Source organism: Kitasatospora cystarginea (assembly GCF_039533515.1).
Taxonomy (GTDB): Bacteria; Actinomycetota; Actinomycetes; order Streptomycetales; family Streptomycetaceae; genus Kitasatospora; species Kitasatospora cystarginea.
Genome location: NZ_BAAATR010000004.1, coordinates 1 through 366,400 on the forward strand (window position 1 = coordinate 1; position 366,400 = coordinate 366,400).

316 protein-coding genes, 1 tRNA gene, 1 rRNA gene, 4 pseudogenes and 1 riboswitch are annotated in these 366,400 nt (G+C 72.0%); of the genes and pseudogenes, 156 read left to right on the forward strand and 166 right to left on the reverse strand.

The features are described 5' to 3' along the window. Positions 1–87 (forward strand): 5S ribosomal RNA (gene rrf / locus ABD369_RS05740); the annotation flags it as partial. A gap of 95 nt (positions 88–182) precedes the next feature. Here the strand turns inward: rrf and ABD369_RS05745 are convergent. Beyond that, positions 183–638: a GNAT family N-acetyltransferase gene (locus ABD369_RS05745; protein ID WP_344635113.1), complete on the reverse strand. Its 456-nt coding sequence runs from the start codon at positions 636–638 to the stop codon at positions 183–185. Between the two features lie 75 nt (positions 639–713). Next, on the reverse strand, positions 714–1,505 hold the full coding sequence (locus tag ABD369_RS05750; RefSeq protein ID WP_344635114.1) for a VOC family protein: 792 nt from the start codon (positions 1,503–1,505) through the stop codon (positions 714–716). A 239-nt stretch (positions 1,506–1,744) separates the two neighbouring features. On the opposite strand from ABD369_RS05750, the gene recD2 reads away from it, so the two are divergent. The 3 genes from recD2 (at position 1,745) to ABD369_RS05765 (ending at position 6,699) form a co-directional block, all read left to right on the forward strand. Further along, positions 1,745–3,976, forward strand: a complete 2,232-nt coding sequence (recD2, locus tag ABD369_RS05755; protein ID WP_344635412.1) for an SF1B family DNA helicase RecD2 — start codon at positions 1,745–1,747, stop codon at positions 3,974–3,976. Between the two features lie 223 nt (positions 3,977–4,199). Next, positions 4,200–5,489: a citrate synthase gene (locus ABD369_RS05760; RefSeq protein ID WP_344635115.1), complete on the forward strand. Its 1,290-nt coding sequence runs from the start codon at positions 4,200–4,202 to the stop codon at positions 5,487–5,489. A 490-nt stretch (positions 5,490–5,979) separates the two neighbouring features. After that, the gene (locus ABD369_RS05765) at positions 5,980–6,699 is read left to right on the forward strand and encodes an SDR family NAD(P)-dependent oxidoreductase (RefSeq protein WP_344635116.1); all 720 of its coding nucleotides are present in this window, start codon (positions 5,980–5,982) and stop codon (positions 6,697–6,699) included. A 126-nt stretch (positions 6,700–6,825) separates the two neighbouring features. On the opposite strand, the gene ABD369_RS05770 is transcribed toward ABD369_RS05765, so the two are convergent. From ABD369_RS05770 to ABD369_RS05780, 3 genes are all read right to left on the reverse strand, one after another. Further along, a complete protein-coding gene (locus ABD369_RS05770; protein WP_344635117.1) occupies positions 6,826–9,096 on the reverse strand; it encodes a heavy metal translocating P-type ATPase in 2,271 nt (756 codons plus the stop codon). Between the two features lie 69 nt (positions 9,097–9,165). Continuing rightward, a complete protein-coding gene (locus tag ABD369_RS05775; RefSeq protein WP_344635118.1) occupies positions 9,166–9,384 on the reverse strand; it encodes a heavy-metal-associated domain-containing protein in 219 nt (72 codons plus the stop codon). Positions 9,385–9,608: 224 nt separating this feature from the next. Then, on the reverse strand, positions 9,609–10,616 hold the full coding sequence (locus ABD369_RS05780; RefSeq protein WP_344635119.1) for a PrsW family glutamic-type intramembrane protease: 1,008 nt from the start codon (positions 10,614–10,616) through the stop codon (positions 9,609–9,611). 135 nt (positions 10,617–10,751) lie between these two features. On the opposite strand from ABD369_RS05780, the gene ABD369_RS05785 reads away from it, so the two are divergent. Further along, positions 10,752–11,942, forward strand: coding sequence for a PP2C family protein-serine/threonine phosphatase (locus tag ABD369_RS05785; protein ID WP_344635120.1), 1,191 nt, complete (start codon positions 10,752–10,754; stop codon positions 11,940–11,942). A gap of 195 nt (positions 11,943–12,137) precedes the next feature. On the opposite strand, the gene dhaL is transcribed toward ABD369_RS05785, so the two are convergent. Then, positions 12,138–12,758, reverse strand: a complete 621-nt coding sequence (gene dhaL, locus ABD369_RS05790) for a dihydroxyacetone kinase subunit DhaL (protein WP_344635121.1) — start codon at positions 12,756–12,758, stop codon at positions 12,138–12,140. Between the two features lie 27 nt (positions 12,759–12,785). Then, complete coding sequence (gene dhaK / locus ABD369_RS05795; protein ID WP_344635122.1) at positions 12,786–13,781, reverse strand: dihydroxyacetone kinase subunit DhaK; 996 nt, start codon at positions 13,779–13,781, stop codon at positions 12,786–12,788. A 128-nt stretch (positions 13,782–13,909) separates the two neighbouring features. On the opposite strand from dhaK, the gene dhaM reads away from it, so the two are divergent. Next, a complete protein-coding gene (dhaM, locus tag ABD369_RS05800) occupies positions 13,910–14,302 on the forward strand; it encodes a dihydroxyacetone kinase phosphoryl donor subunit DhaM (RefSeq protein ID WP_344635123.1) in 393 nt (130 codons plus the stop codon). 174 nt (positions 14,303–14,476) lie between these two features. On the opposite strand, the gene ABD369_RS05805 is transcribed toward dhaM, so the two are convergent. Further along, complete coding sequence (locus ABD369_RS05805) at positions 14,477–16,174, reverse strand: bifunctional 3'-5' exonuclease/DNA polymerase (RefSeq protein ID WP_344635124.1); 1,698 nt, start codon at positions 16,172–16,174, stop codon at positions 14,477–14,479. A gap of 64 nt (positions 16,175–16,238) precedes the next feature. Then, on the reverse strand, positions 16,239–16,886 hold the full coding sequence (locus tag ABD369_RS05810) for a TetR/AcrR family transcriptional regulator C-terminal domain-containing protein (protein ID WP_344635125.1): 648 nt from the start codon (positions 16,884–16,886) through the stop codon (positions 16,239–16,241). A gap of 94 nt (positions 16,887–16,980) precedes the next feature. Between ABD369_RS05810 and ABD369_RS05815 the strand changes: the two genes are divergently transcribed. Both ABD369_RS05815 and ABD369_RS05820 read left to right on the forward strand, forming a co-directional pair. Then, positions 16,981–17,415: an ester cyclase gene (locus tag ABD369_RS05815; RefSeq protein WP_344635126.1), complete on the forward strand. Its 435-nt coding sequence runs from the start codon at positions 16,981–16,983 to the stop codon at positions 17,413–17,415. Between the two features lie 72 nt (positions 17,416–17,487). Then, positions 17,488–19,521 carry a M3 family metallopeptidase gene (locus tag ABD369_RS05820; protein ID WP_344635127.1) on the forward strand — a complete coding sequence of 678 codons (2,034 nt, stop codon included), beginning with the start codon at positions 17,488–17,490 and terminating at the stop codon, positions 19,519–19,521. 64 nt (positions 19,522–19,585) lie between these two features. On the opposite strand, the gene ABD369_RS05825 is transcribed toward ABD369_RS05820, so the two are convergent. Next, positions 19,586–20,299 (reverse strand): G1 family glutamic endopeptidase, encoded by a 714-nt coding sequence (locus tag ABD369_RS05825; protein ID WP_344635128.1) that lies wholly within the window; start codon positions 20,297–20,299, stop codon positions 19,586–19,588. Positions 20,300–20,548: 249 nt separating this feature from the next. Here ABD369_RS05825 and ABD369_RS05830 point away from each other — a divergent pair, with 249 nt between their 5' ends. Further along, positions 20,549–21,511, forward strand: coding sequence for a helix-turn-helix domain-containing protein (locus tag ABD369_RS05830; RefSeq protein ID WP_344635129.1), 963 nt, complete (start codon positions 20,549–20,551; stop codon positions 21,509–21,511). A 13-nt stretch (positions 21,512–21,524) separates the two neighbouring features. On the opposite strand, the gene ABD369_RS05835 is transcribed toward ABD369_RS05830, so the two are convergent. Then, on the reverse strand, positions 21,525–22,973 hold the full coding sequence (locus ABD369_RS05835) for a glycoside hydrolase family 5 protein (protein WP_344635130.1): 1,449 nt from the start codon (positions 22,971–22,973) through the stop codon (positions 21,525–21,527). Positions 22,974–23,051: 78 nt separating this feature from the next. Next, the gene (locus ABD369_RS05840; protein ID WP_344635131.1) at positions 23,052–23,729 is read right to left on the reverse strand and encodes a TetR/AcrR family transcriptional regulator; all 678 of its coding nucleotides are present in this window, start codon (positions 23,727–23,729) and stop codon (positions 23,052–23,054) included. A gap of 183 nt (positions 23,730–23,912) precedes the next feature. Between ABD369_RS05840 and ABD369_RS05845 the strand changes: the two genes are divergently transcribed. Beyond that, positions 23,913–25,160, forward strand: coding sequence for an acyl-CoA dehydrogenase family protein (locus ABD369_RS05845; protein WP_344635132.1), 1,248 nt, complete (start codon positions 23,913–23,915; stop codon positions 25,158–25,160). A 171-nt stretch (positions 25,161–25,331) separates the two neighbouring features. Here ABD369_RS05845 and ABD369_RS05850 read toward each other — a convergent pair whose 3' ends face one another. The 3 genes from ABD369_RS05850 to ABD369_RS05860 form a co-directional block, all read right to left on the reverse strand. After that, a complete protein-coding gene (locus ABD369_RS05850; RefSeq protein ID WP_344635133.1) occupies positions 25,332–26,120 on the reverse strand; it encodes an enoyl-CoA hydratase/isomerase family protein in 789 nt (262 codons plus the stop codon). A gap of 116 nt (positions 26,121–26,236) precedes the next feature. After that, complete coding sequence (locus ABD369_RS05855) at positions 26,237–26,656, reverse strand: RidA family protein (protein WP_344635134.1); 420 nt, start codon at positions 26,654–26,656, stop codon at positions 26,237–26,239. Positions 26,657–26,767: 111 nt separating this feature from the next. Then, positions 26,768–27,337, reverse strand: a complete 570-nt coding sequence (locus ABD369_RS05860) for a GNAT family N-acetyltransferase (RefSeq protein ID WP_344635135.1) — start codon at positions 27,335–27,337, stop codon at positions 26,768–26,770. 151 nt (positions 27,338–27,488) lie between these two features. On the opposite strand from ABD369_RS05860, the gene ABD369_RS05865 reads away from it, so the two are divergent. After that, positions 27,489–28,109, forward strand: a complete 621-nt coding sequence (locus ABD369_RS05865) for a TetR/AcrR family transcriptional regulator (RefSeq protein ID WP_344635136.1) — start codon at positions 27,489–27,491, stop codon at positions 28,107–28,109. Between the two features lie 211 nt (positions 28,110–28,320). Here the strand turns inward: ABD369_RS05865 and ABD369_RS05870 are convergent. Next, positions 28,321–28,396 (reverse strand) — tRNA-Arg (locus ABD369_RS05870). A 597-nt stretch (positions 28,397–28,993) separates the two neighbouring features. On the opposite strand from ABD369_RS05870, the gene ABD369_RS05875 reads away from it, so the two are divergent. From ABD369_RS05875 to ABD369_RS05895, 5 genes are all read left to right on the forward strand, one after another. Then, positions 28,994–29,572: a single-stranded DNA-binding protein gene (locus tag ABD369_RS05875; protein WP_344635137.1), complete on the forward strand. Its 579-nt coding sequence runs from the start codon at positions 28,994–28,996 to the stop codon at positions 29,570–29,572. A 342-nt stretch (positions 29,573–29,914) separates the two neighbouring features. Then, positions 29,915–31,303 carry a Cys-Gln thioester bond-forming surface protein gene (locus tag ABD369_RS05880; RefSeq protein WP_344635138.1) on the forward strand — a complete coding sequence of 463 codons (1,389 nt, stop codon included), beginning with the start codon at positions 29,915–29,917 and terminating at the stop codon, positions 31,301–31,303. Positions 31,304–31,611: 308 nt separating this feature from the next. Continuing rightward, a complete protein-coding gene (ettA, locus tag ABD369_RS05885) occupies positions 31,612–33,276 on the forward strand; it encodes an energy-dependent translational throttle protein EttA (RefSeq protein ID WP_344635139.1) in 1,665 nt (554 codons plus the stop codon). Between the two features lie 145 nt (positions 33,277–33,421). Then, complete coding sequence (locus ABD369_RS05890; RefSeq protein ID WP_344635140.1) at positions 33,422–33,895, forward strand: acyl-CoA thioesterase; 474 nt, start codon at positions 33,422–33,424, stop codon at positions 33,893–33,895. Between the two features lie 139 nt (positions 33,896–34,034). Continuing rightward, positions 34,035–34,751, forward strand: coding sequence for a DUF8010 domain-containing protein (locus ABD369_RS05895; RefSeq protein ID WP_344635141.1), 717 nt, complete (start codon positions 34,035–34,037; stop codon positions 34,749–34,751). A 113-nt stretch (positions 34,752–34,864) separates the two neighbouring features. Here ABD369_RS05895 and ABD369_RS05900 read toward each other — a convergent pair whose 3' ends face one another. From ABD369_RS05900 to ABD369_RS05945, 10 genes are all read right to left on the reverse strand, one after another. Then, positions 34,865–35,269 carry a globin gene (locus ABD369_RS05900; protein ID WP_344635142.1) on the reverse strand — a complete coding sequence of 135 codons (405 nt, stop codon included), beginning with the start codon at positions 35,267–35,269 and terminating at the stop codon, positions 34,865–34,867. A gap of 168 nt (positions 35,270–35,437) precedes the next feature. Next, the gene (locus tag ABD369_RS05905; RefSeq protein WP_344635143.1) at positions 35,438–36,571 is read right to left on the reverse strand and encodes an ABC transporter permease; all 1,134 of its coding nucleotides are present in this window, start codon (positions 36,569–36,571) and stop codon (positions 35,438–35,440) included. Then, positions 36,568–37,485: an ABC transporter ATP-binding protein gene (locus tag ABD369_RS05910; protein ID WP_344635144.1), complete on the reverse strand. Its 918-nt coding sequence runs from the start codon at positions 37,483–37,485 to the stop codon at positions 36,568–36,570. Before ABD369_RS05910 ends, ABD369_RS05905 begins: the two co-directional genes overlap by 4 nt. Positions 37,486–37,626: 141 nt before the next feature. Then, positions 37,627–38,913 carry an FHA domain-containing protein gene (locus ABD369_RS05915; RefSeq protein WP_344635145.1) on the reverse strand — a complete coding sequence of 429 codons (1,287 nt, stop codon included), beginning with the start codon at positions 38,911–38,913 and terminating at the stop codon, positions 37,627–37,629. 46 nt (positions 38,914–38,959) lie between these two features. Next, positions 38,960–40,285, reverse strand: a complete 1,326-nt coding sequence (locus ABD369_RS05920; RefSeq protein ID WP_344635146.1) for a vWA domain-containing protein — start codon at positions 40,283–40,285, stop codon at positions 38,960–38,962. A gap of 88 nt (positions 40,286–40,373) precedes the next feature. Further along, on the reverse strand, positions 40,374–41,510 hold the full coding sequence (locus ABD369_RS05925; RefSeq protein ID WP_344635147.1) for a PP2C family protein-serine/threonine phosphatase: 1,137 nt from the start codon (positions 41,508–41,510) through the stop codon (positions 40,374–40,376). Positions 41,511–41,515: 5 nt separating this feature from the next. Then, the gene (locus tag ABD369_RS05930) at positions 41,516–43,987 is read right to left on the reverse strand and encodes a serine/threonine-protein kinase (RefSeq protein WP_425557543.1); all 2,472 of its coding nucleotides are present in this window, start codon (positions 43,985–43,987) and stop codon (positions 41,516–41,518) included. Then, complete coding sequence (locus tag ABD369_RS05935; protein ID WP_344635413.1) at positions 43,984–45,330, reverse strand: hypothetical protein; 1,347 nt, start codon at positions 45,328–45,330, stop codon at positions 43,984–43,986. The genes ABD369_RS05930 and ABD369_RS05935 overlap by 4 nt, the downstream gene beginning before the upstream one ends. Positions 45,331–45,414: 84 nt before the next feature. Further along, a complete protein-coding gene (locus ABD369_RS05940; RefSeq protein WP_344635149.1) occupies positions 45,415–46,371 on the reverse strand; it encodes a glutamate ABC transporter substrate-binding protein in 957 nt (318 codons plus the stop codon). Between the two features lie 11 nt (positions 46,372–46,382). Next, complete coding sequence (locus tag ABD369_RS05945) at positions 46,383–47,792, reverse strand: hypothetical protein (protein ID WP_344635150.1); 1,410 nt, start codon at positions 47,790–47,792, stop codon at positions 46,383–46,385. Positions 47,793–48,096: 304 nt separating this feature from the next. Here ABD369_RS05945 and ABD369_RS05950 point away from each other — a divergent pair, with 304 nt between their 5' ends. From ABD369_RS05950 to ABD369_RS05965, 4 genes are all read left to right on the forward strand, one after another. After that, positions 48,097–48,672 carry a nucleosidase gene (locus ABD369_RS05950; protein ID WP_344635151.1) on the forward strand — a complete coding sequence of 192 codons (576 nt, stop codon included), beginning with the start codon at positions 48,097–48,099 and terminating at the stop codon, positions 48,670–48,672. A 117-nt stretch (positions 48,673–48,789) separates the two neighbouring features. Next, on the forward strand, positions 48,790–49,917 hold the full coding sequence (locus ABD369_RS05955) for a PP2C family protein-serine/threonine phosphatase (protein ID WP_344635152.1): 1,128 nt from the start codon (positions 48,790–48,792) through the stop codon (positions 49,915–49,917). A 10-nt stretch (positions 49,918–49,927) separates the two neighbouring features. Continuing rightward, positions 49,928–50,479, forward strand: coding sequence for a hypothetical protein (locus tag ABD369_RS05960; RefSeq protein WP_344635153.1), 552 nt, complete (start codon positions 49,928–49,930; stop codon positions 50,477–50,479). A gap of 28 nt (positions 50,480–50,507) precedes the next feature. Further along, on the forward strand, positions 50,508–51,287 hold the full coding sequence (locus tag ABD369_RS05965) for a GNAT family N-acetyltransferase (protein WP_344635154.1): 780 nt from the start codon (positions 50,508–50,510) through the stop codon (positions 51,285–51,287). A gap of 55 nt (positions 51,288–51,342) precedes the next feature. Here ABD369_RS05965 and ABD369_RS05970 read toward each other — a convergent pair whose 3' ends face one another. Next, on the reverse strand, positions 51,343–51,939 hold the full coding sequence (locus ABD369_RS05970; protein ID WP_344635155.1) for a cysteine hydrolase family protein: 597 nt from the start codon (positions 51,937–51,939) through the stop codon (positions 51,343–51,345). A 71-nt stretch (positions 51,940–52,010) separates the two neighbouring features. On the opposite strand from ABD369_RS05970, the gene ABD369_RS05975 reads away from it, so the two are divergent. Further along, positions 52,011–53,000: a GlxA family transcriptional regulator gene (locus tag ABD369_RS05975; protein ID WP_344635156.1), complete on the forward strand. Its 990-nt coding sequence runs from the start codon at positions 52,011–52,013 to the stop codon at positions 52,998–53,000. Here the strand turns inward: ABD369_RS05975 and ABD369_RS05980 are convergent. The 8 genes from ABD369_RS05980 to ABD369_RS06015 all read right to left on the reverse strand — a co-directional run bounded on the left by ABD369_RS05980 (position 52,964) and on the right by ABD369_RS06015 (position 61,617). Then, on the reverse strand, positions 52,964–53,251 hold the full coding sequence (locus ABD369_RS05980; RefSeq protein WP_344635157.1) for a hypothetical protein: 288 nt from the start codon (positions 53,249–53,251) through the stop codon (positions 52,964–52,966). The two genes, ABD369_RS05975 and ABD369_RS05980, sit on opposite strands and share 37 nt — an antisense overlap. Positions 53,252–53,335: 84 nt before the next feature. After that, positions 53,336–54,382 (reverse strand): N-acetylglucosamine kinase, encoded by a 1,047-nt coding sequence (locus ABD369_RS05985; RefSeq protein ID WP_344635158.1) that lies wholly within the window; start codon positions 54,380–54,382, stop codon positions 53,336–53,338. A gap of 93 nt (positions 54,383–54,475) precedes the next feature. Next, positions 54,476–55,762 carry a 6-phospho-beta-glucosidase gene (locus ABD369_RS05990; RefSeq protein WP_344635159.1) on the reverse strand — a complete coding sequence of 429 codons (1,287 nt, stop codon included), beginning with the start codon at positions 55,760–55,762 and terminating at the stop codon, positions 54,476–54,478. Then, complete coding sequence (locus ABD369_RS05995; RefSeq protein ID WP_344635160.1) at positions 55,762–56,652, reverse strand: carbohydrate ABC transporter permease; 891 nt, start codon at positions 56,650–56,652, stop codon at positions 55,762–55,764. Before ABD369_RS05995 ends, ABD369_RS05990 begins: the two co-directional genes overlap by 1 nt. 1 nt (position 56,653) lies before the next feature. Continuing rightward, positions 56,654–57,631 (reverse strand): carbohydrate ABC transporter permease, encoded by a 978-nt coding sequence (locus ABD369_RS06000; protein WP_344635161.1) that lies wholly within the window; start codon positions 57,629–57,631, stop codon positions 56,654–56,656. A gap of 1 nt (position 57,632) precedes the next feature. After that, positions 57,633–58,979, reverse strand: a complete 1,347-nt coding sequence (locus tag ABD369_RS06005) for an extracellular solute-binding protein (protein ID WP_344635162.1) — start codon at positions 58,977–58,979, stop codon at positions 57,633–57,635. A gap of 91 nt (positions 58,980–59,070) precedes the next feature. Then, entirely contained in the window at positions 59,071–60,276 is a 1,206-nt protein-coding gene (locus ABD369_RS06010; protein ID WP_344635163.1) for an ROK family transcriptional regulator, read from the reverse strand. A 219-nt stretch (positions 60,277–60,495) separates the two neighbouring features. Continuing rightward, entirely contained in the window at positions 60,496–61,617 is a 1,122-nt protein-coding gene (locus ABD369_RS06015; protein ID WP_425557544.1) for a mechanosensitive ion channel family protein, read from the reverse strand. Positions 61,618–61,940: 323 nt separating this feature from the next. On the opposite strand from ABD369_RS06015, the pseudogene ABD369_RS06020 reads away from it, so the two are divergent. Continuing rightward, positions 61,941–62,435: pseudogene (locus tag ABD369_RS06020) on the forward strand (HNH endonuclease); the annotation flags it as partial. Between the two features lie 326 nt (positions 62,436–62,761). Here ABD369_RS06020 and ABD369_RS06025 read toward each other — a convergent pair. After that, complete coding sequence (locus ABD369_RS06025) at positions 62,762–66,598, reverse strand: beta-N-acetylglucosaminidase domain-containing protein (RefSeq protein WP_344635164.1); 3,837 nt, start codon at positions 66,596–66,598, stop codon at positions 62,762–62,764. Positions 66,599–66,944: 346 nt separating this feature from the next. On the opposite strand from ABD369_RS06025, the gene malQ reads away from it, so the two are divergent. Then, positions 66,945–69,086, forward strand: coding sequence for a 4-alpha-glucanotransferase (gene malQ / locus ABD369_RS06030; RefSeq protein WP_425557545.1), 2,142 nt, complete (start codon positions 66,945–66,947; stop codon positions 69,084–69,086). A gap of 20 nt (positions 69,087–69,106) precedes the next feature. Continuing rightward, entirely contained in the window at positions 69,107–69,334 is a 228-nt protein-coding gene (locus tag ABD369_RS06035; RefSeq protein WP_344635165.1) for a hypothetical protein, read from the forward strand. A 114-nt stretch (positions 69,335–69,448) separates the two neighbouring features. On the opposite strand, the gene ABD369_RS06040 is transcribed toward ABD369_RS06035, so the two are convergent. From ABD369_RS06040 to ABD369_RS06050, 3 genes are read right to left on the reverse strand one after another with little or no spacing between them, the layout of a single operon-like run. Continuing rightward, positions 69,449–70,159 carry an FAD:protein FMN transferase gene (locus tag ABD369_RS06040; protein WP_344635416.1) on the reverse strand — a complete coding sequence of 237 codons (711 nt, stop codon included), beginning with the start codon at positions 70,157–70,159 and terminating at the stop codon, positions 69,449–69,451. A 20-nt stretch (positions 70,160–70,179) separates the two neighbouring features. Then, a complete protein-coding gene (locus tag ABD369_RS06045; RefSeq protein ID WP_344635166.1) occupies positions 70,180–70,656 on the reverse strand; it encodes an FMN-binding protein in 477 nt (158 codons plus the stop codon). An 18-nt stretch (positions 70,657–70,674) separates the two neighbouring features. Then, positions 70,675–72,051 (reverse strand): ferredoxin reductase family protein, encoded by a 1,377-nt coding sequence (locus ABD369_RS06050; protein ID WP_344635167.1) that lies wholly within the window; start codon positions 72,049–72,051, stop codon positions 70,675–70,677. A 222-nt stretch (positions 72,052–72,273) separates the two neighbouring features. Here ABD369_RS06050 and ABD369_RS06055 point away from each other — a divergent pair, with 222 nt between their 5' ends. Together ABD369_RS06055 and ABD369_RS06060 are read left to right on the forward strand one after the other, a co-directional pair. Further along, the gene (locus tag ABD369_RS06055; protein ID WP_344635168.1) at positions 72,274–72,999 is read left to right on the forward strand and encodes a response regulator transcription factor; all 726 of its coding nucleotides are present in this window, start codon (positions 72,274–72,276) and stop codon (positions 72,997–72,999) included. Then, positions 72,996–74,528, forward strand: a complete 1,533-nt coding sequence (locus ABD369_RS06060; protein ID WP_344635169.1) for a sensor histidine kinase — start codon at positions 72,996–72,998, stop codon at positions 74,526–74,528. The genes ABD369_RS06055 and ABD369_RS06060 overlap by 4 nt, the downstream gene beginning before the upstream one ends. Positions 74,529–74,651: 123 nt before the next feature. On the opposite strand, the gene pepN (ABD369_RS06065) is transcribed toward ABD369_RS06060, so the two are convergent. Further along, positions 74,652–77,243: an aminopeptidase N gene (gene pepN, locus ABD369_RS06065; RefSeq protein WP_344635170.1), complete on the reverse strand. Its 2,592-nt coding sequence runs from the start codon at positions 77,241–77,243 to the stop codon at positions 74,652–74,654. 307 nt (positions 77,244–77,550) lie between these two features. On the opposite strand from pepN (ABD369_RS06065), the gene ABD369_RS06070 reads away from it, so the two are divergent. The 9 genes from ABD369_RS06070 (at position 77,551) to ABD369_RS06110 (ending at position 93,228) form a co-directional block, all read left to right on the forward strand. Beyond that, positions 77,551–78,747 carry an ROK family transcriptional regulator gene (locus ABD369_RS06070; protein ID WP_344635171.1) on the forward strand — a complete coding sequence of 399 codons (1,197 nt, stop codon included), beginning with the start codon at positions 77,551–77,553 and terminating at the stop codon, positions 78,745–78,747. 184 nt (positions 78,748–78,931) lie between these two features. Beyond that, entirely contained in the window at positions 78,932–80,026 is a 1,095-nt protein-coding gene (locus ABD369_RS06075; RefSeq protein ID WP_344635172.1) for a sugar ABC transporter substrate-binding protein, read from the forward strand. A 197-nt stretch (positions 80,027–80,223) separates the two neighbouring features. Then, complete coding sequence (locus ABD369_RS06080) at positions 80,224–81,012, forward strand: ATP-binding cassette domain-containing protein (RefSeq protein WP_344635173.1); 789 nt, start codon at positions 80,224–80,226, stop codon at positions 81,010–81,012. Then, positions 81,009–82,298: a sugar ABC transporter permease gene (locus tag ABD369_RS06085; protein WP_344635174.1), complete on the forward strand. Its 1,290-nt coding sequence runs from the start codon at positions 81,009–81,011 to the stop codon at positions 82,296–82,298. Before ABD369_RS06080 ends, ABD369_RS06085 begins: the two co-directional genes overlap by 4 nt. A gap of 329 nt (positions 82,299–82,627) precedes the next feature. Further along, positions 82,628–83,545, forward strand: a complete 918-nt coding sequence (locus tag ABD369_RS06090; protein WP_344635175.1) for a DUF4231 domain-containing protein — start codon at positions 82,628–82,630, stop codon at positions 83,543–83,545. A 302-nt stretch (positions 83,546–83,847) separates the two neighbouring features. Beyond that, positions 83,848–85,773 (forward strand): 1-deoxy-D-xylulose-5-phosphate synthase, encoded by a 1,926-nt coding sequence (gene dxs / locus ABD369_RS06095; protein WP_344635176.1) that lies wholly within the window; start codon positions 83,848–83,850, stop codon positions 85,771–85,773. 187 nt (positions 85,774–85,960) lie between these two features. Next, complete coding sequence (locus ABD369_RS06100) at positions 85,961–87,496, forward strand: ArnT family glycosyltransferase (protein ID WP_344635177.1); 1,536 nt, start codon at positions 85,961–85,963, stop codon at positions 87,494–87,496. A 185-nt stretch (positions 87,497–87,681) separates the two neighbouring features. Beyond that, positions 87,682–88,800, forward strand: a complete 1,119-nt coding sequence (locus tag ABD369_RS06105; RefSeq protein ID WP_344635178.1) for a CDP-alcohol phosphatidyltransferase family protein — start codon at positions 87,682–87,684, stop codon at positions 88,798–88,800. A 6-nt stretch (positions 88,801–88,806) separates the two neighbouring features. Next, positions 88,807–93,228, forward strand: a complete 4,422-nt coding sequence (locus ABD369_RS06110) for a bifunctional glycosyltransferase/CDP-glycerol:glycerophosphate glycerophosphotransferase (RefSeq protein ID WP_344635179.1) — start codon at positions 88,807–88,809, stop codon at positions 93,226–93,228. On the opposite strand, the gene ABD369_RS06115 is transcribed toward ABD369_RS06110, so the two are convergent. From ABD369_RS06115 to ABD369_RS06130, 4 genes are read right to left on the reverse strand one after another with little or no spacing between them, the layout of a single operon-like run. Then, the gene (locus ABD369_RS06115; RefSeq protein ID WP_344635180.1) at positions 93,219–94,550 is read right to left on the reverse strand and encodes a phosphodiester glycosidase family protein; all 1,332 of its coding nucleotides are present in this window, start codon (positions 94,548–94,550) and stop codon (positions 93,219–93,221) included. The genes ABD369_RS06110 and ABD369_RS06115 overlap by 10 nt on opposite strands. 11 nt (positions 94,551–94,561) lie before the next feature. Next, positions 94,562–95,260 (reverse strand): peptidase inhibitor family I36 protein, encoded by a 699-nt coding sequence (locus ABD369_RS06120; RefSeq protein ID WP_344635181.1) that lies wholly within the window; start codon positions 95,258–95,260, stop codon positions 94,562–94,564. A 14-nt stretch (positions 95,261–95,274) separates the two neighbouring features. Further along, positions 95,275–96,033, reverse strand: coding sequence for an Ig-like domain-containing protein (locus ABD369_RS06125; RefSeq protein WP_344635182.1), 759 nt, complete (start codon positions 96,031–96,033; stop codon positions 95,275–95,277). 43 nt (positions 96,034–96,076) lie between these two features. Then, entirely contained in the window at positions 96,077–96,820 is a 744-nt protein-coding gene (locus ABD369_RS06130; RefSeq protein WP_344635183.1) for a rhamnogalacturonan acetylesterase, read from the reverse strand. Between the two features lie 270 nt (positions 96,821–97,090). On the opposite strand from ABD369_RS06130, the gene ABD369_RS06135 reads away from it, so the two are divergent. Beyond that, on the forward strand, positions 97,091–98,017 hold the full coding sequence (locus ABD369_RS06135; RefSeq protein ID WP_344635184.1) for a rhamnogalacturonan acetylesterase: 927 nt from the start codon (positions 97,091–97,093) through the stop codon (positions 98,015–98,017). A gap of 76 nt (positions 98,018–98,093) precedes the next feature. Here ABD369_RS06135 and ABD369_RS06140 read toward each other — a convergent pair whose 3' ends face one another. From ABD369_RS06140 to ABD369_RS06160, 5 genes are all read right to left on the reverse strand, one after another. Further along, positions 98,094–100,226, reverse strand: coding sequence for a 3-hydroxyacyl-CoA dehydrogenase NAD-binding domain-containing protein (locus ABD369_RS06140; protein ID WP_344635185.1), 2,133 nt, complete (start codon positions 100,224–100,226; stop codon positions 98,094–98,096). A 2-nt stretch (positions 100,227–100,228) separates the two neighbouring features. Then, on the reverse strand, positions 100,229–101,446 hold the full coding sequence (locus ABD369_RS06145) for a thiolase family protein (protein WP_344635186.1): 1,218 nt from the start codon (positions 101,444–101,446) through the stop codon (positions 100,229–100,231). Between the two features lie 354 nt (positions 101,447–101,800). After that, positions 101,801–103,051, reverse strand: a complete 1,251-nt coding sequence (locus ABD369_RS06150; RefSeq protein WP_344635187.1) for a ribonuclease D — start codon at positions 103,049–103,051, stop codon at positions 101,801–101,803. 250 nt (positions 103,052–103,301) lie between these two features. After that, on the reverse strand, positions 103,302–104,018 hold the full coding sequence (locus tag ABD369_RS06155; protein ID WP_344635188.1) for a helix-turn-helix transcriptional regulator: 717 nt from the start codon (positions 104,016–104,018) through the stop codon (positions 103,302–103,304). A 322-nt stretch (positions 104,019–104,340) separates the two neighbouring features. Next, the gene (locus tag ABD369_RS06160; protein ID WP_344635189.1) at positions 104,341–104,985 is read right to left on the reverse strand and encodes a DUF3000 domain-containing protein; all 645 of its coding nucleotides are present in this window, start codon (positions 104,983–104,985) and stop codon (positions 104,341–104,343) included. Between the two features lie 145 nt (positions 104,986–105,130). Here ABD369_RS06160 and hemE point away from each other — a divergent pair, with 145 nt between their 5' ends. Then, positions 105,131–106,231 (forward strand): uroporphyrinogen decarboxylase, encoded by a 1,101-nt coding sequence (hemE, locus tag ABD369_RS06165; protein ID WP_425557546.1) that lies wholly within the window; start codon positions 105,131–105,133, stop codon positions 106,229–106,231. A gap of 58 nt (positions 106,232–106,289) precedes the next feature. On the opposite strand, the gene ABD369_RS06170 is transcribed toward hemE, so the two are convergent. Continuing rightward, the gene (locus ABD369_RS06170; protein ID WP_344635190.1) at positions 106,290–107,063 is read right to left on the reverse strand and encodes an SDR family oxidoreductase; all 774 of its coding nucleotides are present in this window, start codon (positions 107,061–107,063) and stop codon (positions 106,290–106,292) included. Between the two features lie 150 nt (positions 107,064–107,213). Here ABD369_RS06170 and ABD369_RS06175 point away from each other — a divergent pair, with 150 nt between their 5' ends. From ABD369_RS06175 to hemQ, 3 genes are read left to right on the forward strand one after another with little or no spacing between them, the layout of a single operon-like run. Further along, positions 107,214–107,801 (forward strand): Uma2 family endonuclease, encoded by a 588-nt coding sequence (locus ABD369_RS06175; protein WP_344635191.1) that lies wholly within the window; start codon positions 107,214–107,216, stop codon positions 107,799–107,801. 33 nt (positions 107,802–107,834) lie between these two features. Next, positions 107,835–109,235, forward strand: a complete 1,401-nt coding sequence (gene hemG / locus ABD369_RS06180; protein ID WP_344635192.1) for a protoporphyrinogen oxidase — start codon at positions 107,835–107,837, stop codon at positions 109,233–109,235. Continuing rightward, entirely contained in the window at positions 109,232–109,945 is a 714-nt protein-coding gene (gene hemQ, locus ABD369_RS06185) for a hydrogen peroxide-dependent heme synthase (protein WP_344635193.1), read from the forward strand. The genes hemG and hemQ overlap by 4 nt, the downstream gene beginning before the upstream one ends. Positions 109,946–110,050: 105 nt before the next feature. On the opposite strand, the gene ABD369_RS06190 is transcribed toward hemQ, so the two are convergent. The 4 genes from ABD369_RS06190 to ABD369_RS06205 form a co-directional block, all read right to left on the reverse strand. After that, positions 110,051–110,806, reverse strand: coding sequence for a TIGR04222 domain-containing membrane protein (locus ABD369_RS06190; protein ID WP_344635194.1), 756 nt, complete (start codon positions 110,804–110,806; stop codon positions 110,051–110,053). 80 nt (positions 110,807–110,886) lie between these two features. Then, positions 110,887–111,984 carry a TIGR04222 domain-containing membrane protein gene (locus ABD369_RS06195; RefSeq protein ID WP_344635195.1) on the reverse strand — a complete coding sequence of 366 codons (1,098 nt, stop codon included), beginning with the start codon at positions 111,982–111,984 and terminating at the stop codon, positions 110,887–110,889. Positions 111,985–112,044: 60 nt separating this feature from the next. Further along, a complete protein-coding gene (locus ABD369_RS41525; RefSeq protein ID WP_344635196.1) occupies positions 112,045–112,476 on the reverse strand; it encodes an SCO6045 C-terminal-like domain-containing protein in 432 nt (143 codons plus the stop codon). Next, complete coding sequence (locus ABD369_RS06205; protein WP_344635197.1) at positions 112,469–113,320, reverse strand: MbnB/TglH/ChrH family RiPP precursor modification enzyme; 852 nt, start codon at positions 113,318–113,320, stop codon at positions 112,469–112,471. The genes ABD369_RS41525 and ABD369_RS06205 overlap by 8 nt, the downstream gene beginning before the upstream one ends. 258 nt (positions 113,321–113,578) lie before the next feature. On the opposite strand from ABD369_RS06205, the gene ABD369_RS06210 reads away from it, so the two are divergent. Beyond that, the gene (locus ABD369_RS06210; RefSeq protein WP_344635198.1) at positions 113,579–114,493 is read left to right on the forward strand and encodes a GNAT family N-acetyltransferase; all 915 of its coding nucleotides are present in this window, start codon (positions 113,579–113,581) and stop codon (positions 114,491–114,493) included. Positions 114,494–114,541: 48 nt separating this feature from the next. Here ABD369_RS06210 and ABD369_RS06215 read toward each other — a convergent pair whose 3' ends face one another. The 5 genes from ABD369_RS06215 to ABD369_RS06235 all read right to left on the reverse strand — a co-directional run bounded on the left by ABD369_RS06215 (position 114,542) and on the right by ABD369_RS06235 (position 120,219). Continuing rightward, positions 114,542–116,686 carry a restriction endonuclease gene (locus ABD369_RS06215; protein WP_344635199.1) on the reverse strand — a complete coding sequence of 715 codons (2,145 nt, stop codon included), beginning with the start codon at positions 116,684–116,686 and terminating at the stop codon, positions 114,542–114,544. A gap of 178 nt (positions 116,687–116,864) precedes the next feature. After that, a complete protein-coding gene (gene msrB / locus ABD369_RS06220; protein ID WP_344635200.1) occupies positions 116,865–117,269 on the reverse strand; it encodes a peptide-methionine (R)-S-oxide reductase MsrB in 405 nt (134 codons plus the stop codon). A 21-nt stretch (positions 117,270–117,290) separates the two neighbouring features. Beyond that, positions 117,291–118,715: a UDP-N-acetylmuramate--L-alanine ligase gene (murC, locus tag ABD369_RS06225; protein WP_425557547.1), complete on the reverse strand. Its 1,425-nt coding sequence runs from the start codon at positions 118,713–118,715 to the stop codon at positions 117,291–117,293. 123 nt (positions 118,716–118,838) lie between these two features. Then, positions 118,839–119,297, reverse strand: coding sequence for an indole-3-glycerol phosphate synthase (locus ABD369_RS06230; protein ID WP_344635201.1), 459 nt, complete (start codon positions 119,295–119,297; stop codon positions 118,839–118,841). 112 nt (positions 119,298–119,409) lie between these two features. Beyond that, entirely contained in the window at positions 119,410–120,219 is an 810-nt protein-coding gene (locus tag ABD369_RS06235; protein WP_344635202.1) for a pyrimidine reductase family protein, read from the reverse strand. Between ABD369_RS06235 and zapE the strand changes: the two genes are divergently transcribed. The 4 genes from zapE (at position 120,218) to ABD369_RS06255 (ending at position 125,699) form a co-directional block, all read left to right on the forward strand. Further along, complete coding sequence (gene zapE, locus ABD369_RS06240) at positions 120,218–121,348, forward strand: cell division protein ZapE (protein ID WP_425557548.1); 1,131 nt, start codon at positions 120,218–120,220, stop codon at positions 121,346–121,348. The genes ABD369_RS06235 and zapE overlap by 2 nt on opposite strands. A gap of 159 nt (positions 121,349–121,507) precedes the next feature. Further along, positions 121,508–123,601, forward strand: coding sequence for an excinuclease ABC subunit UvrB (gene uvrB, locus ABD369_RS06245; RefSeq protein ID WP_344635203.1), 2,094 nt, complete (start codon positions 121,508–121,510; stop codon positions 123,599–123,601). 243 nt (positions 123,602–123,844) lie between these two features. After that, positions 123,845–124,423, forward strand: coding sequence for a TerD family protein (locus ABD369_RS06250; protein ID WP_344635204.1), 579 nt, complete (start codon positions 123,845–123,847; stop codon positions 124,421–124,423). Between the two features lie 280 nt (positions 124,424–124,703). Continuing rightward, positions 124,704–125,699: a TerC family protein gene (locus ABD369_RS06255; RefSeq protein ID WP_344635205.1), complete on the forward strand. Its 996-nt coding sequence runs from the start codon at positions 124,704–124,706 to the stop codon at positions 125,697–125,699. 91 nt (positions 125,700–125,790) lie between these two features. Here ABD369_RS06255 and ABD369_RS06260 read toward each other — a convergent pair whose 3' ends face one another. Next, the gene (locus ABD369_RS06260) at positions 125,791–126,444 is read right to left on the reverse strand and encodes an MBL fold metallo-hydrolase (RefSeq protein WP_344635206.1); all 654 of its coding nucleotides are present in this window, start codon (positions 126,442–126,444) and stop codon (positions 125,791–125,793) included. Positions 126,445–126,525: 81 nt separating this feature from the next. Continuing rightward, positions 126,526–127,278, reverse strand: coding sequence for a maleylpyruvate isomerase family mycothiol-dependent enzyme (locus tag ABD369_RS06265; RefSeq protein WP_344635207.1), 753 nt, complete (start codon positions 127,276–127,278; stop codon positions 126,526–126,528). A gap of 316 nt (positions 127,279–127,594) precedes the next feature. On the opposite strand from ABD369_RS06265, the gene uvrA reads away from it, so the two are divergent. The 11 genes from uvrA to ABD369_RS06320 all read left to right on the forward strand — a co-directional run bounded on the left by uvrA (position 127,595) and on the right by ABD369_RS06320 (position 140,768). After that, positions 127,595–130,498 carry an excinuclease ABC subunit UvrA gene (gene uvrA, locus ABD369_RS06270; RefSeq protein ID WP_344635208.1) on the forward strand — a complete coding sequence of 968 codons (2,904 nt, stop codon included), beginning with the start codon at positions 127,595–127,597 and terminating at the stop codon, positions 130,496–130,498. Between the two features lie 238 nt (positions 130,499–130,736). After that, the gene (locus ABD369_RS06275; RefSeq protein WP_344635209.1) at positions 130,737–131,231 is read left to right on the forward strand and encodes a Rieske (2Fe-2S) protein; all 495 of its coding nucleotides are present in this window, start codon (positions 130,737–130,739) and stop codon (positions 131,229–131,231) included. 85 nt (positions 131,232–131,316) lie between these two features. Further along, positions 131,317–133,332, forward strand: a complete 2,016-nt coding sequence (gene uvrC / locus ABD369_RS06280; protein ID WP_344635210.1) for an excinuclease ABC subunit UvrC — start codon at positions 131,317–131,319, stop codon at positions 133,330–133,332. A 124-nt stretch (positions 133,333–133,456) separates the two neighbouring features. Next, on the forward strand, positions 133,457–134,362 hold the full coding sequence (gene rapZ / locus ABD369_RS06285; protein ID WP_344635211.1) for an RNase adapter RapZ: 906 nt from the start codon (positions 133,457–133,459) through the stop codon (positions 134,360–134,362). 46 nt (positions 134,363–134,408) lie between these two features. Continuing rightward, on the forward strand, positions 134,409–135,497 hold the full coding sequence (locus ABD369_RS06290) for a gluconeogenesis factor YvcK family protein (RefSeq protein ID WP_344635212.1): 1,089 nt from the start codon (positions 134,409–134,411) through the stop codon (positions 135,495–135,497). Beyond that, complete coding sequence (whiA, locus tag ABD369_RS06295) at positions 135,488–136,468, forward strand: DNA-binding protein WhiA (protein WP_344635213.1); 981 nt, start codon at positions 135,488–135,490, stop codon at positions 136,466–136,468. The genes ABD369_RS06290 and whiA overlap by 10 nt, the downstream gene beginning before the upstream one ends. 282 nt (positions 136,469–136,750) lie before the next feature. Then, a complete protein-coding gene (gene gap, locus ABD369_RS06300) occupies positions 136,751–137,755 on the forward strand; it encodes a type I glyceraldehyde-3-phosphate dehydrogenase (protein ID WP_344635214.1) in 1,005 nt (334 codons plus the stop codon). Positions 137,756–137,942: 187 nt separating this feature from the next. Further along, complete coding sequence (locus ABD369_RS06305) at positions 137,943–139,145, forward strand: phosphoglycerate kinase (RefSeq protein WP_344635215.1); 1,203 nt, start codon at positions 137,943–137,945, stop codon at positions 139,143–139,145. A gap of 4 nt (positions 139,146–139,149) precedes the next feature. Continuing rightward, positions 139,150–139,935, forward strand: coding sequence for a triose-phosphate isomerase (tpiA, locus tag ABD369_RS06310; RefSeq protein WP_344635216.1), 786 nt, complete (start codon positions 139,150–139,152; stop codon positions 139,933–139,935). 89 nt (positions 139,936–140,024) lie between these two features. Then, positions 140,025–140,261, forward strand: a complete 237-nt coding sequence (gene secG / locus ABD369_RS06315; RefSeq protein WP_344635420.1) for a preprotein translocase subunit SecG — start codon at positions 140,025–140,027, stop codon at positions 140,259–140,261. A 171-nt stretch (positions 140,262–140,432) separates the two neighbouring features. Continuing rightward, on the forward strand, positions 140,433–140,768 hold the full coding sequence (locus ABD369_RS06320; protein ID WP_344635217.1) for an RNA polymerase-binding protein RbpA: 336 nt from the start codon (positions 140,433–140,435) through the stop codon (positions 140,766–140,768). 232 nt (positions 140,769–141,000) lie between these two features. Here the strand turns inward: ABD369_RS06320 and pgl are convergent, their stop codons facing one another. The 5 genes from pgl to tkt form a co-directional block, all read right to left on the reverse strand. Further along, a complete protein-coding gene (pgl, locus tag ABD369_RS06325; protein ID WP_344635218.1) occupies positions 141,001–141,786 on the reverse strand; it encodes a 6-phosphogluconolactonase in 786 nt (261 codons plus the stop codon). Beyond that, positions 141,783–142,880, reverse strand: coding sequence for a glucose-6-phosphate dehydrogenase assembly protein OpcA (opcA, locus tag ABD369_RS06330; protein ID WP_344635219.1), 1,098 nt, complete (start codon positions 142,878–142,880; stop codon positions 141,783–141,785). The genes pgl and opcA overlap by 4 nt, the downstream gene beginning before the upstream one ends. Next, positions 142,877–144,442 (reverse strand): glucose-6-phosphate dehydrogenase, encoded by a 1,566-nt coding sequence (zwf, locus tag ABD369_RS06335; RefSeq protein ID WP_344635220.1) that lies wholly within the window; start codon positions 144,440–144,442, stop codon positions 142,877–142,879. The genes opcA and zwf overlap by 4 nt, the downstream gene beginning before the upstream one ends. 39 nt (positions 144,443–144,481) lie before the next feature. Then, a complete protein-coding gene (tal, locus tag ABD369_RS06340) occupies positions 144,482–145,597 on the reverse strand; it encodes a transaldolase (protein ID WP_344635221.1) in 1,116 nt (371 codons plus the stop codon). A gap of 200 nt (positions 145,598–145,797) precedes the next feature. Further along, positions 145,798–147,897 carry a transketolase gene (gene tkt, locus ABD369_RS06345; protein WP_344635222.1) on the reverse strand — a complete coding sequence of 700 codons (2,100 nt, stop codon included), beginning with the start codon at positions 147,895–147,897 and terminating at the stop codon, positions 145,798–145,800. 457 nt (positions 147,898–148,354) lie between these two features. On the opposite strand from tkt, the gene ABD369_RS06350 reads away from it, so the two are divergent. After that, on the forward strand, positions 148,355–149,299 hold the full coding sequence (locus tag ABD369_RS06350) for a heme o synthase (RefSeq protein ID WP_344635223.1): 945 nt from the start codon (positions 148,355–148,357) through the stop codon (positions 149,297–149,299). A gap of 125 nt (positions 149,300–149,424) precedes the next feature. Then, positions 149,425–149,763: a hypothetical protein gene (locus tag ABD369_RS06355; protein ID WP_344635224.1), complete on the forward strand. Its 339-nt coding sequence runs from the start codon at positions 149,425–149,427 to the stop codon at positions 149,761–149,763. A 63-nt stretch (positions 149,764–149,826) separates the two neighbouring features. On the opposite strand, the gene ABD369_RS06360 is transcribed toward ABD369_RS06355, so the two are convergent. The 4 genes from ABD369_RS06360 to ABD369_RS06375 form a co-directional block, all read right to left on the reverse strand. Then, entirely contained in the window at positions 149,827–150,801 is a 975-nt protein-coding gene (locus tag ABD369_RS06360; RefSeq protein WP_344635225.1) for a COX15/CtaA family protein, read from the reverse strand. Between the two features lie 832 nt (positions 150,802–151,633). Next, entirely contained in the window at positions 151,634–152,275 is a 642-nt protein-coding gene (locus ABD369_RS06365; RefSeq protein ID WP_344635226.1) for a DUF2461 domain-containing protein, read from the reverse strand. Between the two features lie 61 nt (positions 152,276–152,336). Continuing rightward, positions 152,337–153,071: an ABC transporter permease gene (locus ABD369_RS06370; protein WP_344635421.1), complete on the reverse strand. Its 735-nt coding sequence runs from the start codon at positions 153,069–153,071 to the stop codon at positions 152,337–152,339. A 44-nt stretch (positions 153,072–153,115) separates the two neighbouring features. Further along, entirely contained in the window at positions 153,116–154,042 is a 927-nt protein-coding gene (locus ABD369_RS06375; protein WP_344635227.1) for an ABC transporter ATP-binding protein, read from the reverse strand. Between the two features lie 164 nt (positions 154,043–154,206). On the opposite strand from ABD369_RS06375, the gene ABD369_RS06380 reads away from it, so the two are divergent. The 9 genes from ABD369_RS06380 (at position 154,207) to ABD369_RS06420 (ending at position 161,747) form a co-directional block, all read left to right on the forward strand. Then, positions 154,207–155,055: a helix-turn-helix transcriptional regulator gene (locus ABD369_RS06380; RefSeq protein WP_344635228.1), complete on the forward strand. Its 849-nt coding sequence runs from the start codon at positions 154,207–154,209 to the stop codon at positions 155,053–155,055. Then, positions 155,052–156,467, forward strand: a complete 1,416-nt coding sequence (sufB, locus tag ABD369_RS06385; protein WP_344635229.1) for a Fe-S cluster assembly protein SufB — start codon at positions 155,052–155,054, stop codon at positions 156,465–156,467. Before ABD369_RS06380 ends, sufB begins: the two co-directional genes overlap by 4 nt. Positions 156,468–156,525: 58 nt before the next feature. Then, a complete protein-coding gene (gene sufD, locus ABD369_RS06390) occupies positions 156,526–157,761 on the forward strand; it encodes a Fe-S cluster assembly protein SufD (RefSeq protein WP_344635230.1) in 1,236 nt (411 codons plus the stop codon). Further along, positions 157,758–158,075, forward strand: coding sequence for a non-heme iron oxygenase ferredoxin subunit (locus tag ABD369_RS06395; protein WP_344635231.1), 318 nt, complete (start codon positions 157,758–157,760; stop codon positions 158,073–158,075). Before sufD ends, ABD369_RS06395 begins: the two co-directional genes overlap by 4 nt. 6 nt (positions 158,076–158,081) lie before the next feature. Further along, positions 158,082–158,846, forward strand: coding sequence for a Fe-S cluster assembly ATPase SufC (gene sufC / locus ABD369_RS06400; RefSeq protein WP_344635232.1), 765 nt, complete (start codon positions 158,082–158,084; stop codon positions 158,844–158,846). 20 nt (positions 158,847–158,866) lie between these two features. Beyond that, positions 158,867–160,114: a cysteine desulfurase gene (locus tag ABD369_RS06405; RefSeq protein ID WP_344635422.1), complete on the forward strand. Its 1,248-nt coding sequence runs from the start codon at positions 158,867–158,869 to the stop codon at positions 160,112–160,114. Between the two features lie 17 nt (positions 160,115–160,131). Next, positions 160,132–160,584, forward strand: a complete 453-nt coding sequence (sufU, locus tag ABD369_RS06410) for a Fe-S cluster assembly sulfur transfer protein SufU (protein ID WP_344635233.1) — start codon at positions 160,132–160,134, stop codon at positions 160,582–160,584. Between the two features lie 11 nt (positions 160,585–160,595). Continuing rightward, the gene (locus ABD369_RS06415; protein WP_344635234.1) at positions 160,596–160,970 is read left to right on the forward strand and encodes a metal-sulfur cluster assembly factor; all 375 of its coding nucleotides are present in this window, start codon (positions 160,596–160,598) and stop codon (positions 160,968–160,970) included. A gap of 120 nt (positions 160,971–161,090) precedes the next feature. Then, positions 161,091–161,747: a Uma2 family endonuclease gene (locus ABD369_RS06420; RefSeq protein ID WP_344635235.1), complete on the forward strand. Its 657-nt coding sequence runs from the start codon at positions 161,091–161,093 to the stop codon at positions 161,745–161,747. Here ABD369_RS06420 and ABD369_RS06425 read toward each other — a convergent pair. Continuing rightward, a complete protein-coding gene (locus ABD369_RS06425; RefSeq protein ID WP_344635236.1) occupies positions 161,744–163,081 on the reverse strand; it encodes an MFS transporter in 1,338 nt (445 codons plus the stop codon). The genes ABD369_RS06420 and ABD369_RS06425 overlap by 4 nt on opposite strands. Positions 163,082–163,501: 420 nt before the next feature. On the opposite strand from ABD369_RS06425, the gene ABD369_RS06430 reads away from it, so the two are divergent. After that, positions 163,502–165,163 carry a hypothetical protein gene (locus ABD369_RS06430; protein WP_344635237.1) on the forward strand — a complete coding sequence of 554 codons (1,662 nt, stop codon included), beginning with the start codon at positions 163,502–163,504 and terminating at the stop codon, positions 165,161–165,163. Positions 165,164–165,321: 158 nt separating this feature from the next. On the opposite strand, the gene ABD369_RS06435 is transcribed toward ABD369_RS06430, so the two are convergent. Together ABD369_RS06435 and ABD369_RS06440 are read right to left on the reverse strand one after the other, a co-directional pair. Continuing rightward, positions 165,322–165,768: an SRPBCC family protein gene (locus tag ABD369_RS06435; protein ID WP_344635238.1), complete on the reverse strand. Its 447-nt coding sequence runs from the start codon at positions 165,766–165,768 to the stop codon at positions 165,322–165,324. 24 nt (positions 165,769–165,792) lie between these two features. Then, entirely contained in the window at positions 165,793–166,236 is a 444-nt protein-coding gene (locus ABD369_RS06440) for a VOC family protein (protein ID WP_344635239.1), read from the reverse strand. Positions 166,237–166,439: 203 nt separating this feature from the next. Between ABD369_RS06440 and ABD369_RS06445 the strand changes: the two genes are divergently transcribed. Then, positions 166,440–167,717 carry a hypothetical protein gene (locus ABD369_RS06445; protein WP_344635240.1) on the forward strand — a complete coding sequence of 426 codons (1,278 nt, stop codon included), beginning with the start codon at positions 166,440–166,442 and terminating at the stop codon, positions 167,715–167,717. A 49-nt stretch (positions 167,718–167,766) separates the two neighbouring features. Here the strand turns inward: ABD369_RS06445 and ABD369_RS06450 are convergent, their stop codons facing one another. Next, positions 167,767–169,419, reverse strand: a complete 1,653-nt coding sequence (locus ABD369_RS06450) for a PucR family transcriptional regulator (RefSeq protein ID WP_344635241.1) — start codon at positions 169,417–169,419, stop codon at positions 167,767–167,769. A gap of 152 nt (positions 169,420–169,571) precedes the next feature. Between ABD369_RS06450 and pruA the strand changes: the two genes are divergently transcribed. From pruA to ABD369_RS06465, 3 genes are all read left to right on the forward strand, one after another. Further along, positions 169,572–171,200 carry an L-glutamate gamma-semialdehyde dehydrogenase gene (gene pruA / locus ABD369_RS06455; protein ID WP_344635242.1) on the forward strand — a complete coding sequence of 543 codons (1,629 nt, stop codon included), beginning with the start codon at positions 169,572–169,574 and terminating at the stop codon, positions 171,198–171,200. A gap of 178 nt (positions 171,201–171,378) precedes the next feature. After that, positions 171,379–172,308, forward strand: a complete 930-nt coding sequence (locus ABD369_RS06460) for a proline dehydrogenase family protein (RefSeq protein ID WP_344635243.1) — start codon at positions 171,379–171,381, stop codon at positions 172,306–172,308. Between the two features lie 666 nt (positions 172,309–172,974). After that, complete coding sequence (locus ABD369_RS06465) at positions 172,975–174,321, forward strand: cytochrome P450 (protein ID WP_344635244.1); 1,347 nt, start codon at positions 172,975–172,977, stop codon at positions 174,319–174,321. 168 nt (positions 174,322–174,489) lie between these two features. On the opposite strand, the gene ABD369_RS06470 is transcribed toward ABD369_RS06465, so the two are convergent. Then, complete coding sequence (locus ABD369_RS06470; protein ID WP_344635245.1) at positions 174,490–174,975, reverse strand: carboxymuconolactone decarboxylase family protein; 486 nt, start codon at positions 174,973–174,975, stop codon at positions 174,490–174,492. Positions 174,976–175,167: 192 nt separating this feature from the next. Between ABD369_RS06470 and ABD369_RS06475 the strand changes: the two genes are divergently transcribed. The 3 genes from ABD369_RS06475 (at position 175,168) to ABD369_RS06485 (ending at position 179,712) form a co-directional block, all read left to right on the forward strand. Beyond that, complete coding sequence (locus ABD369_RS06475) at positions 175,168–176,109, forward strand: RNA polymerase sigma-70 factor (RefSeq protein WP_344635246.1); 942 nt, start codon at positions 175,168–175,170, stop codon at positions 176,107–176,109. A gap of 187 nt (positions 176,110–176,296) precedes the next feature. Beyond that, the gene (locus ABD369_RS06480) at positions 176,297–179,125 is read left to right on the forward strand and encodes a GH92 family glycosyl hydrolase (RefSeq protein ID WP_344635247.1); all 2,829 of its coding nucleotides are present in this window, start codon (positions 176,297–176,299) and stop codon (positions 179,123–179,125) included. Positions 179,126–179,280: 155 nt separating this feature from the next. Further along, positions 179,281–179,712 (forward strand): VOC family protein, encoded by a 432-nt coding sequence (locus tag ABD369_RS06485; protein WP_344635248.1) that lies wholly within the window; start codon positions 179,281–179,283, stop codon positions 179,710–179,712. 193 nt (positions 179,713–179,905) lie between these two features. Here ABD369_RS06485 and ABD369_RS06490 read toward each other — a convergent pair whose 3' ends face one another. Together ABD369_RS06490 and ABD369_RS06495 are read right to left on the reverse strand one after the other, a co-directional pair. Beyond that, on the reverse strand, positions 179,906–180,097 hold the full coding sequence (locus ABD369_RS06490; protein ID WP_344635249.1) for a DUF397 domain-containing protein: 192 nt from the start codon (positions 180,095–180,097) through the stop codon (positions 179,906–179,908). Beyond that, on the reverse strand, positions 180,094–180,903 hold the full coding sequence (locus tag ABD369_RS06495) for a helix-turn-helix domain-containing protein (RefSeq protein WP_344635250.1): 810 nt from the start codon (positions 180,901–180,903) through the stop codon (positions 180,094–180,096). Before ABD369_RS06495 ends, ABD369_RS06490 begins: the two co-directional genes overlap by 4 nt. Before the next feature lie 323 nt (positions 180,904–181,226). Here ABD369_RS06495 and ABD369_RS06500 point away from each other — a divergent pair, with 323 nt between their 5' ends. Continuing rightward, the gene (locus ABD369_RS06500; RefSeq protein WP_344635251.1) at positions 181,227–182,147 is read left to right on the forward strand and encodes a hypothetical protein; all 921 of its coding nucleotides are present in this window, start codon (positions 181,227–181,229) and stop codon (positions 182,145–182,147) included. A 236-nt stretch (positions 182,148–182,383) separates the two neighbouring features. Here ABD369_RS06500 and ABD369_RS06505 read toward each other — a convergent pair whose 3' ends face one another. Then, positions 182,384–182,818, reverse strand: coding sequence for an NUDIX hydrolase (locus tag ABD369_RS06505; RefSeq protein WP_344635252.1), 435 nt, complete (start codon positions 182,816–182,818; stop codon positions 182,384–182,386). After that, on the reverse strand, positions 182,815–183,579 hold the full coding sequence (locus tag ABD369_RS06510) for a DegT/DnrJ/EryC1/StrS family aminotransferase (RefSeq protein ID WP_344635423.1): 765 nt from the start codon (positions 183,577–183,579) through the stop codon (positions 182,815–182,817). Before ABD369_RS06510 ends, ABD369_RS06505 begins: the two co-directional genes overlap by 4 nt. A 550-nt stretch (positions 183,580–184,129) precedes the next feature. Between ABD369_RS06510 and ABD369_RS06515 the strand changes: the two genes are divergently transcribed. Both ABD369_RS06515 and ABD369_RS06520 read left to right on the forward strand, forming a co-directional pair. Further along, a complete protein-coding gene (locus tag ABD369_RS06515; RefSeq protein ID WP_344635253.1) occupies positions 184,130–184,438 on the forward strand; it encodes a hypothetical protein in 309 nt (102 codons plus the stop codon). 520 nt (positions 184,439–184,958) lie between these two features. Beyond that, positions 184,959–185,552, forward strand: coding sequence for a TlpA family protein disulfide reductase (locus tag ABD369_RS06520; RefSeq protein WP_344635254.1), 594 nt, complete (start codon positions 184,959–184,961; stop codon positions 185,550–185,552). A 349-nt stretch (positions 185,553–185,901) separates the two neighbouring features. On the opposite strand, the gene ABD369_RS06525 is transcribed toward ABD369_RS06520, so the two are convergent. Next, the gene (locus tag ABD369_RS06525; RefSeq protein WP_344635424.1) at positions 185,902–187,011 is read right to left on the reverse strand and encodes a TerD family protein; all 1,110 of its coding nucleotides are present in this window, start codon (positions 187,009–187,011) and stop codon (positions 185,902–185,904) included. 220 nt (positions 187,012–187,231) lie between these two features. On the opposite strand from ABD369_RS06525, the gene pepN (ABD369_RS06530) reads away from it, so the two are divergent. Further along, the gene (pepN, locus tag ABD369_RS06530) at positions 187,232–189,781 is read left to right on the forward strand and encodes an aminopeptidase N (RefSeq protein ID WP_344635255.1); all 2,550 of its coding nucleotides are present in this window, start codon (positions 187,232–187,234) and stop codon (positions 189,779–189,781) included. A 13-nt stretch (positions 189,782–189,794) separates the two neighbouring features. Here the strand turns inward: pepN (ABD369_RS06530) and ABD369_RS06535 are convergent, their stop codons facing one another. After that, positions 189,795–190,787, reverse strand: coding sequence for a hypothetical protein (locus tag ABD369_RS06535; protein ID WP_344635256.1), 993 nt, complete (start codon positions 190,785–190,787; stop codon positions 189,795–189,797). A gap of 252 nt (positions 190,788–191,039) precedes the next feature. Here ABD369_RS06535 and ABD369_RS06540 point away from each other — a divergent pair, with 252 nt between their 5' ends. Continuing rightward, entirely contained in the window at positions 191,040–191,582 is a 543-nt protein-coding gene (locus ABD369_RS06540) for an SsgA family sporulation/cell division regulator (protein ID WP_344635257.1), read from the forward strand. 141 nt (positions 191,583–191,723) lie between these two features. Here the strand turns inward: ABD369_RS06540 and ABD369_RS06545 are convergent, their stop codons facing one another. From ABD369_RS06545 to ABD369_RS06560, 4 genes are all read right to left on the reverse strand, one after another. After that, on the reverse strand, positions 191,724–193,031 hold the full coding sequence (locus ABD369_RS06545; protein ID WP_344635258.1) for a helix-turn-helix domain-containing protein: 1,308 nt from the start codon (positions 193,029–193,031) through the stop codon (positions 191,724–191,726). A 329-nt stretch (positions 193,032–193,360) separates the two neighbouring features. Further along, a complete protein-coding gene (locus tag ABD369_RS06550; RefSeq protein WP_344635259.1) occupies positions 193,361–194,362 on the reverse strand; it encodes a carbohydrate kinase family protein in 1,002 nt (333 codons plus the stop codon). Between the two features lie 117 nt (positions 194,363–194,479). Further along, the gene (locus tag ABD369_RS06555) at positions 194,480–195,460 is read right to left on the reverse strand and encodes a M48 family metalloprotease (RefSeq protein ID WP_344635260.1); all 981 of its coding nucleotides are present in this window, start codon (positions 195,458–195,460) and stop codon (positions 194,480–194,482) included. Beyond that, positions 195,457–195,825 (reverse strand): BlaI/MecI/CopY family transcriptional regulator, encoded by a 369-nt coding sequence (locus ABD369_RS06560; protein ID WP_344635261.1) that lies wholly within the window; start codon positions 195,823–195,825, stop codon positions 195,457–195,459. Before ABD369_RS06560 ends, ABD369_RS06555 begins: the two co-directional genes overlap by 4 nt. Positions 195,826–195,937: 112 nt before the next feature. Between ABD369_RS06560 and ABD369_RS06565 the strand changes: the two genes are divergently transcribed. The 5 genes from ABD369_RS06565 (at position 195,938) to ABD369_RS06585 (ending at position 200,029) form a co-directional block, all read left to right on the forward strand. Further along, positions 195,938–196,588 carry a DedA family protein gene (locus ABD369_RS06565; RefSeq protein ID WP_344635262.1) on the forward strand — a complete coding sequence of 217 codons (651 nt, stop codon included), beginning with the start codon at positions 195,938–195,940 and terminating at the stop codon, positions 196,586–196,588. Next, positions 196,585–197,235 (forward strand): phosphatase PAP2 family protein, encoded by a 651-nt coding sequence (locus ABD369_RS06570; RefSeq protein WP_344635263.1) that lies wholly within the window; start codon positions 196,585–196,587, stop codon positions 197,233–197,235. Before ABD369_RS06565 ends, ABD369_RS06570 begins: the two co-directional genes overlap by 4 nt. A gap of 307 nt (positions 197,236–197,542) precedes the next feature. Then, positions 197,543–198,058 (forward strand): pyridoxamine 5'-phosphate oxidase family protein, encoded by a 516-nt coding sequence (locus tag ABD369_RS06575; RefSeq protein WP_344635264.1) that lies wholly within the window; start codon positions 197,543–197,545, stop codon positions 198,056–198,058. A 154-nt stretch (positions 198,059–198,212) separates the two neighbouring features. Beyond that, positions 198,213–199,334 (forward strand): TIGR03364 family FAD-dependent oxidoreductase, encoded by a 1,122-nt coding sequence (locus ABD369_RS06580; protein WP_344635265.1) that lies wholly within the window; start codon positions 198,213–198,215, stop codon positions 199,332–199,334. 14 nt (positions 199,335–199,348) lie between these two features. Further along, positions 199,349–200,029 carry a phosphonatase-like hydrolase gene (locus tag ABD369_RS06585; RefSeq protein WP_344635266.1) on the forward strand — a complete coding sequence of 227 codons (681 nt, stop codon included), beginning with the start codon at positions 199,349–199,351 and terminating at the stop codon, positions 200,027–200,029. 84 nt (positions 200,030–200,113) lie between these two features. Here ABD369_RS06585 and ABD369_RS06590 read toward each other — a convergent pair whose 3' ends face one another. Further along, positions 200,114–200,323: a hypothetical protein gene (locus ABD369_RS06590; protein ID WP_344635267.1), complete on the reverse strand. Its 210-nt coding sequence runs from the start codon at positions 200,321–200,323 to the stop codon at positions 200,114–200,116. A gap of 273 nt (positions 200,324–200,596) precedes the next feature. Here ABD369_RS06590 and ABD369_RS06595 point away from each other — a divergent pair, with 273 nt between their 5' ends. Then, positions 200,597–201,511, forward strand: a complete 915-nt coding sequence (locus tag ABD369_RS06595) for an MBL fold metallo-hydrolase (RefSeq protein WP_344635268.1) — start codon at positions 200,597–200,599, stop codon at positions 201,509–201,511. Positions 201,512–201,564: 53 nt separating this feature from the next. On the opposite strand, the gene ABD369_RS06600 is transcribed toward ABD369_RS06595, so the two are convergent. Next, on the reverse strand, positions 201,565–202,344 hold the full coding sequence (locus tag ABD369_RS06600; protein ID WP_344635269.1) for a class I SAM-dependent methyltransferase: 780 nt from the start codon (positions 202,342–202,344) through the stop codon (positions 201,565–201,567). A 123-nt stretch (positions 202,345–202,467) separates the two neighbouring features. Then, positions 202,468–203,541: a nitroreductase family protein gene (locus tag ABD369_RS06605; protein ID WP_344635270.1), complete on the reverse strand. Its 1,074-nt coding sequence runs from the start codon at positions 203,539–203,541 to the stop codon at positions 202,468–202,470. 446 nt (positions 203,542–203,987) lie between these two features. Here ABD369_RS06605 and ABD369_RS41075 point away from each other — a divergent pair, with 446 nt between their 5' ends. Continuing rightward, a complete protein-coding gene (locus ABD369_RS41075; RefSeq protein ID WP_425557549.1) occupies positions 203,988–204,566 on the forward strand; it encodes a Scr1 family TA system antitoxin-like transcriptional regulator in 579 nt (192 codons plus the stop codon). Here ABD369_RS41075 and ABD369_RS06615 read toward each other — a convergent pair. Together ABD369_RS06615 and ABD369_RS06620 are read right to left on the reverse strand one after the other, a co-directional pair. Next, positions 204,545–206,509, reverse strand: a complete 1,965-nt coding sequence (locus ABD369_RS06615; protein WP_344635271.1) for a phosphocholine-specific phospholipase C — start codon at positions 206,507–206,509, stop codon at positions 204,545–204,547. The two genes, ABD369_RS41075 and ABD369_RS06615, sit on opposite strands and share 22 nt — an antisense overlap. 11 nt (positions 206,510–206,520) lie before the next feature. Continuing rightward, positions 206,521–207,945 (reverse strand): endonuclease/exonuclease/phosphatase family protein, encoded by a 1,425-nt coding sequence (locus ABD369_RS06620; RefSeq protein WP_344635272.1) that lies wholly within the window; start codon positions 207,943–207,945, stop codon positions 206,521–206,523. Between the two features lie 240 nt (positions 207,946–208,185). Between ABD369_RS06620 and ABD369_RS06625 the strand changes: the two genes are divergently transcribed. The 3 genes from ABD369_RS06625 (at position 208,186) to ABD369_RS06635 (ending at position 210,535) form a co-directional block, all read left to right on the forward strand. Further along, a complete protein-coding gene (locus tag ABD369_RS06625; protein ID WP_344635273.1) occupies positions 208,186–208,542 on the forward strand; it encodes a WXG100 family type VII secretion target in 357 nt (118 codons plus the stop codon). A gap of 54 nt (positions 208,543–208,596) precedes the next feature. After that, complete coding sequence (locus ABD369_RS06630; protein WP_344635274.1) at positions 208,597–209,637, forward strand: hypothetical protein; 1,041 nt, start codon at positions 208,597–208,599, stop codon at positions 209,635–209,637. A gap of 103 nt (positions 209,638–209,740) precedes the next feature. After that, a complete protein-coding gene (locus ABD369_RS06635; RefSeq protein ID WP_344635275.1) occupies positions 209,741–210,535 on the forward strand; it encodes a hypothetical protein in 795 nt (264 codons plus the stop codon). A 36-nt stretch (positions 210,536–210,571) separates the two neighbouring features. Here ABD369_RS06635 and ABD369_RS06640 read toward each other — a convergent pair whose 3' ends face one another. The 7 genes from ABD369_RS06640 to ABD369_RS06670 form a co-directional block, all read right to left on the reverse strand. Next, entirely contained in the window at positions 210,572–210,934 is a 363-nt protein-coding gene (locus ABD369_RS06640; protein WP_344635276.1) for a peptidase inhibitor family I36 protein, read from the reverse strand. Between the two features lie 221 nt (positions 210,935–211,155). Then, a complete protein-coding gene (locus ABD369_RS06645) occupies positions 211,156–211,479 on the reverse strand; it encodes a DMT family transporter (RefSeq protein WP_344635277.1) in 324 nt (107 codons plus the stop codon). After that, entirely contained in the window at positions 211,479–212,156 is a 678-nt protein-coding gene (locus ABD369_RS06650; RefSeq protein WP_344635278.1) for an HAD family hydrolase, read from the reverse strand. Before ABD369_RS06650 ends, ABD369_RS06645 begins: the two co-directional genes overlap by 1 nt. Positions 212,157–212,200: 44 nt before the next feature. Then, positions 212,201–213,310, reverse strand: coding sequence for an ABC transporter ATP-binding protein (locus tag ABD369_RS06655; protein WP_344635279.1), 1,110 nt, complete (start codon positions 213,308–213,310; stop codon positions 212,201–212,203). A gap of 31 nt (positions 213,311–213,341) precedes the next feature. Next, positions 213,342–214,151, reverse strand: coding sequence for an ABC transporter permease (locus ABD369_RS06660; RefSeq protein WP_344635425.1), 810 nt, complete (start codon positions 214,149–214,151; stop codon positions 213,342–213,344). After that, complete coding sequence (locus tag ABD369_RS06665; RefSeq protein WP_344635280.1) at positions 214,151–215,116, reverse strand: ABC transporter permease; 966 nt, start codon at positions 215,114–215,116, stop codon at positions 214,151–214,153. The genes ABD369_RS06660 and ABD369_RS06665 overlap by 1 nt, the downstream gene beginning before the upstream one ends. A 9-nt stretch (positions 215,117–215,125) precedes the next feature. Beyond that, positions 215,126–216,295, reverse strand: coding sequence for an ABC transporter substrate-binding protein (locus ABD369_RS06670; RefSeq protein ID WP_344635281.1), 1,170 nt, complete (start codon positions 216,293–216,295; stop codon positions 215,126–215,128). Between the two features lie 333 nt (positions 216,296–216,628). Between ABD369_RS06670 and ABD369_RS06675 the strand changes: the two genes are divergently transcribed. Beyond that, positions 216,629–217,414, forward strand: coding sequence for a GntR family transcriptional regulator (locus ABD369_RS06675; protein ID WP_344635282.1), 786 nt, complete (start codon positions 216,629–216,631; stop codon positions 217,412–217,414). 35 nt (positions 217,415–217,449) lie between these two features. Here the strand turns inward: ABD369_RS06675 and tmpA are convergent, their stop codons facing one another. From tmpA to ABD369_RS06690, 3 genes are all read right to left on the reverse strand, one after another. Continuing rightward, the gene (tmpA, locus tag ABD369_RS06680) at positions 217,450–219,021 is read right to left on the reverse strand and encodes a 2-trimethylaminoethylphosphonate dioxygenase (protein WP_344635283.1); all 1,572 of its coding nucleotides are present in this window, start codon (positions 219,019–219,021) and stop codon (positions 217,450–217,452) included. Between the two features lie 129 nt (positions 219,022–219,150). Further along, positions 219,151–220,083: a zinc-binding dehydrogenase gene (locus tag ABD369_RS06685; RefSeq protein WP_344635284.1), complete on the reverse strand. Its 933-nt coding sequence runs from the start codon at positions 220,081–220,083 to the stop codon at positions 219,151–219,153. 5 nt (positions 220,084–220,088) lie between these two features. After that, complete coding sequence (locus tag ABD369_RS06690; RefSeq protein WP_344635285.1) at positions 220,089–220,511, reverse strand: nuclear transport factor 2 family protein; 423 nt, start codon at positions 220,509–220,511, stop codon at positions 220,089–220,091. Positions 220,512–220,653: 142 nt separating this feature from the next. On the opposite strand from ABD369_RS06690, the gene ABD369_RS06695 reads away from it, so the two are divergent. Beyond that, positions 220,654–221,574, forward strand: a complete 921-nt coding sequence (locus tag ABD369_RS06695; RefSeq protein ID WP_344635286.1) for a LysR family transcriptional regulator — start codon at positions 220,654–220,656, stop codon at positions 221,572–221,574. Positions 221,575–221,622: 48 nt separating this feature from the next. Here ABD369_RS06695 and ABD369_RS06700 read toward each other — a convergent pair whose 3' ends face one another. The 3 genes from ABD369_RS06700 to ABD369_RS06710 all read right to left on the reverse strand — a co-directional run bounded on the left by ABD369_RS06700 (position 221,623) and on the right by ABD369_RS06710 (position 225,772). Continuing rightward, on the reverse strand, positions 221,623–223,008 hold the full coding sequence (locus tag ABD369_RS06700; protein ID WP_344635287.1) for a DHA2 family efflux MFS transporter permease subunit: 1,386 nt from the start codon (positions 223,006–223,008) through the stop codon (positions 221,623–221,625). A gap of 424 nt (positions 223,009–223,432) precedes the next feature. Then, complete coding sequence (locus ABD369_RS06705; RefSeq protein WP_344635288.1) at positions 223,433–224,524, reverse strand: pyridoxal-phosphate-dependent aminotransferase family protein; 1,092 nt, start codon at positions 224,522–224,524, stop codon at positions 223,433–223,435. 288 nt (positions 224,525–224,812) lie between these two features. Beyond that, on the reverse strand, positions 224,813–225,772 hold the full coding sequence (locus ABD369_RS06710) for an FG-GAP repeat domain-containing protein (protein ID WP_344635289.1): 960 nt from the start codon (positions 225,770–225,772) through the stop codon (positions 224,813–224,815). Positions 225,773–226,316: 544 nt separating this feature from the next. Between ABD369_RS06710 and ABD369_RS06715 the strand changes: the two genes are divergently transcribed. The 3 genes from ABD369_RS06715 to ABD369_RS06725 all read left to right on the forward strand — a co-directional run bounded on the left by ABD369_RS06715 (position 226,317) and on the right by ABD369_RS06725 (position 229,153). Continuing rightward, complete coding sequence (locus tag ABD369_RS06715; protein WP_344635290.1) at positions 226,317–227,264, forward strand: esterase/lipase family protein; 948 nt, start codon at positions 226,317–226,319, stop codon at positions 227,262–227,264. Positions 227,265–227,341: 77 nt separating this feature from the next. Further along, positions 227,342–228,433 carry an amidohydrolase family protein gene (locus tag ABD369_RS06720; protein WP_344635291.1) on the forward strand — a complete coding sequence of 364 codons (1,092 nt, stop codon included), beginning with the start codon at positions 227,342–227,344 and terminating at the stop codon, positions 228,431–228,433. Positions 228,434–228,475: 42 nt separating this feature from the next. After that, entirely contained in the window at positions 228,476–229,153 is a 678-nt protein-coding gene (locus ABD369_RS06725; RefSeq protein ID WP_344635292.1) for a uracil-DNA glycosylase, read from the forward strand. 183 nt (positions 229,154–229,336) lie between these two features. Here the strand turns inward: ABD369_RS06725 and ABD369_RS06730 are convergent, their stop codons facing one another. The 14 genes from ABD369_RS06730 to ABD369_RS06795 all read right to left on the reverse strand — a co-directional run bounded on the left by ABD369_RS06730 (position 229,337) and on the right by ABD369_RS06795 (position 241,051). After that, on the reverse strand, positions 229,337–230,296 hold the full coding sequence (locus ABD369_RS06730; protein WP_344635293.1) for a DMT family transporter: 960 nt from the start codon (positions 230,294–230,296) through the stop codon (positions 229,337–229,339). Positions 230,297–230,324: 28 nt separating this feature from the next. Further along, positions 230,325–231,515 (reverse strand): argininosuccinate synthase-related protein, encoded by a 1,191-nt coding sequence (locus tag ABD369_RS06735; protein WP_344635294.1) that lies wholly within the window; start codon positions 231,513–231,515, stop codon positions 230,325–230,327. After that, the gene (locus ABD369_RS06740) at positions 231,512–232,255 is read right to left on the reverse strand and encodes a 2OG-Fe dioxygenase family protein (RefSeq protein WP_344635295.1); all 744 of its coding nucleotides are present in this window, start codon (positions 232,253–232,255) and stop codon (positions 231,512–231,514) included. Before ABD369_RS06740 ends, ABD369_RS06735 begins: the two co-directional genes overlap by 4 nt. A 2-nt stretch (positions 232,256–232,257) precedes the next feature. Next, positions 232,258–233,439 (reverse strand): HAD-IA family hydrolase, encoded by a 1,182-nt coding sequence (locus tag ABD369_RS06745; RefSeq protein WP_344635296.1) that lies wholly within the window; start codon positions 233,437–233,439, stop codon positions 232,258–232,260. Next, positions 233,439–233,618 carry a (2Fe-2S)-binding protein gene (locus tag ABD369_RS06750; RefSeq protein WP_344635297.1) on the reverse strand — a complete coding sequence of 60 codons (180 nt, stop codon included), beginning with the start codon at positions 233,616–233,618 and terminating at the stop codon, positions 233,439–233,441. Before ABD369_RS06750 ends, ABD369_RS06745 begins: the two co-directional genes overlap by 1 nt. Beyond that, the gene (locus ABD369_RS06755) at positions 233,605–234,318 is read right to left on the reverse strand and encodes an HAD family hydrolase (RefSeq protein WP_344635298.1); all 714 of its coding nucleotides are present in this window, start codon (positions 234,316–234,318) and stop codon (positions 233,605–233,607) included. The genes ABD369_RS06750 and ABD369_RS06755 overlap by 14 nt, the downstream gene beginning before the upstream one ends. Then, a complete protein-coding gene (locus tag ABD369_RS06760) occupies positions 234,315–235,661 on the reverse strand; it encodes an aminotransferase class III-fold pyridoxal phosphate-dependent enzyme (RefSeq protein WP_344635299.1) in 1,347 nt (448 codons plus the stop codon). The genes ABD369_RS06755 and ABD369_RS06760 overlap by 4 nt, the downstream gene beginning before the upstream one ends. Beyond that, positions 235,658–236,653, reverse strand: coding sequence for a nucleoside-diphosphate kinase (locus tag ABD369_RS06765; RefSeq protein ID WP_344635300.1), 996 nt, complete (start codon positions 236,651–236,653; stop codon positions 235,658–235,660). The genes ABD369_RS06760 and ABD369_RS06765 overlap by 4 nt, the downstream gene beginning before the upstream one ends. Then, positions 236,646–237,482, reverse strand: a complete 837-nt coding sequence (locus tag ABD369_RS06770; RefSeq protein ID WP_344635301.1) for a formyltransferase family protein — start codon at positions 237,480–237,482, stop codon at positions 236,646–236,648. Before ABD369_RS06770 ends, ABD369_RS06765 begins: the two co-directional genes overlap by 8 nt. After that, a complete protein-coding gene (locus tag ABD369_RS06775) occupies positions 237,482–238,267 on the reverse strand; it encodes an alpha/beta hydrolase (protein ID WP_344635302.1) in 786 nt (261 codons plus the stop codon). The genes ABD369_RS06770 and ABD369_RS06775 overlap by 1 nt, the downstream gene beginning before the upstream one ends. Next, positions 238,264–238,968 carry a hypothetical protein gene (locus ABD369_RS06780; RefSeq protein WP_344635303.1) on the reverse strand — a complete coding sequence of 235 codons (705 nt, stop codon included), beginning with the start codon at positions 238,966–238,968 and terminating at the stop codon, positions 238,264–238,266. Before ABD369_RS06780 ends, ABD369_RS06775 begins: the two co-directional genes overlap by 4 nt. Beyond that, positions 238,968–239,645, reverse strand: a complete 678-nt coding sequence (locus tag ABD369_RS06785; protein ID WP_344635304.1) for a hypothetical protein — start codon at positions 239,643–239,645, stop codon at positions 238,968–238,970. The genes ABD369_RS06780 and ABD369_RS06785 overlap by 1 nt, the downstream gene beginning before the upstream one ends. A gap of 66 nt (positions 239,646–239,711) precedes the next feature. Further along, on the reverse strand, positions 239,712–240,878 hold the full coding sequence (locus ABD369_RS06790) for a hypothetical protein (protein WP_344635305.1): 1,167 nt from the start codon (positions 240,876–240,878) through the stop codon (positions 239,712–239,714). Beyond that, positions 240,875–241,051: a hypothetical protein gene (locus tag ABD369_RS06795; RefSeq protein ID WP_344635306.1), complete on the reverse strand. Its 177-nt coding sequence runs from the start codon at positions 241,049–241,051 to the stop codon at positions 240,875–240,877. Before ABD369_RS06795 ends, ABD369_RS06790 begins: the two co-directional genes overlap by 4 nt. Before the next feature lie 274 nt (positions 241,052–241,325). Between ABD369_RS06795 and ABD369_RS06800 the strand changes: the two genes are divergently transcribed. From ABD369_RS06800 to ABD369_RS06840, 9 genes and pseudogenes are all read left to right on the forward strand, one after another. Next, positions 241,326–242,327, forward strand: coding sequence for a helix-turn-helix transcriptional regulator (locus tag ABD369_RS06800; protein WP_344635307.1), 1,002 nt, complete (start codon positions 241,326–241,328; stop codon positions 242,325–242,327). 613 nt (positions 242,328–242,940) lie between these two features. Further along, on the forward strand, positions 242,941–244,302 hold the full coding sequence (locus ABD369_RS06805; RefSeq protein WP_344635308.1) for a TldD/PmbA family protein: 1,362 nt from the start codon (positions 242,941–242,943) through the stop codon (positions 244,300–244,302). After that, positions 244,299–245,603 (forward strand): metallopeptidase TldD-related protein, encoded by a 1,305-nt coding sequence (locus ABD369_RS06810; protein ID WP_344635309.1) that lies wholly within the window; start codon positions 244,299–244,301, stop codon positions 245,601–245,603. Before ABD369_RS06805 ends, ABD369_RS06810 begins: the two co-directional genes overlap by 4 nt. After that, a complete protein-coding gene (locus tag ABD369_RS06815) occupies positions 245,593–246,714 on the forward strand; it encodes a hypothetical protein (RefSeq protein ID WP_344635310.1) in 1,122 nt (373 codons plus the stop codon). Before ABD369_RS06810 ends, ABD369_RS06815 begins: the two co-directional genes overlap by 11 nt. 163 nt (positions 246,715–246,877) lie before the next feature. Then, complete coding sequence (locus ABD369_RS06820; RefSeq protein WP_344635311.1) at positions 246,878–247,828, forward strand: ABC transporter ATP-binding protein; 951 nt, start codon at positions 246,878–246,880, stop codon at positions 247,826–247,828. After that, entirely contained in the window at positions 247,825–248,664 is an 840-nt protein-coding gene (locus ABD369_RS06825; RefSeq protein ID WP_344635312.1) for an ABC transporter permease, read from the forward strand. Before ABD369_RS06820 ends, ABD369_RS06825 begins: the two co-directional genes overlap by 4 nt. Next, the gene (locus ABD369_RS06830; RefSeq protein ID WP_344635313.1) at positions 248,657–249,448 is read left to right on the forward strand and encodes an ABC transporter permease; all 792 of its coding nucleotides are present in this window, start codon (positions 248,657–248,659) and stop codon (positions 249,446–249,448) included. Before ABD369_RS06825 ends, ABD369_RS06830 begins: the two co-directional genes overlap by 8 nt. 81 nt (positions 249,449–249,529) lie before the next feature. Continuing rightward, positions 249,530–249,985: pseudogene (locus ABD369_RS06835) on the forward strand (uracil-DNA glycosylase); the annotation flags it as partial. A gap of 43 nt (positions 249,986–250,028) precedes the next feature. Continuing rightward, positions 250,029–250,547: a hypothetical protein gene (locus ABD369_RS06840; RefSeq protein ID WP_344635314.1), complete on the forward strand. Its 519-nt coding sequence runs from the start codon at positions 250,029–250,031 to the stop codon at positions 250,545–250,547. A 45-nt stretch (positions 250,548–250,592) separates the two neighbouring features. On the opposite strand, the gene ABD369_RS06845 is transcribed toward ABD369_RS06840, so the two are convergent. From ABD369_RS06845 to ABD369_RS06855, 3 genes are all read right to left on the reverse strand, one after another. Continuing rightward, complete coding sequence (locus ABD369_RS06845; RefSeq protein WP_344635315.1) at positions 250,593–251,420, reverse strand: CHAP domain-containing protein; 828 nt, start codon at positions 251,418–251,420, stop codon at positions 250,593–250,595. 67 nt (positions 251,421–251,487) lie between these two features. Beyond that, positions 251,488–252,378, reverse strand: coding sequence for a peptidoglycan-binding domain-containing protein (locus ABD369_RS06850; RefSeq protein ID WP_344635316.1), 891 nt, complete (start codon positions 252,376–252,378; stop codon positions 251,488–251,490). A 345-nt stretch (positions 252,379–252,723) separates the two neighbouring features. Continuing rightward, positions 252,724–253,158 carry a hypothetical protein gene (locus tag ABD369_RS06855; RefSeq protein ID WP_344635317.1) on the reverse strand — a complete coding sequence of 145 codons (435 nt, stop codon included), beginning with the start codon at positions 253,156–253,158 and terminating at the stop codon, positions 252,724–252,726. Between the two features lie 293 nt (positions 253,159–253,451). On the opposite strand from ABD369_RS06855, the gene ABD369_RS06860 reads away from it, so the two are divergent. Continuing rightward, positions 253,452–253,601, forward strand: a complete 150-nt coding sequence (locus ABD369_RS06860) for a hypothetical protein (protein ID WP_344635318.1) — start codon at positions 253,452–253,454, stop codon at positions 253,599–253,601. A 37-nt stretch (positions 253,602–253,638) separates the two neighbouring features. Here the strand turns inward: ABD369_RS06860 and ABD369_RS06865 are convergent, their stop codons facing one another. From ABD369_RS06865 to ABD369_RS06875, 3 genes are all read right to left on the reverse strand, one after another. Beyond that, entirely contained in the window at positions 253,639–255,576 is a 1,938-nt protein-coding gene (locus ABD369_RS06865; protein ID WP_344635319.1) for an AfsR/SARP family transcriptional regulator, read from the reverse strand. Between the two features lie 321 nt (positions 255,577–255,897). Beyond that, entirely contained in the window at positions 255,898–256,344 is a 447-nt protein-coding gene (locus ABD369_RS06870) for a hypothetical protein (protein ID WP_344635320.1), read from the reverse strand. 71 nt (positions 256,345–256,415) lie between these two features. Next, positions 256,416–257,714, reverse strand: a complete 1,299-nt coding sequence (locus ABD369_RS06875) for a hypothetical protein (protein ID WP_344635321.1) — start codon at positions 257,712–257,714, stop codon at positions 256,416–256,418. 495 nt (positions 257,715–258,209) lie between these two features. On the opposite strand from ABD369_RS06875, the gene ABD369_RS06880 reads away from it, so the two are divergent. Further along, positions 258,210–258,716 carry a hypothetical protein gene (locus ABD369_RS06880; RefSeq protein ID WP_344635322.1) on the forward strand — a complete coding sequence of 169 codons (507 nt, stop codon included), beginning with the start codon at positions 258,210–258,212 and terminating at the stop codon, positions 258,714–258,716. Between the two features lie 224 nt (positions 258,717–258,940). Further along, positions 258,941–259,363 carry a hypothetical protein gene (locus ABD369_RS06885; protein ID WP_344635323.1) on the forward strand — a complete coding sequence of 141 codons (423 nt, stop codon included), beginning with the start codon at positions 258,941–258,943 and terminating at the stop codon, positions 259,361–259,363. A 105-nt stretch (positions 259,364–259,468) separates the two neighbouring features. Here the strand turns inward: ABD369_RS06885 and ABD369_RS06890 are convergent, their stop codons facing one another. Further along, positions 259,469–262,315 (reverse strand): AfsR/SARP family transcriptional regulator, encoded by a 2,847-nt coding sequence (locus tag ABD369_RS06890; protein ID WP_344635324.1) that lies wholly within the window; start codon positions 262,313–262,315, stop codon positions 259,469–259,471. 525 nt (positions 262,316–262,840) lie between these two features. Between ABD369_RS06890 and ABD369_RS06895 the strand changes: the two genes are divergently transcribed. The 5 genes from ABD369_RS06895 (at position 262,841) to ABD369_RS06915 (ending at position 267,414) form a co-directional block, all read left to right on the forward strand. Beyond that, positions 262,841–263,353 carry a hypothetical protein gene (locus tag ABD369_RS06895; protein WP_344635325.1) on the forward strand — a complete coding sequence of 171 codons (513 nt, stop codon included), beginning with the start codon at positions 262,841–262,843 and terminating at the stop codon, positions 263,351–263,353. Positions 263,354–263,630: 277 nt separating this feature from the next. After that, positions 263,631–264,143, forward strand: coding sequence for a hypothetical protein (locus tag ABD369_RS06900; RefSeq protein ID WP_344635326.1), 513 nt, complete (start codon positions 263,631–263,633; stop codon positions 264,141–264,143). A 250-nt stretch (positions 264,144–264,393) separates the two neighbouring features. Next, complete coding sequence (gene glnII / locus ABD369_RS06905) at positions 264,394–265,416, forward strand: glutamine synthetase (RefSeq protein WP_344635327.1); 1,023 nt, start codon at positions 264,394–264,396, stop codon at positions 265,414–265,416. 137 nt (positions 265,417–265,553) lie between these two features. Next, a complete protein-coding gene (locus tag ABD369_RS06910) occupies positions 265,554–266,204 on the forward strand; it encodes an HAD family hydrolase (RefSeq protein ID WP_344635328.1) in 651 nt (216 codons plus the stop codon). Between the two features lie 76 nt (positions 266,205–266,280). Beyond that, complete coding sequence (locus ABD369_RS06915) at positions 266,281–267,414, forward strand: M48 family metallopeptidase (protein WP_344635329.1); 1,134 nt, start codon at positions 266,281–266,283, stop codon at positions 267,412–267,414. An 87-nt stretch (positions 267,415–267,501) separates the two neighbouring features. Here the strand turns inward: ABD369_RS06915 and cobC are convergent, their stop codons facing one another. Beyond that, on the reverse strand, positions 267,502–268,968 hold the full coding sequence (gene cobC, locus ABD369_RS06920; RefSeq protein ID WP_344635330.1) for an Rv2231c family histidinol phosphate aminotransferase CobC: 1,467 nt from the start codon (positions 268,966–268,968) through the stop codon (positions 267,502–267,504). 321 nt (positions 268,969–269,289) lie between these two features. On the opposite strand from cobC, the pseudogene ABD369_RS06925 reads away from it, so the two are divergent. Both ABD369_RS06925 and ABD369_RS06930 read left to right on the forward strand, forming a co-directional pair. Then, a pseudogene (locus ABD369_RS06925) lies at positions 269,290–269,442 on the forward strand (cupin); the annotation flags it as partial. A gap of 234 nt (positions 269,443–269,676) precedes the next feature. Beyond that, on the forward strand, positions 269,677–270,798 hold the full coding sequence (locus ABD369_RS06930; protein ID WP_344635331.1) for a threonine aldolase family protein: 1,122 nt from the start codon (positions 269,677–269,679) through the stop codon (positions 270,796–270,798). A 58-nt stretch (positions 270,799–270,856) separates the two neighbouring features. Here the strand turns inward: ABD369_RS06930 and ABD369_RS06935 are convergent, their stop codons facing one another. Next, positions 270,857–271,576 carry a GbsR/MarR family transcriptional regulator gene (locus ABD369_RS06935; RefSeq protein ID WP_344635332.1) on the reverse strand — a complete coding sequence of 240 codons (720 nt, stop codon included), beginning with the start codon at positions 271,574–271,576 and terminating at the stop codon, positions 270,857–270,859. Between the two features lie 223 nt (positions 271,577–271,799). Here ABD369_RS06935 and ABD369_RS06940 point away from each other — a divergent pair, with 223 nt between their 5' ends. Beyond that, a complete protein-coding gene (locus tag ABD369_RS06940; protein WP_344635333.1) occupies positions 271,800–272,984 on the forward strand; it encodes a serine hydrolase domain-containing protein in 1,185 nt (394 codons plus the stop codon). 85 nt (positions 272,985–273,069) lie between these two features. Here ABD369_RS06940 and ABD369_RS06945 read toward each other — a convergent pair whose 3' ends face one another. From ABD369_RS06945 to cynR, 4 genes are all read right to left on the reverse strand, one after another. Continuing rightward, on the reverse strand, positions 273,070–274,326 hold the full coding sequence (locus ABD369_RS06945; protein WP_344635334.1) for a hypothetical protein: 1,257 nt from the start codon (positions 274,324–274,326) through the stop codon (positions 273,070–273,072). Positions 274,327–274,370: 44 nt separating this feature from the next. Beyond that, entirely contained in the window at positions 274,371–274,877 is a 507-nt protein-coding gene (locus tag ABD369_RS06950) for a hypothetical protein (protein WP_344635335.1), read from the reverse strand. Continuing rightward, entirely contained in the window at positions 274,864–275,370 is a 507-nt protein-coding gene (locus ABD369_RS06955) for a SigE family RNA polymerase sigma factor (protein WP_344635336.1), read from the reverse strand. The genes ABD369_RS06950 and ABD369_RS06955 overlap by 14 nt, the downstream gene beginning before the upstream one ends. A gap of 227 nt (positions 275,371–275,597) precedes the next feature. Further along, positions 275,598–276,500, reverse strand: a complete 903-nt coding sequence (cynR, locus tag ABD369_RS06960) for a transcriptional regulator CynR (RefSeq protein ID WP_344635337.1) — start codon at positions 276,498–276,500, stop codon at positions 275,598–275,600. Between the two features lie 122 nt (positions 276,501–276,622). Between cynR and ABD369_RS06965 the strand changes: the two genes are divergently transcribed. Continuing rightward, positions 276,623–277,210 (forward strand): carbonic anhydrase, encoded by a 588-nt coding sequence (locus ABD369_RS06965; RefSeq protein ID WP_344635338.1) that lies wholly within the window; start codon positions 276,623–276,625, stop codon positions 277,208–277,210. Between the two features lie 100 nt (positions 277,211–277,310). After that, the gene (cynS, locus tag ABD369_RS06970) at positions 277,311–277,781 is read left to right on the forward strand and encodes a cyanase (RefSeq protein ID WP_344635339.1); all 471 of its coding nucleotides are present in this window, start codon (positions 277,311–277,313) and stop codon (positions 277,779–277,781) included. A gap of 86 nt (positions 277,782–277,867) precedes the next feature. Here cynS and ABD369_RS06975 read toward each other — a convergent pair whose 3' ends face one another. From ABD369_RS06975 to ABD369_RS06990, 4 genes are all read right to left on the reverse strand, one after another. After that, positions 277,868–279,010: a serine hydrolase domain-containing protein gene (locus ABD369_RS06975; RefSeq protein ID WP_344635340.1), complete on the reverse strand. Its 1,143-nt coding sequence runs from the start codon at positions 279,008–279,010 to the stop codon at positions 277,868–277,870. 187 nt (positions 279,011–279,197) lie between these two features. Next, positions 279,198–280,325 (reverse strand): hypothetical protein, encoded by a 1,128-nt coding sequence (locus ABD369_RS06980; protein WP_344635341.1) that lies wholly within the window; start codon positions 280,323–280,325, stop codon positions 279,198–279,200. A 44-nt stretch (positions 280,326–280,369) separates the two neighbouring features. Then, positions 280,370–280,714 (reverse strand): hypothetical protein, encoded by a 345-nt coding sequence (locus tag ABD369_RS06985; protein WP_344635342.1) that lies wholly within the window; start codon positions 280,712–280,714, stop codon positions 280,370–280,372. Positions 280,715–280,801: 87 nt separating this feature from the next. Further along, a complete protein-coding gene (locus ABD369_RS06990; protein ID WP_344635343.1) occupies positions 280,802–281,563 on the reverse strand; it encodes an MBL fold metallo-hydrolase in 762 nt (253 codons plus the stop codon). A 103-nt stretch (positions 281,564–281,666) separates the two neighbouring features. On the opposite strand from ABD369_RS06990, the gene ABD369_RS06995 reads away from it, so the two are divergent. Both ABD369_RS06995 and ABD369_RS07000 read left to right on the forward strand, forming a co-directional pair. Beyond that, positions 281,667–282,116, forward strand: a complete 450-nt coding sequence (locus tag ABD369_RS06995) for a GNAT family N-acetyltransferase (RefSeq protein WP_344635344.1) — start codon at positions 281,667–281,669, stop codon at positions 282,114–282,116. A gap of 305 nt (positions 282,117–282,421) precedes the next feature. Continuing rightward, positions 282,422–284,065, forward strand: a complete 1,644-nt coding sequence (locus ABD369_RS07000; RefSeq protein WP_344635345.1) for an APC family permease — start codon at positions 282,422–282,424, stop codon at positions 284,063–284,065. A 123-nt stretch (positions 284,066–284,188) separates the two neighbouring features. Here the strand turns inward: ABD369_RS07000 and ABD369_RS07005 are convergent, their stop codons facing one another. From ABD369_RS07005 to ABD369_RS07025, 5 genes are read right to left on the reverse strand one after another with little or no spacing between them, the layout of a single operon-like run. Continuing rightward, a complete protein-coding gene (locus ABD369_RS07005; protein ID WP_344635346.1) occupies positions 284,189–285,553 on the reverse strand; it encodes a cobyrinic acid a,c-diamide synthase CobB in 1,365 nt (454 codons plus the stop codon). A gap of 10 nt (positions 285,554–285,563) precedes the next feature. Further along, a complete protein-coding gene (gene cobO / locus ABD369_RS07010) occupies positions 285,564–286,169 on the reverse strand; it encodes a cob(I)yrinic acid a,c-diamide adenosyltransferase (RefSeq protein ID WP_344635347.1) in 606 nt (201 codons plus the stop codon). Between the two features lie 3 nt (positions 286,170–286,172). After that, positions 286,173–288,236 (reverse strand): putative cobaltochelatase, encoded by a 2,064-nt coding sequence (locus ABD369_RS07015; protein ID WP_344635348.1) that lies wholly within the window; start codon positions 288,234–288,236, stop codon positions 286,173–286,175. Positions 288,237–288,242: 6 nt separating this feature from the next. Beyond that, entirely contained in the window at positions 288,243–289,778 is a 1,536-nt protein-coding gene (locus ABD369_RS07020) for a cobyric acid synthase (protein WP_344635349.1), read from the reverse strand. Between the two features lie 55 nt (positions 289,779–289,833). After that, complete coding sequence (locus ABD369_RS07025) at positions 289,834–290,790, reverse strand: cobalamin biosynthesis protein (RefSeq protein ID WP_344635350.1); 957 nt, start codon at positions 290,788–290,790, stop codon at positions 289,834–289,836. A 118-nt stretch (positions 290,791–290,908) separates the two neighbouring features. Then, positions 290,909–291,090, reverse strand: a riboswitch (cobalamin riboswitch). 251 nt (positions 291,091–291,341) lie between these two features. Between ABD369_RS07025 and ABD369_RS07030 the strand changes: the two genes are divergently transcribed. Together ABD369_RS07030 and ABD369_RS07035 are read left to right on the forward strand one after the other, a co-directional pair. Continuing rightward, positions 291,342–292,457, forward strand: coding sequence for an alpha/beta hydrolase family protein (locus ABD369_RS07030; protein ID WP_344635351.1), 1,116 nt, complete (start codon positions 291,342–291,344; stop codon positions 292,455–292,457). Positions 292,458–292,707: 250 nt separating this feature from the next. Then, positions 292,708–294,213: a hypothetical protein gene (locus tag ABD369_RS07035; protein WP_344635352.1), complete on the forward strand. Its 1,506-nt coding sequence runs from the start codon at positions 292,708–292,710 to the stop codon at positions 294,211–294,213. Positions 294,214–294,387: 174 nt separating this feature from the next. On the opposite strand, the gene ABD369_RS07040 is transcribed toward ABD369_RS07035, so the two are convergent. From ABD369_RS07040 to ABD369_RS07090, 11 genes are all read right to left on the reverse strand, one after another. After that, the gene (locus ABD369_RS07040; protein ID WP_425557550.1) at positions 294,388–295,266 is read right to left on the reverse strand and encodes a CDP-alcohol phosphatidyltransferase family protein; all 879 of its coding nucleotides are present in this window, start codon (positions 295,264–295,266) and stop codon (positions 294,388–294,390) included. Then, positions 295,253–295,942, reverse strand: coding sequence for a phosphatidylserine decarboxylase (locus tag ABD369_RS07045; protein WP_344635353.1), 690 nt, complete (start codon positions 295,940–295,942; stop codon positions 295,253–295,255). Before ABD369_RS07045 ends, ABD369_RS07040 begins: the two co-directional genes overlap by 14 nt. A 614-nt stretch (positions 295,943–296,556) precedes the next feature. Then, complete coding sequence (locus ABD369_RS07050; RefSeq protein ID WP_344635354.1) at positions 296,557–297,759, reverse strand: acyl-CoA dehydrogenase family protein; 1,203 nt, start codon at positions 297,757–297,759, stop codon at positions 296,557–296,559. 198 nt (positions 297,760–297,957) lie between these two features. After that, a complete protein-coding gene (locus ABD369_RS07055) occupies positions 297,958–298,491 on the reverse strand; it encodes a MaoC family dehydratase (protein ID WP_344635355.1) in 534 nt (177 codons plus the stop codon). 21 nt (positions 298,492–298,512) lie between these two features. Then, a complete protein-coding gene (locus tag ABD369_RS07060) occupies positions 298,513–299,493 on the reverse strand; it encodes an HpcH/HpaI aldolase/citrate lyase family protein (protein WP_344635356.1) in 981 nt (326 codons plus the stop codon). 22 nt (positions 299,494–299,515) lie between these two features. Continuing rightward, a complete protein-coding gene (locus tag ABD369_RS07065) occupies positions 299,516–301,555 on the reverse strand; it encodes a protein meaA (protein ID WP_344635357.1) in 2,040 nt (679 codons plus the stop codon). Beyond that, a complete protein-coding gene (ccrA, locus tag ABD369_RS07070; RefSeq protein ID WP_344635358.1) occupies positions 301,555–302,892 on the reverse strand; it encodes a crotonyl-CoA carboxylase/reductase in 1,338 nt (445 codons plus the stop codon). The genes ABD369_RS07065 and ccrA overlap by 1 nt, the downstream gene beginning before the upstream one ends. A gap of 328 nt (positions 302,893–303,220) precedes the next feature. Next, positions 303,221–304,147 carry a TetR family transcriptional regulator gene (locus ABD369_RS07075; protein ID WP_344635359.1) on the reverse strand — a complete coding sequence of 309 codons (927 nt, stop codon included), beginning with the start codon at positions 304,145–304,147 and terminating at the stop codon, positions 303,221–303,223. Positions 304,148–304,332: 185 nt separating this feature from the next. Beyond that, complete coding sequence (locus ABD369_RS07080; RefSeq protein ID WP_344635360.1) at positions 304,333–306,111, reverse strand: 3-hydroxyacyl-CoA dehydrogenase family protein; 1,779 nt, start codon at positions 306,109–306,111, stop codon at positions 304,333–304,335. 476 nt (positions 306,112–306,587) lie between these two features. After that, positions 306,588–308,078: an MFS transporter gene (locus tag ABD369_RS07085; protein ID WP_344635361.1), complete on the reverse strand. Its 1,491-nt coding sequence runs from the start codon at positions 308,076–308,078 to the stop codon at positions 306,588–306,590. Positions 308,079–308,145: 67 nt separating this feature from the next. After that, positions 308,146–308,790 carry a TetR/AcrR family transcriptional regulator gene (locus ABD369_RS07090; protein WP_344635362.1) on the reverse strand — a complete coding sequence of 215 codons (645 nt, stop codon included), beginning with the start codon at positions 308,788–308,790 and terminating at the stop codon, positions 308,146–308,148. A 373-nt stretch (positions 308,791–309,163) separates the two neighbouring features. On the opposite strand from ABD369_RS07090, the gene ABD369_RS07095 reads away from it, so the two are divergent. After that, positions 309,164–310,504 carry a type I glutamate--ammonia ligase gene (locus tag ABD369_RS07095; protein WP_344635363.1) on the forward strand — a complete coding sequence of 447 codons (1,341 nt, stop codon included), beginning with the start codon at positions 309,164–309,166 and terminating at the stop codon, positions 310,502–310,504. A gap of 32 nt (positions 310,505–310,536) precedes the next feature. Further along, positions 310,537–311,607, forward strand: a complete 1,071-nt coding sequence (locus ABD369_RS07100; RefSeq protein ID WP_344635364.1) for an amidohydrolase family protein — start codon at positions 310,537–310,539, stop codon at positions 311,605–311,607. Between the two features lie 426 nt (positions 311,608–312,033). Here the strand turns inward: ABD369_RS07100 and ABD369_RS07105 are convergent, their stop codons facing one another. After that, entirely contained in the window at positions 312,034–312,951 is a 918-nt protein-coding gene (locus ABD369_RS07105; RefSeq protein ID WP_344635365.1) for a HipA family kinase, read from the reverse strand. 140 nt (positions 312,952–313,091) lie between these two features. Between ABD369_RS07105 and ABD369_RS07110 the strand changes: the two genes are divergently transcribed. The 9 genes from ABD369_RS07110 (at position 313,092) to ABD369_RS07150 (ending at position 324,105) form a co-directional block, all read left to right on the forward strand. Further along, a complete protein-coding gene (locus tag ABD369_RS07110; protein ID WP_344635366.1) occupies positions 313,092–313,532 on the forward strand; it encodes an SRPBCC family protein in 441 nt (146 codons plus the stop codon). A gap of 209 nt (positions 313,533–313,741) precedes the next feature. Beyond that, on the forward strand, positions 313,742–314,926 hold the full coding sequence (locus ABD369_RS07115; protein WP_344635367.1) for a glycosyltransferase: 1,185 nt from the start codon (positions 313,742–313,744) through the stop codon (positions 314,924–314,926). Between the two features lie 369 nt (positions 314,927–315,295). Next, a complete protein-coding gene (locus ABD369_RS07120; RefSeq protein WP_344635368.1) occupies positions 315,296–316,792 on the forward strand; it encodes a sugar transferase in 1,497 nt (498 codons plus the stop codon). 2 nt (positions 316,793–316,794) lie between these two features. Beyond that, positions 316,795–318,231: an O-antigen ligase family protein gene (locus tag ABD369_RS07125; RefSeq protein WP_344635369.1), complete on the forward strand. Its 1,437-nt coding sequence runs from the start codon at positions 316,795–316,797 to the stop codon at positions 318,229–318,231. Further along, positions 318,228–320,132: a lipid II flippase MurJ gene (locus ABD369_RS07130; protein ID WP_344635370.1), complete on the forward strand. Its 1,905-nt coding sequence runs from the start codon at positions 318,228–318,230 to the stop codon at positions 320,130–320,132. Before ABD369_RS07125 ends, ABD369_RS07130 begins: the two co-directional genes overlap by 4 nt. Next, positions 320,122–320,919, forward strand: coding sequence for a polysaccharide deacetylase family protein (locus ABD369_RS07135; protein ID WP_344635371.1), 798 nt, complete (start codon positions 320,122–320,124; stop codon positions 320,917–320,919). Before ABD369_RS07130 ends, ABD369_RS07135 begins: the two co-directional genes overlap by 11 nt. Beyond that, complete coding sequence (locus tag ABD369_RS07140; protein ID WP_344635372.1) at positions 320,916–322,106, forward strand: glycosyltransferase; 1,191 nt, start codon at positions 320,916–320,918, stop codon at positions 322,104–322,106. Before ABD369_RS07135 ends, ABD369_RS07140 begins: the two co-directional genes overlap by 4 nt. A gap of 129 nt (positions 322,107–322,235) precedes the next feature. Continuing rightward, positions 322,236–322,901, forward strand: coding sequence for a YveK family protein (locus tag ABD369_RS07145; protein ID WP_344635373.1), 666 nt, complete (start codon positions 322,236–322,238; stop codon positions 322,899–322,901). 43 nt (positions 322,902–322,944) lie between these two features. After that, complete coding sequence (locus ABD369_RS07150; protein WP_344635374.1) at positions 322,945–324,105, forward strand: GNAT family N-acetyltransferase; 1,161 nt, start codon at positions 322,945–322,947, stop codon at positions 324,103–324,105. Here ABD369_RS07150 and ABD369_RS07155 read toward each other — a convergent pair. Together ABD369_RS07155 and ABD369_RS07160 are read right to left on the reverse strand one after the other, a co-directional pair. Next, the gene (locus ABD369_RS07155; protein ID WP_344635375.1) at positions 324,082–325,335 is read right to left on the reverse strand and encodes a glycoside hydrolase family 26 protein; all 1,254 of its coding nucleotides are present in this window, start codon (positions 325,333–325,335) and stop codon (positions 324,082–324,084) included. The genes ABD369_RS07150 and ABD369_RS07155 overlap by 24 nt on opposite strands. Before the next feature lie 182 nt (positions 325,336–325,517). Beyond that, positions 325,518–325,655: pseudogene (locus tag ABD369_RS07160) on the reverse strand (neutral zinc metallopeptidase); the annotation flags it as partial. Positions 325,656–326,008: 353 nt separating this feature from the next. Between ABD369_RS07160 and ABD369_RS07165 the strand changes: the two are divergent. From ABD369_RS07165 to ABD369_RS07180, 4 genes are all read left to right on the forward strand, one after another. Beyond that, the gene (locus tag ABD369_RS07165; RefSeq protein WP_344635376.1) at positions 326,009–326,944 is read left to right on the forward strand and encodes a PQQ-binding-like beta-propeller repeat protein; all 936 of its coding nucleotides are present in this window, start codon (positions 326,009–326,011) and stop codon (positions 326,942–326,944) included. A gap of 323 nt (positions 326,945–327,267) precedes the next feature. Continuing rightward, on the forward strand, positions 327,268–328,866 hold the full coding sequence (locus ABD369_RS07170; protein WP_344635377.1) for an ABC-F family ATP-binding cassette domain-containing protein: 1,599 nt from the start codon (positions 327,268–327,270) through the stop codon (positions 328,864–328,866). Positions 328,867–329,195: 329 nt separating this feature from the next. Next, positions 329,196–329,429 carry a helix-turn-helix domain-containing protein gene (locus tag ABD369_RS07175; RefSeq protein ID WP_030285640.1) on the forward strand — a complete coding sequence of 78 codons (234 nt, stop codon included), beginning with the start codon at positions 329,196–329,198 and terminating at the stop codon, positions 329,427–329,429. A gap of 268 nt (positions 329,430–329,697) precedes the next feature. Next, positions 329,698–330,501: an enoyl-CoA hydratase/isomerase family protein gene (locus ABD369_RS07180; RefSeq protein WP_344635378.1), complete on the forward strand. Its 804-nt coding sequence runs from the start codon at positions 329,698–329,700 to the stop codon at positions 330,499–330,501. 241 nt (positions 330,502–330,742) lie between these two features. Here ABD369_RS07180 and ABD369_RS07185 read toward each other — a convergent pair whose 3' ends face one another. Next, complete coding sequence (locus tag ABD369_RS07185; RefSeq protein ID WP_344635379.1) at positions 330,743–331,504, reverse strand: SDR family oxidoreductase; 762 nt, start codon at positions 331,502–331,504, stop codon at positions 330,743–330,745. A 102-nt stretch (positions 331,505–331,606) separates the two neighbouring features. On the opposite strand from ABD369_RS07185, the gene ABD369_RS07190 reads away from it, so the two are divergent. Then, a complete protein-coding gene (locus ABD369_RS07190) occupies positions 331,607–332,563 on the forward strand; it encodes an alpha/beta fold hydrolase (protein WP_344635380.1) in 957 nt (318 codons plus the stop codon). A gap of 41 nt (positions 332,564–332,604) precedes the next feature. On the opposite strand, the gene ABD369_RS07195 is transcribed toward ABD369_RS07190, so the two are convergent. Both ABD369_RS07195 and ABD369_RS07200 read right to left on the reverse strand, forming a co-directional pair. Then, the gene (locus ABD369_RS07195) at positions 332,605–333,429 is read right to left on the reverse strand and encodes an SURF1 family cytochrome oxidase biogenesis protein (protein WP_344635381.1); all 825 of its coding nucleotides are present in this window, start codon (positions 333,427–333,429) and stop codon (positions 332,605–332,607) included. Between the two features lie 31 nt (positions 333,430–333,460). After that, complete coding sequence (locus ABD369_RS07200; protein WP_344635382.1) at positions 333,461–334,465, reverse strand: DEDDh family exonuclease; 1,005 nt, start codon at positions 334,463–334,465, stop codon at positions 333,461–333,463. A gap of 185 nt (positions 334,466–334,650) precedes the next feature. Between ABD369_RS07200 and ABD369_RS07205 the strand changes: the two genes are divergently transcribed. The 4 genes from ABD369_RS07205 to moaA all read left to right on the forward strand — a co-directional run bounded on the left by ABD369_RS07205 (position 334,651) and on the right by moaA (position 339,025). Beyond that, positions 334,651–335,694 carry a zinc-dependent alcohol dehydrogenase family protein gene (locus ABD369_RS07205; RefSeq protein WP_344635383.1) on the forward strand — a complete coding sequence of 348 codons (1,044 nt, stop codon included), beginning with the start codon at positions 334,651–334,653 and terminating at the stop codon, positions 335,692–335,694. 215 nt (positions 335,695–335,909) lie between these two features. Continuing rightward, a complete protein-coding gene (locus ABD369_RS07210; RefSeq protein ID WP_344635384.1) occupies positions 335,910–336,290 on the forward strand; it encodes a DUF485 domain-containing protein in 381 nt (126 codons plus the stop codon). Next, positions 336,287–337,915, forward strand: coding sequence for a solute symporter family protein (locus ABD369_RS07215; RefSeq protein WP_344635385.1), 1,629 nt, complete (start codon positions 336,287–336,289; stop codon positions 337,913–337,915). The genes ABD369_RS07210 and ABD369_RS07215 overlap by 4 nt, the downstream gene beginning before the upstream one ends. Before the next feature lie 120 nt (positions 337,916–338,035). Further along, positions 338,036–339,025: a GTP 3',8-cyclase MoaA gene (moaA, locus tag ABD369_RS07220; protein WP_344635386.1), complete on the forward strand. Its 990-nt coding sequence runs from the start codon at positions 338,036–338,038 to the stop codon at positions 339,023–339,025. A 32-nt stretch (positions 339,026–339,057) separates the two neighbouring features. On the opposite strand, the gene ABD369_RS07225 is transcribed toward moaA, so the two are convergent. From ABD369_RS07225 to ABD369_RS07250, 6 genes are all read right to left on the reverse strand, one after another. After that, entirely contained in the window at positions 339,058–339,303 is a 246-nt protein-coding gene (locus tag ABD369_RS07225; protein ID WP_344635387.1) for a hypothetical protein, read from the reverse strand. Between the two features lie 282 nt (positions 339,304–339,585). Continuing rightward, positions 339,586–339,915, reverse strand: a complete 330-nt coding sequence (locus ABD369_RS07230) for a DUF3099 domain-containing protein (protein ID WP_344635388.1) — start codon at positions 339,913–339,915, stop codon at positions 339,586–339,588. Positions 339,916–340,033: 118 nt separating this feature from the next. Then, positions 340,034–340,582, reverse strand: coding sequence for an RNA 2'-phosphotransferase (locus tag ABD369_RS07235; protein ID WP_344635389.1), 549 nt, complete (start codon positions 340,580–340,582; stop codon positions 340,034–340,036). A gap of 26 nt (positions 340,583–340,608) precedes the next feature. Continuing rightward, positions 340,609–342,009, reverse strand: coding sequence for a metallopeptidase TldD-related protein (locus ABD369_RS07240; protein ID WP_344635390.1), 1,401 nt, complete (start codon positions 342,007–342,009; stop codon positions 340,609–340,611). Beyond that, positions 342,009–343,601 (reverse strand): TldD/PmbA family protein, encoded by a 1,593-nt coding sequence (locus ABD369_RS07245; RefSeq protein ID WP_344635391.1) that lies wholly within the window; start codon positions 343,599–343,601, stop codon positions 342,009–342,011. The genes ABD369_RS07240 and ABD369_RS07245 overlap by 1 nt, the downstream gene beginning before the upstream one ends. A gap of 261 nt (positions 343,602–343,862) precedes the next feature. Then, positions 343,863–345,008, reverse strand: coding sequence for an MBL fold metallo-hydrolase (locus ABD369_RS07250; protein WP_344635392.1), 1,146 nt, complete (start codon positions 345,006–345,008; stop codon positions 343,863–343,865). A 494-nt stretch (positions 345,009–345,502) separates the two neighbouring features. Here ABD369_RS07250 and fabG point away from each other — a divergent pair, with 494 nt between their 5' ends. Together fabG and fabI are read left to right on the forward strand one after the other, a co-directional pair. Then, on the forward strand, positions 345,503–346,222 hold the full coding sequence (gene fabG / locus ABD369_RS07255; protein WP_344635393.1) for a 3-oxoacyl-[acyl-carrier-protein] reductase: 720 nt from the start codon (positions 345,503–345,505) through the stop codon (positions 346,220–346,222). Between the two features lie 3 nt (positions 346,223–346,225). After that, a complete protein-coding gene (gene fabI / locus ABD369_RS07260) occupies positions 346,226–346,993 on the forward strand; it encodes an enoyl-ACP reductase FabI (protein ID WP_344635394.1) in 768 nt (255 codons plus the stop codon). 152 nt (positions 346,994–347,145) lie between these two features. On the opposite strand, the gene ABD369_RS07265 is transcribed toward fabI, so the two are convergent. Further along, the gene (locus ABD369_RS07265; protein ID WP_344635395.1) at positions 347,146–347,820 is read right to left on the reverse strand and encodes a FadR/GntR family transcriptional regulator; all 675 of its coding nucleotides are present in this window, start codon (positions 347,818–347,820) and stop codon (positions 347,146–347,148) included. 148 nt (positions 347,821–347,968) lie between these two features. On the opposite strand from ABD369_RS07265, the gene ABD369_RS07270 reads away from it, so the two are divergent. The 3 genes from ABD369_RS07270 (at position 347,969) to ABD369_RS07280 (ending at position 350,133) form a co-directional block, all read left to right on the forward strand. Next, positions 347,969–349,276, forward strand: a complete 1,308-nt coding sequence (locus tag ABD369_RS07270) for a CynX/NimT family MFS transporter (protein ID WP_344635396.1) — start codon at positions 347,969–347,971, stop codon at positions 349,274–349,276. Between the two features lie 114 nt (positions 349,277–349,390). Then, a complete protein-coding gene (locus ABD369_RS07275) occupies positions 349,391–349,513 on the forward strand; it encodes an SGM_5486 family transporter-associated protein (protein WP_344635397.1) in 123 nt (40 codons plus the stop codon). A gap of 92 nt (positions 349,514–349,605) precedes the next feature. Then, complete coding sequence (locus ABD369_RS07280) at positions 349,606–350,133, forward strand: SixA phosphatase family protein (RefSeq protein ID WP_344635398.1); 528 nt, start codon at positions 349,606–349,608, stop codon at positions 350,131–350,133. Positions 350,134–350,261: 128 nt separating this feature from the next. On the opposite strand, the gene serB is transcribed toward ABD369_RS07280, so the two are convergent. After that, positions 350,262–351,524: a phosphoserine phosphatase SerB gene (serB, locus tag ABD369_RS07285; RefSeq protein WP_344635399.1), complete on the reverse strand. Its 1,263-nt coding sequence runs from the start codon at positions 351,522–351,524 to the stop codon at positions 350,262–350,264. 384 nt (positions 351,525–351,908) lie between these two features. On the opposite strand from serB, the gene ABD369_RS07290 reads away from it, so the two are divergent. From ABD369_RS07290 to ABD369_RS07300, 3 genes are all read left to right on the forward strand, one after another. Further along, a complete protein-coding gene (locus ABD369_RS07290) occupies positions 351,909–354,518 on the forward strand; it encodes an ABC transporter ATP-binding protein/permease (protein ID WP_344635400.1) in 2,610 nt (869 codons plus the stop codon). Positions 354,519–354,674: 156 nt separating this feature from the next. Continuing rightward, on the forward strand, positions 354,675–355,844 hold the full coding sequence (locus tag ABD369_RS07295) for a GAF domain-containing sensor histidine kinase (RefSeq protein WP_344635401.1): 1,170 nt from the start codon (positions 354,675–354,677) through the stop codon (positions 355,842–355,844). After that, a complete protein-coding gene (locus ABD369_RS07300; RefSeq protein WP_344635402.1) occupies positions 355,837–356,484 on the forward strand; it encodes a response regulator in 648 nt (215 codons plus the stop codon). Before ABD369_RS07295 ends, ABD369_RS07300 begins: the two co-directional genes overlap by 8 nt. Before the next feature lie 54 nt (positions 356,485–356,538). On the opposite strand, the gene ABD369_RS07305 is transcribed toward ABD369_RS07300, so the two are convergent. After that, positions 356,539–357,339: a hypothetical protein gene (locus tag ABD369_RS07305; protein ID WP_344635403.1), complete on the reverse strand. Its 801-nt coding sequence runs from the start codon at positions 357,337–357,339 to the stop codon at positions 356,539–356,541. Between the two features lie 202 nt (positions 357,340–357,541). Between ABD369_RS07305 and ABD369_RS07310 the strand changes: the two genes are divergently transcribed. The 6 genes from ABD369_RS07310 (at position 357,542) to ABD369_RS07335 (ending at position 363,703) form a co-directional block, all read left to right on the forward strand. Next, the gene (locus tag ABD369_RS07310; protein WP_344635404.1) at positions 357,542–358,333 is read left to right on the forward strand and encodes an ABC transporter ATP-binding protein; all 792 of its coding nucleotides are present in this window, start codon (positions 357,542–357,544) and stop codon (positions 358,331–358,333) included. A gap of 117 nt (positions 358,334–358,450) precedes the next feature. After that, positions 358,451–358,873 carry an NfeD family protein gene (locus tag ABD369_RS07315; protein WP_344635405.1) on the forward strand — a complete coding sequence of 141 codons (423 nt, stop codon included), beginning with the start codon at positions 358,451–358,453 and terminating at the stop codon, positions 358,871–358,873. Between the two features lie 10 nt (positions 358,874–358,883). Next, positions 358,884–359,939 (forward strand): SPFH domain-containing protein, encoded by a 1,056-nt coding sequence (locus ABD369_RS07320; RefSeq protein WP_344635406.1) that lies wholly within the window; start codon positions 358,884–358,886, stop codon positions 359,937–359,939. Positions 359,940–360,115: 176 nt separating this feature from the next. Continuing rightward, positions 360,116–360,874: a sulfite exporter TauE/SafE family protein gene (locus tag ABD369_RS07325; protein WP_344635407.1), complete on the forward strand. Its 759-nt coding sequence runs from the start codon at positions 360,116–360,118 to the stop codon at positions 360,872–360,874. Between the two features lie 241 nt (positions 360,875–361,115). Further along, positions 361,116–361,418: a 4a-hydroxytetrahydrobiopterin dehydratase gene (locus ABD369_RS07330; RefSeq protein WP_344635408.1), complete on the forward strand. Its 303-nt coding sequence runs from the start codon at positions 361,116–361,118 to the stop codon at positions 361,416–361,418. A gap of 98 nt (positions 361,419–361,516) precedes the next feature. Continuing rightward, entirely contained in the window at positions 361,517–363,703 is a 2,187-nt protein-coding gene (locus tag ABD369_RS07335; RefSeq protein ID WP_344635409.1) for an outer membrane protein assembly factor BamB family protein, read from the forward strand. A 115-nt stretch (positions 363,704–363,818) separates the two neighbouring features. Here ABD369_RS07335 and ABD369_RS07340 read toward each other — a convergent pair whose 3' ends face one another. Then, on the reverse strand, positions 363,819–364,328 hold the full coding sequence (locus ABD369_RS07340) for an HNH endonuclease (protein ID WP_344635410.1): 510 nt from the start codon (positions 364,326–364,328) through the stop codon (positions 363,819–363,821). Between the two features lie 292 nt (positions 364,329–364,620). Between ABD369_RS07340 and tyrS the strand changes: the two genes are divergently transcribed. Beyond that, positions 364,621–365,886 carry a tyrosine--tRNA ligase gene (gene tyrS / locus ABD369_RS07345; RefSeq protein WP_344635411.1) on the forward strand — a complete coding sequence of 422 codons (1,266 nt, stop codon included), beginning with the start codon at positions 364,621–364,623 and terminating at the stop codon, positions 365,884–365,886. Positions 365,887–366,400: the final 514 nt, after the last annotated feature.

Here is a 366,400-nt window from a genome sequence, read left to right on the forward strand (position 1 = left end):
GGTTACATTCCGAACCCGGAAGCTAAGCCTCACAGCGCCGATGGTACTGCAGGGGGGACCCTGTGGGAGAGTAGGACGCCGCCGAACAATTATTCAGGGCTGTGGCCCCAGCAATTCGCTGGGGCCACAGCCTTTTTTGTTTTCCCGGCGCCAGCCGGTTTCTCCGGACGGTCAGTGCCGAGTCAGAGGGTGAGCTTGAACCCGATGTGAGAGGGCACGAAGCCGAGGCGCTCGTAGAAGCGGTGGGCGTCGGTGCGGGTCGCGTCGGAAGTGAGCTGGACCAGGCCGGCGCCGAGTTCGCGGGAGCGGTCGACGGCCCACCGGATCAGCTCGGTGCCGAGGCCGTTACCGCGTTCGGTGTCGTGGACCCGCACGGCTTCGATGATGGTGCGGCTGGTGCCGCGGCGGGAGAGGCCGGGAAGGACCGAGAGCTGGAGGGTGCCGACGACCCGGTTCTCCCGCTCGGCGACGATCAGGTGTTGGTCGGGGGCGGCGGTGATGCGGGCGAAGGCGTCCTGATAGGGCGTCAGGTCGTCGGGGGACTCCCGGGTCGCTCCGAGCGGGTCGTCGGCGAGCATGGCGACGATCGCGGACAGGTCGGCCAGGACGGCGGGTCGGATGCTCAGTTGGGTGGTCATGTCGGCAGACCCTAGTCCAGACCGTTCAGCACCCCTTGTCGCGGCCCGGACGGGCTCTCCGGTGGTGATCGTCCATCAGTCTGCAGGACCTGCACTGGTGATGACGGCGAAGGGGGCGCCGTGCGGGTCGATCAGCTGGGCGAAGCGGCCGACACCGTGGGCGTTCCTGGCCGGCGCCCGGACGGCGCCGCCGAGCTGCCGGGCCTTGGCGATCGTGGCATCGGCGTCGGGGACCTCGAAGTACGGGAGCCAGTGCGAGCCGAGGCCGGCGGCTGCCTGGTCAGCGGTCAGCTGCATGATGCCGCCCTGGCCGCTGCTGGTACCGCCGCCGATGGGGGTGAGCACGGTGTAGGTGGCCTCGCCGAACGGGACGTCCTGCTCCTGCCAGCCGAAGACCGAGCGGTAGAAGTCCTTGGCGGCGGCCGGGTCGGCGCTCAGCAGTTCGGTCCAGCAGAGGCTGTTGGGAATGGTGACCGCGCCGAGGCCGCCGGTGTCGCGGGCCTGCCAGACGGCGAACTGGGCGCCGGTCGGGTCGGTGAGGCCGGACATCCGGCCGTGGCCGAAGACGTCGACGGGACCGAAGCGCACGTCGCCGCCGGCCCGCCGGACCCGGGCGGTGGTGTCGTCGGCATCCTCGGTGGCGAAGTAGACCGTCCAGGCGGGGGCGGCGCGCTCCTCGGTGAGCGGGCCGAGGCCGCCGACGGCCCTGTCGTCCAGCCGGAAGAAGCCGTAGTCGCCGGCCTCGGGGCCGGCGGAGTCGAGGGACCAGCCGAAGAGGGCGGAGTAGAAGTCCCGGGAGGCGCCGGGGTCGGGGCTGCCGAGATCGAGCCAGATCGGGGAGCCGGGGACGAAGTCGGTGGTGAGCATGGTGATCCTTCGACGGACGCGGTGGTGCCCCCTCTGGCATCCTCGGGCCTGCCCCGGACGGCCACAACCGGGGTGCCGGGCCCGGGGAGGGCGCCGGACCGGCCGGAGTTCCCGGGTTGTCGGTGGTGGGCGGTACGGTGCGTGGCGGAAGGTCACCGGTAACCGAGCGAAGAGGGGGCCTGGTGGGGACGCAGCAGCGGTCGGCCCGGCAGGCGGACGGGAGCAGCACCGGCCAGGGCCTGCCCGGGGCCTCGGGCGGGCAGCCGCCGCAGCGCCAGCTGGCCCAGGTGGAGGGGGTGCTGGAGCGGATCACCTACGCCAACGAGGAGACCGGCTACACGGTTGCCCGGGTGGACACGGGCCGTGGGTCGCACGATCTGCTGACGGTGGTAGGGGCGCTGCTGGGCGCGCAGCCGGGGGAGTCGCTGCGGCTCTTCGGGCGCTGGGGCTCGCATCCGCAGTACGGCAAGCAGTTCATGGTGGAGAACTACACGACCGTGCTGCCCGCGACGGTGCAGGGCATCCAGCGCTATCTGGGGTCGGGGCTGATCAAGGGGATCGGGCCGCGGTTCGCCGAGCGGATCGTGGAGCGGTTCGGGGTGGACACCCTGGAGGTGATCGAGCAGGAGCCCGAGCGGCTGATCGAGGTGCCGGGGCTCGGTCCGAAGCGGACGAAGATGATCGCCGCGGCCTGGGAGGAGCAGAAGGCCATCAAGGAGGTGATGGTCTTTCTGCAGGGGGTCGGAGTCTCCACGTCCCTGGCTGTGCGAATCTACAAGAAGTACGGCGACAGTTCGATCGGGGTGGTGAAGAACGAGCCGTACCGGCTGGCGGCCGATGTCTGGGGCATCGGGTTCCTGACGGCCGACAAGATCGCGCAGGCGGTCGGCATCCCGCACGACAGTCCGGAGCGGGTGAAGGCGGGGCTGCAGTACGCGCTGTCGCAGAGCAGTGATCAGGGGCACTGCTACCTGCCCGAGGAGCGGCTGATCGCCGACGGGGTGAAGCTGCTTCAGGTGGATGTCGGCCTGGTGATCGATTGCCTGTCGGAGCTGGTGGCCGAGGAGGGCGTGGTCCGCGAGCCGGTGCCGGGGGAGGCCGGGGAGCCGGTCACGGCGGTGTATCTGGTGCCGTTTCACCGGGCGGAGATCTCGTTGGCGAACCAGCTGATCAGGTTGCTGCGGTCGGAGACCGACCGGATGGCGGGCTTCGCGGAGGTGGACTGGACGGCCGCGCTGGAGTGGCTGGCGCAGCGTACGGGGGCCGAACTCGCCCCCGAGCAGCGGGAGTCGGTGAAGCTGGCGCTGACCGAGAAGGTGGCGGTGCTGACGGGCGGTCCGGGCTGCGGCAAGTCGTTCACGGTGAAGTCGATCGTGACGCTGGCGCTGGCCAAGCGGGCGAAGGTGGTGCTGGCGGCGCCGACGGGGCGGGCGGCGAAGCGGCTGTCGGAGCTGACGGGGGTGGAGGCGTCGACGGTCCACCGGCTGCTGGAGCTGCGTCCCGGGGGTGAGGCCGCGTACGACCGGGACCGGCCGCTGGACGCGGACCTGGTGGTGATCGACGAGGCGTCGATGCTGGATCTGATCCTGGCGAACAAGCTGGTGAAGGCGGTCGCGCCGGGGGCACACCTGCTGTTCGTGGGCGATGTGGACCAGTTGCCCTCGGTCGGGGCGGGCGAGGTGCTGCGGGACATGCTCTCCGAGGGCAGCCCGATCCCGTCGGTCCGGCTGACCAGGATCTTCCGGCAGGCGCAGCAGTCCGGTGTGGTGACCAACGCGCACCGGATCAACGAAGGGCTGCCGCCGATCACCGACGGGCTGAAGGACTTCTTCCTGTTCGTCGAGGAGGACACCGAGCGGGCGGCCGGGCTGACGGTGGACGTGGTGGCTCGCCGGATCCCGCAGAAGTTCGGGCTCGACGCCCGCAGGGACGTCCAGGTGCTGGCTCCGATGCACCGGGGTCCGGCGGGCGCGGGGAACCTGAACACGCTGCTGCAGGCGGCGGTCACACCGGCGCGCGAGGGGTTGCCGGAGCGCCGGTTCGGCGGCCGCACCTTCCGGGTGGGTGACAAGGTGACCCAGATCCGGAACAACTACGAGAAGGGGCAGAACGGCGTCTTCAACGGCACGGTCGGGGTGGTGACCTCGCTCAGCGTCGAGGAGCAGCGACTGATGGTGCTCACCGACGAGGACGAGGAGGTGCCGTACGACTTCGATGAACTGGATGAGCTCTCGCACGCGTACGCGGTGACCATCCATCGTTCCCAGGGGAGTGAGTACCCGGCGGTGGTGATTCCCGTCACCACCTCAGCCTGGACGATGCTGCAGCGGAACCTGCTCTACACGGCCGTGACACGGGCGAAGAAACTGGTGGTGCTGGTCGGGTCACGGAGAGCGATCGGGCAGGCTGTTCGGGCGGTCAGTGCAGGTCGGAGGCACTCTGCGCTTGATCATCGGCTGGCGACTGGATGATCATCCAAGGGGGGTGGCGGCTTCGAGGTTGTCTTGACGTAAAGAGATTTAAGGCAGAGCCTAGTCTGACGCCGATCTTGTCCGGTACATACCGGCGGTGGCGGCAGGTTTTGTAGGACCGGGCCCTTTTCGGCCCACCCCGGGTGAGCAGCTGTCCCTCGGATGGGGGATCGTAGAGTCAGTCAGGACACCTAGGGATTTTCATTTCGTCGGTGAGGAAGACGTGAGCGACACATCGGTAGTACTGCGGTACCAGGACGGCGAATACGAGTACCCCGTCGTCGAGAGCACTGCTGGCAACGCCGGCTTCGACATCTCGAAGCTGCTTCCGCAGACCGGTCTGGTCACCCTGGACAACGGCTTCGGCAACACCGCCGCCTACAAGTCCGCGATCACCTTCGTGGACGGTGACAAGGGCATCCTGCGCTACCGCGGCTACCCGATCGAGCAGCTGGCCGAGCAGGGCAGCTTCATCGAGACCGCGTACCTCCTGATCAACGGCGAGCTGCCGACCGCGGACCAGCTGCAGAAGTTCAACGCCGAGATCACCCAGCACACCCTGCTGCACGAGGACGTCAAGCGCTTCTTCGGCGGGTTCCCGCGCGACGCCCACCCGATGGCCATGCTGTCCTCGGTCGTCGGCGCGCTGTCCACCTTCTACCAGGACAGCCACAACCCGTTCGACGCCGGCCAGCGCCACCTGTCGACGGTCCGCCTGCTGGCCAAGCTGCCGACCATCGCGGCCTACGCCTACAAGAAGTCGGTCGGCCAGCCGTTCGTCTACCCGCGCAACGACCTGAGCTACGTCGAGAACTTCCTCCGGATGACCTTCGCGGTCCCCGCTGAGGACTACGAGATCAACCCGGTCATCGTCAACGCGCTGGACAAGCTGCTGATCCTGCACGCGGACCACGAGCAGAACTGCTCGACCTCCACGGTCCGCCTGGTGGGTTCCAGCCACGCCAACCAGTTCGCCTCGATCTCGGCCGGTATCTCGGCGCTCTGGGGCCCGCTGCACGGTGGCGCCAACCAGGCCGTGCTGGAGATGCTGGAGCAGATCCAGAAGGACGGCGGCGACGTCGACGCCTTCATCCGCAAGGTGAAGAACCGCGAGGACGGCGTGAAGCTCATGGGCTTCGGTCACCGTGTGTACAAGGCGTTCGACCCGCGCGCCCGCCTGGTCAAGGGCCTGGCCCACGAGGTCCTCGGCCAGCTCGACAAGACGGACGAGCTGCTGGAGATCGCGCTCAAGCTGGAGGAGCACGCGCTCAACGACGACTTCTTCATCTCGCGCAAGCTCTACCCGAACGTGGACTTCTATACCGGCCTGATCTACCGCGCCATGGGCTTCCCGACCAGCATGTTCACCGTGCTGTTCGCCCTCGGCCGACTGCCGGGCTGGATCGCCCACTGGCACGAGATGATCAACGACCCGACCAGCCGGATCGGCCGTCCGCGGCAGATCTACACCGGCGTGGAGATCCGCGACTACGTCGCCCTCGACGCGCGCTGACACCGGTCTGAACCGAAGGGCCCGGCTGCCACGGCAGCCGGGCCCTTCGACGCGACAACGCACGACGCCCGAGGGCGACCGGGCCAGGAACGGCCGCTCAAAGCGTTCCTGGCCGGCCGCGCCCCGGCGTCGTGCGCGATGACCGCCGAACCGTCGGCAGTCGTCCCGGGGCCCGCCGGAGCCCCGTCGGCGACAGCGGTGGGTCCTGCGACGACGTGATGCCGTTCGCGGCGCCGCTGCCCACCAAAAGCTGCCGCACTACAAAAGGTAAGACGTATCAGGGGGTGCAAAGTTACGCCTGGAGGGTGTGAGTTGGCTCTCTCCACGCTCTGTATGCGCCCGTACCCCCGCTCATATCACACGATCCGCAGCGCGCGACATCACCCTCCCCGCAGACGCGGCAACCCAGCGTGATAGGAATCGTGCCAATCCGGTACGGACCGGCCGCGCTCGCCGAAGCAGCGGCGGCGGGCAGGGAGGGAGCGCGCAGATGGCCAGAAACGTCGTCGTCACGGGTGGCGGCACGGGTATCGGGTACGAGGTGGCCCGGCGCTTCGCCGAGGCGGGTGAGCAGGTCGTGATCGTCGGGCGCCGGCGAGCAGTGCTGGAGCGGGCCGCCGCCGACCTGGGCGCCAACGTCACGCCGCTGGTCTGCGACCTGGCCGACCCGGACGCCGTCGAGGACGCGCTGGCCGAGCTGCCCGAGCAGATCGACGTACTGGTCAACAACGCCGGCAGCCGGGAGACCGTGATCGGGGCCGGGCCGCACGCCGTGCTGGCGCGCTGGCGGGGGGACTTCGAGCGCAACGTCCTCACCGTGGTGATGCTCACCGAGTCGATCCGGGACCGGCTGACCCAGGGCACCGGCCGGGTGGTCACGGTCAGTTCGATCGCGGCCCTGCGCGGGGCCGGCTCGTACGGGGCCGCCAAGGCCTCGCTGCACGCCTGGAACCACTTCCTGGCCGCGCAGCTCGGCCCCTCCGGCATCACCGCCAACATCGTGGCGCCCGGGACGGTCGCGGGCACCGAGTTCTTCGGCCCCCGGCTGGACGACGCGGAGGTGTCGCGGCGGGCCGCCCGTACCCTGCTCGGCCGGATCGGTGAGACCGGCGAGGTCGCGGCGGCGGTGTACTTCCTGGCCTCGCCGGAGGCGGGGTTCATCACCGGCGAGATCCTGCACTGCAACGGCGGCGAGCTGCTCGGGCGCTGAGCGCTTCGCCGCGTGCCGCTCGATCGGCCCTGAGACACCCCGATCAGCCCTGACACCCCGATCGGCCCTGGGCACCCGGGCCGCGCGAGCAAGTCGCCGGGTGCCCAGGGCCGGGGGCCCGGGCGGCTACGCGGAGGTGAAGTGCCTCAGCCGGAGGCTGTTGGTGACCACGAAGACCGAGGAGAAGGCCATCGCGGCGCCGGCGACCATCGGGTTGAGCAGGCCGGCCGCGGCCAGCGGTACGGCGGCGACGTTGTAGGCGAACGCCCAGAAGAGGTTGCCCTTGATGGTGGCCAAGGTGCGGCGGGAGAGCCGGATGGCGTCGGCGGCCGAGCGCAGGTCGCCGCGGACCAGGGTCAGGTCGGCGGCCTCGATCGCGGCGTCGGTCCCGGTGCCCATGGCCAGGCCCAGGTCGGCCTGGGCGAGTGCGGCGGCGTCGTTCACACCGTCACCGACCATCGCCACCGAGCGGCCCTCGGCCTGTAGCCGGCGCACCGCGGCCACCTTGTCCTCGGGCAGCACCTCGGCGACCACGTCCTCGGCCGGGATGCCGACCTCGGCAGCCACGGCCTCGGCGGCCCGCCGGTTGTCACCGGTGAGCAGAACCGGACGCAGGCCCAGCGCCCGCAGCTCGCGGATCGCCTCGGCACTGGTGGGCTTGACCGTGTCGGAGATTTCCAGCACGGCCCGGGCCGCGCCGTCCCAGCCGACCACGACGGCGGTCCGGCCGGCCGCTTCCGCGGCCGACTTGGCGGCCGCCAGCGCGGGCGGCAGCCACCGGGCCCGGTCGGCGAGCAGCGCCTCGCGCCCGGCCGCCACCTCGCGGCCCTCGACCACGCCCCGCACGCCCCGTCCGGGGACGTTCTCGAAGCTTTCGACGGCGGGCAGCTCGCCGACCCGGGCGGCCGCCTCCTGGGCGACGGCCTGGGCGATCGGATGCTCGGAGGCGTGCTCCAGGGCACCCGCCAGCCGCAGGGCCTCGGCCTCGGACACACCCTCTTCGGTGTGCACGGCGGTGAGCGCCATCCGCCCGGTGGTCACGGTGCCGGTCTTGTCCAGCACCACGGTGTCCACCGCCCGGGTGGTCTCCAGGACCTCGGGGCCCTTGATCAGGATGCCCAGCTGGGCGCCGCGGCCGGTGCCGACCATCAGGGCGGTCGGGGTGGCCAGGCCCAGGGCGCACGGGCACGCGATGATCAGCACCGCGACGGCGGCGGTGAACGCCTCGGTGGCGCCGTGGCCGAGCAGCAGCCAGGTGATCAGGGTGCCGAGCGCGATCAGGATGACCACTGGGACGAACACCGCGGAGATCCGGTCGGCCAGGCGCTGGGCGGAGGCCTTGCCGTTCTGGGCGTCCTCGACCAGCTTGGCCATCCGGGCGAGCCGGGTGTCGGCGCCCACCCGGGTGGCCTCGACCACCAGGCGGCCGCCGGCATTGACGGTGGCGCCGGTGACCGGGTCCCCGACCGTGACCTCGATCGGGACGGACTCGCCGGTGAGCATCGAGGCGTCCACGGCGGAGGCGCCCTCGACCACCACGCCGTCGGTGGCGATCTTCTCGCCGGGGCGCACCACGAAGCGCGTGCCGGTGGTGAGCCGGTCGACCGGCAGCCGTACCTCGCGGCCGTCCCGCAGCACCGCGACGTCCTTGGCGCCGAGCTCCAGCAGGGCGTGCAGGGCGGCGCCCGCGCGGCGCTTGGAGTGGTGCTCCAGCCAGCGGCCGAGCAGGATCAGGGTGGTGACGCCCGCGGCCGTCTCGAGGTAGAGCGAGGAGGAGGCATCGCCGCCGCCGACCGAGAGCGAGAACTCGTGGCGCATCCCGGGCAACCCGGCGTCGCCGTAGAACAGGGCCCAGACCGACCAGCCGAAGGCGACCAGGGTGCCGAGCGAGACCAGGGTGTCCATGGTGGCCGCGCCGTGCCTGAGGTTGGTCCAGGCGGCGCGGTGGAAGGGCAGGCCGCCGTGCACGACGACCGGGCCGGTGAGGGCGAAGGCCAGCCACTGCCAGTTGTCGAACTGGAGGGCGGGGATCATGGAGAGCAGCACCACGGGCACGGAGAGCGCGAGGCTGACCAGCAGCCGCGACCGGAGCGGGTCGGGCTCGGCCTGCGGTCCGGCCTCCGCCGCGGGACTTGCCGGAGCGGCGGGCGGGGCGGGCAGCTCGGCGGTGTAGCCGGTCTGCTCGATCCTGGCGATCAGGTCGGCCACGCTCACCTCGGGGGCGAAGTCCACCCGGGCCTTCTCGGTGGCGAAGTTGACCATGGCCTCGACGCCGTCCATCCGGTTGAGCTTCTTCTCGATCCGGGCCGCACAGGAGGCGCAGGTCATTCCGCCGATGGAGAGTTCCACCCGCTCGCGGACGGCCCCGGACGCTATGCCTGGGGTGCTGCTGCTCATGCTCGTCGCTCCTTGCCGAGCTCGGTGCGGGCGCAGGGGGCGCGCCGGGGCACGCCCCCCACGGTGGGCTCAGGCGGCCGGGCCGACCAGTTCGTAGCCGGCCTCGTCGACGGCGGCGCGCACGGCGTTCTCGTCCAGCGGGGAGTCGGAGGAGATGGTGACGGTGCCGGCCCCGGCGTCGGCGGAGACCTCGATCACACCGGGCAGGGCGGATACCTCCTCGCTGATCGACTTCTCGCAGTGGCCGCAGCTCATGCCGCTGACGGTGTAGGTGATGGTGCTCGACATTCGGGGCCTCCGGGTCGGTGCTGTCCGAGCGGGTCCGCTCGGGCGCTTGCGTGGTTCGCGCTTCTGTCCGTCCACCACACAGTACCCCTAGGGGGTATTCATTGAGCAAGGAATGTGGTGCATGTCGCAGTCCGCGCGGGTGGTTCTCCAGCGGTCGGGGCAGTGCGGCGCCCGGTTCCGGCGAGTGGCCGGAACCACCCGCCCGGGCGAGTGCGTGTGCGCGGTCAGGGCGTCCGGCCGTGTCGGATCAGGGCGAGCAGCCAGAGCAAGCCGCCGAGGGAGACCAGCACCAGGCCGCCGACGTCGTACAGGGTGTAGAGGTGCACCTGCTTCTCGGTGGGTGAGGGGAGGTAGCCGAGGGCGAACAGGGCCCGCTGGTGGGCGCTGGCGGTGGTGTGGGCGACCAGCCAGACGGCGATGCCGCTCATGCTGTCCCAGAGTGCGTGCAGCAGTGCCACGCCCAGGTAGGTGCGCAGCACCGGAGCGTCGAGCCGGAAGTGGGTGCCCTGCCGTTCGCGGAAGAGTGCGCCGCCGAGGATGGCCGTCCACAGGATGTGCCCGACCGGGGCCAGGACGCCGCGCAGGATCTCGGTCTCGACCAGGTCGCGCAGCGAGAGTCCCTGCACGGTGAGTACGGCGTTGAAGGCGTACCCGGCGCTCTCGAAGGCGGCGAATCCGGCGCCGACGGCCGCGCCCAGCACCAGCCCGTGCCGCAGTCCGGTGACCGGCATCCGCCGGGCGACGGCGATCAGCGCGGCCAGCTTCACCCCCTCCTCGATCAGCCCGACGAGCACGTACATCCACGCCGAGGGTGAGACGAAGTAGCTCTCCAGGACCGAGGCGCCCAGCACGCCGATGATGCCGCCGATGCCGAAGCAGGCGAAGATCCGCTCGGTGCCCACGTCGGTCGCGAAGTGTTCGTATGCCCAGACCACGAAGGTGGTCGGGACGAGGAAGCTGCCCAGCAGCACGATGGTCGGGACCAGGTTGCTGTTGCCGGTGAGGAAGGTGACCACGACGGTGGCGCCCCAGAGTGCCAGGCCGGTGAGGAGCAGCTTCAGCCAGTGCTGGGTCGGGGCGACGGCGGGCGGGCCGGGGGGTGCGCCGCCGGGCGGGCCGGGTGGCCATCCCGGTGGCCGGCTCGGCGGGTGACCGGGCGGCTGGCCGCCGGGCTGGGCGGGGCGGCCCCAGTGCGGGGTCGACGGTGGCGGGGTGCTGCCGGGCCCGGACATCAGCGGTCGCCTTCCCTCGTTCCGGCGGTGGACGGGGTCACGCTCCCGTACGGTATGACAATTCGGACAATTCATTGGTATTCCGGATATCGGCGCGTGGCGCAGTGCTGGGATTCCTCCGATATGTTTCGGTATGTGCTTCGGATCCGCCGCGCCCAGTCCCCTGCGAAGCCCCGGTCGGCCGGGTTGCCACGGGCCAGGCGGGAGAGCGCGCTGCTCGCCACCGACCTGCAGGATCTGACCCTCCGCCGCCGGGCCACCCCGGCGCTGCTGGCGATCGTGGCGGTGTCGCTGACCGACTTCTTCTCCGGACAGGACCGCTATCTGGCGCCGTTGATGGTGATGGTGCCGTCGATCGCCGCCCTAACGCTGCGCCCGGCCGAACTGCTGCTGGTCTGCTCGCTCGGCTTCCTGGCCCTGCTCGGGCTGAGCCACTACGACCGGATGGACCACCTGCAGGACGGCCGGTTCCTCTTCGGAGCACTCCTCAGCTATGTGGCGCTGACGGTGTTCAGCGCCTGGCTGGCCCGTCTGCGGATGCACCGGGCGGCCGCGTTCGCAGCCGTGAGCTCGGTGGCCGAGGCCGCGCAGCGGGCGCTGCTCAGCCTGCCGGGCCCCTCGGTCGGGCCGCTGCGACTGGCCGTGCGGTACGTCTCGGCGGCGGACGCGGCGCGGATCGGCGGTGACCTGTACTCGGTGCTGGACACCCCGCACGGCACCCGGGTGCTGGTCGGAGACGTCCGGGGCAAGGGACTGGGCGCGGTGCAGACCGCCGCCGTGGTGCTCGGTGCCTTCCGCGAGGCGGCGTACGACGAGAACGGCCTGGCGTCGGTGGCGTCCCGGATCGAGGCCAGTGTCGAACGACACGTACCGGAAGGGGAGTTCACCACCGCGCTGTTCGCCGAGTTACGCCGGCCCGGGACGATGGAACTGCTGCACTACGGGCATGTCCCGCCGATCCGGGTCGGACGGGACGGCACGGTGACGGTGCTGGAGGCCGCCGATCCGTGGGTGCCGCTGGGGCTCGGCACGCTCGCGAGCGGCTCACCGAAGAGCGTCGCCCTGCCGTTCGGCCCCGAGGACGTCCTGGTGCTCTGCACGGACGGGGTGATCGAGGCCAGGCACCACGGGTCCGGCGAGTTCTATCCGCTGGCCGAGCGGGTGGGCCCGTTGGTGCGGGACGCCGCGCGCTCGGCGGCGGAGCTGGAGAGCGCGGTCGGGCGGGTCTATGCGGACCTGCTGGTGCACACCGGCGGGGAGCTCGACGATGACGCGCTGCTGCTGCTGATCAGCCGGACGGATCAGGACCGGTCGAAGGTCGGCTGAGCGAGTCCGGGGCGGGGACGCCGGTACCGCCCGGGGCACGGGGAGCGCGTGACCGGACCGCTGTCGAGGTGCGCGGTCGCGCACGCGGCTCCTCGCACCCCCGAGCGGGTACGACTTCGCGCCGGGCAGGCGCCTTCCGTCCCGCGCGCAGTCGGCCGGGCGCGGCCCTGCCCCGGGGCGGCGCCTGCCGGTGGTTCAGGCGGCGTGGGTGACCTGGGCGAGGGTGTGGAACAGCAGGGCGGTCGAGGTCGCGCCGGGGTCCTGGTGGCCGGTGCTGCGGGGGCCGAGGTAGGAGGCGCGGCCCTTGCGGGCCTGGAGCGGAACGGTGTCGCGCGCGCCCTGGGCGGCGGCCGCGTCCGCGGCGTCGGCCGCACTGGGCAGACCGTCGGCGGCGGCGGCCTCGAAGGCGGCGGTGGCCGGGGCCCAGGCGTCCACGATGGTCTTGTCGCCGGGCGCGGCCCCGCCCAGCTGCTGGATCGCCAGCAGGCCCTCGGCGAGTGCGGCGGCCAGCTCGGCCGGGGTGGCCGTGGCCTGCGGGAGCGCCTTGCCCATGGCGCGGAACGCGCTGCCGTACAGCGGGCCGGAGGCGCCGCCGACCTTGGAGATCAGCGTGGTGCCGGTCTTGGCGAGGACCGCTCCGATGGAGTCGGGCTCCAGGGTGTCCAGGGCCGTGATCACGGCGGTGAAGCCACGGCGCAGGTTGCTGCCGTGGTCGCCGTCGCCGATCGCCGAGTCCAGCTCGGTCAGGTACGACTCCTGCCGCTCGACGGCGGCGGCGGTCTCCCGGATCCAGGCGAGGGCGAGTTCGGTGTCCACTTCGGTGCTCCTCCAGGGGGATCGGGGTCAGGACCAGTTCAGGGCCGGGGTGGCCACCGGGGCGTCCCACAGCTCCAGCAGTTCGGGATCGGCCTTGGTCAGAGTGAGCGAGAAGCCCGCCATGTCCAGGCTGGTGACGTAGTTGCCGACCAGGTTGCGGGCGATCCGGACACCGCGCTCGGCGAGCCTGGCCCGTACCTCCCCGTAGACCACGTACAGCTCCAGCAGCGGTGTGCCGCCGAGTCCGTTGACCAGGGCGATCACCTCGTCGCCCGCGGTCAGTTCATGGTCGGCGAGGATGGTGTCCACCACTTCGGCCACCAGTTCGGCGGCCGGGCGGTGCCGTTCCCGGCGGCGCCCCGGCTCGCCGTGGATGCCGACGCCGATCTCGATCTCGTCCTCCGGCAGGTCGAAGCCGGGCTTCCCGACGGCCGGCGTGGTCGCCGCGGTGAGCGCGACGGCGAAGGAGCGGGAGGCGGCGTTGACCCGCCGGCCGGTCTCGGCCACCTGGTCCAGCGGCGCGCCGCGTTCGGCCAGCGCACCGGTGATCTTCTCCACCATCACGGTCGCCCCGGTACCCCGGCGGCCCGCCGTCCAGGTCGAGTCCTCCACCGCGACGTCGTCGTCGACCAGGACCGTGCGGATCTCGACGCCCTCCTCGGCGGCCAGTTCGGCGGCGAGTTGGAAGTTCATCACATCGCCGGTGTAGTTCTTCACGATCAGGACCACGCCCGAGCCGCTGTGCACCCGCTGGACGGCGGTCAGTACCTGGTCGGGCACCGGGGAGGTGAACACCTCGCCGGGACAGGCGGCATCGAGCATGCCGCGGCCGACGAAACAGGAGTGCAGCGGCTCGTGGCCCGACCCGCCGCCGGAGATCACGGCCACCTTGGGACGTCCGGGACGGCCCGCTCTGCTGATCACGCGGTTGGGAATGTCGACCGCCAACTCCGGGTGCGCGGCGGCGAGTCCGGTCAGCGCGTCCGTCAGGACGGTTTCCGGTGAGTTGATCAGCTTCTTCAAGGCACACTCCCTCGGCAGATCTTGAAGGTGACGTTACGCCAGCCGACACGGCTTGGTGAGCGATACGACACGCCGAGTCTCGAACTGGCCGTCGACTGGCGGGCGATGAAGCGGGCTAGGGTCGGAGCATGGCCAAGCACGTGGGTATCGTTCTCGTCTCGCACAGCCCCGCCATGGCGGCCGGACTGCGCGAGCTCCTCGCCGAACTCGGTTCCGACGGCGTCACCGTGGCGATCGCCGCGGGCACCGAGGACGGCAGTCTCGGCACCAGCTACGACCTGATCGTCCGCGCGGTCGAGGAGGCGGACGGCGGCGTCGGGGTGGTCATGGTGCCGGACCTCGGCAGTTCGGTACTCACCGCACGGGTCGTACTGGAGGATCATCCGCGCGACGGGGTGGTCCTGGTGGACGCCCCCTTCGTGGAGGGCGCGGTGGCGGCCGTCGTCACGGCCTCGACCGGGGCGGACCTGGCAGCAGTGGTCGGGGCGGCCGAACAGGCGCGCGGTTTCCGGAAGTTCTGAACCCGGCGGCGGGGAGCCGGGACCCACACCGAGCGGTCCACGCCGGTCCTCGGGACGGCGGGGCACACCGCTCCACGGGCGAGGGTCGACCGGCCCGGCGCGCCAGGCCGTGGCCGCCTTCGTCCCACTGGGCAGCGGCCTGCCCGAGCGACCGCGCTCCCAGGAGGCGGCGCGCTACTTGGCGTCGGCGTAGCAGTCCGCGATGGTGGCGCTCAGCGGGAAGCGCACGGGAGTGTCGCCGAAGACCAGGGTGCGGGCTTCCTCGGCGGCATCCGCCACGGCCGCGGCCACCTGGTCGGCCAGGTTGAGCGGGGTGTGCACCACCACTTCGTCGTGCTGGAAGAAGACCAGGTGCGGCCGGTCCGCGCCGGACTCCAGCGCGGTCAGCCGCCGGCGCAGCGCGGCGAGCAGTGCGAGGGCCCAGTCCGCCCCGCTGGCCTGGATGACGAAGTTGCGGGTGAACCGCCCGCGTGCTCTGGCCGAGCGGCCGCCGGCCTCCGTGGCGGATTCGGGGGCCTCGGTCAGATCCAGCCAGTCGGCGGAGGGCGGCGGACAGGTGCGGCCGAGCCTGGAGCGAACGATCCCGCCGTCCTCCCCGGTGCGGGCGGCGGCCTCGACGTACCCCATGGCGGTGGGGTAGCGGCGGCGCAGGGTGGCCAGCAGTGGGCCGATGTCGCCGCTGGTCTGCCCGTACATCGCGCCGAGAAGGCCGAGTTTGGCCTTGTCGCGGTCGCCGTGGAAGGCGGTGGCGGCGAGCGCGCTGTAGAGGTCGCCCTCGGCGGCGCTGCGGGCCAGCCCGGCGTCCTGGGAGAGCGCGGCCAGCACCCGAGGCTCCAGCTGGGCGGCGTCGGCGACCACCAGCGTCCAGCCGGGGTCGGCGACCACGGCGCGGCGCAGGATCCGGGGGATCTGCAGCGCGCCGCCGCCCCGGCTGGCCCAGCGCCCGGAGACCACGCCGCCGACCACGTACTCGGGGCGGAACCGGCCGCCCCTGGCCCAGGCGTCCTGCCAGGCCCAGCCGTGGGCGGCGTGCAGTCTGGAGAGCTCCTTGTAACGGGTCATCAGGCGGGCGGCGGGGTGGTCGACGCGGTTCAGCTCCCAGGAGCGGGTGGAGCCGAGCTGGATGCCCTGCTCGGCGAAGGCGCGCAGCACCTGGCTGTGCGAGTCGGGGTTGAACGGGCGGCCGCCGAGTGCCTGTTGCAGCTCGACGGCCAGCTCGGCGAGCCGGCTGGGATGGGTGCCGGGGACGGTCGGGCGCGGGCCGAGCAGCTCGGTGAGCAGCCGGTCGTGGATGTCGGCGCGCCAGGGCAGCCCGTCATGGGACATCTCGGCCGCCAGCAGGCCGCCGGCGGACTCGGCGGCCACCAGCAGCCGGAAACGTGCGCGGGTCGCCGGGTCGGCGATCGAACCGGTGCGGCGCTGCTGTTCGGCGTGGACGGCGACCACTGCCGCCAGCGGGTCGGTGCCGGGCGGGAGCTGCAGGCGGTCCGGGGCGAAGAGGCCGTCCTGGTCGTCCGGCCCGGCGCTCTCCGGCAGGTCCGCGGGCACGGGCAGCCCGCGCAGCCTGGCCCAGGCGGCGCCCAGTGAGCGCGGCGCGCCCCAGGCGCCGTCGTGGCCGAGCAGCAGGGCCTCGGTCAGCCGCAGGTCGTGGCAGCGGGCCAGGCGCAGCGGCAGCAGCGGTGCGTACGCGCTGTCGGCGGCGGCCCAGACCCAGCGCGGCTGCTCGGCGGCCTCGCGCTCGGCGACGGCGGCGGCCAGGTCGGGGGTCCGGACGGGCGGGCCGAGCGGGTTGCCGTCCTCGGCGAGCGGTTGGAGGCGCCCGCCCGGGCCGTGCGGGTCGGGCACCAGGGCGGTACGGGGGGCCGGGGCCATGGGGTCTCCTCCTCTCGGACGGGCATTCGCCCGACGGTAGCGCCCCGTACTGACAACCGGGGCGTCAGCGCGGCCGCGGGGCCGGATGGTGGCCGGCGAGGCCGGTGAGCAGGGTGTTCAGCACGAGGTCGAAGCGGGCCTGGTGGTCGGCGGGGGTGCCGAGGCCGGCTGCGGCCGCGGCGGCGAGGACCGGGAAGCCGGTGAGGTCGGGGCCGGTCCCGGCCGCCGCCGTGTCACCGGGCGGGTCGGCCTCGGCGAGGCAGTGGCCGATGACGGCGGTGGTGACGGAGTTGATGATCCGCAGCGCGACGAGCGGCGCGATCCCGGCGCGGCCGAGGGCCGCCGCCGCCTCCTCGACGGCGGCCAGGGCGTCGGCGGTGCGCGCGGGCCGGGAGGCCACCAGCGGCAGCACGCCGGGGTGGCGGAGCAGCTCGGCGCGCAGCCGGACCGCGAACTCCCGCAGCCAGCGCGGCCATTCCTCCGGCGGTCCGGAGGGGGTGGGGCGCACGGCGGAGACCACCAGCTCGACCAAGCCGTCCAGCAGGGCGGCCTTGTTGGGCAGGTAGTGGTACAGCGTCATGGCCTCGACGCCGAGTTCGGTGCCTAGGCGGCGCATCGAGAGTTTCTCCACGCCCTCGCGGTCGGCGAGCTGGAGTGCGGCGGTCAGGACCTTGGTACGGCTCAGCCCGGCCCGCCTGGCGGTGGCTGCCACGGTTGCCCCCTTGACGTTTCTTACGGCGTAAGGGAATAGTACTCGGCAGCGGCGGACCTTACGCCGTAAGAGACCGTCCGAGGGGGACACCGACATGACCGACGCCATCGGGAGCAACAAGCGGCTCGTCGCCGACTTCTTCACCGCCCTGAACGAGGCCAGGATCACCGACCTGGGCGACTTCCTGGCCGCCGACGTGATCGACCACAACAAGGTCGTCTTCGGCGAGCCGGACGAGCCGGGCGCCGCCTTCGCGGCGATCGCGACCCAACTGACGGCGCTGGCGCCCTACCGCGCGCAGGTGGAGGAGCTGATCGCGGAGGGCGACCGGGTGGTCGCCCGGATCACCCAGACCGGCGTGAGCTCGGCGGCGCACCCCCGGATGCCGGAGCCGACCGGACGGAGCTTCAGGAACGAGGCCATCTTCGTCTTCACCGTCGCAGCCGGGCGGATCAGCGAGATGCGCTGCGTCTCCGACCGACTGGGCCTGTTCCTGCAGCTCGGCTGGGACTGGCCGACCGAGGACTGACCGGCCCACCGGGCGCCACGAGGGTCGATCGGCCCGTAGGCAGCGGTCTTGACAGCGCGTAAGGTTCGGGCAATGAGCGACAACCCCTTCTTCGAGCCCAGCACCCTGGCCTACGGACTCCCGCCCTTCGCCGAGATCCGGGAAGAGCACTATCTGCCCGCCTTCGAGCGGGGAATGGCCGACCAGCTGGCCGAGATCGCGGCGATCGTGGCCGACCCCGAGCCGCCGAGCTTCGACAACACGCTGGTGGCGCTCGAGCGTTCGGGGGTGCTGCTGCACCGGGTGCGGCTGGTCTTCGACAACCAGCTCGCCTCCGACGCCACCGACGCGCTGCAGGAGCTGGCCGCCGAGATCAGTCCGAGGCTCGCGGCGCACGCCGACGCGATCCACCTCGACCCTGCGCTCTACGCCCGGGTGCGCGCCGTGTACGAGGCCCGCGAGACCCTGGACCTGGACGCCCAGGCGCTGCGCCTGCTGGAGCGCCACCACACCCGGTTCGTCCGGGCCGGGGCCAGGCTGTCGCCCGCCGAGCAGCAGCGGCTGCGTGAGATCAACGCCCAGCTGGCCTCAGACGCGACGACCTTCCGGCAGAACGTGTTCGACGACACCAGGGCCCGGGCCCTGGTGCTGGACAGTGCCGAGCAGCTGGACGGCCTGCCCGCCGGCCAGATCGCCGCGGCCGCCGAGAACGCCAAGGCGCTCGGCCACCCGGACGGTACCCACGTGCTGAGCCTGAAGAACTTCTCCAACCAGCCCGAGCTGGCCTCCCTCACCGACCGCGCCGTGCGCGCCCGGCTGCTGGAGGCCTCGCTCGGCCGGGCGGTGGAGTCCAACGGCCCGGTGGCGATCCGGATGGCCCAGCTGCGCGCCGAGCGCGCCGCGCTGCTCGGCTACCCCAGCTACGCCGCGTACGTGGTGGCCGACGAGACCGCCGGCACGGTCGAGGCGGTGGACGCGATGCTGGCCCGCCTGGTGCCCCCCGCCGTGGCCAACGCCGAGCGCGAGGCCGCCGAACTGGCCAAGGCCGCCGCGGCCGACGGCATCACCGAGCTCGCCGCGCACGACTGGGCCTACTACTCGGAGCAGGTCCGCAAGGCCGTCTACGACCTGGACACCGCCGCGCTGCGCCCGTACTTCGAGCTGGAGCGGGTGCTGCGCGACGGCGTGTTCCACGCCGCCAACCTGGCCTACGGTCTGACCTTCACCGAGCGGGACGACCTCACCGGGTACCACCCGGACGTCCGGGTCTTCGAGGTGTTCGAGGCGGACGGCAGCCCGCTGGGCCTGTTCCTCGGCGACTTCTACGCCCGGGAGTCCAAGGGCGGCGGCGCCTGGATGAACGAACTGGTCCCGCAGTCGGAGCTGCTCGGCCGGCGTCCGGTGGTGGTCAACAACCTCAACATCGCCCACCCCGCCCCCGCTGAGCCGGCCCTGCTGACCTGGGACGAGGTGCGGACGCTCTTCCACGAGTTCGGCCACGCGCTGCACGGCCTGTTCTCCGCCGTCCGCTACCCGCTGTTCTCCGGGACCGAGGTGCCGCGCGACTTCGTGGAGTTCCCGTCCCAGGTGAACGAGATGTGGATGGACTGGCCCGAGGTGCTGGCCAACTTCGCCAGGCACCACGAGACCGGCGAGCCGCTGCCGGCCGAGGTGGTGGCGCGGATCGACGCCGCCGAGCAGTTCGGCCAGGGCTTCCGCACGGTCGAGTACCTGGCCGCCGCGCTGCTCGACTGGGCCTGGCACACCGTGCCCGCGGGCCAGGAGATCGCCGACGCCCAGGAGTTCGAGGCGGCCGCGCTGGCCCGGGCCGGGCTGGCACTGCCGGCCGTCCCGCCGCGCTACCGCAGCACGTACTTCAGCCACATCTTCGCGAGCGAGTACAGCGCGGGCTACTACGCCTACATCTGGTCGGAGGTGCTGGACGCGGACACCGTCGAGTGGTTCCGCTCAGGCGGCCGTACGGTGCGCGCGAGTGGCGAGATCTTCCGCGCCGAACTGCTCTCGCGCGGCGGCAGCAAGGACGCGCTGGACTGCTTCCGGGCCGTGGTCGGCCGTGACCCCGAGATCGCCCCGCTGCTCAAGCGGCGCGGTCTGACCGGAGCCTGATCCAAAGGCGCCTGTGCTCCGCTCCGCCGCCGGGTCCGGCCCCGCGGCGGAGCGGAGCGGCCGGTCAGTTCGCCGGGACGATGGAGAACGAGCCGTTCTGCAGGCCCGTCTCGGTGTACTGGCCGCTGTCGATGGCCTGCGGCGAGTACGCGTCGAAGGTCCGCCCGTTCACCGTGACACCGCTGAAGTCCAGGCTGTCGAAGGACGGGTAGCTCTGGGAGGGCGACTCGATGACCGCCTCGGCGCTCACGTTCCGGGCGTTCAGGTGCTGACGGGTGGTCTCGGTCCAGCCCTTGGTGTTGTCGGTGAGCTTCAGGGTGTAGCTGCCGCTGCCGTTGTAGACCACGCTGCCGGTGAAGCTGTCGCCGGCGTCCACCGGGTCGTTGAAGTACTGCGGCGGGGCCGGGTACATCTCGTACCAGCCGGAGTAGACCGGTGATCCGCTGGAGCAGTCCACCTGGACGCCGGTCTGCTCCACCGTCTGCGAGCCGTAGCCGTCTATGCCGACCCAGGGTGCGAACAGGTCGTCGGAGGTGTTGCACTGCACCTGCGGCATGGTCCAGGAGCCGGTGACGGTACGGAAGTTGCTGCCCTGGGCGACGTAGCCGCCCCAGACGCCGCCGTCGTAGTCGTACGAGCCCCGGGAGTGATGGCCGTAGTAGTGCACGGCCCGTGCGGAGCCGGTGGGGGCCGCGGCACTCGCGGGCGTGGCGAGCGCGGCGGTGGAGACCGCGAGCAGGACGGCTGCCGCGAAGGAGGCGGTACGGATCGCACGCATGAAGAACTCCTGGTGGGGGTCGGGGACTTCGGCGGACCACCGGAGGGGTGTGGGGTCGGCCCCGGTGGACGTTGTCGCCAAGCGTGCGGGGAGCTCGACCCCGGGCGGAAGGCAATGGGCAGGTCAGGAACGCGTCATGGCGGGTACATGTCTTGTCGGAGGTCCCTTGCGTTCGCCCGCCCGATGGCACAGAGTCGGACTTCACCTGCGGACTTCTCCCGCAGGACGGGGATCGGGAAGGGGGTACCGATGCCGGAGCCCGCAGGGGCCAGATTCGCCGGGTTGGGCATCGGCGCGGATGCGGAGGAGCTGTATCTGCGACTGCTCGACGCCGGCAGCGCCTCCGCGCAGCAACTCGGCGCCTGGGCCGGGCTGAGCGCCGAACGCTCACTGGCCGCGCTGGAGTCGCTGGCCGACCACGGTCTGGTGGAGCGGCCGGCCAGGGGGCAGCGACGCTGGACGGCCGCCGCGCCCGATGTGGCGCTGGAGGAGCTGCTTCTCCAGCGCGAGGTCGAACTCCGCCGGGCGCGCGGGCGGATCAACGAGCTGATGCGCACCTACCGCCGGCGGCAGTCGGGGGCGGGCGAGCTGGTCGAGGTGATCACCGGCCGCGAGTCGGTCGCCGAGCTCTGGCGCAGCCTGCAGCTCGGCGCCCGTGAGCAGTTACGGCTGCTCGACCGACCGCCGTACATCCGCCGCAGCGATCCCGACACCGAACTCGCCCTGCTGGGGCGCGGCGTGACGATGCGCGTGGTGTACGAGAGCCGGGTGCTGCGCGAGCCGGCCCGGGTGACGGAGATCCGCGGCTTCGTCCGGGGCGGTGAACAGGCCCGGGTGCTGCCGGAGTTGCCGCTCAAGCTGGCGGTGGTCGACTCGCGCTGGGCGATGCTGCCGGTGAGTGCGGGCACCGAGTCGCAGCACGTGCTGCTGGTCCGGCCGTCCTCGCTGCTGGACGCGCTGATCGGGCTGTTCGAACTGTACTGGTCGCACGCCATGCGGTTCCCGGCGACGGACACCGAGACGGAGCCGGAGGACCGGCACCAGCGCCTGCTCGGCCTGCTGGCCGCGGGGCTCACCGACGAGAGCATCGCCCGCCAGCTCGGGGTCTCCACCCGGACGGTGCAGCGCTGGGTGCGGGAGCTGATGGACCGCTTCGGCGCGCGCACCCGGTTCCAGGCGGGGATCCAGGCGGCGCGGGCCGATCTGCTCTGACGGCCCGACCGACTCACACCCTGATGGTGACGGCGACCCGGGTGCCCGGGGCGGTGCACGGGAGCAGGATCCGGGCCAGACCGGAGCGGTCGGGGCCGGGCCGCTCGACCACCACCGCCGAGACGCGGGCACCGCTGACGCTCACCCCCTCCGGTCCGGTGCTGCTGCCGGGCGGGAGCACCACCTCGGTCCAGCCCGGGCGGCCGGAGGTGAAGGAGAGCCGGTAGAGCCCGTTCCGGTAGGACTCCGTCCCGGGGAGTCCGGCGAGGGCGACCGCGTACGGTTCGAAGGCGGGTCCGTCGCCGGGCGCGGGCCGGCCGTCCGGGCCCAGCGCGCAGTAGCCGCCGGTGCCCCGGCACCAGTACCACATCGTCCAGGCGGCGGCGAAGCCCGCCATGGCGTCGACCTGCCGCCGCACCAGCAGGGTGTTGCCCGGGGTGCGGGAGTCGGGCGGCCCCCACTCGCCGACCAGGACGGGGAGGCGGCCGGCCCGGGGGTAGGCGGTGATGGCGGCGGTGTAGTGCTCGACGAAGCCGTCGGACGGGTCCCAGTCCTGCCCCGCCTCGACCGCCGTGTCGTAGAAGTGCGGGGCGTAGCCGAGCCTGGGCGCGCCGCCGCGTGGGTCCGCGAAGGCCGGGAGCCGGGTCGGTAGGCCCTCGCCGACCAGGACCGTGGGCTCCACGAACAGCCAGGAGCGGGTGTCCACCCGGCGGACGGCTGCGATCAGCCGCTGGTACATCGCGGCGAGCCGCCCCTGCTCCAGTTCGGCGGCGGACGCCGCCAGGACGGCCGGGTCACTGGGGTCGCCGTCGACGGGGCCGAACGGCTCGTTGAACAGGTCGTAGCCCAGCAGGGCGCGGTGGCCGCCGAGTTCACGGGCGATCCGGGTGTAGAAGTCGGTCTGCCACCGCCGCAGGTCGGGGTCGTCGTAGAGGTGTCGGAAGGCCGCCTGCACGGCGGGCTGGAAGTACCCGGCGAACCAGTCGTCCGGGTCCGGGGTGAACGGCAGTCCGTCGTCCCGGGTGGCCCAGAGCGGAATGCCGCGGCCGCCGCCGCCGAACTCCGGCCCGTACACGTCCTGGTGGAAGTCGATCACGGCCAGCAGTCGGTACTCGGCCGCCCGGTCGAGCAGCCCGCGCAGCTTGGCCAGTTCGGTCTGGTCGTAGGAGTCCCGGGCGGGCTCGAGACGGGCCCAGGAGACGGCCACTCGGATCAGCGTGAAGCCGTGCGCGGCGATGGACCTGAGGTCGCCTTCGGTGGTCTCGTCGTACTTGTCCACGTTGAAGCCGCGCAGCTGGAGTGCCCGGCCGCCTCGATCGGCCAGGACGGTACGGCCGTCGGCAGAGGTGGCGGTGCCGGTGGGGAAGCGGGCCGCCTCGGCCGCGGGGGCGGGTGCGGCGGCGACGGTACCCAGGAGGGCGGTGGCGAGGGTGAGTGCTGCGGCGGTCCGGCCAAAGCGCACGGGACACCTCGGAAGGGGAGGGGTGGTGACCGCCGATGATGCCGCACCCCGCCGGCCTTCACAAGAGGTGAGGAGAGCTCATGTTCCGTACCCCGGAGCCCGGTTGGGCTGCACCGCGTCGGGGCTCTGCACGCCCGGCGGGACGGCGGCCTGCGGCAGTGGCGCGGCGGTGGCCAGCCGGCCCCAGAGCAGGTCGGCAAGGGACCGCACCATCCGGGCGCGGGAGCAGGGTTGCTGTTCGAGCCACCAGTCCCCGGCCGCCAGCACCATTCCGGTGATCGCCCGGCCCCAGGCATCGGCGAGCAGCGGGCCGTCCGAGCCGAGGTCGATCTGGGCGCGCACGGCCTCGCCGATCTCGTCGGCGATCCGCTTGAGCGCGGGCGCCAGCGCGTTCCCGGCACCGGTGGGATCTCCGGGCTCGGGGTGGGTCAGCAGTCGGTAGACCTGCGGCCGGGACTCGATCGCGGCGAGGTAGACGTCCAGGACGTGTTCGACCCGGTCGCGGCGCTCCAGCGGCTCGTCGAGCGCCGCCCTGACTGCGGCCAGCAGGCCGGAGGTGTGCCGCTCGGTCAGTGCCCCGATCAGCCCGTTCCGGTCGCCGAAGTGCCGGTACAGGATGGGCTTGGTGATCCCGGCCTCCGCGGCGATCGCGTTCATGCTGGCGCCCGGCCCGTCGCGCTGGACCACCCGGTCGGCGGCGTTGAGCAGCTGCTCCCGGCGGGGCTCACCGGGCGGTGCGGGGTCGGCGGTCGGCACGTACTGGCTCCTGGTGGCGGCTGGGACTGGACGGGCGGCGGGGCGTTGACACGCGTTACCAATGAGTAGCAGACTCCGGCGGTGTTACCGGGGGTAACACCCGTAGTGGCGTGGACGCGCCAGGCCGGCGTCCGGCTGCATCCCGGGCGATCCGCCAGGCACCTGTGACCGGAGGCAGGAAACATGAGCACCTTCTCCCTCGACCCGGGCGAGGACCAACTCGCCGTACGTGACTGGCTGCACGGCTTCGCCGCCGACGTGATGCGGCCGGCCGCCGCCGAGTGGGACGAGCGGGAGGAGACCCCGTGGCCGGTCATCCAGGAGGCGGCCAGGCTCGGCATCTACTCCCTGGACTTCTACGCCCAGCAGTACTTCGACCCCTCCGGCGTCGGAATCCCCATCGCCATGGAGGAGTTGTTCTGGGGCGACGCCGGGATCGGGCTCGCCATCGTCGGCACCACGCTCGCCGCCGTCGCCGTGCTGGCCAACGGCACCGACGAGCAGATCGGCACCTGGGCGCCGCAGATGTTCGGCACCCCGGACGACGTCAAGGTGGCCGCCTTCTGCTCCTCCGAACCCGACGCCGGCTCGGACGTCTCCGCGCTGCGCACCCGGGCCGTCTACGACCACGCCAAGGACGAGTGGGTGCTGAACGGCACCAAGACCTGGGCCACCAACGGCGGCATCGCCGCCGTCCACGTGGTGGTGGCGACGGTCGACCCGGCGCTCGGGGCGCGCGGGCAGGCCTCCTTCGTGGTCCCGCCCGGCACACCCGGCCTGACCCAGGGGCAGAAGTTCAAGAAGCACGGCATCCGCGCCTCGCACACCGCCGAGGTCGTCCTGGACGGTGTCCGGGTGCCGGGCCACTGCCTGCTCGGCGGGAAGGAGCGGCTCGACGAGCGGCTGGCGCGGGCCCGCGAACAGGCGGTGCGGAGCGCGGCGGGCACCGCAGGCCCGGCGAAGCGGGGCGGCAACGCGGCGATGGCCACCTTCGAGGCGTCGCGCCCGGCGGTCGGGGCCCAGGCGGTCGGCATCGCGCGCGCCGCGTACGAGGTGGCGCTCGACTACGCCCGCACCCGGGTGCAGTTCGGCCGTCCGATCATCGACAACCAGGGAGTGGCCTTCATCCTGGCCGACATGAGGACCCGGATCGACGCCGCCCGGCTGCTGGTCTGGCGGGCCGCCTGGATGGCCGCCAACAACCAGCCGTTCACCGCCGCCGAGGGCTCGATGTCCAAGCTGTACGCGGGCGAGACCGCGAAGTGGGTGACGGCGCAGGCGATGCAGATCCTCGGCGGCAACGGCTTCACCAGGGAGTACCCGGTCGAGCGGATGCACCGGGACAGCGCGATCTACTCCATCTTCGAGGGCACCAGCGAGATCCAGCGGCTCGTGATCGCACGCAGCATCTCCGGGCTGCCGATCCGCTGACGCCCGCCCGGGCCGGTCGTGCCGCCGGGCCGCCCGGCTGCCCGGCTGCCGGGGTGCTGGGCTGCCGGGTCGCCTGGCTGTCGGGCCGTAGGGCTACCGGGTTCGTTGCGCTGTCGGGCCGCTGCGCTTCCTGGTCGTCGGGCCGCGGGTCGGGTCGCTGGACCGTCGGGCTCAGAACCGGGGCTCGCGGCGTTCCAGGAAAGCGGCCAGCCCTTCGCGCACATCCGGCGCCAGGCGGGACTTGCGTTCCCACGGCGCCACCGCCGCCTGCGCGTCGGCCGGCCCGGAGGCGGCGAGAACGGCCTTGGCCGCGCCGATGGTCTGCGACGAGCGGCGGGCCAGCAGGCGGGCGAAATCCCGGGCGCGGTCGTCGAGTTCACCGTCCGGCAGTACCTCGTCCACCAGGCCGAAGCGTTCGGCCCGCTCGGCCGTGACCAACTCGCCCGAGAACAGCAGGTACTTGGCCCGGGCGGGACCGACCAGGCCGGCCAGGCGGAGCGTAGGCACGGCCGGATAGACCACCCCGAGCTTGGCGGGCGTGATCCCCAGCCGGGCGCCCTCGGCGGCGAACCGCAGATCGCAGGCGACCGCCAACTGGCAGCCGCCGCCGACACAGTAGCCGTGCAGCACGGCGATCGTCGGGTGCGGGAAGGCGGCCAGCGCCTCCTCCGCCGCGACGTTCACCGCATGGTAGGCGCAGGCCCGGTCCGGGGTGCCGTACACCTCCGCGAGTTCGGCGATGTCGGCGCCCGCGCTGAAGGTGCCGCCCGCGCCGGTCAGCAGCAGCGCCCGGACGCCCGGCAGCGCGGCGAGCCGCTCCAGGAGGCCCGGCAGCCGCTGCCACATCTCCATCGTCAGGGCGTTCCGCCGCTCCGGGCGGTCCAGCACCAGGACCGCCACGCCGCCGTCCTCGACGTACGCGCGCAGGCCGTCCACCCCGGTGTCCACGGCCGTTCCCATGGCCGTTTCCGCGGCCGGGGCTCCGGCGCGCCCGGTCCCGGGCGGCGCGGTCGTCGGGCCGGTGCTGTTCGGGTCGTGCTGGGGCAAGGCGGCCTCCGGGATCCTCGGGTCGGCGTTCACCCTTCCACAGCGGGGACCCCGGGGACTACGGCGGTGGCTGTGATCTCCACCAACTGTCCGGTGTAGCCGAGGCAGGACACACCGAGCAGCGTCGAGGTGTGCGGACCCTCTGCGAGGGCCGAGGAGTTGACCACGTCCCAGACCTCGGACAGCCGGGCGGGCTCGTCGGCCACCACGTAGACCGTGCTGGCGACCACCTGCGGCAGACCGCTGCCGACGGCCGCCAGGGCGGTCTCCAGGTTGGCCAGCACCTGCCGGGCCTGCGCGGTGAAGTCGCCGGGGCCGGCCAGCTTGCCGTCAGCGTCCAGCGGTACCGAACCGGCCAGGAACACCAGCCGCTCACCGGCCTCGACCACGGCGGTGTGCGCGTAGCCGGGTGGCGGGAAGAGCGCTGGAACGGTGCGGTGCTGAGCCATGGACATGCTCCTCGGGCCGGTGGCAGTGATCGAAATCATGGCCGGGGGGCCCGTGTTCGGCACCTGGTTTTCGGGCTGCCCGGCGACGCACCCGTGGCCGCTCCGGTCCGGCTAGGCGTCCGAAGTGTCCGCGGCCCGCTGCTTCGCCCACTCGTGGGCCAGGAGCGACCAGATCTCCTTGTCGTGCCGGATCCCGTTGTGCGGGAAGTACTCGCGCAGCACGCCGTCCAGCTGCATGCCCATCCGCTGCGCGACCGCCCGGCTGCGGGCGTTGCGGGTGCTGGTCCACCACTCGACCCGGTGCATCCCGCGCTCGATCAGCGCGTAGTCGAGCAGGTGGCGGACGGCGGCGCTGATCAGACCGCGTCCCTCACCGGCGGCCTCCGTCCAGACCCCGATCTCGCAGTTGCCCGACGCGGTGTCGAAGTGCACGAACATCACGCCGCCCACCAGCGTTCCCGCGCGCCAGATGCCGTAGATCCGGCCGGTGTCAGTGGCCTGCCGGTCCGCGTAGCCCTGCAGGGTGGCGCGGGCCGAGGCGAGGTCGGTGGACCGGGACGCCCACGGGATCCAGGGGTCGGTGTTCGGGCGGGCCCGGTCGATGTGGGCCAGGAACTCGGCGGCCTGCCAGGGTTCGAGCGGGCGCAGTTCGGCGTCGTCTGCGAGCGGTATCGCGTACACGGGGCCTCCGGGGTGGGCTTGCGAGGGGGTGTGAGGGCTTCTGTGAGCTTCTGGTGGTCTTGGTCGAGAGCGGGTCGAGGCGGGCCGGACCGGCCTCCGGCGCCTGGTGGAGAGAGTACATAACAAACGTTTGGCAGGTACCATATCGCCCATGACGCCTGCCCGTGGAGACCATGACGCCCGACGTGCCGATGTCTCCGAGGCGGTGTGGCGGGTCCTGGCCGAGCGGGGCTTCGGCGGGCTGACACTGCGCGCGGTGGCCGCCGAGATGCAGGCCACCACCGGACTGCTCACGCACTACTTCCCGAACAAGCGGGCCCTGGTGGCACACGCCCTGGAGGTCCTGGAACAGCGCTCCGCGGACCGTCCGCGTCCCGCGGTGGCGGCGGTGGGGGCCGCCGACGGGTCGGGGGCCTCGACGCTGCGGCTGCTGCGGGCCGTCCTGCTCGACATCCTGCCGCTCACGCCCGAGAGCCGGGACGGCAACCGGATCTGGGTCGGCTCCTGGGACGTGGCGCTGACCGACCCGGAGCTCGCGGCCGAGCACGCCGCACGCTACCGGCGCGCCCGCGAGCGGCTCACCGCGCTGATCGCGGACGCGCAGCGGGCCGGGGCGCTGCCCCCGGGCCGTTCGGCAGCGGACCTGGCGGCGTCGGCGCAGAGTCATGTGCTGGGCCTGGTGGTGCAGGCGCTCCTCGCGCCGCAGGAATTCCCGCCCGAGCGGCAGACGGCCCTGCTGGACGCCTACCTGGACGCGCTGCGCACGTCCTGAGAGGTGCCGTGCCCGGCCCAGGGGGCGGCTGCGCACGGTTTGAGAGGTGCCGTGCTCGGCTCGGGAGGTGCCGTGCCCGGCCCAGGGGGGCGGCTGCGCACGGTTTGAGAGGCGCCGTGCCCGGCCCGGGAGGTGCTGGGTGCTGTCCGGTCGCTCTCGTGGGCCTGCCGGCTGCGGCGGGCTCGGGGCGTGCCGAATTGGCGGGTGGCGCTGGTGCCCCCAGCAGGATTCGAACCTGCGACCTACCGCTTAGAAGGCGGGTGCTCTATCCGCTGAGCTATGAGGGCGTTACAGGGCGGAGTCAGCCCGGGTGGGGCTTCGGCCGGTTTGGAGTCCGCCGGTGCGCACGCGGTGGCGACCGGTTGTTCCGGGACAGGATAAGGGTGCCCGGATACTCCGCCGAGTCTTAGGGCACCGGTTCGGGTGTGTCGGGCCCGGTGGAGCGGTCCGATAATCGCAGGTGGCGGCTGGGTCTGCAGCGCTCTGGCACGTTCTGGCGCCGGACGTTGTGCAGTCGTTACGGGGCTGGAGCCCCACCCGTTATGGATTTGGTGCGGAGAATCCGGGTCTGTCCTGTCTGGAGGGGGGCAGATATGGGTTCGTTCGGTCGGATGACAAGGCCGGACGTGTCTACTGGGCCACCCGTTCGGGTCCTTCGGCCGGGTGCCCGTGAGCGAACCGATGTTGTCATGGCCTCGTTGCCCTGATGTCGCACTATGGTTCATTTCCGTCTCTGTTTCACTCCGGAGAGTTACCTGAGTTATCCACAGGGCCGGGTTGTCCACAGGATTTCCCGGTGGGCTGGTGTGGATTTCCGGCTCTGGGCACTCTCTCCTCGCGGCGGTGATTCCGCTTGGTAATTCCCGAGGAGCGGAGTGTGTGTCATGAACGAGACCCTGGTGACGATGGTCGGCAATGTCGCCTCCACTGTGAGCTATGCGGAAACTCCGGCTGGCGTGCCGGTGGCCAACTTTCGGATGGCGGCCACCGAGCGCCGATTCGACCGTGCCACCGGCGACTGGGTGGACGGTGAGACCAACTGGGTCACCGTGGTGGCCTGGCGCTGGCTGGCCGCCAACGTGGTGAGCTCGGTGAGCAAGGGGGATCCGGTCGTGGTCAGCGGCCGGCTGCGGATCCGGGAGTGGGGCGAGGAGGGCAAGCGGCGCTCCGTCGTGGAGATCGACGCCCGGGTGGTCGGCCACGACCTCGGACGCGGCACCTCGGCGTTCCGCTGGGCGGTGCAGGCCAGGCCGGAGCTGGTCGCATCGCGGCCGGGCCGTGAGGGGCAGCCCGCGGTGCCGGACTGGATCGTCGCGGCGGTCTCGGCGGGAGGGGCCGGGCAGCGGGTCGGCGTGGGCGGTGCTGTTGCCGATGGGGCGGAAGGGGGGAGTGGGGACGGCGGGGCCGGCGAGGTTGACGCGGCGGCAGGGTCGCCCGCGGCGGAGCCGGTCGGCGCGGCCTGAATGGGGCGCTGCGTCCCGGGGCAGGGCCTCTCGCGACCCGTGGTTCCCGGTGGGGAAGGTGTGGTTCGGGTAGAGACTGTTGATTGACGATCGGAAACTGGTTCTGCGTCAAGTTTGCTCGAGTTTAGGTTCCTTGATAACGAAACAGATACGGTACTGTCCTGGTTTGGCATGGAGGTTTGCAGGCCGCAACGGGTCAATAAGATGCGTCTGGTTCATACAAGTGCAGCGGCGCCACGGGGCGCGCCGCTTTGCAAGGCGGGCTGCCATCGGCACGACCCAGCCCGAAGGGATCTCATGTTCCAGAAGCAGGGGCGGGCTGTCTCCCGCATAGGCGCTGTCATGCTCGCGTCGAGCATCGCGATCAGTGCAGGCATGATCACGGCGGGCGCGGCCGCCGCGGTCGACGTCACCACCTCGGGCGCCAAGGCGGTGCTGGTCGACGGGCCGCTCAGGCACGGCCAAGCCATCGACATCCCCATGAAGGACGGCAAGGTCGAGCACGCCCAGGGCGGGCTCATCGAGCTGAAAACCGGCGACCAGACCCTCGACACCTACTGCATCGACCTGCACAACCCGACCCAGCGCGGCGCGCAGTACCAGGAGACCGGCTGGGAGTCGAGCTCGCTGGCGGGCAACAAGGACGCGGGGAAGATCCTCTGGATCCTCGAGCACTCCTACCCCCACATCAGCGCGGACCAGCTGGCCAAGGACGCGAACATCGCCGGCCTGACGGAGGACGAGGCCGCGGCCGGTACCCAGGCGGCGATCTGGTACTTCTCGGACGGTGCCAACGCCGTCCCGAAGGACGGCAAGGCGAACGACCTGGCCAAGTACCTGATCAAGAGCGCGCAGCCGCTGGAGGAGCCCAAGCCCACCCTCAGCCTGTCGCCGAACGCCGTCTCCGGTAAGAGCGGCGCGCTGCTCGGTCCGATCTCGGTCACCACCAACGGCTCCTCCGTGGACCTCTCGGTGGACGCGGACGGCGCCAAGGCCGGGCTCACCGTCACCGACAAGAACGGCAAGGCGATCACGAGCGCCAAGTCCGGCGACGAGATCTACGCCAAGGCCCCGGGCGGCGGTGCCAAGGGCACTGCCGGCATCAAGGCCACCACCTCGGCCCAGATTTCCGTCGGCCGTGCCTTCACCGGTGTCAACGCGGACAACGTGCACAGCCAGACACTGATCCTGGCGGGCTCCGAGGCCGTCCCGGCCACCGCGAGCGTCAAGGTCAACTGGGCCCCGACCGGCCCGATCCCGGCCGTCACCAGCAAGGTGGACTGCGTCCAGGGCGCGGTGGTCGTCACGGCCGCCAACAACGGCGACCAGGACTACACCTTCACGCTCAACGGCAAGACCTACACGGTGAAGCCGGGCGCCAGCACCAGCGTTCCGATCAAGGTGGACGAGGACAAGTCGTACCACTTCACCGTCACCGGCCCGAACGGCTTCAAGCAGGACATCCAGGGTGTCCTGAACTGCAAGACCGACACCGGCACCACCACCCCCAGCTCCACCCCGAGCGCCAAGCCCAGTCCTTCCACGAGCTCGTCCACCGGCGGTGGCACGGGCGGTTCGACCGGTGGTTCGACCGGTGGCGGCCTGGCCTTCACCGGTGGCGGCAGTGAGACCCCGTGGCTGGTCGGCGCCGGCGGTGCGCTGCTGGTCGCCGGTGGCGGTGCGGTCTTCGCCCTGCGTCGCCGCGGCCGTCACAGCCGCACCACGGTCTGACCTCCCGGTCCGAGCCGTCCCCGCCCCACCCGGTGATCTCCCGCCCTGATCCGGTGCGGGGGAGTGCTGCGGCCTCCGAGCCGCCGAAGCGCTGAAACACCGAGGGGCGCCCGGTCCCGTCCTCCGCTGAGCGCGGAGGGCGGGACCGGCCCGTTTCGGGCACCTGCGGCAGGGCGGTCCGGTCCCGGCGGCAGGGCGGTCCGATTCCAGGGGGCCGCCTGACCAAGGCCGTTCGGGACCTCTGCCGCCGTGCGGCAGAATGGAAGGCTGTAAGCAGAATATTCATGACGACGCCGGAGCGATCTCACGTGGCGGAATACATCTACACCATGCGCAAGGTGCGCAAGGCACACGGCGACAAGGTCATCCTTGACGACGTGACGCTCAGCTTCCTTCCCGGAGCGAAGATCGGCGTCGTCGGCCCCAACGGCGCCGGTAAGTCGACGGTGCTGAAGATGATGGCCGGGCTGGAGCAGCCGTCCAACGGCGACGCCTTCCTCTCGCCGGGCTTCACCGTCGGCATGCTCCTCCAGGAGCCCCCGCTCGACGAGTCCAAGACCGTCCTGGAGAACGTCGAGGACGGCGTCAAGGAGATCAAGGGCAAGCTCAACCGGTTCAACGAGATCGCCGAGCTGATGGCGACCGACTACTCCGACGAGCTGCTCGACGAGATGGGCAAGCTCCAGGAGGACCTGGACCACGCCAACGCCTGGGACCTCGACGCCCAGCTGGAGCAGGCCATGGACGCGCTGGGCTGCCCGCCCGGCGACTGGCCGGTCACCAAGCTCTCCGGCGGTGAGAAGCGCCGGGTCGCGCTCTGCAAGCTGCTGCTGGAGTCCCCCGACCTGCTGCTGCTCGACGAGCCCACCAACCACCTGGACGCCGAGTCGGTGAACTGGCTGGAGCAGCACCTGGCCAAGTACCCCGGTACCGTCGTCGCGGTCACCCACGACCGGTACTTCCTGGACAACGTGGCCGGCTGGATCCTGGAGCTCGACCGCGGCCGCGCCATCGGCTACGAGGGCAACTACTCCACCTACCTGGAGACCAAGCAGGCCCGTCTGAAGGTCGAGGGCCAGAAGGACGCCAAGCGCGCCAAGCGCCTCAAGGAAGAGCTGGAGTGGGTCCGCTCCAACGCCAAGGGCCGCCAGGCGAAGTCCAAGGCGCGTCTTGCCCGCTACGAGGAGATGGCGGCCGAGGCCGACAAGATGCGGAAGCTGGACTTCGAGGAGATCCAGATCCCGCCGGGCCCGCGCCTGGGCAGCATCGTCATCGAGGTGGAGAACCTCAACAAGGCCTTCGGCGAGAAGCTCCTGATCGACGACCTGTCCTTCACCCTGCCGCGCAACGGCATCGTCGGCATCATCGGCCCCAACGGTGCCGGCAAGACCACGCTGTTCAAGATGCTGCAGGGCCTGGAGACCCCGGACGGCGGCAAGGTCAAGGTCGGTGAGACCGTCAAGATCAGCTACGTCGACCAGAACCGGGCCAACATCGACCCGAAGAAGACCCTGTGGGAGGTCGTCTCCGACGGCCTCGACTGGATCAACGTCGGCCAGGTCGAGATGCCGTCCCGCGCCTACGTCTCGGCGTTCGGCTTCAAGGGCCCGGACCAGCAGAAGCCGGCCGGGGTGCTTTCCGGTGGTGAGCGCAACCGCCTCAACCTGGCGCTCACCCTCAAGCAGGGCGGCAACCTGCTGCTCCTCGACGAGCCGACCAACGACCTCGACGTCGAGACCCTCTCCTCGCTGGAGAACGCCCTGCTCGAGTTCCCGGGCTGCGCCGTGGTCATCTCCCACGACCGCTGGTTCCTGGACCGAGTGGCCACCCACATCCTCGCCTACGAGGGCGAGAGCAAGTGGTTCTGGTTCGAGGGCAACTTCGAGTCCTACGAGAAGAACAAGATCGAGCGGCTGGGCCCCGACGCCGCCCGTCCGCACCGGGCCACCTACAAGAAGCTGACCCGAGGCTGACGACCAGGCCCGGCGACGGCCCGGCAGACCGCCCTTGCGGCGGGCTGCCGGGCCGCCGCCCGTAAGCTGGCCGGCGGATAGCCGGCCAGTGGCCGGCCCGTCGGCGGACACCCGCCGACGGGTGTCCGGATTGAAGGAGAGACTCGTGGCACGCCACATCTACGCCTGCCCGTTGCGGTGGTCCGACATGGATGCCTTCGGGCACGTCAACAACGCGGTCTTCGTGCGTTACCTGGAGGAGGCCCGGATCGACTTCATGTTCACCCAGGCCACCGCCGCCGGGGCCGGGGAGTTCGCGGGCGGCTCCGTGGTGGCGCGGCACGAGATCGACTACAAGCGTCCGCTGGTCCACCGGCCCACGCCGGTCACCATCGAGACCTGGGTGACGGCGATCGGCGGTGCCTCGCTGACCGTCTCGTACCAGATCAAGGACATCAACGAGGACGGCACCGAGACGATCTACGTCGAGGCGTCCACCGTCGTCGTCCCGTACAACCTGGTGGAGGGACGGCCGCGCCGGATCAGCCCGGTGGAGCGGAAGTTCCTCAGCGCCTTCATGGACGACGCGGACGAGGTGGCCACCGGCGCCGCTGCCGGCGCCGTCGCTGCCGCCGTCTAGCGGGCGGCAGCCCGTACCGGTGCGGTGGTCGGCGACTGCCGGTCGCTGACCACCGAACGCCGGTCGCCGGCGGTTGACCAGCGAACGCCGTGTACCGAGTCCGTTGAGAACAGTCCCCTGCACCGAGTGAGCTGATCCGTTGAACACGCCAGTCCGCCTGATACTCGCCGATGCGGGGGAGGCTGCCGACCTGGTCGCCTTCCTGGAGCGGTTGCTGCGCTTCGACCGGGCGGCCGCGGTGCGCCTGCAAGCCGTGCCGTCGGCCGGGGCCGGCGGCGGGGCGGGGGTGCCGGGCGGCGGGGTGCTGGCGGTCTTCGGACGGCTGCCGCTGGGGAGTTCGGGCGCACTGGCGATCCGTACGGCGAGGCTGGCCGAGTTGGGCGAGCCGACCGATGTCACGGTCTCCGCGGGCCAGTTGCTGGAGTCCGTCGACGAGCAGGCCGGCACCGTTCCGGTCCCCGCTGCCGTGACCGGGCCCGCCTGGGCCGGTCTGCTGCCGCCCCGGACCGGGTGGCAACTGCTGGCCGAGCCGCCCGCGTTGCGGGTCTTCCCCGAACTGATGGCGGCGGTGAGTGAGTTCAAGACGCGCAGCGAGGCGGTGCCCGAGCACCACCGGACCCGTGCCGTACTGGACGGGCTGGCCGACGAAATCTGGTCCCGTCCGCTGACGGCCGCGCCCGAGGTGCCGCTACGGGCGGTGCATGCCGCGTACGTGATGGGGTTCCTGCGCCCAGCCGTCCCGCTCGCCGTGCACCGGGCCGGGGCCTGGCTGAGGCTGAGCGCTCCGGCCGGGTCGGTGGCGGTGCGCACTGCCGCGGCGCCGGGCTCCGGGCTGGGCCTCAGCCCGCTGCACTGACGGGTCCTGTTCCTCGACTGACTGACCCTGTTGTCCGGGCCCGCCGGGGTTCGGCGGGTGCCGTTTGGGCTGCCGTCGGCGCACCGGACCCGCCAGGTGCTGCCGGGGTGCCGTCAGCCGGAGGTGTTGATCATCGACGCGGCGGCGTAGGCCAGGTAGTCCCACAGCTGGCGTTCGGCGTCGGCGGGGAGCCGCAGCTCGTCCACGGCCACCCGCATGTGCTTCAGCCAGGCGTCGTGAGCGGCCCGGTCCACCCGGAACGGCACGTGCCGCATCCGCAGTCGCGGGTGGCCGCGCTCGTTGCTGTAGGTGCGGGGGCCGCCCCAGTACTGCATCAGGAACAGGGCCAACCGCTCCTCGGCGGGGCCCAGGTCCTCCTCGGGGTACATCGGCCGCAGCAGTTCGTCCTCGGCGACGCCCTGGTAGAAGCGGTGCACCAGCCGCCGGAAGGTCGGCTCGCCGCCGACGGCGTCGTAAAAGGTCTCCTCGCTGAGCGTGCCACGTGGGGTGTCATTCACCCGACCATGGTCGCAGACAGCCGCAGGGGCCGTACACCGGCCTTTCGGCGTACGACCCCTGCGGGGTGGCCCGGGGCGGCCGGGAGCGTGCGGCTACGCGCAGTCCCAGCGGCCACGCGTGCCTCACTGGTCAAGCGCTGTCCCAGCGGCCACGCGTCGTCCAGACGACTACGCGTCGTCCCAGTTGAAGAAGCGGGACGCGATCAAGGACATCACGGCAGCGAAGGCGAGCAGGATGCCCATGGACGGGAGCACGTCCATCAGGCCGCCGCCCTTGCTCAGCACCGACTTGGCGGGCTCGATCATGTACCGCAGCGGCAGGGCGCGCGAGACGGTCTGCAGCCAGCCGGGCGCGACGTCCAGCGGGATGAACGCGCCGCCCAGGAAGGACATCGGCAGGACGATGATCTGGTTGATGCCGTTCGCCGCCTCCTCGGACTTGGCGATGGATCCGGTGACCAGACCGATCGACATGAACGCGATGGTGGCGCAGAGCACCAGCGGCACGATCAGCCACCAGTTGCCGGTCAGCTTCAGGCCGAAGTACGGCGTGGTGGCGACCAACAGGAAGAGCCCGGTCTGGGCCAGCGCCACCAGCACGCTGACGCAGACCCGGGCACCGACGATGGCCAGCGGCGAGACCGGGGTCAGCCGCAGCCGTCGCAGCACCCGCTTCTTGCGCCAGGTGACCAGGGTGAACGAGGACCCGTACACTGCGCCCATGGCGATCGCGTAGGCGAGCAGGCCGGGGGTGAGGAACTGGATCGTCTTGATCGAGTCGTCCTCGACCTGGCTGGCCGCCAGTGTGTAGGAGGGGGCCTTCCCGGAGGCGGCCTGGTTGGCCGACTCGACGACCGAGCTCAGGATGGCCTGCACACTGCCGGCCTTGACCTGGTCGGAGGCGCTGAAGCGGAGGACGACCTGTCCGTTCGGCCCGGACTCCACCAGGCCGTCCAGCTGGCCCTTGCGCACCTTCTCCAGCGCGGAGGCCTCGTCCGAGTACTTGGTGATCTTGAGGGTCTTGTCCAGCTGCGCGTGCACCTCGCTCGGCACCTGGTCGAGCAACTGCACCGCGCCGACCTGGGCGACCTTCACCTGAGGGGTGCTGGAGTTCTTGTAGAGGCTGCCGAAGAGCACCAGGAACAGCAGCGGGAGGACCAGCGTGAAGAACACGGTCCCGCGGTCCCGCAGGAAGCCGAGCAGCATCACCCTGGCGAGCCCCGCGAAGGCGCTCACCCGTTCCTGCTCCGCCGGCTGCCCTCCGGTCGGTGTCTGCTGTGCCGTGGCCGAGGTCGTGCTCATGCCCGGTACTCCCGTCCGGTCAGCTGGAGGAAGACGTCCTCCAGGGTGGCTCCGCGTACTTCCAGGCCGCGCAGGGCGTTCTGCTCCGCGAGCACCGACAGGACCGGCGCCGGGGCGCGGGTGGAGACGGACAGCGAGACCCCGTTGTCCTCCAGGTTGGCGATCTCGGCGTCGGCCGCGCCGAACAGCTCGCGCGCCCGCGCGGCGGTGAGCTGGCCGGACTCGACGCTCACCCGCACGGTGTCGTCGATCTCGCGGACCAGGGCAGCCGGGGCGCCGGTCTTCAGCACCTTGCCGTGGTCCATCACCGAGACCCGGTCGCAGAGCACCTCGGCCTCGTCCAGGTAGTGGGTGGTCAGGACGACCGTACGGCCCTCGGCGTTGATGTCTCGGAGCAGGTCCCAGAGGTTGCGGCGGGCCTGCGGGTCGAGGCCGGTGGTGGGCTCGTCCAGGAAGACCAGCTCCGGGTCGTGCGCCAACGCGCAGGCGATGGACAGGCGTTGGGCCTGGCCGCCGGACATCTTGTCGGTGAGGACGGAGGCGGAGTCGGTCAGTCCCACCCGCTCCAGCATCGCGTCGGCCCGCTTGGGACCCACCCCGTAGAAGGACGCGAAGGTTCGGATGGTCTCACGGGCGGTCAGTTTGTTGAAGAAGGCCGAGGCCTGGAACTGTACGCCGATGCGCGGCAGCAGTTTGCTGTTGCGCGGCCAGGGCGACACCCCCAGCAACTCGATACGGCCCTCGTCGGCCTCGCGGATACCCTCGAGGATTTCGAGGGTGGTGGTCTTCCCGGCCCCGTTCGGGCCGAGAATCCCGTAGAACTCGCCAGTCTCGACGGTGAGTGACACCCCGTCGACAGCCTGGACATCCCCGTACCGCTTCCGGATCCCGTCAGCGGATATAGCTGCAGTCATGTCCTGAACCCTAGAGGTCGAAGGGATTCCCGTGCAGGTCAGAGCAGCGTGCGTGGTGAAATTGTGACCGGGTGGGGCCCGTTGGAGGCGGGTCCCACCCGGCAGGGTGTCAACCTGACGCCGAGTCGATGAGACTGGTCGTCAGGAACGGTGCAGGGTGATGGTGGTCCAGGCGCCGACGTGGATGCGGTCACCGTCCGCCAGCGGGATCGCGGTGTGCGGCGGCACCGGGTCGGAGCTGCCGTTGACCGTGGTGCCGTTGGTGGAGTCCTGGTCCACCAGCACCCAGCTGCCGTCGTTCTGTTCGGCCAGCAGGGCGTGCTGGTGCGAGGCCCCCGGATCCTCCGGCGCGACCGACAGGTCGATCTCCGGGACGGTGCCCCGGTGCTGGCTGCGGCGCCCGATCCGCAGCTGGCCGCGGCCGGTCAGCGGGATCCGGCGCTCGGGGCAGTACGGCGGGAAGAACAGTCCGGCGGCCTCGGGGCCGCTGCGCGCCATCATGTCGGTGAAGTAGTCGCGGTCGGCGCTGACCACCGCTATCCAGGTGGCACGTGCGGGCGGCTGCTGCTGCGGCGCGGAGGGTGCGTTCGCGGGCGGCGCGAGGCGGAACGACGTCCCGAACTCGTCGCCCGGAGCCGTCGGCCCGGGCTGCGCGTAGACCGGGCCGGTCCGCTCGAAGGCGTCCGGATCCGGGAACGCCGAGGCCTGCTCGTACGTCTGCCCGCCCTCGTACGGCGCGGCCTTGGCGAACGGGTCCGCCTTGGCGAACGGGTCCTGTGGGTACGGGGCGGCGTTCTCGTACGGCGCGGCCTGCGGCTGGGCGTACGGATCGCGCCGCGCGTACGGGTCGCCACCCTCGAACGGTGCCGGGCCGGGCGCGGGGAACGGCGGGGGCTCCGGTGCCGGCGCGGGCGGCGGGGTCGGCGGCTGGTACGGGCTGGGGGCGGGGCCCGGCGGCGGCGCGGGCGGCTGGTACGGCGCGGGCGCCGGCGGCGGGTAGCCGTAACCGCCGCCCTGGGCCGGGCCGGCCGGCGGAGCCGGGGGTTGTTGGTGGCCCGAGGGAGCGGAGAGGTCGTAGTCGTACCCGCACTCCTCGCAGTACCGCCCGGTCTGCGGGGTGCGGCAGATCGGGCAGGTGACCAGCGGGGCCGTCGGCTCGTGCGGGGCGGCGAAGGGCGGCGGTGCCATCGGCAGCCGTGGGGGAGCCGGCGGGACGGGCCCGCCGGCCGGCGCGCGCATCGGGCGGCCACCGGGCGGCGCCCCGTGCGGAGCGGCCGAACCGGGCATGCCGGATGGCCCGGGCATGCCCGGACCGCCGAACGGGGCCGAGCCCGGGACGGCCACGCCCGGCGGCGGGGTCATCGGGAAGCCGCAGAAGTCGCACCAGTCCTCGGCCTGCGACTCATGGCCCCTCGGGCAGATCGGCATCAGTTCCCCCACATTCCGGCAGGTCCGCCACGCTCGGCTGAACCGGTCATTTCTTCACCCGTACCGTCTTCGTCGACCGGGTCTCAAGAGTCATTGAGTCGGCCTCGCTCACGTTCTTACGGAACCGAACCGTACCCTCCTTCGCGTCCACTACGTCGACCACCTTCTGCAACAGCTTGAACGTGCCCTCGTTGCCGGTCTCGTGGGCGAGCCGCACGGCGATGCCCAACTTCGCGGTGGCACGGTCCACATCCCCCGCCCGGTGCGCGGCCATCCCTTCCTGGACGGCCGCGGAGAGCTCGGCCTGGCCGGTGTAGTGGGCCACCTGCGGGCTGATCCGGGTGGAGGAGACCAGGTCATCGGTCCAGATCGCCCGGACCAGGCCCTGGGAGAGCACCTCGGAGTTGCCGTCGGGCCGAGGGAGGACCAGGCTGATCCGGGCTGCGAGCATCTCGTTGCCGACCGGGGCGTTCGGGACCTCGACGCAGACGTGGTAGTCGCGGCTCTCGTCGCCCCAGGAGCCGGTGGGGTAGTCGCCGGCGCGCGGCCCGGCCTCCGCCCGGCGCCCGGTCAGGTCCTCGACCGTCGGGGCGACCTGCTTGACGTACTTGACCACCGCGTTGGCCGGGGTCCACAACCGCAGTGCCACGTCGGCGACCTGTTTGCCCATGGTCTTCTCCATCATGCTGCGGAAGTCCTCGGCCAGGCCGGAGGGCTCCGCGACGATGTCCACCGTGCCGAGCAGGGCGGAGGAGATCCGGCGCAGCTCGTCGATCTCCCAGTCGGTGCCGACGCCGCGGCAGTCCACCGTGAACCTGCCGGTGACCTCGTCCAGGACGCGCTGCAGTTCGCGGGGCTTCTCGTGCTCGTTGCGGCCGTCGGTGAGCAGGATGCCGTGCCGGATGGCGATGTCGGGCCGGGTCTCGAAGAGCCGGTCCGCCAGCGAAAGCCAGGTCCCGATCGCGGTGCCGCCGGCCGGGTTGAGCTTGCGCAGGGCCTGCTTGGCCTGCTCACGGGTGGCCTGGCCGGCGACGGCCAGCCGCCCCTCGCCCGGGTAGACCTCGACGGCCTCGTGGGTGCCCTTGACAACGGCGAAGGCGACGCCGTCCCGCAGGGCATCGATCGCCACGGCGGTGGCCTCGCGGGCGTTGCGCATCTTCGTGGGCGGGTAGTCCATCGAACCCGAGCAGTCGACCATGATCACCACCGCCGAGTCCGCGCCCCGCGCGCCGTCGGTGGACGGCAGCCCGGCCGCGGTGCCGGTGGCGGTGACGGTGACGATCGCGTTCACCTCGCGAGCACCGTCGGCCAGGTACTCGTTCTGGAAGATGTCGACGCTGAAACCCGGGTGCGAGTTGGACTGGGTGGCCATCGCTGCTCCTGTCGAACGTTGAGTGAAGTAGAGCGGTGAGTGAGCCGGGGGAGACGGTGGTGCGGGTACGGATCGGCCTGATGGGGCGTCAGGGCCTGGTGGTGGCTGCCGGGGAGGGCTGGTCCGGCAGGGTCCGGAAGGGCTGGAAGTCCACCAGCGTGGGAGCGGGCTCGATGGCGGGCGGGTCGATCGGGAGGACGGCGACGGTGATGTTGTCGTGTCCGCCGGCGGCGACCGCGAACCTCACCAGCGCCTGCGCGGCTGCCAGCGGTTCGGTGCGGGCGTCGGCGCGGACGAAGGAGGCCAGGTCGGTGGCGGCCTCGGCGTAGTTCCACAGGCCGTCGGTGCAGATCAGCAGCACACCGGGGACGTGCGGGGTGAAGCCGACGGTGTGCGGTTCGAGCTCCTCCGCGTCCGCGCCGAGCCAGCCGGTGATGGCGTGCGCGCGCGGGTCGGCGTACGCCTCGGTCTCGCTCATCAGCCCGGCGGCGACCATCCTGGCGGCCCAGGAGTCGTCCTCGGTGAGCCGGTACGGGACGGCGGCGACCCGGTCGTCCGGGATCCAGTACGCCCGGGTGTCGCCGACCCAGCCGATGGTGACCCGTCCGCCGGCCGCGATCGCGCTGACGTAGGTGCAGGCTGGCGCGTTGAGGCTGCCACCCGGCGTGAGCGTTCCGTCCTGCGCCAGCTCGGAGACGGCGCGCGCCGCCGTCTCGATGGCGGCGCGCATCGCAGCCTCGGGCTCCTCGCCGTGCTCCAGGGCGGTCAGCAGGGACTCGGAGGCGGCGTCGACGGCGGCCTTCGACGCATCGTCGGGCCGGGCGGAGGAGGAGACGCCGTCGCAGACCACCGCGACCACGGCCGGCTCGCCGCCGGGCAGTGAGGTGGCGGCCACGGTGAACGCGTCCTCGTTGCGGTGGTGGCGCAGACCGCGGTCGGTGACGCCGGCGACGCCGGTGACCGAGCGCTCCTGGTGGTCGCGCGGTCGGGGCTGCACGCCGCCGCAGGACTCGCAGTACCCGTCGGGGGCGACCTCGGCGGCACCGCAGTGCACACAGGCCGACGACGCGCCGGCCACGGGGCCCGCGCCGGCTTCGGGACCGGCGGGGGGCTCCGGTTCGGCCGGGGGCTCCGGTTCGTTCAGGTCCCGGCCGCAGGCGCCGCAGAAGACGTCCTCCACCTCCAGCGGTTCGGCACAGCTCGGGCACACGGTCTGCTGCGGCATCGCACTCACACCCACGTCCGGGGACGGGCCCGGTTCGCCCGTTCCACCATCTCGATCCTGGTCTCGGTCCGGTCGGACAACCGGGCCAGCACTCGGTAGGAGTGTTCCAGAGCGAAGCGCAGTTCCCGTTCACCGGTCGAATGTCCGAGTACCCGAACGGCGGCGTCCGGGCCCGCCCCCGGCCGCCCGGCCAGCACCCAGGCCAACGCGCTGTCGAGCACCTCGATCGCCAGTTCCTCGCTCCGCCGGGCGTCCAGGGTGAGCCCGGCCAGTTGCTCGGAGCAGCGGACCAGGTCGGGACCGAGCGGATCACCCGCTGCCCGGCCGCGCAGCCGGGCCCGGACGGCGCCGATCCGGGCGGCGGTGTAGTGCGTCGACACCTCGGGCACCGCCTCCAGCGCCCGCACCGCGCCCGGCCGGTCGCCGGCGGCCAGCCGGACCCGGGCCAGGCCGAAGGCGGCACTGACGTAGGCCGGGTCGGTGCTGCCGACCAGTCGGTAGAACTCGGCCGCGTCCTCGCCCGAGCCGGCCAGTTCGGCGCAGACGGCCAGGGCCAGCTTGGGCGCGGCCTCGCCGGGGAACGCGTCGTAGACGGCGTCGAAGGCCTCGGCCGCCTCGGCGATCCGGGCCGGCCGGGAGGCAGGGTCCGGTGCGGGGATCACCAGCGCCGCCAGCCCCCGGTACCAGACCGTCCGCCAGTCGTCCGGGTACTCCTGCGCCAGGGCGTGCAGAGCGGCGTCCACCGCGGCGTCGTCCCGCAGCTCCAGGTGGGCGCGCAGTTCGCGCAGCCGCAGCTCGACCGAGGGGACCGGTGCGGCGGCGAGGGCGGCCAGCGCCTCGGCGGGCGAGCCGGCGACCAGGGTGGCGAGGAATCCGGCGCCCGGGTCGCCTGGGTCGACCCGGGGTACCGGCAGGGCCAGCGCGGCGGCCGCAGCGTCCAGCGGCTCGGTGGTCAACTCGGTGTCCACCACCCGCAGTTCGGGGCCGAACAGGGTGGAGGCGGCGGGCCTGGCCCGCCCGTCCTGCAGGCTCAGCACCTCGCGCAGCACGCCCGTCAGCTGGTCGGCCATCTCCTCGGCGGAGGCGAATCGGCGGGCCGGGTCCGGATCGGTGGCTCGGACCAGGAGGCGGTAGTACGACTCGTACCGGTCGAAGACCGGGACCTGCTCGGGGTCGGGCAGGTCGTAGCGGTAGGCGGTCGAGTAGCCCTGGAAGTCGAAGGTGAGCACGGCCAGGGTGCGCGCCACGGTGTAGAGGTCGGAGGCGGGGGAGGGGCCGTGGGTGGCGATCTCCGGGGCTTGGTAGCCGACCGTGCCGTAGATCGGGCCCTCGTCGTCGAAGCGGCGGACGGCGCCCATGTCGATGATCTTGAGCGAGTCCTCGGCCTGTATCACGTTGTCGATCTTGAAGTCGCAGTAGACCAGCCCCCGGCTGTGCAGGTAGCCCAACGCGGGCAGCGCCTCCAGCGCGTACGCGATGGCCTGCTCCACCGGCAGCGGATCGCGGCGGCCGTCGGGGGTGCGGCGCCCGCCCGCGATGTCCTTGAGCGACTTGCCGCCGACGTACTCCATCACGATGTAGCCGTCGGTGGAGCCGGTGCGCAGATCGGGGTGCTCGACGAAGTTGATGATGCGGACGATGTTCGGGTGGTCCACCTCGGCCAGGAAGCGGCGCTCCGCTATCGCCACCGCCAGCGCGTCCTCGTCGCCGGTGTCCAGCAGGCCCTTGAGCACCACCCATCGGTCGCTGACCCGCCGGTCCACCGCCAGGTAGATCCAGCCGAGACCGCCGTGGGCCAGGCAGCCGAGCACCTCGTACTGGCCGCCGACCAGGTCGCCGCGGACCAGCTTGGGCGTGAACGAGTACGGCGTGCCGCACTTGGTGCAGAAGCCCTCGGGCCGGCCGGGCCGGCCGTTCTTCTCCCGGCCCACCGGGGTGTCGCACTTGCTGCAGAACCGCTTGTGCTCGGGCACCTGCGGGTCCGTCAGCACGGCCGCCGCCGGGTCGGGTCGGGGCACCGCAGGCACTGTCACCAGGCCGGCGCCCAGGTTGCCGCGCCGTGCCGTACCCGTGCTGCCGCCCTTGCTGCTGCGGACCGAGAGCGAACGGCCGCTGCCGGTACGGGTGGAGCGGTGCGAACGGGAACGGCCCGACATGGTCCGCGCCGAGCGGCTGGAGTCCGGGGAGGCCGTGCGGGCCGACGGCAGGTACGGCTGGGTCGGGGGGAGCGTCTCCAGCGGGGCCAGGCCGCACTCGTCGCAGTAGCCGTCCGCGTCGATCGTCCCGGTGCACTCGCCCCTGGCGCACCCGTCACCCGGGCCCGCCCGCCGGGCCGGAGCGGGCCCGGCGCCGGTGGAGGTGGCCGCGGCGGCACCCGCCGCGGGGGCGAGCCCGCACTCGTCGCAGTAGCCGTCCGCGTCGATCGTCCCCGAGCCGGAGCACTCCGGCCGTACACATGCCTCGCCCATGGATCTCATGCCCCCCGTTCGTCCTGGTACCCGATCGCCGGTCGGTCAACCGGCCCGCCCGCCTCGGGCCGCGGCGCCGGCGGCCGGGCGGGTCTTATCGACTGCTGGAAGCGGTTCACCGCCTCCGCCGCCGCCCGCAGGTCGCACGGCGCGCTCCACAGCAGCCAGCGGGCCTTCTCGAAGCGCTCGACCACCTCCGGGTCCTCGGCCAGTCCGAGCCGGGCGGCCATCGCCTTGTACGCCTCCAGCCGCCCGCGCAACTCGGCCCGGAGCGCAAGCGGTTGGGCGACCTCGGTGAGTGACTGCCGGGCCCGGGCGAGCTCCTTGGTGGCGGCGTCCTCCAGGGTGTCCAGCAGGGGTGCCAGTCGGTGCCACTGGCCGGTCTGCTGCAACTCCACTGCCTGGACGATCCGTTCACGCAGTGCCGAGGCGGGCCCCGGCACGGCCGGCACCTCGGTCGCGGCGATCTTCGCCAGCACCTCGCCGCGGGCCCGGCGGGCCTCGGCAAGTGTGGCATCGGCGCGTTGCAGCAGGTCGCCGACCTGCTGCAACCGCTCATGGGCCTCGTCCCGCAGTCGGAGCAGCCCCTCCAGCTCGACCCGGATGTCGTCCAGGCCGCGCCCGGCCCGGTCGAAGCGCTCGGTGTCGACCACACCCGCGGCCGGGGCGAACGGGCCGGCCCCGGTGGGGGTGTCGCCGGCACGCTGCGCCGGCACCCGGGCCGGACGCCAGAGCGCCAGCGGGTCGGCCAGCACCTCGGCCCGCAGTGTCGTCAACTCCTCGGCCAGACCGGCCAGATCGTCGCCGAGCGGATGGCTGCCCGGGCGGACGCCGACCGAGACGGCGAGCATCTGCACCCGGCCCAGCTCGACCAGCAGCAGGTCTATCCGGGCGGGCAGCGCGGACCAGACCGCGTCGGCGGCGTTCACCACCTCGAGCACGGTGGCGTACCAGGCGTTCATCCGCTCCATCAGCTCGTCCAGGCTGATCCGCTCCACCAGCCGGGCCGGCCCGGGGCCCGCCGCCTCCGGCAGCCGGCCACCGGGGACGGTCACGGCCGGGCCGCCGAGCAGCTCGCTCAGCTCGGCCAGTTCGGCGCTACCCGGACGGTTGCGGCGGGAGCGGACCGCCCGGGCGGAGGCCAGCGCCTCCGAGTGGCGGTCGAACAGCTCCCAGAGCAGCGTCAGGGCCTGCGCGGCGACGGACCAGCGCTCCTCGGTGCGCCCGCTCAGCGCGGCGCCCTCCAGCAGCCGGCGGCCCTGGTGGTCCTGCAGGGCCAGCAGCGCCGCCTCCACGGCATCGCGCTCGGCACCGAGCCGCGCCAGGGCGCGGTCCACCTCCTCCCGGTTCATCACCGGGCCAGCAGATCCTGCCAATGCTCCGTCCTTCCTTCGTCCGTACGTCCAGCTCCGATGGCCGCCACTATTCCGGACGGGTCACCTGAGGTACGCGGCCGGGTCGGCCCCCATGCTCCCGGCCAGCCAGTGGTCGTAGCTCGCCCGCCAGCCGCCGTCCGCCCGGTAGTTCACCAGCACCTGGTTCACCCGCGCCACCAGGTCGGTGTCCTCCTTCCGCATCGCGATGCCCATGTGGGCGAAGGCGATCTGCTCGCCGGCCTGCTCGACCGTCGGGTCCTGTGCGGCCTGGGCGGCCGCCAGCGCGGTGTCGGTGAGCGTGGCGTCCACCTGTCCCAGCTGCATCAGCACCAGGCAGTCCAGCTGGTTCTCCACCACCCTGATGCCGGCCGTCCCGTAGGGGTTCCGGTTCCCTCCGGGACTGAGCACCGCCTGCGAGGACGACTGGTCGGCCACGCAGGCGCGGCTGCCCCTGAGCCCCTGCGCCAGGCTGGTGACCTTGGCCGCCTTCGGTACCACCAGCCGCTGGCCGGAGGCGAAGTACGGGGCGGAGAAGGCGATCTCCTGCCACCGCTCACAGGTGATCGTCATCGTACGGGCGATGAGATCGACCTGGCCGTTCTTGACGGCTTCCATACGCTTGGCCGTCGGCACGGTCCGATAGGTCACCTTGTCCGGATCGCCGAGCAGCGCCTTGGCCACCGCTCGCGCCAGGTCGATGTCGAAGCCCTCGATCCGGCCGGTCTGCGGGTTGCGGTAGCCCCAGTGGTAGCTGTTCTGGTCCACTCCGACGATCAGGGTGCCGCGCTGCTTGATCTGCTGGACCTTGGGCCCGCTCTCGCTGCGGCTCGGCGCCGGCGTGCGGTCCTCGCAGCCGCCCGCCGAGGCCGGGGCGGCCTGCGGCGGGACGGCCTCGGGCCGCTGCACCGCCGTGCGGACGGGCGCCCCCGGACCGCCCGCGCCGCCCGCGCCGAGCAGCCAGGCCGCCAGTACGGCAACGCCGCCCAGTCGTGCGGTACGTGCCACTGTGCTACGCATCGTCAGCCCCCTCACCGGTACTCGGCCAGCCGGCGGCCGAGGCCGCGGAGCACCCCGGCCGCCGCCAGCACGGCCAGGACCGCGGACCCCGCCGCCACCGCGTCCAGCACCCCGTCGGTGCCCTTGGCCGAGTGGGTGAACGCCGCCTGCTCCGCCGTCGCCGCCCGGGCCAACTGCTGGTCCAGGGCGGTGAAGGCGCTCTCCGCGGAGGCATCGGTGCCGCCGACCGTGGCGTGCAGTGCGGCGTCGTAGTCGCCCTGTTCGTTGCTCCTGGCGGCGGTCCTGTGCCGGTCGTCCCAGGCGGCGAAGAGCGTCTGGGCCTCGGCCAGGGCCGCAGCCGCCTCGCCGGGCGCGCCCGAGCGGGCCCGGGCGAGGGTGCCGCCACTTCGCCCGCCGCCGTTCACGCCGTCCGCGGCGGGCGGGCCGGCCAGCGAGGCGGTCAGCGCGGACCACTGCCTGGTGTAGGTGCCGGAGGCGCCCCGGGCGACCAGGTCCAGGTTCTCCGCCGTGTGCGACTGGAGGGCCTCGATCCTGGCCTGGTCGAGCGTGCGCAGCGGGACGGCGCCGTTCGCCCGGCTGTCCGCCAGCCCGGACCGGGCGGACAGGCTGCCCGCCGTCAGCCAGGCCAGCGCGGCCAGCACGGCGGCACTCGCGCCGAGCAAACCCGGGTTGAACACCCGGTTGGTCCGGCGCAGCAGCAGCACCTGGCAGCGGACCAGTACCACGAGCGTCAGCAGTCCGAGCGCCAGGGCCGCCCACGGGAACGAGTCGGCGGCACGGTAGTCACCGTCCAGCCGCCCGGCCTCCACCGCCGCGAGGTGCTGGGCGGCGGGCAGCATGGTGTCCTGCATCCGGCCGGACGCGTAGCGCAGATACGCTCCGCCGAGCGGCAGGCCCTGCCGGTCGTCCGCCCCGGCGGTCTCCACCAGGCCCGCGTACTGCGGGAGTTGCCGGTTCAGGGTGGCGACCCACTGCTGGGCCTCGGAGGAGGAGCCGGCCCGGGCGGCGGCCTCGGCGAGCAGCCGGGCGGCGGTGTCCAGGTCGCCGTGGTAGCGGTCGCGGACGGCCTGCGGCGCGTCGCCCGCGAGCAGGAAGGCGGACGCGGCGGTGGCGTCGGCGTCGGCGAGCGAGCGGTAGATCTCGGCGGCGTTCTGGCTCAGCGGCTGACTGTGCGACACCACCTGGCCGGCCGCGCGGGCCCGGGCGGCGGCCTGCCAGGCCGTCAGCGCGCCGAAGGCCAGTACCAGGGCGGTCAACAGGACGGCGGCGGTGCGCAGTCGGGCGGGCGCGGTCCGGGTGGCGCGGCGCGGCCACGCCATGGCGCGCCGGACCACGGGCGGGACGGGCGCCGCCGCCGGTCCGGGTACCGGAGCCACCACCGGTCCGGGTGCTGCTCTCGCGGTCTGCGCCGGTGCTGCCACCTGCCCCACCCTCCCCCCAAGGGCGGCCCCGCCTCACCGGAGCCCGCCATTGCCAAGCAGTATGGCCACGGCCCCGGGCGGCCACACGCGAGTTGTGCGCCTCTTGAGCTTCGCCTGTTCCCAACTCCCGTGCCCCGTCCGGCCGGAGCCCCCGGTGGTGCCCGGCGGCCGGCGGCGCGGATGCACCCTAAGCGGTGACCGGGCACGGCGGGTACGGCCGTGCGGAACCGGTACCGGGTCGGGACGGCCCTGGTGCCTGACCGGCACCTGCCGGGGCGTGGAGGGGGCGCCTACCATGGACCGTATGCGTCTGCTTGGAACGATCACTCCCGACCGTCCGCTGCTCGTCGTCGCCGTCCAGGAGGAGGCCGTCCACCTCGACGACAGCTTCCCCGTGCTGCTCACCGGCATGGGGAAGGTCAACGCGGCCGCTTCGCTGGCCACCGTGTTGGCCCGGGGCGAGGTCCCGTCCGAGATCGTCAACCTGGGTACCGCCGGCGCGCTGCGGCCCGGCTGGTTCGGCACCCACCAGGTGGCGCAGGTGATCCAGCACGACATCGACACCCCGGCGCTCCACGCGCTCAGCGGCCGGCTCTACGGCGCGCCGATCACGGTGAGTGGGACCCCCGGGCCGGTGCTGGCCACCGGTGACCTGTTCGTCTCCGACCCCGGGGCCCGCGACCGGCTGGCCGAGCGCGCCGACCTGGTCGACATGGAGGGTTACGCGCTCGCTACCGTCGCCCAGCGCGCGGGGGTGCCGATCCGCCTGATCAAGCACGTCAGCGACGAGGCCGACGAGGGGGCCGCCCGCAGCTGGCGGGAGTCGGTGGACGGCTGCGCCAAGGTCCTGGCGGAGTGGGTGCGCACCGAGCTCCGGTGAGCGTACGGGACGGGTGGGCGCTGAACGGCGGGTGCGCGCGGGCGCTGCCGCGCGCACAACCCGAGTGCGCGCCGTGTCCACCCGGGGCGCGGGGGTGCCGGGGTGTAACTATGACCCATGTCCTTCCGGCTGTGGTCGCATCTCCGCCGGTCGCTGCTGCTGATTCCCTTCGGGCTGATCGTGGTGGTCTGTGTCGTGGACATCCTGGCCCCGCCCGACGTCCATCTGGGGCCACTGCTGGTGGCGGCCCCGGCGATCACGGCGTCGTTCGCCCGGGCCCGGGGGACGGCGCTGGTCGCTGTGCTCGCGGTGCTCGGCCAGGTCGCGATCGGTGTCCAGCGGAGCGTGATCGGCACCGAGAACATCCAGGTGCAGATCGCCGCACTGGTGGTCGTCTCCGCCCTGGTGGTGGTCTTCACCCTGGTACGGGAGCGGCACTCGCGTGAGCTGACGAAGGTGCGGTCGGTGGCGGCGGCGGCCCAGAAGGTGCTGCTGCAGCCGCTGCCGGGCCGGGCGGGCCCGCTCCAGATCGCCTCGCTGTACCTTCCCGCCGAGGCCGAGGCGCAGATGGGCGGCGATCTGTACGCGGCGGCCCGCAGGACGGGCGGTACCCGGATGATCATCGGTGACGTCCGCGGCAAGGGCCTCGCCGCCATCAACCTGGCGTCGTTGGTGCTCGGCGCCTTCCGCGCCGCCGCCCACCGGCAGGCCACCCTGACCAATCTGGGGATCCATCTCGACGGTGCCGTCCACTGGGATGCCGTCCAGTGGCGGGACGCCGGCCCCGACCACGAGCCGTCCGAGCACAGCGAGTCGTTCGTGACGGCCATGGTGCTCGACATCCCCGACGACGAACCGCTGGTCCACCTGGTCGACTGCGGCCATCCGCCGGCCCTGCTGGTGCGGGACGGCCGCACGAGCGAGCTGAGGGCGCCGTCCTCACTGCCGCTGGGACTGGGTATCGCCCTCGGCCTCGCCGAGTTCGAGCCGGTGACCTTCGGATTCGGTCCGGGCGACCTGCTGTTGCTGTACACGGACGGTGTGATCGAGGCACGCGACGAGGCGGGTGCCTTCTACCCGCTCGCCGAGCGGGCGGCGGCGTGGTCGGGCGACGAACCGGAGGACCTGCTGCGGTACCTGAGGGACGGTCTGCTCGCGCACGTCCAGGGAAGGCTGGGCGACGACGCGGCCATGGTCGCCATCCGCCGGACGGCCGCTCCGCCCGCCGAGGGTGCCGTCTTCTAAAGTGCGGCGCATGGGACTTCTCAAGCTGATCCGGGACAACGACGACGTCGCCGGTTTCCTCTGCTGGCCGGGCGAGTTCGACATCGCCTACTACGACCACGTGGAGGAGGTCCGGCTGGCCTCCGGCGAGGCGCTGGAGGGCATCGCGAAGGACGGCGCGGGCGGCACGTACTTCTTCTGCGGCGAGGGCGGCGAGGAACGCCCGATCCTCTACGCCGACTCCGAGGGCGGGGCCACGCTGCTCGCCGCCGGCCTCCCCGAACTGCTCCGGCTGCTGATCGGCGCCCCGCACTGGCAGAGCTGCCTGGACGAGAGTCTGGAACGGACCCTCGCCCAGGACGAGGAGGCGCTGGAGGAACTGCTGGAGTACCACCCCGACTTCGACGCCGACCAGGCCGCCACCGCGGCGGCGCTCGGCCTGCCGGTGCTGGACCGGACCGAGCTGCTGACCAGGCTGTACGAGGTCGCCACCGGCCCGGGGCGGGAGTACGTGCTGCTCAACGCCGAGGAGGGGACGGCCTACCGCTTCCTCTGGGCGCCGCGGGAAAACGACTTGCCGTGACCACGGGCCGGTGCTGGAGTACCGGCTGATGGACAGTGAGACGTTGCTGGCGGCCTTCGACCGGCAGATGAGGCGAGACGCCGTACCCGACGGGCCCGGGGCCGTGGTCGAACGGGTGGACGGCGTGGTGCGGCAGACCGGTGCGCGACACGCGTGGAACGGTGTGCTCTGGTCGGGGCTGGACGAGGAGACCGCCGACGCGGCGATCGCGGCGCAGCTGCGGCACTTCGGCGCGCTGGGCGTGGAGTTCGAATGGAAGCTCTACTCGCACGACCGGCCCGCCGACCTGGGTGGCCGGCTGCGGGCGGCCGGGTTCGTGCCGGAACCCGCGGAGACGCTGCTGGTGGCGCCGGTCGAGGCGCTGTCCACCGAGGCCGAACCGCCGGGCGGGGTACGCCTGGTGCCGGTGACCGACGAGGCCGGGATCGACCTGGTGAAGGACGTGCACGAGCGGGTCTTCGGCACGGACGGCTCCCGGCTGCGGCAGCGGCTGCTCGACCGGCTGGCCGTGGACCCGGAGTCGCTCATCGTGGTCCTGGCCATGGCGGGCGAGCAGCCGGTGTGCGCGGCGCGGCTCGAGTTCAACCCGGGCACCGAGTTCGCCGGGTTGTGGGGCGGCGGCACCCTCGCCGAGTGGCGCGGCCGGGGCATCTACCGGGCCATGGTCGCCCACCGCGCCCGCCTCGCCGCCGAGCGCGGCTACCGCTACCTCCAGGTCGACGCCTCCGACCAGAGCCGCCCGATCCTGAAGCGGCTGGGCTTCGTCGAGCTGGGCACCACCACCCCGTACCTCCACCAACCCCGGTAGGGCCGTTGGACCGACCGGCAGCAGGGCCCGCGGCGCTCCCTGCTGCCGGCCGGTATCACTCGGGCGCGCCCGCCGCCAGCACGTCCTTGGTGGTGACCACCTTGGCGAACCGCATGCTGTGCAGCGTCGCGGCGGTGGCGCGGGCGAGGTCGGCGGCGGGGATCTTCCCGCCGTCCGGGCCCGCCATGTCGAAGGTGTGCATGGCGTCGATCGGGAAGACCACGTCGTAGCCGAGGTTGCCGCCCATCCGGGCGGTGGTCTCGTTGCAGACGTTGGTCATGATGCCGACCGTCACCAACTGGGTGGCACCGCGCTGTTGGAGCCACTCGTGCAGGTCTGGGGTGCCGTAGAAGGCGCTGTTCACGGTCTTGGTGATGTGCAGGTCCCGGCTGGCCGCGGCCACGAAGGGCTTGAGCTCGTACCCCGGGGTGCCGCGGTCCAGGGTGCCGCCCGTCGTCTCGTGCTGCACGACCACGACTGGGCGGCCGGTGGAGTGCCAGAGGTCCAGCAGCTCGGCGATCCGCTGCTCGGCCTCGGGATTGTCCCGGGCACCGAGGACGGGATCCTCGAAACCCTGCTGGACGTCGATCACGATCAGCACGGCGTCGTCGGTGAGGCGGAGCGGGGCGCCGAAGGGAGCGGTGTTCGTCATGGCTTCAGCATGCGGCCCGGGGCGGCGGCGCGGTGAGAGGCGGGAGCGCCGATGATCGATAGATTTCTGCCATGAGTGCTGTGGTCGGCCCGTTCGCCATGCGTGCGGTGGGGTGCCTGCTCTTCGACGGCGTACGGGCCTTCGACTACGCCGTGATCGGCGAGGTCTGGGCCAACCGGAACACCCGGCCCGGGGTACCCCCCTTCGAGCTGCGGGTCTGCGGGCCCGAGGGCGTACGGGTGCGGCTCGGCGGCGGATTGGAGCGGCTGCCCGACCACGGGCTGGACGCGCTCGCCGACTGCGACCTGGTCCTGGTGCCCGGAGTAGAGGAACCGACGGCGCCGCGCGACCCCGGGATCCTGGACGCGCTGCGGGCCGCCCACGCGTGCGGCGTGCCGATCGCCTCGCTCTGTGCCGGGGCCTTCGTCCTGGCCGAGGCCGGACTGCTGGACGGCCGCCGCGCCACCACCCACTGGGCGCTGGCGCCCGAACTCGCCCGCCGCCACCCGGCGGTGGAGGTGGACCCGGAAGTGCTGTTCACCGGCGACGGCGAGATCTGGACCTCGGCCGGGGTCGCCGCCGGGATCGACCTCTGCCTGCACCTGGTCCGCTCGGCACACGGCCAGCAGGCGGCGGCGGAGATCGCCCGGGCGATGGTCACCGCGCCGTTCCGGTCCGGTGGGCAGGCCCAGTTCATCCCCTCGCCGGTACCCGAGGGCGGCGCCGACGGCGACCCGTTGGCGGCGGTCCGGGCCACCGTGCTCGGCGCCCTCGAAGTTCCCTGGACCGTAGGTGAGTTGGCGAAGCTGGCGGCCATGTCCGACCGCTCCTTCGCCCGTAACTTCACCGCCGCCACCGGGACTCCGCCCCTGCGCTGGCTGCTGGAGCAACGCGTCCTGGCGGCCCAGCGCCTGCTGGAGGAGACGGACCTGCCGGTGGACGAGATCGCGACCCGCTGCGGCTTCGGCTCGGCGGTCTCGCTGCGCCCCGCCTTCGTCCGCCGGATCGGCGTCGCCCCGCGCGACTACCGCCGGGCCTTCCGCGGCCGCGGCCCGGGGTGAGCCCGCCGGGGCGCGGCGAACCGCACGGCCGGCCGGGTCACCTGGCCCGCGGAGACCGGTGCGCCCGTACCCGCCCGGGTGTCGTGCGCCCAGGGCGCGGCGACCAGGACCACACCGGCCGGGCCGAGCGCCATGCCGGCTGACCGGGCGGCGTCCGTCAGCGCCTCCAGGGCGGAGGCGATCTCCGGGGCGGCCGGGGTCGAGGACCGTCGGCCGCGCGCCGGGTGCGGGGTCGGGCGCGCGCCGGGCACCCGACCGGTGATCGGGTGCCCCGGGGCGCCGCGGTACCGCCGGACGGGTCCGGTCGTCGTGAGGTCCGGTTGCCGGCCGCGGCCTCAGGCAGCCGCCTCGTGGTGGGCGGCGTAGGCGGCGCGCAGGCGGCGTTCGGCGGCCGGGCCGCCGCCGATCCTGCCCGCGGCGAGCTGGTCCAGGCCGAGCAGGGCGGCGCCGAGGACCGGCGGGGCGACCACGACCCGGGGCTCGGCCAGCGGCGCGGAAGCGGCCAGCCGGGCGGTGACGTTGTCGATCAGCAGGGGCTGGCGGGCGGCCAGTACTCCGCCGCCGAGCACCACCGGTGTCGGCCGGTCCAGCAGGTTCAGCCGGCGCATGGCGACCAGCGCGAGGCCGGCGATCTCGCAGGCCTGACGGTCGATCAGGCGCAGCGCGATGGTGTCACCCGCCTCCGCGACCTGGAACAGCACCCGGGAGAGCTCGTGCAGCCGGGTCCGTTCCAGCTGCCCGAGGTGGATCGCCTCCGCCACCGCGGTCGCGCTCGGCAACCCGAAGTGCGCGGCGATGGCGGAGGCGAGCGCGGTGGCGGGGCCGCGGCCGTCCTCGGCGCGGGCGGCGTGCCACATCGACTCGGCGGCCAGCCCCCCGCCACCGCCCCAGTCGCCGGTGAGCCGGCCGAGGGCGGGGAAGCGCGCGGTACGGCCGTCGGGCAGCAGTCCGACGCAGTTGATGCCGGCGCCGCAGACCACCGCGACCCCGCGCGGCCCGTCCGTGCCGGCCCGCAGCAGCCCGAAGGTGTCGTTGGCGACGGCGCTGCCCAGCCCCCACGACCGGGCGGCGACCGCGGCCTGGAGCTGCTGCTCCTCGACGGGCAGGTCGGCGTTGGCGAGGCAGGCGCTGACGTGGGTGGTGAGCACCCCGTCGGCGGGTCTGAGGCCCGCCTCGGCGGCCGCCGCCTCGACCAGCGGGGCCAGCCCGGCGATGGCCTGCTCGGCGCCGTCCAGCTGCGGCTGGAAACCGCCGCCGCGCGCCGAGCCGTACACCGTGCCGTCGGCGCCGACCAGGGCGACATCGGTCTTGCTGTTGCCGGCGTCGATGGCGAGCACGCCGGGAAGCTGCTCGGCCTGCTGCCGGTCCATCGGTTGGTCCATCAGTCCTCGTTCCAGGTCCTGTCCGGCCGCCTCGGGCAGCCGGCCGCGCCCTCAGGGGCCCGGCCGGTGTCGCATGAGACCGTCCGGGATGGTTCAGGCCCAGCTCAGGTGGGCGTGGTTGTGCGCCAGCAGCTGGTCGGTCAGCCGGTCCGCGAGGTCCAACTGGCCGACCAGCGGATGGGCCAGCAGGGCGTCGAAGACCCGGTCCCGGCCGCCCCTGAGGGCGGCTTCCAGGGCGAGCCGCTCGTACGCCGTGACCGCGGCGATCAGGCCCGCGTACAGCGGTTCGACCGGCCGCTGCGGCAGCGGCCGTACGCCCCGGGCGTCCACCTCGGCGGGCACCTCGATCACCGCGTCGTCGGGCAGGAAGGGCAGGACACCGTCGTTGCGGGTGTTGACCACCTGCACGTCGGTGCCGCTGCCGGTGCCGAGCAGTGCGCCGATCAGCTGGACGGCGGCCTCGGAGTAGAACGCGCCGCCGCGCCTGGCGAGCAGGTCGGGCTTGCGGTCCAGCGTCGGATCGGCGTACAGCGCCAGCAACTGCCGTTCGATCTCGGCGACTTCGGCGGCTCGCGAGCCCTTGGTCCGCAACTCCTCGACCACCGCGTCGTGCTGGTAGAAGTAGCGCAGGTAGTACGAGGGGACCACGCCGAGGCGGCGGATCAGTGGCAGCGGCAGCCGCAGGTCTTCGGCGATCAGCGGGCCGAAGCCGTCCAGCAGTTCGGGCAGCACCTCGCGGCCGCCCGCTGCGCCCGGGGCGTCCAGCAGGGTGACGCCGCGCTCCCAGGTGAGGTGGTTGAGGCCGACGTGGTCGAGGCGGACCAGCTCGGGTGCGACGCCCAGGTGGGCGGCGAACTTGCGCTGGAAGCCGATGGCGACGTTGCACAGCCCGACCGCCCGGTGCCCGGCGCTCTGCAGTGCGCGGGTGACGATGCCGACCGGGTTGGTGAAGTCGACGATCCAGGCGTCCGGACTGGTGCGGCGGACCTGTTCGGCGATGTCCAGCACCACCGGGACGGTCCGCAGCGCCTTGGCCAACCCGCCCGCGCCGGTGGTCTCCTGGCCGATGCAGCCGCACTCCAGCGGCCAGGTCTCGTCCTCGTTGCGGGCCGCCTGCCCGCCGACCCGCAGCTGCAGCAGTACGGCGTCGGCCCCCTCCACGCCCGCCGCCAGATCCAAGGTGGTGGTGACGGCCGCGCCGTGTCCCTGCCGGGCGAAGATCCGCCGGGCCAGCGCGCCGATCAGCTCCAGCCGCTCCACCGCCGGGTCGATCAGCACCAGTTCGGCGATCGGGAGCGTGTCCCTCAGACGGGCCAAACCGTCGACCAGCTCCGGTGTGTAGGTCGAACCCCCGCCCACGACGGCCAGTTTGAGAGACATCAGCCCTTGACCCCTGTCAGTGTCACGCCTTCGATGAAGGCTTTCTGCGCGAAGAAGAACAGCAGGATCACCGGCGCCATCACGAGCAGCGTGGCGGCCATGGTGAGGTTCCAGTCGGTGTGGTGCGCGCCCTTGAAGGACTCCAGGCCGTAACTGAGCGTCCAGGCGCCCTCGTTCTCGCTGGCGTAGATCTGCGGGCCGAAGTAGTCGTTCCAGCAGTAGAAGAACTGGAACAGCGCGACGGCCGCGACGGCCGGCCTGGCCATCGGCAGGATCACCCGCAGCAGGGAGCCGATCTCGCCGCAGCCGTCGATCCTGGCGGCCTCCACGTACTCCTTCGGGATGGTCAGCAGGAACTGCCGCAGCAGGAATATCGAGAAGGCGTCGCCGAACGCCATCGGGATGATCAGCGGCCAGAGCGAGCCGGAGAGATGGAGCTGCTTGGCCCAGAACAGGTACATCGGGATGACCGTGACCTGCGGCGGCAACATCATCATCGAGATCACCGCCATCAGGGCCACCCTCCGGCCCCGGAAGCGGAACCTGGCCAACGCGTAGGCCACCGGGACGCTGGAGACGACGGTCAGCGCGGTGCCCAGCCCGGCGTACAGCAGGGTGTTGCGCCACCAGCTGAGGAAGCCGGGGGTCCGCCAGACCTTGGCGTAGTTGCTCCACACCCACTGGTGCGGCCACAGGTCGCCGGTGAGCGCCTGGCGGTCCGACATCACCGAGGTGAGGAGGACGAAGACGAACGGCAGCAGGAAGAACAGCGCCGCCGCGACGGCCGTCGAGTGGACGGCCACCCAGTGCAGCACGGCCCGTCTGCGGGCCAGCCGTACGGCGGTGGCGGTCTTCCCCGGGACGGGCAGGGACATGGTGGTCGTGGTCATCTCAGTCCTCGCTCTCCAGGGCGGCTCCATCGAGGAGAAAGGCCGAACGTCGGCGCAGCAGGGCCGAGGTGACGGCCATCGAGACGGCGAACAGGACCAGCGCGACCACACAGGCCGAGCCGGTGTCGAAGCGCTGGAAGCCGAGGTTGTAGACCAGCTGCGGCAGCGTCCAGGTGGAGCCGTGCGGGTAGCCGGGCTCGAACTGCTGGCCGGAGCCGCCGATCACCCCGCTGGCGACCTTCCCGGCGACGATCGCCTGCGTGTAGTACTGCATGGTCTGGATCACCCCGGTGACCACCGCGAACGCCAAGATCGGCGAGATGTTCGGGAGGGTCACGTAACGGAACCGCTGCCAGGCGCCCGCGCCGTCCAGCTCGGCGGCCTCGTACTGCTCCCTGGGCACGTCCAGCAGGGCGGCCATGAAGATCACCATCAGGTCGCCGATGCCCCACAGCGCCAGCAGGGTGAGGGCCGGCTTGGACCAGGACGGGTCGTTGAACCAGCCCGGCTGCGGCAGCCCCAGGTCGCCGAGAAGGTGGTCGACCGGCCCGGTCCCGGGGTTGAGCAGGAAGGCGAAGGCCATCGTGGCGGCCACCGGCGGTGCCAGGTACGGCAGGTAGAAGGCGGTCCGGAAGAAGCCGGCGCCGGTCTTGACCTTGGTGATCAGCAGGCCGATGCCCAGGCCGAAGGCGACCCGCAGGGCGACCATCACGACCACCAGCCAGAGGGTGTTGCGCAGCCCCTGCCAGAAGAAGGGGTAGTGGTTGAAGACGTAGTCCCAGTTCTTCAGACCGCTGAAGACGGGGGCGGTGAAGCCGTCGTACTTCATGAAGGAGAAGTAGACGGTGGAGGCCAGCGGGTAGGCGAAGAACAGGCCGAAGCCGATCAGCCAGGGGGACAGGAAGGCCAGGGTGCGGGCCCGCTCCCGGCGGCGCTTGCGCCGCAGTGCCGCGGAGTGGGCAGTGCTGTTGCCCGTCATGTCACTTCGCCTGCTCGACGGCGGTGTCGATCTCCTTGGCGGTGGCCGCCAGCCCGGCCGCCAGATCGGTCTGCTGCCCGGACTCGTACGCGTAGCCGAGGTTCTGCACCGACAGCTGGTAGGCGCCGCCGTTGATGCTGGCCGGCGTGGTGTCGGAGTGCGGGTTCCTGGCGATCTCGACGAAGGTCCTGAAGCCCGGATCGGCGTTCAGCTTGGGCGAGCTCAGTGCCGCGATGGTGCTGGGCACGTTGTGGATCGCGTTGGCGAAGCCGACCACGGCGTCGGTGTCGCAGGTCAGGTACTTGACCAGCTCCCAGGCGGCGGTCTGCTTCCGGCTGGTCCGGGCGATGCCGATGATGGTGCCGGTCTGGTAGCCGCGCCCGTAGGTTTCGGCCTGGTCGTCCGGCACCGGGAAGGGCGCGGTGGCCCACTCGAAGGGGACCTTGTCGTCGGCGAGCGAGGCGGTGCGCCACTCGCCGTCGATGGCCATCGCCACCTGGCCGGTCTCGAACGGGTTCTTGGCGCTGTACTCGTCGCCGAAGCCGGTGCGGAACCTCTCCAGCTTCTCGAAGCCGCCGAGCTTGCCGATCAGGTTCTTCTGCCAGGTGAACATCGCGGCGACCCTGGGGTCGGTGGCGATGTCCGACCTGCCGTCGGCGGCGAAGTAGTCGGCGTCGTACTGGCCCAAGTAGTGGGAAGGGCTGGACTCGTAGCCGTGGAAGTTCGGCATGAAGCCGAGCTGCCGGTAGCTGTCCCCCTCGGCGACGGTCAGTTTGACCGCGTCCTGGTCGAACTCGCTGAAGGTCTTCGGCGGCGCGGTGATCCCGGCGGCGGCGAAGGCGGTCTTGTTGTAGTAGAGCCCGTACGCGTCGCCGAGCAGCGGCAGTGAGCACTGGTCGCCCTCGAACTGGCTGTACTTGAGCATCGCGGCCGGGAAGGTCGTGGCCGGGTCTATCCCGTCCTTCTTCAGCAGCGGGTTCAGGTCGGTCCAGACGTGCGCCGAGCAGAACTTGCCGACGTTGTCGGTGCTGAAGGAGGACACCACGTCGGGTGCGTCCGGGCCGCCCGCCCGCAGCGCCTGCTCGCTCTTGTCGTCGGCGATGTTGCCGACCACCTTGACGTGGATGTTGGGGTGCAGCTTCTGGAAGGCGTCGATGTTGGCCCGGATCGCCCTGGTCTCGTTCTCCTGGCTCCAGCCGTGCCAGAAGGTGATGGTCACGTCCTTGCCCGAGGCCGAGTCGTCGGTACCCCCGGCCGGGTCGGTGCCGGTGCAGGCGGTGGCGAGGAGCGCGAGGACGGCGCAGCCCACGGCGGCGGCCGGGCGGCGGGAGCGGCGGGGGGTGTGCATCGGTCGGACCTCCTGGGGGGACGGGGGCAGGCGGCATCGCCCTTCGGCCCCGGCTCGGGGGATGGGAGGCGGTGCGCGGGGGAGGGGAGCATCAGTGGGTCGTGAAGGCCGCTTCCCGGGCGGCGGCCAGGGCGCGCTGCAGGGCGCCGTGCACGACGGGGGAGTCGGGCACGGTACTGCAGCGCACCTGGGGGCGGGGGATGCTGATCTTGGCCAGTTCCTCCTGGACCAGCCGGCAGAGCCGTTCGCCGCCCGCGGTGGGGGTGCGGCCGGAGAGCACCAGCAGTTCCGGGTCGACCACCGCGACCACCACCGACAGGCCGACGGCCAGCCGTTCGGCCAGGGTCCGCAGGAACAGGTCGCCCGCGCCGGGAGTCCGCAGGGCGAGCCCGACGGCCCCTTCGGCGGTCGGTGCGGCCAGACCGTGCTCGGCGGCCAGGGCCAGCACCGCCTCCTCACCGACGAGTTCCTGGAACCCGCCGGAGTTCTTGCGGTGGACGTCGTGCACCACCGGGGCGCCGGGCACCGTCATGTAGCCGATCTCGCCCGCACCGCCGGTGAAGCCCCGGTGCAGCCGGCCGGCCAGCACTATCGCGGCACCGACGCCCTCGGCGGCCCAGAGCAGCACGAAGTCGTCGCAGCCCTGCGCGGCGCCCGAGGAGCGCTCGGCGACGGCGGCCAGGTTGACGTCGTTCTCGATGCTCACCGTGGTGCCGAGCGCCTCGGCCAGTTCGGCCAGCAGCCGGGGGGAGTGCCAGCCGGGAAGGTGCGAGGCGTACCTGAGTTTGCCGCTGACCGGGTCCAGCGCTCCGGGTACCCCGATCACGATCTCGCGCAGGCAGTCCGCCGGGAGGCCGGCCTGCCGGACCGTCTCGGCGACCGCCGCGACCGTCCGCGGCACCGCCTCGGTGGCGGGCCGGCCCCGGGTGGGGACGGTGTGCTCGGCGAGCACGGTGCCGGTGATGTCGGCGACGGCGACCCGCACCCGGGCGGTGTCCACGTCGAGCCCGGCGACGTACGCGGCGGCGGGATTGACCCGGTACAGCTGTGCGTTCGGCCCGGGGCCGCCGGCCGTGGTGCCCACCGCCTCGACCAGCCGGGCCGACTCGAGCCGGGCCAGCAGCTGGGAGGCGGTGGGCTTGGAGAGCCCGGTCATCGCGCCGATCTGGGTGCGGGAGAGCGGACCGTGCGCCAGCAGCAGCTCCAGTGCGGCCCGGTCGTTGATCGCGCGCAGCAGGCTGGGGGTGCCGGCCAACGGGGTGGGCCTGCCCGGCGGGGTGGGGATCTTGTCGTTCACGGCCCGATCCTCCTCTGTCCCTGGCGGCCCGTGCGGCGCTGGGGTGGGAAAGCTGACTGCCAGGAACTGTTAGGAAAGTTTCCAATCGCTGAGAGGACGTTAGGTCCCGCCGCGGGAGGGTGTCAATGACCGCATGGCGGGTGGATGCCGAAGCGTTACCGGGAACGCGGAGAGCCCGTCCACCGCCGGGGGTGGACGGGCTCTTTGCCGGGTACGCGGTCAGTCGGTCGGCAACGGGATCGGCTTGGCCGCCAGTGAGCGCGCCGAGCTGGGATCGGCCAGTGCCGAGGGCGCGGACGACTCCACCGCGGGTGCCGCCACCACCGGCGCGGGCTCCTCCTTCAGCTTCACCCCGGCCTCGTCGAAGGCGAGCTTCAGCCGCTGCCGCAGCGCCCGGCCGACCTTCGCCGACTCGCCCGGCGTGGTCCTGGCCTCCACCCGCAGCACCATCGAGTCGGCCGCCACCGACTCCACACCCAGCACCTTGACCCGGCCCCAGATCAGCTCGTCGTACGGGGTCTCCTTGCCCAGCTGCTCGGCGCTCTCCCTGATCAGCCCCTCGACCCGCTCCAGGTCCTCCCGGTAGGCGATCTGGACGTCCACCGTGGCGGTGCCCCAACCCTGGCTCATGTTGGCGATCCGCTTCACCTCGCCGTTGCGGATGTACCAGATCTCACCGTTGCCCCCGCGCAGCTTGGTGACCCGCAGGCCCACCTCCAGCACGGTGCCGCTGGCCACTCCGGTGTCGATCTCGTCGCCGACGCCGTACTGGTCCTCCATGATCATGAAGACCCCGGAGAGGAAGTCCGTCACCAGGTTCCGCGCGCCGAAACCGATCGCCACGCCGGCGACACCGGCACTGGCCAGCAGCGGGGCCAGGTTCACCCCGAGTGCGGACAGCACCATCAGCGCGGCCGTCCCCAGGATGCTGAACGAGGCCACGCTGCGCAGCACCGAGCCGATCGCCTCGGCCCGCTGCTGGCGCCGCTCCGGGTTCACCACCCCGTGGTTGGCCAGCAGTCCGCCGAGCCGGCCGTAGTCCGAGTCGTGCTCGTGGTGCCGGGTCATCCGCGTTATCAGCTGCGTGATCAGCTTGCGGACCACGGCCCGCAGCACCAGCGCCAGCAGCACCAGGAAGACGATCCGCAGTACTCCCTCGACCCAGCTCTGCCAGTTGGCGTCCAGCCAGCTCGCCGCCTGCCGGGTGCTGGCCGACACCTCGTTCGCACTGGTCGGCAGCTTGAGGTCGAGCTTGGGCAGGGGGTCGGACGAGGAGGGGGCGGAGGGGGTGGCGGTGGGGGCCGCGCTGGCGAGAAGGCCGGTGACACCGGACCGGAACACGTACGGAGCCTCTTTCCAACAGGGATCGGTGGTTCCGGACCAGCGTAGCGGCCGCGCGGCACCCGGACGGACGCCCCATCAGAGACCCCGCGAGCCCCCGTCGCAGCCGCCGGTGCGCCCCGACCAGCGGCCTCGCGGTGCAACGGCGCCGGAGGGCGGGCATACCCGCTATGACGGAACCCACATCAGACCCGTTACACAGGAGTGGTGGCGCCCCGCCACGGCGTGAGGCGACACTGGTGGAGATCGCGTTGCGGAAAACGACGCGATCACCCGCTCGTCCCGGCGCGAGCCACGCGCCGCAGGCGTCCAAGGAGGCATCCGTGCCGCATGTCCTGGTCCTCAACGCGTCCTACGAGCCGCTCGGCGTGGTGTCCATGCGCCGAGCGCTCATCCTGGTCCTCAACCACAAGGCGGTCAGCCTGGAGGACTCGGGAGTCACTCTGCACAGCGCCACCAGCGCCGTCACGGCGCCGTCCGTCGTCCGACTGACCCGCTTCGTCCGGGTCCCGTTCCGAGGCCCCGTCCCGCTCACCCGCCGCGCGCTGTTCGCCCGTGACCACGGGCGCTGCGTCTACTGCGGTGCCACCGCCACCAGCGTCGACCACGTCATCCCGCGCAGCCGGGGCGGCCAGCACCGCTGGGACAACGTGGTGGCAGCCTGCCGCCGCTGCAACCACACCAAGGCCGACCGCCACCTCACCGAACTCGGTTGGCGGATGAAGCGCCCCCCGGCCCCGCCCAGCGGCCTGGCCTGGCGCGTCATCGGCACCGGCATCAAGGACCCGAGCTGGCGGCCCTACCTGGAGCCGTACGGCGGGGTCGAGCAGTTCCGCGAGTACGAGCACCACGACCATACCGAGTCGAACACGGCCCTGCCGGCCGCACTCGGCCGCTCCCACCCCGTCCACCCAGTCCGCCGCGGCGACCGTCCCTCTCCGGAACCGCTCTCCGCCTGACCGACACGGGCCTGCCCGTCACACCGACCGGTACGCCTCATGGGCCGCCGGCGCACCCCTCAGTGGGAGCGCCGGCGGCCCGCCGTTCGCGCGCGGGCGGCCGGGGAGGCGGGGCAGCCCGCACCCGGGTGTTCACCCCTGTCGCCGGAGACCGCCGTCACGGAGCGAACCCCGCACGGGCCCGCTCAAGGAGCGACCGCGTACAGCTCGATGCCGTACAGCGAGTACCCGTACTTGGTCGCCCGTGAGACGCCCTGCAGTCGCAGGTACTTCACCCCCGGCGCGTCGAAGTGCGCCGTCTCCGTCCCGCCCTTCCCGCCGGTCACCGAGGAGACCGTGGTCCAGGTGACCCCGTCCGGCGAGGTCTGCAGCTTGTAGGCGGAGGCGTACGCGTCCTGCCAGTGCAGCACCGCCGACCCCAGCCGGGCGGCCTGCGGCAGCGCCAGTTGCACCCAGGCGTCGTCCCGCGCGGGTGAGGACCACCGGGTCTTCGGGTCCCCGTCGTTGACCGCGGTGGCCGGGAAGTCCGGTGTCTCGTCGCCCGAGGAGGTGGCCGTGGCGGTGCGCGCCAGGTCGGCCCCGGCGGTGGCGGGCACCACGCGCACCTGGAGGACCTGACGGACCGTCGTCCCGCCCGCCGTGAAGGTGACCGGCACCTGGTACGTGCCCGAAGGGGTGTCCTTGGCGGCGGTCACCAGCAACGGGGTGCCGACCTTCCCGCCGCGCGGCACGTTGACGGCGGAGGCCGGAGTGACCGTCAGCCCCTTCGCCGCCGCCGGGACCTCGGTCTTGAGGTCGCCGGTGGCGCCCTCCGGGCGGCCGGACTCGACCACGGCCTGGGTCTGCGCGGGGGCCGGGGCGCCCGCGACCACGTCGAGGGAGTCGGCGGCCAGACTGAGCCGGGCCGCCGGGATGTCGGTGTACCAGGGGATGACCTGGTTCACCACGGGCGGCTCGCCGCCGGGCGCCCAGGTCAGCCGGATGGCGTCCGCGCTCAGGCCGCCGGCCGGCAGTTCGTTGTAGCCGGGCTGCGCGGTGCCGATCGTCGCCCAGCCGTCCGCCCGGCGCACCTCGACGGTGGCGGTGGCCCGCACGGTCGGGTCGGTCAGCACGGTCACCCGGTCCATCGGGCGGGCCGTGCCCAGCTCGATGGTGAGCGGGGCGTCGTCGGCGGTAGGCGCGCTGGCGGCGCGGAACGCGGTGTCCGGATTGCCGTCGAGCACGGCCGACGGCGAGGAGCCGGGCGCGGCGGCCGGGCCGCCGGTGACCGTAGCCGGGGTGTCGCCGGGCGCCCCCACCGTGAACTCGCGCACCGCCACCGCCGTCTTCTGGCCGCTGGTGGCCCGCAGCCGGATGGCCTTGGCGACCGTCCCGGCCGGTGCCGTGAGGGTGATCGTCTTCTGCTTGTGCACCGTGGCCAGCTGCTTCCAGCCGCCGTCGGCGGTGGCGTACTCCAGCACCCCGTCGTGCAGGTAGTCGTCGGCCGCGCTCAGGGCGTCGGGGTCGTCGCCCCAGGAACCCATCAGCACCGTGATCTGGCCGATCGCCCGCGCCGGCCCGAGGCCGACCCCGATCGAATCGCCGGCCTGCGGCGGGCGGGAGCTCCAGTAGAAGGTGTCCGTGGCGCCGTCCACCATCAGCGCGGGGCCGTGGTCGTTGGCGGTGCCCAGCGTGGTGGTCGGGGTCAGCGAGCCCGCGCTGACCCCCGACCAGTTGTCCGCCGCCTGCAGCGCCCGGTCCAGGAACGGGTCGAGCACGCCCGACCCGACCGTCGCTCCGCTCTGGGCCAGCTGCTCGCGCAGCCGCCGCAGCTCGGTCCGGGCCTGCCAGGCGGCCGAGCCGTCACCGCCGCGCTGGGCGAGCAGCATGTCCACCGCGGACTGCCCGGCCCGGCCGTAGGTGCTCAGCTGGGCCAGCCAAGGCGCGGCCTCGCCGCCGATCGGTGCCTGGGCGAGCGCGCGCTGGGCGCCGGCCATGGTGGTGAAGGCGTCCCGGACCGGCGTCGCCGCGTCGTGCAGCTTCGCCAGGTCGGGCGGGCTGCCCGCGCTCGGCTCCAGCGCCGCCCAGAACTTCTCCAGCAACGGCGTCAGATAGCCGGACTCGCCCTTCGCCAACGGGGAGGACTCGCTGTTGGCCGCCAGCGTGGTGAGCGCCGTGAGCTTGGTGCCGTCGCCGGCCAGCGGGCGCAGCGCGGCCTGCCAGGAGTCGGCCGGACGGTAGCCGGACGGGTTCCAGCCGAAGTCGGCCGCGGTCGCCAGCGGGATCCGGGAGGCCAGGGGCTGGCTCATCGCGGAGGTCAGCAGTACCGCCGACCTGCTCGCCACACCCGGGTCGCGGCCGGTGTAGCCGCCGAGGTAGAGCCGGTCCGGGGCGGAGTCGTTGACCGGGTAGCTGTCCAGCGTCATCAGCGGGTGGCCGGCCGCCTGCTGGGCGGCCTGGGCGGTTTGGGCGTCCGTGATCTTCGCGGGGATCACCGCTCCGCCGCTCCAGGCGATCTGGACGCCCTGCGGCAGCGCGGCGGCCAGCGCCGACCGGTACGGGCTGGTGCCCGCCCGCTGGTACTCGGTCGGGACGATGGACAGTGGTGCCAGCTCGGGGTGCTTGGCGATCAGCCGGTCCTGCACCTTGGCGACCGCCTGGGCCTGCGCCTTGGCGGCGGCGGCCGGGCCCTTGCCGAAGTTCTTCCGGTCCAGGGTGCAGTGCCACTCGTCGTAGCTGATGTCCAGGAACTGCAGTTGGAAGGCGCTGAACCCGATCTGCCGGAGCCCCTCCAGCTTGGTCACCAGCGCGTCCACGTCCCGGTCGGAGCTGAAGCAGAACGACTGGCCGGGGTCGATCGAGTACCCGAGCGTGACATGGTTGCGCCGGGCCCGGTCCGCCAGCTGCCGCAGGTCGGCGGCCTGTGCCTCGGGGTACGCCTCACGCCAGCGGGTGAGCCGGAACGGGTCGCCGCCCGGGGCGTAGAGGTAGAAGTTCTGCTTGGTGCGGCCGAGGAAGTCGAGCTGGCTCAGCCGCTGTTCGGTGGTCCACGGGGAGCCGTAGAAGGACTCGGCGATCCCGCGCACGGGCGCGCCGCTCGGCCAGTCCCGGATGCTGACGCCGGGGAAGCCCTTCGCGTCGCCCTCCTGGCCCTGCCCGCCCTGGTCCGGCCCGCTCTGCCCCTGTCCGGCGGGTACCGGGGCGAGCAGCTGGCGCAGGCTCTGCGCGGCGTTGAACGTCCCGGCCTTGTCCACCCCGGCGAGCACCACCGCGCCGTACGTCCCGGCGCCGGCCGGCAGCTGGCCGATCGTCAGCAGGTAGCCTCCGCCCGGCATCCCGTTGAGGGAGGGGGCGGGGGCGTCCTTGTCCGTCGTGCCCGCCGCGGCGAGCTCGCGCAGCACCCGGTCGGTCGTGCCGCCCGAGCCCTCGGCGGGTCCGCCGACGTACACCACCAGCGAACCGGCGTCCGGGACCCGCGGCACCGTCGTGGTGATCCGGGTGGCTCCGGCGGAGCCGAGCACCTGGCGTACCACGTCCAGCGCTGCGCCGTCGGCGTCGGGCGCGGCGGCCAGTACCACGTCCTGGGGAACGTTGACGGGGCGCCCGGCGGTACGGAGTTCCTGCGGGCGCGGGTACACCTGGGGGTCGGTCACCGTGCCCAGCTGCACCGGCTGGTCCTGCTGGGCAGTGCTGACCGCGGTCTGCCCCTGCGGCGCACCGGCGTACGCGGGCGGGCCCACCAGTAGTCCGCTCACCACCGCGGCGGCCGACAGGGTGGCCGCGAGCTGCAGCGCGGCCCGGCGGTGGCCGGCACTGCCGACGGCCCGTCGTTCGGCCCGCACCGAGGCCAGCAGCGGTTCGGTGCCCTTGAGATCCGCGATCAGCCGGTCCGCCGTCTTCGGCGCCAGCTGTCGTGCGGTGCGCGCCGTCGCCCGGCGCGCGGCCAGCGCCGCCGGATGCTGGAGCACCTCGCGCAAGGCCGCGCTGTGCTCGATCTGCTGCCTCAGCCGCCGCCCCGCGAATTCCGAAACCCGCGCCTGCAAAGCAGCCTCCTCGCACCCGAAAACCCCAGTTCACCGGCCCGGTGCCCGTACACCTCCGGCTGGTCTGCCACCCTCGGCCCCACCCGCCGCACAGCCCACCAGCTACCTGGTCCGGTGTCAACGTGGCTGATGGGTATAGATGATATGTCCCGTGCATTCCCCTCCCGACCATCGGACCGGCCCGGTCGCAGCCCGTGCTCGGGTGCCGGTCCCGGCGGCCGTGCCGCGCGGGAAGGTTCACCCGTCCGGTGATCGGGACCGGTCGTGTCGTGCGGGGTCGGGTGCGGTGGGCGCGGGTAGGACTGGGGAGTCCCGTACCGCCTTCTGGACCCGCAGGAGTGCAAGAGTGGCCGCTTATCTGGACCGTCCCGAAGCAGCCGGCAGCACGCAGGCCCCCGCCGAGGACGCCCCGCCCCCGCCGCCGGAGTTGGTGGCGCTGGCGCACGCGTACGGGGTGGACAGTACCTACGACCCCGGCAGCGGGCCGGTACAGGTGGCGGCGCACACGCTGGTGGCGGTGCTGGCCGCGCTCGGGGTGGACGCGCACACTCCCGAGGCGGTGCGGAAGTCGTCGGAGCGCCAGCTGGCCGACGCGGCAGGGCGGTTGCTGCCGCCGTGCGTGGTGGTGCGGTCGGGCCGGCGGACGGCGCTGGACGTGCCGGCCCGGGCGCGGCTGAGCATCGCCCTGGAGGACGGCGGGGAGTGGACGCTGCCCGGCGGGCGTTCGCACTGGCTGCCCGCCGATCTCCCGCTCGGGCGACACCGGTTGACGGTTCGGCTGGAAGGGCGGGAGCAGAGCGCCGCGCTGATCGTGGCGCCGCAGCGGGTGCCCGCGCCGCAGGGCCGCAGCTGGGGTTTCCTGGCGCAGCTGTACTCGGTGCTGTCGGAACGCTCGTGGGGGATGGGCGACCTCGGGGACCTGGCGGAGCTGGCGAGTTGGTCGGGCAGCGCGCTGGGGGCGGGCTTCCTGCAGATCAACCCGCTGCACGCGGGACGTCCGGGGATGCCCTCCGACCCGTCGCCCTACCGTCCCTCCTCGCGCCGCTTCGCCGACCCGGTGCACCTGCGGATCGAGGCGGTCCCCGAGTACGCCTACGCCGATCTCGGTGAACTTCCCGCCCGGGCCGCCAGGTTGCGCGAGGAGGTGCTGCGCCACGACGGGCTGATCGACCGGGACGAGGTCTGGGCGCTCAAGCGCGAGGCGCTGGAGCGGCTGCACCGGGTGCCGCGCGGGGCGGGCCGGGAGGCCGCGTACCGGGCGTTCGTCCGGCGCGAGGGCGACTGGCTGGAACGGTACGCCACCTGGTGCGCGCTGGCCGACGTCCACGGCAGTGACTGGCGCGGCTGGCCGAAGGGCCTGCGCCGGCCGGACAGCCCGCAGGTGGCCGCGGCACGGGCCGAGCACGCCGCGCTGATCGAGTTCCACCGCTGGCTGGCCTGGCTGGTGGACGAGCAGCTCGGTGCCGCGCAGGGCGCGGCCGAGCGGGCGGGCATGCCGATCGGGCTGATCCACGATCTCGCGGTGGGAGTGCACCCGGAGGGCGCGGACGCCTGGGTGCTGCAGGACGTCCTGGCCGAGGGCATCTCGGTCGGCGCCCCGCCGGACGCGTTCAACCCGCACGGCCAGGACTGGGGCCTGCCACCGTGGCGCCCCGACGCACTGGCGGCGAGCGGCTACGCCGCGTACGCCCAGCTGCTGCGGGCGGCCGCACGGCACGCCGGGGCACTGCGGATCGACCATGTGATGGGCCTGTTCCGGCTCTGGTGGGTGCCGGCCGGCCACCCGCCGACCCAGGGGGCGTACGTCCGCTACGACGCGGAGGCGATGCTCGGGGTGCTCGCACTGGAGGCGCACCGGGCCGGTACCCGGGTGATCGGCGAGGACCTGGGCACGGTGGAGCCCGGCGTGCGGGAGGAACTGGCGGCGCGCGGGATCCTCGGCACCTCGGTGCTCTGGTTCGAGCGGGACTGGCGGTTGGGCGGTGCCGTCCTGCCGCCGGAGCTCTGGCGGGCCGACTGCCTGGCCACCCTCACCACCCACGACCTGCCGAGCACCGCGGCCAGGCTCAGCGGCGAGCACGTGGAGCTGCGGCACCGGCTCGGGCTGCTGACCCGCCCGCTCGGGGAGGAACAGGCCGGGGCGGTGCGCGAACTGGCCGAGTGGCGGGCCGAGCTGGTCCGGGCCGGGCTGCTGGCCGAGGGGGACGCCCTGACCCCGGAGGCGCTGTACGGCTTCCTGCTCGCCACCCCCGCCGCTCTGGTCGGTGTCTGGCTGCCGGACACCGTCGGCGATCCGCGCCCGCAGAACCTGCCCGGCACCTGGGATCAGTACCCCAACTGGCGGCTCCCGGTGGCCGATCGGACCGGTCGGCCGGTGACCCTGGACGAGCTCGCCGCGGCCCCCGGCACCGCCCGGTTGGTGGCGGCGCTCACGGCGGGCGTCGCGCCGGGGTGCGGGAGGCACACCCCGGCGCGCGGGGGTTGGTAAGGGGCCGGTACCTTGGAAACGTGGACAAGAGGAACGCTTTGCGCGCTGGTGCGGTCACCGCAGCGGCCACGCTGATGATGCTGATGTCGTCGCCCGCCATGGCCCTGACCCGGGACGACGGCGACAACCCGGGCCCCGGTATCAGCGCGGCCCAGACCATCGGGCTGTTCGTGGTGGCCCCGCTGGTGCTCTTCGCGATCATCGCTGGACTGGTCATGGTGATGTCGCCCAAGGCCAAGAAGAAGTAAGCGCGGCACAGCCGTAGCAGAAGACCGCGAACGCCGCCGGGGGAGCAGCCCCGGCGGCGTTTCAGCTTGTCCGGCAGTGGTTCGCGCCGGGCGAGGGCGCCGGACGCGGTGCGGCTAGGCGGGTTCTGCGTAGCCGAAGCCGGGGGTCCGGCGGTGGGTGCCGTCGGGCAGGATGGCGAGGGCCTCGACCTCGGGACGGGCGGCCGCCCAGGCGAGGCCGCGGTCGGGTCCCATGGCGAAGGCGGCGGTGGTCCAGGCATCGGTGCGGGCGATGCGGCGTCCGACCAGGGTGAGCGAGGCCAGGCCGGTGGCCGGCCGGCCGGTGCGCGGGTCGAGGACGTGGGCGCCGCGTTCGGCGGTGCCCGAGGTGGCGACGGCCAGGTCGTGGCCCGCCACCACCGCGGCGACGCCTCCCGGTCGCAGCGGGTCGGCGATCCCGATCCGCCAGGGGCCGCCGCAGGTCTGTATGTCGCCGCCGCCGGAGACCAGGTGCTGCCGGGAGCCGGCGGCCCGCAGGTGCTCGGACGCCTCCTCGACCGCCCAGCCCTTGACCCACCCGCTCGGGTCCAGCCGCCCGCCCGGCCGTTCGGTGAACCAGCCCCCGGTCTCGGCGGCCACCTCGCGGCACCGCTCCAGCACCTCGGCGACCGCCGGATCGCACCGGGCGAGCGTCAGCTCCCCGCGTCCGAACCGGCTGATGTCGCTCTGCGGCCGGTAGGTCGAGAAGACCTCGTCGATCCGGTGCAGTCGGCGGACCACCCGTTCGAGCGCCTCGGTGACCCCGGGCCCGGGCTCGCGGACGGCGAACGAGAACACCGTGCCCATGACGTGCTCGGCGTGCCGGATCACCGGGTGCCCGCCTTGTCGAGCGCGCTCTGCAGCGAGCGGGTGTAGCCGTCGCTGGTGTACGTCGCGCCGGAGACCGCGTCGATCTGCGCGCTCTGGGCGGCCATGGCCTCCTGGTTGAGCGCGGGCAGGGCGTCGGCGTTGATCCGCCGGTCGTGGCCGCTGCCGTCCGGGTACTGCAGGACGTCGATCCGGCTGATCCGCCCGCCGCTCAGCGACACCCGTACCTGCACCGGGCCGTAGCGGGTGTCGACGGCATCGCCCGTGACCGTCTGCGAACCCGTCGAGCCCGCACCCGCACCGGGGGTCGCCCCCGCACCGGGGGTCGGACCCGCGGCGGGGGCCGAACCCGTGCCGGGGCCGGTGCCGGTGCTGATCACCTGGGCGGTGGCATGCGTTCCCCCGTGGGGCTTGAGCGAGAGCAGCAGGATCACCCCTGCCACGGTGGCGGTACTGGTGACGACGGCTCGTCGCACGATGGGCTCCTGAGCAGATCAGAGGACGAAGGACTCGTGGTGGATCCGGGACCGCCGGACCCCGGCGGCCCGCAGCGCCCGGACGGCCTCCTCGGTGAGGCCGTCCGGCCCGCACAGGTAGACCTCGTGGCGGGCCAGGTCGGGGACCAGCCGCCGGAGCGCGGCACCGAGGTCGCCGACCTGCTGCCGGCTGCCGACCAGCTCGTGGTACCGGGCGCCCCTGGTCTGGGCCACGGCGGCCAGCTCCGCGCGGAACAGCAGGTCCTCGGGCCGGCGGGCACGCTGCACCAGGACCGGCTCACCGGGCAGCGTCTCGAACAGCGCGCGCAGCGGGGTGATCCCGACCCCGACACCGAGCAGCAGCACCCGGTGCCCGCGCCGCCGGCGCGCCGTGAACGCACCGTACGGGCCCTCGGCGCGGACCCTGGTACCGGGCCGGAGCCCGGCCACCGCGGCGCTGTGGTCACCGAGGTTCTTGACGGTGAACCGCAGGAAGCCGTGCTGCGGGGGAGCGGAGAGCGAGTACGGGTTGGCGGCCCAGCGCAGGCCGGGCGTCTGGAACTGCAGCCGGAAGAACTGCCCGGATTCCGCCCCCAGCTCCGCCAGCCGCTCGCCGGTCAGGAAGACCGAGACCACCCCTGGCCCTTCCGGACGCACCTCGGCGACCCGCAGCCGGTGCCGCCGGTCCCGCAGGTACGGCACGGCCAGCCGGTACCAGCCGATCAGGGCCGCCGTGCCGAGGTACAGCGCGTACCAGGCGGCGCGGGCCGGACCTTCGCCGAGGTTGGCGCCGGTGGCCAGCTGGTGGCCGAAGCCGAGCGCCACCGCCAGGTAGGTGGCCAGGTGCAGGTAGTACCAGGTCTCGTGGCGTAGCCGGCGGCGTGCGGCCCGGGCCGAGACGGCGCCGGTACCGAACATGATCAGCGTGGCCAGGGTGGCCTTGAGCATGTCCGGGAAGTGGAAGACGATCTCGACCCCCTCGCCGATCGGCCCCTGCCGGTCCGTGAGCGCGTAGCCGTAGACGATCGTCACCACGTGCAGCGAGACCAGCCCGACCAGATAGCGCCCGCCCATCGCATGCCAGCGGGCCAGCAGGTCCGCGCCCAGTTCCCGCTCCAGCAGCGGGATGCGGGCCATCAGCAGCAGCAGGACGGGAGCGGCGTACCCGGCCAGCAGGCCGGTGATCCGGCCGGACTCGGTCAGCCACTGGGCGGTGCCGGCGACCCACGGGGTGTCCCGCCACCACAGCGCGAGCAGGCCCAGGGCACCGGAGGCGATCGCCGCCAGGGCGGCCGCCGGCAGCAGTTCGTCCGGCAGCCGTCGGGGCCCGGGAGCGCGCCGCCGTGCGGGGGCCGCAAGCGGTCCGCGCTGGTCGGTGTGGGCGGGTGCGGCCACGGGGTACCTCCTCGCCGTCCGGGGCAGCTCGGTGGCAACCCTGGCACCGCAAGCTCTCAGTCGGCTATGAAACGGCCGCTGGCATCCGGTCGGAAATCCAGCGTTTTCCCAGGTCAACTGGCATTTCCCGGCTCGGGGGCGGGGTGCGGATCTCACCGCATTCTCATCGCGGGCAGGCAAGATGGCAGTTCCCGGTGACGAGTCGACCCCCAGGAGGTGCCCATGGATTACCCAACCGAGCCCGAGCGGTGCCCGTGGCGGATCCTGGTCGTCGACGACGAGCCCGATCTGGTCGAGGTGCTCTGCGGGGCGCTCCGCTACGAGGGCTGGGAGGCGCGCGGGGCCACCGCCGGGCGGGCGGCCGTCGAGGCGGCGGCCGAGTGGCGGCCCGACGCCGTGGTGCTGGACATGATGCTGCCGGACTTCGACGGGATGGAGGTCCTGCGGCGGATCCACGCCGCCCGGCCGGAGACCAGGGTGCTGTTCCTGACCGCCAGGGACGCCGTCGAGGACCGGATCTCCGGGCTGGCCGCCGGGGGCGACGACTACGTCACCAAGCCGTTCAGCCTGGCCGAGGTGGTGGTCCGGCTGCGCAGCCTGCTCCGGCGCGCGCAGCCGGCCGGAGCTGCCCGGCCGGAGGTGCCGAAGGGCGCGCTGGTACTGGGCGACCTGGTGCTCGACGAGCGCGCCCGCGAGGTGTCCCGCGGCGGTGAGGCGGTGGAGCTCAGCCCCACCGAGTTCGCTCTGCTGCGCTATCTGATGCAGCACCCCAGGCAGGTGGTGAGCAAGGCGCAGATCCTCGACGCGGTCTGGTCGTACGACTTCGGCGGGCAGGCGCACGTGGTCGAGCTCTACATCAGCTATCTGCGCAAGAAGGTGGACCTCGGCCGGACCCCGATGATCCACACCGTCCGGGGCGCGGGCTACGTGATCAAGGCACCCCGGTGATCCGCCGGGCCCGGGGCGTCCTCGGCCGGTCGGTGCCGCGCACCCTGCGGGCCCGACTGATAGCCGGACTGCTCGCCCTCCTGCTGCTCACCTGCGCGGGCGTCGGACTGGCCACCGCCCAGGCGCTGCGGCACTTCCTGGTGGACCGGCTCGACCAGCAGCTCGCCGACACCGGCGGCCGCTACGCGGCCAGCCTGGAGCACCCGGGATCGCGGGCCGCGGGCGACGCGGCCCGTGGCGACACCAGGGCCCAGGCGCCGGGGACCTTCGGCGCCCGGCTGCTGAACGGCACGGTCACCGCCGCCCGGGTGGTGGACGGCGACGCCGACGACCCGGAGGTGGCCGAGGGGACGGTGGCCGCGGACACCGACGACAGGGTCGTGCTGACCGCCGCCGACCGCCGGGCCCTGGCCGCCCTGCCGCCCGGCGGCCCGGCCCGCAGTGTCGAACTCTCCGACCTGGCCGGCTACCGGCTGCGCGCGACTGCCGGGCGGGACGGCGACGTGCTGGTCACCGGGCTGCCGCTGAGCCCGGTGGAGGACGCGGTGCACCGGCTGGTCATGATCGAGCTGGTGGTGTTCGCGGTGGCGCTGGTCGCGACCGGGGTCGCCGGGGCGCTCTGGGTCCGGGTCTCGCTCCGCCCGCTGGACCGGGTGGTCGGCGCGGCCGAGCGGGTGAGCGGGCTGCCACTGGCCAGCGGGGAGGTCGCGGTGCCGGTCCGGGTGCCCGACGACGACCTCGCCACCGAGGTCGGCCGGGTGGGCGCGGCGCTCAACCGGATGCTCGGCCATGTGGAGGACGCGCTCGCCCGCCGCCAGTCGGTCGAGGAACGGCTGCGGACCTTCGCCGCCGACGCCAGCCACGAGCTGCGCAACCCGGTGGCGGCGGTACGCGGCCACGCCGAACTGGCGTTGCGGTATCCGGGCCCGGTGCCGGACGAGGTACGGCACTCGCTCGGCCGGATCGAGGCGGAGGCGCAGCGGATGGGCGCGATCGTCGAGGACCTGCTGCTGCTGGCCCGGCTGGACGCGGGTCGGCCGCTCGCCGCCGAGGAGGTGGACCTGACCCGGTTGGCGCTGGACTGCACCGCCGACGCCCGCGCCGCAGGGCCCGGGCACCGCTGGCAGCTGGAACTGCCCGAGGAGCCGGTCCTGGTCACGGGCGATGCCGACCGGCTGCGGCAGGTGGTGGGCAACCTGCTCGCCAACGCCCGGGTGCACACCCCGGAGGGCACCCGGGTGACGCTCGCGCTCTCGGCCGCCGCCGGCGACGACAGCCGAATCCGCCTCAGCGTGACCGACACCGGTCCCGGCATCGAACCGGCGCTCGCGGAGCGGATCTTCGAACGCTTCGTCCGCGGCGACCCCGCCCGGGCCCGCACCACCGGCAGCACCGGTCTCGGCCTCGCCATCGTCCGCGCGGTCACCGCGGCCCACCACGGGACGGTCGACCTCTCGACCCGCCCGGGCCGCACCTCGTTCACGGTGCGGATACCGGTTCACCCGGGGAGCGCGCCGCCGGGGGCGTGACGCCCCCGGCGGCGCGACTTCACGGTGCGCCCAAGTCCCTTGCCCGGGTGCGGGGTCGGCCGTGCCCGTGGTCAACCGGACACGGTCTGGCACCCCCGGGCCGCCAGGGCGCCCGCTCGGGCGTCAGTGCCCCAGCGCCCGGGCTCCCGCAGCGTGGTCGGCGGCCTGCGCCTTGAGCGCGCGCTCGACCCCCGCACGGGCCTCGACCACCATCCGGCGCAGCGCCGGCGCGGGCGAGGCGGAGGCCAGCCAGGCGTCGGTGACGTCCAGCGTGGCCTGCTCGACCAGCAACGACGGGTACAGCCCGGTGATGATCTGCTGCGAGATCTCGTGGCTGCGGGTCTCCCAGATGCCCTTGACCGCGGCGAAGTACTTCGCGCTGTAGGGGGCGAGGAGTTCACGCTGGTCGGCCTGCTGGAAGCCGCCGATCACCGCGTCCTGGACGTAGTTGGTGAGCTTGTCGGACTCGACCACCGAGGCCCAGGACTCTGCCTTGGCGGCGGCGGTCGGCCGGGCGGCCCGGCAGCTCGCGGCGTGCTCCTGCCCGGCGGCGGTGTTGTCGCGGGCCAGCTCGGCGTCGATCGCCTTGTCGTCGGCGCGGCCGGTGGCGACCAGGCGGGAGAGCAGCGTCCAGCGCAGCTCGGTGTCGACGGTCAGGCCGTCCAGGGTCTTGGTGCCGTCCAGCAGGCCTGCCAGCAGGGCGAGTTGCTCGTCGGTGCGGGCGACCGAGGCCAGGGCACGGGCCCAGGCCAGCTGGTGGTCGCTGCCGGGGGCGGCGGCGCGCAGCTGCTGCTCGGCGGCCTCGGCCCAGCGGGCCAGGCCCTGCTCGCGCCAGGACGGGGCGGCGTAGGACTGCAGGGCCAGCTGGACCTGGCGCTGCACCGACTGGACCACGCCGATGTCGGTCTCCTTGGCCAGACCCGAGATGGCCAGCGACAGGTAGTCGCGGGTGGCGAGTTCGCCGTCGCGGGTCATGTCCCAGGCGGAGGCCCAGCACAGGGCGCGCGGCAGCGACTCGGTGAAGCCGCCGAGGTGCTGGGTGACGACGGCGAGCGAGTCCTCGTCCAGGCGGACCTTGGCGTAGGAGAGGTCGTCGTCGTTGAGCAGCAGTACGGCGGGCCGGTGCGCGCCGACCAGCTGCGGGACCTCGGTGCGCGGGCCGTTGACGTCCAGCTCGATCCGGTCGGTGCGGACCAGCTTGCCGTCGGTCAGCTCGTAGGCGCCGATCGCGATCCGGTGCGGGCGCAGCACGGCCTCGCCCTTGGCACCGGCGGGCAGCGCGGGGGCCTCCTGGATGACCACGAAGGACTCGATCTGGCCGTCGGTGTTGAGGGTGATCTCGGGGCGCAGCACGTTGATGCCGGCGGTCTCCAGCCAGGCCTTGGACCAGGTCTTCAGGTCGCGGCCGCTGGCCTTCTCCAGAGCGCCGAGCAGGTCGCTGAGGCGGGTGTTGCCCCAGGCGTGGGCCTTGAAGTAGGCCTGCACGCCCTTGAAGAAGGCGTCCTGGCCGACGTAGGCGACCAGCTGCTTGAGCACCGAGGCGCCCTTGGCGTAGGTGATGCCGTCGAAGTTGACCTGGACGTCCTCCAGGTCGTTGATCTCCGCCATGATCGGGTGGGTGGAGGGCAGCTGGTCCTGCCGGTACGCCCAGGTCTTCATCTGGTTGGCGAAGGTGGTCCAGGAGCCCGGCCACTTAGAGCCGGGGGCCTCGGCCTGGCAGACGGCCTCGGCGAAGGTGGCGAAGGACTCGTTCAGCCAGAGGTCGTTCCACCACTCCATGGTGACCAGGTCGCCGAACCACATGTGGGCCAGCTCGTGCAGGATCGTCGCGGCCCGGGCCTCGTACGCCGCGTCGGTCACCTTGGACCGGAAGACGTACTGGTCGCGCAGGGTGACGGCGCCCGCGTTCTCCATCGCGCCGGCGTTGAACTCCGGGACGAACAGCTGGTCGTACTTGGCGAAGGGGTAGGCGAAGTCGAACTTCTCCTGGAAGTAGTCGAAGCCCTGCTTGGTGACCTCGAAGACCGCCTCGGCGTCCAGGAACTCGCGCAGCGAGGGACGGCAGTAGACGCCCAGCGGGACCTTCTTCCCGTCCTTCTCGTAGGCGTCGAAGACACCCACGTACGGGCCGGCGATCAGCGCGGTGATGTAGGAGGAGATCCGCGGGGTCGGCTCGAAGTGCCAGACCTGGGTGTCCCCTTCGCCGACCGGGGCCGGGGTGGGGGAGTTGGAGACCACGGCCCAGCCCTTGGGGGCGGTCACGGTGAACTTGAACGAGGCCTTCAGGTCGGGCTGTTCGAAGGAGGCGAAGACGCGGCGGGCGTCCGGGACCTCGAACTGGGTGTAGAGGTAGGTCTCGCCGTCCACCGGGTCGACGAAGCGGTGCAGGCCCTCACCGGTGTTGGTGTACGCGCAGTCGGCCACCACCCGCAGCTCGTTGTGGGCCTTGAGCGAGGGCAGTGCGATCCGGCTGTCGGAGAAGTTCTCCAGCGGCAGTGCCTCGCCGTTCAGCACGATCTCGGCGACGCGGGGCGCGACCAGGTCGATGAAGCTGTCGGCGCCGGGGGTGGTGGCGGTGAAGCGGACCACGGTGGTGGAGCGGAAGGTACCTCCCTCGCGGGCCGAGCCCAGATCGAGCTCGATGTCGTACGCGTCCACGTGGAGAAGCGCGGCCCGGGTACGGGCCTCCTCGCGGGTCAAGTTGGTGCCAGGCACTCGCGGAACTCCTTCGTCAGGCATGGATGCCTGGCATCCTCCCACGCCGGTGCCCGCCTGCCCTCCGGATATTCGCAGGCCGGGAGGCGGGCGGGCGGAGGTTTCCTAACGATCTGTATTCGGCCTTGACGCGGTATCGGGCTGAGGGCCGAGCATAGAGTTCAGAAGTTGAAAGTGAGGCCCCGGCCGCGGCATCGACACCTGCGGGTGGCGACCGCCCGGGGCCGCAACGGAGCTCCGCCGCAACGGCGCGGCAGGGGCAAGGGGACGGTCGGGTTCCCGGGCCCTGGAAGGGTGAATCATGTCGATGGACACACCGGGATCGCAGTCCTCGCTGCACCGGGCGAACCTCGAACGGGTCCTGCGGGCGGTCCGGATGGCCGGCTCGCTCACCCAGGCCGAGATCGCGCGGAGCACGGGACTGTCGGCGGCCACGGTGTCCAACATCGTCCGGGAGCTCAAGGAGAGCGGCACCGTGGTGGTCGCCGACACCTCCTCGGGCGGCCGCCGGGCCCGCAGCGTCTCGCTCAGCGGTGACGCCGGGATCGTGGTGGGCGTCGACTTCGGCCACACCCACCTGCGGGTGGCCGTGGGCAACCTGGCGCACCGGGTGCTCGCCGAGGAGAGCGAGCCGATCGACGTGGACGTCTCCGCCCAGCAGGGATTCGACCGGGCCGAGGCGATGGTGGAGCGGCTGCTGGCCCAGGCCGGCTTCCGCTCGGACAAGGTGATCGGGGTGGGCCTGGGCGTGCCGGGCCCGATCGACGTGGAGACCGGGGCGCTCGGCTCCACCGCGATCCTGCCCGGCTGGACGGGCATCGCCCCCGGTCGGGAGCTCTCCCAGCGGCTCGGCATGCCGGTGCACGTGGACAACGACGCCAACCTCGGCGCACTGGGCGAGCTGGTCTGGGGCGCTGGCCGCGGACTGAGCGACCTGGCGTACATCAAGGTGGCCAGCGGTGTCGGCGCCGGTCTGGTGATCAACGGACAGATCTACCGCGGCCCGGGCGGTACGGCGGGCGAGATCGGGCACATCACCCTGGACGAGGCGGGCCCGGTCTGCCGCTGCGGCAACCGGGGCTGCCTGGAGACCTTCGTCGGCTCCCGCTACCTGCTCAATCTTTTGAACGCCAATCATCCGGGTGAACTCACGCTGACCAAGGTGGTCCAACTGGCCCAGCAGGGCGACCTGGGCTGCCGCCGGGTGATCGCCGACGCCGGACGGCAGATCGGCAGTGGAGTGGCCACGCTGTGCAACCTGCTCAACCCCCGCCGGATCATTCTCGGCGGCGATCTGGCCGAGGCCGGTGAGCTGGTGCTTTCCCCGATCCGGGACTCGGTGGCCCGCTACGCGATCCCGAGCGCAGCGCGCCAACTCTCGGTGGTTCCGGGCACGTTGGGTGGCCGGGCGGAGGTGCTCGGGGCGCTCGCGCTGGTGATGAGCGAGATGGGCGAATCGGGCGCTATCCGGCAGCCGGCGGCCTCGGCGGCAGCACACGCCTGAGCTCTCCGCGGGTGGGGGCCGAGGCCGATCGCAAGCGATTGGTCTCGGCTTCGCTTTCAGGAAGATAACGAAAAGATTCGGATCGCCGGTCTTCCGGTTTTACTTATTGACGACAAGCAATCAGGGCGGGTTGACTCCTCACACCTCGCCGCAACGTTGCGGCTCTGTCAGGGAGGCACCCCCCATGAACGCAATGATGCGTCGCGCGGTAATCGGCACCGCCGCTGTCTCGATGGCTCTCACCATGTCCGCCTGCGGCAAGGCCGGTGGCGACAAGAAGGACAGCGCCTCCTCCGGTGACAGCAAGTCGATCGGTCTGCTGCTCCCCGAGAACGCTTCCTCCACCCGGTACGAGTCCTTCGACAAGCCGTTCATCGAGGCGAAGGTCAAGGCCCTGTGCAGTGACTGCAACGTCAAGTACAGCAACGCCGAGGGCTCCGCGGCCAAGCAGAAGCAGCAGTTCGACACGCTGATCGCGCAGGGTGTGAAGGTCATCATCCTGGACGCCTTCGACGCCAAGTCCACCCAGCAGTGGGTGAAGGAGGCCGCCGACAAGGGCGTCAAGGTCATCGCCTACGACCGGCTGGCCAGCGGCCCGGTCTCCGCGTACGTCTCCTTCGACAACGAGAAGGTCGGCGAGCTGCAGGGCCAGGCCCTGGTCGACGCGCTCGGCGACAAGGCCGCCGATGCCAACGTGGTCATGATCAACGGTGACGACGCCGACCCGAACGCCGGTCAGTTCAAGGCCGGTGCGCACAAGGTGCTGGACAGCAAGGTCAAGAAGATCGTCTACGAGCAGTCCGGTGAGTGGAAGCCCACCGTGGCCGGCCAGAAGATCGGCGCCGCCATCACCCAGCTGGGCAAGGACGGCTTCCAGGCCGTCTACTCGGCCAACGACGGCATGGCCGCCGCCATCATCACCCAGCTGAAGGCGTCCGGCATCACCGTCCCGGTGGGCGGTCAGGACGCCGGTCTGGACGCCATCCAGCGCATCGTCGCCGGCGACCAGAGCTACACCATCTACAAGGCGTACAAGCCGCTCGCCGACAACGCCGCCGAGCTGGCCGTCGACCTGCTGCAGGGCAAGGACGTCAAGTCGGTCGCCACCGCCACCGTGGACAGCGACACCGACAAGGGCATCCCGGCCAAGCTGCTGGACGCCAAGGTCGTCACCAAGGCCAACATCAAGGACACCGTGATCGCCGACGGCCTCTACAAGGCCGCCGACATCTGCACCGCCGACTACGCCGAGGCCTGCAAGGCCGCGGGTCTGCAGTAACCCTTACGCAGTAGCGGTACCAGCGGCTCGGAAGGCGCCCCCGGTCCCCTCAGGGGGCGCCTCCCCGCCCCAGCACGGCGTGCGGAGCTCCCGCCGCCCCCCGATCATTACCCGCACTACCCCCCTTCGCGCCCGGGTCGGCGCGCGGCAGGCCGTGCCCCCGCCACCGAAAGAGCCAGCGGCACGGAACGAAGGAGTTGGTTCACGTGACAGGCGCACCCGTACTGGCGTTGCGCGGGGTCTCCAAGCGCTTCGGCGCCGTCCAGGCGCTCACCGACGTCCACCTCGAGGTGCACGCCGGTGAGGTGGTCGCCCTGGTCGGCGACAACGGCGCAGGAAAGTCCACGCTGGTGAAGACCATCGCGGGCGTCCACCCGATCGACGAGGGTGCGATCGAGTGGGAGGGCAAGCAGGTCTCCATCAACCGGCCGCAGGACGCCCAGCACCTCGGCGTCGCCACCGTCTACCAGGACCTGGCGCTCTGCGACAACCTCGACGTGGTCGGCAATCTCTTCCTCGGCCGCGAGCTGCGCCGCTTCGGCACGCTCGACGAGGTCGCGATGGAGAAGCGGGCCAAGGAGCTGCTCGACACGTTGTCGATCCGCATCCCCAGCGTCCGGATCCCGATCGCCGCGCTCTCCGGCGGCCAGCGCCAGGTGGTGGCCATCGCCCGCGCCCTGGTCGGCGACCCGAAGATCGTCATCCTGGACGAGCCCACCGCCGCCCTCGGCGTGGAGCAGACCGCCCAGGTGCTCGACCTGGTCGAGCGGCTGCGCGAGCGCGGCCTCGGCGTGATCCTGATCAGCCACAACATGGCCGACGTCAAGGCCGTCGCGGACACCGTCGCGGTGCTCCGACTCGGCCGCAACAACGGCGTGTTCGAGGTGGCCGGCACCTCGCACGAGGAGATCATCTCCGCCATCACCGGTGCCACCGAGAACGCGGTGACCCGGCGCCAGGCACGTCTCGCGGAGGAAGCCAAGTGACCACCGACCCGACCACCACCGCCACCGCCACCGAGGCCACCGACGCCGCGCCCGCCGCGACCCTCGCGGTCGACCCGCGCCTGCTGGTCCGGGAGGCCGGATTCTCCGGCTACGTCGAGGAGTTCAAGCGCCGGATGAAGAGCGGCGACCTGGGATCCGTCCCGGTCGTGCTCGGCCTGATCCTGATCGCGGCGATCTTCCAGAGCCTCACCGGCAACTTCCTGAACCCGGACAACCTCACCAACATCCTCAAGTGGATCGCCGGTCCCGGCCTGATCGCGGTGGGTATCGTCTTCGTCCTGCTGCTCGGTGAGATCGACCTCTCGCTCGGCTCGGTCGCCGGTGTCTCGGCCGCCATCGCCTCGGTGCTCTCGGTCCGCTCCGGGGTCAACGAGTGGCTGGCGGTCCTGATCGCGATCGGCGCCGCCGTCGGCATGGGCGCCCTGCACGGCTTCTTCTTCGCCAAGATCGGTGTGCCCTCCTTCGTGGTCACCCTGGCCGGTCTGCTGACCTGGAGCGGTCTGCAGATGTACGTGCTCGGCGACAAGGGCACCGTCAACCTGATCAACGACGGCGTGATCGCCAACCTGGACACCTACTTCCTGGGTGACGGCGACGTCTTCTACGCCTGGGCGCTCGCAGTCCTCGGCACCGCGCTGTTCGCCGCCGGCCAGCTGCTGGACCACCGCCGTCGCTCGGCGGCCGGTCTGCCCGCCCGCCCGATGAGCGAGATCTGGCTGCGCACCGGCGTGGTCGCGGTGGTCTCCCTGGTCACGGCGTACGTGCTGAACCAGAACCAGGGCCTGCCGCTGCCGCTGGTGATCTTCCTCGCGGTGGTCGTCATCGGTGACTTCGTGCTCCGCCGCACCACCTACGGCCGGCAGGTCTTCGCGGTCGGCGGCGGGGTCGAGGCGGCCCGCCGCGCGGGCGTCAACGTGGCCTGGGTGCGGATCTCGGTCTACATGATCTCGGCCGGCATGGCGGCCCTCGGCGGCCTGTTCATCGCCTCCCAGCAGGGCTCCGGCGACAAGCTGCTGGGTAGCGGCAACGTCCTGATGAACTCCATCGCGGCGGTCGTCATCGGCGGCACCAGCCTCTTCGGCGGACGCGGCAAGACCTGGTCGGCCCTGCTCGGCATCCTGGTGATCCAGTCGATCATCACCGGCCTGGACCTGGTGCACGTCAACCAGTCCATCCAGTACATGATCACGGGTGCGGTGCTGCTCGGCGCCGTCGTCCTGGACTCGGTCTCCCGGCGGACGCAGAAGTCCGCAGGTCGAGGCTGACACCGGGGGAGCGTGCGGGCTCCCCCGACGGGCCGCGGGTCGCCAAGACCCGCGGCCCGTACCGTTACCCGCCCGCTCGCCTCCGGGCGCTCCTGACCCGAAGCCAACACTCCTCACTCCGGCACTCCCTCCTTCGTCGGTCGCTTGTCGTTCGTCGCTTTCGGCTTCGGCGCGCCGCCCCCAGCCTTCGGCTGGGGGTGCCCCCTCGGCTCGGGGCGGCACCGGCGCGCCCTTCGGATCGGGGGTGTTGCCTGTCCGAAAAGCATGCTGTGTGCGGGAGTTGAGGCTGGGCATACTGCCTGCTGACGGGGCGTGAGGGGGAGCGGCAGATGGTGCAGCAGGATCCACCGGGCAGCGGCGAGGCCGAGCTTCTTCCCGAGCCGTTCTGGACGGCCGACCGGGCCTCCCTCGAAGGCCAGGCGCGCACCCTGCGCTGGTACCGCTGGCAGATCCTGCTGCTGGTGGCGGCCGCGGTGGTCAGCGTGCTGCCGGGAGCGCGCCACGGCACCGACCTCACCCCGCTGGTCTCCGTCGCCGCCTTCATGGGCGCGGGCTACTTCTGGTACCGCCTGCGCGGCGCCAACCCGCAGGGCCGCTGGTACGAGGCCCGGGCCGCCGCCGAGTCGGTGAAGACCCTGGCCTGGAAGTACGCGGTCCGGGCGCAGCCCTTCGAGGGCCCCGCCGACTCACTGGAGGCGGAGAACCGCTACCTGCTCCAGCTGACCGACGTGATGCGGGCGTTCGACGACCCGGAGATCGTGCCGCCCGGGACGCAGGCGGAGATCACCGACGGGATGCGGCAGTTGCGGGCCGGTGAGCTGGCCCTCCGGCGGACCAGGTACCTGCGGGCCCGGGTGGACGGGCAGCGCGTCTGGTACCGCTCGCGGGCCGAGGCCTGCGAGTCGCAGGCGGTGTCCTGGGGGCTGGCCACGGTCGCCCTGATGATCGTCGGTGGTGCCGCTGCGGTGGCCCAGGTGGCCGGCGCGCTCTCGGTCCAGGCCTTCGGCGCCTGCGCGGCGGCCGCCGCCGCGGTGATCGCCTGGACCCAGCTCAAGCAGCTGCGGCCGCTCGCCGCCGCGTACCTGCTGGCGGCCCGGGAGCTGGAGATCGTCTCCGGGCAGCTGTCCGCCATGGACCTCAACGCGGAGGACTCCGAGTCCACTTGGGCCAAACTGGCCGCGGACGCCGAGGAGGCCGTCTCCCGCGAGCACACCACCTGGCGGGCCCGCCGGGCCTTCCCGCGGTAGCCGCCGAAAGGCGCGGGAAGATCCCTCGAACACGCCCCGCGCGGTCGGGCGCGGACGGGTGGCCCCGCGCCGTGGCCCTTCCCGCGTTCCCGGGGCGCCGCCGGGCGGCCCCGGGCCGAGCGGTAAAATCAGCGGCTTGGGCTCGGATGTGCGGAAGGTGCACGGCCCGTCGCGGAAGTCCGAGTTGTGGACATTAGACTCGACCAGCCGGACGTGACGGTACCCGCCGAGCGCGCCGGTACAACGGGCAGCGAGGCCCGCCGGGCCCGAAGGCCTGAGACCCTTTGAACGAGGAGGAACGGGTGGCCCTGCTGACCCGCATTCGGGGACCGCGCGATCTCGACCGGCTCACCATGCCGCAGCTGGCCGCGCTGGCCCAGGAGATCCGCGGCTTCCTGGTCGAAGAGGTCTCCAAGACGGGTGGCCACCTCGGGCCGAACCTGGGTGTGGTGGAGCTCACCATCGCGCTGCACCGGGTCTTCGACTCCCCGCGCGACCGGATCCTCTTCGACACCGGCCACCAGAGCTACGTCCACAAGCTGCTCACCGGCCGGCAGGACTTCTCGCGCCTGAAGATGAAGGGCGGCCTCTCCGGCTACCCGTCCCGCGCCGAGTCCGAGCACGACGTGATCGAGAACTCGCACGCCTCCACCGTCCTCGGTTACGCCGACGGCCTGGCCAAGGCCAACAAGATCCAGGGCCACCGGGACCGCCCGGTGGTCGCGGTGATCGGCGACGGCGCGCTCACCGGGGGCATGGCCTGGGAGGCGCTCAACAACATCGCGGACTGCAAGGACCTGCCGGTCGTCATCGTCGTCAACGACAACGAGCGCTCCTACTCGCCGACCATCGGCGGCCTGGCCAACCACCTCGCCACGCTGCGCACCACCCAGAACTACGAGCGCTTCCTGACCTGGGGCAAGGAGGCGCTGCAGCGCACACCCGTGGTCGGCCAGCCGCTGTTCGACACCCTGCACGGCGCCAAGAAGGGCCTCAAGGACTTCATCGCCCCGCAGGGCATGTTCGAGGACCTGGGCCTGAAGTACATCGGTCCGATCGACGGCCACGACCTGCAGGCGCTGGAGTCGGCCCTCACCAAGGCGCGCGGCTTCGGCGGCCCGGTGATCGTGCACTGCATCACCGAGAAGGGCCGCGGCTACCACGCCGCCGAGCAGAACGACGAGGACCGCTTCCACGCGGTCGGCGTGATCCACCCGGAGACCGGCCTGCCGATCAAGAGCGCGGGCAAGGACTGGACCTCGGTCTTCGGCGAGGAGATGGTCGCCCTCGGCCGGGAGCGCAAGGACATCGTGGCGATCACCGCCGCGATGCTGCACCCGGTGGGCCTGGCCCCGTTCGCCAAGGCGTTCCCGGACCGGATCTTCGACGTCGGCATCGCCGAGCAGCACGCCGCGGTCTCGGCCGCGGGTCTGGCCACCAACGGCCTGCACCCGGTGGTCGCGGTGTACGCGACCTTCCTGAACCGGGCCTTCGACCAGGTCCTGATGGACGTCGCCCTGCACAAGCTCGGCGTCACCTTCGTGCTCGACCGCGCGGGTGTCACCGGCACCGACGGCGCCTCGCACAACGGCATGTGGGACATGTCGATCCTGCAGGTCGTCCCCGGCCTGCGGCTCGCCGCGCCGCGCGACGCCGACCAGGTCAGGGCCCAGCTGCGTGAGGCCGTCGAGGTCGGGGACGCGCCCACCGTGGTCCGCTACTCCAAGGGCACGGTCGGCCCCGCAGTCCCGTCCCTGGGCCGGATCGGCGGCATGGACGTGCTGCGCGGGCGCCTCTCGTCCGACTCCTCGGCCGGGTCCGACGGCGACAAGCGCGCCGACGTGCTGATCGTCTCGGTCGGCGCGATGGCCACCGTCTGCCTGGAGGCCGCCGAGCTGCTGGCCGCCCAGGGCATCACCTCCACCGTGGTGGACCCGCGCTGGGTCAAGCCGGTGGACGCCGCCCTGCCGGGCCTGGCCGCCGAGCACCGGATGGTCGTCACGGTCGAGGACAACGGCCGCACCGGCGGCGTCGGCGCCGCGATCGCCCAGGCGCTGCGCGACGCGGACGTGGACCTGCCGCTGCGCGACTTCGGCATCCCGCAGGAGTTCCTCGACCACGCCAAGCGCGAGGAGATCCTGGCCGAGATCGGCCTGACCGCGCCGGACATCGCGCGCAAGGTCACCGAGGCGGTGGCCCGGCTGGACCGGGTCACCGTCGAGGCCTGACCCCACGCGGAACGGACGCCCGCCGTACGGGGCCCCACAGCCCCGTACGGCGGCGTGACGAAGGACACTTCCGGCCGGTCCGTCGGCGCTCAACCACGCACGGGCATATCGGACGACTGTCACATGAGCTGACTGAATGGCGGGACCAGCGCCACCCGAGTCGGTCCCGCCGGGTAGTTTGTCACCTGTGCTTGACTCCCCCACTCGTGTGGCACCGCCCGCCCGTCTGACCGACCGCCCGCACCGGCGGCTGCTCGGGCACGTCCGCACGGGGTACTGGACCAGAGTCGTCCCGGTGCTGACCCTGCTGGCGGTGGTCACCCACATCCCGTCCTTCATCCGCCCGGTCTGGAGCCCGGACGAGGGCTACCTGGCCACCCAGGCCCGGATGCTGGCGGGAGGCGGTGTGCTCTACGACACCGTGGTCGACCGCAAGCCCCCGCTGCTGCCCTGGCTGTACGAGGCGTGCTTCGCGGTCTTCGGCTCGCTCTCGCTCTGGCCGCTGCGGGTTCTGGCGATCGTGGCGCACCTGGTCACCGCGATCCTGCTGGCCTCGCTCTCGCGCGGGCGCTGGGGCAACCGCGCCGGTGCCTTCGCCGGGGCGCTCTACCTGCTGATCTCCATCGGGCTCTCCCCGGAGGACACCCAGGCGGCGACCTTCGAGGTCTTCATGCTCCCGGCCATGGTGGCCGCCTTCCGGTACGCCGAGCGGCGGCGCTGGCTGGCGGCCGGCATCGCGGTGGCGCTCTGCTCGCTCACCAAGCAGACCGGCGGGGCGGTGCTGATGCCGGTGCTCTGGATGCTCTGGCAGGACGCCCGGCACCGCGGGGTGGCCTGGAAGTCCGCGCTGGCCAAGGTCTGCTTCGGTTTCGCGTTGCCGATAGCGCTGGTCGCGGTGATCCTCACCAAGCCCAAGGGCTTCCTGTTCTGGGTGGTCACCGGCAGCGGCGACTACGCCTCGCTGGACGGCGCCTGGCTGCAGATGCTCGGCCGCGCCCTCGGCAACGCGGGCATCCTGCTGGCCGCCGCGCTGGGCTTCCTGGCCCCGGTGGGCCGCCGGCTCTGGCTGAGGTACCGCGGTCGCCCGGTCCAGGAGCCGGCCGGCCAGGAGCACGGCTCGACCGCCGACCTGTGGGTCTGGCTGCTCTCCTCGGTCATCGCGGTCTGCACCGGCTTCCACTTCTTCGGCCACTACTACCTGCAGCTGATGCCGCCGCTGGTGCTGCTCGGGGTGGGCGCGGTGTGCACCTCGCGGATCCGCTGGCGGCCGGTACTGGTGTACACCACGGTCGCCGCGACGGTGTTCTGGGGTCTGGCACTGTTCTGGCCGGGCCAGAAGATGAACCACACCACCGAGGTCGCCACCACCATCGCCGAGCAGACCACGCCCAAGGACAAGGTCCTGGTCTGGGGCATGCACCCGGAGCTGTACTGGCTGTCCGACCGCAAGCCGGTCACCCGCTACCTGACGGCGGGTTTCCTGACCAACTACAGCGGCGGCAAGGACACCGCCCAGAACGTCGGCGAGCAGTACAGCGTCGCCGACGCCTGGCAGGCCTTCGATCAGGAACTCTCCGCGGGACTGCCCGAGGTGGTGGTGGACGACTCCGGCCACGCGCCCTACCAGCCGGTGCTGGTACCGCGGATCGAAAGTCTGCTGGACAGCAGGTACGAGGTCGTGGCGGTGAACGCCGACACCGTCATCTACCGGTTGAAGAAGTGACGAATCGCCCGTATCGGGTAACTGATGGCGCGTGACCATTCCTTGGCAATGCCGTATTCAAGCGGACATCGCCGCCCGGTAATCTGTTCATGAGATCATGCTGAGCTCATGGCACCAGACCCAGCGACCCACACCGCGATCCCACGGGGCCAGCACGAAGTTCTAGGAAGGGACCGTGGCAAGCGGTGGCGTTGGCCGGTGACATGAACGACGACTCCTCGGAGGCGCGGGTGGCGGGGCGGGGCTCGCACCGCAGAACCATGACCCTCGGCGAGGTCAAGGACCGCACGCTGAAGAAGCGTGACGCCTGGTGGACCGTGGTCCTGGTGGACCCGGTGGCCACCCCGCTGGTCCGATGGGTCGCCCGCCACACCCGGATCACCCCCAACCAGATCACCTGGGCCGCGCTCTTCCTCGGCCTCGGCTCGGCCTGGCTCTACGCCCTCGGCGACCGCACCTCGCTGCTGCTCGGCGCCGGCCTCTACCACCTGAGCTTCATCCTCGACTGCATGGACGGGAAGCTGGCCCGGCTGACCGGCAACGGCAGCATCTTCGGCGCCTGGCTGGACTACGTCTTCGACCGGATCCGGGTCGTCGTCTGCGCGCTCTGCCTGATGGTCGGCCAGTTCCGTGCCAACCCGACCGAGATGTACTTCTGGCTGGCCATCCTGGTCATCTTCCTCGACATGATCCGCTACGTGAACGCGCTGCAGATCTACAAGATGCGCCAGGGCATGCGGAAGAAGCTGGAGACGGTCAGCGGCGGCAGCACCGCCGGGGTCAGCGGCAAGTCGCTGCTCTTCATGGAGGACCTGCTCCGCGACAACCCCGAACTCGACACCGCCCAGCCCGAGATCGTCCAGGCCCAGGTGCTGCTGGAGACCCAGGACGCCGAGATCGTCGACCTGCACCAGGGCTTCCGGAAGAACTTCCCCTGGTACATGAGGGCCCGCAACTTCCTCAAGCGGCACCGCATCCGCACCCACCTGATCAGCGGCATCGAGTTCCAGATGGGCGTCTTCATCGTCGCCCCGCTGGTCGGCCGGATCGGCCAGGTCACCGTGGCGGTCTCGGTGGGCCTGGCGCTCTTCGAGCTCGCCATCCTCTACAAGTTCTGGCTCTCCACCAAGGACTTCGAGCGGACCATGGCCGACATGGCCCAGCGCAAGCGCCGCCGGGACCTGGAGATCGCCGCCGGCCTGCGCAACCCGGACCGGACCGAGCGGGAGCAGGGCAGGAAGCCCGTGCGGTCGTTCCAGGCGGAACAGGACGTCCCGACCGTGTCCCTGCGTACCATCCGGTGAGCCGCTTTGCACAGCAGTACTGAGTACGTGACGTCCCCCTCCCCGGCCGTCTCGGTGGTGATCGCCGCCTACAACGCGGCCGGTACGGTCGGCCGGGCGATCCAGTCGGCGCAGCTGCAGACCCTGGACGCGATCGAGATCCTGGTGGTCGACGACCACTCCCAGGACAACACCGTCGAACTGGTCCAGGGCTTCGCCCAGGCCGACCCGCGGATCCGGCTGATACCCCGCCAGGCCAACAGCGGCGGGGTCGGCGCGCCCCGCAACGACGGCGTCGCGGCGGCCACCGGCACCTACGTGATGTTCCTGGACGCCGACGACGAGCTGCCCAACAAGGCCTGCGAGGAGCTGCTGGAGTCCGCGCTGCGCACCGGCGCCGACCTCACCGTCGGCCGGGCGGTGCGGGTCAACGTGGAGACCGGCGAGCCCAAGGTCTGGGCCGCGGACCTGCACGCCGACCCGGAGGAGCGGCACTTCGCCGGCATCCGGGACTACCCGGACCTGCTCACCGACCCGATCGCCGCCGCCAAGCTCTACCGCCGCGAGTACCTGCTGCGCGGCAACGTCCGCTTCCCCGAGGGCGTGTTCTACGAGGACACCCTGTTCTCCACCGTGGCGTACGCCTGCGCCCAGGGCATCGTCATCATCCCGCGGCCCGTCTACCGCTGGCTGTACGAGACCAGCTCCGAGACGCCCTCGATCACCCGGCGGCTCGGCGAGATCCGCAGCATCGCCGACCGGGTCTGGGTGCACCAGCAGGCCGACGAGTTCCTGATCGCCCGGGGCGCGTACGACCTGAAGATCCGCAAGGACCTCAAGTTCCTCGCCCATGACCTGAAGCTCTACATGGGCGCGCTGCGCGCCGGCGACGACGAGTACCGGGCCGCCTTCCAGCGGATCACCGCCGAGTACCTGGAGACCATCAGCCCCGAGGCGTACGAGCGCTGCGGGGTGATCGAGCGGATCCGGGCCTACTGCCTGCGGCACGGCCTGCTGGACGCGGCGGTCGCCACCGCCGACTTCGTCCAGCGCCGCTCGGTGGTCTCCAGCGACGTGGTGGAGCGCGACGGCAAGGTGTACTGGACGGCGGCCGGGCTGCACCTGCCGGACGCCGAGCTCCACTTGGACGCCACCCTGCTCGGCCTGCACACCGCCGAGTTCGCCGACGCCAAGCTGTTCAACCAGGTGGTGCACTTCCAGGTGGACGGCCAGCGGATCGAGCTCGCGGGCGAGATCCACAACCAGTTCGGCCGGATCGGCCTCAAGGACCAGCTCACCCTCAAGGGCATCGTCCGCAAGGGCAAGGGCGTGGCCTACGAGTACCCGGTCGAGCTCTTCTCGGTCGACACCCGGGTGATCCGCTACCGGGCCACACTCGACATCGACGAGGTCGGCCGGGCGCTGAAGGCGGGCGGCCGGTGGAACTTCCTGATGCAGGTGCTGTGGAACGGCAAGCGCCACACCACCGCGCTGTGCATCCGCGGGCACGAGCTCGGCGAGTACCGTTTCGAGGTCGGCAAGGCCCTGTTCGAGGCGTACGAGACGGTCAGCGGCAACCTGTGCATGCGCACCGCCGCCGAGCACCTGGAGCTGGTCGCGGCGAGCAAGCGCTCCAGCGTGGACTGGCAGTGGTTCACGCGTGAGACGGGCGTCCCCGCGGTGCCCGAGCAGCCGGAGCGGTACACCGCGGCCATCGTGGTGCCCTGCCACAACGCCGAGGCCACCCTGCTGGACTGCCTCTGGTCGATCGGCGTGCAGCGCGGTATCGAACGGGCCCAGGTCATCCTGGTCGACGACGGCTCCACCGACGGCACGGCCGGGATCCTGCAGTCCTTCGCCGCGTACCGGTCGAACGTCACCGTGATCTCGCAGGCCCGCCAGGGCGCCGGCGCGGCCCGCAACGCCGGTCTCGGCAAGGTCGGCGCGCCCTGGGTGATGTTCGTGGACGCCGACGACGTGCTGGCCAGGAACGCCCTGCACAACCTGCTGATGGCCGCCCGCGAGGACTTCGCCGACGTGATCATGGGCGACGTCGCGCAGTTCCCGATGCAGTCCACCACCCCGCCGCCGTGGCAGCGCTACTTCGGCAACGGCGACCGCACGATCAGGAACCTGACCGACACCCCCTTCCTGCTCTTCGCCGACGGCATCGGCGGCAAACTCTTCAAGACCCTCAAACTGGCCGAGTACGGGCTTCGCTTCGGCGAGGGCCTGCACTTCGACGAGGCATGGCTGGCGCTGCCCGCACTGCTGCGGGCCCGCAAGATCAGTCTGGTGGACCGGACCGTCTACCTGGAGCGGATGGAGGAGAAGCGCGGCTCCTTCCTGGACTCGCCGTGGAACCACCCGCAGCGCTCCCGTGACCTGCTCCAACTCCACCTGGGACTGCTGGCGTTCACCGAGCAGGACGAGCCCAGGGTCCGCGAGACGGTCTTCCGGATGGTGGTCCGCAACTACCAGCCGTACCTGCGCAGCCTGCACCGGATCATGAGCCGCCCGGCGCTGGCCGAGATCTTCCCGGCGGTCTGCGCCCAGTACGCGCCGATCCCCGACGAGTTGATCAGGCAGTACGCGGTCCAGCCGCAGTCCCGGCTGCTGCACTACGCCGCCAAGACCGGCCTGCTGGACGTCTTCTGCGATCCGGCCGAGCAGCCGGTGGACCGTCCGCAGCTCTACGCGGACGCCGACGGGCTCTACCGCCAATTGGCGGGCGCCCAGACCGAGTCCGGCCTGCTGCGGGTCGACAAGCAGAGCGCGATCCTGGAGGCGGCCGAAGTCGCCGGCGGGGTACTGCACCTCGAGGGCCTGCTCTCGATGACCGGCGTGGACCTCGCCGAGCCCCTGCACAACCGTCTTGAACTGGTGCTGCGTTCGGACCGCGGCGAGGTCGCCGCACCGCTGGAGCAGGACTACCGGCGCGACCGCTGGCACGTGCGCAAGGAGAAGGACCTGTACGCGGGCTTCCACGCCCGCCTGCAGGACGGCCACCTCGCCCAGGCGGGCCCGGGCCGGCAGGAGCTCTTCGTCCGGATCAACGACGGCGACGGAGAGCACCGGGTGGACATCCCGGTCACCGCGCGGATGTCGCTGCACCGCTACAAGGGCGTCCACCGGATCAGCCGGCGCCGGTACGAGCTGACCGTGGACGCGCACGGCACCGTCCGCCTGAACGTCCTCGCCCGGTCGGCCTTCGGCCGAGTCCCCGGCGCGCTGCGCCGCGGCGCCCGCCAGGTCCGCTGGAGCCTGCCCGGCCGCACGGGCTGGCGCACCAGGCTCGGCTACTGGCTGACGCACCCGCTGCTGCACCACCGCAACATCTGGATCATCGGCGAGCGCCAGGACACCGCCCAGGACAACGGCCTGCACTTCTTTCGCTGGATGCGGAAGAACAAGAAGCGCCGCAACGCCTACTACGTGATCGAGCGGACCAGCCCGGACTGGGGCAAGGTCAAGAAGTACGGCAACGTGCTGGCCCACGGCTCCTTGCGGCACCGGCTGTACATGCTGCACGCCACCAATCTGATCAGCCCGTACGACCTGGAGGCCTACCTCACCCCGCGCGGCACCCACAAGCGCGCCTACCTGACCACCTACGGCGACCTGCTGCGCTACAAGCGGGTCTTCCTGCAGCACGGCGTCATCTACAACGACGTCTCGCAGTCCGCCCAGCGGCACGTCACCAGCGTGGACCTGTTCGTCACCTCCGCCGCCGCCGAGAACCGGTACATCGCCGAGGAGTTCGGTTACGGACCGGGGCGGATGGCGCAGACCGGGCTGCCGCGCTTCGACGCGCTGGAGCAGGTCCGCAAGGACCGGCGGATCCTGCTGATGCCCACCTGGCGCCGGGACATCGTGGCGCCCTCCTACAACCGGGCGGCCCAGCCGAAGATCCCCTTCGCCTCCTCGGAGTACTACCGCTTCTTCTCCGAGTTCATCAAGCACCCGCGGCTGCTCGCCGCACTCGAGCACTTCGGTGTGACGCTGGAGTTCTTCCCGCACTACGAGATCCGGCCCTACCTGCACCACTTCAGCACCGGACACCCCTCGGTCGAGGTGGCCGACCCGGCGACCCGGGACGTCCAGGACGCCATCAAGGAGTGCTCGCTGATGGTCACCGACTACTCGTCGGTGTTCTTCGACGTGGTCTACATGGGGACGCCGCTGATCTACGTCCCGTTCGACTTCGACGAGTTCTACAGCAAGCACTACCGGCTCGGGTACCTGAACATCCTCACCGAGGGCTTCGGCCCGGCCTGCCGCACGGTCGAGCACGCGGTCGACGAGGTGATCGCCTCGATGGCGGGAGGCTTCGTGATGCAGAGCCCCTACCGGGAGCGGGTGGAGGCCTTCTTCGGGCCCCGCGACACCCGTAACAGCGAGCGCGTCTTCAAGGCCGTCGAGGAGCTCAACCGCCGCCGTCAGCCCTGACCCGAGGGCGCCCGGTGCTGCACCCCGTACCCGCCCCAGGTCACCTGCACCATGTCGGAGACCGGGCGCTCGAAGCCGTCGGAGGGCTTGTTGACCAGGGCGCCGTCCACCACCAGGGTGGTGGAGCCGCCACCGTCGATGTTCAGCGCGTCGGTCGCGTCCAGCGCGGCGAGCAGGTTACCGAGCTGGTTGTAGTCCATGCCGGGCCGGTCGTCGTCGGCGTCGACGGTGACCAGCAGCACCTTGCCCTCGCCGTCCACGCCGACGACCGTCCTGGCGTGCCGGTCGCCGCCGGAGCCGCTGTAGGTGCTCTTGCCGTCCTGGCGCATGATCAGGCGTCCGGAGACGGCGTAGAGCGAGCGGCTGAGCGGGATCTCGTCGCCGAACCGGAGGTCGGTCACCTTCTCCGTCACCGTCAGCGAACTGCCCACCCTGGCATGGGCGGTGAGCCAGTCGGCGCCGGCACCGATGCCCTGGAGCACCTTGCCGCCGGGCGGGATGTCGGTGCCGCCGCGCCCTCGGCCCAGCGAACGCACCGTCCCGCCGCGGTCCACCACGACCTCCACGCCCGGGTCGTCGGCGCTGTCGGCCTCCGAGCCCTCCAGCGGCCCGGGGGTGGGGATGCCGTACTCCGGGGTGAACAGCACGATCTCGTCGTCGTTGGCGAAGACCTGGGTGTCGGGCTTGGCTTCCAGGTCGCCCTGGAAGCCGACCAGCAGGTTCCCCTTGCTGGAGACCGGGCGCTCCCAGGGGATCCGGCCGGGGTGCCGATTGATGCCGTGCACCTCGGTGCTGGCTCCGCCGGCCGAGACCGCGATGTCGGTCTTCAGGGTGGTGATGTACGGCCGGCCGTGCTGCATCAGCAGCACACCCCCGCCGCTGGCCTCGCTGAGCAGCACGCCCTGCTGGACGGAGACGCCTTCCGGATCGCCCTCGGGCAGCCGGTACTTGTTCATCAGGTCGTCGTCGAAGAAGCTGCCGTTGACCCCGGCCGCCGGGCGCGGCACGAGGCTGGGGTCCCCGAGCACCTGGCTGACCTTCTTGACGGCACCCGACGCCGCGCCGACGCTGCTGCGCAGGGTCAGTGGGGCGATGTCCGGGTCCACCCGGAGCACGTTGACGGCGGCCCAGGTGTGCTTCCCGCCAGGGTAGGTGGTGCGGGTGACTCCGGGCGCCACGGTCGTGACGGCGGACGGCTGGCCCAGCACGCCGGCGGCGTCGGCGTGCGCCCGCCCGGAGGGCGGGGTGACGGTCAGCGCGGCCGCCGTCGCACCGGCCAGTGCGAGGCGGCGCAGCCCGTGCGGTCGGGAGCTGGTGCGCATCTGGTCCTCCGTCAGCACTCGGAAGGGTCGTCGACCAGCCGGTGCGAGCCGACGGCCGTCTGGTACGGGGCGCCCAGGGTGGTGCTGCTGCCGGGCGGCACCACGAAGGAGTCGTAGTGCTGTCCGTCCGGTGCCGTCCACTGGCCGCGGTAGCCGGGAGCGGGGTAGAGGCAGGCGGCCTGGACGGAGCGGTTCCAGACCGAGCCCGCGCCGCCGTGCCAGTCTGAGCCGTACTCGGGCGCGGCGGCGGTCCAGTACTGCATCGGCCCGCGACCGCTGGGTTCCCGGAACAGGCAGAGCGAACGCTCGGGGCAGCGCTCGTAGTCGCTGAGACAGCCCGCCTGGGACTTCGCGGCCTTGATCGAGGCGACCGAGGGCGTGGCGGAACCCTTCATGTCCTGCGTCCCGCCCGGCGGGACCTTGCCGACCCGGCCGCCGAAGGAGGGCTTCTCGTACAGGCAGGCCCAGTACTGGCTGCTGTTGCGCACGGTGCGGACCGGTCCGCCGGAGCCGGTGAGGTCCCAGGCCGCTGCCGGGGCGGACGCCGTCATGAGGGTGCCGTCCTTGCCGCCGTAGAGGCAGAAGCTGCCGGCCGGGCACCGCGCGGCGCGATCGGGCTGGGTGGAGTACCGGACGCCGACGTAGGCGCAGATCAGTGCCAGCAGGATCGCCATGACGCCCGTGACGGCTCTGCGAGAGGGGGTGGTCACGTATGGGTTGCTTCCTACCCCACCGGGTATCCGGACGCCGCCTGCCCCGCGGGGGCGGCGAGCATGCCCGGAGTCTCGTAGGGATGGCCGACGAAGACGGTGATCTCGCCCCGTGCGATCCGGTGCGCGGCGTCCTCGACCGTGTAGAACAGCCGGTCGTAGCCGATGAATCCCTGCTCGGGGTAGTAGGTCACGGTGCCGTCCGGCGTGACGCCGATCATGCCGTGCCTGGGCGGGGAGACGCCGATCAGCCGGGCGGCGGGCGCGAGTTCGGCGGCCAGCACCGGCAGGACCCCGGTGCCGCCGGGGGTGACGATCAGCAGTTTCGGCGGTGCGACCACCGGGCGCAGCCGGTAGGCGACCTGGCCGAGCGCCCGGCAGCCGTTCAGCTTCTGCCCCTCCCGGGCGATCACACCGGCGGAGACCGTGGGCATCAGTACGCCGTCCGGCGCCACGTTCTGGTTGATGACCAGGGAGAAGGTCGCGCTCCGGGGCGTGTTGGCGGTCGTGTAGGTGGCGTAGCGGCTCTGCTTCTCCAGATGGCCGAGCCCGCGGACGCGCTTGACGGTGGCGACCGTGTTGTAGGACTCCTCCATCAGGTAGCCGTAGAAGCGGAAGCCCGGGCCGACGGGGTTGAGGGTCAGCGTGAAGTCCACCTGCTGGCCGGGCAGCAGCGGCTGGGCCGGGTCGGTCTCCGAGGTCAGGTCGAGCGTCACGGACAGCTCGGGGTGCTGCTGGTGCACCGCCCGGACGCGGGATATCAGGTGTTCCATCAGCCGGCCCCTCCCGAGAGCCGTGCCGGAGCCTGCCGGGCGCTCACCGCACCGCCCCGGTCGAGACGGTACGGGCCTTCACCAGGGCGTCGTGGGTCCCGTCGTCGAGCCAGCCCATCGCCTCCGGCGGGAACTGCGGTTGCTCCAGGTTGACTATCCAGTGCGCGGGGACGATGCCCCGCTCGGCCAGCGTCCTGGCGACGAAGCGCGAGCACTCGATGGCGCCGACCGGCCGCATGTGGGTGTTGTCCTCGATGCCCTCGGGGTAGTTGGGGGACTCACCGGGCGCCAGGTACAGGAAGATCCCCTTGGTGCCCTCCGGGCCGAGCTGGGACCACCAGTCGAGGCTCTGCGCGTACAGGTCGATCAGCGGAGTGCAGGTCTGCGCCGCCAGCTCGCGCATCGCCGCCGGGTAGTGGCCCAGCGCCCAGAGCAGGTTGCCGTGGCCGTCGAAGCCCCGGCGCTCGTGGCTGGTCACCAGGACGGGGTGGGCCAGCCGCTCGCGGGCGCCGTCGATGTACAGGCGCAGGTAGTCCTGATAGCTGGTGAACGGCTTGGTGTGCCGGCCCGCGTCGGTCTTCTCGTCGATCAGGCCGAAGGAGATCAGCAGGTAGTCGCCGGGCATCAGGTGGTCGAGGATCCACTGGAGCCGGCCGCGGTCCGCGAAGCTCTTGGAACTCGCCCCCGGCCGGGCGCAGTTGACGACCTCGACCTCAGGGTGGACGAAGAGCTGCAGGGTCTGCCCCCATCCCGTCATCGGGATGAAGCTGGTCTGACGGGTCGCCATGCTGGAGTCACCCGCCAGGAACACCTTGGGTGGGCGTGGCCCTCCGTACTGCATGACCGTCCTTCTGCGCGGTGCGTACCCGTCGCGCTCGCGTGGTCGCCACCGGGTAAATAGTGGGCAAATAGACCGTCACTCTAGCCGACCTCCCTGAGGTCGTCCATGAGTTCGGGCACCTCGCGGCGGGCCGGGACGGCCGGGCCGGTCCGATCCCGCTCGGAAGGTGCGGGTAGGCTCCGGCAGTCGACGGTGGCTGAGGGAGAGTGTGGCGCGGTGGCTGGCTGGAGGCTCGGTAGGACACAGGTGATCGGTGTGGTGGCCGCGCTGGTCGCGGTGGTGGCACTGGTGTGGGGCGGCACCGTGCTGTTCGGATCGGACGGCGGCGGGAAGAAGGGCACGGCCGGTGACGCGGGCGCCGACCCGGCGGCGACCGACCCCGCGGCGGGCGACCAGCCCTCGGCCCCCGCGGACGGCTCCGGCGGCCTGCCCCGGATCTACATCGCCGGTGACTCCACCGCGGCCACCTACGTGCCCAAGTTCGCGCCCCGGACGGGCTGGGGCGAGGCACTGCCGGTCTTCCTGAACCACGACAAGGTCAGTGTGAACAACTGGGCCAAGGTCGGGGCGAGTTCCAAGAGCTTCGTCGACGAGGGGCGGCTGGCCAAGATCCTGGCCGAGATCAGGAAGGGCGACTACCTGCTGATCGGCTTCGGCCACAACGACGAACGGCCCGAGCCGATCGTCCACACCGACCCGTTCGGCAGCTACCAGGACTACCTGCGCAAGTTCGTCGACGGCGCCCGCTCCAAGGGCGCCGTCCCGGTCCTGGTCACCCCGGCCGAGCGCTACCACTTCGACCAGGCGGGCCGGATCGCCCCCTCGCACGGGGAGTACCCGGCAGCCATGCGGCAGGTGGCGACCGAGGACAAGGTGCCGCTGGTCGACCTCACCACCCTCAGCACCGCACTGTGGAACGCCCACGGACCGCAGGGCGCCCTGAACGACTTCCTGTCGCTGGCGCCGGGCGAGTCGCCGAACTACCCCAAGGGCGTCCAGGACAAGACCCACTTCAAGACGCACGGCGCGATCGAGCTCGCCCAGCTGGTCGCCAAGCGGCTGTACGCCGAGCACGTCCTGCCCGCCGAGGACTTCCAGGGCCTGGAGCGCACGGACGTGCCCGATTCCGCCCTGGCGGGCTGAGAGCGACCGGAAGAACGGCCGTGGGGCCGGGACCGCAGCTGCGGTCCCGGCCCCACGGTGTTGCTGCGGCAGCCGCTCAGGCGGTCGGCACGGAGGCCACGCCCGGGGCCAGGAAGCGCTTGCCGTTGACGCGCTCCGAGACGCCCTCACGGTCCAGGTACGGGGTGAGCCCGCCCAGGTGGAAGGGCCAGCCGGCGCCGGTGATCATGCACAGGTCGATGTCCTGCGCCTCGCCGACGACGCCCTCGTCCAGCATCAGGCCGATCTCCTGCGCCACGGCCTCCAGGGCCTTGGCGAGGACCTGCTCCTCCGTCAGCACGGTGTCGCCGAAGGAGAGCAGCGCCAGGACCTCGGGGTCGATGACCTGCTGGCCGTCCTGCCAGATGTAGAAGCCGCGCTTGCCGGCCTTGACCAGCTTGGTGAGGTTCTCGGAGACGGTGTACCGGTCCGGGAAGGCCGCGGCGAGGGTCTCCGACACGTGCAGGGCGATGGCCGGGCCGACCAGCTCCAGCAGCACGATCGGGGACATCGGCAGGCCGAGCGGCAGCACGGCCTTCTCCACCGTCTCGATCGGGGTGCCCTCGTCGATGGCGCCCTGGATCGCGTCCATGAAGCGGAGCAGGATCCGGTTCACCACGAACGCCGGGGCGTCCTTGACCAGAACGGCGGTCTTCTTCAGCTTCTTGGCGACCGCGAAGGCGGTGGCCAGCGAGGCGTCGTCGGTCTTCTCCGCACGGACGATCTCCAGCAGCGGCAGGATCGCGACCGGGTTGAAGAAGTGGAAGCCGACCACGCGCTCCGGGTGCTGGAGCTTGGACGCCATCTCGGTGACCGACAGCGAGGAGGTGTTGGTGGCCAGGATCGTGGTCGGCGAGACCACGGCCTCCAGCTCGGCGAAGACGTTCTGCTTGACGCCCATCTCCTCGAACACGGCCTCGATCACGAAGTCCGCGTCGCCGAAGGCCACGGCCTTGTCCAGGTGGCCGGAGACCAGGCCCTTGAGCTTGTTGGCCTTGTCCTTGCCGATCCGGCCCTTCTCCAGCAGCTTCTCGATCTCGCCGTGGACGTAGCCCACGCCCTTGTCGATGCGCTCCTGGTCGATGTCGGTCAGCACGACCGGCACCTCCAGCCGGCGGGCGAACAGCAGCGCCAGCTGGGAGGCCATCAGGCCGGCGCCGACGACGCCGACCTTGGAGACCGGGCGGGCCAGCGACTTGTCCGGGGCTCCGAAGGGCCTCTTGGCCCGGCGCTGCACCAGGTTGAACGCGTAGATGCCGCTGCGCAGCTCGCCGCTCATGATGAGGTCGGCCAGCGCCACGTCCTCGGCGTCGAAGCCCGCCTGCAGGTCCTGGTCCTTGACCTGCTGGATGATGTCCAGCGCCTTGTAGGCGGCGGGAGCGGCCCCGTGCACCTTGGCGTCGGCGACCATCCGGCCCCAGGCGACGGCGTCGTCCCAGGCCTTGCCGCGGTCGATCTCCTCGCGCTCGACGACCGTCTCGCCCTTGAGGACCTTGGCCGCCCAGAGCAGCGACTGCTCCAGGAAGTCGGCCGGCTCGAACATCGCGTCGGCGATGCCGAGCTCGAAGACGTCCTTGCCCTTGAGCTGCTTGTTCTGGCTCATCGAGTTCTCGACGATGACCTTGACGGCCTTCGCCGGACCGATCAGGTTCGGCAGGATGGTGCAGCCGCCCCAGCCGGGGACCAGGCCGAGGAAGACCTCGGGCAGCGAGAACGCCGGGACGCCCGCGCTGACGGTGCGGTAGGTGCAGTGCAGGCCGACCTCGACACCGCCGCCCATCGCCGCGCCGTTGTAGAAGGCGAAGCTGGGGACGGGCAGCGCGGCGATCCGCTTGAAGACCTCGTGGCCGCCCTTGCCGATGGCCAGCGCGTCCTCGCGCTCCTTGAGGAGCTCGACGCCCTTGAGGTCGGCGCCGACCGCGAAGATGAACGGCTTGCCGGTGACGGCGACCGCGACGATCTTCTGCTCGGCGGCCTCGGCCTCGACCTGGTCCAGCGCCTCGGACAGCTTCAGCAGCGAGCCCGGGCCGAAGGTGGTCGGCTTGGTGTGGTCGAAGCCGTTGTCCAGGGTGATCAGCGCCAGCCTGCCCGCCTGCAGCGGCAGGTCGAGGTGGCGGACGTGCGCGGTGGTGACGACCTCGCCGGGGAACAGCTCGGCGCCGCGGGTCAGCAGCTCAGTGGTGCTCGTCATCGTCACTTACCACCCTCGAAGTGCGGGTTCTCCCAGATGACCGTTCCACCCATGCCGAAGCCGATGCACATGGAGGTCAGGCCGTAGCGGACGTCCGGGCGCTGCTCGAAGCGCCGGGCCAGCTGGGTCATCAGACGGACGCCGGAGGAGGCCAGCGGGTGGCCGAAGGCGATCGCACCACCGTACGGGTTGACGCGCTCGTCGTCGTCGGCGATGCCGAAGTGGTCGAGCATGGCCAGCACCTGGACGGCGAAGGCCTCGTTGATCTCGAACGCGCCGATGTCCTCGATCGTCAGGCCGGCCTTGGCCAGGGCCTTCTCGGTCGCCGGGACCGGGCCGATGCCCATGACCTCGGGCTCGACGCCCGCGAAGGCGTAGGAGACCAGGCGCATCTTGACCGGAAGGCCGAGCTCCTCGGCGACGTCCTCGGCGGCCAGCAGCGAGGCGGTGGCACCGTCGTTCAGACCGGCCGCGTTGCCGGCGGTGATGTTGCCGTGCGGGCGGAACGGGGTCTTGAGGCCCGCCAGCGACTCCATCGTGGTGCCCGGGCGCATCGGCTCGTCGACCGTCGCCAGGCCCCAGCCGGTCTCGCCGACCTCGGGGTTGGTGTTGCGGATCGCGATCGGCACCAGGTCGGGCTGGATGTCGCCGTTGGCGTACGCCTTGGCGGCCTTCTCCTGGGAGCGCACGGCGTAGGCGTCGCAGCGCTCCTTGGTGATGTGCGGGAAGCGGTCGTGCAGGTTCTCCGCCGTCATGCCCATGAACAGGGCGGACTCGTCGACCAGCTTCTCGGAGACGAACCGCGGGTTCGGGTCGACGCCCTCGCCCATCGGGTGGCGGCCCATGTGCTCGACGCCACCGGCGACGACGATGTCGTACGCGCCGAAGGCGATGCCGCCCGCGGTGGTGGTGACGGCGGTCATCGCGCCGGCGCACATGCGGTCGATGGCGTAGCCGGGAACGGACTTCGGCAGGCCGGCGAGCAGTCCGGCGGTACGGCCGATGGTCAGACCCTGGTCGCCGATCTGCGTGGTCGCGGCGATGGCGACCTCGTCGATGCGTTCGACGGGCAGGTTCGGGTTGCGGCGCACGAGCTCGCGGATGCACTTGACGACCAGGTCGTCGGCGCGGGTCTCGTGGTAGATGCCCTTCGGGCCGGCCTTGCCGAACGGGGTGCGGACGCCGTCGACGAAGACGACGTCCCTCGCGGTACGAGGCACGGGGGCTCTCCTCCCAGGGGACATGACGTTTAGCGCAGTCGACGTCACAGATGGAGCGGCGCTGCTTCACGGCCATGCTACCCGCCGGTAACTAGCTTGCCCAGGGGCAGCACCCCCATCACCCCATGTGTCCCGCACCACGTCAATCGGCCTGGAAACGACCAGGTACGCGGACAGGGGCGCGGGGGAGCGCGAGCCGGAAGGCGGCCGCCGCCGGGCCCGAGCCCGCACAGGCGGGATGCCGTACCCCGCCCGGTGCGGGCCGGCGAGGCACCCTGCTTCCGCTTCGCGCGTCTCCCCGCGCCCCTGATCGTTCACCCGCCTGCCCGGAGCTCACCCCGGGCGGCCGGAGTCTCAGCCCCGGACCGTCCCGTTGGCGGCCTTGACGAACACCGCCGAGATGGCCGGAGCCACCAGGTCGACCTGCCAATTCCGGGCGCCCAGCGCCAGCAGCGCCGACCCGACCGCGTCCACCGTGAGCAGGGCAGGCGGCTCCCAGCAGACCCGTCGCACCAGCTCCGGGGTGATCAGGTTCTCGGCCGGCAGCCGCTTCACCTCGGCCAGCTCGGTGACGGCCGCGCGGGCCCCCGAGAGTCGCGCCGCGGCCACCGGGTCCTTCTCCGCCCAGGCCCGCGGCGGCGGCGGCCCGTCATGCGGCGCGGTGGCCGGCGGCAGCTCGGTCTCCGGGATCTCCCGGGCCCGGTCCAGCGCGGCCAGCCACTGCTCCAGCTGCCGCCGGCTGATCCGCGGCCCGAACCCCTGCACCATCTGCAGTGCGGCCACGTTCTGCGGCATCGCCAGCGCCGCGTTGACGATCGCGGCGTCCGGCAGTACCCGCCCGGGCGAGACGTCCCGCTCCCGCGCGATCTTGTCCCGGGTCTGCCACAGCTCCCGGACGGCGGCCAGCTGACGGCGGCGCCGCACCTTGTGCAACTGCGAGGTGCGGCGCCACGGGTCCACCCGGGGGGCGGGCCTGGGTGCGTCGGCGATGGCGGCGAACTCCTCCAGGGCCCAGCCGAGCTTGCCCTGGGCGTCCAGCTCCTGTTCGAGTGCGTCCCGCAGCTCGACCAGCACCTCGACGTCCAGGGCGGCGTACCGCAGCCAGGGCTCCGGCAGCGGACGGGTCGACCAGTCCACCGCGGAGTGCTCCTTGGCCAGTGACAGACCGAGCACGCTCTCGGTCATCGGGCCGAGTCCGACCCGGGGGAAGCCCGCGATCCGGCCGGCCAGCTCGGTGTCGAACAGCCGGGACGGCCGCATTCCGACCTCGGAGAGGCAGGGCAGGTCCTGGGTCGCCGCGTGCACCACCCACTCGGTGTCGGCCAGCGCGGCGCCGAGGGCGCTGAGGTCGGGGCAGGCGATCGGGTCGATCAGCGCGGTGCCAGCGCCGGCCCGTCGCAGCTGGATCAGGTACGCCCGCTGTCCGTAGCGGTACCCGGAGGCCCGCTCGGCGTCGACTGCGACCGGGCCGCTGCCCGCGGCGAAGGCGGCGATCGTCTCGGCGAGCACCCGCTCGTCCACCACCACGGGTGGCAGTCCCTCCCTGGGCTCAAGGAGCGGGACCGGGGCTGTCTCTTCTGGGATGGCTGCTACGGCGTCGGTCACCCCCCAAGAGTACGACGGCGGCCGGAACCGGGAAGGTTGTCGGACTGGTCAGAAGGTACTCAGACGTCCTCCTGCCCAGTCGACACGCTCAACGACGCGCCCAAGTTCGCCCGGATGGCCCCCCGCCCGGACGGACCTGACCTGGGCTTCGGGGAAAACCGGCAGCCCGGAGGAAACGTTCCTCCGGGCTGCCAATCGAACTGTCTGTCGTTGCTGGGGCTGCGGTGCGGCACGCGGACGTCGGCGGAGCTCAGTGGATGATGCCGGTCCGCAGGGCGACCGCGACCATCCCGGCCCGGTCTCCGGTGCCCAGCTTGCGGGCGATCCGGGCCAGGTGGCTCTTCACCGTCAGCGCGGACAGGCCCATCGCGACGCCGATCGCCTTGTTGGACTGCCCTTCGGCGACCAGCCGCAGCACCTCCACCTCGCGGCCGGACAGCTCGCGGTAGGCGGCGGGCTGCACACCGGGAGCGCCGGGAGCGCCGGGTGCCCCCGGGGCGCCGACCGCACCGGGCATGCCCGGCATCCCGGGCCGCCGCATCCGGCCGCCCAGTCCGGCGGCACCGAGCGGCAGCCCGGGACGGCCGGGCATGGCGATGTTGGTGCGGGTGCCGGTGACCACGTAGCCCTTGACACCGCCCGCGAGCGCGCTGCGGACCGCGCCGATGTCGTCGGCGGCGGAGAGCGCCAGGCCGTTGGGCCAGCCCGCCGCGCGGGTCTCGGCCAGGATGGTCAGGCCGGAGCCGTCCGGGAGGTGGACGTCGGCGACGCAGATGTCGCGCGGGGTGGCGACCCGAGGACGGGCCTCGGCGATCGAGGAGACCTCGATGACATCGCGGACACCCAGCGCCCACAGGTGCCGGGTGACGGTGTTCCGGACACGGGGATCGGCGATGACCACCATCGCGGTGGGCTTCGTCGGGCGGTATGCGACCACGTTTGCGGGGTGCTCAAGAAGGACCGACACCAGGGGCCTCCTGCGGGGAGTGGCGGACGGAACCCCGAGGGGGCGGTCGGGTCGTTCCGCGTTTGGAAAGGGTCACAGACACCTTCGGCATCAACCGTGTCCGGCTTTAGCGAAAGATCACGATCTAGTGAGTAACAATACGGACAAATCGCGCAAATGACTGATGCGACATGCCCTGAAATCGCACAGATTCGATCGAAAGCAACGCTTACCGATCAGGACTGGACGGCGAATTGACGCAGACCGGGGTCGAAGTCATGCGGCGTCAGTCCTGCGGGTGGCGTTGGCCGCGGCCGGCCTCGAACGGGCCGTCCGTCGCTCCTCAGTGGGAGCGCGGGCGCCGCCGCGCGGGCATCGGGACCACCCCGCCGAGTGACGGCGAGTCCGGCAGCGGTGCCACCGTGCTCGGCGGCAGGCCGGCGCAGGCGCAGAGCAGATCGCCCCAGGCCGCCAGGTGCCGCTCGAACCGGCCGTCCGCCGGGGTCCAGGAGGCGCGGATCTCGATCTCGGTGGACGGCTCTCGGTCGGACAGCGCGCCGAAGTAGTGCGAGGAGGCGTGGGTGACCGTGCCGCCCGGCTCGGCGTAGCCGGCACCGTGCGAACGCAGCGCGTCCAGCAGCCAGGACCAGCCAACCTCGGAGAGCATCGGGTCGTCGGCGATCTCGGGCTCCAGCTCGGCCCGGGTCAGGGTGACCACCCGGAAGTCGCCGTGCCAGGCCTCCTGGCCGGCCGGGTCGTGCAGCAGTACCAGCCGGCCGTCCGCCAGTTCCTCGCCCTCCACCTCGACGGTGGCGGTGAGCGCGTACGTGTAGGGGGCCAGCCGCCGGGGCGCTGGGGCGGGCGAGAGCTGCACCTCGGGCCGCAGCCGCGCCGTGCCGAGCACCTCGACCGCTGCGCGGAACTCGATCGGCGCCGACTCCTTGCCCGTTCCGCCACCTTGTGCGGGGTGCCCGCCGACCGCTGCCATGAGCGGAAGCCTAGGTGGGCCGACGCCGCAATCCGAGCACATTTCGCACCTGCGGCGCGCCGGGGCGGGTGCTCTCGAAGATCTTGGAGGAACGCACGACTCGCCGTCGGGGGCGCGGTCCGGGACACATGCGAAGATTTGCACCGTGAGTGAGACTTCCGCGGCGACCCCGCCAGCCCAGACCGGTCAGCATTCCCCCGCGCGCCGGGGCGCGGCGTACGACTCCCCGTTCCTGCGCGCCGCGCGCCGCGAGCCGGTGCCGCACACCCCGGTGTGGTTCATGCGCCAGGCCGGCCGCTCGCTGCCCGAGTACCTCAAGGTGCGCGAGGGCATCCCGATGCTGGAGTCCTGCACCCGGCCTGAGCTGGTGAAGGAGATCACCCTCCAGCCGGTGCGGCGGCACAAGGTGGACGCGGCGATCTTCTTCAGCGACATCGTGGTGCCGCTGAAGGCCATCGGCGTCGGCGTCGACATCGTGCCGAAGATCGGCCCGGTGATCGCCGACCCGATCCGCACCTTCGACGACCTCCAGCGGCTGCGCCCGCTGGAGCCGGACGACATGCCCTACGTCACCGAGGCCGTCGGCATGCTGGTCGAGGAACTCGGCACCACCCCGCTGATCGGCTTCGCCGGCGCCCCGTTCACCCTGGCCAGCTACCTGGTCGAGGGCGGCCCGTCGAAGAGCCACGAGCAGACCAAGGCCATGATGTACGGCCAGCCCGAGCTGTGGGCCGCGCTGGTCGACCGGCTGGCCGACATCACCGCCGCCTTCCTGAAGATCCAGATCGAGGCGGGCGCTTCGGCGGTCCAGCTCTTCGATTCCTGGGTCGGCGCGCTCGCCCCGGACGACTACCGCCGCTCGGTGATGCCCGCGAGCACCAAGGTCTTCGAGGCCGTCGCCCGCTACGGCGTGCCGCGGATCCACTTCGGCGTCGGCACCGGCGAACTGCTGCACCTGATGGGCGGGGCCGGTGCCGACGTGGTCGGGGTGGACTGGCGGGTGCCGCTGAACGTCGCCGCCGAGCGGGTCGGCCCGGGCAAGGCCCTCCAGGGCAACCTCGACCCGGCCGTCCTCTTCGCACCCACCCGCGTGGTCGAGACCAAGGCCCGCGAGGTGCTGCACGCCGCCCAGGCGCTCGGCGACAGCGGCCACATCTTCAACCTCGGTCACGGCGTGATGCCGAACATGGACCCCGACGCGCTGACCAGGCTGGTCGAGTTCGTCCACGAGACCAGCGCGCGGTAGCGGCCCCTCCCGGGCAACCGGCAGGCGCCTTCGCGGAGCTGCCCGGTTGCTTCGGGGATCAGCGGGTGAACCGGGCAGCCAGGTACTGCTCCCAGGTGCGCCGGCCCACCGCGCGGTCCGGCGCGGTGAGCGCGCCGGAGCGGAAGGCCGCGCCGATCCTCCCCGGGATTCGCACCGCCAGCACCGGGCGGCGCTTGCCCGCCGCCCGCAGCCAGCCCCTGGCCAGCTCGGCCACCGGGTACACCCGGGGGCCGGCCAGGTCCGGCACCCGGCCCGCTGGTGCTCCGAGCGCCAACTCGACCAGCCGGTCGGCCACTTCACCCTGGCTCACCGGCTGGCAGACGGTCCCGGACGGCACCGGGACGACCGGGAGCCGGGACAGCACTCCGAACGCCGCGTTGAGCAGTTCGGGGAACTGGGTGGCGCGCAGGTTGGTCCAACCGAGCTCTGATGCCGCCAGCATCCGCTCGCCCTGCAGCTTGACCGCGTAGTAGGGGTAGGGGATCCGGTCGACGCCGACGATCGAGATGTTGACGACGTGCCCGACCCCGGCGCGCTCCGCCGCCGCGAGCAGGTTCTCCATGGCGGGGACGTCCTGCTTGAAGTGCCGGGCGTCGCTGGCGCAGTGGACGACCGTACGGACGCCGTCGAGCGCCGCGTCCAGCCCCGTGCCGGCCGCAAGGTCGCCGGTGAACCAGGCCACCCCGGGATCCTCGGGCAGCGCCGTCCGCCGGGTCAGCGCCCGCACCGGCGCCCCCGTCCCGCGCAGGCGCCGCACCACCTCGCGCCCCAGCACCCCGGTCGCCCCGGTCACCAGCACCGTGTTCTCCATCGCTCCGCCTCTCCGTGTCGTACCGCCGTCGGCAGGAAGAGGACGGGGCAGACCGGTCGGATGTGACAGTCCTCCTCGAACGATTTTTCTGATGGTGATCCCAGGGAGATTCCGTGGCGTCGGCTTCGCGTCAGCGACTAGCTTGTAGCCATGAGCGAGCTGCCTGACTGGATGTATCCGCCCCGCGAGGAGGGCTGGTTCGCCGAGGATCTCGATGGTCTGCCCAACCTGCCTCGGCACACCGAACTCGTGGACGGAGCGCTGGTCTTCATGATGTCCCCGCAGCGGTCCTGGCACAGCCGTGTGATCTCCGGGCTGACCCGCGCGCTGGAGCCCCAGCTGCCGGACGGCGTCGAAGTCGAGCGGGAGATGACCATCCGGCTGGACAAGCGGAATCGCCCGGAGCCCGATCTGGTCGTGACCACGGCGGCCTACGAGCCTGACCGGACGTGGTTCGCTCCGTCCGACGTCGTCCTGGTGGTGGAGGTCGTGTCGCCGGAGTCCGCTCACCGCGACCGGACGGTCAAGGTGCGCAAGTACGCCGAGGCGGGGATTCCGCACTACTGGCGGATCGAGGAGGAGACCGGCCTGCCGGTCGCCCACGTCTTCGAGCTCGAAGAGTCGACTTCGGCCTACGCACCGGCCGGTATTTTCCGCGGGACCCTCGATCGGCCGGTTCCGTTTCCGGTGAAGATCGATCTCGACCGGCTCGACAAGCCGCTGCGCCGCACCGGTTGAGGCCTCCGGTGTGAGCTCTGCGAGACTGCGAGCATGGTTGAACCTCATGTCGTGGTGATCGGCGGCGGGATCGCCGGGCTCACGGCCGCGTACGCGGCGAGTGCGCGGGCCCGGGTCACGTTGCTGGAGGCGTCCGGGCGGCTCGGCGGGAAGCTGCGGGCCGGTGAGGTCGGCGGAGTGCGGGTCGACCTCGGCGCCGAGTCGATGCTCGCCCGGCGGCCGGAGGCGGTGGAGCTGGCCCGGCAGGTCGGCCTCGCCGGGGCCCTGGAGCCGCCGAGCACGGCGAAGGCCGCGATCTGGACCAGGGGGGCCCTGCGGCCGCTGCCCGGCGGGCAGGTGATGGGCGTCCCCGGTGACCTGGACGCGCTGGCCGCCTCCGGGGTGCTCTCCGAGCGTGGCCTGGACCGGGTCAGGCACGAGCTGGCCACGGCCCCGGTCGGGTCGGACGTCTCGATCGGCGAGTACGTCGCGGCTCGGCTCGGCCGCGAGGTGGTGGACCGACTGGTGGAACCGCTGCTCGGCGGCGTCTACGCCGGTCACGCCGATGAGATCTCGCTGCGCGCGGCCGTCCCCGCGCTGCTGCCCGTGGCCCGCAGCGGCGGCTCGCTGCTGGAGGAGGTGCGCGAGCTGACCGCGCGGCCCACCAGCGTCGGGCCGGTCTTCCAGGGCATCGAGGGCGGTGTCGGCACCCTCCCGGAGGCGGTCGCCGACGCCTGCCGCAAGGCCGGAGCCGAGCTGCGCACGGACAGTGCGGTGGACGAGCTGCGCCGCACCCCCGAGGGTTGGCGGGTCGTCACCGGCGACGAGGTGCTGCACGCAGACGCGGTGGTGCTGGCCGTCCCCGCGCCGCAGGCCGCCCGGCTGCTGCGCGCCGACGCCCCGGGCGCGGCGGCCGAACTGGACACCGTCGAGTACGCGGGCATGGCCCTGGTCACGATGGCCTTCCGCCGCGCCGACCTGACCGAGCCGCTGACCGGCAGCGGCTTCCTGGTGCCGCCGGACGACGGCCGCTCGATCAAGGCGTCCACCTTCTCCTCCAACAAGTGGGGCTGGCTGGACCGCGGCGCACCGGACGCCTTCGTGCTGCGCACCTCGTTGGGTCGCCACCGCGAGGAGGAGGCGCTCGACCTGCCGGACGAGGAGCTGGTGGCCCGCTCGCTGGCCGACCTCGGTGAGGCGGTCGGCCTGCGCGCGCGCCCGTACGACACCGCGGTCACCCGCTGGCGCGGTGGTCTGCCGCAGTACCCCGTGGGGCACCTGGAGCGGGTGGAGCGGATCCGCGGGCAGGTGGCCCGCCTCGGCCTGGCGGTCTGCGGGGCCGCGTACGACGGGGTGGGGATTCCGGCCTGCATCGCCGGTGCCCGCCGGGCGGTCGACGAGGTGCTGACCCCGGCGATCGGCACACACGTAACGGAAGGGACAATGGGCACATGACTGAGTCCACTGAAACGCAGCCCGAGAAGAAGAAGGCCCGGGACCTGAACAAGGTCATCCGCTACACCATGTGGTCGGTGTTCAAGCTCAGGAGCGAGCTGCCCGAGGACCGCGCCGCGCTGGCGGCCGAGGTCGAGGAGCTGTTCGAGCAGCTGGCGGCGAAGGACGTCACGGTGCGCGGCACCTACGACGTGTCCGGCCTGCGCGCCGACGCCGATGTGATGATCTGGTGGCACTCCGGTGACTCGGACAACCTGCAGGAGGCGTACAACCGCTTCCGCCGCACCGGCTTCGGCCGCGCCCTGGAGCCGGTCTGGTCCAACATGGCGCTGCACCGCCCGGCCGAGTTCAACAAGTCGCACATCCCGGCGTTCCTCGCCGACGAGCGGGCCCGCGAGTACGTCTGCGTGTACCCGTTCGTGCGCTCCTACGAGTGGTACCTGCTGCCGGACGAGGAGCGGCGCGCGATGCTCGCCGAGCACGGGCAGATGGCCCGGGGCTACCCGGACGTGCGGGCCAACACGGTCGCCTCGTTCGCGCTCGGCGACTACGAGTGGCTGCTCGCCTTCGAGGCGGACGAGCTGCACCGGATCGTGGACCTGATGCGCGACCTGCGGCCGTCCCGGGCCCGGCTGCACGTCCGCGAGGAGGTGCCGTTCTTCACCGGCCGCCGCAAGCCGGTCGCCGAGCTGGTGGCCGGCCTGGTCTGAGCCTCCGCGCCTGACCGCGCCGAACCGGGGTACCGGGATCCGCGCGGTCCGCCCACCACGGAGGTGGGCGGACCGCGCGGATCCCCGTACCCGGCCGGACGGGCCCTAGTTGCGCAGAGCGGCGCGCAGGCGGGCGTCCTGGAGCGCGGCGGGGCCGACCATGGCGACGGCGGTGAGCAGTTCCTGTTCGGCGCCGGCGGGGTCGGGGCGGACCGCGTGGAGTACCTCCTGGCCGGCGTGGGTGGCCCAGCGGGTGTAGGGGTGGACGTCGACCCGGGCCATCAGCAGCGTGCCGCTGGTGAGTACCAACGGCAGGGCGAACCAGGCGATGGCGGCTCCCGTGTCCGTGCCGTCGGGCGCCAGCGCGATGGACGCTCCGAGGAGGAGCAGGCTCAGCAGCAGTGCCAGCCGCACCTGCCGGACCGCCATGGAGGTGGCCTCCTTGACGACCGCCGGGGTGGCGAGTCCGGCCAGCACCAGCCGTCCGCCGATCTCCAGCACGGCCGGGTGGACGGCGAGTTGCTCGCGGAGCTCGGAGGTCCTGCACTGCCCCTCGGGGCCGATGCAATCGATCAGCGCCCGCTCCAGCAGGTTGCGGCCCTGCGGGTCCACCACGGTGGTCCAACCGGTGTGCGCCAGGTGCAGCCGGCCCTGAGCGGCCATCAGTACCAGGGCGAGATCGACCACCCGGGCCGGGCCCCCGGCCAGGTGCGCGGTCTCGTACAGGCCGATCCCGGTGGCGTCGCCGGGCCGGCCGGTCTCGGCCCCGGAGAGCGCGTCTGCGGTTGCTGCGACCTTGACCAGCCGGAAGCAGGAGAGTGCGGCGGCGAGGAACGCGGGTATCAGGAAGAGCAACCACATGGGGCTGTTTCTAGACCTGGCGAGCCGTTCGGGGAAGTGAATTTCCGGTTCGCGATACCGAACTGTGACCGATGCACGGGTTACGAACCGCAGCTTGAGCCGCAGCTGGATCCGCAACTGCTGTGCCCCGACGAGCAGCTGTGGCCGGAGGAGCTGCTGTGCCCCGACGAGCAGCTGTGGCTGGACGAACTGCTGTGGCCGGACGAACTGCTGTGGCCGGAGGACGAGCCGCAGCCACTGGACGAGCCGCAGGACGAGCCATGGTGCGAACCGTGGTGTGAGCCGCCCGGACCGGGGTCCGGGGTGGCGGACGAGCACCAGGCCACCGCCGCCGCCCCCGCGTCGAGGCCCCCACCGTAACCGGAGTCGCCCGAGCCGCCGCCGACGCTTGCGCGGGCCCGCTTCCGCATGGCGGTGCGCAGGTCCTCGTCCTTCAGGGACTCGACGCCCTCCAGCGCCAGTGCGCCCAGTGCGGCGGTGGTGTCGGCGTCGGCCCCGGGGACGGCCGGCTTCCACGGTGAGGAACCGGTCTTCATCAGGCCCAGCTGCCGCAGCCCGGCCGGGCTGACCCGGCTCTTCCCGGGCCTGGTGGTGGCCAGCCAGACGGCCCCGAGCAACAGCAGTCCGAGGAAGGCGAAGAACGGCGGCGCGCTCGTGGCCCGCTCCCCGGCGGGCCGGAAGGGCCAGCCGAGCCCGGTCGCCAACCCGACTATCAGGGCGACCAGCAGGGACAGCTGCAGGAAGCGCCGGGCCCGGACGGCGGCGCGGTGCAGTTCGGGCCGCCGCATCAGCCCGCGTTCCGCCAGCCGGTCGCCGATCCGCTGGATCTCCGGGCTGCGCATCACCGCCCGGCGCAGCAGGTCCACTTCACTCTGCCGGCCCGGCCCCGCGGCCTTGATCAGTACGGCCTCGGCCGGGTCCTTCGGCGCGGGGTCGGTCACGGTGGCCAGACCGTCCCGGGAGACGATCAGCCGGCCCTCCCGCTGCATCCGGACGATCACCGCCTCCGCCGCCCGGGCCGGGCCGCCGGCGAGGAAGGCGCCTTCCGGCAGCGGCAGTGCGCGGCCGGGCAGGCCCTGCGGCTTCGGTACCCGCCGCATCCGCCGCAGCGCGACGGACGTCCACAGGCCCGTGCCCACCACCAGCGTGGTGGCGGCGGCGAACTCGGTGTACCACATCTCATGTCCCCCGTAGTCGAGTTGAAGCAGCCGGCGGTGCTCGGACCCGCCGGACGGGCCCTAGCCGTGGAAGCGGCGCCAGCGGCGGCGGGGCGGTTCGGCAGGCCGCAGCCAGCGCTCCAGTGCGGGCCGCCAGGGAGTGTGCGGCGCGCCGACGGCGGCCCAGTCGACCGCCCACTCGGCGAAGGCCCGCGCGTCCGCCCGGTAGCCCCCGACGGCCGGGCCCTGCTGCGCGTACCGGCGGAACAGCGGCAGGTAGTCGTCGCCGAGGATCCGCGCGACCTCGGGTGCCACCCGGGCCACGGTGTCCCGCCGTTTGGCGAGCAGGCCCTGGGTCTGGACGCGTACCTGCTCCGGGTCGAAGCCCTCCGGCGCCGGGCCGCCCGAGACCAGCACCGCCAGCAGCTCGGCCTGCCGCCGGGCCAGTCGGGCGCGGGCCACCACCAGCTCCGGGTCGCCCGCCCTGACCAGGTACTCGAAGTGCTCAGACATGCTCCAGCCTTCCTTCCAGCACGGCCCGGATCGCGTCGAGCTCGCCCGCCAGTTCGGCGGGCGGCGGGTAGTGGTCGTCACGTTCCAGCAGGACGCCGGGCGGCAGCGCCCGTTCGCAGAGCCGGGCCAGGACCTCGAGTACGGGCTCGGTCACCGGGTGGGCGTGGGTGTCGTGCCAGACCCCGTCGACCTCGATCCCGCCCGCCACATGGACGTAGGCGACGGCCTCCAGCGGCAGTCGGTCGAGTTCGGCGGCGATGTCCAGGCCCAGGTTGACCCGGTTGGTGTGCAGGTTGGCGACGTCGACCAGCAGCCGTACGCCGGTGCGCTCGACGAGCTCGGCCAGGAACTCGCCCTCGGTGAACTCGTCCTCGGGCCAGGCGAGATGGGCGGCGATGTTCTCCAGCGCCAGCGGAACCGGCAGTTCCTGCTGGGCGATCCGGACGTTCTCCGCGATCACCCGCAGCGAGTCCCGCGAACGCGGCACCGGCAGCAGGTGGCCCGCCTCGACCCCGCCCGCCCGGACGAACGCCAGGTGCTCGCTGACCAGTGGCGCGTCCAGCGCCTGAGCGGCCGTGGCCAGCCGCGACAGGCGCTCGGGGTCGGGCAGTTCGGCACCGCCGAGACCGAGCGCCACCCCGTGCGGGACGACCGTCACACCGCGCTCCCGCAGCACCCGCAGCGACTCGGGCAAGTGGCCGGCGCGCAGTTGGTCGAGGCAGAGGTTCTCGGCGACCACCTCGACCCAGTCCAGGCCGGGCAGCCGCTCCACCACGGTGTCGATCTCGGCCCGCCAGCCGATGCCGACTCCCAGGCGGGGCAGGGCAGTAGCAGCAGACGTCATGGGATGCGCCCCCTTCGGAGGGCTCGCCGAACAGCGTCGGACAGAACGGTGGGACAACGGAACGGAAGCTGTGCCGCACAGGTGTCATCGGACCGCGGAGAGGGCCTCGTCGCGCTCTCACGCCTCGTTGCTGAGGGTCTCTCCCCGCCGGGTCGTTGCCAACCCGCACCCGGCAACCTCAGAGCTGAACTTGAGCTTTCCGCCGCACCCGGAAATTCAGCGGAACCCGGGCGGTTCCGGGGCTACCGTGGGCGGCCTATGAATCTGACGATCCGTGACTTCCGCCCCGAAGACGCCGAAGCGGCCGCCGCCGCGTACAGCGCGGGCCGCCCGCACCTGCTGATGACGCCCGAGGCCGTCCGCTGGAGGGTGGGTGCGGCCGCCCCCGACCAGCACTACCGGCTGCTGGTCGCAGAGTTGGACGGCCGGGTGGTCGGCACCGCCCGCTGCATGGTGCACGCGGACGCCAGTGTGAAGGGCCAGGGCGGCATCAACGTCAGCGTGCTGCCCGAGTACCGCGGCCGGGGCGCGGGCGGGGCCCTGGTCAGGGCGGCCGAGCAGCACCTGACGGCACACGGGGTGAACCGGATCCACTCCTGGGTCGACGACGAGCCCGCCGCCCGCCGCTTCGCCGCCGATCGGGGCTACCGGGCCGGCCGTAGCTTGTACTTCGCCCGCCTCGACCTCACCTCGGGCCTGCCGCCCGTCCCCGCGCTCCCGCCGGGCGTCGAACTGCGCACCGCCGACGACTACCTGGACGATCCCCGCCCGCTCTACCTGCTGGACATCGAGGGCAGCCGCGACGAGCCCGGCGACCTGGACGCGGCCGACCGCGGCTACCAGGAGTGGCTCGCCGACACCTGGGACCACCCCGACCTCGACCGCGGCCTCACCACCGTCGCCGTCCTGGACGGCCGGGAGGCCGCCCTGGTGGCCGCCGAGACCGACGGCGCCCACCGCTACTGGTCCGCCTTCACCACAACCGGCGCCCGCTACCGGGGCCGCGGCCTCGCCAAACTGGCCAAGGCCCACTCCCTGCACCTGGCCCGTGCCGCCGGCTGCACCGACGCCTACACCAGCAACGACACCACCAACGCACCGATGCTCGCGGTCAATGCCTGGCTGGGGTACGAGCGCTGCGCCCGCGAGTGGAAGTACATCCGGGAGCTGTAAGGGCGCGCGTTTCACGAAGGACCGCGCGGCCGGGGCCGGATGCCGCGGTCAGGAGACCTCGACGCCATGGGCGCGGGCGAGGCCGGCCAGGCCGTCGGACCAGCCCTGGCCGACCGCGCGCAGCTTCCAGACCTCGTCCGGGGTGCCCGCCCGGTGGCGGTACAGCTCGGCGACGAGCATGGCCTTCACCGCCGGGTCGGCGGGCGGCCGGAAGGCCCAGGCCGAGCCGCCGGCCCCGCGCACCTCCAGCGCCGCGTCGCGCAGTTCGGCGCAGCTGGTACCCGAGTCGGTGTCCATGTTCACCGCGACCGCCACCCGGTGGACGGCCGCCGGCAGCTTCCGCAGCCGGACGACGGCGCTCTCGGTGGTCCGTCCGCCGTCCGCGGTCTGCTTGGGGTGCAGCGTCACGGCGCCGTGCTCGGCGCTGCGCTGGTGGTAGAAGACGAAATCCCCGTCGCCGCGGACCGTGCCCCGGGCGGTGAGCAGCAGCAGCGTGAGGTCGGCCTCGGCTCCGGCGGAGCCGAACCGCACCGACAGCTCGGCGAGTTCCGCCTCCGGCAGCACCACGTTCGCACCGGGCGTCAGCAGCACCGGCTCGGCGGCGGGTGCGGCCCGGCCCGGTCCGGGCTGCGCCGGAACGGACACCGTGGCCGGGCCGAGCCGCCCGGGCAGGCCGTTCTCCTTGAGCAGCTGGACCAGCATCGGTCCGTCGATCAGGGTCAGCGGCTTGCCCTCGACCCAGCGGCGGGAGCCCGGGCCGAAGCCCGAGGTGGTGACCAGGATGCCCTTGTTGGCGCCGAAGTGGGCCATGGTCGCGTCCAGGTCGCGGACGGCGGTCGGGCTGACCGTCTTGCGGTAGCGCTTGGCCTGGATCACGTACAGGCCGCCGGTGATCGGGTCGGGGTTCTCGGCGATGACGTCCACGCCGTCGTCCCCGCTGCGCTCGGTGGTGCGGGTCTGGTAGCCGAGCCGCCGGAACAGCTCGGCGAGCAGCTTCTCGAAGTCCAGCGGGTCCATCTCGAAGAGGTCGGGATCCTCCTCGGACGCATCCGCCCGGAAGCTGCCGATCTCCTCGGCGAGCCGCTCGGTGCGTACCGGCTCCGACTTCTCCGGCCGGGCCGAGAGCCGCCCCTGCAGGCCGTCGACCAGGCAGTCGACCGGTTCGACCCGGTCGAGCGCGACCGCGCCGAAGACCGCCCGCTCCACCGCCACCGAGACCAGGTAGCGCTGCTCCTCGCGCCCGGTGGCCGGGTCCACCGCCTCCACGTAGCCGTTGAACACCACCGAGGCCAGCCGCCCCTCACCGTCCGCCAGGAACAGTTCGGCGAGCACCCGCAGCGCGCACTGGGCCAGCACCTCGCGGTAGACCGCCTTCCGCTCGGCGGCGGACCGGGCGACCTCGGTCTCCTGGTCGGTGGACTTCACGTAGCGGTACCTGGCGGTCTCCGGGACCACCTCGAAGCCCGGCAGTCGCCAGTCCACGACGAGCTGGCCCGTGGCCTCGTCCCAGGCGGTCACGCAGTCCTGCCAGAACCCCTCGGGCCAGTCCTCGCGCCAGCGGAGCGCGGTCTCGAAGAACTCGGCCACCGCGCTCGCCGAGCCGTCGCGCAGCTCGGCGGCCAGCCGGACGGCCTGCTCGGCGTGGCCGGCCGCGGCCCGGCGGCGGTCGTCGGCCCAGGCCTCGTACTGCGCCCGGTACTGGTCGAGTTGGTGCCGCCGCTGGTCGTCGGCGGCCTGGGCGGCGTGCCAGTCCTGCTCGAACCGGGCCCGGGCGTGCGCGACCTGCTCGTCGTGTTCGCGCCGGGCGGCCGGGTTCAGCGCCTGCACACCCGTCAACGGCGGTACCAGATAGCGCGACTGGTCCGGCGGCGGGACCGGGACGCCGAGCGGCCCGGGGTCGAACGGCGGTACCACGACGGGGCGTTGCAGGCTCGCCAGGGCGAACACCGGCCCGCCGAGCCCGGTCTGGAGCACCCCGCGCAGCGCGGCCACCCGCTCGTCCAGCTCGGCGGTGCGCCGGGCGGCGTCCGCCTCCCGGCCCTGCTGGTACGCCCGCAGCGCTTCCTTCTGTCCCTGCGCGGCGGCTCGTTGGACCTCGCGCTGCTCGCGCTCGTACTGCCGCTGGGCGGCCACCGCGGCCCGGCGCTGCGCCTCCTGCTGGCGGGCCTGCTGACGCTGTGCCTCAGCCAGCATGGCCAGTACTCCCGAGCTGCGTCGCCGTGCCACCGTGGTCCTCTCTCGCCCGTCCCTGACAGATGATCAGTCTCTCAGACGAGCGGAGCCGCCGGTGTGCGGAGCGTGCCCCCGCAAGCGTGCGGAGGAGCTCTCAGGGCGTCGTCCCGCACCCTGAGAGCTCCCGTGCGAAGGCTTCCTACTCGGCGGGCTTGAGCCTCAGCGAGATGCTGTTGATGCAGTACCGCTGGTCGGTCGGGGTGCCGTACCCCTCGCCCTCGAAGACGTGCCCGAGGTGCCCGCCGCAGCGCGCACAGCGGACCTCGACCCGCCGCATGCCGTGCGACTCGTCGGCCAGGTACTCCACCCGGTCCCCGGCGAGCGGCGCGTAGTACGAGGGCCAGCCGCAGTGGCTGTCGAACTTGGTCTCGCTGCTGAACAGCTCGGCGCCGCAGGCCCGGCAGCTGTACACGCCCACCGTCTTGGTGTCGGTGTACTCACCGGCGAACGGCCGCTCGGTGCCCGCCTCGCGGAGCACGTGGTACTCCTCGGGGGTCAGCTGCGCACGCCACTCGGCGTCGGACTTCTCGATCTCGTAGCTCATCGTGTGCTCCTCGTCCGTCGGTCAGGCGTCAGTTGCAACGCCGGCGAGGTGGGCCGGGCCCCGCAGGCTCTCCAAAATGGCCGGTCCAAGGTTGGTGACGTCGCCCGCACCCATGGTGAGCAGCAGGTCGCCGGGCCTGGTGAGGGAGGCCAGGTGCGCCGGGGCGGCGGCGAAGGAGTGCTCGGCGGCGACCTCGGCGCCGGCCCGGCGGGCCGCGTCGATGATCAGCTCGCTGGTGACGCCGGGGATCGGGTCCTCCCGGGCGGGGTAGATGTCGAGCACCACCGAGGCGTCGGCCAGCGCCAGGGCCTGGCCCATCTCCTCGGCCAGCTGCTGGGTCCGGCTGAACAGGTGCGGCTGGAAGACCACCAGCACCCGGTTGCCGCCGGCCGCCTCGCGGATCGCCTCCAGATCGGCGGTCATCTCGGTCGGGTGGTGGGCGTAGGAGTCGATCACCTGGACGCCCGCGGCCTCGCCCTTGAGCTGGAGGCGGCGGCGGACGCCGGTGTAGCTGCCGATCGCCTTGGCCAGGTCCGCCGCGGGGATGCCCAGCGCGACGCCGGCGGCCAGCGCGGCGACTGCGTTGTGCGCGTAGTGGCGGCCGGGGACGGAGACGGTGAAGGTCAGCTCGGCACGGTCCAGCAGGACGGTGACCTCGCTGGTCATGCCGCGCGGGACCACCGAGAGCACCCGGACGTCGGCGTCCTCGGCCGCGCCGACGGTGACCACGTTCAGCCCGTCGCGGCCGCGCACCCGGCCGGTCAGCTCGCGGGCACCGGGGTGGTCGGCGGAGATCACCAGGGTGCCGCCGGCCACGATCCGGCCGACGAAGGTCTCGAAGGACTCGTAGATCTCGTCCATCGACGCGTAGTTGGCGTGGTGGTCGAGCTCCACGTTGAGGATGATCGCGACCTCGGGGGCGTACTTGTGGAAGCTGCGGTCGCTCTCGTCGGCCTCGGCCACGAAGATGTCACCGGCGCCGTGGTGGGCGTTGGAGCCGGGTGCGTCCAGGTCGCCGCCGATCGCGTACGAGGGTTCGAGGCCCAGCTCGGCGAGGCTGACGGCGAGCATGCTGGTGGTTGTGGTCTTGCCGTGGGTGCCGGCGACGGCCAGCGCCCGGCGGCCGCCCATCAGCGCGGCCAGCGCGTCGGAGCGGTGCACGATCGGGATGCCGCGCTCGCGGGCGGCGGCCAGCTCCGGGTTGTCGTGCCGGATGGCGCTGGAGACCACCACGTTGCTGGCCCCGGCCGGCAGGTTCTCGGCGGCGTGGCCGACGTGGACCTCCGCGCCGAGCGCGCGCAGCGCCAGGACGGTCTCGGACTCCTTGGCGTCGCTGCCCGAGACCTTGGCGCCGCGGACCGCGAGGATCTTCGCCAGCCCGGACATCCCGGCGCCGCCGATGCCGATGAAGTGCGGGGCGTGCAGGTCGTGCGCGGCGTCGTTCAAGGCGTGCTCCGTACAAAATCGGGCCGGCGGGTGTGGCCGAGTGGGGCCGGCGGCATGGCAGAACGCGAATCGCCCCTGCGGGCGGTCCGCAAGGACGATTCTGCACTACCGGGACGGGGACCCTCAGGAGTCGCTCGCGAACAGCTTCAGTACCGGGACGCCGACCTTGTGTCTGGCCTGGGAGGCCCAGTCGCGGTGGAAGAACTCCTCGACGAAGTGCGGAGAGGTCAGGACCAGCACCTCGTCGGCGTCGCTCTGCTCCACCACCTCGCGCAGCCGGTTCAGCGGGTTCTCCTCCACCACCTCGCCGGTCGCCTCGGCTCCGGCCTCCCGCAGGTGGCGCAGGCTGTGCTCCAGGGACTCGCTCGCGACGGTCGGGGCCTGGGACTCCTCGCGCTCGTGCACCGCCCGGTCGAGGTGGCCGAGGGCGACGTCGTCCAGGGCCCGGAGCAGTTCGTCCTGCTTGCCGCGGGGCTGCATCAGGACGACGAAGGAGACCTGCTCCTCCCCGTGGAGCGTGGTGACCAGGTCCACGTCGGCGTCGGAGAGCGCTTTTTCGATCATCAGTACCGTCTTGAACACGTGAGTCCCTTCGCAGTTGCAGGCCCCCGGGTCCGGTTCCCCCACCTCATAGTGCCCGGCGGATGCTTTCCTCACGCTGCACACGGGCCACATGAGCCACGTACGGGCCGGGTCACCCGGCCGAGTCCGGAGCCGGGTCGGGAAGGGACGGGGAGGCCGGAGAGGCCGAGCGCAGATACCGGGTGAAGAGGAAACCTTCCTGCTCCATCAATGACACCAGCCGCATCCGCTGTACGCCAGGCATTTCCCCGCCGTAGCCGATCCGCGGGCCGTCGCCGCCGGCGAGCAGCGGGGCCAGCGACAGGCAGAGCTCGTCCAGCAGTCCCGCCGCCGTCAGCTCGCCGAGCAGCCGCGGACCGCCCTCGGTCAGCTGCCGGGTCCAGCCCCGCCCGGTGAGTGCGGAGAGGGCCCGGCGCACGTCGACCGACCGCTCGCCCGCGACGACCACGTCCGCGACCTCGGCCACCGCGCGGCGGGCGTCGGCGGGGGAGTCCTCGGTGGTGATCACCACCGTGCGGACCACCGGCTCGGTGAACAGCGGCGCGGCCAGGTCGAGCCGCAGACTGCGGGAGACGATCGCGATGGCCGGCGCCGGTGCCTGCCCGGCCTCCCGGCGGGCCGCCGCGAAGGCGTCCCGGGCCCGGGCCGGACGGTAGCCCTCGGCGCGGACCGTCTCGGCGCCGACCAGCACGACGTCCGCCAGCGCCCGCAGCACCCCGAAGATCCGCTTGTCGGCGTCGCCGGACAGGCCCTCGGAGAGCCCCTCCAGCCGGGCGCTGCCGTCCAGCGAGGCGACCATGTTGGCCCGCAGCCAGGGGCGGCCCTGCCGGACCTGTTCGGGGTACGCGTAGACGGCGGCCAGCTCCTCCAGGGACCGGACGTCCTGCTGGGGCGGGCCGAGCGGGCTGATCAGTCGATGCATGGGACAGAGTCTTCCACGGGGGCGCGTACCCTTTACTGACGTGCCCGCTGCCTCACATCCCGACACCACGGCCACTCCGGCAACAGCCGGTGCCATAGCCACCACCGGCCCGGTCGCCCTCACCGACCGCCGGCCCGTCGTGCCCGCCGAGCGGCTGGTCGCCGAGATGGTGCCGCCGCCGCGCTTCGCCGACGTCAGTTTCGGCAGCTACCTGCCGGACACCTCCCAGCCCAGCCAGTACGAGGCCGTCCAGGTGCTGGAGCAGTTCGCCGCGTCGCTCAACAGCGCCGGCACCGCTCCCAAGCGCAGCTGGTTCCGCCGCTCCGCCCCCGCGCCCAGCGGCCCCGCCGGGATCTACCTCGACGGCGGCTACGGCGTCGGCAAGACCCACCTGCTGGCCTCGCTGTGGCACGCCACCCCGGGCCCGAAGGCCTTCGGCACCTTCGTGGAGCTGACCAACCTGGTCGGCGCGCTCACCTTCAAGGGCGCGGTGGAGACCCTCTCCGGGCACCGGCTGCTGTGCATCGACGAGTTCGAGCTGGACGACCCGGGCGACACCGTGCTGGTCTCCACCCTGCTCAGCCGGCTGGTCGAGAACGGCGTCAAGCTCTGCGCCACGTCCAACACCCTGCCCGAGAAGCTCGGCGAGGGCCGGTTCGCCTCCGCCGACTTCCTGCGCGAGATCCAGGGCCTGTCGGCGCACTTCCGCCCGCTGCGGATCGACGGCCAGGACTACCGCCACCGCGGCCTGCCCGAGGCCCCGCCGCCGTACACCGACGAGGTGGTCACCGAGCGGGCCCGGCGCACCCCGGGCGCCTCACTGGACGGCTTCGACGACCTGCTGGAGCACCTCAAGGCCGTCCACCCCAGCCGCTACGGCGCGCTGCTGGACGACGTCCACGCGGTCTTCCTGCGCGGCGTCCACCAGGTCGAGGACCAGTCCACCGCGCTGCGCCTGGTGGTCCTCGCCGACCGGATGTACGACCGCGAGCTGCCCATCACCGCCTCAGGCCTGCCGTTCGACCAGGTCTTCACCGAGGACATGCTCCGCGGCGGCTACCGCAAGAAGTACCTGCGGGCGATATCCCGGCTGGTGGCGCTCGCCCGCGACAGCTCCAAGCCGGCCTGAGCGCCGCGCCCCCTCCTGGTCCGGAGCGTCAACGCTCGGGACCAGGAGGGGGCGCGATGGACGGGGAGGACTTCGGCGGTTGCCACGGCAACCGGGCGTCTGGGGCCCGGAAAGCGGGAGACGGCCCGCGTTGTCAGTGGGGGGTCGTACGGTGGACTCGTGCGACCCATCACGAGTATCGAACGGACAGTGGCGCCCTTCGAGGTCGTCAGCCCCTACCAGCCCAGTGGTGACCAGCCGACGGCCATCGCCGAGCTGGAGCGCCGGATCCGCGCGGGCGAGAAGGACGTCGTCCTGCTCGGCGCCACCGGCACCGGCAAGTCGGCGACCACCGCCTGGATGATCGAGAAGCTCCAGCGGCCCACCCTGGTGATGGCACCGAACAAGACCCTGGCCGCCCAGCTGGCCAACGAGTTCCGCGAGCTGCTCCCCAACAACGCGGTCGAGTACTTCGTCTCGTACTACGACTACTACCAGCCCGAGGCGTACGTCCCGCAGACGGACACCTACATCGAGAAGGACTCCTCGATCAACGAGGAGGTCGAGCGCCTGCGCCACTCGGCCACCAACTCGCTGCTCACCCGCCGCGACGTGGTGGTGGTCGCCTCGGTCTCCTGCATCTACGGCCTCGGTACCCCGCAGGAGTACGTGGACCGGATGGTCCCGCTCAAGGTCGGCGAGGAGATCGACCGGGACGCGCTGCTGCGCCGGTTCGTGGACATCCAGTACACCCGCAACGACGTCGCCTTCACCCGCGGCACCTTCCGGGTCCGCGGCGACACCATCGAGATCTTCCCGGTCTACGAGGAACTCGCCGTCCGGATCGAGATGTTCGGCGACGAGATCGAGGCGCTCTACACCCTGCACCCGCTCACCGGCGAGATCATCAGCCAGGACGACTCCGTCTACGTCTTCCCCGCCTCGCACTACGTGGCCGGCCCGGAGCGGATGGAGCGCGCGGTCAACGGCATCGAGAAGGAGTTGGAGGAGCGCCTGGCCACCCTGGAGAAGCAGGGCAAGCTGCTGGAGGCCCAGCGCCTGCGCATGCGCACCACCTACGACATCGAGATGCTCCGCCAGATCGGCACCTGCTCCGGCGTCGAGAACTACTCGATGCACTTCGACGGCCGCGAGCCCGGTACCGCCCCCAACACGCTGCTCGACTACTTCCCGGAGGACTTCCTCCTGGTGATCGACGAGTCGCACGTGACGGTCCCGCAGATCGGCGCGATGTACGAGGGCGACGCCTCCCGCAAGCGCACCCTGGTCGAGCACGGCTTCCGGCTGCCCTCGGCGATGGACAACCGCCCGCTGAAGTGGGAGGAGTTCCTGGGGCGGATCGGGCAGACGGTCTACCTCTCCGCCACCCCGGGCAAGTACGAGCTGTCGCGCGGCGACGGCGTGGTCGACCAGATCATCCGCCCGACCGGTCTGATCGACCCCGAGGTGATCGTCAAGCCGACGGAGGGCCAGATCGACGACCTGGTGCACGAGGTGCGCAAGCGGGTCGAGAAGGACGAGCGCGTCCTGGTCACCACGCTGACCAAGAAGATGGCCGAGGACCTCACCGACTACATGGTCGGCCTCGACATCAGGGTCCGGTACCTGCACAGCGACATCGACACCCTGCGCCGGGTCGAGCTGCTGCGCGAGCTGCGGGCCGGCGAGTACGACGTGCTGGTCGGCATCAACCTGCTGCGCGAGGGCCTGGACCTGCCCGAGGTCTCCCTGGTGGCGATCCTGGACGCGGACAAGGAGGGCTTCCTGCGCTCCGGCACCTCGCTGATCCAGACCATCGGCCGCGCCGCCCGCAACGTCTCGGGCCAAGTGCACATGTACGCGGACCGGATCACCCCGGCGATGGAGCTGGCGATCGAGGAGACCAACCGCCGCCGCGCCGTCCAGCAGGCGTACAACGAGAAGAACGGCATCGACCCGCAGCCGCTGCGCAAGAAGATCGGCGACATCCTGGACACCCTGGCCCGCGAGGACCTGGACACCGAGGAACTGCTCGCCACCGGCTACCGGGGCGCCGGCAAGGGCAAGGGCGCGCCGGTGCCCGCGCGGGGCGGCGACCGCACATCGGCCAAGAGCCTGCCGGCCGCCGAACTGGCGGATCTGATCCAGCAGTTGACGGACCGGATGCACGCCGCCGCGGCGGAGCTGCAGTTCGAGGTCGCGGCCCGGCTGCGGGACGAGATCGGCGAGCTGAAGAAGGAGCTGCGTCAGATGCGCGAGGCCGGGATGGCCTGAGTTGGTGCTGCCGCCCGGGTCTCGGGCCCGGCGTGAGCGGGTAGGCCATCGACAGCCGTGTACCCGCAGGCCATAGGGTGGCCTGCGGGTACTCCCTCGCGGGCGCGGGGCCTGTGCGGGCACCGGCCGGCGGGGGAGACGCACACCTTGGGGGCCTCAGCCGGGGGACGGCAACGGGGTGTTCCGCCGTGCAGCCGCAGCGGGTGACCCGCCCGCCGGGCTGAGGAGAGAGAGGACAGTGCCGTGTCGGTGAATCTGGCGAAGGGCCAACGAGTCAGTCTGCAGAAGGGCCAGGGGGAGACGCTGACCCTGGTCCGGATGGGCCTCGGCTGGGCGGCCGCGCCCAAGCGCGGGCTGTTCGGCCTGCGCAGGCGGGAGATCGACCTGGACGCCTCTGCCCTGCTCTACGCCGAGAAGACTCCCTCCGACGTAGTCTTCTTCCAGCACCTGACCAGCAACGACGGCTCGGTCCGGCACACCGGCGACAACCTGGTCGGCGGCATGGGCGCCGGTGACGACGACGAGTCGATCCTGGTGGACCTGATGCAGGTCCCCGCGCACATCACCCAGATCGTCTTCACCGTCAGCTCCTACACCGGCCAGACCTTCGCCGAGGTGCGGAACGCGCACTGCCGCCTGGTGGACGAGGCCACCGGCCAGGAGCTGGCGCGCTACGAGCTGACCGGCGGCGGCCCGCACACCGGCCAGATCATGGCGAAGGTCTTCCGCGAGCCGGGCGGCTGGGGCATGCAGGCCATCGGGGCCCCGGCCAAGTCCCGCACCTTCCAGGACCTGCTGCCCGCGATCGAGCCGTACCTGTAGTCGATCCGCGGTCGGCCCCCTCATCCGGTCGTTTCGTCAGCCGCCGTCCCCCTCGGAGGGTTCTTTACCTTCTTTACCATCTCTTGGAATTTCTGTTAGTGTTGACGGCAGCGGAGGGGAGTATTCCCTCGCAGATGTCCCGTCAGCACGGGCGCCCCCTTCCCCTGGGGTTGCGCGCCCCGGGGCACTGGCCCGTGTGCTCCGTGTGGGGGAGCACACAGGCGGAAGAGACCTCCGGCAGTGACGTGTTTGACTCGCCTACTCGCCGGAGGACTCAGAAATGGACGTTTCCGTGGGCCTCTGGGCCGGCACCATCGGTGTGCTGATCGCCCTGATCGTGGCCGACTTCTTCATCGGCGGCCGGAAGCCGCACGAGGTCTCCGTCAAGGAGGCCGGAACCTGGACGGTGGTCTGGGTCGCCCTGGCGCTGCTGTTCGGCGGTTTTCTGTGGTGGCACTCGGGTGCGCAGTCCGCCGGTGAGTTCTTCGCCGGATACATCACCGAGAAGTCGCTCAGCGTGGACAACCTGTTCGTGTTCATTCTGATCATGAGCAAGTTCGCGGTGCCGCGGATCTACCAGCAGCGCGTACTGATGGTCGGCGTGATCATCGCGCTCGTCCTGCGGGCGGTCTTCATCGCCGGCGGCGCCGCCCTGGTCACCACCTTCTCCTGGGTCTTCTACCTCTTCGGCGCCTTCCTGGTCTGGACGGCCTGGAAGCTGGTCAAGGAAGCCCGCGCCGACCAGGAGGACGAGGAGTACGAGGAGAACCGCCTGCTCAAGTCGATCGAGCGGCGCTTCCCGTCGACGGACGGGTACCACGGCACCGCGCTCTTCGTCCGGGAGAACGGTCGGCGGCTGATGACGCCGATGCTGATCGTGATGCTCGCCATCGGCACCACCGACCTGCTCTTCGCGCTGGACTCGATCCCGGCGATCTTCGGCCTGACCCAGGACCCGTACATCGTCTTCACCGCCAACGCCTTCGCGTTGATGGGCCTGCGGCAGCTGTACTTCCTGATCGGCGGCCTGCTGAAGAAGCTGGTCCACCTCTCGTACGGGCTGTCGGTGATCCTCGGGTTCATCGGGGTGAAGCTGGTGCTGCACGCGCTGCACGAGAGCGGTGTCCACGTACCGGAGATCGGCATCCCGCTCTCGCTGGGCTTCATCGTGCTGGTCCTCGCGGTGACCACGGCCACCAGCCTGCTCTCCTCCCGGAAGGCGGCGTCGGCCGAGCGGTCCGAGCGGGCCGGGCGGCACGAGCGCACAGGCGTCTGACCGGGCCCGGCCCGGCCCGAACGAACGGGTCCGCCCCGACTTCCACCCGGAGTGTCGGGGCGGCCCCGTTCCGCCGCTGCGGCCCGCCGGGCTACCAGCCGCGCTCGCGCCACTCGTCGAGGTGCGGGCGCTCGGCGCCGAGGGTGGTGTCGTTGCCGTGGCCGGGGTAGACCCAGGTCTCGTCCGGGAGGACGTCGAAGATCTTCTCCTTGACGTCACGGAACAGGCTGGCGAACCGGGCCGGGTCCTTCTGGGTGTTGCCGACCCCGCCCGGGAAGAGGCAGTCCCCCGTGAACACGTGCGGGTGGCCCTGCGGGTCGTCGTACACCAGCACGATCGCGCCGGGGGTGTGGCCCACCAGGTGGCGCACCCGCAGCTCGACCTGGCCGACCCGCAGCACGTCCCCGTCGTCCAGCAGCACGTCGGTGGGCACCGGGATGCCCGGCGCGTCGATCCGGCCGGCCGCCGTCCGGGCGCCGGTGGTGGAGACCACGTCGGCGAGCGCGCCCCAGTGGTCGTGGTGCTGGTGGGTGGTGACCACGGTGGCCAGCTGCTCGCCGACCGACTCCAGCAGCACCGGCGCCTGCGCCGCGGCGTCGATCAGCAACTGCTCGTCGGTGGCCCGGCAGCGCAGCAGGTACGCGTTGTTCTCGAACGGGCCGACCGCGATCTTGGTGATCATCAGATGGGCGAGCTCCCGCACGTCCGGCGGGCCGCCGACCTTCACCGCTCCGTGGTACGTCATCGCGTCGCTGCTCCTCGTCGATTCGGTCCCGGGCACTCGCGCCGAGCACCCGTCCTGCCGCTCATCTGCATCATGGCCTGCTCAGCCCAGCGGCGGAAGCTCCGGCAGGGCGCGGGCGGCGCCCGGCACCGGCTGGCCGCCCCGGTGGACCCGGAGGTCGTCTCCGGCCGAGCGGCCGGAGACCCAGGCGGTGATCCGCCGGACCGGGCCCTCGATGGTCAGGCCGGCCGCCGCGCCGACGGGGCCGAGCTGCGCCCGGGTACCGCTGTCTTCGGCCACCAGTAGCACCGCCGGGACCGACTCCACGCCGAACTGCCCCGCCAGCCGGAGCAGTTCGGCGACGGCGAAGTCCTCGGGCCAGTGCTCGGGGGTGTAGCCGGCGGCGAGGTCGACATGGTGGTACTCCACCTCCTGGCGGCGCTTGGCGAGCAACTGCCGGGCCGGGAAGACCGCGCCGCTGCGGTGCCGGACCGGGGCGCTCCAGTCGGCCTCGGACATCCTGGCGGCGGCCGCGGTGAACCGCTCGCCGCTGGCCCGGAGGTCGGCGAGCTGCTCGGCCAACGGGCGGGGTGCGCCGGTGCGGATGCCCTCCTCGCGGGCCGTCTCGCTGGCGTACTGGGGGATGTCCCGGCCGGTCCGGGCGCCCTCCAGCAGGTTTACCAGGGAGTCCGCGTTCCGGGCCAGGTGGGCCAGCACATGGCCGCGGCTCCAGTCGGGCAGCGCGGACGGCTCGTCGACGCGGGCGGGGTCGAGCTCGGCGACGGTGCGCAGTAGGCGCTCGGTGGACTCCGCGACGGTCTGCAGCGCGGTGGCGACGGTCTCGGCTTCGGCCATGGGTTCCTCCAGTGCGGTGCCGGTTTCGAGCGTTGCCCGGACGGGTGTCTGCTCGTTGACGCGGGTGACGCTACCGGCCCACCTGGGTGCTGGGCAGGGGGTTTCCGCAGGCGGGGGAAGGGTGGAGCCGGAGGCTCATCACTCGTTCGGGTGATCCCGGCTGGACAGGCTCGATAATCGAACGCATGAGCTATAGGCTGACATGCGGCAAGCTGGAAGAAATCACTCGATTGCTCGCTTGACTATGGAGCCGGTCCCACGCCGGCCGGCTGCGCAGTCGTCGAAGCCATCTCCCTTGGGAAAGGCGCCAGAAGCAGTGGCAGACCGCCTCATCGTCCGCGGTGCTCGCGAGCACAACCTCAAGAACGTCTCGCTGGACCTGCCGCGGGACTCCCTGATCGTGTTCACCGGCCTCTCCGGGTCCGGCAAGTCTTCGCTGGCCTTCGACACGATCTTCGCCGAGGGCCAGCGGCGGTACGTGGAGTCGCTGTCCTCGTACGCCCGCCAGTTCCTCGGCCAGATGGACAAGCCCGACGTGGACTTCATCGAGGGCCTCTCCCCGGCGGTCTCGATCGACCAGAAGTCCACCAACCGCAACCCGCGTTCGACGGTCGGCACCATCACCGAGGTCTACGACTACCTGCGCCTGCTGTTCGCCCGGATCGGCAAGCCGCACTGCCCGCACTGCGCCCGCCCGATCGCCAAGCAGTCCCCGCAGGCCATCGTCGACCGGGTGCTCGAACTCGCCGAGGGAACCCGGTTCCAGGTGCTCAGCCCGGTGGTGCGCGAGCGCAAGGGCGAGTTCGTCGATCTCTTCGCCGACCTCCAGTCCAAGGGCTACGCCCGCGCCCGGGTGGACGGCACCACGGTGCAGCTGACCGAGCCGCCGGCGCTGAAGAAGCAGGAGAAGCACACCATCGAGGTGGTCATCGACCGCCTCACCGTCAAGGAGAGCGCCAAGCGCCGCCTGACGGACTCGATCGAGACGGCGCTGGGGCTGGCCGGCGGCATGGTGGTGCTCGACTTCGTCGACCTCCCAGAGGACGACCCGGAGCGCGAGCGGATGTTCTCCGAGCACCTCTACTGCCCCTATGACGACGTCTCCTTCGAGGAGCTGGAGCCGCGCTCCTTCTCCTTCAACTCCCCCTTCGGCGCCTGCCCGGAGTGCTCGGGCCTGGGCAACCGGATGGAGGTCGACCCCGAGCTGGTCATCCCCGACCCGGAGTGCTCGCTGGACGACGGCGCGATCCACCCCTGGTCCCAGGGCCACACCAAGGAGTACTTCCAGCGCCTGGTCGACGCGCTCGCCGGTGAGCTGGGCTTCCGCACCGACATCCCCTGGGCCGGGCTGCCCGCCCGCGCCCGCAAGGCGCTGCTGCACGGGCACAGGACGCAGATCGAGGTCCGCTACCGCAACCGCTATGGGCGCGACCGCTCCTACACCACCTCCTTCGAGGGTGCGATCCCGTTCGTGACCCGCCGCCACTCCGAGGCGGAGAGCGACAGCAGCCGTGAGCGCTTCGAGGGGTACATGCGCGAGGTGCCCTGCCCGGCCTGCGGGGGCTCCCGGCTCAAGCCGGTGATCCTCTCGGTCACCGTCGAGGGCAAGTCGATCGCCGACGTCTCCGCGATGTCGATCAGCGACTGCGCCGAGTTCCTCGGCGCGCTGAAGCTCACCGCGCGGGACAAGCAGATCGCCGAGCGGGTGCTCAAGGAGGTCAACGAGCGCCTGCGCTTCCTGGTCGACGTCGGCCTGGACTACCTCTCGCTCAACCGTGCGGCGGGCACCCTGTCCGGCGGTGAGGCCCAGCGCATCCGGCTCGCCACCCAGATCGGCTCCGGCCTGGTCGGTGTGCTGTACGTGCTGGACGAGCCGTCCATCGGTCTGCACCAGCGGGACAACCACCGGCTGATCGAGACCCTGGTCCGGCTGCGCGACATCGGCAACACCCTGATCGTGGTCGAGCACGACGAGGACACCATCAAGACCGCTGACTGGGTGGTCGACATCGGCCCCGGCGCCGGTGAGCACGGCGGCAAGGTGGTGCACTCCGGCTCCCTGAAGGAACTGCTGGTCAACGACGACTCGATGACCGGCCAGTACCTGGCGGGCAAGCGCTCCATCCCGATCCCGGCCGCGCGCCGGGCCCGGGACAAGAAGCGCCAGCTCACCGTGCACGGCGCGCGCGAGCACAACCTGCGGGACGTCACGGTCGGCTTCCCGCTCGGCACCTTCACCGCGATCACCGGTGTCTCCGGCTCGGGCAAGTCCACCCTGGTCAACGACATCCTCTACACCCACCTCGCCCGCGAGCTGAACGGCGCGCGCAGCGTCCCCGGCCGGCACACCCGGATCACCGGCACCGACCTGGTGGACAAGGTGGTGCACGTCGACCAGTCGCCGATCGGCCGCACCCCGCGCTCCAACCCGGCGACGTACACGGGTGTCTTCGACCACGTCCGCAAGCTCTTCGCGGAGACCCAGGAGGCGAAGGTCCGGGGCTACCTGCCCGGTCGCTTCTCCTTCAACGTCAAGGGCGGCCGCTGCGAGAACTGCTCCGGTGACGGCACCATCAAGATCGAGATGAACTTCCTGCCGGACGTCTACGTCCCCTGCGAGGTCTGCCACGGCGCCCGCTACAACCGGGAGACGCTGGAGGTCCACTACAAGGGCAAGTCCATCGCCGAGGTGCTGGACATGCCGATCGAGGAGGCGCTGCACTTCTTCGAGGCCGTCCCGGCGATCGCCCGCCACCTGAGGACGCTCAACGACGTCGGCCTCGGCTACGTCCGGCTCGGGCAGTCCGCGCCGACGCTGTCGGGCGGCGAGGCGCAGCGCGTGAAGCTCGCCTCCGAGCTGCAGAAGCGTTCCACCGGGCGGACGGTCTACGTGCTGGACGAGCCCACCACCGGTCTGCACTTCGAGGACATCAGCAAGCTGATCAAGGTTCTCGACGGCCTGGTGGCGAAGGGCAACACGGTGATCGTCATCGAGCACAACCTCGATGTGATCAAGACGGCCGACTGGATCGTGGACATGGGTCCCGAGGGCGGCAGCGGCGGCGGAACCGTGGTCGCCGAGGGCACGCCCGAGGAGATCGCCGCGGTCACCGCCAGCCACACCGGGAAGTTCCTCCGCGACATCCTCGACAACGGCCAGGTCGACGCCCCGGCGCCGGCCAGGAAGGCCGCCCGGAAGCGGGCCGTCGCGAAGAAGTAGGCGCCGGGGGCGGTTACCCGGGGGCGCGTGCGTAGGCCAATGCGCCCCCGCAGCGGCCTCCGCGCGGTCGGGTGCTCCCGGCCGCCCCGGGTGTGCACGCTCGGGGCAGTCGGGAGCAGCGCGGGGGCGCGCGGCCGGCCACCCGGCTCGGCCCCGGCCGGTCCGGGGTTCGAAGACTGCGGGCATAGACTGCGGCCGGTCCTGCCTGTAGCCCGCGCACCCGAGGGAGACGTCACCGATGTCCGAGGCCTCCGAGAGCCCCACCACCGCCCTGCCCGAGACCTCCCGCCGGACGCTGCTGTGCGGCGCGAGCGCCGTCCTGGCCGTCGGCGGTGCCGTCGCGGTCAGCGGATGCGCCTCGTCGTCCTCCACGGGCGGGGCGGGAAACTCCTCCGAGGCGGGCGGCTCCTCGACCAAGAGTGCCTCCCAGCCGGCCGGGCCGGTGGACGTCGGCCCGGCTTCGGGCGTCCCGGTCGGCGGCGGCACGGTCTACCGCGAGAAGAAGATCGTGGTGACCCAGCCGACCGCCGGCCAGTACAAGGCGTTCAGTGCCGTCTGCACCCACGCGGGCTGCGTCGTGGACAAGGTCGCCGACGGCCAGATCCAGTGCCCGTGCCACGGCAGCCGCTTCGCCATCGCGGACGGTGCCGTCCAGGACGGTCCGGCGCCGAGGCCGCTGCCCGAGTACAAGGTGGCGGTGCAGGGCGGCAATCTGGAGGTCACGCCGGCCTGAGCGGCAGGTCCCGTACAACACCGGTCACACCGGCCGGTGTTCGGGACGGCCCCGGAGTGTCGGTGGGGGTCGGTACGGTAGAGCCATGGCCGACCCCTCCACGTACCGCCCGGCGCCGGGCGCGATCCCGACTTCGCCCGGTGTCTACAGGTTCCGCGACGCGCACGGGCGGGTCATCTACGTCGGCAAGGCCAAGAGCCTGCGGCAGCGTCTCTCCTCGTACTTCCAGGATCTCGCCGGTCTGCATCCGCGGACGGCGACCATGGTCACCACCGCCGCCTCGGTGGAGTGGACGGTGGTCGCCACCGAGGTCGAGGCCCTACAGCTGGAGTACTCCTGGATCAAGGAGTTCGACCCCCGGTTCAACGTCAAGTACCGCGACGACAAGAGCTACCCGGAGCTCGCGGTCACCGTGGGCGAGGAGTTCCCCCGGGTCCAGGTGATGCGCGGCGCGCACAAGAAGGGTGTGCGCTACTTCGGTCCGTACGGGCACGCCTGGGCGATCCGCGAAACGGTCGACCTGATGCTGCGGGTCTTCCCGGTCCGTACCTGTTCCAACGGTGTGTTCAAGCGCGCCCAGCAGGTCGGCCGGCCCTGCCTGCTCGGGTACATCGGCAAGTGCTCCGCCCCCTGCGTGGGGAAGATCTCCCAGGCCGACCACGCCGAACTCGCCGAGGAGTTCTGCGACTTCATGGCCGGCCGCACCGGCGGTCACCTGCGCCGGCTGGAGCAGCAGATGCAGGAGGCCGCCGTCGCGATGGAGTACGAGCGCGCGGCCCGGCTGCGCGACGACATCGCCGCCCTCAGGCGCGCGATGGAGAAGAACGCGGTGGTCCTCGGCGACGGCACCGACGCCGACCTGTTCGCCCTCGCCGAGGACGAGTTGGAGGCCGCGGTGCAGATCTTCCACGTCCGCGGCGGCCGGGTGCGCGGCCAGCGCGGCTGGGTCACCGACAAGGTCGAGGACGTCGACACCGCCGCCCTGGTCGAGCACGCGCTGCAGCAGCTGTACGGCGGCGGCACCGAGTCCGTCCCGCGCGAGGTGCTGGTCCCCGAGCTGCCCCGGCCGCTGGAGCCGGTCCAGGAGTGGCTGAGCGGCCTGCGCGCCACCCAGACCGCCAAGGGGGGCCAGGTGGACCTCAGGGTCCCGCAACGCGGCGACAAGAAGGACCTGATGACCACGGTCCAGCGCAACGCCCAGCAGGCGTTGGTCCTGCACAAGACCAAGCGCGCCTCCGACCTGACCACCCGCAGCCGGGCCCTCCAGGAGATCGCCGACGCCCTGGAGTTGGACTCCGTCCCGCTGCGCATCGAGTGCTTCGACATCTCGCACCTGCAAGGTGACGACGTGGTCGCCTCGATGGTGGTCTTCGAGGACGGCCTGGCCCGCAAGAGCGAGTACCGGCGGTTCCAGATCAGGGGGTTCGCGGGTCAGGACGACGTCCGCTCGATGCACGAGGTGATCGGCCGCCGCTTCCGCCGCTACCTCCAGGAGCGCGAGCAGACCGGCGAGTGGGCCGTCCCGGAGGCGGACGACGAGCCGGCCGCCTCCGGCCCGATCGACCCGGAGACCGGTCGCCCCAGGCGGTTCGCCTACCCGCCGCAGCTCGTCGTGGTCGACGGCGGGCAGCCCCAGGTCGCCGCCGCCAAGCGGGCGTTGGACGAGCTGGGCATCGACGACGTCGCACTCTGCGGGCTGGCCAAGCGCCTTGAGGAGGTCTGGCTGCCCGGCGAGGACGACCCGGTGGTGCTGCCGCGCAGCAGCGAGGGCCTGTACCTGCTGCAGCGGGTCCGCGACGAGGCACACCGCTTCGCCATCACCTACCAACGCAGCAAGCGCGCCAAGCGGTTCACGGCGGGGGAACTGGACTCCGTCGCCGGTCTCGGCGAGACTCGCCGCAAGGCGTTGCTCAAGCACTTCGGCTCGTTGAGGAAACTGCGCGCGGCCACCGTGGACGAACTCTGCGAGGTCCCGGGCATCGGCAGGCGGACGGCGGAAACTGTTGCCGCAGCGTTGGCCTCCCGTACACCGGCCGCACCTGCGGTGAATACCGCGACCGGCGAGATCATTGAAGACGACGCATCGCAGGAGACGCCTTGACGGCCGACGCCGCCCGTCAGTCCCCAGGCTCCGGTTCACCTTTCAGGGTGATACGGGAATGCCCGGGCGACGCCAGAGGCGTTCTCCCCAGCAGAACCACCGAAAGCGGGGAACCGAAGTGACAATGTCCGACCATGGGGGCACCTCCCGGCCGGAGGCTGGGGGAGACAGCGCCCCGGAACTGGTGATCATCTCCGGCATGTCCGGAGCCGGCCGCAGCACGGCCGCCAAGTGCCTGGAAGACTTGGGCTGGTTCGTCGTGGACAACCTCCCTCCGGCGCTCATCCCGACCATGGTCGACCTCGGCGCCCGGTCCCAGGGCGCGGTACCCCGGATCGGCGTCGTGGTGGACGTCCGGGGCCGGAAGTTCTTCGACGACCTGCTGACCTCCCTGGACGAGCTGGAGAAGCGCGGCGTCCGACTCCGGGTGGTCTTCCTGGAGTCCTCCGACGACGCCCTGGTGCGCCGCTTCGAGTCGGTCCGCCGTCCGCACCCGCTGCAGGGCGACGGCCGGATCGTGGACGGCATCAGCCAGGAGCGCGAGCTGCTGCGCGACCTGCGCGGCGAGGCCGATCTGGTGATCGACACCTCCAACCTCAACGTCCACCAGCTGCGCGCCAAGATGGACGCGCAGTTCAGCGACCACGACGAGCCCGAGCTGCGGGCCACCGTGATGTCGTTCGGCTTCAAGTACGGCCTGCCGGTCGACGCGGACCTGGTGGTGGACTGCCGCTTCCTGCCCAACCCGCACTGGGTGCCGGAGCTGAGAGCCCGTACCGGCACCGACAGCGACGTCGCGGACTACGTCTTCCAGCAGCCCGGCGCCGACGAGTTCCTGAACGGTTACGCCGAGTTGCTCAAGATCGTGACCGAGGGGTACCGCAGGGAGGGCAAGCGCTACATGACCCTTGCCGTAGGCTGCACCGGTGGCAAGCATCGCAGTGTCGCCATGTCCGAGCGGTTGACAAAGCGTCTGATCGCGGACGGCGTCGAAACGGTGCTGGTCCACCGCGACATGGGCAGGGAGTAGAGCCTGCGGGAGTGACGACACCGCCCCGCCGGCCGCTCACCGGGGTATGAAACAGGAACGTGGGGTCGGTGTGACGGGATACTCGCCAGTACGGCAGCTCCAGCACAAATCTGCCGACCGGCGAGAACAGGCGGGACCCAGGCCCCGGCCCGGAGCGCCCAGAATCACCGCGCTGGGCGGCGGCCAGGGCCTGTCCGCCTCGCTCTCGGCACTGCGCCGGCTGACCACCGAGCTGACCGCCGTGGTCACGGTCGCCGACGACGGCGGCTCCAGCGGACGGCTGCGCAGCGAGCTGGGGGTGCTGCCGCCCGGCGACCTGCGCAAGGCGCTGGCGGCGCTCTGCGGCGACGACGACTGGGGCCGCACCTGGTCCGAGGTGATCCAGCAGCGCTTCACCGGCGACGGAGAGCTCGGCGGGCACGCGGTCGGCAACCTGCTGATCGTCGCGCTCTGGGAGAAGCTCGGCGACCCGGTGGAGGCGCTCAACTGGGTCGGCCGGCTGCTCAACGTGCAGGGCCGGGTGCTGCCGATGTCGGCCGTCCCGCTGGACATCGAGGCCGAAGTGCGCGGTCACGACCCGGCCCGCCCGGACGAGGTCAGCTCGGTACGCGGCCAGGCCGACGTGGCGGCCACCCCGGGCACGGTCCAGTCGATCCGACTGCTGCCCGAGGAGCCTCCGGCGGTACCCGAGGCGGTCACGGCCGTGCTGGAGGCGGACTGGGTGGTGCTGGGCCCCGGGTCCTGGTTCACCAGCGTGCTGCCGCACCTACTGGTCCCCGAGCTGGCCAAGGCGCTCGCCGAGACCCGGGCCCGCCGCCTGCTGACCCTCAACCTGGCCCCGCAGCCCGGTGAGACCGAGGGCTTCACCCCGCAGCGCCATCTGGAGGTCATCGCGGACCACGCTCCGGACCTCGCCGTGGATGCGATCCTGGTGGACGAGCAGGCGGTCACCGGTGGCGCCTTCGGCGTGGCCGACCTGGACGGGCTGCAGAAGGCCGCCGAGCGGATGGGCGCCGCCCTGGTGCTCGGCCGGGTGGCCAGGACCGACGGGACGCCGCGACACGACCCGGAGCTCTTGGCGGCTGCGTACGACCGGATTTTCCGGACACATGGAAGGATCGGCCCATGGCGATGACGGCAGCGGTGAAGGACGAAATCAGCCGGCTCCCCGTCACCCGGGCCTGCTGCCGCAAGGCGGAGGTCTCGGCGATCCTGCGATTCGCGGGCGGTCTGCACATTGTGAGCGGCCGGATCGTGATCGAGGCGGAGCTGGACACCGGCATGGCGGCGCGGCGGCTGCGCAAGGACCTGCTGGAGATCTTCGGACACTCCTCGGACCTGGTGGTGATGGCCCCCGGTGGCCTGCGACGCGGCAGCCGGTTCGTGGTGCGGGTGGTGAAGGACGGTGAGCTGCTGGCCCGGCAGACCGGGCTGGTGGACGGGCGCGGACGGCCGATCCGGGGGCTGCCCCCGGCGGTGGTCTCCGGGGCGACCTGCGACGCGGAGGCGGCCTGGCGCGGGGCCTTCCTGGCCCACGGTTCGCTGACCGAGCCGGGCAGGTCCTCCTCGTTGGAGATCACCTGCCCGGGGTCCGAGGCGGCGCTGGCGTTGGTCGGCGCGGCCCGGCGGCTCGGCATCCCGGCAAAGGCCCGCGAGGTGCGCGGGGTGGACCGGGTGGTGATCCGGGACGGCGACGCGATCGGCGCGCTGCTGACCAGGCTGGGCGCACACGAGTCGGTGCTGGCCTGGGAGGAGCGCCGGATGCGCCGCGAGGTGCGGGCCACCGCCAACCGGCTGGCCAACTTCGACGACGCCAACCTGCGCCGCTCGGCCCGCGCGGCGGTCGCGGCCGGCGCCCGGGTGGCCCGTGCGCTGGAGATCCTCGGCGACGAGGTGCCCGAGCACCTGGCCGCCGCCGGCCAGCTGCGGATGCAGCACAAGCAGGCTTCGCTGGAGGAACTGGGCGCGCTGGCCGATCCGCCGCTGACCAAGGACGCGGTGGCCGGCCGGATCCGCCGGCTGCTGGCGATGGCCGACAAGCGCGCCGCCGAGCTGGGACTGCCCAGCACCGAGGCCAATCTCACCGACGAAATGGCGCTCAACTAGGGCTGCCCCGTGGGTCATTACCGCGGAACGGGTTGACAGACAGGGGCGCGGGGAATAGTGCGAGACCAGGGGCACCCGGTGGGGGCCGCGGATCTCGCGCTGTTCCCCGTGCCCCTGCGACCGTGCTCCGCCCCAGCGGCGGAGAGGCGATGTGCCCAGGCGACCCCCGGAGAGGTAGGGTCGTGGGTGGTCGGGGACATCCCAAAATTCCACCCCGTCGGCAATAGGGCCGGCGTACCCCGTCGGCAATCGGGCCGGCGTACCTAATAAGGAGATCGGTTCGTGACGATCCGGGTAGGCATCAACGGATTCGGCCGCATCGGCCGCAACTTCTTCCGTGCGGTCAAGGCCCAGGGCGCGGACATCGAGATCGTCGGTGTCAACGACCTGACCGACACGAAGACCCTGGCGCACCTCCTCAAGTACGACACCACCCTCGGCACCTTCCCGGGCGAGGTCTCGCACACCGCGGACAGCATCACCGTCGACGGCAAGACCTTCAAGGTCACCGCCGAGCGCGACCCGGCCAACCTGCCCTGGGGCGAGCTGGGTGCCGACATCGTCGTCGAGTCCACCGGTATCTTCACCAAGGCCGAGGCGGCCAAGAAGCACGTCGCCGCCGGCGCCAAGAAGGTCATCATCTCGGCGCCCGCCACCGACGAGGACGTCACCATCGTCATGGGCGTCAACGACGACAAGTACGACGCCGCCAACCACACGATCATCTCCAACGCCTCCTGCACCACCAACTGCGTGGCGCCGATGGCGAAGGTGCTGAACGAGAGCTTCGGCATCGTCAAGGGCCTGATGACCACGGTCCACGCGTTCACGAACGACCAGGTCACCCTGGACTTCCCGCACAAGGACCTGCGTCGCGCCCGTGCCGCCTCGCAGAACATCATCCCGACCTCGACCGGTGCGGCCAAGGCCACCGCCCTGGTCCTGCCGGAGCTCAAGGGCAAGCTGGACGGCACCTCGCTGCGCGTCCCGGTCCCGACCGGCTCGATCACCGACCTGGTCGTCACCCTCGAGCGCGACGTCACCAAGGACGAGGTCAACGCCGCCTTCCAGAAGGCCGCCGAGGGTGCCCTCAAGGGTGTCCTGGCCTACACCGAGGACCCGATCGTCTCCTCGGACATCGTCAACAACCCGGCCTCCTGCATCTTCGACGCCCAGCTCACCATGGTCCAGGGCAACCAGGTCAAGGTGCTCGGCTGGTACGACAACGAGTGGGGTTACTCCAACCGCCTCGTCAACCTGACCACCCTCGTCGGCGGCCAGCTCTGACCTGCGGGAGCTGACGTGACGTAAGGGGCAGGGCCCGGAAGGCGGTTGCGCCTCCCGGGCCCTTCCCCTGCCTCGTTGAACGCCTGTCGCGAGCGCTCCTGCCCCGCGCTCGCGGGCACCTCACTCCCTCGCGGCGGCACGGTGCCGTGCCGCCGCCAGGCGCCACCTTCTCCCCGGGAGACCGAAGTTGAAGACCATCGAAGACCTCGACGTCGCCGGCAAGCGCGTCTTCGTCCGCGCCGACCTGAACGTCCCGCTGGACGGCAGCACGATCACCGACGACGGTCGGATCCGCGCCGTCGCGCCGACCATCGCCAAGCTGGCCGCAGCTGGTGCGAAGGTCGTCGTCGCCTCCCACCTCGGCCGCCCCAAGGGTGCCCCGGACCCGCAGTTCTCCCTCGCACCGGCGGCGAAGCGCCTCGGCGAGATCCTCGGCAAGCCGGTCGCCTTCGCCACCGACACCGTGGGCGAGAGCGCCGAGGCCGTCGTCGCCGCGCTGGCCGGTGGCGAGGTCGCGCTGCTGGAGAACCTGCGCTTCAACGCCGGTGAGACCAGCAAGGACGACGCCGAGCGTGCTGCCTTCGCCGAGCAGCTGGCCGCCCTGGCCGACCTGTACGTCGGCGACGGTTTCGGCGCCGTGCACCGCAAGCACGCCTCGGTCTACGACCTGCCGAAGCTCCTGCCGCACGCCGCCGGCGACCTGATCGCCACCGAGGTCGGCGTGCTCAAGAAGCTCACCGAGGACGTTGCGCGCCCGTACGTCGTCGTGCTCGGCGGCGCCAAGGTGTCCGACAAGCTCGGAGTGATCGACAACCTGCTGAAGAAGGCAGACCGAATCCTGATCGGCGGCGGCATGGCGTACACCTTCCTCGCGGCCAAGGGCCATGAGGTCGGCATCTCCCTGCTGCAGGAGGACCAGAAGGGCAAGTGCCTGGAGTACCTGGCGGAGGCCGAGAAGCGGGGCGTCGAGTTCGTCCTGCCGGTCGACGTCCTGGTCTCCGCGGACTTCCCGGACCTCAAGACCAAGGCCCCGGCGACCTACGAGGTCGTCGCCTCGGACGCGATCCCGGCCGACAAGGAGGGCCTGGACATCGGCCCGAAGACCCGTGAGCTGTACGCGGCGAAGCTGGTCGACGCCGGGACGGTGTTCTGGAACGGCCCGATGGGCGTTTTCGAGCACCCGGACTTCGCGAACGGCACCAAGGCCGTCGCGCAGGCTCTGACCGACAGCAAGGCGTTCACCGTGGTCGGTGGCGGCGACTCCGCCGCGGCCGTCCGCATCCTGGGCTTCGACGAGACGAAGTTCGGGCACATCTCGACCGGCGGTGGCGCGAGCCTCGAGTACCTGGAGGGCAAGACCCTTCCCGGTCTCGCCGCCCTGGAAGGCTGAAAGCATGACTGAGCGTCTCCCGCTGATGGCGGGCAACTGGAAGATGAACCTCAACCACCTCGAGGCCATCCAGCACACCCAGAAGCTGGCCTTCGCGCTGGCCGACAAGGACTACGACGCCGTCGAGGTCGCCGTCCTGGTGCCGTTCACCGACCTGCGTTCGGTGCAGACCCTGGTCGACGGCGACAAGCTGAAGATCAAGTACGGCTCGCAGGACATCTCGCGGTACGACTCCGGTGCCTACACCGGTGAGGTCTCCGGCCCGATGCTGGCCAAGCTCAAGTGCACCTACGCGGTGATCGGACACTCGGAGCGCCGCGAGTACCACGGCGAGAACGAGGAGATCGTCAACGCCAAGGTCAAGGCCGCCTACCGGGCCGGGATCACCCCGATCCTGTGCATCGGCGAGCCGCTGGAGATCCGCAGGGCCGGCACCCACGTCGAGTACACCCTGGCGCAGCTGGACGGCGCGCTGAAGGACATCCCGGCGTTCGAGGCCGAGCAGATCGTCGTCGCGTACGAGCCGGTCTGGGCGATCGGCACCGGCGAGGTGGCGACCCCCGAGGACGCCCAGGAGGTCTGCGCGGCGATCCGCGCCCGCCTGGCCGAGCTGTACGACGCCGAGCTGGCCGGCAAGGTCCGCATCCTGTACGGCGGTTCGATGAAGGCGGGCAACGTTGCCGGTCTGATGGCCAAGCCGGACATCGACGGCGGTCTGATCGGCGGCGCCTCGCTGGACGCCGGTGAGTTCGTCAAGATCGTGCGCTACCGGGAGCAGGCAGTAGGCTAACGCCGCCGCAGCAACGTAGGCTTTGGGGTCGGACCGCTTTCGGGCGGCCCGGCCCCTTCGCCGAAGATACGAGAGAGTTGGTCCCCGCCGTGGTTCTCGGGTTCTCGATTGCCCTGATCGTCTTCAGTGTGCTGATGATCCTCCTGGTGCTGCTGCACAAGGGGAAGGGCGGCGGTCTGTCCGACATGTTCGGTGGTGGCGCGATGTCGGCCGGCGGCGGTTCCGCGGTGGCCGAGCGCAACCTCGACCGCATCACCATCATCGTGGGCCTCGGCTGGTTCGCCTGCATCGTGGTGCTCGGCCTGCTGCTCAAGTACAAGGGCTGATTCCGCCGCCCCGAGTACGCCGGGGATCTGACGACACGTCTCCTGGGCGCTTATCCTGAAGTGCGCCCGGAGGCGGTGGTGGCAGATCCTTAACTCCCGCTTACACTGGGACGACTTCGCCACCGTCCGCAGATGGCGGCGGGCGGCAGTGGATACCCAGGGAGTCAGACCGTGGCAAGTGGCAATGCCATCCGTGGCAGCAGAGTAGGCGCCGGCCCGATGGGCGAGGCGGAGCGCGGCGAGTCCGCCCCCCGCAACCGGATCTCCTTCTGGTGCGCCAACAAGCACGAGACGCGCCCCAGCTTCGCGGCCGAGGCCGCGATCCCGGAGACCTGGGACTGCCCGCGCTGCGGCTTCCCGGCCGGACAGGACGAGCACAACCCGCCGGCGCCCTCGCGCAACGAGCCGTACAAGACCCACCTCGCGTACGTCCGTGAGCGCCGCACCGACGCGGATGGCGAGGCCATCCTGGCCGAGGCCCTCGCCAAGCTGCGCGGCGAGATCTGAGCAGGGCCACCTGAAAGGGCGGCACCGGAAGAACTCCGGTGCCGCCCTTCGGCGTTGCCGGGACTTGGCGGAGATCCAGGTTCCCCGGCGGGGGTTGCGGCATAGCACTGCGGCCCGGCCCCGAACGGATCGGAGCCGGGCCGCAGTGTGACCCTGCCTGATGTGGCCCGCCGTCAGGCCAGGGCCCCGCCCCCAGCCTTCGGCCGGGAGGTACCCCCCGCCCGATGGCGGGCTAGGAGGGCGGGTAGAGCCCAGCGGGGATCTTCGAGGCCGCCGCGCGGTCGAGGAGCCACAGGGTGCGGCTGAGGCCGCGGGCGCCCGAGGCCGGGGCCTGGATCTCACCGGGGCCGGTGAGGGCCATGGCGACGGCATCGGCCTTGTCCTCGCCCGCCGCGAGCAGCCAGACCTCGCGGGCCGCCCGGATGGCCGGGAGGGTGAGCGAGATCCGGATGGGCGGCGGCTTGGGGGAGCCGTGCACGGCGACCACGGTCAGCTCGGTCTCCCTGACGCCCGGGTGCTCGGGGAAGAGCGAGGCGACATGGGTGTCCGGGCCGACGCCGAGCAGCAGCACGTCGAAGGCCGGAACGCCGGCGTGCTCGCCGGGGCCGGCCGCCCGGGCCAGCTCCTGGGCGTAGCGGGCGGCGGCGGCCTCCACGTCGGAGCCGAACTCCCCGTCCGAGGCGGGCATCTCGTGCACCCGCGCCGGGTCGAGCGGGACGGAGCCGAGCAGCTCCGCCCGCGCCTGGACGGCGTTGCGCTCCGGGTCGTCGGACGCGAGGTAGCGCTCGTCGCCCCACCAGAGGTCCAGCCGGGCCCAGTCCACCGCGTCGCGCGCCGGGGAGGCGGCGATCGCGGCGAGCAGGGCGTTGCCGTTGCGCCCGCCCGTGAGCACCACCGAGGCGGTGCCACGGGCGGCCTGGGCGTCCACGATCCGGGTGATCAGCCGGGCGGCGGTCGCCTGGGCCATCAGCTCCTTGTCGCGGTGGACGACCAGCTGCGGGGTGCTGGCAGCCGTCACGACGAGGTCCGCTTCCGGGAGGCGGTCTTCTTCGTGGCAGCCTTCTCGGCCTGCTCGCCGGCCGGCTCACCGTCCGCGGCCGGCTGCGGGTCGGCAGCGGCGTCCGCGGAGGCGTCCGTGGTGGCGGGGGCGTCCGGGGAGGCGTCCGTGGCGGACTCGGCGGTGGCGGGCTCGTTCAGCCGCTCCACCGGGGTGCGGACGGCGCTCGCGTAGATGTCGTCCGGGTCGAGGCGGCGCAGCTCCTCGGCGATCAGCTCCGAGGTCTCCCGGCGCTTGAGGGCGACCTGGCGATCCGGCGATCCGGGCATGGAGAGGGTGCCCATCAGGCCGTCCGGGCGGTCAAGGACGATCGCGCCGTCCTTGGTGCGCAGGGTGACCGAGGTGATCCCGGGACCCGCGGTGACCACCCGCTCGACCGGGACGCGCAGCCGGTTCATCAGCCACAGCCCGAGCAGCTCGACGCTCGGGTTGTAGGACTCGCCCTCGACCACGGCGGAGGTGATCTGCGCCGGACGCTGGTCCAGGGCGGCGGCCAGCATGGAGCGCCAGCCGGTGATCCGGGTCCAGGCCAGGTCGGTGTCGCCGGGGGTGTAGCTCTCGGCCCGCTGGGCGAGCTGGCCGACCGGCGACTCGGCGGTGACCGCGTCGGTGATCCGGCGCTGGGCGAGCGCGCCCAGCGGGTCCTGCGCGGGGTGCAGCGGCGCGTTTTCCGGCCACCAGACCACCACGGGGGCGTCGGGGAGCAGCAGCGGCAGCACCACCGACTGGGCGTGCGAGGCGAGTTCGCCGTGCATCCGCAGGATGACGGTCTCACCCGAACCCGCGTCCGAGCCGACCAGGATCTCGGCGTCCAGCCGGGTCTCGGCGCGGGCCCGGGGCGAGCGCCCCGCGCGCTTGATCACCGCGAGGGTGCGGCTGGGGTGCTCGCGCGAGGCGTCGTTGGCCGCCTTGAGCGCGTCGTAGGCGCTGCCCTCGTCGGTGACGATGACGAGGGTGAGCACCATCCCGCCGGCGGCGTTCCCGCCCGCCCGGCGGGCGTTCATCAGCGCCGCGTTGATCTTGCTGGAAGTGGTGTTGGTCAGGTCGATCTTCATGGCCGACGCCAGCTCCTGCCGTCTCGTGCGAGCATCTCGTCCGCCTCGGCCGGTCCCCAGGTCCCGGCCGGGTACTGGGCGGGCTTGCCGTGGCTGTCCCAGTACTTCTCGATCGGGTCGAGGATCTGCCAGGAGAGCTCGACCTCCTGGTGACGCGGGAACAGGTTGGCGTCACCGAGCAGGACGTCCAGGATGAGCCGCTCGTACGCCTCCGGGCTGGACTCGGTGAAGGACTCGCCGTACTGGAAGTCCATGGTGACGTCCCGCACCTCGAACGAGGTGCCCGGCACCTTGGAGCCGAACCGCACGGTCACGCCCTCGTCCGGCTGCACCCTGATGACCAGGGCGTTCTGCCCCAGCTCCTCGGTGGCGTAGGCGTCGAAGGGCAGGTACGGGGCGCGCTTGAAGACCACCGCGATCTCGGTGACCCGGCGGCCGAGCCGCTTGCCGGTGCGCAGGTAGAACGGGACGCCCGCCCAGCGCCGGTTGTTGATCTCCAGCTTGATCGCCGCGTAGGTGTCGGTGGTGGACTCGGGGTTGATGCCGTCCTCGTCCAGGTAGCCGGGCACCTCCTCGCCGCCCTGCCAGCCGGTCGTGTACTGGCCGCGCACGGTGTGGCCGCCCAGATCGGCCGGGAGCTTGACCGCGCTCAGCACCTTGAGCTTCTCGGCGACCAGCGCCTTCGGGTGGAAGGACGCGGGCTCCTCGATGGCGGTGAGCGCCATCAGCTGGAGCAGGTGGTTCTGGATGACGTCACGGGCCGCGCCGATGCCGTCGTAGTAGCCGGCGCGCCCGCCGATGCCGATGTCCTCGGCCATGGTGATCTGTACGTGGTCCACGTAGGACCGGTTCCAGATCGGCTCGAACATCGTGTTGGCGAAGCGCAGCGCCAGGATGTTCTGGACGGTCTCCTTGCCCAGGTAGTGGTCGATCCGGAAGACCTCGTCCCGCGGGAAGACCTCGTGGACGATCCGGTTCAGCTCCTGGGCGCTCGCCAGGTCGTGGCCGAACGGCTTCTCGATCACCGCACGGCGCCAGGAGCCGTTCGGCGGGTCGGCCAGCCCGTGCTTCTTCAGCTGCTGGACCACGATCGGGAAGGCGCTCGGCGGGACCGACAGGTAGAAGGCGAAGTTGCCGCCGGTGCCCTGGGCCGCGTCCAGGTCCTGGATCGTCTTGCGCAGGTGCTCGAAGGCCTCGTCGTCGTCGAAGGAGCCCTGGATGAAGCGCATGCCCTTGGCGAGCTGCTGCCAGACCTCCTCCCGGAACGGGGTCCGGGAGTGCTGCTTGACGGCGTCGTGGACCTCCTTCGCGAAGTCCTCGTCCTCCCACTCGCGGCGGGCGAAGCCGACGAGCGAGAAGCCCGGCGGCAGCAGACCGCGGTTGGCGAGGTCGTAGATGGCCGGCATCAGCTTCTTGCGCGACAGGTCGCCGGTGACACCGAAGATGACCAGGCCCGACGGCCCCGCGATGCGCGGGAGCCGTCGGTCTGCGGGGTCCCGCAGGGGGTTCGAGGACGGGAGCGGGGGTTCGCCCTGCTCGACCTCGGGATAGTCAGTGCTCACGGGAGTGGCTCCGCTTTCGGTGGATGTGAGCGGGTGAGATCACTTCTCGGTGGCGAGGCCGGCCAGGGAGGCGGTGACGGTGTCGAGCAGCTCGTTCCAGGACTGCTCGAACTTCTCGACGCCCTCGTCCTCCAGCACCTGGACGACATCCTCGTAGTCGACACCGGCGGCGGCGATGGCCTCCATCACGGCCTTGGCGTCGTCGTAGTTGGTGGTGATGGTGTCACCGGTGACCACACCGTGGTCGTCGGTGGCGTCCAGGGTGGCCTCGGGCATGGTGTTCACGGTGCCGGGGGCGACCAGCTCGGTGACGTACAGGGTGTCCGGCAGGGAGGGGTCCTTGACACCGGTGGAGGCCCACAGCGGACGCTGCGCGTTGGCACCGGCGGCCTCCAGGGCCTTCCAGCGGTCGGACGAGAAGACCTCCTCGTAGGCCTGGTAGGCGAGGCGGGCGTTGGCCAGGGCGGCCTTGGAGCGGAGCTGCTTGGCCTCGCCACCGACCTTGTCCAGGCGCTTGTCGATCTCGGTGTCCACGCGGGAGACGAAGAACGAGGCGACCGACTCGATCTGCGAGAGGTCCAGACCGGCGGCCTTGGCCCGCTCCAGACCGGTCAGGTAGGCGTCCATCACCGCGCGGTAGCGCTCCAGGGAGAAGATCAGCGTGACGTTGACGCTGATGCCCTTGGCGAGCACGGCCGAGATGGCGGGCAGACCGGCCTTGGTGGCGGGGATCTTGATGAACACGTTCGGGCGGTCCACCAGCCACCACAGCTGCTTGGCCTCGGCCACGGTGGCCTCGGTCTGGTGGGCCAGGCGCGGGTCGACCTCGATGGAGACCCGGCCGTCACGGCCGTTGGAGGCGTCGTAGACCGGGCGCAGCACGTCGGCCGCGTCGCGCACGTCCGAGGTGGTGATCATGCGGACGGCCTCGTCGGTGGTGACCTTGCGGACCGCCAGGTCCTTCAGCTGGCCCTGGTAGGCCGCGCTGCCGCCGCCGATGGCCTTCTGGAAGATGGTCGGGTTGGTGGTGACACCCACCACGTGCTTGCTCTGCACCAGTTCGGCCAGGTTCCCGCTGTTCAGCCGGTCACGGCTGAGGTCGTCCAGCCAGATCGCCACGCCTTCGTCGCTGAGGCGCTTCAGTGCGTCAGTCATGGTGCTTCATCCTCTTCTTCGTCTTCGTACGTCTGCAGTGGGGTGGTCTGCCGGGCCGGGTATCCGATGTGCGGTCGGAGATCCGGCCCGTTGCGGCCCGCCGGCCGAAGGGCGTCCGGGGCCGGTGCGGACGATCGTCGCTGGTGCGTCGGTCTTCGCTTTCGGCATCGGAGCGCCCTTCGGCCGGGGAACGGGCGGTACTAGCGGGAGATCGCCTCGACCGTGCGGAGCGAGGCGCGGGCGGCGTTGGCCACGGCGTCCGCGGTCAGGCCGAACTCACGGAAGAGCACCTTGTAGTCGGCGGAGGCGCCGTAGTGCTCCAGGCTGATGATCCGGCCGGCGTCGCCGACCAGCTCGCGCCAGCCCTGGGCGATACCGGCCTCGACCGAGACGCGGGCCCGGACGTTCGGCGGCAGCACGCTGTCGCGGTACGCCTGGTCCTGCTCGTTGAACCACTCGATGGACGGCATGGAGACCACGCGGGTCGGGATGCCGTCGGCCTCCAGCTCCTCGCGGGCCTTGACGGCGAGCTGCACCTCGGAGCCGGTGGCGATCAGGATCACCTTGGGCGCGAAGTTGGACGCCTCGGCCAGCACGTAACCGCCCTTGGCGACGCCGTCGGCCGAGTGGAAGACCTCGCGGTCGAACGTCGGCACGCCCTGGCGGGTGAGCGCCAGGCCGACCGGGCCGGGGTGGCTGGAGTGCCGCTCGGCGATGGTGCGCCAGGCGACGGCGGTCTCGTTGGCGTCGGCCGGGCGGACGATGGACAGGCCCGGGATGGTGCGCAGCGCGGCCAGGTGCTCGACCGGCTGGTGGGTCGGGCCGTCCTCGCCGAGGCCGATCGAGTCGTGCGTCCAGACGTAGGTGACCGGCAGCTTCATCAGCGCGGCGAGGCGGACGGCCGGGCGCATGTAGTCGGAGAACACCAGGAAGGTGCCGCCGAAGACCCGGGTGTTGCCGTGCAGCGCGATGCCGTTCATGGTCGAGCCCATGGCGTGCTCGCGGATGCCGAAGTGGATCGTCCGGCCGTAGGGGCTGGCCGACTTCAGCGGGTTGCCCTCGGGCAGGAAGGAGCTGTCCTCGTCGATGGTGGTGAGGTTGGACTCCGCGAGGTCGGCCGAGCCGCCCCACAGCTCCGGGATCACCGCGCCGAGCGCCTTGAGGGTGTCGCCGGAGGCCTTGCGGGTGGCGACGTCCTTGCCGGCCGGGAAGACCGGGACGGCCTTCTCCCAGCCGTCGGGGAGCTCGCCGGAGGTGATCCGGTCGAACTCGGCGGCGCGCTCCGGGGCGGCCTCGCGCCAGGCGTGGAAGCCCTTCTCCCACTCGGCCCGGGCGGCCTTGCCGCGCTGGACGACCTCGCGGGCGTGGTTGACGACCTCGTCGGTGACCTCGAAGGTCTTCTGCGGGTCGAAGCCCAGCACCTTCTTGGTGGCGGCGATCTCGGCCTCGCCGAGCGCCGAGCCGTGCGCCTTGGCGGTGTCCTGGGCGTTCGGGGCCGGCCAGGCGATGATGGTGCGCATCGCGATGATCGACGGCCGGGAGGTCTCGGCGCGGGCCGCCTCCAGGGCGGTCGCCAGGGCGTGCACGTCGATGTCGCCGTCGGTCTTCGGCGTCACCCGCTGGACGTGCCAGCCGTACGCCTCGTACCGGGCCAGGACGTCCTCGGAGAAGGCGGTCGCGGTGTCGCCCTCGATCGAGATGTGGTTGTCGTCGTACAGCGCGACCAGGTTGCCCAGCTTCTGGTGGCCGGCCAGCGAGGACGCCTCGGCGGAGATGCCCTCCTCCAGGTCGCCGTCGGAGACGATCGCCCAGATGGTGTGGTCGAACGGGGACTGGCCCGCCGGGGCCTCGGGGTCGAACAGACCGCGCTCGTAACGGGCGGCCATCGCCATGCCCACCGCGTTGGCGATGCCCTGGCCGAGCGGGCCGGTGGTGGTCTCCACACCGGCGGTGTGGCCGTGCTCCGGGTGGCCAGGGGTGCGGCTGCCCGCGACGCGGAAGGCCTTGAGGTCGTCGAGCGACAGCCCGTAGCCGGACAGGTACAGCTGGGTGTACAGCGTCAGCGAGGTGTGCCCGGGCGAGAGCACGAAGCGGTCACGGCCGACCCAGGCCGGGTCGGTGGGGTCGTGGCGCAGGAAACGCTGGAAGATCAGGTACGCCGCGGGGGCCAGCGACATGGCCGTCCCCGGGTGGCCGTTGCCCACCTTTTGGACAGCGTCCATGGCCAGGACACGGGCGGTGTCGACCGTGCGCTGGTCCAGCTCGGTCCACTCGAATGCGTTCGTCGGCGTGGTGCTCACCCTGAGTCAGGGCTCCTTCCATAAATGAAGAGTGACCCCGTGAGGGACCGGTCGGCCACGTCATTGTGGACCTGACGTCTGAATGGTGCCGGTCACGGAGGGTTGATCCCGCTTCTCTGTGCGAGCCTACCGCCAGAGCGGGCCCCGACCCGCGTGACGGGACAACCGGGGCCGCGTGGCCCCGATTCCCGGCAGGGCGGGACGCACCTTGTCCTACCCTGTCCCATCTCGATCGGCTTTGCGCGTCCACGGGTCAAGACGGCCTGGGGCCGCTCCGGGAGGACCGGGAGGCCGTTGTTCAGGGGTTCACCCGGCGGTGTGCGGTTGCGCCCCGCCGGGGGACCCCGAGGCCGGGCCGGAGATATGGAGCGTCTAAGGTGGCGTGGTACGCGCAGCGCGGTCGTGACGGCAACCAAGCGGTCCCGGGGACGCCTGTGAAGATTCATCTTGAGTTGGGGTGTTCGTGACCGCCGTCGAGAGCCGCCCTGCCGGGACGGTCGGGGCGAGCCCTGCGCACCGGCCGTTCGGGGCCCGCGTAGGGGCATTCGTTGCACTGACCAAGCCTCGGATCATCGAGCTGCTGCTGATGAGCACCGTCCCGGTGATGTTCCTGGCGCAGCATGGGGTGCCCAACCTGCTGCTGGTCCTGAAGGTGGTGCTCGGCGGTTACCTGTCGGCCGGCGGCGCCAACGCGCTGAACATGTACATCGACCGCGACATCGACGCGGTGATGTCCCGTACCGAGCGCCGCCCGATCGTCACCGGCATGGTGTCGCCGCGCGAGGCGTTGCTGTTCGGCATCGCGCTGGCGGTCGGCTCCACGCTCTTCCTCGGGCTGCTGGTGAACTGGCTGTCCGCAGGCCTCGCGTTGTCCGCGCTGCTGTTCTACGTCTTCGTCTACACGCTCGGCCTGAAGCGGCGCACCACCCAGAACATCGTCTGGGGCGGGATCGCGGGCTGCATGCCGGTCTTCGTCGGCTGGGCGGCGGTGCGCAACTCGCTGTCCTGGTCGGCGCTGGTGCTCTTCCTGGTGATCTTCTTCTGGACGCCGCCGCACTACTGGCCGCTCTCCATGAAGGTCCGGGAGGACTACGAGAAGGCCGGGGTGCCGATGCTCCCGGTGCTCAAGGGCAATCTGGCGGTGGCCAAGCAGATCGTCATCTACTCCTGGGTGATGGTGGCCGTCTCGCTGGCCCTGTGGCCGCTGGGGCACACCTCCCTGCTGTACCCGGTGGCGGCGGCCGTGCTCGGCGCGTTCTGGCTCAAGGAGGCGCACGGCCTGTACAACCGCGCCAAGGCCGGGATCGTGGGCGCGCAGCTGAAGGAGATGCGGCTGTTCCACTGGTCGATCACCTATCTGTCGCTGCTCTTCGTGGTCGTGGCGGTGGACCCCTTCCTCTGATCGACCGGCTGTACGAGAGGCCCGACCTGTCCCAGGTCGGGCCTTTCCGCATGTGGCGGCAGGTGTGTCGGGCCGCACACGGCAGCGGCGTCGCAGGAGTGTCTACTGCTGGGTAGCATGCGGGCATGACCAGCGCAGAGACCGCCACCAACGTCCCGCAGGACGCCCGCGCCGAGCGCCGCGCGAAGCGCATCGCCAAGCACATCGAGAGCTTCACCCGGCAGCACGGCGGCAGCGCCGACGGCGTGGTCGAGTACGTCGGCCGTACCGCCACCCGGATCGTTCTGGTGGGCGCGGACGGCACGTGGGGCGACCAGGTCGCCCCGACCTACGCCATCGGGCGCCGGGCCGCCGAGCTGTCCGGGGTGACCCTGCACGACAGCTTCGAGGGCGAGTTGGGGCTCAAGGTGAAGACCAGTGCGTACGAGTGGAAGCGGATGGCCGGCATCCAGCTCGGCGGCTGACCGCCGGCACGACGAGAGGCCCTGATCCCGCAGTCGGCGGGATCAGGGCCTCTCGTCGTGTTCTCAGGCGGCCTGGAGGGTCCTGGAGGCCGTCTCGGCGTCGGCCGGGACGGGCTCGTCGGCGCGGGTGCGCAGGGCCAGCGGGACGCGCAGGGCGGCGGCCCAGACCAGGGCGGCGCCGAGCATGTGCAGGCCGACCATGACCTCGGGGGCGTCGGTGAAGTACTGCACGAGGCCGAGCAGGCCCTGGGCGAGCAGGACGACCAGGAGCTCGCGGACCCGGGCCCGGGCGGCCGCCGGCGCCTTCACGGCGGCGAAGGCGAAGACCAGCGCGACCACCAGGCCGATCGACAGGAAGACCAGGTCGGCGTGGGTCTGGACGAGCCGGTCGTAGTCGATCGGGATCCGGTACACCGGCTTGCCGCCGTCACTGGAGGAGCCCGGGTGGTGGCCGGCGCCGGTCACCACCGTGCCGACCAGCACCAGTAGTCCGATCACCGCCACCATCAGCTGCGAGAGCCGTACCAGTGGCTGGGAGACCAGCTGCTCCGGGGCACCGTCGCCCTCCTTGGCGCGCTCCCACATCAGCAGGGCGACCCAGACCAGGCCCATGGCGGCCACCATGTGGACCGCGACGACATACGGGTTGAGGCCGGTCAGCACGGTGATGCCGCCGATCACGGCGTTGCTCATCACCAGCCAGAACTGGGCCCAGCCGAGCCTGGTGAGGCTGCGGCGCCACCGCTGGTGGCAGCGGGCCGCCAGGGTGGCCCAGGCGATCGCCGCGCACAGCACGTAGGTGAGCATCCGGTTGGTGAACTCGATGACGCCGTGGATGCCCATCTGGGGCGTCGGCGTCAGGCTCTCACCGGTGCAGCGGGGCCAGGTGGTGCAGCCCAGGCCGGAGGCGGTCAGCCGGACGGCGCCGCCGGTGAGCACGATCACTACGCTCATCACCAGTGCGGCGAAGGCGGCCCGGCGAACGGTCTCGACGGACGGCTGCCAGCGGTCGGCGAGGAGGGAGGAGGGGGTACGCACCCGTTCATCCTAGGTCGGCTTATACCGGATCTTGGCGCGGGGCCGCCCCGGAGCAACGGGCGGAGCACATCGGACAAATCTCCGCAGACCGGTCGGTGTTCCGGTCCGGCGGCGGGTGCGTACGCACGGGTGCCGCCGAGGCGGCGCACGGCAGCGGAGGGCACTCCGGGGAGCAGGTAGGCTCTGGTGGTCCTGAGACGCGCCGGGACGGTCCCCAGGGCCCGTCCCCGATCGGCTCGGCGGTCTGGTCCGCCGGGGCGCGCGCCGTCTCGATCGCGCAGGCGTCGGCCGCCCCTCCGCCAGTGCCACGGCCAAGGCCGAAGGCAGCGGAGGCGGCAGTCGAACCGCCTTCACCGGTGGCACCGCGAAGCCGAGCGGCTTCGCGGTGGCTGCCGGGCAATCACAGGGCGCCGAGGAGCCCGCTGGCCCGTCGGTCGGCCAGGAGTCCTGAGGTCGCGCCAGGCGTAAGTGCGCACCGTTCGATCGGAATCGGTCAGGCAGTGCGAATTTTCCGTTATCGCATGTGCCGGAGTCCCTTGCTGTGATGGGCTGTTGGGCCACATGCATCCGGCCAACCGGCGGGGTGGCACAACGGGTCCGGACCGGTGGAGTGCCGCACCGCAGGCCAGGCTCCGGGCGATCGGAACTGTCAATGCCCTTCCACGGCAAGGTCGTTCGGGAAGGGGCTTCGGCATGGCGGGACAACGGCGGACTCGGATCGGCGCACTGGCGGCAGCAGCCGCGCTCGGCACGGTGCGGCCGTGATCGCGATCGGCGGCGGACTGCTGTTCGCCACCCGCGGTCGCTCCGCGCGCCGGCACTGATCGGGCGGCTAACGCTCCGGGAGTTCGCTCGGGCCGACGTGGTGGTCGAGCCAGGCCTTCAGGGGCTGGGAGGCGCGCAGGAAGGCGGTGATCCGCCTGGCGGCGGTCCGGGTGCCGAGCCAGGCGGCGGGCTCCCAGTCCTGCCAGGCGACCAGGCCCTTGCAGCGGAGCAGGCCGATCCTGGGGTGGTCCTTGGGGTAGCCGCGCGGGGCGCTCTTGAGCTCGTCACGGCCGTGCACGGTGGGGCCGGCCCGCTCGACCTCGGCGATGACGCGTTCGAGTTCGGCGCCGGTGATGTCCTCGGCGACGGCGGTGCGGTAGCGGGCCAGCTGGTCGGTGGCGAGCCGGTACATGCCGTTGCCGCAGGCAAGGCCGTCGGCGGAGAGCTGGATGTAGCCGCCGGTGCTGAGGTGGGCGCCGATGTGGGTCTTGTACGGGGACTTGTCGGCGCTGAACCGGACGTCGCGGTTGGGGCGGAAGATCTTGCCCGGACCGAACTCGTCCTCCAACTCGTCCAGCAGGTCGGCCATCGGGGTCCGGACGGAGTCCTCGTAGGTGGCGCGGTGGGCGTCCCAGAACGTCTTGGAGTTGTCGGCCTCCAGGCGCTCGTAGAACTCGAGCGCCTCGGCCGGCCAGCCGTGAAAGGTCACGGAACCAGCCTAGGCGCCGGGGTGCGGGAGTTGCCCGCCCGCCCCCGGCGCCCCGGGCGGTCTACTCCCAGCGGAAGAAGCGGGCCGCCGCCGCCAGCCCCAGGGCGGCCCAGACCGCGAGGACGCCGAGGTCGGACCAGGGGACGCCGGAGCCGTACTGGAGGACCGAGCGCAGGCCGTCGGAGAGCGCGCTGATCGGCAGCAGTTCCAGGGCCGAGCGGATCGCGGCGGGGAACTTGGCGAGCGGGACCACCACGCCGCCGGCCAGCAGCAGCAGGATGAACACCAGGTTGGCGGCGGCCAGGGTGGCCTCCGCCCGCAGGGTGCCGGCCATCAGCAGGCCGAGACCGGAGAAGGCGGCGGTGCCGAGCACCAGCAGGCCGGCCGCGGCGAGCGCCCCCGACGAAGTCGCCAGCCCGTGCGGGGACCAGCCGAGGGCGAGGGCGATCACCGAGAGCAGCAGGACCTGCAGCGCTTCGGTGACCAGGACGCAGCCGGTCTTGGCGGTCAGCAGCGCCCAGCGCGGCAGCGGAGAGGCGCCGAGCCGCTTGAGCACGCCGTAGCGGCGTTCGAAGCCGGTGCCGATGGCCTGGCCGGTGAAGGCGGTGGACATCACGGCGAGCGCCAGCAGGCCGGGGGCCAGGAAGTCCACCCGCTTGCCGGGGCCGTCCACCGAGACCACGTCCACGGCGCTGAACAGCACCAGCAGCACGGTCGGGATCACCACGGTGAGCAGCAACTGCTCGCCGTTGCGCAGCAGCATCTTCGTCTCGAAGGCGGTCTGCGCCAGCAGCATCCGGCCGACGGGTGCCGCGCCGGGTGCGGGGGAGTAGGAGGTGGTCACGATCGCAGGTCCCGTCCGGTCAGATCGAGGAAGACGTCTTCGAGGCTGCGCAGCCTCGCGGTGAGCCGCTCGGGGGCGGCGCCGGCCAGCGCGCACCATTCGTTGATCGCCGAGAGCACCTCGGGTTCGAGCCTGGCCTCGACGCGGTAGTGGCCGGGGCCGGTCTCGACCGCGGCGACGCCGTCCGGCAGGAGCTTGCGCAGCGTGGCGAGGTCGAGTCCGGCGGGCGCCTCGAAGTGCACGCTGGACTCGCCGCCGCTGCCGCGGAGTTCCGCCGGGCTGCCGGAGGCGATGACCCTGCCGTGGTCGATGATGGCGACCCGGTCGGCCAGCTCCTCGGCCTCGTCCATGTAGTGGGTGGTGACGATCACGGTGACGCCGTCGCGCTTGAGGTCGCGGACGAGGTCCCAGGTGGCGCGGCGGGCCTGCGGGTCGAGGCCGGCGGTGGGCTCGTCCAGGAAGACCAGCTCGGGGCGGCCGACCACGGCCATGGCCAGGGCCAGGCGCTGCTGCTGGCCGCCGGAGAGGCGGCGGTAGGCGGTGCGGCCGCAGGATCCCAGCCCCAGGCGCTCGACCAGGGCGTCCACGTCCAGCGGGTCGGCGTGCAGCTTGGCGGTGTGGCGCAGCATCTCCACCGCGCGGGCGCCCGCGTACACGCCGCCGGACTGGAGCATCACGCCGACCCTGGGGCGCAGCTCGCGGGCGTCGGCGATCGGGTCGAGGCCGAGGACGCGGACGGTGCCGGCGTCCGGGCGGCGATAGCCCTCGCAGGTCTCGATGGTGGTGGTCTTGCCGGCGCCGTTGGGGCCGAGTACGGCGGTGACGGCGCCGCGTTCGACGGTGAGGTCGAGGCCGTCCACGGCCGTCTTCTCGCCGTAGCGCTTGACCAGCCCGGTCACCTCGACGGCGGGTGAAGTCTGCATACCGGCGAGTGTAAGAGGACCTGACACGTGGCCCGGACACCGCGTGCCGTGATCGTTTCCGCAGGCCAGGTAAGGCTTGCCTGCGTGATGGATGACATGGGTGAGGCGTGGATCACGGCTTGTTTCACGGGAAGGAATTACGCAACAATCGTGTTGTGAAAAACATGCGCGAGCAGGTGGACCAGCGGGAGGCCGAGTCGGCCCCCGGCTGTGCCGTGCCCGCGACGGCGGCCGAGGTGCTGCTGGAGGGCCACCGCGCCACCCGGGACCGGGTGGCCCGCTCGATCCTCGACCACGGCCCTTCCTCCGCCGCCGACCTGGCCAGCCGCCTCGGGCTGACCGCCGCGGCCGTCCGCCGTCACCTGGACGGACTGCTCGCCACCGGTCTGGTCGAATCCCGCGAGCAGCGGGTCTACGGCAGCCGGGGCCGGGGCCGTCCCGCCAAGGTCTTCGCCCTCACCGAGTCCGGCCGGGACGCCTTCTACCAGGCCTACGACCAGCTCGCCGCCGACGCCCTGCGCTGGATCTCCGAGTCGGTGGGCGGCGGCAAGGCGGGCGAGGAGGCGGTCGCCGCCTTCGCCCGGGCCCGGTTCGGCAAGCAGGGCCAGAAGTACCTCGCCATGCTCGGCCGGGCCGCACCGGGGCAGCGCACCGAGGCTCTCGCCCAGGCGCTGAGTGCCGACGGGTACGCTGCCACGGTGCGGCGGGTGCCGTCGACCGCCGCGCAGGCCCCGGCGGGCGCCCAGCTCTGCCAGCACCACTGCCCGGTCGCGCACATCGCCGAGCAGTTCCCGCAGCTCTGCGAGGCGGAGACCGAGGTCTTCTCCCAGCTCCTGGGCACCCATGTGCAACGGCTGGCCACCATCGCCCACGGTGACGGGGTCTGCACCACCTATGTGCCGGCACCCGGTGCCGCATCGTCGCCCGGCCCGCGCCGGGCTCCCGATGCCGTGCCGACTGCCGGTACGTCTACCGATCAGAATTCAGCGTCCGCGCGGAGGAACCTCGCATGACTGACACCGTTTCGCACCCGGAGCTCGAGGGCCTGGGCACCTACGAGTACGGCTGGGCGGACCCGGATGTCGCCGGTGCCGCCGCCAAGCGGGGCCTGAGCGAAGAGGTCGTCCGCGACATCTCGGGGAAGAAGAGCGAGTCCGAGTGGATGCTCAACCTGCGTCTCAAGGGCCTGAAGCTGTTCGAGAAGAAGCCGATGCCGACCTGGGGTTCGGACCTCTCCGGCATCGACTTCGACAACATCAAGTACTTCGTCCGCTCCACCGAGAAGCAGGCCGAGTCCTGGGAGGACCTGCCCGCGGACATCAAGGCCACCTACGACAAGCTCGGCATCCCGGAGGCGGAGAAGCAGCGCCTGGTCGCCGGTGTCGCCGCGCAGTACGAGTCCGAGGTCGTGTACCACCAGATCCGCGAGGACCTGGAGGCGCAGGGCGTCATCTTCCTGGACACCGACACCGCGCTGCGCGAGCACCCGGAGCTGTTCAAGGAGTACTTCGGCACCGTCATCCCGGCCGGTGACAACAAGTTCGCCGCGCTCAACACGGCCGTGTGGTCCGGCGGTTCGTTCATCTACGTGCCGAAGGGCGTGCACGTCGACATCCCGCTGCAGGCCTACTTCCGGATCAACACCGAGAACATGGGCCAGTTCGAGCGGACGCTGATCATCGTCGACGAGGACGCCTACGTCCACTACGTCGAGGGCTGCACCGCGCCGATCTACTCCTCGGACTCGCTGCACAGCGCCGTGGTCGAGATCATCGTCAAGAAGGGCGGCCGCTGCCGCTACACGACCATCCAGAACTGGTCGAACAACGTCTACAACCTGGTCACCAAGCGCGCCGTGGCGTACGAGGGCGCGACCATGGAATGGGTCGACGGCAACATCGGTTCCAAGGTCACCATGAAGTACCCGGCCGTCTACCTGATGGGCGAGCACGCCAAGGGCGAGACCCTGTCGATCGCCTTCGCGGGCGAGGGCCAGCACCAGGACGCCGGCGCCAAGATGGTCCACATGGCACCGAACACCTCCTCCAACATCGTCTCCAAGTCGGTGGCCCGAGGCGGCGGCCGGACCTCCTACCGCGGTCTGATCGAGATCGGCGAGGGTTCGCACGGCGCCAAGTCCAACGTGCTCTGCGACGCGCTGCTGGTCGACACCATCTCCCGCTCGGACACCTACCCGTACGTGGACGTCCGCGAGGACGACGTGTCCATGGGCCACGAGGCCACCGTCTCCAAGGTCAGCGAGGACCAGCTCTTCTACCTGATGAGCCGCGGCATGACCGAGTTCGAGGCGATGGCGATGATCGTCCGCGGCTTCGTCGAGCCGATCGCGCGCGAGCTGCCGATGGAGTACGCGCTGGAGCTCAACCGGCTGATCGAGCTGCAGATGGAGGGGTCCGTCGGCTGACACCCGGCCGAGGTCCCGTCCATCCACACCTTTGAGGAAGAGAGCACTACGAACAGCCATGGCTGACGTTCAGAACACCTCCGGCGCCACCACCGCCGGTTCGATCGAGGTCGGCACCACCGGAGCCGGTGCCCAGCTGGCCGGCCCCGGCACCGGCCGGGCCACCGTCCAGCAGCCGATCGACGCCCGCGTCGCGGTGAAGCCCTCCTACGACGTGAACGACTTCCCGGTCCCGCACGGCCGCGAGGAGGACTGGCGGTTCACCCCGCTGCACCGCCTCGGCGGACTGCACGACGGGAGCGCCGCCGCCGCCGACAAGGGCGAGGACAAGGTCGAGCTGAGCCTGCCGGCCGGCGTCACCGCCGAGACCGTCGGCCGCGACGACGCCCGCCTCGGCAAGGCCGGCAAGCCGGTGGACCGGGTCGCCGCGCAGGCGTACAGCGGCTTCGAGCAGGCGCTGGTCGTCACCGTCCCCAAGGAGACGGTGCTGGCCGAGCCGGTGAAGATCGACGTGCACGGCGAGGGCGGGGTCCGCTTCGCGCACGTGGTGATCGACGTCAAGCCGTTCGCCGAGGCCGTCGTGGTGCTGAACCACACCGGCACCGGCATCCGCGCCGCCAACGTCGAGCTGCTGGTCGGCGACGGCGCCAAGCTCACCTTCGTCTCCGTCCAGGACTGGGAGCGCGACGCGGTGCACGCCGCCCAGCAGTCCGCCCTGGTCGGCCGGGACGCCTCGCTCAAGTCCGTGCTCGTCACCTTCGGCGGCGACCTGGTCCGGATCCACCCCCGGGTGCGCTACACCGCCTCCGGCGGCGAGGCCGAGCTGTACGGCCTGTACTTCGCCGACGCCGGCCAGCACCTGGAGCACCGCCTGATCATCGACCACGACACCCCGCACTGCCGGTCCAACGTGGTCTACAAGGGCGCCCTGCAGGGCCAGGACGCGCACGCGGTCTGGGTCGGCGACGCGCTGATCCGCGCCGCCGCCGTCGGCACCGACACCTACGAGCAGAACCGCAACCTGGTGCTCACCGACGGCGCCCGGGTCGACTCGATCCCCAACCTGGAGATCGAGACCGGCGAGATCGTCGGCGCCGGCCACGCCTCGGCCACCGGCCGCTTCGACGACGAGCAGCTCTTCTACCTGCAGGCCCGCGGCATCCCGGCCGACGAGGCCCGCCGCCTGGTGGTCCGCGGCTTCTTCGCCGAGCTGGTCCAGCAGATCGGCGTCGCCGAGATCCAGGACCACCTGATGGAGAAGATCGAGGCCGAGCTGGAAGCGACGGTCGGATGAGTTTCCTGCGCGCCTGCTCGCTGAGCGAGCTCCACGAGGACGTGCCCAAGCGCGTCGAGCTGAACGGCATCCCGGTCGCCCTGGTCCGCACCGAGGGCGAGGTGTTCGCGATCAACGACATCTGCTCGCACGCGAACGTCTCCCTCTCCGAGGGCGAGGTCGAGGACTGCAGGATCGAGTGCTGGCTGCACGGCTCCAGCTTCGACCTGCGCTCCGGCAAGCCGTCCGGGCTGCCCGCCACCAAGCCGGTCGCTGTCTACCCCGTAAAGATCGAAGGGGACGATGTGCTCGTCTCCGTCAACCAGGAGTCCTGAGTACACATGGCAACGCTTGAAATCCGTGACCTGCACGTCTCCGTCGAGGCCGAGAACGGCCCGCGCGAGATCCTGCGCGGCGTCGACCTGACCGTGAAGCAGGGCGAGACCCACGCGATCATGGGCCCCAACGGCTCCGGCAAGTCCACCCTGGCCTACTCGCTGGCCGGCCACCCCAAGTACACCGTCACCAGCGGGTCGGTGCTGCTCGACGGTGAGGACGTGCTGGCGATGTCGGTCGACGAGCGCGCCCGCGCCGGTGTCTTCCTGGCCATGCAGTACCCGGTCGAGGTCCCCGGCGTCTCGGTCTCCAACTTCCTGCGCACCGCCGCCACCGCCGTGCGCGGCGAGGCCCCGAAGCTGCGCACCTGGGTGAAGGAGGTCAAGGAGACGATGGCCGCCCTCCAGATGGACCCGGCCTTCGCCGAGCGCAACGTCAACGAGGGCTTCTCCGGTGGTGAGAAGAAGCGCCACGAGATCCTGCAGCTGGAGCTGCTCAAGCCGAAGGTCGCGATCCTGGACGAGACCGACTCCGGCCTGGACGTCGACGCGCTGCGCATCGTCTCCGAGGGCATCAACCGGGTCCGCGCCACCGGCGAGGTCGGCACCCTGCTGGTCACCCACTACACCCGCATCCTGCGGTACATCCAGCCCGACTACGTCCACGTCTTCGCGGGCGGCCGCATCGTCGAGTCCGGCGGTGCCGAGCTCGCAGACAAGCTGGAGGAAGAGGGCTACGAGGCTTACGTGAAGGGCGGCGCTTCCGAGTGACAACCCATCCTGGCTCGGCGCTGACCGGGCTGCTCGACACCGAGGCGATCCGCAAGGACTTCCCGGTCCTGCAGCGTCTGCTGCACGACGGCAAGCCCCTGGTCTACCTGGACAATGCGGCGACCTCGCAGAAGCCCCGGCAGGTGCTGGAGGCCCTCAACGCGTACTACGAGCGGCACAACGCCAACGTGCACCGCGGTGTGCACGTGCTGGCCGAGGAGGCCACGGCGCTGTACGAGGGCGCCCGCGACAAGGTCGCGGCCTTCATCAACGCGCCGAGCCGGGACGAGGTGATCTTCACCAAGAACGCCTCCGAGTCCCTCAACCTGGTTGCCAACATGCTGGGTTGGGCCGACGAGCCGTACCGGGTGGACGCGGACTCCGAGATCGTCATCACGGAGATGGAGCACCACTCCAACATCGTTCCGTGGCAGCTGCTCTCGCAGCGCACCGGCGCGAAGCTGAAGTGGTTCGGGCTGACCGACGAGGGCCGGCTGGACCTCTCGGACATCGACGAGCTGATCACCGAGAAGACCAAGGTGGTCTCCTTCACCCTGGTCTCCAACCTGCTGGGCACCATCAACCCGGTCGAGACCATCGTCCGCAAGGCCCAGTCGGTCGGTGCCCTGGTGGTGATCGACGCCTCGCAGGCCGCGCCGCACATGGTGCTGGACGTCCAGGCGCTGGAGGCCGACTTCGTCGCCTTCACCGGCCACAAGATGCTGGCCCCGACCGGCATCGGCGTGCTCTGGGGCCGCCAGGAGCTGCTGGAGGACCTGCCTCCGTTCCTCGGTGGCGGCGAGATGATCGAGACCGTCACCATGGGCTCGTCCACCTACGCCCCGGCGCCGCACAAGTTCGAGGCGGGCACTCCGCCGATCGCCCAGGCGGTCGGCCTCGGCGCGGCCATCGACTACCTGTCGAACATCGGCATGGAGAAGATCGCCGCCCACGAGCACGCGATCACCGAGTACGCGGTCGAGCGCCTGCTGGAGGTCCCGGAGCTGCGGATCATCGGCCCCCGCACGGCCGTCGACCGCGGTGCCGCGATCTCCTTCACCCTCGGTGACATCCACCCGCACGACGTGGGCCAGGTGCTGGACGAGCAGGGCATCGCCGTGCGGGTCGGCCACCACTGCGCGCGGCCGGTCTGCCTGCGGTACGGAGTTCCGGCGACCACCAGGGCGTCGTTCTACCTGTACTCCACGCCGGCCGAGGTCGACGCACTGATCGCCGGTCTGCACCACGTCCGCAACTTCTTCGGCTGAGGGCTGGGTTCACCGATATGAAGCTCGACTCGATGTACCAGGAGATCATCCTGGACCACTACCGCAACCCCCACGGCAAGGGACTGCGGGACGGCGACGCCGAGGTGCACCACGTCAACCCGACCTGCGGGGACGAGATCACCCTGCGGGTCAGGCTCGACGGCTCGGTGGTGGCGGACATCTCCTACGAGTCGCAGGGCTGTTCGATCAGCCAGGCCAGCGCCTCGGTGCTGAACGACCTGGTGGTCGGCAAGACCGTCGGTGAGGGCCAGGCCATCCAGGAGGCCTTCCTGGAGCTGATGCAGAGCAAGGGCCAGGCCGAGGGCGACGAGGAGGTGCTGGAGGACGCGGTCGCGTTCGCCGGCGTCTCCAAGTACCCCGCCCGGGTCAAGTGCGCGCTGCTGAGCTGGATGGCCTGGAAGGACGCCACCGCCAAGGCGCTCGCCGAGCAGCCCGTCATCAACGACTGAAGGACGTATCCATGAGCGAGACCGAGAGCAAGGCTCCCGAGAGCGGCCCCGACGGGCCGGTGGGCACCAGCGCCGGCACCGTGTCCGTCGAGGACCTGACCGAGGCCCTGATGGACGTCGTCGACCCCGAGCTGGGCATCGACGTCGTCAACCTGGGCCTGATCTACGGCGTCCACATCGACGAGGACGACGTGGCCACCATCGACATGACGCTCACCTCGGCGGCCTGCCCGCTGACCGACGTCATCGAGGACCAGGCCAAGACCGCCACCGACGGTCTGGTGAAGGACCTGCGGATCAACTGGGTCTGGATGCCGCCGTGGGGCCCCGACAAGATCACCGACGACGGCCGCGAACAGCTCCGCGCCCTCGGCTTCAACGTCTGATCGCCTGAGCTTCACCACTGCCGCGTGGATCCCTCCTTCGAGGGAATCATCCACGCGGCAGTGGTGTGTCGGCGTACGGTGGGCCAGGCTGGGCACCGCGACCGTGAAAGGAGCCCTGAGATGTCCGTGGCAGCGATCGCACACCTTGTTCTCCCGGACACCCCCTATGCGATGTGGGTCCGGGGCGAGTTGGAGGACTACCTTCACCTGCCGGATGGCACTCGGGTCGAGGTGGTCGGAGGGGAGATCGTTGTGTCGCCTGCGCCGGTGTATCCGCACGCTGCGATCCTGGACGACATCCAGCGAGCAGTGCACTACGCCCAGTTCTCCGATCCGGCCTATCCATGGCGCGTCGTGCAGGGCATCAACCTCAATCTGATCGAGGTCGCCGACGGTTACATCCCGGACTTGGCCGTCGTGCACGCCGACATCGATACCCAGAGCTGGGCGGACGACGTGCTCCACCTGCTGCCGCACCAGCTGGAGCTGGTCGTCGAGGTGACCTCGAAGTCCAACGCCGACAACGACCGCGAACCCGTCTTCGGGCGGCGGACGAAGGCGACCAAGTGGAGCGGCTACGCCCGCGAGCGGGTCCCGTACTACCTGCTGGTCGACCGGGACCCACGGCAGCCCGGCGTCACCCTGTTCAGTGAGCCGGACTCCGCGTCCGGGAGGTACGGGACCGCCGAGACCTGGAAGTTCGGCGATCCCGTCCGGTTGCCCGAGCCGTTCGGTGTCGAGATCCGCACCGAATCCTGGCGTCCCTGGTCGGACTAGGACCGATCGGTCCGACGCCGCCCGACCACCGCGCCCGCCAGGCCCAGGCAGGCCGCGGCCGCGAGGCCGACGAAGCCGCTGACGGACGGCAGCAGGCCGTACGAGCGGACCAGGGCGCCCACGCCGACGATCGGCAGGGAGCTGCCCAGGTAGATGATCACCCAGAGGGTGGAGAGTTCGCTGCCGCGGCGCTCGGGGTCCATGGCGGCGACCGCGGTGGTGAACAGGGAGCGGAAGGCCACGCCCTGGCAGGCGCCGCCGAGCACGCTGCCGATGAAGAGCAGTGCCGGGGTGCCGGTGTAGCCGGCGGCGACCACCATGCCGAGTCCGGCGGCCAGGCCGGTCATGCCGAGGGCGATCACCAGGCGGTCCGCGGTCGGCGGGACGAGCAGCTGGGCGGCGGCCGAGGAGCCGAGCAGCAGGGCGGCGACCACCGCGCCGGTCAGGTGCGAGGAGGTGTGCAGCACCTTGGCGGAGAAGGCGGGCGCCAGGCTGAGGTAGACCCCGAAGACCGCGTAGGAGACGAAGCCGGCCCCGGCGGCGAGCAGGAACTCACGGCGGCCCCGTGCGGGCAGGGCGAGCCGCTTGGGTCGCAGGTGGGCCGGGGTGGTGATGCGCGGCGGGGCGGACTCGGGGCGCAGCCCACCGGGCATCCGGGGGTGGACCACCGCGAGCGGGACGCAGAGTGCCAGCAGGGCCAGGGCGTGCACCAGGAACGGCGTCAGCAGCGGGTTGCTGCCGCCCGCCAGCAGTGCTCCGACGACCGGGCCGAGTGCGACACCGCCGGCCGAGCAGGCCAGGGTGAGCTTGGCGGCCAGGGTCTGGTGCTCCGGCAGCAGGTCGCCGAGGGCGGCGCCGGCGGCCCCGGTGGACAGGCCCACCGCGATGCCCTGGACGGCCCGTCCGGCGGCTAGCTGGCCGAAGCTGCCCGCGGTGGCGAAGAGCGCGTCACCGCCGGCGGCCAGCGCGACGGCGGGCAGGATCATCGCCCGCCGGCCGAGGTGGTCGGACCAGTGGCCGACCGCGGCCAGGACCGGGACCAGGGCGAAGACGTAGATGGTGAAGAGGATGGTGGTGTCGAGCGCGGTGAGCCCGAGGCGCTGCTGGAGCACCGGGTAGATCGGCGTCGCCAGGTTGGCACCGATCAGCAGGAACAGCAGGGCGCCGGCGACCAGGCCGACGCGTATGCCGCGCACCGCGTTCCAGCGGCTGATCGTGGAGAGCTGGAGTTGCGTGCGTGGTGCGAGCTCCAGGGGGAGCAGGGCCTCCGAGAGCCGGCGTACCGGGTTCTGCGCCGTGGGCAGTCCGGGGCCGGCGGTGGAGAGGTCCGCCATGGCAGGGGTCTCCTGTGGCCAGGCGCAACCGGGCCCGGGCAGGGCCTGGGGTGGCGGCCTTGAGTCGGAGTCGCCGGCGGCGCGGGTGAGTGAGTGGTACGGCCCTCCTGCCGGGGCGGCTCCCGATGTCCCGTGGGCGGGCAGGGGAGGGCGCCGGTGTGGAGGGTGGGGTGGGCGTCGTTGCCCGGTGGCCGTGCGGGGTGTGCACTGCGCCAAGCGAAGGATACGTGTTCGGTTCGGGTGTCGGCGGCGCGAGGACCGGTCGGCCGGGCACGCGGCCCCGCCGACGGCTACGCTGAGTAGATGGACCGGTACCCACACCCGGTTCTGTGGCGCAGTGACCGCTCGTCGAGGCGGGCGGGGCGTGAGCACTGTGAGCACCACCACTACGACAATTGTCAGTACGGGAGAACGCGCACGATGGCCGGACGACGTCGCACCAAGCCCGAGAACCCGGCGGAGAACGGGCCCGGAGCGAAGGCCGAGGGCCTGCTGCCCGCCGACTACGAGCTGGCCGATCTGTACGGGGCGTTCGCGGCGCACGGCCGCGAGGAGGACGACATGGACGATGCCGTGGTGCTTGTCCCGCCGGTCCTGCTGCCGCCGGAGGAGGAGCTGGCCGCAGCCGCGCTGGCGGTACCCCTGATCGACCACGCGCTGAAGCTCGCCCGCTGGGCCGACCCGCACCGCGCGGTGGACGAGTTCGGGGACCTCACCGGCCCGGACCGGGCGCCCGCCGCGCGGCTGCTCGGCCTGGCCCCCGAGCAGGGGAGTGCGCCGGAGGAGGCCGTGATCGAGGCGATGCGGGCCTGGTCGCTCGCCTGCGACCTGGAGCTGGTGGAGATCGGTACCACCGCCGAGGGCGAGCACGTGGCGGTTCCCGGGCCCGACCTGGCGGACGCCGAGCAGGGCGACCCGGAGACGGTCCTCGAACTGTGGCTGACCGCGGCCGGGATCGTGCGCGAGCTGGCCGCCGAGGCCGACTCGCTGGCCTTGGCGGAGGAGAAGCGCGAGCGCGCCGGGGCCGCGGAGGGCGCGGAGGAGCCAGCGGAGGCGGCCGAGGAGACCGACGAGGCCGAGCTGGCGGAGCTGGAGGAGTCCCGGCAGGCGGCGGCCGAACTGTTGGACGAGGCGCTCCAGGTGCTCTACGAGACCACGGCCTTCGCCGAGCCCGGGCAGGAGACGGTGCCGCTCGGGGTGCTGGCCGCGCTGCTGGTGGTTCCCGAGGGCGAGGAGCCCGACGAGGAGATGCTCGGCGACATCACCGATGTGATGGTGACGCTGGACCCGATGCTTGCCGACCTGGCCGAGCTCGGGATGCTGGAGCACCAGCCGATCGATCCCGCGCTGTTCGAGGAGGAGTCGGAGGAGGAGACGTCGGCGGCGGGCGAGGGCCCGCTGGACGAGGCCGAGGCCGCCCGGTTCGGGATGGTTCGGCTCACCCCGCTCGGTCAGTACGGCGTGCGGCAGTGGCTGCTGGAGGACGGCTTCGAGGCCCCGCTGGTCGGCGAGCTGGCCCAGGGCACGGCGGAGGAGCTGCTGCGCGGCATCTCGGAGAACGACAATGTGCTGCCCGACCGGGAGCTGGCCGTCTGGCTCGCCGGCCGCGAGCCGGTGCAGGCGGCTCGCGAGCTGCTGGCGGCGGCCAGGGGGAACGACCCGTACGGCCCGGTGCGCCGGCTGCTCTGCCTGTCGGCGCTGGAGATGCTCGGGGCCGGGGCGCAGACCGCCGCGCAGGAGGTGGTGGACGACCCGCAGCTGGGCGGCGGGGTCCGGGCCTGGCTGCTCGAACAGGGCCTGGAGATCGGGGCGCCCGAGCGCCGGGTGGTGTTCTGGAGCCTGGTGGACGCCTTCGCCGCGCAGCTGCTGACGAGCGAGGGGGAGAACGAGGCGCTGCGGGAGCTGGTGGCCGGGCTTCCGGTGGGCGAGGACGTGGTGGAGTTCTTCGCCGAGCTGTGGCGGGTCGAGCACCCGTACACGGCGGAGGTGCTGGAGACGGTCGGCGAACTGCACAAGGACCGGAAGATCGCCAAGGAGGCCCGCAAGGCGGCCTTCAAGGCCCGCTCCCAGCGCGGCAAGTAGCGGCGAGGACAAGGGGCGCGGGCGCCGTGCGGCCCTGGCGGCGGAGCCGGGCGGGCGGTGCTTCGCGCCCTGGCACCCGGCAGGGGTGTCCGTACTGCCCGCCCGGGGCCTCGGGCTGTCGGGTCCGGTGCGGAGGTCCTCCGCCCTGCGCGGGCCGATCACGCCAGATGGGCGCCCAGGCCCCGCTGGCCGGCCCGCATCATGGCGGCGTGGTTGGCGATGAAGAGCGGGCGGGCGATCGGGGCGAGGCGGCGCATCAGGGCTTTGGCGGGGCGAACGTCCTCTTCGAAGAGCACCCGGGCGCCCGGGCCCCGGGCGGCCGGGCAGACCCGCCAGCGGGACCAGCCCTGGAGGTCGCCGCCGAGTTCGGCCTGGAGCAGGCCGGCCGCCGCGTCCCGGTACTGCTCGCGCACGGTGACGCGTAGCCCGTACGGCAGGATCGAGCGGATGGCCAACTCGCCGCTGTGCGCGTCCAGTTGCCGGACCGAGCGGATCTGCGGCCACCACTGCGGGTAGCGGGCGACGTCCTCCAGGGCCCGGTAGACCCGGTCCGGCTCGGCGGGCAGCTGCCAGACGGAGCTGAGGCGGTAGTGGTTGGGATCCAAGGCGGCCCCCGGGATGACGGGTTGCTACGGCAAGTCCAGACTGCCGCTCTCGGTGAACGGGAGGAAGGGGTTGTGGCAGAGCTCCCAGAGGTGTCCGTCCAAGTCCTCGAAGTAGCCGGAGTAGCCGCCCCACTCGGTGCCGGCCGGGGGCTTGACCACCGTGGCGCCCGCCGCGACGGCCGTTGCGAGGGCGGCGTCGACCAGCTCGGGCGATTCGAGGTTCACCGCGAGGGTGACACCGCGGAAGGACGGTTCGCCCGAGGCCGGCACACCGGCGTCGGCCGCGAGCGCCTCGGTGGGGAAGAGGCCGAGGGCGGAATCCGCGGTGCGGAACCAGACGATCTCGGGGCTGGAGGCGCTGGACCGCTGCCAGCCCAGGGCCTCGTAGAACTCGGTGCTGCGCCGCAGGTCGGCGACGCCGAGGGTGATGATGCTGATTCTGGCCGGGATGTTCTTGGCTGCTGTCATGCCGCTCAGGGTAGGCAAGGCTACTGACAATCCGGCCCCGTCGTGGTCGGGTCGGTCATCTGCCCGTCGTACGAGGGAAGCTGATGGTTCGACAGGTCGGGCCCACGTATCGTGGGGCGGACGCGGCGCCGGTGTGCCGGGCCGGGCCCGGCGCGGTGGCGACCGGGTTCGACGGTCGGGTGAAACACGCGGGGGTGCGGCAGATGAAGAGGCAGAGCGCGAGCAGGCCCCAGGAACCCGAGGACTTCCACACCGACCAGGAGGAGTACAGCCGCCAGGTGCTCGCGGACGCGGACTTCCCGGTCTACGGGGTGGATCGCGCCTCCAGGGGCGGGGGAGTGCACCGTGCGGACCCGGCTCGCGGCGGCGGGAACGCGCCGTCGGGTCGCGGTGCCGAGGCGGCGGAGAGCTGCCAGGACAGTGACGCGCTGGCCGAGTACGGGTTCTGCGGCGGCCGGCTGCGCTGGGTCGAGGTGCGGTCCGGCGACTGGAGTTCGGTCGAGGGGCCGTACGTCACCGTCCGCACCTACCGGCCCGGGGTCGATGTCGCGCTGCTGCCCGAGCTGGAGGACGTGGTCGAGGACGAACGCGACCGGCTCTTCGAGCAGTTGGGCATCGACGAGGGCGACGGGCCCGGGAGCGTACGGGCGGTGCGTGAGTGGATCACCGTGGAGGGCGAGCCGAGGGCCGTCCAGATCCACGAGGACCGGGCCAGGCAGGAGGACCGGCACCGCAGTCCGGAGCGCCGGCTCGCCGACGCGGTCTCGGAGGCGGTGCTGGGCGTGGAGTCCGACGCGGGCGCGGTGCCCCGGGGCGAGGAGGAGGGTCGGCGCGGGCCCGTCTGGGCCGGGCGGCTGCGGGTGGGCGGCGTCACCGTGACGGTGACGGGGCGGGGGGTGCCGCCGGGCGGCATCGAGCTGAAGCGGATCGACGACTTCGAGCGCTACGTCCTCGGCCGGACCGAGCTGATGCGGAAGCTGGCCGCCCGGCAGGCCGACCTGGCCGCCCTCGAGGAGCGCGAACTCCCGCCCGTGGCAGGACTGGAGGCGCACCGGGCGGTGGTGGAGCACGCGGTGCGCGAGTCGCTGGCGATCGCCGCGCGGATCCGCGAGGACCGGCCGCCCCGGGTGCCGAGGCGTGCGCGCGGCGAGGCGGCGGCGGTCCGCTGGGAGGCCGCCCTGCGGCAGCAGATGAGGCTGGCCTCGGAGACCAGGGAGGAGGCCGCGGAGGCGGTCACCACCATGGTCAACCACCTCACCAGGCTGGCCCAGCAAGCGGACTGGGCCGTCGGCACGCCCGAGGGCCGGGCCGCGGTGGAGGAGGTGATCCGGTACACGGTGTTCGCGAGCGAGGTGCCCAGCCTGCCGGCGCAGCGGGCCTGGGAGCAGCTGTGGTCGGGGCTGGTGCGCAACGCCTCCGGTGCGGAGGAGGCGTGGCTGACGGCGTGGGAGCGGTGGCGGGTGGAACGCAGTCGACACTGAACGGGCCGGTGGGGTGCTGGAGTTGGGTCCGGAGCCGAGCGGCCAGCGGCTACGCCGGTCCCTCCGCGGGCAGGCGGAGCTGGAGCATCGCGAGCAGGCGCTGCTGCGGCTGGGCGAGGTCGATACCGGTCAACTGCTCGGCCCGGCGAACCCGGTAGCGCAGGGTGTTGGGGTGGATGTGGAGCGAGTCGGCCGCGACCCGGACCTCGCCGAGGGCGTCCAGCCAGGCGAGCACCGACTCGGCGAGTCGGGTGCCGTGGCGGCGGTCGTACTCCATCAGCGCGGACAGCCTGGGATCGCGCAGCCCCGGACGGTCCTGGAGCAGCGCGAGCACCTCGCTGACCAGCACCTCCGCCTGGACGTCGATCAGCGCGGCGACGTCCAGGCCGACCCCGCCGCGGCCCATCGCGTCCAGGATCCGGTCGGCCTGCGCCCGCGACTCGGGCACCGCCGCGAGGCCGTCCACCGTGGAGCCGATCGCCGCCCGCAACCGGATGCCCAGGTGCTCCCCGGCCGCCGCGACCACCTCCTGCGCCCAGCTGCGCACGGTGGTCATCGGCAGCGCGGCGGGCAGTTCCGGCAGCAGGACGTACACCCGGGAGTCGATCGGGGCGAGCAGTGCGCTGCGGTGCCGGGCGGCGGTGTGCACCGAGATCAGGCCGGTGACCTCGCCCATCGCGAGTTCCAGGGCGCGGCCCTCGCCCGGGGAGTCCGCCGCGTACGCCAGCACGGTGGCCGGGCGGCGCAGGTCGAGCCCGAGGTGGGTGGCCAGTGACTGCGGCCCGGTGGAGCCCTCCAACAGCCCGATGAGCAGGGTCTGGGTCAGCCGTACGTCCGCCGACACTTCCCGCCGGCGGCGGACCAGCTGGGCCGCCGCGACCCGGGCCGCGCCGACCAGCGCCTGCTCGGCCAGCGGGGCGAGCGGCTGGGCGCCCTCCTGGACCCAGATGGTGCCGAGCGGCTGCGCGCCCGCGCGGATGCCGATCGCCAGCCGGCGGCGCAGGCCCAGCTCCGGGTGCGGATCGACCGCGATCACGCTGTCCGAGCTGCGCAGGTGCTGGAAGATGCCCCACTCGCGGAGCTTGGAGAGGTACGGCTCCGGGCCCTGCCAGCCGAGGATGGAGAGCCTGCGCAGGTCGTCGACCTCGTCGGAGTCGGAGGAGCGCGAGTAGGCCAGCACCCGGCTGGAGGTGTCCTCGATGGAGACGATGCCGCCGGTCAGCACGGCGATGGTCTGGGCGAGCGAGAACAGGTCGCCGGCGTTGTGCTCGGGGGTCTCGGGGGCGTCCGGGCCGGCGATGATCGCCCGGGCGAGGGAGTCCAGGTGCTCCCAGCGGGTCTCCCGGCGGACCGAGAGCAGGGCCACGCCCGCCTCGGTGGCCGCCTCGCGCAGCGCGTCCGCCTGGCCGGGGGCGTCCAGCTTGACCGCGACGGCCGCCGCGCCGGCCCGGCCGGCCGCGCGCAGGGCGGGCAGCGCGGCCCGGCCACGGGCGCCGATCGCCAGCACCAGTTCGCCGGGGGAGGCGGTGGCCGGGTCCTCCGGGTCGAGGATCGCCACGTCGCGTACGGGTACGTCCAGACCCGCCGGGGCGGCCTGGAGCTCCACCAGCGGCTCGCCGAGCGACATCAGCAGCTGCCGCAGCGGCAGCCCGTGCACCGCGGCCGGGGAGGCGCTCGGGGCAGGAGGCGTCGAAGTCGGCATCTGTTCGACCCTCCTTCGTCCGGTCGGACAACTCTGTCTGAATGACTTTAGCCGCCCGGCCAATCATGTGCTCCTGCCTCGGGGAATACCGTTCGTCCATGGCCGGCGTGCGACCCTCGCCGGCACCCATGACGAGAAGGAGAGCGTGCGCCATGGATGCTGTGACCCAGGTCCCCGCGCCGGTGAACGAGCCGGTCCACAGCTACGCCCCCGGCAGCCCGGAACGGGCTCGCCTGGAGGCCAAGCTGAAGGAGCTGGGCGGCCAGGAGCCGATCCAGCTGACCATGACGATCAACGGCGAGCGCCGCCTCGGCGGCGGCGCCGAGATCCACGTCGTCCAGCCGCACAACCACGCGGCTCGGCTCGGCACCCTGCGCAACGCCACCCAGGACGACGCGCGGGACGCCATCGACGCTGCTCTGGCCGCTGCCCCGGCCTGGCAGGCGCTCTCCTTCGACTCGCGCGCCGCGATCTTCCTGCGGGCCGCCGACCTGATCGCCGGTCCGTGGCGCGAGACGCTGGCCGCCGCGACCATGCTCGGCCAGTCCAAGACCGCGCAGCAGGCCGAGATCGACACCCCCTGCGAGCTGGTCGACTTCCTGCGCTTCAACGTGCACTTCGCCCGGCAGATCATGGCCGAGCAGCCGGTCTCCTCGCCCGGCGTGTGGAACCGCAGCGACCACCGCGCGCTGGAGGGCTTCGTCTACGCGATCACGCCCTTCAACTTCACCGCCATCGCGGGCAACCTGCCCACCGCGCCGGCCCTGATGGGCAACGTGGTGGTGTGGAAGCCGTCCCCGACCCAGCAGTTCTCGGCGCACCTGCTGATGCAGGTCTTCGAGGAGGCCGGCCTGCCCAAGGGCGTCATCAACATGGTGACCGGTGACGGCCTGGCCGTCTCCGAGGTCGCGCTGAAGCACCCGGCCCTCGCGGGCATCCACTTCACCGGCTCGACCGCGACCTTCCAGCACCTGTGGCGCGAGGTCGGCAACAACATCGCCGGCTACCGCAGCTACCCGCGGATCGTCGGCGAGACCGGCGGCAAGGACTTCCTGGTCGCCCACCCGTCCGCCGACAAGGCCGTGCTGAAGACCGCGATGACCCGCGGCGCCTTCGAGTTCCAGGGCCAGAAGTGCTCGGCGCTCTCCCGCGCCTACGTCCCGGCCTCGATCTGGGCCGAGCTCAAGGACGAGTTCCGCGACGAGGTCGAGGGCCTGACCATGGGCGACGTCACCGACCTGTCGAACTTCATGAGCGCCGTCATCGACGACCGCGCCTTCGCCAAGAACAAGGCCGCGATCGACCGCGCCCAGGCCGACCCCAAGGTCGAGGTCCTGGCCGGCGGCAGCTACGACGACTCGGTCGGCTACTTCGTCCGCCCGACCGTCCTGGTCTGCGAGGACCCGGCGAGCGAGTACTTCCGGGACGAGTACTTCGGCCCGATCCTCGCGATCCACGTCTACGAGGACGACAAGTACGACGAGATGCTGACCCAGATGGAGTCGGCCTCCGCGTACGGTCTGACCGGTGCGGTCATCGCCCAGGACCGCGAGGCGGTCCAGCGCACGATGCTGAAGCTGCGCAACGCGGCCGGCAACTTCTACATCAACGACAAGCCGACCGGCGCCGTGGTCGGCCAGCAGCCCTTCGGCGGTGGCCGGGCCTCCGGCACCAACGACAAGGCGGGCGCCAAGCAGAACCTGGCCCGCTGGACGTCCACCCGCTCCATCAAGGAGACGTTCGTCCCGCCGACGGACTACCGCTACCCGCACATGGGCTGATCCGGCCCGATCCCGGGCTTACCGGCCATCAGCCGGTAAGCCCGCCCCCGGGGACGGCGGTCTTCGCCCACCCGTCGCCCACCGCCGCCCTTCTCGGGACGCGCTGCACGCGACACCCCTGGTGCCCGCCGCCCCCGGCAACTCTCCCCTGCCTGCTGAACCATCTCCAGGAGTACCGATGCTCCGCTCCGCCCTCCTCGCCGCCTCCCGCTCCCCGCAGGTGCGCACCGTCGTCGAGAAGTTCCCGCCCACCCACGCGATAGTCGAGCGCTTCGTCGCCGGTGAGCTACTGGACCAGGCCGTCGCCGCGACCGACGAGCTGGTCGCCACCGGCCGCAAGGTCACCCTCGACCACCTCGGCGAGGACACCAAGGACGCGGGCCAGGCGGCCGACACGGCGGAGGCGTACGAGCACCTGCTCACCGCCCTCAAGGAGACCGGCCTCGCTGCCAACGCCGAGGTCTCGGTCAAGCTCTCGGCGGTCGGCCAGTTCCTGCCGGTGGACGGCGAGAAGATCGCGCTGGAGAACGCCCGGCGGATCTGCGAGGCGGCCAAGGAGGCGGGCACCACCGTCACCCTGGACATGGAGGACCACACCACCACCGACTCGACCCTGTCGATCGCCCGCGAGCTGCGCGAGGACTTCCCGTGGCTGGGCATCGTGCTGCAGGCCTACCTGCGCCGCACCGAGGCCGACTGCCGCGACTTCTCCGGCCCCCTCTCGCGGGTGCGGATCTGCAAGGGCGCCTACAAGGAGCCCGAGTCGGTCGCCTTCCAGGGCAAGCACGAGGTGGACCTGGCCTACGTCCGCGCGCTCAAGGTGCTGATGGCGGGCGAAGGTTACCCGATGATCGCCTCGCACGACCCCAACATGATCAAGATCGCCGGTCAGCTGGCCGAGTGGAACGGCCGCAGCCGGGACAGCTACGAGTACCAGATGCTCTTCGGCATCCGCCCGGAGGAGCAGCTGCGTCTCGCCGAGGCGGGCAACACCATGCGCGTCTACCTGCCGTACGGGCAGGAGTGGTACGGGTACTTCATGCGGCGTCTCGCCGAGCGCCCGGCCAACCTGACGTTCTTCCTCCGCGCGATGGCCACGCGCGGCTGACGGACGGTCCGGACCACCGGACGACCGGACGACCGAGGGCGGCACTCCCGATGGCAGGGGGCCGCCCTCGGTGTTTTCCGTCTTCCGGGCTGCCTGTCGGTTTCCGGCCGTCAGAAGCCCGTGGTTTCCTCCGCCTGACCTGGCCCGATGGCTTCCCGGGGCTCCAACGCCACCGGCTCGCGGGGCACCGGTGCGGTCTTTCTCGCGCGGTCGGGAGCGGGCGGCGGCGGATCGCGGGAGTGTGCCGGCCTTCGGTGTGATCCGCGCATGCTTCCGCGCGCCCTGAATGCGCGGCGCCGATCGTTCCGGACGCGCGCTGCGATGGGGAGTCCGCCGGGGAACGGACGCCTCCGCGGGAAGGGAAGGACCGCCTCCGAGGACGAAGGAGGAGGTGACAGAGTTGTGCGATCTCCCCGAAGGGCCGGACAGGCGCGCGCTCTGGCGCTACGTTGACGTTGAGCGGGACCGGACGCGCGGCAGCGGCGAGGAGCGGCGCGCTCCGGCTGCCGCGCCCCGGGCTTGGGGCTGGGCCGACCCTTCGTCCAGCCGCGGTGGGCCAGGACCCGTCTGGTTGAGATTGGTTGATCCCGTGGGCCCCTCCGCTGCGGAGCGGCCCTCAACTCCCGACCCGGCTCAGGAGGCAGAGTGCCGTCCACACCACCTGTCATGGCCCGCGGAGCACTGCCGCTGATCGGTCATCTGGGGCGGATCCTGCGCGACCCCATGGAGTTCTTCACCGCCGCGCGGGACGTGGGCCCGGTGGTCGGGGTCCGGCTCGGTCCCCGTACCGCGTACCTGGTCACCGCCCCGGAACTGGTCCGCGACATGCTGGTGGGCAGATACCGGGAGTTCGACAAGGGCGGTTCGTACTTCGACGCGGTCCAGTCCCTGACCGGCAACGGGTTGGCGAACTGCCCGGCCCGGGACCACGTACGCCAACGCCCCTTGATGCAGCCGGCGTTCCATCCGTCCGTGCTGCCGCGCTACACCGAGGTAATGAGCGCCTGCGTGGAGGAGGTCACCGGCCGGTGGCGCGCGGGCGGCACCCTGGCGCTCGACGAGGAGATGCGGCGGATCAGTTCCCTGGTGGCGACCCGCACCCTGGTGACCTCCGAGGAGGGCGCCCAGGCCGCGGCGGAGGTGGCCCGTGCGCTGCCGCTGCTGTTACCCGCGCTGCACCGGCGGGTCCTGATACCGGTGAGCTGGGTGCACCGGCTGCCGACGCCCGGGAACCGGCGCTTCGAACGGCTCCGGACCGGCCTGCGCGAGTCCGTCGACCAGGTGATCGCCCAGTACCGGCGCAGCGGCGTGGACCAGGTGGACCAGGAGGGGGACCTGCTGTCCCTGATCATGGCGGCCCGCAGCGAGGAGGACGGGTCCGGGCTGAGCGACGCCGAGGTCCACGACCAGATCATGTCGGTGCTGCTCGCGGGCATAGAGACCACCGCCAGCCTGCTCTCCTGGACCTTCCATCTGCTCTCCCGGCATCCCGACGTCAGGAAGAAGCTGGTGGTCGAGGTCCGGGAGGTCCTGGGCGGCCGGACCGCGAGCTACCGGGACCTGGCCGAACTCCCCTACTGCAGACGCGTGTTGACCGAGAGCATGCGCCTCTACCCGCCGGGAGCACTGCTGTCGCGGGTCACCACCGCGGACGTTGAGCTGGCCGGGAGGGCGATCCCGGCCGGCAGCGACGTGTTCTTCTGCAGCTACTCGCTCCACCGGGACCCGGAGGTCTTCGCCGAGCCGGAGGTCTTCGATCCGGACCGGTGGCTGCCGGAGCGGGTCACCTCCGCCCAGCGCAAGGGACTCCTCCCGTTCGGTGCCGGACGGCGCAAGTGCATCGGCGACGCGTTCGGCCTGGTCGAGGCCACCATCGCGGTGGCCACGATCACCGACCGCTGGCAGCTCAGACCCGCGGACACCCGCCCCGTACGCCCCATCCTGCGCACCGTGCTGGCGCCCTCCTCGCTGCGCATGACCGTCGAACGGCGGGATGCCGACGGCCGTGGGTGAGGGTCTGGGAGCCCGTGGCACCGCCGCCGCCGGGCTCTGCTCCGAGGCGCTTTGGGGGATCCCGTTCTGCGAGAGGTTCCGAGAGCGGGACGAGTTGTGACCGGCCCGGCCGTGCGCGGGCCCGGCCCGGACCGGATGATCCCGGGCCGGGCCGGATCCGGCTGCCGATCAGTCGAACGCGGCGGCGAACATGCCGGGCTCGTAGGAGCCTCCCCGCTGGTGCACGATCACGGCGAGCCGGTTGGCCGCGTTGATCATGGAGACCAGGCAGACCAGCGCGGCGATCTGGTCGTCGTCGTAGTGCTTGCGCACCTCGGCCCAGGTCCCGTCGGACACACCGTGGTGGGCGTCGGCGAGCCGGGTGCCCTCCTCGGCGAGCGCCAGCGCGGCCTGCTCGGCCTCGGTGAACACGGTGGACTCGCGCCAGGCGGCGACCAGGTTGAGCCGGAGCGCGCTCTCACCGGCGGCCGCGGCGTCCTTGGTGTGCATGTCGATGCACCAGCCGCAGCCGTTGATCTGGCTGGCGCGCAGCGACACCAGCTCCTGGGTGGACCTCGGCAGCGGCGACTGGTGGAGCACCATGGCGGTGTTGGCGAACCGCTTGAAGAACTTGGCGGCGATCTCGTTCTCGAACATGTTGAATCGGGCGTCCATGACTTCGTCCTCACTCGTGGTGTCGTACTGGACTTGCGGTGTTGCACTGGACGAACACGAGATGCCGGCGAGACGCCCCCTGTGACGCGGCGTTCGTGTGACGTACGCCATCGCTCACGGGTGTCACAAAGCTGCGGTGACCGGTGTCCTGTGCGCGTGGCACCGTCGAGAGCGAACAGGCAGGAGCAGCCGGTGGAGAGCGAGCACAGCGAGCGCACAGAGGGCATGACCGGGCAGCTCGCCGGCGGCGAACGCACGGACCCCGCCACCGAGGCGTTCCTCGCCCACCGGAACCTGCTGTTCACCGTCGCCTACGAGATGCTCGGCTCGGCCGCCGACGCGGAGGACGTCCTGCAGGAGACCTGGCTGCGGTGGGCGGGTGTCGATCTCGGCACGGTGCGGGAGCAACGTGCGTACCTGGTCCGGATCACCACGCGCCAGGCGCTGATCCGGCTGCGTACGCTCGGCCGCCGCAGGGAGTCCTACGTCGGGCCCTGGCTGCCCGAGCCGCTGCTCACCGCGCCCGACGTGGCCGAGGACGTCGAGCTGGCCGAGAGCGTCTCGATGGCGATGCTGCTGGTGCTGGAGACGCTCACGCCGACCGAGCGGGCGGTGTTCGTGCTGCGCGAGGTGTTCGACCTCGGGTACGACGAGATCGCCGAAGCCGTCGACAAGAGCCCGGCCGCGGTCCGCCAGATCGCGCACCGGGCCCGGGCACACGTCGCGGCGCGCCGGCCGCGCGGCGTCGTTTCCCCGACCGAGACCAAGGGCGTGTTCGACGCGTTCCAGCGGGCGGTCGAAACGGGCGATCTGCAGGGACTGTTCGACATCCTCGCGCCGGATGTCGTCCTCCTGGGCGACGGTGGCGGAGTCAAGCAGGCCGTCCCGCGGCCCATCGTGGGGGCCGACAAGGTGGCCCGCCTGCTGACCGCCGGGCTGGGCCGGTTCGCCGCCGTGTCGTCGCTGCGGCCCGCCCAGGTCAACGGCTACCCGGCACTTGTCCTGCGGCTCGACGGTGAGATCGACACCGTCGTGGCGGTGCGCGTCGACGACGGCCTCATCACCGGGCTCTACGCCGTGCGCAATCCCGAGAAGTTGTCGCACATGCAGCGGGAGACCGCCCTGCGCCGCTGAGCCCGGGGCCCTCGGAGTACGAGCGGGGGACGGGTGTGCCGGGCCGGAGTTGAGCCGAATGGTCGGATGCGGGTTTCTGTCACAGCTTGTTGACGGATGCTCAATTAGCCTTCATCGAACCGCATTCGGCCTCACGCGACCCTATCCGCCGCCCCGGAGGCCGCCCCTCCACCCTCTGGAGAGCTCCATGCCCGTCATCGTGAGCCCCGGCACGTCCGGAGCGTTGGGGTCGCTACCGAGCGCGGTGCGGCCCGCTCCGCGCGCCCGGGCGACCGTGCTCCTTCTCGCGCTGCTCGCCGTGCTCATCCCCCCGCTCGCCGCTGCGAGCCCGTCGGCCGCGGCCGCGCGGGCCGCCTCCGCCGCGTCCAACGTGGAGTCGGTCAACCCGTTCATCGGCACCACGGGCAGCAGTGACACCGAGTACGGCGGCATGCTGCCGAGCACGGCGCCGCCGTTCGCGATGACGCGGTGGTCGCCGATGACGCGGGACAACCGCGTCGGCAGGCTGCCGTACCACTTCGGCGACCCGAAGATCACGGGCTTCATCGGCACCCACCAGCCCGCGATCTGGATGGGCGACTCCGGCTACGTGGCGGGTATGCCGGGGGTCGGCCCCGTCAGGACCGCCGAGGCGGACCGCGGCCTGCCGTACAGCCACGGCGACGAGAGGTCCGCGCCCGACAGGTACACGGTGGACATGCACCCCGCGCCAGGCCAGACCCTGCGCGCCGAGCTCACCGCGACCTCCCGGGTCGGTGTTCTGCGGCTGACCTATCCGCGGAACACGGAGACCAACTTCGTGGTGCAGGCGACACGTTCCGGGATCACCGGGAACGTGCACATCGACCCCGCCGGGCAGGAGATCAGCGGCTACAACCCCGACCGTCAGGACGGCAACCTCGGACCGTTCAAGGCGCCCGGTTTCAAGGGGTACTTCGTCGCGCGCTTCGACACCGCCTTCGCCGGCTACGGCACCGCCGCCGGCGCCACCCGGTACGACGGCCAGGCCGACCGCACCGACCAGGACGTCGTCGGCTACGTGCGCTTCCCGGCCGGCACGGTGACCGTCACCGTGCGGATCGCGACTTCGTTCATCTCCGCGGACCAGGCGCGCGCCAACCTCGACAACGAGGTGCCGGACGGGCAGGGCTTCGACGCCACCGCCGCCAGTACCAGGGCGGCATGGGCGGACAAGCTCGACCGGGTCCACATCCAGGGGGCGACGGCCGACCAGCTCGCCATCTTCTACACCGCGATGTTCCACGCCCTGCAGTACCCGTCCGAGATGTCCGAGCACGGCCGCTACTACAGCGCCTACGACGACAAGGTGCACAACGGCGTCAGCTACACCGGCTACTCGCTGTGGGACACCTTCCGCGCCGAGAACGCCTTCCTGACCCTGTTCGCCCCCGAACGCGTCGACGACATGGCCACCTCCATGCTGCAGGACTACCAGCAGGGCGGCTGGCTGCCGTTGTGGAAGAACATCACCGAGACCAACATCATGGAGGGCACCAACGCCGACTCGATCATCGCCGAGGACATCGCCAAGGGCTTCCACGGCTTCGACCTCGACCTCGCCTACCGGGCCGTCCGCAAGGACGCGATGACGCCCCCGGACGACGACACCACCCTGTGGTACGGCGACCGGCAACAGGGCACCCCAGTCGAGGCCCGGGCGGGCCTGACGACCTATCTGAAGAACGGCTGGGTCGCCGCCGACCACACCGCCGAGGCGGGCACCCGCACCCTGGACTACTCCTACGAGGACTGGGCCGTCGCGCAGGTCGCCAAGGCCACCGGCAACACCGCCGACGCCGCGTACTTCTCGAACCGCAGCGCGAACTACAAGAAGCAGTACAACGCCGCGACCGGTTTCATGCAGGCCCGCAACCTCGACGGCTCCTGGGCCGAGGGAGCCTGGACCGAGGGCGACCAATGGGTCTACACCAACGACGTGCTGCACGACGTCCCCGGCCTGATCGCCCTCAAGGGCGGTGACGCCTCCTACAGCGACTGGCTCGACGGCTACTTCGCCGGCGGCCACAACAACCAGACGAACGAGCCCAGCCACCACGTCCCCTACCTGTACGACTACGCCGGCCGCCCGTGGCGGACCCAGCAGTTGGTCCGGCGGATCGCCGGCAGCAACTACCACAACGCCCCCGACGGCCTCTCCGGCAACGAGGACTGCGGCCAGATGTCGGCCTGGTACCTGTTCTCCGCGATGGGCTTCTACCCGGTGAACCCGGCCTCCGGCCAGTACGTGGTGGGCAGCCCCTTCTTCGACAAGGTGACCCTCGACCTCCCCGGCACGAGCCGCCCGCTGGTCATCTCGTCCCCGAACGCGCCGTCCAGCCCGTACGTGCAGGCACTCAGCCTGAACGGCAGGGCGATCACCGAGCCCTTCCTGCGCCACGAGGACCTGACGGGCGGCGGGGAACTCGACTTCACCATGAACACCGCGCCACAGGCCTGGAGCGCCACGACGACCCCGCCCCCGCCGTCGGTGGACCTCGCCCTGGACAGGCCGGTCCGGATGATCAACGGCAACCCCGCGGCGAACTGGGGCAAGCCCACCGAGAACGCCGTCGACGGCGACCCTTCGACCATGGCGCAGTCGACCGGCAGCGCTCCCTGGAGCCTCCAGGTCGACCTGGGCGCCACCACCACCTTGGGACGGGCGGTGGTCAACCCCGACTGGGAGAACTACCCGGTGAGCTACGACGTCGAGGTCTCGACCGGCGGCACCGACTGGACCACGGTCGCGAGCGAGGCATCCTCCGGAGGAACCACCGGCTGCGCCGAGCACGGCGTGACGACCTGCGGCCAGATTCACACCTACACCTTCGCCCCGACGCGGGCCCGGTACGTCCGGCTGAGCGTCAACAGCTGGGTGTCCGCCAGGACCGGCGCACCGGCCGACGGATACGGCTGGGGACTCAGGGAGTTCGAGGTCTACGCGCCAACGGCCGCCGGCCGGGGCGGGACAGGTACATCCGTCGGCAGGCGGTGATCGCCTCGTCGGTGGCCAGGTCACCGACGAGCAGGGCTGCGTCGGGTTCACCCTTGCCGCACGGCACAGCAGCGGCTCGCAAGGACCGTCCTGCCGTCAACATGCGGCTCCTTACCGGGAATTGAGCAACAGACTCCCCCTGCTATGGTGAACCGATGGCATCGGTCAAGCAGTTCCAAGTCACCTTCGACTGCGCAGAACCTGAGCGCGTCGCTCGTTTTTGGTGCGAGGTGTTGGGGTACGTGGTACCGCCGCCACCGAAGGGGTTTGCCACTTGGGACGATTACGATCGCTCGCTGCCGCCTGAGGACCAGGGTTCATGGTTCGCATGCATTGATCCATCAGGCGTGGGCCCGCGACTGTACTTCCAGCGCGTTCCCGAAGGCAAGGTCGTCAAGAATCGGGTGCATCTTGACGTGCGGGTCGGCACCGGACTCGTGGGTGAAGAGCGCCTGGCCGCGCTTGAGGCCGAATGCACACGACTGGTCGCGCTCGGCGCGGTACGCGTGCGACTGCTGTATGACGGCGGCGACGACTCGTGCATCCACATGCAGGACATCGAGGGCCACGACTTCTGTCTCGACTGAGCAGCCTCCGATGCCGGGTGCTCCGGGCAGGTGATGCCAGGGGGCGCGGCCAAGCGGGTGGCGACAGCTCCCGGCGGAACCGATCGCGGGAGCAGGGCGGGCGACGCCCGACCATTGGCAGCCCGATGTCGAGTCGGCTGGTGGTGTGGTGCGGTCAGCTGCCGACTCGGCCCGCCCGGGCGGGACTTCGGGGCTACTCGACGCGCTGCCGGGCGGCGTACGCGACGAACTCGGCCCAGGCGGCTGGGGTGAAGGCCAGCTGGGGGCCGTCCTTGTCCTTGGAGTCGCGGACGTGGACGGTGCCGGGGCAGGCGGCGACCTCGATGCAGTCGCTGCTCTGGGTACCGCTGTAGCTGGACTTGAACCACACCAGCTCGGTGCTCATAGCTCCTCCGCCAACTTGGTGATGAACTGCGCGGAATCCTCGGGGTTCAGGGCTCGTCGCAGGATCATCGCATAGCGCTGAGCCAGCATGTTCACCTTTTGCGCGTCGGTGTAGAGCCTGCCCATCGCCTGTCCCTCCTCGTAGGCCAACTGCTCGTGCTCGGGCGTCTGCAGGAGGACGAACGCGCCGTTGAGTCCAGGGTGGGCGCCGGTGGCCGGCATGACCTGGATGGTGATGTGGCGGGGCGCCCCAATTGCCAGCAGGTGGCGGAGCTGTTGGACGTGCGTCTCCCTATCGCTGACCCGGCGGCGCAGGACGGCTTCGTCGATCACGAAGTTGAACGACTTGGTTTGCGTCTCCAGAAGCGACTGGCGCGCGAGTCTGGTCGCGATCCGCTCTTCGAGGGTCTCGTCGTCCGGCGGTGGCCAGTTGGCGTTGAAGAGGGCCCTGGCCGTCGCTTCGGTCTGGAGCAGGCCCGGGATGAGCTGGTTCTGGAATGAGCTGAGCACGGTGGCCACCGCCTCGTACTGCGTGAAGTCCACGGCGAACGGAACGAACTTCTCCGGCTTCAGATAGTCCGTCGCAGCGATCAGCAACCCGCGAGCACCGCACAGTTCGTCGGCCACTTCGAGCATTCGGAGCGTGGGCCGCCGCCGTCCTTGCTCCATCGACTTGATGGTCTCGTACTCGTAGTTGGAGGCCTTGGCCAGTTCCTCGCGGGTCACGCCCGTCCGCTCGCGCCAGAGCTTGATCTGGTTGCCGCAGTACCGCCATGCCGTCGGCGGCTGGGACGTCTCGTTCGTCAACTCCGCACCCCCGGTTCCCGTTCGGGCATGACGTAGGCGTCGCCATCCCCGTCTCGTGCTTCCCGAGGCTAGGGTCTGGCGAGCGCAGGGGAAGGGGAATCAGTGAATTCGACACGTTCGAGTGACACTTGACGAGCTGTCGAGTGCCACCGGCTCTCAATGGCGCATGTCGCTGGGCGTGGTCGTTCGAGTGCTGGGCGTGTCCGCCTGGGTGTACCGTGGCCGCCGGAACGGGTCGCCCCGCCGGAAAGGGGCGAGCCCGGCCAGGTGTTAGCGCACCGGGCCGGGCTCTACACCCGCCGAGTGGCAAGGACCACTGAAGGATGCTCAGGAATGTTATCGCGCCCTCGCGCGACTTCACGCAGGTCGCCAACACGCTTGTGTGGGACGACGATCTCTCGGATACGGCCTTCCGTCTGCTGGTACGGGCGCTGGCGCTGCCGCCCTCGCGTGCTCGCGGTACCACGGTCACCGAGCTGGCGGCCGGGCTGCCCTGTGGCCGGATCACGGCGGACCGGGCCCGCCGCCAGCTGTCCGGTGCCGGGCTGCTGCACTGCGCGCGGTGGCGCAGCGCCACCGGGCAGGTGCGGACGGAGTCGCTGATCTCCAGCGTGCCGCTCGACGAGGCCGAGGTGGAGCGGCTGTTCGCCGAGCACTTCGCCAACGGCCGCCCGGGTGCCGGAAGGCGAGCGCCCGGCGGGCCCGCCGCACGGGAGTCCGGCACAGCCCTCCCTGCGGGAGAAAGACTGGAGGGGGAGACTTCCCCCCTCCCGGTCCCGGCCCAGCCGGAACCGGAGCCGGGGCCCGAGCTCGGCCAAGCCGATCCGGCGGTGCTCGCGGAGGCCGAGCAGGTCCTGCTGTCGCTGCGGCGCACCGATCCGAGGCTCGTGCTCGGCGCGGCCGAGGTGGGGCGGCTGCTGCCGCTGGCCGCCGAGTGGCTGGCCAGGGGCGTGAGTTCGGCAGCCATGCGCCACGCCCTGACCGCCGGCCTCCCGGCCCAGCTGAAGTGCCCGTCGGCCCTGCTGCGCTGCCGCCTACGCGACAAGATGCCCGCACCCGTACGGATCGCCTCGCTGACGTCCTGCGAGGGCTGCGACCGCGCCTTCCGCCCACTCAACGGTGAGCTCCGCTGCGGGAGTTGCCGCCAGGAGTCGGCCGCCGCAGCGGCCGCTCCCGCGCGGGCGGATGGAGGTGGCCTCAGGATCGGCTGGCGCGACAGGGTGGCCCTGGCCGTGCAAGCTTGATCAGCGGTTCCAGTCCTCGGAGTCTCAGAGTGCGGCGGAGCAGACGAATCCGAGGTCGGTCAGGCCCTCGCTCTGGCGCAGCCGGTCCGACGCACCGGCGGGCTGGAGTTGGACCAGGCCAGGCAGGAGCTCGGCGGCGCATCGGCAGTTACCCCCTTTAGCCGCGGCCGGTCATCTCGACCGTAGTGGGCCGGGCCCCTCGGGGAATCGGAGGGGCCCGGCCCACCCGCACCACCTCAGCGTGCGATCAGCTCGCGAACCATGTCGCTCACCTCGGGCAACTCACTGGGGAGGGCCCACTGGTGGGCGTCGTGCTCGGTGAGGATGACCGGTTCGGTCTTGTCCACGGTGACGGCGAAGTTGAACTGACGGGTCGTGCCGCCGCGGCTGTTCTGGTAGTCGAAGTGCCCGACGTAGCCAGTGACCTGGTCGATGGTCAGGCCGGTTTCCTCGGCGGTCTCCCGGTACAGGGCGTCCAGGATGGTCTCCCCGGCCTCGACCGTTCCCGAGGGGATCTCCCACATCCCACCCATGTAGTCGTCGGGGTTGCGACGCACGAGCAGGACCCGGCCGTCGTGGTTGATCACGGCGGCAGCGACGAATCCGGTGATGCCAGCGGCTTCGGCATCGGCCGCCAGGCCGGCCACGAACTCGAGGGAGGTGGCGGTCACTGCAGCTCCTTGTGATGATCGCTGATTTTGACGGCCGCGCGGACGTACTGCTCGGCCACCTCCAGATCCTGCTCACGATGCCAGACCGGGAGCTTGATCGTGTGGGCGTGGGCATGCTCGGCGACCGGGAAATCTCCCCGCTCGTACCGGCGGTGGGAGTGCGGGTGACCTGGGAACAGCATCGTCGGGTGCTGGTACAGCGGCAGCTGGTTCATCGGGCAGGTGGAGCCGGGCCGATTGAACTCGGTGGCGCCCTCGGCGGCCAGTGCCTGGTGGAACCGTTCGATGAGCAGGTCGCCGAGTTCGTCCGGCCGGCAGGTGAGCGCCAACCCGTACCAGGACGGAATCACTCCGTCGGGCAGCTCGGTGACCGTCAGGCCGGGTATCCCAGCCAGCTGGCCGGTGATGTAGCGGGCGATCTCCGCCTGGCTGGCGAGGTAGCCATCCAGCCGGGGCAGCTGGTCGTGGGCGATGGCGGCGGCGAGGGGGTGGATGCGGAGCTTGAGGCCGGCCCCGTGACCGCGTACCGCGCGAGCGGATGGCCTTCTGGGATCTTGGTCTTGGCCCGCTTGTTGCCCGTCCAGGACCCGGCAGAAGTAGTCGATCTCGCGGTCGAGGCGGGCGCGTGCGGACGGGGCGGCTCCTCCACGACCGCGCCGCCCAGGTCGAGCCGCTGGACCTGACCCTTGGTCAGCAGTACCGAGCCGTACAGGCCGGCGTCGTAACCGAGCTGGATGACGGCGGTGTCCTCCGCGTCGCAGCCGCCGCCGGGGACGGCGGTTGGTGTGAACTGCCTTGAGAACGTGTTGAGTTCACAGCACGGATGGGCTGTCACATCTCTTTCCGAAGTTGGCCGCGAACCTCCACGAGAAGCCTCAGGCAGATCGCAGCCAGTGGTCGACCTGGCCTCACCTGAGGCGGGTTCAGAAGCCATCAAACGCCGAGCCGGAGCAATAGCCGACATAAATGGCACATCCCGCCAAAATGGCGAACTATATGCGCTTCCACTCGCAAGTATTGATGACAATTGCGCACCATATGTAACGATGGTGAAATATTATTGATTTTGTAGCAATTCGCCGTGTGGTGTATGTCACGATCAATAAATTCGGGTGACGGCGAACAGCCTTGAATGGCATGCTCACAAAGCCAACAGCAGTGCTCTTTGGGGGCGCTGTCCGCACGGTATTCGGGAGGGAAATTTCTATGCTTACTAACTCGCGGGTCGTTCGCCGTATGGCCGTTGTGGGTGCGGCCGCCGCATTGGCCAGCGGTATTGGGGTTAGCTCGGCATCCGCCGCCGCTATCCCGATGTCTAGCGGTGGCGGCTGCACCGGCTACACCTCGGTCGGCTACGGCCTGTCGATCAACTCGTGCATCTCCGCCAGCGGCGGAACCGTCCACCCGGACGGCTATGTCTCGGGAAGCGCGAGCAACTGCACCATCTACGTTGACCTGATCAAGGATGGCAGCGTCGTCAGCGAGAGCACGAGCAGCTGCTCCGGCGGCCACGTTTACGGGAACTCCGTGTCGGGTGGCGGGAGCTACTTCACCGGGATCTACGCCGTCGTCAATGGAAACACCACCAGCGAGATCGTTAGTCCCTACGAGTACAACTAACCCTCTCGCGATGGCGGAACGCGTCCCGGACGCGGCTGGCTCTGCAGTTCGGGCACGCTTTAACATCCTGCTAATTGACTCGATGGAAGGTCGAGTCAACGCGGGACGGTTCTGACTATGCACGTGTTTGCAGTAGGGCCTTCTGGTCGGAATGGCGCTGACTGAAGCTAGGTGATCAGGAGGCCCTACTGCATTGCGACTTCCGTGGTAAGCTCCCAAAAGTGAGGCCATCCGATGATGCGGCCGAGTGCTCGGTCGCCTGCGCCCTGCATCGATGGCTGTTTTTTCAATTTTCGATGTACCGACTTGTCGGCATGCTGGAAATCGGTAATATCAACAAGGGTGCGACTGATCGTGCGTCAGTTGTGGCCCTTGGTGTCAGTGCGGCGGGTCGTAGTCCTCGCCGCGGCTGCAGGACTGACGGCTATGAAGGCGTCGCCCAGTCGCTGGTCAGCGAGGGAGGGCGCGCAACGTCGCCCCTCCCCGAAGTCCGCCTGTAGCTCCATGCGAAGCTCTTAACATGTCTGGCACGAAGCACTCTCGTACCTATCTCGCCGCAGCGACCACCGTCGCCGCGTTCGTCCTCGCCGGCTGCTCGTCTGCCAGCAGTGGCAACCAGACCGGCTTCGTCTCCTCCAAGGGCAGCAGAATCTCGACCGCTGCCCTCGGCCATCGCCAGGACGCGCCGGACATCTCGGGTACCACCCTGGATGGTCACTCGGCCAAACTGTCCGACTACCGAGGCAAAGTGGTTGTCCTGAACATCTGGGGCTCCTGGTGCGACCCCTGCCGCGGCGAGGCAAAGGGCCTGGAGTCGGTGTGGGAGAAGTACCAGAGCCAGGGCGTCCAGTTCCTCGGTATCAACACCAGAGACGTCGACCGGGCCAACGCCGTCGCGTTCGAGACGAACAAGGGCGTCACGTTCCCCAGCATCTACGATCCGGATGGCACCCAGATCCTCAAGTTCCCCAAGGGAAGCCTCAACCCGCAGTTCATCCCAACCACCATCGTGATAGACCGCGGCGGCAAACTGGCTGCCCGGGCGTTCGGAGCCCAGAGCGCCGACGTCATTGAATCCATGCTCCAGCCGGTCCTCGCGGAGCAGAACCACTGAGCGCTTCCAGGGCTGGTGAAGCCCGTGCGGCCCGCCATCGAGGCTCACCTCTCGGCGGCGGGTCGGAGGAAGGAACGCCGGCACGCCATCGGGCCATCCGCCACGGCGTCAGAAGGAGCGCCACGCGGCCCACGGCAGCTGCCGCGCCGGCGATGACCCAGTAGGGAAGTCCGAGTCGGATGGCAGGGCCCGCACAGCCGTTGCGAAACGGCGTACCGCCGCCGGTGCGCGGGGGCTGTTCGACAGTTGCTGCCGGGCGCTCTTGCGGGCCGTCTCATGGGTCGTCACCGCATCGCCGGCCGTCGCGGACCGTCCGGGCTGCTGTCAGGACGGTCCGCGCTCGGGGCGGTCAGAGCATCGCGGCGGCCGGCTGGACCATGCCCCGGGCGGTCTTGGCGTCGACGTACTCGCCGACGGCGGTCATCACCCACTCGCCGGAGTACTGGCGGATCAGCTTGCACATCACCACGCCGGTCTTGGCTTCGGCGTGGGTGAGGTCGAAGCGGACCAGTTCCTGGCCCGAACCGCCGTCCAGCAGGCGGCAGTAGGCGTTCTTGATGTCGGTGAACTTCTGGCCGGAGAAGGAGTTGACCACGAAGACCAGGCCGCAGACCTCCGAGGGCAGGCCCTCCAGGTGGACGGTGATCGACTCGTCGTCGCCGGTGCCCTCGCCGGTGAGGCTGTCGCCGGAGTGGGCGATGGCGCCGTCGAAGACGTTGAGCTTCATGAACCAGGCGGTCTCGATCTTGTTCCGCTGGGCGTCGTAGGCGATGCAGGAGGCGTCCAGGTCGATGTTGCGACCCTGCTTGGCGGGCTCCCAGCCGAGGGCCATCTTGACCGAGGAGAGCATCGGCTTGCCGTTCTTCTCCAGCGAGACCGAGCCGCCCTTGACCAGGCTGACCCGGCCCTTGTCCAGGGTGACCTTGGGCAGGGCGCCCGGCGCCGGGGCGGAGGCGGCGGGCTTCGGGGCGGACACCGAGACGCCGAAGTCGGTGGCGATGCCCGCCAGGCCGTTGGCGTAGCCCTGGCCGACCGCGCGGACCTTCCAGTCGTCGCCGCGCCGGTAGATCTCGACCACCACCAGGGCGGTCTCCCGGGTGAGCCGGCGCGGGGTGAAGGTGACCAGGACCGCCCCGGTGATGGTGTCCCGGAGCGTCGCGGTCGGCTCGGTGCCGGCGAAGGTCCCCGAGGAGTCGTCCAGGCTGGCGGTGACCACGACCTTGCTGATCTCGGGCGGCAGCGCGGCGGTGTCCACGGTGATCGCGCCCGGGGTGTTGCGGGTGGCCGGGCGGTGGGTCACGCCGGGGCCCTTGGGGGCGTTGTAGAACACGAGGTCGGCGTCCGAGCGGACCTTTCCGGCCTCGGTCAGCAGCAGCCCCGAGACGTCCAGTGCCTTCGGGGCCGTCACCTCGACCGTCACGCGGCCGGCGGTGAGCGGCGCGTTGCCGCCTGGGGTCAGGTCCGTCGGCACGGTTCTCCTCCTGAGCTGGGTGGTTGCGGCAGTTCGAGCAGTGCCAGCGTAGTCATATCGCCTTGGACCGACCGGCAGCGGTCTTGGCTGACGGCCTGTGGCCCGGCGGTCGGACGGCGCCCCGGCACGGCTCGGCCGGGGCCCGCGGCGTCTTAGCCGACCGCGAAAAGCCTTGCCCGCCCGCACCCGCCCGGGCGAGCATGCAGGGATGCCAGCTCTTCAACGTACCGAGGCGCGGATCCGTGCCCGACTCGTCCAGGTTCGCGAATACCGGATCGATCTGGATCTCACCCGGGGCGAGGAGGTGTTCGGCAGCAGTACGGTGATCCGCTTCGGCTGCGCCGAGCCCGGCGCCGCCACCTTCCTCGACCTGCAGCCCGCCGCGCTGCACCGGGTGGTGCTCAACGGCCGTGAGCTCGACCCCGCCGGCCTCGACGGGAACCGCCTCGAACTGACCTCTCTGGCGGCCGAGAACGAGCTGCTGGTCGAGGCCGAGATGCGCTACTCGCGGGTCGGTGAGGGCCTGCACCGGTTCACCGACCCGGCCGACGGGGCGGTCTACCTCTACGCGACCTGCGGCCCCGACAACGCGCCGCTGGTCTTCCCCTGCTTCGACCAGCCCGACCTCAAGGCCCCGATCCACCTGGCCGCCACCGCCCCGGCCGACTGGACGCTGGTCGCCAACGGCGCGGGGGAGCGCACGGATCCGGCGGAGCGCGCGGACGCGGACCCCGGGGAGGGCACGGCCCGCTGGGTGTTCGCGCCGACCCAGCCGATCAGCACGTACCTGTTCACCGTGGTCGCCGGCCCGCTGCACTCCGTTCACTCCGAGCACGACGGGATCCCGCTCGGCCTGCACGCCCGCCGTTCGCTCGCCGCCGACCTGGACCGCGAGGCCGAGGAGATCTTCGAGGTCACCCGGGCCTCGTTCGACCGGCTGCACGAACTCTTCGACGAGCGCTACCCGTTCGGCCGCTACGACCAGGCCTTCGTGCCCGAGTTCAACTGGGGGGCGATGGAGAACCCCGGCTGCGTGGTCTTCCGCGAGGAGATGCTCTTCCACTCGGCCCCGACCGAGGCCGAACGCGAGCTGCGCGCCGTGGTGATCGCCCACGAGATGGCCCACATGTGGTTCGGCGACCTGGTCACCATGCGCTGGTGGGACGACCTGTGGCTGAACGAGTCCTTCGCCGAGTACCTCGGCTACCGGATCGCCGCCGAGTCCACCCGCTTCACCGGGGCCTGGACCAGCTTCGGCGTCAAGCGCAAGGGCTGGGGCTACGACGCCGACCAGCGGAGCACCACCCACCCCATCGCCGCCACCGGGGTTGAGAGCCTGGCGGAGGCGATGGTCAACTTCGACGGCATCGCCTACGCCAAGGGCGCCTCCGCACTGCGGCAGCTGGTCGCCTGGCTCGGCGACGAGGCGTTCTTCGCCGGCATCAACGAGCACTTCGCCCGGCACCGCTTCGGCAACGCCGAACTCGCCGAGTTCCTCGACGCGTTGGCGGAGAAGAGCGGCCGGGACGTGCACGGCTGGGCCGAACGCTGGCTGCGCACCAGCGGCGTGGACACCCTGCGCCTCGACGTCCGCCACGACGGGACCGGCCGGGTCGCCACCGCCGAGCTGGCCTCGGACGGCACCCGGCCGCACCGGGTCGGCATCGCGGTGTACGACCTGCGGGCGGACGGTGCCCTGGTGCTGCGGGACGGCTTCGAGGCGGAGGTCGAGCCGGGCCGGCCGGCGGCGCTGCCCAAGTTGACCGGTTCCGCGCGGGCCGACCTGCTGCTGCCCAACCACGGCGACCTCACCTGGGCCAAGATCCGCCTGGACGAGCGCTCCTGGCGCACCGTCACCGGCTCGCTCTCCCGGATCGAGGACCCGCTGGTCCGCGCCGTGCTCTGGGAGAACGCGCGCGACCTCGTCCGCGACGGCGAGTCGGCGCCCGCCGAGTACCTGGACCTGGTCGAGACCCAGCTGCCCGGCGAGGACCGGGACACGGTGGTCGATGCCGTCCTCACCTTCGCCCGGGCGGTGCTGGTCACCGAGTACCTGGCGCCGGAGGAGCGCCCAGCCGCCGCCGCGCGCCTCGCCGCCGTGTCGCGCCGGCTGCTGGCCCGCCCCGGGATCGAGGACGGGCTGCGGGTCGCCGCGCTGCGCGGCGCGATCGAGAATGCCGTCGGTGAGGAGCAACTGGACGAACTGGAAGCCTGGTTGGCCGACGGCACACCGGTCGGGGAGCTGAGCTGCGAGCTGCGCTGGGCCGCCCTGGCCAGGCTGGCGGCCGAGGGCCGGGCCGACGAGGCCCGGATCGCCGCCGAGCTGGCCGCCGATCCGAGCAGCAGCGCCCGCCAGGGTGCCGCCCGGGCCGGGGCCGCCAGGCCGGAGCCGGAGGCGAAGGCGGCGGCGTGGCGGCAGTTGTTCACCGAGGGCGCGCTGTCGAACCACCTGATGACCGCCGTCGCGCAGGGGTTCTGGCAGTCGGGCGCGGACGAGCTCCGTCAGGAGTACGTCCGGCGGTACTTCGCCGAGCTGCCGGAAGCGGCACAGCGCGGGGCGACCGTGGCCAGGGTGCTCGGCCGCGTGCTGTTCCCCGCCGGGCACACGGAGCCGGAGACGGTGCGGCTGGCGGAGGAGTGCCTGGGCCGGGAGGACCTGACGCCCTCGCTGCGGCGGGTGCTCGGCGACCAGGTGGACGACCTGCTGCGGGCGGTGCGGGTGCGCCTTTCAGGCTCGGCTCGCCTCCGGGCGCGCTGAGCCGGCGCGGGGCTCAGCCGAAGGTGCCGCGGATGGCGAGGGCACGGGGCGCGTCCAGGGCGAAGGCGGAGGCGGCCCAGGTCTCCTGCGGCGGCCGCTCCGAGGGGTCGGCGGGCCGGGCGCCGCGGACGCCGAAGGCGTAGCGGCCGGGGGCGAGGTCGAGGCCGACCGGTGCGGTGAAGCGGTAGACCAGGGCACCGCGCTCCTGGGCGACCGTCACCACCGCGCCGGGGAGGCTGCTCCAGGGGGTGGTGCCGGGGAGCGCCTCGGGGCGGGCCAGCCGGAGTTCGACCTGGAGCGCGGTCACGTTCTCGCCGACGGTCAGTGTCAGGGCGTGCCGGACACCGGTGGTGCCGACCGCGTCGGAACTGCCGCTTCCGGACAACCCGCTGTCCGGCTGCGGGCTGAACCTGGGCGCCGGGCCGCCGCTCGCGGTGCCGCTCGGGCTGCCGGTGCTCGCGGTGCCGCCGGCGGGCCGGGAGGCGCCGGGCGACGGTGCGGCGGCGGAGGTCCGGCCGCCGGCGGGGGCGCTCGGGGACGCCGAGGGCGTACCGGACACCGGGGCGCCGGCGGATGGGGCCAGGGTGGTCCGGGGCGCCGCCTTGGGGGTGCCGAGCGCCCTGGCCTCCGCCGACGCCGTCACGGTCGGCGTCGAACCGGCGGAGCGGGTGGCCGGCCCGGCGGTCGCGTCGGCCGCGTCCGGGCTCGGCAGCGGCGGGCTCGCCCCGACGTTGGACACCCCGGGACGCCGGCCGATGTTCTGCTGTTCGTTGAGCAGCCAGGTGGTGGCGATGCTGATCCCCAGCACCGTGGACATCGCCATGGCCGCGCCGGAGAAGCGCAGACCGGGCAGCCGGAAGCCGCCGAACGGCCTGGGCCGACCGTGCCGTCCGGAGCGTTGGCCCGCGCGCTCCAGGCCGACGGGCCCGCGCACCGGCGCGCCGCACGCTGCCGCGTCGGCGCGCTGCCGCTGCTCGCGCGGCCTGTCGCGAAGCTTCGCATTCATGGTCGGACGCCCTTCCAGGTCCCCCGCCGTGTCCTCTCCACGCCTCATCCGGGCTGGATGACGAGGGTATCAGCGGCATACCGCTGCTCCGCCAGCCCTGGAACGGAACGGACCGATGACACTTACCGGTATGACCTGTCCGATAATTGACGAAGCGTCTGGTGTGTGTTCGTGTAGGCCGGGAGTGGATCGGCGGCCCGGTCGGTCAACGGCCGGTTGCAACCCTCTGCAACTCTTGCCGGACGCGGCACCGTGCAGCACGCTGGCCTGAACCCCAGCCGCCTCGGAGAGATCGTCATGCCGCGCGACCCGCTGTCCGCCTCCGCCAACCCGCCGCTCGCCGCCACCCCCACGGGCGACGAGGCGGGTAGAACCACCGGTGCTCCGGCACCGGTGGAGGAGGTCCTGACCCTGCGGATCGCGTTGGAGGAGGACCTGGTCGGCGAGGTGCGCACGCGCTTCCGGTACGACCCGCAGCGGCCGTACGAGGTGCAGCTCACCTTCCACCTGGGCCGGGCGGACGAGGCGGACTGGGTCTTCTCCCGGCAACTGCTGCGCGACGGCCTCGAAGGCCTGAGCGGCCAGGGCGACGTGAAGCTCTGGCCCGCGTACTGTCCCTGCCACGGCTCGACACTCCACCTCGCGCTGGAATCCCCGCACGGCAGCGCCCTGTTGGAGATGTCCAAGGCCGCGGTGAAGTCGTGGCTGAGGCGGACGTACGCCTGCGTCTCGGAGGCGGCGGAGGCGGCGACGGGGCCCACGGACGAGCAACTCGCCCAGCTGGTGGGCTTCTAGGGCTGCCCGGCGGGGCCCGGGACGTACCCCGTGGAGGCGGCGGGGCAGGCGTCTTCGGCGGGGCACGCCTCGGGGCGCGGGGCCGCGCACGGTGGGCCGGTCGGCGGGTCTCCCGGCCAAGGGTGCCACGAGGCACGGGAGTCAGCGCGAGACCGTACCGTCCGCTGCGGGCGCTTCCTCGCGCTCCTGACCCGGCAGGCGGTACGTGCCCGCGAGGAGGCCGGCGCGGAGGGCGCGTACGGCAGGGGCCGAGGAGGTCGGGAGCAGGTCGTAGGGGTCGGCGGGGCCGGTCACGGAGACGGTGGCGGAGTGGGCGATCCGGTACGGGCGGTGCTCCAGGAGGCCGCCCAAGTAGCGGCGTAGGCGGGAGATCTCCGCGCGCACGGTGACGGTGCGCGCCGGGTCGGCGAAGAGGGCTTCGGCGAGCTGGGCAGCGCTGCGCCCCTCGCGGTGGACGGCGAGCAGCAGCAGGAGCTCGGCGTGCCGTGGGCTGAGGGCGTGGGACCAGCTGCCGGCCGCGCCGGTGACCAGCAGTTTCGGATGGCCGGGATGGCTCAGGTCCAGGCGGAAGGCGGCCCGTTCGGCCTGCTCGGCGACGGCGCCGGCGGAGCCGGTGAGCGGGCGGATCAGCCAGCCGCCCGCCATGGGTTCGACGGCGCACTCGCCGAGGGTGGGCAGCCAGTGGATGTCGGAGGAGCCCCAGCCGTCGGCGGGCAGTCTCAGCCGGGCGAGGGGCGGCAGGCCGAGGGTGGCGGCGGTCCAGCCGTCGTCGTCCACCACCATGGCGGGCTCGGTGATCCGGGCGAGCAGCGGGGCGGCGACGGTGCGCAGCTGGTGCAGTGCCTCCAGCTGACGGGCCCGCAGCTCGGCCTCGGCCAGCCGGGCGGCGGTGGCGGCGAGTTGGAGCAGGTACGGGGCCATGGTGCGGGCGGGTCCGCTGAGGTCGACCACTCCGGTGAGCCGGCCGGTGCGCGGGTCGTGGACCGGTGCGGCGACACAGGTCCAGGCGTGGTGGCTGCGCAGGTAGTGCTCGGTCGAGTGGACCTGCATCGGGCGGCGGACCCGCAGGGTCATGCCGATGCCGTTGGTGCCGACCGCGTCCTCGGTCCAGCGGGCGCCGGCGTCGAAGCCGATCCCGTCGGCGTTGCGGCGCAGGTGGCGGGCGCCCTCCTGCCAGAGCACATGGCCCTCCGCGTCGGCGACGGCGAACAGCAGCGGGGCGCCGGTGGAGGGCAGCAGCAGGGTGGAGCGCAGTACCGGGAGCACCTCGGCGAGGTGGGTCTCGCGGCGGCGGTGCTCGACCTCGGCGGCGCTGAGCCGGTCGACGTTGCGGCCGAGCTCGGGGTCGAGGCCGAGCCGGCGCAGCCGCTCCCAGGAGTCGCCGATCTCGGGCCGGGGCAGTACCGGGGAGGTGTCGCCGGCCAGGGTGAGTTCGTGTGCCCTGGCCATCTCACCAGGTGAGACCGGGCCTGCGTGGGCCGAGCCCTGGCTGTCCAGCACCGCACTCTCCCCCCGTCGAGTCGCCCTCCAGGCCGCCCGTGTGTCATGTCCCCCGGATGCCCGCACACAGGGTACGGCGGGGAGCTCGCCGGGTGGCGGGGTTGCCGGATATTTCGTGTCGCGCCCTGACGGCCCGGGCCCGCGCTTCGACGGTGGCGGCGGTCCGAGGGGTGGACCGGAGGGGGAGCGGTTCGGCGCACCGGATTCACTCTGCCGGCTGGGGTTCACCCGTTCGGCGGTCGCGCTGGGGACTGACATCCGGTCGGATCATCGGTTGATCAAGGGGTCGGCGGGTGAGCCGGGACATCGGCCCGCGCCTGGTCGAGCTGGTCCGCCCAGGGCGGGTTGGCGCCGGGGACGGCGCAGGTGAGGGCGGCGACCCCGGCCGCGTACGCGCAGGCGTCGGCGGTGTCCCCTTCGGTGAGCTCGTCGAGTGCGCCGCCGAGCAGGCCCCGGCTGCTCAGGCGGTGCAGCAGCCCGGCGGTGAAGGCGTCGCCCGCGCCGACGGTGTCCACCAGCCGGACGGGGACGGCCGGGACGGTGATCCGGGTGCCGTCCAGCGAGGCCAGCGCTCCGTCCGCGCCGAGCGTGATCACCACCAGCCGGACCCCGGCCGCGTGCCACCGGTCGCAGGCCTCCTCGGGCGGGACGCCGGGGAGCAGCAGTCCGAGGTCGTCGGCGGAGAGCCGGAGCAGGTCGGCGGCCGCGCACCAGCGGTCCAGGCGCTCGCGGTAGCGGGCCGGATCCACCAGCAGCGGGCGGACGTTGGGGTCGATCGAGACGGTCGGGCGGTCCGGGGCGCGGTGGATGCGGTCGAGGAGGTCCTCGACGGCGCGGCCGCCGGGTTCGCGGATCAGCGCCAGTGAGCCGGTGTGCACGCAGGCGGTGCCGGTGAGCGGTACGGCCGCGAGCTCCTCGGGCCGCCACTGCCAGTCCGCGGTGCGTTCGGCGTGGAACGAGTACGACGCCCGGCCGTCGGGGTCGAGTTCGGCGACGGCGAGGGTGCTGGGCTCGGCGGCGCGGACGCTGAGCGAGAGGTCCACGCCGGAGGCGGTGAGGCGGGAGCGGAAGAGCCGGCCGAAGGTGTCCTCGGAGAGGCGGGCGACGAAGCGGGTGGGGCTGCCGAGCCGGGACAGGCCGACGGCCGTGTTGGCGGGGCCGCCGCCCGCGTGCACCCGGAGGGTCAGCTCGTCGGGTGCGGCCGGCGCGCCGGGCGCGGGGGGCTGGACGAAGGCGTCGGCGACGCACTCGCCGAGGACGGTGATCGGCTGGACGGGCATGCTCGCGGTCTCCCTCACTCCTCTGGCTCCGATCAGGGCGGTCGGGTGCCCGTGTGCCGCAACGACGGCGGGCGGGCGCGCGGTTCCCCGGGCGCCCGTGATGGTGCGCCCCCCCGGTCAGCGATGGGCCTGGGCGGCTTCGACGTTGTCGTGGAGGTCGGCGGTGGCCTCGGCGGCGGCGAAGGCGGTGAGGGCCAGGCAGGCGGTGAGGGCCAGGGCGGCGGCGGTGCGGCCCGCGGTGCGGCGGCCGGGGCGGGGCGGGGTGAGCAGGGCTGCGACCCGGCGGGGGACCGGCCCGGAGTGGGCGGCGGGGGCGAGCCGGGGCCGGTGCGGCCGGGGCGCCCCGGCGGCGGCGAGTGCGGCGCGTCCGACCGCGCGGGCGGTGAGGGTGCGGTCGCCGGTGGCCTGGGCGGCGGCTTCGTCGGCCCACCGTTCCAGCTGGTAGCCGAGCGGTGCGCGCAGCGGTCGCAGGGCGGGGTGCAGCACGGTGGCGTACTCGGTCGCCGCCAGGAAGAGGTGGTGGCGGGCGTTGAGATGGGCCTGTTCGTGGGCGACCAGGACGGCGCGCTCGGGGCCGGTGAGGGCACGGAGCATGCCGGTGGTGACCACGACCCGGCCGGGCTCGGTGGGACGGGCGAGCGGCCCGGGCAGTGCGAAGGCGTCGGCGCGGTCGTCGTCCAGGACGGTGAGCGGCCCGAGGTGAACCGGCTCGGTGCAGTCCTGGCGGTCGGCGGAGCCGGGGCGTCCCGCGTCGGCGGCGCTGCGGGCCCGGCGCAGATCGGTGACCTGACGGCGGCCGGTGCGCAGCAGCAGTGCGGCGGCGGCCACCAGCAGTGCGGCGGCCGCGACCGCCGGGTAGACGGGGCCGCCGGGCAGCCGGTGCGGCGCCAGGTGGCCGAGCGCGGCGACGATCGGCAGGCGCAGCATTCCGGCGGCGGCGAGCAGGCCGAGCGAGACGGCGGTCGCCCCGGCGGCGGTGGCGGCGGTGCCGGCCAGCACCCAGGCGGCGAGGCGCGGGCTGAGCGCCTCGGCGAGGCGGCGGGCGAGCGGGACGGCGAGGAAGGGCAGCAGCAGGGGAGCCCAGACGGCGACGATCACTCGTTCTCCCCGAGGAGCTGGCGGAGCAGGCGCTCGTCCTCGGCTGAGAGGTCGGAGACGAACCGGGCGAGCACGGTGCTGCGGTCGCCCCGGTCGAGTTCGCTGCGCATCCGGCGGGCGGCGAGTCCGGCCTGGTCCTCGACGGTGGGGGTGTAGGCGAAGGCCCGCCCGGCCTTGGTGCGTTCGACCGTCCCCTTGTCGTGGAGCCTGCCGAGGATGGTGGCGATGGTGGTTCTGGCCAGCCCGTCGCCGAGGGCGCTCTGAACGTCCTGCGGGGTCAGCGGCCGCCCGGCGGCCCAGAGTGCGGCCAGCACCTGGGCTTCCAGCTCTCCGGCACTGCGACGCGACTGCGGTCCGTCGGTCATGTCGCACACCCTCCGAGTTATCGTCTACAGTCCTGTCGACTGTCTACGTCATTGTAGACATTCGGGTGCCCCTCGCGGGGCCGCGTCCCAACGTACGGGAGGTCCGCCAGTCTTGGTCCAGTCGTCCGCCCAACTCGCGGTGAATGTGCTCGACGCCTCGTCGCTGCTCTCCGCCTTCGGCGCCCTGGGTGTCGCCGTCATCCTGTTCGCCGAGACCGGTCTGCTGGTCGGCTTCTTCCTGCCCGGCGACTCGCTGCTCTTCACCGCCGGGCTGCTCTGCGTGCCCGGTGCCACCAAGGGTCCGCAGCTGCACCTCGCCCAGGTGATCCCGGCCGCACTGGCCGGGGCGCTGATCGGTGCCCAGGTCGGCTACTTCATCGGGCGCCGGGGCGGACGGGCCCTGCTCGCCCGCAGCAACCGCAGGAGCCTGCGGCAGGGCACCGAGCGGGCCGAGGAACTGCTGGCCAAGTACGGCCACGGCAAGGCGATCGTGCTCGCGCGGTTCATCCCCGTGGTCCGCACCGTGCTCAACCCGCTCTGCGGGGTGCTCGACGTGCCCGCCGGGGTCTTCGCCCGCTGGCAGGTGGCCGGCGGCGCGATCTGGTCGGTCGGTGTGGTGCTGGCCGGGTACGGGCTCGGGTCCACCGTGAGCGGTATCGACGGGTATCTGCTGCCGATCATCGGTCTGGTAGTAGTTGTCTCCGTGATCCCAGTTGTCCTAGAAGTCCTTCGCGCTCGACGTTCCGGTGGTGCTGCCCAGTGAGTCCGTACTTCCTCGCCTACGACGGCAGCGGCATCGACGGTGACCTGTACACCAAGGTGATCGGCTGGGCGCACTCGTCCCCGCACTGGTTCGACCAGTTGGTGAAGGTCTGGTCGGCCGTCGGCCTCGGCCTGTTCGCGATCTTCATGATCTACGGCTGGTGGAAGGCCCGCTCGGACGACTCGGTGGTCATGGCCAGGGTGCTGGCCTCGCCGCTGGTCGTGATCGCGGCCTATGCGGTCAACTCCGGTCTCAAGAGCCTGGTCCAGGAGAACCGGCCGTGCCAGCAGATGCCCACCAGCGTCACCCTGGAGACCTGCCCCCTCCCCGGTGACTGGTCCTTCCCGAGCAACCACTCGGTGATCGCGTTCGCCGCCGCCACCGCGCTGGTCTTCGCGTACCGACGGCTGGGCTGGGTGGCCATGGTGTTCGCCGCGCTGATGGCCGCTTCGCGGGTCTGGGTCGGTGTGCACTACCCGCACGACGTCGCGGTCGGCGCGCTGGTGGGTGTGGTGATCGGCATTCCGCTCGCGCTGCTGGCCGGACGGCTGGCGCCGCTGGTCGACCGGCTGCGCGGCGGGGCGTTGGCGCCGGTGCTGGGCAGCGGGCCGGCGGTGCCCGCGATGCAGTGGCAGGGCCGCTACTGACCTTGGACCACTGTGGTGGATGAACCATTGCGGTGAAGGGGCGCGGGGAACTGCGCGACCAGCCCTCGACGGGGGTGCTGGGTCGCTCGCGTAGTTCCCCGCGCCCCTTGGTGTTTCCCGGTGTCCCCCGGGGCGCAGGGTGCGGGTGTGACGCAAGGTGCGGGCCGGTCCGAGCAGTTCCCCGCGACCCCTTGAGGGTTGGGCCGGGCAGGGACAGCATGGAGAGCCGGGTGGGGGAGGAGCCTCGCCCGGCTCGGTCGTTGCTGCCCCCGTGGTGGGCGGCGAGCGGCCAGGAGGGGGATGTCCGATGGCATACCGGCTCGAAGTCACCCAGGGCGACTGGCCCGCCGAGGAGTTGGCCAAGGGGGTCGAGGGGCTGCTGGCCGAGAGCATGGTGCTCTCCCTCGCCACCGCGTCCCCCGAGCACGGGCCGCACGCCAACCTCGCCTTCTTCGCCCATGACGAGGACCTGGTGCTCTACTTCGTCAGCGAGCGCTCCACCCGGCACAGCCGGCACCTGGCGGAGGACGCCCGCGCCGCCGCGACGGTGTTCCTGCCCCCGCCGGCCTTCGGCGAACAGCTGCGCGGTGTCCAGCTGACCGGTGGGGCGGGCGAGGCGTGGGGCCGGCAGGCGGAGGCGGCGCTGGCGGCCTACCAGCGGCGGTACCCGGCGTTCGCCCAGGACCCCGAGGTGCGGCACCAGTTCCTCACCGGCGGCGGGGCGGCGGCGCTGTACAGGTTCCAGGTGGAGCGGCTGACGGTGGTGGACGAGCCGCACTTCGGGCGGCGCAACTACCTGCGGGCCCAGGTGCTGCGCGGCTGACCGGGGCGGCGTGCCGGGTTCCGCCCTGCGTCGGTGTTGGCTGTACATCTTTGGCCATGTTGTATGTAGTTGTATGTACAACTCTTGCGATCGGTTCATCTCCGCGCAGTCGGGAGGACGCCGGTCGGACATCTCGCCGCCGCAGCCTGAAGACATGAGAATCGTCGTCGTAGGAGCAGGCGTGCTCGGCACCATGCACGCCTGGCAGGCCGTCCAGCGCGGTCATGAGGTCGTCCACCTGGAGCGCGAGAGCGAGGCCCGCGGCGCCTCGGTGCGCAACTTCGGGCTGGTCTGGGTGAGCGGCCGGGCCGCCGGTGAGGAACTCGCCGTCGCCCAGCGCGCCCGCGACCTGTGGGCCGGAATCGGGGAGAAGGTGCCCGGGCTGTACTTCCGCCCCAACGGCTCGCTCACGATGATCCGCACCGAGGCCGAACTGGCCGTCGCTGAGCAGGCGTTGACCCTGCCCGACGCCGAGGAGCGCGGCTACCGCCTGCTCGACGCGGCCGAGGCGCGGGCCAAGAACCCCGCGCTGCGCGGCAAGTACCTCGGCGCGCTGTGGTGCTCCCGGGACGGCGCCGTCGAACCCCGGCTCGCCCAGCCCGCGCTGCGCGCGGCCCTGGAGGCCAGCGGCCGCTACACCTTCGTGCCCGGCCGCGAGATCCGCGAGGTGATCGGCGAGAACGCGGTCCGCGACGACCACGGCCAGGTGCACCAGGGCGACCTGGTCATCCTCTGCACCGGTGCCTGGCTCGGCGGGCTGGTCAGGGAGCTGGCGCCCGAACTGCCGGTCCGCCGGGTGCGGCTGCAGATGATGCAGACCGACCCGCTGGACGAGCCGCTCACCACCTCGGTGGCCGACGGCGACAGCTTCCGCTACTACCCCGCCTTCGCCGGCGCCGCGCTCGACGAGCTGCGGGCCGCCCAGCCGCAGCCGCCGGTCGCCGCCGAGCACAAGATGCAGCTGCTGATGGTCCAGCGCCAGGACGGCTCCCTGACCATCGGCGACACCCACGAGTACGACCAGCCGTTCGGCTTCGACGTGGTCGAGGAGCCCTACGAGCACCTGTCCGAGGTGGCCGAGGAGCTGCTCGGCCGCCCGCTGCCGCGCATCCGCCGCCGCTGGGCCGGGGTCTACGCGCAGACCGTCGACACCACCAGGGTCGTCCACCGCGAGCAGGTCAGGGACGGCGTCTGGCTGGTCACCGGACCAGGTGGCCGCGGCATGACCTGCTCCCCGGCCATCGCCGAGACCACCGCACAGATCTGCAACCTGTAAAGGCAGTTGTTCACATGACCAACACTGACATCCGGCTCGTCGTCCTGGACATGGCCGGCACCACCGTGGCCGACGACGGCCTGGTCGAACAGGCGTTCCTGGCCGCCGCCGACCGGCTCGGCGTCGAGGCCGGCACCGAGCGCCACCAGCAGATGCTGGACTACGTCCGCGCCACCATGGGCGAGTCCAAGATCTCGGTGTTCCGCCACCTGTTCGAGGACGAGGAGCGGGCCCAGCTCGCCAACGTCGCCTTCGAGACCGCCTACCACGACCTGATCGACGCCGGGCACTGTGCCGCGCTCCCCGGCGCCGCCGAGGCCATCGGGCAACTGCGGGCCGACGGCCGCGCGGTGGCGCTCACCACCGGCTTCTCCCGGGCCACCCAGGACCGCATCCTCACCGCCCTCGGCTGGCAGGACATCGCCGACCTGACGCTCTGCCCCGCCGACGCCGGACGCGGCCGCCCGTACCCGGACATGCCGCTCACCGCGCTGCTGCGCACCCGCACCGACTCGGTCCGCCAGCTCGCGGTGGTCGGTGACACCGGCTACGACATGCTCACCGGCACCCGGTCCGGCGCCGGCGTGGTGGCCGGAGTGCTGACCGGCGCCCACCGCGAGGAGCGTCTGCGTGCCGACGGCGCCACCCATGTGCTCGGCTCGATCGCCGAGCTGCCCGCGCTGCTGGCGGGCTGAGAGCGGTACCCGCGTCCGGCCCGCCGCACCCCGGCGGGCCGGACGCGTCGCTCTGCGATCGCCCTCACCGGCACGGCCTGGCGGTCAGCCGCGCTGCGGCCCGTACCGCCAGGCCCGGCCGTTCATCGCCAGCCAACCGCGCCCCACGCACCACTGGCAGGTCTCCGGCACCGTGCCGCTCCCGGTGGTGGCGCCGCGCATGCCCATCCGCACCCGGTACCGCACCCCGTCGGCGCAGTACGGGCATGTCACCTTGAACGTCACGGATCTGGTTCGCTGGTGGCCTTCGCTCATGGGGCAAGTATTCCTGCGTATCGGTCCGGGCACACGAATCCGTCCGCCGCCGGCGACGAGTGAAGGCCATTCGTGGGGCCGGTATTGACTACGGGCCGGCTGGCGGTACCGTTCGCGCCGCAACAGTTCCGCCTCGCCGGAGCCGTCCCGGGGCGGGTGCGAGGAGCTCTCGAGCCGCCGCTCGAACGGAACCGCCCGCGCCACGGTGGCGGCGTCGGCGGGGGAGTCGGATGAGCATTGAGAGCATCACCCGGTCTCCCTGGAGTCGGGGGCATGGACAGCGAGAACGCACCGCGCACGGTGCTGGGGGACGTCGAGGTCATCCGGGTCGTCGAGCTGAGCGGGATGACGTTGCCCGCCCGCGACCTCGTTCCGGCGGCCGGGGCCGGGGTGTGGCAGGACAACAAGGACCGGCTGGTGCCGGACCACTGGGAGCCGGACGGCGACCGGGCGGTGCTCGCGTTGCAGACCTGGGTGCTGCGCAGCGGCGGAAAGACCGTCCTGGTCGACACCGGGGTGGGCAACGGGCGCGAGCGGCCGGGATCACCCCGCTTCCACCACCGGCAGGGCGACTTCCTCGGCGCCCTGGCGCGGGCCGGCGTCCACCCGGAGGACGTGGACATCGTGGTCAACACCCACATCCACGGCGACCACGTCGGCTGGAACACCAACGGCGTCGCGGGGGAGTGGGTGCCGACCTTCCCCAACGCCCGGTACCTGGTGCCGGTCGCCGACGACTTCCACTACGGCCCGGACAACGGGTACGGAGGCGGCCGTCGGGTGGACGACCGGCTGATCTACGAGGACAGCATCGCGCCCGTCCACCGGGCCGGGCAGACCGTGCTGTGGGACGGCACCCACCGCATCGACGAGAACCTCACCCTGGAGTCCGCGCCCGGCCACACGCCCGGCTCGTCCGTGCTGCGGCTCGCTTCCGGGGGCGAGAGGGCGGTCTTCGTCGGCGATCTGCTGCACAGCCCGGTGCAGATCCTCGAACCGTCCTGCAACAGCTGCTTCTGCCTGGACGCGGAGCAGGCCGCGGCCAGCCGCCGCCGGATCCTCGAACGAGCGGCGGAGGAGCGGGAGTTGGTCGTCCCCGCGCACTTCAGCGGGGCGGGTGCGGTGGAAGTCCGTCGCGAGGGCGGCGAGTTCGCGCTCGGCCGGTGGGCGGCCTGGGGCGCGGAGTAGCGGCAGCCGGGCCGGCCGGATCCGGAGACGGACCCGGCCGGCCGGGGTGCCGGTCAGGCAGGGAGGGCCCGGATGAGGACGAGCGAACCGTTGAAACGGGGCTGACCGCGCAGCGCGCCGTGGTGCTCGTCCCAGGCACCGCTGACGAGGTCGCGGCGCAGCCGGTCGGTGTACTGCTCGGCCAGAGCGGCGTCCACGAAGCTCCAGGCCGAGCACGCCTGGCGGGCGCCGGGGTCGAGCAGGCGCTCGGGGCGGGCGTAGTACGCCTCGTTGAAGCCGTCGGTGCAGTCGGCCGGGATCGGGACCGGCTGCACGGCCACGGTGCCGCCGAGGGCCTCGGTGACGTCCCGGACCGCCGGGTAGCGCCGGGCCTCGGTGTCCAGCACCAGCGGGGCGTACTCGTACAGCCAGAAGTCGCGGACGAGCGCCGGGTCGCAGGTGAGGACGACGACCGGACCGCGCGCCACCCGGCGCATCTCCCGCAGCCCCGCCCCGAGGTCGCTCCACTGGTGCACGCTGAACGTGGTCATCGCGGCGTCGAACTCGCCGTCGGCGAAGGGCAGCCGCTCGGCCACGGCGTCCACGGCGGGCGGCAGGTGGGCCGGCCGCTGGGCGCGCATGGACGCCGACGGTTCGACCGCCGTCACCCGCAGTGCCTCCGACTCGTACGACCCGGCGCCGGCGCCGACGTTGACCACCGTGCGGGCGTCGCCCAGAGCCCGGGAGATCACCTCCGCGATGCGCGGGTCGGGCCGCCGGTAGTCGGCGTAGCCGGTGCCGATGGTGCCGTAGTCCGCGTCTCCCGCGCTGCCGTCCGCTCTGCGTTCGCTCATGATCCGAAACTAGCGAGGCCGTCAAGCGGCTTGCCGGGGGGCAGGGTTGGGTGAGCGGCGCATGGCCAGCCAGGAGGAGCCCCCGTGGGCGGCCGGGTTCCGTACGGGCGCGGTCGTGGCGCTTCAGTCCGCAGTCAGGATCTCCGGCACCGCCCGGCGCGGGGTGGTCGGCCCGGGCGGGCCGTAGCCGAGACGGACGACCAGCTGGACGTGACCGGGGCCGGTGGCCGGGTCGCGCAGCGCCCAGCGGGTGTCGGGCCACTCCAGTGCCTGGTTCAGGACCGAGAGCCGTACGCCGTGGACGGTCGCCAGCAGCCAGACGTGTTCCAGCGCCTGGCCCGCCCGCAGCCAGTGCGCCGGCCGGTCGCCCAGGGTGGTGAGGGTGCACAGCTGCGGCAGTGCCTCGAAGCGCTCGGAGGGCACGGCCGGCCGGGGCGGGTGGCCGGTGAAGCCGCGCATCGGGACGCGGGCGTCGTGGTCCTGCGGGCCCAGGGCGTACTGCGGGATGCCGTCGGGCGCGGAGTCCGGTCCGTCCGCGGGCTCCGCCGGGCGCAGCCAGCGGCCGATCTCGGCCAGCCGCGCCGGGTCGTCGGCCGTGCGCTGTTCGGCCTCGGCGGTCAGCGCGCTGACCCGGCGGACACCGTCCTCCTCCAGCGGGGACAGTAGGGCGCCCTCGGCGCGGGCCGCCGCGATGAGCTCGCCGAGCACCGCCTCCGGTACGTCGCGGTTGGCGAACGGACGGCGGCTGGAGTGCCGGAAGGCGACGGCCGGGTACAGGTCGCGGCCGGAGGGGGTCGCGGCGGGGTTGCGCGACCGTGCGGTGGGGTGGCCCGGGTCCGCGCCGCGACCGAGGGCGAGATCGAGCGTGCTCGGGGCGGTGGCGGCGCGGGAGAGGTCCAGCACGGCGAGCAGGTCCGGTTCGCCCTCCTCGGGGAGCAGCCGTACCACCGGCTGCAGACCGAGGTGCTGGGCGGCGACCCGGAGGTTGAACAGGGCGGCACCCACCGAGATGTGCAGCGCCCGGCCGTCCGGGTCGGTGAGCGGCATCGAGCGCTCCCGGTCGGCGTACACCCGCAGCGAGGTGGTGGCGGCCGACCAGCGAAGGCGCCAGGGCTGGCTGTTGTGCAGCGAAGGCGCCGCGCCGCCGGCCGAGGCCAGCAGGCGCAGTTCCTCGGTCGTCAGGGTCGGCTCGGTCATGGTCCGTCTCTCCTTGCCCGACCAGCGGCGGCCGCTGACGACCGCCGGACTCACCGGTAACTCCACGGTAGGCCGGGCTTTCCCACCGGCCGCAGGGCCGAAGGGCCCCTCGGGGCGGGTCGAACGGACCGGTCTGCCCGGGGCCGGTCGTCGTACCTCCGGACGGCCGACGTACGGGCGGGGCGTACCGGTGGCTCTCGGTTCCAATGGCCCTGGCGCACCTGTCGGGCGGCGGTGCCGAATCGGCGTCACAGCGCCTCCCAGGCGGACCCCCACCGAAAGGAGGGGTGCCACGTGACCGGCCACAGCAGAAATCTGACGCGGCGTTCGGTGCGTCGGCGAATCCCCGTTCTCGTCGCGGCGACCGGGCTGGCCATTCTGGCCGCCGCGGGCGAGGTGCAGGCGAGTGGCCCGGTGGGCCATGTGACGGGCGGGGGATCGAAGAAATGCCGGGAGATCCGGTACGACGCCGGTGTCGCCGGTCCGGCCGGGCCTGCCGCCCTGGCCGGGCCCGTCGGTGTGGCCGCTGCCGCCGCACTCGCCGGAGGCCACGACGCCGACAGGCTGAGGGGCTGTACCGGCCCCACTGGTCCCACTGGTCCCACCGGCCCGGACGGGGCGACGGGAGCCACCGGGCCCACTGGTCCGGCCGGAGCGACCGGAGCGACCGGCGCCAAGGGGGCCACCGGAGCGACCGGCGCGACCGGCGCGACCGGAGCCACGGGGTCGGCCGGGCTCGCGGTCGATGCCGGAGCCACGTTCGTCGACATGTGTCGAAACGTCAGGAGCACGTCGCTTCTCCAAGGCTTCCGGAGTACGTCGCTCAGGAGGCGCGCGCAGTTGAGCTCCGGGTGTTCGAGCTGGGCATCGTCCACGGCCTGTTGCAGACGCCGGAGTACGCGGCGGCGATCACGGCCGGGGCTGTTCGCCGGGGCAGCATCACCCAGGCTCGGCGGGGGAGGAGCCGGGTGCGGACCGGCCCCTCCCCTGGGGTGCGGGACGGTCAGTGCAGGGTGCCCGCGTAGCGGCGGGTGAAGCGGGTGCCAGTGGCCGCGGTCACGGTGACGTCGTAACGGCCGTGGTCAAGCGGCCAGTTGACGGTGGTGGAGGAGTGCGGAGCCACCCAGACGGTGCGGGCGGTGCCCGCGAAGTCGTTCGGGGCGGCGGTGAAGGAGACCTCCGTGCCGCCGTCGTTGACCAGCTTCAGGGCGAGGCCGGAGGTGGTCAGGGTGGCGTGCACCGAGGGCACGGCGATGTCGCTCTGCCCGTCCCGGACCACGCTGCCCGCGAAGCGGCGGACGAAGCCGTCCGGCCCGTGCACGGTGAAGTCGTACCGTCCGTCGGTGGCCGAGGCGTCCCAGGTGTGGGTGCCGGTGGCGCCGGGGGCGACGGTGTACGGGGTGCCCGTGAAGGCGTACACGATGTTGGGGTAGACGGTGTAGGGGAACGCCACCGTACCGGAGTTGGCGAGGGTGCAGGTCACCTTGCCCGAGGCGCGGTCGACCACCACGTCGGCGGACGGCCGGTACGGCAGCCTGCGGTGCGGGCGGCCGCCCGGCTCCTGGACGGGCATCGACTGGGTGCCGGTCGCGGGCAGGACGACGCCCGGGAGCTTCGCCCCCGCGTCCGCCTTGGCCATCAGCGCGACGGTGTCCGGCAGCCGGGGTATCGAGAAGTCCGGCCTGGTGAAGTCGAAGCAGCTGGTCAGGTCGCCGCAGACGGCCCGGCGCCAGGCGGAGATGTTGGGCTCCTGCACCCCGGTCACCACCTCCAGGAAGCGCAGCACCGAAGTGTGGTCGAACACCTGCGAGTTGACCCACCCGCCGCGCGACCACGGCGAGGCCACCCACAGCGGCACCCGGTTGCCCAGCCCGATCGCCCGGCCCTGGGCGTACTCCTCGGGCGTGCCCGGCTCGGGGGCGGGCGGGACCATGTGGTCGAAGTAGCCGTCGTTCTCGTCGTACATCACCAGGAAGACGGTGTGCTGCCACACGTCCGGGTTGGACATCAGCGACTGCAGCGCGGTGTCGACCCAGTGCGCGCCGTAGTCCGGGCTGGCGTTGGGGTGCTCGCAGAACAGGTACGGCGCCACCAGCCAGGAGACGGTGGGCAGGGTGCCGTCCTTGCAGTGCCGGTCGAAGGCGGTGAGGTCCCACTTGGTCATCGCGTTGACGTAACGCGGGTCGTCCTCGGGGAAGTTGTGGAACTGCTTGAAGTAGGAGAGCGCGTTGTCGTCGTAGTCGCCGGTCCGCTCGTCCTCGCTCGGGTTGTGGTAGACGCGCCAGCTCACCTTGGCCGACTCCAGCCGCTCGGCGTAGGTCGTCCAGTCCGCGACGGGGTTGTTGGTGACCGGGGTGTTGTCGATCCACGGACCGGTGGTGCCGTCGCGGCCGGGGCCCGAGGTGCCCGTCCACAGGTAGAGCCGGTTGGGGTCGGTCGGCCCGGCGAGCGAGCAGAAGTACGCGTCGCAGAGCGTGAACGCGTCCGCCAAGGCGTACTGGTAGGGGATGTCGGCGCGGGTGAAGTAGCCCATGGTGCGCTCGCCCTTGGCGGCGACCCACTTGTTCATCGCGCCGTTGTTGATCGCCTGGTGGCCGGTGGCCCAGTCGTGGGCGAGACCGCCGGCGTTCTGCGCGTTGTACTTGGTGGTGTCCATCCGGTACGGCAGCATCACGCCGCCGTCGCTGCGGCCGGCGTCGGGCTGGCGGAACACGTTGCCGCCGTCCGGGAACTGGAGCGCCTGCCGGTCGCCGAAGCCGCGGACGCCGTTCAGGGTGCCGAAGTAGTGGTCGAAGCTGCGGTTCTCCTGCATCAGGATCACGACGTGCTTGACGTCCTTGGCGGTGCCCGAGTGGCGTCCGGCGGCCGGGGTCGCGGCCCGGGCGGCGGTGGACGGGAGGCCGGTCACCGCAGCCGCGGCGGTGGCCGCGGTGGCGCCGACGAAGGTACGGCGGCTGAACTGGGACATGGACGGGCCTCTCAGACGGTGAAGGTGGCGACGGCGGCGGCGGTGTCGGACGGCCACTCGTTGGCGGTGGCGTTCGGCTCGGCCTGCGGCCAGCCGACGGCCAGGGTGTGCGCCTCGACGAGGGTGAGCGGGCCCGCGTGCTGGACCTGGTCGATCCGGTCCTGCGGCTCCGGCCTGCTGCCCCGGGTGCGGCGGGTCGGCGACCAGGTGTTGCCGGGCGAGGCGGCCGGGTCGCGGTGGGCCCTGCGGTAGGCGTCGATCAGCCCGGCCTCCTGAAGCGCCACGGTGACCGGCCACTTGAGCGGGCCGACACCGGAGTGGGCCGCCGCGGTGGTGGCCGTCCAGTCCAGGTGGGAGGGGGAGGAGAGGTCGGCGGCCAGGACCACCGGGTGGCCGGCCTTGACGTCCGCGTGCACCGCGGCCGCCAGCGCCTTGGCTTGCAGGCCGCGGGCCGAGGCTGCCTCGGCCGCCTCCACCTGGGCGGCGCTCCTGCCGTCCTGGACCGCGTACGGGCCGTAGTCGTCCTCGTCCAGGTGCGCGGCCCACAGCCTGACGCCGCGCCTGCCGGGAGGCTGGACGGTGACGGCGGCGGCCGGCAGCGCGGCGGTGGTGCCGGTGACGGCGGTCAGCGGGTAGCGGCTGAGGATGCCGACACTGCCCGCGCTCTGGTAGGAGTACCAGCCGAGAGCGTCGGCCAGCGCCTTGGCCGAAGTGCCCGCCGTCTCCTGGAGCGAGAGCACGTCCAGGCCCTGGGTGAGGATCACCCGCAGCTGCTTCTCCAGGGCGTCGGTGCTGTGGGTGCCCGCATCCCACAGGTTCCAGCTGGCGACCTTCAGCCGCACCGGGTGGCCGGCGGCCCGGACCGGCACCTGGACGGTGACGGTGTCCACCGCGCCGGAGGCGTCCTTGGCCTGGACGGTGACGGTGCCGGGGTGTGCGGGCGCGGAGTGCGGCGCGGTGCCGGTGACGGTGCCGTCCGCCGCGACCTTCAGCCAGGCGTCCCCGCCGGTACGGCGGTACTCGACCGCTCCTGTGCCGTGCATCCACAGGCCGCCCAGCTTGACGCCCACCGCCGCGCCGGGCGCGACCGGGGTGGCCGTCAGGGCGTCCACGGCCAGGTGCCCGCGGATCGGCGCGGGCTTCGGCCGGAAGCCGAACGGCGCGGTCTGGGCCAGGACGCCGTAGCCGTCCTTGGCCAGCAGGTACGCGGTGTACGGTCCGCCGGTCAGCGCGGAGGTGTCCAGCTGGACGTCACCCGAGGCCGCCGGAGTGTATTTCCACACCAGCGAGGAGCCGGTGCCCGGCTGCCGGGTGCCGTCGTAGATCCCGACCCAGTTCTTGGGGTCGGGCGCGTCGGTGGTCCAGTGGAAGGTGAGCCGGTCGCCTTCGGTCGGGTTGGCCGGGGTGCCGAGGACGAGGGCGGATCCTGTCGCCACGGAGATCCTGTCCGCCGCGCCGGCGTTGGCGCGACTGGGTCGAGTTGGCTGTACAACTGGCCCAATTCACTCCAGACGCGGCGGACTTCGTGTGAACGGCGCATGACGTGCCGTCGGGAGAATGCGTAACTTGCCCGACCGGCGGTGCGTATTCCGCCATGCGAGGGGGCTCCCCAGCCGGTTTTCCGTCCGATAGCCTCTTGACGCGCTATCAGCGGAGAAAGTAATGGGGGAGTTGGGATGAGTTTTCTCGGGGACGCCTGGGATGACGCCAAGCACCTGGCCGGCGATGTCGTCAAGGTCGGCGAGGACATCGTCATGGCGCCGGCGGAGATCGCGCACTGGGCCCTCACCCAGATGTTCGGTGGCGGCGAGGCCGACCTGCACCGAATAGCGAACGAGCTGAACGAGCTCAGCAAGCAGATGGACGGGCTGGCCAAGGAGATCAACGGCGCCCTCGGGCAGCTGACCTGGCACGGACCGGCCTCCGACGCCTTCGTCGGCTACGCGCGGGCGCGGGTGGGCGAGATGAACGCGGTCGGCGACGACCTGGCTCAGCTGGGCGCGTCGGTCGACCGCCTGGCCAACGCGTACTGAGACGCGGACTCCTTCCGGCACGACAAGGACTACTTACGGGGGCATCAGGATCAGATGGCAGACCAGTTCGGCTATCAGATACAGGAACTCGCCAAGATCGAGCAGGACTGGCGCTCGGTCAGTGAGCGGATGACGCAGCTGAACCAGCAGATCGGGCAGATCCGGTCCACGCTGGAGAGGGCGACGGCCGTCGACCTCGCGTCGAGCACGCTCGCCGGGATCCCTGGGTTCGGCATAGCCTTCGAGGTCCTCGAGGACGTGAAGCAGATCGAGGAGGCGACCAAGCGTCTTCAGGCCGACAAGGAACGGCTGACCAAGGAGATCGGTGAGGGCGCCGAGAAGCTCAAGGCGGTAAAGGCCGAGTACCAGGCGATCGAACAGAAGATCGCGGACGAGCTGAGGAAGCACCAGCACGAGACTCCTCCGCCTCCTGCCCCGAAGCAGCCCGCCGGTGGCTCGGGCGGCCACGGCGGTGGATCCGGCGGTCACGATGGTGGCTCCGGCGGCCAGCACGGTGGCGGCTCAGGTGGTCACGGTGGCGGCTCAGGTGGTCACGATGGCGGCTCGGGTGGTCACGAGGGCGGCGGCGGTGGCGGCAGCCACGGTGCTCCGGACGGGCACGTCAGCACCGCCAGCAGGATCCCGGTCACGGACGTCACCTACGGCGGCGCCGGATCGTGGAAGAGCGGCAAGGCGGCCACCGAGGACTACATCAACCAGGCGCTGGACAAGATGGGCATCACCGACCCGCAGGCCCGGGCCAACTGGATGCGCGGCATGCTCACCATCGCCGAGCGCGAGTCCACCTACAACCTGCCGACCTCCCAGGTGAACACGGGCGACAGCAACGCCCACGGCTCGCGGATGCCCGACGGCGCACCCGCCGGCTCCTCCCGCGGCGGCTGGCAGTGCGTACCGGGCACCTTCGCCGCGTACCACCAGCCCGGGACGTCGACCGACATCTACGACCCGGTCGCCAACTGCTGCGCGTCCATGAACTACGTCATGGACACCTACCACGTCTCCCGTGACGGCTCGAACCTGTCCCACAGCGTCCAGCAGGCCGACCCGAGCCGCTCGCCCAAGGGGTACTGAGCGCCACCCGCGCGGCGGTCGGTGCCGAACCGGCCGCCGCGCCCCGCCGCGCCCCGTCGAACCCCTCCGACCAACCCCGCACACCCGAGGAAGAGCCATTCCCGTGTCCCGCACCACCCTTGTCGCGGCGAGTGCCGCGCTGCTCGTCGTACTCGGTACGCTCACCGCCTGCGACCCCTCCGCCGACCCGGCCGCCTCCGCGAGCAGCGCGGCCCCGGCACCGGCCGGGAGCGCCGCCGACTCGCCTGCGGCCGCGCCCTCCGGCAAGGCCGTGCCGGCGCCCTCGCAGAACACCGGAGCCGGCGCGACGGACGGCGTACCGGCCTCGGCCTGGACGGCCTCGAACGGCGTCCCGATGGCCGCGCAGTACCACTGGGGTTCGCTCGCCGCCGCCGCGAAGGCCGTCGGCAACCCGAAGTTCGAGTTCGAGCAGCTCTGCCTGACGCCCCGCGACCCGTCGAACGACCTCGCGGACTGGAAGGGCCCGGCCGCGCAGGCGACCGTCAACTCCGGCCGGAACGTCGCCGACTGGCAGGTCCAGCAGACGATCGTCCACTTCCCCGGGACCAGCAGCGGCGGGGCGCAGATGGCGCACGCGCTCTTCCGCGGGCTCGCGGACGAGCTGAACGCCTGCGGCAAGAGCGCCAAGGGCGCGACCGTGAAGGTGACCAGCACCGGCGGCGACGCCGGCAACAGCGACCTGGCCGCGACCGTCACCGTCCCGGAGTCGGGCGGCGGCAGCTACACCCTGCACCAGTACCTGTCGCTGACCGGCCGGACGGTGACCGAGCTGGCGCTCTGGTCGGACCACCCCACCCACCCGTGGTCGGCGCCGGCGGACACGGCGGTGCTCAAGTCGCTTGAGGCGCCACTCTGTTCGGCCTTCAAGGACTGCTGACGGATCACCGTCGCGGGGTGGGCCCGGCCCGGCGGCTCAGCCGCAGTCCGGGGTGAGCGAGCCCACCCGGCGGCCGTCGAGCTCGTGGTCGCCGTAGCCGGAGACCTCCTGCTCCTCGCCCGCGAAGTTCGGCTTGTCGTTGAGCCGGACGATGCAGCCGAAGCCGTCGGGAACGGGGTTGCGGACCGAGCGCGGGTGGACGGCCGGCGCTATGTCGTCCAGCTCGCGGAGGTCGAAGCCGTTCCTGGTCACGTGCGCGTCCTCGGCGAGGAGCACCCGGCCGGTCTGGTGCGGCCCTTCGAACAGGCAGAAGTAGCCCTTGCGGCACTGCGCGGCGCCGTCCGCGGTGTCGGCGTGGCCGGCCGGAGCGGTGGTGAGGGCGAGGCCAATTGCTGACATGGTCACGACAGCAAGGCGGGCGGCGCGGTGGTGCATGTGAACTCCGTTCGTCGGGAATGCGCACTCGTGGTGTCCGGGCGGCGACCCAACGCTACCCCGCGAATGCTCCCTGTACGGAGCTTTTTGACGCAATCCGTGCGCGCGATGAGGCCGGAGAGCACCGAGGGGCTGACGGGAACCCTGTCCCGTCAGCCCCTTGGGCCGTGACCGTCAGGTGCTGCTCAGTGGCTGCCGCGCAGGTTGAGCACCACCACGCCGATGATGATCAGCGCGATGCCCAACCACTGGGCACGGCCGAGCTGTTCACCGAAGGCGACGACGCCGATGGCGGCGACGGCCGCGGTGCCCGCACCGGACCAGACCGCGTACGCGACCGAGACCGGGATGTGCTTCAGTGCCCGGCCCAGCAGCAGGAAGGAGAGCGCGTAGCCGATGCCCACGCCGATGCTGGGCCAGAGCCTGGTGAAGCCCTCGGTGAGCTTGAGGCAACTGGTGGCGCAGACCTCGCTGGTGATGGCGAGGGCCAGCAGCAGGTAGGACGGCATCACGCGGGCCGGGCGGCGAGCCGGCCCAGCAGCGCCAGGTCTGCCTGCTCCAGGCTCTCCAGCAGGGTGATCCGCTCGGCGGCCGCGATCGGCACGGTGGACGGTACGGCCAGCACGTTGCAGCCCGCCGCGTGGGCGGAGGCGACACCGGTCGGGGTGTCCTCGACGGCCACGCAGGCGGCCGGGTCCAGGCCGAGCAGGTCGGCGGCGGCGAGGTAGGGGGCCGGGTCGGGCTTGGTGCGCTCGGTGTCCTCGGCGGCCAGGGTGATGGTGAACCACTCGCGGCCGAGCGAGGAGAGCACCAGGTCGACCACCCGGCGCGGCGAGGCGGAGACCAGTGCGGTGGGCACGGCCGCGTCCCGCAGCTCGGTCAGCAGGGCCAGCGCGCCCGGCCGCGGGACTATCTCGGCGGCGACCTTGCTGGTGAACAGCTCGTCGAGCTGCGTGGCGAGTTCGGCCTCGGCGCGGTCGGTCCCGCTGGTGCGGTGCAGGTGTGCGGCGGTGTGCTCGACCGGGCGGCCGAGTACCTCGGGCACGTCCTCGTCGGTGAGGGTGAGCTCCAGCTCGGCGGCGATTTCGGCGGCGGCCTGCCACCAGAGGTGCTCGGTGTCGACCAGGGTGCCGTCCATGTCGAACAGGACGGCGGCCGGGCCGGAGCGGGAAAGGGAGTCAGGCATGGCGGTACCTTCGGTGTTCATGAGAAGCAACGTTCGATGAGATCTCAGGCGGTGGCAAGGCGTCGGTCGACCAGGACCGGGCGCTGCGGCAGCGTGATCTCCGCGGCGCCGCCGATCGGCAGGCCGGCGGCCTCCTCGGTCGGCAGGTCGGCCTTGACCTCGGTGCCGTCCGAGAGCCGGACGGTGAGCCGGGTGACGCCGCCGAGGAAGGATGCGGACACCACCAGGGCCCGGCCGTCCGCAGCCGCCCCCGATTGCTGACAAGGGCGGAGGCCGACGTTCTCCGGTCGGACCAGCACGTCCAGCGCGCCGTCGGCGGGGACGGTGCCGTCCACCTCGTGCCGGCGGCCGAGCACCTCGACGCCGTCGCCGGAGCGCTCGCACGGGATTCGGCTCATGGTGCCGACGAACTCGGCGACGAAGGCGGTGGCCGGACGGGCGTAGAGCTCGGACGGGGTGGAGCACTGCTCCAGGCGGCCTGCGCGCAGCACGGCGACGCGGTCGGCCATCGACAGCGCCTCCTCCTGGTCGTGGGTGACGAACAGGGTGGTGATCCCCAGCTCCTGCTGCAGGCGGCGGATCTCCTCGCGCAGGCTGAGCCGCACCTTGGCGTCCAGCGCGGACAGCGGCTCGTCGAGGAGCAGCACGCGCGGCTTGAGGGCGAGCGCGCGGGCGAGCGCGACGCGCTGCTGCTGGCCGCCGGACATCTGGTGCGGGTAGTGCCCGGCGCGCTGCGGCAGGCCGACCAGCTCCAGCAACTCCTGGGCGCGCCCCCGGCGTTCGGACTTGGCGATGCCGCGCATCCGCATCCCGAAGGCGACGTTGTCGAGCGCGGTCAGGTGCGGGAAGAGGCTGTAGGACTGGAACACCATGCCCGCGTCGCGCTTGTGCGCGGGGATCCTGGTGATGTCCTCGCCGTCGACCAGGACCTCGCCGGCGTCGTGGGTCTCGAAGCCGGCCAGGATCCGCAGCGCGGTGGTCTTGCCGCAGCCGGACGGGCCGAGCAGGGCGAGCAGTTCGCCGGGCTCGACGGTCAGGTCGAGGCCGTCCAGCGCGGTCGTGGCGCCGAACTCCCGGCGCAGGGAGCGGAATTCGACGGTCGCGCCACCGGTCGCGAGCGGCGCGCCGGAGGAGAGGGCGGTAGCCGTGGTCATGCGGGGGACTCCTGGAGTTGCGGGGGGTGGATCAGGAACGCGCGGTCTTGCGGCCGCGGCCGACGGCGGACATCAGCAGCAGCACGACCCAGACGATCAGCAGGCTCAGCATCGAGACCGCGACCGACATCTGGCCGTCGCTCTTGCCGTTGGAGTTGATCCACACCGAGAAGGGGGCGAAGCCGAGGATCGAGGCGGTGGTGAACTCGCCGAGCACCAGGGCGACGGCGAGCACGGCGGCGTTCAGCAGCGCGCTGCGCAGGTTCGGCAGGACCACGGTGAACACCGCGCGCATCCAGCCCGCACCGCAGTTGCGGGCGGCCTCGACCAGGGTGACCACGTCCACGCCGCGCAGTCCGGCGTCCAGCGCCCGGTACGCGAAGGGCAGGGCCATCAGCACGTACGCGATCACCAGGACGATCGGGAACTTCGGGTCCTGGATGGCCACGACGGTCTGGAAGAACGGGGTGTCGGACAGGTAGTCCGGACCCCAGCGCAGCACGCCGACGATGCCGGTGGTGAGCGCCACCACCGGGACCACCAGCGGGAGCGAGCAGATCACCTCGATCACCGTGCGCAGCCTGGGCGCGCCGAGCCTGGCCGCGAGCAGCGCGGGCACCAGCAGGAGCAGCAGGACCACGACGGTGACGGCGGCGAGCTCCAGGCTCAGGGTGAGGCTGTCCGTGAAGCCGGGGGCGTTCAGCAACTCGGTGTAGGCGCGGAAGGAGATGCCGCCCTTGGTGTCGTCGAGGCTGAAGTAGACCGAGGCGGCCATCGGCACGGCGAAGTAGACACCGCAGATCAGCAGGACCAGTCCGCGACCGAAGCGGATTCTCGAAATCAGGCTAGCCACTTGGCACTCCGGCGCTGAAGGGGCAGGTAGATCGCCATCACCAGGCAGGCGACCACGATCATGTCGAGGCCGAGTGCGAGCGCCAGGTTGCCCTGGCCGACCAGCACGTTGCCGGAGAGCGCGTCGCCGATCTGCATCGAGATCAGCGGTACCGAACTGCCGACCATGGCCTCGGCGGTGGCGTACGCGGCGAAGGAGGCGCCGAACAGCAGCACGAACCCGCCGAGCAGCGAGGGCAGCAGCACCGGCAGCGCGACGTGGCGCCAGTACTGGCGCACGGTGGCGCCGTTGTTGTACGCGGCCTCGCGCCACTGCACCCGCAGTCCCTCCAGGGCCGGGGTGATGGTGAGGATCATCAGCGGCACCAGGAAGTACAGGTAGACCACCGAGAGGCCGGAGAAGGTGTAGAGGTTCCAGCCGTGCTTGGTGAGGCCGAGCTTCTTGGTCACCTCACCGGAGTTGCCGAGGGTGGCGACGAACATGAAGGCCAGCGGCACACCGCCGAAGTTGGCCAGCACGCCGGAGCCGGAGAGCACCGCCTCGCGGAACAGCCGGAACCGGGAGGTGACCACCGCCTGGGCCAGCGGCAGACCGACCACGGTACCGATCAGCGCGGTCAGCAGCGAGAGCTTGACGCTGCCGAACAGCGCCGTCCAGTACGCGCCCTGGAGCGAGTCGGTGAGGTTCGCGGTGGTGAAGGTGCCGCCGCCGCCGGGCGAGTCGGTCGAGGTGGTGAACGCGCCGATCGCGATCGCGACCGTCGGCAGGCCGAAGCCGATCAGGAAGAACAGCATCAGCGGGAGCGCGGCCAGCCAGGCGCGGCTGCCGCCGCGCTTGCGCCGCGGGGTGGCACGGGAGGTCCGTGCCTCGGGGGTGGCGGTGCCGGACGTCCCCGCGCCGCCGCCGAGATCGGCGGCGGCGGGGGTCGGCACCGGGGTGGGAGCCGTAGTCATGGTTGAGGATCAGCCCGCGATCGCGTTCGCCCAGTTCTCGGTCACGGTCTTCTTCGCCGCGTCCGTCTGGGCCTGGGTCGGGAAGGTGGTGAAGGGCTTGGCGACCGGCGGCAGCTTGGCGGCGGCCGCGGCGTCCAGGGTGCCGGCGCTCTTCATGGCGTCGAACAGGGCCGGGGTGGCGTAGCCGCCCAGGAAGCCGTTCTGGCCCTCGGCGCTGTAGAGGTACTCCTCCCACAGGCGGGCGGCGGCCGGGTGCGGAGCCCACTTGTTGATGGCCTGGTTGTAGTACTGGGCGTAGGAGCCGTCCGCGGGGATGGCGACCTTCCAGTCGATGTCCTTGTCCTTGAACTTGTCGGTGTAGCCGGTGTTCAGGTAGGACCAGTCGACGCTGATCGGGGTCTCGCCCTTCTCGATCGTCGCCGGGGTCACCTCGACCGGGTTGAAGTTGCCGGCCTGCTTCAGCTTGCCGAAGAAGTCGATGCCCGGCTGGATGTTGTCCAGCGAACCGCCGTTGGCCAGCGCGGCGGCCCAGACGGCGCTGAGCGCGGCGGCGGCCTTGGTCGGGTTGCCGTTCAGCGCGACCATGCCCTTGTAGTCGGGCTTCAGCAGGTCGGCGAAGGTCTGCGGGCAGACCGAGACCTTCTTGGCGTCGCAGCCGATCGAGACGTAGCCGCCGTAGTCGTTGTACGACAGGCCGTTCGCGTCCTTCATGGTCGCCGGGATCTTGTCGAAGTCGGCGACCTTGTAGGGGGCGAGCAGGCCCTGGGCGCCGGCGCTCTGCGCGAAGGCGGTGCCGAGGTCCACCACGTCGGGGGCGCGGTCCTGGCCCTTGCGGGAGGTGATCGCGTTGATCTCGTCCTGGCTGGAACCGTCCGGGTTCTCGTCCTCGATGTCGATCCCGTACTTGGCCTTGAAGCCGTCCATCAGCTTGCCGTAGTTCGCCCAGTCCTTGGGCAGCGTGATGACGTGCAGCTTGCCCTCCTTCTTGGCGGCGGCGACCAGCGCGTCCATCCCGCCGAAGTCGGCGGCCGAGGTGGCGTCCTTGGCGGCCTTGCCACCGGCCTTGGCGGGGGCGTCGGCGGAGGAGGTCGAGCCGGCCGACCCACAGGCGGTGAGGGAGAGCGCGGCGGCGGTCAGCACAGCCGCGAAGGCGGCGGCACGGGCACGGTGCAACGTCACGGGAAAGTTCTCCTGACAGGGAGGGAGCGGCAAGCTGGGGGTATCGCTCATTGGGGGAGGCATCGGACAACTTCTGGTCAAGTTGGCTAGGCAACTCATCGCCGACGTCGGTAAGTACGCCGGAGTCCGGTGACGGGAAGGTGAACGGACGGCCCAGCTCAGGGGGCGGCTGCGGGAACGGTGGAATCAGTGCCGCCGCGCAGAGATCAACAGCGGCTACAGTCGGTGGCGTCCGCGCTGCACCCGTGCGCGGGCCCTGCCCCAGGAGGGACATTGACACACGCGGCACGGGCACATGCGGCCCGGGAAGCAGACGTGGCACAGGAGACACACGTGGCACAGGACTCCGAGCACACCACGACCGTCGACCGGACGTCCGGCGCGCTCTATCGCCAGGTGGCCTCCGACCTGCGCGAGGCCATCACCTCGGGCTCCTTCGGCGAGTCCGGGCGCCTGCCCGCCGAGGGCGCGCTCGCCGAGCAGTACGGCGTCTCCCGCGGCACCATCCGGCAGGCGCTCGCCCTGCTGCGGGCCGACGGACTGGTCACCTCGCGGCGCGGCACCCGCCGGGTGGTGCTCGGCGGTGCCCGGGTCCAGAGCTTCTCCGAGCTGCTCAGCTTCACCCACTGGGCCCGCTCGATGGGCGAGGAACCCGGCGGGCGGCTGGAGTCGCTCGTCCGGCGGCCGGCCGACGCGGCCGAGCGCGAACAGCTGCGGCTCGCGCCCGGCAGCGATGTGTACGTGGCGCTCCGGCTGCGCACCCTCTCCGGCAACCCCGTGATGGTGGAACGCATCGTGTACCCGCCCCGGGTGGGCGAGCTGGTCGCCCAGCTGCCGCCCGACGTGGTCTCGCACACCGAGTTCCTGCGCGAGCACGGCATCCTGTTCACCGACGCCGACCACACCATCGACGTGGTCGCCGCCAACGCGGACGACGCCCGGCTGCTCGGCTGCCGCCGGGGCAGCCCGCTGCTCAGGGAGCGCCGCCGCACCACCGACCCCACCGGCACCCCCGTCGAGTGGTCCCAGGACCGCTACCTCCCGGGCACGGTGGCCTTCAGCGTGCACAACTCCCTCGCCGCCTCTGCGCTCTCGCGCCACGCCCGCGAGGGCGACTGAGCGCTACCGGGCGCACGCCCCCGTCAGGTCTCCCGTCAGGCCATCAGGCGCTCCAGCAGCGGCCTGAAGTGGGCGAACGACGGGGTCGGGGCGCCCGCCACCTTGGCCTGGTCGTCCCAGCGCCGGACGGCCACCGCTTCCTCGGCGCCCGCGAGCGCGGCGAAGGCGGCCGCCTCCGCGGCGTCCATCGGACCGCCCTGCACCCGCAGCGTGTACTCGGAGGCCTCCGACAGCCGCGCCCGGTAGTCCGGCTCCACCGCGCACAGGTACCGCTTCGCCGCCACGTGCAGCCGTACCGGCTCGGTCACCTCGGGCCCGAACCACCGCGCCAGCCAGTCGGCACCGGTGTGGCTGTGCCGGTTGTCCTGCCCCTGCATCAGCCGCAGGCCCGATCCTCCGAAATGGCCCACGTCGTGCAGCAGTGCCGCCGCGACCAGGTGCGCGGGCGCCCCCGCCGCCTCGGCCGACGCACCCGCCTGCAGCATGTGTTCGGCCATCGTCACCTCCTCGCCCAGGTACTCGCCGAGTCCCTCGCCCGCGAACATCCGCTCCAGCGCGTCCAGGGCGGCGGCCCGCCGCTCCAGCACCGCGAGCGTGGAGGCCAGCGAGTCCAGGTCCGCGTAGCAGCCCTGCAGATGGCGGTGCCCGTCCTGCGCGAAAGCGGTGCGGGCGTGCAGCAGCCGGGTGTTGTCGAAGACCAGGCAGTCCCCGGGCACCAGCCGGAACGTCAGCTGCAGCTCGGGGCGCAGCGTGATCCGTGCGAAGCGCCGGTACGCGGCGTAGAAGGCGTCCAGCTCGGCGGCCGGCAGGCGCAGCGTCCCGATCGAGCGGTTGTTGAACCGCACCTCGCGGATCCGACCCAGCGCGTCCACCTCGATCAGCGGCCGCTCGGCCCGCAGTTCGCTGCGGCGGTCGCGGAAGGCGAAGGGCACCGGCGTCCCGGTCAGTACGGCGAAGTCCTCCGGAGCCTCCTCGCGCAGCAGCGCCGCCGCGCGGAAGCCGTCCACCAGGCCGGAGTCGCCCCCGGTGGCGTCATTGCGCAGGCAGTGCAGCAGCTGGAGGGTGGGCACCGGGTCGCGGTACGGGTTGTCGGTGTGCGGTGCGATGGCCGCGCTGGTGAACGCCAGGTTGTTGGGGTCGGGCTCGACCCGGACGTCGAACAGCTCGCCGTAGTTGGTCTCCCGGACGTAGCCGAAGTCGCGCGCCACCTCCAGCACCTGGCGCTCCAGGGCCGGCACCCCGCGCAGCACCGCGAACCCGACGTCGCGCACCGCCGCCAGCACGGCCGTCCGCTGCGCCGGGTCCGCCAGGTAGGCGTCCCAGTCGGCCCCGGGCCGGCCGGCCGGGAAGTCCGCCGCCTCCCACAGCCGCTTGCCCTGCTCGGTCCGGTCGTCGCCGGCACCGGTCCCGGTCAGCCACTCCACCGGGTACCGCGACCGGTGCCCGTCCGACCAGCGCACCGCCAGCACGCCGTCCTCCTCCGCCTGCTCCGCGATCGCCAAGTCGCCGGGCAGATCGGTGATCTGGAACAGCTTCTGGCCGTTGCGGGGGTCGCGGCACTCGGTGCAGGGGCAGTTGTCGCGCAGCCAGTACGCGGAGAGCGGCATCGGGATCTCCTTCTCGGATCACGCCAAGTTGTATAGCCAACTTGTCTCGCGTACGACCCTGCCGAGCCCGGATGAGAGGCAGTCGACGGACTGGTGGCCGCGACGCGAACAGCGGCGGACCCGTGGGCGTCAGCCCACGGTCAGCACCGCGTTGCCGCGGATGCGGCGGCCGCGCAGATCGGCGATGACGTCGGCGGTCCTGGACCAGTCGCGGACGGTGCCGATCTCCGGGTGCAGCCGGCCGCCGGCCACCAGCCGGACCAGGGTGGCGAGATCGTCGCCGTAGGCCGGACCGGAGGCGGTGTAGTCGAAGTGCGCGATCCTGGCCTGGGCCGGGCCCTTGAAGAACTCGAAGAAGTCCAGGGTCGCCGGCGCGCCGCCGGCCTGGCCGAACCAGACCAGCAGGCCACCGGGTGCGGTCCGGGCCAGCGCCGCCGACAGCGACGGTCCGCCGACCGACTCCAGCGCCACGTCGAACGGCCCCTCGGCGTCCTCCACCGAGGTCACCACCTCGACCGCGCCGAGCTCCGGCAGCCGGGTGCCGCGCTCCCGGCTCGCGCAGACCGCCGTGACCGCCGCTCCGGAGGCGGCCGCCAGCTCGGTGACGTAGTGCCCGACACCGCCGCTGGCCCCGGTGAGCAGCACCCGCCGGCCGGCCACCGGACCGGCGGCGCGGAGCAGCCGCAGCGCGGTGATCCCGGCGAGCGGCAGCGCGGCGGCGGTCACCGAGTCGACGCTGTCCGGCAGTTCGGCCGCGTTCCGGGTCGGGACGGCGACCCGCTCGGCCCATCCGTATCCGGGCGGATGGGCCACCACCCGGGTGCCGGCCGCCGGGCCGGTGCCGTCGGCGGCGGCCCGCAGCACCAGGCCGGCCACGTCCTTGCCCGGCCGCCAGTCGGGCCGGGGCCGCGGCAGCACCCCCGCCAGCTGGAGGGTCTCGCCCCGGTTGACCGAGTACGCCTCCACGGCGAGCACCAACTCGTCGGCCGCGGGCTCCGGTTCGGGAGCCTCACCGAGCACCACCGGCGCACCGGTCCCGGGCCCCGGCAGGATCGCCCTCATGGCCGTCACTCCCCGGCGAAGACGACGGTCTTGGCGTGCAGGGTGTCCCCGAAGTACTCGCGGACCGAGGCGATCCGCCCGTCGCGGATGGTGAAGACGGCCAGGCAGTGCTGCTCGTACCGGCCGCCCGCCTTGGCCAGGCCCCGGCTGGTCCACTCGGCCAGCACCCGGTCGCCCTCGGCGATCACGCCCTCGAACTCCATCGACAGCGAGTCCGGCACCAGCCGGGAGACCATCGCGGGGATGAACTCGCCGAGGATCTCGTCCGGTCCGGTCCAGGTCCGCGACAGCGGCAGGTCGCCCGCGAGCTTCCAGGTCGCGTCCGGTGCGAAGAAGCGGCGCAGCGCGTCGAAGTCCCCGGTGAGCAGGGTGTCCATGTAGTCGAGGACGACGGCCTTGCTGGCGGCGGTGAGGTCTGCGGTGGTCATGGTGGTTCCAGCCCTTCTGGCGTTCGCTTTCCGGTAGTCGAACCCTAGGAAGAGCGCGGTACCCGAAGGAAAGACCGGTTTCCGATCGGATCAGAACGAAACGGCATCGCGGCAGTTCAGACCGGGTCGTAGACTGCCGGACATGCTCGAACTCCGCCGCCTGCGCTACTTCCTGGCCGTCGCCGAGGAGCGGAACTTCACCAGGGCGGCCGAGCGGCTGCACATCGCCCAGCCCGCACTGAGCCGTCAGGTCCGCCAGTTGGAGGAGGAGTTGGGGGTACGCCTGCTGGAGCGGAGCACCCACTCCGTCGAACCCACCGAGGCCGGAGTGCTGCTGATGGACCGTGGTGCAGCCCTCTGCGAGGAGTCCGACCGGCTGTGGCGCGACCTCAAGGGCTTCGCCGGAGGCGAGCAGGGCACGCTGTCCGTCGGCTACAGCACCAGCACCGGGTACGAGACCGCGCCCGCGCTGCTCGGTGCGCTGGCCGAGCGGCACCCCGGCATCGTCCTGACCACCAGGCTGCTGCCGACGGCCGAGATCGTGGCGGGTGTCGCCGACGGCACGCTCGACGCGGGCCTGGTGCGCTGCCCGCCGCCCACACCCGAACTGGTCCGCACCCTGCTCCGGCTGGAGCAGCAGGGCGTCCTGATGGCGGAGGGGCACCCGCTCGCGTCCGCCGAGCGGGTCGACATCGCCGCACTGTCCGGTGAGACCCTGCTGGTCCACCCCCGGGAGGCCAACCCCGGCCACTACGACGCGATCCTCGCCCTCTTCGGGGAGCCGGGACGGGTGCCAGGCCTGCTGCTCCGCCAGCTCTCCTTCGACGCGGCGCACACCCCCGTGGCGCGCGGCGAGGCCCTCGCGATCGTCGGGCGCTCCGCCGCGCGGACCCTCCCGGCCGGCCTGCTGTGGCGCCCGCTCGCACCCGTCGCCACCATCGAGATCCACCTGCTCACCCGGGGCCGCCCCACCCGTCCGGCCGTCACCCGGCTGCTCCGGGTCGCCTCCGACACGGCCCGCGCAGGCGGCTGGCTCCGCTCCCCGGACACGGCCGCACCCTGATCCGGGGCGGGCGTACGCAGGCGCCGGCGCGGTCTTTGCCGCAGGCGTCTACTCGGGCTGCCGGCGGGGCAGCAGCAGGGCCGGGAGCAGGGCCAGCCCCATCAGTGCGACCGCCCAGCCGTAGGTGTGGCGGAAGGCGTCGGCCGGGTGCGGGGCGGTCCGCTGGGCGTGGGTGAGCAGCACGGACATCAGCGCGGTGCCGGTGGAGGCGGCGACCTGCTGCAGGATGGTGACCGCCGTGGTGGCCAGCGGCACCTGTTCGGCGGCGACGCTGCGGGTGGCGGCCGCGATGGTGGGCATCATGGTCAGTCCCACGCCGACGCCCAGCATCGCGAGGGCGGTCTGCAGGTGCCAGAAGGGGACGTCATCGGTGACCTGCACGGTGAAGGCGAGGAAGCCCGTGGTGGCGACCAGGACGCCGGTGAGCACGATCCGGCCCGGCGGGTGGCGGTCGATCAGCCGTCCGGCGAACTGCATGGTCACCCCGGTGGCCAGGGCCTGCGGGATGCCCAGCAGCCCGGAGTGGGCGGCGCTCTGGCCACGCAGCCCCTGGTAGTACAGCGGGAGCAGGATCAGCGAGCCGAAGTAGGCGCAGACGAAGAGCACCTCGGACCCGGCCGCGGCGGCGAACGGCCGCCGGGCCAGTAGCCGGAGGTCGAGCAGCGGGTGGTCGCAGGTCAGGGCGCGGGCGATGAAGCCGAGCACCATGGCGCCACCGGTCAGCATGAAGGCCGGATCCCTGCCGTGGGTGAGCCCGTAGATCAGCATGGACAGGCCGGGGGAGAGCAGCAGCAGGCCGAACAGGTCCAGCCGGCGGCCCGGTCTCGGGACCTCGTGCGGCAGGATCCGGGCGGCGAGCAGGATCGCGACGGCGGCCACGGGCGGGTTGATGAAGAAGATCCACCGCCAGGAGGCGGCGTCCAGCAGCGCACCGCCCAGGATCGGGCCCGCCAGTGGCCCGAGGAGCACGGGCAGGCCGAGCACGGCCATCGCCCGTCCGGTCCGCTCGGGCCCGGAGGCCCGGAGGACCAGGGTCATCCCCACGGGTGTCAGCATTCCGCCGCCCAGGCCCTGGAGCACCCGGAAGGCGACCAGGCTCTCGGTGTTCCAGGCCAGCCCGGCCAGGGCCGAGCCGGCGCCGAACAGCACGAGGGCGGTCAGGTACAGCCGTTTGGCGCCTATCCGGCCGACGGCCCAGGCGGTGACCGGGATGACGGTGGCCAGGGCCAGGGTGTAGCCGGTGGCCACCCACTGGATGGTGGTGAGCGGCGCGCCGAAGCTCCGGCCGAGCGTGCGCATCGCCGTGTTGACGGCCGTGGTGTCCAGCACGCTCATGAACGAGCCCAGCACGACGACCAGGGCGGTGGCCCGCAGCCCGGCGGCGCCGGCCGCCGGGGGGGCGAGGCGGGTGCGCGGGGTGGCACTGGTGGTCATGGCGCTTCCCCGCTCGGTCTCCGTAGGGCTGGGTCGGGCGGGCCTGCCGCAACGCCCGGCCCTGCCAGGTCAGTTGGTCCGGCATGCCCACTGCGGCACCCTCGGTCACGCTACCGTCCGCCGGTTCACCCTGCTCGTCGAAGGGCGGCCGGACGGGGCGGCGGTCGGTGGCGTCCCGGTCGGTGGCGGGGTGCGATGCAGGTCGGTGCTGGTTCGACTGGCGCCGGGGGAGTCGGGGTACCGCTCCGTCTGACGGGTGAACCCGAGCCGGTACGGCGATCGGCACCGTCCCGAGCGGCCGCACCGGTCCGGTGAACGGATGGTCGAGTGGGTGGTGGAACCGATGGTCAGCGGCGCAGCCGGCGGCGGAGCGTAACGCACCGCCAGCCGCACTCTCGGCCGTGCCGCCGGGGCCCCGCCCGGCTCAGGAGGTGGCGACGGCCGCGCTCCACGCCGCGGCCGCGGCCTCGGCGGCCCGGTCGGCGTCGGTGCCGGGAAGGGCGGCGGCGAGCGCGGTGAGGACGGACTGGACGGTGTCCAGCGCGGCGGCGGTGCCGTAGTGGTTGACCCGGAGCATCTCGGCGGCGAGCGGACCGCCGCCGGCCTGGACCGGCAGGGCCGGGTCCAGCCGCCCGGCGAGCTCGGCGGCGTGCAGACCGGACGGGGTGCGCAGGGTGGTGGCGACCGGCGCGGCGTGCTCGTCCCGGTGGACGTACGGGGTGAGGGTGCCCAGCGCGCGGACGCCCGCGCGGGTCGCGGCCGCTGCGGCGCGGTGCCGGGCGATGGTCGCGTCCAGGGTGTCGGCCGCGATCCGGTCCAGGCAGGCATCCAGCGCGAGCATCTCCAACTGGGCCGGGGCGTGCGGGAGTGCGGTGCGCCCGGCGTCCGTCCAGCGCTCCTTCCAGTCCAGCAGCGAGAGGTAGGAGCGGCGCGGCGCGGCCGGGTTGGCGGCGATCCGCTCCCAGGCGCGGTCGCTGACCGAGACGGCGGAGACCCCGGCCGGGCCGCCCATCGCCTTCTGGCCGCCGATCACACACAGGTCCACGCCCCACTCGTCGGTGAGCAGCGGCTCGGCGGCGACCGAGGCGACGGCGTCCAGCATCAGCAGCGCGCCGTGCTCCCGCACCACGGCGGCGATCTCGGCGACCGGGTTGGTGTTGCCGGTGGCGGCCTCGGCGTGGACCAGTGAGACGAAGTCGATCCCCGGTTCGACGGCGAGCACCCGGGCGACCTGCTCGGCGCCGGCCGCGCCGTCGAACGGCACCACCAGGTCCACGACCTCGGCGCCGCAGCCGCGCAGCCAGTTGCCGAAGGTCTGGCCGTACGGGCCGGTGACGATGTTGAGCGCGGTGCTGCCCGGGTGCGCGGCACCACGGATCGCCGCCTCCAGCGGGAGCAGCGCCTCGCCCTGGGTGATGATCACGTCGGCCGTGGTGTGCAGCAGCGCGGCGACCTTGTCCTCGATCGCTGCGAACTGCGCGGCACTCAGCGGCGGGAGGTCGAGGAAGGGGCTCACGGGGCTGGCCTTTCGGACGGGTACACGGGGCGGGGGTCCGGCCCAGTCTGCCGCATCGCCCGTGCCGCCTGCCCCGCCGGTCCCGGCCGGCCAGTCCGGAGAACGGCCCCGCTGTGGAGGCCCGCAGCGCAACGGGACGAGGCCCGGGCCGGTCCCCTGCCGCTTCTGGCTTGGCAGGGGACCGGGTGACCGGGCCTCGTCCCGTCATGGGGCCGACCGGTGGGGTCGGCCCATGGCATCACTGCGGGATGTGACCGGTCGTGGAAACCGACCGGTCACGGGACACGACTAGTCGGCCAGCATGCGGTAGGTGTTCCAGCCGCCGCCGACCCTGGCCGCGTCGTTGAACGGGTCGGTCTGGCCGCCGTTGCCCTTGTAGAAGTACAGGTTGCCGCTCCTGTCGCGGGCGAGCAGGTCGGCGAGGCCGTCGCCGTCCATGTCACCGGTGGAGACCAGAGTGTCGTACTTGTCCCAGCCGCCGCCGATCCGCACCCGCGAGTCGAACGGGTCGGTCGTGTTGCCGTTGCCCTTGTAGAGCCATAGCACGCCCGACTTGTCGCGCGCGACGATGTCCGGCTTGCCGTCGCCGGTGAGGTCGCCCACACCGGTGATCTGGTCATAGATGCCCCAGCCGCCGCCGATCTTGTGGCGGTCGGTCAGCGTCCCGTCGGCGTAGGCGAAGTACTCCCACAGGTAACCGTTGCGGTCACGGGCGATGATGTCGGCCTGGCCCTCGCCGCCGAGGTCACCGGGGGACAGGACGGTGTCGTAGATGTCCCAGCCGCCGCCGATCCGGACCGAGGGCTTGTCCTTGCCGGCGAAGACCAGGCTGCCGTCGTCCCACAGGAAGTAAGTCCCGTCCCAGAAGCGGTCCTTGTTGTTGTCGACGTCCGCGACCGTCTTCAGGTGCTTGTAGACGTCGTTCTGGGCGCCGTTGAATTCCAGGTAGCGGTCGTTGAAGTTGCCCTTGCCGTCGGGCCAGTAGCTGTAGACGCTGTTCTGGAAGTCGATGCCGATCAGGTTGAAGATCGGCGAGGCCTGGCCGGCCGCCACGCTCCGTGGTGCGGCGAGCTGCGCCGGGCCGGAGGCGGCCTTCTTCTGGTAGGCCTGAGCCCTGGCCTGAGCCACTTTCTGGCTCGCACTCAGGAAGGGCGAGGTGGTGGCAGCCGAGGCCGAGCCACTGGCAGTGCCGGCCATGGCGGTGGCGAGCACTGCGGTCGCGAGTCCGGTCAGGACACGCTTGCTCATACGTCCGGTGAATACGGACAAGTAACTCTCCCCTATTGCGCAAAGAGGTGCGGGTGCTCGGAATGAGCTTCTCCGCCATCCGTGATCCTTCCACAGATGACTCGTATGACAATCAACTAGGGGGGGTGGTTGTGCTGCGGGATCGAGGAAATCGGGAGGCTGCGGCATTGGGTCGAATGCCTCCCGAAGTGCCTAATCGGACTAATCCCTCTTACGGGGTGATTTTCAATCACCATCTCCGAGAACGGGGCCTTCTGGTTCGTTTCGACGAAGCCATGCCACTCGAAATGACAGGGCGCCATATCGACAAATGCGACGACCGTGGAGCGCGCCGGGAGGTGCGGATGCCGGGTGACATCGCCGGTCCGGCCAGGTGCCACTTCGTGCGAGGTGTCTGGGCAAGGCCTTGACGCCGCAGTAACTTACCGGCCAGTCAGGCTAGTTCACGGTGTGAGCCCCCAACTCGCACCGGAGTCGGCCCCGGTCCTCCGTCGAGACCGGCCGGACCGGGCCCAGTGCCTCCACCCCCCACCCGGAGGAAGCCATGCCCGCAACCCCCACGCACTCCACCCTGCCCGGACACCGCCGGCTCGCCTCGCTGGCGGCCGGCTGCGCCCTGCTGGCCGCCGCACTGGCAGGCGCCGGCCCGGCCGGGGCGGCCACGTCCGCGAACACCCCGGTGCCGCGCACCGACCCGGTGACCGCCGCCCAGGCGCTGGCCGCGCCGGGCGTACCGGGTGCCAACGACTGGTCGTGCAAGCCGAGCCCGGCCCATCCGAGGCCGGTGGTGCTGGTCCACGGCACCTTCGCCCACGGTTCGGTGAACTGGGACACCGTCGCGCCCGCGCTGGCCGGGGACGGCACTTGCGTCTTCGTGCTCACCTACGGCGCGATGCCCGGTGTCCCGGTGCTGCGCGCGATCGCACCGGTGGCGGACTCGGCGCAGCAGCTGTCGGTCTTCGTCGACGGCGTGCTCGCGGCGACCGGCGCCGGGCAGGTCGACATCGTCGGCCACAGCCAGGGCGGCGGCCTGATGCCGCGCTACTACCTGAAGTTCGACGGCGGCGCGGCCAAGGTGCACACCCTGGTCGGGCTGGCCCCGAGCAACCACGGCACCACCCTGGACGGCCTGGTCACCCTGGCGAAGTCCTTCCCCGGCGCGCTCGACCTGGTCGGCGCGGCCTGCCCGGCCTGCACCGACCAGGTCGTCGGTTCGGACCTGCTGAGCCGGCTCAACGCCGGCGGCGACACCCTGCCCGGGGTGACGTACTGGGCGATCGCGACCCGGTACGACGAGGTGGTCACGCCGTACCGGACGCAGTTCCTGAGCGGCCCCGACGTGCACGACGTCACGGTCCAGGACCTGTGTCCGACCAACATCCCGGGCCATGTGCTGATGGCCGTCGACCCGGTGGTCCTGCACGAGGTCCGGCACGCCCTCGACCCCGCGCACGTGGGGGAGGCCGACTGCTGGGCCAACCTCACCGGCTGACCGGTGCGGACGGGGGCCGCCCGGGACCTCCCGGGCGGCCCTCCCGCCGGCGGTGGGCCCGTAGGTAGAGTGCGCGCATGAGCGATGGCGCGGTGCTGCACATCAGGGGACGGGTACTGGTCGGGCCGGAGGACGTCCGGGACGAGCTGTGGGTCGTGGACGGCCGGGTGAGCTTCACGCGTCCGGCGGGGGCGACCGACGTCCGTACGGTGGCCGGCTGGGCCATGCCGGGCCTGGTGGACGCGCACTGCCACGTCGGCCTGGACGCGCACGGCGCGGTGGACGAGGCCACCAGCGAGAAGCAGGCCCTCACCGACCGCGACGCGGGCACCCTGCTGATCCGCGACGCCGGTTCCGCCGCCGACACCCGCTGGATCGACGACCGCGAGGACCTGCCCCGGATCATCCGGGCCGGCCGCCACATCGCCCGTACCCGCCGCTACATCCGCAACTACGCGCACGAGATCGAGCCGGGCGACCTGGCCGCCTACGTCAGGGCCGAGGCCCGGCGCGGCGACGGCTGGGTGAAGCTGGTCGGCGACTGGATCGACCGTGAGCGCGGCGACCTGGCCGCCTGCTGGCCCGGGGACGCCCTGCGCGAGGCGATCGCCGCCGCGCACGCCGAGGGCGCCAGGGTCACCGCGCACTGCTTCGCCGCCGAGTCGCTGCCCGACCTGGTCGCCGCGGGGATCGACTGCATCGAGCACGCCACCGGTCTGACCGAGGAGCTCATCCCGGTCTTCGCCGAGCGGCAGGTGGCGATCGTCCCGACACTGGTGAACATCGCGACCTTCCCCAAGCTCGCGGACGGCGGCGAGGCCAAGTTCCCGGCCTGGTCCGCGCACATGCGGCGGCTGCACGAGCGCCGCTACGACACGGTCGGCGCGGCGTACGACGCCGGGATCCCGATCTTCGTCGGGACGGACGCGGGCGGGTCGCTGGCGCACGGGCTGGTCGCGGACGAGGTCGCCGAACTGGTCAAGGCCGGGCTGCCGGCCGGGGCCGCGCTGTCGGCGGCGAGCTGGGGAGCACGCGAGTGGCTGGGGCGGGAGGGGCTCACCGAGGGCGCGCCGGCCGACCTGGTGGTGTACACGGACGACCCGCGGGCGGACGTCCGGGTGCTGGCCGATCCCCAACTGGTCGTCCTCCGCGGGCGTCCGGTCGGCTAGGGGCGCGCTCGGCGGGGCCCGTTGGGCCGATAGGGTGGCGGCATGGCACCGCGTCCACTTAACGAGATCGTCGAACCCGGCTGGGCCACCGCCCTGGAGCCGGTGGCCGGGCGGGTCGCCGCGATGGGTGACTTCCTGCGTGCGGAGGTTGCCGCGGGGCGGACGTACCTTCCGGCTGGCGCGAACATTCTGCGGGCCTTCCAGCAGCCCTTCGACGAGGTGCGGGTCCTGCTGGTTGGTCAGGATCCGTACCCCACCCCGGGGATGGCCATCGGTTTGAGCTTCGCGGTCGACCCGCAGGTGCGCAACCTTCCCGGCAGCCTGGTCAACATCTACCGGGAGATGGGCCAGGACCTGGGTTGCCCGCCGCCCAGCAACGGCGACCTGACCCCGTGGACCGAGCAGGGTGTACTGCTGCTGAACCGGGCGCTGACCACGGCGCCCGGTAAGCCGGCGGCGCACCGGGGCAAGGGCTGGGAGGAGGTCACCGAGCAGGCGATCCGCGCCCTGGTGGCCCGGGGTGGCCCGCTGGTGGCGATCCTGTGGGGGCGTGACGCCCGGAACCTGCGCCCGCTGCTGGGGCAGGTCCCGGCGATCGAGTCGGCGCACCCGAGCCCGATGTCGGCGGACCGGGGGTTCTTCGGGTCGCGGCCGTTCAGCCGGGCGAACGAGCTGCTGGTCAAGCAGGGCAGCCAGCCTGTGGACTGGCGTTTGTCGTAACGCCTCAGACCCGGCCGTACTCCAGGAGTCGCGGCGGAGGCCGCCCGAGGTGGTGCACGACTGGAGTCGCATCGGCCGCTTCCCCACCCCCTCGCGGCCACCGGAGTCACCGGCGTCCTCGCCGCCGCGGTTGCCGTCCTGCTCGCCGGGGGCTTCGCCACCATCCGTCGCCTGACCACGCCGCTACATGCTCGGGACGGATTCGAGCTCGGGACGGGCGGTCCGGACCGCGGCTGTCTTCCGTTCCCGGTGCACCCGTTCGATGCGTTGTCCCCAGCCCGCGCCCAGCAGGATCAGGACGGCGCCGAGCACGCCGATCAGGCCCAGGCGGTCACCGCCGACCGCGATGCCGATGAGCAGCGCCCAGACCGGTTCGGTTCCCAGCAGCAGGCTGACCCGGGTCGGCGAGGTGGTGCGTACGGCTCGCATCTGCACGAAGAACGCGAACACCGTGCCGATCAGCGCGAGGTAGAGCAGGTCCGACCACTGGCCGGGGTGCAGCCGGGGGACCAGAGCCAGGAAGGAGGTCCCGACCAGCGGGCTCAGCGCACAGAAGAGCACCGATGCCGTGGCCATCTGCAGCAGGGTGAGGTTGTAGGAGTCGTACTTCCGGCGGGCCGCCCTGCGGTGCATCACGGTGACGTGCACCGCGCGCACCGCGGCCGCCGCCAGAATCAGCAGGTCTCCCGGCGACGGGGCGCGCAGCCCTGAGCCGGAGGCGAGCAGGCCCACCCCGACCACCGCGAGCACCGCGGCGAGGAAGAACCGCCGGGGCAGCCAGGATCGCCCCACCACGCTGTCCAGCACGGGCGTCATCACGATGGTGAGACTGATGATGAGCCCCGCGTTGGTCGCGCTGGTGTGGGCGATGCCGTAGGTCTCGAACGTGAAGATCACGGCCAGGATGGTGCCGAGCAGCACTCCGGTCAACCACTCCTGGCGACCGGCCCGGCGCAGCCTGGCGATGCCGGCCGGCAGCATGGCCGCCGTGGTGACCAGGAATCTGAGTGCCAGGACCGCCACCACGGTTGACGGACTGACCAGCTCCTTGGCCGCCAGGTAGGTGGAGCCCCAGACCGCGGCCACGAGCAGGAGCAGTATGTCGATCAGCGCCGTGCGGGAGGCGAATCCGGGCACGATCACCCTCTCTGGTTCGGGCCGGCGGTCGGGGTCAGACGGTGGCGTAGGGAGCGTTCTCCCGGTGGATCGAGTACTTCTCCCAGGCCTCCCGGTCCCGCAGGTAGCGCGGGTCGTCGGCCAGGATGGCGCGGGTCTCGGCGCCGCCGGGAGCGAGCTTCCAGCGCACCGATCCGGTCACCTGTGCCGCGCAGACCTCGACGAACGACTCCAGTGCCAGGTGCAGTCGGCCGTACCAGCGCCCCTCCAGCGACTCGCGCACCCAGAGCTGCTCGACGTGCATCTTCTCCCGGAGCAGCTCCGCATCCAGGGTGGCGGTCTCCAGGTGCCGATAGGTGCGCAGCAGCAGCCAGGCCGCCGGCATCTCGCGGATCTCCAGCACCTTCTCGCCGTTGTCGAGGTGCTCGAGGCCGCTGTAGCGGCCCAGCCCGTACGCCCCGACCCGGGTGTTCAGCTCGGCGATGATGTCGGTCAGCGCCAGCTCGACGCCGTCCACCGCGGTGGGGATGCCCCGCTCGAAGCGGATCTCGATGAACTCGCCCCGGGCCTCGGGGCGCAGGGCGCTCCACTGGTACATGTGTTCCGGCACGGCGTGGTCCTCGGGGTCGTCGAGGATCCCGGACTCGAACTCGCGGCACCACAGGTTGGAGTCGCCGCTGACCACCCGTGTGCTCATCTGGTCCAGGCCGACCGCCTTGAGCTCCTGGATCTTCTGGTCCCGGTCGACCGGGTCGAGGTCGTAGGGACTGCCGTACCGGCCCGGGTAGCCGAGCAGGGCCAGGGCTCCGTTGAGCCTGCGCAGGGTGTTCTGGGAGCGGTTCGCGGTGTGCAGCACCGCGGTGGCGCCGAGCTCACCGGCCAGTTCCACCGCCAGCTTGGCGATCAGCGGCCGGCTCAGCGTCGAGCTGACGGGATGGGTGTCGAGGTAGACCGCCTGGGCCTGGATCGCCGGGCGGACGAACCCTTCGACGAAGGCCGCGCGCCCGTCGAGGACGTGCAGGCGGACGCCCAGTTCGTCGGCTATTCGCTGTTTGTGCTCGCTGGTCTCGTCCTCGCCGAGGTCAACGCTCACCGCATGGATGTTTCGCAAGCCCGCGTCGCGCAGCCGCAGCAGCAGGTAGGTGCTGTCGAGGCCACCACTGAAGAGCGTGACGACGGGCTCGTCGGGGTCCAGCGCCTCGGTGGTGAGCTGTCGGAACGAGCGGATGAGCTGACCTTGCGTCATCGGGTCTCTTTCGGAGTGCGGCTGAACATGGCGATGAGTACGTCGCGGTGGCCCTGGACGCCCTTGGCGGCGGGCGTGAGCGGGGTGACGCTGTGCAGCATCCGCTCGTCGTCGGCGTAGAGGAACTCGCCCGGTTCGCTGAGCGTGACCTCGTCCAGGCACTCCCGGGTGGGGGCGTCGTAGATCCGGCTGAGCCCGCCGTCGATGGAGTTGCGCTCGATCAGCAGCGTCAGTACGTAGTCGACGCCGTCGCGGTGGATACCCTCCGGCGTCGGCTGCCCGTGCTCCGTGCTGCGCGCCAGGATCCGGTTCTGGAAGGTCTGGATCTTCCACACGTCGGTGCCGGCGGTCCCCGCAGGGTCGAGCAGGACGGTGGCACACCACTGGAAGATCGCGCGCAGTACCGGGCTGGCCGACACCTGGCTCTCGAAGGCCTCGAAGTGCCGGTCGATGCCGCCGTTCAGGTAGTTGACGTCGCGTGACTGGCGGTACGGCACGTGCGGCAGCAGCGTCAGGGCGTCCGCCGCGGTGTCGTAGCGGAACTCGGAGTACCGGCGCCGGCGGTAGGTGCCGCCGTCCGCCATGTAGGCGTCCTGCTGCAGGTTGTTCCAACTGTCGGCGAACTGCTTCCAGTCGGCGCCCTGCAGCAGCTCCGGGTCGAGCACGGCGCTCAGTCGGCCGTGGGTGTATCCCCGCTGGTGGATCTGCTGTGCATGACCGGCGGTCACATCGGTGATCATCGCTACTCCTTGAACGGAATGTCGGTGACGCCGAGCAGGCCCAGCGCGGCGCCGAGCTGGGCGGCGGTGCGTACCACGGGATCGGCGCCGGTCAGCCGCTCGGTGGGGGTCAGCGCGGCGTAGCCGACGCAGGCCATGCCGGCGGCCAGGGCCGCCGCGACGCCGGGGCCGCTGTCCTCGACCACCACGGCGTTGGCGGGGTCCACGCCCATCCGGGCGGCGGCGTGCAGGAAGACGTCCGGGGCGGGCTTGCCACGGGCGACGTCGGCGGCGCTGTACACCCGGTCCTCGAAGAGCGGTGCGAGCCCGGTGACCTCCAGGCTGAGCGCGAGCCGATCCCGGGGAGAACTGGAGGCGACACAGAATGCGGTGCCCCGTTCGGCCAGTGCCGCAAGGACGTCCACCATCCCGGCAACCGGCCTCAGTTGGTCGCGGAACGCGGCGAGCAGCCGAGCCCGCAGTTGCTCGGCGAAGTCCTCCGGCAGCTCCCGGCCGCTCCGGGCCCGGACGATCTCCCGGACCCGTTCCAGGCTGCCGCCCATGTAGCGGTCGACGCACTCCTGGTAGCCGGTCGGTATCCCCGCCTCGGTGAGCAGCGTGGCCAGCTCCGCGTTGGCGATCGGTTCGGAGTCCACCAGGACCCCGTCGCAGTCGAAGATCACCAGCTCGGCGGTCGCCGGCGTGACGGCCGCCGGGGCGCGCCGGCCGTCCTGGTCCGCCCAGAGCGGGTAGGGGTGCTCCTGGAGGTAGGCGTTGTCGAAGCGCGGGTCGGTGGTGACCTCCTGGAGCACCCAGGTGGGCAGCTCGGTGATCTCCTCGGCCCGGTCCGTCTCCAGCTCCGCGAGGACGAGCCCGGCGTTCTCGCCGAAGAACTCGTCCACGATCCACGGGCCGTCAGGTGTGTCCAGGGTGTGCCGCCGCTTCTCCACCAGCGGCCGCATGCAGAGCGAGTCCAGCAGCTCCTGTGCGTCGGCCAGCGGCAGCGGGTACTCGAACTCCGGCCGGTGGGCGCCGGTGCGGCGGCCCTTCACGGTCAGGGTCGCCGAGCGGCGGTCCTCCACCCTGACCCGCACCACCCGCGCCGGGTCCCCCGAGAGGTAGCCCTGCCGGATCTCCTGGGTGCGCACCGTCGCGGCCCGCCAGCCCGGTCCGACCAGGAACTTGCGTTCCGTTTCCACGCCCATCAGCCCTGCTCTCCCAGCAGTTCCTCGATGTCCCGCAGGCAGTCGCCGCAGCCCTGGTTGGCGCCGGTGGCCTCGCGCACCGAGGGCAGATCGGTGATGCCCTCGTTCAGGGCCGCCAGGATGGCGCGCTCGGTGATGCCGCCGCACAGGCAGACCACCGGATCGTCAGTCCAGAACACCGGTGCTCCTCGCGGTGACGGCCTGGGACCAGGCCTGCAGAGCCGGGTCGGCGAGTGAGTCGAGGAGCCAGTCGTGGTCCAGGCCCTGGCCGGGCAGCGACGGGACGACGACCAGGTGCAGTCCGGCGGCCCGGGCCGCGGCGACGCCGGTGCCGGAGTCCTCGAAGGCCACCGACGCGGTGGGATCGGCGCCCAGGGCCGCGCAGGCCGTGAGGTAGAGGTCGGGGGCCGGCTTGGGGGTGGACACCTCGTCGGCGGCGAAGGAGACCGGGAACAGCTCGGCCAGGCCGGAGGTGGACAGGGCGGTGTCGAGCAGCACTCGGGGGCTGTTGCTCGCCACGGCGACGGGCACCCGTGCGGCGCACGCCCTGACCAGCTCAAGGGCGCCCGGCAGCGCCTTCGCGCCGCCGGCCAGCTCCCGGCGGACACCCTCGAGCAGCTGGGCGGCGAGCCGGTCGCCGTCACCGGGACGGCCGAAGTACTCGGCCATCACGGTGCCGACGTCCGGCAGCGACTTGCCGATCACCAGGGCCTTCTGCTCCGGGCCGAACTCATGGCCGTGCTCCGCGAACAGCGCCGTCTCGGCAAGGGTCCAGCAGCCCTCGGTGTCGACCAGCAGCCCGTCGCAGTCGAAGACGACGGCCTGGATCCCGGTCGGGATCGGTGCGGCGCTGGATGCACGGTGAGCGTGCCCGGTCATGAGTTGTCCTTTTCGGGAGCGGCCGTTGCTTGTAGTGCCAGATCCAGCACCTCGGCGAGGACATCGAGGTCCGACGGGCCGATCACCAGGGGCGGATGCAGGTTGATGACGTCCGGCGCCATGCCGGTGGTGGCCACCAGGACGCCCACGTCCGGGTGGACGCTGCGGCAGTGGTGGCGTAGCCGCGCGGCGTGCGGGCCGGTCAGGACGATCCGGGCGGTGCCGCCCATCGCGTCCACCCGCCGGACGAGGGCCGGGTGACGGGCCGCCAGTTCCCGTAGCCGGACGTCCATTTCCCGCTCCAGCCGGTCGATGTCGGCGTCCACCTCGGTCCAGGCCTGCCAGCGGTCCAGCACGGTGTCGACGACGGCCAGGGCGTGCGGGATGCCGATGTACGTTGAGGAGTGGCTGCCCGGCCGGTAGCGCGACGGGTGGGCCAGCGGTTCGCGGGCCCACACCATGCTGAGCGCGGCGCCGCCGTTGGTCAGCCCCTTGCTGGTGACCACGATGTCCGGGACGACACCGGAGCGCTGGAAGCCCCACCGGGGGCCGACCCGATGCATTCCGGTGAAGATCTCGTCGGCGATCACCAGGGCGCCCTGGCGGCGCGCGTGGTCGACGGCGGCCCGCAGCAGGGCGTGGTCGGGCTCAACCATGCCGCCGACGTTCTGCACCGGTTCGAAGATGAAGGCCGAGACCTTGCGGCCGAAGTCACGGCCACCCACACCGGTCAGCTCCGAGCCCCAGCGGGAGACCGCCTCGACGCAGCCGGGCGGGCAGGTGCCGTTCTCGTCGGCGTGCGGGCAGCGCAGGCTGTCCGGACTGGGCAGCCGGACCACCTCCAGCCCCCAGGCGGCGAGCAGTTCGCGGTAGCGCGGGCTGGAGCTGAGCATGCTGGTGACGCCGGAACGCCCGTGGAAGGCGCCCTCGAAGACCACGACGGTGCCGGGGCCGTTGTTGCTGAAGGCGATCCGCAGGGCGGTCTCCATCGCCTGGGCACCGCCCAGGTCGAGCTCCACCCGCCCAGGTGTCCCCACCACCTCGGAGACCAGGCGTTCCAGCCGCTCCAGCACGCGCAGCCGCACCGTGGACTCGCAGAACGAGGGCAGGGCGGGCAGCTCCATGCACCGCACCAGCGCCTCGTGCAGCAGGTCGCGGTCGTAGCCCCAGGCCACGGTGCCGTTGGCCGCCTCGGCGTCCAGGTAGCGGCGGCCGTCGTCCGCGGTCAGGTAGCAGCCGGAGCCGGCCACGAAGCGCGGTACCGAGGGCTCGCGGTAGATCAGGTTCCCCGCCCCGGCGAAGGAGGGGACGCCGTCAACGGTGGTGGTGCTGGAGTCGGTCATGCGAGAGCCACTTCCGGGGCGGTTGCGGGCAGCCAGTCCGCCGGGCGGGCGGTGGCGAGAATCGGGGTGACGTCGGGGGCGTTGCAGTCGATCCAGCCGGTGACCACGGTGAGGACGTCCCAGCGGGCGGTCCCGTCCGGAAGCTCCAGCTCGCGCAGCGCGTCGAGCCAGGCGGCGACCTGTGCGCGGTCGGCGTGCCCGGTGGCCAGCCGTCCCCACCCGTCGGCGCGTTCGGCCAGCCGGCGCAGTGCGGCGGCCAGGTCGAGGTCGTGCGCGGGGATCTGCTCCTCCAGCTGCGGCAGCAGCTCCTTGGCGGGGTTGTCGGGGGCCGCGGCGTCGGGCAGCGGCCGCCCCAGTCCCTCGGCGAGCCACTGGGAGCCGGTGCGATAGCAGAAGAGCCGCAGTTCGCGCACCAGATCGGCGGGGTCGTCGGCGGTGTGCACGAAGTTGAACAGGCCGTTCACCCGGCCGATCCTGGTCCGCAGGTCCTGACCGCGTGCGGCGTTCGGGTCGGCGGCTCCCTTGAGCGCGGTCAGGCGCACGCTCGCGGGCAGCCGCTGGTGGTCCGGTGTCGCGTCGCGGTGGGCGTCGCGGAGCAGCACCACCAGTGAGGGGCCCGAGCCGAGCAGGTGGTCGACCACGGCGATCCGCTGGTCGGAGGCGGCGTTGAACTGGTAGCGCCAGATCTCCCGGGTGAGCAGCGGGTCGAACCGCACCGGCGCGGCGGCGACCGGGCGGAAGCCCTCCTCGGCGAGGGTGTCCAGCACCAGGGCGCAGCGGCGGCCGGCCACCGCGTCGGGCTTGAGCACCACGAAGGTGTACTCGGCCAGCCGGTCCAGCGCCCCGAGCGCTCCGAACAGTCGCAGGCCCTCCCGCGCATAGGTGTCGAGCCGGTAGTGGTCGCGCTTGCTCCGGTCGGCGGTCAGCGCCTCCAACGCGGCGGCGGGTACGGTGGTGCGGCGGTCGAGGTCCGCCGGTGAGGATTCAGGCACGGAGATCACTGCTCGCTGTCAGTCGGCAGCCGCCGAGCGGGGTGGGCACACCGTCCACCAGGACGGCCCTGCTGCCGTCGGGGTGTTCGGTGCCGGACAGGGCGAGCCGGCCGGCGGCGAAGGCCCGGACCGTCCATTCCAGGCAGAACGGGTCGCTCTGCCGCTTCTGCATCAGCTCCTGCTGCCAGGCGTCCTCGACGGTGGCCTGCCGGCCGGCCACGGGGACCTCGGGTCCCATGGCCAGGACGGCGCCGCCGTCGCGGGTGCCGTCCACCAGGAAGCAGGAGGTGCGGGTGGTGCGGCGGCCCAGCGCCATGGCCAGCCGGACCGGGTCCTTGCCGATCAGCAGGCGCTCGCCGCCCGGACCGAGATCGGCGAGGTCGCCCGGGTGCTGATTGATCATCCGGCCCGCGTAGCGGTCCAGCAGGTCGCCCTCGATCCAGCGGTGGTAGGCGAGCACGATCAGGTCGAGCTCGCCGTGCCGGCCCTCCCAGTCCGCCAGCCGGGTGTTCAGCTCGTCGTGCCAGGCCCGGGCCCGGGCCCGGTAGGCCTGGCGGGCGCGCGGGTCGTCGCAGGCGGCCGAGGCGGTGCCGCAGCAGGCGTCGAAGTCGCCGGGCCAGGCCTCGACGCCTGCCCCGCGGGCCAGCTCCAGCGCCTTGACGCGTTCGGCGTGGGAGGCGACCAGGCAGACCTCGAAGCCCTCGGGCTCGCGGCGGCCCAGGTCCAGCAGGGTGCGGAGGTTGGCTCCGGTGGCCGAGACCAGGACACCGATGCGCAACGGGCCGCTGGTCGAACGGCGGCGCAGTCGATCGGTGTGGTGCGGGGTCACTAGGAATCTCCCTTCGCAGTCCCGAGGGCGGACATCAGGTCGAGGACGACCGCGCAGCCGGGGCGCTGCGGATTGACCAGGTGCATGTGCCGGGCTCCGGGGACCTCGGTGTGCCGCAGCGGCAGTCCCGCCGATCGCCAGCGGTCCAGCTGACGGTGCGTCAACTCGGCCGGTACGGCCTGGTCCTCGGCGGCGCTGACGACGTCCAGTCCGGCCAGGTCGCGCGGGTCGGGGGCCGGGGTGGCCTGGCCGGCGGTGCCGCCGGCCGCCAGGTGATCGGCCAGGTACTGCTCGACGGCCCCCGCGCCGACGCCCAACTCGCTCGCCGCCACCAGGTCGGCCACGGGCGCGAGCAGCAGCAGGCGGCGCCGCTCGGCGTGTCCGGCGGCCATCCCCAGGGCCAGCTGCGCCCCGGCCGAGTGGCCGACCAGCAGGGCATCGGCCCAGGCCGGATCGAGCGCGCGCAGCGCCACGTCGGCGGCCAGCGCGTCCTGGACCGCGCCGGGCCAGGCGCCGCCGTCCCAGAGCGGGCGGTACTCGACGGCCGCCACCGCCCGACCGCGGCCGACCAAGGCGGTGGCGAGCGGCCGCAGGTCGCGGGCCACCCGGTCGTGGCGCCAGAATCCACCGTGCAGCAGCACGATCCGGTTCCGGGCGGGGGCCCCGGCCGGCAGGTACAGGTCCACCCGGTGCCAGGCGGAGCCGCCGTAGCGCAGCGATCCGTACCGGATGTCGTCGCCCGCGCCGCCGCCCGCCGCGTCCGCCGCCCTGGTCGTGGCCGTCACAGCAGGCCGAGTGCTTCCAGCCGCCCCAGCCAGTGGGCGAGCCGCTCGTCGGACATCCGCACCTCGGCGCGGCGCTCGGCGCTCTCGTCGGCCTGGCCGTAGCGCCACCACACGTGGCCGTCGGCGCGGCGGATCATGAACGACCGCTGCTTGCGCGCCGGGCTCTGGATCATCAGCGAGATGGTCTCCGGTGCGGTGATGGTGGTGTGCAGCTGCTCGTGGTCGAGTGTGATGACCTGCCCCTCGTCCTCCTGGCGCACCAGGTACGGCCAGAACCGGGTCACGTCCGCCGTCTCGTCCAGCGGCTGGTCGGTGGCGTACAGGGTGTGCTGGTAGGCGCCCCGCAGGATGTACGCGGTGAAGCTGTAGCGGTGGTTGTGCACCCGCTCGTACTGGTCGGTGTTGGCCAGCCGCAAGCGGATCCGCAGCCCCTTCTCCTGGTCGTCCCAGAGGACGATCTTGTCGTCCAGCGCGTGGCACTCGAACTTCTCGCGCAGCTCGGGGGTGTGCAGCGCGCGCAGCACCAGGGTGCGGAGCAGGTCGCGGTCGTCGCCGATCCGGCGGGCGATACCCTCGGTCACCTCGGCGGCGGCGTCCAGGTCGTCCCAGCGCACGCTCGGCAGGGACTCCATCAGCGCCACCGCGCGTGCGGCGTCCGCGGCTGGCGGTGCCGTCGGCAGGGTGTCGGGAAGCGCAGTCATCAGAGGACCTCCATCCCGCGCAGGCGACCGGTGAGCTCGTCGAAGTACGCCTTGCTGATCCGCTTGCTCTCCCGCCGCGAGGCCTTCTCCTGGTCCTCGCCGTAGCGCCACCAGACACGTCCGGTCTCCCGCTCGGTGATGATCGAGCGGTCCTTCTCGGCGGGGCCGCGAAGGAAGAGGGAGACGGTGTCCGGCGTGGTGTACGTGGTGTGGATCTCGCTGTGGTGCAGCGTGTAGCAGTTGCCCGCGCGCTCGGTGGTGACGAAGCGCGGCACCACCTTGAGATCGGTGGGGACGGCCTCGAAGTCGTTCTGCGCGTCCTCGGGGACGTCCGGCGCCTGGCCGACCAACTCGTGCCTGATGTGTCGGTAGTTGCCGCGCATGATCAGCGAGCTGAAGGAGAACCGGTGGTCGTGCGGCCGGTCCAGGTGGTCGTCGGTGGAGACGTGGACGCGGATGCGGAACCCGCGGTCCAGGGCGTCGTAGATGACCAGCTTGTCGATCAGGCGGTGGTGCTCGCATTTGTCGAAGAGGTCCTCCTCCTCCCGGGCGCGCTCCAGCAGCATCGTCAGCGACTGCTTGTCGGCGGCCAGTTCGGTGAGAATCTCCTTGGTCTGCGCCCTGGCCCGGGGCAAGTCGGACCAGTCCACGACCAGACGGTCGAGTGCTTCCAGCATGGGGGTACTCCGTTGGTAGCTGTGCCGTGAGTGCGGATCGCCGCAGCGCGCTGGGGCGGCGCGGCGTCAGGCCGGGCTGGAGTGGGACCGGCTGCTGGGCACCATGGCGCGGGGCCCGCTCCCGTCGGCGATCTCCAGGCCGAAGGTGCGGTGGGCCGTGCCGGCCACCAGCTGCCAGATGTCCGCGTCACCGAGCTGCTGCGACCGGGCGTTGGCGATCTGCCGGGCCAGCGGCTGCGAACCGGCGGCGACGATGCCGCCGGCCTGGTACCAGAGCCCGTTCTCGCCGGTCTGGTGCAGTTCCTGGCCGCCGAGCCGGGCCGAGTCGCAACGGTCGGTCATCAACATGGTGTTCTGCGGGCCCATCAGCTCGACGGCGCGAGCGGCGATGGCGAGGTCGACGTGCTCGCCGTCGAAGTTGATGCAGGCGGCGATGCGCCCGGCGGCCGCCTCCCGCATGATCGCGGCCGGCACCGGGCCCACCGTCCGCGCCGCGTTCTCCAGCGTCCACGAGGGCAAGTCGTACGAGGCGATGGTGGCCTCGCGGTCGCGGCGGGCGGCCGTGGTGCGGAAGGCGTGGCGGATGTTCAGCGGCATGTCGTTGAACAGGTGGTCGGTCACCACCCTGGTGCCGGTGCCGTTCCACTCGGCCTGCCAGGCGAGGTCGACCAGCTCGGTGACCTGCTGGGCGCTGCGCTCCGGATCCGCCCGCGTGAAGTGCCCGAGGGCGGGCCGCACGCCGTGGCCGAGCATGGTCTCGATCAGCCAGGGGAAGTCGAGCTGCTCCGCCCGCAGTGCGTCGCCCAGCTCGGAGGCGGGCGAGAAGATGTCCGGCGAGACCACGGAGTACACCAGACCGTGTTCGCCCAGGCTGGTCAGCCGTTCCCACTCGTGACGGGTCGGCACCCAGACGGTGGCAGCCGGTGTGCCGCCGTGGCTGGCCAGCAGCGGCCCTTCGAGCGCGATCCCGGCGATGTGCGGCAGCAGTCCGTCACGGCGCAGGGCCTCGTAGCGGTGCACGAAAGCCTCGAACTCGGCGAGCCGGTCGCGGTGCAGATAGAGCGTCGGCAGGCTGAGCACGCCCTCCCGGGCGCAGGCCTCGTCCAGCCGGAGCAGGTCCAGCGAGCCGAAGTCGGAGAAGTCGACGTCGCCGAAGCCGTGGCAGTGCACCTCGACCGGCAGATCGGCGAAGGCCGTCGTGCCGGTCGAGCCGCTGGCGGCCGCGGCCGTCACCGAGTGCCTCCCGCGGGCGGGATGACCTGATCCCAGCGGATGTCCGCGGCCGCGGTGTTCTGCGTGGGCGTGCGACCGTCGTGAACCGCGACCGCGGCAGAGGTGACGCCGACGGCCAGCAGGGCTACCGCGGTCAGCAGGGCGGTACGTACGGTGACAATCAAACGGTTCATGGAAAACTCGATTTTCTGGCTCTGCCCGGATTGATTCCGAGACTGTGCGGGTCTGACGCCGCAGCTGCTTACCGAGTGGGAGAAGCGTGCCGGGCCGCCCTAGGCGGCGGCTTCGGTACAGAGCTCCTCCACGTCTCAGGTGAGCTGCCAAACGCTTCCTAGAAGATCTTTACTCGCGCAATCGACCTGATCTATAAGTTGAGGGGGGCAGGAAGCTGCATTGCAGCAACAGGAGGCCGCTTCACCATCGCGGCTTTGGGCTGGGGAGTCACTCATGACGGTTTCGGTCGATCACCAGGACGCGAGCGACCTTTATCGCTACGCACTGAACGGCCACCGCCTGGATCTGGATGAGGTTGTCGCCACGTTCGGCTGGTCCCGGGAGCGGGTGGAGGCGGTCGTCGAGCAGCTGCGGGGACTGGCCCTGCTGCAGTCCGCGCCGCAGTCGCCGGGCCGCTATGTGCCGACCTCGCCGGCGCAGGCCGAGAGTTACCTGGTGGATCCGCTGCTCGCCGAGATCGAGCGCTGTCAGCGGCAGAGCCAGCGCATCCGCAAGGGGCTGGCCGAGTTCGCCCCGATCTACTCGCAGTTGGAGGAGGGCTCCGGAGCCAGCGAAGTCATCGAGGGTCCGGATGCGATCAACCGGGAGATCGCCCGGGTCGCGGCGGCCTGCACCGAGGAGATCTGCACCGCGCAGCCTGGTGGCGGCCGCTCCCTCGCCTCCATGGAGGCCGCCTGGCGCGACACACGCGAGCTGCTCGAGCGGGGCGTCCGGATGCGGACCGTCTACCAGAGCTCGGCCGTCTTCTCCGGCCCGACCAGGGAGTACGTACTGCGGGTCGGCCACTACGGGTCGGAGGTGCGGACGATGGCCGAGTTCTCCGAGCGGCTGATGATCTTCGACCGCAAGGTCGCCTTCATCCCGGGGAACAGCCAGCGCAGCTCGGCCGTGGTGATCCGCCAGCCCGCGATCGTCCAGTTCCTCGCGGACGTGTTCGAGCGGACCTGGCTGGCCGCGATCCCCTTCGCGACGGAACTGCCCACCAGTACGGTCTCCGAGGCGGTCGACGGGGTGCGTCTGACGATCGCTCGGCTTCTCGCCGAGGGCGCGACGGATGAGGTCGTGGCCCGGCGGGTGGGGCTGAGCGTGCGTACCTGCCGAGCCCATGTCGCCAAGCTCTACGAGCAGTTCGGGGCACAGAGCCGTTGCCATCTGGGGGTGTTGCTGGCTCGGTCGGGCCTGCTCCACGCGCAGCCGGACTGCAGGCGCAGCTAGCCCGGTTGCCGGTCCGGAGCGCGGCCCGGCGCTTTGCACGCCCTGGACACGACGCCCGGTCTCCCGCATGATGATCGGGTTCCACCGATCCAGCACCCCGTCGGCCGCGCCGGCGGGGTTTCGCGGCGCAGTCGCATTCCTAGGCCTTGTCCGGCCGGTCTTCCTGGCCTGGACGAGTATGCGACCGGTCCGCTGTGGGCCCGCGCGTTTCTTCGGGCGCATGCGACCGTTCGCGTTGTGTTGCGGCGCGGCCCGTTCCCGGGCGCCCGAGTCGGCGCGTGCCGAAGATATTCGAACGACCGGCGAAAAGGGACTTGACGCCGCGGGATCCCAGTCTCTAACTTCGAATGCAGAGCGGCTGGCGGAAATGATCGCCGAAGCGGCTCGCTCAGGAATCGGTACAGTCTTTCTTCGAGTCCGGTCCTGATTCTCCGGAATACCCCTGCAATGGCAGGGACGGTATTTCTCCCCTGATGTGGATGGCCGATCCGGTCGGTTCTCCCGGCTGGGCCGAACGGCAGCGCCATCCCCCGGGTTTTTCTCCGCACAGCATTCCAGGTATGTCCGAAGTGGCGCCGATGCCGGTCGCCCGCGATGAAGGAGAGGGTAGGAAATGAATCGTCCGGAAGCTTCCTCCTCCGGGGCGCAGGTGACCGACGGTGCCGCCAACATCTACCTGGAGCGAGGGTTTGAGCAGGTCACAGCGGTGAACTCGGCCGGCGAGCGACTGTTCTCCGGACGCCGCCTCGACGGCATGGCGGTCCGATCGACGGGTGCCGGGGACAGCTTCTTCGTCCAGCGGTCCGGGGTCGGGGCCGGGCATGTCCGGGCATTGCTTTCAGATGTCGCAGAGGTGGCCGCCGGATTGCCGATCAATTACCTCGAGGCCGCGCTCGTATCCGCTTCCCAGCTGGTGGAGGGGCTCGCCCCGACCATTGCCACCAAACATGACGTAGTCGGTGAACTGCTGGCGGCGGCGAGGGAGGGGGCGCTTTCGTGCGGTGCCCGGAACGCGGAGGCCCGGCTATGGCACCAGGAACGCTGCTACGTATCCGGCCCGGACATATCCGGTGCGGCCGGTCCCGCGCTCCGGCAGAATGTCGGAATGCGCCGGCTCACCGTGAGTGCGGGAATCGGTGCACAGCGTGGGACGGTGACCATCGCCGAGCTGGCTCACCTGCCGCTGACCGTCGAACGGGCGGCCGAGGCCGGCCGACGGGCCGCGGAACGAGTTGCCAACCTCGCGGTGGCCACGGCGCCGAGCCGGGCACGGGCGGCAGTGGTCCTGGCCCCGGAGGCCGCAGGCGTCTTCGCGCACGAGGTGATCGGGCATGCCCTGGAAGCCGACACCGCCGTTTCCTCGAGTCTGTGGCGTCAGCGCGGACAGTCGGTCTCCCATCCCGATCTGACGGTTCGTGACGATGGCACCGACCCTTGGGCCTGGGAGCGGGTGGCGAGCGATGAGGAGGGCACGCCCTGCACGGTGGCGGCCGATCTCATCGTGGGCGGCGCTGTCGAAGGTGTCCTGACGGACCGTGCCAACGCGGCACGCCTGGGCGTTCGAGCCAGCGGTCATGCCCGTCGGGGTGCCTACACCAACCCGCCAGTACCGCGGATGCGGCATCTGACGGTGGAGCGCGGACCGGAATCGCCGCAGGAGATCATCCGCGACACGGCTGACGGGATCCTCGTCCTGGAGGTCGGTTCCTCGGACGCCGTTCCCGCCGAGGGGCGCTTCATGATCCGGGTGGTCGAGGCACGGGAGATCGTCAACGGCGAGATCGGCAGGCCGCTCACCGGATTCACCGTCCACGGCGGACTGGCGGAACTCGCGACCCTGGACGCGGTCGGCAACGACGCGGCCGGAAGCGTCTCGATGTGCGGCCGCCAGGGGCGCTGGCTGCCGGTCTCGCACCGGGCTCCCACCCTGAGGCTCGGTCACCTGGGCATCCGTGGCAAGGGGGTGCCCGCATGACCACCGCAGACACTGCCGCGCTGTGCGCTGCCCTTGTGGCCCAAGCGCGGGGCGACGAGCGGATCGAGGTCTTCGCCCGCCGCGTCCGCACCGTGATGACCCGGCTCGGCTCGTCGGGCCAGGCACACGACCAGATTTCCGACGGCTGGATGATCGGCGTCCGTTCATCGGTGGACGACCGGCTCGGCCTGGCCACCGGCAACGTACTCGACGAGCGAGGACTGGCCACGATCCTGGCCGACGCCCGGCGGGCCCGGGTCGAGGTGCCGCGCCCGGTCGCACGGGAGGACGGCCATGGGCAGGTGGCGGCGAGTCCGGCAGCGGAACCGGTCCACGGCTCCAGTACACCGGCGCAGTTGCGGGCCATCGCCGCGGCCGTCCACCGGGACGCCTCAGCCGGCGGTCCGGCGGTGGTCACGGTCGGCAGCACCCGGCGGGTCGTGGTGCTCCACGACTCCGCGGGCCGCAGCGAGACGCACCAGCAGACCGAGGCGCAACTTCACATCCGCTCGGCTACCCGCGGTCTCGACGCTGCTCAGGGAGCCCGGATCCGCAGGAACGTCACCGAGCTTCCGATCGACGGCGCGCTGGCGGAGTACACCCGCAGCTTCAGCGCCCTGACCGGATCACCGGCCCCGTCCGGCCGACCCCAGTGGATCCTGCTGTCACCGCTGCTCGTTGCCCGCATCGTCGGCCGGATCAGCCGCGCCTTCCTGCGCAACGCCAACCGGGCGCACAGCTGGAAGACGGGCGATGTCATCGGCACGGGTCGGCAGAAGCTGGTTCTGGTGGACGACGGCGCGGCCCAGCGTGGACCGGGAGCCATTCCGGTGGACGACGAGGGCGTGGCGCGACGCCGCACGGTCCTGCTGGACCGGGGCAGGGTCGCGGGACTGCTCGGCTGCACCAGCGCCGGACCTTCCACCGGAAGCGCCCAGTGGGGTGGGTGGGACAGCGAGATCCTGCCGGCCACCGCAGCCTGCTACGTCGAGCCGACCACGGAGCAGGTGGTCGCGGCACCGGAGAGCCTGCCGGGAGACGGGTTCGTCGCCGAGGACCTGCGTGGCTTCCGCGGCGGTCTGGACTTCACGACCGGCCGCATCGAATGCGAGTTGACCGGAGTGGTGATGCGCGACGGGAAGCCGGTCGGAACGGGGCGCATCGCGCTGTCGGCCGCCCCGGGCGAGTTCCTCGGTGCCTTCGACGAGGTGTACTCCGGTACCGAGTTCTATCGAATCCAAGGCCTGCATGGAGGTTCCTGGTGTCTACTCAACGGTTCGGTGGTGCACGGTGATTGCTGAACGCGAGGCATCGGTCTCGACGGTGGTGGCGGTAGCCGACAAGTTCGTCGACGAGACGCATCTGGCGGCAGCCCGGAGCGTCCTGGAGCGGGTCGTCGACACGGACAAGGTGCGGTTGGCCTTCGTCGGTGGCTCGTTGGCCGCGGGTCTGGGCCACGGGATGTCGGACGTCGATCTGTACGTCGCCGCCGAACCGGGCACGGACCTGCCGAAGCGCGGCTACCGTGAAGGCGGGTACGTCGTCCAGATCAACCCCCTGTCGACCGCGCAGCTGGAGCAGATCGCCGCGACCTGCACCGAGTTCACGGCCAGCCGCACGGACCGCTGGCAGGTCCTGGTGGGCGATGTGGAACTGCAGCCGTCGATCCGGTACGCGATCGGCTCGGTGCTGATCGACAAGGACAGCGGTCTGCCGTCCACCGACCAGGCCAAGCTGACGGTCCGTAAGATCCTTATGACTCGTTGGGCCTACGATGTGTCGGGCTTCGGCGAGGACGCGCTGGGGGCGCTGCAGGTCGGCGACGAACTCACCGCGCTGCAGTCCTCCTCGATCGCCGTCGAGTGCGCGGTGGAATGCGTGCTCGCCGCCGTCGGAGACGTCTACCTGGGCCGCAAGTTCCTCCTGCGGCGTACGGCCCGCAACGAGGCGCTGCGCGAGGTGCTCCCGCGGATCTGGGACGGGCTGCGGCTGCCGCAGGCCCCCGGCGGCATCGAGGAGACGACCCGCGTCGTCACCGAGAACATGCGGGTGGCCGGTCACCTGGTGGTGAACGCGCTGCTCGACGGCTGGGACGCGCCGGCGCCGCACATCGCCGCCTGCCCCGACCACTGGGAGGACGGCGGTCCGACCAGGAGCCCCTGGGTGGTGCCCGTCCGCCTCTCCGATTCCTGGGGCATGGCCGGACCGGACGCCGGATACCGGGTCAAGCAAGGCACGGTCCGCCTCTGGCGCGAGCTGGATGGCCGGTCCCTCGATGACGTGCACCGCAGCTTCGAGGCCGACCCCGACCTTGCCGGGACCCCCCGAGAACTTCTCGACACTGCCACCGCGCAGTTGATCGAGAGGAACGTCGTCGCAACGGGCGACGGCGTTGCAACAGCCGATAGTTGATGAGGAGTTGACCATGGAGAACAACGAGATGGACATCATCGAGGACAACGAGTACGCCGCCGAGGTGATCTAACTCGTGTGTCTGCGGGGGGCGGCTTTCGAGCCGCCCCCCGCTCATCCGTGTGCCGCGGCGCTCGCCGCGGATCGTGAGGAGGGTAGGGCCGTGGACCATCCGGCGATCGAGATCCTGGACGTGGGACGGGTGTTCACCGAGTCCGGGAAGAACCTGGTTGCCCTGGACGGGGTTTCCTTCACCGTCGGCCAAGGGGAGATCGTCGGCCTGCTCGGCGGGAACGGCGCCGGCAAGACCACGCTGACCAAGATCCTCTCGACCCTCCTGCTGCCCACCACGGGCACTGCCCGGGTGCTGGGGGCGGACGTGCTGCGAGACCCGACCGCGGTCCGCGCCCGCCAGTCGGTGGTCCTCGGCGGAGACCGCGGACTGTACGGGCAGTTGACGGCCCGGGAGAACCTGCGGTTCTTCGGCATGCTGGACGGCATCGCGCACCGCAGCCTGATGGCGCGGCTGGATTCGGCCCTGGAGGAGGTCGGGCTCGCCCAGGCCGCCGACCGCCGGGTCGAGTCGTTCTCCAAGGGAATGCGCCAGCGGCTGCACATCGCCATCGGCCTGATCTCGGACCCGCGGGTGCTGCTGCTCGACGAGCCCACGGTCGGTCTCGACCCGGTCGAGGCGGCTCGGCTGCGGGCCTCGGTCGCCTCGCTGCGCCGCAGCGGCGTGGCGGTCCTGTTGACCAGTCACTACCTGCTCGACGTCGAAGAACTCGCGGACCGTGTGGTGATGTTGGACAAGGGCCGGGTCACCCACGAGATGTCGGTGGCCGACTTCTCAGCCAGCCTGGGATACACCGCCACCGTCGTGGTGCGGGGCTCCGGTGCCGCGCCGGCCCAGGAGCGGTTCCGCCCGACGGGCGCGGTCGGCGTCCGGATCGAAGCCGATGCCGGGGGCTGGCAGCTGACCCTGCAGCTCCCGCAGTGGAGTCCCGCGGTGCTCGTCGGCCTCGGCGAGGCGCTGGGGCAGGCGCGGATCGAGGGCATGGAGGTACTGCCTGCGCGTCTGGAGGACGCCTTCATCCAGCTCCAGGCCCAGACATGAGCAGCGGTGCGCCGAACGGCGCTGCGCGGACCGGCTTCGCCACGGCCGTGGCGCGGGTGGGGGCCCGTTGGGTGCGGATCCTGGCCGCCTCCGCGCGGATGCAGATCCTGGTCATCCGCAGCCATCCGGCCGTGCCGATCACGGCGGTGGTCCAGCCCGTGGTCTTCTACGTGGTGATGGCCGGCCAGCACGGCGGCGCCGACTCCCCGGCGCAACGGGCATCGCGGCTGATCGCGATCCTGCTCACCTCGCTGTGGGGCGCGACCCTGTGGGCCGTCGGCGGCATTCTGCGCCGCGAGATCGCCGAGGGCACTCTGGCCAGGAACCTCACCAGCCTGACCGATCCGCGCCTGGTCGTCATCGGCAAGTGTCTTGGCAGCTCACTGCTGGTGTTGACCACGCTGGTCGGCACCAGCCTGGTGCTGGCGCTGGTCACCGGAGCCCGGGTGCCGCTCGACGCCGTGCCCTGGATGCTGCTGGGAGCGGTGCTGGTCGCCCTCTCGGGAACGGCCCTGGGGTTCGCGCTCTGCAGCCTCTTCGTGCTCACCCGGCATGCCGTGCACGTGACCGCCGCGCTGACCTACCCGGTGTTCATCCTTGGGGGACTGCTGATCCCGACCTCGCTCATCCCCGGACAGCTCTCCTGGCTGTCCCGGCTGATCAGCCTCTACTGGGCCGATCAGTTCCTTGGCAGGGTCGCCGGCGGCGGCGCCGTCCCGCTCACGGCCCTGTCGATGCTCGTCCTGCTCATCACGCTGTACTACGTGACCGGCCACGTCCTCTTCCGCCGCGTCGTGGACCGGGCGCGCCGAAAGGGGACAATCGACCTTGGGTGAGCACGCCCGGCGCCATCTCGAGGCGATCAGGACCGGCTACCTGATCTATCTCGCCGACAATCCGCTTAAGGTCCAGCTGACCACCACGCTGCCGCGGCTGCTGCTGCAGGGGATCTTCTACACCATGCTCGGGCGCCTGGTCGGTGGCCAGAGCGGCGCGCACTTCGCCTTCATCGGCGCGATCGCCTTCGCCGCCTGCACGGACACGGTGATCGGCGTCTGCGACGTGCCGATGACCGATCAGTGGTCCGGTACCTACTACCGGCTGCAGACCGGTGCGCTGCCGCCCGGTGCCGTCTACCTCTGCCGGTCGCTGCCGTACCTGACGTCCGGATTCCTCTACTCGCTGCTGGTGCTGCTGGTGGACGGTCCGGTGCTCGGATTCGCCGGCAGCCTCGGCTCCCTGACCGCAGTGCTTCCGCTCTACCTGCTCACCGCGACGACCTCCACCATGTTCGGCCTGGCGCTGGCCGCCCTCGCGGTCGGCGGCAGCCGGGACGTCCTCTACGGCAACCTCGGCTCCTACTTCGTGCTGGCCGCCTCGGCGATCGTTTCCCCACTCGCCTCGAAGCTGCGCTGGCTGGCCGTGCTCGGTGAGGTCCTGCCGCTCGGCCACGGCCTCAAGGCGATCCGTGCCGCCACCGCCGGCTCGCCGTGGCTGGTGCAGCTGGCGCTCGAGGTCCTCGTCGGCCTCGGTTGGCTGGCGGTCGCCCTGCTGGTGGTGCAGGCCAGGGACCGTGCGGCCCGCGGACGGCGCGTCAGCGTCGGCCGCCTGCACAGCTAGTGCTCGGCCCGCCCGGCCCGGGCGCGACGGAAGGCATGGTGCCGACCCGGTCAGGCGCTGTTATCGGATCTGTCATCTGCTCACGCTGTCGGGTTGATCTTCTCGGTCGCGCCGCAGGTCCGCCCGATCCCGGGCAGCCTGATCAACATCTTCCAGGAGTACGGCCGCGACCTGGGCTTCCCGCCGCCCTCCAACGGCGACCTCACCCCGTGGACGCAGCAGGGCGTCCTGCTGCTCAACCGCGCCCTGACCACCGCGCCGGGCAAGCCGGCCGCACACCGGGGCAAGGGCTGGGAGGAGGTCACCGAGCAGGCGATCCGGGCGCTGGTGGCGCGCGGCGGTCCGCTGGTGGCGATCCTGTGGGGGCGCGACGCCCGTAACCTGCGCCCGCTGCTGGGGCCGGTGCCCGCGGTGGAGTCGGCGCACCCGAGCCCGATGTCGGCGGACCGGGGCTTCTTCGGCTCCCGTCCGTTCAGCCGGGCGAACGAGATGCTGGTCGGTCAGGGCGCGCAGCCGGTGGACTGGCGACTGCCCTAACCGTCCTCGACTCGCCGCCGGGGAGAAGCACGGCCGCAAGCGCATGGCCACCCTGGTAGCGGTCCACGACGCCGAGCCCACCAAACGCGGCGTCGACGACATCATTACCGACCCCGCCCCCCACGGCGGCGACGGCCAGGACGAGGCGCGCGAACGCCGTCCCGGGCCCAAGGCCAGGGCCAAGTGGCTGACCGGCTCGGTCGACGACACCGCCGCCCAGGTCGTGACCGCCGCGTTTGACGAGGCCGAGCACCGCGACCCCACCCACCGCCGGCCCTGGGTCGTGCTCGTGGACGGCGCGCGCCACCAACTCGACCTCATCACCACGGAGGCCGAGCGCCGGGGCGTGACGGTGCACATCGTCAAAGCCTGGCGCGCGACACGCCACCGTCGCCGCCCGGTGCGTGTGGCGCGGAACCCAGGCGGCACGTCGAAGCCCCGTCGGACGAAGGCGACTTGGAGAGATCGCCTGTCCGACGGGGCTTCGATGCGTACCGCTGCGTTCGGCGCACATCGTCACACCGCCGTGACCTGCACACCCACAAGATCATCCCGGCTGTGAAGCTGACCTTGGCTCAGGTGTGCCGGGTGTCCTGCTGGTGGTTGGTCAGAAGTGGAGCATGTACTGGAATTCGAGATCTTCGCTGCTGACGTGGAGGTGGCTGCGGGTGCCGTAGGCGAGGTCGTGGTTCCAGTTGTATTCCTCGACGTCGAAGGAGCCGTCGGAGTAGACGGCGTTGACGTAGGCGACGTGGCCCTTCTTGTGGACGGTGTTGACGGCGATGGCACCGACGGTGGGGGTGGTGTTGACGGTGACGCCGGCACTGCGGGCGGCGCTGGCCCAGCTGTGGGCGTCGCCCCAGGTGACGCCGCCCCAGAAGTTGTTGAAGTCCGGGACACCGAGACGGCTGGCGATGCGGTACGCCGCGAAGGCGGTGCAGTTGTCGTCGGCGAAGCCGCGGCTGCGGTGGTCGAAGTCGTCGGTGGCGCTCTGGGAGCCAGTGCTGCTGCCGCCGCCGCCGAGGAACTGGTGAGAGGCGTTGTTGTTCTTCAGCGTGGAGTTGAGGTTGCCCTTTTCGCCGGGGGCGAAGTCCTGGCTGGCGCCGCCGAAGCCGCTGTTGAAGTAGACGCGGACGGTCTTGTCGGTGCGGTTCCACACCGACGCGGCGTTGTTCTTGACGCAGACACCCTGGCCGTTGCCGGCACCCTTGAATTCGTAGCAGCTCGGCTGGGTGGCTCCGAGGTCGCTCATGGAGCCGGTGAAGTCGGAGACCGAGCCGGCCTCGTTGCTGTTGTAGTAGTAGCAGAACTCTCCGTCGTCGCAGGATCCGTCGCGGGACGCGGCGAAGGCGGGGGCGGAGGTGGCGCCGATGAGGGGGACGGCCATGGCCAGTGCGGTGCCGGCGACGGCGAGCGTGGTGCGTATCTTCTTCAAGGCCTACTCTTTTCGTGACGTGTCATCAACGGGTTCTCTGGTCGTGCTCGGGTGGTACCGTGCGCGGTCAGTGGCTGCGCTGGTACTGCTCCCAGGTCTGGATGGGGATGCGGGGGCCGTCGTCGGCGCCGTGGTTGGCCAGGCCGTTGAGGCCGAGGTAGTAGTCACCGGTCTGGTTCTGGGCCTGGGTGGACAGATCGGTGTCGTTGATCGCCGCGGCGTGGATGTGCCACGGCCAGTCGCCCTGGGTGGGGTTGCGGACCCAGGCGGCGAATCCGACCTGGCGCAGTGCCTTGGCGACGGCGGTGCGGGTGGTGCTGGACATGCCGTCGACGTTGATGTCCACGACACCACCGCCGTCGTGGGTGCCCGCGGAGGTGGGATCGCCGCCGGGGTTGTAGGAGCCCTGGGACAGGGTGAGGCTGAAGCCCAGGAGGCGTTCGGCTTCGGTGAGCATGTTCTGGGTGCGGGTGTCGACGGTGTATCCGTCGCGCTGCAGGCGCGCGCCGGCCCTGATCTGGTGGGTGACGGTGTACCGGCCCTGCCCGAGCGCGGTGAGGGAGGTGACGCCGGGCAGTCCGTTGGCGTCCAGACCGGTGTAGCCGAGGGAGCGCTGGAAGGCGGCGTAGGCGGCGGTGGTGCTGGTGCCGAAGTAGCCGTCCACCCAGCGGGCGTCGAGGAAGCCACGGGCCTGCAGAGCCTGCTCGACGGCCAGGACCGAGTCATGGGCCCCCGGGGTCTGCGTGCTGTCGGGGCGTCGGGGATCGATCTGGGCAGCCAGGACGGTGGCTTCCATGTCCACCTCGGGCAGCGCGGTGGTGGTGGCCGCCGATACCTCGGCAGAGGACGGCGGGGTCGCCGCGTGGGCCTGTGCGGTGCTCAGCACCAGGCCGCTGAGGACGGCGACGGCCGCGAGCAGTCGGGTTGCGGCGTTGCGGGTCTTGATGGCGGATGCCATGTGGTGGTTCCTTCTGGTTCGGTGGAGGGATCGGCCCCGACCTCGTCCCGGTGTCGGGCAGCAGGCGGGTGAGGGCTCCGATGGAGGGCTCCCGACCGGGGCAGCGCTCAGCCGCACCGCCGGTCGGTGCGGCCGTCGCTGACGTGGTTGCTGCGCAGAAGGGCGGCGCCGGGGCAGGTGCACTTGCCGCTGCCCCGGCGCCGCCGGGCGACCGGTACAACTTCTGGTGACGGTTCGGGGGTCAGTACTGCTCGATGGACGTGACCGGCTTCGGGGAATCCGTCGGACAGTCAGCAGCAGCCGTTCGGGGACCCGGCGCCCCAGTGGTCGCCGTGGGCCGGACGGTCAGCAGCGTTCGTCGGTCTTGACGGCGATGTCGCCGGGGTAGGGCATGCCGTCGTTCCCGTTCCAGCCCAGGGCCTGGGTGCACTGCGACAGGGTGTCGGCGCCCAAGGACCACAGCTCCACCTCGTTGTGGCCGCACTGGGGGTCCTGGACGGAGTGTCCGCCGTTGGTGACGATGGCCGCGCACGCATCCCAGTCGCTGTGGGCGGAGCGGTAGCTCTGCCACACGTACAGGTAGGAGTAGTTCTTCCCGCAGCCCTTGTACTGCTTCACCGACGCCATCGTCTCCCCGCCGACGTTGAGGTAGGCGGTGCTGCCGATCTGCGTGACGCTGGAACAACCAGACGGAGTGGAGGCCTGAGCGGTCGCGGGAATCGCGACGAGCATCGGCACAGCAAGGGCCGTGACGGCAGCGATCTTCTTCAGGATGGACATGGCGAAACAACCTTCTTTCAGGAAACGGAAAGGGTGCAGATCCTTTGAGGGGCCGCCCCACGTCGCTGGCCTGCTGCGCTGAAGAAGCAGCCTGGTCGTGGACTCCCGGGACCCTGATTGGATGTGGTGCGGGATTCGACCGAACGCCATGGCGGGCATGTGCCGTGCTGGTCGTGCGGTCAGCGGTGCCAGCCTCTCGGGATCGGCTAACAGGCGCCTAACAGGCGCGTAACACGGGATTTGTGGCTGTGTCCGGCTGACGGCGCGACTCGGGTTGGACGAGGTGCCGGCCGATGGCCGGAGCGGATGCGGGGGGTGACCCGGCACTCCGCGCGCTACGAGCCGACGCCGACTTCGACACCTACTGGACCTGGCACGAGAAGCAGGAGTTCGCCCGCAACCACCAGGCCCGTTACCGCGACCACCTCACACTCGCGGCCTGATCAACAGCACCCTCATCAGATCTGCACCCATACTCGATCACAACCAAATACGCGCCCTAGCTGCGGGCACCGGCAGTACCCGGACCCGAGGATGGCCCTGCGGGTGGCTCAACTCGCGGGCGAAGGCGCGCAGTAGGGCGGGGCAGGAGTAGCTGCCGGGGGTGTCGGTGACCAGGAGATGGGCGTCCACGAGCCGTTCGAGCACCTCCTCCGCGACCAGCAGCGGCAGGTTCATGGCCCGGGCTGCCTGCGCGCTCGAGAACCGGCCGTCCGCGGCCGTGGCCAGCACCCGGAAGGCCCACGCGGCGCTCGGATCGAGTGCCCGGTAGCTGGCCGCCACCCGGGCCCTGAGGTCCAGGCTCCCCACCCGCAGTTCGTCGAGCAGCAGTTCGTCGGTCAGGCGGTCGGCGAGGTACCCGATGCTCCACGCGGGCCGCGCGCCGAGCCGGGCGGCGCAGATCCGCAGTGCCAGCGGGAGTCGACCGCAGGCGTCGACGATCCGGGCCACCGCCTGCGGTTCGGCCGCCACCCGGGGCGACCCGACCAGCCGGTGCATGAGCCGCTCGGCCTCCGGTACGGTCAGCACGTCCAGTCCGAGCGGCAGCGCCTCGAGCAGGTCGGGCAGCCGGTGGCGACTGGTGACCAGCGCCGCGCAGCCGGGGTCGCTCGGCAGCAGCGGGCGCAGCTGCGCAATGTCGCGGGCGTCGTCCAGCACCACCAGCACGCGGCGGCCGGTCAGCAGCGAGCGGTAGAGCGAGACGCGCTCGTCCAGGCCGACCGGTAGCCGCTCGGCGGGAACTCCCAGGGCGAGCAGGAAGGCGCCGAGCACGGCGGCGGGGGCGGCGGGCTGCTCGGCCGTGGCGTGGAGGTCGGCGCGGAGTGTGCCATCCGGGAACTCAGTCCGGACGGCGTGTGCGACCTGATCGGCGAGCGCGCTCTTGCCGACCCCGGGCTGGCCCGAGATCACCGCGACGAACGGTGCCAGGCGGTTCGCGGCGGTCAGCCGGTCGACGAGCAGGGACACCTGCTCCTCGCGGCCGGTGAATTCCGGCAGGGGCGACGGAAGCTGGCAGGGCGTCACGGCTACCGTCCCCGGGCCGGCGTTCACCCGCGCGGTCGCCGGCTCCGCGGCTGTCGGTTGCCCGGTCGCGGCCACGGACCCTCTGGCCGGCCTGGTCGCCGGCACGGAGACCGCGCTGATCGGCTCGGAGCGTGCCCTGGTCGGCCCGTACGGATCGGGCTCCCCGCGCAGGACTCGTCGGTGGATCTCGCGCAGTTCGCGGCCGGGCTCGACACCGATCTCCTCGACCAGCGTCTGCCGCATCCGCTGGTAGACGGTCAACGCCTCGCACTGCCGCCCGCCCCGGTACAGCGCCGTCATGAGCAGGCCCCAGAGCCGCTCTCGTTCCGGGTGCTCGGCCGTGCGCGCGCGCAGCTCGGCGATGAGAGCATCGGCGTCGCCGTTCAGGCACAGCCGCGCCTCGGTCCGCGCCTCCAAGGCGTCCAGGCGGGCCTCGGCCAGCCAGCGGGCCTCCTCGCGGTGCAGGACGTCCGAGGGGATGTCCTCCAACGCCGACCCCCGCCACAGCCCCAGGGCCTCGTCCAGCAGGGTGGCCGCACGCTCGAAGTCCTGATGCCGCAGTGCCGAGACGCCCTGCTTCCGGAGCAGGGTGAACCGCTGGACGTCGAGCTCCTGGTCGTCGACGTCGATCAGGTAGCCGCCGGCGGTGGTCCGGATCCGCTTGCCCGACTCGCCCAGGGCGTTGCGCAGTCGCATCACGTAGTTGCGCAGGGCGGCGGACGCGCTCCGGGGCGGCTGTCCGTCCCAGACCGCCTCCGCCAGGAAATCCGCCGATGTCGGCTGCCCGTGCCGGATCAGGAGCGCCGCGAGAAGCGCACGTTGCCTGCGGCCGGGGACAGCGCGGGTCTGCCCGCCGTCGCGGACCAGCAGGGGCCCGAGAATCCCGAACTCCACTCGCCTGTTCTCCTCTGCCGTGGGTGGTGGAAGGCGACGGGCGCGCTTGGCGGCGCGCCCGTGACGATCAGTCACTCCTTACTAATGCGCCGACACGGTGTTAGGGCTGCGGAGATTGGTGATGGGTGATCAACTCCGGACAGCGCGTTCATCCTGAACAAGCCGTCAGTAGGAGGCGTCGACTTTCCCGGACGGTGTCCGGACATCCGGACATCCGGACATCCGGACAGCCGGACAACGGACGGGCGGCCCGATGGGGCGGCCTGAGGAGACGGAAAGTGCCGGCCCCCGGCGGAGCCGGCACCGTGGGCACAGCAGCCGTCAGTCGTAGTGGCTCCAGTCGCTGGTCCACGAGGCACCCGCGTAGGAGCCGCCCCACCGCACGCAGACCTTCGGCGCGGCGAGCGTGACCGGGCCCGCGTAGTACGTGAAGCTGCCGGGGTTGCTCGCCGGGGTGCCGCCCTGCGCGGCCGGTGTCGCGTCCATCGCCACCTGGCCGGCGGGGTGGGTGGCCATGGTGGTGACGCAGTTCTGACCGGTGGCGCCGTTGAACAGCAGGTAGACCACCGCGCCGGGCAGGGCGTGCGAGTCGACCACGCCGAGGCCGCTGCCGCAGACCCCCGCCGGCGTGTACGGGTTGCCGCTGCCGGTGGCTACCGGCGTGGTGTAGCCGAGGCGGGGGACAGGGCACGGCGCGGCCGAGGGTGCCGTCGCTCGGCCACGCCGCGCGGCCCACTCTTCGCGTAGCCCGTAACGTTCCTGTGCCATCCGGCGGGCCAGACCCGGTTCCCGAACGGTGAACCCCCGCCCTGCCGGGCGATGCTGTTACCTGGACGGTGCTACTTGGTGGGGTAGCGACAGGCGGTTTGCGCGGCCGCGCTCCGCTCGCCCTCGCCCAGTGGCACCGGCCGCGCTTGCGTGGGAACGGCGGCAGGCGGCAGGGCCAGGGCGTCCACCACGTCGGTGGGACCGTCACCACCCAGGCAGGCGACCGCGGCCAGCCGGATCGGGCCCTGATCGGCCGTCCGCTTGGCGAGGTGCCAGGGCACGGTGAACCCTTCGGGGCCGACGTCGGTCAGGCCGAGCTGGTGCCAGCGCGGCGCCGGTACCGCCTGACCGCTGTCGGAGAAGTACGCGGCGAACCCCACGATGCCGAGGTAGGAGCCGGTGGCGTGCAGGTCCAGGCCATCGGGATCGGTCGGATGTTGAGAGACCGTCAGAGAGATCGACGCGGGAGCCGGGAGCCCACCGGGGCAGACGTCCGGCTTCGAGCCTGCGGGCGGATTGCCGTGCACCGTGGCCGACGAGACCATCCCGCCGCCGCTCAGTTCGAACCACCGCGCGTCGGGTGTCCCGCCCGTGTAGTCCATCACGACGTCACCGATGCAGAAGCCGACGAAGTGGACCTTGCATCCGGGCGGGATATCGCCGATCACTGACGCGCCGCGGGTGGCGCCGCTGCGGACCCGCGTGTCCCCGGCGTAGGTCGTGCCGTGGAAGGTCGTCCCGCCGGCCGGGCTGGCCGGACAGCCTGACACGGCGTCCGTGTCCGTGCCGCCCGCCGCGCGCTGCCAGACCACGAGCAGGCCGGTCAGCCCCAGCACCAAGGCGAAGCCCAGGGCAGGCAGCCACGCCCGTGGCCACCACCAGCGCGGGCGCGGTGCGCTCGACTCCTCGCCGTCGACCGGCTCGGGTCCGAAGCCGTGCTCCGGCAGCGCGTCCACCACCGGGCCGCGCTCCTCGGCGCTCGCCTCGGTCGGCCCGATCACCGCCGAGACGATCCGGGGGCCTTGGACCCGCGACGGCTGAACCCGCGCATCGGGCTGATCCCGCGCACTGGGCCGGACCTGCGCATCGGCTCCAGCCGTGCCGGCGAGTCGGCGGTCGAGCGCGTACCAGCGCTTCTCCCAGAGCTTGACGTCGCCACGGCAAGCGCCGACGTACGCCAGCGTCACCTCGAGCGTGGGTTTGCGCATGCCACCGGCGGCATCGCTCAGCGTCGTGGCACTGAAACCCGCCGTCGCCGCGAGTGCCCGGTACGTCGGGTTGCCGGCCTCCTGCCGCAGACACCTCAGCTCGTACGCGAACGCCTGCAGCGGGCCGTCGTTGGGATCAAGAGGTCGTGGCCTACGGGACAAGGGCCACCTCGCCGCGGCCGACCGTGTGCGATTCGAACATTCCGGCATCCCCCCTGTGCTCTGCTGGTGCTCCGGTCGTGCCGAGCGCCGCAGCCGCCGCAACCCCCTGGCTCGGCGACGACGTGTCCCCTGTGATGATGGGCAGGCAGATTGTTACACGAGTTATCTACGACTGCGTCATGATTCGTTCGCGTCCGATCAGAACGCGACAGCACGACTGCCCGCCCTCCGAGTGGAGGCGGGCCTGCTGGGGTCGTATCAGCGCTGTATCCCGCGTGCGACGCGCGACCGGTGTGCGCGAGGGGCGCAGCAAGGGGCGATCCCCGGTATCGCGCCGGTCCGCTTCGTTCTGGCGGATCCAGTTCCAGCTCGCCTCCGTCGTGTGTGATCAACACATGAGTCAACTATGAGTGGCTGACGACACGATCAGTGCACTGCCCGGTTCGAGGCGCCATGCTCGGCCGAATCCCGCACCACATCCATTGAGGAGATCGCATGACGGCACGTCAGTTCCCGGGTTCACGTCTGAGGAAGGCCGGGCTGCGGGCCGCTGTGGTGGGCGCGGCGGCTCTCGTCGCAGTCGGTGTGTCCGGCACGGCGGCGATGGCGCAGGACGCCACGGCCGCCACCTTCACCCTCGCTCAGCCGGACTGGTACGCCAATACCAGCGTGTCCTCCTCCAGCGTCACGCTGGAGCTGTACAACGACGGCAACCTGGTGCTGCACACCATCAGCGACACCGACGGGGGGACCCGGCTGTGGGCCAGTGGCACCAGCGGCCGGGGCGTGACCCACGTGGACTGGTCGCGGTCCGGCTACGCCAAACTGCTGGACGCCTCCAACCACGTCGTGTGCACCCTCGGCAAGCTCAACCCCGCCCCGGGGGGAACGGTCCGGATCCAGGACGACGGCAACATGGTCTTCTACGACGGCAACGGCAACGCCACCTGGTCCACCAACACCTCCAACGGGCCGGGCAACCTCAACTACTGCTACACCTGAGCACCCGGTCCAGCCGCAGACCCGCGCGGCTGGGCCCTGCCCAGAGGCATCGGCGGCACAGCGTCCGCCCACCATCCAACCGTTCTGCCGCGCACCGGCGATGAGCAGCGAAGCGGCACGTCGAAGGGACACTCGTGATACTCAGTAAGCCCGGTGCCTCCAGGGCGCGCAGGCGCCTGGGGCGCGTCGCCATGGTGTGCGCCGCGGCCGCCGGTGCGCTCGCAATGACCGCCACTACTGCGATGGCCGATGCGTCGGTCGCGACGTTCACCCTCGCCCAGCCCGACTGGCAGGCCGGCGGCTCTGGGGCAGGCTCGAACAACCTTCTGACGGGACTGTACCTCCTGGCCGACGGCAATCTGGTGCTCTACGGCTATGACGGGGAGGACCAGTATCCGCTGTGGGCCTCGGGCACGAGCGGGAAGGGCGTGACGACCCTGGACTGGTCGAAGTCCGGATACGTCAAGCTGATGAACTCCTCCGGCCACATCGTCTGCACCATGGGAGCCCTGAACCCGGCGCCGGGCGGCCACGCCGAGATCAGGGACGACGGCAACTTCGTGTTCTACGACGTCAACGGGAACGCCACCTGGTCCACCGGCACCGCCGGTCACCACCGGGGCAACATGAACTACTGCTACACCTGATCGCACCTGGCCGGCCGCAGGACTCACGCGGTACGCGACGGGGTCCTCCTGTAGACCGGGAAGGCGGGACCGCCGCATCGCTGCGGCGGTCCCGCCCTCCCGGGCTCAACGTCCGGCGCGGTCATCGGCTCCGGGCTCGTCCGAGGGATCGAGCGACCGCAGTCCCGTGAGACTGTCGGTGATCACGCGTGCGGCGCCGATCTGACGGGCGAGTGCGAGAGCACGAGTCCAACTGTCCCTGGCCGCCTCCAGGTTCCCGGAGCCGGCGTGGGCCCGGGCGATCGTCTCAAGGGTGTCCGCCGTGCCGGAGTGGTCTTCGAGGTCTTCGGTGATGGTGAGCGCCTCGTCGAGCGCCGCGAGGGCCTCCTGTTGCCGCCCGAGGCACCGAAGGGTGTCGCCGAGGTTGATCAGGGTGGCAGCGACCGGCCCGGGGAGACGGTCGCGCCGGAACTCTTCCAGGACCCGCCGGTAGATGGGCTCTGCGGTGCCGGCGTGCCCGGCCTTCAGGTACAGGCCCGCAAGTCCGTGGAGAGCCAGCATGTTGTCGCGGCCGGTGGCTTCTCGGTACAGATCGATCGAGCGCTCGGCGGCGTCGAAGGCTTCATCACGGCGCCCGAGTTCGTCGAGGAGCAGCGACTTGTTGCCCAGGACTGCGGCAAGGCCGCGCAGGTCTCCGTTGGAGCGGTGCAGTTCCTCTGCCGCGTTCAAGTGGGTCAGGCAGTCCTCGTACCGGCCGGTCAGGCCATGACTGGCGGCCAGCAGGTTGTGCAGGTCGGCCTCCGCCTTGCGGTTCTCGTGGGCGCGGGCAGTGGCGAGCGCGTCGGTGACGACGGCCTCCCAGTGGCCGTCCCACCAGTAGCTGTTCCCGTAGCCCCGCAGCATGGTGGCGATCGAGTAGGCGAAGTGGGGCAGGCCGTAGTCGCCGGCTCGCTGGACGACGCACCTGACGGCAGGCATCTCCCGGCGCAGCCAGGCCAGGGCGTGCTCAGCCGACGTGAGTTCGGGCAGCGGGGAGGAGGCAGGCAGCAGCTCGACCTCTGCCTCGCTTCCGTAAGCCCAGCAGAGCGAGTCGGCACGGTGGACGGCGGCCGTGTACCAAGTGAGCAGGCGGCCGACGGCGGCGTTCCGGGCCTCTGCGGTCTCCCGGGAGCGGGCGAGTTCGGCCGCGTACTCGGCCACCAGGTGGTGGAGCTGGTAGGTGTTCGCCGCCGGTGACTGGAGGATCTGGGCATCGACCAGAACATCGAGCAGGTCGAGCGCGACGTCGACCTGCTCGCCGAGGAGGGCCGCAGCGGCTTCGAGGGACAGCGGGTGGCCCGACCACAGTCCCAGGCGGTGGAAGGCGCGGGCGGCATCCACCTCCACCTGGCGGCCGCTGTCCAGCAGGGCCTGGTAGCTCATCGCGAACACGGTGCGCACCGAGGTGTCGTCGACGGAAAGGAGCTCGAGCCGACGAGGAGGATCGGCCAGCCGGTCGGCGATGACCTGCAGTGGCCAGTTGGGGCGGTTGGCGATGCGGGCCGCGGCGAGGCGCAGCGCCAGGGGCAGGCCGCCGCAGGCGGCGAGAATGCGCTGGGTGGCGTCGGGTTCAGCGGTGACCCGGTCCGGGCCGCAGACCGAGGCCAGCAGCTCATGCCCTTCCGACCCGAGCGGTTCCAGAGAGATGTGCGTGCCGTCGAGGCGGCCGACCAGGGCGCGACGGCTGGTCACGATCACGGCACACCGGCTGCCTCCGGGGATCAGCGGGGCGACCTGGGTGCTGTCGACGGCGTTGTCGAGGAGCAGGAGTACGCGGCGCTCAGCGAGGGTGGCCCGGAACAGGGCGGCCCGATCGTCGGCGTGGTCGGGCAAGTCCGGTCCGGGGATACCGAGATCGACGAGGAACCGTGCCAGTAGTTCCTGCGGCTCGCGAGGCGGCGAGGCGGCGAAGCCGTTGAGGTCGGCGTACAGCTGCCCGTCCGGGTAGTCGGCCCGCAGGGCGTCGGCCGCGTGTATGGCCAGGGCGGTCTTCCCGACACCGCCCATGCCGGAGATGACCACGGTCGCGGCGGTGTCGCCGCCGCCCCGGAGGCCGAGACCGCTCGGTGTTGCCAGCGCGGCGGTCACAAGCTCCAACTCGCGCCGGCGGCCGACGAATCCGCTGACGGGTCGCGGCAGCTGGGACGGAATGCCGGCGGGCCGACTCTCCCGCCCCGGGTGGCCTGCGGCGGATCGGTCCGCGGCGAGGAGAGTCTGGTAGGCGTCCTGCACGAGGCGGCCGGGGTCGACTCCGAGTTCCTCGGCGAGGGCCTCCCTCAGCGCCCGGTGGACCTCGAGGGCGTCAGCGGTGCGGCCGCTACCGTGCAGAGCCAGCATCAGTTGGCGGTGGAACGCCTCGTGCAGCGGGTAGTCGGCCGCGATCAGTGCCAGCTCGGCCCCCATCTCCTGGTGCCGGCCCAAATGGAGCCCGGCCTCGAAGCGGCACTCCAGAGCCTGCAGCCGCAGCTCCAGGAGACGGGCAGCCTCAGAACAGTCGATCAGAGCAGGCACGTCCGCGAACGGCCGGCCCCGCCACAGCGCCACCGCAGCATCCGACTCGGACTCGACCGCCGGCCAGTCCTGCCGCCGCTGAGCGGCCCGAGCCCGTTGGACATGGACAGCGAAGAGCTGACTGTCCAGTTCCGCGTCGCGAACCTCCAGCAGGTAGCCAGGCGCAATCGCCCGGAGCCGCTGAGCAAGCCGGGGCCCCAGACACCTGCGCAGCCCGGCGGAGTGGTTGTGCAACGAGGAGACAGCGGTCGGCGGCGGCTCGTCTCCCCACAGGACCTCTTGCAGCCGGTCGAGGGATACGACCTGGTTGGGCTGCAGCAGCAGGGCCCCCAAAAGCAGCCGCACCTTCGGGCCCGGGACGCTGCGCCGCTCTGGGCCGTCCCACACCGACAGAGGCCCGAGCAGCCCGAATCGAGTCTCCAAACCATCCCCCCAGGAGCGCCGGCAGCTCAGGTCCCATGTTGGTCCGAGCACAGACCACCCCCGCCCGATTATAGGCAGCCGCGAGACGGACCCAGGGATCGGCTCAGCGGCCGCTGAACTGCCGAAATCGACGCGCAGGCCAGCATGTGGGACCTCCGCGTTCACCCACGGCGAAGGGTCTGCCTGAAAGTTGGCTCATGCAGGATTCTCGTAACCGGCGAGTGCTTCAACGCGCCTCTGATGCTGCTGGGTTGACCGCGCGTGCCAGCGTGGTGGCGCCTGTTGCCGCGCTGGAGAAGTTGCTGCCGCAGGTGGCGGCGGTGCAGGTCGATCGGCGCCCATCGCACCCACCGCACCCACCGCGGTGAACGTCGCACCTTCCTCCGGGCCGGTCGTCGTCCGGTTTCCACCCGCAGTACCGTGGCGAGACGGAGTTGTTACACCGGTTCGCCACGCTGGCCGGGTGATCGGGCGCGCCAGGAAGGGCGCGGCCCTGTGGGCAAATCCGTGAAAGGACGCCAGAAGATGCGTGGCATACGTGGAACGGTCCGCCGGCTCGCCGTCACGGCGATGGCCGCCCTCACCCTCGGCGGCGGGCTGACGTTCGCCACCGCCGGCCCGGCCGCGGCTGGCGGCTGGGGCTGCTCCGGCAGCGAGGTGAGCGGCTCGCCGTACGCGGTGAAGGACGACAACGGCAACGTGTTCAGCTGGGCGCACCTGTACTACGACTCGTCAAGTGGCCAGAACTGCGCCGTCAACGTGAAGGTGCCCGCTCTCTCCGGCACGCCGAGCTGGACCTACGTCCACCTGGCGACCTGTGCGGAGACGTCCCCGGGCAACTGCACGTCCACCCAGGCCGACGACGACCCGACGGACTTCAGTAAGCGCTACAGCCAGTACGCCGGGCCGGTCCGCGTCAACGCCCAGGGCCACTGCGTCAGCCTGTGGGCGGAGACCTACGACAACGACACCTCCAACCGCATCCACGCCTGGTACTGGAGCGGCCAGTTCGCCCCCGAGGCCTTCCACTGCGGCTGACACCGCCCTCCGGTCGCGTTCGAACCGCGGTGGCCTGCGCCGCCGCCGAAGCACGGAGGAAGCCGGCGGGTGCGCCACCGCCCTCCTCCCTCGGGTCCCGCAGCACGGCAGACCCGACGTGTGGGGTGAGCTCCTCCGGGTCGGCTGTCGTCCGGTTTCCACCCGCAGTACCGTGGTGAGACGGAGTTGTTACACCGGTTCGCCACGCTGGCCGGGTGATCGGGCGCGCCAGGAAGGGCGCGGCCCTGTGGGCAAATCCGTGAAAGGACGCCAGAAGATGCGTGGCATACGTGGAACGGTCCGCCGGCTCGCCGTCACGGCGATGGCGGCCCTCACCCTCGGCGGCGGGCTGACGTTCGCCACCGCCGGCCCGGCCGCGGCTGGCGGCTGGGGCTGCTCCGGCAGCGAGGTGAGCGGCTCGCCGTACGCGGTGAAGGACGACAACGGCAACGTGTTCAGCTGGGCGCACCTGTACTACGACTCGTCAAGTGGCCAGAACTGCGCCGTCAACGTGAAGGTGCCCGCTCTCTCCGGCACGCCGAGCCACACCTACGTCAACCTGGAGGCCTGCGCGGAGACGTCCCCGGCGAGCAACTGCACGCGCACCGCGATCGACCAGGACCCGACGGACAGCAGGCTCTACAGCCAGTTCGCCGGGCCGGTCCGCGTCAACGCCCAGGGCCACTGCATCAGCCTGTGGGCGGAGACCTTCGACAACGACACCCCCGATCGCAACCACGCGTGGTACTGGAGCGGCCGGTTCGGCAACGCGGCCTTCCACTGCGGCTGACACCGCCCTTTGGTGGGCGCATGCCCTGGCAGCTGGGCGAACGTGGCCCCGGAGTGCGGTTCGAGCGCTCCGGGGCACCGCTCTGTGCGCGCCGGGGCACCGGGCCCGCGGCGGCCTGGCACTGCCGGTGTGTGAGCGTGCCACTGCGGACGGTTGGTTCACATGGGCGTTACATAGGAAAAACAACCGGGAAACGGCGGCTTGCAACAGTACGCAGGCACCCACCACCCAAGCAGTGAGGTACCCCGCGATGGCGATCAAGGCCGAGTACATCTGGATCGACGGCACCAAGCCGACGGCCAAGCTCCGTTCCAAGACTCGTGTTCTGGCCAACGCGGACAAGATCCCCACCTGGGGCTTCGACGGTTCCTCCACCAACCAGGCCGAGGGCCACGCCTCGGACCGCGTGCTGGAGCCGGTCAAGGTCGTGAAGGACCCGATCCGCGGCGGTGACAACATCCTGGTCCTGTGCGAGGTCCTGGAGACCGACGGCACCCCGCACGAGTCCAACACCCGTGCGCTGCTCCGTGAGGTGGCCGAGAAGTTCGCCGCGCAGGAGGCGATCTTCGGCATCGAGCAGGAGTACACCTTCTTCAAGGGCTCCCGCCCGCTCGGCTTCCCCGAGGGCGGCTTCCCGGCCCCGCAGGGCGGCTACTACTGCGGCGTCGGCGCCGAGGAGGTCTTCGGCCGCGAGATCGTCGAGCTGCACCTGGACCGCTGCATCGAGGCCGGCCTGGCCATCTGCGGCATCAACGCCGAGGTCATGCCCGGCCAGTGGGAGTTCCAGATCGGCCCGGTCGACGCCCTGACCGTCTCCGACGACCTGTGGATCGGCCGCTACCTGCTGTACCGCACCGCCGAGGAGTTCGGCATCGACGCCACCCTGGACGCGAAGCCGGCCCGTGGCGACTGGAACGGTGCGGGCGCGCACACCAACTTCTCCACCAAGGCGATGCGCGAGGGCTACGACGCGATCATCACCGCCTGCGAGTCGCTCGGCGAGAGCCAGGAGAAGGTCCTGGAGCACGTCACCCAGTACGGTGCCGACATCGAGTCCCGCCTCACCGGCAAGCACGAGACCGCCCCGTGGAACGTCTACAGCTACGGTGTCTCCGACCGCGGTGCCTCGGTCCGCATCCCGTGGCAGGTCGAGGTCGAGAAGAAGGGCTACATCGAGGACCGCCGCCCGAACGCCAACGTCGACCCGTACGTGGTGACCCGCCTGCTGGTCAACACCTGCTGCTCCGCCCTGGAGAAGGCCGGCCAGGTCTGATCCGGCCCCAGCCGACACTGCCCGCCGGGCGTCTCTCCCCCCACGACGGAGACGCCCGGCGGGTTCTTTTCGTCCTGCCTCTTCCGCAGTCGGATACGACGGTGACTCCGCAGTCCCAACTCCCCTATCCTGCGGGAATGATCAAGCCGATTGAACTCGTCATCTTCGACTGCGACGGGGTGCTGGTCGACAGCGAGCGCATCGCCGTGCGCGTGCACGTCACCCTGGGCGCGGAGCTGGGCTGGCCGCTGACCGAAGCCGAGGTGATCAGCCGGTTCGTCGGACGCTCGAGCCGGTCCATCGGCGAGCAGATCGCCGACCGGCTCGGCCGGGAGACGGCCGACACCTGGGAGGAGCGGTTCGTGGAACTGCACCGGGAGGCGGTGGACGCCGGACTCTCCCCGGTCGAGGGGCTGCCCGAGGCGCTCGAGGAGATCACCCTGCCGGTGTGCGTCGCCTCCAGCGGCTCCCACGAGAAGATGCGCCACACCCTCGGCCACACCGGCCTCTACGAGCGCTTCGCGGGCCGCGTCTTCAGCGCCACCGAGGTCTCCCGCGGCAAGCCGGCCCCGGACCTGTTCCTGCACGCCGCCCGGCAGTCGGGCGTCGACCCCGCGGCGTGCGTCGTGGTCGAGGACAGCCGGTACGGCGTCGAGGCGGCCCGCGCCGCCGGCATGCGCTCGCTCGGCTACGCCGGAGGGCTCACCCCCGCCGACTGGCTGGAAGGCCCCGGCACCGTCGTCTTCCACGACATGCGCGAACTCCCGCTCCTCCTCGCCGAGCTGTAACCCGCCACCGGCCCCGGGACAGCCTCCGGCCAGGGACACCCTCCGCTACGGCACCCGGCGCTTCTACGCTTGCGCCATGGACGACTTCACTCCGGAGCAGGTGGCCCGAGGCCGGGAACTGCGCCGCGCCCAGCTGCCGTGGGCCCTCGGCGGCCGGATCGCCGGGCTGCTCTGCACCCTCGCCCTCGGCCTCACCCCGGCCGGAGCCGGACTGGTCACGGCGGCGGGCTCAGTCCTAGGCGGCTCGCGCACCGCGCGGGTGCTGGCCGGCGCCGCCGCCCTGGTGCTGATCGGGCAGCTGCTGCAACTCCCGTTCGGCGCCGGGGTCCGGGTGGTACGGCGCCGCTACGGCCTGGTCACCCAGGGCTGGGCCGGCTGGGCCGTGGACGCGCTGCGCGGGCTCGGGCTCACCCTGCTGCTCGGACTGCCGGTGGTGTACGGGCTGTACGCGCTCACCGATCGCTCCCCGCACGGCTGGTGGCTGCCCGCCGCCGGTTTCGCCGCGCTGCTCACCACCACCCTGTCCTTCCTGTATCCGCTGCTGATCGAACCGGTCTTCAACCGCTTCACCCCGATGCCGGAGGGCCCGCTCCGCACCGCTCTGCTCGACCTGGCCGCTCGCGACGCGATCCGGGTCAAGGAGGTGCTGGTCGCCGACGCCTCCCGCCGCACCACCGCCCTCAACGCGTACGTCTCCGGCTTCGGCGCCACCCGGCGGATCGTCGCCTACGACACGCTCCTGTCCGCCGCCGAGCCACGCGAGGTCGAGCTGGTGGTGGCCCATGAGCTGGGACACGTCAAACACCGGGACGTGCTCACCGGGACGGTCCTGGGCGCGCTGGGCGCGGCCGTCGCGGTCGCCCTGATGGGGCTGCTCGCCGACCGGTCCGTGCTGCTCACGGCCGCCGGCGCCGCGGACGCGGCCGACCCGCGTTCGCTGCCGCTGCTGGCTGCCTGTGCCGCGCTGATCGGTGCCGCAGCCGGGCCGCTGCAGTGCGCGGTGAGCCGCCGGGTCGAGACCCGGGCCGACCGGCACGCGCTCGAACTCACTTCGGACCCCGAGCAGTTCATCGCCATGCAGCGCCGCCTCGCGGTCACCAACGTCTCCGACGTCGACCCGCCCCGGCTGCTGGAACTCCTCTTCGCCACCCACCCCAGCGCCACCCGGCGGATCGCCGCCGCCCGTGCCTGGCGGCCCGCCCCGGCGTGACGCCACGGCCACCCGGGGCGCGACGCCCGCCGAAGTGGCCGAGAGGTGACGGCGGTTGACGTCAGTCGGCGATCCGCCGCACGGCCCTCAGCCCTCGATGGCGGTGGCGAGCGCGGCGAGGAAGCGGTCGGTGGTGGCCTCGTCCCGTACCGCGATCCGCAGCCAGTCGGGACCGAGGCCGGGGAAGGTGTCGCCGCGCCGCACCGCGAAGGCGGCCGCGCGCAGCCGTTCGCGGACCGCCGCCGCGCCGGGCAGTTCGATCAGCACGAAGGAGGCGGCCGGCTCGCCGTGCACCCGGACGCCGGGGAACGCGGCGAGGCCCCCCAGCAGGTGGGTGCGCTGCTCGGCGGTGGTGCGCGCGGCCTGCTCGGCCTCGGCGAGCGCGGCGGGCGCGCTGCACACCTCGGCGGCGACCAGCGCGGGAGTGGAGACCGGCCAGAGCGGCTGGGCGGCGGCGAGTTCGGCGACCAGGCCGGCCGGGCCGAGCACATAACCGATCCGCAGTCCCGCCAGCCCCCAGGTCTTGGTCAGACTGCGCAGCACCACCACGCGGCCGGGCAGGTCGCGGAACCCGGGCCCGGCCAGCGACTCGGTCTCACCCGGGACGGTGTCCATGAACGCCTCGTCGACCACCAGCGTCCGCCCGGGCCGGGCGAGCGCGGCCACTCCGGCGGCCGGGTGGAGCACGGATGTCGGATTGGTCGGATTGCCGAGCACCACCAGGTCGGCCTCCTCGGGCACCGCACCCGGCGTGAGCCGGAACCCCTCGGCGGGCGAGAGGACCGCCCGGTGGACGGTGATCCCGGCGTCGCGCAGGGCGGCCTCCGGTTCGGTGAACTGAGGGTGCACGACCGCGGCATGGCGCGGTTTCAGGACGCGGGCGAGCAGGACGAAAGCCTCGGCCGCACCCGAGGTCAGCAGCACCTCGTCCACCGGCCGCCGGTGCCGGGCGGCGACGGCGGCCCGGGCCGCGCTCTGCTCGGGGTAGGCCGCGAGATCGCCGAGGGTGGCGGCCAGCCGCTCGCGGAGCCAGGACGGCGGCGTGCCGGTACGGACGTTGACGGCCAGGTCGACCAGTCCGGCGCTTCGCACCTCGGCGTCGCCGTGGTGGCGGAGATCGGGCTCGATGGTCATCACGTCGTGGCTCCTGGCGGAAGGGGGCGGTGGGGTGGCTCGCGGCGAGGACTGTCGGACGACCGCCGCGGTGGCCCGGGCGGACTTGCGCTTGGGGACCAGCAGTTCGCCGTCGGGCGCGGAGAGCAGGGCTGCCGCCTCCGCGACGCTCGGCGTACCGGCCGCGGCCAGCACGGAGGAGGACGGATGCGGAACGGGGACGGCGGCCAGCGCCTCGGCCTCATGGCCGACCAGCGGCACCCGCAACTCCCGGGCCGCCGTCAGCAGGCCGGGCTCCTCGGCCTTGCCGCGTACGGTGGCCAGTTGGGCGATCCGGTCACGTCCGAGGCCGGTCTCGGCCAAGACGGCGTCGATCAGGCCGAGCACCTCGCCGGCCGCCACCCCCCGGCTCGCCCCCACCCCCACGACCAGGTCCCGCACTCGAACACCCCCGGTGATCCCGTCTGCCCCATCAGCCCCGGAATCCCACCACGGCCCCGATGAGCAGGTCAATCGTTTGATCGGTGACCGAGACCCGGCGGGGGCGACGGGCCGTCCGCAGCGGATCGCGAGCCCGCCGGATCGGGGCCGGGGCGGCGGACTGCCGAGTGTGTCGACGATCGCGCGGCAGGCCGGGGCGCCCGAACGGGAGAATGGGGCGCCCCGGCCGCGTCGTCGGCTACAGGTCGTCGGCTAGAGGTCGAGCTGGTACCCGAGCGACCGGTGGGTCGGCCGGTAGCCGAGGGCATCGTTGATGGCCCGGGCGCGGAGGAGATGGTGCGACTGCCGGCGGGCAGCGCCGTGATCGTCCCCCGCGGTCGCTGGCACCGCCTGGAACTGGACGGTCCCAGCGACCTGATGTCGATCACCCTTCGCGACGGCACCCGCCTCGAAAGGCGCACCGACGCCCGGTGAGCGGAAGGTGGCCCGGTAGACCCGCTGCCGGGCCACCGCCGCTCCGCGAGTTCGCGATCCGTAATGTCGGCGGGGGTGGGGCGCCGGGGAACCAGGTGTCCCACTCCTCCCGTGCCGCCGCCCATGTCGGCCGGATCCCGCTCAGGTTCTGCCTGCACGACCGGGGTCAGCCCAGGGGTCTTCGCCTGCGAAAAGTGTTTGGCCCGGCTGACCTGTCGAGCCGAGAATCGCCGGGTGAGCGATGATCAGAGCACTGCCAATGATCAACAGCGGCGCCGCGCGGCCCGCAGGGCCTGCAAGCGGTTTCTCTCCGGCGAGCGTTCCGCCAGCATCCGGGAGCGGCTGACCGAACTCGCCGCCCTGGACGGGCTGGACGTCGAGCCCGACATCTACGGCGGCGACGGCCCGGTGCAGCAGCTGGAGGAGCGGACCGCCGCGCTGCTGGGCAAGGAGGACGCGGTCTTCTTCCCCACCGGCACCATGGCCCAGCAGGTCGCGCTGCGCTACGGCGCGGAGCTGACCGGCCGTTCGGCCGTCGCACTCCACCCGCTCAGCCATCTGGAGCGGCACGAGCGGCACGCCTACGCCCAGCTCACCGGTCTGCGCGGCCTGTGGCCCACCACCGAGCAGCGGCAGCCGACCACCGAGGAACTCGGCGCGCTGGGCGAGCCGTTCGGCACCCTGGCGGTCGAACTCCCGCTGCGCGACCCCGGCTATCTGCTGCCGAGCTGGGAAGAGTTGGTCGAGCTCACCGAGGCGGCCCGCGCGACCGGTGCCCGGGTGCACTTCGACGGTGCCCGACTGTGGAACACGACAACCCATTTCGGCAAGCCGCTTGACGAGATATCGGCGCTCGCCGACAGCGTCTACGTTTCCTTCTACAAGGACCTCCGCGGCATCAGCGGTGCTGCACTGGCCGGCGACGCGGCGCTCACCGCCTACGCCCGCACCTGGCGCCACCGCTACGGCGGCACGCTCTTCCAGCAGTGGCCGGCCGCGCTTGCCGCGCTGGCGGGTCTGGATACCCTCCTGTCCGAGCTACCCGCCTTCGCCCGTCACGCCGCGACCCTCGCCCCGGCCCTGGCCGCGCTCCCCGGTGCCCGGATCCACCCCGTCGTCCCGCCCACCCACGAGTTCCAGCTCTGGCTCCCGCACCCCGCAAAGGCCCTGAACGCGGCCCACTTGGCCCTCGCCGAGCAGGAGCGGACCTGGTTCGTCTCGCACTGGAGCGATGCCGCACCCGGCCTGGCGATGGCGGAGGTGAGTCTCACCGGCCCGGCGCTGGAGTGGACGGCAGACGAGGTGACCGACATCGGGCTGCGCTTCCTGGAGCTGGCGGCCGGTTCCGCATATTAGGAGCGAAGAACGCGCTCGCGCAGAGGGGTGAAGCCGGCGCGGCCGAACATGTGTCGCTTCAGGACGAGGCTGAGCCGCTCTCCTCGTGCCACTGCCGGACGGTCCGCACGATGTCCTGGCCGATCCGGTCCAGCAACGCGGCCGCGCCGTCCATCCGGGCGCCAGCGGGCGTGGCGGGGCCGAGCAGTTCGGCGCCGTGGCGGGCGATTCCGGCGAGCATCGCGTTCCGTTCGGCGCTGGCCAGCAGAGCGCGGTACCAGACGTCGTCGTCGATGACGTACCGCTCGCGGCGCTGCCGTTCGTCGCGCTCCCGGCGGACCAGCGCCTGGCCCTCCAGGTAGCCGATCGCCTTCGAGACGGAGGCCGGGCTGACCCGCAGCCGTTGCACCAGTTCGCCGGCCGTCACGCTGCCGTCGTCGGTGACGTGGAGGCAGGCGAGCACCCGGGCCACCATCCGGGGCATGCCGCTGTGCACCAGCAACTCGGCCAGTTGGTCGGCGAATTCGCGTACGGCGGCAGGGTCTCGGTCTGCGGCGCCAGGGGCTGCGACGGCCGTGTGCGAGGCCGCCGTGGTATGGCTGCGGCGGGAGCGCTGGACGGTCGCGCGCTGGGCGTGGTCGGCGCGGTAGCCGGACGGACCGCCGTTGCGGGCGATCTCGCGGGTGACGGTCGATGTCGGCCGCCCGAGGCCGCGGGCGATCTCGCCGTAGCCGAGTCCCTCGGCCAGGCCGGTGGCGATCCGGCGGCGGTCCTGCTGGGTCAGTCTGGCTCCGGGCATCCGTCCTCGTTTCCTCGCGATCGCCAGGACAGTATCCGTCCGGCATGGAGGTTGTTGCAATGGAGATGGGTTGGTGTTGCATTTGCCAGCAGGCCCATTGCAAGGAAATCCATGCCTCTATCTGCAGATCTGCAGTACAGGCGCAGAGTTGATGTTGACGGACTTGTGAATCCACGGGACAGTTCTTCCCGGAACGCGAAACACAACCAAGGGGGAACACGCCATGAGGATCACCACCCGCGCCACCGTCACCGCCCTGCTCGCCGGGGCCGTGCTCACCGCCACCGCCGCCACGCCGGCGTTCGCCGATCAGGCCGAGCAGGGCGGCCACCCGGGCGTGCAGACCGTCCTCGACCGGGCCGTGACGGAAGGCGGAGTGCCCGGCATCGTCGCCGAGGTCCGGGACGGCCACCGCAACTGGTTCGGCAGCGCCGGCGTCGCCGACACCGCCACCGGGCGGGCCCGCCACGCGCACGACCGGTTCCGGATCGGCAGCACCACCAAGACCTTCGTGGCCACTGTCCTGCTCCAGCTCGCCGCCGAGGGCCGGCTGAGCCTCGACGACAGCGTCGAGCACTGGTTGCCCGGCGTCGTCGACGGCCCCGGTTACGAGCCCGACCGGATCACCGTCCGACAACTGCTCAACCACACCAGCGGCATCTACAACTTCGCGGTGGACGAGAAGGTCATCGACGAGAACAAGGGCACCCCCTTCCTGCAGCACCGCTTCGACCGCTACACCCCCGAGGAGCTCGTCCGGATCGCCATGGCCCACCAGCCCGACTTCGCCCCCGGTGCCGGCTGGACGTACTCCGACACCAACTACGTCCTCGCCGGGATGATCGTCGAACGGGCCACCGGCAGCACCCTCGCCGAGCAGATCGAGCGGCGGATCGTCACTCCGCTCGGCCTGACCGGCACCTACACGCCCGCCCCCGACGACGTCACCATCCACGGGCCGCACGGACGCGGGTACTCCCACCTCTGGGACCTCGACCCGAACGCCCCCGCCTACGACGTCACCGAGCTGAGCCCGTCCTGGGGCTGGGCGTCCGGCGACATGATCTCCACCGCCCCCGACCTCGCCACCTTCTTCGGCGCGCTGCTGGGCGGACGGCTGTTGCCGCCCGCCCAGCAGGAGGAGATGTTCACGATGATCCCGACGCCCAAGGGCAAGTGGATCGACAACGCGACCTACGGCCTGGGCGTCAGCTCGATCAAGCTGGACTGCGGCGCCACCGTCTGGGGCATGGGCGGTGCCATCAACGGCTCGTGGAGCTACACCTACGGCACCCGGGACGGCCGGCACCTGCTCGCCACCAACGTCAACGGCGACTGGGTGAAGGGCAGTGGGCCGATCACGGTGTTCACCGACGAGCTGTCGGCGGAGTTCTGCCCCGCCTCGTGACGCGCCGGACGGCCGCTACGAGACGTCCGGACGCGGTCCGCAACACGCGGTCGTACGCCTGCGGCGCGAGGAAGCCCCCGCCCGCTCAGATCGCATAGTGCCAAGTGGTGAGCATGTAGGCGCCGTACCAGCAGCCGAACAGCGCCGAGGCGGCCAGGACGAGGGCGCGGGTGGCGGGGCGAGCCTTGGCGAGTGCGGTGGCGGTGGGGATGAGGAAGATCAGGGCGGGGGTGAGCAGGCGGAGCTTGCAGTGGTAGTAGTTGCTCTGCCCGAGGGTGAGCACGATGATCACCGCGCCGTGGACGAGCAGGGGCGGCCAGGTGGTGCGCCGGCAGGCGAGCAGTGCGGCGAGGAGATGGGCGAGCAGGAGCACGGCGACGCTGACCGGGACCCAGCCCTCGCCGGAGTGCAGGGTCTCGGTGAGGAACTGCCACAGGGAGCTGCCCCGGTCCCAGTGGGTTCCCCAGCCGGCTTCCTGGATGGTGAACCAGGCGTCGACCGGGCCGACGCGCTCCGCGACCCACCACAGATAGCCCGGGGTGCTGGTGCAGGCCAGCAGGGTGGCGGCGATGGGCCGCCAGGAGAGCCGCCGCTCGCGGCGCAGCTGGATGAGGGCGGCCAGGGCGAGGGCGGCGACGACGGCGACGCCGACGGGCCGGGTCAGGCCGGTCAGGAAGGCGCAGCAGCCGGCGGTGAGCCAGGCCCGGCGGTGGGCGGCGAGGAGGGTGGCCGCGGCGAGGGCGAGGAACAGGGACTCGCTGTAGGCCATGAAGAACGTGATCGACATGGGCTGCGCAGCGGCGAGCAGAACGATGCCCACGGTGGCGGTGCGCCGGGTGTACAAGCGGGTCAGGAGTTGGTGCACGATCAACAGCGCGGCGATGGTGGCCAGTTGGGCGGCGACGATCGCCGCTGTGCCCCAGCCGAGGCCGGTCACGGCGTGAACGGCGCGGACCGCCAGCGGGTAGAGCGGGAAGAACGCCAGGTTGTTGCCGGTGAGTTCGCCGTCCGGGGTGTAGGTGAAGCCGTGCGGGTAACCCTCGGCGGCTATCTGGGTGTAGAGCCGTCCGTCCCACGCCTGGAGCCGGTCGCTGACCGCGGGCCCGTGCGGGGGGATCATGGCGGACAGCAGTACCAGGTGCAGCACGAGTGCCGCCGTGTACACGGCGAGGGCGGGCCGGGCCGCGTACCAGGCCCGCCGCGGCGCGGCGGGTCCCAGCGGGGTACGGGCCGGGTCGGCCCTGCGCGGTGCGGCCGGGGGCGCGGCTGGCGGTGCGGCGATGGCCGGTGCCGGGAGCCGGCCGGTCAGGCGGACATGGTCGTGCAGGGACGGACTGGGCATGAACGTCCTGGTTCGTCGGAGGGGTTCGGGGCCGCCGGGGCGGGTCAGCGCGGTGGGATGCCGGCGGTGGGACTGGTGGTCGGGGGCGGGCTGGTGGTCGGGGGCGGGCTGGTGGTCGGGGGCGGGCTGGAGATCGGGGGCAGGCTGGTGGTCGGGGGCGGGCTGGAGATCGAGGGCTCGCGGGAGGGCGTTGATCCGCCCGGCTGTGTCGGTGTGGCGGTGCGGGACGGAGAGGGAGGGCTCGGGTTCGCGCTGGCCTGCTCCGTCGGAGTGGGGCTGGGGAAGGCGGTCCCGGTGGAGGGTGAAGTCCCGGCCGGAGCAATGGGGTTGACGGTGCGGACGGGATTGCCGCCGGGGGTGAGGGAGATCGTCAGGACCGCGGCGGCGGTGCACAGGCAGGCGGCGCCGGCCATGGCGGCGGCCACCCGTCGCCGGTGACGCCTTCTGCCGAAGGCGGCGATCCGCGCCGCGGGGACGACCTCGGTCCGCGCGGCGGCCTCCGCCGCGGCAGCGCGCAGCAGGGCGGCGACGCGCTCATCACTGGGAGTCATCGGCGTTCTCCTCGGTGTGGGAGGGTTCGCCCAGGTGCTGGGCCAGGGCGGCCCGTGCTCGGGACAGGTGGGCCTTGACGGTGCCGGTGGCCATCCCGGTCTCCGTGGCGATCTGCGCCACGGGCAGGTCGCAGACGTAGAACAGGGCGGCGCACAGGCGTTGCCTGGGCGGGAGCCGCTGCAGCGCGGCGGTCAGGTCGACGGTGTCCGGGACGGGGCCGGCGACCTGCGGGGCGTCGCCGTGGCGCAGCCAGGCCTGGGCCGCGGTCCGTGTGCGCCGCCAGCGACTGACCGCCAGCCGCCAGGCCACCGTACGGACCCAGGCCTCCGGTGCCGCCTCGCGGTCCAGCCGCTTGCGCCGGCTCCACGCCCGCATGAACGCTTCCTGCACGACGTCCTGCGCCTCGTGCAGGTCACCGGTCATCAGATACAGCTGGCCGGTGAGCCGGCGGACCGAGTGTGTGTAGAACCCGGTGAACTCCTCCTCGGTCAACGGTCGGCTCCTTGAAAGATCGGCTACTCGAACTCCCTACGTTCGGCCGCGCGGGTCTGGTTGACATGGAGAGACGCAGATCACACCGGGCATGGTGGATGTGGTCGGCTGGGCCCCGTGCGGACCGCCTGAACAGCGGTGGTGTAGCTGCCGTTGAGAGCGGCGACCGGCGGCCGGCGGCTCGGGCCAGGGCCGAGTCGCGGGGTGAGCCCAGCGGGGTGCGACGGTCAGGCCGGGGCGTAGCCGCGGGCGCGGACCAGGTCCTCGGTGAGGCGGGTGAAGGTACGGGCGGCGGCGCTCTGGTAGGCGTTCTCGCGGCGTAGCAGGGCGACGGTCCGCGCGGGCAGGGCGGGTTCGAGGGGGACGGGCGCCAGGTGGGGGTGGTCGTGGGTGACCGCGTCGGGCAGGACGGTGGCCATCGGTGTGCGCTGGACGATCTCGGTGAGGGCCTGGATGGAGTTGGCCTCGACGGCGATACGGGGGCTGACCCGGTGGCGGTCGAAGTAGGCGTCGATGTGGCTGCGGGTGGCGAAGTCGCCGCTCAGCAGGGCAAGTTGGTAGTCAGTCAGCTCGTGGACGGACAGTGGTGCGGCCGGGCGGGCGTCGGGGCGCGGGCCGGTCACGAGGCTGAGGGTCTCGGTGAACAGGGCGGCCTGGGCGATGCCCGGCAGGTGGGGGCCGTCGAAGGCGATGCCGAGGTCGAGGTCGTCGGAGAGCAGCGCCGACTCGATGCGGTCCTGGGTCATCTCCCTGATCTCCAGGGTGATGCCGGGGTGGCGGCCGTGCAGTTCGGCGGTGAGCGGACCAACCAGGTAGGCGGTGAACGTGGGGGTGAGCGCGAGGCGCAGGTGGCCGCGGGAGAGGTCCTGCACGTCGTGGAGGGCGCGCTCGGCGGCGGCCAGGTCGCGCAGGGCGCGGCGGGCGTAGTGGAGGTAGGCGGCGCCGGCGTCGGTGGGCCGTACGGTGCGGCCGGTGCGGTCCAGCAGCTGTACGCCGACGGTGCGTTCCAGCTGCCTGATCTGCTGGGAGAGGGTGGGCTGGGAGATGTGCAGCTCTTCGGCGGCGCGGGTGAAGTTGCCGTGTTCCGCGACGGCGAGCAGATAGCGCAGATGACGCAGTTCCAGGGCCATGCGTCAACCATAGATGACATCACTGGTATCTATCGACAGCAAGTCTTGGACGCTATAGCAACAGGTCGTGCATGGTGGATTCAGCCGGCCCCACAGGGCGGCGCCCACCGAAGGGAGTGACCGTGCCAGACCTGGCAGCAGGACTCGCGCGCTTTAGGCGCGAGGTCTTCCCGGCCAAGGCGGAGCTCTTCGCCCGCCTGGCGGACACCCACCGGCCGACGACGCTGTTCATCGGCTGCTCCGACGCCCGCGTGGTGCCGGAGCTGATCACCGGCAGCGAGCCGGGCGAACTGTTCGTCATCCGCACCGCCGGCAACCTCGTCCCGGCTCATGCGCCCGGCCCGGACGGCGTCGCGGCCGGCATCGAGTACGCCCTCGCCGTCCTGGGCGTCATGGACATCGTCGTCTGCGGGCACTCCGCCTGCGGCGCGATGACCGCCCTGGCCGAAGGCCATGACCTGGGCGCCCTGCCGGCGATCGTCGGCTGGCTGCGCCACGCGGACGCCGCCCTGGCCCGCGCCGCCGGTGCCGGGGTGGACGCGCTGGTGCGCGCCAACGTCCGCGCGCAGCTGGTGAATCTGGCCACCCACCCGTCGGTGGCCCGCGCCCTGGCGGAGCGGAAGGTCACCCTGCACGGCTGGGTCTACGACATCCCCACCGGCGCGGTCGCCGTCCTCGACGCCGACGGTGTCCCCGGCCTGGCGGCCTGACTCCCGCCCTCCCCGTGATCAGGGGCAGTCCCGTCTCGCGGGGCACCCGAACCTGCCGCTCCGGCCCGCGGACCGGCATACCAGAAAGGACCAACTTCCCATGGTGCACGCACAGTTCGACCCCGCCGCCCGCCAAGCGCTGGCCGTCGTCGCCGTCGAGGCCAAGATCCGCCGGGACCTGACCTGGCAGCAGATCGCCGACACCGCCGGTCTGTCGGTCGCCTTCACCACCGCCGCCGTGCTCGGCCAGCACGCCCTGCCGGAGGAGTCCGCCCGGGCCGTCGCCGAGCTGCTGGGCCTGGACGAGGACGCGGTGATGCTGCTGCGGACCGTCCCCACCCGTGGCTCGATCCCCGGCGGCATCCCGACCGACCCGACCATCTACCGCTTCTACGAGATGCTCCAGGTCTACGGCACCACCCTCAAGGCCCTGGTCCACGAGCAGTTCGGCGACGGCATCATCTCGGCGATCAACTTCAAGCTGGACGTGAAGAAGGTCGCCGACCCCGAGGGCGGCGAGCGTGCGGTGATCACGCTCGACGGCAAGTACCTGCCGACCAAGCCCTTCTGATCCGGGCTCGTCCGGGACGTATCGGATCGACGGGCTCAACAGGCGGTCCCTCGCCGGTCCTCGGGGGCCGGCGAGGGCCGTACGCCTCAGCCCAGGCACTCCCGTACGGCCGCGACGAGCTGCTTGGCCCGGGCGTCACCGTAGCCGACCATCCGGTTGGCGACGTAGCCGAAGCCCACCCCGAACTCGTCGTCCCCGAAGGCGAACTGGCCGCCCGCGCCGTCGTTGCCGAAGCTGCGCGGGCCGAGCATGGGCCGGAACCGGGGTGCGTCCAGCAGGAAGCCCGCACCCCAGCGGGCGCCCAGGTCAGGGAAGCCCGACCAGGAGGGGCCGGCCGACAGCTCCCGCAACGCGTCCGTGACGGTGTCCGTCGTGAGCAGCCGGGCCGAGCCGTCGACTCCGGTCGCGGCGGCGGCGTACAGCGCGGCCAGGCCGCTCGCGGAGGAGACCGCGCCCGCCCCGGGGAACTCGGCGGTGAGCAGCGCGGGGTCGTTCCAGCCGCGGGGCTGGTCGAGGCCGGGGAAGACGAGTGCGCCGTTCATGGTCACGATGCGCATGATCAGGGTCTCGGGGCCGGGCATCGGCGGACGCCCCTCGGCCTCGGCCAGCCGGGCCAGCCGCTCGAGTTCGTCCTGCGGCAGGCCGATCCAGGTCCGCAGCCCCAGCACGTCACCGACGGTCTTGCGGAAGTAGGCACCCGGGGTGAGCCCGGTGATCCGCCGGATGAGCTCGCCGATCAGGAAGCCGAAGACGTGCCCGTGGTACTCGTGGGCCGCACCCGGCTCCCACAGCGGCTGCTGCTCCTCGATCGCGTGGACCACCGGGGTCCACTCGGTGATCTCCTCGAAGCTCAGCACGCGGTCGAGCGCGGGGAGGCCGGCGCGGTGCCCGAGCACCATCCGCGGCGTGATCGCCTCCTTGCCGTTCCGCGCGAACTCGGGCCAGTAGCGGGCCACCGGGGCGTCGAGGTCCAGCCGCCCCTCCTGTGCGAGCAGGTGGGCGCAGATGCTGACGAGGCCCTTGGCGCAGGAGAAGACCGGCGCGATCGTGTCCTCGGTCCAGGGCCGGCCGTCGCGCTCGTCCGCGATCCCGCCCCACAGGTCGACGACCTTGCGTCCGCCGGCGAACACGGTTACGGCCGCGCCGAGTTCGCCGTGCTCGGCGAAGTTCCGGGCGAACGCGTCCGCGACCGCCCCGAACCGCTCGTCGGCCCATCCGCTGTACTCCACTGTTCTCTTCCCTCCCCATCGCGCTGCCGCCCGCACGGGCGACGACGCCGCGTCAGCCGTGGACCGGGCCACGGTATGCGGCCCGGTCCGCTGGCTCCAGCGAATTTGTGCAGACAGGGCCCCTCGCGGAACACCGCGAGGGGCCCTGTGTCCGGCTGGGGCCGGTCAGGCTGCTACCGTCCGGCGATCAGGACACGCCATTGCGGCGGTAGGGCAGGTACCGCTGGTCGTTGTGGTAGTAGGGGTACGGAATCACGTGCGAGACACAGCCCTGGCTGCCGCTGTCCTCGATCGCGATGTACTGGGTGTGGGACGCGTCGGCCCAGCCGCCGAAGATGACGGTGTGGTCGCCCATGATCATCGCGTCGCCCGGCTGCAGGTCGTCCTTGCCGATGCGGTGCGAGATGCTGGACGACATCAGGCCGTAGGTGTCCAGGCCGGGACCGGGCAGGCCCCAGGCGCAGGAGACCAGACCCGAGCAGTCCACCCGGTAGCCGTTGGTCTCGGCGCCCTGGCTGTAACCGAGCTTGTGCTCGGCGCGCTCCAGGGCGCGCTCCACGATGCCGCGGCGGTCGGCGGAGAGCCCGTCGAGGTTGGGCCGGTCGACGACGCCGGCGCCCTCGCCGTTCTTCGGGTGCAGGTGCGAGTGGCTGTTCGCCGGCCAGTCCTCCCAGCTGCTGGAGCCGTTGATGAAGTGGGTGCTCCAGTCGCCGCGACTGTGGTCCTTGATCTCACCGCCGTCGTGCAGGCCGCCGGGGCCGCCCGCGTCGCCGGTGCCGCCGCCACCGTCGCCGATGTGGCCGCCGCCACCCCCGCCACCGCCGCCACCACCGGTGTGGCCACCGCCACCGCCGCCACCACCGGTGTGGCCACCGCCGCCACCGCCACCGCCGCCACTGCCGCCACCGACCCCGTCGGTCCCGGTGTGCGGGGACTTCGGCTTCTCGTGGCTCTCCTGCTTCTTCTTCAGCTCATCCGCGATCTTCTGCTCGGCCTGCTGGTACTGGGAGATCACCTGCTTGATCTTCTGCTCGTCCTCGGCGAGATCCGAGGTGAGCTTCTTCTTGGCCGCCTCCAACTGCTCGGCCTTGTCCTTGATGGCCTTGACGCGGTGCGCGACGTTGGCCGCGACCGCGATGAAGTTCCCGACGCCGAACGGCGCGCCGGCCGCGACGTCCATCGAGGCCGCGTTCTCGACGGCCGCCTTGATGGCCGCGACCTGCTGGCTCATCTCGGTCATCCGATGGGTGATCTTCTGGAAGTCACTCTGGATCTTGGCCAGCTCCTGCAGCTGGTATCCGAACTGGTCGCCCACGGGGCGGTACTCCTTCGTGCGGTGTGGATGTGGACGCGGGCGGATCAGAACGCGTCGGCGAGGCCCTTGATCTCCTTGCCCAGATCTCCGAGTTCGTCGGCCACGGTGTTCAGCTCCTTGACCCGGCCCTGGGCGTGCGCGATGAAGGCGTCAGCTGCCGCTCCGTGCCAGGTGAGCTGGCTCAGCGCGGTGTTGATCTCCTTGCCGAGCGCCTCCACCTCGTGGCTCATCTCCTCGAGCTGGGCGGCGTACTTGTTCAGTTCGGCGTCAGGGTCGCCGAACATCTTGGTCAGCACCCAGTGCGCGATCTTGGTAGGGGCCCAGAAGACGTCCTCGGCGACGTGCACCGCCGAGCTGCCCAGATCCTTGACGTCGTCCCACAATCCCACAGCCGCTCCCCCATGAGTTCTACTTACAGGCTGATAGTCGGTCAAAAGGCTAGCCGACCTGGACCGAGCCGGGGATACCCAGGCCGCTCAGTGTCCGTGCTGCCCGGCGGTGCGGCGCAGGTAGCCGCCGGCCAGCTCGCGGAGCCGGGCACGGTCGAAGCTGCGCCCGTGGCCCGGGTGGACGACGGACACGTCCAGCTGCGCGAGGAACTCCATGGTGCGCCGGTAGGAGGGCACGTCGGACTCGGGCAGGTCGTCGATGAGGTGCCCGCTGTACACCACGTCGCCGGAGTACAGCACCCCGGTGCGTTCCTCCAGCAGGGCGATGCAGCCGGGCGTGTGACCGGGCAGGTGGAGCACGGTCAGGGTGCGGCGGCCCAGGTCGATCCGGTCGCCGTCCTGGAGCCGGCGGGTCAGGGCTACCGGCTCGACCCGGTACGTCCGGGGGTCGTAGCCGGGGTGCGGCAGGGTCTTGACCAGCAGCTCGGGGACGGGCTCTCCCGCTGCGTCGATGCCGAGCAGCCGGTAGAGCTCGGCGCCGTACAGGCTCGCCGGGACACCCTCCGCCAGCAGCGGGGCCGCCGCGGTGTGCGCGGCCCGCTCGCGGAACTCGTGTGCTCCGCCGACGTGGTCCAGGTGTGCGTGGGTGAGGACCGCCAGCGGATCCCGCTCGAACAGTTGCGGGATCTCCCGGCGCAGAGAAACCACACCGAGGCCGGTGTCCACCACGATGTCACGGTCCGATCCGTGCAACCACCACAGATTCGCGGACAGCAGCGGGTCGACGTGCGGCTCGGTGATGCGGACGACTCCATCGGCTGTCTCGTACCGCTCGTACCAGTTGTCCATGCCGATCGAGTCTGCCGGACGCCGCGAGCCGACCGGAGGGCCGGTCCGGGACCGGCCGGAAATCGCAGGTGGGGCGGCCGGGCCGGCTGCCATACTCCGGCCCATGAACAGCGATCAAGGAAGCGGCCCGACCCTGACCGTCGGCGAGCGCGACACCGACCTCAACCAGCGGCTGAGCGAGGGGCTCGACGCCTTCAACGCGGCGGCCACGGGTGTGGCCGAGCAGGGCACGCTCTCGGTCAAGGTCACCGACGAGGCGGGCGAACTGATCGGCGGGCTGGCCGGGTGGACCTGGGGCGGCCTGTGCGGGGTCTCGTTGCTCTGGGTCCGCGAGGACAGCCGCAAGGACGGCTGGGGCAGCCGGATCCTGCGGGCCGCCGAGGAGGAGGCACTGCGGCGCGGCTGCGACCGCATGGTGGTGTCCTCCTTCACCTTCCAGGCGCCCGGGTTCTACCAGCGCCACGGCTACAAGGAGACCGGTCGGACCCTGGGCATCCCGGGCGGGCACGAGGACGTGCACTTCTTCAAGTCACTGAGCGGGCGGCAGGGTTAGACCGACCGGCCACGGGAACCGATCGTGCGTCCGGCACCGGCCCGGCGCACGACGGACTCCGCCAGGTGCCGCCTCCGGGGCTGGGGATGGGGGCCGGGGTGCGGGCCGGGACGCCGCAGCAAGCCGGACATACCATCCGACGACTCGGCCGAGGGGCGGCTGTGCCCGCGCGTGTCCGGGCCGCCGGGACTCCTCCGTGCCGGATCTGCGGCACCGTCGGCGTCAGCGCACCGCGCGACACCCCGACCCGACACCGCCGCACGGTCCCCGCGCACCCTCCGCCAGAGTCCCGAGAGGCCGAACGCATGGCATCGACCGACCAGATCACTCCGTCCGGCGCGGAAGGGAACGGCAGGCTGCGTCGCGAGGTGGGCCTGATCGGTCTGCTGTGGGCCTCGGTCGGCGCGATCATCGGCTCGGGCTGGCTGTTCGGGGCGAAGAACGCGGTGGTGACCGCCGGACCGGCCGCGCTGCTCTCCTGGGGCATCGGCGCGGTGGCCATCGTGCTGCTCGCCCTGGTGCACGCCGAACTCGGCGGGATGTTCCCGGTGGCGGGCGGCACCGCCCGCTACCCGCACTACGCCTTCGGCGGCTTCGCCGGGATGTCCTTCGGCTGGTTCTCCTGGCTGCAGGCCGCGACGATCGCGCCGATCGAGGTCCAGGCAATGATCAACTATGCCGGGCATTGGAGCTGGGCCCGCGGCTTCCTGCACCCCGACCACACCCTCACCGGTTCGGGCATCGCGGTCGCGGCAGGCCTGATGGCCCTCTTCGTGGTGATCAACTTCCTCGGCGTCAGGGTCCTCGCCCACACCAACAGCGCGGCCACCTGGTGGAAGGTGGCGATCCCGCTGCTCACCGTTCTGACGCTGGCGCTGACCGGGTTCCACGGCGGAAACCTCACCGTGCGCGGCTTCGCGCCGTACGGGGCCAAGGGCGTACTGGCGGCGATCAGCACCAGCGGGGTGATCTTCGCGCTGCTCGGCTTCGAGCAGGCGATCCAGTGGGCCGGTGAGAGCCTGAACCCCCGGCGCGACATCCCGCGGGCCGTGATCGGTTCGGTCGCCCTCGGGACGCTGATCTACATCCTGCTCCAGGCGGTCTTCATCACCTCGCTGCCGCCCGAGACCTTCACCAGCGGCTGGGCCGGGCTCAACTACCCCGGTATCGTCGGCCCGTTCGCGGGACTCGCCACCCTGATCGGCCTCGGCTGGCTGACCGTGCTGCTCTACGCCGACGCGATCATCTCCCCCGGCGGCACCGGACTGGTCTACATCACCTCCACTTCCAGGATCTCCTACGGACTGAGCCGCAACGGCTACGCCCCGCGGGCACTCCAGTGGACGGACCGGCGTTCGGTGCCCTGGGTCAGTCTGATCGTCGCCTTCGTGGCGGGGGCGCTCTGCTTCCTGCCGTTCCCGAGCTGGCAGCGGCTGGTCAGCTTCATCACCTCGGCGGTGGTGCTGATGTACGCGGGAGCGCCGCTGGCCTTCGGGGTGCTGCGCAGGCGGCTGCCGGAGACCGAGCGCCCGTACCGCCTGCCGGGCGGCGCGGTCGTCTCACCGGTCGCCTTCGCGGTCGCCGGCCTGGTGATCTACTGGTCCGGCTGGGACACCCTGTGGCGGCTCGGTCTGGCGATCCTGATCGGCTACCTGCTGATGGGCTCGTACGCCTGGTACGCCAACGCCAAGGGCCTGCCGGACGCCCCGCGGATGGACTTCGCCGCGGGCCGCTGGCTGCCGGTCTACCTGGTCGGGATGGGCCTGATCTCCTGGCAGGGCGGCTTCGGCGCGGGAGCCGCCGGCAACCTGCCGCTGTGGTGGGACATCCTGGTGGTGGTCGCCTTCTCGCTGGCCGTCTACTACTGGGCACTGCGGTGCGCGCTGCCCGCCGAGGCGATCGCGCGCAACATCCACGGCGTCCCGGTGACGGACGGGACCGGAGGCTGAACCACCGTCAGCGCACCGCCGCCCCGGGCCGGCGTGGTCGCCACCGCCTGCGGCGACGACCCGTGCGGAGCGGCTCGGCTCCGCTGCGGCCGAGTCGGAGCACCGGATCCACGCGGCCGCAGATCAGGCCGTGCGGTACCCGGCCGCCGCGCGGACCAGCCGTTCGGCCAGCGCCGGTGCGCCCGCCCAGTGCAGATGCAGGTACGAGGCGTGCACCGAGCCTGCCGTGAAGCCCTCCGTGCGCGGCCCGTCCGGACCGCGCCAGCCCCAGGCGGGCTGCGGGCCCGAGCCGGGCTCGCAGACGGTGCGGTGGAACTCGTGCCCGCGGACCCGCAGGCCGGCCGGGGCGAGCACGCTCTCGCGGACGGCCACCGCCTCGCGGTAGCCGAGGGTGAGCCGCTCGGTCATCCGGGCGGTGGTGTCGAGCACGCCGCACATCGGCTTCCCGTCCAACTCCCGGCCCAGGTACAGCAGTCCGGCGCACTCGGCGGCCACCGGCGCACCGGAGGCGGCCAACGCGGCGATCGAGGTGCGCAGCGCCGCGTTCTCGCTGAGCTCGCTGACGTACATCTCAGGGAACCCGCCGCCGATCACCAGGCCGGCCGTGCCGTCCGGCAGTCCGGCATCGTGCAGCGGGTCGAACGGGACGACCTCCGCCCCGGCCGCCGCCAGCAGTTCCGCGTTCTCCGCGTACGAGAAGGAGAACGCCGCACCCGAGGCGAGCGCGATCCTCGGCCGCCCGGGGACCGCCGACACCTCCCCGGCGGCCGACCACGGCTCGGCGTCCAGCGGCGGCGCGCTGCGCGCGAGCGCTACCAGCGCGTCCAGATCGACCGAGGCGGCGACCAGTTCACCCATGTCGCCCACCGCCCGCAGGGCCTCCGCGGAGCGTTCGACCGCCGGGATCAGGCCCAGGTGCCGCGACGGCGTCGCCACACCGGCCGCCCGCCGCACCGAGCCCAGCACCGGGACGCCGGAGCCCTCCTCCAGGGCCTCGCGGAGCAGCAGTTCGTGCCGGTCGGAGGCGACCCGGTTGAGGATCACCCCGGCCAGCCGGACCTCCGGATCCCAGGAGGCGAAGCCGTGCACCAGCGCGGCCACCGACCGGGACTGCGAGGAGGCGTCCACCACCAGCACCACCGGAGCCCGCAGCAGCTTGGCCACGTGCGCGGTGGACGCCAGCTCCCCGCGGCCCCCCGCCCCGTCGAACAGCCCCATCACGCCCTCGACCACCGCGATGTCCGCCCCGGCCGCGCCGTGCAGGAACAGCGGCGCGATCCGCTCCGGGCCGCACAGATACGCGTCCAGGTTGCGCCCGGGCCGTCCGGCGGCCAGCGAGTGGTAGCCGGGATCGATGTAGTCCGGGCCGACCTTGTGCGGGGAGACGGCGAGCCCCCGGGCGGAGAGCGCGGCCATCAGCCCGGTGGCGACGGTGGTCTTGCCCGCGCCCGAGGACGGCGCGGCGATGACGAGACGGGGGATGTTCACGTGCGTCGGACTACCACTCGATCCCGCGCTGGCCCTTGCGGCCGGCGTCCATGGGGTGCTTCACCTTGGTCATCTCGGTCACCAGGTCGGCGAAGGAGGTCAGCTCCTCGGGCGCGTAGCGGCCGGTGATCACCACATGCTGGCTGCCGGGGCGCTCCCCCAGCACCTCCAGCACCTCGGCCACGTCGACCCAGCCCCAGTGCATGGGGTAGGTGAACTCGTCCAGCACGTAGAAGCGGTAACGCTCGGCGGCCAGGTCGCGCTTGACCTGCTCCCAGCCCTCCTTGGCCGCCTCCTCGCTGGACATCGTCATCTCGGTGGACCGCTGCAGCCAGGACCAGCCCTCGCCCATCTTGTGCCAGTCCACCGTGCCGCCCTGGTCGGAGGCGCCGAGCACGCGCAGCGCGTTCTCCTCGCCGACCTTCCACTTGGCGGACTTCACGAACTGGAACACCCCGATGGACCAGCCCTGGTTCCAGGCCCGCAGCGCCATCCCGAAGGCGGCGGTGGACTTGCCCTTGCCGGGGCCGGTGTGGACGGCGGTGATCGGCAGGGTGCGACGCTGGCGGGTCGTCAGGCCGTCATCGGGGACGGACTCGGGAATGCCCTTCGGCATGGCTCAGGCTGCCTTTCGGTCGTAGGAGGCGGTGCGGTGCGCGTGGACCAGTGCGGTGACGCCGTCGGCCCGCAGCTCGTCCAAGGTCACTGCGGAGGCGCGCAGTTGGGCGGCGAGGGTGCGGGCGAGCCCCAGGCGCACCGGGCCGGACTCGCAGTCCAGCACCACGCTCGCCACGCCCTGCCCGGCCAGCAGCCCGGCCGCCCGCCCGGCCTGGGCCAGCGCGTCCCGCCCGCCGGTGGCCCGGCCGTCGGTGACCACCATCAGCAGCGGACGGCGGTGCGGGTCGCGCATCCGCTCCACCCGCAGCACCTCGTGCGCGCGCAGCAGGCCGGCCGCGAGCGGCGTACGGCCGCCGGTCGGCAGCTGCTCCAGCCGGGCGGCGCCGACCTCCACCGAGGAGGTGGGCGGCAGTGCCAGCTCGGCGGCCGAACCCCGGAAGGTGATCATCCCGATCTTGTCGCGGCGCTGGTAGGCGTCCATCAGCAGCGACATCACCGCGCCCTTGACCGCCGTCATCCGCTGTCGCGCGGCCATCGACCCGGAGGCGTCCACCACGAACAGCACCAGGTTGGACTCCCGGCCCTGGCGCACCTGTTCGCGGAAGTCGTCCCGGTGCAGCACCAGGGCGCGTGAGTCGCGGCCCCGCGCCAGCTGGTGCGGGGCGGCGGCGCGCAGCGTGGCGCTCAGGTGCAGCCGGTGCAGCGCGCCCTGCGGACGGCGCGCCCGGACGGTGTGCCCGCCGTCGGTCTCGGCGGGGGAGCGGCGGCCCTGGGCGCCCTTCCCGGTGCCGGGCACCTTGAACAGCCTGGTCCGGTACGGGTCTCCGGCGGCGGCCACCGGCGCCTTGGCGCCGCCGCCCGTGCCCTGCGGCGGGACGCCCGCCTCCGGGGCGGGCTCGCTCTGCGCGGCGGCGGCGCCGTCGGGGGCGTCACCCGGTGCGGGAGCTCCACCGCCGCCACCGGGGCCGCCGTCGCCCGGCCCGTCGTCATCGCCATCGCCATCGGGGTCCTGGTCGAGGGGCTGGCCGGGGTCCTCGTCGGGGCCGGACGGCTCCGAGTGCTCCGCCAGCGTCCGGTCCAGCTGCTCCTCGTCCAGCCCGGGCGCGTCGAAGGGGTTGCGCCGGCGCCGGTGCGGCAGGGCGAGCCGCGCGGCCCGGCGGACGTCCTCCTCCGCCACCTCGGTGCGCCCGTCCCAGGCCGCCAGCGCGACCGCCGTCCGGGCCATCACGATGTCCGCCCGCAAGCCGTCCACCTCGAACGCCGCGCACACGGCGGTGATTTGACGCAGCGCCAGATCAGTGAGTGCCACCTTCGGCAGCAACTCCCGTGCCGCGGTGATCCGTTCGGCCAGCGCCCGCTCGTCGTCCGCGTACCGCGCGGCGAAGCCCGCCGGGTCGGCGTCGTAAGCGAGTCGCCGCCGGACGACCTCGGCCCGCTCGTCCGGGTCGCGGGTGGCGGCGATCTCGACCGTGAGGCCGAAGCGGTCGAGCAGCTGCGGACGCAGCTCGCCCTCCTCCGGGTTCATCGTCCCGACCAGCAGGAACCGGGCCGCGTGCCGCACCGATACGCCCTCGCGCTCCACGTAGGAGCGGCCCATCGCGGCGGCGTCCAGCAGCAGGTCGACCACGTGGTCCTGCAGCAGGTTGACCTCGTCGATGTAGAGCACGCCCCGGTGCGCCTTGGCCAGCAGTCCCGGCTCGTAGGCCTTGACGCCCTCGGCCAGCGCCCGCTCCAGGTCGAGCGAGCCGACGATCCGGTCCTCGGAGACGCCGACCGGCAGCTCGACCAGGTGCGCCGGGCGCTGCTCGGCGGGCTGCGGGGCGTGCGGGCCGTCCGGGCACTGCGGATCGGCCGCCGCGGGGTCGCAGGCGAACCGGCATCCGGGCACGGTTGCGATCGACGGCAGCAGGCCGGCCAGCGCGCGCACCATGGTCGACTTGGCGGTCCCCTTCTCGCCGCGCACCAGCACCCCGCCCACCGCCGGGGAGACGGCGTTGAGCAGCAGCCCGAGCCGCAGGTCGGCCATGCCGACGATCGCGGTGAACGGGTACGGGAGGTCACTCATCAGCTCTCAGCTCTCCATCAGTCGCGGTGCACCGGGCGGAAGGAACGGCAGTCCGTCCGGTACCCCGTTCTCGATCAGCTTCCACAGCGCATCGGTGTCGGCGTGCTCCTCGATCAGGTCGCCGAGCCGGTCGAGCCTGGCCTCCCGGGCCGCCGCGAACGAGGTGTCCGGCGCGGGGACGAACTCCCGCCCGGAGGACTCGGCGATCCGGCGCAGCAGTCGGCGGCGGAAGGCGTCGTTCTCCAGTACGCCGTGCCAGGTGGTGCCCCAGACCGGGCCGAGGCGGCAGCCGTCCAGGCCGTGTCCGCGGCCGTCGGTGACGAAGGTCTCGCCGCCCTCGACCGACACCACACCGTGGTGGATCTCGTAGCCCTCGACCCGCTCGCCGAGCGCCTCGCCGACCGGCCGGGCCAGCACCTTCTCGGCACCGAAGACCACCCGGGTCGGCAGCAGGCCGAGCCCGGCGACCTCGCCGGCCCTGGACTCCACCTCGTCCACGATCACCCGCCCGAGCATCTGGTAACCGCCGCAGATCCCGAGCACCGGCAGCCCGGCGGCCACCCGCGCCTTCAGTGCGGGCTCCAGGCCGCGCTCGCGCAGCCAGGCCAGGTCGGCGACGGTGGCCCGGGTGCCGGGCAGCACCACCAGGTCGGCGTCGGCCAGCTCCTCGGGCCGGGTCGCCCAGCGGACCAGCACGCCGGGCTCCTGCGCCAGCGCGTCCACGTCGGTGAAGTTGGAGAGCCTCGGGAAGCGCACCACTGCCACCCGCAGGACGTCCCGGCCGACCGGCCCGCTCGCCTCCGCCCGGTCCACCACCGTGGTCAGGTCGAGCGAGTCCTCGGCGTCCAGCCACAGCCCGGAGAGCATCGGCAGGGTGCCGAGCACCGGGCGGCCCGTCAGCTGGCGCAGCATCTCCAGACCGGGCGCCAGCAGCCTGGCGTCGCCCCGGAACTTGTTGACGAACCAGCCCGCGACATGCCGCTGGTCTTCGGCCGAGAGCAGTGCCAGCGTGCCGTACATCGCGGCGAAGACCCCGCCCCGGTCGATGTCCCCGACCACCACCACCGGCAGTCCGGCGGCCGTGGCCAGCCCCATGTTGGCGATGTCCCGGTCCCGCAGATTGATCTCGGCCGGCGAGCCCGCGCCCTCGCAGACCACCACCTCGTACCGGCTGCGCAGATCGGCCAGGCACTCCAGAGCCCGCTCCAGCAGTACGGGCTTGCGCTCGCGGTAGTCCAGCGCGCCCACCTCGGCGACCGGCCTGCCGAGCAGCACCACCTGACTGCGGCCGTCGCCGCCGGGCTTCAGCAGCACGGGGTTCATCGCAGCCTCCGGCTCGATGCGGGCGGCCTGCGCCTGCATCGCCTGGGCGCGGCCGATCTCGGCGCCGTCGGCGGTGACGAAGGAGTTGAGCGACATGTTCTGCGCCTTGAACGGCGCCACCCGCACGCCCTGCCTGGCCAGCCAGCGGCAGATGCCCGCCGTGACCACACTCTTGCCCGCGTCCGAGGTCGTCCCGGCGACCAGCAGTGCCCCGCTCATGCTCCTCCGCTCCACTCAACAGTCCTTCTGCGGCCACTCGTTCCCGGGTTGCCGCTCACGACCGCCCCCGCCGCCAGGTCCACAGCGCCCGCCCGGTCACGGTGACCGCCAGCGCCAACGCCCCGACCCGTCGGGAGAGCTGACACGCCCGCTCGATGTCCGCCACCTCGACCGGCCGCAACTCCCCGCCGAGCACCGGCCGGTGCTCCACCCGCTCGCCGTACCGCAGCGTCCCGCCCAGCCGCACCCCGAGCGCCCCGGCGAAGCACGACTCGGCCTGCCCGGCATTGGGGCTCGGGTGCGCGGAGCCGTCCCGGCGCCAGACCCGCCAGGCGGTCCGCGGCTCGGGCGCGGCGGCCACCGTGAGCAGGGCGGTCAGCCGGGCACCGGGCCAGCCGGCCACGTCGTCCAGCCGGGCCGAGGCCCAGCCGAAGCGCAGATGGCGCGGCGAGCGGTGACCGACCATCGCGTCCAGCGTGTTGACGGCCCGGAAGGCGAGCAGCCCCGGCGTACCGGCCAGCGCACCCCAGGCCAGCGCGTTGACCACGGCGTCGGCGGTGTTCTCGGCCACCGACTCGACGACGGCGCGGGCGATCTGCTGCTCGTCCAGCGTGCTGGGGTCGCGGCCGCACAGGTGCGGCAGCCGCTCCCGGGCGGCGGCCAGATCGCCGGCCCGCAGCGAACGGCCGATCGTCCTGGCCTCCCGGGTGAGCGAGGTACCGCCGAGCACCGTCCAGGTCGCGGCGGCGGCCAGCGCCGCCTGCCCGTACCGGCTGCGCCCGAGCGCCCGCTCGGCGAGGTGCGCCCCGGCCGCGACCGAACCGACGCAGACTGCGGTGTACCCGGCGCCCGCCGCCCGCCGGTCGCGCCAGAGCGCGCGCTCCACCCGCCCGGCGGCGGCACCGAAGACGGCTACCGGATGCCCGCGCCGGGGGTCGGCGAGGACGGCGTCGGCCAGGTAGCCGGCGACACTGCCCAGTGCGAAGGCGGCGGCGCGGTTCAGGCGGGGCACGGTGCGGACACAGCGGCGGAGGCGGACCGCAAGGCGGGCACGGCCGGGTCGAACGGCGGCCGCACAGCGGCCAGGGCAGCCTGCATGGCGTGCGTGTCCTCACTCAGGGTCCGCGCCCTGGATCGACGTACCGGGGGCGAGAGTCTCCTGGCTCCCGGGTCGGACACACCCTCGGGCCTTCCAGCAGCCGGACGACCGGACCGCCGTGACCATGAGTCGAGCGTGCTCCCCGGTGACAGTGGCGGGACCGCGCCGGATTCGCACCGGCTTCCTCTGCATGCCTCCGTTTGGCTGAAAGATCCCACCACGGTCCGCGACCGGGAGTCAACAAACCGCGCGGAGGGCTTGATCACAGCCGTCTCGGCCGTCCACCGCCCACCGCGCGGCACACCGCACGGGGGTGGCGCCGGCTCCGCGGAGCCGCCCGGCTGCCCGCCGCCGCGAAGGCCCGGCCCACCGTCCGCACGGACGGACTACGCCCCGGTGGCAGGCCCGCCGTGCGGAGAGTGGACTGGAAGGTACCGCCCATGAAGGTCACACCGGGGAGCACTATGCGTTGGGGAACCGCCGCCGCCGTGGCGGCCACCGCAGTAGGAGCCGGAGCTGCGGTCATCCTGATCGGCCGCAGGGTGTCCGAGCGCACGGTCCGTCCGCAGCCCGGGAAGCCGGGCCTGGCCGCCACACTGCGGGTGCACGAGGTCGCCGCCGGACACGTCACCCTCACCCGGGCCCCGCAGACCGTACGCGCGGGCCGGTACGCGCTGGAGTGGGCCGGCGGCGGCCACGCGGTGGTCGGCGGGGTGCTGCGCACCGACATCCAGACCGTCACCCGCCGGCTGGAGCGTGCCGACAGCGGAACCCTCACCGTCGGCACCGAGGTCGAGCTGACCCCCCGGGTCCACCTCGGCGATCCGGCCACCGCCCTCGGCCTCGACTTCACCGAGACCGCCGCCCAGGGCGACCTCGGGCTGCTGCCCGCCTGGTACGTCCACGCCATGCGCGGCACCTGGGTGATCCTGGTGCACGGCCCGGGCGCCGACCGCACCCAGGCGCTCCCGGTGCTCCCGGTGCTGAACTCGCTGAAACTGCCGACGCTGACCGTGACCTACCGGGGCGACGCCGACGCCCCGCACCCACCGGACGGACTCGGCCACTTCGGTGAGACAGAGTGGCGGGACGTCGAGGCGGCCGTAGGGCTCGCCCTGGAGAGTGGCGCGGGACGGGTCGTGCTGTACGGCTGGTCGCTGGGCGCGACGATGTGCCTGTTGACCGCCGCCAGGTCCACCCGGCGGGAGTCGGTCGCCGGACTGGTGCTGGACTCCCCGATCCTCGACTGGCAGGAGAGCGTCCGCCGGGAGAGCGTCCGCGCCGGTGTCCCGGGTGTCCTCGCCGAGCTCGGCGCCCTGGCCGCCGAAGGCCGTACCAAGGTGGACCCGGCGGCCCTCGCCCGTCTCGCGGACGGTACTGACCTGCACCTCCCGACCCTGCTGCTGGGCAGCCCGGCCGACGGCATCGCACCGATCGAGGCCGCCCGCCGGCTGGCGCACCGCCGCTGGGACCTGGTGAGCCTGCACGAGGTGCCGGACGCGGAGCACGCCCAGCTCTGGAACGCCGACTCGGACGGCTACGCCGAGGTGCTGAGGCGCTGGCTCACTCCGCTACTCTGAAAACACTGTCACTCTCCGTAGATATTCAATCACATTAGCTGGAAGTGTCGAGGGTCCGGTTCCGGTGCGGATCTGGCGGATGGTCGATCGATTTGTTGGGTGCACGACAGTCAGAACAAGCCAACCATTCGAATGTCAAGCCCGGTTTGCGGGTTGTTGCCCGATCTCTTCCACCTCTTCACACCGGGCAGCCGAAGACGCGCCGAACCCGATGTGACAGAAGGCCGGTGCACGGGGAAGACTGCACGGCGTGACGTCTCGGAACCCGCGCGACCGTGATGCCCCGCTCCAGCCGACGATCGGTACCGGTGCGACGGTGACCCGTCTGCCCGGTGCGGCCCGCCGCGCCGACGGCGCGTACCCCGGCCACCCCGCCGGAGCCCGCCGCCGCGTCCCGGCACCCAAGCCGGGGCGCGGGAGAGTCCCGGTGCCCGACGGTTTCCCCGCTCCGGCCGAGCTCGCCCCGCTGGCCCGCCGGATGCTCGCGGACGCCGTACGGATCGCGCGCTGGGCCGGCGAGCTCGACAAGGTCGACCGCCGGGGCGAGCTGCTCCCCGAGGACGCCCGGGACGCCGGACACGCCCTGGCGATGACGGTCGGCGCCGCGGCCAAGGCCTGGGGTCAGGCCCTGCTGGTGGGCCTGGTCGAGCCGCGCGAGGGCGGCGCCGGGCCGGGCTGGCGGCTGCACGCCTGGGAGCACGACGACGAGGCCGTGATCCGGGGCTGGTCCGCGCTGTTCGACTCCTGGACGCTGGTCGCCCCCGTTCCGCCCGCCGCGATGCGCGGGGTCTTCGCCGTGCTCGCCGGGCAGGCCGTCGACCACGCGCCGCAGTTGCTGTCCTTCCTGCACCTGGTGGACGGCCCGGTCTCCGACGGCGAGCTGCTGGAGCTGCTCCGCCGGGGCCTGGACGAGCGCCGCCACGGCGTCGGGACGGGCACCCTGGCGCTCTCCCCGGTCCCGCACGCGGCCTCGGCCGTCTCCGCCGTCCGCGGCACCTGCCGCGAGCCGCAGGTGGACTCCCCGCCGGTCGCCCCCTCCGACGTCGCCGCCGTCCTCGACTGGATGCTGGACGGCCTCGCCGCCGTCGGCGCCCTGGTCCGCCGGGACGAGGCCGCGGAGCTCTCGCTGCTCGGGCACTGGGCCGTGCGCGCCAAGCTGGAGGAGATCTGCACGGTCGCCCAGACGGCCGCCGGGCACATCGAGCAGAGCGCCCTGGAGCTGCTGGACGCCTGCGCCAACTACTCCCCGGGCCCGGCCCGCGCCGAGTACCGGGCCTGGGTCGCCGCCCGTCCCGTGGACCGCGCGGTCGCCGAGCTGCTGGACGCCGCCCGGGGCGAGGACGCGCTGCTGCGCGGGCTCGCCTTCGAGGCGCTCCGGGTCGCCGGGGGCACCGCCGAGCAGGGCGTCCGGGCCGCCGTGGACGAGCCGGTGCTGCGGCCCTACGCGCTGCTCTGGCTGGCCGAGCAGTCGGACGAGGGGGTCTCCCCGGCCGATGTGCTCGGGGCGGTGGACGCCGCCTGGCTCTGGGTGGACACGGCCGCCGCCGTACTGGACCACGGTGAGACCGAGCTGCTGGTCGGCCATGTGGAGGGCGCTTCGGCGGGCGAGCCGGTGCGACTGTTCAACCGGGCCCGCCAGTCCGGCCACCCCCGCGCGGCCTCGGTCCTCACGGCCGTCGCGGGCGTCCATCCCGACCCCGCCGTCGCCCGCGCGGCCCGCCGCTCCGCCTTCAGCGTGCACCGCGGCGGCGCCTAGCCCCTCCGGGCGGCAGAGTGCCGGGTCCCGGGGAGGGACGGCCCGGTCCTCCGGGCAGCGGACGCTCGTGCCCCGGATTCCGTGCGAAGGCCCTCTGCAGGGTTCCCCGAGAACGACGAAGGGGCCCGGATCCTGTTCAAGGATCCGGGCCCCTTCCGGTGTTCAGGGTGGGCCTCAGCAGCCCCGCGACTCCGCGCGGCGGGCGCGCACGTCGCCCACCTTCTGCCCCACCTTGCGGCGGATGACCAGCAGCGGAGCCATCGCCGCCAGCGTGATCTGCGCGATCGCCCCGATGTGCATCAGCGTGTCACCGCCGGGCAGGCCGGCCGCCCAGGCCGCCAGGCAGCCGATGGAGACCACGATCCAGCAGAGCGTCGCGGTGGCGAGCAGCCCCTGCGGCTTCGGGTACTCGATCCGGCTCACCATCAGGTACGCCACACCGAGGATCATCAGCAGCCCGAGCAGCAGCGGCGGCTCGAGCAGCACGATGGCGATCACCGTCATCGCGCCCATCGGGCAGGGCATGCCCTGGAAGATCCCGGGCCGCATCTTGACGGCCGAGAACCGGGCCAGCCGCAGCACCACCGCGAGCAGCACGGTCACCGCGATGAACGCCGAGAGCTGCTGGTTGCTGTCCGGCGAGACGATGCCCCAGACCGCGACGAAGTAGGCCGGCGCGATGCCGAAGCTGATCAGGTCGGCCAGGTTGTCGAGCTCCGCGCCGAGTGCCGAGGAGCGCAGCTTGCGGGCGACCAGGCCGTCGAACAGGTCGCACATCGAGCCGATCAGCAGCAGCGTCACCGCGGTGGCGGCGCTGTGCCGGTTCGGCATCGAGTCGCCCATCAGGTGCGGCATCAGCACCCCGGTGGTGATCGAGTAGATCGCCATGAAGCCGCAGACGGCGTTGCCGAGGGTCAGGAAGTCGGCGGTGGAGAGGTGCTGCGGCGAGCGGGGAGCGCGCAGCTCGCGGTCGCGCGCCCAGCGGCGGCGGTGCAGGCTGGTCTCCTCCTCGTCACTCAGGCCGACGAGAGTCTCAGGATCAGTCACGGTCAAGGCGCGTCACCCCGGCAGTGGTCTTCTGGCCGACCTCTACGCCGACCTCGACGCCGGCCGGCAGGTAGGTGTCTACGCGAGAGCCGAAGCGGATCAGTCCGATCCGCTCGCCCTGCTCGACCTTGGTGCCGGCGTCCACGTACGGCACGATGCGGCGGGCCACGGCCCCCGCGATCTGCACCATCTCGATGTCGCCGAGCTCGGTGTCGAAGTGCCAGACGACCCGCTCGTTGCGGTCGCTGTCCTTGTTGAACGCCGGGACGTAGCCACCGGCGACGTGCTCCACCGACGTCACCGTGCCGGGCAGCGGCGCGCGGTTGACGTGGACGTTGAGCGGGCTCATGAAGATCGCGATCCGGGTGCGGCCGTCCGGCCAGGCGTCGATGCTCTGCACCACACCGTCGGCCGGGGAGATCACTCTGCCGGTGCCGATCTCGCGCTCCGGGTCGCGGAAGAACCACAGCATGCCCGCGCCGAGCGCGCAGGCCGGTACCGCTGCCAGGGCCCACTTGCCGTTCCGCCGGGTGAGGGCGGTGGTGAGGGCGGCAGTGGCCAGGGTCGGGACGAACCAGGGGGTGGCACCGCGCGCGATCGTCACGCGGGGACGCCGACCATCCGCCGGGGCGTCGAAGGCGCCGGTCGGAGCGGAGGTGTGAGGGGACGGGCTGATGGGCATCGAAGACCTTAGTCGCGGGGGATCATGGCCGCTGGACGGGGGCCACCGCGGGGATCGGTTGAGATGGGGACGGCTACTGTCCCGGTGGATGCTATCGGGACCAGGCGGTAGGTGGGCAAGCCGCCTGCGTGTTCAGGAGTCCGGTGCGGCGCCGATCTGTGCCTGCTATGTGTACGACCGTAGCTCGGTTCGACGCGGTTCCCCAAGGGGCTGAACGAGGCGCGTGACCCATGTCTCAATTCGGGTGAGAGCGACGGGACGGGTCCCGACTGACTGCCGGTCAGGTGGCGGCACCGCCCCCTCGGGAGGGGTTCGACAGGGTGCTGAGCACGCCCTGGGAGCCTTCCTGGGCGTCTCGAGGCGTGCGGATGTGCCGTAGGGCGCGCACCTATGGGTGCGCGCCCTACGACCTTCCCCGAACCGCCGTACCGCCCCCGATGGCTGACCAGGCCCGGGGACCGCGCGGTACGGCGGGGCCCGGAGGCGGGCCCGCACGCCTGCCCCCCGGCCTTCGAATGGCTCTACTGCACGGTGTTCCCCGAGCCCGGAATCGGCGTTGACCGAGTCCGGCATGGCCGGAATCCGGCCGCTGGGTCACCGGCGTGTTGCTCCGCTCACTCCGCGATGCGGTACTCCTCCAGCAGGCGGCGTCCCACGATCATCTTCTGGATCTCCGCAGTACCTTCACCGATCAGCAGCATCGGGGCCTCGCGGTAGAGGCGCTCGATCTCGTACTCCTTGGAGAATCCGTAGCCGCCGTGGATCCGGAAGGCGTCCTCGACGACCTCCTTGCAGTACTCGGAGGCGAGGTACTTCGCCATGCCGGCCTCGAGGTCGTTGCGTTCGCCGCTGTCCTTCTTGCGGGCGGCCATCACCATCATCTGGTGCGCGGCCTCGACCTTGGTGGCCATCTCGGCCAGCTTGAACTGGATCGCCTGGTGCTCGGCGATCTTCTTGCCGAAGGTGGACCGCTGCTGGGCGTAGGAGATGCCCAGCTCGAAGGCGCGGCGGGCGACGCCGCAGCCGCGGGCGGCGACGTTGACCCGGCCGACCTCGACGCCGTCCATCATCTGGTAGAAGCCCTTGCCGGGGACCCCGCCCAGGATCCGGTCGGCCGGGAGCCGGACGTCCTGGAGCACCAGCTCGGTGGTGTCGACGCCCTTGTAGCCCATCTTCTCGATCTTCCCGGGCACGGTGAGGCCGGGGACGGTCGGGTTGGGCCCGAAGCCGGGAGTCTTCTCGATCAGGAAGGTGGTCATGTTCTTGTACGGCGTGGAGCCGCCCTCGTCCGTCCGGCACAGGACCGCGACCAGGGTGGAGGTGCCGCCGTTGGTCAGCCACATCTTCTGGCCGTTGAGGACGTAGAAGTCGCCGTCCTTGACGCCCTTCGTGGTGATCGCCGCCACGTCGGAGCCGAGGCCGGGCTCGGACATCGAGAAGGCGCCGCGGATCTCGCCGGCCGCCATCCTGGGCAGGAAGTACTCCTTCTGCTCCTGGGTGCCGTGCGCGTTGATCATGTGCGCGACGATGAAGTGCGTGTTGACGATGCCGGATACCGACATCCAGCCGCGGGCGATCTCCTCGACCACCAGCGCGTAGGTCAGCAGCGACTCGCCGAGGCCGCCGAACTCCTCGGGGATGGTCAGGCCGAACAGGCCGAGCTGCTTCATCCCCTCCACGATCGCGGTCGGGTACTCGTCCTTGTGCTCCAACTCGGTGGCGACCGGGATGATCTCCTTGTCGACAAAGTCCCGCACGGTGGCGAGGATGTCCCGCTGAATCTCGGTGAGGCCGTCGGTCTGTGCGAGGCGTCCCATCGTGCGACTCCGTATATAGAGAGAAGAAGAGAGGTGTCAGAGGTCTCGCCGCGCGCAGTGCGTCCCGAGCGGCGGCGGGTGAGGGGGTGTACGGGGACCCTGCCGGCGTGGCTGCGGCAGCAGGGCCCCCGTGTCCGGATGGGGGTCGGCCGATGACGGCGGCCTACCCGACCGGGGCCTTGGGAGATCCGGGGGACCTCAGGAGAGCGGAGTGGGACGGCCGGGCTGCTCTCCCCCAGCCTGGCGGCCGGGAGGTGCCCCCTTGCCGCGCTCCTTGATGTACGTCTCGGTCGGCACCATCACCTTGCGCCGGAAGATGCAGACGACCGTGCCGTCCTGCTTGTAGCCCTTGGTCTCGACGTAGACGATGCCGCGGTCGTCCTTGGACTTGGACGGCCACTTGTCGAGCACCGTCGTCTCGCCGTAGATCGTGTCGCCGTGGAAGGTCGGCGCGATGTGGCGCAGCGACTCGATCTCCAGGTTGGCGATGGCCTTTCCGGAGACGTCCGGGACGGACATGCCGAGCAGCAGGGAGTAGATGTAGTTGCCCACCACGACGTTCTTGCCGAAGTCCGTCGTCTTCTCCGCATAGTTGGCGTCCATGTGGAGCGGGTGGTGGTTCATGGTGAGCAGGCAGAAGAGGTGGTCGTCGTACTCGGTGACCGTCTTGCCGGGCCAGTGCTTGTAGACCGCGCCGACCTCGAACTCCTCGTAGGTGCGTCCGAACTGCATCTCAGTGGTCTCCTCGGCGGGTCAGGACTGCGGGGGCTCGAACTTGGAGGTGCGCCGGAGCCCGGCGGCGCGGCCCTTGCCCGCGATGACCAGGGCCATCTTGCGGCTGGCCTCGTCGATCATCTCGTCGCCGAGCATCGCGGAGCCCTTGGCGCCGCCGGCCTCCGAGGTGCACCACTCGTAGGCGTCCAGGATCAGCTCGGCGTGGTCGTAGTCCTCCTGGCTGGGGGAGAAGACCTCGTTGGCGATGGCGACCTGGTCCGGGTGCAGCACCCACTTGCCGTCGAAGCCCAGCGCGGCGGCGCGGCCGGCCACCTCGCGGTAGCCGTCGGGGTTGCGGATCTGCAGGAAGGGACCGTCGATGGCCTGCAGGTCGTTGGCGCGGGCGGCCATCAGGATGCGCATCAGGATGTAGTGGTAGGCGTCCGCCGGGTAGCCGGGGGGCTGCTGGCCGACCACCAGGGTCTTCATGTTGATCGAGGCCATGAAGTCGGCCGGGCCGAAGATGATGGTCTCCAGGCGCGGCGAGGCGGCGGCGATCTCGTCGACGTTGACCAGGCCCTTGGCGTTCTCGATCTGCGCCTCGATGCCGATCCGGCCGACCTCGAAGCCCATGGTCTTCTCGATCTGGGTGAGCAGCAGGTCGAGCGCCTTGACCTGGGTGGCGTCCTGGACCTTGGGCAGCATGATGCAGTCGAGGTTCGGGCCGGCGCCCTCGACGACCGTGACGACGTCCCGGTACGTCCAGTGGGTGGTCCAGTCGTTGACCCGGACGACGCGGGTCTTGCCGCCCCAGTCGCCGCTGTTGAGGGCGTCCACGATGTTGTGGCGGGCGCTCTCCTTGACCAGCGGGGCGCAGGCGTCCTCCAGGTCGAGGAAGACCTGGTCGGCGGCCAGGCCCTGGGCCTTCTCCAGGAAGCGCGGGTTGCTGCCGGGAACGGCCAGGCAGGAGCGGCGGGGCCGCAGGCGGTTGACGGCGGCGGGCGACGGTTGTGCGGTCATGTGCGGGTGGTTCCTTCCGGGGTCAGCTGGTCGCGGCGTGCTGGTCGGTGGGCAGCGTCGCGGCCCAAGGCTGGAGCCTGTTGGCCAGCCGGATCTCGTCCACGATCCGGCCGATGATGGTGGTGATGCCGAAGTCCTTCGGGGTGAAGACTGCTGCGACCCCCGCGGCCTTGAGGGCCTCGGCGTCAGCAGCCGGGATGATGCCACCCACGACGACGGGCACATCCTCCACCCCTGCCCGGCGCAGCCGCTGCAGCACGTCGGGAACCAGCTCCGGGTGGGCTCCGGAGAGGATCGACAGGCCGACGCAGTGCACGTCCTCGGCGACCGCGGCGGAGACTATCTGCTCGGGCGTCAGCCGGATGCCCTGGTAGACGACCTCGAAACCGGCGTCGCGGGCGCGGACCGCGATCTGCTCGGCGCCGTTGGAGTGGCCGTCCAGGCCGGGCTTGCCGACCAGCAGCCGCAGCTTGCCCGCACCCAGCTCGGCGGCGGTGGCGGCCACCGCCTCGCGTACGGTGGCGAGTTCGCCGCCGGGCTCGGCCGCCACCGCGACCGGCGCACCGCCGACCCCGGTGGGGGCGCGGTACTCGCCGAAGACCTCGCGCAGGGCGAAGGACCACTCGCCGGTGGTGACGCCGGCGCGGGCGCAGGCCAGGGTGGCGGGCATCAGGTTGTCGCTGGTCGCGGCGGTGGCCTTCAGCTGCTCCAATGCGGCCTGGGCGGCGGCCTCGTCGCGGCCGGCCCGCCACTGTTCGAGCGCGGTGAGGACGGACTGCTCGGAGGCCGGGTCGACCACCATGATGGCGGTGTCCAGATCGGCGGTGAGCGGGCTCTCCTCGGTGGTGTCGAAGCAGTTGACCCCGACGATCCTGTCCTCGCCGGACTCGATCCGGGCCCGGCGGGCGGCGTGCGATGCCACCAGGTTGGACTTCAGGTAGCCGGACTCGACGGCCGGGATCACCCCGCCCATCTCCAGTACCTTGGCGATCTCGGCCTCGGCCCCGGCGAGCAGTTCGGCGGTCTTGGCCTCGACGACCGTGGAGCCGTTGAAGATGTCGCCGTACTCCAGCAGGTCGGACTCGTAGGCGAGCACCTGCTGGATCCGCAGCGACCACTGCTGGTCCCACGGCCGGGGCAGGCCCAACGCCTCGTTCCAGGCGGGCAGTTGGACGGCACGGGCGCGGGCGTCCTTGGACAGCGTGACGGCGAGCATCTCCAGCACGATGCGCTGGACGTTGTTCTCCGGCTGCGCCTCGGTCAGGCCGAGGGAGTTGACCTGGACGCCGTAGCGGAAGCGGCGCTGCTTCGGGTCCTCGATGCCGTACCGCTCGCGGGTCACCTTCTCCCACAGCTGGGCGAAGGCGCGCATCTTGCACATCTCCTCGACGAAGCGGACGCCCGCGTTCACGAAGAAGGAGATCCGGCCGACCACTTCGCCCATCCGCATCTCCGGCACCTGGCCGGAGTCGCGGACGGCGTCCAGGACGGAGATCGCGGTGCACATCGCGTACGCGATCTCCTGGACCGGGGTGGCCCCGGCCTCCTGCAGGTGGTAGCTGCAGATGTTGATCGGGTTCCACTTGGGGATGTTGGCGACCGTGTACGCGATCATGTCGGTGATCAGGCGCACGGACGGGCCGGGCGGGAAGACGTGCGTCCCGCGCGAGAGGTACTCCTTGACGATGTCGTTCTGGGTGGTGCCGGTGAGCCTCGCGATGTCGGCGCCCTGCTCCTCGGCGACCACCTGGTAGAGCGCCAGCAGCCACATCGCGGTGGCGTTGATCGTCATCGAGGTGTTGGTCTGTTCGAGCGGGATGCCGTCGAACAGGGTGCGCATGTCGCCGACATGGCCCACCGGCACGCCGACCCGGCCGACCTCGCCGCGCGCGAGCACGTGGTCGGAGTCGTAACCCGTCTGGGTCGGCAGGTCGAAGGCGACGGACAGACCGGTCTGGCCCTTGGCGAGGTTGCGGCGGTAGAGCGCGTTGGAGTCGCTCGCCGTGGAGTGGCCGGCGTAGGTGCGCATCAGCCAGGGCCGGTCACGCTTCTGATCTGTCATCAGATGTTCCTGAAGCGGTTGATCGCGTCGATGTGCTTGGCGCGGAACTCCTCGTTGCGCACGCCCAGGCCCTCCTGCGGGGCCAGGCAGAGCACGCCGACCTTGCCCTGGTGCTTGTTGTGGTGGACGTCGAGGGCGGCCTGGCCGGTCTGCTCCATGGGGTAGACCTTGGAGACCGTCGGGTGGATCTTGCCCTTGGCGATCAGGCGGTTGGCCTCGAACGCCTCGCGGTAGTTGGCGAAGTGCGAGCCCACGATGCGCTTGAGCGACATCCACAGGTAGCGGTTGTCGTACTGGTGCATGTACCCGGAGGTGGAGGCGCAGGTGACGATGGTGCCGCCCTTGCGGGTGACGTACACCGAGGCGCCGAAGGTCTCCCGGCCCGGGTGCTCGAAGACGATGTCCACGTCCTCGCCGCCGGTGAACTCGCGGATCCTGGAGCCGAACCGCTTCCACTCGCGCGGGTCCTGGGTGTGCTCGTCCTTCCAGAACCGGTAGCCCTCGGCGGAGCGGTCGATGATCGCCTCGGCGCCCATGGCGCGGCAGATCTCCGCCTTCTGCTCGCTGGAGACCACGCAGATCGGGGTGGCGCCGCCGGCCAGCGCGTACTGGGTGGCGTACGAGCCGAGCCCGCCGCTGGCGCCCCAGATCAGCACGTTGTCGCCCTGCTTCATGCCCGCGCCGTTGCGCGAGACCAGCTGGCGGTAGGCGGTGGAGTTGACCAGCCCGGGGGAGGCGGCCTCCTCCCAGGTGAGGTGCTTGGGCTTGGGCAGCAGCTGGTTGGTCTTCACCAGCGCCAGCTGGGCCAGGCCGCCGAAGTTGGTCTCGAAGCCCCAGATGCGCTGCTCCGGGTCCATCATCGTGTCGTTGTGGCCGTCCGGGGACTCCAGTTCGACCGAGAGGCAGTGCGCGACCACCTCGTCACCGGGCTTCCAGGCGTTGACCCCGGCGCCGGTGCGCAGCACCACGCCCGCGAGGTCGGAGCCGACGATGTGGTGCGGCAGGTCGTGGCGCTTGGTGAGCGGGGAGAGCTTTCCGTACCGCTCGAGGAAGCCGAAGGTGGAGACCGGCTCGAAGATCGAGCTCCAGACGGTGTTGTAGTTCACCGCGCTGGCCATCACGGCCACCAGGGCCTCGCCCGGGCCGAGTTCGGGGAGGGGCACCTCGTCGAGGTGGAGGGACTTGCGCGGATCCTTGTCGCGGCTGTCGAGGCCGGCGAACATCTGCTCCTCGTCCTTGTGGAGCGTCACCGCTCGGTAGGACTCCGGCAGCTTGAGCGCGGCGAAGTCCGCCGGGGTGCTGTCGGGGCTGAGGATCGCGTCGAGGATTTCCTTCATGGCTGCCTCCGAAGGCGTACCTGTGTGAGGGGCTGCACAGGGCGTCTGGGGGAGCCGGGAGCGGACACCGGCTTCACTGTCGGTCTGAGGGTGGGTGGTGCCTGCGACGGGTGGTGGAGTCGCACCGGACGAGGCGCGCCGAGGTGGGGAGCCGCGGCGCCGCGACTGGCGAGTAACAAGGTAGTGGCACCCTGTGCCACTCGTAAAGACACTGGGTGTCATCAATTCGGGTGAATGCGACGGCTGTTCGAAAGCCGTGAAACGGGCACGGGAAGGGCCCGTCCCGCTACTGCGGAACGGGCCCTGAAAACCCGTCTGACCTGCGTGATCAGCTTGCCGGAGTGCCGTTCAGCGCGGCCCTGATCCGGTCCACCACCAGGTCCAGCGGAGCGTCGGTGCGCGCCACTGTGATGAGCACCTCACCGCCGGGGCTGGCACTCAGTGCGCTCACTGCCGCCCCTCCGAGAGCCGACAGCGTGTCATCACTGGCACCGGGTGCCACGGGAGTGCCACGCCGTCGCATCCGATGCGGAGCGGTCGCCCAGAACGTCCCCCTGATGACCTCGAAGGAGTGGTCCAGCTGCGCCTCGACGTCGCCGTGGCCGCCCGCGCGCAGCCAGCGCCGCAGCACGTGGTTGTGCGCCGCGACCACGGCCGCCGCCGACACCTCGGCCAGCATCGAGTCGTCGTCCCCGCCGCGCCGCCAGCCGGGCGGGATCTCCTCGGCCGCGTCGAACCGGCCGAGGAGGTACCGGGTGAACAGCCGCTCGTACCGGGAGACCACCGCGATCTCCCGCTCGCGCAGCGCCGGGACCTGACGGATCAGCTGGTACCGGGCCACCGACACCCCGGGCGTGGAGGCGTACATCCGCAGCACCTCCTTGATGCCGCGGCAGACCACGTCCAGCGGGTGCTCCTCGGGCCCGGCGCTGGCCAGCAGGTCGGCCACCCGGACCAGGGTGTCGTCGTGGTCCGGGAAGATCGCCTCCTCCTTCGAGCGGAAGTACCGGAAGAAGGTCCGCCGGGCCACCCCGGCCTCGGCCGCGATCTGATCGACCGTCGTCTCCTCGTACCCCTGCGAGGCGAACAGCTCCATCGCGGCCTTGGCCAGGTCCTGGCGCATCTGCTGCCGTTGGGCCGCCGCCCGCCGGTGACCGGCGGAGGAGACCCCCGCCGCCGACTGCGCCGCCAGCGCCTGTACCGCCAGTGCCTCTTCGAGGGCCGACTGCTCCGCGGATGACTGATCCCGATCCATGTCAGGCACGCTACACGCCCCGGCGGCCGGGCCCGCGGCCTTGGGGCGGCGCACCGGTGCCACCGGCCCGGTCGAGGCCGGCCGGGGCCACCGGGAGGAGACCGTCCCCGGGCCCCAGGCCGGGCGCGGAGGCAGCCCGCCGACCGGGCGGGAGCCGGGCGCAGGGCCCTGCGCCGGCCGGCCGGTCACCGGCGTGCGTGGTCGCGGAAACCGCGGCCGGTCTTGCGGCCCAGGCACCCCGCCGCCACCAGGTGCTCCAGCAGCGGCGCCGCCGCCAGACCCGGCTCGCGGAACTCCTGGTGCAGCACCTTCTCGATGGCCAGCGACACGTCCAGCCCGACCACGTCCAGCAGCTCGAACGGGCCCATCGGGTAGCCGCAGCCCAGCTTCATCGCGGTGTCGATGTCGTCCACCGTGGCGTAGTGCTCCTGCAGCATCCGCACCGCGTCGTTCAGGTACGGGAACAGCAGGGCGTTGACGATGAACCCGGCCCGGTCCCCGCACCCCACCGGGTGCTTGCGCACCGCGGCGCACAACTCCAGTACCGTCGTGGTGACATCGGCCGAGGTCAGCACGGTGGAGACCACCTCGACCAGCTTCATCGCCGGGGCCGGGTTGAAGAAGTGCATCCCGATCACGTCCTGCGGCCGCGAGGTCGCGGTCGCACAACTGATCACCGGCAGGCTGGAGGTGGTGGTGGCCAGCACCGCGCCCGGCTTGCAGATCTTGTCCAGGGTCGCGAACAGCTCGCGCTTGACCGCCAGATCCTCGGCCACCGCCTCCACCACCAGGTCCACGTCGGCGAGTTCGGCGTACGAACCGGTCGGGACCACCAGCTCCAGCGCCGCCCGGGACTGCTCCTCGGTCAGCCGGCCCTTGGCCACCGACCGCTCCAGCGACCTGGCCAGCTGCGCCCGGGCCCGGTCGGCCTTGTCCTGGCTGCGGGCGGCGAGCAGCACCCGGTACCCGGCCTTGGCGAAGACCTCGGCGATCCCGGTCGCCATGGTGCCCGAGCCGCAGACGCCGACGGCGCGCACCTGGCGCCCGGCGGCCGCGGGCGCGCCGGTGCGGGCGGCCTGGTCGGCGACCACCTTCGACGAGCCCGGCGCCTCGTAGGTGTAGAAGCCGCGGCCCGACTTGCGGCCGAGCAGCCCGGCCGCGACCAGCTGGCCGAGGATCGGCGCGGGGGCGTGCAGCCGGTCCCTGGACTGCTCGTACATCGCCTCCAGCACGGTACGGGCGGTGTCCACACCGATCAGGTCCAGCAGCGCCAGCGGGCCCATCGGCAGGCCGCAGCCGAGCCGCATCGCGGCGTCGATGTCCTCCCGGGTGGCGTACTTGGACTCGTACATCGCGGCGGCCTGGTTGAGGTACGCGAACAGCAGGCCGTTGACCACGAACCCGGCCCGGTCACCGGCCGCGACCGGCTCCTTGCCCAGCTCGCGGGCGAACTCGGCGGCCTGTTCGGCAGTCTGCGGCGAGGTCAGCACGGTGCGGACCACCTCGACCAGCTTCATGCTGTGCACCGGGTTGAAGAAGTGCAGGCCCAGCACCCGCTCGGGGCGGGCGGTGGCGGCGGCGATCCGGGTGACCGACAGTGCGGTCGTGCCGGTGGCCAGCACGGTCTCCGGCGGGCAGATCCGGTCCAGCTCGGCGAAGACCTCCCGCTTGAGCTCCAGCTGCTCGGGGACCTCCTCGATCACCAGGTCGGCGTCGGCCGCCGCGTCCAGCCGGTCGCCGACCGAGATCAGCGCGAGCAGTGCCGTACGCTCCTCGGCGGTGAACCGCTCGCGCTGGACGGCGTGCGCGGTGGCCTCCTCGATCCGGGCCAGCGCCCGCGCGGCGGCGTCCGGGCCGGCCTCGATGCCGATCACCCGGCGGCCGCTGCGCGCGACGGCCACGGCGATACCGGCGCCCATGGTGCCGAGGCCGACCACGGCGACGGTGGGGAAGGGACGCTTCATGAGTCCTGACTCCTTGTCATGGTCCCCGCGCCGCGCTCCGGTACTGCGCCGGGGCAGCGCTGTGCCGCGGGCGTACCGGAGGAGGGTGCGGCGGCGCGGGGGAGTGGTGATGACGGTTGCGGCACCGCAGGACGGTCCGGTCCGCTCCGGCCGTGCTGCGGAAGTGCCGTGGTGCTCAGGCGCGCTGGATGAGCTGAAGCGACGCTGACGCTGGTGGAGTGCCGGCCGTCGCCCGAGTCGGGGCTCGGCCGGGAAATGGGCATCCGCGCCGGGCCCGTGGAACGCGCGATGGCACGTCGGACGCCGGTCCCGCCGGTGCGGCTCCCGAAGCCCGGCGGTGGTGCGTGCGGTCACTGTAGCGAAGTTACTGCCGCGTAGGAAGAGTTGCGGGCGGAGTCCGGGCATGACGAAGCCCCCGCCGCTCCTCCCTTGACAAGGGTGGGCGGCGGGGGCTTCGGGGCCTCGGAGCCGTAGCGTCAGTGCGCCAGGACCGGAACGGCGTCCTCCTGCTCGACGGCCTGCTCCTGGGCGCTGGGGCGGCCGACGTTGATGAAGACGAAGGCGATCGCCGCTGCCAGCAGCAGGATGCCGAAGGAGCACCAGATCGCGGTCGAGAAGCTGTGCACCATGCCCACCAGCTTGCCCTGCGGGGTCTGGGCCAGGGCCTGGTGCGACTTGATCCACGAGGTCATCGCGCTGGTGGCGATGGTGTTCAGCAGCGCCGTGCCGATCGCGCCGCCGACCTGCTGCGAGGTGTTGACCATGGCGGAGGCGACACCGGCGTCGCGCGGCTCGACCCCGTAGGTGGCCAGGCTCATCGCGGGCATGAACGCGGTACCCATGCCGAGGCCCATCAGGATCAGGCCGGGCAGGATGTGCACCGGGTAGGAGCTGTCCACCTTGATCTGGGTGAGGATCAGCATGCCGAGCGAGGCGACCGTGAAGCCGGGCACGATCAGCAGGCGCGGGGCGACCTTGGTCATCAGCCGGGCGCCGATCTGGGTGGAACCGGTGATCATGCCGGCGACCATCGGCAGGAAGGCCAGGCCGGTGACGACCGGGGAGTACCGCAGCACGACCTGCAGGTAGTAGGTCAGGAACAGGAAGAGCCCGAACATGCCGATCACGGCCAGGCCCAGCGAGAGGTAGACGCCGGCGCGGTTGCGGTTGGTGACCACGCGCAGCGGCAGCAGCGGGGCCTTGACCGAGCGCTCGACCAGCACGAAGGCGAGCAGCAGCACCACCGCGGCGGCGAACAGGCCCAGCGTGGTGCCCGCGGTCCAGCCGTCCGACTCGGCCCGGGTGAAGCCGTAGACCAGCGAGACCAGGCCGGTGGACACCAGCAGCACACCGGGGATGTCCAGCTTGCTGCGGTTGCGCCCCTGGGCGGGCTCGCGGATCACCAGCACGGCGCCGGTGATGGCGACCGCGGCGAACGGAATGTTGACGAAGAAGGTCCAGCGCCAGTTCAGGTACTCGGTGAGCAGGCCGCCGAGGGTCAGACCGATGGCGCTGCCGCCACCGGCGATCGCGCCGTAGATGCCGAAGGCCTTGGCCCGCTCCTGGGCCTCGGTGAACATCACCGCGAGCAGCGAGAGCGCGGCGGGGGCGAGCAGCGCGCCGAACAGGCCCTGCAGGGCGCGGGCGCCCAGCAGCATGCCGGTGTTGGCGGCGGCGCCGCCGAGCGCGGAGGCGAGCGCGAAGCCGCTCAGGCCGACTATGAAGGTCCGCCGCCGTCCCCACAGGTCGGCGATCCGGCCACCGAACAGCAGCAGGCCGCCGAAGGCCAGGGCGTAGGCGGTGATCACCCACTGGCGGTTGGCGTCCGAGATGTGGAGGTCGGCCTGGGCGGTCGGGAGGGCGATGTTCACGATGGTCGCGTCGAGCACGACCATCAGCTGGGCGAGGGCGATGAAGGCGAGGGCCTTCCACCGCCGGGGATCCGGCTGCAGGGCGGATTCAGACATGGGGGTACCCATCTACGTACAAGAGCGTGCAGAAGTGCGAGAAGTCGGAGCGCAGATCAGATGCAGGTCAGTTGTGCCGCTTGAGGTCCTCCAGGGTCACGGCGCGGCCGTCCAGGATGGAGCGGGCCGGGGCCTCCAGGCCGTCCAGGAAGATCTGGAGATGGCGCTGGACGAAGCCGTCCATGGCCAGGCATCCGCTGCCCGGCAGTGGACGGGTGAGCTGGGTGAGCACGACCACGAAGTCGCCGACGGCGACGTCGGGACGGAGCCGGCCGGCCCGCTGGGCGCGGGCCACCAGCTCGGTCACCACCTGTGTCAACCGCAGGCGGCTGGCCGCGAGTTCGGGGTCGCATCGGTCGATGTGGTCGGAGAGCAGCGGGCACAGGGCGCCGATCCGCTCGCGGGCGGCCGCGAGCGCGAAGCGGCGTACGGCCTGGAAGGTGTCCGCCTCCTCGGCCATGGCCGCCTCGGCGTGCCCGACGACGTTGGTGAGCACCGAGAGCGTCACATGGAGGATCAGCTCGCGCCGGTCCGGGAAGTTGCGGTACAGCGTGGCGTTCCCGACCCCGGCCCGGCGGGCGATCTCGTCCAGCGGCACGTCCGCACCGAACTCGACGAAGGCCTCGCGGGCGGCGACGATGATCCGCTCCCGGTTGCGGGAGGCGTCGGCCCTGAGCCGGGGGCCGGCCGGCTTGGCGGCGGTCACGGTCATGGTCGGGTGCTCCCTTCGAGGTGGGTCCGTCGGTATGGGTGCATCCGGGGAATGCGTCCCCGGATCGTGCGGACGAAGAGGTAAACGGGGAATCTCTCCCCGGATATTTCGGGCCGGCCGGTGACCTGTGTCACAGGCGCCGGGATGTGCTCGTGCGGTCTTCGCCCCCTTCACCGCAGACGAGGCCCAGACTGACCACTCTCCGCGATGCCGGCGCCCGCTTCAACCGAATTTCCGTACGGGCGCCGGAGACCTCCGAGACACCCATGGTCGCAGATCCGCCCGGCCCGCGTCGGGCCCCGCCGCCAGCCGGACGGGTGACGGATCCGCCCGGTTGGCCCCCGAACGAGTGCGGGAACGGCAGCATGGACGTATGACCACCACGCAGCCCCGTGCGGAACGCGCAGCCCAGGCCCGGCTGGCCGCCGCCAAGCTCACCGACGAGGCCATCGACGGCGTGGTGCTCGGCTGGGTCGACAACGCCGGGATCAGCCGGGTCAAGGCCATCCCGGTCCGCCAGCTGGCGCACGCCGCCGAGTGGGGCGTCGGCGCCTCGCCGAGCTTCGACGTGTTCCTGCTGGACGACTCGATGACCAGCAGCCCGTTCACCACCGGCCCGGAGGGCGACCTGCGGCTGGTCCCCGACCTGACCAGACTCTCCCGGCTGGCCGCGCAGCCCGGCTGGGCCTGGGCCCCGGTCGACCGCTACACCCAGGACGGCACCCCGCACCCCGGCTGCCAGCGGCGCTTCGCGCGCCGGATGGTGGACGCCCTCGCCCGGCGCGGTCTCTCGTTGCGCGCCGGGTTCGAGGTCGAGTGGGTGGTCACCGACGCCGACGGCAGGCCCGCCACCGAGGGCCCGGCGTACGGGATGAACCGGATGATCGAGCACTCCGACTACCTCCGGGACGTGCTGCGGGCGCTCACCGCACAGGAGTTGACGGTCCTGCAGATCCATCCCGAGTACGCCCCGGGCCAGTTCGAGGTCTCGGTCGCCGCCGAGGGCCCGATCGAGGCGGCCGACACCGCGCTGCTGGTGCGGCACACGGTGCGCGCCGTCTCGCAGCGCTACGGGCTGCGCGCCTCGTTCGCGCCCGCGGTCACGGCGGACGGCGTCGGCAACGGCGGCCATCTGCACCTCAGTCTGTGGCGCGGCGAGCAGAGCCTCGGCCACGGCGGCTCGGGGCCCTACGGACTGCACGACGAGGCGGAGACCTTCTTCGCCGGAGTGCTGGCCGAGCTGCCCGCGCTGCTGGCCCTCGGCGCTCCCAGTGTGGCCAGCTACCTGCGGCTGCAGCCCTCCCGCTGGGCCGGGCCGTTCCGCTGCTGGGGCCTGGAGAACCGGGAGGCCGCGCTGCGGCTGATCACCGGCTCCACCGGCTCCCAGGCCAACGCCGAGATCAAGTGCTTCGACGCGGCCGCCAACCCCTACCTGGTGATCGGATCGGTGCTCGCCGCCGGGCTCGCCGGGCTGGACGCCGGCCGCTCGCTGCCGCCTGAGGTGCACGGCGACCCGGCAGGACAGAGCGGCGTCGAGCGCCTCCCCGGCGAGCTGTCGGTGGCCGTGGACGCCTACGAGAAGTCCGTCCTGCTGCGCGAGGCGCTCGGTGCCCAGCTGCACGCCGCGGTGCTCGCGGTCCGCCGGGCGGAGGTGGAACTCCTCGGCAGCCTCGGCGCGGAGGAGCTGATCGCCGCGACCCGCTGGCGGTACTGACCGTGCGGCTGGTCGACCAGCACTGTCACAGCGTGGTCCGCGCCGATCTGGACCCGGCCGCCTTCGCCGCCCTGATCACCGAGTCCGACCGGCCGCCCGCGGCCGGGACCACACCCTTCGACAGTGCGACCGGCCTGGCCGTCCGCCGCTGGTGCCCGCCCGCGCTCGGGCTGCCCGAGTACGCCCCGGCCGCGGACTACCTGGTCCGGCGGCGCGAGCTGGGCCCCGCCGAGGCGACCGCCCGGCTGCTGGCCGCGGCCGGCCTGGACTGCTGCCTGGTGGACACCGGACTGACCGGCGCCGCCGGGCGGCCCCTGCTCCCGCTGGCCGAGCTGGCTGCCGCCACCGGTGCGGAGGTCCGCGAGGTGGTCCGGATGGAGAGCGTCGCCGAGCGGGTCGACAGCACCGCGGCGGGGTGGTCCCTCGCCGTGCGGGCGGCGCTGGAGAGCGCCTGCGCCGAAGCCGCCGCGCTGAAGTCCATAGTCGGTTACCGGTGCGGGCTGGCCGTACCCCCCGGGCCGCCGGACGAGGCCGAGGTGATCCGGGCGGCCGGCGCCTGGCTGAGCGGCCCCCGGACCAGGCTGGCCGACCCTGTACTGCTCGCCCGGCTGTTGTGGACGGCCGTCGAGGTCTGCGAACCGCTCGGCCTGCCGATCCAGCTGCACACCGGTTTCGGCGACCCCGACCTGCGGCTGCACCTGGCCGACCCGGCGCTGCTGGTCGACTTCGTCCGCGCCGTCGAGCCCAGCGGCGTTCCGCTGGTGCTGCTGCACGGCTACCCGTACCACCGACAGGCCGCCTGGCTGGCCGCCTCCTTCCCACACGTGTACGCGGACATCGGTCTCACCGTCACGCACACCGGTGCGCGGGCCGCCGAGGTGCTCGGCGAGGTGCTCGAACTCGCCCCGTTCGGCAAGGTGCTGTTCTCCACCGACGCCTACGGGCTGCCCGAACTCTTCCTGGTCGGCGCCGCCCAGTACCGGCACAGCCTCGGGCGGCTGCTCGCCGGCTGGCAGGCGGACGGCGGCTGTCCGGCGGCCGACGCGGCCAGGATCGAGCGGATGGTCTCGGCCGGCAACGCCCGCCGCCTGTACCGCCTCTGAGTAAGACCGACCGGCGATAGGGAGCGTGGGAGAAGAAGGGGGCACCTCCCGGCCGAAGGCTGGGGGAGGGTCGAGAGCCGAGTCTGGGCGTGCATCGTGCGGGGGTCCCCCCGGCCGTCAGGCTGGGGGAAGAGAGCGCAGCGGCGCTGCGCGCGACGAGGAATGTGCGTCCAGGCGAGAGCTGTCGGCACGCGACGCCGCGGGCCCTATTGCCGGTCGGTCTAACTCCTGGCCATCGCACGGCAGTTGCCCGGACCTGGCTTCAAGTCATGTCTGTGAAGCACCTGCCGGAGGTTCCCGCCGCTCCCTGCCCGCCGACCCTTTTGGCCGGGGGAGGATGTCAATAGAGTTCCGGACGTTCATCCGGATGCCGCGGGAGGGGCAACCGCTGTGATTCACGGACGCCCCCGCGCCACGGCAAGCCCGTCAGTCGACGTGCCGGCTCCAGTCCGGTGCGGCCGACGGCTTGCCGTGCAGGTCGGGCACGTGCCTGAGCCAGGCAGGGCGCCCCGCCCGGGTCGCGGCGGCGCGCTCCGCCTCGGTCCGCCGCAGCTGTTCGGGGGTGGCGAACCCCTCCGGCAGCCAGGCCGCCGACTGCCGGGCCCGCGCGGCCAGGTGGCGGACGTAGGCCTCCCTGACCTCGTCGACCGTCCCGAACCCCGGCTCGTCGGCCAGCCACTGCCCGGGGACCGACGCGACCACTTCGCGCAGCAGTTCCGGGGTCACCAGCGGGGCGAGCCGGGCGTCGGCGGCGGGCACGTCCGGGGCGAAGCCGGCGAGCGCGTGGTTGCTCAGGTCGTAGCGCTTGAGCAGCGAGGCGTGCGCGCCGGACCAGCGGTGATGGAAGATCAGCCCGGCGCCGTTGTCGATCAGCCAGAGCCGGCCGTGCCAGACCATCAGATTGGGGTTGTGGACGCTGCGGTCGACGTTGCCGGTCAGCGCGTCCAGCCAGACCACCTGCCCGGCCTCGACGGGGTGGACGTCCACCATCGGCGGTTTGCCACCGGCGCCGCCCTCCGGATCGAAGTCGCGGGCGCCCGGCAGGTAGTCCATGCCGAGGTTGTGGCCGACACTGGCGCGCAGCATGTCCTGGATCTCGGCGTCCGGTTCCTCGGCGGCGACCGCCGGGTCGAAGTCCACCAGGACCAGCTCGGGCACCCGCAGGCCGAGCCGCCTGGCCAGTTCGCCGACGATCACCTCGGCGACCAGCGCCTTGCGGCCCTGCGCGGCACCCGTGAACTTGACCACGTACGTCCCGAGGTCGTCGGCCTCGACGATCCCCGGTACGGAGCCGCCGGCCCGCAAGGGGTTCAGGTAGCGGATCGCAGTCACCTCGGTAAGCACATCGGCCACCCTAACCCGGTGGCCGGCGGACGGGGTCCCGGTTTTGGTAGCTCGGGTGAGCGGTGGTTGGCTTGGGCCCGATATCGGAGCTGGCCGCAGAGCGTTGCGAGCGTTGCCACACAGTCGGAGGAGAGCAGGTCATGGGTCAGGTGTACGCCGCCACCGAGCGGGTCTACCAGGCGTCCCCGGAGCGGGTGTACGAGGCGCTGGCTGACTACGCCGTCACCCGGCCGAAGCTGCTGCCAGCGCAGTACAGCGAGTACGAGGTCAGGGCGGGCGGCCGGGGCGCGGGCACCCAGGTGCACTGGAAGCTCCAGGCCACCGAGAAGCGGGTCCGGGACTGCCTGTTCAACGTCACCGAGCCGGCGCCGCTCAAGCTGGTCGAGTCCGACGCCAACTCCTCGATGGTGACCACCTGGACCGTCACGGCGGCCGGCGCGGGTCAGGCCAAGGTGCTGGTCGAGACGGTTTGGCAGGGCGCGGGCGGCATCGGCGGCTTCTTCGAGCGGACCTTCGCCCCCAAGGGCCTCAACCGCATCCACGACGAGGTCCTCGCCCGCCTCGCCACCGAAGTCGCCTGAACCCGGCGTCTCCCGGGCACCACGGGCGGGGCTTCGGGTGTCACCGGGGGCACCGCTGCCGGAAGCCCTCGGGGGCCGGCCCGCGGTGCTTCCGGAGGGTGGTCGCATGCCCGTACGGCCGCTGAGCCGTACGGGTGATTGCGTTCCCCGTCCCGGGTGATACCGCCCGGAGTACGGCTTGGCGCCAACCTAGGCTCGCCGCCGTGCATATGACGATCCTTCACATCTCCCAGCCGGTGGACGGCGGCGTCGCCCGGGTGGTGGTGGACCTGGTCCGCGGGCAGCGCGAGGCGGGCTGCAGAGTGCTGGTGGCCTGCCCGCGGGTCGGCCGGCTGGCCGCCGAGGCGACGGCGGCGGGGGCGCTGGTGCTGGACTGGCCGGCCACGCGCTCGCCCGGTCCGGGGACGCCGGCGGAGGTGTGGCGGCTGCGCCGGATCGTCCGGGCCGCGGCGCCCGACGTGGTCCATCTGCACAGCGCCAAGGCCGGGTTGGCAGGCCGGCTGGCGATCCGGGGGGCGGTGCCGACGGTCTTCCAGCCGCACGCCTGGTCCTTCGCGGCCGTCGAGGGCGTGCTCGCCGCGGCCACCCAGCGCTGGGAGCGGTACGCGACCCGCTGGGCCGACGCGGTGCTCTGTGTGAGCGAGCGGGAGCGGCTGGACGGCGAGGCGGCCGGGCTGCGGGCGCACTGGCGGGTGGTCCCGAACGGGGTGGACGTCCGGCACCACGCCTTGGCCGACCGGGCGGCCCGCCGCGCCGCCCGGATGTCGCTCGGCCTGGACCTGGACGCCCCGCTCGCGGTCTGCCTCGGCCGGCTCTGCCGCCAGAAGGGCCAGGACGTGCTGCTGGCGGCCTGGCCGGGCGTGGCCGAGCGACTGCCGGAGGCGAGGCTGGCCCTGGTTGGCGGCGGCCCGGACGCCACCGCGCTGGCCGACCTGGTCCGCACCCTGCCGGACCCGTCCCGGGTGCGGCTGGCGGGGGACGTGGCTGACCCCAGGCCCTGGCTGGCCGCCGCCGATCTGGTGGTGCTGCCGTCGCGCTGGGAGGGCATGGCGCTGGCGCCGCTGGAGGCGATGGCGACGGGCCGCCCGGTGTTGCTGACGGACGTGCCGGGGGCCCGGGAGTCGCTGCCGCCGGCGCAGTCGGCGCGCGGACTGGTTCCACCGGAGAATCCGACGGAACTCGCCCGGCGATTGTCCGAGTCGCTCGATGATCTAATTGAATGCGAACGGATTGGGGTGGCAGCCAGGGAACATGTGATCGGTCGCCATGACGTGCGATCGATGGTGGGGCGAGTGGCGGAGCTCTATCGAACAATTTCGGCTGCGGAATTCCCGGATGCGTCCGGCCGGTCGTGCTTGCCGTGCCCAACTGCCCGTGTCCCGGACGGTGCCTGATCGTTTCTCAGGCTGTGGACGCTTGCCGTGGCGGTGTCGCCGTGTTCGCTCCTTGACCATGCGAACGAGGGTCCAAATGCGAAAGTCTGATTAATGGGCGGGTGGAATGAAATGGCAAGCCAATCCTCTGCAGCCAAGCCGCTGTTCGGCATTGTCTGATTTTGCCTGTCTCGTTTCCTTTTCCAGTCGCCGGTCTTTCGGAAGGCGGTCTGGGAATGGGCCGAAATCCACTCTCGGCGGCAGGCGTCACCCGAGCCGGATCCATCGAGCCGGGATGTCCGCGCCGATGCGGTTGCCGGTCCGGCCGTCCTGCCAGAGCGGCCGCACAGCCTGTCAAAGGCGGTCCCACAACAGGGAGTTCGTGCGCTGATGACCATTGACCACGAGAGCGTGCCGCGACCGGGGCGCCCGCTGCCGAACTCCCGGCGGACCGGCGCCGCCATCCTCGACCGCCCCGCCCGGACCGCCCAGGCCCGCTCCTCCGCGGCGGTCGGACGCCACCGCCGAGCACTCCGCTCCCGGGCCGTGGTTCCCGGCGCGCTGCTGGCCGCCGACACTCTCGCGGTCTGCGCCGCCACCGGCTTCACCGCCGACCGCACCGGACAACCCCTGCTCGGCGCGGTCGCCGTGCTGCCCCTGCTGCTTCCGCTCAACCTCGCCGCCGGCCTCTACCGCACCAGGCTCACCCTCTCCGCTCTCGACGAACTCCCCGCGCTGGCCGCCCGGGCCACCGTCGCGCTGGCCTTCGCGGTCACCCTCTCCGCCTGCTTGGAGGGCCTGCCCGACGTCGCCGCCGCACACCCGCTGCGCCTGCTAGCCACCCTGGCCGCCCTGATCCTGTTCGCCTCCGGCGGCCGGGCGCTGGTCTACCGCCAGCTGCGCCGCGCCCGCGGCCGCCGCCCAAGCCCCACCCTGGTGCTCGGCGCGGGCCAGCTCGGCCAGCGGGTCGCAGCCGTCCTGATCGAGCACCGCGAGTACGGACTGCGCCCGGTCGGCTTCCTCGACGCCGACCCCGTCCTGCTCGGCCCGGACGCCAAACTGCCCGTCCTCGGCGGGCGCGAGGTGCTCGAGCGCGAGATCCGGCGCCACCGCATCCACCACGTGGTCGCGACCGAGGGCGCCGCCGACGAGGCCGAGACCGCCGCCGCGCTCCGCGAGGCCGCCCGGCTCGGCTGCCACATCTGGCTGGTCCCCGCACTGCGCGAGTACGGCTCGGTGACCGGGTCCGACCGCGACCAGCTCTGGGGCTTCCCCTGCCTCAAGCTCGGCCGCCCGGCGCTGCGCCGCCGGGGCTGGCCGGTCAAGCGGGGGCTGGACATCCTCGCCGCCGGCCTCAGCCTGATCGCGCTCTCCCCCGTGCTGGCCGCCTGCGCCCTGGCCGTCCGCTTCGACACCGGGCCCGGGGTCCTGTTCCGCCAGCAGCGCACCGGACTCGATGGAAAGTCCTTCACCCTGCTCAAGTTCCGTACCCTGCGCCCCAGTAGTGAGCACGAGTCGGCCACCCGCTGGAACATCTCCCAGGACCACCGGATGGGCACCGTCGGCCGCCTGCTGCGCCGCACCTCGCTGGACGAACTGCCGCAGCTGTGGAACGTGCTGCGCGGCGACATGAGCCTGGTCGGACCGCGCCCCGAACGCCCGTACTTCGTCATGCGGTTCGGCCAGGCCTATCCCGAGTACGCCGACCGCCACCGCGTCCCGGTCGGGCTCACCGGCCTCGCCCAGGTCAACGGCCTGCGCGGGGACACCTCGATCGAGGACCGGGCCCGCTACGACAACCGGTACATCGAGGGCTGGAGCCTCTGGCTGGACACCAAGATCCTGCTCCGCACCGCCGTCCTGCTGCTCCACCCGGACGGGAGTTGACGATGGCCCTCGCGCTGACCCGGGCGCCCGGGGAACCGGTGCGGCCGGCCTTACGGACCGCCCGGGGTGCCCTGATCACCCGGCCCAGCCTGGTGGCCGCCGCCACCGTGCTGCTGGTCTGCGTACCCGGCGGGGAGAAGGACGTCACCGCCGCCGTCCACGTCACCGCGGCCGATGTGGCCTCGCTCGCCCTGGTCGGCTGGACCACCGTCGAGTTGCTGCGCGGCCGTGCCCCCGTGCTCAGTCGTACTGCCTGCGCACTGTTCGGAGCGGTGGTCTGCGCGGCCGCCGTCGCCACCGTCACCTCGATCGACCCGGCCGCCAGCCTCACCGGCTTCGTCCGGCTGGTCCAGGTCTTCGTGCTGGTGCCCGCCTGCGTACTCAATGCCCTGCGCGACCGCTTCGACCAGCGGCTGATCCTCGGTTCCCTCGTGCTGGCCGCGCTGGTCGAGGGAGCGGTCGGCGCGAACCAGTACCTGACCAGGACCGGTGCCTCCTACACCGGCCTGCCGATCCGCGCGGTCGGCACCTTCGGCGCCCTCGACATCATGGCGATGTCCACCGTGGTCAGCTTCGGTCTGCTAGCCGCCCTCGCCCTGGGCCTCGCCGAACGCGGGCCCGACGGAAACCGCCCGCTGCGGCTGGCCATGTTCGCCGCCGCCGCCTTCCTCACCTTCCCGCTGGCCGTCTCCTTCAGCCGGGGCAGCTGGATCGCCTGTGCCGCCGCCGCCACCGTGCTGGTGCTGCGGGCCGACGCCCGACTGGCCGTCCGCGCCGCCCTGTTGGGGCTGGCCGCCGGCACCGTCCTGGTCTGCGGAATCGGCATCGGCTCCGACGGCGTCACCCAGCGGCTCTCCAGTATCGGCTCGGTCTCCGCCGCGCCCGACCAGTCCGTCAGCGACCGCTACGACCTCTGGGCCACCGCCTTGCGGATCTGGCAGGACCGCCCCGTCACCGGCGCCGGGCCCAAGGCCTTCCAGCAACTGCGCGACAGCCACGCCCCGTTGAGGCTGTCATCCGGCAGCGACACCGCCGACGCCACCATCGGCTTCCAGCGCGAACCCCTGCTGTCCCCGCACAACATGTACCTGCTGGTCCTCAGCGAGCAGGGCCTGGTCGGCATGCTCGCGTACGCCGCCCTCTTCCTGGCCCTGCTGATCGGCTGCCTCCGCCACGCCTGCGGCGGTCGGCATCCGGAGCCGGACGGGGGAGCGGGTCTGGCCGCGCTCGCCCTGCTGGTCTGGGTCCTGGTCGACTTCCTGTACGGCGACATCGGCGGGGCGACCACCGTGCTCACCTCGGTCGTCCTCGGCCTCGCCGCCCGGACCGCTCTCGCCGGCCCCGACGAGAGCGGTACGGCGGCGCTACTGCCAAGTCCAGCGCCGCAGCCGGCCGTCGACGATGCACCCGCGGCCGCCTCCTCGGGGGTGCGCCCATGACGAGGGAGCAGCCGAGGGCCCTGGCCGCCCCGCTGACCCCCGCGCCGCCGCCCGCCCGCAAGGGCGGTAGCACCACCCCGCACCCTCCTGCCCGGGCCGGCTTCCTGGCCCGGGCCTTCGGGGTCACCGCCCTGCTCAGCGCCGCCGGTTCCGCCCTCGGGCTGTTGCGCGACCTGCTGCTGGCCCGCTACTTCGGGGCCAACCAGGGCACCGACGCCTTCCTGGTCGCCTGGACGGTCCCCGAGACGGCGGCGCCGCTGCTGATCGAGGACGCCATGGCCTTCCTGATGGTGCCCGCCTTCAGCCTCGCCCTGGTGCTGCGTGAGGAGCGGCCCGACCAGGCCGACCCGGTCCGCCGGCTGATCCGGTCCACCCTGCCCTGGCTGCTGCTGGCACTGTGCACCCTGACCGCCATCGTCGCCCTGGGCGCCCCCTGGCTGGTCGGGCTGCTCGCCCCGGGCCTCGCCGACCCGGGCCTCGCCGTCACCTGCACCCGGATCACCGCCTGCACCGTCCTGCCCTTCGGTCTCGCCGGGTACCTGGGCTCCGCCCTGCGCGCCCACCACCGCTTCACCGCACCCGCCGCCATCTACGTCGCGTACAACCTGGGCATCCTCACCGTGCTGCTCACCTGCCACGCGACGCTCGGGGTCCGCTCGGCCGCCGCCGGGGTGGCGCTCGGCAGCCTGCTGATGGCCGGGGTGCTGATCGGGCCGTTCCGCCGCCGGCTGCGCCAGGGCCGCAGGCCGGGGCGCCACCGGGGGCCGGCCCCGCTGGTGTTGATCCCGCTCGCGCTGCTGCCGGTCGCCGCATTCACCCTCACCCGGCAGGCCCAGGTCTTCATCGAGCGCTGCCTCGGCTCCGGCCTGCCGCCGGGCACCATCTCGCACCTCAACTACGCGGCCAAGGTCTCCCAACTCGCCATGACCGCTGCTGTGTTGATCTGTACCGTGACCTTCCCGCTGGTTGCGAGGGCGCTCGCGGCCGGTGACCTGACGGCGGCCAGGGACCGGGTTGAGAAGGATCTGGGCCAGGCCGCCGCGGTGGTTCTGGCCGGCACCGCCTGCCTGATGGCCTGTGCGCCCTCGGTGGTCTCGCTGCTGTTCGAGCGCGGCGCCTTCGGCCCGCACGACACCGCCGCCACCGCCGCCGTGATGCGGGTCTACGGCCTCGGACTGCCCGCCCAGGCGCTGGTCGGTGTGATGGTCCGGCCGTACTTCTCGGTGCGCCCGGTGGTCCGGCGCGCCGACGAGCCGTACAACGGCCACGCCGGGAACCGCCGGTGGCTGCCGCACCGCTCGACCGCGACGCCGGCGGGCCGGGAGCCCGGCATCAGGGACCTCGTCCTCTGGGGCCGCCGGGTCCTCGGGCCCGGCGCCGACGCTCCGCACTCCGGCGCTCCTGCGTCGCCTGTCGCTTGTCGCTCTCGGCACCGCCGGGCCCTCCCGGCCCCCGGCTCGGTCACCCTGCTCGACTGGTACCCGGTCGCCGCGATGGCCTTCGGACTGCTGGTCACCATCGGCGTCGGACTCGTCGCCGTTCCCCGTACCGGTGCCCTGGGCATCGCCGCGGGCAACGCCGCCGGGATCACCGCCACCGCCGCGCTGCTGCTGCGCGGGCTGCCGCCGCGCGGTATCGCCCTGCGGCTGCCCCGGGTGCTCGGCGGCCAGGCCCGGCTGCTGGCCGCCGCCGTCGGCGCCGCCGCCGCGGGTACCGCGGCCGGCGCGCTGACCGCCGACCCGCTGCTGTCCACCCTGTTCGGCGGCGGCTGCGTGCTCCTCGTCTTCGCCGTGCTCGGCACCGCGTTCGGCGCCGCCGAGGTCCGCGGCCCCGTGCTCGCCCTCGTCCGGGCCCTGTGCCCGAACCCGGCCGCTGAAGGGAAGCTGCCCCATGGACGCTGACACCCGGCTACCGCATCTCCCGGCACCGGCCGAGAGAACCACGGCCGCGCCCTGGATCCTGATGTACCACTCGGTGGCCGACGAGGAGGAGGACCCCTACCGGCTCACCGTCAGCCCCGACCGGTTCGCCGCCCAGATGGAGTGGCTGGCCCGCACCGGCAGGCGGGGCGTCAGCGTCCGGGAACTGTTGCGGGCCCGGGCCGCCGGCCGGGCGGCGCGGCTGGTCGGCCTGACCTTCGACGACGGCTACGCCGACTTCGCCGGACAGGCCGTCCCGATCCTGCGTGCGCACGGGTTCACCGCGACCGCCTACGTCGTCCCGGACCTGCTCGGCACCGAGAACGGCTGGGATGTGCTGGGCCCCCGCAAGCAGCTGCTGACGGTCGATGAGGTCACCGAACTCGCCGCCGCGGGCTGGGAGATCGGTTCGCACGGCCTCAGCCACCGGGCGCTGCCCGGACTGCCCGCCGACGTACTCGCCGAGCAGACCAGGGAGAGCCGGCGCGCGCTGGAGGGGCTGGTCGGTGGTCCGGTCACCGGGTTCTGCTACCCGTACGGCGCGATCGACCCGCCCGCCGTCCTGGCCGTCCGCGACGCGGGCTACCACTACGCCTGCGCCATCCAGCACGGCGCGCTCACCAGCCGGTTCGCCTTGCCGCGCTCGTACGTCGGGGAACGGGACGGCGCCCTGCGGCTGCTCGCCAAGCAGGGCCGCCACCGGCTGCGCGACGCGGCGTGCGCACTGCGCCGAGGCCCGCTGGGCGGGCAGCGGGGGACCGCCCGATGAGGGTGCTGCACGTCGTCACCGGCCTGGCGTCCGGCGGTGCCGAACGCCAGCTCCTGCTGCTGCTGCGCCACCTGCCCGAGCGGTACCGCTGCGAGGTGGCCACCCTGACCGATCCCGGGGCCGTCGCCGAGGCGCTGCGCGCCGAGGGCGTGGTGGTGCACGACCTGGCGATGCGCGGCAACCGCGACCTCACCGTGCTGCCCCGACTCATCCGGCTGATCCGCTCCGGCGACTACCGGCTGGTGCACACCCATCTCTACCGGGCCGGCCTCTACGGGCGGCTGGCCGCCCGGCTGGCCGGGGTCCGCACGGTGGTCGCCACCGAGCACTCGCTGCAAGCCGGGGTGATCGAGGGCCGCCGGACCACCATCGGGGTCAGGGTGCTCTACCTGCTCGCCGAACGGCTCGGCAGCACCACCGTTGCGGTCTCCCGCCAGGTGGCCGGCACGCTCGACGCCTGGGGTGTCCCGCCGCACCGGGTGCACCTGCTGCCGAACGGTGTCGAGGCCGCCCGCTACAGCCTGCCGACCGCCTCCAGGGCTGCCGTCCGGCAGATCGTCAGGACGGAGCTCGGCCTGCCGCAGCAGGCCTGGGTGGTCGGCGGGGTGGGACGGCTGGTGCCCGGCAAACGCTTCGAGGTCCTGGTCGACACGCTCGCCGAACTCGTCGCGCTGGCCGGGGAGCACCCGGCGCTGCGCGAGCCCTGGCTGCTGCTGGTCGGTGCCGGGCCGGAGCGCGAGGCACTGGTGCGGCGGGCCAAGCGGCTCGGGGTACGAGCGCGGCTGCTCTGCCCGGGGGAGCGCGAGGACGTCCCCGAACTCCTGACCGCCATGGACGTCCTGGCCGCACCCTCGACCGAGGAAACGTTCGGGCTGGCCGTCCTCGAGGGCCTCGCGGCCGGACTGCCCGTCCGCTACAGCGCCTGCCCGGCCCTGGAGGAACTCGGCCCCGAGGCCGCCCCCGAGGCTGCCCGCGTCCCCTCGGACGCGGCCGCCTACACCGCCGCCCTGTGCGAACTGTGGAGCCGCCGCAGCACCCCCCTGCCGCAGCCCCCGGCCGTCGCGCACTACGACATCGCCCGTGTCGCCGACGGGTTGGGCCGCCTCTACGACAGTCTCACCGCCGACGCGGACCCGGGGGTGCGCCGGGAACTGCCCGAGCGGCCCTCGACCGCCGTCCCGTCATGACACCCGACCAGCCGGGCGGCGGCAGCCCTCGGGGACGCGGCGGCGGTCCGGGGCCGGCCGCCGTCCGGTCCCGCACACCATCCCCATCCCCGGCCCTTCGGGGCCGCCTCACACCTCACGGAGTCACCGATGTCCGAACTGGGCCGCAGCGCACGTGCGCTGACCCGCCGCTGGTGGCCGGTGGCACTCGCCGTGCCGCTGGGCGCCCTGGCCGGGGCCGGCTACGGCCTCCTGGCGCACCCCAGCTACGCCGCCAACTCCTACGTGGTGGTGGTCTCGCAGGGGCCGGGGGAGAGCTCCACCGCGGTCAACTTCGCCCAGGCGTACGGGAGGCTGGCCGGACAGCCGCAGGTGCTGGCCGGCGCCGCAGCCCAACTCGACGAGACCATCGCGGAGTTGGCCGAGCGGGTTCGGGGCACCACCTCGCCGGATGCGCCGGTGATCGAGATCACCGGGACCGGCGAGCGCCCGAAGGAGGCCGTCCGGGCCGCCGACGCGGTCGCCAGGTCCCTGGTGGCGTTCGCCGACACGAGCAGCAAGGAGACCGGCGTTCGGCTGGTCCCGCTCGCCCCGGCGGCCGCACCGGAGGGACCGTCCTCGCCCTCCGTCCAGCTGGACACCGCGGTCGGCACCGCCGCCGGCGTCCTGGTCGGCGCCCTCGTCATGATGACCCGCCGCCGTCCCGCCACCGCTCCGGCCGCCGCGGTCCCCCTCCCCGCCCCGGCTTCCGCGCCCGGCACCCGGGCCGGGGGCGCCGGGGCCGTCGAGGCGCGGAAGGCAGGAAGCCCGGCATGACCGAGAACCCCGGCGGCCTTCCCCCACAGGCGGGGGAAGGCCGATGAGCACCGAACAACTGAGTGGGGTGGCGCTCCCCGTACAGAGCGGCGCGCCCACCTGGCGGGCCGAGGTCCTGCGGACCGACGACGCACTCGACCGGGTGGCCGAGGAGTGGGACGACCTGGCCCGGCGGTGCGCCGCCGCGACCTCGTTCCAGGCCACCGCCTGGCTGCGCTCCTGGTGGCGCCAGTACGGCCGCCCGGGCCGCCTGGTCGTGGTGCTGGTGCGCCAAGACGGACGGCTGGTCGGGGCCGCGGCCCTGCGGCGCCGCGGCCCCTTCGGCGGCCTGACCAACCTCGGCGGCGGCCTGGTCGACTTCACCGACGTGCTGCTGGACGACGCCGTCGCCGACCTGGCGGCCGCCGAACTCGCCCGCGCCCTCCCGCTGCGCCGCCCCTGGCACAGCCTGGAGCTGCGCGAGGTGCACCCTCAGGCGGCCGTCCAGCGGGTCTTCGAGCACTGGCGCGGCCGCCGCCACCGGCTACCCGACTCGCTCTGCCAGTACCTCCCGGCGGTGCCGATGGAGGAGCTGTTCAAGCGGCTGCCCGGGAAGACCGCCCAGCGCAGCCGGGTCAAGCAGCGGAAGATCGCGGAGGCGGGTGTCGAGGTCGGCTCGGTCACCCCCGACGAGGTGCCGCAGGCGATCGAGGAGCTGCTGCGGCTGCACTTCCTGCAGTGGCAGGAGCGCGGGGTCACCCCGGAGCACCGGAGGGAGCGCTTCGCCGCACATCTGGCCGAGTCCACCACCGGACTGGTCGCCACCGGCCGCGCCGCCCTGCACCGCTTCCGCTTGGACGGCGAGGTGGTCGCGATCAACCTGCTGCTGCTCTGTCCGTCCTTCGGCGGCCTGTACATGTACGGTGCCCACCCGAAACTGCGCGAGCGCCTGGACATCGCCGGGCTGCTGTTCGGCGCCGCCCTGGACGAGGTGCGGGCGGCCGAGATCCCGGTGCTGAGCCTGCTGCGCGGCCAGGAGCCGTACAAGCAGCGCTGGCGCCCGGACCAGCTGTCCAACCAGCGGTTGGTGCTCGGACCCGGGCGCCTCGCGCCGTTCGCAGCGGCCCGCGCACTACGGGTGACCGTGCGCCGGGCGGTGGTGCGGCAGCTGGGCACCAGGCTGCCCAGGCTGAAGGAGGCGCTAGCGGCCCGACGGCGCAGCTGACGGCCTGGGGCCGCCGAGCCAGGGGTCGAGCCGCGTCCCGGGCACCCCGTGGCCGCTGCCCGGCCAGCCGGGTAGCCACCCGGAGGGGCGCTCGCCCGGCCGCTCGCCGGGCTTCGCGGTGGGCTTGGGCCACGGCGCGGGCGTCGGGCGGGCACCGGCGGTCGCGCCGCCGCTGCCGGTCAGCGGGCCCGCGCCCTTCGATCCCGACATCAGCTGCTTGAAGACCGCGCTGGCGCGTGGGTTGCGGTTGCACTCCCAGAAGCCGTGCGGACAGTAGTCGGTGACGGTCTGGTAAGCGGTGTCATGGGTGCGCATCCACTCCACCATCCGCCGGACGAACTCGGGGTTGTCCCCGTTGCGGAACAGCCCCCACTCCGGGTACGAGACCTGCTTCCCGTGCTTGGCGGCGAACTCGACCTGGTCCTGCAGCCCGTACGGCTCGGAGACGTAGTCGTCGAAGGTGGCGCCGGCGGGCTGGTCGTAGCTGTCCATGCCGATGATGTCGACCACGTCGTCACCGGGGTAGCAGCGGGTCCACGGGATGGCGTCCAGGCCGCGGGTGGGCGCGAAGTCGAACTTGAAGTGCTGGCCCGGGGCCGAGCGCATCACCGTGACGATCCGCCGCCAGTACGCCTTCCAGGCGGCCGGGTCGGGCTTGCAGCGGTGGGTGTAGGTGATGCCGTTCATCTCCCAGCCGAGGGTCAGGACGGTGTCGCCGCCGCCGAGCGCCACCAGCCGCCTGGCCAGCTGGAGGAAGTGCGAGTCGAACTCGCCCCGGTCCGCCCGCGCCAGCAGTCGGGTCACCTCGCGGTCCGCGAGGTTGCCCTCGCTGGGCGCCAGCATGGGCACGCCGAGGACGAGCCCCCGCTGGGGGTCGGCCTGGCGCCACTGCGTCCAGAGGCCGAGCATCGCCGGCTCACCCTCGATGTCCTTCCAGTTGTTCCCGGCCAGGTAGGTGTGGCCGACCTGCATGTCGGCGCCGTTCAGCCAGCGTGCCATCTTGGCGATCTGCGGGATGTAGCTGTCCCAGGAGCCGACGAACGCGCCGAACGGCACCTCGTGCGCAGCCCGTCCGACGTCGGGCCCGGACGCGGTGTGGTGCGGCTGGGCCGCGCCCGAGGAGAGCGCGACGTGCCGCTCGGCCCGGCTCAGTGGCGCGCCGGTGGGAACGCTCGCGGTGGTCGCCAGCAGCAGTGCGGAGGCGGCCAGGGCGAGGCGGCCGAGTCGCATGGGTCTTCTCCTCTGGGACGGCGCCGGTGCGGGAGGTGTCGGGCGGTACCGGCTGCGGTACGGGGATGAGTACCGCGATTCAGAAGTTAAGCCCACGGTCCGTCAGAAAATGCGCATGTCACTCAGAAGTGGCATCCAGGTGGATCGCCGGAACCGATCGGGTGCATGTCCCGTTGCGGGCCCTACCCGAAGGTGTTGCACTTCGCCAGGTCCCCGGTCCGGTAGCCGGTGCCGAACCACTGCCGGCGCTGGGCGGAGGATCCGTGGTGCCGGCTCTCGGGGTTGACCCGGCCGGTGGCCCGCCGCATCCGGTCGTCGCCGAAGAGCCCGAGGGTGCTCGGATCGACGCCCAGGAAGAGCGCGAGCAGCCGTCCGATCAGCCCGACCGCGCCGCCCCCGACGGCGACCTTCCCGTCCTTCCCGTCGGACATCCCGCGCCGATCCTGCACCCGCGAGGTGTCCAGCTCCGCCTGATCGTCGAGCCGCATCCCGTCTCACCTCTATAACGGTCCGGCCGGCCGCTGCAGTCGCACGGTAGCGGCCGCCCCGCCCGGCTGCCCGGCGAGATGCGCAGGTCGGCGCGGTGTGTCGGCCCGGCCGGGCCGCGATCGCCCGCAGGAGCGGAGGGCCGCATTCGGCTGACGGCCACGCGTGCGGAGGGTACGCTCCGGCCGTGTCCTGGAAGCCGGTTCGTCCCCTCAGCTCTCGATCCGTCCTCCCAGCCCTGGCCGTCCTGCTGGTGCTCGGGGCCGGGGCAGCCGCGCACGCCAACAGGCCGGTGCCCTTCGGGGACCGGGTGGACGCGCCCGGCATCGCCGACGCCAGCCCGGTGAGCGCCCAGTCGCTGGCCACCGGCAGCCTGGAACTCAAGGTCGGCCCCGGCCTGGAGGCGTACGACCAGACCACCGACGAGCACCTGTGGTCCTACCGCCGGGAGGGCGCCACCGCCCTGCACATGGCGATGGCCGGGGAGAACGCCGTGGTGGTCTGGGACGACGGCATGATCACCTCGGTACGGCCGAGCGACCACTCGGTGCGCTGGCACCGGGCCGTGCCCGGTCTCGCCGAGTGGCTGCGCGCCGCCGGCGAACCCGGTGCCGACGCCAGGGCGGATTCCGAGCGCCGTGACACCGAGGTGGAGCGCGCGGCCGCCGCCCTGCAGACCGTCACCGAGCCCGAGCCCTGGGTCGCCGTGGTCACACCGACGCTGGCCATGGGCTTCCGGGACCGCGATGGCGACCTGCGGTTCAACTCGCGACCGCAGACCGGGTGCCTCTACGACCCGCTGCGCACCGTGCACACCGACAACGCGGTGCTGGTACCGCGCAGTTGCACCGGCACCGGCACCGGCACCGGCACCGGCGGCGCGGGCCACCCGCTGCCCGGCCTGGTCACCGGGTTCCGCCTGGACGCCCCCAACTGGCACCTGGACACCGGCCCCGGCGTCCTGTTGCACCGGCTGGACGGGCGCCGTGCCGCCGTCGACGACGGGCCGGTCGTGGGCACCCGGGTCTTCGACACCGTCCAGGGCGCCCTGGAGCCGGTCTGCGGCACCCCGGAGGTCCCCTTCGCCGCGGTCAAGCCCGAGGGCACCTGCTCCAAGCCCTGACCGGGGCTCCGGACACCCGCCGCCGGGTGGTGCGCGGCCGTGCGACCGGACGGTGGCCCGCGCACCTCGCGGGTCCTCGCCGCGGGCCCGCGCGCTTCGGGCCCGGGCCGGCGGGACGGCGGTCGCGCATTATTCCAGCAAGGCTCTCCGGCGGGCCCGGTAGACTGGCCCGCATGGCTGTTTCCCCCGGGCATTAGCGGGCAGCCGGCGCGCCCCTCCGGGTGGTACGCCGACCTCCGCGCGCCGCCCAGTCCCAAGCGCTCCGGCCCTGTGTCAAGTCCAGGTCCAGGTGCCCGCCCACGTCCCAGGAGTTCCTCCCAGCCATGATTTCCGCCAACGCCCTCGAACTGCGTGCCGGTGCCCGAATCCTGATCGAGTCCGCCAACTTCCGGGTCGCCCCGGGTGACCGGATCGGTCTGGTCGGCCGCAACGGCGCGGGCAAGACCACGCTCACCAAGGTGCTGGCCGGCGAGGGCCTCCCGGCCGCCGGTACGGTGACCCGCAGCGGCGAGGTCGGCTACCTGCCGCAGGACCCGCGCACCGGTGACCTCGACGTCCTCGCCCGCGACCGCATCCTCTCCGCCCGCGGCCTGGACACCGTGCTGAAGAAGATGCGCGAGAACGAGGAGCGGATGGCCAACGGCAAGGGCGCCACCCGCGACAACGCGATGAAGAAGTACGCGCGCCTGGAGACCGAGTTCCTCACCAAGGGCGGGTACGCCGCCGAGGCCGAGGCCGCCACCATCGCGGCCGCGCTCGGCCTGCCGGACCGCATCCTCGGTCAGCCGCTGCACACCCTCTCCGGTGGTCAGCGCCGCCGCGTCGAGCTGGCCCGGATCCTCTTCTCGGACGCCGACGTCCTGCTGCTGGACGAGCCGACCAACCACCTCGACGCCGACTCGGTCGCCTGGCTGCGCGACTTCCTGAAGACCTACAAGGGCGGCTTCATCGTCATCTCGCACGATGTCGACCTGGTCGAGACGGTCGTCAACAAGGTGTTCTACCTGGACGCCAACCGCTCCTGCATCGACGTCTACAACATGGGCTGGAAGCAGTACCAGCAGCAGCGCGAGGACGACGAGAAGCGCCGCAAGCGCGAGCGCACGAACGCGGAGAAGAAGGCCGCGACCCTCAACGCGCAGGCCGACAAGATGCGCGCCAAGGCCACCAAGACCGTCGCCGCGCAGAACATGGCCCGCCGTGCCGAGAAGCTGCTCGCCGGCCTGGACGAGGTGCGGCAGTCCGACAAGGTCGCCAAGCTGCGCTTCCCGGACCCGGCCCCCTGCGGCAAGACTCCGCTGACGGCCAGCGACCTCTCCAAGTCCTACGGCTCGCTGGAGATCTTCACCGGCGTCGACCTGGCGATCGACCGGGGCTCCCGGGTGGTCGTGCTCGGTCTCAACGGTGCCGGCAAGACCACGCTGCTGCGGATGCTCGCGGGCGTCGAGGAGCCGGACACCGGCGAGGTGCTCCCGGGACACGGTCTGAAGATCGGCTACTACGCCCAGGAGCACGAGACCCTGGACCCGGACCGTACGGTGCTGGAGAACATGCGCTCCGCCGCGCCGGACACCGACCTGGTGCAGATCCGCAAGATCCTCGGTTCCTTCCTGTTCTCCGGGGACGACGTGGACAAGCCGGCCGGGGTGCTCTCCGGCGGTGAGAAGACCAGGCTCGCGCTGGCTTCGCTGGTGGTCTCCAGCGCCAACGTCCTGCTGCTGGACGAGCCCACCAACAACCTGGATCCGGCCAGCCGCGAGGAGATCCTGGGCGCACTGCGCTCCTTCACCGGCGCGGTCGTCCTGGTCACCCACGACGAGGGCGCGGTCGACGCGCTCCAGCCGGAGCGGATCATCCTGCTTCCGGACGGCGTCGAGGACCTGTGGAGCCCCGCCTATGCGGATCTGGTCTCGCTGGCCTGACCCTGAAGTAGACGCCTAATCAGCGATCCGACGTAGAAACTCTCGTCCTTCGGCGTCTCGGGGAATGAGAGAGCGGAGGATTCCGTTTACCTTTGCCACCATCGGCCCGCCGCTGTTCAAGCGGCGGGCCGATGGTGCTGATCAGCTCTTTCGCCCCGGATGGCTGGATCTGATGGGGGCGCGTGCACCCACGGTGAGCGCCCTTGTGCGCTGTGAGCACCACCGGCAGACTGCGCTTTCCCGGTATCGACCTTGTCGAATGGGTGGCCAGGAGCCTGGCTATGGGTGATCATGGGAATCTGACCGAGCACAGCTACGAGGAGGCACGGGTGGCCGAGACTCTGAAAAAGGGCAGCCGGGTGACCGGTGCCGCGCGTGAGAAGCTCGCGGCCGATCTTAAGAAGAAATACGACTCCGGGGCGAGCATTCGCGCCCTGGCGGAGGAGACCGGTCGCTCCTACGGCTTCGTGCACCGCATGTTGAGCGAATCCGGAGTGATCCTCCGGGGCCGCGGCGGTGCGACGCGCGGCAAGAACAAGGCTACTGCGGCAGCGGGTTCCTGACGCTCCATCACCGAGTGAGCCGGTGCCGCACGCTCACCCTTACAGCGCGCCGAGGCGGCAGGGCGCGCGAGTGCGCAGCATCAGATCCGACAGCTTCAGACGATTCGGCGGCCGGTGCCATCCGGACCGCCGATCGTCATTTCCGCGTGGTATTTCCCGGTCGCGTGAACAAGGTCCTGTCCGGTGGGGGCTTTGATTTGTTACTCTCCAGTAGCTCTGCTGTTCGTCCGCATGTTCATGCACTTGTACGTCTGCTGGAGGTATCGCCATGACCGCTCCCGCCATCGAGCCGGATCCGCAGTGGGAAGAAGCCGGAGTCCGGCTGGAAATCGACGGCGGGACCGCCGTGGTGACTCTCTGCAACCCCAAGCGGCTGAACGCCCAGTCGCCCGCGATGTGGCGGGCGCTCGCCGCCGTCGGCCGTGCGCTGCCGGGGACCGTCCGGGTGGTGGTGCTCAGGGCCGAGGGCACGTCCTTCTCGGCCGGTCTGGACCGGGCGATGTTCACCCCGGAGGGCATCCCCGGCGAGCCCAGCTTCCTCCAGCTGGCGGCCGCCGAGGACAAGGAGCTGGATGCGGCCATCGCCGGGTACCAGGAGGCCTTCACCTGGTGGCGCCGTCCCGACCTGATCAGCATCGCCGCAGTCCAGGGCCATGCGATCGGGGCCGGATTCCAGCTGGCGCTCGGCTGCGACCTGCGAGTGGTCGCCGAGGACGTCAAGTTCGCCATGAAGGAGACCTCGCTCGGCCTGGTACCCGACCTGGCCGGCACCAAGCCGCTGACCGAACTGGTCGGTTATGCAAGGGCCTTGGAGATCTGCGCGACCGGGCGCCAGGTCGGCGCCGAGGAGGCCGTGGCCACCGGCCTGGCCAGCCTCGCCGTACCGGCCGCGGAACTGGACGACGCGGTGAAGGACCTGGCCGCCGCGCTGCTGGCCGCCCCGCGCAGTGCGGTGATCGAGACCAAGGCCCTGCTGCAGGGTGCCGCCGGACGCTCGTACGAGGAGCAGCGTGCGGCCGAACGGGCGGCGCAGGCCCGTCGGCTGCGCGACCTGGCCGGCATCGGCGACTAAGACCGACCGGCAGTAGGGCCCGCGGCGAGCGGCCCGGCCCGGGAACGGCTCTCCCGGGCCGGGCCGCTCGGCTTCTCCCGTCCGTGGCACGGCGGTTCCGGGTGCGGGCACCGGGGCACGGGGGTCGCGCCGGTCGCCCGCACCCCGGTGGAGGCCTTCGGCGGACCGGACCGTCCGGGGCCGAGGGGAACCGGACCGGAGGTGCTGGGCCGCTCCTGCGGTTCCCCGCACCCCTCGGCTGTCACAGGTTCCGCAGGGCGCCGCCGTCGACGGCGATCATCGAGCCGGTGAGGTAGGAGGCGGCGGGGGAGAGCAGGAAGGCGGCGACCTTGCCGAACTCCTCGGGCGTGCCGTAGCGGCCGAGCGGGATCGCGGCCTCGAACTGCCTGCGCGCGCCTTCCGGGTCGCTGCCGGCGGCGTCGAGTTCGCGGACCCGGTCGGTGTCGATCCGGGCGGGCAGCAGGCCCAGTACCCGGATGCCGCGCGGCCCCAGCTCGTCGGCGAGCGACTTGGCGGCCATCGCGAGACCGGGCCGCAGGCCGTTGGAGATGCCGAGGCCCGGGATCGGCTGGCGCACCGAGGTGGAGAGGACGAACCCGATCACGCCGCCGGCATCCAACTCGCCGGCCGCGGTCCGGGCGATCCGCAGCGCGCCGAGGAAGACCGACTCGAAGGCGTCGCGCCAGGACTCGTCCTCGGCGGTCAGGACGGGACCGGCGGTCGGGCCGCCGACGCTGATCAGTACACCGTCGAACCGCCCGAAGCGCTCCTTGGCCGCCGCGATCAGCCGTCCGGGGGCGGTGGGATCGGCGTTGTCGGCGACCACGCCGTGCGCGTGCCCGGGGCCGCCGAGTCCGGCGACCGCGGCGTCCAGCGTCTCCTTGCTCCGGCCGCCGAGTACCACCCGGGCGCCGTCGGCGACCAGTTCCCGTGCGGCGGCCAGGCCGAGCCCCCGGCTGGCGCCGGTCAGTACGTACACCCTCTGCTGAAGTCCGAGATCCATGGGGACATCGTGCCTGATCGGGACGCCGGGCGGGGGAGAGCTTGACCGGGCGCGGACGACAGCTGACAGTGAGTCAGTTGACGTGAACCGGAGGGATCCCGAATGACCGAGATTTCGCACCGCTTCGTGGAGTCCGCCAGCGGTCTTCGCATGCATGTCGCCGAGGCGGGCACCGGCCCGCTGGTCCTGCTGCTGCACGGCTTCCCGGAGAGCTGGTACTCCTGGCGGCACCAGCTCACCGCCCTCGCCGAGGCCGGGTACCACGCGGTCGCGCCGGACCAGCGCGGGTACGGGCGGACCGGCGGGCCCGAGGAGGTCGAGAAGTACACCATCCCGCACCTGGTCGGGGACGCGCTCGGGCTGATCCCGGCGCTCGGTGCGCAGGACGCGGTGGTGGTGGGCCATGACTGGGGCGCGCCGGTCGCCTGGGCCTCGGCGCAGTTCCGTCCCGACCTGGTGCGGGGTGTGGTCGGGCTCTCCGTGCCGCCCGGTCCGCGCAGTACCGCCGCGCCGACTGCCGTGCTGCGGCACCTGTTCGGGGAGGCGTACTACATGCTGTACTTCCAGCAACGGGGCGTTCCCGAGGCGGAGTTGCAGCGCGATGTGCGGGCCGGCCTGCGCAGACTCCTGGGCGGAAGGGGCGAATTCGGGGCGGCGGGTGTGCCGTTGGTGCCGGAGGGCGGCGGGTTCCTGGACATCTTCCGGGATCCGGAGGTGCTGCCGGACTGGCTCACCGAGGAGGACCTCGACTTCTACGCGGCCGAGTTCGAGGAGCACGGATTCGCCAGGCCGCTGAACTGGTACCGCAACCTGGACCGCTCCTGGGAGCTCACCGCGGCATGGCAGGGGGCCCGGATCACGCCGCCCGCCCTGCTCGTGGCGGGGGAGCGGGACGTCGTGGTCGCCAACCGGGCGGCCCAGGACGGCATCGACAGGCTCGCGGAGTTCGTGCCCGACCTGCGGGACGTCGTCTGGCTGCCGGACACCGGGCACTGGACCCAGCAGGAGCGTCCCAAGGAGGTCAACGAGGCGCTGATCGCCTTCCTGGCCGGCCTCTGACCGCAGCGCGGGGTGCCGGCCCCCGGGGACCGGCGGCGGGCTCAGGCTCCCGCTGCGGCGGGCTCGGGCTCGCCGGGCGTCTCCTCGGGCGTCTCGGCGGCCTGGCGTTCCTGGCGCTCCTTGGCCTCGCGGCGGGCGAGGACGACCAGGCCGACCGGGATCAGGGTGGTGAAGAGCCACCACTGGATCGCGTAGGCCATGTGCGGGCCGATGTCCGAGTGCTCGGGGTCGGGCAGCAGCTCGGGGGCGTCGCCGCCGGGGGCGGGTGCGGTGGAGACCAGCTCCAGGTAGCCGCCGAGAACGGTGGTGCCGTTCTCCTTGGCCTGCTGGGCGCTGTTGATCAGCTTGAACTGCCGCGGCGGCAGCCCGCCGCGGTCCTTGATCCCGCTGCTCGCGGTGGTCTCGTCGGCCCGCAGCCGGCCGGTCACCGTGACCTCGCCGGCCGGCGGCTTCGGCACGGTGGGGTAGCTGGTGGCGTCGCCGGGGGAGTCCACCCAGCCTCGGTTCACCAGGACCTCGCCCTTGCCGTCGGCCAGCTTCAGCGGGGTGATCACGAAGAAGCCGACGCTGGTCCCGCCCGGTTCCAGCCGGTTGCGGATGACGAATTCGTGCTCGGCGTCGTACTGACCCCTGGCCGTGACCGCCCGCCAGGTCTCGTCCGTCGGCACGTTGAAGCCCGGGGCGGTCGAGATCGAGTCGAAGGCGACGGGCTCGTCCTTGAGGTTCGTCGCGATGAGCTCGTTGCGGGCCACCCGGGCCTCGTGGCGGTGCAACTGCCAGAAACCCAGCCGGATCATGGTGGGGATCAGCAGCAGGGCGACCAGGAAAATGATCGCCCAACGCCGGGAGAGCAGGAATCGGTACACAATGGCACGCTACGCCCACTTATCCCTCCGGTCAGACACCGGGGTGCGGGGCCACCTCCCGCAGCAGCTGCAGGAAGGCGTCCTCGCCGACCACCGGTGTGCCGTACTCACGGGCCTTGCGGGCCTTTCCGCTCCAGCTGTCCGGCTCGTTGGTGACCAGCAGGCTGGTGAGGCGACTCACAGAGGTGGCGACGTGCAGTCCGGCCTCGACGGCGCGGTCCTCCAGCAGTTCGCGGTCGGTGGCGGTGTCGCCGGTGATGGCGACCCGCATGCCCTGCACCAGCGGGCTGCCGTCCTGCCAGCGTCCGGGGTTCGGGTAGGGGCACGGCGGCCGCTTCCGGCTCGCCCGGTAGGACGAGGACCAGGAGCCCCGGGTGGGGGCCGGGCTGTCCTCGCCGAGGTCGGTGACGGCGACGCAGGTGGTCAGCGGCAGGGGGATGCCGGCCTGCCGGGCGAGGTGCAGGCTGGGCCGGAACGCCTCGGCGAGCACCCGGGCGTCGTCCAGCGCGTTGTGCGCCTGGCGCTGCTGCACCCCGAAGTACTGGGCCAGGGTGGCCAGCTTGCCGTTGGGCAGCGGCAGACCGAGGTCGCGGGAGAGCACCATGGTGCACAGCCGCTGCTCGACGGGGGCGCGCAACCCGGCGCGCGAGTACTCGCGCGAGATCATGTTCCAGTCGAAGAGCGCGTTGTGCGCCACCATCACGCGCCCGCACAGCCGGTCGGCCAGCTCGTCCGCGATCTCCCGGAAGACGGGTGCGTCGGCGAGCATCTCGCGGGTCAGGCCGTGGATCCAGATCGGCCCCGGGTCGCGCTCGGGGTTGACCAGGGTGTACCAGCTGTCGGTCACCTCACCGAAGGCGTCCAGCTGGTACACACCGGCGGAGATGATCCGGTCCGAGCGGCCGAGCCCGGTGGTCTCGACGTCGACCACGGCGAAGCCCTGGCCGCTCTCACCGGTGCGCTGCGCCGGGAGCGGCGCGGTGCGGGTGGAGCCCGCCAGGGCGGAGTCGTCGCCAGTGGACTGGATCGTATGCATGGTCAACCACTCTAAGGGGCCCGCCCACAGGGAAGAGCGACCCGATCGGGTCCACAGGGGCAGGAGTGGCGTACGTGACACCGCGGAATAGAGTGGGCGGCGGGGGAGTCGTACATCCGGGCGAGGTAGCCCAGGCCGTCCGAGCAGGTGACGGCAGTACGTTCAATCGCGAAGGAAGACTCCTCATGCGTGCCACCGTGATCCACGGTCCGAACGACATACGAATCGAGGAAGTGCCCGACCCGAGGATCCAGCGGCCCACCGACGCTGTGGTCCGCGTGGTCAACGCCTGTATCTGCGGCAGCGACCTCTGGGCGTACCGCGGTGTGGCCGCCCGCGAGGCCGGGCAGCGGATCGGCCACGAGTTCCTCGGCGTCGTCGAGGAGGTCGGCTCCGAGGTCTCCGACTTCAAGCCCGGTGACTTCGTGGTCGCCCCGTTCGTCTGGTCCGACGGGACCTGTGACTTCTGCCGCGAGGGCCTGCACACCTCCTGCCCCGAGGGCGGCTTCTGGGGCCAGGTCGGCTACGACGGCGGCCAGGGCGAGGCGGTGCGCGTCCCGTACGCCGACGGCACCCTGGTCCGGCTGCCCAAGGAGGCGGCGGGCGACGAGAAGCTGCTGCCGGGGCTGCTGGCGCTCTCCGACGTGATGAGCACCGGCCACCACGCGGCCGTCTCCGCCGGGGTCAAGGCGGGCGCCACGGTGGCCGTGGTCGGTGACGGCGCGGTCGGCCTGTGCGGCGTGCTGGCCGCGCACCGGCTCGGCGCGGGCCGGATCATCGCGCTCGGCCGCCACCAGGTGCGGACCGACATCGCCCGCAGGTTCGGCGCCACCGACGTGGTCGCCGAGCGCGGCGAGGCCGCGATCGAGGCGGTGAAGGAGCTGACGAAGGGCCAGGGCGCGCACGCCGTACTGGAGGCCGTCGGTACCGAGGAGTCGATGCGCACCGCGATCTCCGTCGCCCGCGACGGTGGCGCGGTCGGCTACGTCGGCGTCCCGCACGGCGGCAGCGCCGGTGTGGACATCGGCCAGATGTTCGGCCGCAACATCTCGCTGAACGGCGGCGTGGCCCCGGCCCGCGCGTACATCCCCGAGCTGCTCCCCGACGTGCTCTCCGGAGCCATCGAGCCCGGCCTGGTCTTCGACCGCACCGTCGACCTGGCCGGGGTGCCGGACGGGTACCGTGCGATGGACGAGCGCACCGCACTCAAGGTGCGGATCGGCTTCTGAGGAAAGGCCCCTGACGGAACATCAGGAGAGGCGGTGCCCGATCGGGCACCGCCTCTCCGGCGTGTCGCGATCGATTTTCGGCCAGATGTCGCCTGCCGCGCCCGGCGGCCTGTGCGCGACCCCCCTGTGGATCTAGCATGCAGCGGCACGTGTGGTGTGACATCCATCACGTCGTATTTGTTCCGTAGTGCACCTCGGACGTCAGGAGGCACCGCATGGACACTCCGCCGAACGAAGAACCGGCCCCGCCCGACGGCCGGCGAATCGCCCAGTCGCAGGAGTTCCGCGAACTGCGCGGATCCTTCCGGGGCTTCGCCTTTCCCGTGACCGCAGGTTTCATCCTCTGGTACCTGCTGTACGTCCTGCTCTCCAGCTACGCCCCCGGCTTCATGGCCACCAGGGTCGTCGGCCACGTCAACGTCGCCCTGGTGCTCGGCCTGCTGCAGTTCGCCAGCACCTTCGCCATCGCCGCGTGCTACGCCCGCTTCGCCGACCGCAGGCTCGATCCGTCGGCCGCCGCCATCCGCGAGAGCCACCGGACCGGTGCCGCGGGCCGCCGGGACACCGCCCGCCTGCCCCAGGAGGCCGCCGAATGACCACCGTCCTGACCGTGTCCCGGACGGCCACCGCAGCGAGCAGCCACCGCGGCCTCACCATGACGCTGTTCGGCGCCTTCGTCCTGGTCACCCTGGTCATCACCGTCTGGGCCGGGCGCCGGACCAAGGGCGCCGCCGACTTCTACGCCGGCGGCCGGGGCTTCAGCGGCCTCCAGAACGGTCTGGCGATCTCCGGCGACTACATGTCCGCCGCGTCCTTCCTCGGCATCGCCGGCGCCATCGCGCTCTTCGGCTACGACGGCTTCCTCTACTCGATCGGGTTCCTGGTCGCCTGGCTGGTCGCGCTGCTGCTGATCGCCGAGCCGCTGCGCAACTCCGGCCGCTACACCATGGCCGACGTCCTCGCCTTCCGGATGCGCCAGCGCCCGGTCCGCACCGCCGCCGGGATCTCCACCATCGTGGTGTCGATCTTCTACCTGCTGGCCCAGATGGTCGGCGCGGGCTCGCTGGTGGCCCTGCTGCTCGGCGTCAGCGGCGAGGGCGCCAAACGCTGGACCGTCGTCGCGGTCGGCGCACTGATGGTGCTCTACGTCGTCGTCGGCGGCATGAAGGGCACCACCTGGGTGCAGATCGTCAAGGCGGTGCTGCTGATCGCCGGGGCCGCGCTGATGACCGTCCTGGTCCTGGCCAGATACCACTTCAACATCTCCAGCCTGCTCGGCGCCGCCGCGGACGCCAGCGGCAAGGCCTCCGCCTTCCTGGAACCCGGACTCAAGTACGGCACCACCGGCACCACCAAGCTGGACTTCATCAGCCTGAGCCTGGCCCTGGTCCTCGGCACCGCGGGCCTGCCGCACATCCTGGTCCGCTTCTACACCGTGCCCACCGCCAGGGCGGCCCGGAAGTCGGTGCTCTGGGCGATCGGGATCATCGGGGTGTTCTACCTGATGACGCTGGCGCTCGGGTTCGGCGCGGCCGCCCTGGTCGGACCCAAGGTGATCAAGGCGTCCAACGCGGCCGGGAACACCGCCGCCCCGCTGCTCGCCCAGGAGCTCGGCGGCGGCGCGGGTTCCGGCGGCGGTGCGGTCCTGCTCGCGGTGATCTCTGCGGTGGCCTTCGCCACCATCCTCGCCGTGGTCGCCGGGCTCACCCTGGCGTCCTCGGCCTCCTTCGCCCACGACCTCTACGCCAACGTGATCCGGCGCGGGCGGGCGGGCGAACAGGAGGAGGTCCGTGCCGCCAAGCTGGCCGCCGTGGCGATCGGCGCGATCGCCATCCTGCTGAGCATCTTCGCCGACCAGCTCAACACGGCCGCGCTGGTCGCCCTGGCCTTCGCGGTGGCCGCCTCGGCCAACCTGCCGACCCTGCTGTACTCGCTGTTCTGGAAGCGCTTCAACACCGCGGGCGCGGTCAGTTCGGTCTACGCGGGCCTGGTCTCCTCGGTGGTCCTGGTGGTCTTCTCGCCGGTGGTCTCGGGAGCCAAGACCTCGCTCCTGCCGCACCGGGACTTCCACTGGTTCCCGCTGGAGAACCCCGGTCTGATCTCGATCCCGATCGGCTTCCTGGCCGGGTGGATCGGCACCCTGCTGGCCAAGGACACCGCCGACCCGGCGAAGTACGCCGAACTGGAGGTCCGCTCGCTCACCGGACTGGGCGCGCACTGATCCGCCGGACGCGCCTTTCGCATGGCGGACGCCTCGAAAGGGTGTCCGATCGCCCGGATAAGCTGGCCCGGCCCGCCGTATGTGGCGGCCGGGTCGGCTTTTCCAGGGAAGGGGGCCGCGATGCTCCTCGACACCTTCGGCCGGCAGGCGGTCGATCTACGGGTCTCCCTCACGGACCGGTGCAACCTCCGCTGCACCTACTGCATGCCCGAGCAGGGACTCCAGTGGCTCGCCAAGCCCGAGCTGCTGACCGACGAGGAGATCGTCCGGCTGGTCACCCTCGCCGTCCGCGACCTGGGCGTCCGCGAGGTCCGCTTCACCGGCGGCGAGCCGCTGCTGCGCCCGGGTCTGGTCGACATCGTGGCCGCCTGTGCCGGGCTCGAACCGCGCCCCGAGCTCTCGCTCACCACCAACGGGATCGGGCTGGCCCGTACCGCGGCCGCGCTCAGGGCCGCGGGCCTGGACCGGGTCAATGTCTCCCTCGACACCCTGGACGCCGAGACCTTCCGTATCCTGACCCGGCGCCACCGCCACCAGGACGTGCTGGACGGGCTGGCCGCGGCCGAGGCCGCCGGGCTCACCCCGGTCAAGGTCAACGCCGTGCTGATGCGCGGCAGCAACGACCACGAGGCCGCCGACCTGCTCGCCTGGTGCCTGGAGCGCGGGTACGAGCTGCGTTTCATCGAGCAGATGCCGCTGGACGCCCAACACGGCTGGGACCGTTCGAGGATGGTCACCGCCGAGGAGATCCTGGACCGGCTGCGGGCGCGCTTCCCGCTCACCCCCGAGCCGTCCGACGGCCGCGGCGCGGCGCCCGCCGAGCGCTGGCTGGTGGACGGCGGGCCGGCCCGGGTCGGTGTGATCGCCAGCGTCACCCGGCCGTTCTGCCGCGCCTGCGACCGTACCCGGCTCACCGCCGACGGCCAGGTCCGCAACTGCCTGTTCGCGACCGGCGAGACGGACCTGCGCGGTGCGCTGCGCTCCGGTGCGAGCGACGCCGAACTCGGCGAGCTGTGGCGGCGGGCGATGTGGGGCAAGAAGGCTGGCGCGGGCATCGACAACCCCGACTTCCTCCAGCCCGCCCGCCCGATGTCCGCCATCGGCGGGTAGCCGGCCACCCCGGAGGGCGCCGCCCGGGCCGGTCAGCCCTGGAAGCCGGCGAGCGGGACGACCTCCTTCAGGAAGCCGCGTACGCCCAGGAACTGGGAGAGGTGCTCGCGGTGCTCGTCGCAGGCGAGCCAGGTCTTGCGGCGGTCCGGCGTGTGCAGCTTGGGGTTGTTCCACACCAGCACCCACTCGGCGGGCTTGCGGCAGCCCTTCCCGGAGCAGACCGGCGGGCCCTCGGGGCCGTCCGGCGCGCCGAAGAGCGGATGCGTGGGGGATTCCATGGGAGCCGTCCTGTCGGTCGCGGTGGCGCTGTGTACCGCCAGTCTCGCATTCACCGCCGGGAGGCCCGACAAGAGGGCATGACGACGCCGGGCAGCCACGGGGGGAGCCGCCCGGCGTCGGTCTGTCGCTCCGACGGGGGATGCGGAGCGCGTACGCAGTATGTCACGGCTCGACCCCCGAATGGCTAGCTCTTTCATGATTAATCTGAGCTGTATCTGAGCTTTCCGGGGTTCAAATGTCGGTAAACGCCAGCAAAACGGACAGCAGTTCTTGAGGCTCTGTCAGCTCTCCTTCGAGGCGCCGCCCCCGCCGGTGCCCCCGGGGCCCAGCATCAGCGGGGTCTCCGGCGGGACCGCGAAGGTGCTCGGGAGGCCGGGAGCCCGCTCCCGGCCGGCGTTGGCGATCAGGACGGCGAAGTACGGCAGCAGCACGGCTCCCACCAGCGCTCCGTAGGCCACCAGCCGCTGCACGTCCCACAACACCACGGCGAGCAGCACGCACACCGTGCGCAGCGACATCGAGATCACGTACCGGCGCTGACGGCTGCGCACGTCGTCGGAGAGGCTGGTGCGTGCTCCGGTGATCCGGAACACCTCGTCGCTCTTGCCCATGGTCCACCGCTCTCGTCCGCACCCGCACCCATCACCGGGTGCGGTCACCTCACCGTACGCCGCGCCCCCTCGCCCCAGCAGGGCGGGGGAGGGGGAGACGCGTGCGCTGGAGCGCGCCCTACCCAAGGGCCCGCAGGTAGCGGGCGGGGACGGCGTCGGTGAGCCAGACGCCGTTGGCACTGACCCGGAAGAGGTGGCCGTCGGCCGACATCGCGGCGGCGTCGACCGCCAGTACGACCGGGCGGCCGTGCCGGGACCCCACCCTGACGGCCGTCCCGGTGTCCGCGGAGAGATGGACGTCCTGCCGGGACATCGGGCGCAGGCCCTCCCGGAAGATGGCGTCCAGCCAGCGCCCGGTGGTGCCGTGGTAGAGCACCGGGGGCGGCTCGGTGGCGGCGAGCTGGAGGTCCACCGCCACCGAGTGGCCCTGGCTGGCGCGGATGGACGCGCCGTCCTCGGAGTAGGCGAAGCGCTTCTTGTCGTTGGTCCCGACCACGAGGTCCAGCTCGGCCCGGCTGAGCCGCCTGCCGTGCCGGGCGAGGGCGGCGAGCAGGCTGTCGACCCGCACCCAGCCGTGCTCGTCCAGGACGACCCCGACCGCGCCCGGGTCGTGCCGCAGCACCCGGGACAGCAGTTTCGAGGTCTTGACCAGCCGTCTGTCGTCCACTCCGGGGTCCTTTCCGTGAACGGGGGCTACGAAGCCTGGCTGACCGAGCTCATGTTGAACCCGTCGACCCTCAGCGGCGGCATCGCGGCGCGGTTGAAGTAGTCGCCCCACTCCCTCGGCAGGCACGGCTCGGTGCGGCCGGCCTCGGTGATCCGGCCGAGCAGGTCCACCGGGGACTCGTTGAACCGGAAGTTGTTCACCGCGCCGACCACCTCGCCGTTCTCGATCAGGTAGACGCCGTCCCGGGTGAGGCCGGTGAGCAGCAGGGTGGCCGGATCGACCTCGCGGATGTACCAGAGGCAGGTGAGCAGCAGGCCGCGCTCGGTGCGCGCGATCATCTCGTCCAGGGTGGGGGCGGCCGACTGGTCGGCCGTCTCCAGGACGAGGTTGTCGACCGGCGGGGTGAGCGGCAGGCCGGTCAGCCGGGCCGAGTGACGGGTGGTGACCAGGTTGGTCAGCTCGCCGTCGCGGATCCAGTCGGTGGCGGTCAGCGGCAGGCCGTTGTCGAAGACCGAGTGGGTGTCGCCGGAGCTGTGTGCGATGACGAACGGCGCCGCCTCCAGGCCCGGCTCGGCCGGGGCGGAGCGCAGGGTCAGCGGCAGCTCCGTGAGCTTCTCGCCGATCCGGGTGGCGCCGCCGGGCTTGCTGAACACCGTCCGGCCCTCGGCGGCGTCCCGGCCCTCGGCGGACCAGTACAGGTAGATCAGCAGGTCGGCGACGGCCGAGGGTGGCAGCAGGGTCTCGTACCGGCCCGCGGGCAGGTCGATCTTCTTCTGGCCCCAGGCGAGCCTGCGGGTGAGCTGCTCGTGCAGCTCGGCCACGTCCACGTCGCGGAAGTCCCGGGTGGCGGCGCCGGCCCAGGCGGAGGTGGTGAGATCGGCGGTCTTGGCGTTGATCTCGACCGAGCCGGTCGGCTGGACGTGGCGCAGCCGCAGGCCGGTGGAGGTGCCGAGGTAGCTGGTGGTCAGCTCGTGGTTGGCGAAGCCGTACAGCAGCTGGCCGGCCGCGCGGGCGCGGGCGAAGGCCTCGCCGAGGGCCGGGGCGAACTCGGTGAAGACCTCGATCGTGGTGACCTCGGGAGCCTTGGTGAAGTCCGGCGAGCAGGGGCGGTCCTCGACCAGCGGCCGGGCGTCCTCGGCCGGTTCGGCGGCGTGCGCGGCCTCCTCTGCGGCCCGGACCAGGCCCTCGACCTCGTCCAGGGTCACCGCCTCGCGGGAGACCACGCCCGAGGAGGCGCCCTGCTCGCCCTTGTCCACGGTGGCGATGACGGTCAGCCGGCGGCCCCGGGTGACGCCGTTGGTGGTGAGCGCGTTGCCCGCCCAGCGCAGGTTGGCGGTGGACTGCTCGTCCGCGATCACCACGCAGCCGTCGGTACGGGAGAGCCCGAGGGCGTGCTCGACCAGCTCGTGGGGATGGGTTGCGTTCATCAGTGACCCGCCTCCTGCTGGGTGTTGAGGACGTTGACGTTGCGGAAGAGCGCGGAGGGGCAGCCGTGGCTGACCGCCGCGATCTGGCCCGGCTGGGCCTTGCCGCAGTTGAAGGCACCGCCGAGCACATAGGTCTGCGGGCCGCCGACGGCGCTCATCGAGCCCCAGAAGTCGGTGGTGGTGGCCTGGTAGGCGAAGTCCCTGACCTGGCCGGCGAGTTCGCCGTTCCTGATGGCGAAGGCGCGCTGGCCGGTGAACTGGAAGTTGTAGCGCTGCATGTCGATCGACCAGGAGCGGTCGCCGACGATGTACAGGCCGTTCTCCACGTCCGCGATCAGGCCCGCGGTGTCGGGGCCGCCGACGGCCGGCTGGAGCGAGACGTTGGCCATCCGCTGCACCGGGACGTGCGCGGGGGAGTCGGCGAAGGCGCAGCCGTTGGAGCGGCCCAGGCCCTGCTGCCTGGCCATCGCCCGGTCCAGCTGGTAGCCGACCAGGATGCCGTCCTTGACCAGGTCCCAGGACTGGGTGGCCACGCCCTCGTCGTCGTAGCCGATGGTGGACAGGCCGTGCTCGGCGGTGCGGTCGCCGGTGACGTGCATCAGCTCGGAGCCGTACCTGAGCGAGCCCAGCTTGTCGATGGTGGCGAAGGAGGTGCCGGCGTAGGCGGCCTCGTAGCCGAGGGCGCGGTCCAGCTCGGTGGCGTGGCCGATCGACTCGTGGATGGTCAGCCAGAGGTTGGACGGGTCGATCACCAGGTCGTAGCGGCCGGCCGCCACGCTCGGCGCCTTCATCTTCTCGGCCAGCAGCTCGGGGAGCTCGGCCAGTTCGGCGTCCCAGTCCCAGCCGGTGCCCGTCAGGCCGCGCCCATCGGGGGACGACCCCCGAACCCCCGCGAGATATTCCCAACCCCGGCCCACCGGCGGGGCGATGGTGCGCATCGAGTCGAAGGCGCCGCCCTGCTCGTCCACCGAGGTGGCCTCCAGCCACGGGTGGAGCCGGATGCGCTGCTGGGTGGTGACGGTGCCCGCGGTGTCGGCGTAGAACTTGTTCTCCTGCACCGTCAGCAGGTTGGCCTGGACGTGCGAGACGCCCTTCGCGGCGAGCAGCCGGCCGCTCCACTCGGCGAGCAGCGCGGTCTTCTCGGCCTCCGGCACGTCGAACGGGTTGATCTCGTACGCGGAGACCCAGGTGGCGTCCGCGTGCACCGGCTCATCGGCCAGCTCCACCAGGTCCTTCGCCCCGGCGGCGTGGCTGATCCCACCGGAGAGCCGGGCCACCGCCACGGCCTGCTCGGCGACCCTGGCGGCGGCGTCCGCGGTGAGGTCGACCCCCGCGGCGAAGCCCCAGGAGCCGTCCAGCAGTACCCGGACGGCGAAGCCGAGCTGGACGCTGTCGGCGGAGCCCGCCGGGCGGGCGTCGCGCAGCCGTACGGACGCGCTGCGCACCCGCTCCAGGCGGAAGTCCGCGTGGCTGACGCCGAGTTGACGGGCCCGGCTGAGGGCGGCGTCGGCGAGCGTACGCAGCGGGTAGGCGAGGAACTGGGGGTCGACGGCGCGGCTGTGCGGCGTGCCGGCGCTGGCTGTGGGCGGCATCTGGCTCCCCGGATCGGGTCGATGGTCGGAGTACGGGTAACTCGGTACAGAGTTACCCGCATCGCATCATGTCCGTTCCAACGGGATATCAGCCAGGCAATTTCGGCCACCGCTAGGCACGGGGCTGCGGACGGAGCGCCGGAGCCACGCGCAGACCCCGGGCGAAGTCGCGGGCCCGGGTGGGCGGTTGACCGGGCGGAGTCCCTGGAGGAGCCGCCCGGCGAGCACCCGAGGAGTCCGCCCGCCCCGGAAGGCCGGGGCTCAGGCGATGCCCTCCCACCAGTGGTCCAGCTCCGGCGGGTTGTCGACGTCGACGCGTTCGCCGGGGCGGGGGACGGCCAGCGGTACGCCCTGCTCCTTGGTCTCGGCGATCAGGCGCTCGATCGGTTCGGCCCACGGGTGCAGCCCCAGGGTGAAGGTGCACCAGTGCACGGGGACGAGCAGCCCGGCCCGCAGGTCGAGGTGGGCCCGGACGGCGTCCTCGGGGGTCATGTGGATGTCGGCCCAGGCCTGGTCGTACGCGCCGACCTGGACCAGGGCGGCGTCGAACGGCCCGTGCCGCTCACCGATCTCCGCGTAGCCCTCGAAGTAGCCGGAGTCGCCGGTGTAGTAGACCTTGCGGCTCGGCCCGGCGATCACCCAGGAGCCCCAGAGGGTGGTGTTGCGGGTGGTGCCCCGGCCGGAGAAGTGGTGGGCGGAGGTCAGGGTGAGGGTGAGCTCGCCGAGGGTGCAGGTCTCGTCCCAGTCCAGCTCGATGATCCGGTGCTCGGGCACGCCCCAGCGCCGCAGGTGGCCGCCGATGCCCAGCGGCACCGCGAACGGCGCGGACTGCCCGGCCACCAGCCGCTTCACGGTCGCCATGTCCAGGTGGTCGTAGTGGTCGTGCGAGATCAGCACCGCGTCGACCTGCGGCAGGTCCTCCAGCTCGACCGGGACCGGGTGCACCCGCTTCGGGCCGATCTGGGACACGGGGGAGCAGCGCTCGCTCCAGACCGGGTCCAGGAGGACCCGCTGGCCCTCGATCTCCACCAGCGCGGAGGCGTGCCCGTACCAGGTGATCTCGATGCCCTCGGTGGCGGGACGACGGGCGCCGCCCTCGGGCACGACCACCGGAACCGGCCGGACGGGCTGCCGGCCCTCGCGTTCCAGGATCAGCCGGCGCAGGGTGGAACGGTCGGTCGGCGGGCCGGGCGGCGTCGCGGAGGCCAGCGCGGAGGGAGCGTTGTGGAAGACACCGTCGCGGAACTGCGGGGAGTTGCGGATCCGCTCGTCGCGCGCGTCCGGACGGCGCCCGAAGGCGGCGGGCACTTCGCGCAGCGCCCAGGCGGTGGCACCGGCCGCCAGGGCCAGGGCGGTGATGGCCGGAAGCCGCAGGCGACGGCCGTTGCTCGGGTGTGCCTTGCTCATCCGCTCTCTTCGCTTTCCTTGTCGCCGGTGGTGGGCGGTGACAGCTCATCGGCCCGCTCGCGGGCGGTCCTGCCGCAGACGGCAACCATGCCCGGCCGCGGGGGTGTGAGCAACCCTGCGACCGCGAAACCGGACGCGGACGCGGTAACTTCACCAACTTCACCGCGCCCGCGCATACGTGTACGGCCGGCGGCTGCCCGGGGCCCGTTGGACCATCCCGGTGTGCAACGGGCCCGGTGGGGCCGGTGTTCCCGCCTCGTACCGGTTCTCCGGGGCGACCGGCGGGCTCTTCGGCGCGGATCCGCTCCGTGCACGCATTGTCGGAACACCACAGATCACGGTGGGCGGACCTGTCGGAGCCCGATTCGCCGCAGTCTGGGCGGGACCGATAGCGTCACACTGCGTACGCGTTCACTGCGAGCGTTCGCGACCAGGGCGGCACCCCACGTGCCGACCCGCAGAGGTCGTCGACAACTACGGAGAGAGGTGGATCGTTGAGCCGCTCGGTTCTGGTCACCGGAGGTAACCGGGGCATCGGCCTCGCGATCGCCCTTGCCTTCGCCGAGGCAGGGGACAAGGTTGCCATCACCAGCCGCTCGGGAGAGGTCCCCGAGGAGCTGGCGAAGCACGGTGTGATCGCCGCCCGCTGCGACATCAACGACGCCGAGCAGGTCGACGCGGCCTTCACCGAGGTCGAGGCCCAGAACGGCCCGGTCGAGGTGCTGGTCGCCAATGCCGGCATCACCAAGGACACCCTGCTGCTGCGGATGTCCGAGGAGGACTTCACCTCGGTCCTGGACACCAACCTCACCGGGACCTTCCGGGTGGTCAAGCGGGCCGCGGCGAAGATGCTGCGGGCGCGCAAGGGCCGTATCGTGCTGATCTCCTCGGTGGTCGGTCTGACCGGCTCGCCGGGCCAGGTCAACTACGCGGCCTCCAAGGCCGGCCTGGTCGGCTTCGCCCGTTCCCTGGCGCGCGAGCTCGGTTCCCGCAACATCACCGTCAACGTGGTCGCCCCCGGCTTCGTGGACACCGACATGACCGCGGTGCTCACCGAGGAGCGGCGCAAGGAGATCGTCTCCGGGGTGCCGCTGGGACGTTACGCCGCACCGGCCGAGATCGCGTCGGCGGTGCGTTTCCTCTCCTCGGACGAGGCCGCATACATCACCGGAGCCGTCATTCCCGTGGACGGCGGATTGGGCATGGGTCACTGAAACATGAGCGGAATCCTTGAGGGCAAGCGCATCCTGATCACGGGTGTGCTGATGGAGTCCTCCATCGCCTTCCACACCGCCAAGCTTGCCCAGGAGCAGGGCGCCGAGATCATCCTGACGGCGTTCCCCCGGCCCAGCCTGACCGAGCGGATCGCCAAGAAGCTCCCCAAGCCGGTGAAGGTGCTGGAGCTCGACGTCTCCAGCGAGGAGCAGCTGGCGGGCATCGCGGACAAGGTGCGCGAGCACCTGCCGTCCCTGGACGGCATCGTCCACTCGATCGGCTTCGCCCCGCAGGACGCGCTCGGTGGCAACTTCCTGAACACCCCGTGGGAGTCCGTGGCCACCGCGATGCAGGTCTCGGCGTTCTCGCTGAAGTCGCTGACCATGGCGCTGCTGCCGCTGATGCAGGACGGCGGTTCGGTGGTCGGCCTGACCTTCGACGCGCAGTTCGCCTGGCCGAAGTACGACTGGATGGGCCCGGCCAAGGCCGCGCTGGAGGCCACCTCCCGCTACATGGCCCGCGACCTGGGCGAGCGCAACATCCGGGTGAACCTGGTCTCGGCCGGCCCGATCGGCTCGATGGCCGCCAAGTCCATCCCGGGCTTCTCCGACCTGGCCGCCACCTGGGACAGCCGCTCCCCGCTGAAGTGGGACCTCTCCGACCCGGAGCCGGCCGGCCGCGGTGTGGTCGCGCTGCTCTCGGACTGGTTCCCGAAGACCACCGGTGAGATCGTCCACGTGGACGGCGGTCTGCACGCCATCGGCGCCTGACCGACCCACCAGCACCAGCACCAGCAGCAGCACCAGCACCAGCCCCGGACCCCCGCGGTCCGGGGCTGACGTGTTCTGCGGAGCCGGCCCGGGGCCGACGTGTCCCCGGTGGCGGGCCGGAGCGGTGGTCGGGCCTCGGCGGCGCCGGAAGGTCAGGCCTCGGCGGTGCGGCAGGCGCCGATCGCCCGGCCCGCCTCGGCGGCGGCCCGCTGGGCGTCCCCGTCCCGGATCGCCTCCAGGATCCCGTCGTGGCCGAGGTACTTCTCCGGGACCAGCTCCGGCCCGACGTCGTGCCGCAGATGGGCCCGCAGCACCTCGCCGAGGTCGGCGTAGATCGCCGAGATCACGTCGTTGTGGGCCGCCGCCACCACCGCCTGGTGGAAGGCCGCGTCCGCCTGCACGAAGTCCTCCGGATCGCCCGAGGACCAGGCCGCCTCCCGGCGGGCCAGCGTGGTCCCCATCAGCGCCAGGTCGCGCTCGCTACGCCGGTCGGCGGCCAGTCCCGCGGCCGCGCTCTCCAGCATCGACCGCAGTTCGGCGACCTGGTCCTGGTCGGCGTCCGCGAACCGGCGGTGCATCACACCGGCCAGCTCGCTGGTGGCCAGCACATAGGTGCCCGAGCCCTGGCGGATGTCCAGCAGCCCGTTGTGCGCGAGCGCCCGTACGGCCTCCCGGACGGTGTTGCGCGCCACCCCGAGCTGCTCGACCAGCTCCGCCTCGGTGGGGATCCGCGAGCCGACCGGCCATTCGCCCGAGGTGATCTGGGCGCGGAGCTGCGCGATCACCTGGTCGGACAGCGGTGTTCGCCGGGTGGCTGACAGCACCATGGACTCTGTCTCCTGCTGTGTGAGGGGCTGCTGCTGGGTGGAGGGCTGCTGTTGAGGGGCCGTCGCGGCCCTGGACGGTGATGAAGACCCGATGAAGCTCAGGATACCGGCGTGCGGTAATTCATCCCATGATTCTATGATGGGCGGCATGTCCACCGCCGCAGACACCACCACCGACCCGCGCGCCACCGCGCGATCCGCCGAGAACCACCCGACCGGGACCACCGCCGCCGACACCGGAGCCGACCGGCGCGGCCTGCCGGCCGTGCTGCTGGCCGTCGCGATCGCCGCCGCCGCGCTCAACCTCAGACCGGTGGTCACCAGCCTCGGACCCCTGCTCGACAAGGTCCGGGCAGACCTCGGGATGAACGCCACCGTCGCCGGGCTGCTCACCGCGGTACCCGCGCTCTGTTTCGCGGTCTTCGGCGTCGCGGCTCCGGCACTGGCCCGGAAGGCCGGCCCGATCGCGGTGGTCACGGCCGGGATGGGCGCGATCGTGCTGGGCGTGGTCACCCGTTCCTTCGCCGGGGGAACGGCGCTCTTCCTGCTGCTCACCGCCGTCGCCCTGGCGGGTGTGGCGGTCTCGAACGTACTGCTGCCGGTGGTCATCAAGCGCTACTTCCCCGACCGGGTCGGTCCGATGATCGGTCTCTACTCGATGTCGCTGTCGGCCGGCACCTCGCTGGCCGCCGCGGTCACCGTCCCGGTGACCACCGCCCTGGGCGGCGACTGGCGGGCCGGTCTGGGCGTCTGGGGCCTGCTCGGGCTGGCCGCCCTGGTGCTCTGTCTGGTGACGCTCCTGCTGCGGCGGGAGAAGGGCACCGGCGGCCGGGCCGAGCAGGGGGCCGCCAGGCTGCCGATCCGGCGCAGCCGTACCGCCTGGGCGCTGGCCGCCTTCTTCGGCCTGCAGTCCACCAGCGCGTACGCCGCCATGGGCTGGCTGCCCAAGATCTACCAGGACGCCGGGGTGTCGGAGAGCGCCTCCGGGGTGCTGCTGGCGCTGGTGATGGCGATCGGCGTCCCGGCCTCCTTCGTGCTGCCCAGCCTGGCCGCCCGCCGCGGCGACCAGCGGTTGTTCGTGGTGGTGCTCGGCCTGTGCGGGATCCTCGGCTACGTCGGCCTGGCCTTCGCCGCGGGTACCGCCTCCTGGCTCTGGGCCGTCCTGGTCGGACTGTCGATGTGCGCCTTCCCGCTCGCACTGACCATGATCGGTCTGCGTGCCAGGACCCCGGGCGGGGTGGCCCAGCTCTCGGCCTTCGCGCAGAGCCTCGGGTACCTGATCTCCATCCCCGGCCCGATCCTGGTCGGCGGCATCTACGGGGCCACCGGGTCCTGGTACCTGCCGCTGGCCTTCCTGGCGGCACTGCTGGTCCCGCAGATCCTGGTCGGCATGCGCGCGGCCCGGGCCAGGCACATCGAGGACGAGGTCCCCGCCGAGGCGCCGGCCGCCGGCTGACCCGGGGCCTGCCCGGCGCACCGGCGGCAGGAGCCGGTGCGCCGGCACCAAGCGCAGGTCAAGAGCCGTACCCCGGTTTCCGCCCGGCGGGTTCCGGATGCGAGACTCGGCACCATGCCCGTTCTCGAACCGAATCCGCCGAATGGCCAGAAGAAGCTGCTGGCGCTGCTCGGCGTGATCGCGGCGATCGTCGTCGTGGTGTCGATCATCGCCAGCGTCGCCCAGAGCATGGGCTGACCCGAGGCCGCTCCCGGGTGCTCCACTCCTGCGGGTGGTGCCGGTCTGGGGCACCGCGCCCGACGGCGGATTTTCTGCGAAGCTCTGGGAGTATGAGCGCCGACATGCCCCGCAGGATCATCGTTCTCCGCCACGCCAAGGCCGACTGGCCCAACCAGGTGGACGACCACGAGCGGCCGCTCGCCGACCGTGGCCAGACCCAGGCGAAGGAAGCCGGCGAGTGGCTCGCCGACTCCGGCATCAACCCCGACCTCGTGCTCTGCTCCTCCTCGGTGCGGACCCGGGAGACCTGGAAGCTGGCCGTCCACGGGCTGCCCAAGCGGCCTCGGCGGACGGTCTACGAGGAGCGGCTGTACGAGGCCAGCGCCGGTGAGATCATCACGGTGCTGCAGGAGACCCCCGACGAGATCACCGACGTGCTGCTGGTCGGCCACAATCCCGGGGTGCTCGGGCTGACCCAGGTCCTGGCGGGCGAGGAAGGCGATCCGGACGCGCTCAACCGCCTGCGCCTGGGCGGCTTCCCGACGGCGGCGGTCGCGGTGCTGAGCTTCACCGGTTCCTGGAAGGACGTCGAACCGGGCGTGGCGAAGCTGGAGACCTTCCACACCCCGCAGGACTGAGCAGCGCTTCTGCGAGAGCGGCCCCGGGGGCGCGGGGCAGTGCGCGTGCGGCCGGCCCTGCGGGGGCGGGGGCGGACCCGCGTCCGACCGGCCGGTCGCCCGGCTCCCCGCGCCCCCCGGTGTGCCGCTCAGTCCACCAGGTCGGCGGCCTCCACCTCCTCGCGGGTGATCCCGAGCAGGTAGAGGACGGTGTCCAGGAAAGGCACGTTGACCGCGGTGTCGGCGGCCTCCCGGACCACCGGCTTGGCGTTGAACGCGACCCCGAGGCCGGCCGCGTTGAGCATGTCGAGGTCGTTGGCCCCGTCCCCGATCGCCACCGTCTGCTCCAGCGGCACCCGGGCCTGCTCGGCGAACCGCGTCAGCCAGCGCGCCTTGCCCGCCCGGTCCACGATCTCCCCGGTGACCCGGCCGGTGAACTTCCCGTCCTCGACCTCCAGGGTGTTGGCCGCGGCGAAGTCCAGCCCCAGCAATTCCACCAGGTGGTCGGTGACCTGGGTGAACCCGCCGGAGACGATCCCCACCTGGTAGCCGAGCCGCTGGAGCGTACGGATCAGGGTGCGGGCGCCCGGCGTCAGCCGTACCTCGGAGCGGACCTTGTCCGTCACGCTCGCGTCCAGCCCCGCCAGCAGGGCGACCCGGGCCCGCAGCGACTCCGCGAAGTCCAGCTCGCCGCGCATCGCGGCGGCGGTCACCTCGGCGACCCGTGCCTCGCAGCCGGCGTGCGCGGCGAAGAGCTCGATCACCTCGTCCTGGATCAGGGTGGAGTCCACGTCCATCACGACCAGGCGCTTGGCCCGGCGCTGCAGCCCGGCCTGGATCACGGCGATGTCCACCCGCTGCGCGGCCGCCTCGACGGCCAGTTCGGCGCGCAGCCGCTCGGTGGCGACGCCGGAGACGGCCAGTTCGACCGCGGTCACCGGGTACTTGGCCAGCCGGAAGACGCGGTCGATGTTGCCGCCGGCCTCGGAGACCCGGTTGGCCAGCGCCGCGACGGCGGTGGCGGTCAGCGGGTGCCCCAGCACGGTCACGTGCGAGCGGCCCTCGCGGCGGGGGCGGTTGTCGCCGGTACCCGAGATGATCTCGGCCTGGAGCCGGAGGCCCTCGGCCCAGCGGTGCACGGTGACCCGGAGCGTGCCCTCGGCACTCTGGGTGGCCGGGGGAGTGATCAGGGCGCACAGCGTTATCCGGCCACGGGTGACCACCTGTTCGATGTCGATCACGTCGACACCGAACTCGCCGAGGGTGGCGAACAGACCCGCGGTGATACCCGGGCGGTCCTTGCCGAACACCTTGACCAGCAGGGTTCGCTCGTCGTCGGCGCCGCGCTGCACGAGCGGGGCGGGGGGCTGCGAGGCGGGGAGGGGCTCAGCGGCCGGAGGCGTTGCGTTCATGGTGATTCCCACGCTACCGGGCCCCCGCGTCCGCGCACCGCACGCGTCCGGAGCTTGGACCTCCCCGCGCAGCCACCCGGGCCGGCCGCCAGGGGCGCAGGGAAGGCGTAGCAGTCCTCCGGCCCGTGCGGGGCGGCGCTGCACCGGGGGCTTCGGGGCGCGACCGGCCCACCGGGTGCGGGGACTCCCCGTCGCGCGGCCGGTGCCACCGAAGGTTCACCCGCGTCCAGGAAGGTTCACCCTTCGTGCCGAGGTTCCTCACGACTCGTCCCCGGGCCCGCGCCGGTGACGGACCGACTTTCGAGGCGCGGCGGACGGCTGGAATGATTCGCCCTGTCAGATGCAGGAAACACCGGGGGAACCGGAGAGCGGGGCGGGCGGACAGTGCCGCAACTCGTACTAGACATCAGCGGGCAGCAGCGGGTCCTGGAGCCCGAACAGTCGTACACCATCGGGCGTGACCCGAACTCGGACTTCAGGTTCGAGGACGCCAGGGTCTCCTGGCGGCATGCCACCATCTCCTTCGACGGCGCGAGCTGGCAGTTGGAGGACCACGGCAGTACCAACGGCACGTACGCCTCCGGCGCCCGCACGCTGCACGCGCAGCTGCTGCCGGGCACGGTGCTGCACCTCGGCAACGCCGAGAACGGGCCCAGGCTGGCCTTCTCGGCGCCGGCCGGGGTGCCGTCCCAGCAGCAGGCCCAGCAGCCGCAGGCGCCCGCGTGGTACGAGGCCACCACGGCGCCGAGGCCGGGCCCGAACGCGGCCCAACCCCAGCCCCAGCAGTACCAGCCACCGCAGCAGCCGGTGCAGCCCCCGGCGCAGCAACAGCCGTACGTGCCGCAGCAGCAGCCCTGGCCCGCCCAGCCGCCGGTCCAGCAGCCGCAGCCGCAGCAGCAGTGGCCCACTCCGCAGCCGCCCGCCTTCCCGCAGCAGTCCTCGGGCGGCGTGCAGCAGTCCTCGGGTGGCGCGCAGCCGCAGCCCGGTCTCGGCAGCCCGACCATGGTGCGCAGCCTCAACACCGGGGCGCGGACCATCCGGATCGGCCGTGCGCTGGACAACGACATCGTGGTCTCCGACCTGCAGGTCTCCCGCCACCACGCCGAACTGCGCCAACTGCCCGACGGCCGATGGGAGATCGTCGACCTCGGCAGCCACAACGGAATCTTCCTCAACGGCCAGCCGGTGCAGCGCCAGTTGATGGGGCAGCAGGACCGGCTCACCGTCGGCCACTCCACCTTCACCCTGGTCGGCGACCAGCTGCAGGAGTTCCTCAACACCGGCGCGGTCTCCTTCTCCGCCCGCCACCTGACCGTCGAGGTCGAGCACAAGGGCGCCAAGAAGATCCTGCTGAACGACGTCAGCTTCTCCCTCCCGGAGAAGTCCTTCGTCGCCGTCATCGGCCCCTCGGGCTCCGGCAAGTCGACGCTGCTGCGGGCGCTCACCGGCTACCGCCCCGCCGACCGCGGTGACGTCCTCTACGACGGCCGCAACCTCTACAAGCAGTTCGCCGAACTCCGCTCCCGGATCGGCCTGGTGCCGCAGTCGGAGATCCTGCACAAGGAACTCACCGTCCGCACCGGCCTCAAGTACGCCGCCCGGCTGCGCTTCCCCGGCGACACCGAGGCCGCCGAGCGCGAGCGCCGGATCGACGAGGTGCTGTACGAGCTGCGCCTGGACAAGCGCGCCGACAACCGGATCACCGCGCTCTCCGGCGGCCAGCAGAAGCGCGTCTCGGTCGCCCTCGAGCTGCTCACCAAGCCCTCGCTGATCTTCCTGGACGAGCCCACCTCGGGCCTCGACCCGGGCATGGACCGCGAGGTCATGCAGACCCTGCGCGGGCTCGCCGACGACGGCCGCACCGTCCTGGTGGTCACCCACTCCGTCGCCGAACTCGCGCTCTGCGACCGGCTGCTGGTGATGGCGCCGGGCGGTTCGGTGGCGTACTTCGGGCCGCCGGACGAGGCGCTGCACTTCTTCGGCTACGAGAGCTGGGCGGACGTCTTCCAGGCGTTCGAGAACTACCCGGACCACGACTGGGCCGGCCGCTACCGGGGTTCGGTGCACTACCAGCAGTACTCGGCGGACGTGGACTCGGGCGCCGCCCAGCCGGCCGCTGTCGCCCAGGAGCAGCTCCGCCCGCCCAAGCCGCAGAGCTGGCTCTCCCAGTGGTGGACGCTGGTACGCCGCTACCTCTCGGTGATCGGCTCCGACTGGGGCTACATCGGACTGTCCCTGCTGATGCCGCTGCTGCTCGGCACGCTGAGCACGCTGATCCCGGACGACCTGGGCCTGCGCCCCGGCCCCCGTGGCACCAACGGCATCGCCGGGATGATCCTGATGGTCATCGCGTTCGGCGCGTGTCTGTCCGGATCGGCCAACTCGGTCCGTGAGCTGATCAAGGAACGGGCGATCTACGAACGGGAACGCGCCTCCGGGCTCTCCCGCTCGGCGTACCTGATGTCGAAGATCACCGTGCTCAGCGGGGTCAGCGTGGTGCAGGGCGCGGTCATCTCGGCGATCGGCTTCGGTGCGCGCAAACTGCCCACCGAGGGGCTGGTGTTCAAGCACGCGCCGATCATCGAGATGGGCATCGGCATCGTCCTGCTCAGCATCACCTCGATGATGGTCGGCCTGGTGATCTCCGCCCTGGTCAAGACGGCCGAGAAGACCATGCCGCTGCTGGTGATGTTCGCCCTCGTGCAGATGGTCTTCACCGGTACGGTCTTCCAGCTCTTCCACAAGCCCGGCCTGGAGCAGCTGGCCTGGCTGATGCCCGCCCGCTGGGGCGTCGCCGCCCCGGGCACCACCCTGGACCTGGCACACCTCGACCCGATGGGCAGCAAGGACACCGAGATCGACGCGCTCTGGTCCCACTCGGTGGGCCACTGGGCCGTCAACTGCCTGGTCCTGGTGGCCATGTCGGTCGCCCTGGCGTTCCTGGTGCAGCGGCTGCAGCGCCGCCACGAGCCCGAGGTCATGCAGAAGGGCTGACCCGGACGCTCGGGTACGGGCGGCCCGGTCGAATCGCGGATTCGGCCGGGCCGCCCGTTTCCGTCTTCGGGACCGACGGCCCCGCCCCGCTACGCCGCAGGTCCTACGCCCGGCGCCCCATGCCGGGCCCGTCCCGCCGGCGGTAGCGTTGGGGACATGACCGCCGACGAACCCCTCCCCGCCTGCGACCCCAGCCTCGGCGGGATCGAAGCGGTCAGCGCCGCCGTCCTCGCGATGAGCCGGCACCTGGAGGTCCGCGAGGTGCTGCGCCGGATCACCGCCTCCGCCCGGCAACTGCTGGACGCCGAGTACGCGGCCCTCGGCGTGCCCGACGACCACGGCGGCTTCGCCCAGTTCGTGGTGGACGGGGTCACCGACGAGCAGTGGAAGGCCATCGGCCCGCTGCCCCGCCAGCACGGCGTGCTCGCCTCGATGCTGCACCGGCTCGACCCGACCCGGCTGGCCGACGTCCGCCTCGCCCCCGACTTCGGCGGCTGGCCCGACGCGCACCCCGAACTGAAGGACTTCCTCGGGATGCCGATCACCGACGACGGCGAGGTCCTCGGCGCGGTCTTCCTCGCCAACAAACTCGGCGCCAAGGGCCGGACCCGCGGCTTCACCGAACGGGACGAGGAACTGCTGCGCATCCTCGCCGCGCACGCCGCCATCGCCCTCGGCAACGCCCGCCTCTACGAGCGCAGCCGCGAGCTCACCCTGGCCGACGAACGCGCCCGGATCGCCCACGACCTGCACGACGCGGTCTCGCAGAAGCTCTTCTCGCTGCGCCTCACCGCCAAGGCCGCCGCCACCCTGGTCGACCGCGACCCCGCCAGGGCCCGCGCCGAACTCGCCGAAGTGGCCCGGCTCGCCGCCGAGGCCGCCGACGAACTGCGCACCGTGGTGGTCGAGTTGCGCCCGGCCGCACTGGACGAGGACGGCCTGGCGGCCACCCTCGCCTCACAGGTCCAACTACTCGACCGGGCGCACTCCGCGGCGGTCCGCTTCACCAGCCGCGGGGTGCGGGCGCTGCCCTCGGCCCAGGAGGCGGCCCTGCTCCGGGTCGCCCAGGAGGCCCTGCACAACGCGCTGCGGCACGCCGGTGCGCGGCACGTCGACGTCACCCTGGCCGGTACCGCCGGCCGCGGCGCGGTGCTGCGGGTGGTCGACGACGGACGCGGCTTCGACCCCGACTCGGTCCGGCGGGCCGGGCGCCACCTCGGACTGGTGTCGATGCGCGACCGGGCGTCCGCGGTCGGCGGCACCCTGGTACTGGAGTCCGCCCCCGGCGAGGGGACGGTCGTGGAGTTGGAGGTACCCGGTGCCTGACACGTCGTCGGCGATCCGCGTCCTGCTGGTGGACGACCACCAGGTGGTCCGGCGCGGCCTGCGCACATTCCTGGAGGTGCAGGAGGACATCGAGGTGGTCGGTGAGGCCGCGGACGGTGCGGAGGCCGTCGAACGCGCCCGGGATCTGCTGCCGGACGTCGTCCTGATGGACCTGAAGATGCCAGGGACGGACGGGATCGAGGCGCTCAGGCTGCTCAAGGAGCAGGGCAACCCGGCCCGGGTCCTGATCGTCACCAGCTTCACCGAACACCGGACCATGGTCCCCGCGCTGCGGGCCGGCGCGGCCGGCTACGTGTACAAGGACGTCGACCCGGAGGCGCTGGCCGGGGCGATCCGGTCCGTGCACGCCGGGCACGTCCTGCTCCAGCCAGAACTCGCCGAGGCCCTGCTCTCCGACGACGGAGCCCGGGCCCCGCAGGGCCGGGGCGGCACCCTCACCGAACGCGAACGCGAGGTCCTGAGCCACATCGCCGACGGGCGTTCCAACCGGGAGATCGCCCGGACGCTCCACCTGTCGGAGAAGACGGTCAAGACCCACGTCTCCAACATCCTGATGAAACTCGACCTCGCCGACCGCACCCAGGCCGCCCTCTGGGCCGTCCGCAACGGCGAGGCGTAGCCGCCCTCGCGACGCCCGGTGGGCCGCCCGGCGCCGCGGCGAGCCCTCCGTGTCTCAGCCGCGCGGCTCGTCGGCGAGCGAGTTGTAGGCGGCGACCTGGGCCCGCCGGGCGGTCCGGGTCAGCGGCGCCAGCACCTCGCGGCGGGCCGCCATCTCGGAGGCGCTGACCGCGGCCCCGTGCCCGCCCAGCGCGATGGCGAGCAGTGCCGAGATCTGCCGAGCCGACTCCAGGACGCGCACCGCCCGCGGTGAGTACCCGGGCGCGAGCAGCTCGACGTGCCCGCGCCGCCGGTACTCCTCCAGCGCCCGCAGCGCCTCGGGCCCGGCCCCCGCGACGTCCAGCCCGGCGAGCAGTACGGTCGCCTCCCGCAGCCCCTCCGCGAGCTCCCGCTCGGCCTCGTGCAGCGAGGGGACCCCGGCCGGCGGGCCGTCGTTGACGGCGCCGCAGCGCCACAGCACCCGCACCGCCTGGTCGCCGGCCGGTCCGTAGACCTCGACCTCGGGGACCAGCCCGATCGGCACACCGGCCGCCAGCACCGCCTCACCGGCCGCCAACGCCTCCGCGTTGAACGCCGGGGGACCGGTCAGCCCCAGCGGGTGCCCGGCGTCGGGCAGGGCCAGCCGGAGCCCGGTCACGCCGAGGACGCGCAGCCGTCCGAGCGCCCAGGTGAGCCCGTGCTCGTCCTCGGCGGCGTCGCCCGGCAGTCCGGTGACCCGGTGCGTCTCGTCCGCGCCGAGCACCGCCGTGGCGGCGTCGTCGGGCGGAACCAGCCCGGCGAGCAGGGCGTTGCCCCAGGCGGTGAGCCGCCCGGAGCGGGGTTCTTCGTACGGATTGTCGGCAGGAGTGACGAGCATCCGGCCAGCCTACGGAAAACTCGGCCATCCGCGTGGCGTAGGTTTGGGAGAGTGCTGCGCGCGGCGCACCCCTCCGAGCCCCATCCCGGCCGTCGGAGTGGTCCGTCCGTTCGCGCCGACTGACGAGACGAGTGGACCGCACCCCGAGGACCTTTCGCCCAGGTCCCACGGACGGCCGAATCTGCATTGGGGAAGGCTAGGCATGAGCGACGTGCTGGAGCTGGTGGACGTATCCGTGGTCCGGGAGGGGCACGCGCTCATCGATCAGGTCTCCTGGTCGATCTCGGAGGGCGAGCGCTGGGTGATCCTCGGACCGAACGGCGCGGGCAAGACGACCCTGCTGCAGGTCGCCTCCACCTACCTCTTCCCGAGCACCGGCACCGCCGCGATCCTCGGCGAGAAGCTCGGCTCCGTGGACGTCTTCGAGCTGCGCCAGCGGATCGGCCTGGCCGGCGCCTCGATGATGGACCGGCTGCCGGCCGACCAGACCGTGCTCCAGGTGGTGCTCACCGCCGCGTACGGCATGACGGTCAGCTGGCGGGAGCAGTACGAGACCACCGACGAGCAGCGGGCACTCGCCCTGCTCGACCGGCTCGGCATGGTGAACCTGGTCGAGCGCAAGTTCGGCACCCTCTCCGAGGGCGAGCGCAAGCGCACCCTGATCGCCCGCGGTCTGATGACCGACCCCGAGCTGCTGCTGCTCGACGAGCCCGCCGCCGGCCTGGACCTGGGCGGCCGCGAGGACCTGGTCCGCCGCCTCGGCGCGCTGGCCCAGGACGAGAACGCGCCCGCGATGGCGATGGTCACCCACCACGTCGAGGAGATCGCCCCCGGCTTCACCCACGTGCTGATGATCCGTCAGGGCAAGGTGCTGACCGCCGGTCCGATCGACACCGAACTGACCGCCCGCAACCTCTCGCGCTGCTTCGGCCTGCCGCTCACCCTGGAGCGCCGCGGCGACCGCTGGGCCGCCCAGGGCCTGCCGCTCGGCTGAGGCCGGTCGACAACCGAATAAGGCCGCTGGGAGACCGGTCGCACGTGCGACCGGTTTCCGCCCATCCACCTGCGGGAACCAACGCGGGAAGAGTCTTCCCGTACCTAGGATGGATCTGTGGAGAGCTGGATCTGGTGGCTGCTGGCCGCCGTCGGCCTGGGCATACCGCTGGTGCTCACCGCGCTGCCGGAGTTCGCGATGTTCGCGATCGGCGCCGGTGCCGCCGCGCTGGCCGCCGGGCTCGGGGCCGGCGTGGTACTTCAGTTCCTGCTCTTCGTGGGGGTGTCCGTCGCACTGCTGGTGTTCGTCCGGCCGATCGCCTACCGGCAGCTGCGCCAGGCGCCGGAGTTCCGGACGGGGACGGCGGCGCTGATCGGGGCCACCGCGATCGTCCAGGAACAGGTCGACGGGGAGGGCGGGCGGATCAAACTCAACGGTGAGATCTGGTCGGCTCGCGCGCTTCATCCCGGCACGGTCTACCAGCCGGGGCAGCAGGTCGATGTCGTCGAAATCCAGGGCGCGACCGCCCTGGTCGTCTAGGGGAGAGTCCGTGGAACCCGTCCTTATCGTGCTGGTCGTCCTGGTCGTGGTGGCCTTCATCGCACTGATCAAGACGATCCAGGTGATCCCGCAGGCCAGTGCGGCCATCGTGGAGCGCTTCGGCCGCTACACCCGGACCCTGAACGCGGGACTGAACATCGTGGTCCCGTTCATCGACACCGTCCGCAACCGGATCGACCTGCGCGAACAGGTGGTCCCGTTCCCGCCGCAGCCGGTGATCACCCAGGACAACCTGGTGGTCAACATCGACACCGTCATCTACTACCAGGTGACCGACCCGCGCGCCGCCACCTACGAGGTCGCCAGCTACATCCAGGCGATCGAACAGCTCACGGTCACCACACTGCGCAACATCATCGGCTCGATGGACCTGGAGTCCACCCTGACGTCCCGTGAGGTGATCAACGCGGGTCTGCGCGGAGTGCTCGACGAGGCCACCGGCAAGTGGGGCATCCGGGTCAACCGGGTCGAGCTGAAGGCGATCGAGCCGCCGAACTCCATCCAGGACTCGATGGAGAAGCAGATGCGCGCCGACCGTGACAAGCGCGCCGCGATCCTCGCCGCCGAGGGTGCCCGCCAGGCCCAGATCCTGCGCGCCGAGGGTGAGAAGCAGGCCGAGGTGCTCAAGGCCGAGGGTGAGGCCCAGGCCGCGGTGCTGCGCGCCGACGGTGAGGCGGCCGCCATCCGTACGGTCTTCGAGGCCATCCACGACGGCGACGCCGACCAGAAGCTGCTCGCCTACCAGTACCTGCAGACCCTGCCCGAGCTGGCCAAGGGCGACTCCAACAAGCTCTGGATCATCCCGAGCGAGGTCGGCGACGCGCTCAAGGGCCTCGGCGGCGCCTTCACCGGGCTGACCGGCGGCAACGGGGCCGGCCCCGCCGCCGCGCCCGCCGCCCCGACGGCCACTCAGGTCCCGCTCGACCCGGCCGCCCGTCCGGCCGCCACCCCGCCCGCGGGGCCGGGGCCGGTGGACATCGACAAGGGCGCCGCCCGCCCCCGGGTCGAGCCGACCCGTGAGTACCCCAAGATCGACCCGGAGTGACCGACCGGATCCGGCCATGCTGATCCGCCCGTGACGCCTCGGCCCGCCCCCGGAACCGTCCGGGGGCGGGCCGTCCGCCGTCTCCGGCCTCCCGTTCCGGATGATGGATACCCCCTGATCCTGGTACCGCCACTGCTGGAGGATCAGCGTGACAGGGGCGAGCGAAGGGTTCGGACATGACGTGGTGGGAGGCGCTGCTCGTCCTCGCCGCCGGGATCGGTGCCGGGACGATCAACACGGTGGTCGGCTCGGGCACCCTGATCACCTTCCCGGTGCTGCTCGCCTTCGGCCTGCCGCCGGTCACCGCCAACGTCTCCAACACCATCGGCCTGGTTCCCGGCTCGCTCAGTGGAGCCATCGGCTACCGCCGCGAGCTCGCCGGACAGGGCGGGCGGCTGCGCCGGCTCGGCACCGCCTCCCTGCTCGGCGGGCTGCTCGGCGCCTGGCTGCTGATCAGGCTGCCGGGCAGCGCGTTCAAGGCGATCGTCCCGGTCCTGATCCTGCTCGCGCTGGTCCTGGTGGTCCTGCAACCCAGGGTGGCCCGCGCGATGGCCGCCCGGCGGAGAGACGGCGCCGCGACCGGTACCGGCCCGGTACTGCTGCTCGGAGTGTTCCTCACCGGCATCTACGGCGGGTACTTCGGCGCGGCCCAGGGCGTGCTGCTGATCGCCATCCTGGGAATGCTGCTGGACGACGGGATGCAGCGCCTCAACGCGGCCAAGAACGTGCTCGCGCTGACCGTCAACGGCGTCGCCGCAGTCTTCTTCCTCTTCTCCTCGCACATCGACTGGACGGCGGTGCTGCTGATCGCGGCCGGTTCGGTGCTCGGCGGCCAGATCGGGGCCAAGGTCGGCCGACGGCTGGCGCCACCCGTGCTGCGCGGCGTCATCGTGGCGATCGGCCTGGTCGCGGTGGTCCGGCTGCTGATCGCCTGACGGGGAGCGGGTGCGTTGGCTCGCCGGTCTGGCGGTCTGGCGGTCTGGCGGTCTGGCGGTCTGGCGGTCCGCTGGCCCGTCGGCTCGCCGGCCTGTTGGTTCGACGGTCCGTCACAGGTGGGAGGCGGCCGATCCGTGGGCGGTGCGCGGTGTCGCCGGGCCCGCCGGCGGCCGCCTCCCTATGCTCCTGTGAGCGCACCAGGCACCGGTGAGCGCACCCCGAGGGAGAGGCAGCAACACCATGAGCGGACGCCCGGCCCTGCTGACCGAGGACGAGATCACGGCGGCACTCACCGCCCTGCCCGACTGGACCCGCGAGGGAGACTCGATCACCCGTACCGTCGAGGCGTCCAGCTTCCCGGCCGCCATCCGGATCGTGGACTCGATCGCCGTGACCTCCGAGCAGATGGACCACCACCCCGACATCGACATCCGCTGGCGGACCCTGCGCTTCGTCCTTCTCACCCACAGCGAAGGCGGTCTGACCAGCCTTGACTTCACCCTCGCGGGCAAGATCGACGAGGCCGTGCGCGCCGGGGCCTGAGCCCCGGTCAGTGGCCGGAGCCCAGGGTTTGGGAGGGCCCGCGTCCGTCGACGTGAGATGCTGGCGCCTCGTAGCACGCAGTCGGACGGACGGGACGCATGGCTCAGGACCACTCCGGGACCGCCGGGCAGGAGCCCATCGGGTACGACTACCAGCAGCAGCCCTGGTACCCAGCGCAGCAGCCGGCTGCGGCCGGTGACCCCTGGCAGGGTGGCGCGCAGGAGCAGTATCCGAGCGGCGACCACGGCTTCCACGAGCAGCCGGGCTTCGCCGAGCAGCCCGGCGGGTTCGGTACCCCCGCCCAGGCCGGCTTCCCCGAGCAGCACGGGCTGCCGGGCCAGCCGGGCTGGGACGGCCAGAACACCGGACCGTGGCAGAACGGACTCCACGGGCAGGGCGGTGTGCCCGGGCAGGGCGGCCATCCGGGGCAGCAGGAGGCCGGCGGGCACGGCGACGGCTTCTACGCACCCCAGGCACCCGGCGCCGGTGGCCAGGAATTCGGGGCCACCCCCGGCTACGACCCGTTCGGGACGAGCGCGGCCGCCACCACCGCCGACTCCGTGTACGGCCAGTACCAGGCCCCGGAGCAGCAGCTCTACGCGCCGCCGGGTGCTGAAAACGGCTACTACGGCTTCGACCAGCAGTACCCCGCGGATCCCACCGGCCCCGCCGCCCAGGGCGCCCAGCCACCGGCCGGCCCGGCGTCCCCCGCCGGCGCCGAGCCGGACCAGGGCCCGCCCACCGCCGCCTTCCCCCCGTTCGACCAGGCCGCGACCGCCACGATGCCCCCCGTCTCCGGGGACTCGGCAGCCGTCCCTCTCTCGCCCTTCGTGGTCGCCACCCCGGCGGAGCAGCCGGACGACGGCAGCCGGAACGGCGGCGGCTCGAACGACGGCGAGGGCAAGGGCTCGCTCGTCGACCGGGCCAAGGCCGCCGTCTCCGCCGTGGTCTCGGCCGAGCACGGCCCCGACCGGCGCACCCTGGCGATCCGAGCCGGCGCCGGTGCCGCCGCCGTCCTCGTCCTGATCACGGCGGCCGTGCTGGCCACCGACGGCAGCGGCAGCGGCAGTAGTGGCAGCAGCGGCGGAAGCACCGAGGACCCGGCCGCGGCCAAGGCCTTCGCGGTCGCCCACGCCAAGGCCTGGACCGCCCAGCCCGCGGCCGCCGGTGCGGCCGGCTCCGACGACACGCTGGTCGGCAGCTGGCTGCTCGCCGACACGGCCGTCCGTGCCGACAGCACCGGTGTGCACGCGTACGCGCTGACCGACGGGAAGCCCGCCTGGACCGTCACCCCGCCGGCCGACAACGCCGCCGCCTGCGGCCTCTCGCCCACCGTGAACACCAACGGTCTCGGCGTCGCCCTGTTCCGGCCGCAGGCCGATCCGAAGAGCCCCTGCACAATGCTCGCCGCGATCGACACCAAGACCGGCAAGACGGCCTGGACCAAGACCCTCTCCGACACCAAGGACCCGTACTCCGCGCACGTCGCGGTCAGCGGCGACAAGGTGATCGCGGTCGGCGACGACAAGGCCTGGGCCTGGGCAGCGGCCGACGGCAGCGACGCCTGGCAGTACACCGGCCAGGGCAAGTTCTGCACCCTGTCCGGCGGCGCGGGCGGCGACACCGTGCTGCTCAGCAGCAGCTGCGCGGACAGCGACCCGAACGTCCAGGCCGTCGCGCTCAACACCGCCGACGGCAAGGTCAAGTGGTGGCGCGGGCTCAACAACAGCCCGAAGACCGTCACCGTGCTGTCGGCCGAACCCGCCACGATCCTCACCACCGGCCAGAGCCCCGCCGACGACCGGGTCCTGTCCTGGGGACCCAACGGCGACCCCGCCACCGAGATCCCGGTCTCCGGCAACGGCGGCCGCCTCGACGTGGCCCGGGGCACCTTCAGCCCGACGCCCACCGTGTTCTTCCAGGGCCACACCATGGTCACCACGCTGACGCCGGCCGAAGGCAGTCCGGTCGCCGTGACCGCGTACGACCTGACCACCGGCAAACCGCTCTGGAAGTCCGCCGCCACGGAGAAGGGCAAGGCCCGCGCGGTGGGCATCGACAACGGCGCGCTGATGCTCGCCGTCGACGAGCGGCTCGACCAGCCGGCCCACCTCAGCCGCTTCGCCCTCACCGGTGGCCAGGAGTCCACCGGCGGCGCCTACCCGCAGGGGACCGGCTCGCTGCTCACCGCGGGCCGGGTCCTGATCGGCGGCGACAAGGTGGTGGCCGTCCCCGAGCACTCGACCAACTTCGGTACCGCCACCGCCTTCCAGGCCAAGGGCTAGACAGCCCCTACCGGTACCCGGCCGTCCGGTGGCCGAGGCCCGCTGCCATCGGCCCGGTGGGCCGATCCGTCCCCCCACGAGATCGGATCGGTCCACCGGGAGCCAGGTGAGCCGGTCAGGCCGCGGCCGGCAGCCACGGTGCGAACTCGCCCGCCTCGCTGCCGCGCAGGCCGAGCGCCATCATCAGCGAGGCCTCCGGCGTGGGTTCGAACGGCCTGCGGAGCAGCTGCATCCCGGCCTGCTCCGGGGTCCGGTCGGCCTTGCGCTGGTTGTCCTCCGCACAGGCCGCCACGGTGTTCAGCCAGCTGTCGGTGCCACCCCGGGACTTCGGCACCAGATGGTCGACCGTCCCGGCCCGCCGCCCGCAGTACGCGCACACGTGCTGGTCCCGGATCAGCACCCCGCGCCGGGACCACGGGGCCCGTTGTCGGAACGGCACTCTGACGTACCGCCGCAGCCGGATCACCCGGGGCACCGGTACGGACACGCCGGTCGCGCGAACCACGCCCAGCGGACGGGCGTGTTCGACCACGGCCTTGTCCTGGAGGACGAGCACCACGGCGCGCTTGAGCGACACCGTCGTCAGGGGTTCATAGCTCGCGTTGAGTACCAGCGTGTTGCGCACCGGGGCCACCCTCCCTGTCCCGACCGTGCCCCGACGGCCCGGCCGTCCTGATCCCATGCCTGTCAGCCGCCCCGTTGCTCGTCGCCCGGTGGCGGTGCAAACACTCTGGACGGGCCCGGGCGCCCGAACAACGGAATTTCGCCTGCCCGGCCACAGCGGTGGCACGCCCGAACTGAAATCCGCTGGCCAGGACCGCGTACCCTCTAGAACGCTGGAGTCGTCCAGACGCGGGGCCCGATGGAACGGCCCACTGACACGCGCCTGGGTGCCCGATCGAAGGAGAAGCGAGACCGTGACGGACATCGTCGACGAGCTGCGGTGGCGCGGGCTGATCGCCCTGTCCACCGACGAGGACGCACTGCGCAAGGCGTTCGCGGACGGCCCGGTCACGTTCTATTGCGGCTTCGACCCGACGGCCCCGAGCCTGCACCTGGGCAACCTGGTGCAGATCCTCACCATGCGCCGCATCCAGCGGGCCGGAAACCTCCCGCTCGGCCTGGTCGGCGGCGCCACCGGCCTGATCGGTGACCCCAAGCCGACCGCGGAGCGGGTCCTCAACGACCCCGAGGTGGTGGCCGGCTGGGTCGACCGCCTGCGTGGCCAGATCTCCCGCTTCCTCGACTTCGAGGGCGAGTACGCGGCCAGGATGGTCAACAACCTGGACTGGACTTCCGGGATGTCGGCGATCAGCCTGCTGCGCGACGTGGGCAAGTACTTCCGCGTCAACAACATGATCGCCAAGGAGGCGGTCGCCCGGCGGCTGAACTCCGACGCGGGTATCAGCTACACCGAGTTCAGCTACCAGATCCTCCAGGGCATGGACTTCCTGGAGCTGAACCGCCGCTACGGCTGCACCCTGCAGACCGGCGGCAGCGACCAGTGGGGCAACCTCACCGCCGGAACCGACCTGATCCGCAAGGCCGAGGGCAAGTCCGTGCACGCCCTCGCCACCCCGCTGATCGTCAAGGCGGACGGCACCAAGTTCGGCAAGACCGAGTCCGGCACCGTGTGGCTGGACCCGGAGCTCACCACCCCGTACGCCTTCTACCAGTTCTGGTTGAACGCGGACGACCGGGATGTCTCCAACTTCCTGCGCATCTTCTCCTTCCGTTCGAGGGAGGAGATCGAGGAACTGGAGCGCGAGACCGCCGAGCGCCCCGCCGCCAGGCTCGCCCAGCGCGCCCTCGCCGAGGAGCTCACCACCCTCGTGCACGGGGCGGAGCAGTACGAGCGCGCCGTCGCGGCCTCCAAGGCGCTCTTCGGCCAAGGCGACCTCGCCGACCTGGAGCCCTCGACCCTCGCCGCCGCCCTGGCCGAGGTCCCCAAGGCCACGGTCAGCGAGCTGCTCCCGATGGTCGACCTCCTGGTCGAGGCCGGCCTGGCCCCGAGCCGCAAGGGCGCCCGTCGCACCATCAACGAGGGCGGCGCCTACCTCAACAACGCCAAGGTCACCGACGAGGAGGCGACCCCCACCACCGCCGACCTGCTGCACGGCCGCTGGCTGGTGCTGCGCCGGGGCAAGCGCAACCTCGCCGCGATCGAACTGAAGACCGCCTGACACCCGAGCAACAGCGACAGCCTGCAGGACACGGGTTGGCGCAAACCGACTCGTGTTGAGCTGCACCTTCGGGTGGGAGGGGCCGGATCAAGCCAGATCCGGCCCCTCCACGTTTGACTACCGTTGACCGGTGTCCTAACGTAGGTCGAGTCGCCTGATTCGGGTGGACTCCCCTTCGACCAGTGATGGTCCGTCGCACGCCCTTTCGATCTCGATCGATTGGGAAATTCGACCGGAAAGCTCTGGTAGAGTTCGGGAGCGCCGAAAGGCGAAAGAAGAAAGCAAATCCGATGGAATTCGGTCCGGTAAACGGAGCGGAAAGCATCTGATAAGCTGGAAACACGAAAGAACGAAGCGCCCGGGGGTTCCGCTGGAAGGCGGTCCGAAGGAAGCGTCCGTTCCTTGAGAACTCAACAACGTGCCAAAAGTCAACGCCAGATATGTTGACATCCCCGGCCTCGGATCCTTGTGGTTCGTGGTTGGAGATTCCTTTTGAAATACACAGCGAGGACGC

What these genes read in the sequence shown, in the direction of transcription:
- ABD369_RS05745 (WP_344635113.1), bottom strand. Translation starts at nt 638, where the DNA reads ATGACCACCCAACTGAGCATCCGACCCGCCGTCCTGGCCGACCTGTCC.
- ABD369_RS05750 (WP_344635114.1), bottom strand. Translation starts at nt 1,505, where the DNA reads ATGCTCACCACCGACTTCGTCCCCGGCTCCCCGATCTGGCTCGATCTC.
- ABD369_RS05765 (WP_344635116.1), top strand. Translation starts at nt 5,980, where the DNA reads ATGGCCAGAAACGTCGTCGTCACGGGTGGCGGCACGGGTATCGGGTAC.
- ABD369_RS05770 (WP_344635117.1), bottom strand. Translation starts at nt 9,096, where the DNA reads ATGAGCAGCAGCACCCCAGGCATAGCGTCCGGGGCCGTCCGCGAGCGG.
- ABD369_RS05775 (WP_344635118.1), bottom strand. Translation starts at nt 9,384, where the DNA reads ATGTCGAGCACCATCACCTACACCGTCAGCGGCATGAGCTGCGGCCAC.
- ABD369_RS05780 (WP_344635119.1), bottom strand. Translation starts at nt 10,616, where the DNA reads ATGTCCGGGCCCGGCAGCACCCCGCCACCGTCGACCCCGCACTGGGGC.
- dhaM (WP_344635123.1), top strand. Translation starts at nt 13,910, where the DNA reads ATGGCCAAGCACGTGGGTATCGTTCTCGTCTCGCACAGCCCCGCCATG.
- ABD369_RS05805 (WP_344635124.1), bottom strand. Translation starts at nt 16,174, where the DNA reads ATGGCCCCGGCCCCCCGTACCGCCCTGGTGCCCGACCCGCACGGCCCG.
- ABD369_RS05815 (WP_344635126.1), top strand. Translation starts at nt 16,981, where the DNA reads ATGACCGACGCCATCGGGAGCAACAAGCGGCTCGTCGCCGACTTCTTC.
- ABD369_RS05820 (WP_344635127.1), top strand. Translation starts at nt 17,488, where the DNA reads ATGAGCGACAACCCCTTCTTCGAGCCCAGCACCCTGGCCTACGGACTC.
- ABD369_RS05825 (WP_344635128.1), bottom strand. Translation starts at nt 20,299, where the DNA reads ATGCGTGCGATCCGTACCGCCTCCTTCGCGGCAGCCGTCCTGCTCGCG.
- ABD369_RS05830 (WP_344635129.1), top strand. Translation starts at nt 20,549, where the DNA reads ATGCCGGAGCCCGCAGGGGCCAGATTCGCCGGGTTGGGCATCGGCGCG.
- ABD369_RS05845 (WP_344635132.1), top strand. Translation starts at nt 23,913, where the DNA reads ATGAGCACCTTCTCCCTCGACCCGGGCGAGGACCAACTCGCCGTACGT.
- ABD369_RS05850 (WP_344635133.1), bottom strand. Translation starts at nt 26,120, where the DNA reads ATGGGAACGGCCGTGGACACCGGGGTGGACGGCCTGCGCGCGTACGTC.
- ABD369_RS05855 (WP_344635134.1), bottom strand. Translation starts at nt 26,656, where the DNA reads ATGGCTCAGCACCGCACCGTTCCAGCGCTCTTCCCGCCACCCGGCTAC.
- ABD369_RS05865 (WP_344635136.1), top strand. Translation starts at nt 27,489, where the DNA reads ATGACGCCTGCCCGTGGAGACCATGACGCCCGACGTGCCGATGTCTCC.
- ABD369_RS05875 (WP_344635137.1), top strand. Translation starts at nt 28,994, where the DNA reads ATGAACGAGACCCTGGTGACGATGGTCGGCAATGTCGCCTCCACTGTG.
- ABD369_RS05880 (WP_344635138.1), top strand. Translation starts at nt 29,915, where the DNA reads ATGCTCGCGTCGAGCATCGCGATCAGTGCAGGCATGATCACGGCGGGC.
- ABD369_RS05905 (WP_344635143.1), bottom strand. Translation starts at nt 36,571, where the DNA reads ATGAGCACGACCTCGGCCACGGCACAGCAGACACCGACCGGAGGGCAG.
- ABD369_RS05910 (WP_344635144.1), bottom strand. Translation starts at nt 37,485, where the DNA reads ATGACTGCAGCTATATCCGCTGACGGGATCCGGAAGCGGTACGGGGAT.
- ABD369_RS05915 (WP_344635145.1), bottom strand. Translation starts at nt 38,913, where the DNA reads ATGCCGATCTGCCCGAGGGGCCATGAGTCGCAGGCCGAGGACTGGTGC.
- ABD369_RS05920 (WP_344635146.1), bottom strand. Translation starts at nt 40,285, where the DNA reads ATGGCCACCCAGTCCAACTCGCACCCGGGTTTCAGCGTCGACATCTTC.
- ABD369_RS05925 (WP_344635147.1), bottom strand. Translation starts at nt 41,510, where the DNA reads ATGCCGCAGCAGACCGTGTGCCCGAGCTGTGCCGAACCGCTGGAGGTG.
- ABD369_RS05930 (WP_425557543.1), bottom strand. Translation starts at nt 43,987, where the DNA reads ATGAGATCCATGGGCGAGGCATGTGTACGGCCGGAGTGCTCCGGCTCG.
- ABD369_RS05935 (WP_344635413.1), bottom strand. Translation starts at nt 45,330, where the DNA reads ATGAACCGGGAGGAGGTGGACCGCGCCCTGGCGCGGCTCGGTGCCGAG.
- ABD369_RS05940 (WP_344635149.1), bottom strand. Translation starts at nt 46,371, where the DNA reads ATGCGTAGCACAGTGGCACGTACCGCACGACTGGGCGGCGTTGCCGTA.
- ABD369_RS05950 (WP_344635151.1), top strand. Translation starts at nt 48,097, where the DNA reads ATGCGTCTGCTTGGAACGATCACTCCCGACCGTCCGCTGCTCGTCGTC.
- ABD369_RS05955 (WP_344635152.1), top strand. Translation starts at nt 48,790, where the DNA reads ATGTCCTTCCGGCTGTGGTCGCATCTCCGCCGGTCGCTGCTGCTGATT.
- ABD369_RS05960 (WP_344635153.1), top strand. Translation starts at nt 49,928, where the DNA reads ATGGGACTTCTCAAGCTGATCCGGGACAACGACGACGTCGCCGGTTTC.
- ABD369_RS05965 (WP_344635154.1), top strand. Translation starts at nt 50,508, where the DNA reads ATGGACAGTGAGACGTTGCTGGCGGCCTTCGACCGGCAGATGAGGCGA.
- ABD369_RS05970 (WP_344635155.1), bottom strand. Translation starts at nt 51,939, where the DNA reads ATGACGAACACCGCTCCCTTCGGCGCCCCGCTCCGCCTCACCGACGAC.
- ABD369_RS05975 (WP_344635156.1), top strand. Translation starts at nt 52,011, where the DNA reads ATGAGTGCTGTGGTCGGCCCGTTCGCCATGCGTGCGGTGGGGTGCCTG.
- ABD369_RS05985 (WP_344635158.1), bottom strand. Translation starts at nt 54,382, where the DNA reads ATGGACCAACCGATGGACCGGCAGCAGGCCGAGCAGCTTCCCGGCGTG.
- ABD369_RS05990 (WP_344635159.1), bottom strand. Translation starts at nt 55,762, where the DNA reads ATGTCTCTCAAACTGGCCGTCGTGGGCGGGGGTTCGACCTACACACCG.
- ABD369_RS05995 (WP_344635160.1), bottom strand. Translation starts at nt 56,652, where the DNA reads ATGACCACGACCACCATGTCCCTGCCCGTCCCGGGGAAGACCGCCACC.
- ABD369_RS06000 (WP_344635161.1), bottom strand. Translation starts at nt 57,631, where the DNA reads ATGACGGGCAACAGCACTGCCCACTCCGCGGCACTGCGGCGCAAGCGC.
- ABD369_RS06005 (WP_344635162.1), bottom strand. Translation starts at nt 58,979, where the DNA reads ATGCACACCCCCCGCCGCTCCCGCCGCCCGGCCGCCGCCGTGGGCTGC.
- ABD369_RS06040 (WP_344635416.1), bottom strand. Translation starts at nt 70,159, where the DNA reads ATGGGCACGGTGTTCTCGTTCGCCGTCCGCGAGCCCGGGCCCGGGGTC.
- ABD369_RS06055 (WP_344635168.1), top strand. Translation starts at nt 72,274, where the DNA reads ATGGATTACCCAACCGAGCCCGAGCGGTGCCCGTGGCGGATCCTGGTC.
- ABD369_RS06070 (WP_344635171.1), top strand. Translation starts at nt 77,551, where the DNA reads ATGGACACACCGGGATCGCAGTCCTCGCTGCACCGGGCGAACCTCGAA.
- ABD369_RS06075 (WP_344635172.1), top strand. Translation starts at nt 78,932, where the DNA reads ATGAACGCAATGATGCGTCGCGCGGTAATCGGCACCGCCGCTGTCTCG.
- ABD369_RS06090 (WP_344635175.1), top strand. Translation starts at nt 82,628, where the DNA reads ATGGTGCAGCAGGATCCACCGGGCAGCGGCGAGGCCGAGCTTCTTCCC.
- ABD369_RS06115 (WP_344635180.1), bottom strand. Translation starts at nt 94,550, where the DNA reads ATGCGCACCAGCTCCCGACCGCACGGGCTGCGCCGCCTCGCACTGGCC.
- ABD369_RS06125 (WP_344635182.1), bottom strand. Translation starts at nt 96,033, where the DNA reads ATGGAACACCTGATATCCCGCGTCCGGGCGGTGCACCAGCAGCACCCC.
- ABD369_RS06130 (WP_344635183.1), bottom strand. Translation starts at nt 96,820, where the DNA reads ATGGCGACCCGTCAGACCAGCTTCATCCCGATGACGGGATGGGGGCAG.
- ABD369_RS06140 (WP_344635185.1), bottom strand. Translation starts at nt 100,226, where the DNA reads ATGACGAGCACCACTGAGCTGCTGACCCGCGGCGCCGAGCTGTTCCCC.
- ABD369_RS06160 (WP_344635189.1), bottom strand. Translation starts at nt 104,985, where the DNA reads ATGGCAGCGGTCGGCGGGCACCCCGCACAAGGTGGCGGAACGGGCAAG.
- ABD369_RS06170 (WP_344635190.1), bottom strand. Translation starts at nt 107,063, where the DNA reads ATGGAGAACACGGTGCTGGTGACCGGGGCGACCGGGGTGCTGGGGCGC.
- ABD369_RS06175 (WP_344635191.1), top strand. Translation starts at nt 107,214, where the DNA reads ATGAGCGAGCTGCCTGACTGGATGTATCCGCCCCGCGAGGAGGGCTGG.
- hemG (WP_344635192.1), top strand. Translation starts at nt 107,835, where the DNA reads ATGGTTGAACCTCATGTCGTGGTGATCGGCGGCGGGATCGCCGGGCTC.
- hemQ (WP_344635193.1), top strand. Translation starts at nt 109,232, where the DNA reads ATGACTGAGTCCACTGAAACGCAGCCCGAGAAGAAGAAGGCCCGGGAC.
- ABD369_RS06190 (WP_344635194.1), bottom strand. Translation starts at nt 110,806, where the DNA reads ATGTGGTTGCTCTTCCTGATACCCGCGTTCCTCGCCGCCGCACTCTCC.
- ABD369_RS06195 (WP_344635195.1), bottom strand. Translation starts at nt 111,984, where the DNA reads ATGTGGTACACCGAGTTCGCCGCCGCCACCACGCTGGTGGTGGGCACG.
- ABD369_RS41525 (WP_344635196.1), bottom strand. Translation starts at nt 112,476, where the DNA reads ATGTCTGAGCACTTCGAGTACCTGGTCAGGGCGGGCGACCCGGAGCTG.
- ABD369_RS06205 (WP_344635197.1), bottom strand. Translation starts at nt 113,320, where the DNA reads ATGACGTCTGCTGCTACTGCCCTGCCCCGCCTGGGAGTCGGCATCGGC.
- ABD369_RS06210 (WP_344635198.1), top strand. Translation starts at nt 113,579, where the DNA reads ATGAATCTGACGATCCGTGACTTCCGCCCCGAAGACGCCGAAGCGGCC.
- ABD369_RS06215 (WP_344635199.1), bottom strand. Translation starts at nt 116,686, where the DNA reads ATGCTGGCTGAGGCACAGCGTCAGCAGGCCCGCCAGCAGGAGGCGCAG.
- msrB (WP_344635200.1), bottom strand. Translation starts at nt 117,269, where the DNA reads ATGAGCTACGAGATCGAGAAGTCCGACGCCGAGTGGCGTGCGCAGCTG.
- zapE (WP_425557548.1), top strand. Translation starts at nt 120,218, where the DNA reads ATGGGACAGAGTCTTCCACGGGGGCGCGTACCCTTTACTGACGTGCCC.
- ABD369_RS06235 (WP_344635202.1), bottom strand. Translation starts at nt 120,219, where the DNA reads ATGCATCGACTGATCAGCCCGCTCGGCCCGCCCCAGCAGGACGTCCGG.
- ABD369_RS06255 (WP_344635205.1), top strand. Translation starts at nt 124,704, where the DNA reads ATGGACGTTTCCGTGGGCCTCTGGGCCGGCACCATCGGTGTGCTGATC.
- ABD369_RS06260 (WP_344635206.1), bottom strand. Translation starts at nt 126,444, where the DNA reads ATGACGTACCACGGAGCGGTGAAGGTCGGCGGCCCGCCGGACGTGCGG.
- ABD369_RS06265 (WP_344635207.1), bottom strand. Translation starts at nt 127,278, where the DNA reads ATGGCCGAAGCCGAGACCGTCGCCACCGCGCTGCAGACCGTCGCGGAG.
- ABD369_RS06275 (WP_344635209.1), top strand. Translation starts at nt 130,737, where the DNA reads ATGTCCGAGGCCTCCGAGAGCCCCACCACCGCCCTGCCCGAGACCTCC.
- uvrC (WP_344635210.1), top strand. Translation starts at nt 131,317, where the DNA reads ATGGCCGACCCCTCCACGTACCGCCCGGCGCCGGGCGCGATCCCGACT.
- rapZ (WP_344635211.1), top strand. Translation starts at nt 133,457, where the DNA reads ATGTCCGACCATGGGGGCACCTCCCGGCCGGAGGCTGGGGGAGACAGC.
- ABD369_RS06290 (WP_344635212.1), top strand. Translation starts at nt 134,409, where the DNA reads ATGAAACAGGAACGTGGGGTCGGTGTGACGGGATACTCGCCAGTACGG.
- whiA (WP_344635213.1), top strand. Translation starts at nt 135,488, where the DNA reads ATGGCGATGACGGCAGCGGTGAAGGACGAAATCAGCCGGCTCCCCGTC.
- tpiA (WP_344635216.1), top strand. Translation starts at nt 139,150, where the DNA reads ATGACTGAGCGTCTCCCGCTGATGGCGGGCAACTGGAAGATGAACCTC.
- opcA (WP_344635219.1), bottom strand. Translation starts at nt 142,880, where the DNA reads ATGAAGATCGACCTGACCAACACCACTTCCAGCAAGATCAACGCGGCG.
- tal (WP_344635221.1), bottom strand. Translation starts at nt 145,597, where the DNA reads ATGACTGACGCACTGAAGCGCCTCAGCGACGAAGGCGTGGCGATCTGG.
- ABD369_RS06355 (WP_344635224.1), top strand. Translation starts at nt 149,425, where the DNA reads ATGACCAGCGCAGAGACCGCCACCAACGTCCCGCAGGACGCCCGCGCC.
- ABD369_RS06370 (WP_344635421.1), bottom strand. Translation starts at nt 153,071, where the DNA reads ATGCTGCTGGCGCAGACCGCCTTCGAGACGAAGATGCTGCTGCGCAAC.
- ABD369_RS06375 (WP_344635227.1), bottom strand. Translation starts at nt 154,042, where the DNA reads ATGCAGACTTCACCCGCCGTCGAGGTGACCGGGCTGGTCAAGCGCTAC.
- ABD369_RS06380 (WP_344635228.1), top strand. Translation starts at nt 154,207, where the DNA reads ATGCGCGAGCAGGTGGACCAGCGGGAGGCCGAGTCGGCCCCCGGCTGT.
- sufB (WP_344635229.1), top strand. Translation starts at nt 155,052, where the DNA reads ATGACTGACACCGTTTCGCACCCGGAGCTCGAGGGCCTGGGCACCTAC.
- sufD (WP_344635230.1), top strand. Translation starts at nt 156,526, where the DNA reads ATGGCTGACGTTCAGAACACCTCCGGCGCCACCACCGCCGGTTCGATC.
- ABD369_RS06395 (WP_344635231.1), top strand. Translation starts at nt 157,758, where the DNA reads ATGAGTTTCCTGCGCGCCTGCTCGCTGAGCGAGCTCCACGAGGACGTG.
- sufC (WP_344635232.1), top strand. Translation starts at nt 158,082, where the DNA reads ATGGCAACGCTTGAAATCCGTGACCTGCACGTCTCCGTCGAGGCCGAG.
- sufU (WP_344635233.1), top strand. Translation starts at nt 160,132, where the DNA reads ATGAAGCTCGACTCGATGTACCAGGAGATCATCCTGGACCACTACCGC.
- ABD369_RS06415 (WP_344635234.1), top strand. Translation starts at nt 160,596, where the DNA reads ATGAGCGAGACCGAGAGCAAGGCTCCCGAGAGCGGCCCCGACGGGCCG.
- ABD369_RS06420 (WP_344635235.1), top strand. Translation starts at nt 161,091, where the DNA reads ATGTCCGTGGCAGCGATCGCACACCTTGTTCTCCCGGACACCCCCTAT.
- ABD369_RS06425 (WP_344635236.1), bottom strand. Translation starts at nt 163,081, where the DNA reads ATGGCGGACCTCTCCACCGCCGGCCCCGGACTGCCCACGGCGCAGAAC.
- ABD369_RS06430 (WP_344635237.1), top strand. Translation starts at nt 163,502, where the DNA reads ATGGCCGGACGACGTCGCACCAAGCCCGAGAACCCGGCGGAGAACGGG.
- ABD369_RS06440 (WP_344635239.1), bottom strand. Translation starts at nt 166,236, where the DNA reads ATGACAGCAGCCAAGAACATCCCGGCCAGAATCAGCATCATCACCCTC.
- ABD369_RS06445 (WP_344635240.1), top strand. Translation starts at nt 166,440, where the DNA reads ATGAAGAGGCAGAGCGCGAGCAGGCCCCAGGAACCCGAGGACTTCCAC.
- ABD369_RS06450 (WP_344635241.1), bottom strand. Translation starts at nt 169,419, where the DNA reads ATGCCGACTTCGACGCCTCCTGCCCCGAGCGCCTCCCCGGCCGCGGTG.
- pruA (WP_344635242.1), top strand. Translation starts at nt 169,572, where the DNA reads ATGGATGCTGTGACCCAGGTCCCCGCGCCGGTGAACGAGCCGGTCCAC.
- ABD369_RS06460 (WP_344635243.1), top strand. Translation starts at nt 171,379, where the DNA reads ATGCTCCGCTCCGCCCTCCTCGCCGCCTCCCGCTCCCCGCAGGTGCGC.
- ABD369_RS06465 (WP_344635244.1), top strand. Translation starts at nt 172,975, where the DNA reads ATGGCCCGCGGAGCACTGCCGCTGATCGGTCATCTGGGGCGGATCCTG.
- ABD369_RS06470 (WP_344635245.1), bottom strand. Translation starts at nt 174,975, where the DNA reads ATGGACGCCCGATTCAACATGTTCGAGAACGAGATCGCCGCCAAGTTC.
- ABD369_RS06480 (WP_344635247.1), top strand. Translation starts at nt 176,297, where the DNA reads ATGCCCGTCATCGTGAGCCCCGGCACGTCCGGAGCGTTGGGGTCGCTA.
- ABD369_RS06485 (WP_344635248.1), top strand. Translation starts at nt 179,281, where the DNA reads ATGGCATCGGTCAAGCAGTTCCAAGTCACCTTCGACTGCGCAGAACCT.
- ABD369_RS06490 (WP_344635249.1), bottom strand. Translation starts at nt 180,097, where the DNA reads ATGAGCACCGAGCTGGTGTGGTTCAAGTCCAGCTACAGCGGTACCCAG.
- ABD369_RS06500 (WP_344635251.1), top strand. Translation starts at nt 181,227, where the DNA reads ATGCTCAGGAATGTTATCGCGCCCTCGCGCGACTTCACGCAGGTCGCC.
- ABD369_RS06515 (WP_344635253.1), top strand. Translation starts at nt 184,130, where the DNA reads ATGTCTAGCGGTGGCGGCTGCACCGGCTACACCTCGGTCGGCTACGGC.
- ABD369_RS06520 (WP_344635254.1), top strand. Translation starts at nt 184,959, where the DNA reads ATGTCTGGCACGAAGCACTCTCGTACCTATCTCGCCGCAGCGACCACC.
- pepN (WP_344635255.1), top strand. Translation starts at nt 187,232, where the DNA reads ATGCCAGCTCTTCAACGTACCGAGGCGCGGATCCGTGCCCGACTCGTC.
- ABD369_RS06535 (WP_344635256.1), bottom strand. Translation starts at nt 190,787, where the DNA reads ATGAATGCGAAGCTTCGCGACAGGCCGCGCGAGCAGCGGCAGCGCGCC.
- ABD369_RS06545 (WP_344635258.1), bottom strand. Translation starts at nt 193,031, where the DNA reads ATGGCCAGGGCACACGAACTCACCCTGGCCGGCGACACCTCCCCGGTA.
- ABD369_RS06550 (WP_344635259.1), bottom strand. Translation starts at nt 194,362, where the DNA reads ATGCCCGTCCAGCCGATCACCGTCCTCGGCGAGTGCGTCGCCGACGCC.
- ABD369_RS06560 (WP_344635261.1), bottom strand. Translation starts at nt 195,825, where the DNA reads ATGACCGACGGACCGCAGTCGCGTCGCAGTGCCGGAGAGCTGGAAGCC.
- ABD369_RS06575 (WP_344635264.1), top strand. Translation starts at nt 197,543, where the DNA reads ATGGCATACCGGCTCGAAGTCACCCAGGGCGACTGGCCCGCCGAGGAG.
- ABD369_RS06580 (WP_344635265.1), top strand. Translation starts at nt 198,213, where the DNA reads ATGAGAATCGTCGTCGTAGGAGCAGGCGTGCTCGGCACCATGCACGCC.
- ABD369_RS06585 (WP_344635266.1), top strand. Translation starts at nt 199,349, where the DNA reads ATGACCAACACTGACATCCGGCTCGTCGTCCTGGACATGGCCGGCACC.
- ABD369_RS06590 (WP_344635267.1), bottom strand. Translation starts at nt 200,323, where the DNA reads ATGAGCGAAGGCCACCAGCGAACCAGATCCGTGACGTTCAAGGTGACA.
- ABD369_RS06595 (WP_344635268.1), top strand. Translation starts at nt 200,597, where the DNA reads ATGGACAGCGAGAACGCACCGCGCACGGTGCTGGGGGACGTCGAGGTC.
- ABD369_RS06600 (WP_344635269.1), bottom strand. Translation starts at nt 202,344, where the DNA reads ATGAGCGAACGCAGAGCGGACGGCAGCGCGGGAGACGCGGACTACGGC.
- ABD369_RS06605 (WP_344635270.1), bottom strand. Translation starts at nt 203,541, where the DNA reads ATGACCGAGCCGACCCTGACGACCGAGGAACTGCGCCTGCTGGCCTCG.
- ABD369_RS41075 (WP_425557549.1), top strand. Translation starts at nt 203,988, where the DNA reads ATGCCGGGAGATCCGGTACGACGCCGGTGTCGCCGGTCCGGCCGGGCC.
- ABD369_RS06615 (WP_344635271.1), bottom strand. Translation starts at nt 206,509, where the DNA reads ATGTCCCAGTTCAGCCGCCGTACCTTCGTCGGCGCCACCGCGGCCACC.
- ABD369_RS06625 (WP_344635273.1), top strand. Translation starts at nt 208,186, where the DNA reads ATGAGTTTTCTCGGGGACGCCTGGGATGACGCCAAGCACCTGGCCGGC.
- ABD369_RS06630 (WP_344635274.1), top strand. Translation starts at nt 208,597, where the DNA reads ATGGCAGACCAGTTCGGCTATCAGATACAGGAACTCGCCAAGATCGAG.
- ABD369_RS06640 (WP_344635276.1), bottom strand. Translation starts at nt 210,934, where the DNA reads ATGTCAGCAATTGGCCTCGCCCTCACCACCGCTCCGGCCGGCCACGCC.
- ABD369_RS06645 (WP_344635277.1), bottom strand. Translation starts at nt 211,479, where the DNA reads ATGCCGTCCTACCTGCTGCTGGCCCTCGCCATCACCAGCGAGGTCTGC.
- ABD369_RS06650 (WP_344635278.1), bottom strand. Translation starts at nt 212,156, where the DNA reads ATGCCTGACTCCCTTTCCCGCTCCGGCCCGGCCGCCGTCCTGTTCGAC.
- ABD369_RS06655 (WP_344635279.1), bottom strand. Translation starts at nt 213,310, where the DNA reads ATGACCACGGCTACCGCCCTCTCCTCCGGCGCGCCGCTCGCGACCGGT.
- ABD369_RS06665 (WP_344635280.1), bottom strand. Translation starts at nt 215,116, where the DNA reads ATGACTACGGCTCCCACCCCGGTGCCGACCCCCGCCGCCGCCGATCTC.
- tmpA (WP_344635283.1), bottom strand. Translation starts at nt 219,021, where the DNA reads ATGCCGCTCTCCGCGTACTGGCTGCGCGACAACTGCCCCTGCACCGAG.
- ABD369_RS06685 (WP_344635284.1), bottom strand. Translation starts at nt 220,083, where the DNA reads ATGAGGGCGATCCTGCCGGGGCCCGGGACCGGTGCGCCGGTGGTGCTC.
- ABD369_RS06690 (WP_344635285.1), bottom strand. Translation starts at nt 220,511, where the DNA reads ATGACCACCGCAGACCTCACCGCCGCCAGCAAGGCCGTCGTCCTCGAC.
- ABD369_RS06695 (WP_344635286.1), top strand. Translation starts at nt 220,654, where the DNA reads ATGCTCGAACTCCGCCGCCTGCGCTACTTCCTGGCCGTCGCCGAGGAG.
- ABD369_RS06700 (WP_344635287.1), bottom strand. Translation starts at nt 223,008, where the DNA reads ATGACCACCAGTGCCACCCCGCGCACCCGCCTCGCCCCCCCGGCGGCC.
- ABD369_RS06710 (WP_344635289.1), bottom strand. Translation starts at nt 225,772, where the DNA reads ATGAGCAAGCGTGTCCTGACCGGACTCGCGACCGCAGTGCTCGCCACC.
- ABD369_RS06715 (WP_344635290.1), top strand. Translation starts at nt 226,317, where the DNA reads ATGCCCGCAACCCCCACGCACTCCACCCTGCCCGGACACCGCCGGCTC.
- ABD369_RS06720 (WP_344635291.1), top strand. Translation starts at nt 227,342, where the DNA reads ATGAGCGATGGCGCGGTGCTGCACATCAGGGGACGGGTACTGGTCGGG.
- ABD369_RS06725 (WP_344635292.1), top strand. Translation starts at nt 228,476, where the DNA reads ATGGCACCGCGTCCACTTAACGAGATCGTCGAACCCGGCTGGGCCACC.
- ABD369_RS06735 (WP_344635294.1), bottom strand. Translation starts at nt 231,515, where the DNA reads ATGACGCAAGGTCAGCTCATCCGCTCGTTCCGACAGCTCACCACCGAG.
- ABD369_RS06740 (WP_344635295.1), bottom strand. Translation starts at nt 232,255, where the DNA reads ATGATCACCGATGTGACCGCCGGTCATGCACAGCAGATCCACCAGCGG.
- ABD369_RS06745 (WP_344635296.1), bottom strand. Translation starts at nt 233,439, where the DNA reads ATGGGCGTGGAAACGGAACGCAAGTTCCTGGTCGGACCGGGCTGGCGG.
- ABD369_RS06755 (WP_344635298.1), bottom strand. Translation starts at nt 234,318, where the DNA reads ATGACCGGGCACGCTCACCGTGCATCCAGCGCCGCACCGATCCCGACC.
- ABD369_RS06760 (WP_344635299.1), bottom strand. Translation starts at nt 235,661, where the DNA reads ATGACCGACTCCAGCACCACCACCGTTGACGGCGTCCCCTCCTTCGCC.
- ABD369_RS06780 (WP_344635303.1), bottom strand. Translation starts at nt 238,968, where the DNA reads ATGACTGCGCTTCCCGACACCCTGCCGACGGCACCGCCAGCCGCGGAC.
- ABD369_RS06785 (WP_344635304.1), bottom strand. Translation starts at nt 239,645, where the DNA reads ATGCTGGAAGCACTCGACCGTCTGGTCGTGGACTGGTCCGACTTGCCC.
- ABD369_RS06795 (WP_344635306.1), bottom strand. Translation starts at nt 241,051, where the DNA reads ATGAACCGTTTGATTGTCACCGTACGTACCGCCCTGCTGACCGCGGTA.
- ABD369_RS06800 (WP_344635307.1), top strand. Translation starts at nt 241,326, where the DNA reads ATGACGGTTTCGGTCGATCACCAGGACGCGAGCGACCTTTATCGCTAC.
- ABD369_RS06805 (WP_344635308.1), top strand. Translation starts at nt 242,941, where the DNA reads ATGAATCGTCCGGAAGCTTCCTCCTCCGGGGCGCAGGTGACCGACGGT.
- ABD369_RS06810 (WP_344635309.1), top strand. Translation starts at nt 244,299, where the DNA reads ATGACCACCGCAGACACTGCCGCGCTGTGCGCTGCCCTTGTGGCCCAA.
- ABD369_RS06825 (WP_344635312.1), top strand. Translation starts at nt 247,825, where the DNA reads ATGAGCAGCGGTGCGCCGAACGGCGCTGCGCGGACCGGCTTCGCCACG.
- ABD369_RS06840 (WP_344635314.1), top strand. Translation starts at nt 250,029, where the DNA reads ATGGCCACCCTGGTAGCGGTCCACGACGCCGAGCCCACCAAACGCGGC.
- ABD369_RS06850 (WP_344635316.1), bottom strand. Translation starts at nt 252,378, where the DNA reads ATGGCATCCGCCATCAAGACCCGCAACGCCGCAACCCGACTGCTCGCG.
- ABD369_RS06855 (WP_344635317.1), bottom strand. Translation starts at nt 253,158, where the DNA reads ATGTCCATCCTGAAGAAGATCGCTGCCGTCACGGCCCTTGCTGTGCCG.
- ABD369_RS06860 (WP_344635318.1), top strand. Translation starts at nt 253,452, where the DNA reads ATGGCCGGAGCGGATGCGGGGGGTGACCCGGCACTCCGCGCGCTACGA.
- ABD369_RS06870 (WP_344635320.1), bottom strand. Translation starts at nt 256,344, where the DNA reads ATGGCACAGGAACGTTACGGGCTACGCGAAGAGTGGGCCGCGCGGCGT.
- ABD369_RS06880 (WP_344635322.1), top strand. Translation starts at nt 258,210, where the DNA reads ATGACGGCACGTCAGTTCCCGGGTTCACGTCTGAGGAAGGCCGGGCTG.
- ABD369_RS06885 (WP_344635323.1), top strand. Translation starts at nt 258,941, where the DNA reads ATGACCGCCACTACTGCGATGGCCGATGCGTCGGTCGCGACGTTCACC.
- ABD369_RS06895 (WP_344635325.1), top strand. Translation starts at nt 262,841, where the DNA reads ATGCGTGGCATACGTGGAACGGTCCGCCGGCTCGCCGTCACGGCGATG.
- ABD369_RS06900 (WP_344635326.1), top strand. Translation starts at nt 263,631, where the DNA reads ATGCGTGGCATACGTGGAACGGTCCGCCGGCTCGCCGTCACGGCGATG.
- glnII (WP_344635327.1), top strand. Translation starts at nt 264,394, where the DNA reads ATGGCGATCAAGGCCGAGTACATCTGGATCGACGGCACCAAGCCGACG.
- ABD369_RS06910 (WP_344635328.1), top strand. Translation starts at nt 265,554, where the DNA reads ATGATCAAGCCGATTGAACTCGTCATCTTCGACTGCGACGGGGTGCTG.
- ABD369_RS06915 (WP_344635329.1), top strand. Translation starts at nt 266,281, where the DNA reads ATGGACGACTTCACTCCGGAGCAGGTGGCCCGAGGCCGGGAACTGCGC.
- ABD369_RS06935 (WP_344635332.1), bottom strand. Translation starts at nt 271,576, where the DNA reads ATGCCCGGAGCCAGACTGACCCAGCAGGACCGCCGCCGGATCGCCACC.
- ABD369_RS06940 (WP_344635333.1), top strand. Translation starts at nt 271,800, where the DNA reads ATGAGGATCACCACCCGCGCCACCGTCACCGCCCTGCTCGCCGGGGCC.
- ABD369_RS06945 (WP_344635334.1), bottom strand. Translation starts at nt 274,326, where the DNA reads ATGCCCAGTCCGTCCCTGCACGACCATGTCCGCCTGACCGGCCGGCTC.
- ABD369_RS06950 (WP_344635335.1), bottom strand. Translation starts at nt 274,877, where the DNA reads ATGACTCCCAGTGATGAGCGCGTCGCCGCCCTGCTGCGCGCTGCCGCG.
- cynR (WP_344635337.1), bottom strand. Translation starts at nt 276,500, where the DNA reads ATGGCCCTGGAACTGCGTCATCTGCGCTATCTGCTCGCCGTCGCGGAA.
- cynS (WP_344635339.1), top strand. Translation starts at nt 277,311, where the DNA reads ATGGTGCACGCACAGTTCGACCCCGCCGCCCGCCAAGCGCTGGCCGTC.
- ABD369_RS06990 (WP_344635343.1), bottom strand. Translation starts at nt 281,563, where the DNA reads ATGGACAACTGGTACGAGCGGTACGAGACAGCCGATGGAGTCGTCCGC.
- ABD369_RS06995 (WP_344635344.1), top strand. Translation starts at nt 281,667, where the DNA reads ATGAACAGCGATCAAGGAAGCGGCCCGACCCTGACCGTCGGCGAGCGC.
- ABD369_RS07000 (WP_344635345.1), top strand. Translation starts at nt 282,422, where the DNA reads ATGGCATCGACCGACCAGATCACTCCGTCCGGCGCGGAAGGGAACGGC.
- cobO (WP_344635347.1), bottom strand. Translation starts at nt 286,169, where the DNA reads ATGCCGAAGGGCATTCCCGAGTCCGTCCCCGATGACGGCCTGACGACC.
- ABD369_RS07015 (WP_344635348.1), bottom strand. Translation starts at nt 288,236, where the DNA reads ATGAGTGACCTCCCGTACCCGTTCACCGCGATCGTCGGCATGGCCGAC.
- ABD369_RS07020 (WP_344635349.1), bottom strand. Translation starts at nt 289,778, where the DNA reads ATGAGCGGGGCACTGCTGGTCGCCGGGACGACCTCGGACGCGGGCAAG.
- ABD369_RS07030 (WP_344635351.1), top strand. Translation starts at nt 291,342, where the DNA reads ATGCGTTGGGGAACCGCCGCCGCCGTGGCGGCCACCGCAGTAGGAGCC.
- ABD369_RS07045 (WP_344635353.1), bottom strand. Translation starts at nt 295,942, where the DNA reads ATGCCCATCAGCCCGTCCCCTCACACCTCCGCTCCGACCGGCGCCTTC.
- ABD369_RS07050 (WP_344635354.1), bottom strand. Translation starts at nt 297,759, where the DNA reads ATGGGACGCCTCGCACAGACCGACGGCCTCACCGAGATTCAGCGGGAC.
- ABD369_RS07055 (WP_344635355.1), bottom strand. Translation starts at nt 298,491, where the DNA reads ATGCAGTTCGGACGCACCTACGAGGAGTTCGAGGTCGGCGCGGTCTAC.
- ABD369_RS07060 (WP_344635356.1), bottom strand. Translation starts at nt 299,493, where the DNA reads ATGACCGCACAACCGTCGCCCGCCGCCGTCAACCGCCTGCGGCCCCGC.
- ABD369_RS07065 (WP_344635357.1), bottom strand. Translation starts at nt 301,555, where the DNA reads ATGACAGATCAGAAGCGTGACCGGCCCTGGCTGATGCGCACCTACGCC.
- ccrA (WP_344635358.1), bottom strand. Translation starts at nt 302,892, where the DNA reads ATGAAGGAAATCCTCGACGCGATCCTCAGCCCCGACAGCACCCCGGCG.
- ABD369_RS07075 (WP_344635359.1), bottom strand. Translation starts at nt 304,147, where the DNA reads ATGGATCGGGATCAGTCATCCGCGGAGCAGTCGGCCCTCGAAGAGGCA.
- ABD369_RS07080 (WP_344635360.1), bottom strand. Translation starts at nt 306,111, where the DNA reads ATGAAGCGTCCCTTCCCCACCGTCGCCGTGGTCGGCCTCGGCACCATG.
- ABD369_RS07085 (WP_344635361.1), bottom strand. Translation starts at nt 308,078, where the DNA reads ATGTCTGAATCCGCCCTGCAGCCGGATCCCCGGCGGTGGAAGGCCCTC.
- ABD369_RS07090 (WP_344635362.1), bottom strand. Translation starts at nt 308,790, where the DNA reads ATGACCGTGACCGCCGCCAAGCCGGCCGGCCCCCGGCTCAGGGCCGAC.
- ABD369_RS07095 (WP_344635363.1), top strand. Translation starts at nt 309,164, where the DNA reads ATGACCACCACGCAGCCCCGTGCGGAACGCGCAGCCCAGGCCCGGCTG.
- ABD369_RS07110 (WP_344635366.1), top strand. Translation starts at nt 313,092, where the DNA reads ATGGGTCAGGTGTACGCCGCCACCGAGCGGGTCTACCAGGCGTCCCCG.
- ABD369_RS07115 (WP_344635367.1), top strand. Translation starts at nt 313,742, where the DNA reads ATGACGATCCTTCACATCTCCCAGCCGGTGGACGGCGGCGTCGCCCGG.
- ABD369_RS07120 (WP_344635368.1), top strand. Translation starts at nt 315,296, where the DNA reads ATGACCATTGACCACGAGAGCGTGCCGCGACCGGGGCGCCCGCTGCCG.
- ABD369_RS07125 (WP_344635369.1), top strand. Translation starts at nt 316,795, where the DNA reads ATGGCCCTCGCGCTGACCCGGGCGCCCGGGGAACCGGTGCGGCCGGCC.
- ABD369_RS07130 (WP_344635370.1), top strand. Translation starts at nt 318,228, where the DNA reads ATGACGAGGGAGCAGCCGAGGGCCCTGGCCGCCCCGCTGACCCCCGCG.
- ABD369_RS07135 (WP_344635371.1), top strand. Translation starts at nt 320,122, where the DNA reads ATGGACGCTGACACCCGGCTACCGCATCTCCCGGCACCGGCCGAGAGA.
- ABD369_RS07140 (WP_344635372.1), top strand. Translation starts at nt 320,916, where the DNA reads ATGAGGGTGCTGCACGTCGTCACCGGCCTGGCGTCCGGCGGTGCCGAA.
- ABD369_RS07145 (WP_344635373.1), top strand. Translation starts at nt 322,236, where the DNA reads ATGTCCGAACTGGGCCGCAGCGCACGTGCGCTGACCCGCCGCTGGTGG.
- ABD369_RS07150 (WP_344635374.1), top strand. Translation starts at nt 322,945, where the DNA reads ATGAGCACCGAACAACTGAGTGGGGTGGCGCTCCCCGTACAGAGCGGC.
- ABD369_RS07155 (WP_344635375.1), bottom strand. Translation starts at nt 325,335, where the DNA reads ATGCGACTCGGCCGCCTCGCCCTGGCCGCCTCCGCACTGCTGCTGGCG.
- ABD369_RS07170 (WP_344635377.1), top strand. Translation starts at nt 327,268, where the DNA reads ATGATTTCCGCCAACGCCCTCGAACTGCGTGCCGGTGCCCGAATCCTG.
- ABD369_RS07180 (WP_344635378.1), top strand. Translation starts at nt 329,698, where the DNA reads ATGACCGCTCCCGCCATCGAGCCGGATCCGCAGTGGGAAGAAGCCGGA.
- ABD369_RS07185 (WP_344635379.1), bottom strand. Translation starts at nt 331,504, where the DNA reads ATGGATCTCGGACTTCAGCAGAGGGTGTACGTACTGACCGGCGCCAGC.
- ABD369_RS07190 (WP_344635380.1), top strand. Translation starts at nt 331,607, where the DNA reads ATGACCGAGATTTCGCACCGCTTCGTGGAGTCCGCCAGCGGTCTTCGC.
- ABD369_RS07200 (WP_344635382.1), bottom strand. Translation starts at nt 334,465, where the DNA reads ATGCATACGATCCAGTCCACTGGCGACGACTCCGCCCTGGCGGGCTCC.
- ABD369_RS07205 (WP_344635383.1), top strand. Translation starts at nt 334,651, where the DNA reads ATGCGTGCCACCGTGATCCACGGTCCGAACGACATACGAATCGAGGAA.
- ABD369_RS07210 (WP_344635384.1), top strand. Translation starts at nt 335,910, where the DNA reads ATGGACACTCCGCCGAACGAAGAACCGGCCCCGCCCGACGGCCGGCGA.
- ABD369_RS07215 (WP_344635385.1), top strand. Translation starts at nt 336,287, where the DNA reads ATGACCACCGTCCTGACCGTGTCCCGGACGGCCACCGCAGCGAGCAGC.
- moaA (WP_344635386.1), top strand. Translation starts at nt 338,036, where the DNA reads ATGCTCCTCGACACCTTCGGCCGGCAGGCGGTCGATCTACGGGTCTCC.
- ABD369_RS07225 (WP_344635387.1), bottom strand. Translation starts at nt 339,303, where the DNA reads ATGGAATCCCCCACGCATCCGCTCTTCGGCGCGCCGGACGGCCCCGAG.
- ABD369_RS07230 (WP_344635388.1), bottom strand. Translation starts at nt 339,915, where the DNA reads ATGGGCAAGAGCGACGAGGTGTTCCGGATCACCGGAGCACGCACCAGC.
- ABD369_RS07240 (WP_344635390.1), bottom strand. Translation starts at nt 342,009, where the DNA reads ATGAACGCAACCCATCCCCACGAGCTGGTCGAGCACGCCCTCGGGCTC.
- ABD369_RS07245 (WP_344635391.1), bottom strand. Translation starts at nt 343,601, where the DNA reads ATGCCGCCCACAGCCAGCGCCGGCACGCCGCACAGCCGCGCCGTCGAC.
- ABD369_RS07250 (WP_344635392.1), bottom strand. Translation starts at nt 345,008, where the DNA reads ATGAGCAAGGCACACCCGAGCAACGGCCGTCGCCTGCGGCTTCCGGCC.
- fabI (WP_344635394.1), top strand. Translation starts at nt 346,226, where the DNA reads ATGAGCGGAATCCTTGAGGGCAAGCGCATCCTGATCACGGGTGTGCTG.
- ABD369_RS07265 (WP_344635395.1), bottom strand. Translation starts at nt 347,820, where the DNA reads ATGGTGCTGTCAGCCACCCGGCGAACACCGCTGTCCGACCAGGTGATC.
- ABD369_RS07270 (WP_344635396.1), top strand. Translation starts at nt 347,969, where the DNA reads ATGTCCACCGCCGCAGACACCACCACCGACCCGCGCGCCACCGCGCGA.
- ABD369_RS07275 (WP_344635397.1), top strand. Translation starts at nt 349,391, where the DNA reads ATGCCCGTTCTCGAACCGAATCCGCCGAATGGCCAGAAGAAGCTGCTG.
- ABD369_RS07280 (WP_344635398.1), top strand. Translation starts at nt 349,606, where the DNA reads ATGAGCGCCGACATGCCCCGCAGGATCATCGTTCTCCGCCACGCCAAG.
- serB (WP_344635399.1), bottom strand. Translation starts at nt 351,524, where the DNA reads ATGAACGCAACGCCTCCGGCCGCTGAGCCCCTCCCCGCCTCGCAGCCC.
- ABD369_RS07295 (WP_344635401.1), top strand. Translation starts at nt 354,675, where the DNA reads ATGACCGCCGACGAACCCCTCCCCGCCTGCGACCCCAGCCTCGGCGGG.
- ABD369_RS07305 (WP_344635403.1), bottom strand. Translation starts at nt 357,339, where the DNA reads ATGCTCGTCACTCCTGCCGACAATCCGTACGAAGAACCCCGCTCCGGG.
- ABD369_RS07310 (WP_344635404.1), top strand. Translation starts at nt 357,542, where the DNA reads ATGAGCGACGTGCTGGAGCTGGTGGACGTATCCGTGGTCCGGGAGGGG.
- ABD369_RS07325 (WP_344635407.1), top strand. Translation starts at nt 360,116, where the DNA reads ATGACGTGGTGGGAGGCGCTGCTCGTCCTCGCCGCCGGGATCGGTGCC.
- ABD369_RS07330 (WP_344635408.1), top strand. Translation starts at nt 361,116, where the DNA reads ATGAGCGGACGCCCGGCCCTGCTGACCGAGGACGAGATCACGGCGGCA.
- ABD369_RS07335 (WP_344635409.1), top strand. Translation starts at nt 361,517, where the DNA reads ATGGCTCAGGACCACTCCGGGACCGCCGGGCAGGAGCCCATCGGGTAC.